We start from the raw sequence: 461,373 nt of genomic DNA, 5'->3' as shown, positions 1-461,373 counted from the left end.
CCGGTCACATGGCCTTCATTGAGATACCAGGTGGCCGGATAGGACGTCTGGTGCAATGCTGTCTCGAACAGGCAGACATCGACATCGCAGCCTGCCCCGCTCCGCTGGGCCCCGACAATGCCTGCCAGAAGCGCCGTGGCCAGATGGCTTCCGGTATGGAAATCCACCATGGACAGACCGGAGCGGACCGGAGGGCCTTCCGGTTCGCCGGTCATCAGCATGAAGCCGGCTTCTGCCTGCATCAAATAGTCATAACCCGGCCAGGCTGCGCGCTCGCCCTCCCGCCCATAGGCCGAAAGGTGCGCACAGACGATCTTCGGGTTGACCGCCTTCAGCGCATCATGGGTCAGGCCCAGCTTTCCCGGCTGGTCACCGCGCAGATTGTTCGCCACGGCATCCGCCGTCCGGACAAGGGCGTGGAAGGCGTCGCGTCCGGCCTCCGACTTCAGGTCGAGGCTGACGGATTTCTTGCCCTTGGAGAAGGTCTGGAAGAACTGGCTGTCCTCGTCCCCCAGCATGTAGGGGCCGACCGAACGCGAGACGTCCCCGCCCCGCCCGGCATCCTCGATCTTGATCACTTCCGCACCAAGGTCCGCCAGCAGCATGGTTCCGTACGGGCCGGCACCATACTGCTCCACGGAAAGGATGCGGATTCCGTCCAGGGGCAAGGTCATTATACGGGATTCCGTTTCACGAGTTGCTTGGCGATGATGATGCGTTGCATCTCATTGGTGCCTTCCCCGATGCACATCAGCGGCGCATCACGATACAGGCGTTCGATGGGATACTCCTTGGAATAGCCGTAACCGCCATGGATGCGCATGGCTTCTGTTGCACAGTATACGGCGACTTCCGACGCGAAATACTTGGCCATGCCGGCTTCCATGTCGACACGCTGGCCGAGATCGAACATGCGGGCCGCGTCCTCGACGAGGAGTTCAGCGGCGCGGACCTTGGCTCCCATTTCCCCCAGCTTCATCTGGATGGCCTGATGCTCGCAGATCGGCTTGCCCATGGTCTTGCGGGTCTGAGCATAGGCGACCGATTCCTTCAGGGCGCGCTTGGCAATACCGACCGAACGGGCCGCGACATTGATGCGCCCGATTTCCAGGCCGCCAGTTGCCATGTAGAAGCCCTTGCCTTCCTCGCCGCCGACAAGGCTCAGCTCGGCATCGCATTCATAGCCATTATAGATCAGTTCGCCAGAGTCGATGCCCTTGTAGCCAAGCTTCTCCAGCTTCTTGCCATTCGAAACGCCCGGCAGATGATCCTCCGTGTCCGGCGCCGTCTTGGTCTGGGTGATCAGCATGGACATGCCCTTGTAGCGCGGCTGCGCCTCCGGGTCTGTCTTGACCAGCGCCGCGGCGCAATTGCCCTGAATGGCGTTTGAAATCCAGGTCTTGGCGCCTTCGACGACATATTTGTCGCCCACGCGCGTCGCTCGCGTTGTCAGGGCCTGCAGATCGGTGCCGGCATTCGGCTCGGTCAAGGCAAGTCCACCACGGATTTCACCGGTCGCGAATTTCGGAAGCCAGTATTCCTTCTGTTTCGGCGTACCGAATTTCTGCACGATGATCGCCATCATCAGGTGGGAATTGAAAATGCCGCTCAGGCTCATCCATTCTTCCGAGATCAACGTCACGATCTTCGAATAGAGCGAGGCGGACAGGTTCAGGCCGCCATACTCTTCCTCGATAAGCGCACCGAACAGGCCGAGTTCCTTCATGTCCTCGACCAGCGCATGAGGATATTCGTCATCATGCTCCATCTGCATGGCAACGGGTCTCACTTTCTGCTCCAGCCATTTTCCAATGGCATCAAGCATCAGGCGATCATCTTCGTTCAATGTGTCAGTCATTCTCGGCGCCTCAGTAATTTCCGACTTTGTCTTCAACGGCGTTGCCGCGCGACGGGATCAGCATGTTGCGCTTGAAGGTGCACACCATCTTGCCGTCCTGATTGAACCCGCGGGTCACGATCGTGACGATCCCCTGACCCGGGCGCGACTTGCTTTCCCGCTTCTCCAGCACCTCGCTTTCACCGTACAGCGTGTCTCCGGCAAAGACGGGCGCGGTGAACTTCACCTCGTCCATGCCGAGATTGGCGATGGCCTTCTGGCTGCAATCGGTCACGCTCATGCCGATCAGCAGGGCGAGCGTGTACGGGCTGACGACGAGGTTCTTCTTGAACTCGCTGGCGGCAGCGAATTCGGCATCGAAATGCATCGGATGCGTGTTCAGTGTCAGCAGCGTGAAGAGATGGTTGTCATATTCGGTGACCGTCTTTCCGGGACGATGTTCGTAAATGTCGCCGGGCTGAAAATCCTCGAAATAGCGGCCGAAGGTTTCGCGATAGCGGTTCGGACCAACCTCTTTTATGTTCTGGACCATGGGGAAAGGGCTCCGTGAAATTAGGCGCGAGACAGAATGCGTTGCGCAGCAAGAATGATGGGACGATCGACCAGCTTCCCCTTGTGGAGGACAGCGCCCCCATTGGAGGATTCGAGTGCGGCGATGATGGCGTTTGCTTCGGAGATCTCGGCCTCCGTGGGCGTGAAGACAGATGTGACGCAGCCAACCTGTTTCGGGTGGATACAGGCGCGCCCGGAGAACCCGAACGCCTTGGCCTGCTCGGTCGATGCGGTCAGGCCGGCTTCGTCGGATATGTCGAGAAAGGGCACATCATAGGCCGGCACGCCCGCCGCGCCGCAAGCACTTGCGATGGCTCCTCGCGCATAGTTCATGGCCGGGGCGCTGGACAGGTCAGCACCAAGGCTGGCTGAAAAATCCGCGCCGCCGAACAGGACGCCAAAGGCACTTGCGGCAGCAATCTCCATGGCGTTTGACACCGCGCGGCCACTTTCTATGACCGCGACAAGATTGCTGCGCGACAGGGCTTCGGAGACGATCTCCATGTCGATGCCGGTTTCGGCCTTGGGCACCATGATGAAACTCGGTTCTGCGCCGGCAGCAGCCAGGGCCGCGATATCTGCACACCCATCCGCTGTACGCGGAGAATTGATCCGGATTCCTGCCCGCACCGTTCCGGCCTTTTCCAAGAGCCAGGCCAGCGCCGCCTCACGGGCCGCTACCTTGTCGTCCGGCAACACCGCATCTTCCAGATCAATGATGATTGTGTCAGCACCAGCTGCTGCGGCCTTGTCGAAACGGTCCGGCCGCGCGCCGGGCACAAAGAGAAGTGATCTGAACGTGGTCGTCATGCGGCCCTCGATTAATTTGTCCGGACAAATTAGGGGCACCCATTGAATTCGTCAATCGCCAGTTTGCGCAAAACCGGTCAGGCTGGCCGCTGGTGCCGGCTCGAGCTGCGTTCCCAGCGTGGAATTCCAGCGATTGAGAAAGCCGAACAGGGAGATGACGCTTACGATCTCGACGATCTGGGTTTCTGAGAAGTACTGTCTCAGGCGCTCGAAATCCGAATCCTCGGCTTCGTTCGGCACTCGCCCGGCCTTCATGGCAATATTGATGGCGGCACGCTCTGCGTCCGTGAACAGATCGCTGTCCTCAAACGTCCAGACCGCCTCGATCTTGGCGGGGTCGACACCCTGCTGCCGGGCCCCATGCGCCGCATGGGCTGAACAGTAAAAGCATCCCGCAGCCTTGCTGGCCGCTTCGCCGATCAGGCGCTTGAGCCCGGGATCGACATCCCCCGGTCCGTAAATGGAGGCAACCAGATCCCACATCGCCCTGAGCGTCTTCGGCTGGCGCGCCATGACGAGCGCATCATTGGGCACGAACCCCATCAGGCGTTCGGCGTTGCCCACCATTTCTGCTGTCTCTGGATCGACCTCGGCAAGGTTCAGCGGCGTGACGCGGCTCATGGATCAGGCTCCTGACGGAACGAGTTTGGAGAAATGGGCCGCAATGTCTTCCCGCTTGGCGATCCAGACATCGTCGAACCCGGACACATACTCCACGAATTCCCGGAATGCCCAGATACGACCCGGGCGGCCGATGATCCGCAGATGCAGCCCCAGGCTCATCATCCGCGCGCCTTCCGTTGCGGCCTCCGACCGGAGTTCATCAAAGGTGCGTTTGGCATAGTCGAGCCACATGCCCGGCGTGAAGGACGGCGACAGCCAGAACTTCATGTCATTGGAATCAATGGCGTAAGGCAGGATGACCATGGGCCGTTCAGACCCGTCTTCCATTTCAGTCATCGCCCAATAGGGAAAGTCGTCCGAATAATCATCCATGTGATAGGCATAGCCCTGCTCCAGCAGGATCCTGCGCGTGATGTCGGTATGGAGATACCGGGACAACCAGCCAGATGGACGCCGCCCGGTCGTGGCCAGAATGGATTCGGTGCCGCGTGCGATGAAGGCCCGCTCCTCCTCCGGCGACATGAAGGCCGTGAAATTCCATTTGTGACCGTGATTGCAGGGCTCGTCGCCGCGCGCGGCAATCGCCTTTGCCAGCCATGGGGCTTTCTCGAGCGCCTGACCGCACACGGTCCAGGTTGCCGGGATGCTGGCCGAATCCAGAATACGGAGAATTCGGGGCGCGCCCTGATTGATCCCGTATTGGTAGTTGGACTCATTGCCATGGATGCGGATCGGCTTTCCGGGAACCGCGCCAAGTTCGTCAACCGGTTCCGGGCGCTTGTCGCCTTCATCAATCCGGCGCTCGGCACCTTCCTCGACATTCACGACAATCGACAGGGCCAGCTTCCTGCCGTTCGGCCAGCTGAAACCCTCTGGCGCTGGATCTTTCCACTCACTCATCAATGGGGCTCCTCACCACCGGACACATTCATGCTCTCCGCCGTGATGTAGGCGGCTTGATCCGTGCACAGCCATGCCACAGCATTGGCTGTGTCCTCGGGAAGTCCCGGACGCCCCATCGGGATGCGTTTCGCCATTGCGTCCATGTATTCCTCGATTGACCCCGCACCCGTCACCTTCGCGAAGTATTCATTCTGCCAGGCTCCGAGCCCCGTGGTGACATGGTTCGGGCAGACATTGTTGACCGTGATCTTGTGCGGCCCCAGCTCGATCGCCGCCGACCGGACCAGTCCCACAAGTCCATGCTTGGAACTTGAATAGGCCTGGGCGTGCGGGAAGCCCGACTTCGCAGCCTGCGACGCAATATTGATGATCCGTCCACCACGACCCTGTTTGACCATTTGCTCGGCGGCAGCCTTCAGCCCGAAGAACGAGCCCGTCAGGTTCACGTCGATCACGGCGCGCCAGTCGGCTTCCGTGACATCCAGAAGCGGCTTCATGATGTATCCGATGCCGGCATTGTTCACCCAGATATCGATGCCGCCATGTTCCGCTTCCGCATGCGCCGCCAGGGCACGCACTTCGTCAAGGCTGCGCACGTCGCAGGGACATGTGGACACTTCGACGCCCAATTGCCTCAGCTCGGCGGCAATGCCTTCCATCTCGTCCGACGTGCCGATGTGCTCTTCGCCTGTCGCGGAATCCCGTGACGTGCCGAGGTCCGACAGAACGATTTTCGCACCGTCGCTGGCAAGGCGGCGGGCAATGGCCTCACCCAGGCCAGCACGCCGGCCCGAACCGGTGATGACCGCAACTTTACCTTCAAGGGGTTTGCTCATGATCGCCTCGCCTATCCGAGTTTGTCCGTCAGGATGAAGACGAGGTCAGCCGTCATACCCTGGAATTCCGCAGCAATGGCCTGCATCTGTTCTGTACTGACGTCTCCGCCGAAACCGTCCATGTCGTTGACATCGATGGTCTCGATATACTGATAGGGCGGCTTGTCGTCGGAGCCCAAAAGCCCGGTCGCCTTGAAGACTTCAAAGGAGTCGACCGACTTCAGGCCATTGACGGTGGGAATGTCCTTGGCCTTTGCCCAGGCTTCATAATCCTCGACCGAACAGCCCGGCTTCAAATTGAACAATGCGATGATTTTCTGCGACATGGGTGCGCTCCTGTCAGTAAAAGTCCGGACAATGGTATACCATTCTTGCCCGAATGATAGCCCCTTTGATGGGACCGGCGGGAGACGAGGCAGGCCCTCAGGTGTCCGGCTGCTCGACGACGACAATCTGCGCGTCCGACGTTTCCCGGCGCAGCTGCTTGAGCGTTTCATATTCCGGACTGGTCCACATCGCCTCCAGCGTCTGCAGGTCCGGCCACTTGCTGATGACGACGCTGGTATTCTCGTCGACATCTCCTTCGAGACAGGACAGTCCGGGCGCGCGCACCACATATTCCCCGCCATGTTTTGCGACGAGCTTGCTGGTCGGAATGGCGTATTCCGGAAGGAACCGGTCGCGATCATGGATCTTGCAGAACACGATCTGGTAAATGGCCATGAGGGGCTCCATGAATTTGCTGGTAGATCAACCACTTTAAATGATATATCTTTTTGGATATGAGATTTTCCACCGAATGCAACCCCTGTCCCGGACCCGTGTTTGACCCTGTCCGGGCGGCGGGACGCACCTTCCACCCCCCAATCCATGCCGAGGCCGACCTGACATGAAACTGATCACTCTTAAAACTGCGCTTGAATCGAAACCCCAGGCCTCGGATTTCACGATGATCGACGCGCCGACACCGGCGTGTCCGGACGGTGGTGTGCTGGCACGGGTCGTCCATCTCTCGCTCGATCCGTATGTCGGGTCACGGCTGCGGGGAAAGCATATGGGCGAAGCTGCGCCGGAACCCGGCCGTGATCCGATCCCCGGTGCCATTGTGGGCCAAGTGCTGGAATCCCGCGCAGACGGCATTCGCGAGGGCGACTGGGTCCAGTCGATGGAAGGCGGCTGGCAGGAAATCGTGGCGCTGCCGGCCGGGCACATCCGCAAACTCGATCCGGACCAGGCCCCTCTGGCGTCACATGCCGGTGTGCTCGGAATGCCGGGACTGACGGCCTGGGCCGGCATGACCCAACTCGCCAAGGTGGGCGACGGAGATACGGTGCTGGTCGACGCCGCAGCGGGCCCGGTTGGTGGAACCGTGGGCCAGATCGCCCGGATCAAGGGCGCGAAGCGCGTTGTCGGAATCGCCGGCGGCGCCGAGAAATGCAATATCGTCACCGACACGTACGGGTTCGATGCCTGCATCGACTACAAACAGGAGAACTGGCAGGACGCCCTCAAGGACGCCTTGCCGGAAGGGCTGTCTGTGTTCTTCGAGAATGTGTCGGCCGAGATGGCGATGATCGCACTTGCCAATGCCCAGACCTATGCGCGCGGCATTCTGTGCGGTCTGGCTGCGGCCTATCACAGTCCCACCGCCGCGACGCACTCGCTCAACATGGGCACGATCATCGGCAAGCGCGCCCAGATGCTCGGGCTCGTCGTCTATGATTTTTATCCGAAGTGGGATGAGTATGTGAATGAGGCGAGTGACTGGATCAATAGCGGCCAGCTCAAATTCGTGGAGGATCGGGTTGAAGGTCTGGAGAATGCCCCTGACCTGTTCGAGCGCCTCATGAATGGCAAGAACCGCGGCAAGGCTGTCGTCACCGTCAGCGCGGAGTAGCCGAAATGGTGGAGACCCGGAGAGCCTATTTCGACGGTCCGCACGGCCAAATACATGCCTGGATCGCCGGACAGGCTCGCCCGGGCGTCCTTCCCCTGTTCTGCGCACACCAGAGCCCCAAACATGGGGGCGAATTCTCGAATTTCATGAAGGCCGCCGGGCAGCATCGACTGGTCGTGGCCCCCGACTATCCCGGCTACGGGATGTCCGACACGCCTCCCGATGAGTCGGACGTGACCATCGAATACTACGCCGACGCCATGTGGTCCGTGATCGATCAGATGGGCCATGAGAAGGTCGACCTGTTCGGAAACCACACCGGCTCGAAGGTGATCGCCGCCATGGCCATGGCACGCCCGGAACGGGTTGGCAGTCTGGTCATGATCTCGGCCACTATCCTGACGCCGGAGGAACACCGGATGTTCAGCGACTATTTCCAGCCTGTTCCGCTGGATGAGGCCGGCACGAGATTTACGACCATGTGGTCGCGGATTGTCGAACGGAGAGGCCCCGGCGCCACACTGGAAATGATGGCGCGGTCGTTTGCAATGAACTTGATGGGCGGCGAAGCCTATGAATGGGGCCATCATGCCGCCTTTGCATGGTGGAAAGAGGATGAGACCGCCCTGCGCACGCTGGAGCACCGGATCACCATCCTCAACCCGGCAGACGATCTGACCGAATGCACGCGCCGCGCCGCGCCCTTGCTGAAGAATGGCCAGGTGATCGAATTGCCGGACTGGGGCTACAATTTCATGGATGTCTGGCCGGAAGAGAGCGCTGCACTCGTCCTGTCACACCTGGACAGCGAAACCTAGAACCCGCCCCCCAGCGCCACATAGAGATCGATCGAGGCGGCCAGCCGGTCGCGGCGAGCCTCCAGGGCGCTCTGGGTCGCGGAGTAGTAGGTCTGCTGAGCTGACAGCAGGCTCGTCAAATCATCCGTTCCCACACGATATCGCAGTTCGGCAGAGTCCAGAGCGGCCCGGCTTGCATTCAGGGCGACTTCCAGCTGTTCTTCCCGCCGGGCACTCGTCTCGACGGCGGACAGGGCGATCTCCACTTCGCGAAGCGAGGTGAGAATGGCGGCCTCGTAGTTCGAGAGTAATGCCGCACGCCGGGCCCGGGCGCTTTCGAGCTGAGCCTCGAGCGCTCCGCCGGAAAAGATTGTCTGCGACAGCGCCGCTGACAGGCTGGCGGTCGGATCCGAAAGAGACCTCAGCAGCGTGGTGACGCCGGCGCCAAGGTCGACGCTGGGCAGCATGGCGGCGCGTGCCACCTGGATGTTCGCCTGGGCCGATCTCAAATCGGCTTCGGCCTGCAGCAGGTCCGGACGGCGCAGCAGCAGGTCGGATGGCAATCCCGCGTCCGGCACAGGCAGGGCCGCCTCATAGAGATCATTTTCCGGCGTCTCGAATCCCTGCGGCACTTCCCCGACCAGGATCGCGATGGCTGTCTGCAGTGACAGGATCTGCTGCTCGATCTGCGGTAGCTGCGCGCGGGAATTGGCAAGTGCAGCTTCCTGGCTGGCAAGATCGAAACCGGAAATTTCACCCGCATCATATCGTACCCGAACGATCTCGAAGATGCGTTCGGCGATTTCCAGGTTTTCCGTCGCCACCTGCCTTTGCCGATAGGCGGCCTGCAGGTCGAAATAGTTTGCGGCCAGATCGGACACGACGCTCAGTTCCAGCGCGCGCTGGGCAAATTCCGCAGAGTCCAGGCTGGCCTCGGCTGCATCCCGCGACGCAGAGACTCCGCCGAACAGGTCCAGTTGGTAGCTGGCGGACAGACGGGCGCTGCGAGACACGTCCTCAAGCCCGGACTCCGTATCGACGGACGCGCTGCCGCTTGCCGAGACCGTTGGCAGTGCTGCCGAATCCGCGACGCGCACCGCCGCCCGCGCCGCCTGCACATTGGCGAGGCCGGCCTCGAGCGAGTGATTGGCCTGAAGCGCGCGGGTGACCAGGTGGTCGAGAGTCTCGTCCCCGAAGCCGGACCACCACAACCCGAGATCCGGGAGGGACTGGTCAGTCTGCGCTGCGCGCTCATAGGCGTCCGGCAGCACGATTGAGGACCCCGCCACGTCGCTGGACTGCGTTGTCGCGCACCCGGTCAGCACAAGGGCGAGGCTCAAGGAAAGAAGGCGGGTCTTGGTCATGTCTACTCCGCAGCGAGGGCCCGAACCGGATCGAGGCGCGACGCGTTGCGCGCCGGCAGGAAGCCAAACACAAATCCGGTCAGGAAGGCAGTTGAAAAGGCCAGGATGGCGGGCGTTGGCGTGATCGCAATGCTGGTTCCGAAATTGGCAAGTACCGCGCAGACGCCAAATCCGGTCAGGATACCAATGATCCCGCCAAGCGCGCACACGACCACAGCTTCGACGATGAACTGCACGAGAATGTCGGAACGCCGTGCGCCGGTGGCCATGCGCACGCCGATCTCCCGGGTGCGCTCCGATACGCTCACCAGCATGATGTTCATGACACCAATCCCACCAACCAGAAGGGAGATCGAGGCGACGGCGCCCAGCAGCATGGAGAAGGAATTCTGTGTCTCCTGAACAGATTCAAGGATGGAGGCCGTGTTCCGGATCCGGAAATCCTGTGTTCCGTGGCGCTGCAGGAGCAGGTCATTGGCCGCGTCTTCGGTCTCCGAAATGATCTCGGTATCCTCGACCGCAATCGTGATGCTGGACAGATAGGAACTCCCGAAGACCCGTATCATACCAGTCGTGATCGGGATCAGGGCAATGTCATCCTGGTCGCGGCCGAAGGAGCTTGCGCCCTCTTCCTCGAGAATGCCGGCCACTTCGAACGGCGCACCGGCAAGAAAGACATATTCGCCAACAGCCTCCGACAGATTGTCGAACAATTCACCGGCAGTCGTCGTGCCCAGAACCACAACGCCCACACGCCGGTCCACATCCTCTTCCGTGAAGAAAGAGCCATAGGCGAGCTGCCGCGTGTTCGCGAGCAGCCAGTCTTCCGACACGCCTTCGACGCTGCCACGATGATCGTCGCTGCCTCGCCGCAGCGTGGCCGAGCCCGACCGGGACGGCACAGCTGCAAGGACATTGTCCAGTTCATCCAGCCGCTCTGCGTCTTCCAGGGTCAGTGTGGCAATGGCATCCCCGCGCATGCGCGCGCCCCGATCCCCGCCTGGCTGGACGAACAGGAGGTTCGCTCCCATGTCCTCGAACCGGGCCATGACGTCCCGCTGACTTCCCTCGCCCACAGCCAGCATGGCCACCACGGCAGCCACCCCGATCACCACGCCCAGCAGCGTGAGTGCCGTGCGGAAGAGATTCGCCCGAAGTGAGCGAAAAGCGGTCTTGATGGATTCCGTTACCTGCAGAAGGAAAGACGGAGATGATTGCACCGGACGTGCCTCAAACTGCCGGTCTGTCTGCTCGGCGGTGCCGGTATCCGACACGATCAGGCCGTCACGGATCTCAATGGTCCGGTCTGCCCGCTCCGCCACATGCTGGTCGTGAGTGATGAGGATGACGGTGCGACCGGCGCGATGCAGCTCTTCGAGCAGTTCCAGCAATTCCTCACTGGTGCCTGAGTCGAGCGCGCCCGTAGGCTCGTCCGCCAGGATTACTTCGGCATCATTCATCAGGGCCCGGGCAACAGCGACGCGCTGCTGCTGTCCACCTGACAACTGGCCGGGCCGGCTTGCCTCGCGTCCTCCGAGGCCAAGCCGTTCCAACAGCTCCTGCGCCCGCTTGCGTCGCTCGGACTGGCGCACGCCGGCATAGACGGCCGGGATTTCGACATTCTCCGATGCGCTGACATTGGCCAGCAGGTTGTAGCGCTGGAACACGAATCCGAACGTCCGCCGGCGCAGGGCAGCCAGGGCGTCGGGGCCCATACCGGACACGTCCTGTCCGTGGATCCTGTACTCGCCTTCGGTCGGCCGATCCAGGCAACCAATGATGTTCATCAGCGTGGACTTGCCAGAGCCCGACTGACCTACAATCGCCACGAACTCTCCTTCGCGGATGGTCAGATCGACTCCCTTCAGTGCACGGACCTCTGCATCGCCGGCGCCATAGACGCGGGTGATGGCCTGCAGATGCAGCAATGGTTCACTCATGCCGTAAGTCTCCTAGGCCGGGGGTGGACCGAAGGGAGGACGACCGCCATTCTGCGCCCGATTGGAAGATTGTCGCGGCTTCAGCGTCACCTGCCCGGTGACCACTTCATCGCCTTCGGACAAGCCGAAAAGGATTTCCGCACTCGACCGGGTTTGCAGGCCGATGAGGACAGGTTGCGGAACGGCCTCCCCGGCCTCGTTCAGCTTCAGCACCATGCCCATTTCGGCATCCGGATACTGTTCACGCGCGGCTCGCAGGGCGTCTCCGCGTCCATTCGGACGCGCCCCCGGCGTCGCAGCGTCGCCGTTGGGTCGATTTGCCGGCCTGCCGGTCGCGGAGTCGGGTCTGGCCGGGCGGGATTGCAGGGCAGCGACCGGGACGATGATGGCGTCGTCGGCGCGCCCGAGCAGGAAGAAGACCTGGGCCGTCATGTCACTGCGCAGGATGCCGTCCGGGTTCGCGATATCCAGCAGGGCCTTGTAGAGCACAACATCATTGACGACTTCCGGGGTCGGGAGGATCTGGCGAACAGACGTTTCCCATTCCCGTTCGGAGTCGCCGAGCGTTGTGAACCAGGCCTCCTGCCCTTTATGGACCCTCAGAACGTCGGCTTCGGAGACGTCCGCCTCGACCGTCATCACGGTCAGATCGGCCAAGGTCATGATCAGCGGCGCTGTCTGGTTGGCATTCAGCGTTTGCCCTTCAGAGGCATCGAGCGAAACAACCGTGCCGGAAATTGGCGCATAAATCTTGGTGTATTCCAGATTGGCTTCGTCGGCCTTGAGGCTCGACGTCTGCTGCGCGATCTGTGCATTGATCGATTCCAGCTGGCCTTCCGCTATTTCCAGCTCGGCCTGTGCCGCTTCATAGTCTGCTTTCGCAATGGCATCCGCGTCCCACAACATGGCGGCGCGTTCAGCATCTGCGCGGGCAAGTTTCAGAGACGCCAGTTGCTGGCGTCTGGAGGCCTGAAGTGCGTCCAGCTGGGCGCGCTGCGCCTCAACCGTGTTCTCGGCAATCGTCGCATCGATCTGGGCGAGCAATTGTCCTTTCTCGACTTCGTCACCCGCTTCGACAAAGAGCTCCTGCAACTGCCCGGACACCTGTGCACCAACTTCCACCGTTTCCTTGGGCGTCAGTGTGCCGGCGGCAGAGATGGTCACTTCCAGATCACCCCGGCTTGCCGCGATGGTCTCGTAGGCAGGAGTCGACGAATTTGCGAGTCCGGTCCGGGTGAACCAGGCCGTAATGCCGATTGCGACCACACCGATGATGGCGATGACCCACCTGGATCGCTGTCCAAAAACGCTCATCTAGTCTCTCTTTCCAGCAGTTCTGGCTGTAACGGTTTCCTGTTCAAACGGACCGCGTGACGAAATCCGTCGCCGACACCCACATTTTCTTGCAGCGCCGCAATGTCTGGCCCCGTTCATCACAGGAGTGTTGCAGGAATATTGCGTAGAACAGTCGGAAGGTGGGGATTGCCTGTCTCGCGCCAACAAGTTTGTCAGCCTGACACACTTCCGCTGCCAACCGGCACATTCTGGCAAATTTCAGACAAGACGCTCCCGTAACGCAAGAGGGATGGCCGATGCGGAGCGCTCCAACATGAACGATTTTTCATTAAATAACAATACCGTAAGGGTTCGTCGGCGCGCCCCTGCTCCTGACAGGAAATTCAAGGTATCACGTGGGCTGATCATCGCCCTCGGCATGTCCACCGCATTGCCGGCCTGGGCCGTTGAAATCGATGAGAGCACGACCTCCCCCGTGGTGACCTCGACGGCAAATGAAGGACAGCCAGACGATGTCACGATCACCGAAGATGGCGAAATTGATCTGTCAGGTATTGAGGACAGCACAGCCGTCACTGTCGACTCCGACAATTCTGTCACCAATGAAGGCGACATTCTTGCCGAGGATACCGACAATGTGACCGCAATTTTGGTCATGACCAACACGGCCTCGACCATCACGCATGCTGGCACGATCAGCCTGGATGAGGATTATGACCGTGAGGACGAGGATGATGATGACGACCTCGACGGCCCTCTGGCGATCGGATCGAACCGGATCGGTATCGATGTACAAGCCGGCGGGACGCTGACCGGAGACATCATTCTCGATCACGGCTCCTCCCTGATCGTGGAAGGCAATGATTCCGCAGGTGTGATCGTCGGTTCAGCGCTGACCGGAGACTATGTCCAACAGGGGTCGATTTCCGTGCTGGGCGACAATGCGCGCGGGCTCGCGCTTGAAGAAGGCGTCGATGGCGATGTGCTGATCAGCGGCGCCATCACTGCGCAGGGCCAGAGCGCCTCCGCCGTGGAAATCGACGGCGACATTTCCGGGAACCTCACCATTGAGAGCTCCATCATCTCTACCGGTTTCACCAGCATGTCCGCCTCGAACTATCTGGCACCGATCTATGTCGACGAGGACACTGACCCGGTCGAGGAGCGCCGGGATGAGGATGACCTCTACGACAATCTCATGGGCGTCTCAATCACCGGAAGTCTCGGCAAGGGCCTTCTGATCAATGGGGCGGTCGATGATTTCACGTCTGAAGAGGACGAGGACGACGAGACCAAGGACACGGTGGATGATTTCGACGAAAATCGCGCATCGGGCCGCATCTACAGCTACGGATCGGCCCCCGCGCTGAGCATTGCCGCCGCATCCGGTCAGGATCTGGTCCTGTCCGGTGTAGAGGAAACCGTCCGGGATACGACGGATGATGACGAGGACGAGGATTATGACGAGATCCTCGCCACATTCTCCTTCGATCAAGGCCTTATCAATCGCGGAACAATTTATGCGAGCGGACTGAATATTGGTTTTGATGCCACTGCCCTGTCCATCACTGGCACGGATGACGGCACGGGCACGGTTTCGATTGATGGCGGGATACTGAATACGGGCGCAATCCAGGCGACCGCCTATGAAGCATCCGCCACCGCCCTGATCCTCGGCCCCTCCACATATATCGGTGCACTTGAGAACACGGGCTCCATCACCGCCACGACCTACACGCTGACAGATGATGCGGCCACGGCCATCAGCATCTCTGACGACAGCGTTCTGAACACGATCTTCAACAGCGGCTCAATCAGCGCATCGTCCAATGGGTATGGCGGGATCGCCACAGCAATTTCCGACCAGGGTGACACGCTCCGCGAAATCACAAACACTGGCACGATCTCTGCGCAGCTTCTGTCAGATGGCCGGGAAGACGAAGGCCTCGGATCGGCAGTGGCGCTGGACCTGTCGGCCAATATATCCGGCGTTACCTTCCTTCAATATGAAGAGACGCCTACGGAAGACATCACTGGAGATGACGAGATTGACGAGGACGATATTGCCGACCCGGTCCTCTATGGTGACGTTCTGTTCGGAAGGGGTGACGACGCCTTTCATCTGCTCGGCGGCAGTCTGGTCGGAGATGTGGACTTCGGATCGGGTGATGCGATCTACGAAGCGTCGGATACCTATGTCTATGGAAATACCAGCTTCACTGGCGATACGCTGACCTTCTCTGCAGAAGGAAGCGAGATCGAGGGAGACATCGATTTCGGCGCAGCCAGCGGAACGCTCGCCTTCCTGTCAGATACGCTGTTTACCGGTAACCTGACGAGCAGCGCCCACGCGCTCGACGCAACTGTCTCGGGCTCGGAACTTGTTCTCCTGGAAGACACAGCCCTTCAACTCGCCTCCCTGAGCGTGCTGAGCGGGTCCAGTCTCGATTTCGAAATTGACCCTCAGAATCTGCGGTCCTCGCCTTTCATATCGGTGTCCGGCACAGCTGCACTTGCCGGCGATACGGTCATCCGCCCGACCCTTACCTCGCTTGTGGATGGCGGATTCGGGGTCACCCTGATCGAGGCCGGCACCCTGTCTTATGATGAAGACACAACCGAATTGTCGACCGAAAACGTTCCGTGGATCTACAATGTCACGCTGTCCACCGAGACCGCCGAAACGGACCAGCTGAACCTTGATTTCAACCTGAAGACAACCGATGAACTCAATCTCGACACCAATCAGTCAGCAGCCTTTGCTTCCATCCTGAACGTTGCAGCCAGTGACGATGATGTCGGCTCTTCCATCACCCAGCTGACAACAGAACATGACTTCCTTCAGGCCTACAATTTGCTGCTGCCGCAACGCACCGATGCCGCAACGCGCTATCTCGCTTCGCAGGCAAACGCCTCGGTCGGGGCGCTTAGTGACCATCTGAAGTTCATTCGCAGCTCCAGTCATGCCGGGAACGGTGCCTGGATCCAGGAAACCTATTCGCATGTTGCCTATGATGGATCGGAAGATGGCCCCGGGTACAATGGTCGCGGTCTGGGCATAGCCCTCGGCTATGACTGGCGGGTGCTTGGCCTTGATGCCGTGGGCGTCATCGGGTCGATGACAGACGGCAAATTCGAAGAGGATACCGGGGGCCAAAACCCGGTCACGATGAAAAGCCTCGGCATCGGCCTCTATGCTTCGGATCAGGTCGGTCCGGTCAATCTCCAGGCGGTCGGACAGATCGCAAAGGTCGACCATGCCAGCTATCGCGAGATCGACTTTGCCGACTATTATTCGGAAGTCAGTGGCACCTGGACCGGCCAGACGGTGTCCGCCTCGCTGATCGCATCGACCGAATTCGGGACCCGTGCTTTCCGCATCACGCCTTCTGTTGGACTGGACTATTTCCAGCTGGACCAGGATGCCTATTCCGAGACCGCCTCCAATGGCCTGAATCTCCAGGTCAGCGATGCCACCACTGACCGGGTGACCGCAGATGCCGGACTGGGCTTTGCCTATGTCTGGCGCGGTGGTGCAGATTCGACCCGCACCGGTCCGGCCTATGCAAACTACAGTCAATCCAGCCTCGATGAACCCATGGTCCGGGCCGGGCTGGACATCAGGTACCGGACAACCCTGTCTTCTTCACCCTATGAAGTGCAGGCGGGGTTTGTTGGCTATGACGACACATTCACGCTGCGCGCCACCGAGACATTCGGGGACGCAGCCACTGTGGGCCTGTCCCTGCTGGCCGGGTCCAACTTGCTGAAAGTCAGGTTCGGTGTGGACGGCGAGTTTGCCAGCGACGCCACAGCCGTGTCGGCCAGCGCCGCCGTGAAGCTTCGCTTCTGACCTGTTTTCTCCTTTTCCTCATTTCTCCGGATGCCGCCTCATGAGCCATAAAGACCGCACTCTCGCCCTGTCCCTCCTGTTTTCGGCGATGGCCGGCACGCTCCAGCCCGTCGCTCAGGCTCAGGCCCCCGCCGCTGACCAGGCCGGCACGATTGAAACGATTGTCATCACCGGAAATGAACGCATCGAGGACCGGACCGTCCTGTCCTATCTTCTGGTCGAGCCGGGTGCGCCGTTCGACTCCCACAGGATTGACCTGTCTCTGAAATCCCTGTTCGCCACCGGCTTGTTTGCAGACGCAAGCTTTGATCGCGTCGGCAATCAGCTCGTGATCACCCTGGTCGAGAACCCCATCGTCAATCGCGTGATGATCGAGGGAAACAAGGCGATGGGCGAGGAAAAGATCCGGGAAGAAGTCCAGATCGCCCCGCGCGGCGTGTTCACGGCCGCGCGCATGCAGGCCGACGTCCAGCGGGTGATGGAGCTCTATCGTCAGTCCGGCCGGTTTGCCGCCAAGGTGACGCCGGAATATGTGCCGCTGGACCAGAACCGCGTGGATGTGATCTTCTCGATCACCGAAGGCCCGGTTTCCGGTGTCCGCGCGATCAACTTCATCGGAAATGAGGTGTATTCGGACGACCGCCTGCGAAAGGAGATCGTGACCCGCCAGTCACGCTGGTGGCAGTTCTTCTCGTCGAATGACAATTACGATCCCGGGCGGATGGAGTATGACCGGGACTTGCTGCGTCAGTTCTACCAGAACAAGGGCTATTATGATTTCCGGGTGGACTCGGCCGTCGCTGAACTGACGCCGGACCAGAAGGATTTCTATATCACCTACACGATTGATGAGGGCGAGATCTACCGGTTCGGAGACCTCAGTGTCGCGACCGAACTCGAAAAGCTGAACACGGACGCGCTCAAGAACGCGCTGGCCGCTCAACCTGGTGACCTGTTCCGGGGCGACACGATCGAAGAGTCGATCGATGCCCTGACCTATGTCGCCGGAATTGCCGGCTACGCCTTCATCGATGTCCGTCCCGAGATCGATGCCGATCCGGACACGAAGACGGTGAACGTCACCTTCCATGTCAATGAAGGCCCGCGCGTCTACATCAATCGCATCAACATCGTCGGCAATACCCAGACCCTGGACCGGGTCGTGCGGCGGGAGTTGCGGATCGCGGAAGGCGATGCCTTCAACCGCATCCTGCTCGACCGGTCACGCAATCGCGTGCGGGCGCTCGGCTACTTCAAGGATGTCGAACTGACGGAACTGCCGACCCCCGATGCCGATCAGGTGGACGTCAACATAGCCGTCACGGAGCAGCCGACCGGGGAAATGAGCTTTTCCGCCGGCTTCTCTTCAAGTGAATCCTTCCTGGTCGATGTCAGCGTCGCGCAACGCAACGTCCTCGGACGCGGCCAGTCTGCCTCCGCCCGGCTTTCCACGTCCAGCCTGCAGCAGATTCTCGACTTCCAGTATACCGAGCCCCGGTTCCTGGACCGCAACATGTCCGCTGGTATCGGCGCCTTCGCGACCCGGCTCGACTATTCCGACACGGACCTCGGCGGCTACACGACGGAATCGGTTGGCGTCAGCGCGCAGCTGGGATTCCCGCTGTCGGACCGGCTGCAGCTTGGCCTGAAATACACGCTCCAGAACGACCGGATCGATGTGGTGGACCAGGCTATCGTGATTGACGAGGACACCGGTGAGCGCATCACGACCGAGTACACGGTGGATGATGGCGGAACGCCGGGCGATACAAGTGATGACATTGTCGGCGTCGTGTATCTCACGGAAGACGATCTTCCCCTGCCCGATGGCTCCCTGATCGTGGATGTCTGTGACATCCGGTACCTGAACCGCTATTCCCTCTGTTCCAGCGAGCGGTCTGAAGTCTCCTCCATTGTCGGCTATAACCTCCTGCTCGACATGAAGAATGATCCGATCGAACCAACCGGCGGCTTCGACCTTCTGTTCGGTCAGGATGTTTCGGGCCTTGGCGGAGACGTCAATTTCATCCGCACGACCGGCACGATGAACCTCTACCAGGGCTTCACCCGGGACATTGTCGGCCAGCTGCGTCTGTCTGGTGGCTATATCGAACCCTATGGCACCAGCGATTCGGAATCCGAATACGGACAAACGACCCCGCAAGGCGTCCGCATCAACAATCGCTTCTTCAAGGGCGGGAACAGTTTCCGCGGCTTTGACACCGCTGGCCTCGGCCCCCGCATCGTCCAGGTCATCGAGAATGATGACGGCACGGAAACCGTGCGGCGTCTCAATGCACTTGGCGGCAACGCCTTCTATCAGGCCAGTTTCGACCTGTCGGTGCCGAACTATCTGCCTGAGCAGTATGGCATCAAGACCGGGCTCTTCCTAGAGGCTGGCGCCGTGGGCCTGCTCAGCGACATCGACAAGACCGACCCGATTGAATTCACCGACTCCCTTGGCCGGGACGCTGTCCAGCTGATTGAAGATGAGTTGTCCCTGAGGGCATCGACAGGACTCAGCATCTACTGGACATCCCCCTTCGGTCCGATCCGTTTCGACTTCAGCCATGTCCTCAAAAGCGAAGAATATGACCGGACGGAATCCTTCCGGTTCAGCACATCGACGCGATTCTAGACCTTATCTCGCGGCGGGCTTCAGCGGCAGGGATATCAGGACTTCCAATCCAGTCGATGCACCATTCTTCAGCGCGATCCCGCCGCTATGGGCTTCGATCAGGGTTTTCGCAATGTGGAGCCCGAGACCATGGCCGCCGGTTTCGCGATTGCGGGATTCCTCAAGGCGCACCAATGGCTCGAACACTCTGGCCTGGGCTTCTTCCGGAATACCGGGGCCTTCATCCCGAACCGTGATCACCGCCTTGCCTTGAGCCTGCGCCAGGCTCACCGTCGCACGGTCTCCATACCGAACAGCGTTCTCGATGATATTGCGCAAGGCACGCGTCAATTCATCAGAACGCCCCAACACGATTGGCCGCACATCAGTCTCATCGAACCTGACATCCTGCCCCAGATCCGTCAGATCCTCGACCAGGCTGTCAACCAGCGAATGTATGTCGAGCGGCTGGAATGGTTCGCTTGACTGTCCCGCCGTTGCCGCGCTGAGCGCCGCCTCGGTGATGCGTTCGAGTTCTGCCAGCGCCCGGCTCATGCGTTCCCGCTCTCCGGCATCGGCCAGCATCTCGACCTTCAGCTTCAGCGACGTGATGGGCGTGCGGAGGTCGTGCCCGATGGCGGCGAGCAATTGACGCTGGCCCGACACGACGGTTTCGAGGCGCTGCCCCATCCTGTTGAACGCGCGCAGGGCGTCCTTCACGTCAGACGGGCCCTCTTCGTGCAGGGGCGCGTGCTTGTAGTCGGCCGCCAGCGTATCCGCGGCACGCGCCATCTGGCGCAGCGGATTGATGGCATTGAGGGCCGCCCAGATTCCAATCCCCACCATCAGGCCGACCAGAACAATCATCGGCAACAGGCCCGGGCGCGGCTGGCTGGGCCGGATGTCCTCGGTCCGCAAATTCACCCAGCGGTCCTCGGCAATGGCAATGGAGACGGTCACGGATTGCGGCGGCTTAAAGCCCGGACGGCCACCTTTGCCGCGACCGCCGGGTGGCCCAGCCAAGTCCGTCCCCGGCCAGAGGTCTCCCGGCACGGGACGCCGCCCACCCATCTCGTCGTCCACTTTGTCATCACGGCCATTCAGAGACAGCCTGACCGGCGTCGATGCGGGCAGATCGAGCCGGTCCAGCAATCGATCTCCGATCGGCCCGGCACCAGAGGCAGCCAGCGCATTCGGAGATATCGCATATTCCGCCACCTTCAGACGCTTGCGGTCTTCCGATGACAGTGTGTCGGGCCAATCCATCGACTTGGCTTCCAGCAAGGCTGTGAGGGCGACGCTGATCGCACTGCGCGGCTCGTCATTCTGCGCCGACATCTGGAACTGGACGATGAAATAGACCAGCACGAAGGTCGACAGGACCGCTGCAGCCACCAGGATGACAATCCGGGTCAGGAGGGTATCAAACCATTTCAACATCAGAGTTTCTTGACGTCCGCCGCGAACACATATCCGCCGCCCCAGACGGTCTGGATGATTTCCGGGTTCTTCGGATCCCGCTCGATCTTCTTGCGAAACCGGCTCACCTGGCTATCGACACTTCGATCAAACACATCTGCGCCTTCGGCATGGGACAGTTCAACAATACGTTCACGGGACAGCACGATCTGCGGACGGGCGATGAATATGGTCAACAACTGGAACTCGCCGGAGCTCAATGAAACGACGACTCCGTCATCGCGCGTCATTGTGCGTTTCGCGGTGTCCAGCGTCCAGCGGTCGAACTCGAAGTAACGCGTCTTTTCGGGCGTCATCTGCCGGTCATGCCCGTTGGTTCGGCGAAGGACGGACCGGATCCGGGCCAGCAATTCCCTCGGATTGAATGGCTTGCAGACATAGTCATCCGCGCCAACCTCCAGACCGACAATCCGGTCGATCTCATCAGTTCTCGCACTGATGAAAACAATCGGAATGGTTGTCAGGCGCACAATGGACCGGCACAGGCTGACACCATCCTCTCCCGGCATCATCACGTCCAGCAGGATCAGGTCAGGCTCCTCAGTGTGAATGGCGCGTCGGGCGGCAGCGGCATTTTCTGCGGTGGACACCCGAAAACCATTGTCGCCGAGATAGGATTTCAGATCCTCCCGGATATCCCGGTCATCATCGATGACCAGTATGTGTTCCTGTGATGCATTCACCATCTCAGGCATCGCCGCCTCTCCTTGGTCTCAGGTGCCCATGTGAGCATTACAAATAGGATAAACTTGTTGCCCAGATTTGTCGCGACTGTGGCTCACAACCGATTTTACAGTTGAATTCACATCAAATTCCCTGAGACAGCCCGTCACGAAATTCCAAATTCTTTCAAACCTGTAATGCCATGTTGCAGGGTGACACAAATTGACACCTTTTTTCTGCAGGACGGCAAATCCTCCCAACATCCCTCCGGCATCTTCCAGACATCGACGAAGGCAAGCAACCCGCCTGACCTGACCACTCAAACGGAAGATCACCGTGCAGAAAAAAGCCTCCTCCCCCATTTCCGGAATCAAGGCTCGCGGTCGCATTACCCGTCGACCGAACCAGAATATCGCATTGGCGTGGACAGTCCCCGTCCGCTCTCTTCAACTTGAACCTCCCTTAGGATGCAAGAACCAGTGCGATAAGAGGGAGGCGTCGTCCCCCCACGTCTCACCCCCAGACGCCTCCCTCACCCCTTTCCGCCAGCCGGCAAACCCAGCGCCGACATACCGGCGATCTGCCACCGTCCTGGCACTGGCCGCCATCATGGTTTCAGCTTGCGCCTCTTCCCCGTCCCGTCCGGGCAAGCCCCCATCCCGCGGCACGGATCGACCCGCCCGCACGCAAGCCCTGTCGGCGCCGCCGGTGGCACTTCTGTTCGCGGGCATGGATGGCAACCATGATCACATCCTGTCACGCGCTGAGCTTGATATCGGAATCACGGACGAGTGGCGCAGGCTTGCAGAGACCGACGGCGCACCTGTTACGGTTATTCGCATGTCGGCATGGTCCGAAGAGGTTTTGGGCAGCCCGAGCGCCCTGCCGACTCCGGTCGCCTTCGACAGCAATCTGGATGGTACGATTACGGAGATCGAGTTTCGTCGCCGCCTGACCGACACGTTCGACACAATCGACAGGGATCAGGATGATCGTGTCACGCGTGCCGAACTACTTGCCGCCCCAATGCCCGACATGACCCGCGCCGCACCGGATTCCGGCCGCGGCAATCGGGGCGGTCCACCGCCACGCGGGCGGCAATGATGAACACGGGACGGTTTGCGCTCACTCGTGCTGACGCCTTGCCCAGCGCGGCGAACGCGCCGCACCCCTTCCCACATGACCGGGTCCTGCAGCCCGGCCCCGGGCTTGCGCGCCTATGGGAAGGCGCAGGCCTGACCCGATCCGATATCACGACAGGCTTCAACAATGTGTCCGGCGCAGCCCATGGCGTACCGATGGACCTGCATCTTTCGTTTCATGACATTCACCATCCCGGTCGCGCCATGGCCGGACGTGCCATCTATGTCTGGCATGCTGATGCTGCGGGACAATACTCCGTATTCAATCTGCCCCACCGCAACTATCTGCGCGGCGTCGGCATCACTGACGGCCAGGGCCGGGTGCGGTTCCGGACGATCTATCCCGGCACGTATCGCGGGCGGCCCCCGCACATACATTTCGAAGTCTATCGCAACCTCGATGCCTTGCGTTGTGGTGCAGCGCGGCGGTTCCGCTCCAGCATGCTGTTTCCCGATCCTGTCTCGCGCGCGATCTATGCCAGCCATGCCGCCTATTGCGACAGCCGTGCAGCCTATGACGCCCTCAGGTTCGAACTGCCCGTAACAGACCCCGAAAATGATGCGCGGGCCGTGCGCCTGGCTACTGTCACAGCCGCAGGCCGCGATCGCCTGCGCGCAAGGCTTCAGGTATTCATGGATGATGCGCCGTGATATCGGTGGGGAGTGGCGCCTACTCCATGTCGACACCGCAGTCTTCATCGCTGAGCATGCTGCTGATGATCGGCTTCATCAGGTCAAGGAACTGGGCCCGCTCTTGTTCGGGATGCCGAAGCGACCTTGCCGGAATGCCCGAGAAGAAGGTGAACAGCATTTCTGTGCGCAACATGGGAGACGGGATTCCGGCCCGCTCCAGAACCTTGCAGAACTCGGTGCGGATATTCTGGTCGAACCTGTGGAGAATGCTGGCCACGGACGGATTGCGCTGGGCCTCCGCCAGGATTTCGAAGTTCAACACGGTCCGGAAAGGGTCCTGGTGCTTGGTGATCGTTTCCAGAACCATCGGGATGAGTTGATCACGGATCTCGGTGTCATCCAGCGCCTGGAAATCTGCAAGCCGTTCCTGCTGACGGGTCAATTCACGCTCCACCACGGCCTCGACCAGCATGTCCTTGGAACTGAAATAATGATACAGATGGCCCACGCTGATGCCGCATTCCTTGGCAATTCCGGAAATGCCCGCGCCGTGGAAGCCCTTTTCCACGAAATGCAGTTCTGCGCAGTCCAGGATTTCGGAGAGCCGACTCTCCCGTTTGGCGGCGACTTTCGAAATTTGAATATCAGTCATGCAGAAATGTACCCGAATTGTGCCCAGTCGGCTTCTTGACTTGCTGCAGTGCAGCACTAGATAGAGCGTTCATTCTAGAATTTAGGTCAGAGCACTCCCGCTCGTCAAGGAATCCACATGAAACATATAAGAAAAAGCCTGTCGGCTGCAGCCTTGTCGGCCACAATGCTGGCAGCTGCCTGTGGAAATGATGCTCCCGCGGAAAGCGCGGCGGTGCCTCCGGCCCCGCAGGTGCAGACGGTCACGGCCGAACTGACGACTGTCCCGAACGAGGTCGAACTGCCCGGACGCGTGCGCGCCTTTGCCGAGGCGGAAATACGCCCCCAGGTGACGGGTATCATCAAGGAGCGGCTGTTCAAGGAAGGCGACCTCGTCGCGAAGGGACAGGCGCTCTACCAGATCGACGCCGCAGAATATGCCGCGGATGTGCGCAGCGCGGAAGCCGCGCTGTCGCGGGCTCAGGCCTCCCATAAGGTGGCGCAGGAAACGGCGGGCCGGTTCGCGGAACTTGCAAAAATCAACGCCGTCAGCCAGCAGGAATATGATCAGGCCGTCGCCTCTGCACAGGAAGCCGAAGCCGACATCGCCCTGCAACGCGCTGCGCTGGATCGCGCCCGCATCGACCTCGCACGCACCCGCATCTCGTCGCCCATCGACGGCCGCATCGGTCGCTCGTCCGTGACGCAGGGGGCACTCGTGACCCAGAACCAGACCGAGGCGCTCGCGCGCGTGCTCCAGATCGATCCGGTTTATGTCGACCTCAACGTGTCCAGCAATCGCGTTCTGACCATTCGTCGGCAGATCGATACAGGCGAGGTTGCCTCCGGAGCATTGGAGACAACCCCGGTCTCGATCATTCTCAGCGACGGATCGACCTATCCGCTACAGGGCGAACTGGAATTCAGCGAAGTGAATGTGGACGAAAGCGCTGGCACGGTCGCCGTTCGCGCCATTCTTCCCAATCCCGACGGACTGATCCTGCCGGGCATGTTCGTGCGCGCAAAATTCATCGCCGGCATGTTCGAGGATGTGATCACGCTGCCGCAATCGGTTGTGTCACGTACACCGACCGGACAGGCTTCCGTGATGGTGCTGACGGATGACAACACTGTCGAACAACGCCTGATCGAAGTGGAAGAGTATGACGGCAAATCCTGGATCGTGCTGGAGGGACTCTCGGAGGGAGACCTGATCGTGACGTCGAACCTGCAATCGATCCGGCCCGGCATGCGCGTCGATCCGATTACCGAAACACCCCAGATGTCCGCTTCGCGTACCCCGCAAAGCGAACTGAACTAAGCTTCCCGGATTAATCCCATGGCCAAATTCTTCATTGATCGCCCAGTCTTCGCCTGGGTGATTGCGATCATCATCATGCTGGCGGGCGGCATGGCACTCCGCGTGTTGCCGGTTGCCCAGTATCCGGACATCGCGCCCACAACGGTCACGGTTGCCGCCACCTATCCGGGCGCGTCTGCGGAGGCTGTGGAGAACGCGGTGACGCAGGTCATCGAGCAGCAACTGACCGGACTGGACGGGCTCGACTACATCTCCTCCAGTTCCAATTCCAACGGCACGGCTTCCATCACGCTCTCCTTCGAACCTGGAACCGATCCCGACATTGCGCAGGTCCAGACGCAGAACAAGATCTCCCTTGCCACGCCCCTGCTGCCCGAACAGGTCCAGCGCCAGGGTGTCTCCGTCAGCAAGGCCGCAGGGGGATTCCTTCTGGTGACGGCCGTCTACTCACCGAACGGCACCTATAACCAGACCGACCTCGGCGATTATGTCCGCTCGAACATCTATGACACGGTCAGCCGGCTCGAAGGGGTCGGCAGCGTGCAGGTGTTCGGGTCGCAATACGCCATGCGCGTCTGGCTGGAACCGGAAAAACTGAACCAGTATGGACTGACACCTTCTGACATCGTTCAGGCCATACAGGCACAGAACGCGCAGATCGCCTCCGGCGCGCTGGGCGGCGCCCCGTCCGTGCCGGGCCAGGAAATCAACGTCACCGTGACGCTGCAATCCCTGCTCACGACGCCTGAAGAGTTCCGCAACCTCCTGATCCGGACGACGTCCGCAGGCGGGTCTGTGCGCCTCGAGGATGTGGCACGTGTCGAACTCGGTGCGCAGGACTATTCCTTCATCTCGCGCTTCAATGGCTACCCGTCGACCGGGTTCGCCGTGTCGCTGGCGACCGGGGCGAATGCGCTCGATACTGCCGAACGGGTCAAGGAAGCCATCGGCCACCTCGCCGAGGATTTCCCGGAAGATATCGAATACCAGTTCCCGGTCGATGCCACACCGTTCATCGAAACCTCCATTCACGAGGTCCAGAAGACCCTGTACGAGGCGATTGCCCTCGTCTTCATCGTGATCCTCGTCTTCCTGCAAAGCTTCCGGGCATCCCTTGTCCCGATCATTGCGGTTCCCGTTGTCCTGCTCGGCACATTCGCGGTGCTGCTTCTGTTCGGCATGTCCATCAACACGCTCACCATGTTCGCCATGGTCCTGGCCATTGGCCTGCTGGTGGATGATGCGATCGTCGTCGTGGAGAATGTCGAACGTGTCATGCACGAGGACGGCCTGTCCCCCTATGACGCAACCGTGAAGTCGATGCGCCAGATTACCGGTGCACTGGTCGGAATCGCCGTCGTCCTGTCTGCCGTGTTCGTGCCAATGGCGTTCTTCCCCGGGTCGGCCGGCGTGATCTATCGCCAGTTCTCCGTGACGATCGTCTCCGCCATGGCCTTGTCGGTGGTGGTCGCCATTGTCCTGTCCCCGGCCCTGTGCGCCTCACTTCTCAAGCCATCGAGCGGCAACCGGAAGTCCTGGCTCATGGCGCCGGCCAATGCCTTCAATGCCGGCTTTGACCGCCTGACCAGTGCCTATGAGGCCACCGTCTCGCGCATCGTCCGCAGACGCGCCATCATGCTGGCCGTGTTCGCTGTGATGATTGCCATCACCGGCCTGCTCTATATCCGACTTCCGTCGGCCTTCCTTCCGGATGAGGACCAGGGCACCCTGATGACCATTGTCCAGCTTCCCGAAAGCGCGACACTGGAACGGACCGCTGACGTGCTGGACGACGTGCGCGAATATTACTCCGCAAATGAGTCCCACAATATCAAGGGCCTGTTCACCATTGCCGGGTTCAGCGTTGTCGGTACCGGCCAGAACAATGGCATCGCCTTCGCCGCCATGAATGATTGGGAAGAGCGCCCGGGCCCCGAGAATTCGGTTCAGGCGATTGCCGGTCGGGCCTTTGGAGGCCTGTCACAGATCGACGAAGCCCGCATCTTCCCGATCGTGCCGCCGCCGATCCGCGAAATGGGCAACTCCAACGGGTTCGACCTGTTCATCAAGAACACCGGAAACCTGTCACATGAGGAGTTCCTGAACGCCCGCAACCAGTTGCTCGGCATGGCAGGCCAGGATGCCCGTCTGATGGGCGTGCGCCCGAACAGCAGCGATGACGGCCCGCAATTCAACATGCACCTGGACTATCAGAAATCGCAGGCGCTTGGCGTTTCCGTGTCCGATGCAACCAGCCTGCTCTCCATCGCCTTTGGCGGAACCTATGTGAACGATTTCATCGACCGGGGACGCATCAAGCGCGTCTATGTCCAGGGTGATGCCGATGACCGCATGCAGCCGGAAGACATTTCCGCCTGGTTCGCCCGCAGCGCGACAGGTGAAATGGTGCCGCTCGACGAAATCGTCTCGGGTGACTGGAGCTATGGGTCGCCGCAGCTGCAACGTTTCAACGGCGTGTCCGCCATGAACATCCAGGGCTCCACCGCCCCCGGCCAGAGCTCGGGCGATGCGATGCAGATCATGGGGGATCTTGTGGAGCAGCTACCCGGCAACATCACCTATGAATGGAGTGGCCTCAGCCGTCAGGAACAACAGACGGGCAATCAGGCAACCATGCTCTATGTGCTGTCGCTCCTGTTCGTCTTCCTGTGCCTGGCAGCACTGTATGAAAGCTGGACCATTCCGGTCTCCGTGCTTCTGGTCGCGCCCCTCGGCGTGACCGGCGCGGTCGCCGCAGCCAACCTGTTCGGCTTGGCCAATGACGTCTTCTTCCAGGTCGGGCTCCTGATGACGGTGGGACTTGCGTCCAAGAACGCCATCCTGATTGTCGAGTTCGCCCGTACGCTGGAAGACAGCGGCAAGGATGTGATCGCCGCAACAATCGAGGCGGTGCGGCTGCGCATCCGCCCGGTGCTGATGACGTCTCTGGCATTCGGCTTCGGCGTCCTGCCGCTCGCGCTCAGTTCGGGTGCCGGATCGGAAAGTCGCAATGCGATGGGCTGGATCATGGTGGGCGGCGTGATCGCGGCCATGACGTTCAGCCTGTTGTTTGCCCCCCTGTTCTACGTTCTGGTTCGCCAGATCACCCTTCGCCTTCGAGGCCCCCGCAAAGCCGTTTCAGGAGATGCCGCATGAGCCGCCAGAATTTCCTCGCCGCCCCCCTCAGCGCCCTTGTCCTGACCGGCTGTGTCAATCTGGCGCCGGACTATGAACGACCGGTCTCCCCAGTCCCGATGGACTTGCCCGTGAGCGATGTGAACGCTGCAACCAATGCCCCTCTCGGATGGCAGGATGTGATTGAATCGGATGATCTGAAGACCCTGATCACCCTTGCGCTCGACCAGAACCGGGACTTGCGCTCGGTCGCGGCAACCGTCGCTGTCGCGCGGGCCAATCTTGTCACTTCGCGCGCCGGTCTCTGGCCGGTGATCTCCGGGTCTGCCAGCGCGCAGGCGGGTGACACGTTCCGGACTGATGACACTTATGGGTCCTCCTTCTCTGACAGCACGTCCGCCCAGCTTGGCGTGTCTGCCTGGGAACTGGATTTCTTTGGCCGTGTACGGAACACGAATGAAGCTGCCCTGCAGACCTATCTGGCCAGCGCCGAGGGGGAGCGTGCCGCGAAGATTTCACTCGTTGCCTCGGTGGCCGAAACCTGGCTTCAGCTGGCAGCCGACCAGGAATTGCTGAAACTCGCCCGTCAGACTGCCACCAGCCAGAAGGAAAGCCTTGAGCTGACCCAGGCCCTGTTCGATGCCGGTACTGCCAGCGAGATCGATCTGCGCCGCGCCTCTGCCTCGGTTGCGCAGGCGCAGGCTCAGGCCGCCGAGTTCGAGGCAACCGTGCGGCGCGATCTGAACACCTTGCGCTATCTGGTCGGCGCAGATCTTCCGGCCGGAATCACGGCAGATGTCGGTCTCGCCCCGTCACCGGTCCGGCTTGACCTGCCGGTCGGCCAGTCTTCGGCCGTATTGCTGATGCGTCCGGACGTCATCCAGACCGAGCGAACCCTGATGGCCGCGAATGCCAATATTGGCGCTGCGCGTGCTGCCTATTTCCCGAATGTGTCCCTGAGTGGTGGGGCCGGCCTTGTCGGCGGCGGACTGTCGGATCTGTTTGACGGGGATTATGCAACCGGCTGGACATTCACGCCGAGCGTACAGGTGCCGATCTTCGATTTCGGCTCCCGGCGGGGCAATCTGGACGCGGCCCGCGCGAGCGCCGATGCGGCACTTGCGACCTATGAAAGCACAATCCAGCAGGCCTTTCGGGAAGTCGCCAACGCGCTTGCCGTGTCCGACACGATCACGGACCGTCTCAGCGCTCTGGAACAGCTGTCGGAAGACACAGGCGTCACGCTGAACCTGTCACAGGAGCGCTTCAAATCCGGCCTCGATGACTATCTCACCGTGCTTGATGCCCAGCGGGAAAGCTATGATGCCCAGCAACAGCTGATCCTCGCAAGACTGGATCACGGCCTCAATAGCCTGGCCCTTTACCGTGCGCTTGCCGTCTGGAATGATCCTGCGGACGAAAGCTAGTCCGGCAGCGGCGCACCGGAATATGAAACAGAATTCTCCATTTTGATTGTATGTTGGAATAAACATACAATACCTCTGGACATGCGGGCATATTTTATACGATATCGGCGAGAATTCAGGCCATCTCACCCTCCGGGAGGACAAGCATGCAGATCGGTGTACCAAAAGAGATCAAGAATAACGAATTCCGGGTGGGACTGACACCGGAAAGCGTCAGCGAGTTCGTCAATCGGGGGCACAAGGTCCTGGTCGAGACACAGGCCGGGATGGGCATCGGCGCCACCGATGACGCCTATCGCGCCGTGGGAGCCGACATTGCCGACAGCGCGGCAGACGTGTTTGCGACGTGCGAGATGATCATCAAGGTGAAAGAGCCCCTCGCCCCGGAACGGGCACAGCTCCGTCCCGGCCAGATCCTGTTTACCTATCTGCATCTCGCGCCCGATCCGGAACAGACGCGCGATCTGATGGCCTCGGGCGCCACCTGCATTGCCTATGAAACCGTTACGGACCGGAGCGGCGGCCTGCCCCTGCTGAAACCCATGAGCCAGGTTGCCGGGCGACTGGCCGTGCAGGCGGGCGCTTCGGCGCTCGAAAAGGCCAAGGGAGGCCGCGGCGTACTGATTGGCGGCGTGCCCGGGGTGCGGGCAAGCCGAGTTGTTGTCATCGGCGGCGGCGTGGTCGGCTTCAACGCAGCCCAGATGGCCGTTGGAATGCATGCCGATGTCACCATTCTGGACCGCAGCCCGGCCGTTCTGGAGAAACTGGCGACCCATTTCGAGGCCAGTGCCAACACGGTCTACTCGACCCGCGCGACTCTCGAACAGGAAATCGCTCATGCCGACCTCGTGATTGGCGCCGTACTCGTGCCGGGATCGGCCGCACCCAAACTGGTTACCAAGGACATGCTGTCGATCATGCAGCCCGGCGCCGTAATGGTCGATGTTGCAATCGATCAGGGCGGCTGTTTCGAGACATCCCGTCCGACCACGCACGATGCCCCCACCTATGTTGTGGATGACATCGTTCATTACTGCGTGGCCAACATGCCGGGCGCAGTCGCCCGCACCTCCACATATGCCCTGAACAATGCGACGTTGCCCCATGCATTGCACATAGCCGACCGTGGCTGGAAAGCGGCGCTCAATGCCGATCCGCACCTGGCCGCCGGCCTCAATGTCTGGAATGGCAAGGTCACTTGCGAAGCCGTGGCCGAAAGCCTCGGCCTGGACCTGACGCCCCTCGCCGACGCACTCGCCTAGCGCGACAGCAACTGGCGTCTCAATCCGTCCAGCCCGGCCGGCAGGTCTGGCCCGAAGCTGGTTGCTCCAAACGCGGCAACGGGCTGGAACAGGCGCAAACTGTTGGTCAGGAATACGCGCTCGGCTGATCGCAGGTCCGCCCGAGTGACGCGGCGCTCCGACAGGGCCCACCCGCCGAGCTGGCCATGGGACAGCAACCAGTTCCGCATCACGCCCGGCAAGGCGCCGTCGCTCACCGGCGGAGTGATGATGTCCGTGCCGGTCTGCACGAACACATTCGCAACGGATGCACAGGACAGGTGGCCGTCCGGCGTGAAGAAGAACACGTCATCAAACCCTGCGGCCTCAGCGTCCCGAAGCGCAACCACATTGTCCGTATAGGACAGGGTCTTGTAACGTGCCGTCACCGAAGTGGGATTGCGCAGGATCTCGCTTTCCATGACACGCGCCGGCTCTGGCGGCGTGCTGGCATCATAAGGCGTGACGGCAGCCAGTAGCGTCGGCGCCACATCGCCCTGCCCGGTCAGACCGCGAGCGCCCGCACCGCGCGTCACGGTAATTCTCAGCGCGCCGGACCGGACACCTGTGACGGCCTCACGCATCACCCGCGCAAGCGCGGTCCGCTCGACGGGGATTTGCAGAGCCTGCGCCGCATCCATCAGCCGGTTGAGGTGCGCCGCTTCGAGCACCACGCCGCCGTCGATCACCAGAGAGGTGTCGAAAATCCCGTCCGCCAGAAGAAGACCACGGTCCCTGAGATCGAATGCAGCTGAATGCTCCGGCGCCGCAGAGGCTTGAGACAGAATCATATGGCCCTCCAGTCCCTCGCAATCCGGACGAAATTACCAATCAATTCCTGCCCGTATTCGGTCAGGATCGATTCCGGGTGGAACTGAACGCCAAATAGAGGGTGCATGCGGTGCGACAGCGCCATGATTTCTCCTTCTCCGGACACGGCATCGACCTGCAGCATGTCCGGCAGGTCATCAAAGGTTGCGATGAGCGAATTGTACAGTCCCACATCGAACTGGGCCGGAAGGCCGTCGAAGACTGCCCCGCTGGATACCGACAAGCGCGTCGTGCGCCCATGCCTCGGAAAGGCCGAGCGCACGATGTGCCCGCCGAAGGCCTGCGCCATGACCTGATGGCCGAGACAGACCCCGAGAATCGGCAGCCTTCCGGTGAATTGCCGCACGGCCTCGAGACAGATACCGGCCTCGTTGGGCGTGCAGGGCCCGGGCGACAGGACCAGGGCTTCAGGTGCCATGTCGGCAATTTCCCGAAGGCTGATCCGGTCACTGTCCACGACAGAGACGTCCGCGCCGGCGCAGGTCAGATACCGGGCAAGATTGAAGACAAAGCTGTCCCGGTTGTTGAGCACAAGGATCATCCGCGCCGCTCCGCCTTTTCGAGGCCGGGTGCAATGCGCTCCGCCTTCAGTTCGGATTCGGAAAGTTCGTCTGCCGGGTCGGACATCAGCGTAATGCCGCCGCCCGCCATGACAACACTTTCTTCCGGCAAATGGTCTATCGTCCGTATAAGGATATTGAAGTCCAGGGCGCCGTCGAAACCAACATAGCCGACCGCACCGCAATAGGCGCCGCGCGGACGCAATTCCATCTCATCGATGATTTCCATCGCCCGCAGTTTTGGCGCCCCCGTGATGGAGCCGCCAGGAAAGACCGCTGCGAACAGGTCCACCCCGTCCCGGTCATCCGACAGCTGCCCCTCAATGGTCGAGACAAGGTGATGCAGATTGGAGAATGTCTCCAGCCGGCACAGGGAGGTTACCTTTACCGAATCCGGACGGCACACCATCGACAAGTCATTGCGCAGCAAATCCGTGATCATGATGTTCTCCGCACGGTCCTTTTCGGACGCCTCCAGCGCCTGCCGGGCGCGCAAGTCCTCCTCTTCATCGGGGAGCCGCCGCGCCGTGCCCTTGATCGGCTCGGCGATGACCCGGCCTTCTGCATCCGCCGAGATCAACCGTTCGGGTGAGGCACTCGCCAGGCAGCGGCCCGCAAAGTGACCGAAGACGGCAAAGGGGGCGGGCGTGCGTTGGCGCAGGTCGAGATAGTTTGCGAACGCGTCGGTGACGTCACAGGCCTGCGCCCCCCAATTCTGGGCGATATTCGCCTGATAGATGTCCCCGTCCAGAATCCAGGACCGGGTCCGCTCCACGGACGCGGCATAGTCGATGGCCACCGGCGGACGCGTCCAGTGAAGTGCAGGCGGGGATACATTCCCGTCCGGGCCTGTTTCAAGCCGGGCCAGTATGGCTGTGATCCTGGCATCTGCCAGATCATCCGCCTCCGCTGCCTCGGCACATGCGAGCCCCAGGGACATCACCCAGGTCTTTCCGCCGGACAGGTCAAAGGCCAGCACCGTGTCATACAGGCTGAACTCCGCCAGATCGGATCGCGGCGCATGACGGGACCGGAACCGGTCCAAAAACAGCGGCGCGGCATCATAGGCGACATACCCCGCCACCCCGCCCTGAAAGGGCGGTCCCCCGGGGATGCGGGTACGCTGGCGGCCCCTTATCCACGTCCGGATGTCGGCAGCGCGGCGCTGGAAGGCATCATCTTCTCCGGACAGGTCGCTGCCGGGCACAGTCAGCGTCGCGACCGGCTGCAGGCAGAGATACGACCATCGGGCCGCCGGATGGCGCTCATCGGCGCTGTCCAGCCAAAGCATACCCCGATCCTGGCAGAACTGTCGGGCAGCCCGGACCGGGTCACAGGTGTCGAGGATGACGTAACGCATTCAGGCCTTGTCGGAAAATCGGCAACTCTTGGCTAGAGCATTAGAGCGGACGGCACAAAAGACACGCCCGGATCGCAGTATCTCCGCGCGCGGCCTTGGGGAATTCCCTGCCGGGCGACATGGCTGGTTGACTCTCCGGCGTTAGAACAAATAATGAACAAATGGCCTTGAACCCGCCCCCTCTGAAGGATGTCTTCCACCTCTCCCCACCCCGGGACCGGCCCAGCCCGGCCTTCCCGCTGGGGCTCGGAGAGGCCGGCGTGCACGAGGTTTGCGAAGCCTCGCATGGGGATTTTGCAGCCCTGACCGGCTTCGCGCTCGCCGCCCGCACCCGCAGCAGCGGGCCCGTGGTCTGGATCCGCCAGGCCAGCCTGAAACAGGCCCATGGCACCCTGCTCCGCGCCGGCTGCCGGGAGGTGACGGCGGACCTGCCCCCCAGCCTCGACATCACCCCGCGCAAGCTGGCCGAGGCGCTCTGGGCCACCGAGGAAGCCATCCGGTCCGGCGTCGCCGCCCTCGTGGTGGCAGAGCTGGAGGATGCGGATTTCACCGCCTCCCGGCGCCTCGCCCTGGCCGCAAGCCGCCATGGTGTGCCGGTCCTGTTGCTGATGCCCCACACGCGTGACGGGGCCACCGCCGCCAATGCCCGCTGGCGCCTGTCGCCCCGCCCGTCTTCGCCCAACCGTTTCGACCCGCATGCCCCCGGAGCGCTCCGCTGGAAGGCTGTGCTCGAACGGTCCCGCCAGGCCCCGCACATGGCCGGGCATGCCTTCGATCTGGAGCTTGATGATGAAACGCTTTCTCTGCGTGTGGTGTCCGGACTGGCCACTGACCCGGCTGAGACGCGCCCGCCGCGCTCACAGGACCGGATCGGCCCGGCCGGCTTCCGGCAAAGCGCCTGACCCCTGCCTACCCTTTGCCTTGCTGGAATCCGGCACGAAGGGCCTGTGCATCGCCGCGGCCAATGAACCGGCCCGCCAGCTTGGCGTGACCGAAGGGCTGGCCTTTGCTGATGCCCGCGCCCGCGCACCCGGCCTTGTCACCGAGGACATGGACCCGGCCGCCGACGCCCGCGCCCTCGCAGCTCTCGGAAACTGGATGATACGATTTGCACCGCTCGTGGCACTCGATGGAACGGACGGCCTCATTCTGGAAACAACGGGATGCGACCATCTCTATGGCGGTGAGCCCGCCATGCTGGAGACCCTGTCCGGCCTGCTGGAGCGCAATGCCATCCCGCACAGGCTGGGCCTTGCCGGCACGCCCGGCGCGGCTTCGGCCCTGTCCCGCGCCGCGCCCGGCACCTGCCTGCCGGAAGGCGGGGAGCAGACAGGCCTGTCCGGCCTGCCCGTGGCAGCCCTGCGCCTGTCCCCCGAAGCCGAGACGCTGCTGCGCCGCTTTGGCCTGACCCGCATCGGACAGCTCTACGGCATCGACCGCAAGGCCCTGGGGCGTCGTTTCCAGTCCCGGTCTGCTGCCGATGCCGTACTGCTGCGCCTCGACCAGGCGCTTGGCCTGCGCCATGAGCCCCTCGCTCCCCTGCGGCCGCTGCCCCTGCGGTCTGTCCGGCTGAACTGCCCCGAACCGATTGCCACCAGCGATGCCATCCGGATCGGTCTTGAGCGCCTGACACAGGAATTGTGCGAGGCCCTCAGCGCAACCGGTATCGGAGCGCGGCATTTCCTGCTGACAGCCTTCAAGTCGGACGGCACGCGATCGGAACTGGAGACAAGGGCGGCCCGGCCCGTGCGCGAGCCGAAACACATTCTTCGCCTGTTTCGCGAACGGATCGACACGATTGATCCCGGTTTCGGCATCGACCTGCTCCTGCTGGAAGCCCACCGCACCGATGCGATGGAGACGAGCCCCATGGCCCTGTCGGGGGACCTCGCCTCGACGGATATGGATGCCACAGCCCTGTCCGCCCTGGCCGACCGGGTCATGGCACGGCTGGGCGAGCGGTCTGTCACCCTCATCCGGCCATGCGAAAGCCATGTGCCAGAGCGCGCCGAACAGCACACACAATTTGATGGAGACGCGCCGGTGCCAGCTGTGCCCAGCCCGGTTGCCGGGCCGCGTCCCATCCGCCTCCTGTCTGCGCCGGAACGGGTCACGGTCATGGCCGAAGTGCCGGATAGCCCGCCGCTGCGTTTCATCTGGCGCCGCGTGCCGCGCACGGTGACCCGCGCCGACGGGCCGGAACGGATCGCCCCGGAATGGTGGACCCATATCGCCGCCCCCCAAGCCCCTCCGGCACTGGACGGCCAGGCCCGCACCTGGCTGACGCCCAAGATGGATCCGCGCGCTGACGCTGCCCAGATCGTCCATGTCCGCGCAGACCTCGAAACCCTGCTGGACACGCCCTCCGAGCCAGTGAAGCTGCTGCCTCGTGCACGGGACTATTACCGAGTCGAGGATGCCGCCGGGCGGCGCTACTGGTTGTTTCGGGAAGGCCTCTATGGCGATGGCCGGGGCGGTCCGCCCGAATGGTATGTACACGGCCTCTTCGCATGACCGACTATGCCGAACTTTCCGTCACGACAAATTTCTCCTTCCTCCGGGGGGCCTCGCATGCGGAAGAACTTGTCCTGACCGCAAGACAGCTCGGCCACGCAGCCATCGGGATTGCAGACCACAACACGCTTGCCGGTGTCGTGCGCGCCCATATCGCGGCAAAGGAAGCGGGCCTGCGTCTTCTGGTCGGGGCGCGCCTTGTGCCGACGGACGGCCCGGACCTGCTCTGCTATCCCACCGACCGGGCAGCCTATGGCCGCCTGTCCCGCCTCCTGTCGGACGGCAAGCTGCGCGCGGAGAAAGGCGACTGCCTCATCACACAGGAGGACATTCTGGCCCATGCCGAAGGGCAGGTTTTCATTGTCCAGCCGCCAGACCGGCTCGACGCGGCCTTTGCCGAAACGCTCGAGCGGTTCGCAATGCAGGCACCCGGCAGCGTCTATGTGGCGGCAACCCATGCCTATCATGGCCGCAACCGTGAGCGGATTGCCCGCCTGGCAGATTTTTGTGCCCGCCGAGGCGTTCCGATCGTTGCCACGAATGATGTGCTCTACCATTCCCCGGAACGCCGCCCGCTTCAGGATGTGCTGACCTGTATCCGCACGCATTGCACAATTGAACAGGCCGGTTTCCGGCTGGAGGCTAATGCCGAGCGGCACCTGAAAAGCCCGGAAGAGATGGCCCGCCTGTTCAAGGGGTTCGAGCCCGCCTTGCATCGCACGACAGAGATTGCCGGGCGCTGCCGTTTCAACCTCGATGAACTGGCCTATGAATATCCCGACGAACCGGTCCCGCCCGGCAAGAGCCCACAGGAACATCTGCATGACCTGGCCTGGAAAGGGGCGCACTGGCGCTATCCAGATGGCATTCCCGGGAAGGTCTGCATGGCCCTCGAAAAGGAACTCTCCCTGATCGAGGAACTGGACTACGCCCCATACTTCCTGACGGTGCATGACATTGTTGCCTGGGCCCGGGAACAGGGAATTCTCTGCCAGGGGCGTGGGTCAGCTGCCAATTCCGCGGTCTGCTATTGTATCGGCGTCACCAATGTCGATCCGGCCATGACCAGCCTTCTCTTCGAACGCTTCCTGTCGAAAGAGCGGAAAGAGCCCCCGGACATTGATGTCGATTTCGAACATGAGCGCCGGGAAGAGGTCATTCAATATGTCTACAATCGCTATGGCCGACAGAAGGCGGCCCTGACCGCCACGGTGATTTCCTATCGGCCGCGGTCTGCGGTGCGCGAGGTCTGCAAGGCGCTCGGCCTGACCGAAGACATATCCGCCGCCCTTGCCGGAACGGTCTGGGGCAGCTGGGGCAGCGCCATCAATCCGGACCAGATCCGCCAGGCCGGGCTGGACCCGTCCAACCCCATGATCCGCCGTGCCGTCCGGCTGACCCAGCAATTGATCGGGTTCCCCCGCCACCTGTCACAGCATGTCGGCGGCTTTGTGCTGACGCGTGGGCCATTGGTCGAGACCGTCCCCATCGGCAATGCCGCCATGGATGCACGTACCTTCATCGAATGGGACAAGGACGACATCAACGCCCTCGGCATCATGAAAGTGGATGTCCTCGCCCTCGGCATGCTGACCTGTATCCGGAAGGCATTTGACCTGCTTCATTTGCACAAGGGGCTGGAATACACGCTCGCCACTGTGCCGCAGGATGATGCGGCGACCTATGACATGCTTTGCGAGGGCGACAGTCTGGGCGTCTTCCAGGTGGAAAGCCGGGCGCAAATGAACATGCTGCCCCGCCTGCGACCGCGCACCTTCTATGATCTTGTCATCGAGGTTGCCATCGTGCGGCCCGGACCGATTCAGGGTGACATGGTGCACCCCTATCTTCGCCGCCGGAAAGGCCTGGAAAGCGTCACCTACCCGTCTCCTGCGCCGGAGCATGGCCCCCCGGACGAGTTGGAGCGCATCCTCAGCCGGACCCTTGGCGTGCCCCTGTTCCAGGAACAGGCCATGCAGATTGCCATGGATGCGGCCCAGTTTTCCGCCGACGAAGCCAATGGCCTGCGCCGGGCCATGGCCACCTTCCGGAAGGTCGGGACGATCGGCAATTATCAGGACATGATGGTCGGGCGCATGATCGCGCGCGGCTATGACCCGGCCTTTGCTGCGCGGTGCTTCGATCAGGTAAAGGGCTTCGGTGAGTATGGTTTCCCGGAAAGCCATGCCGCATCCTTTGCCCATCTGGTCTATGTGTCGAGTTGGCTGAAATGTCACCATCCGGACGTTTTCTGCGCAGCCCTTCTGAACAGCCAGCCCATGGGATTCTATGCTCCGGCCCAGATCGTGCGGGACGCCCGCGAACATGGGGTCGAGATACGGCCAATCGATGTAAACCTGTCGGACTGGGACAATACGCTTGAGCCGGCGCATGGCCAGTATTGCGCCGTCCGGCTCGGCTTCAGGCAGGTGGACGGTTTGCGCGAAGACGAAATGGAAGCCCTGATGATTGCCCGGCATCAGGGCTATAAGCAGCCGGAAGACATTCGCCGCCGGGCCGGCATCAGCCGCCGGTCCCTGGAACTGCTGGCCGCTGCAGATGCCTTCGGGTCCATGCAGCTCAACCGGCGCGAAGCCTTGTGGAGCGTACGCGGCGAAGCGAGCGGCAGCGCGCTGCCCCTGTTTGCAGCGGCCGACATCGCCGAACAGGGCATGGAGCAGCCACCGCAACTGCCTGTGATGCCGCCGTCGGAACAGGTCCTGCAGGACTATCAGACAACCCGCCTCTCCCTGAAGGCACATCCGGCCACCTTCCTGCGTCAGACCTATAGCCGCATGAATGTGCTCTCGACCCGGGAGGCCTGCGACCTGCCGAATGGGTCACGTGTCCAGACGGCAGGAGTTGTTCTGGTGCGCCAGAGGCCGGGTTCGGCCAGCGGTGTCTGCTTCATCACGATCGAGGACGAAACCGGCATTGCCAATCTTGTTGTCTGGCCAAACGTGTTCGAACGATTTCGTCCAATCGTCATGGGGGCGCGCATCCTTCTGGTGAAGGGACGCGTCCAGACCGCCGACAATGTCACCCATATCGTGGCAAACCAGTTGATTGACCGGACCGGCGACCTTGCCCGCCTGTCCGAAGACGCTGATCAGGACCCGTTGAAACAGGTGCTCGACCGCGCCGATGAAGTCACCCGCCCCATTCCCGACCGCAAGGGGCCACCGCAGCACTCAAGCGGGCGCCACCCTCGCAATGTCCGGGTGATCCCGAGAAGCCGGGACTTCCATTGAGGCTGTAAGGCACACTCGAATTGACTAAATGATATATCTTTTTAGGGTGTGCGAAACCCATATCACCAGAACGGGCCCTTGCATGAATTCTGCCTCATCTGCTCCGCTGACCCTGCACATCCATGGTCCGATCATCTCCTCCAGCGACGTGGCTGCCCATATTGACCTGTTCAGGGCCTTTGGATTGACGGAAGCCGGCCGGCTGGAGCGCTCGGTCGAGGAGACCAGCATGATTTGGGGCACTACGGGTCAGGCCAGCCTGGAAGTCAGCCTGCAAACACCGGACACTCCCTTCGGCGTGCGATTGGTCCAGTTCACGCCCGGCTCCGACACCCAGATCCGCCATCCGGATCGAGGGTCCGACAGCGAAGCCCTGAAGGTGATCGACTTCTATGCGCCAGACCTCGACGCCGCGCTCAAGGACATTGAAGCTGCCGGCTTCCGGTTCAAGGATGAGATTGCCGATTACGACACGCCTGAAGGCCGGTTCCGCGAAGCTCATTTGTGGGGGCCTGATGGCGTGGTTTGCGCCCTGATCAGCGGCGATGCGGAGCGTTTCGAAACACTCGCAACCGTTCGGGATCGGCGGGTCAGCGAACCGCAAAGCATTTCCGGCCCTGTTCAGGACCAGGGCCCCATCCTGAACTTCCTGCATGATGTGTTCGGGCTCGATGTGATCCACAGATACGGGCTGGACGATGAGAGCTTCGATGCCCTGGTCGGGAGCGCGAATGCCATGAAGCTGCGCGCCTGGAATGTCGGCACCGCAACCGAAAAGCCGTATTTCGGGATCATCAATTACGGATTGCCGGAAGGGTCTCAGGTGTCGGCGTTTGAGGCGTCGCGCCCGCCGGCGCGGGGGCTGTTGGGGGCCACGCTATTGGTGCGGGACGCTGCGCAAATCGCCGCGCGGGCCGGAGCAAAAATGCATCAGACGGATATTCCGGGCCTGGGAGCCTGCAGGATCGTCACGGTCCAGGGCCCCAATGGCGCCTGGTTCCAGGCGGCTCAGGCGGGCAGCTGAACCTTCCGGCCGGTCAGCCGGCGCGCGACGGGGCGACGGCGTCCCCCTGTGGCGCGTGACGGGCGCGCACGGCCTTCGCGGTAAACGCGGCGCCGGTGACCAGCATCAGGGCAGACGCCGTCAGGGCATAGGCGTTTGACCCGTCCACATCGCCGCGGATCAGCTGCAGCAGCGGCGCGGCGAGCAGCGCCAGTCCAAGCACCAGCCGGAAGGCCCGCCCCGCCGATGCGGCGGTCATCCAGATCGTTGCGCCGACAGAAAAGGCAACCGAACCAAGCCAGTAGAGCGCAATCAGCCCGGCGCCCGCAAGGCCAAGCATACTGGCAATGAGCGTGATCGGGAACATCGCGGTGCTGCCCCAGATCCAGCCGCTCCACATCGCCTCCAGACGGGGCGCATGGCGGCCTTTTTCACGGCGTTTGAGGAAGTAGATGTTCAGGCCGGTGGCCACGATGATGCACAGGAGGATGCCGAGAAGGAAGTAGATCGACTTCATCAGCGCGCCGCCAAAATCCCCGAAATGAAGACGGTACATCGACATGGCCACCTGCTGCCCCATGGGGCCGTCGGCATTGTGCCCGGTGGCCAGCAATTCGCCATCCGTGGAATAGGTGTAGGTCTCGCCATAGATGAGACGGTCGGTCTCATCCCCGTAAATCTCGATATGCTGGCTCCGGGTGCCCGGCTCGTGCACGATGACAATGAACGGATTGGCGTCCGGAATGTCGCGTTCCAGACTGATCAAAGCCGTGTCAATTCCGTTCAGTGGCGTTCGTGTGGTGTCAGGTTCAACCACTTCCCCGCCAAAAATCGCTTCAGCCAGTTTCTTCGTATCGCCCTCATAATTGGTCTGGGCAAACACAAGGGCGACCACGCCGAACAGACCGATCATGGCCCCCGTGCCCGCGACGGCGACCAGGAAGGGCGCCGTCCAGACGCTCAACCGGTTGTGCAGGTCTGCCTGCGCCAGTCGTGCCTGCCCGTTGCGCCGGAACCTGAATGCGTCGCGGAAAATGCGCGGATGCGCGAGCAGGCCGGAAATGGCCATTGAGACCAGCATCACGCCAAATATCGCGACCAGGATCATGCCCGGTTGGTGCGGCAGGGTGAGATAGTAATGCAGCTCGATCAGGAAGTCGTTCCAGGGCGCCTTGAGTTCGCGAAGGAAGGTCCCGTCCGCGTCGAGCACAAACACGCCATTGTCCCCGCCTGCCACGAAGCGGGGCCAATTGTCCCGTGGCGGGTAGAGATAGAGATGCGTCGTCTCCGGATCACGCCGCATGATCTCGTCCGCAGTCGCCTGCATGACAGCGGGTGAAACCTCGTGAACCGCCGGCGTGCCGGCCTGCTCCCACCATTCCAGCTCATCCTCGAACACGGCAATCGTGCCACTGACGCAGATCACGAACAGGAGCGCGCTGATGACCAGCCCCATCACAGTGTGGGCAGACAGGGCAGAATCGACCCGTTCGCTGGAAGATTTCGGCCAGAGGGATTTTGCCATGGAACAGTCTCGAGGGATTAGAGGAGCGCCGCGCAGAGCACGACAGCCAGCGCGCCGCCAGCATACAGCGTCCGGCGCAGGGAGTGTTTCTCCATCAGCAAAAGCGTGCTGATCAGGGCCCAGAGAAACAGGCTGATGATGTAGGCGGTCACCGCCGCGTTGGCCGGATTGCCTGTGTCCGGCGCTGTCACGCGCAACAGGGCGCCGCCGGCATAAAGCGCGATGGCCCCGGCAATTGGCCCGGCCAGCAGGAATGTCCAGACGCCCGAACCGATGCGGACAGCGAGCTGCGATGTGGACGGCCGCGCCAGCGCGACCCTCCGCACCCGCACGGGTGCCTGCAGGCCGTTGACCCCTTTCAGCCCCGGCCAGGTGATGGCGAAGGCTACCAGAAGCATCAACAGGGATGAAACCTGGGCCACGCCCCGGTCCAGATTGACCAGGAACCAGACTACCAGGCTGGCTGTGACCAGCGCCCAGCCGAGCCCCAGCAGGAGCGGCCGCCCGGGTTTGCGCCACACTGCAAAGAGCAGCGCAAGTCCGATGAGGCCGCCACAGGCGGAGAGGGTGGCAAGAGCGTAGTCAGTCAGGGTCATCTGCCGTCAGCCCTAGAATTTGTACCGCAGGCTGGCGACGACGGTCCGGCGCTGGCCGGGGAAACAGTCACCCCGGGTCAGACATCCGGTGAGATAATCCTCGTCAGCAATGTTGCGGGCATTGATCGCGAAATCCCATTGGTCCCATTCATAGCCGACCATCAGGTCACCCAGCGTGTAATCCGGGGTGACATAGCGGATCGTGCCATTCTCCGAGACCGTTTCGCCGACATAGCGGATGCCGGCGCCGGACTTGAAGCCCGTCCATTGTCCGTCAGGGCGCCAGGTTGCCCACAGCGATGCCTGCGTTTCCGGTGCGGCGGCGAGTTGGTACCCGTTGGGATCCTCGGCGTCGAGGGTGGAGAATGCCGCCTGCACATAGACTGTGTCGAGCTGGACGTGGCTTTCGAACTCGAAGCCTTTCAGCGTGCCGACTCCTTCCTGTTGGGACGACGCGCCCGGCAGGGAGTTCGGATTGGACAGATTCGAAATCTCGATGTCGAAATAGTTGAAGGTGATCAGTCCGGGGAACGCGGACGGCTCATACTTCACGCCGACTTCGTATTGGCGCGCTTCCTGCGGCTTGAGCGGATTGCCTGTGAAGGTGTCCGTGCCAACCACCGTCTCGAAGGATTCAGAATAGCTGGCATAGGGTGCGAAGCCATTGTCGAACCGGTAGAGCACACCAACGCTGGTGGAGATGGCGTCATCATCCTGCACCACGGTGCCGCTGTCGTTTTCGACACTGTCACTGCGCAGCCCGAGCGTGAACCGCCAGTTTTCATAGGAAATCTGGTCGGAAATGTAGATGCCCAGATCTTCTACCGTCGACACCGGATTGTCATTGTAGATGGCGTCGAACACGGCCTGATCCGGATAGTTTCCATACACCGGATTTGCGAGATCGAAGACATAGCTGAAATCACCCGTCAGCACGCCGCCACCGAAATAATAGGACGAATCGCTGTCGGTCTCGACATCCTGATACTGGATGCCAGCCAGCAACTGGTGCTCAAAGGCGCCGGTTGAAAAGTCTGCACGCAAGCGAACGTCGCCAGCCAGCTGGTCGAACGTGTTGTCCCCTTGATAGAATGTGCGGGCGACCGTCGTCTCGGTGAACAGGGGCGCACCGAAATACTGGTTCAGATAACGGCTGGCTCCGGTAAAGGTCGGCCAGGCTTGATGATAGTCGGCTTCGCCGGACCGCCAGAGCGCTGTGGCTTCCAGTTTGAAGACGTCATTGATGCGATGTTCCGCCAGCAGCGTGACCTGCTGGGAATCCGTGTCGTAGCGATTGAAGCCCGGCTCGCCGACATATACGTCCGTATCGATGTATTCGCCGGTGACCGTGTGCGGAAACAGTGTTCCCTCAACCGGAATGAACTGGGCGACCGCGTCACTGTCGGTTTCCTGAACCAGGCCGATAATGGTGAATTTGGTATCGGGGGTCGGCAGCCAGCTGAGCGACGGCATGAACACCGTTGTCGTCTCATCCACCTGATCGATCTGCGTGCCCGTGTCGCGATACACGCCAACCATGCGATAGAGCAGTTTTCCGTCCGACCCGGCCACAGGTCCGGTGATGTCGCCTGCGATCTGATAGCGGTCGAAATTGCCGAGCTCTGCCGCGATCTCACCGCCGAATTCGTCGCGCGGCGTCTTCGAAACATAGTTTACGATGCCGCCCGGAGAGCCCTGACCGTAGAGAACGGACGCAGGCCCCTTCAGCACTTCCACTTGTTCGATCGTATACACGTCGGTGCGGGTGGAGTTGTAGCTGCCGAACAATTCCTGGATAGAATCCCGGTAGCGGGGAATGCTGAGGCCCCGGGAAAACGGAAAGTCACCGCGGGTCGAGAAGCCGTAGGGTTCAGCAGTGACGCCGGCGACATAGGTCAGCGTGTCCGCCAGGCGCAGTGCCCCCTTGTCAATAAACATGTCTGCTGTTTCGACAGAAAGCGACCGGGCCGTTTCGACAATCGGCGTTTCGTTTTTCGTGGCCCCGAAAGAACCCGTCGTGCCCGTCACGATGACGGTTTCCTGACGGCTCTCGTCGGAGTCCGTGGTCCCGGTCGACTGAGCCCAGGCCGGAAGCGTTGCCGACATGGCGAAAATGAGCGCGACACTGCTGACTGCGCTGACCCGCGAAACTTGCATCAAAATATACCCCTGGTTCGGAAATGGTGAGAATGTCTCTCAGTTTCATTCGCGACTAGGTTATATGTAATTGCAAGTCAATCGCATGGAAGGCGAGAATCTGCCCATTCCCCCACAGGCCCATCGAACTGTCGCAGGAATGCAACGTCCTTACCGTTCACCGAGCCGCGTCGTCCTCAGTCCATGTTGGCTGCGTTAAACTCCAGTTCGACCCGGTCGAGAATGACATTGTCGTCAATGCGCCAGACCTTGATCGTGTGGTCACCCGGCAATAGGCGTCCCGTCCGTGCCGTCAGCACGACCCGGTTCTGGATCACCGCATCATACCAGGCTCGTTTCCCCGGCGTATCGGCCGCACCGCCGGTAGGCTCGAGATCCATGACCAACTCACGCACGGGCCCCTCATCGACCGAGACGCCGATCCGGACGCCTCCCCGGCCAATCGTATCGAGGGTGGGGAGCAGGTGGAGCCGAATCTGCGCATCCGTCGTCTCCGGAACCACGAAATCATACTCCAGACGAGGTGCCTCGTCCGGGTCGGTTGCCGCGTGTCCTTGAGGCAGAGCGATCATCGCCGCCGATGACTCCCCAAGACCCGGGATTTCATGCCAAGCGAGTTTACCCCCCGTGATATTGCGGTCAGCTTCAGCTGCGTTGCGCAAAAGATGCCCGGGACCAACCTCTGGCGATGTGAAGACGATCCGCGCATTGCGCATCTTCTCCGGCACGTCGCCCGCCACGCGCACAATGGTGGGCATGACCTGTTCGGTCGGGTCGTTCCAGATCACGTAGCTCATATGGACCTGAGACATCATGTGGTTCCACTTGCCTGATTCAATCGCGTGATACTTTTGCGTGAGTTCAGCATCTCGTGCGAAGGCGGCTTCCACCCTGTCTGCAAACAGATTGGCCCGCGGATCATTGTTCAAGGCCAATTGACGATTCCATGCCGTCGCCGCGTACATTTCGTAAAGATTGGCAATTGCGAGAATCGGGAATTCGACCAACTGGAAAAAAGCGGATTCCTGATTGGCAGGAATATGTTGCCGAATGCGCTCCATCTCTGCGCTCAGGCGTCGCCACTCATCCACGATCAGATCATACTCTCCTTTGACAAGGTGATCCGGCGCGGCCTTGCCAATGGGAAACGTGGAGGCGTCCAGCAATTCCGGCTTCCGGCGGGAAGCGAGACGGCCGAACTCGGTCATCAGATCTCCAATCACGTCTGCCTGATCTTCCCCAAACTGCCGCGCCGCCCATTCTTCCGGATACCTGGCCAGCGCCTGAGGGGTCATTTCATCGGGAGCCCACGCCATGCGGAGGAAGAAATCGAGCGGATATTCCATCGGCTTGATATCCCCCACATTGACGATCCAGATATCACGCGCGCCGCGCTCATAGGCCAAATTCATTTGTTGCCAGACTTTCTCAACCTGATTGGTGTTCATCCACTTGTAGTTCCGCGGGGCACCGACATAGTCAAAGTGGTAGTAGACACCAAATCCGCCGACACGGTGCAAATCGTGCGTCGGCAATCGCCGTATCTGCCCCCAATTGTCATCTGCAAACAGAAGGGTCACATCCTCGGGAACCTTCATGCCGCGATCATAATAGTCCTGAACCTCCTTGTAGAGGGCCCAGACCTGTGGCGTCTCCTCTGCCGGACGGCCCGTCACCTCTTCAATGAGCTTTCTTTGATCCGAGACAATCGTCTCGAGCAACTCGATCGCAGTGCCTTCAGACATCGGCTCATCGCCGTCGCCGCGCATGCCGATTGTCAGGAGATTCTCAAATGTCTGCCCCCCGCCTTTCGACATCATCCGCTCAAGCCCACCACTCCAGAACGCCCGAATATTTTCGGCGTTCGTGAGATAGTTCCACGCTCCCCCCGTGGACGGATCGTTTTCCAGCCTGTGCCATTCGGCCTGTGCGCGTGTCAGCGGCTCGTGATGCGATGTCCCCATGACGATTCCCATCTCGTCCGCCAGAATGGCTGACCGGGGGTCATCCAAATGAAAAGATTTCGGCGCCCACATGGCGGGCCAGATATAATTACCCTTCATGCGGAGCAACAGTTCGAACACACGCTCATACATCGCTGAATTGACACCGCCAAAGGTGTCTTCCGCCCAGCCGCTGAGAGCGGGGTCTTCGTCGTTGATGAAGAAACCACGATACCGAACACCCGGCTGTTCGGATCGTCTGCCTGCCGTGACAAACAGATCGGACGCCTGACGGACGGGAACATCCGCAAACCAGTACCACGGGGACACGCCCATGCGTTCGGACAGGTCATATGTCCCGAACACTGCGCCCCTTCGGTCCGATCCGGCAATAACCAGAGCCTCGGAGACATTCGGCCAAGGGGCCTGCACAACTTCCACGTGGAAAGCCTCCCACTGTCCCGACAGGCGAGACAAATCAATCAGGCCTCGCTCGACCAGGCTGTCGATCAGCGGGCTTTCACCTGCAATGCCGATGATCACAACGCGCCGAGGTGCATTCTCGGGATTCATGGCGATGCGGCCGACATGGCCACCGACCCGGCCGAGGTCTTCCGCGAAATCCTCCGCCACATGATGCAGGGCGGGATCAGCAGTGGCGTCGATCAGAATTCCGGCAGGTTCCCCGCCCTCTATGAGCGGCAGGGCGCCCTCAATGGGAGACTCGCAGATCGAAGCGGGCATGGTGCATGCCGAAGCCGGCCGACAAAACAGCACAGACGCGACCAACAGACCCAGAAAAAGAAAATGCCTCACTGTGCCACCTCCAAAATGTTATCGCTATCATTGCTACAGATGGTCTGCACTGTCTTCAAGAGGGATTCTCGACGACGCCGCCCTGACCGCCTGCTCCGCCCAGGTCGCGCTGTCGGATGCACGCCCTCGACCTGGATGTCGCACGATTGTCGCGCGCTCCGGCTGAAATCCCTGCCTGCCCCATTGCCTTGAGCGGGCGGCTTGCCTTATCTGGTGGTCGTAGGGCGAGTGGCAGCTCTGTCCAATCCTGTAGGTATCTCGACAGTTCGCCGGATGGGGCCAGGCGACCGCAGGGGAGAGCAGTTCATGTCAGGGCCAAACACGTTTTCGCGTTGGCAGCAGATCACGGGGCAGCTTTCACGTCGCCGGCTGTTCAAGGCGGAAGAGGTGATCATCCATGAAGATGACACGGACGATCAGGTCTATTTCATCCTGTCCGGCAAGGTGAAGGTGACGAATTTCTCGCTCCGGGGCCGAGAAATCTGGCATTCCGATCTGACAGCCGGCACGATCTTTGGCGAGATGGCGGCGCTGACCGGCTCTCCCCGCAGCGTCAACATTACCGCGGTGGACCCGACACGGCTCGCCATCCTGTCACGCCAGGAATTGTTCGACCTGCTGGAGGCGGAGTCCGACTTCGCCATCTGGTTGCTGAAGGAAATGGCCCGGCGCCTCGAAGATCGTACCGACAAGCTCAATGCCGTGGTGGCGCAAAGCCTGTCCCAGCGGATTCGCGCCGAACTCCTGCAACTCGCCAGCGGACAGGCCGATGGCGGGATGGTCATCCGTCCGGTTCCGAATTTCACGGAACTCGCCCGGCGACTCAACACCGACCGCGAAAATGTCTCGCGCGAAATATCCACATTGACGAAGCAAGGCGTCCTGGCACGGGAGCCTGACCTGATCCGGATACTCAACCGGGATGTGCTCGAGCAGAGCGTATCGATCTGATCCCGGCCGCTCGGCTCCCAAGACCGGTCACAGAATCTTTGACAGGTGTGAGACTTCTCACACTCGCAAAACGGGCATTCCCGTAGACTGCACCATGCAGTTCTCGCTTCAGTGGAAGGATGGGTGGAATGGCAGACACGGGCATGCCGGACGGTGGGAAGACTTCGATGGCGTCGATGATCCGGCGCATGCAGGCCAATACCGCCCACCATGTGCGGCCCCGCACGCGGGAACATGATGTCACAAGCAAGGAGATTGACGGCACGACGGATCTGGTCGTCTGGGCGCCGATCAAGGATGGCTTCATCGACGCCTTCGCCAATGTGACCCATGAATCCCGCCTGCGCCTCGTCGCGGAGGCCCTGCACAGTCTGCGCAAGAGCGCCCGGGAATATGAACATCTCGAGCCCTATGCCGATACGGCAAAGCGCATCCTGTCCCTGCTCGATTTCCGGATCGGCATTGTCGACCGTGACCTGTTCGAGCCGGACAAGACGGATGACAGTGCGGCAGCCAGCGCATTTCGTCCGCGCAAGTACATGTATCTTGTCGCGACATTCGCGGGCCCGTGGGAGCCCTATATGCGCCAGATCCATGATCCACTCGGAACCTTCCTCGATCTCGTCCTGTGCAATTGCGAGGGCTATGTGACCGCCACCGAGCACGGCTTCGAGGAATACGCAAAATGGGTGCGTGATCACCAGCTCGATTCCGCGATCTTCTACTCCACATCCGGCATGAGCACGGGCGACAAGATCTATCTCGAGGACCTGGAGAAGATCCAGCGGGAGCAGGCGCCAGATGATGCGGACCGTGAAATCGCGCGGCACGCCTTCAAGACGCCGGACGATGCCGCAGCAGACGTTCAGGCTGCATCCCCGAAGGATGCGCTGCGGCTCGGCCTCGAAGCCCTGAATGTGCTGTACAAGCTGACAGACATGTATCCGCCGCGCAAACCTGACGGCACGCCCACACGAGACGGAACACTCCTGAAACGGGCCACTCAGGATTTGTTGCGGGGTCTGGACCGCCTGCTCGCCCCGCTGCTGAAACCGCAGGACGGCACAGGCCGCCGGGAAGTCGATGAACGGCGGATCGACTCCAGCCTCGTCGCGCCCATCAATTGGTTTCTGGAAGAGATCAAGCCCCGGACACCGCCCGCGAAGAATCCGCCTTTCGAGGAAAGCGAGGTGCAGAAAGGCCTCCTCTCCTCCTATGACAGCGACGCATTCACGGCGACGCATGGGGCACTGCTTCTGATCCGGATCGACGATGCCGGGAAGGTCCGCGACTTTCTCGACTCGAACCTGTTCAGCTGGGAAGGCGACGAGCCGATGCAGTTCGGGCCGCTATCGCCGTTTTTCACCAATATCGCCTTCACCTATTCCGGGCTTCGCCATCTGGGAATCCCTGAAACGGAACTCGCCACATTTCCCAAGGAATTCCGTGAGGGAATGAAAAATCGCGCCGCGCAGATTGGCGACAAGTATCACAATCACCCCCGCAACTGGAAGCTGCCAAAGCGAAACTGGCCACCGGAAACGGCCCGGGACGCCCCGCCGATCGAACCTCACGAGATCGATTTGGTCATCCAGATCCGCGCACAAGTTCAGTATGATGAGGAACTCGACCATTATCTGGAGTTCACGGACCCGATGGACCAGGTCCGGACGCATGTCGACGCGTTCTTTTCCGGAGAGCGCATGGCATCCCTCGAAGAGTTCCTGGCGCCATCCGGCATCGCAAGTCTGGACATCCCCGGAGAGAACATCTTCAACCTGCTCGTGGCATTTTTTCAGGGCGCAGGGGAGCGCTACGGCTTCTCGATCCTCGGTATCGAAAGCATGTTCCGACCCGGACGGTTCAAAAACCGCGAGGAGAACACATCACGCAGCCTGTCGCCAACGGCGAATCTCGATCATTTCGGATTTCAGGACGGCATCAGCCAGCCAAAAATCCAGCCGGGCACGAAACTTTCCGATGATGCCGGCCCGCTCGATGTCCTGCGCGGGGACCTGATCTATGGTCACGCCAATACGCTGGGAGACCTTCCGGACACCGACCAGACCGAACGGCTCGCCTTCAATGGAAGCTTCCTGGTCGTTCGCAAGATCGCCCAGCATGTCGAGCACATGAAAGCGTTCGACGAGGCTTGCGCCATGCAGCGGGGCATTCCCGACGCGTCCGCTCTGCTGGTGGGGCGTACGAAGGACGGGAAAGCCCTGGTTGACCCGGATGATCCGACCAACACGTTTACCTATGACGCCGACCCGAACGGGGAGCATTGCCCGTTCTCCGCACACATTCGACTGGCCAATCCCCGCGACAAGTTCCTGGAACGCCCCGCACCGAAGATTCTACGCAGGGGCATGACGTACGGCCCGAGCCATGACGACGCGAAGGACGCGGACCGGGGCATCATGTTCATGGCCTTCTGCGCCAGCATCGCGGAGCAATATGAAGTGATCCAGCGCTGGCTGAATGGTGCCAATCCAAGCCGGGTGAGCGCCAGCCGGAACGACCCTCTGACCGGGTCCCGGAACCGGCCGGATGTCGACAGTCATACCTTCACCTGCATTGTCGATGGCAAGACCGAACGGTTCACCCTGACCGAACCGCTCACCACACTTGCCTGGGGCGATTATTTCTTTGTCCCGTCGAGGGCCGCGCTACAGCGGATAGCCGACGCCGCCAACGACAGGGTGTTCCTGGAAATGCGGCAGGATGAGGTCCGGGAGCGGATCGAGTCCGGTGAGCGCCTGCTGGCGAAGCTGAAGCATATGCCGCTCAAGGCGCAGCAGGAAGAATGGAAGCGTGTCATAGAGGATTTTCTGACCAAGGATCCGAAGGAACACGATGTCACCCCCAAAATCTGGCAAGCGATCGAGAGCCTGGGAGGTGTCTACAAGGTCGAAAGCGGCATCGCCTTCGATCAGGGGTCCGGCAAAACGGAGCAGAAAGTCATTCTGGTCACGGATGAATCGAGGATTCTGGACATACTTGGCCGGGGAGACGCCTATGCACCCGGGACCTTCTCATCCTCCGAACAGCATGACCGCATCCTGACCGGGTTCGGCACGATCTATGTCTGCCTGGATGACGGCGAGACCTATCGGGAAGAAGCCGACCACACCAATGACATCCTGACCTCCTACAGTCGCGAATCGGCCGTGCGTGCAGGATACAAGGCCGGGCAGAGTGTCCTGCAGAAGGCAATCAAATATGCCGAAGCCATGCGCCAGCGCGATCCGGACGCGTTCAGGGATGTGCCCAAGGCGTTCAAGATGGAACTCGGGCGGCAATACATCCAGCCGGCCCTCGCGGCGCTTTGCCAAGCCTGGTACGGCATTCCGGACGGACTGTTCTTCAAGGACGGCCCGTGGAGCTGGGACACGGGCAGGAAATGCCCGGTGTGTCCGGGCGATTTCATGGCGACATCCCTGCACACATTTTTCCCGCGCCCGTCATCCACAATTCAGGAATATGGCCGGATGCATGGACGTTCCATTCATGAAGCGGGCCTGAAATATGTCGAGGCCGTCTGGGCCCAGGACCCGGACACGGACCCCATCGGCGGCACAATCGCACGCAAGCTGCACAAGGAAATGCGCAAGCGCGCCGCGAAACATCCATCGAGAACCCCGGAGTATCAGGACCTGCTGGCACGCAACATGATCGGCGGAATGATCGGCGCAATCGCCCCGATGGACAGCTGTCTGCGCTGGGCCCTTCATGACTGGCTGTCGGAGCAGACGCTATGGACCTTCCAGAACACGTTCGTGCAACGCCTCGCGGCCCACACAGCAGATGCGAATTCCAATGCCGTGATGGATGCAGCTCTCGAAGCTGTGCTGCCGGCCCTGCAAAGCGCGATGTGCGTGCGGCCCGCGCCGGATCTTCTTTATCGGACCGTTACGGCCGATCACGTGAAAATCGGGGGTGTGGAGGCCGGCAAGGGCGATCTGGTCATCCTCGGTTTGTCCGCCGCAACGCAAAGCAATCTGCGCAAGGGCAACAATGATGTGTCCGTCGTGTTCGGGGGAACGCGGAAACTGCCTTGCGGCAGTCCCAATCCGGATACCACGCTGCATGCCTGCCCGGCTCAGGATCTGGCATTGGGCGGCATGACCGGCATTCTCGCCGCTCTGCTGGATGTTGGCCGGATCAAGGCCCTGCCCGCCGCCCTGATTGTCGAGATTTCAGACTGGACGAGGTCATCGGCGGCTTCGGCGCCGCATTGAAGAACAGCCGGGGATTGATGGACATCTCGGACAGCTCGGCATCCGGCGGCTCCGTTTCGGAATTGAGATAGGCCGCTTCAAACCAGTGCGTCAGCAATTCATCCCGGACAGAGCCCCGCGCGCGAGCCGACCGGTAGGCGTCCTCAAGATGGCGCGAAACCTGTTCTGAATTCCCGTTCTGGTAGGCCGCAAGCGCCCGCGCGCGATGGGCCATGGTCTCGCCGAAGCGATCTCCCATGCCCGCGCGGACGAGTGCCTTTGCCGCAAACTCGTCTGCCCTGTCAGGCATTCCCGATTGCGCGTACGCATCGGCGAGATGCCCATAGACGATTGACGTATGCTGTTGGCTCTTCAGGGCCCACTGCTCCGCACTGACCTGGATTTCCGGCAGAATGGCCGCGTCTCTCTCAAGATAGAAACGTGCAATGTTCCGGAAGGACAGAGCCTGCACCATGTGGAATCCCGAACGCATCTGCTGCGCCATCGCATGGATGGAGTCCAGTATGCTCTCGGCCTGCTCGAACCGGCCCGCGAGGATCATCGCGTCGCCCAGATATGCCCGGATCGACATGTGGGCCTCGCTCCGCACGCCCTGCATCAGATTGGCGGCTTCGGCGAGGTTGCGGAAGGCCTCATCCGTGCGGCCCATATCCATCAGCAAATGCCCCTTGCTGGCCAGGGAATAGGCCAGCGGCACAGGCGATCGGTCCTCCGTTCGCGGAGCGCGTTGAATCGCAATTGAACGATCCAGTGCTGTCAGGGCCTGATCTCCCCGACAGGCTGCGGCATAGACTTGCCCGAGGCTGGCATCGACGCGCCGCAACAGGCTCTCATTGCCCAGCGCCTTCGCAGTCTCTTTCACGGAGTGATAGTGATCGACGGCCTCTTCCAGATTCCCGAGCCCGTAAGTGATGAATGCCAGATAATATTCTGCCCAGACCGCCGAAGTCTCATGCCCGGATGCCCTGGCCTGCCGGGTCAGGCGCTCGAGAACGGCGACCATCTGCCATTTGGGATCCACGATACAGGACTGGCCATAGCGCCGGATGAGAAAGACCATCTCCTCATCGTCAGGCCCGGTCTCATACATGTGCTCCAGCGCCGCCTGGAAATGGTACTGCGCCTTGTCCAGTGCGAGGGCAGCCAACGCAATGTTTCCCGCGCGAACGGAATTTTCGATCGCCAAGCGCGTCTCGCCGCACTCGAAATAGTATCGCGCCAGTTCGGCCGGATCGGGCGTGCCCCCTTGCCGCGCAGCCCGCTCAACAAGCGTGGCAGCAATCTTGCCGTTCAGTTCCCTTCTGCGCGTCGGAGAGATCAGCCCGTACACTGCATCCCGCGTGAAGCCATGCTTGAAGCGCAACCGGTCAAGAAACTCGTCAGGATAGAGAAAATCCTGTTGCCTGAGCGAGTCCAGGATGGACGCTGTGTGTTCCGAGCCCATGACCTCCATCAACAGGCTGCGTGGCACAACACGGCCGATCGCAGCCGCCATGTCCAGCATTTCCCGCTCATCGGACTTCAGCGCAGCGTATCGCGCCTGGACAATGGATTCCAGCCAGGCATCTGACCGCCTGGAAAGGCGAGCGGTCTGACTGAGCCGGGCCGCGTGGCTCAGCTCCTCCAGAAACAGAGGATTGCCACCTGACAGGGTAAAGATGTCGCTGACCGACAATGGGTCCAGCATCGGCGCGATGTGTTCGACAATTTTACGCCCCTCCGGCTCCGTCAAGGGCTCCAGGGTCAGGTGTGCGGCCTGCTCCGGCAGCGGCGCGACGTTCTGGCCGTCACGTTCGGCAATGACGATCAGGAGGCCTTCCGGCATGTCCTCCAGCACGATCTCCAGAAATTCCCGGCTTGCACTGTCAGCCCAGTGCCAGTCATCGAGGATCACCAGCACACTGGAATACCAGCGGCGCAATGTTCTGATGGCCCGTGCGAACAGCGATGCAAGTTCGTCGCGCCGCATTCTCATATCGGCTGGATAGTCCGCCTGCAAAGCATCCCAAAGCTGGAGATCTTCCGCCTCGTCAGACTTGAAGGCCCCCTTGTAGACCAGTGCCTGAAGTAGCGAGCGCCCGATCTGCCAGATGGGATCCATCTGCGCGCTGCCGCGATAGGAACTGCAATAGCTCCAATGGGCGCTGCAGTGCAGGGATTCGCACCGTTCGAGCATGTCTGACAGCAAGCGGCTTTTCCCCATGCCGGCCTCTGCCCGGATGACCGCGACGGTCTCGGGGCGCTGACGCTCGACAAATCCGGTCAGCCAGTCCACTTCGCGGTCGCGGCCATGAAGGGGGATGGACGAGTGACGCAGATTCGGCGCCAGCGGGCCCTCCTCGTCCCGGCGGCCGAGCACCCGGCAGATGAATTGTTTCTGCTGCCGGGCGCGAATGCTTACCAGTTCCGGCTCGGTGGTTACGAAGAAGTGTCGGTCGGCACCCAGCGCGTCGCAACTGATGACGATTTCGCCGGGACCAGCAACACTGCACAGCCGGGAGGCGACATTGGTCGTATCCCCCAGAATTTCATACCGCCCCCGGGACAAATCACCATCCTGCAGCAGCACGACACCGGAATGAATGCCGGTATGCAGCCGCACCGCCAGGCCGAGGCCGGCATACCGGGCACCGAACCCTTCCGCCCAGACCTTCAGCCGCAACACGGATTCTATGGCCCGCCGGGGGGCATCCTCGTGACTGTCGGGATAGCCGAAGATGAAGATCAGCCCGTCACCGTCAATCCGGATCAGGCTTCCGCCAAGATCGGAGATGATGCCGTCCGCCCGCTCGCGGAACTCATGGAGCAGTGCGCTATACTCCTCCAGCTCCAGATTCTCTGCGAGTCGGGTGGATTCCGATATGTCGCAAACAACCACAGTCACAACTTGTCGTTGTTTCAAGGTCGTTTCCTGTGACATGTCCTGACCATCTGCCCCTGTGACAACGCCACCCCACACCGTTCAGACCATAATTACACTGGCGCTCGAGGGCAACTCGAAGTGGAGACCTTTGCGGACATCCGGATTGGCTTGGCGGTCATTCCCGCCAGACTGCCCGTCAAACAGGCGTGGATGGCCCATACTATGACAGACTGGCCGCTTCCCGAGCAGTTGACGTACGCTCAAGTGATGTCGAGCGCTGCGACACAGGCCATTGCGGCGCTGTCCAGCATCAGGCGACGTCGCTCGAGCCCCGTCTCAAGCAGCATCTCTATTGCAGCATAGCCGAGTTCAACGACGAGGCGACACCGCGCCGTCAACAATTCGGACGCCTGCTCAAGCCCAAGGCGCTGGATGCGGTCCGACAGGGCTGAGGCCACCGCATCATGCGACTCCAGCCGGATATGCCCCAGCGCCGGCATGGCCCGCAGGCAGACCATCATTGCGTGGCCGCCCACGAATTCCAACGTCACGTCCAGCGTGTCATCCAGGATGGCGCGCACTGTATCCGGGAGTGGCATACCGTCCCGCCCGAAAGACTCCAGATATTCAGATGCAACATCATTCTGGGCATCCATCAGGCGCGTGCCCAATTCCTCCAAAATTGCGTGCTTGTTCGGAAACCAGCGATAGAGCGCTGGTGGCGTCATCCCCGCGCGCTCGACAATGGCGTTTGAATTGAACCCCTCAATGCCGGATTCGGCAAGCAGCTCCTGGGATGCCGCAAGGATCCGTTCATAGGTTTCCTTCGCGCGGGCTTGCTTGGGCATTGTCCGGATGGCGTGTTTCGGCACGGCAGGCTCGGGCTCCTCTGGTCCACAATGGAGGCAGGCCATCGCTCAGCCCGCCACTCGAATCTCCAAACCCGTCCGGTCACAATCCATTTGACAGGTCATTTCAATAGCATAAGCTATTTTTTGGGAGGAAGCCATGAAGATATCCCGTCGAACCATGATGTTTGGCGGCGGCGCACTTGCGGCCCTGGTCGGGGTTCCCGCCGCACTGAAGCTCCGCTGGGACGCACGTGATTTCACGCGGGATGGCTATACGCCAACAGCCCCGGCCCCACCGGATGGACGGGTCAACTGGATGAACTGGTCGGGGGCCCAACGCGCCACGCCGCGCGATCTGGTAACGCCCCGGACAGAAGCCGACCTCGCCGAATTCGTTCGGGCCAGTGCGCACAGGATACGCCCTGTGGGTAGCGGGCATTCCTTTTCGGCGCTGGCCCCCTCGGACGGGTACATCCTGCAAAGCAATTATTTCAGTGGCCTGAAGTCACTCGACCCGGAAACGCATGAGGCCCGTTTTGGCTCTGGAACACTGATGTTCGAAGCCTCCGGGGCGCTCGCTGCGCAGGGGCGCGCCTTTCAGAACCTGCCGGACATCGATGTCCAGACCCTTGCAGGCGCTTTCTCCACGGCCACACACGGAACGGGCGAGACCCTGCCCGCCCTGCACGATCACATTACGGGGTTTCGTCTGATCACCGCCGATGGCGACGTGATTGATGTCTCTGCCGAGTCCCATCCCGATTTGTTCGAGGCCGGAAAAGTATCTCTCGGCGCGCTCGGCATCATCACGGAATACCGTTTGAAGACGCTGCCAGCCTACAGGCTGAGGCGCCGGGCGACGGTGGAAAAGATCGACGATCTGATCGACAGCATTGAAGCAAGGGCGCCGCAGCACAGGAATTTCGAGTTCTTCTACCTGCCGGGTACCGGCCTTGCCCTGTCCATCACCCATGACGAAACCGATGCACCTGTTTCCGAGGCCCCCGAGAGCGCCGATGACGAGACGATGGATGCGCTCAAGCAATTGCGGGACGAATTGGGATGGGCCCCATGGCTCCGGCGTCGCATCGCGCAGGCCAATTTGCCAACCGGCGTGCTGGAGGATCATGTCGGCTGGTCTCATGAACTGCTCGCAACGACACGGCCGATCCGGTTCAATGAAATGGAGTTTCATCTGCCTCGCGAGGAAGGTCCGCGCACGGTAAGGGAAGTGATCAGGATGCTGGATCGGCGCGGCGATGCGTATTGGCCAGTGGAGTACCGGCACATCGCCCCGGACACAGCGTGGCTCAGCCCGTTCCAGGGAGGGCCGCGCGCCTCGATCGCGATCCACGCCGCCGTGGACGAGCGCTACGATTATTTCTTTGACGAGTTTCAACCCCTCTATCTCTCGCGCGGGGGCCGTCCACACTGGGGCAAGCATCATTCCCTCGGCCGGGAAGACCTGGCTGCCCTCTATCCGGACTTCGACCGGTTCCTGGACGTGCGCCGGCAACTCGACCCGACCGGAAAATTTCTGAACCCGCATCTGGCAACCCTGTTCGGGGAAGCCTTCGATGCCTGACTGGCTGAAACGTCCCGTCCTGAACCGGCGCCAATTGATGCTGGCAGGAGCGGGCGCTGTGGGAGTGACCGTGATGGTACAAAAACCTGGCGACAAGAGCGGACCGCGCGAATCCTATTTTCTCGACATGCAGGCTGCCCTCATGCGCGCCGGCATTGCAACCCCGACGCTGGTCATCGACCGGGACCGGCTGAACCGGAATATCGACACCCTCAAGGCACATTTGCCCGCCGACATGGGATATCGCATCGTGGCGAAATCCCTGCCCTCACTGCCCCTCATAGCCCATATTCGGGACCGCGCCGAAACTGACCGGTTGATGACATTCAACCAGCCCATGCTCAGTGCGTTGAGCCGGGACATGCCTGATGCGGATCAGCTTCTTGGAAAGCCTTTGCCCGTCGCAGCCGCAAAATCCTATTTTGATCAATTGCCTGCAGATCGCGCCGAAGCGGCTGGAAACGTCCAATGGCTGATCGACACGCCACACCGTCTGGAACAGTATCGCCAGCTTGCCCGGGCCACGGGGAACACTCTCCGCATCAATCTGGAACTCGATGTTGGCCTGCATCGCGGCGGATTCGTGCCGGGATCTGACCTGCAGCAGGTGCTTCAGGCCCTGGCCGAAACACCCGAATTGAGCTTCTCCGGTTTCATGGGCTACGAACCCCATCTACCGGTCCTGCCGTCTGCGATGGGGTGGCGCGAACGGGCCAAACAGGCGGCCTGGAGGGCCTATCGTGACTGTCTCGGGCAGGCATCTGACCTGTTCGGCGCAGCAGAAGTGGCGCAGATGACCCGGAATGCTGCAGGAAGCCCCACCTACCGCTACTATCAGGACACATTGCTGGCCAATGAGATCTCGGCCGGGTCATGCCTCGTGAAACCGACCCATTTCGACTCTGAACTGCTGGAGCCGCATCTTCCGGCAAGCTTCATCGCCACGCCGGTGATCAAGTCGCTCGACCGCACGCAACTGCCCGGCATGGAGTTCGCGGAAGGTGCCCAGCGCGCATGGAATCCCAACAGCACGAAGACAGTCTTCATCTATGGCGGACACTGGCTGGCCGATCCGGTCGACCCGCCCGGCCTGTCCTACAATTCCACGTTTGGCCGCTCCTCGAACCAGGAAATGCTGAATGGTGGTCCGGAACTGGAGATCAGTCCCGACGAATTCGTCTTCTTCCGCCCGCATCAGAGCGAAGCCGTGTTCCTGCAGTTCGGTGATATTGCCGTGTACGAACAGGGTGAGATCGTCGCGCGGTGGCCTGTCTTTGAAGCCTCGGCCTGACCCGTCCTCAGGACAGGCATCGCCGATGTCAGGCTCCGACAGGCTTCTCCCCTGAAATGGTGACCCGATAACCGGACCTGACCTGGGGGAAGTAATCCCAGACGGCCAGGTGCTGGACGGCCCGATTGTCCCAGAAAGCAATGGAATGGGGCTGCCAGCGGAACCGGACCTGAAAGTTCGGATTTTTCACATGGTCAAACAGGAAAGTCAGGATCGCCCGGCTTTCCTCATCCGACAGACCCTCGATCCGGGTCGTGTAGGACGAGTTCACGAACAGGCATTTCTTGCCGGTCACCGGATGCTTGCGGATCACGGGATGCGTGGCAACCGGATAGCGCTTGTCATAGTCCTTGAACAGCGCGTGATAGACCGGATTGGCATCATGTACGGCCTCCAGCCCCGCAAGATAGGCTTTCATCCGATCCGACAGGGCGTCATATGCCTTGTACATGCTGGAGAACATCGTGTCCCCGCCAGTGGGGGGCACAGTGTGGAGATAGAGAATGCTGCCCAGCGGCGGCGCCTCGTCAGCGCTGAGATCGGAATGCCAGCTTTCGCCCGCCACATATTTCGAATTGGCATCTGCGTGAATGGCAACGATCTCGGGATGCCCTTCAATGCCGGCGACTGCGGAATGAATGGCCAGAGGCCCGAACAGGAGACCAAGCGCCTTGTGGGCGTCGTGACTGATCTCCTGGTCCCGGAAGAAGATGACCTGGAACCGTGCCAGGGCATCCTGCAACTCCTCCGCCTGTCCGGAAGTCAGGGGCCGGGTCAGATCGATCCCGTCCAGCTCGGCCCCCATATATGGCGTCACCCGATGTGCGGTGAAATGCTCGTAATCCTTGTCGCCATCAAATTCCGACACGTTCATATCCTTCTTTCACGCGGTCCCGGCTGCCCTCAGAACTCGAACCCGAAGGTGACGAGCAATTGGCGTGGCGGGACATATTCATTGCTGACAGTACCGCTCGAATACGGATCAACGAACCGGCCGGAGATGCCTTCTTCATCACCAATATTGGTGATGGACGCTGACACGAACCACGGCTCGTCATTCGGCTGATACTGGAAGTAGGCATTCCAGAGGCTGTAGGACGGCACATCATCCGCCCCATCCGTGTTGAAGATCCGCGCCTCGTATTCCCCGACATACACATTCTCGATCCGGGACGTCAGTTCGCCATGATCGCCGATCGGCTGGAACCAGGCGGCATAAAGATTGTAGGTCAGGTCCGCGAGGTTGGGCGGCGTATTGCCTTTCACCTGAACCGCAGCGGATTGCCGCGCGAGGAACCAGTCATAGGTCCAGGGATAGATGGTGCCGGTGCCGACCGCCTCGGCCGCTGCGGCATCCGCAAGGCGGCGATCCAGCGCCTCATAATCCGCCGTCACTTCGCCATCGAGCATCGCCATGTTGCCGCCCAGCATGAGCTGGTCATTGAACGTCAGGAAACTGCCTTCCAGTTCCAGCCCGTAGGTTTCGGCTTCGGGAATGTTGCCGATGCCGCCGGAATACGGGATCGGATCTTCCTCGATGAACTGCATGTTTTCATACTGGTTGAAGAAGATGGAGGCGTTGAGGGTCGCCCGGCCATCAAGGAACGTGTTCTTCGATCCGAATTCGATGGCTTCGACGATTTCCTCGTCATACGTGGTCGACACGGTCAAGGCACCGGAAGAGCCCCCGTTCAGACCACCCGGCTTGTAGCCGCGCGACCAGCTTGCATAGAGCATGGAGTCTTCAGACACATCATAGTCGAGCCCGACCTTGCCGGTCCATGTCTGTGTATCAAAGGAACTCTGCGTCGGCGTCGCATAGTAGGAGGCGCCTTCGCCCTCATACTTGTCGTCATTGTACCGCGCACCGAGTGTGGCATTCAGGTTTGCCATGACCGGCACGGTGACCTGGAAGAATGGCGCGATCGATTCCCGGTTCACCGTCGAGATGTTCTCGTAGGCCAGATTGCCTGGAATTTCCGCCGGCGTGGTATCCTTCGGCAATACCGGAAGCGCAGGAACTGCAGTCACGCCGAGCTCCCGATACTCCACCACATACTGCGCCGAGTCCGTGTTGGAATAGAAGACCCCGGCAATCCAGTCGATCGGTGAATCCGCAAGCGAACTGATCGTCAACTCTTCCATGAAGGTCTCGGCGTCGGTCGCCCAGGTCGCAACATGGTCGTAGCCGCCATAGGTCGCGACATCGAGCCGGTCAGCGTCAAAGGACTGGTCGTGCGTCAGATCCTGATAGCTCGTGACAGATTTCAGTGTCGCGAATGGCAGCTCATAGGATGCGTTGAAGGTCGCCAGTTCGGAACGCAGCTTGAACTTGGCCGGATGGTCCTGGGTCAACTCGCGGATATCCGGATTTGGGTCCTCGATATTCTTCAGCGCACCGCCATTATGCTTGTCGTTATAGAGCGTATAGGAGAGCGTCGTGGACAATTTGTCCGTCGGCTCCCACAACCCAGCGATACGATAATGCTCATTGTCGGCATCATCCAGCTCATAGCCGCCATCGATGCTGGTCGCCGTGGCATAGCCATCATGTGACGTCTGCTGGACCGAACCGCGAATGGCGGCCGTTTCACCAATCGGCACATTGTAGGAGGCAAATCCCTGAACGTAATTGTAATCGCCCAGCGTCGCCTTGAATGTGCCCTTGGACTCACCCAGAGTTGGCTGGTTGGTGATGACATTGATCGAGCCGCCGGTTGAACTCTGCCCGAACACGGTGCCCTGCGGGCCTCTGAGCACTTCGATACGGTCCACGTCGAAAAAGCCCATGTTCAACGCGATCGAGTTTGGCAGGAAGGCGCCATCGACATGGAAAGACACGCCTGGGATGGTCGCGAAATTCTCTGGGGTTTGCTGGCCGACGCCGCGAATGGTGACGATACGTTCCGACCCGCCACTTTTCGTGATCATGAGGCCTGGAACATATCCGTTCAGCTGACTCGGATCCGTGATCCCTGCCTGATCCAGGATATCGCCCGTGATGGCGCTGAGCGCGATTGGCGCGTCCTGAAGTGTGGTTTCCCGCTTTTCTCCGTAAACGGTAATCTGATTCATGTTGCGGATGTCATCCTCATCGCCCGCCGCATCATCGGCAAACGCGACACCTCCCTGCAGCAAGGCAACACTCATGGCCACAAACGCAGCCCCGTACTTCATTCCGTTCTTTTTGTTCCGACCCATGACATTACCCCTCAAGCTGAAGACAATCACAAATTCTGCGATATCTCACGCTAGATTCGGGTTTGCGTCCTGACTTGATTTGGAGCGCCAAAATAGTTGCAAACCCTGACACCCCTGACACACGAAACATACTCTTCACACACACCAACAAGTTGTTTCCACCCGGCCGCCCGGGCTCACGCCTTGACTGCGCCGACATCCTCAGGCTCTGGAGCGTCCGCCGCACGCACCGGTCCCGACAGTTCCGGATCCCGCAGGATCTGGACCAGCAAGGCCAGTGCGCCCAGAGCCACAGCAAATGCAAAGAATACCGGCGCGAATGACCCAACCTTGTCAGCGGCCATCCCGGCGGCCAATGGCCCGAATGCGGCGATTGATGAAATCTGGTGGGAGACGCCCAGCAATTGGGCACCCAGCACGCGACCAAAACACTCGACAAGCAGGACCATCGTGGCCACGACCGTAATGCCCCATCCCGCGCCGAACAGCAGCGAGGACACCAGCACTATGCCCGGATGACCGGCAATGGCGAACAGAACGATCCCAACAGCCTGCAGCGCCATGCTGGCGGCCAGCATGTGGCGTGAGGAAAAGCGCTCGCACAATGGCCCGGCCAGGCCCTTGAAGGCCAGAGAGACGAAGGCCATGAAGCTGAGCCCCAGAGCGCCCATTGCCGGCGACAGGCCAAGCAGCTTGAGGTGGCTGACTGCCATGGAGTGGACCGTGGTCACACAGGCAAGATTGAAAGTGATGGCCGCAGCGATGATCAGGAACAGGGGCCGCATGAAGGCCTTCGTCCAGGGGAGCGTGTCCGTACCTGTCTCCTGGCGCCCGTGCGGCTCACCCTCTTCTGCCGCGGTGGCATTCGAGTGGCGCGACCCGCCCGGGATCAGCACCGCGCCGAGCAGGATCAAAACGCCGCAAACACTGGCCAGGATCATCCAGTTCACCCGCCAACTGGTCCATTCGATCAGATAGTGGCTGAGACTCGGCCCAACGATGTCGCCGATACCGCCCAGCATCAGATAGAGCCCGATCATCCGCCCCGTCCGGAGCGGGAACCATTCCCCGATCAACCAGACCGCCGTGACATTTCCGGCGAGTGAAAACCCTGCCCCGACAAGGCACATGGCCGCGAAAAAGGGGCCAATCCCGTTGCTGGCGCTGGCGAAGGCAAAACCAAGCGCCACGCTGGCAAAGCCGAGCGTGAACGTTCGACGGGCGCCGATACGCTGCAACAGCACCGCCGGCAGGAAACTGGTCAGCCCCACCGCCAGACCAAGTACAGTGAACCCCAGCCCGGCTGACGTGTAGCTCCAGCCCAGATCGTCCGCCATCACAAACAGCACGACCCCGAGCGAGGCGAATGTGCTGGCGTTCAGAACGAAAAACCCACTTACCAGAATGGCGAAGACCGCCCATTTCCGAAACATCGCCGCCATCCCGCTGCCTGAGAACACACAGGAAGTGATCTCATATTCCGGCCGGACTTTATTGTCGGTGAGCGCCCTCAGTGTTTGACAGCGCCTGAAACTCGGGGCGGGTCAGGCGTTTCCGGCTGTGCCCGGCGCCCAGGCTGCCAGAATGGAGGCGGTGTCTGCCAGCAAGGCGCAATTCTTCTCCAGCGCCATCAGGCCGGCAATGTGAAGGGCCTCATCATAGGCGGCGCAGGCATCCGACACGACAATGACGTTGAAATCCCGGTGAAACGCTGCGCGCGCCGTCTGATCAACACAGCAATCCGTGGTCACGCCGGTCACCAGCACCGTATCGATGCCGCGCGCCCTCAGCTGCTGTTCCAGGTCGGTTTCGTGGAAACCATCGAACAGCACCTTGCTGACATCAAGCTCTCCTGCGTCCGGTGAGAGCCGATAATAGTCAGACCCCGGCTGATCGGCGCGGCAGATGGCGTGCTGGCCAGGCTGGCCGCGCCGGGCGTAGAGATTTTTAAGTGCAGAGGAATCGGTTTCTTCCCGGGTCACGACCTTCAGGAACCCTACCAGAACCCCGGCGGATCTGGCCGCGTTGCGCAGGCGCTCCATCTGATCCATCGCGCGATGGGCTGGCGCAAGATCAACGCCTGCCTGTCCGATCACGCCGTCCGGCGACACGAAATCCACCTGTACATCAATCAGAAGCAGTGCGGTGCGCGATGGCACCAAGATGTCCTTCAGGAGCGGTTCCGACGCATGCGGCAAGGCTGTGGCGGCAGGCAGGCTTGGCATTCAGGCTGCTCCTGCGAGGGCCGGGAATTTTGCGCGGAGTTTCGGCAGGACTTCCGCCGCAAAGGTCGGCATGCCTTCAAGATAGTCCGGGAAGATCAGCATCAATCCGTCCAGACCGGACACTTCAAGCTGTTCCGAGAGCCGCTCGACAACCGTATCCGGCGCCCCTGCCACATGCGGCGCCATGAAGGATGAGCGCGACTTCTTCACAAACGCGTTTTCCTTGCCGATCTCGGCATCAAGGAAGCCATAGGCCCGCATCATTCCGCGCAGGGCTTCCTCGTCCAGACCGTCGCGATAGTGTTCCGCAGTGGCCTTGGCTTCTGCATCGGTTTCGCCGAGGACGACTGTCATCATGGCATAGGTGCGAATATAGCGCCCCATGTCGGCCGCAATCCCCTTGACCTTGTTGCTGGCCTTGGCCAGCACATCGGGCGCATCGCCGGACAGGAAGATGGCATCCATCTCATTGGCGCTGAAGCGCATTCCCTTTTCCGACGTACCGGCGCAGACTAGGAAGGGTTTGGTCGAAGGTTTGGGGTCGGACACACAGTCGTCCAGCTGGAAATACTTGCCGTTCATCGTAACAGAGGGCTGGGTCCAGAGGCCCTTGATCGCCTGGATCCATTCTTCAGCCAGATCGTAGCGGGCATCATGGTCCACACCTTCCGGCCACATTCCCATCTGGGAGAATTCGCCCTTGTAGGAGCCGGTTACCACGTTCAGCCCGGCCCGACCTTTCGATACCTGGTCGAGCGTGGCCACCATCTTTGCCACCGTTCCCGGATTCTGGAGAATGGTGTGCACGGTGGTCCAGACTTTCACGGTCTTGGTGACTTCCGCCAGTGCGGCCATCGTCACTGTCGCATCCAGTGTCGAGTTCCAGTGCTCCGTCTCACCGCCATAGCCGCGATACTTTGCCATGGACATGATGAAGTCATAGCCCAGCTCTTCCGCCAGCACGGCCACTTTGCGGTTATAGGCGTAGGACCCGTCCAGCTCCGGCTTGTTCCGGGAGAGGATCCATCCACCATTCGCGATCGGCATGAAGATGCCCAGATCCTTGCCACCGGAATCGGACGGCAAATCGAACTTGGTTGGAGCAATTGGCTGCGACATGTCTTCATTCCCTCATTTCGATACCGGATTATGATCCGGCAGGCGCGCCCGGTTCTTGATTTCTCGCGCCTCAACTATTGACCAGCGCCCCTGCGGCCCGCGCTTACATCTCTTCGGGAGCCACCTCGACGCACAGACCGGACAGCTCTTCCGTCATGATGATCTGACAGGACAGTCGTGATCCGGGACGAGCGTTCTCGGAGAAATCCAGCAACTCCTTCTCCGATTCCGATGGGCCACCCGCCAGATCCCGAAACTCGTCTGAGACATAGACATGGCAGGTCGCGCAGGCACAGGCGCCTCCGCAAATGGCGGCAATGTCTTCGACACCGGAGGAAGAGATGGCCTCCATGACACTGTGGCCGGTTGTGGCCTCAATGACCGCCTCTTCACCGCATCGTTTGACAATCCGCAATTCTGGCATTCCGTACTCTCCAGCTGGTACGCGATCAGGAAATCATTCTGGGCACGGCAGCATCCGCGATCCGGAATTTTCCGACGGTTTCATCGTCAACGCCCTCACGCGGCTTCTCACGCACCTGAACCACGCCATTCTTGCCAAACCCGTCCACGACCGGGCGGCCAGCGTCTCGACTTAGCCAGAGGCGCAGAAGATGGCGTTTCCGTTGCGGTTCCGGGTGATCAAAGAACTCGGTACGGGAATGAAGGGCCGCATAATTGGACAGCCACTGGATATCCCCCGGACGGAAATCCATGTCGATCGCCATGCCCGGCTCATAGGTGATCTCATCGAACAGGGCGAGCACCTCCTTCTGGGCATCCGTCAATTCCGGAACGCCCGGATACTCCTGAGCTGTCAGGATGTAGAGCGACCCGGCATACATGCTGAAGACCCCCTCCTCGATGCTGATCACCGGCGATGTATAGGTGTTCGCGGGCGCATTGTGATCCTGCCGGCGCCAATCCCAATGGAACGGCTCAAGCAGGAGCGGCGCGAGATCCGGACGTCGGCGGAGGATCTCATTGTAGATTTCAGCGCCCGACACCAGGCATGATGCACCGCCCGCCTTGGCAGGCCGAAGGCACATCAGCGCCACGACATCGGAACTGTCCGAATGATAGACCAGCTTGTCCCGAACCTTTGATGACAGGGCTGTCGGGTCGTCCATCGTCTTGTCCGAGGTTGCATAGATATGGTCGATCAGATCTCCCATCTCGTTCTGTCGAATGGGATCGCCCATATGCAGCCCGAGGATGTAATAGATCGCGGATGACAGCGCATCGGAATAGAGATGCGTGCGCAGCCCGCGCACTAGTACGAACCCGCGGCCGGTGTCGACGTCCGCGCCCCATTCGACAATGGCCTCGGCGCAGGCCTCCAGGGGATAGTCGGACGCCTGCACGAACCGCAGGTCCGGATCATCATTCACGAACTTCGCTCCAAGCCGTTCCAGTTCTTCGATCTGCGCTTCTGACAGGTGGTAGATCCACGTCTCACCCGCCTTGATCGCGTCGCCGCGCCAGGCTGCCTCGGTCGTGACCGGTTTGCAGATGGTTTCAGTCGTCATGTTGATCTCCGAAATGTCGTCTTTGTGTCCCTGCCCGCACAGTAGGTCTTCCTCCCTGCCCGGTCTTGCACGGCGGGACATGATTTCTTGTCCCGGCTTCTGTTGGCGGGCAGGCCATCACACCGTCTCCGCGGACACCGAAAGGGTCAGGTCCCGGAAGGCCTCGATGCCATCCAGTTGGCTTTTCAAATGATATGTTGCGTACTTGTAGGCATCGCTCCCCAGCAACAGCAGGCGCGGCGGCACATCCATTTCCACCAGCTGCGAGATGGCCCGGGCAATCTTCTCCGGCGAACTGGGCTCCTGTCCCATACCGTCCGTCAGGACGCCATGCGCGACGTGCGCCGTTGTCTCATAGTCGGAGATGGAAGGCTCAATGGCGCGCAGCGATCCGCCAGCAAAATCGGTTCGCATACCTCCGGGCGCGACATTGGTGACATGAATGCCCAGAGGAGCGACTTCCTCGGCGAGGGTCTGTCCCAGGCATTCCACCGCATATTTGCTGGCGCCGTAGATGCCGGTGCCGGCCCACGGAGCCAATCCACTGACCGAAGACACGTTGATGATGTGGCCGGCCCGGCGGCGCCGCATTCCCGGAAGTACCGCCTGGATCATCGCAATCGTGCCGAGAAAATTGACGTCGAACAGGGACTTCACATCTTCAATCGGAGTTTCCTCGATCGCACCTGTCAGGCCGAAACCGGCATTGTTGACAAGTATGTCGATGTGGCCGATCCGGGTCTCGATTTCGGCAATCTTGCCGGGGATCTCTTCAAACCGAGTGACATCGATTTGCAGTGGAGTCGCCCGATCTGCAGACAACGCGGAAAGCGCGTCCTCATCCGTCTGCGTCCGGACCGTACCGACCACCCGGTCACCCTGTTCCAGCAACTGACTGGCCAGTTGCCTACCCAGTCCCTTGCCAACTCCTGTGATCAGCCAGGTTTTCATCCGGATACCTCCTCGGGGTTCATCTCGAACATGATGAGCTGCACATCTTCCCGCGTCGGCATGGACGCCGCGGCGCCATCGCGTTCAACCGACAGCGACGCCGCTATGGATGCATACCGCATCGCATTGGCCAGCGTGTCTCCCATTGCGAGACGTGCGCACAAGGCGCCGCAGAAACAGTCCCCCGACCCGGTCGTGTCCCGAGCCCGGGTGCGTCGCGCCGGCGTGACGTCGAGACGTGTCTGACTGATCGCCAGGGCCCCGGCAGCGCCGCAGGTCACCACAATGACCTGATCCTTGCGGCACAACAGCGTCCGGGCGAGCCGGGTAATTTCCTCAATATCCTCCGGCAGGGTTTCAATCCCTGTGTAATAGGCCAGTTCGGACTCGTTCACGACAAGAATGTCGACAAGGGGAAAAAGCGTCTCGCCTGCCGCCTGAACGGCCGGAGCTGCGTTCAGGACAGTCCTCGCCCCGGATTCGATATGGCTCTGGAAAAATGCCCGCGTGGTTTCGATCGGTGTTTCCAGTTGCGCCAACACGATCCGGACCGGACTGCGATCAGGTTTGTCGATTTCCAGTCGGGCATTTGCCCCTGCCGCCACGATGACGTGATTTTCACCCGCCTCGTCCACGCAGACATAGGCCCGGCCACTTGCCTCACCCGGCACAATGGAAACATGTTCTGTCGGGACGGAATGAGCCTGAAGCTCGCTCACCAGCCACGCCCCATCTGCCCCCTCTCCAACACAGGCATGGAATGTCAGGTCCGCTCCCGACCGTGCGGCGCTGACGGCCTGGTTTGCGCCCTTGCCGCCGAGGAATTGCTCCACGCTGTGCGCTGAAATTGTTTCGCCCGGACGCGGCAACGCTGTCACGCGCATCACAGTGTCGAGATTAACGCTTCCCAGAATTGCCAGTTCGCTCATGCGCCAATTGCCTCCTCGCCCTTTTCAGGCCCCTGCGAGTCAAACTCGGGCAGCAAAACAATCAGCAGCGTTCCGACGAGCAGGAGACCCGCCAGAACCCAGACCGAAGTGACATAGCTTCCGGTGAGGTCAAAGCCGACATCCATCAGCACCGGCGCACCGCCCTGGAAGATGATCACGACGGAATAGAAGACGCCAATGATGGAACCAAATGACCTCAATCCGAAATAGCGTGAAACGAAATAGGACAGACAGCCAAACTCTGCACCCAGCCCAATCCCCATCAGCGCCGCCCCGAGATAGATAATCGGCATGGAGCCGCCATACTGAAAGCAGAGCAGGCCAAGTATGGCCGCCGCGAACATCGGAACCGCCACCTTCGGCGTATAGAACCGGTCGAGCAGATAGCCGGTCATCACCTGCCAGCCCGCGGTCACCAGCGCAAAGATGCTGATGGCGAGGGTGGCAGATTGCAGCGGAATGCTGCGATCCATCAGCATCGGCACGACATGGGTGAAAATGGCTGTCATGCATCCCGCGCCCAATGCAACAGCCGCCATCAGGACCCAGAAGACGCGCGTTGCAACTGCCTCGTCGAGCCGGTGTCCTGAAAGCGCCTCGGTCGCCGCGCCGGCAGGTGGTGCGCCGTCGTTGCTGTCCTTGATTGCCGCCAAGCGGGCCGGAGCGTCCTTGAGCAAGACAAACAGTGTCGGAAAGCCCAGCCAGAACACGATCAGGCCGATTCCGACATAGGCGCCGCGCCACCCGAACTGGACGAGCATCAAACCTGCCACAATGGGCATGAGGGTCGAGCCCAGACCATTTCCGAACCCGGCCGCAACTCCCAGCATCAGGCCCCGCTTTTCGTCGAACCATTCGGAAATCACTTTCGAATAGGCGGGAGTCGAAGGAATTGCCCCGGCTGCGCCCACAAGCGCAAACAGCGCATAGAATTGGAGCACTGAACCATTTGACAGTGCCAGCGCCGCAATTGCCGGCGCGAACAATGCATTCCCCAGCAAGATGATCCGACGGGACCCCAATTTGTCCGACAGCCGTCCGGCGACAGGATAGATGATCGCGGACATGACAGCCGTCAGCAGCAGGACACCCGAGACAACCGCCCTGGGCCAGCCGAATTCCGTTGAAATGGGGACGAGGAACAGGCTGAAGACTGCGCTGACGGCCGGCGTTGTGCTGACGATGTTGCCGACAGTTGCTGCGACAACGACACCCAGCTTGCCGGATGATCGCTGCTGCATCATTGCGTCCACGTCAGCCAGTTGCGTCATTCGCTTGTGTATCCTTCCGGAATGACGGGGTCCGGCCCGCCCTTGCGCCACAGAATGATCTGATTGCCCCACGGATCCTGGAAGGAATCGTTGAAGCCGTTGAACTCTTTCCAGTAGTGATTTCGCCAGAGGGTCTTGGCACCACGGGCTTCCGCCGCGGACATAATACGGTCGATCGAGTCATCCTCGCTCACCAGCACCCACAAACGGGACGTGCGGGTCTCTGTCGTCAATGCGCGGGGTTCAACACCATCCGGGTCCGGATTCGGCCTCAGATTCCGGACATCGCCGATACCGATGTGCAGGTTTCCGATTTCGCTGTCCGAACCATCAGGATTTCGGAAGTTTCCGCCGGGCACCATGCGACAGTATTGCCCGTCCATGCGCACATCATCTTCCCACCCCATGACCTCGGCATAGAATTTTCCGGCCGCCACGGGATCGTCGGACATCAGGTCGACGAAGATGAGAGTATTCGGGTATGACATATAAATTCCTTACACTTACTTTCCGGTTTCTGCGGGCATTTCCTGACTAGACGCGCCCCCGCGCAAACTCTTGATACTCGCCCCACAATTTGTTGATCTCCGTTTCGTCCTGCGCCCGATTGGCCAGTCCGCTGCGCCGATGCTCGCGCGGAGACAGGCCGAAGTGTTCCCGAAAGCTCCGGCTGAAATGCGCAGAACTGCTGAATCCCCAGCGAAATGCCACTTCAGAGATGGATTCCTGCGCATGCAGTGGACTGATCAGGTCTGCGTGACAACGCTCCAGCCGACGCTGCTTGAGATACCCGCTGAAACTGCGTCCGTCCGCAGCGAAGAGGCGCTGCAGGTATCGTGGCGAAACGCCAACTTCATCGGCCGCCTTCACAATGCTGAGGTCCGGATCCCAGAGCAGGGTTTCCAGCGTTTGCTGGATCCTGTGCAGATGCGCCGCCCGCGCACCGCGCGCGCCGCCAAGCGAGCGCGCCCCCGCAATGCCCAGCAGTTTGGAGGTCAGCAGTTCGATCAGCGCAAGTTCGACCGGGCGCAGTTCCTGTGCCGGGATGTCGCCGATTTCTTCGGCCAGAACGAGCAACATGGCAACCAGCATGCGCCCAGTGCCGGATCGTCCATCAAGCGTCCCCGACTTGTAGTTTGCCGGAGCGATCAGGCGTCCGCCGAGTGCCACGGCCGGAATGCGCACGAACAGAATGGCATTGTCTTCACCCACTTCCAGCCGGGAGTCGTGACGTGTCGCCCCATAGACGATCATGTCCCGGTCAACGTCCACCGAAACTCCATCCGCACTGAAACGTGCCTGTCCCTTCAGCAGCACCAGAAGCCAGAGACCCGCGCCCTGTTCCAGTTCACGGCCATCGATCACCTGGCGACCGGATTCGATCCGCGCGAACTGCAATCCCATGGTCGATGACTGAATGGTCATCCGGCCGTCAATCGGCTGCCCCGCCGGGTCGGAGACAAAGGGCAACCTCAGACGTCGCATCGCGTTTGCCCAAGCGGCATTGCGCTCGGCTGACGGGACAGATCGCGTGTGAAACCGCCAGGTCGTTGGGTGTTCCGGAGGCCGCACCAGACCGTTCCGCCTTATTCGGCTGCAACGCTGGCGTTCACCGACGACGGGTCGCGCCGGTCCCATTCCGCGAGATAGCGGTCAACCAGCCATTCATTGAACTGGGCCTGAGCGCCTTCCTGCCAGGAATACCGCCCCCGCTTTGCAAAGCGGGACCGCAGGCCGAGCTGGACCATTTCATCGACGTGCCAGTCCTGGGCAATGATGTGGGATGTCGAATTCATGATCATCTCCATCTTGTGCTCATAGGCCTCGTCTTCCATCGCACCGGGAGCTACCAGAACACCGGTGTCCATATAGTGCGTCTCGGGACTGTCGGGTCGAATGATCAGATAAATGACCATATCGCTGGTCATCACCAGGGACAGGCTCGGCGGAATGTTGGCGAAGGTCATGCGATTGCGCGCCTCGTCCGACAGGCCGGGGAATACGGGCAAGACAGCCTTCTGGGTGGGATTGAAACTCGCATCGGCATGGAGTGTGCCGTTGAACCGCAAATATCCCGCCGCCCCCTTCGGGGCTTCCGGAAAACTGGCCTGCTCTGACGGCACAAAGTCATGCAGCGGGCCATGATGCAGGCGGCTGGCATGGTAGCCGTCATTGTTGTTCTCGAACATGACCTTCCAGTTCCACATCAGGCGCGGCGCAGGCTCCGGCCGCGGACCGTCTGCATTGGCGAGGTCATATCCCTTGATCGCTTCCTGAACATGCGTAAGGCGCGGCGCCAGCGGCGCGGCCTGCTGATCGAAATTGATGAAGATGAAGCCTTCCCAGACCTCAACCTTGAAGTTTGGCAGGCCGTGGGCCTTGCGGTCGAACTCACACGTCTTGTTCATGGCCGGCGCACCGACAAGGTCGCCATCGAGCGAATAGCTCCAATGATGATAGGGACAGACAAAGCCGCGCGCATTGCCGCTGCCCTCGGCCACAAGCATGGCCCTGTGCTGACAAACCGACGACATGGCCTTGACCTCGCCCTTGCGGTTACGGGCCACGACAATCGGCTCGTTCACGGTTGAGGTAGTGAAATAGTCGCCGGGCTCCTTCACCCACTCCTCACGGCCGACACACAGCCAGTCATGCGTGAACAACGCGTCTTTCTCGAACTCATAGAAATTGGCGTCGGTATAGCATTCCGGCGGCAGGGTTTCTGCCTCCAGCACATCCTGCCGCGACGTCGCCAGGGACCGGATGAACTCTTCGGTAATGGTGATTGGCATGATCCGTCTGTCCTCTTCTTGTCAGCATCACCCTGTCATCCGCCACAAGTCCATTCTTGTCTGAGCGCGCACAAGAAGTTGCCCGGCGCCCGAATCTGCAGCCGGAGCGGCAGCGCGCTCCGGGTCAGGAAGTGAACAATTCCTTGCGGATGATGGCGTGTACGCCCCAGTTTCCATTGACGACCTGCGTGATCCCGAAATCCACACCGACCGACAAAAGCGAGATCGCCTCATCCTCATCGAGGTCGCGCGCTGTCATCAGGAAGCGCCGTGCCTTCCGGAACGCATCCCGCATGGCGAGGTCGATGGATGATTTCTTGTAGATCTCGCTCTGGGCAGACGCACCGAGTTCCTTGAGATAGTTCGGATGGCTGAAGCCGAAGATCACCCATTCATCCTGCGTTTCCAGCAAGGGATAGTCGAGATCGCGGATGTGCCCCCGCTTGTCGCTGGCACGGTGCAGGATCGGCTGGATCAGCGCTGTCATTGAGCACTCGATTGCGGTGCCGCAAAGCTCCGAATCCCCCTGGGACGCATGCGGATCCCCCAGCGAGAGCAGCGCCCCCGCCACCCCCACAGGCAGGAACAGGCTGGAGCCGGGGGCTATCCGCCAATTGTCCAGATTACCGCCAAAATTGCCGGGGGGAATGGAGTCGACAAGTTTGGATTGTGGCGGCGCGACGCCGATCACGCCAAAATGCGGCCGCACCGGAATCTCGATGTTCCGCAGTACGTCATAATTCTTCTTGATGGTCGAGGTATCCACCGGCAGGCCGGGATAATCATACAATTCATGGACCACGCCGAACGGATCCGTCTGGGGAGTCCAGCGATAATTGTAGACCGCCCGCGCACATGACCGCCCCATCTCGCTTTCGACTTCATAGATGGTGATGACTTCGCGGTGTTTCGGCTCGGTCAGAAGGTCATTATACTGAAACCCCCAATAGGCGGCGGCATTGCTGCCAAAAGACTGGCCTGTGTACTTCGGGTTGCCGCTTGTGCGCGGCTTGAGCTCGAGAATGCGAATTTCGACAATGTCGTTGGGTTCTGCCCCCGCGATTTCGATGGGCCCCGTGCAGATATGGACCCCGAACCCCTCACCGGCCCCGCGGCCTGTCGATGAGGAGGAATCCAGCGCGCCAGCCCCACGTCGGTTGATCGTCTTGCCTTCCGGGGTCCAGCGATAGATCTCCTCAATCGCGGCATCCCCCTTCACCATACGCTCATGATCGTCATTGGCATGATGGGTCAGGGTTTCGACGGTAACATAGTCGCCGGACTCCACCGTCAGAACAGGCTTCAGGGAGCTGCTGAAATGCCCCCAATGGATCGTCTCGGGAGTCACTGGCAGATAGTGATGCCGCGCGCCATTCTGGACCGGAGCGGGCGCAGCGTCTGGCGCGTGAACCGCTTCCTGTTCCGGATCGTCAAAGTCTTCCGGCTCCTGCACTTCAATTGCCTGATCCTTCGCCGTCGGCGGGCGGCCACGCTGAAGCACTTCCGCCTGGGTTTCCTCTTCCTGCGGCGCGCGACGATATTCACGCGGGCTCATGCCGTATTGCTCGCGGAATGCCCGGCTGAACGAGGCGCTGTCATTGAAGCCCCACTGAAACAGGATGTCCGAAATGGACCGCTGCGCATGCAGCGGGCTGCGCAGGTCGAGTCGGCACCGTTCCAGCCGCCTGAGCTTGACGAAATGACCGAAACTGTCGCCGACGGATTCGAACAGTTTCTGCAGATAGCGCGGAGAGATATTATGCTCTTTCGCCACCTGATGGAGATTAAGTTCAGGATCGCTCAATCGCATTTCGATTGTCTGGAAGATGCGCTCCAGCAGAGCAGCGCGCACGCCCGCAGCGCCCCCGAGTTCCTTCGTTGACGCCTCGCTCATCAGAGCAGTCGAAATGAATTCTGGCAGCGCCACTTCGATGGGGCGCATCTGGTCATCATCCACATCGGTGATCGTGTCTGCAACCGAGCGCAACAAGCCGGACAGCATTCTGCCGACCCCGGTTTCCGAAACCAGGTTGGAGATGTCGGCCTGCGGCTTGGAGCGCAGGCGCAGGGCCGGATGGGTGACAGGCACCTGAACCATCAAGAACCGGTTGTCGCGCTTGAAATCGAGCGTCACGTCCAGATCACCGATGCCGTAAACGACGTCGCCTTCGGACACCTCGATCGTGCTGGTATCTGTCTTGGCGATCAGGTCACCTTCCAGCAGCATGATCAGCCAGAATTGCGAGGGCCCCTGCGACAGGTCCAGACGGATCACATGCTCGGTGGACGTGATGCGCACAAAGGTAAATTCCTGCGCGCTTCGATAGCTGACCAGTTCACCATAAAGCTCCCCCTCATGTTCGAGAAGCTCCATGGAAAATCGCTGCAATGCGAAATGCCAGGCATCCTTTCTCTGCTCCTTGGGGTAGGCATTCGTAGTAAACTGCACAGACCGGCTCCGTTCCGAACTTCAACTCCTGTCCCCCGACCCTGTCGATCCTCGGATGCCCCCCGGGGTCGTCAACGTAACCTGTCGTCAACACTCCGGAACGCAGGTGACACTGCTCAAAAGTCGAGCAGTGCCAGACGTCTGCGCCGCAGATCGCAGCCAATGTGCAGAAAACATCAGCCCGTCCGGTGACCTGAAATCACTCCGGATCCTTCACCACGCCCTTCTCTGGAAAGATGTTCCGGTCAATCTTGACGTGAATTCCCTGTGTTCCGTCGACCACTTGGGTGATTCCGAAATCCGTTGCGACGCTCATCAGGGAATAGGCATCATTGCGGCTGAGATCCTGATGCTCGGTCAGCAGATGCAGCATGTCGAGCGAAGCATTCTTCATGGCCTTGTTCAGGTCTTCATCGAAGCCGTGAACGATCCAGTGATCCGGCGTTTCCAGCAGGGGCGAGGGGAATTTGAAGTCCTTGCGCAGCACGATCTGGAACAGTACGTCCAAGGAGGCCTCAATGGCCGTTCCGCTGATCTCGCCGTCGCCCTGACTGACATGCGGATCGCCAATCGAGAACAGCCCACCCTTGACCTGAACCGGATAGTACATCGTCGCGCCTGCGCCGATGCGCCAATTGTCGATGTTTCCGCCATGCAGGCCCGGCGGAATGGTGCTGACGCGCTCATCCACTGCCGGGGCGACACCGGCCGTGCCAAGATGCGGCCGCGCCGGCACGCGGACCCCTGTCAGGGCGGGCTCGCGGTCACATTCCGGGCAATGCGTGATCGTGCCGGGGATGAGATACTTGCCTTCGAAATCATAGGCGTACAGCGCATGCGCCGTGTTGGAGTTCGGATCCAGTTCATAAATGGTCACGCGCTCCTTCTCGTCGAACTCCTGGTAGAGATGCCCCCAGTTCGCCGCGAGATTGGAGCCATAATTGCAGCGGGGCACCATGCGGAAATAGCGCACCTCCAGCATGTCGCCGGGCTCAGCGCCTTCAACATAGATCGGCCCGGTCATGATGTGCACGCCCGGGGCGCGGTCTTCCGGCCGGACGCCTTCCCAGATCGCCTTGACGGTGTCGTCCATCATCAGGTCCGGCGCGTCTCCGGCATGATGCGTGATTGCTTCTGCCTGGATCAGGTCTCCGCTCTTTACCCGGAGGGCGGGTTTGATGTTCGGATGGAAGTAGCCCCAGTGCACCGTTTCAGGTGTTGCCTTCAGGTGATGCAGGTTTTCCGGCTGGACCTGAACCTTGCTTTTCCGGGTTTCTTCAATCAACGCCATACCTAACTCCTTGAACCAAATCGCCCTGCAGCAGATCAGAGTTGAAGCCCGCCAACCGGTCTTGTTCATATGCGCCCAACTAGTTGCACCGCCCCATCCGGGGCCACACATGCCAACAGGCAGGCAAGTTTGCGGACGTGAGAGAACAAGACAGACACACCCGCCCTGACGAAAATTGCCCTGTTTAAATCAGCATCAGGAACACGTTATGTCCGACCCGGTTGCCGCCAACAGAATGCCCACGCTTTTCATTCCCCATGGTGGAGGCCCGTGCTTCTTCATGGACTGGACGATGATGGGCGGACCTGCTGACACCTGGGACGATACGGCCGCCTGGCTGAAGAGCATCCCGGCCAGCCTGCCGGAAAAGCCGAAAGCCTTGCTGGTGGTTTCGGCGCATTGGGAGGAAACCGAATTCACGGTTTCCACAGCTGCCGCGCCGGACATGATCTTCGACTATTACGGCTTTCCCCAACACACCTATGAGCTCAGCTATCCCGCGCCGGGTGCGCCCGAGCTGGCAAAACGGGTTCAGGAGCTGATGACATCGCATGGCCTGCCCGCGCCGCACGCGGCCGAGAGAGGCTATGATCATGGCGTGTTCGTTCCCCTGCTCGTGGCCTTTCCCGACGCAGACATCCCGATCCTGACCCTGTCGCTGACCGGTGACCTGTCCCCGGAAAAGCACCTGCAGCTGGGGAAAGCGCTGTCCGGGCTGCGGGACGAAGGCGTCCTGATTATTGGCAGCGGCATGAGCTATCACAATATGCGCGCCTTCCGCACGCCCGCTGCGACAGCTCCCTCGGCCGAGTTCGACACCTGGCTGACCGAAGCCTTGACCGGCGATGACCCGGAACGGAGATGGGCACAGCTGAGCAACTGGCTGGACGCGCCTCAGGCCCGCAACTCCCACCCGCGCGAGGAGCACCTGCTGCCCCTCATGGTTGCCGCAGGCGCAGCTGAGGGTGACATCGGCGAGAAAGTGTTCTCCGACAATGTCATGAATGCGACCGTGTCGGCCTTCCGGTTCGGCTAGCCGGCGCCTGCACCGACACTTTCACCGGGCGTCGGGACGTCTGCACGTTCCCCATAATTGCGCGCGATGATGGCGCAGACGATCAGCTGCATCTGATGGAATATCATCAGGGGCAGGATGATCATGCCAACTTGGGCAGGCGCAAACATCGCCGCAGCCATTGGTACGCCGCTGGCCAGGCTTTTCTTCGAACCGCACATGACCAGCGTGATTTCATCAGGCTTGGAGAGGCCAGCCAGATGCGCCGTCTTGCGAGTCAGGACCAGCACGATTGTCAGCACCAGAGCGCTCAGGCCCAGTATGGTGACGATATCGAGCGCGGAAACACGCTGCCAGATGCCGTCGACCACGGCCGCGCTGAATGCAGTATACACAACCAGCAGAATGGCTCCGCGATCCAGCCTGGACAGGACAGCCTTGTTGCGATCGATCCATTGGCCGATCAGCGGGCGACTGAGATGGCCCAGCAGAAACGGCGCCAGCAGCGTCAGGATGATTGATCGCATCACGCCCAGCATGTCTCCACCGGCAGACTGGAGTTCGGCGCGCATCAGCAAGCCGGCAAGAAGCGGCGTGATGAACACGCCCAACATGTTGGACAATGACGCCGTGCATACGGCCGCAGCGACATTTCCCCGGGCCATGGATGTAAAGGCAATCGAGGACTGTACCGTTGATGGAAGGATTGTCAGGAACAGGAATCCCATCTTGACCGTCGGGCTGACCCAGGCGTCTGGCAAAAGGCTGACGAGAAATCCGAGAACCGGAAACAGGACGAAAGTGCTGGACAATACCAGCCCGTGAAGCCGCCATGCGCCGATCCCGCCGAGTATGGCCGCGCGTGACAGCTTGGCCCCATGCATGAAGAAGAGGAGGAAGATCGCAGCGCGCGTTAGCCATTCGAACCCGACTGCGACCTGCCCCCGGCATGGCAGGAGACTGGCCAGCACAACGACCGAAAGCAGGACCAGCGCATAGGGATCCGGCTTCAGCCATTTCAGTATGGCGGGCCCGGCGGCTTTGCCCGCCGTGTCCGGGTCAGGCGTTTTCGGTGCGAGTGACATGAAAGACTCCAGACATCGACGGCACTGACGGGCCGTCACGCATCATGTTGCGAACGAGGTTTACTCGGCCAGCTGCCCGAACTTGATGTCGCCATCCGCAGGCACCTCATCCGCCGTTTCAGGCTGTGCGGCCGGATACGGCGGCTTCATGAACAGGACGAGCATGAAGACACAGGCAGCGAGCACGGACAGGATCATGAAGATCAGCGAGAAACTGCCGGAAACATCCCGGATGACCCCGCCAATCAGCGGCCCAAGTGCCGAAATCGCACCTGTGACGCACATGGCCGAAAAGAGTTCGAGATTGTATTTGCGACCGAAATAATTGAGCAGCAGAACGGTGCACGCCAATTGTGTGGTGCCGAACCCGATACCGGTGCCGATGGCGTAGAACAACAACATCACATGATCAGTTGTCAGCGCCAGCACGGCACATCCGATCATGGTGGCGAACAGGGCGATCGATACGAGATGCTTCGGATCGAATATGTCCCCCAGCACGCCCGAAAAGCCCCGGATCAGAACGGCGATCAGCGCCTCGATGCTCAACATGCCGCCGGCGACGGTCTCGGACACGCCGCGTTCTATGAGATGGCCCACGGACAGGCTGGTCACGGTGACCAGGCACATCATGTTCAGGCAATAGGCCGCTGCAAGGATCTTGAACTGGGTCGTGCGCATGGCGAGCTTGGCCGTCCAGTCCGTTGTCGTGCGATAGATGTTCCGGCCGGCGCGCGAAACCGGCGTGTCGGCCTGGTCCGGCATGATGGTGGGCGCCGTCTCTTCCGCGTCAGGGGCCACCAGTTCGTCCCGTGCAGGCCGGGTGAACCGTCGCTCCAGACCGATGATCACGACGCACAATATGGTGGCCGCCAGGATCAGGAGTGCCTGATACTCCCAATAATTGCGCCAGGTTTGCCCCTCAAGCGCCAATACGCCCAGAACCATCAAGGGGCCGACCACGGTGCCCATGCCGCTGATCGTGGCCGCTACGCCCAGCGCCGTCGATTGCCGCTTGAACAATCGGCTGACGAGGAAGGTCGTGGGAATGGAAGCCATCATGGGATAGGCCAGGCCGCAAATGGCGGCACCGAGATAGTATTGAGGCAGGCTGTTGACCCCATGCAGCAGATAGAGCCCGATACCGGACAGGACGCCGCCAAGCAGCACGGTATTGCGCACCCCAAGCCGCCTGATCAGCAAGGGCGGCACCGAAGACGCCAGGCCCGTCACGGCCCCCAGCACAGTGAAACCGAACCCCGCCTGCGCCCAGTTCCACTCCAGATCCATCACCATGAAGGGCAGCACCACGCCCAGCGAGGAATAGGTCGCTGCCGCGAGCAGGAGTTCGAGCGAACTCATGGCCACCAGCTGGCTGCCGGCCTTGAAGGGAATTGCAGCTCTCATCGTTCGGCGTGTGCCTCCTTGGAAAACGGGTTTTCGCCATAAACATCGGTTTTGCGCAATGCGTCCCTGCCACCCGATTCTGACGCCCGACCACAAACGGACAGCGCGGTCAGCGCGTAGATCAAGGTGCTCTTGACCATGTCGTCCGGGGTCGGGCGCCATCGGGGGAACCCGGTCGTGACGGCCGGGATTCGGTTCATGTTGAAGACATTGTGGTCTCGCCACATGCTGGAATAGACCGGATGCGCAAGCTGCAGGGGCTCGCCAAGCGTGTCGCGGGTGGCCGCATCGACCGCCGCCACGAGCGGAGCCACGCGTGCCTCATCGGCCGCAAAGCCGTGCCGGACCACCATGGGCTCGATTTCGAACTCACCGAGTTTCTGCGCGCGCAGATGGCGTTCGAGGCTGCGGTGCACCTGCCCGATCTCGACATGGGGCGGCAGGCCGACTTCCAGATAGAGCGAACAGATCTCGGTGCCGGCTCCGAAGGCATAGGGCACACCGCCCCGGACGGAGGAAATCTGGGTCTTCGGCCGGGCCGTGCCGCCGGGAGAGACGTAGACATTGTCGGCCTCATAGGCCCGCCCCCAGTCGAGGAGGGCCTGCACGGCATCGCCGAGACGGTAAATCGGGTTGGGGTGATCAGAGGCCCGTTCCGGACTGTCCAGCAAGGGCGTGAACACGCCTTCCCCGAACAGCTGGACCCTGAAGACCGCATATCCGCAGGCCACCCAGGTGAGCCCGAAATCACAGCCTTCTGCGGCGATGGCATAATCCGGCGAAACGCCGCCATGATAGAAGGCGTAGTGGGTCCCGATTTCCTTGCCCATATACTGGACGCCGCGCGCTTCCTCGATCGGCTCCGGCCCGATCTCGCCGGGCGAGGCCGTGAGGTACAGTCGGCCAGACAGATCTATTCCGCATGATTTCAAGGCCTTCGCGGCCATGAGGAAACAGACCATCGGGCCGCGGTCATTCGAAATCGGATAGCCGTGAAAAGCGCCATCCTGCAGCCAGCACCGGTTCCATTCGGGATTGGCCAGCGTTTCCGGCCGGAATTTCTGGGCGTCCAGATCCGGATCCCAGGTCGGGCTCTCGGTGTCGAGATGGGCCGTATAAAGGAGGCTCTTCCCGTCACCCCGGCCGCCATAGGTGGCGATGATGTTCGGGCGCTCCGGTGTCGCGCCGACCTTTCGCGGCCGGAATCCTTCCCGGTCCAACCACTCGTATACATAGTCCGCGGCGGACGCTTCCTGCATGGACGGACTGTCGATATTGCCCAGTTCAAGCGCCGTCCGGGTCAGCTCGTCGACATCGATTGCCGCCGCGATGGCCTGTCGTTCAGCCTCGCTGACCGTGTAGTCAGCGGGTGGCAGATTCTCAAATCCCTTGTTCAAGACCGTCTCATCCCGTCGCAAATCGTTTCAGCGCGTTTCAGCCAGGTGCAGGCCGCTTCACCACTGAAGATGACCATTTCAGCCCTGAGCAAGTCTTGACGTGCGCCGCACGGATTGTTGCCGCAGCCCGCCAGAAAATTGGGCATCTGTTCCCTGAGACCGCATGGACCCGACACGATCCTGCCCGGGATTGGAGGTCGCCGGATATGGGGACAAGGCAGGCTTGATGTCCTCTGAATGACGGGCTGTGGGCGCCCGAAACCAACCCATCGCCCCCCTGTTCCTGCGACACCCCGGCAAGGATTTCAGTGTCCACTCGGTCTGCGTCGACACCCGTCCAGTGCGGCATCAGCTGCCTCGGGATCTTCTGTCCGGAGACCTGTCGAGGTCCGCAAAAAAGAACTGCACACCTGTGGCACACTCCGAACGAATTGCTTGATCCCTACACGGTGCAGGGCCTGTGCGTGGGTGGAGTTTCGGCCGCCGAAACACCCCGGCCAGCAGCAAAATCCGGGTGCCGGATGTATCGGACAGGTCTGTGTGTATCCCCTGTTTTCTTCTGAGACGTGGCTGCAATGAGGGGTTCTTGCGGAGGTCTGGAAAACACCTCACGTCCTTTTTCCATGACACGTCGCATACTTCATGAGCGCCCGGGTTCGGCGGGCGGCCCGCATGTCCTGGACGCTTCCCTGCAGGACCGCCCCTCATCCCGTCGCATGACCTATCTGCGCCTGCTGGCCCAGTCCTCGCTCGTGACCGTGGCCCCGCTTGCCCATGGCCAGGGCGTCCTGCCCGGCGAGGCCACCCTGGTCAGCGGCGATGCCGCCATCGCCACCAGCGGCCCGGCCATGACGATCACCCAGTCATCTGACAAGGCCATCCTGGACTGGACCGACTTCTCGATCGGCCAGGACAATACGGTCACCTTCCTCAATGGCTCCGGCACCACGCTGAACCGGGTCACCGGCACCAGCCTCTCCAGCCTGGACGGCCTGCTCAGCGCGACCGGCACGATCTATCTGATCAACCCCAATGGCATTGTCGTCGGACAGAACGGCATCGTCGATGTCGGCGGCTCCTTCATTGCGGCCACCCATGATGTCGACACCGCCGCCTTCCTGGCGGGCGGGGATCTCGACTTCTCCGGCGTCTCCGATGCCTCCATCATCAATCTCGGCAAGATCGCCGCCGCGCAGGGAGATGTCTTCCTCATCGCGCGCGAGGTCACCAATGCCGGCACGCTCGAAGCGGCCCAGGGCACCGCCGGCATGGCGGCCGGCTATGATGTCCTGCTGACCGATGGCTCGCTCGGGGATGGCAAGCTGCAGGTCCGGGTTGGCGGCGCGGGCACATCTGCCACGACGCGCGGGGAAATCGAGGCGGCCAGTGTCGAGCTGCGCGCCAATGGCGGCAACATCTATGCCCTGGCCGGCAATACCGGCGGCACGATCCGCGCCACCGGCGTCTCGCACTCCGATGGCCGCATCTTCCTGACAGCGGGAGACGGCAAGGTCACTGTCGCAGGCGGGGTTACCCTGGCGGCCTCGCGCGGGGCGGCCTCGACGCTGCCGGCGTCCGCGGCGGGCTCCGCCGACGCGCCCGGCATGCAGGCCCTGTCTGCTGCCTCCGGCATGGACGGATCGGTCTCCGATACAGGCTCCCTGCTGCTTGCGCCGAGCCAGGCCATGTCCGGAACCGGCGGGGATGTCATCCTGTCCGGCGGCAAGGTGAGCGTCAGCGGTGAGATCGCCGCAACCGGTACCGAGGGCGGCTCTGTCACGATCACCGGCACCGACATCGCAGTTGTGGGCGGCCGGATCGATGCGTCCGGCGAGACGGGCGGCGGGACGGTCCGGATCGGCGGCAACAAGCATGGCGCCCCCGGCCTGCAGACCGCTGACACGCTCTACTTCGATGCCGACAGCCTTGTGCGCGCAGACGCCACCAGGTCCGGAAATGGCGGCCAGGTCGTCCTCTGGGCAGAAGAGGCCACCAGCTTTGCAGGCAACATCTCCGCACGCGGCGCAGGCAGCGGAACCGGCGGCGACGCAGAAGTCTCCGGAAAGGCCTTCCTCGACTATACCGGCCGCACAGACCTGCGCGGACCGGGCGGCGCAGGCACCCTGCTCCTCGATCCCTACAATCTCACAATCTCGAACGATGCGGGCGTCAACGCCACCGGGTTCGACGCCACCGGCAATGACAGCGTTATCAATGTCACGACGCTCGAAACCGCCCTGGCATCCGCCAATGTGACGATCACAACAGGCAGCGGCGGCGCCCAGGATGGCGACATCACGGTCGCTGATGCGTTCTCATGGTCCAGCGGAACCCTTCTGACCCTGTCCGCCTATCGCGACATCACGTTCAATGCCAAGGTCACTGCCGCAAATGGCGGTGGACTCGCACTGGAGTACGGTCAGGGCGCTCTCGCGAGTGGTAACACCGCCAACTATTACGTCAACGCCCCGATCAATCTGACCTCGGACGGATCATTCAGCACCAAGCTGGGAAGCGACGGCACCGTGATCGACTACACGATCATCACGGATGTCAATGCGCTGCAGGATATCAACAATGATGTGACCGGAAACCACATCATCGGAAGCTATGTGCTCGGCGCCAATATCGACGCGAGCGCCACCGCGACCTGGAACGGTGGCAAGGGGTTCGCTCCGATCAGCGCAGACGGACACTTTCAGGGCGTGCTTGATGGACTGGGTCACACCATCTCCGATCTCACCATAAATCGGCCAACAGACGATATTTTGGGACTCTTCAGAAACGTATCCGGGTCGGCTGTCATACGAAATCTCGGTCTCGTAGGGGCTGATATCACAGGTCAGAACTATGTCGGGATGCTGGCCGGCAAGAACGGCGCAACGATCGAAAACGTCTTTGCAGAGGGCGACGTGACGGGCGGCGACTATGTCGGTGGATTGATCGGGACAAGCGTCGGATCGATAGTGAATTCCTATACAGAAGGATCGATTGTTTCGAGCGGAATCTATTCCGGAGGAATCGTCAGCAGCAATGACGGCACGCTTTCCGGTGTCTATTCCACAGCCGATATTATTGGCACGGAAGGTACAGGCGGACTCGTCGGGATCAATTCCGGCACGATTGAGGATGCGTTTGCCACAGGTTCAGTAACCGGCAGCATCAACATCAATGTCGGCGGACTGGTCGGCAGAAACCATGGTTCCATTTCGAATTCATTTGCCACCGGAGATGTTGAATCAAGCGGATCGGGCGTTGGTGGACTGGTCGGTCAGAACAATGATGGACCAATCACTGACTCCTATGCGACCGGCACGGTATCCGGTGACAAGGACGTTGGCGGGCTGATCGGCATTGCCACCGGCACCTCCTCGATCAGCAACGTGTACGCTACTGGGGATGTGACGGCAGCGCGCGACAAGGCCGGAGGGCTCCTGGGCTCACTGGCCAAGACCTCCACTCTTGAGAATGCCTTTGCCTCCGGCGATGTCAGCGGATCGACCAGGGTTGGCGGATTGATCGGCAGTGCCCGTTCCACCTCCGTGATCACCAACGCTTATGCTGTAGGCAATGCCACAGCAACGACAGGACACGTTGGAGCGCTTATTGGCGAAACCAAGCAGCAGGCAAGCGTCACAAACACCTATGCTACAGGCCTGGTCACGGCTGGGACCGGGGATGATGGTGGACTGATCGGCAATCATGGTAGCTCAATCGCCGTCACGAACTCCTTCTACAATACCGAGACCACAGGCCAGAGCGACACCGGCAAGGGCACAGGCCTGACAACGGCGGAGATGCAATCACTGTCGACCTTCACCGGAGCAGGCTGGGACATCGACGGCGATTACGGCACCGGCTCTGTCTGGCGGATCTATGATGGCAATACCACGCCCCTGCTGCGCAGCTTCCTGACACCGCTGTCCCTGAGCACCGCCTATGATGGGTCCGGTGCAGCCCTGACCGACATCGGCGCATTTGATGTGCCGGACGGCACCGACAGCAGCCTCATCCTTGGCACGCAATCGAACAACACACTGACGCTAACTTCCACAGAGGCCGACAGCTATACTGCCAGCATTGATGTCAACGGGCTGTATTCAAGTCAGCTGGGTTATGATCTCGACTTCAGTTCGGCAACCCGCACGATCTCGACGCCGGGCAGTGCGGCGGGCGATATCGACCTGTCCAGCGGCGTGACCTGGACCGATGGCACGCTGATCATCAATGGCAATGTTACTGATGCCGGAGTGATTTCCAGCACCAATGGCGTGTTCGAAATCGCCGGCGGCAGCTGGAGCCAGACCGGCACGCTGGCTGACTTTGACGTGTTCGACTTCCGTCTTTCCGGCGGCACTTTCCTGCGTGCCACTTCCGGTGATGGCAGCGAGGCCGATCCCTACACACTCATCGATGTCTACGGCCTGCAGGGTGTGGACACGCTCGTCACATTCAATTTTGCACTTGATGCCGACATTGACGCCTCTGGCACCGCGAACTGGTGGGATGGCGCCGGGTTTGACCCGATCGGGCATTCCAGTGATCAGTTCACGGTTCATTTTGATGGCCGCAATCACGTCATCACCGATCTGACCATCAATCGGGCATCTTCCAATTATGTTGGCTTGTTCGGCTTCGTTTCCGGGAGCACCATTTCCAATCTCGGTCTGGTAGGTGGCTCGATATCCGGAAAATCATATGTTGGCGGACTGGTCGGGACTCATGATGGAACGATCACAAACAGCTTTGTGACAAGTGATGTGTCGGGCTCGAACCATGTGGGTGGCATGGTCGGCTACAATTTGAGCGGCATCATCCAGCAGAGCTACGCCACCGGCTCTGTCACAGGCGACGGCAAAACTGGCGGGTTGATCGGGAGCCTGGTACTTGGCGAAGTCAACAACAGTTTTGCGACTGGCACAGTGTCGGGGGGAGGTGCCGGTGGACTGGTGGGAGCCGTTACGTCGGGCATCGTCACCAATTCCTTCTACAACACCGAGACCACGGGCCAGAGCGATACCGGCAAGGGCACCGGCCTGACGACGGAAGAGATCCAGTCCCTGTCCACATTTACGGGTGCAGGCTGGGACATTGATGATGAAGGCGGCACGGGCTCTGTCTGGCGGATCTATGATGGCGATACCGCCCCCCTGCTGCGCAGCTTCCTGACGCCGCTGAGCACAGTTCTGACGCCGGCATATGATGGGTCCGGTTCAGCGATGAACAATATCGGTGCCTATGAGGTGCCGGACGGCGTCGATGCCGACCTCATTCTTGGAATGGAGAGGGGAAATACGCTGACCCTCGCCTCAACAGATGCAGACAGCTATACTGCCAGCATCGATATCAGCGGGCTCTACTCGACCCAGCTCGGCTACGATCTCGACCTGAGTTCCGGAACCCGCACGATATCGACGCCGGGCAGCGCAGCGGGCGATATCGACCTGCCCAATGGTGTGACCTGGACGGACGGCACGCTGATCATCAATGGCAATGTCACTGATGCCGGAGTGATTTCCAGCACCAATGGCGTGTTCAAACTGACCGGCGGCAATTGGAGCCAGACCGGCACGCTGGCAGACTTTGACGTGTTCGACTTCCGTCTCTCCGGCGGCTCCTTCCTGCGCGCCACCTCCGGTGATGGCAGCGAGGCTGATCCCTACACGCTCGTCGATGTCTACGGCCTGCAGGGCGTGGACACCCTGCTCGGCTCCGACTTCGTTCTGGGAGGTGACATTAACGCCTCTGGCACCGCAAATTGGTGGGGCGGACTCGGCTTTGACGCAATCGGCGCCTCCGGTTCGGCCTTCCGCGGCACGTTCGATGGTCAAGGCCATGTCATCTCCGGCCTGATCGTGAACCGGCCGAGCCTGAGGCATGCTGGCCTGTTCGGCTACAATGCCGGGACAATCGAGAATGTCGGCATGGCTGGAGGATCCGTGACCGGAGGAGACAATACGGGCGGACTGGTCGGGTCAAACCTCGGCACCATATTGAACGCCTACACAACGGGCGATGTTTCCGGTCAATCCACCGCCGGCGGCCTGGCTGCGGTCAACGCAGGCACAATCTCCAATTCCTATGCGACGGGCAACGTTTCGGATGGTTATTATGCGGGAGGGCTTATCGGGTTCAATCAAGGGGATGTCCTGAACGCCTTTGCCACAGGCGACGTGACCGGCACGCATAACGCAGGTGGACTGATTGGGCTGAACGACGGCGATGTCAGCAATGCCTACGCCACCGGCGATGTGACCAGCACGAACAGTGCAGCCGGGCTGATCGGCATCAATTATGGCAACGTCAGCAACACTTATGCCACGGGCACAGTATCCGGCGGCATCAATTCCGGCGGGCTGATCTGGTACCAGGAAGATCTCGCTTCCGTCACCAATTCCTTCTACGACATGGAGACCACCGGCCAGAGTGACACAGGCAAGGGAACCGGCCTGACCACGGCCGAGATGACGGATCCTTTCACCTTCATCGATGCGGGCTGGGATTTCGAAACCGTCTGGAGCAAATCCACCGCAGGAGAGAACAGCGACTACATGATGTTGCGCGGCTTCTCTTCCGACACGCTCTATGATGACTTCGTCCGGCTTTCGGGGGACACGTCAAAAACCTATGGCAGCGCCAACCCGTCACTGGATGGCATCACCCTGGATGGGGCCGGTACAGACAATGTGACTCTGTCTTGGGGGAGCGCCCTCTCCGAAACAACCGGCGTCGGCTATTATGCCTATGCGGGCGATGCAGGTGTGGTCGACGTCACCGGCGCAGATGACCGGTCGGTCTATGTCGACTATGGGTCGGACGGCCTGACCATTTCGAAGGCTGCCCTGACCGTCACGGCAAATGATGACAGCAAGACCTATGATGGGTTCGCCTATTCCGGCGGCAACGGCATCACCTATGACGGGTTCGTCAATGGCGAGGACTCGTCCGTCCTCGGCGGTTCTGTCACCTTTGGCGGCACATCCCAGGGTGCCGTGAATGCCGGGACATATGCGATCAGCGCCTCGGGCCTGACCGCCGACAATTACGACATCACCTTCGTCGCTGGCTCGCTCGACGTCGAAAAGGCGAGCCTGACCATTACGGCAAGCGACGACAGCAAGACCTATGATGGCCTCACCTATTCCGGCGGCAACGGCATCACCTATGATGGCTTTGTCAGTGGAGAAGATGAATCCGTCCTCGGCGGGGCGCTTGCCTATGGCGGCACGGCGCAGGGCGCCAAGGATGCCGGCACCTATGCCATTGAAGCCTCCGGGCTGACGTCCGGCAATTATGACATTTCCTATGTCGACGGATCGCTCGACGTCGGCAAGGCGTCGCTGACCATCACCGCCATAGATGACGGCAAGACCTATGATGGCGTCGCCTATTCCGGCGGCAATGGCGTCTCCTATGATGGCTTTGTCAGTGGAGAAGACGAGTCCGTACTCGGTGGATCGCTTGCCTATGGCGGCACATCGCAGGGTGCCAAGGATGCCGGCGACTATGTGATCGAAGCTTCCGGGCTGACCTCTGGAAATTATGACATTTCCTATGTCGACGGATCGCTCGACGTCGGCAAGGCGTCGCTGACCATCACCGCTGTAGATGACGGCAAGACCTATGACGGCGTCGCCTATTCCGGGGGCAATGGCGTCACCTATGACGGCTTCGTCAGCGGGGAGGATGAGTCCGTCCTCGGCGGATCGCTTGCCTATGGCGGCACATCGCAGGGTGCCAAGGATGCCGGCGACTATGTGATCGAAGCTTCCGGGCTAACCTCTGGCAATTATGACATCTCCTATGTCGAAGGATCTCTTGATATCGGCAAAGCCGATTTGATCGTCACCGCGCGTGATGACGGCAAGACCTATGATGGCGTCACTTATGCCGGCGGCAACGGCGTCAGCTATGACGGCTTCGTCAGCGGAGAAGACGAATCCGTGCTCGGTGGCTCCCTTGCCTATGGCGGCACATCTCAGGGCGCCAAGGATGCCGGTGACTATGCCATCGAAGCCTCCGGCCTCACCTCCGGGAACTACAACATCTCCTATGTCGATGGCCTGCTGAATATTGCGAAGGCCAGCTTGACGATCACAGCAAGCGACGACAGCAAGACCTATGACGGGATCACCTATTCCGGCGGCAATGGAGTTACCTATGACGGCTTTGCCAGCGGGGAGGATGAATCCGTCCTCGGCGGGACGCTTGCCTATGGCGGAACCGCGCAAGGCGCCAAGGATGCGGGCAGTTATATCATTGAAGCTTCCGGGCTGACGTCCGGAAACTATGAGATTTCCTATGTCGACGGGTCACTCGACATCGGCAAGGCGTCGCTGACCGTCACCGCTGTAGATGACGGCAAGACCTATGACGGCGTCGCCTATTCCGGTGGCAACGGCGTCACCTATGACGGCTTTGTCAGCGGAGAAGATGAGTCCGTACTCGGTGGATCGCTCAGCTATGGCGGCACATCGCAGGGTGCCAAAGATGCCGGCGACTATGCCATCGAAGCCTCGGGCCTCACCTCCGGGAACTACAACATCTCCTATGTCGATGGCCTACTGAGTGTTGCGAAGGCATCGCTGACCGTCACGGCAAGCGACGACAGCAAGACCTATGACGGGCTTTCCTATGCCGGCGGCAATGGCGTCACCTATGACGGCTTTGTCAGCGGGGAAGACGAGTCCGTCCTTGGCGGGTCGCTTGCCTATGGCGGCACGGCCCAGGGCGCGAAGGATGCGGGCGACTATGTGATCAGCGCCTCCGGCTTGACCTCCGGGAACTACGACATCTCCTATATCGACGGATCGCTCGACATCGAGAAGGCCTCGCTGACCATCACCGCGAATGATGAAAGCAAGACCTATGACGGCATTACCTATGCCGGCGGCAATGGCGTCTCCTATGACGGCTTTGTCGACGGAGAAGACAGCTCCGTTCTCGGCGGCACGCTGACCTATGACGGGGATGCCCAGGGCGCCCGGGATGCCGGGACCTATGTCATCACCGCTTCAGGCCTCACCTCCGGAAATTACGACATCACCTATCTCGACGGCGCCCTCGATGTGGCCCGGCGCGCCATCACCATTCTCGCAGACGCCCAGACCAAGATCTATGGCGAGGTCGATCCCGACCTGACCTATACGATCGGTGGCAGCGGACTGGCCGACGGCGACACAAAGGCGGGCGTCCTGTCCGGCGCGCTGGCCCGCGCGGCCGGCGAGACGGTCAATGGCGGCCCCTATGCCATCGGACAGGGCAGCCTCGGTGCCAATGCCAACTACACGCTCACCTATGTCGGCAATGACCTGACCATCACGCCTGCGGCCCTGACCGTCACTGCGGATGATCAGAGCAAGATTGCAGACGGATCCGTCTTTGAAGGGCCGTACACGGTCACCCTGACAGGCCTGACCGGCGGTGACGATGCCTCGGTGCTCGGCGCCATCGACTTTGGCGGAGATGCAATCTCTGCCGTACATGCCGGTAGCTATCAGATCATCCCCGGCGGCGCCGCCAATCCGAACTACACGATCACCTTCGTCAACGGAACACTCACCCTCATCGCGCCGACGTCAGCGCCAGATCTGCCTCAGGAAACACCGGTCAGTGGCGAACTGGTCGACCTCGGCGGCATTGCACCGGCGGGCGTGCCCGAGTCGGGTGACAATGCCTTGAACGGGACTGACGCGAATCCGTGCGGAAGCGGAGAGAGCGGCCAGGACTGCTCCAACATGCCGCACCCGCTCAACCAGGTGGTCGATGACCGTATCCGGTTCACACCCTAGCGCGACATGATTTGAACAATGATTTTTACGACAGAAAATGGAGAGAGCATGCTGGTCAAGACATCTGCCCGGACCGCCGTATCTCTGGCCGGGGCTCCCCCACGCGGCATGAGATCCGTCGCCCTCGGATCCTTCGCCCTGATGGCTGGCATTGCCCCCGCACTCGCCGCGCCGATCGAGACCGATCCGCTCGTCGAGTTCGAACAGGATCGTGCAGTGATCGTCCCGCCAAACCTTGTGCCGGAACGCGCGGACCCTGCCCCGATTGCCGGCCCCCTCATGGGCCTGGTGTTTCTCAGGGATTCAGACTCCGTGCTGGAGACGGCCGCGACCGGCGAAGGGATCGACACGCGCCGCGTTCCGCTGGTGGATGACCCGGCCTTCCGGGCACGGCTCGCCCCTTATATGGGCAAGCCGATTTCGTTGCGTCTGATCGCCGAAATCGAGGCCGAAGTGGCCAATTGGGCGCGTGCCCGCGCCATGCCGTTCGTGTCCATTTCCACCCCGGCCCAGGAAGTCACCGGCGGTGTGCTGCAGCTGCGCGTACAGGAGTTCCGCATTGGAGACCGCGCCGCCATCGCCGCGGGCCGCATGACCCCGAAGGAGGCCCTTGCCGGAATTCGCGTGAAGCGTGGAGACCTGATCAATTCGGACGCGCTGGCGGATGATCTGAACTGGTTGTCGAGATCCCCCTTCCGGAATGTCGTGGCGGACTTTGCCCCCGGCACGGCGTCCGGCGCCACCGACCTGACCGTCCGTGTGGAGGAAGCCCGCCCCTGGCTGGTTCGGGCAGGCATTGACAATTTCGGCACCAAATCTACCGGGCGTACCCGTTTCCGGGCGTCCGCGACGCTGGGCGACTCGCTTGGCACCGGATCTGTCCTGACCTACCAGCTGGCGACGAGCACCGATGTGCTCGACAATGGGCTGGCGCCTTTTGGGGGTCATGCGGACTATCAAAGCCATCTGGTGAGCGCCTTCGTGCCGACAAAGCCGCGGCGCGCAGTCGAGGTGTTGCTGGCCAGTGTCGAGTCGAACGGGCTGTCTGACCCTTTCGAAATCCGGTCCAAGGTCCAGCAGGCAGCCGTCGGCTACCGGATGGTCGCCTCGGAACTGACACTCCCGCCGGGGTCCGGCGAAGTGGGGGTTGGCATCGAATACCGCAAGGCGACGCTGGAAGGACGGTTCGATTCCATTCTGGCCGTCAGCAATACGGCTGAAGTCGTTCAGTTCTATGCCGGCTGGGACAACACCTTCGTCGACACGCTGGGCACGACGAATGTCCGGGCCGAAATGCGGGTGTCCCCGGGGGGCCTGTCCGGCGCGAACACGGTCTCGGCCTTCTCGGCCTATACATCCGGGCGAGTCACGGACACCGCCTATACCTATGGCAATCTGGACCTCAGCCGAACGACAGACGTCAATGACCTGTTCGTCTTGCGCAATGACATCTCTGCCCAGATCGCCAGCGATGTCCTGATCGATACGGAACAGAAATCACTGGGAGGCAATGCCGGAGTCCGCGGATATCTGCTGGACGATGGCGCCTATGATTCCGGGCTGATCCTCCGCAACAGCCTCTACACCAAGCCCGTACTGTTTGGAGACCGCGGCGCTGTATCGCCCTTCGTGTCAACCGATCTGGGATATGGCGCCAACCGGCGCGGTGGAGACGGGGAGACCTTTGCGTCCGTGGGGGGAGGCTTCGACTTCCGGATGGGGGGCAACTTCCATGGCTCCCTCTATGGTGCTGTCCCCCTGACCGATCAGAAGGCCAGCAAGTCAGGCGACGTCAATGTGATGTTCCGGATCGGCATCCAGTATTGACGCGCCCCGTCAAGGCCGCGCATTCCCTCGCATGAAGTGCGCGGCCGGACCGGTGCCGGAAACCCGTTCGCCTTCAACAGGTTGCCAGCGGATTGTCCAGCCATCCAGGCCGATCCTACAGATCCGCAGTCCGGATGTCGGTGTCGGTGAAAACCGGCGAGTCCGGCCGCCCCGAATCCTCAGCCACCCGGAACTCGCCCCGGCACGTGTCACGCGTGAAAGTGGCCCGCAGATAGCCCTGTTTCCTGCCATTCAGATACGATACGTGCGGGTTGGCATCCCGCATGACCTCCATGTCCCGCGCCCACGGGCAATAGGAGGAAATCGGCCCCCCCACCAATTCATGCCCGAGTCGCCGTGACGTGGGATCGAACGGCTTTTCATACAGTGTGGAGGCCATGGCGGTGTGCCAGTCCCCGGTCAGGAAAACCGGATTGGACACGTCATTTGCCAGGACGGAATTCAGACGTTCGCGCGCAGCGGGGTAGCCGTCCCAGGAATCGAGATTGGTGATCGGACCATCCGGCGGCGCATTGTAGCGATAGGACGTAAACCAGACCTGCGTGGCAATCACGTTGAAGGCGGCGTCCGACCGTTTCAGTTCACGGGTCAGCCATGTCTCCTGTGTCTGGCCAAGCATGGTGCGGGATGGATCAAGCGCCTCGTCGCAATACGGCTTGCGGCCATCACCACAAGGCTGGTCGGACCGGAACTGGCGTGTATCCAGCAGGTGTACCTGCGCCGGCCCGAACACATATTTGCCGTACAATTGCAGCGCGGGTTCCATGTTCCTCAAAATGGGTGGCTGCTCGATGGGCATGTGCTCATAATAGGCCTTGAAGGCCATGTATTTTCGAACCTGAAATTCCAGGGGCGTCTGCTTTTCCGGATCCTGCGGGGTTTGCGCCGCCCAATTGTTGTCGACTTCATGATCATCCATTGCGACGATCCAGGGGGCACAGGCATGCGCGGCCTGAAGGTGCGGATCGGAGCGGTAAAGCGCATAGCGATTGCGATAGTCCCAGAGCGAGGTGATCTCGTCGCCATCATGCTGGCGCACGATCTCGAACAGTCGGCGTTCGCCGCCGCCCACATCCCGCATCCGGGCACCGAGCGGGCTGACCCCGCCCTCATAGATATAGTCGCCCGTATGGATGACGCAGTCGGGCAGCCATTCAGCCATGTCCCGATAGGCCGCATAGTGGCCGGTCTCGTAATGCTGGCAGTAGGCCAGCGCTATCCTGGCGGAGGCATCATCCGGGCTGGATGTGCGGGTCCGGCCGATCGGGCTTTCCTCGTCGCCATGGTAGAATTGATAGAAATACTCCCGTCCCGGCTTGAGGCCTTCGATGCGGACATGAACCGAGTGCGCCTTGGCGTCCGACGTCTCGACGACGCCATCCTGCAGGGTGTTGCGCATCATCTCGTCAGAGCACACACGATAGCGTACCTGCGCCGTTCCGGCCGGCATGCCCCCGCCCTGAAGCGGATCGGGCGCCAGTCGCGTCCAGAGAATGACACTGTTCGGACGAGGGGACCCGGAGGCCACACCCAGCGTGAAATGCCGTTTGCCGCCCTGCGCGGCGGCCAGTTTCGGCAACCACAAGGCGGCGCCGGACGATGCCAGAAACAGTCTACGGGAAAACATGTTGCTTCCTTTCATCCTATGGTGAGGGAGAAAGGTCACCGGCGGGGGTCTTTTCGCCGGTGACCAGAACCATTCGATCGGGGGTGGAGGCTAGGCCCTGCGGCAACAGGGCCTAGCTATCGAATGGCTAGAACGAATACTCGTACTGGATCCAGAAGGAGCGCGGCTTGCCGTTCCATCCATACTGGCGGTAATAGGCGCTGTCGTTCGGTCCGACTTCTCCACGCACGACCGCCCGGTCCCGGCTGTAGCCAGAGCCGCCGGAGGCGCGCTCGAAATAATCCTCATCCAGAAGGTTCACGCCGCGGATCAGGAAGCGATGCTGCTTGTCCTCACCCATGAAATACTGCACCGAGCCGTTCAGCACGAAATAGTCACCGAAATTCAGATCCTCGACCACGCGGTTGCCGTCCTCGTCCACCATCCGCGCAAGGCTGGTACCGGCATAGGCCCATTCCGGCCCCTGCCAACGCGGATTGAGGGAGAAGACCCAGCGATCTGTCGGCGTGTAGGTGATGAGGCCCGACAGCGTCCATTCCGGCCGTTCGGAGGACTGGCGGAACTCGGCGCTTCCCGCACGCCCCGGAACCACGAAGTCCAGATCGGTGGTCGTGCCATCCAGACGGGCGGCCACGCCATAGATCGGGTTCGGCTCCAGGGATTCCATGTCCGTGAAGCTGAAATCGGCTTGCCATTTGTCGAAGTCGAAGGCGACGTCCAGCGTGATGCCTTCAATATCCTGTTGGCGCAGTGCGTTCACGGCGACGGTCTCGCCCGGATCATTCAGCCCGGCCGCTGCGGTTGCGCAGAAAGCATCAGGCGCGACGATCGAGCTGCGATTGCGCTCGATGGCGGCGGTGTCATTCGTCAGATTGTTGAACAGCGGATTGGCAATGTCATTGGCATATTCGAAGCAGACCGCCCCGACCGCGCGGCTGGAGAAGAGGTTCTTGATCTCCGTCTCGAAATAGCCGATTTCGACATTGTAGGTGCCGCCGAAGATTTCGCCGTCGATGCCTGCACCGATATTGAAAGCATTGACTTCCTGTGGCTGCAGGCCCGGATTGATATTCGATCCGGCACCGAAGGCCCCGATCTCGTCGATCTTCGGCAGGCTGTAGGACGTGCCGCCCGAGCCACGCGCATAGATACCGCGCCCGAAATCCTGGCGCAGACCAACTTTCCAGATCGACTGGTCGTCGAAATTGTCATTGAAGTCCTGACGGGCCGCGAAGGAGCCGCTGAAGCCGTCCAGCACCGGCAGCGTCACGCGCAGGTCGCCATAGACGCCCGTACTGGTCAGGGTGACATCCCGCACGCCGAAGGAGTCGTCTGAATTGTCAGTATAGCTTGTATTCTGCAGGCCTGCGACGATTTCGAGATAATCGTTCACAGTATAGGTCGCGCGGGCATTGATGCCGTAATCGACATAACCGGATTCCCGCTGGTCCGTCGTACCGAAGCCCTTTGTCAGGCCGCCATCGCCAAAGCTGGCCGTGGACTGGATGACGTATCCCATCGGAGCGCCGATCGGGAACGGATTCTCGTGCGTGCCGTAGGGCTGACCGTAGAATGGGCTGTCCGGATCCTGGTTGATGTAGAACGAGCTGCCGCCATTCCAGCTGTCATCCGAGGCACCGCCTGCACTGCCGACCGGATTGGTCACACAGCCGGCAGCCAGCCCGGGTATGCCGGCCGCGAAGCTCTCGAACTCCGAAGCGGTGGAAAAGCCCGTAATGCCCTGATTTGCGGCGAGGGTCTGGATGTCGGCAGACAGGTCAGAGAGGCGCGGGATCTGGCAGATCTGCGCGTCGATCTCGTTGTTCTTCAGCTGCGGGTCTTGATAGTGCGCCTCGATGTTCAGTTTCAGCTTGTCACTGAACCGGTGCTTGAACTCCCCGGTATAGATCGGGAATTCGGTGAAGTTTGGCTGGAACACCGTGCTCTGCGGGAAGGAATCCCGGAAATCGATCGTCGTATAGGAGGCGCCAAGCAGCAATTCGGTCTCGGGCGCGATGTCCCAGAGATATTTGATGCCGAGGCTGTTGAAGCTGTACGGGAATTCATGGCGGCCGCCGAGAGCAAGCACATTGTCGCTATAGGCCGACTCGTCGAACAGCTCGTGTGCATCGGTTTCATAGGACCGTCCGTACACAAGCACGGAGTGCTTTCCGGCTTTGTCGAGCGGGAACGACATGTTGCCATAATACTCGCGCGTCTTGAACGATCCGGCATAGACGCCGAATTCGCCTTTCTGAGTGCCATCGGGGCGCTTGGTCTTGACGCTGACAACGCCCAGGCCGCCATTCGACCCGAAATACAGGCTGTTGCCGCCGCGATAAACTTCAACGCTTTCGATCATGCGGGGATCGATTGCGGTGGCCGGCCACAAATCCTCCAGTGGGGAGGAGCGGTCAAAGAAGGGCGCACCGTCCACCAGCAACAAGGTGTCGCGGTCTGTGCCGCCATCGATCCGAATGGTAAATTCGCCTTCATCCGGCGAATATCCGATGTTTGCCCCGCGGATCAGGCCGGAAGCCAGTTCACCGAAATTGGTGAAGCCGCCGGTCTCGATTTCATCCGAACTGATCAGCTGGACCTGCGTGCCGAACTCGGCAAAGTCCACCGCAATGTCGGATGCGGAGGCATCGACGGCCTGGCCTTCCACGCGGATCGTCTCCAGGCGCCGGGAATTCTCCCCGGTTTCGGCTTCCTGCGCCAGCGCGGCGGGAATTGCCGCCGTCGCCATCAGGGCGCTCAAGCCCAGTCTCAAACTTCTGCTTGTCTCAAATCTCATCGCTGGTCTCTCCATCTAACCCCAGGGATCGCCATGATCGGCGGACCGCGGCCGGAGGCGGGCGGGCGCCCCCTGCCACGAGGGTGCTCTAGAGGCTCAACGCGACACTTCCATGAAGATTAAGAAAACATTGTATGAATGATATTTACATCATGATGGTTTTATTATTGAGAAAAACTCATCACGAAACAGCCCTTGCCGGAGTGGACCATGGCCTATGAGTATCCTGCCGAACGCCTTGAAGAAATCACCGATATCGGCAACTCCGCATCCGGATTCCTGGTCGACTGGGATGGCTGCTGCGCGCTCGGGAACACCCTGATCCCGGAAGCCGCCGCGTTCCTGCGCGCACATCAGGAGCGGGTCGCCATCGTCTCGAACAATTCCACCTGCACCCCGGAAGACTTTCAGGCGATACTCAAGCGGGACGAAATAGAACTCCCCTGCAACAGAATACTCCTTGCCGGCATCGAGGCGCTGCACCGTGCAACAGATTGGAACGGGGTGAACACGATGGTTCTCGGTGATCCCCACATGCGCGGGATTGCCCGGAACCTCGGTCTGAGCCTGACACAGGAAAATGCCGACACCGTGGTCCTGCTGCGCGACCGGCGCTTCACCTATCGGCGTCTTGAGCGCGCGGTGAACTCCCTGGCGGCTGGCGCGCACCTGATCGTCGCGAACCCTGACCTTACGCACCCAGCACCGGATGGTGGCCTGAAGCCGGAAACCGGATCGCTGCTCGCCGCCATTCGCGCCTGTGTGGACCTGGACGAAACCCGAATGGACATTGTGGGGAAACCGTCGCCGCACCTGTTCCAGCTCGGGTGCAAGGCGCTGGGCATGGCGCCGGAAGAGGTTGTCATGCTGGGGGACAACCCGATGACCGACATTGCCGGCGCACAGGCGCTCGGCATGCAGGCGATCCTCACCTCGGCCCGGTCGCCTCACGTATTCGACGCCCTGGCAAAGGGCCGCGGCGGCTAGAACCGCTTCAGAGACAAAACATCGAATGTCTTGCGCAAAGTCTCGGTGGCACGGTCATAATCGGCCAGTGCCAGCGCTGCAATCAACGCATCCAGCACGCACAATTGGGCGATCCGGCTGGTCATGGCCTCGGTACGGAATTTGGTCTCGCGCGCCATGGTGAACAGCTTCACATCGGCATAGGCCTGAAGCGGCGAACTCGAGAAATTCGTCACGATGATCGTCTTGGCGCCTGCATCCTTGGCGAGCCGGGTCGCGGCGAGCGTTTCATGGGTTGCGCCGGAGTGCGAGATGGTAAGCACGGCCACATCCGGCCCGGTTCTCGAGGCACTGATCGCCTGGACATGGCTGTCCACCACGACCCGCGCATCAAGGCCGATGCGGAGCATGCGGTATTGGGCGTCCTCAGCAATCGGCGCGGAGGAGCCGATGCCGTAGATCTCGACCCGCCGGGCGGAGCGAATGATCTCCACCGCCGCAGACACGGCATCCGCATCCAGAATCGACATCGTATCCTTGAGGGCCTGAATGCCCGCATGGAACATCTTGCGGCACACCGTGCCGGTGTCATCCCCCGGCTGGAGATCCTCATGGATGAACTGAACCGGCTGCACAACATCCTGCGCCAGGCTCAGCTTCAATTGCTGAAAGCCGGACAAATCCAGTTGCCGGCAGAAATTGATCACACTCCCATCACTCGCCCCCGTCGCCTCGGCAAGTTCGGTTACGGACATTCCCACAACCTTGCGTGGGTTTTCCAGCACAAAGTCGGCGATGGAGCGCGTGCTCGGCCCGAGGGACGGATGCCGGACACGGATCCGCGTCATCACATTGTCGACAATCGCGACATCCGACCGCTTCTTGGTGGCGGATTTCCGTTTCGTCTTGTTCTCCGGCATGAGCATCCCTTCGCATTCACAGCGGCATGATTGAATACTACTCAATTTTTATCAAGGATATATGAACTCCGTAACACCAATGTCACAAGCCGATGCTACGCCCTCATTCGACAATGCTGCGACGCATCAATTGATGCGCTCGCCGGGTGAAACGGGGTTTACCGAGATGCGCATCCTCTCCGCCGCCATCATGATTTGCACCACGTTGCTGTCGCCGCTTCCCGCATTGGCCGACGCCATCGGAACTGCGAAGAACCCGGTTCGGGTAATGCTGATTCCTGCAGATGGCGGGACGGAAGACGGCACAAAGGCAGACTTCCAGCCCCTGTTCGATGCCATCACGAGGAGCAGCGGCCTGCATTTCACCGTAAGCACCGGGCAGAGCTATGCAGCGGTGATCGAGGGCATGTGCGCCGGATTGACCGACATTGCCTGGTTCGGCCCGGCTTCGTATATCGAGGCGCGTGAGCGGGGATGCGCCGAATTGCTTGCCGTGGAGGAGCGGAACGGCGCTTCAACATATTATGCGGGACTGTTCGTCGCTTCGGATTCGGACTTCCAGGATGCTTCAGATCTGACCGGACACGCCGTCGCGCTCGGATCAAGCCACTCTGCCAGCAGCTTCTCCTATCCGCTGGCCCTGTTGAGGAAGGAAGATGTGGACCCGCTGAACGATCTGGCAGGCATACGCATCACGGGCAGTCACACAAACAGCCTCCTTGCGCTGAAGAACGGGCATGCCGATGCCGCAGGCGCATCCTTCGTCTCGTTTGAGCGCGCCGTAAATCAGGGGAGCCTCGATCCGAGAGCCTTCAGAATTCTCGCAAGGTCTGCCCCGATTCCAAATCCCCCCATCGCCATGCATACAGGCCTTCCGGAGGATACGAAGGCCCGGCTCAGATTGGCGATGAGCCGGGTTCACAACGCCGCTGGCGTCAATCCGGACGCCATTCGGGGCTATGGTGGCAAACGCGTCGACCGCTATAACACCGAAGCCGGCGAGGCCCTGTTTGACAGCGTCATCGAGGCAACCTCTTTCCTGACCGAAGACTATATGGCCGCGTTGTTGCGCAAGGCTGTCTCGGACCAGCGCGGTTAGACCTGTTCACATGACGGATCAATCTGGAACGGCGCCGAGCATGTCTGCCCTGAGCGTGTCGCACATATTCAAATCCTATGAGGGCGGCCCCGACATTCTCCGGGACTTTTCCCTGAACGTCGCGCCGGGCAGTTTCTGCGTTGTCCTCGGGGCCTCGGGATCAGGGAAATCCACCTTGCTGAAATGTATCGCGGGCCTCACCCCCGTGAATGCCGGTGACATATTCCTCCACGGCGCGCCCCTTGCCCGCAAGCGCCTGCAGGCCGTCGGAATGGTTCATCAGGATTACGGCCTGTCCGACCGATTGACCACCGCGCAGAATGTCATGTCGGGAGTGGCAGCCAGGCTGAGTTGGTGGCGCGTCGCACTCCAAATCTATCCGAAAGCCATCCAGAGCAAGGCCTGCGCCCTTCTGGATCAAGTCGGTTTGACCGAAGACCATGCCAACCGGCAGGCCGGGCAATTGTCAGGCGGCCAGAAGCAACGGGTGGGAATTGCCCGGGCACTGATGTCTGATCCAGGCCTGATCCTGGCGGACGAGCCAGTGGCCAGCCTCGACCCGAAATCCTCGACGGAGACAATGGAATTGCTGAAACGTGCCGCAAAGGAACGCGGTGCGGCTGTGCTCTGCTCGCTTCACCAGATCGATCTGGCGAAAAGTTACGCCGACCGGATCATCGGGTTGAATGACGGGCAGATTGTTTTTGACGGGCCGCCGGACGCCTTGTCACGTGACGCCGTTCAGTCGATCTTCAATATCGCGTCCGGGGCGTCCGTCGTACGCAGGGAGGTGGCATAGAATGTCGACAATCCCTGCCCGCGCCGCCGCACCGAACTGGCAGTTGAAGCAGCCCTTCGGCTGGCGCTCCATCGCCATACTCCTGATCGTGCTGACAGCTGCCAGTTTGTCGGCCCAGCGCATGCAGTTGGACCGCATGCTGGTCGAGATCGGGCATTTCGTCCTGGATTTCACCGGACAGGCCGAGACCTCACAGGTCGGGCGAGGCATCGAAAGCGTGACGGGGGACATGTTTCCCATCGCGATTGCCGAAAGACGCCCGGTCGACTTGATCGAAGGATTTGACGAAACGGCCTTGCCGGTTTGGTCTCGGCTGGAAACCGTGATGGTCGAGACCACGGAGCTCGATCCCGATACGCTGCAAATGACCACAATCTCGAGCGAGCGCCGCTTTCTGGTCGAGCCGGTGGGATACCTGGTCTTTGTGCTGGGCAAGATGCTTGAAACGATCGAGATCGCGATCTGGGCCAGCCTGATCGCCATCGGCCTCAGCCTGCCGCTCGCCTGGCTGGCATCGGAAAATCATTCCCCCCATCCGGTTGCCTATGTCACCGCAAGGGCGTTCGTTTCCATGCTCCGGTCAATCCCGGAACTGATCAGCGCGCTCTTTTTGGTGCTGGCCTTCGGATTCGGTCCGATCGCCGGCATTCTTGCGCTCACCTTCCACAGCATCGGCTTTCTCGGAAAGTTCTACGCAGAAGACATAGAGGCCGCGAACAAGAGCCCGCAGAACGCCCTGAGAGCAACCGGGGCGGGCACGTTCACCATTCTGCGCCTCGCCGTCCTCCCACAAATCCTGCCCAGTTATACCGGATTGTCGCTCTACATTCTTGACCGGAACATTCGCATGGCGACCGTGATCGGTCTTGTTGGAGCCGGTGGGATCGGACAGGAAATGAAGGGACGTTTCGACATGTTCCAGTACGACCGGGTGGGCACCATCCTGCTCGTCATTTTTCTGACCGTTGTCGCCCTCGACATGATCTCTGCGCGCGTCCGAAAGCGCCTTGTCGAGGTTTGAGCAGCGGCCTGTCGCCCGGCAGATGCGTTGCCCTCGCCGGCGGCAATATTTGATTAACCTTGTTCTTCAACATGGGTGGCTTGCGGAAGCGCCGGGCGCGCGACGCAGTGTCCCGAACCTGTCTTCCATAGGAGCGACCATCCATGCCTGCCGTCAAACTGTCCGACACTCCTGCAGTCTTCCCGCTGGCACAGATCATCGCGCGCGATCTTGGCGTGCGCCCGGCACAGGTCGAGGCAACCATTGCCTTGATCGAGGAAGGCGCAACCATCCCCTTCATCGCCCGGTACAGAAAGGAACGCACGGGCGGACTGGACGATACGCAATTGCGCAAGCTGGCCGAACGCCACGCCTATCTGACGGAACTCCAATTGCGCCGTGAAACGGTGCTCGCCTCCATTTCCGAACAGGGCAAGCTGACCCCGGCACTGGAGCGGGCCATCCTCGCGGCGGAGACAAAGGTTGAACTGGAAGACCTTTATCGTCCGTTCAAGCCGAAGCGGCGCACCCGGGCCACCATTGCCCGCGAACAGGGGTTGGAACCGCTCGCCGAGAAATTGCTCGCCTGTGCAGGCGACCCCGAACGCCTGGCAACCGCCTTTGTGGATCCTGGCAAGGACGTTGGGACAGCGGCGGCGGCGCTGGAGGGCGCACGGGACATCCTGATCGAGCGTATGGCAGAGACACCGAGCCTCGCCCGGCATGCCCGTGAAACACTCTGGAACGCAGGGGAACTGAATTCCCGGCTCGTGAAGGGAAAAGAAGCCGACAAATTCCGCGACTATGCCGATTTCGCAGAGCCCCTCGAAAAGATGCCGTCACACCGTGCCCTGGCCATGCTGCGCGGGGAGAAGGAAGGCGTGCTGAAGGTCGGTGTCGGCATTCAGGCACGCAAGGCGGAAACACCGCGCGACGCGATCTCCCGCATCTGCCGGGAGTTCGGGGTCAATGCCTCGGGCAGCGCCGGCGCCCGATGGATGCAGGAAACGGCAGAGAAGGCCTGGTCCACCAAACTCGCCAAATCCGGAGCATCGGATTCACTCGCCCGTTTGAAAGCACGCGCGGAAGCGGAAGCCATTGAGGTGTTTTCCAGCAATCTCAAGGATCTGTTACTTGCCGCTCCAGCCGGAAAGAAAACCGTGATGGGCATTGATCCGGGCATCCGGACCGGGTGCAAGATTGCGATTGTCGATGCCACCGGCAAACTTCTAGAGACCGCCACGATCTATCCTCACGCGCCTCGCAATGACCGCGCCGGCGCGATGAAAACCCTCAAGGATCTTGCTGCGCGCCACAATGTGGACCTTGTCGGGGTCGGGAACGGCACAGCGGGCCGCGAGACAGATGCTCTCGTCTCGGACGTGGCGAAGGCCGCCCCTGAACTCAAACTCGCCAGTCTCATGGTCTCGGAAGCCGGCGCCTCCGTCTATTCCGCTTCCCAACTGGCCGCAGACGAGTTTCCGGACCTGGATGTCAGTCTGCGCGGCGCCGTGTCGATCGCCCGGCGCCTGCAGGACCCGCTGGCGGAACTGGTCAAGATCGAGCCCAAGGCGATCGGGGTTGGCCAGTATCAGCATGATGTGGACCAGGGCGCGCTCGCCCGCTCCCTTGGTGCAGTCGTGGAAGACTGCGTGAATGCCGTCGGCGTGGACGTGAACACCGCTTCAGCCCCCCTGCTCACCCATGTGTCCGGCCTCAATGCGACGCTGGCGGGAAACATCGTGGCGTTTCGCGATGAACACGGTCCGTTCAAGACACGCAAGCAATTGAAAAAGGTGCCGCGCATGGGCGCCAAGAGTTTCGAGCAATCAGCCGGCTTCCTGCGCATCGTCGGGGGCACGGACCCGCTCGACGGATCAGCGGTCCACCCGGAATCCTATCCACTGGTCGAACGGATCGCGAAGGCGACCGGCCAGCCGGTGACATCATTGATCGGCAACAAGGCTGTGCTGTCGCAAATCAATCCTGCCGATTTCGCCGACGAAACCTTTGGCATACCGACCATTCGGGACGTCATCGCCGAACTGGAAAAACCCGGCCGGGACCCGAGGCCCGACTTCCAGACGGCCAGTTTCCGGGAGGGCGTCGACAAGATCACCGACCTGTCAGCCGGCATGCGCCTTGAAGGGGTCGTCACCAATGTCACCGCCTTTGGAGCATTCGTCGACATCGGTGTTCATCAGGACGGCCTGATCCACATCTCTCAGCTTTCCGATTCCTTCGTGGAAAGCCCGCGAGATGTCGTGAAAGCTGGCGACATCGTCAATGTGCGCGTGCTGGACGTGGATGTCGATCAGAAGCGCATCAGCCTCAGCATGAAGTCGACATCGGGAAATGAGACGAATGCCCCGGCGCGCTCCGCACCCAAGACGAAAGGTCGGACACCCACAGGCCAGGCCAGTGCCCGGGAGAGCAGCAGTCCATTCGACGTGCTGAAATCCCTGAAGCGCTGACAAGTTAGCCCTTCAAGGGCGACCTGAAATCTGTACGGCGATCATTTCTTCGGCGCAGGGAAGTGTAGCTGCTCTGCCCCACCGAGGTGGTCCACCAGTAATGTTAGTCCGGCGGTTTCCATGTAGCGGCGTTCATGCCGCCACCTGCCCACAGTAAGGCGGTATGAACGCCGCGGGCAAGATGGTTTGTGGAGCAGGTGGTCGGTAGCCCAGAGAAGAGTGTGGGCGCGCGGTGTTGTAGTGCCGCCGCCAAGCCTCGATCAGGATCTGGGCTTCCCTGAGATCGAAGAAGATTTCCCTCGCCAGCAACTCGTCTCTGAGCTTGGAGTTGAAGCTCTCGCAGTAACCGTTTTCCCATGGTGAACCCGGTTCGATATAGAGCGTCTTCACGCCGACCCGGCCAAGCCAGTCACGCAGCGCGGTGGCGATGAACTCCGGGCCATTGTCGGAGCGGATATGCTCTGGCGGTCCATGCGCGACGAACAGCTCGCCCAGCGTGTCGAGCACATCGCGGGAGTTGAGCCTGCGTTCGACGCGGATGGCGAGGCATTCGCGGGTGAACTCATCAATCACACACAGCATGCGGACCACCTTGCCATCATGGGTGCGGTCCTGCACGAAGTCATACGACCAGACATGCCCCTTGTGCATCGGCCTCAGCCGCACGCACGAGCCGTCATTCAGCCATAACCGGCCCCTCTTTGGTTGTTTCATTGGCACTTTCAGCCCTTCACGCCGCCAGATGCGATAGACACGCTTCTCGTTCACATGCCAGCCATCGCGCTTCAGCAGGGCTGTGATGCGGCGATAGCCATACCGGCCGAACCGCTCGGCCAGGGCGATGATGGCCGCTGTCAGCACATCCTCGTCCTGACGCGGCACACGCGGCTTGCGCTGGGTGGAACGGTGCTGGCCGATCACGCGGCAGGCCCGGCGCTCGGTTGCGCCGAGTGTCTCCACCACATGATCGACCGCTTCGCGCTTGCGCGAAGGGCTCAGAACTTTCCCTTGATGACTTCCTGAAGGATCTGGTTGTCGAGGGTCAGATCAGAGATGGCGCGACGCAGGCGCGCATTCTCCTTCTCCATCTCCTTCATCCGTTTGGCCTGGCCAACCTGCAGCCCGCCATACTCCTTGCGCCACCGGTAGTAGGTCTGTTCTGTCACGCCAATCGAACGTACAGCCTGGCCTGCCGTCTCACCGCGCGCGAGGCGCACCTCCACCTCCCGCAGCTTCGCGATGATCTCTTCAGGCGTTGATCTCTTACCCATGTTTCAGCTCCATATCTGAAGCCGGAACTAACTCAAATAATGGACCACTTTTGTGGGGGCAGACCAATGGTGATTTACTCATTTTTCCGGGTTGGACACCTGGTTTGGTCACCTCAAGTCTGATTCCTTTGACAAGCCCCGGCGAAAGAGCTGGAAGACTGCATCTCCGCTGTAATCCAGAACGATCTTGAGGGGCCCCGACGGACTGACTTCTCCAACTTGGAAGAAGTTGATCCGCTCAAAGCCGTTGCAAGGATCCAGATCTTCCCGGACCGGACGTTGGTCGATCTGGCTATGGAGGCATCTGACAAATCCCGCTGCATTGAAGCGCCCTTTAAGCAAGCGTCCGGATGCTCACATGTATGCCGCCTCGCTCATTCGATAACGGTCGATCCACGCATGCGTCCCGGTCACATGTTTGATGATTATCCATGTAAGTTCCCTGTAGATTCGTCTGGAACGACCTCAGGAAAACCCCGGTTCCAGCCGACAGAGACTTCACTCGTGTGGAGGCTTAGAAGAGACAGGTTCTGTGGACATCGCAGCCTGAAACTTGGAGCCTGGCGGCATAACGCCCGGTACTTGCGGGACTATTTCTAAGCTGGGGGATTTGCGGCCAAATTGGCAGACTGGCTGGCGGAGAGAGAGGGATTCGAACCCTCGGAACCCTTGCGAGTTCACTAGTTTTCGAGACTAGCCTATTCAACCACTCTAGCACCTCTCCGCGGAGCCCGTGGACGGCTGCCTGCACTATATAAAATGCGGACGTGATGCAAGCACCTGAAATCGTCTGAAGATGACATTTGACAGCACGGCCCGATTGGTGTTTACCCCCCGCTTCGGGCGCGAAACCGGCAACGGCTTCGCGCGCAATTCATTTCGATTACCATTCCGGAAGGACGAGACCCATGTTCGCGGTCATCAAAACAGGCGGCAAGCAGTATAAAGTCGCGGAAGGTGACACGATCACCGTCGAAAAACTGGATACGGAAGCCGGCAAGGACGTCACCTTCGACTCCGTTCTGATGCTGGGCAATGGCGACGACGTGACTGTTGGCGCCCCGCTCGTGGCTGGCGCCAGCGTATTTGGCGAAGTCGAGGAGCAGACCCGCGGTGACAAGATCATCATCCGCAAGAAGCGTCAGCGCCAGACCTATCGCCGTACCAAGGGCCACCGCCAGCACCTGACGGTCGTCAAGATCACCGGCATCAGCGCCGACGGCAAGAAGCCGGCCAAGAAGGCTGCTGCCAAGAAAGCCGCTCCGAAGGCCGAGGCCCCGGCTGCCGAGGCTGCCGCTCCGGCTGCCAAGCCCGAAACCGATGCCCGCGGTCGTATCACCAATCTGGAAGGCAAGCCGGACAATCTGAAGAAGATCTCCGGCGTGGGCCCGGTTCTGGAGAAAAAACTCCACGAGGCCGGCATCTACTTCTTCTGGCAGGTCGCTGCGCTGAACGCAGACCAGATCGCCGAACTGGAAGAAGAAATGAGCTTCCCGGGCCGCATCACCCGTGACGAGTGGGTCAAGCAGGCCGAAGAATTCGCCAAGGACGCATAAGGGCGCTATAAGCCCTTTATAGAGGATCAGGAGCAAACCATGGCTCATAAGAAATCAGGTGGTTCGTCCCGTAACGGCCGCGACTCAAACCCGAAATATCTTGGCGTCAAGAAATTTGGCGGCGAGCATGTGATTCCGGGCAACATCATCGTGCGTCAGCGCGGCACCCAGAAATGGCCGGGCCGCGGCGTCGGCATGGGCCGTGACCACACCCTCTTTGCCCTTTCCGAAGGCAAGGTAGAGTTCACGCGCAAGGCGGGCGGTCGCCTTTACGTGAACATTGTACCGGTCGCGGACGCAGCAGAATAAGCGGCTGACAGCGCGGCCGCGGGAACGTGGCCGGATCGCTTCAGACGATCAGTTTCCAAGGGGAGGCAGGCCACTGCCTCCCCTTTGTTTTGTCTCCCCGAAACCTGCCCCGGAAGGGCACGCACAATGTGTGAAATGATTGAGACAGACAGGCTGACCTTGCGGCGCATCACGCTTGCGGACGCGCCCCGCATCACCGAATGCATCACAGACCCGCGCATCCATCGCATGGTGGCAAGCATCGCGCCAAACCAGAGCCTGGAGCGTACCCGGGAATGGATCGCCACGCATGAAGCCGGTGCGGACAGGGACACAAACCACATCTTTGCCCTTCAGAAAGGTGACGAACTGGTGGGTGTGATCGGCGCGGACCGGCCCGGCGCCGGCCTGGCGTTCGACATCGGCTACTGGCTCATACCTGCCGAGTGGGGCGCCGGCCTGATGACCGAAGCGGCGAGCGCTGTCCTGGAATGGCTGATGGCGCGCGGCGAACGCGCATTCACTTCCGGCCATTTTGCCGACAATCCGGCATCGGGCCATGTTCTGAAAAAGATCGGCTTTCTGCCGTCCGGACGTGGTAGGGTGTTCAGTCTCGGTCGGGGCGAAGCTTCAGATCACATCAACATGTCCTTTATTGCTTGAGAGTTCGATAGGTCCCCATGAAATTCCTCGATCAGGCCAAAGTCTTCATCCAGTCCGGCACAGGCGGAGCGGGCTGCGTCTCGTTTCGCCGTGAGAAATACATCGAATATGGCGGCCCGAATGGCGGCGATGGCGGCCGGGGCGGCGATGTCTGGGCCGAAGCGGTCGAGGGGCTGAACACGCTGATCGACTATCGCTACAAACAGCATTTCAAGGCCAAGCGCGGCGGCCACGGCATGGGCAAGGACCGCACCGGCGCGGGCGGCGACGATGTGGTGCTCAAACTGCCGGTCGGCACGCAGATTTTCGAGGAAGACCAGGAAACGCTGATCGCGGACCTGACCGAGGTAGGCCAGCGCGTGCTGCTGGCTGTCGGCGGCAATGGTGGCTGGGGCAATACGCGCTTCAAGACGTCCACAAACCAGGCCCCGCGCCGCGCCAATCCGGGCGAGCCGGGCGAAGAACGCTGGATCTGGCTGCGTCTGAAACTGATTGCCGATGCCGGCCTTCTGGGCCTGCCCAATGCGGGAAAATCCACCTTCCTCAGCGTGGTCACCGCAGCGACGCCGAAAATTGCCGATTATCCCTTCACAACCCTCAATCCCGGCCTGGGCGTCGTCGATCTCGGCCCTGGCAGCCGATTCGTGCTGGCAGACATTCCCGGCCTCATTGAAGGGGCTGCAGAGGGCGCAGGGCTTGGCCACCGCTTCCTTGGCCATGTGGAGCGCTGCAAGGTGCTGCTGCACCTGATAGATTGCACACAGGACGACGTCGCGGGCGCCTACACGACGATTCGCAACGAGTTGGAGGCCTACAGTCCCGAACTGGCCGAGCGGCCTGAAGTCGTCGCGCTGAACAAGATTGACGCGCTGCTGCCCGAACAGGTCGACGAACAGGTCGCGCAGTTGAAGACCGTCTACGACGGCGAGCCGCTGCGCATCTCAGGCGTCACGGGCGCGGGCGTGAAGAAGGCGCTTGCGGAAGTCTCCCGCCATCTGCGCATTATCGCCGCCGAAGACGGCGCGGACGAGAATGCCGACTGGTCGCCCCTCTAATGGTGATGATGGTGGTGCGGCTCGGTATTGAAGCGCCCGCACTTGCCGCACTTCACAATGACGCCGTGGGCGTCGTGGTGGGCGACATTGACCAGGAGCCTGGTCTTGCAGGACCCGCAGCGATAGGTCTCGTCGCCGCCGCCTTCGCGCGCAGGCGAGCCGGCCGTGTGTTCGAGCACGTCAGCCCCGTCTGCCTGGGCCGGGGTGAGCAGGATCATGTCGAATTGGGGCATGGTGGGGAACCTCGTCGTTTTCCCTGTCGTGACGGAGAAACCCCTGAATTGTCAACGGCTTCATTTTCGCTTCCGGCACATGCCGCAGCAGTGTATCGGTCCGATTCATGATGGATACGCTCTTTGCCTCTGCCAGACGGATCGTGGTGAAGACCGGCTCTGCCCTGGTGGTGGAGAACGGCCAACCACGCCATGACTGGTTGGCAAAACTGGCATCCGATATCGTTTCACTCCGTCTCCGTGGGTTTCAGGTGGTCCTGGTTTCGTCCGGCGCAGTTGCGCTGGGTCGCCAAAGCGTCGCCACATCTGTCGCAAATCGTCTCGACCAGAAACAGGCCGCTGCCGCCATCGGCCAGCCCCGGCTGATGTCGGCCATCTCGGCCGCCTTCGCCCCCCATGACGTCACCATCGGCCAGGCGCTCCTGACGCTCAGCGATACCGAAACGCGCCGCCGCTGGCTGAATGCCCGGGCAACGCTCGAGACGCTGCTGGACTCAGGTGTCGTACCGGTCATCAACGAGAATGACACGGTCGCGACGGACGAGATCCGCTATGGTGACAATGACCGGCTGGCCGCGCGCGTGGCGCAGATGATGGGCGCGGATGTCCTCGTGCTCCTGTCGGACATTGACGGGCTCTACACTGCCGATCCGCGCAGCCATCCGGATGCCACCCACATTCCCCATCTTGCCGAGTTGACCGAGGCGCATGACGCGATGGCGACGGGCGCCAATGCCGATGCCGGGGTCGGGTCCGGCGGCATGGCCACCAAGCTGGCGGCAGCGCGCATTGCCCATGCGGCGGGCTGTTCCACGCTGATCACGCTGGGCAATCGTGACCACCCGCTTCTCGCCATCGAGGCCGGAGAGCGGGCCACGCTCATCTCGGCGGCCACGACACCGGCCAGTGCCCGCGCCGCCTGGCTCGCCGGACACCTCACCCCCGAAGGCGCGATCACGCTGGACGAAGGCGCGGCCCGGGCACTGCGCGGCGGGGCGAGCCTGCTGGCCGTTGGCGTCACCGGCGTTACCGGCAATTTCGAACGCGGCGCAGCCATCGCCCTGAACGCCCCTTCCGGCAAGATGGTCGGCAAGGGAGTCACGGCCTACAGTTCGGCCGAGATCGCCCGTGTGATTGGCCGCCAGAGCGACGAGGTCGAGGCGATACTCGGCTATCGCGGGCGCCCGGCCATCGTCCATCGCGACGACATGGTCCTGTTGCGCTAGCGCCCTCAGATGCACGCTGTTCGCGCCGCCACACGGGACGACATTGCCGCGCTGACCGGGCTGGAAACGGCATTCCCGGAGGAAGACCGTTTTTCGCGCCAGACCTGGCAGCGTCTGCTTCGCGGGAATTCCGCCATCCTGGTATCCGACGGAGAGAGCGGCCTTGCCGGCGCGCTCGTCCTCCTGTTCCGGCGCACCAGCCGGATCGCCCGGATCTATTCGATATCCGTCGCAGAAGCTGCACGGGGGACGGGCCTGTCCGACGCATTGCTGTCTGAAAGCGAAGACATATCAAGGCAACGCGGCTGTGTCGCGATCAGGCTGGAAGTGCGCGAATCAAATTCACGCGCAAAGCGTCTTTACGAACGCCATGGTTATCGCGTAATGGCGCGCGCTGTCGGCTATTACCCGGATGGGGAAGCCGCCCTGAAAATGGAGAAGCCGCTGGCCGGCCTCTCAAGAGAGGTTGAATGACCGATTGGGTCGTACTCGTCGAATCCGCCAATGACATCTCGCAGGCCGAAACGCCTCACAAGGTGCTCAAGGTAGCGGACTATATCACCAAGCCCGCCCTGTTCAGCGGACGGCGGCCCTACATCCTGAATCTGTGCCGGTCCTATGGCTATCAATCGGAAGGCTATTACGCCTCCCTGCTCGCCGAAGCGCGCGGACACCGTGTCAGTCCCAGCGTGCAGACGATGGTGGAGCTGTCGGCCAAGGGCCTTTACAAGCACGCCCTGCCCGACCTTGGCGAACGCCTGCGGGAAGCCATTTCGAAAGGCGCACCGGAACAGGAAAGTCTGTTTGTGGCCTTCTCCAAGCCGGAGACGCCCGGCTATGAGCGCCTTGCCCGCGAAGTGTCCGACTGGTTCCGCGTGCCCGCGCTGGAAGTCGAGTTCGACCCGAAATCACCGCACGGAATTGGCCGTGTCCGGATGGTGCCGCCGCACAAGCTGAAGGGCGCGCGCCGGGACTTCTTCCTCGAGGCGATGAGCACCTATACAAGCGGCCGGATCAGCGAACCGAAAACCAGGACCCCAGCCAAATGGGCGCTGGCCGTGCTGGTCGACCCGAACGAGAAGACCGCCCCTTCCAAGCCTTCCTCCATCAAGCGGCTGGCCGATGTGGCGGCCAAGATGGGTGTGGAGGTCGAAACGATCGAGCCGTCCGACCTGACCAGCCTGGCCGAATTTGACGCCCTGTTCATTCGGGCGACGACGCAGATCGACAATTATACCTACAAGTTCGCGCGCCGCGCCGAGCAGGAAGGCATGCCCGTCATCGACGACACGCAATCCATGATCCGGTGCACGAACAAGGTGTTCCTGAAGGAAATCCTGGAAAAGGCCGGCCTGCCCATTCCGCAGACGGAGATCCTTGACGAGAAATCGGACCTTGCTGCCGTCTTCGAAAAGCTGGGCAATCCGGTCGTCCTGAAAACGCCTGACGGATCATTCGGGACAAACATGGTGAAGGCCCGGTCGCTGGAAGAGCTGCGCGCCGGGGCGAAACAGATGTTCAAGGAAACCGCGCTGATCATCGCACAGGAATTCGTGCCGACAAAGTTCGACTGGCGTATCGGTGTGCTGAACGGTGAGCCGCTCTATGCCTGCCAATACCGGATGGCACGCGGACACTGGCAGATCGTGAAACATGGACCGGACGGCAAGGCGACCGAAGGCGGGTTTGCGACCTTCCCGGTCGAGGATGCACCGCCGGAGGTGGTGGACGCCGCCGTGCGCGGGGCACGCCTGATTGGCGATGGCCTGTATGGCGTGGACCTGAAGGAAACCGACAAGGGCGTCGTGATCATCGAGATCAATGACAATCCCTCTATCGATCACGATGTCGAAGGCGCCGTCCTGAAGGACGAACTCTGGCGCCGGATCATTTCCTGGTTCTCGACCCGTCTGGAACAGCGCATGGGCCGCCCGACATAAATTCCTAGAAGCGGAATGCCCCGGATTTCAGGGAATCATAGCGATCCTGGGTGAAGGGCACATATTGCCGCCGGTCGGGATGGTACATCCAGATCGGGTCATCGACGAGATCGGGATTGAACCCCTCTGTCATCAGTTCGACTTTCCGGAATTTAAGCGTGCCTGTCGTTTCTGCCTCACGCTGGATACGCAGGAAGATCGGGATGGCATAGGATGGCAGGCTGGCCGACAATTCATAATGCAGGCTCTCGAAGTCCACATCGCCGTTGAGCGTGATGGCGGCCATGCCGGCCTTTCCATCCGTACCGGGAATTTCTACGCCGTAGACATTGGCCGTGGCAATGCCGTCTATCAGGGACAGGGCGTTGCTGACTTCACTGGTTGAGACATTCTCTCCCTTCCAGCGGAAGGTGTCGCCCGTCCGGTCGACAAAGTAGACATAGCCTTCTTCATCCTTGCGCATCAGGTCCCCCGTTCTGAGCCAGCGATCACCGGGCTCGAACACGTTGCGCAGGATCTTCTTCTCCGTCGCCTCCGGATCGTGATAGCCGGCGAATTCGAATTCGTCTTCCTGCATGCGGCCAAGCATTTCGCCGGCTTCGTTCGCCTCTGCGCGGATGGCAAATCCGTCCGGCCCGCGCACGACATCCTGCGTTTCGAGATCGTATTTGACGAATTCAACATGGTCGAAGCGGGACTTCAGCCATTTGGGAATGCGCCCGACCGCTCCAACCGTCCCGTCAATGCTCATCAGGTTCACATTGCCGTCGGTCGCGGCATAGAACTCGACCAGATGGGAGATATTGAACCGCTCACGGAACTCTGTCCAGATTTCGGCCCTCAGGCCATTGCCGAAACCCGTCTTGAGGTGATGCAGACGCTCTTTCGGATGCGGAGGCTGGTTCAGGAGGTAGCGGCACAGTTCGCCGATATAGACGATGGATGTGACGCCCTGATCGACCACGTCATCCCAGAACGCGCTGGCGGAAAATTTCCGGCGAAGGACAATCGATGCCCCGCTCATCAGGGCCTGCCCCACGCCGCATATGCCGCCTGTGCCATGATAGAGCGGCAGTGTGATGTAGACGCGGTCGCGCGGGCCCGTATAGCAGGGCGCAATAAAGGTCCGCAGCATGATCTGCAGGCGCGAATTGGTAATTTTCGTTGCCTTGGGCAGACCGGTCGTGCCGGACGTATAGATGAAGAGGCAATCATCCTTGCCGCGCAGATGCGCGCGCAGGGCCCGTGACGGGCGCTCGGCCGACAGACCAGGCAGCATGGTCAGCAGGTCTTCCCCATGCTCCCCGCCCCAGGTCCAGACCTTTGGCGGGCCGTCCATCGGCGCCGAGGCCTCGCTGACCGCAGCATCCCGCGTCGGGCCGGCAATGATGTGCGCTGCCTCCGAAATGGTCAGACAGTGGCGCAGGGCGTCCCCGTCGAGATGCGTGTTGATCAGCGCTGTCACCACGCCGACCTTGGCCAGTCCCACCCAGATGGCGACATAATCCGGGCAATTGTCCATGCACAGCGCCACCCGGTCCCCGGATTTCAGGCCGTGCGCCAGTGCCCAATGCGCGATCCGGTTCGCCTGTGCGTCAAACTCGGCATAGGTGGTCAACTGGCCGTCAAACCGGAAGGCGACATTCGCCGAATGCTTGTCGGCACTCTCCTCGAAGTCGTCGGCCACGAGTTGTTCGGAGTCCGGTGTGACCGCGCCGATCAGCTTGTGCATGCGATAGGCCATGCGCAGGAAATCCAGATCCCGTTTCATCTGGGAAAAGGAATCGTGGAACGGCACGGCGGCGCGGAGCGAGGCGGCATTAACCATAATACCTTCCGATACCCGAATGTGGTGAATATGTTGTGACCAGAATGGGCAAAATTCGATCCACAGCCCGCACTTGCACAGTTTGCATCCATTCCTGCCTCTGCTAGCTCGTTCTGACGCAAACTGGAGACGTGCTGCATGGCTGACCCCGTCGGAGACCTTCTGGCCCTTTTGGACATTGAACGCCTGGAACTGGACCTGTTCCGCGGCCAGAGCCCGGACGAGCGCGCCAGCCAGCGCGTATTTGGCGGACAGGTGATCGCCCAGTCGCTGGTCGCGGCCTATCGAACGGTTCCGGAAGACCGGATCTGCCACTCCCTGCATGCCTATTTCATCCGCCCCGGCGACCCGAAAGTGCCGATCATCTACCAGGTCGACCATTCCCGGGACGGCGGCAGCTTTACGACCCGCCGGGTCGTGGCGATCCAGCACGGCAAGCAGATCTTCAACATGGCGGCCAGTTTCCAGACCGATGAGGACAGCTGGGAACACCAGCACACAATGCCCGACGTGCCCGGCCCGGACGGGCTGAAGGATCTGCGCGAGCGCCGGCTGGAAATCGTTGACCGCCTGCCCGACGCCCTGCGCGAGGACTTCGCCCGAGAACGCGACATCGAGATCCGTGACGTCGACCCGCTGGACCTGATCCATCCCGAAATCGCCGATGACCGCCACAATCTCTGGTTCCGGGTGGCCCGGCCGATCGATGTGCCGCCTGCCCTGCACCATTGCCTGCTGGCCTATGCCTCCGACATGAGCCTGTTGAGTTCCAGCTATCGCCCGCATGGCATCACCTGGCTCAATCACAAGGAACTTATGTCGGCGAGCCTCGATCATGCGATGTGGCTGCACGGCCCGATCAAGTTCGACGAATGGCATCTCTATTCTATGGACAGCCCGTTTGCCGGCAAGGGCCGCGGCTTCAACCGGGGCATGATCTACAATATGGCCGGGGACCTGGTGGCAAGCGTCGCCCAGGAAGGGCTGGTCCGGCAACTGCGCCCGAAAGGCTGATTTCACAGCCGAAAGGGGCTTGCACAGTGGCGCGAGCCCCTTATTACGGGAGTCCGGAGCGTAGCGCAGTCTGGTAGCGCATCTGGTTTGGGACCAGAGGGTCGTAGGTTCGAATCCTATCGCTCCGACCATTCATTCGCAGCGGTGAGGTTCAGCAATGCAAGCGCGTATCTACAAGCCCGCAAAAAGCGCGATGACATCCGGCCGCGGCAAGACCAAGGCCTGGGTGCTGGAATTCGTCAACAATGATGCGAAACGCTTCGCCGATCCGGTCATGGGCTGGACCAGCATTGATGACACGTCCGGCCAGGTCCGCCTGTCCTTCGACACGCAGGAACAGGCCATCGAATACGCCAAGAGCGAAGGCCTGACCTTCACCGTGACGCCGACGCATGAGCGCAAACGGCTTGTTAAGTCCTACAGCGCCAATTTCGACGCCAATCGCAAGCAGCCCTGGACACATTAGGGTGCCCGCCGGCGGCGTTCCGGCCCCGTAGCTCAGCTGGATAGAGCACCCGACTTCTAATCGGACGGTCGCAGGTTCGAATCCTGCCGGGGTCGCCATTGCGGTGCGATCGCGCGCAGAATTTCCCCCAAAACACAACAAGGCCCCCGAAACCGGGAGCCCTGCCGTGATTGTCTGGTATGTCTTGGGTGTCAGCTCACCTGCGCATTGTCGAGTTGCCGGGTCAACTGTTCCTTCAGGTCCCGCTTGACGAACTTCCCGCTCGCATTGCGCGGAAGCGCCGAGAGGAACCAGATGTAGCGGGGCACCTTGTGCTTCGCCATCGTGGCGGCGCAATGCTCGCGCAGGGCGTCAGCGGTCAGGGTTTCGCCGGGCTTGAGCACGACGGCCGCGCCGACTTCCTCGCCAAGCCGGTCATCCGGCACGCCGAACACGCTGCATTCTGCCACGGCGGGGTGACGGTAGAGCGTGGATTCGACTTCGGCACAGTACACATTCTCGCCGCCGCGCAGGACCATGTCCTTCTTGCGGTCGACAATGAAGATGAAGCCGTCCTTGTCGATGCGGGCAATGTCGCCCGTATGCAGCCAGCCATCGGTGATGGATTCGGCGGTGGCCTCGGGCCGGTTGATATAGCCCTTGATGACCGAGGAACCCTTGACCCACAATTCCCCGACCTCGCCCTGGGGCACGGTCTCGCCCAGCTCGTTGACGCATTTGGCCTCGAAATTGGGCATGGCCGGACCGGCGCTGTCTGGCTTGTCGACAAAGAAGTCAGCCGACACCGACGTGATGATGCCGCAGGTTTCGGTCATGCCATAGCCGGTGTTCGGCCGGGCCGTGGCCACGGTGGAGTCGATCTTGTGGACCAGGTCCGGCGGCAGCTGCGCCCCGCCCCCGCCCAGCGTCGCGAGGCTGGACGTGTCGGTCTTTTCGAAATCCGGATGGTTGATCAGCTCGCGCGCCATGATCGGCACGCCGCTGACGGCGGTGATCTTTTCGCGCTCGACCAGTTTCAGCGCCTCGCCGGCATCCCAGCGATACATCAGCACGATCTTGCCGCCGGCGGCGGTCAGCAGATAGGCGCCGCAATTGTTGGCCGTGACATGGAAGAGCGGCGTGGTGACGAGGCCGGCCGGCACAGGCGGGTCCTCGGGGATGGGCTCGCCGGTGGCGAGATTCATGGCGAGCGCGGTGGAGGCCGCCGAGAACATCATGTTGAACAGATTGGCCACACAGCCGCGATGGGTCAGCTGGGCCCCTTTCGGAAAGCCGGTCGTGCCCGATGTGTAGAAGATGCAGGCATCGGAATCCGGATCCACGGTGACCGCCGGCATGTCGCCGCCATGGGCCAGCACGTCAGCCCAGGGCAGGACCGGCGCCGGCGCATCCGGGCTGCGCACGCCCACGATCTGCATCCGGTCGGCGGCGCCCTCGATGGCGAGCGCGCGTTCCAGCCGCTCCGCGTCTGCGAACAGGATCTTGGGCTCGGAATCCTTCAGCGCATAGTCCATCTCCTCGGCGGTCCACCAGGCATTCATGCCGACCACGGCAATGCCCGTCGACACGCAGGCCCAGTAGATCAGCAGCCATTCGGGATAGTTGCGCATGGCCACCGCAACCCGGTCACCGGGCCGCACGCCCTGCGCAAACATCCAGGCCGCAATCGCGTTCACGTCGCGATGGGCATCGGCATAGGTCCAGCGTTCATCCTGATAGACGAGATAGTCGCGCTCGGCATATTGCAGGGTCGACAGCCAGACCTCGCGCACGCTCGGCGGAGCGTTCTTGTAGACGCGCAGCCGGTTTCCGAGCACATCGGCCTCGACGATCTCGAAGTCGCCGCCCGGACCGGTCAGGACTTCCCGCGCTTTCAGCAATTCGGTGTAGTGCATTTTTCCTCCGGATATTTTCCGGGGATCATACACATTGTCGCTACGTCACAAAGCCCGGACGCAGGGGCAAGACACTCCCAAATATGCTGAACATTCTTCAGCTTAGGGCTTGATGGTGACAATTACCCGCGCGTAGCGGGTCAGGGCGGGCGTGCCCTTGTCCGTGACCTTGACGATGAAATGGGCCGTCTCGGTCTGCGTCACCTCGGGAAGCCTGAACCAGACATCGAAGTCATTGACCGCATGCCCCATGTCTATGGGCTCGTCCAGGCTGCCGGCTTCGGGATAGTTGAACCAGTGATAGCTGAGACTGTCGCCGTCGGGATCATATGTCCCGAACGCGTCCAGCCCAATATGCGTGCCGGACTTTGCGGTCAGGTGGTGATCATGGGCGAGCTTCACCACAGGCGGATGATTGGCGTCCTCATAGCTTGAAACAGTCCAATCCATCCGGGCGGCAAAATCCCGCTGGAAATCACTCTTCCAGCGCAGGAGGGTCACGTGATTGTTGTCATGGGTCTCGTCTGCCGGGCCGATGGCGCGGCCATCCTTTTGCGGCACCCAGGGGGTGTAGCTGTCCGACGCATTGGTCCAGATCGGGCGCGGCTCCGGATCGAGTGGCACACCCCCCGAACCGAGCTTGCCGGGACCAACGCCAATCTCTTCCGCACTCGGCGTATAGAGTTCGTAACGACCGCCCCAGCCACCCCAGTCCGGGCGGTCCGGCACATTCAGTCCATTGGGAATGAGCGAGAGAAAGGCCGGCGTGTCACCTTCCATGCCCCAGACCACATCCGGATAGTGCGCGCCCAGCGGCCCGTGAGCCTGCTGGATGTTTTCCGCTATCCACTGATTGGAGATATGGTCCTCGAAACCGGGAAAGGCGCGCGTTATGGCGGTCCAGGTTGACCGGCCATACTCCCCGGGGCTGACAATGTAGAACAGGTCCGGAAACTCGCGGCGTATCCATATGCCGCTGTCGTCCTGATCGGAAATTGTGTAGACACGGAGCTTCGAGATCAACCGGTCAGCCTCTGCGCCGGGTCGCGTTGCGCGAATGTCGTGCAGTGCCTGGGCGAGCGTGTTCACCCCGCCCCAGACCGAGATCCAGAGCGGTCGGTCATCTTCTGCCTCCAGCAGGCGAATGATGGCATCCGATCCTTCGGTCGATAGACCAGCGCCCACACTCGCCATGCCATAGCCCGGCTGTCCGCCCATCACGAGCGCCTGCAGCGCCGCTTCTTCCGGATAACCGTCCGCATGCTGGCTGAGCGTGTCGTAGACCTCTCCATACTTTCCCAGCGTACGCCGGATGGAGTCGGGACGGATATTGTCCTGTTTCCAGATCGACGTGGTCGCGACCAGAGCCTCGATATCTATCTCGTTGGCATAGAGCAGAAGACGGATCAGGGATTGAGTGTCGTCGGGGTCGGCTTCCATGTCTGTCAGGATGACCACACGATGCTTTTCGACGGGTGCCTGCACCGCCTGCCCGCTAACCGGTTCTGCCGCCATGTTCTGCCCGGTCGCACTGCATGCGCCAAGCATCAGACACGCTATCAGTCCCGCGAGATTTCGCACCGCCATACTTGCCTCCCTGATTTATGATAGCGGTATCATTATCGCCGGATTCCTGATTGGCAACCGGCTCCGCACCACATCCAGAGAGGCTAAGCCCGGAAACGGACGGCGGGCGCGTGGATTGACATCCTCGGATGCCGCGCGCCTATCAGCTGACGAATTGAGCGCCTATCCTGCCGCGCGGGCCTGTCCGGCATGCAGGGCGCAGATCAGCGTGAACAGCCGCCGCGCGGTGGAGAAATCGACCTCGATCTTGCCTTCGAGGCGCTCAGCCAGGAGTTCCGAGCCTTCATTGTGAATGCCGCGCCGGGCCATGTCGATGGCCTCGATCTGGTGCGGAGACTGAGTACGGATCGCATCATAATAGCTGTCGCAGATCATGAAGTAGTCGCGGATCACGCCGCGGAACGGCCCCAGTGACAGAATAAAAGTGTGCACATCCTCGCCGGCCTCATTGCGCACGGCGAAGACGAGGCGACGCTCGGCCTTCGACAGACGGAGCTGATACGGCCCCTCATCCTTGTCGATGACCTTGAACTGGTTGTCTTCAAGAAGATCGAAGATTGCGACACGCCGCTCATGCTCGGCGTCCGGGCCGGACGCGCCCAGCGTCTCATCGTCGATATCGACGCCGATGAGACGGTCCCGGCTCACCCTTCGGTGTCCCGGTTCGTGCGGATGGAAATGGAGCGGGCATGCGCCGGCAGGCGTTCAGCCTCGGCAAGCCGCAATGCCGCCGGGGCGATGGCGGCAAAGCCCTGTGCGCCAACGCGCTGGATGCTCATCCGTTTCAGGAAATCGTAAAGGCCAAGACCCGACGAGAAGCGCGCCGCGCGGCTGGTGGGCAGGACATGGTTGGACCCGGTCACATAGTCGCCCAGAGCCTCGGGCGTGTAGTGACCGAGGAAGACAGCGCCGGCATGGCGCACCAGCGGTAGAAGAGCGTCCGGATCCTCAACGCACAGTTCGAGATGCTCGGCCGCGATGCGGTTCGCGATGCTCGCCGCAGCCTGCAGGTCCGGCGCGGTCACGATGGCCCCGTGATTGACCCAGCTTTCACGGGCACGCTCTCCGGTCGGCAGGGAATTCAACTGGTTTTCCACAGCGTTTTCCACAGAGTCTCCCACAGCCTGATCCACAACGATCAGGATCGACTGACTGCTTGGATCATGCTCGGCCTGGGACAAGAGGTCTGCGGCCACCCAGTCGGGGTTTGCCGTGTGGTCTGCAATGACGAGAATTTCCGACGGACCGGCAATCGTGTCGATGCCCACCCTGCCGAATACCTGGCGCTTGGCTTCAGCGACGAAGGCATTGCCCGGCCCGACTATCTTGTCGACCGGCGCAAGGTTTGCCGTACCATGGGCCAGCGCCGCCACGGCCTGTGCCCCGCCAATCGGATAGAATTCGTCAACCCCGGCCTTCACGGCCGCATAGGCCACGGCCGGCGACAGTTCGCCCTTCGGCGCGGGCGCCACCATCACAATACGTTCGACCCCGGCAATCCTCGCCGGCACCGTATTCATCAGGACAGAGGAGGGATAGCTCGCCCGTCCCCCCGGCACATAGACGCCGACACTGTCGAGCGCGGTCCAGCGCCAGCCCAGCTCGATGCCGGCGGCATCTGTAAAACTGTGATCGGCAGGCCGTTGGGCCGCATGATAGGCGGCAATCCGGTCATGCGCGAAATCGATGGCATCCCGCAAATCTGCCGGGCATTCAGCGGCCAGCGCGTGCAGGTTCACATTGTCCGATTGCAGCGTCGACGGGTCGATCTGCAGACCATCGAATTTGGCCGTGTACTCGGCCACGGCCTCGCCGCCGCGTGCCTGAACATCCTTGAGGATGCCGGTGACGGTATTGGCAACGTCCTCGCCCGTCCCGCGTGCCTGCTGAAGGAACTGGGCGAATTCGCCATTGAAACCGGCGGAAGAGGCTTGAAACCTGCGAACCATGACTATCTCCGGCGCCGCTCGTGGCTGGGGAGGCGGCGCGTCGGCCACACATAGTCACTGTCGAGCAGGGTTGCATCCAGAACTTCGACTTCCAGTACGATTTCCCCGTCTCCCGCGAACAGGAGGGTCACCTTGCCGCCCGGCGGCTCATCAGCCGGGGTAAAGGTGACCTGCAGCAGCGACAGGATCATTTCCGGATCAGCCTTGGTCACGGCGCGGGTCTTCACGCCAAGCACGCCGTCAAAGGCCAGCAGCGAACGCACACGCTCGCCGTCGCCGCGTTTCGCCCCGGCTTCCCAGCGGAAGCGGTTGATTTCCAGCGCGAACCGGTTGCGGCGGGATTCGTATTTCAGATTGCCGGCCTTCACCACGGAGTCCTGGATGGCGGCGGAAATGACTTCCAGATCCTCAGCCGTTTCAGCGAGGAGACGAAGTGGTTTTACATCAGCCATCAATGCCCCTTGGGATCAGCCCTATTCCTCGTCCTCGGACCGGCGTGTGATGCTGGCCCCGCAGGCGTTCAGTTTCTCTTCCAGCCGCTCGAACCCGCGGTCCAGATGATAGATACGGTTCACCACAGTCTCCCCCTCGGCGGCAAGCCCCGCAATGACCAGAGACACCGAAGCGCGCAGATCTGTCGCCATGACAGGCGCGCCCGTCAGGTGCGGTACGCCTTTCACGATGGCTTCCTGCCCCCTGACAGTTATGTCGGCCCCGAGCCGGGACAATTCCGGCGCATGCATGAACCGGTTTTCGAAAATCGTCTCGCGGATGATGCTGGTGCCGTCGGCAAGGCTCATCAGCGCCATGAATTGCGCCTGCAGGTCGGTCGGGAATCCCGGATGCGGCTGTGTCGACACGCTGACTGATTTCAGCCTGGATCCGTTGCGCACAATGCGCAGCGTGCTGGCATCCTCATCTGTCTCGACCGAGACACCGGCTTCGCGCAGTTTGGCGATCAGCGCGCCAAGCGCCGCCACCGGAGCACCGTCCAGCGTGACATCGCCGCCGGCGGCCGCCGCCGCCATGGCAAACGTGCCGGCTTCGATCCGGTCCGGCATGACGGCATGGCTCGTTCCGCCAAGGGTCTCGACGCCCTCGATTCGGATCTTCGACGTGCCGGCACCGGTGATCTTCGCGCCCATGGCGTTGAGACAGTCGGCCAGATCCTCGATCTCCGGCTCGCGTGCTGCGTTTTCCAGAACCGTCACACCCCTTGCCAGCGTGGCCGCCAGCATGGCGTGTTCGGTGGCCCCGACACTCGGCATGGCGAAATTGATATGCGCGCCCTTCAGGCCATGAATGGCTGCGGCCTTCACATAGCCCTGCTCGACGCGCAGGTCTGCGCCCATGGCTTCCAGCGCCTGCAGGTGCAAATCCACCGGCCGGGCCCCAATGGCGCATCCGCCCGGCAACGAAACCGTGGCATGGCCCGACCGCGCAAGAAGCGGCCCGAGCACGTTGAAACTTGCCCGCATCTTGCGGACCTGGTCATAGGGCGCGATCGTGCTTTTCAGCTCTGCCGCATTGAGGCGGCAGGTCGACTCGCCCCTGGGCCAGTAGACTTCCACACCGAGTGTTTCGAGAAGCTGGGCCAGGAACCGCGTGTCCGCGAGGTTCGGCATGTTGGTGAGCTTGATCGGCTGGTCCGTCAGAAGACAGGCGACCATCAGCTTCAGGGCGGAATTCTTCGCGCCGGAAACCGGAATGCGGCCGTTCAGCTGAGCGCCGCCCTTGATGTGCAACTTATCCATGGATTGCCCTTATACAGCGCTTCGCGGCTTTGGAAGGGCCTGAATGTGGCAAGGCCTGCACAGAGTTTATCCAAACATTACCGGCAGTTGCTTCAGCCCGCGCAGACCGGAGCGCGGAATCCATTTCAGCCGGCCGGAATCGGCCTCCAGCGCAAGGCCCGGCCAGGTGTCCAGCAGGCAGTCAAAGGCGGCCTGGGCCTCGGCGCGGGCCAGGTGCAGGCCGAGGCAGATATGCGGGCCGCTGCCCCAGCCGAGATGCCGGTTCGGGCGCCGCGCCAGATCCAGTGCCAGGGGATCGTCGAACACACTCGGATCGATGTTTGCCGCCGCGAGAAGCCCGACCAGCCGGTCGCCCTGGGAAAACGCCCTGCCGTGAAACTCCGTGTCATCACGCACATAGCGGGGCTTGGTCATCTGCACCGGCGCGCAGAACCGCATCAATTCATCGACCGCAATGCCGCGCGCGTCCGCGTCCATCGACCGATAGGCGTCTGCCGCGCCGGGCGTGGTGAGCAGCGTGTGCAGGCCGACGGATATCAGGTGTTTGGTCGTCTCGTGGCCGGCGATGAACAGGACGAAGACCATGGCGACGAGTTCGTCATCGCTCATCCGGTCGCCATCGGCCTCGGCATGCACCAGTTCGGTGACCAGGCCGGGTCCGGGCGCATGCCGCACCCGCTCGAATTCCCGCTCCAGCAGTTTCTGGACCGGACCCAGCAAGGTCAGCCCGCGCAGCACATTGAAGATGTTGGCCGTCGCCGTCAGCCCCTGCAGCAGCGAATCGAGCTTTGCGCGCAATTCGCCCGAAAAGCCCAGCAAATCGTAGATCACCAGGAGCGGCAATTGCCGGCTGATTCCCTCCACCACGTCCCGCTGGTCGGTGCGCACCATGTCATGGGCGAGCCGGTCACAGGTTTCGCGGATGCGGGGCTTCAACGCATCGATCGAGACGCGCCGGAAGGGCTGGTCGACCAGCCGGCGCAGGCGCCGATGGTCCGGATCATCGAGGGACAGGAGATTGCTCGCCAGCCGCTTCAGCGGCCGGGGCAGGAATTTGAGGTCAAAGGGCGCGCTTGCCCCGGCATTGCGGGCATCAACGGCGAAACGGCCCGTATCCTTGAGGAAGTCCTGGCATTCGCCGTGTCCGAGCACCAGCGTGCAGCGGCCGAGGAAGGGCAGCTTTTGCGTCACGAACAGGCCCGCCTGCTGCGCCGGGGCCAGAATGGCGTGGGGATCGCGCAGGTAGGCCTGGGAATTGAGCGGCAGGCTCACCCTTGCGGGTCCCCGGATTTCGCGGGCGGCGGAGCCTTTGCCTTGCGCGTGGCGGCCTTGCGGCGCCGCAGATTGGCCCGCAGGGCCTCGGCCCGGCGGGCTGCCTTGTCCTGCTGTGTCGTCTTGTCTGTCATGAGAGGTGCATTTCGCGGCAAAACGGTCTTTTCATGTGTGCCCGCATAAGCTAAAGCCCGCTTTCCATTCCTGCAATGCCGCGGTAGCTCAGTGGTAGAGCGCATCATTGGTAATGATGAGGTCGGGAGTTCAATTCTCCCTCGCGGCACCAGCAGGCCCCCAGACATTTCGGACATCTGAACCAGACGCCCTCATCCGGGCCTTTGGGGCATTGCGGCGCGCCCACGCCCGCCCTGCTGCTCGGCGCTGCGGCGACACGCTTACTCCCTGCCTGGCAATGCAAAAAGGGCGGACCCGAGGGTCCGCCCTTTCGCATTCTGAAGAGGTCCGACCTTAGAAGGTCTTGGACACGCTCACGAAGGCACGGCGACCGCGAATGTCGTATGCCGTTGCGCTGAGCGGTGTGTTGCCGGCGCTGGTCGTGATGATGTCGGAGACCTGCGGCGGTGCTTCATCGAAGATGTTGCGGATACCGCCGGTGATGGACCAGGTGTCACCCGTCCAGCGAACGGACGCACCGTGCTGGAACTGAGCTTCCGTGAAGACCTTGTACTGGCCGTCCAGACCGAAGTAGCTCGACGGCTCGTTCAGGTCGTCCGCGAAGTAGCGGTTGTCGTCCTGGCGGCCGATGAAGGTCGTGAACCAGGAGTAGGTCCAGTCGCCGCGGTCGAGGCGGATGTCGAAGTCACCGACAACGCTCGGATAGCCGATCGTGCCATTGAAGTCGTTGTCTTCCACGCCGGACACGAAGTCGGAACCGAACACGTTGATGTAACGCTCGAGGGCCCAGTTGACGGAGCTCTCAACGGTCAGCGTGCCGAAGTTGAAGTCTTCTTCATAACGCACTTCGAGGTCGATACCGCGCTGCTGCTGGGAGTCGACGTTCAGGGTAAGCGCCTGAATGTTGTCCAGCTGGAACGGGGTCAGGTCCGTTGCCGGGGCCCGCTCGAACAGGTCACAGAAATCGTTCGGGAAGGTCGTGGTTGCGTAACAGCCACCAACGATCTGTGCACCGGACAGGCTCGTGATCTGATCCTGGATTTCGACTTCATAGTAGTCGATCGCGATGTTCAGGTTCGCGAAGGTCGGCGTCAGAACGATACCGGCGGTGAAGGTTTCACCGGATTCCGATTCGAGCTGGTCGCCACCACCAGAGGTCGTGATCAGGGCAGAACCACCGAGGGCACCTGCGAAGTCGTCAGGAATGCCTGCGGCTGCACAGTTCGTACGGATGTTCTGGTTGGTCGAGTCACCCCAGTTGATACACGGGTCGATCGAGGTCTGGGACACAAAGCCCGTCTGGTCCTGCAGGAACAGTTCGAACAGGGCCGGTGCGCGGTAGGACGTACCGAAGCTCGAACGGGCCCGGAAGATCGGGTTGACCTGCCAGTTCACGCCGACCTTGTAGATCGAGTCGGAACCGCCGATGTCGTATTCGAAGCCACGCACGGAGGCGTTGATCGTGACGTCTTCAGCGAAAGGCTGGCCTTTAAAGACCGGCACTTCGACTTCTGCGAAGAGTTCAGCAACATTGTTTTCGCCGCGGGTCGGGCCAGCGGTCGAAGACCCCCAGATGTCGCCCGACTGGGTCAGTTCACCCGGCGTGTCGTCGATGCTGAATTCGCGGTATTCGGCACCGAGGCCGAGACCGATCGGGCCAGCTGGCAGTTCGAACAGTTCACCAGCAACAACGGCCGTGAAGGTCGTCTGCTCGTAAATCGTCTCACCGGACTGGTAACCACCAATGGCGGCCTGCAGTTCAGCCTGACGCGTACCGTCGAGCACTTCCGGATCGAGCAGGTCGATTGTCGGCGGTGCGATCAGGTCGACGACGCCATCATTGTCGTAGTCAACGCCATCAAAGTTCCAGTCACCCGATTTCGAGGTCAGGATCTCGTTACCCTCATACGTACCTTCACCACGGGTGTAGGTCGCGTCGAGTTTCCAGGACCAGTCGTCCAGGAAGCCCGGAGCAAAGCCGCCGGAGAACGAGGTTGCACCGTAGTAGTAGTCAACCGTGACCTTGTCTTCGGTTGCAAACGGAATGACCGGCTGAGCCAGAGAGTTGATCTGGTTCGTGTAGGTCGGGTCGCTGATGTAACCGTAGAGCGGGTTGTTGCCGGCCGGGTTGGTTGCGGAACCGACACGCGGGAAGAACTGACGCCAGCCCTCGATTTCGGTTTCACGACGGCTGAACAGCAGTTCCGTATCCCAGGTGACGCCACCGAGGACCACGTCTGCCGTACCGAACAGTGAGAGGTTCTCGTTGCGCGGGATGAAGTCCTCATTGTCGAGGAACGGCGCGTCGAGAATGTCTTCGTAGTAAGGCTGTCCATTTTCGAGATAGCCCGTACCGATGCGCGGACGATAGCCCGGGATCGAACCACCGAAGATCGTTGCACCCGTCGTGCCGTCCGGGGACGGGATGAGGCGCTCGCCGGAGAAGGCGTCGATGACCGTGTTGTGGTACAGGTTGTTACAATTGACGCGCGGGTCGGTTGCCGTTGCGGAATAATTGAGACGATCCAGAAGACGACCGGTCGACGGATCACGGACCAGGTCCCGCGGGCAGGACAGGTAATCGCGCTGGCTGGTGTCCAGTTCCTCGGAGAGGCGGTATTCAGCGGACAGGGTGAAGTCGGCATTGTCACCGAGCTCGAAGCCCCAGGCTGCGCTGGCCGTGTACTGCTCGCCACCTTCCTCGAAAGGCTGGGTGATGTTGAAGTTCAGCTCGAGATCGTCGACTTCGTCACGGGTGATGATGTTCACCACGCCGCAGACAGCGTCCGAACCGTAGATCGTCGAGGCGCCATCCTTCAGGATCTCGACGCGGGAAATGATGGACTGCGGAACGACGTTCAGGTCGAGGGCGGACACAGCTCCGCGCGTACCGGCCGGGCCTGGGCGCTTGCCGTCAACCAGAACCAGTGTGCGCGTGTCGCCACAACCGCGAAGGTCGAGGGTCTGCGTACCAACACCACCATTGGTGACGAAGTTCTGGAACGTGTTGTTCAGCTGGGTCGAGCCAGATGCCAGCGAAGAGCCCTGAAGAAGGGCAGCCGTGTCGACGAGGCCTTCCAGAGTCGCCACTTCAGCGGTGATGACCTGAATGGGAGACGAAGACGAGAATTCGTCGCGTGCCAGCAGCGAGCCGGTCACAACGATTTTCTCCTGACGCGCTTCCTCTTGCGGTGCTTCGTCAATGATTTCCAGAACGTCGTCGGAGTTATCCTCCGCGTCCTGGGCGGAAGCCGCGCCGGAAACGACGAGCGCGCCAATAGCGACGCTGCCGAAGACCGACCGACGGAACAGTCTTTTGTTCATCAGTATTTCCCCTGAAATAAGTTTTCTCACCTAAGCCCGGTGTTTTCCACCCAGCACCCGCAATCACAGCAGGCCTAGCAGTTACGTTGAACGCCGGTTGCAGAACTGACAAGATTTCATGACATAAAATTCAGGCCTGAGGCAGTTTCTGCCGCCCTACTGTGTTTTTTTCGCCACATTCATGCCTCGTGCGGAAAATGTGACGCAACAGCTTTGTCGCGTCGGTGCATCGAATGCTTGACGGTGTGCCTCACGGCTTAAATAGTAAATGCAGCAATTTCGGAGGATAGTATTGATGCGCAATCGCATTCTGGCGGCTGGTTTGATCAGCGCGCTGGCGGGGGCATTCACGGCACAGGCGGATCCCGTTTCGGCCGAGGATTTCGCCAAACACCCGTCTGTTTCCAGTGTATCCATGTCTCTTGAAGGGGACATGCTGGTGGGCGTGATCGCTGACCCTACCAATGACGGGGATCAGCGCGCAGCAGCCTATTGGGATTTGAGCGGGGACATCGATACAAGCAAGCCGCTCGTTCCGTCCAATATTACGCCATCGTCCGGCAAGACGAAGTTCTACGCAGCAAGCGCGCTCAAGAACAAGAAGTCTCTCTGGTTTACGGTCCAACCCTATATCGGCGCACTTGAAGGGTGCGGCGAAGGCAAGACAACCGGCTCGACCAAGAAATACCTCCAGAAAGTCTATATGGGCGATGAGCGCATCAAGAAAATTGATGACCTGCCCGATGGCCGCGCTGAAGTTGGCGCCAACAAGATGATGCTGCGTTGTTTCGAACTGGAAGGCGAAACGCAGATCCAGTCGATCCTGCCACTCGACCCGACCAAGATCGTGATTTCCCGCGCCACCACCAAGAATGGCACAAGCTATTTCGAGCATGATTTGTCGAATGGCCGCGAGAAATTCCTGTTCAAGGCAAGCAACACCCAGCAGATCGAGATCAGCAGCCGCACGGGCGAGCCTGTGGCCCGCACGGAACTGGAATTCGAGGATGGTGCCTGGCGTCAGTATATCAGTCTGCCGTCGGGCTCAGGCGGTTTCGAATCCGAGCCTGCCCTGACAACCGAGATTGCGAACCGATACACGATGGAAGTCGTCGGCAAGCAGGAAGGCTCGCGGAACTATTACGTCGCGACCAACAAGTTCGACGACAAGGTATCGGTCTACCTCTATGATGCCAACACGGACACGTTCAGCGACGACCCGGTGTTTGCGCACCCGGAGTTTGATTCCACCGGCATGATCTTCTCGAACCGAGAACAGGATTTCGGCAAGATCCTCGGCTTCACCTACAATGGCCCGGTTCAGGAAACCTACTGGATCGATCCGGAGATGAAGAGCATTCAGGATGGCCTTGATGCGGCCTTCCCGGGCAAGAATGTCGTGCTGAACGACTACACAGCCGATCGCAACCGTGTTCTCTTCACGGTCAGCGCCGCAAACATGGCCCCCGCCTATTTCCTCCTGGTCGACAAGGCCAAGGTAGCTGTCATCGGATCGCAGCGTCCCTGGCTGAAGGAAGAGGATCTCGGCAAGTCGAAATTCGTCTATTACAGCGCGCGTGATGGTATGAAGATTCCGGCCATCATCACCCTGCCTGCCGGGTACGAAGAGGGCGACAAGGCCAAGGGCGCGATCATCGTGCCTCATGGCGGCCCTTGGGCCCGTGACTCCGCCGGCTTCGACAGTTCGGGCTGGACCCAGTATTTCGCAAGCCGCGGCTATGTCATCATGCAACCCCAGTATCGCGGAAGCCAGGGTTGGGGTCGTGAACTCTGGCTTGCCGGCGACAAGGAATGGGGCCAGAAGATGCAGGACGACAAGGATGACGGCGCAGCATGGCTGGTCGATAATGGCTATGTCGACGCCGACAAGATTGCCATCCACGGCTACTCCTATGGCGGGTTCGCCGCTTTTGCCGCCTCGGTCCGTCCGAACAGCCCGTATCAGTGCGCGATTGCCGGCGCGGGCGTTTCAAACCTGGCGAAGCTTTCGAATGAATGGGGTGACAACCGCATCCAGAGAATTTTCCAGGGCGACACCGTGAAGGGCATGGACCCGATGCAGAACACGGACAAGATCAACATTCCGATCCTGATCTATCATGGTGATTATGACGTCCGCGTTCCGATCTTCCACAGCCGCGAATTCTACAATGCGATCAAGAACAAGCAGCCAGGAAGCAAGTTCATTGAACTCAAGCAGATGGGTCACCAAAGCGTGAAATGGCTGCCGGAACACAAGGAACGGGTGCTGGAAGAGATCGAGACCTTCCTGAACACGACCTGCGGCATGTAGGTCACTGCCCGCAGTTCAAATCAGAAAGGGCGGACCCTCGGGTCCGCCCTTTTTTCTTGGGAGTAGTCTGAAACGGGATCGGACGGAGGGTCAGGCCAGGGTCTTGCGCAGGGCGGTGGCCCAGCCGCGGCGAAGGCGGGCCGAGGCGGTCTTTTCCATTTGCGGCTCGAACCGTGTGCCCGGCACGGGGCGCCTCGCCCAGTCGTCCGGCGCCAGCCAGCCCAGCTGCATCGCCGCGAGGGCTGCTGCCCCCAAGGCCGTCATTTCGCGATAGTCCGGCCGCAGGATCGGGCGCTCGCAGATATCGGCGATGAATTGCATCAGCCAGTCATTCGCCACCATGCCGCCATCGACCCGCAACTCCCTGATGGCCACGCCATCGGCCTCGAACGCGTCGAGCAGATCCCGCGTCTGGTAGGCAACGGATTCCAGCCCTGCCCGCACGAGATGTTCCGCCGTGGTCGCGCGGGTGATTCCGGTCATCGTTCCACGCGCATCGGGCTCCCAATGCGGCGCGCCAAGACCGGTAAAGGCCGGCACGATGTAGACGCCGCCATTGCCCGGCAGGCCGGCTGCCACTTTCGCGCTTTCCGCAGCATCCTCGATCAGGCGGAGATCATCGCGCAGCCATTGCACGATCGTGCCCGCATTGAAGATCGAGCCTTCCAGCGCCATCGCCCCCCGTCCCGGCACTTCATAGCCGACCGTGCCGAGCAGGCGATTGGCGGAATGTGGTCGCGTGTCCCCGCAATTGGCGACCAGGAAAGCGCCCGTGCCATAGGTGATCTTGGCCGTCCCCGGATCCAGACAGGCCTGCCCCACCAGGGCCGACTGCTGGTCCCCCGCCGCCGACAGGATGGGCAGCGCCTTGCCGAACAGGGCCGCATCGCTGATGCCGAATGCGTCCGCGTTCTGCCGGATTTCCGGCAGCATCGCGCCGGGCACATTCAGCAGGGTGCACATCCGGTCACTCCAGCCGCCTTGCCCGCCAAGCCCGAGCCGGTAGAGCAGCGTGCGCGACGCATTGGTCACATCGGTCACATGGGACGCGCCGCCGGTCAGTTTCCAGATCAGGAAACTCTCCACGGTGCCGAAGGCAAGTTCCCCCGCTTCAGCGCGGGCGCGGGCGCCGTCCACATTGTCCAGGACCCAGCCGATCTTGGTGCCGGAGAAATAGGGATCGATCAGCAGGCCTGTCTCCTCCTGAACCTCCGCCTCATGTCCGGCCTGCTTCAGCCGCTCGCACGTCTGCGCCGTTCGTCGGTCCTGCCAGATGATGGCCGGCGCAACCGGTTCGCCGCTGGCACGATCCCAGACGAGCGTCGTCTCGCGTTGATTGGTGATGCCGATGCCGGCAATTCGGTCCACACCCCCGGCGTCGGCAATCGCTGCGCGGCAGACGGCCAGCGTCTTGTCCCAGATCTCCTCGCCATCCTGCTCGACCCAGCCATCATCCGGATAGGCCAGCGGAATGTCTTCCTGCGCCAGCGCGACCTCTGTCAGGTCCCGGTCGAACACGATCGCCCGCGTGGATGTGGTGCCCTCATCAATGACGAGAATATAGTCGCCCATGTCGCCTGCCCTCTTGTGTTCGGGACAGGATGGACCGGCGCGCGCCCGGCGGTCAACGCAGCGTACGCTGTGCGCCGCGATCCCCGAACCACCAGAGCGTCGCCGCCGTGGCGGCAAAGGTGGCAGTCTCCACAATCTTCGCCTGCTCGGCGGCCGGCGAGGCCAGGAAGACCAGCCAGGTGATCAGCCACAGGAGCAGGGTCAGTACCGGCCGGGTCAGTGCCCGCACGGCGTTGACCCAGGCGTAGCTGTCGCCGATTGCCGCCTCGGCCCGGATCGAGGCGGCCAGCCCCTCCCAGCGTCCCTTTGCATCGGCCAGGTCGGCCGCGGCCTCGCTGGCTTCGCGCCTTGCCTGCATCTGCAATCCGGCGAGATGTGCCTCGTGTGACCAGCGCGCCCGTTCATGCGCTTGCGTCTGGCGCTGTTCGAAATATCCGGCTGCGCGTCCGATGACCGTGCCAAGCAGGCCGAACACGCCGCCGCCCGCTGCGCTGGCAGCGAGACCGATCAGTTCCGCCATGATGACCGGCTCCTCTTGTAGTACCAGCGTGCCGGTTGCAGGCGGCGATCCAGATGCAGGAAGTTCCGGCCAAGGCCGATGCCGGTGAAGCCGAGTTGCTCGGCCGCTGCCAGCAGAATGAACCGGTCATGCCCGATCAGGGAAATATCAACGGCAATTTCGAGATGCCGGGACTGCGGTGCGCCGCCGATTTCAGCGTTCCATCCCGCGCACCGATGACCCGAATTGACCATCAGCGGCCGCCCCACGCGCCTGCGCAGCGCCTCGAGCGCGTCCAGGAATGACGGATCATGCCAGTACTCACCGTCGCAGAACCGGCCGCCACATTTGCAGGCAAGTTCTCTCGGCGAGAAATGCGGCCAGCACCAGCCGGTTGTGTCGAACAGGGAAACGGATCGGATCAGCATGCGCAAAGGCTGACATGGCGCACGCTCCGCCGGATTCATTCCGGTGCGCAATGGAAAACGCCCCTGAAACCACGGGGATTTCAGGGGCGTCGTGAAGGTTTTGGGCGGGGACTGGGCTCGATTACTCCGCCGCCACGGGTACCTGGCCGAATGCCTGCCGCTTGGCCAGAGCGGCGCGGGCTTCATCGTATTCACGGGCCAGCCGGTCGACATATTCCGCCGTGGACATGCGCTTTTCGATGGCGCCGATTCCCTGGCCACAGCCCCAGATGTCTTTCCAGGCCTTGGCTTCCTGATTGCCGCCGGAGCCGAAATTCATGGCACTCGGATCGCTTTCCGGCAGATCGTTCGGGTCCAGCCCCGCCTTGGCAATGGAGGGGGCGAGATAGTTGCCGTGAACACCGGTGAACAGATTTGAATAGACAATGTCGCCTGCCTTGGAGTCGACGATCATGTCCTTGTAGCCTTCGACCGCATTGGCCTCGTGACAGGAAATGAAGGCGGACCCCATATAGGCCAGGTCCGCGCCCATGGCCTGTGCCGCAGCAATGGCACCACCATTGGCGATGGAGCCGGACAGGGCCAGCGGCCCGTCGAAGAACTGGCGGATCTCCTGGATCAGCGCAAAGGGAGACAGCGTGCCGGCATGGCCGCCGGCTCCGGTGCAGACCGCGATCAGGCCGTCGGCCCCCTTTTCCAGTGCCTTGTGGGCGAAGACCACATTGATGATGTCATGCAGGACGATGCCGCCATAGGAATGGATGGCATCATTCACTTCCTGACGGGCGCCGAGCGAGGTGATGACGATCGGCACCTTGTACTTCACACACATTTCCACGTCATGATCGAGGCGGTTATTGGTCTTGTGGACGATCTGGTTCACTGCGAACGGGGCCGCAGGCCGGTCCGGATTCTTTTCATTGTATTCGGCCAGTTCGGTCGTGATCCGGTCCAGCCACTCGTCCAGCACGTGTTCCGGGCGCGCATTCAGCGCCGGAAAGCTGCCAACAATCCCGGCCTTGCACTGGGCAATGACGAGATCGGGATTGGAAATGATGAACAGCGGCGAACCGATGACCGGCAGGCGCAGATTCTGGAGAATGGGGGGCAATGCCATGAAAGTTTCCTCACCTGAGACTGACGTCTGACAACAACGTCGTTTACGTAAACGGAAACTAGCGATTGATCCATGTTGGGCAAGGCGTGACGTTGCGGACACCCCTTGCCCTGAACTGCGCTTCAGGCCAGACTGCCCCGCAATTCACGACAATGACAGAGATTGTGTCCGAGGGAGAAAACGGAATGCGAAAATCCAGACTGATTTTTGGTAGCGCTATCATATTGATGGCGGCAGCTGCCTGCTCTGGCGAACCGGCCACGCCGGTGACCGAGACCGAAGTCGCCGACCCGCCAGTCGAGACGGCTGATGCGGCGGATGCGGAAGCGGCGGGGTCCAAATATCTGAACCAGCCGCTCGTTTCCGAAATCTTCACCGCGGACCCGTCGGTGCACGTTTGGGACGATGGCCGCATCTATGTCTATCCAAGTCACGATTACGACGCCGGCATCCCTGAAGACGACCTCGGCAGCCAGTATGCGATGCGCGACTATATCGTCCTGTCCATGGATGAAGTCGGCGGCGAGGTGACCATTCATGATGTCGCGCTGGATGTTGACGATGTGGCCTGGACGGCGCAGCAGATGTGGGCGCCGGATGCCGCGCACAAGGATGGCAAATACTATCTCTACTTCCCGGCCAAGGATGCTGACGGCGTGTTCTTTATCGGTGCGGCGGTGTCAGACAGCCCGACCGGCCCGTTCGTTGCCGAGCCCGAGCCAATCGAGGGGTCCTTCTCGATGGACCCCAGCGTGTTCGAGGATACGGACGGGGAATACTACATGTATTTCGGCGGCATCTGGGGCGGCCAGCTGCAGCGCTGGGCAACCGGCGAATACAATCCCGACCCGACCCTGAACACCGATCTCGTCAATGACGACCCCCTGACCAGCGAGGACGAGGCCGGCCAGCCGGACGATGTTGCCCTGATGCCGAAAATCGCCCAGATGGCTGACGATATGGTGTCCTTTGCGGAAGCGCCGAAGGACGTGATGATTCTCGACGAAAATGGCGAGCCCATCAAGGCGAAGGACCATGCACGCCGCTTCTTCGAAGCCGCCTGGGTCAACAAGATCGGTGACAAATACTACCTCTCCTATTCCACCGGCGACACGCATCTGATCGTGTATGCGACCGGGGATAGCCCCTATGGCCCGTTCACCTATCAGGGCGTCGTGAACCAGCCGGTTGAGGGATGGACGAACCATCATTCGATCTTCGAGCATGATGGGCAGTATTATCTGGCCTATCATGATGTGCAGCTGAGCGGGAAAAGCCATCTGCGCAATGTGAAGATCGCCGAACTGACGCTCAATGAAGACGGCACGATCGAGCCGGTCGACCCGATGCCGGGCGACTAGGCAAATCTGAAAACCTGAACAAAAAGAAGCCGGTGCGGAGAGATCTGCACCGGCTTTTCAGTTTGCGCGACCGATCCGATCCTCGCAGTGGAGAGGACTTCCGGCTGGCCAGGGATCCCTCATCCCCCGGCCAGCCGGTCCTGCATCATGGCCAGCCAGCTTTGCTGGCGATGAAGCATGGAAACTGTGTCTTCCGGGTCTCCCGTCGCGATCAGACGGTCCAGCCAGAAGCCCGAAACCTGTGCATGGGTGTGCATCGCGTCTCGCTGCGTTTCAGCGCGTTTCAACCGGTCGCAGGACAGTGCGGCAGCGGATCGGAACGGCAAGAGCTTGGCAGACATGACACGAGCCTTATTTGCGAACAATTCTCATTCTCATGGAGTCTTGCGCAGGAGTCAAGCGACCAAGTGTCCTTGACCTTTCGTTAGCAGTTCACAAGCGCCCCCGGTTCGGACTAAATCCCCGGCATGGCAGACGATCTCCTTCCCCTGAGCAGCGGGTTTCCCGACGCGACCGAAGCCGAATGGCTCGCCAGCGTCGACAAGGTCCTGAAGGGCCGCGGCATTGATTCCATCACGCGCAAGACCGTGGACGGGCTGGAAATCCACCCGCTTTACCGGGAAAGCGATTTTCCCGCCGCAACGGACCCGCTGGGCACGCCGGGGGCGGCGCCCTTCCTGCGCGGGCCGACGGCAGCGCCGGACCGGTTTGCGCCCTGGGACATCCGGCAGGCCTTTGCCCACCCCTCACCGGAAGCGACCAATGAGGAACTCCTGCGGGACCTGGAGCGCGGGGTCATGTCGGTCGAACTGAAGCTCGACTGCACGGGTGCCCATGGCATCCAGATCACGACGCTGGAGGATTTCCGGACGGCGCTGAACGGCCTGCGCGCCGACATTGCCCCCATCGCGCTGGACCATGGCGCAGGCTCCGGCGTCACCGCCGCGACGCTGCTGGGCCTGTGGGGACAGGAACAGGACACTCCCGCCAGCCAGAAATTCGAGTTCAACATGGACCCACTCGGTTGCCTTGCCCGCACGGGCAAGCTGACCGGTGGATTGAACGCTGCCTTTGCACGCCTCTCGGCAGCGGCCACGAGCCTCGCCAAGGCCTATCCGGACGCGGGCCTGATCCGCATCGATGCGCGCATGGTGCATGAGGCCGGCGGCTCGGACGCGCAGGAACTCGCCGCGCTGATCGCCTGCGCCGTGGACACGCTGCGCCGGCTGGACAACCGGACAGACATTTCCGCGCTGATCCCGCGCATGAGTTTCGCGATCGCCCTTGATGGCAATTACGGTCTGGGCGTGGCCAAACTGCGCGCCGCGCGGCGCCTGTGGGCACGGGTGCTGGACGCGCTCGGACAGGACGCACAACCCATGCGGCTGCAGGCCGTCTCCTCGGCCCGCATGCTGACCCGTTATGATGCGTGGACGAACATGTTGCGCACCACGGCCGCCGCCTTTGCCGGCGCAGTCGGCGGCGCCGATATCCTGACGATCCGCCCGTTCAATGAAGCCATCGGCATTCCCGAAGAACTGGGCCGGCGTATCGCGCGCAACACCCAGATCATCGCCATGGAGGAAAGCCAGCTGGGCCGCGTGGCAGACCCGACCGGCGGCGCCTGGTTTACCGAATCCTTTGCGGACGATCTGGCCGAAGCGGCCTGGAAGGAATTCCAGACGCTCGAAGCCGAAGGCGGCTATGCCGACTCCCTGATCGCCGGCATCTTCCAGAAACGGATCGCCGAGAAGCGCGAGGCGCGCGCCAAAGACATTGCCAAACGCAAGGTTCCGATCACGGGCGTCAGCGAGTTCCCGCTGCTCGACGAGATCGCCGCGCCGGTCGCGGACGCGCCTTCCCTCACGCCGAAGGAGGGCATCTCGAACGACGGCTTTGCGCATTTCGTGACGGCTGACCTGCCCGCAGACGAGGGCGATGCCACCGCCGAAGCCCTGCCCCGCATTCGTCTTGCGGAAGACTATGAAGCCCTGCGCGATGCGGCGAGCGCGGCGCCCAAGCGCCCGAGCATCTTCCTGGCGACGCTCGGCCCGCTGGCCGAACACAATGCCCGCGCCGACTTTGCCCGCAATTTGTTCGCTGCTGGCGGCCTTGAGGCGACCCAGCCACCCGTGCCGCCGCAATCCCCATCCGAAGCCGCTGCCGCCTTCAAGGCCTCCGGCAGCAAGATCGCCTGCATCTGCGGCGCCGATGCGCGCTATGAGGAGGAAGCCGCCGAGACCGCCAAGGCGCTGAAAGCTGCTGGCGCACTGCATATCTGGCTCGCCGGCAAGTTCGAAGGCGACAGCATCGATTCCAACATCTTCATGGGCTGCGATGTGCTGCACACGCTGAAACTCGCCCACGCAAATTTGGGAGTGGCCCAATGACCAATTTCCCCGACTTCACAAAGCTCGATCTCGGCACGCCAGACGCGAAGGCAAAAGCGCCGGAACTCGGCGATGACTGGGAAACGCCGGAAGGCGTTGAGGTAAAATCCACCTATACGGCCGATGATCGCAAGGGGCTGGACTTTCTGGACGATTATCCGGGCCTTGCCCCGTTCGGACGCGGGCCTTACCCGACCATGTACACGAACCAGCCCTGGACGGTTCGTCAGTATGCAGGCTTCTCGACAGCAGAAGATTCCAACGCCTTTTACCGCCGCAACCTTGCCGCTGGGCAAAAGGGCCTCTCGGTCGCGTTCGACCTGGCGACGCATCGCGGCTATGATTCCGATCATGTCCGCGTGTCCGGCGATGTCGGCATGGCGGGCGTTGCCATCGACTCCATCTATGACATGCGCACCCTCTTCTCCGGCATTCCACTGGACAGGATGTCGGTGTCCATGACGATGAATGGCGCGGTGCTGCCGATCCTCGCGCTCTACATCGTCGCCGCCGAGGAACAGGGTGTCGGCCCGGAAAAGCTCGCCGGAACCATTCAGAATGACATTCTGAAAGAGTTCATGGTGCGGAACACCTATATCTATCCGCCCAAACCGTCCATGCGGATCATTTCGGACATCTTTGCCTATACCTCGCAGAACATGCCGAAATTCAACTCGATCTCGATTTCCGGCTATCACATGCAGGAAGCGGGCGCTTCTGCCGATCTGGAGCTGGCCTACACGCTGGCCGACGGCATCGAATACATACGCGCGGGTGTCGCCGCCGGGCTGGATGTGGACGCGTTTGCCCCGCGCCTCTCCTTCTTCTGGGCCATCGGCATGAACACGTTCATGGAAGTCGCCAAGATGCGGGCCGCACGCCTGCTCTGGGCAAAACTCGTGAAGGAAGAGTTCAACCCGAAAAACCCGAAATCCCTCAGTCTACGGACACACTCGCAGACCTCCGGCTGGTCCCTGACCGCGCAGGATGTCTACAACAATGTCATCCGCACCTGCCTTGAAGCCATTGCGGCCACGGGCGGCCAGACCCAGTCGCTGCATACGAACAGCTTCGATGAGGCGCTCGCGCTGCCGACGGATTTCTCTGCCCGGATTAGCCGCAACACGCAGCTCTTCCTGCAACAGGAAGGCGGCGCCTGCCAGACAATCGACATGTGGGGCGGCTCCTACTATGTCGAACGCCTGACGCATGACCTTGCCGAAAAGGCGCTCGCCCACATCGCCGAAGTCGAAAAGATGGGCGGCATGGCCAAGGCCATCGAGGAAGGCCTGCCGAAACTGCGCATCGAAGAGGCTGCGGCCAATACGCAGGCGCGCATCGACAGCGGCACGCAGACCGTGGTCGGCGTGAACAAATTCCTGCTGGATGAGGAAGAAGACGTCCCCGTGCTGAAGGTGGACAATGCCGCCGTGCGCCGCATGCAGCTGGACAAGCTGGCCCGCCTGAAATCCGAACGCGACGAGGCAGAGGTTACCGCCAAGCTGGACGCAATTGCCAAGGCCGCCGCTGGCACCGAGGGCAATTTGCTCGCGCTGGCCGTGGACGCCGCCCGCGCCAAGGCGACGGTGGGCGAGATTTCCGAAGCCGTTGAGCGCAGCCAGGGCCGCCATCAGGCCGTCATCCGCTCCATCAAGGGCGTTTATGGCGGCGGCGTGAAGGGCGACGACAAGGCCGAGGCCGCCGCGACCCTCGCCGCAGACTTCGAAAAGAAACATGGCCGCAAGCCGAAGGTCTATATCGCCAAGATGGGCCAGGACGGACACGACCGGGGACAGAAGGTTGTCGCCTCCGCGCTGATGGACCTTGGCTGGGATGTCGAGATCGGCCCACTCTTCCAGACACCGGAAGAAGCCGCCGCCGACGCCCGCAAGGCCGGGGTCGACATCGTCGCCGCCTCCTCGCTCGCGGCGGGCCACCTCACGCTGGTGCCGGAACTGAAACGCGCACTGGGCAATGAAGGCGCGGCGCATACGCAGATCATTGTCGGCGGCGTCATCCCGCCACAGGATTTCGACGCGCTCTACGCCGCTGGCGCTTCTGCCATCTTCCCGCCGGGCACCGTCATCGCCGACAGCGCCATCCGCATGCTGGAAGTTCTGGACGGAGACGACGGCACGAAAACGGCGGCGGAATAGGAATTGGAACGGAAGCCAACAGCCGCTGAGGAAATCCTTGCGGATGTCGCTTCCGTTAGCTGTGTCTTGCTCTTGGTGGCTGCGGCGAGTGCCGGTCTGTACGCATTACTGCATCCTTTGGACAGCCGCCTGGCAGGGTTGTCGATCGTGCTTCTTTGGGGCGGCCTTTTTGCGCACAAATTTGCAGTTGCGCCCCGCCCCTCTGTCATCGAATTGTGCGCAAAACCAATCAAGGCGCTTTTTCTGAAAGGAAAAACCTCTTGAAAGCCAGACCATGCCCTCCCAAATATTATTGATAAACAATAATAATGGAGCAAGACATGATCGTTTCGACCACCCCGACCCTGCAGGGCCATGACATCACCGAGTACAAGGGACTCGTGACCGGCGAAGCTATTATCGGCGCGCATGTCTTCAAGGATCTGTTCGCCGGCATTCGCGATGTCGTGGGCGGCCGTTCCGAAGCCTATGAGAAGACGATCCGCGAAGCCCGCGAAGTCGCCACGCGCGAAATGTGCGAGGAAGCGGCCAGGCGCGGCGGCAATGCCGTGGTCGGCGTGGACATAGACTATGAAGTCGTCGGTCAGGGTGGCTCCATGATGATGGTGTCGGTCTCCGGCACCGCCGTGATCATCAAGTGAGCCGCCTGCCCGGCCCGGCGCCCTCGGCCGAGGACATACTGGACGCGGCCGAGGGCTGCCTGAAGCGGCTGCCGGAACAAATGCAGGCCGCTGCGGCCGGGGTGCGGCTTGTCGTGGAGGATTATGCCGACGCAGCCATTCTCGACGAGATGCAGATCGAGGATCCTCTGGAATTGTCCGGTCTCTATTCCGGCGTGCCCCTGATCCATGAAAGCGTCACGCACCCCTCCCCGGACCCGCCCCTGGTCCATCTCTATCGCATGCCGATCCTGTTCGAATGGGCCGAGCGCGGCGATGTTTCACTGGACGAACTGGTCAGCCATGTCGTGATCCATGAATATGGCCATCATTTCGGCTGGTCGGATGACGAGATGCACCGCGTGCTGGACGCGCTCGACTGAGGCCCCCTAGTCTTGTGACTTGTGGGCCAGCGTGTGGGCATTCTGTTCCCAGTTCCGGCCGTCGAACCGGTTGACCGTGACATCAAGGTCCATCCAGTCATCGAGACAGCGCCAGGTGACGGCATATCCGTCCTGATTGGACCGGGGCACGTAGAAGCTCTTGATGCCGCAAATCCTGCAGAACCGGTGCTTGGCGCCACCCGTGTTGAATGTGTACTCGGTGAGACCGTCTGCCCCCTGAAGAAGGCGGAAGCGGCTGGCCGGAACGATGACATGGATATTGCCGCTCATCGCGCAGATCGAGCAATTGCAATCCTCGACCTCGAAGGCCGCTGGCAAATCCACCTCGAACCGCACTGCGCCGCAATGGCACCCGCCCGCGCGCGTCTGGAATTCTGAAAGAGTCACGGCTCGTTGCTCATATGACCGATATAGGCGTCAAGGATCGACATGAACTTGTCCATGTCCTCTGTATCGAAATTGGCCTCGTTTTTCAGGTCGAGGGAATAGTCGACCCCCAACGCAAAGGATTGCTGGTCCGGGCGTGGCAAAATGAAGGCGCGGCCAAACGGGAAACTGTCGTTGAAATGGTTGGTCTTCTGATACATGGCGAAGTCTGGCGCGCCTGACATTTCGAACGTCGCAAAGATCATCGCGCTCGCGCAGACCTTGGCCTCGTCGCAATCCATCATGCGCACGGAATACTTGAAGTCCCCCTGTTTCGCGTCCAGGCGAGCCGCATCGTCACCGAGCCAGGTGAGTTCCACGTCTTCGCCGCCGGCGCGGGTCAAGATGGTTGCGGCATTCTCCGGCGAAATCGGCCAGGCCAGCGCCGGCAGGGCCATCAGCGCGGCAAGTGCCACACAGGTTGAACGTCTGATCATATTGTATCGTCTTCCTTGTCTCATCCCATCCAGACGGGCGGGCAACGGTCAATCCAGGGCTTGGCCCGTTCCAATTGGCCAGCCAGCGAGAACAGCAATTCCTCGCTACCACACCGCCCGCCAAACATCATGCCGATCGGCAGGCCCTGCGGGGCGGTATCGGTCGGGTCGGTCCAGTGCAGGGGCACGGACATGGCGGGCGCGCCGATTTGGTTGAACAGCGGGCACAGCGGCGCGAAACTGGCCACCGCTTCGCTCATCCGGTCCGGGTCCGCCGTCAGGGCGAGCACGCCCAGCGGGTCCGGCGCGCGGAAAATGGTGGGCGTCAGGATGACGTCGATGCCGTGATCGTCCAGGAACTGCTCGAACTGGATGGCCGTCAGGTTGAACAGATTGTTCGCCCGCGCCAGCTCCACCATCGGCACCGTCCGGCCAAGCCCGGCCATGGCAAATGTGATCGGCTCCAGCTCGTCCTCGCGCACCTCGCGGCCGAGCATGGCGCTACGCGCATCGATCGCCGCAGCGACATTGGCCGAGATGGTGAAGAGGGCTGCCTTGCCCAGCGCCTCGCCGTCCAGGCTCGGCGCCGCCTCAACGATTTCATGGCCAAGCCCCTCCAGCAGGCGCGCAGTGGATTCGGCCCCTTCCCGTGCTTCGGCGCTCATCTCCGTGCCGTTCGGCGCGGTGCGCCAGAGGGCGATCTTGAGAGGTTTCGGATCGCGCGAGACCGCTTGCAGATACGTGCCCTCGGGCGCCGGCGCGACATAGCGGCTGCCGGTTTCGCGGCCATGCGAGGCATCGAGAAGCGCGGCATTGTCCCGCACGGTCTGGCTGACGGCATGCACGGTCGACATGCCGTTCCAGTTCTCGGTCTGCAGCGGCCCCATCGGGGTGCGCCCGCGCGACGGTTTCATGCCGAACAGGCCGGTGCAGGCCGCCGGAATGCGGATCGATCCTCCGCCATCGCTCGCCTGGGCCAGCGGCACGACACCGGCGGCGACGGCTGCAGACGCGCCTCCGGACGACCCGCCAGACGTCCGCGTTACATCCCACGGATTGCGGGTCTGGCCATACAGCGTCGACTCCGTGGTCGTGGTCAGTCCGAATTCCGGGCTGGTCGTCTGTCCGAACATGACCAGGCCCGCCTTGCGATAGCGCTCGGTCAGCACCGAATCCCGCTCGGCGACATGCCCTTTCCAGCTGACGGAGCCATTGGTCAGAGGTGCGCCCTGGATGGCGACCGCAAGATCCTTGGTCAGGAAGGGCACGCCGGCGAAGGGGCCCTCTTTCGGCACGCTGGCGATCTGCGCTTCGGCGAGGTCCGGATAGAGCGCGGAAAAACAGTTCAGCTCGGCCTGCGCGGCCTGTGCACGCGAGACGGCCTCGTCCAGCAATTCCTTCGAAGATACTTCGCCGGTACGGACCAGCTCTGCCAGTCCCAACGCATCAAATGCCGCATATTCCTTCATCCTGCCCTCCGGTTTTGAGTCCAGTCTGGAACGGCAGGCGGCAGATGAAAACCCCTAGTCTCGCGGAGGGGGCGGCAAGCGGCGCTCATTGCGGCGCGACCGGTCGGATCCGCGGCCAAGCATGTCGGCCACGCCCTGCCTCTGTTCCGGTGGCAGGGCCTGCAGGCGCACGATCATCGCATCATGCGTGGCGGCATGGACCGCATTGTCAGCCTCGCGCAGGTCAGCAAAGGCCGCGCGCACGCGGTCGGAGTCAAACGGCTCGGCTTTCAGCGCCTCACTCAACGCCCGGCGGGCTGCATCGCGCACCTCCCGTTCCGCGCGGGTCTCGCGATAGGATTCACGCATCAGGCCGAACATGGCCTTGCGGGCGTCCGGGGTCATCTCGCTGGTATAGCGCGGCCGGTCACCCCGGTCCGGACGGTCCGGGATCTGCCGCAGCGCCATGCCGGTCACCAAGCCCACGAGAAGCAGGTTGAACAACAGGGACACGGTCAGCCAGAAGGGAATCCGGCGAGTGCTGCGGTCTGGCGTCTCGCTCATTGGGTCGTCCCTTCTTCCAGTTCGAGGGCATATGTGTCGAAGCCGAGCGAGGCATAGACCAGCGCCTCTGCCGATTCATTCTGGCTTGTCACGGGCTGGGCCATGCTGAAACCGGCAAATACGCCCACCGCCAAGGACGCGAGCGCGCCTGCCGGGATCCAGGCCGGCAGTCTCCAGACCGGACGCTTCGCCGCCGCCGGTTTGGGCGCCGACGCAATCAGGGCATTGCGCAACGGATCGGGGGTAACGATATCGGGCAGGCCCCCGAAAAGTGCATCCATCCGGCGCGCCGCCTCCAGGGCCGCAGCGAACCGGCCGGGATTTGCAGCAAGATGCGCGCGTGCAGCATCGCGTTCCCGCTCGGGGAACAGGTCGGGATCGGCGCCATAGGCCTCGATCAGGGCCAGCAGGCGGTCGTCTGTCATCGTCTGTCCACTCATGATGCGGCCCTTTCCAACAGGCTGGCGCGCAACGTGCGTCGGGCACGGGCCAGCAGGCTTTCGAGTGCCTCCACGCTGACATCCATGATGTCGGCTGCTTCGGCTTGAGAGTGTCCCTGCAGGGCACACAGCGTCAAGGCTGCCGCCTGGCGTTCCGGCAGATGGGAGATGGCATCTTCCACCGCGCGGACGCGTTGAGACTGGTCCAGCAGGTCTGCCGGATTCATCGCCGGATCTGTCTGATCCGGCAGAATGTCCATGGTCACTTCGCGGCGCTTGCGCAGCCGGTCGTAACAGAGATTGAGCGCCACCCGGTGCAGCCAGGTGGAGAATTTCGCGCGCGGTTCCCAGGTCGGCAGGGCCTTCCACGCCCGCAGGAAAGTTTCCTGTGTCACGTCCTCGGCCTCCGCGGCATCGCCCAGCATGCGCGTGGCGAGCGCCAGCACACCGCTGCTGTAACGGTCGACAAGGCTGGACACGGCAGCGGGGTCGCCCGCTGCCGCGCGTGTAATCCGGTCGAGATCAGAACTGAAAGCCAAGACTGATTGCCTAACCGAATTCGGGCCGGAAGCATATCGCCATATCCGGGAAATCTACGCAGAGACATCGCACACTTCCGGCCCATTCGGTGACACAATCCTATTCGGGCTGCGGGGCGTCGCCGCGCTTGTGCCACTTGCCGCGCTTGCCTTTCATCTTGGCCTTCATCGCGTCCAGCTCTTCCTTGGTCACGACACCATCACCATCCGCATCGGCGCGGTCGAAGCCCGGATGCTCGCGGCTGTTGAACTCTTCGGCGCTGATCGTGCCATTGCCATCCGTGTCCAGCTTGGCAAACATTTCCGCCTTGCGCTTGGCCTTGCGTTCGGCCCGCTCGGCCTCGCGCTCAGCGCGCTTGGCTTCGTGATGCGCTTCCAGTTCGGCCTGGGACAGCGCGCCATCACCATTGGTGTCGATCTCGGCAAACTTGGCCGCGCGATGCGCGTCCACTTCGGCCTGGGTGATGTTGCCATCCCCATTGGTATCGATTTCGGCAATCATCGCTTCCATGCCACCGCGCGGACCATGCGGGCGGTCGCCGCGTGGGCCGTCACCCGGCTGGGCGGCAGCGATCATGGGCAGGGCCAGCGCCGCAATGGCGGCGGCCGAGACAGAAGCAAAAATAGTGCGTTTCATGGAATAAACTCCGTTTGATTAACTCACCCATCGCGTATTGAACGGGGGCCATCTGATAATCCGTCGCCTAAAGCTGGAGTTTTTTTACGGTCAGGCCATGAATCCTTGATTTTATTGATGATATTTCTGCTTCCAGCGCACTGAAATCCGGCAGGTCAACAGACCGGCAGAGCCGTTCCTTCAGGCCTTGAGGCAGGTCGGCAGCGGTCAATTCGCCGCCCAGCGCCAGCCGGTGCACCTGCTGGAGCGACTGCAGGAACACAACGCCTTCTTCCAGCACGGCCCGGTCAGCCTCCGGCAGGCTGGCCTGCGCAATGGCGGCGCGCGTATTGGCCAGGATCGCGTCCGGCCTGCCTGCCAGCAGCATGTCCTGCTGGATGACGAATTCCGCATCCACAAGACCGCCCTCGGCGGATTTCAGATCCCACAGCCCCTTGCCCGGCTTCTCGCGATAGAGCCTCTGACGCATGTCCGTGATATCCTTGGCGATGGTCCCGTCATCGCGGGCCGCCCGTGCGACAATGGCATCATGGGCAATGTCCAGAATACGGTATCCCAGCGCCTCGTCACCTGCCACGGGGCGCAGCCGGGTCAGCGCCATGTGCTCCCACGTCCAGGCATCCTCGTTCTGATAGCGATCGAAGGCCGGCACGCTGACAGCCACCGGACCGGCCCCTCCGGACGGACGCAGCCGCATATCCACTTCATAAAGTTCGCCTTCCGCCGTCGGAGCGGTCAGGGCCGTGATCAGGCGCTGGGTGAATCGTGTGTACCAGGTCTGCGCCTCCATCGGGTCCGCATCATAGATCACGAGGATGTCGAGATCTGACCCGGCGGTCAGTTCCCGCCCGCCCAGCTTGCCCATGGCAAAGATGCCCCAGCTGCCGGGTGGCGGACCATAGCGCCGCGCCGTTTCCCGTTCTGCGGCCGCCGCCATCTCCTGAATGGTCTCGTCTGCCAGATCCGACCAGTGCGTTCCGGCATCACGGGCATTGATCAGGCCGTGAAGCAATCGGTGGCCGATCAGGAAATTTTGTTCCCGGTGATAGCGCCGCCAGGCATCCAGTGCCGCATCGAAATCGAAGGAGTCGTCAATGTCCGGCCGCGGCGGCTCCTGACGGCTGACCAGCGCCTCCAGCAAATCGGGCCGGCGTGACAGGATCTGCGCCAGCCGCGGCGCCAGCGCCAATGTGGCGACGAGATCATCCAGCAGGGTCTTCTCCGCCAGCAGCATGGACAAGGTCTGCACACCAGAGGACAGGCCCTCGAAGAATCGCGAGAACCAGCGAAACGCCTCGTCCGCTTCACCGGTCCGCCCCATGGCGGCCAGCAGGCCCGGCAGAAGTGCGGTCAGCAATTCCCGGCCGCGCGCCGTGCGGGTTGCCGGCACACGCCCGCGGTGCCACGACCGGATCGATTCGATCGCTGCGCTGGGATCACTGAACCCGAGGGACGCCAATGTCTCGACCGTGCCGGGATCATCATCCACGCCGGTAAAGACGAGATTGCCCAGCGGGCTTTCGTCCAGCGCGCGGTCCTCATGGGCGAACAGGGCATCATAATGCGCCTGCACACAGCGCCGCGTCGCCTGCAGGTCCCGGTCGAAGGCGGCCAGGTCCTCATAGCCGCACAGCATCGCGACATCCCGCCGGTCATCTTCCCCGGCCGGAACGGTATGGGTCTGCTCGTCCCGCCGCATCTGCACGCGGTGTTCCAGATTTCGCAGCGCGAGATAGGCGGTCTCCAGTTCGTCCGCTGTTTGCCGCTCCACAACACCGGCCGCCGTAAGTGCCGCCAGAGCGCCCAACGTGGTACGGTCTCTCAGTTCGGGCTGGCGTCCGCCAAGGATCAGCTGCTGCGTCTGGGCAAAGAATTCGACCTCGCGAATGCCGCCCGGCCCCAGCTTCACATCCGGGGACACGGTCTCAAGACCAGCACTGCCGACCTTGCTGTTGATCATGCGTTTGATGGCCTGAATGTCGGCAATCGCCCAATAGTCCAGATTGCGGCGCCAGACGAACGGGGTCAGCACCTTGAGAAAGCGATCTGCACACGCACGGTCTCCGGCTGTCGGGCGCCCCTTGATCCAGACCATGCGTTCCCAGTTCTGGCCGACACTTTCATAATAGACATCGGCCATGCGCGTCGACACGGCCAGCGGCGTCGAGGACGGGTCTGGCCTCAGGCGCAGATCGGTGCGGAACACATAGCCGTCGCCGGTCGATTCCTGCATCATGCGGACGATATCGCGGGCAATCCGCTGAGCCACCTCCCCGGCGGTAAAATCCCCGGCCATGAAAACGTCCGGATCGTAGAAGACACAGATATCGATGTCGCTGGAATAGTTCAGCTCATAGGCGCCCATCTTGCCCAGCGCCACGGCAAAGATGCCTGCCCCGTCCACAGACCGGCGGGCCAGCGTCACCCGCAGGGCGGCCTCCAGGCATTCTTCGGCAAATTCACTCAAGGCGCGCGTCACACTCATGACCGGCAGCGTGCCCGAAAGGTCTTCCGCTGCCAGGGACAGGTGCAGCTGTGCCTTCGCGCGCCGCATGGCCGCCATGGCCTCGGCCTCCGGCAGGGCGGCCGGAATGTCGCGAACGACCTGCAGCGCATCGCGCCAATGCCCTGCAACGCCGGTATCATGCAGCCGCCGCAAATAGGGCGCTGCCGGCAGGGCCTGTGCAAGCGCGGCCTCGGGCGTGGTGGCAATCGGGGCAAGTGTCAGCATGGGGGCCTCAGGCTCTCGGCAGGCGCAGGATCGCCTTCAGGCCGGGCCGGTCGGGAGGGCCGCCGGCATCGGTCAGGATCAGCTGCCCGCCATGCATGTCGGCCACCGAATCCACCAGCGCCAGGCCAAGGCCGGAGCCTGGCTGGGTACGCGCGGAATCCATGCGCTGAAATCTCTGAACAACGCGTTCGCGCGCCTCGGCAGGCACGCCGGGGCCGGAATCGGTGACAATCATGTCGACATGGCCATTGGGGCCGCGCGCGATGGTAAAGGTGATGGCGCCGCCTTCGGGTGTGTATTTCACGGCATTGTCCAGAAGGTTCGACAGGGCCTGCCCCACCAGGTCGCGGTCGGCCAGGATGACCAGATTGCGGGAAATCTGGCTCTTGAAGGTCAGGCCGGCTTCCTCGCAGGCCGGGTCGAACAGTTCGGCAAGTTCCTCGCCCAGTTCCGACACATCCATGCGCACACGTTCGCCCTCGGCCCCGGCCTCCAGTCTGGCAAGGCGCAGAATGGCGTTGAACGTGCCGAGCACCCGGTCGACTTCCAGAACGGTTTCCTCAAGGGCGGCTTCGGCGCGTTCCTGCGACATGGGTTCCGCCAGCGAGATCTCCAGCCGGTTGCGCAAGCGCGACAAGGGCGAGCGCAAATCATGCGCGATGGCGTTGCCGGTATTGCGAGTCGCCTCGACCAGTTTCTCGATCTGGTCCAGCATCGCATTCAGGCGCGAGGCCAGACGGTCGAACTCGTCGCCGGATCCGCGCACCGGTGCGCGCCGGCCGAGTTCTCCGCCCATCACGGCCTCGGCCGTCCGGGCCAGTTCATCGGCGCGCCGGGCCGCCCCGCGCGAAATCAGAATGCCCCCCAGGAGAGAGAACAGAAGGCCGATCGGTGCGGCAATCACGATGGCACGCTGGATGCGGCCCACAATGGCGGTCTGCTGAGCGGTGTCGAAGGCCACCAGCAATGCCCCACCATTGTCGCGCAGCCGCACAATCCGCCCGGCGGCCGGGCGGAAAATCTCCGTCCCGTCAGGCTCCTGCTGGCGGAACTCGAAATACACTGTCTGGACATCCGCAGCCGGCGGCGTGGTAGGCATGCGCCCGAAATGACCAGCAATCTTCCGGCCGGACGAGTCTTCGAGATAGTAGAAATAGGTCGATCCGGTACGGGTCATCCGCTCCAGAACGGACTGGCTGAGTCGTTCCATCCCGCCGGTGAAATAGGCATTGCCCAATTGCTCGAATTCGAGGTCCATCCGCCGCTCGCTTTCGGTGCGGATGTAGTAGACCGTCGAATAGTACAGATAGACCAGAAGGGCAGCCGAAAACGCCGCGAACATGGCGCTGTAGATCAGCGCCAGCTTGAACGTGGTCGTCTTCAGGAATGTCGGCAGGGCGAGTCTCATGCCGTGCTTGGTGCCAGCCGCCTGCCCGGGCGTCTAGCCCTGCAGGCGATACCCGGCCCCCCGCACGGTGTGCAGCAGGGGCTCGTCGAACTCCTTGTCGATCTTCGCGCGCAGGCGGGAGATGTGAACATCGATGACATTGGTCTGGGGGTCGAAATTGTAATCCCACACCTTCTCCAGCAGCATGGTCCGCGTGACGACCTGTCCGGCGTGGCGCATCAGGTATTCCAGCAGGCGGAACTCGCGCGGCTGCAGGTCAATCTTCTGGCCGGCGCGCGTGACCTTGCGGGTCAGCAGGTTCATTTCCAGATCGCCGGCCTTCAGCACCGTCACCTGCTGCTCCACCGGCAGGCGGCGGCCCAGCGCCTCGACACGCGCGGCCAGTTCGGCCGGGGCAAACGGCTTGGCGAGATAGTCATCCGCGCCAACCTTCAGCCCCTGCACCCGGTTCTGGACATCGCCCAGTGCCGACAGGAACAGGGTCGGCGTCTTGCCGCCGGCCTCGCGATATTCCTTGACCAGCGTCAGCCCGTCCTTCTCCGGCAGCATCCGGTCCACGACCAGTGCGTCGAATTCGGACGCCCGCGCCATGGCCAAGCCGCTGTCGCCATCGGTGGCCATGTCCACCCTGTGGCCCGCATCCACGAGAACCTTCTCGATGAAGCTGGCCATCTCGATATCGTCTTCAATCACGAGCACATGCATGGCGTCTTCCTGTACAGTCTCCAGCATCGGCGTCTCCTATTCGGCGTCCGACAGGTCAATGGTACGATAATTCGTGATCTGCCCGATCCGGACCGCGACCAGAATTTTCGTCCGCTTGGCGCGCTTGGCCTCATCGATTGCCTTGCGCAGGGCCTCAACGCTTGTTGCCGGCTTGTTGTTCACTTCCAGGATCACCATGCCCGGCTGGAAGCCCGCATCTTCCATGACGCCTTCCTTCGTCACACCCGTGACAACCAGGCCGTTCTCGCCGGATTTCAGGCCGAGCCGTGTGCGCAGCTCGTCATCCATCGGCTCGAATGTGGCGCCGAGTTCGGTGATCGTCGCGCCATCGGCCTTCACGCCGGGCGTATCGGACGAGGAAGCCGGGCGGACAATTGCGTTCGGATTGGCCGGGCGTTCGCCGACCACGACGTTGACCGTCTGCTTCTTGCCGCCGCGAATGATCTCGAACCGGTTCGACGTGTTGGCGATCAGCTTGCCGACCAGCCGCGTGGTGGACGTGGCATCGGTCACCTTGTCGCCATTGACGGACAGGATGATGTCACCGCGCTCGAGCCCGCCCTTTTCGGCCGGGCTGCCGCCGGTGACGTCCGCGATGATCGCGCCTTTCGCATCCTTCAGGCCCTGCGCCTCGGCCATGTCATCGGTCAGGTCCTGGATGGCAACGCCCAGCCAGCCGCGGGACACCTTGCCGTCCTTGATCAGCGCCTGGGTCACCTCTTCGGCGAGTTCTGCCGGGATGGCAAAGCCGATCCCGACAGACCCGCCCGTCGGCGAAAAGATCGCCGTGTTCACACCGACCACATTGCCGTTCAGGTCAAAGGTCGGCCCGCCGGAATTGCCCCGGTTGATGGAAGCATCGATCTGGAGGAAGTCCGTATAGGGGCTGTCCGGGCCGATCTCGCGGCCGTCTGCCGACAGGATGCCCGCCGTCGCCGTGCCGCCGAGGCCGAACGGGTTGCCCAGCGCGACGACCCAGTCCCCCTTGCGCATGGCACGGGAGTCGCCAAACGTCACGAACGGATACTCACCGGTCTCGGTGACCCGCAGGACGGCCAGATCGGTCTGGGCATCCGTGCCCACCAGTTCGGCGTCCAGTTCAGACCCGTCCTTCAGCACGACCTGAATGGCTGTGGCGCCCTCGACCACGTGATTGTTGGTCACGATATAGCCGTCACGGGAAATGAAGAAGCCCGAGCCGAGGGAGCGGCCCTCGCGCGTTTCCGGTTCTTCTTCCTGTTCCTGACGACGCTCCTCCATGAACTCGTCCAGGCCGGGCATGCCCCGGAATTGTTCGAAGAATTGCTGCATGTCGCCAAGCCGGCTGACCTCGCGCTCGGTCGTAACGTTGACGCTGACCACGGCGGGCTCGACCTGTTCGATCAGGTCGGCAAAGCTGAGCGGCGCACCGCGCGGCGCCTCGATCTGGATCGGCTGCGCCCCGGCTTCAGGGCTGAAGACCTGCGGGGCCAGAGCGACCGAGCCCACCATTGCTGCGCCGACCAGCGCCGCCACCATGGCCTGTCTCGAGATGCCGGTTGTCTTCATTACTGTCTCCAAGTCACTGAAAAATTTACTGCTATTGGGCATGTGGGCCAACATAAACCTGCCACAAGCATTGTGGTCATTAAAAGACAGTAAGGCGATTTCCCGGTGTCTGTCAGTCCCGCAATCCGCGGCCCCCTGGCCGACGTCCTTGATTGACGGTCTCACACGGCAATCTGAGCATGAACGAATCAGACACCATACACCTACCTGATTCTCCGCAGGTTTTTCCCGAAACAACTGAAAACCCCTTGTCCGGTCCGCATTTTGCGCCCATTCTCCGCCACAAGATCGGTTTGGGGCTGACCAAAGGTATCGGATCAGGAAGCGTCTTCACCGCCACGCGGCAGGGGCCCTTCCGTCACCCGGCACTCTCTCGGGAAAGTCCCTTCACCTCTTGCCGGCGTCGCATTGGCCCTGTTTCAGGCGCTGCGGCATTCGCCACCGGAGTTCTTGTGTCCCTGCCAGGACATCCGCTCCGGACCATTGCAATCGTCAAGCGCGTCCCCACCCAGCTGACGAGTGTTATGGGAGCGGCGTCGGCATCCCTTTCTTCCCTGTCTCACAGATTGAAACGGGCGGGCACGTTGATTTCCGGATCGGCCAATGCTCTTGAAGCGAATGCTCCCCGGACAGGCAGAAGGATACCGCCCTTGCCCAATGCGCTGACACTGTTTCTCTGGTTCTGTGCCGGACTGGTGGTGCTGGCCAGCGCATTCGCCTTTGCGCCAGATGGCACGCTCTTGTTGACGCTCGGCTTGGGCGGCCTGCTGCTGGCGCTGGCCGTCATCGACATCCGTACGCTGACCCTGCCCGATCCGCTGACCGGTCTGACCGCGCTGCTGGGCATCACAATGGTCTGGCTTCATCGGGCGGACGCATGGCAGCCGCATTTCATCGGCGGGCTGGCCGGCTATGGCGTGCTGGTCGCCGTGGAAGTTGCCTATCGGCGGTGGAGGGGCCGCGACGGGCTCGGACGCGGAGACGCGAAACTGCTCGGCGCGCTGGGCGTGTGGACCGGCTGGGCCGGACTGGCGCCCATCATGCTCATAGCCTCGGCATCGGCCCTGATCGGCGTGCTTGGCCTGTCGGCAATGGGGCTGCGCAAGGCAGACGCCGAGACGCCCATTCCATTCGGGCCCTTCATTGCGCTCGGTGGGTGGATTGTCTGGCTTGGCGGAACCGTCTTCGTCCCGGCAGGGCTCTACTAGGCGTCTTCCGGCTCGACCGGGTCGGCAGCCGCCCTGCGCCCCGTGGCAATGCGCAGGCCGATGGCCAGCCCCGCCAACAACAGGAGGAACGGCCCGGTCCAGAGCAGCCAGCCGGCCATGCCCTCCGCCTTCGGACGGAACAGGACGAATTCTCCATACCGGTCCTCGAACCAGGTCCGCACGTCTTCATCGCTGGCGCCATCCTCGATCATGTCCCGCACACGGGCCCGCATGTCTTCCGCGATCGGTGCGGCCGACTGCGAGATCGGTTCATTCTCGCACGCCACACAGCGCAATTCCCGCATCAGTGCCTGCGCCCGGGCCTCCTGCGCGGGGTCGTCCAGCGCGACATCCTCTGCCCCCGCAAGGAGCGGCAGGCAGAGCGCAAACAGCGTCAGCAACAGGGTTCTCATCACGTCTTCCGCCTTGGCCACAGGCTGAACACACCGCCCAGCGCCATCAGGATCACCCCGAAATATACCAGATCGATCAGCGGATTGTAGTAGACCCGGAACACCCAGCGCGGTTCGCCCTCCACCATGCGCTGCTCTCCCAGCGCCGCATAGAGGTCCCCCGTGCCGGTCTTGTGGATCGCGGTTTCCGTCGTCGGCATCTGCGCCGCCGGGTAATAGCGTTTCATCGGCGTCAGCAGGGCCGTCGCTCCCCCTCGCGTCGCGGTCAGAACCGCGCGGTCTGCATACCAGTTCGGCCCCTCGATGGCCCGTACCTGATCGAGGGTCAGCGTCCAGCCGATTACCTTGGCCGAGCCGCCTTCGGCCAGCGCCACCGTTGTTTCATACCGTCCCGTGGTTTCGACCACCGCGCCGATCACGAACAGGCCGAGCCCCAGATGTGCCAGCGTCATGCCCCAGACCCGCGGCGGCAGGCGGAACACGCGGCCCGGCGTGACCGCCCGGCGCTTGAGTTCCCAGACCGCGCCGAAGACCAGCCAGATGCCGAGCGCGAGGCCGAGCGCGGCGCCGATGGAAATACTCCAAAGCCCTACCCCAAGCGCCAGGAAGACCGCGATGAGGCCGGCGCCGCCCAGCGCCCATTTCGTCCAGGATTTCAAATCCGCCTTGCCCCAGGCCCAGGCCTGAACCACCGGCAGAATGACCAGCAACAGGCCGAGCATCGGCGTGAAGGTAAGATTGAAATAAGGCTCGCCCACGGAGATCGTCCGGCCGGCGGCCTCCGCGATCAGCGGGAACAGCGTGCCGAGCAGCACAGTCAGCGCCGCCACCATCAGCACGATATTGTTGGCCATCAGCGCACCTTCCCGGCTGAGCAGCTGCCAGGGCTTGCCGCCGGTCAGCTTCGGCGCACGCAAGGCAAACAGGACCAGCGCAAACCCGCCATAGGCCAGCAGGCCGAACAGCAGCAGCTTTCCTCGTGTCGGATCCACCGCAAAGGCGTGCACGGAGGTCAGGATGCCGGACCGCACCAGGAACGCCCCCATGATCGAGAACAGGAAGGCCAGCACCGCCAGCAGCGCCGACCAGGCCGCAAAGCCTTCGCGCTTTTCCGTCACCACCACCGAATGCAACAACGCCGCCCCGATCAGCCATGGCATCAGAGAGGCGTTCTCCACCGGGTCCCAGAACCACCAGCCGCCCCAGCCCAGCTCGTAATAGGCCCAGTAGGAGCCCAGCGCGATGCCCAGCGTCAGGGGCGCGAACGCGGCGAGAGACCAGCGGCGCGCCTCCCGCGCCCAGACGGCATCGATCCGCCCTTCCATCAGGCCGGCTGCGGCAAGGGCAAACACGAAGGAATATCCCACATAGCCGAGATAGAGCATCGGCGGATGGAAACTCAGCGCCGGATCCTGAAGCAGCGGATTGAGGCCGACTCCCTGGAACGGAGCCGGATCGAGCCGCAGGAAGGGGGACGAGGCAAACAGGAGATAGGCCAGCGCGCCAACGCCCAGCAGGCCCTGAATGCCCAGCGCGCGGGCTTCCAGCACGTCCCGCCCCGTCCGCATCCAGGCCGCCCCGGCGGCGCCGAACCCGAGCGTCACCAGACACCACAGCGCCATCGACCCTTCATGGTTTCCCCATGCCCCGGCGACCTTGTACAGCATCGGCTTCAGCGTGTGGGAATTGTTCGCCACCAGCGCCACGGAGAAGTCCGAGCGCACAAACGCAATGATCAGCGTGGCGAAGGACAGGGTCATCACGGCAAAGCCGCCATAGGCCGCCAGACCGGCCAGCCGCCTTTGCCCGGTCAGGCCGAACAGGCCCTGCGCCAGCGCCGCTGCCAGCGCCAGAAAGGCCGCGAAATGACCAGCCTCGATCATCCGGCCGCGTCCAGCGGTTTCAGCTCGCGCGGCTGATAATTCTCGTCATGCTTGGCCAGAATCTGCCGGGCCGTGAAGTGTCCGCCGGGCCCGAACTGTCCCGTGGCAACCACACCCTGGCCTTCACGGAACAGGTCGGGCGCTATGCCTGTATAGCTGACGCGGATCGTGTGCGGGCTGTTGTCGATCACGGTAAAGATCATGGTCGCCCCGTCATCGGAATAGGCCAGCGACCCTGGCTCGACCCAGCCACCGACCTTCACCATCTTGCCGTCTTCCGGCTGGCCTTTCTCGGCAAGGATTTCGGGCGTGTAGAACAGGTTCGCATTCTCGCGCAGGGCCAGAAATGCCAGCGCCGCCGCTGCCAGAAGCAGCAGGGCCGCAATGCCAAACATGTAAAGTCGTCTCGTTCGGGCTCTCATGCGCTTTCTTATAGGCATCCCCGCTTCGCTTGGGGAGTGCGGCAGATGCAGCCTGCCTTATTCGGCGTCCGGCGTCGCGCTCTCTGCCTGGCCGAGCGCCTCGATCATTGGTGCAAAGCGCTCGCGGCGTGGGTCGTCTTCCGGCAGGCGGGAATAGATATAGCGCATGGCCTGTTCGGCCTTTTCCTGGTCCCCGGCCTGCGCGGCGCCCATGGCCGCCCACATGCCGGCGCGGACCTGCGTTTCGTCCAGTTCGTAGGCCTTGGCGAACAGGCGGGTTGCCTCCGGCGAGACCGCGCCATTGTTCAGATCGACCAGGGAATCCGCCAGTGCCAGCAGGGCCGGCACGAAGGTCTCGTCCCGCCGCAGGGCGGACTGATAGGCCCGCGCCGCGTCGGATGTGCGGCCTTCGGCGCGCAGGATTTCGCCGATGAAATAGTGCGGCTGAGGATCGTCCGGCCGTTCCTTCACCGTCGCCTCGAGACGCGACAGCGTCTCGGCAGGGGTCAGCGATTGCGGATCGGTGCGCACCTTTTCCATCAGGCCGGCTTGCCGGTCCGCCATCGGCTGGTCACCCATGCCGGGGGAGCCCACCAGAAGGTATCCGCCAATGGCCACGGCCAGACAGGCCACCGAAATGATCAGATTTGTCCGCCTCATGTCTTGGGAAACCTCAGGCTTGCCTTCAGGCCGCCCAGCCCGGCATCGCCCAGTTCCAGGCTGCCGCGATGCAACTCCGCCAGTTCCTTCACGATGGACAGGCCGAGCCCGCTGCCGGGCGTTGTCTCGTCGAGGCGCACACCGCGCTTCAGCGCTCCGGCGCGTTCTTCCGGCGTCAGGCCCTTGCCATCATCCTCGACATCAATGGTCAGCGCCGCCGCCGTGTCGCGCACGCGCACCAGCACTTCGCTACCGGCCCATTTGCAGGCGTTTTCCATCAGATTGCCGACCATTTCCTCGAGATCCTGTTTCTCTCCCCGGAACACGGCGCCCACCCCGCCGTCAACGGACACGTTGACGCCCCTGGCATCATAGAGTCGGTTCAGCATGCGGGCGATGCCGTCCACGACCGGGCGCAGCTCCGTCCTCGCGCCCAGCGTCTGGGCCCGCGCAACCATCTGAGCCCGCTTCAGATAATGCTCGACATTGGTCTGCATGCTCTCGGACTGGCGGCGCACCACATCGTCCAGTTGCGTGTCGCCTGTTGCCTCATTGCGCAGCACGGCCAGTGGCGTCTTCAGCGCATGGGCCAGATTGCCGACATGGGTCCGCGCGCGCTCCACAACCTGCCGGTTATGATCCAGCAGCTTGTTCAGTTCATCCGCCAGCGGGCGCACTTCGGCCGGATAGTCTTCCGACAGTTTCTGCCGCATACCTTCGCGCACTTCGGCAATATCATCCCCGATGCGGCGCAAGGGGCGCAGCGAAAAGGAAATCGCCGCCACCATGGCCGCAAACACTCCGCCGAACAGGGCAATCATCGTGCCCAGCAACAGGCTGCGAAAGCGCGTGGCCGCGGCATCATTGGCCGCACGGTCAGCAGCCGCCACCAGGATCAGCGGCGTTTCCCGGTTCTGGATCAGGATGGCGCGCGAAGCGACCCGCACACGCTGGCCGGCGGGGCCCACAAAGCGGAAATCCCCGAACTCCGTCGTGCCCGGGTGCGACAGGGTGCGGGCGAGTTGATCCTCGTCCAGCGGCACCGGCTCGTCCCACAGGCTGCGCGAGCGGATGTCGCCATTGATCTCGCCATCCGAACTGACGCCGACAATGGCCCAGTAGCGTCCGGAATACTGGGTGCGAAACCGCACATCACCGAGAAAGAACTCGCGCTGGGCATCGGTCACGCGGCCATCTTCCAGAAAGGCCTCCTCGCGGGTCATCTCCCGCGTCAGGCCCACCAGCGTCTGCTCCAGATCCTCTTCCAGCAGGCTGAGGGTCTGTGCGCGATAGACGGCCGACAGCGCGAGCGCGCCACCCACCAGCACCACCAGGCCCCAGATGGCTGCTGCCAGCATGATGCGGCGCGCCAGCGACAGGCGCGTCCAGCGATCCATCAATGTCGGGGAGTCAGGGGCGCTGTCGCTCATGATCCGGGCTCCGGCGCCGCGCAGGCCTTATCCGGCGACGCGGGTTTCGGCTTCCGGCACCACCAGGCGATAGCCCAGGCCGCGCTCGGTCTGGATACGGTCCTGGCCGATCTTGCGGCGCAGGCGGCCGATGAACACTTCGATCGTGTTCGAGTCCCGGTCGAAATCCTGATCATAAATATGCTCGACCAGTTCGGTGCGCGGCACGACCCGGCCCATATGGTGCATCAGATAGGACAGGACGCGGTATTCATGCGCGGTCAGCTTCACCGGTTCTCCGGCCACGCTGGCCCGGGCCGCACGGGTGTCGACCACCAGCTTGCCGGCCTCCAGCGTCGCCGCCGAATGCCCGGCCGCCCGGCGCAGCAGCGCCCGCAGACGGGCCAGCAATTCCTCGGTGATGAAGGGCTTGGTCAGATAGTCATCTGCGCCGGCATCGAAGCCGGCCACCTTCTCGCTCCAGGAATCCCGCGCCGTCAGGATCAGGACCGGGAAGGACTTGCCGTCGGCGCGCCACTTCTTGAGAACGCTGACGCCATCCATCTTCGGCAGGCCGAGATCCAGGATCACCGCATCATAGGGTTCGGTGTCGCCCAGGAAGTGGCCATCCTCGCCGTCGGCGGCCAGATCCACGGCATAGCCCGACTGCGACAGGACGTCCGCCAATTGGCGACGCAGGTCGGAATCATCTTCAACTACCAGGATACGCATGCAAACGTCCTTCCGAACTAAAGTGTCACTGTCGGGTCATGCCCCGCGCCGGTCAAGGATCGCGCCCGTGCGCGCATCCACCGTGAAGCGCATCTTGCGGCCATCCCCGGTCATCCAGTCGACCTTGTATTGCGGTTTGCCGCCATTGTCATACAGGTCCGCGCCCAGCTGGTAACCGCCATATTCGCGTTGCAGCTTCTGGAAAATCTGGCTCAGCGGCACGGTCTTGCCCTGGCGCACCGAATCGCGGGCCTGGCCCGGCGACCATTGGTTACGCCAGTCCTGGGCGACCGCCGGGGGCGTCACCACAAGGCCGAGGGCCAGAAGAAGGGCAGGAATCCGTCTCATGACATGGCTGTATAGGCATCAGGCTCTGAATACCAAGTGAACACTTTCGGTCAGATCGGTTCAGGCTGCGATTGGCGAAGATGCGGGCACGCGGCTCAGGCGCGCCGCCGCCGGGCCCGCCGGGCCTGTGCCTCGGCCTCTATGGACGGGTCGGACGCGATGACCAGGCCGCGCATGACGCCCTTCATCACCGCCGAGGTGCGGTCGAACACATCCAGCTTGGCGAAGATGCGCTTCACATAGGTGCCAACCGTCTCCGGCTTCAGGTCGAGAATGTCGGCAATGGCTGCATTGCTCCGGCCCTGTGCCATCCAGTGGAGCACATCGAGTTCACGGCTCGACAGGTTCATTTCATAGTTCAGTTCTGCAGAGACCAGCTGGCAATATCTCAGATAGGCCGTCTCCGCGGCGATCTGGAACAGCGACAGGTCCAGCCCGTCCAGATCGTCCTCCCCCGACACTGAACTTGCCGCGACAAAGCCGACCCGCGCCGCCGGCCCGTAGGTGGCGACGCACACGCCCTTTGCCATCTGCCATCCGGACAGGTCCGCCAGATACGAGGCCTCTTCCCGGTTCAGCACGACATCCGATGGCAGGCGGTGCCAGAGAAACGCCTCGCCGATCCGGACGGAAATATCCGGCAGCGGGTCATCCATGCGCCGGCCCTCCCGATAGGCGGTCTCCCATGCGAGCGGAAATCCCGCATTCGTCAGGGAACGCCCGACCGATCGGTCCAGTCCCACCGGAGAAACGCACAATACGCGCGGTACGCCCAGCGCCCCGAACGCCGCCACGGCGCTCTCGCGCAAGTCCAGCAATGACTGCGCCTCCAGCATGGCCTTGAATCTGTCGATCATCCGCACCTCCCCCCACCGGCGCATGATGCCGCCGGGTGCGGATCATATCAAGGAAAATGCGCCCGGATCAGCTTCCTGTCGGACGCTTCGTCCGCATCTGGTCGGCGACGAGTTCGGCAATCGGGTCCGACACGATGACGAGGCCATGGCGCACGCCCTCCATCACGGCCGATGTCCGGTCGAACACGCCCAGCTTGGCAAAGACCCGTTTGACATATGTGTTCACCGTCTCCTGCCGGATGCCCAGCACATCGGCGATGGCGCCATTGCTGCGCCCCTGTGCCATCCAGTACAGCACATCCAGCTCACGGCCGGACAGCGGTGTCGGCAGGTCCGGGTCCATGGTCACCAGCTGGCAGAACCGTGTGAACGAGACCATGCCCACGAACTGGAAGAATTCACGATCAACGCTTTCCACTTCCGGCCCGTCCGGGTCTGTGCTCGCAGCAATCAGGCCCACGCGCGTGGCATTGCCATATTGCAGCATGCAGAGCCCCCGCTCCATCCGGTTCGTCTTCAGGAAGTCCAGATAGGCCAGTTCGCCTTCGGTCAGCACGACGGAAGGTGGCAGCCGATGCCAGTACATCGGTCCGGGATATCGCGCCGCCGCATCCGGGAACGGGTCATGCGCCTGCCAGTTCAGCTCATAGGTCTTCGCCCACAGATCGGGAAAGCCGAAATTCGTCGTATGTCGCGTGATCGACCGGTCATTGCCAATCGGACCCTGGAAATAGACACGGGTCAGGCCAATGCCGGCGAGGGCGTCAACCGTTCGCTCATATAAGTCCGGGACTGTCCTTGAACGTACAATCTGGCGCAGATGGCCCAGCATGGTGGTTTCCTACAAGACCTGCGCCCATTATAAACCGCGCCACGTCTGCGGGAAAGCGAAATTCGCGACCCCTGATTGTCTCGCCCTCCACGCAAGGCAGAAATGTCCGGACCTGAGCGCACCTCTGTAGGGTGCAGGTAAACGGCCGTTTGCGACTGAATGGTCAACGGATTCCGCTTTCCTGTTAACCTTGGCTCGTCAGCAACCAGACATCCCCGGCAGGCAATCCGGCCCCATTCTGCAGTGATCATTACAGGAACAAGATTGGCGGTTGCGGCACGGCGCGTTCGCCCCGGTTTACCCAATCCTTACCTTGCCTGCAGTGCACTTTGTATTTTGGTAACGCAATCAATTGCACGACATTCCTGCAAGAACGGAAGTCTGCCCATGTACGAAGTATTCAATTGCATTGCGACCGAACATGATCTGTCTCATGTTCTGGCGGCATTCTTCGTGCTGGCCTTCAGCAATTGCTGCTCCCTGATCATCTACAAGCGCAGCCATCAGGCCGTGAAGCGGTTCTACACAATTCTCTGGGCCATCGCCGCCGGTACGGTTGTCGGCCTGGGCGTGTGGGCCACACACTTCATCGCGCTTCTGGGATACCAGCCCGGTTTCGACGTCGTGTTCGACGGATGGCGCACCCTGCTGTCTGCCGCCATGGTGGTGACCGGTTTCGTGATCACCGCGCTCGTCCTCAGCGTGAAGGCCGATGCCATCATCCGCCTGATCAGCGGCGCCATCGCGACCGCGTCTGTCGCCGGAATGCATTTCTATGGCATGACCGCCCTGAACGCGTCCGCCATCATCGAATATGATCGCGTGACGATCACATCGGCGATCCTGCTCAGCTTCATGTTCTACACAGCCACCTATCTCGTCGGCTCGAACCCCAAGATACCTCGCAACGTCACCATCTCCACAATCACCAGTGTCTTCGCGGTCCTGGCGCTTCACTTCATCAGCGCGTCCGGCACCACGATGATCCCGGTCCGCGGCGTTGAAACGCCTTCCTGGCAGCTGGCCACCGGCCTGCTCAGCATCATCATTGCCGGTGCCATGGCAGTGATCGTCATCCTGTCGGTGCTCGCCGCCGGATTGGATTCCAAATTCGAGCGGATGCGCTCCAAGGAAACCCGCAAACTGTCGGTACTGGCTGACGCCAGCAGCGAAGGTCTGTTTGTCGTGTCCCGGACCGGCGAGATCATCAACACGAACACATCGGCGCGGGTGCTGTTCAGCGAGCGGATTTCCGACCTGAAGAATTTGCACGATCTGGACCTCTTCCAGTCCGAAGGGCAGCTTCCGGACTTTCGTGGCCGCAACATCCAGGACCTGTTGCAGTTTCAGGATGACGAGTTGAACCTGCTCGAAAACCGCGAGTTTGGTGAACGCCGTATCCGGTTCGAGGATGGACGGGAAATGATCGCCGTGGTCTCCAGCCGCTGTGTCGAGGAAAAGGACGAGACCTTCATCGTCTTCGCCGTCCGCGACATCACCCAGCGCGTGCGCGCGGAAGCCAAGGTCCGCACACTGGCCTATCGCGACTCCCTGACCGGGCTGCACAACCGGGTCGCGTTCAACATGGCGCTCGAACACGCCATGCAGGACACGCAGGGAGATCGTTTTGGTCTCGCCGTCATGATCATCGATCTGGACGAGTTCAAGGAAGTCAATGACCAGTTCGGCCATGGAGCCGGCGACTCCCTCCTGAAGGCGATCGGTCGCCGCATCTCGAGCGAGATCGACGAACGCGACACGGTCGCACGACTTGGCGGAGACGAATTTGCGGTCCTCGTACGCGGCCGCGCCTCCGCAGAGGAAATTCAGGACACGGCGGACAGGATCCTGTCTGCAATCTCCGAACCACTCGCCATGGGGCGCCGAACATTGAACAGTGGCGGCAGCATCGGGCTGACCTTCGTACCGCCAAATGCCAAGAATGCCGCCCGCATCCTGACCTATGCAGACCGGGCACTCTATTCGGCCAAGGCGGCCGGCCGGGGCTGCGTGCGTGCCTATGATGCAGACCTTCACAAGCAACAGGTGGAGCAGCGCAATCTGGAACGCGCCCTTCACGACGCCGTCAGGAACGACGAATTCGTGCTCTACTTCCAGCCCAAGGTCAGTTCCGCCACCCGCGCGGTCGTTGGCCGTGAGGCGCTGATCCGCTGGAATCGTCCGGGCGTCGGACTTGTCGGCCCTGACCAGTTCATTCCGCTGGCGGAGCAGAGCATGCTGATCGTCGAGATCGGCCGCTGGACTATTCATGCCGCCTGCCGCGCAGCCAGCCGCTGGCAAGGAGACGAGAGCGTGGCGGTCAATCTGTCAGCGCGCCAGTTGATGGATCCGGATATCATATTCCATGTGCGCTCCGCACTCGAGGAAACCGGGTTGGACCCGGCCCGGTTCGAACTGGAGATCACGGAAACGGCGATCATCCACAACACCCAGCTGGCCACCAGCATCCTGCTCGAACTGAAAGCCCTCGGCATAAAGATTTCGCTGGATGATTTCGGCACCGGCTATTCCTCGATGAGCTATGTCCAGGAATTCCCGTTCGACCGCATCAAGATCGACCGGTCCTTCGTCGCGACGATCAATATGGATTCCAAATCGCGGGCGATTATCGAGGCCATCATCCATCTGGCCCACAGCCTGGACATTCCGGTGGTGGCAGAAGGGGTCGAGACAGAAGACCAGGCGCACACGCTGGCCAGCCTGTCCTGTGAAGAGATGCAGGGCTACCTGATCGCCGCGCCTGAACCCTTCGAAGGACCATTCACGGCCTTTGATCTGGATGGCGACCTGTTCGATCTGGCAATTGCCTAGACGTTCCTAGTGGGACTCTGCCCACGCCTTCAGGCCGTCATCCTTCGGATCATCGAGCACTATTTCCAGCCGGGCATAGAGATTTCCCGGCGTGGAGGTTTGGACCCCCTTGCCGCGCAACCGCAGTTGCGAGCCGGTGTTTGATCCGGCCGGGACTTTCAGCGTCACCGGGCCGGAGGGCGTCTTCACCTCGACACTGCCCCCCAGGATCGCCGTCTTCAGATCAACCGGCACCTTCATTCGAAGGTCCTTGCCGTCGCGTTCCCAGACCGTGCTGGGCTTCACTTCCACTTCCAGAAGCGCATCGCCGGGCGCACCGCCATTCGGCGAGGGTTCGCCCTGGCTCTTCAGGCGCAGCGTCTGGCCGGTTTCAATCCCCGCCGGAATGTTCACATCCAGCGCGGTGCCGTCCGCCATGGTCATGCGCCGGCGGGCACCGGTCACGGCATCCGCGAAATCAATGGTCACCCGATACCGCACGTCCCGCCCCTTGACGGGGCCGCCGCGGCGCGACCGGCCGCCGCCGAACATGCCGGACAGGATATCCTCGAACGGATCGCCCTGCGCCCCGCCGAACGGATTGCCACTGCGTGACTCCCAGCGATACGAAGCGCCACCGGGGCCGCCGCCCCCCGGGAACCCGCCGCCGAACCCGGTCGGATTACCGTCGCCGTCAATCTCGCCCCGGTCGAACTGGGCTTTCTTGTCCTTGTCGCCCAGAATATCCCAGGCTTGCGAGACCCGCTTGAACTCCTCGGCCTTGGCCTTGTCATCCGGATGCAGGTCCGGATGCAGGGCTTTTGCCTTTTGCCGGTAAGCGTTCTTGATCTCGGCCTCGCTGGCCGAGCGCGACACGCCGAGCACTTTGTACGGGTCCATGGCCAAGGGCGGGCAATCCTTCTGTCTGCGAATCTGCTATCCGCACACAGTTAGGCGCTCCCGCAACGTATTGAAACCCGGAGATTACCTTACCGGATCAACGCGGGCGGCATAACAGCCCGGTTTCGCATTGTGCAGGTGGAGATAGGCAACTCCGCTCTGCGCCAGCATGGCCGGGATTGCAGTGTTCAACTCGCGGCCCTCCACAACATCCGCCGCCACCATGTCGTGCGCAGTATCGAACGCGCGGATGGAGATCAGCCGCAGCGTCAGCGAGGCGGGTACCTCACCCACATCCGGCAAGGCCTGCTCCGCTCCGGCGCGGACAAATATGGCATGACAGGACCGGTATGGCGTCTCTTCATCATGATGACAGTGATTGAGCAGGAAGATCGTCTCTCCGATCTCCGCATCCTGCAGGCTGACCCGGCAGGGATAGCCGGGCTGGGCATCCACGAGACGCTTCTGGATGTTCTGCGCCGCCAGGTCCGCATCAGACAGCGAGGGCAAATGGGCAAACTGGTCTTCTGGCAGCGCGCGGATCTGAAAGGTCATACGGGTCTCCTTGTTGTCTGCCTGCACACTGTCGGCCCGCCCTGCGCGCCGCCACCCGATGCATGCTGCGCCTCACAAGCTGCGCCATGGCCCAAGGCGCCCATCCGGTCCCATTTCCGCCACCCGCGCCGCAATCGCCCCCTCGGGCCATTCGGTCCAGGGCGTGTCGAAACTGGCGCGGTCGCCAAAGCCGTTACCCGTGTCGAACTCGGCTGCGAACCGGCCCGCATTCTCCGCTTCCGGCAGGGCCCAGCTTTGCGGCACATCCGCGCCGCGCCGTGTCCAGCTCAATATGTCCCCCGTCCGCCGCAGATGCGCGACCGGCCAGGGCAGGCCCGCCTGATCCTCAAAGGTCAGCGCCGTCGCCGCGTCATCCGTGACCGCTTTCCACATCATCTCCACGCCCAGCGTTTCACCGCCGACGCTCGCACGCGCCAGAGCTGTGTCCAGCAGGACCAGCCGCGCGCCCGTCTGCGCCGCCCCTGGCAGGCTGCCCCGCTGCCCGCGCAACAGGCCGGTCAGTTGCCAGACATCCGGCGCGACCAGTTCGGCCGTCTGGAACTGGACACATTCCCAGCCGGCATCGGTTTCCAGCAAGGCGGCATTCCCTCCGGACAGGACCTGTCCGTCCGGCAGGCTTGCAAACTCTCCTCCCGGACAGAACACGTTCAGCGCACCCGCCCGGTCCCAGCGCCCGACCGGTCCCGCCCCACAGCCCTCGGTCAGCCGCCCGATCACCGCAGGCCGGTCCAGCCGTGCCACTTCCCCCAGCGCGTCCTCTGCCAGACCAGCCAGCACCACCACTTCCCCCGGCCACGGATCGGCCCAGGCCGCCAGCAAAGGCCCGCTCCCACCGTCATATTCGGGCAGGTGCGGCGCATCCATGATGACCAGATCCACGTCGCCAAACACCGGCGCCTCTGGCGGCGCGCTGCCGGCCTGCCCGGCCCGCACTCTGCTCATCGCCGTCAACTCTTCCCGGCAGGTCAGCGTCCGCACGCCGCCCCGGTCCACCATATCCCGGATCCGCCAGACCGGTCCGCTCCCGAAGCGCACGCCATCTCCCGGCTCCAGTGCCAACGCCGACAGCGGCAATTCGCAGGCAAGACTCTCCCCGTGCGCGGCGGCCTCCAGCAAGGCCCCGGCCACTGCCTCTGCCCGGCTCGCTCCCAGCGCCAATGGCAGGCTCACATCCTGTACCAGCCTTGGATCGCCGCCCGCCAATCGTGCCTCGGCCAGCCCCGGCTGGTAGTCCGTCTCCAGATCGACATGCGTCAGCCGCACCCGCGCCGGTGCCTTGTCCAGCAGGCCGCGTGTGCGCTGCGCCCCCGTCTCGACCAGAGCGTCTGCTGCCATATCCAGAACCGCGCCCTCATCCGCCATCCGGAATGCCAGCGCGCCGCCCCGCTCCACGCAGTCAAACCCATAGGCCAGTTTCAGCGGCTCCAGCGCCGCGCGCACCGAATGCACTCCATCAAGGCCATAGCCCTCAACCACGCCGTCCAGCCCGGACACATCCACCGCATTGGCCAGGTATCCGTCCCGCGTCAGGGCCGCGCCCTCCCGGCTGCCCCAGCGGGCTGCGCCGATTTCGGTGACCGCTACCAAAGGCAGCGCGGATTTCGCCTCGCGCGGGCGGCGGCTGAAGGGCCAGATCGGGTTCATGGGGGGCGGGGCTCCGTTTCCTGCGATGCCCTGAAATTAAATGCCGCCAGCCCCCTTCGGATTCAGTTTGGAAAAACCCCGGAAAATCAGCCTGCTAATCTCGAAAAGTTGAGGATTAACCCGGTATTTTCCCTGTATTTTCTTGCGCTCCGCCCATAGCCATAAGGGCCCAAATCTGCTTTTTCGCCATTCGGTCAGGGGCAAAGGAGCTAACAGAATGTCGGCACGAGTCATTTCCATCGCCAACTCCAAGGGCGGGGTCGGCAAGACCACGACATGTGTCAGCCTTGCGGAAGCCTTCGCCGCGAATGGATTCCGCACGCTTGTCGTCGATCTCGACACCCAGGCCAATGCCTCGCTGCTCGTCTATGGCCATGAGGGCGATGAACACCTGTTCCAGGCGATCAATGACTATGTGACCATTTCCGACTGGCTGCTGGAGAATTTCTTCGCCGGCGAGCACAAGCGCCTGTCCGAATTCATCGTCACCGATGCCTCCGATGTCACCTATAATGGCAAGCCGCTGGAGCTGGACCTGATCCCCTCCTCGCCGCGCCTGCGCAAGACCGAGCGCGAGCTGATCTACGAACTGACCGCCAAGGGCTATTCCATGGAAGCGCTGCAGGGCCAGGTCGGCCGCCGCATGCGTGATGATTTCGAAAAGCTGAAGGCCGATTACGACATCATCCTGTGCGACTGCCCGCCCGGCATCTCGGTGATGACGGAAACCGTTCTGGCCGCCAGCCACCTGATCATTGTACCCACCATTCCGGACTTCATGTCCACGCTCGGCCTCGACCTGTTCACCGGCGACATCATGCGCAATCTGCGCGGCCGTGACATCGAGAACCTGCCCTGTGTGCTGGCCACCCGCTATGACGGCACGCCGCACCAACAGGTCGTCCTGAACGCCATGCGCGAGGCCGCCAGCGCCAAGGAAACCGAATTCACCATGTTCAACACAGTCATCCCGATGAAGCAGGGTTTTGCCACCAACCCGATCGAGCTCGGCCCGGAACCGACCCTGCAGGCCAAATGGCCCGGCGAGGCGCTCGGCATCATCGAGAGCCTGCTGAAGGAAGTGCGGGAGAAAATTCAATGAGCGACGCCGACACCGCCCCCAGCGCAAAGGCTCTGGAATCACTGCTGGCCCGGCGCGAGCGCTTTGACCGGCTCGGCGAAAAGGATTTCGCCGCCGCCACCTCCTTGCTTGTCAAGAAGCTGATGGTGTCGGCCGGTCAGACCACGGACGACATGAAGGATCTGCGCGACACGGTCGGCCCGGACCTGTTCGAGACAACCCTGAAATCCCTGACCGCCCACCAGGCGCGCCAGCTCGCCCGCCGCATGGACCGTTCCGTACCGGACCTCGAAGTCTCCACCGCCGGCGCCGCCTGCGCCTGGATCCGTGGCCTGATGAACGGCACCCATCCCGCCCCGGCAGAACCCGCCGAAACCGTGGACGACACCCCCGAACCCGACGACACGCCCCCCGCCCCCAAGAACGCCTATTTCGGACGCAAGGCCTTTCGTACGGGGGGATAGAGTGTGGCGAACAAGTTCACGCGCACGCCTGAACACACACGTCGCGCTCGTGCGCTTCGCCAGTCCGCCTCGAAGACCGAACAGAAAGTCTGGCTGCTCCTCAGCCGGAAACAGATGGGCGTGTCCTTTCGGCGCCAGCATCCCGCCGGTCCCTATTTCCTCGACTATTACTGCCCCTCCCTCAAACTCGCCATCGAAGTCGATGGCGACTGGCACGACCCTGTATACGACGCCCGCCGCGATGCTTTTCTGGCAGAGCGCGGCATCACGGTTCTGCGCATTCCGGTCTCATGGATAGATGAATCCCTCGAAGCCGTGGGAGACCATACCCGGCAGGAAATTGAGTTGATCCGGAAAAGCAGAGGATAGTCCGGCAGGACCCCCACCTGTCCTCCCCCTTGCAGGGGGAGGAACGCAGACAGCAGCCGCCTTGCTCGAGGGCCGTTCTCCCCCCTGAAAGGGGGGAGTTAGAGGGGGGCTACCGGACTCTCGATTGGAAATACGCTCTCACAACACCCGCACCCATGGCCCGGCGCCGTCCAGGGCGAGGGCCCAGATGGCCCAGACGAGGGCATCCACCCGGTCGGGTGAGCCGCGAAAGCCTTCCGCGCCGAACCGGCACATCTGGTCTTCCAGCTCGGGCAGCAGGCCGACATGGGCCACCCGTCCCTGTTCGTACAATGTCGCCACCGGCGCCGCCCGTGCCCGCTTGCCGAGGCGTGCCCGCACAAGGCGCACCGGCACATCCACCCCGGCGCTTTCCAGAACCTGCCGCACCATCTCTCCCCCCTGATTGGCCTCGGCGATGATTTCCCGCGCGCCCACTTCGCGGCTCACCGCCACGGCGCGCCGGGCCCAATCCAGCGGCTTCAGCCCCGGTGCGGACGCATCCGCCAGCACATAGGAAACGCCCGCGCGCACGCCGGCCGCAATGATGCCGCACGCATCGGCGGCCGGGCCGCTGCTGGCCGGCGGGTCCACGGCCACGATCACATCTTCCATCATGGGCGGCGCGTCCACCCGCGCCGCATCAATCATCTGCCGGCGGAACAGGGCGCCGTCCGGATCTTCCAGAAGCTCGCCATGAATTTCCTGCCGCGCCAGGGCGCTGTCGCCATAGGCCGCCATCATTGCCGACACGAACCCGTCCGACAGATTGTCCACATTCTCGGCCATGCTGGTGCGCCGAACCAGCGTATCGGCGCCCTTCAGCAATCCGGTGAAAAAGGGTGTGGGGCGCGGTGTCGTGGTCGCCATGACCCGCGGCGCATCGCCCAGTCTCAACCCCATTTGCAGCGTGTCCCACACCGCCTGCCCGCGCAGCCAGGCCGCCACCTCATCGCACCAGGCGACATCGAATTGCGGGCCGCGCAGACTGTCCGGATCCTCGGCGGAAAAGACATGCGCCTCCGCGCCATTGTCAAACCTCAACAGGCGGCGGCTCGGCGAATAGGTCGGACGGCGGCTCTTCAGCGGCTCGATCCATTTCAGGCCGCTCGGCCCGTCGATCATCACCTCGCGTACATCGTGCAGCGCCGGGCCCACCAGGGCCGCCCGGCGGCACCCGCCATGCAGAATCGACCAGCGCAGCCATTCGGCCCCCGCCCGTGTCTTCCCAGCGCCGCGTCCGCCCATGAACACGAATGTCCGCCAGCCCGCCTGCGGCGGCACCTGAATATCGCGGGCCGCAGCCAGCCAGGGATTCTGGCTCACCAGGCTGCGCTCCCCGGCCGTCATCCCCCGCCAATCCCCGCTCGTCACAGCATGGCGCGCCCTTTGTCTGAAGGCTGGCTGCCAGGGCGTCCAGCCGGCGCTGCTCGGCAGCGGCGGAGTACTCGTCATCCGGGTCATCTTCGGGGGTCTCCGTTTGGCCGGATCCGGCAAGCCGTACATCTGCATCCTCTTCCAGTTTCGCGGCCGCCATATCCAGCCGCCGGATTTCGCCGGCCAGCCGGATCAGCACGCCGCTCAGACTGGCCAGTTCCTCCGCCGGGGTGGCGGGGTCTGCAACGCGGTCGGCGATGCGGTCATGGGCCTCGCTCAGCGACAGGCGCTGGCGTTCCAGCGGACGTTCGGGATCGTCCAGCCCGTGCGCGCGAATCATCCGCCACGCCGAGCTTCGGCTCAGTCCGGCGCGCGCCGCCGCATCCAGCAGGCTCAGCCCCGACAGCCGGGCCAGACGGATCTGGCGCATTTGCCGCTGTATCTGGACCTTTGAAGACATCACGGGCTCCTGTCAGTCCCGCTATCCTGCCATGGCTGGATCCCTGTCGGATTCGCGCGCCGGTCTGATGCGCCTGATTCCCCGGCGCTGCCGTGTTCCGGGCCGGATGCCCCCAATGGTGTGTTGCAGGAAAGGCACGAAACTGTCCCCGCCTGCAGCCATCGGCCCGATTTCCACGCGAAATCACGGACCGTCACGAAAACATTACACAGCTGTCACTCAACCGTAACTCTGGCGTGGGACGTGGCCGCAGTTTTGAAGCGCCGGCTTCTTGATACGGATTGCCAGAGCAAGGATGATTCCGATGACCCACCCGTCCCGCAAACTCTTCATGCTGGGGGCCGCCACCGCGGTGCTCGCACAGGCCGCCAGCGCCGACATCCTGAAAGGCACCGTCACCGATGCCTCCGGCGATGCGGCCCTGGAAGGCGCCATTGTCACCATCGAGGAACTCGGCCGCACGGCCGCTGCCGACCGGTTCGGCGCCTATCGGTTCGCCAATGTTCCGGCGGGTGACTATACGCTGACTGTCTCCTATGTCGGCGCGGACACGGTCACCGATACGGTCAACGTGTCGGGCGAAACCGATTTCAGCATCCGTCTCGGCCGCGATGTCCGGTATCTCGACAACATCCTCGTGGTCGGCTCTGCCGCCGCCCAGGCGGGCGCCATCAACCAGCAGCGCGCCTCCAACGCCCTGATCTCGGTCATCGATTCAGACGGCCTCGGCAACTTCCCCGACACGACCGTGGCGGACTCGCTGGCCCGCGTGGCCGGTCTCTCCATCGAGAACGACCAGGGCGAAGGCCGCTATGTCTCGATCCGCGGCATTAACACAGACCTGATCTCGGCCACGATCAACGGCGTACGCACCCCGTCCCCGGAAGACCGCCGCGGCGTCCTTCTGGACGGAGTGCCGTCAGACCTTCTGGACGGTATCGAGGTTCAGAAATCCCTCACCCCGGACGTGGATGCCGACACGATTGGCGGCGTCATCAACCTGAAGACCATTTCCGCATTCGACCGCGATGGCCAGTTCATCCGCGCCAAGGTCGAAGGCTCCTACAATGAGATCACCGAAGACCTCTCCCCGAAAGCCACGCTGACCTATTCCAACGTGTTCGGCGAAAAGCTCGGCATCGCCGCTTCGGTCAACTATCAGAGCCTCGGCATCGAAGCCCACAATAACGAGATCGGCGAATGGGGCTTCGATGACGACCTCAACGCCTATGTCCCCAACGATGATTATGAAATGCGCTGGTACGACCTGACCCGCGAGCGTCTCGGCCTCGTCTTCAATGTCGACTACCGCATGACCGAGAACACGGAACTCTATCTGCGCACCCTGTTCAACCAGTACAAGGATGACGAGGTCCGCAACAAGTTCGAGTTCCGCGACCTTGCCGAAGAAGGCGTCGCCATTGACGGCAACTCCTTCGCCTTCAACTTTGCCGAAGTCGACGCGGAAGTCCGCCAGCGCGAGGAAGAACGCAAGATCCAGACCTACGCACTGGGCGGCCAGACCATCGCCGGTGCCTGGACGGTGGATTACGAAGTCTCCTACGCCTATGCCGAAGAAGACGATTCCAACAATCACGACGTCGCCTTCCGCTCCGATGACATGGATGGGGACGCGATCATTGTCTGGGATAATTCCGATCCGAAAAAGCCCCGCCTCAGCGGAACCGGCGTCGATTTCCTCTATGATCCGTCCAACTATGAAATGGATGCGTTCGAGCAGGAATTCACGATCAACGAAGACACCGAATGGGCCTACAAGCTCGATCTCACCAATGAGTCTTCCATCGGCAGCACGCCGGTCACCTGGAAGATGGGCGTCAAGGTTCGTGACCGCGAAAAGGTGCGTGACCAGAACCTGATGATCTGGGAACGCGATGATGTCCTGTTGACGGACTACATCACCGCCAACAGCCAGATTTCCGGCTGGCGCATGAACAATCCGATGTACCAGTGGCCGAGCGCCGGCCTGACCCGTGCCCTGCGCGGCACGTTTACGGCGGACGAGCTGGACGAGGACGGCACGAATTTCGACAGCCTCTCGGGTGACTACACGATCGAGGAAACCATCCTGGCCGGGTACGGCATGGGGACGTTCCAGTTCGACGATCTCACCCTCGTCGCCGGTGTCCGCGTCGAGGCCACCGATGTCTCGGCAACCGGCAACATCTTCTTCGAGGAAGACGACCCGGCCAATGTCACGAAGCGCAAATACGACGACGACTACACAAACGTCCTGCCCAGCGTGAACCTGAAATACGCCTTCTCCGACAATCTGATCGGGCGGGCCGCCTACTATGCCTCGATCGTGCGGCCGGCCTTTGGCGAAATGCGTCCGACCATCGCCCTGAACGATGACCGTGACGAAGCCGAGATGGGCAATCCGGCCCTTGATCCATATGAAGCCGACAATTTCGACCTCTCGATCGAATACTATCCGACCAAGCTGTCCGTCCTGTCGGCCGGCGTGTTCTACAAGGAAATCTCCAATCCGATCTTCGGCGCCAATTACGACATCGGCGATGTGCCGGGATCGGTCGACACCTCGCTGCTGCCGGACACGGTGGAAGAGGTCTTCACCTATGTGAACGGCGACAGCGCGACGGTGAAGGGTATCGAACTGAACTATGTCCAGCAGCTCGATTTCCTCGGCGGTTTCTGGGAAGGCTTCCTGGTTTCCGCAAACGTCACCATCGCCGACTCCGAAGCCTCCGTGCCGGACGAGGACGATCCGCTGACCACGCGCGATGTGCCGCTGCTCAAGCAGAACGACCTGATCTGGAACGCTTCCATCGGCTATGATCGGGGCCCCTGGGATCTGCGCGTCTCGGCCAATTTCCGGGACGACTATCTGGATGAACTCTTCGGCACGAATCTCGACCGCTACACCAGCGATCACCTCAGCGTCGAAGCGTCCGCCAAGTATGACGTGAACGACAATCTCCAGGTCTTCGTCGAAGGCAAGAACCTCACTGACGAGCCGGAATACTACTATTTCGGGTCCGAAAACCGCCTCTCGCAATATGACGAGTACGGTGCACGCTACGTGATCGGCGCCCGCCTGACCTACTAGGGTGCCGCACGGGATCAGGCCTTCAGAACCGGGCGGAGAGCAATCTTCGCCCGGTTTTCTTTGCGCGATGGCCCTTCCCGGCTTATGCTTTCCCGTCAGGATAGGAGGCCCCATCATGAAGCTGCTATTGCCCGCCCTCATCGCCGCCCTCGCCGTATCCGGCTGCGCACTCCAGAAGAAGGAAGGGTTCCAGGTCGTTGACCATTCCGGCAATCCGGATCTGGTCTGCGAACGCGTGCCCGTTCCGGGCAAGGTCTATCCCGGGAAGATCTGCATGACCGAGGCGCAGTGGGAACGTCATCACCGCGCAGGCCAGACGGCTACGTCGGACGTGCAACGCGGCGCCCTGCGTGCACCTGCCCCCGGCCAGGGGGGCTAGGCTCGAACCGCACGATCCCGCCGCCTGCAATCCGTTGTATCGGCTGCAGGGGTGCAGGATTGCAACATAAGTGTGCGTTTCTTTCGCAAATTGGCGAAAATCCCTCCATCAGGGGGCGACGATCCGGCATTGCTTTGCTAGACCCACGTCAATCAGCAGGAGAAATACCTTTATGAGAACCGCAATTTTCGCCTTGGCTGCGGCCATCGCCGTCTCCGGGTGCGCCCTGAAGAAGAAAGAAGGCTACGCCGTTGCAGATGCGTCCACCAATCCGGACCTGATCTGCCAGCGCGTTTCCGTTCCGGGCAAGATCTACCCCGGCAAGATCTGCATGACCGCCGAACAGTGGGAACGCCACGAGAAGGCCGGCGAGGACGCCACCGGCGATGCACAGCGCCGCGCCCTCAGCACGGGTGATCCGCGCGCGGGCTGAGCCTTGCGGTTCCGCACAGGACAGACTTACGAAAAGCAGGCCAACCGGCCTGCTTTTTTGTGGCCGGAAGGGCCGGGTTCATGGCAGTTGTATGAAAGTTCGCGCCCCCGGCTTGATCTTGCGACCGGTGCGATGAATACCGGCGCGAACCCGAGTGAATCGAGCCCCCAGAGGAGTGTTCATGAAACGCCACCTTCCCCTTGCCGCCCTGCTCCTGTCCGCCTGCGCCCTTGAGCCGGCACAGCAGATCTATGCCATCGACACCGCCCCCATCCCGGCCGCGGTCGAGACCGCACCGATGACCGGAACCGGCGACAAGGCCGACGATCCGGCGGTCTGGGTCAACTGGGCCGATCCCGCAGGCAGCCTGATCCTCGGAACCAACAAGGATGAAGGCCTGCACGTCTACAACCTGTCCGGAGAGGAGCTCCAATTCCTCGATGTCGGCCGCGTCAACAATGTCGACCTGCGCGGCAACCTCGCCGTCGCCTCGAATGACGAGACCAATTCGGTCAGCTGGTTCGCCATTGACCCGGCCACCGCCACGGTCAGCCATATCGGGGACACGCCGACCACGAAGGACGAGCCCTATGGCATCTGCGCCGGTCTGCTGGATGAGGTATTCTACGCCATGCCGACCTACAAGGACGGTCTGGTACAGGTCTGGGCGGCACCTGAAGACAAGGTCGCCGAGGGCGTTGATCTGGTTGCCGAAATCCAGGTCGGCCAGTTCGGCAAGCGCCAGCTGGAAGGCTGCGTGTTCGACGAGGCCAATGACCAGGTCTTCGTGGGCGAGGAAGAACATGGCATCTGGAAACTGGACCTGTCCGACTGGACTGCTGCCCCGGTCAGCGTGGACACGATCGCCGCCGGCAACGGCCTCGTCGCCGATGTCGAGGGCCTGGACATCTGGACCGGCCAGACCGGCGAGGGCTATCTCGTCGCCTCTGCGCAGGCCGCTGACCGGTTTGTCGTCTATGACCTGAAAGCGCCGCACGCGCCGCGCGGCGTGTTCACCGTCACCGCCAGCGCCGATGGCAGCATTGATGCGGTCACCCACACCGATGGTCTGGACGTGAATTCAGCGCCGTTGCCGGGCTTCCCGAACGGCGTGCTGGTCGTGCAGGATGACGGCAATCCGGAGTCCGGCGTGGACCAGAATTTCAAGCTGGTCGACTGGACGCTGATCAGGGACGCGCTCGGGCTCGACTAGGCCCGGCGCACCGCCCTACCAGGGCTCGCCACAGGGGCGGATTTCCTTCTCGAACGTCCAGGCGGTTTCCGGCTGGCGGAACAGTTCCCAATACGCCTCGGCAATCGCCTCGGGCGGCATCAGCCCCTGCGGATCCTCCGGCCCGCCGCGATCCTTGATGATCTGGCGGACCCATTCGGTGTCGACCCCTGCATCGATGGTCAGGTGCGCGACATGGATGCGCTGCGGCCACAATTCCCGCGCCATGGCCTCTGCAACGGCCTTGAGGCCGAATTTGGCGGACGCGAAGGCCGCATAGCCCTTGCCGCCGCGGCGGCTGGCTGTGGCCCCTGTGAAGAAGATCTTGCCCTGCCCGCGCGCCAGCATCAGGCGGGCCGATTCCCGCCCCGAGACGAAGCCGGCAAAGCAGGCCATTTCCCAGACCTTGCGGAACACCCGGTCGGTGGTGTCGAGGATGGGATAGTTCACATTGGCGCCGACATTGAACACGGTCAGCGCGAGCGGGGCGAGGTCGTCTGCCGCCTTGAGGAAGGCGGTGACGGCGTCCGGGTCGCGCGCGTCCAGGGACCGGGCGGAGATACGCCCGCCGGCAGCCTCGATCTCTTCCACCAGCGGAGCCAGCTTGTCGCCCTTGCGGCGCCCGGCAACCACGAGATAGCCCTCGGCGGCAAATTTCCGCGCGATTGCCGCGCCGATATAATCCCCTGCGCCAATGATCGCGACGCTCTGGCCGTGCGGTTCACCCTGTTTCATCCTGTCTCGCCTCTGGTCATGCCTGCAATATATGTGTATATGCACACTTATCGGCGCGCAGGTAAAGCCCCTGTTCAGCCGGCCAGCCTCTCACTGTTCCGGACCGTCTCAGCGCGTGCCGGAGCGTTTCACCCCGTATCGTCCATTCCCGTCCCGCACCTGCCAGAACCCGTTGATGCCCAAACGCTCCGCCCCGTTCCCCCCCATTCCGCTTCTGGAAGCCGTCCGCCATACGCCGCATGTCTGCATGGCCGAGGCCGCCCGGGCCGCAAACCGGACATTGGCGCGCCATTATGGCGCCTATCTGGACGGCACGGGCATCGCGCCGGGACAGAGTTCGCTGCTGATGCAGCTTTATTATGTCGATGCCATTGCCGTGACGGCCCTGGCCGCCCGGATGGGCACCGAGCGGACGACGATGGTGCGCAACATCGCCGCCCTTGAGCGCACCGGCCAGGTGGAGACCTTTACCCCGGATGGCAGCCGCGTCCGCAAGGTGAGGCTGACGGCGAACGGCCGCGACCTGTTGTCCGGCCTGGTGGCACACTGGGACGCCGCCCAGCAGGCCCTGAAAGACAGGCTGGGCGACGACGCGTGGGACACCATCATGACCGCATTGCGAACACTGGCGGATATGGAGGTGGATACGGACACAAGCCGGAACACCCCATTGCGCGGCACGGCGCGCTGAGGCCTAGAGGCCCAGATCACTGAGGCCGGGATGATCGTCGGGGCGGCGGCCGATCTTCCAGTGGAATTTTCGTTCGCTGGTCGGAATGGGCAAATTGTTGATGCTGGCATGGCGGCGTCGCATCAGGCCGGCCTCGTCAAATTCCCAGTTCTCATTGCCATAGGCCCGGTACCATTGGCCCGTGCGGTCGTGAAACTCGTAGGCATAGCGCACGGCAATCCGGTTCCCGGTAAAGGCGAACAGCTCCTTGATCAGACGATAGTTCAGCTCCCGGCGCCATTTCGCGGTGAGGAAACTGACGATTTCCGCGCGCCCGGTAAGGAACAGGTCCCGGTTGCGCCAGGCACTGTCTTCGGAATAGGCCAGAGACACTTTTTCCGGATCCTGTCCATTCCAGCCGTCTTCGGCAAGGCGGACTTTCTCCGTGGCGGTTTCGAAGGTGAAGGGAGGCAGAGGCGGCCGCATGGATGGGCTCCTTGAAGATGCGAGGTGGAAAGAAACGGCCGGGCGCAGTTGCCCGGCCGTGGCACAGTGACTACAGGTCGCCGACAGCCTTGTGCTGGATCGACGGCCAGCGCTTTTCGGCCCGCTCGAGAATCCGGACCTTGTCCTTCTTGTATTTCTCGAAAACGTCCGCATTCACGAACAGGTAGAGCTTGCCATCCACGATGTCGGCAAAGCGCGGATCCCCGTCAAACTTCTTTCCGAGCGCAACGGCATAGGCGCAGAAGCCGCCATATTGCGGTGCGTAGCGGGCCGGATCCGACTTGAACTTGCGGGCCGATTCCGCCGAGGCGAAATAATAGGCAACGCCGTCTTCGACCACGGTGTGGGTGGCATTGCCTTCGGCAACCGCGCCGTACACGGTCAGTGCGACCGGATCGACACCGTGCAGGCCGAGCGGAACGCCGGCGGTCGTGATGCCGGTGGAGACATTGTATTCGTCTTCGGCAAAGGCGGGCTGGGAGGCGGCCATCGCAACAGCGAGGGCGGCTCCGGCGAGGATGAGGTTTCTGGACATGTCAGTCTTCCTTGAATGATGCGCCGGCAATCCGGCGCGGTGGGGGCAAGGCCATGAGGGGTGGGTGCGCGGCAGCGATCCGCGAATTCGGCCGGCGGCAGGCCCTGGTTTGATCCGCCAGCGAAATCAGGGAGGCGCCCGGCTGCCAGGTGTGAGAGCAAGGGGAACAGCCGGGCGCCTGAGGGAGCCATCCGGGGGTGGGATTGGCAGGTGCGGATGGCTCCCGAGTCCTATTTCCGGTAGGCGGCGCGGATGGACTCCACCGTATTCTCGGTGTTGTCGACCGCGCTGGCGATCATCCGGAAATTGGTGAGGGAGGCATCATAGCCATTATAGTGTTCGGTGATCGCGCCTGCGGTGGCATCGGTCACCACCATGACTTCAAAGCCGGCCTCGACCAGGCTGCGCATGTGTGACTCCGTGCACAGATTCGACGACATGCCCGCAAGGATCACCTTGTCGATCCCCGCCTTGCGAAGCTGCAGGACAAGATCATTGCTGTCCGGGCCATAGACCTTGTGCGGGCTGGTCACGACCGTCTTGCCGTTCTCGATATAGGGCTTGTACTCTTCCAGCCAGTCGGCACCCGACCCTTCGAACCCTTCGAGATCCAGCGCAGACGGACGATCGAACATGCCGATGGCATGCATCAGGGATTCAAGCGTGCCTTCGAACTTCCATTCATGATCGTGCTCGTAATAATAGTGCGGAGAGATGAACACCGGCATGCCTGTCTCTTCGGCAACCTGGAACAGGTCGCCGATATTCTCGACGGTTCCATTTTCCGTGATGCTCTGTCCAACGACACCCCAGGTGACCCCGTCCGGCGACAGGAAGTCATTCTGGGGATCTGTGACAACGATGGCCGTGCCGTCCGTGGTCACGACGAAGCCGGGCATGGGCAGTCCGTCATTCACAGGCGGCAGTTTGGCACTGGCGGCGCGCGCCTTGGGCGCATCGGCATCAGCCGGGATGCCGACGCAGGCAAAGATGGCCGTCGCGGTCACGATCAGCTTCAGGAAGGATTTTGGCGGATACGGGGAATTCAGCATGGCGGGGCTCCTCTGAGCGGGGTGGGTGGATTGTGGCGGCCAGTCCGGTCCGGGCGCGTACTGTCCCTTCCCGATCTGATCTGTATCCACCCTAAGAGGCGCGGCCCGCGACCGTATTGACCGGTCGCGACATCCTGTTGACTGGACGCGTCAATCCGTCTGGGGCAAGCTTTCCGGCATGGCGCGAGGGGGATCGCGCCGCCGGCGGAACAGCCAGCGTGGGGAGCGCGAGGGAGATGGCAACAGTTTCAACCGTATTCGTGTTGAAGATCATAGACCGACTCAGCGACCGGCTGGACCGGGGCATGATGTGCCGCGTGGCAGGGATCGACCCCTCGCCTGCAGCCGGCCCGGCGCCTGCCATGATCAGCGCCGCCAATTATTACAGCCTGCTGGAAACCATTGCCGAGATCGAGAAGCCGGACATCCGCTTCCTGCTCGGCGTCAGCATGTCGGCCACCTGCACCGATTTCGGCGCGGTCGGCCTGGCATGGAAATCCGCGCCGACGCTGCGCCATTCCTTCCTGCGGATGGACCGTCATGCGCGCGCCTACAATACGGCCTCGACCTTCAAACTGTATGACAAGGGCGACACATTCTGGTGGACCCATCGCCGGCCGGACACACCGCGCCTCGGCCTCGACCTGTCGAGCGAGGGCGCGCTGGCGACCTATGTCACACTCTGCCGGGAAGCGACCGGACCGAATTCGAAGCCTGGCGCGGTCCAGTTCTGCCATCCGGAACCGGCCGGATCGCTGGAGCTGCTGCAGGCCCATTTTCGCTGCCCGATCAAATTCGGGGCCGACATTGATGCGCTGATCATCCCGGCCGAACGGCTGGACAAGCCGAATCTGGTCGGCGACGAGAGCATCTGGCGGTTCCTGAGCGCGCAGGCAGACGGCATGCTGCCGCGCGAGGGCGGCGACCGGCAACTGGACCGGCAGGTCGTGCTGCAGATTGCCGATGTGCTGACCGACGGCATTCCGTCGCTCGCGCAGGTCGCCTCGGATCTCGGCATGAGCGCGCGCACGCTGCAGCGGCGCCTGTCGGACCAGGGGCTGACTTTCCAGGCCCTGGTGGACCAGGCGCGGCGCGAGACCGCCGAGCGCTTCCTGGCCGATACGAGCTATTCCATCGCCGAAGTGGCGTTCCTGACAGGATTTTCGGAACAGAGCGCCTTCACCCGCGCCTTCAAGCGCTGGGCCGGCCAGACCCCGGGCACCTATCGCGACACAGCCGCCAGCCCCTGAGCCCTTAAACCCAAGCGCCCCCAACAAAAAAGCCGCCCCCAAAAGGACGGCCGACCGAAAGAATTGGTGCCAGAAGAGGAACGCCCTCTCGAATAATCACCCAAAAAAGTCATTATAATTCTTGGTGTTACAAAGGGCAAGCGCTACCAGTACAAACGCAAACTCCTTGATTTTTGTACCTGGAGCCGACTTCCCGATTGGATTCCCAAACGAGGACTCACATCTTCGCCATCATTGGGTGAGCTTGTTACAATTAGCAATGGTGACCGCATGATCAATGATACCGCAGCCGCCCTCGAAGCCGTGCACGATGCATGGCCGCTGATCTGCCGTGAATGCCGAAGCGTATTGGGCTCAGAACTTCACTATCAGGCAATGATCTATCATGCTCTCCGTTGCGCCGGTCGAGTCCCTGTTGATCAACTCGGCATGAACGTGAAGCAGTGGATACCAAACGTCACGTCTGATCTCTTCAAAAGGCTAGATCAATCGAAGAATGAGTCATTTCGCGGGGGCTTCGAGCCAATACCGGACATTGTGATTTTCTCTCCAAACGTAGGAGGAGATTGGCGACGACGGCGAGCTGATCACACGATGAAGCACATGCTTCTGGCCATAGAAGTCAAAGCTTCGGAGAGAGCAAACAGACGATTGACCTACTCGGAGATCGCGGGTGACATCGCAAAGCTGAGCGCTCACCAAGAGGAAGCTAGAGTTCGAGGCTACAACTTCACGCCCATCATGCTAGTCATTGATACCGCACCCGATCCCAAGGAACGCATTACTCAGACTACCTCGAATGACCTCCGCGCGTTGTGCACCGAGCTCGGCGTGGAGTGGAGATATCTTGATCCATATGATGATGAGGTTCAACGCATTGCTTTAGGACGTCGTTTCACTTCAGGAGACAAGCAGGATAAGTGATCTCAGCTGAGTGCGAAGACAGGATGGGAGAGGGCAGAACCGGTTACCAACTATTCAAAGTGAATTTTGGGACAAAAGTTCGTGCACCCTTAATAGCGAAGTCGCGTGTGGCTTCCCCCCCTCCCCCCGCTCAAGTCACGTGCGTGCGATCGCCCAGTCGACCACCATAGCCTCGATGACAACTCCGGACCGAGACAGAGTTTTACTCTCTAGCGTCAGCTCCAAACTGGAGTAGACTTTGAGCGTACATGCAGACGACACCTGTCGCAGCAACTCGTTGATCTGCTTCTTGATGCAGCACACCATGTCGCTGACCAGACACTCGTCGGAGACAGGCTTTCTCGTGCTCCCGTGCAATCTCTTGCCGTCGACGGGAAACCTCAAGTCTCGCATACCCCTGATCCAGAGCAGTTCATTCAAGGGGCGTCTGCCACCGATTGTCTCCGCGAAATCAGCCCGAAGATCGAATCTCTTCGCTGAGGAAACGTTTGGCTGCCAGTTCACTACCAGGTTTCCCACCTGATTGACCTGAGAGTGGACGTTGACCTCTGAGTCGCCACCAGATGGCTCTGCGGTAACGAGGGTCTTCTCTGTTTCCGTCGCCGACTCGATGAACGTGAAGATGGCCGGACGTCGATCAAAGGTCTCAGCCAAGCTGTGCCAAGCATCTTGGAATTGGCGTAGGTCGTACGGAGCTCTAACGGACAGTCGCTCCAGCTGTGTCGTCATATGACTAAAGTAATCTTGGCAACTCAAATCTTCCTTCCAACCCAATGGTTGGTATCCAAACGGAAGTACAGTCATACGTTATGACTTCTCCAATTGTTGCGGGGCGGATACAGCTAAGATCAAGGAACCACAATTACAAGGGAGGGATAAAACCCAATACAAAACAAACAAATACCTCTCTTGCCTCAATAGACCATGCCCTAGTGAAGCCACTGAGCACTCCCCGAGTTCAGCGTCACAAGACCCTAATTTGACTTTTGAAGCTCGATGAATCATAGGGCCTGCCCCTATTGATGCTTGGAGATGTCAGATGATCATCGGTTATGCGCGTACGTCCACCACGGATCAGGAGGCAGGCCTTGAGGCTCAGGTCCGCGACTTGTCCACCGCAGGCGCTGAGAAGGTCTTCAAGGAACAGGTGTCAGCGAAGGGGAGTCGCGCCCAACTCACACACGCGCTCGATTACCTTCGCGATGGGGACACCCTGATGGTGACCAAGTTGGACCGTTTGGCTCGCTCTATCCGCGATCTGATGGCGATCGTCGACACAGTCCAGTCTAAGGAGGCATCGCTACGGATATTGGACATGTCCCTGGATACGTCTAACGCTACCGGGCGTCTCATGCTGGGGGTACTTGGCTCTGTGGCAGAGTTCGAACGAGAGATCATGCTCGAACGTCAACGGGAAGGCATCCTCAAGGCGAAGTCTGCGGGCAAGTATAAGGGGAGAAAACCCACAGCCCGCGCAAAGGCGCACCAAGTGAGGGAATTGCTCGCATCTGGAATGACAGAGGCACAGACAGCGATGGAGTTGGGCATCAGCCGTTCAAGCGTACAACGGATCAAGGCCAGCGCTCCAAACGACTAAGTTCGGACCTTGAGGGCCACTAGGTTTGCCCGGTGGTCCCTCTACCCCGCGCGATCTGTGCAACCGATCGGGTAGACACGTCTGTGGTGCCTAGGGACGTCGACTTAGGTGTCTTCGTGGTTCGCGGCACTCAGAAGCCCCGGCAAGTGAGATGACACTACCAGGCCGCAGGCGTCCTCCATGTCCGCGCCGATGTAGCGAAGTACCTTACCACGGCTGTGAGGATACTTGTGGAGCTCCGTGACGATAATCTTGGGTACGGCCCCAGGCTTCAGCATCGCCTCTCGTTCCCACCTCTTGTGAGACCCAGAGGCCAGCCGATGAATCAGCTTCGCACCCTGAACTCGCTTAAACTCACGATCGCCATCGGGTTGCGGATCCAAGCGAACCGCGAGTTCAACCACCAACCAGCTCTGGACCACCCGCTCCGGAGCCACACCGGCATCGCGGAAGCGCGCCCATGCTTTCCTGGCACGTTCCTTGGGCGGCAGGCCAGCGAGCCGAAAGGCCTCCTCAAATGGACCTGCCTGAGCGTACAAGCCATTCACGCGTTCGACGGCATTTGCCACCCAGAAGTCATTCATGTGTTCCCTAAGCCACCCTTGAACGATCTTCCGGTAGGGCGTTAGAGCTTCCGCGGCATACGAACGTTTGTAGGGGCTGCCGTGCCGACTATAGTGATCTGCGTGACGTCGACAGAAGCGCCTATCAAGGCCCTTGGTTGTGCCTGCTCTGGTAGGATGAGAACACCCGACCACTCTGCAATAGGAGTACATTCCGTCTGGCCGTTCAGCTCGCTTGCTGACATCGAGCTTACCGGGCATGCACCACCTCGCCATGTGCATGGGATGCAAATGATTGCACTTTTATCGCAGGCTCAATACCAAGGCGGTCTTGGAAAACCTCGCTGAGGATACCTGAGGCTTCCTGTGCGCGACTGCAAGCAGTCAGCAACGCGTCGTGCAGAGGGAGAGCGGCAAAGCCTGCATAGAAGCATCTGAGGGTTGCCTCGATGATGATCTCGCTCTCATGCCACATCAGCTCTGCACCGCAGGGCTCTCGGGCACCTAATCGATGAGCGATTGGCTTGTTGTGTTGCCTGATTGCTTCAAACACTTGGCCAGCCGTGTATTCCTTAGGCACAAGAGCCCGCGCCCCATCCGCCAAATTGGTCCCACTTTTGATGGGCTTCCACAGCATCTGCATCATGGCGACCTTAATGGCGTCACGAGGTATGTCGTCGTAATCCGCTATCGAGTAAGGATCTTTTGTAGGTCGAACACCCTCAAGGGCGTACGCGATTGATGGCATTGCAGCCCCAATGTCCACTTCGGCAATTGCCTCCCCATCTATGCACAGCGCTTCTCGCCGAATGACCTTCCGTAAACTTAACCAAAATGCTGGACCGGTAAGCCGGCCACCCCGTTCAAAGGAGCCATCCAGAAAGGCACGTGAGACACTTCGACGTCGGACATCGATGACCGCAGGCCCCAGTTGTTTGCTCTGAAGGTCGGCCGCCCGAAGACAGTCATTAAGTTCCCCCAAGCTTAGAAGCACCTTCTCTGTGCACGCCGTGGGCTCGAACTTGAGAATAGGTCGTCGAGCCTCCGCTCCCTTCGGCTTGTACCCACGAAGCTCTAGTACCGGCAAAGTCGGCTCCACTCCGACCTCATTCAACTTGATCCCTAAGCGTTCGCAAGCTGCTCCCAACTCCCGCCCCACACTCAACACTGTCATGTACTTATTGTTTATCCTCGCGGACCTGTTCGCACGAAGCCATCCAGCCTCTTCAAGGTCATATAAGCGATCTATGACAGTTCGATTGCGCGCTAAGGCTCCTTCCGGACCTGCGGAGAGCCAATTGTTGTCGAGCTTGATCACGAGGTGTTCAGGCATCCCGGAGAGGCTATGAGCGAGTGTGTCCAACACCAGCGCCTCAACTGTTCTGTACTCCTTCGACGCCCTCTCGCCTATAGCTCGACGCGCCACCTTCCCTATGCTCGCTTGGCGGCTCACCCTAGCCTGGAACTGAGCTTCAACGGCTTCGGCTACGAGTACTTTGGTGTTTGTAGTTAGCGCAACGGTGGAAGGGTCCCACTGCCTTGTCGCCTCTTGGGTTGCCATGTGTAGTTTGACTCTGAGTGGAACGATAAGAACTACCTTGGTGTGGACTAAGCAATGGTCAACAACAAAGACCATACACCCATGGTGTATCCACAGAGTAGGCTCCTAGTCTTCCATAGAGGGGGTAGGAGGGGGACACCTTATAAGCCGGTTAAGGAGAGCGCTCGGTAGCTGAGTCGCCGCCGTCCGACCTAGTGAGCCCCGTACTGCGTACACACATGCTCATACGCTCGAGCGCACTTGTCCTCGAAGATTCTCCGATCGAAGGGCTCTTCGGGTAATCTGGAATCGAGCAGATCCGTGATGAACCTTCTAACCTCCGAGCGAGTCTCTTGACGTTTCCACCAATCCAACACGAGTTTCTGCGCCTTCAGCTTCTGGAGTAACTCTTTGCTGGCGCGTTTGACCTGGTCTCGCTCTTTCTCCGTAAGCTCAGGCTCCGGGTTCGTCAGGATGTCGAACATCGCCAACTCATCCTCAGACAATCCTTCTCTCAAACCTCGCTTTTCCTCTTGCTGAACGTCAGCAAGAAATGCCTTGAGGTCCTCAAACCATGAATCAATGTTTTGGCTGCCTGAGTTGTACCGCTCTATGAGCGTTTGCAGTTTGAGCAACAGGTCCGCACGGCTTTGATTAACCCTCGCCATCTCTCGCACCTTGGTTTCCAAAAGCGCTTTCAAGCGTTCAGCTGCCGTCTTCTTCTTACCGGTGTTGAATTCCTCTTGGAGAGCTTCGAAGTCGACTTCGGACAAGTTCACCAGACGCTGTCCAGAAGCCCCGGCCATTCGGTAGTCCTCAGCCGAAATTGTGTGGTCGAGCAAGGCCTCCACTTCATTCAGAACTGCAGAGACGTCTGGACCTTCGATCTCATCCCGAATGCGCTTTGCCAAGGTAGAAAGTAAAACGGCTTCCGGCGCGAACTCGGCCGCCCGCTCATCCGGCAGAATAGCTTTGTACACCCTGCTCACGGTCTGCGCATTGCGGAGGAAATTCTTGCGTATATCGTCGGGTGACACGAGTGCCTCGAAGCAAGATTGCAGCGCTGCGAGTCTTTCCATTGAACCTGGTGATGACATCAAGACCGCATCGAGCTTAGCGCCATGGTTCGTACAGAACGCACGCGCCTCCTCGACCAGAACCCTAAGGTGGTCAACCAGAGCCGCCTTGTCCTTGATGGGCGACCCGCCACCGCCGGTAGGTTGCCCATAGATAGCAAGTGCCTTCTGAAGGTTCCGAAACACCCCAATGTAGTCGACGATCAGACCCGCTTCCTTGCCCACTGCTTTCCGGTTCGCTCGCGCGATGGTCTGCATAAGCGTGTGGTTTTTCATCGGCTTGTCGAGGTAGACCGTCGATATTGACGGGGCATCGAAGCCAGTGATCCACATCGCGCAGACGAAGACGAGTCGAAGCGGATCATCCGGATTCTTGAATTTCTCGTCTAGATCTTCGTTCAACATGCGTTTGCGATGTGGAACGATATCGACACCCTTCTCGGCCAAGTCGGCAGCTTCGTTTTGCGCGGCAGAGACAACGACGGCCATGTCGGTTGCCTCCATGTAGGAGACCTCAGCTTGCAGCTGGGCCAGATCATCGCCGGTTGCTAGAGCCGCCTTCTCGCGCAGATCGTACAACCGCTCAGCCCAGAGCTCCTGAACATAGTCAAAAGTACGCACCGCTGTCGCCTTGTCGATGCAGACCATCATGGCCTTGCCCTTATGGCCCCGGCCCAGGAAATGCTCGACTAAGTCAGCCGCGACTTTGCGCAGGCGATCGGGCCGTGTGATGAGGTGATATTCCTTCGCGAACCTCTTCTCGAGTTCCCTCTCTTGTTCCTCATCAAGCTCTGCCCGTTCCAGAATGCCGGACAGTCCTTCGTTGAATACGTCTTCGTCTAGCTGCAACTCAGGAATGCGGTTCTCGTAGTATAGCGGAACGGTCGCACCATCTTCGATCGACTGCGTGAAATTATAGACCGATACTGGATCACCGAAGACTTCATACGTGAACTCCTCGCCCGCCAACAGGGGTGTCCCCGTGAACGCAATGAAAGCCGCGTTGGGTAGCGCCTTGCGCATATTCATTGCCATTGTATCGTACTGGCTGCGATGCGCTTCATCGACGATAACAATGATGTTCTCACGCTCTGACAAAATCGGATGCTCTGCCCCATCGCGCGTCTGGAACTTGTGAATCAGCGTAAAGACAAAACGGTGATCCTCGGCCAGCAACTGCCGCAAATCGGCAATGCTCTCCGCATGCGCCTCTTTCTCTGTGGCAAGCCCGGTCGCCGCGAACGTCTTGTAGATTTGCCGGTCGAGCTCCTGTCGGTCAGTGACGACCACAAAGGTCCAACCGCCCGGAAGCTTACGCAACACTTTGCCGGCAAAATACACCATGGACAGAGACTTGCCCGAGCCTTGCGTATGCCAGAACACGCCGAGCTTGTGCTCACCAGCCTCCAGCGCCTGTACTGCTTCGACCGCATTCTCCACGCCAAGATACTGGTGGTTCTTGGCAACCTTCTTGATCAGCCCATGTCGCGTTTCCTCAAACACCGTGTAGTTCTCGATGAGATCGAGCAGGCGCTCCGGCGTGCACGTCCCACGCAAAACCTGCTCCAGGCTGACAACGCCTTTCTCCTTCTCATCAGCCACCTTCTTCCAGTCAAAGAAGTGTTCCCACGGCGCGAAGGGTGAACCAAGCCGCGTGTCGCCGCCGTTGGTTAGGACAGTGATACCGTTCGGCGTGAAGAATTGCGGTATGTTGGAAAGATAATGACGGAGATTGTCGTCAAAGGCATGTTTCACCGCAACGTCTGGCGCTTTCAGTTCCATCATCAAAAGCGGAATGCCATTGACGAAGCCAACAATATCTAGACGTGAGCGCATGAGGCCGCCACCCACCCAGTATTCGTCAGCAAGGAAGAAATGGTTTGCGCGTGGCTCACGCCAGTCGATGACGCGCACGGTCTTTGTATCGGAAGCGCCTGCATCGTTTCGAAGTTCCACCTTCACCCCGTCGCGGAGCAGCTTGTGGAAGGCCCGTGCGGCCTCTTGCGGCGGCATGGCGCGGCGGTCTTCGGTGAGGGCGTCAATGGCCCGCTCAATGGCGCGTTCAGGCAGGCCAGGGTTCAAAGCGGTGAGCGCGGCGCGCAGGCGCGGGACTAGGATCGGCTCAGTATCGGCGCGGCGGCCTTCGCTGGACGCGCCATCCGTCCACTCATCCTGCAGACAGGCCTGCTCTTCCCAGCCAAGCGCCCCCATTAGGTAGAGAACTGGCTGCTTAACAGCGGTGTCCTCGTCAAACTGGCCGCGCCGATTCTGGGGCGGCGTGCTATAGGTGCCGTCCCATTCGGTCATTCGTAACGTGCCTTAAGATTGCTTAGGTCTGCTCCCGTTGAGACAATGACACCCGCAAGCTCTCTGTAGTCGTCGTCTTTCACATCAGGCGAGAGGGCGACTTCCCCAGTTGTCGGATCAATTGTCAGCAGATCGGCATCAAAGAGACGATGGATATCCGCACGTAGCATCATGCCATTGGCGACATCGTCGTTTCCACCATCAGCCACCGAATGCAGGTGCGCCGCTTCTAGGGCCGACTGTTCGACACATTCGGTAATCGCACAGATCCAACCATCTCTGGCGGCGACAGATTGCCTGAATTTTGCCTGCTGTGGCCGCGCAAGTATGCTCGCCAACCGCCGGGCACGTTCTTCTGTCGTTTTCCGTTTTCTCTCAGTTTCGGAACCGGACCCCGGGGCGCCGCCCGGGCTCTCTTTCTTAACATCGTAAGCTAAGTGTCCCACATTCTCAAAGAGCAGAAAGTCGCCCGCTTCCAACTTCAGCAAATCGATGATCTCACGCGCCACAGATCTGCTCTTGAAGCGCGTTGGATGCTTCTTCGGTATATCAGTCTCAAAATCCTGACCGCGAACTCGAAGAGTGATCACGTCATCCGCCACGTTGGCTGGACCATCTCCGCCGAAGACGGAATTGGGTAACTCGTCCCGCATTCGTTTTGGTACGGGCAAATAGTAATTCTTGGGGTTCAACCCACCCCGCAAAATCTGCGTCCTGTAGGTTTTGGTCATTTTCCACCCCCCTTGGCGTCATTCTCGAGGGCCAAGATATCCCATGGAGTAATCAATCTCTGAAGTGGCTCATGCTGACGACCTGAAGCCGTGACGAAGACTGCCCCAACCCGCGAGAAGGGCGTATGAAGTGACAGAAATATCGACTGCAGCTCGCGCAACGGCGTACCGGGGCGGACAAACTGGAATGTCTCCGTGCGGGAACTCTCAATCAGACAATCTTCCATGATGTCTGAAAGGCGCATATCGCGACCAACAATCGTCTCACCTTCACGCCAAAGGTGCGCAAAGACCGAAGCCTCATTAAAGACGCCTACCACTTCGTCACTCTGTCCAAGAATTGGCAAGTGGCTAAAGCCCTTCTCGCGCATCAGATCTGCCAGACTGCCAAGCGTCTCCTCCGGCCTTCCGACGCGGATGTCCTTCTTCGCTACGCCAACATCCTTGGCGGTCGATGACCGAGAAAGCTTTTGTAGCAGGGTTTCCAGCTCTGCGACGAAGGGTTCGGACACCAGCACAGCCGGGCCAGACGCTTTGTGCCTTGGGTGTTGCAGCGTGTTCCGAACGTCACGCATGTATTGAAGAACGGATCTGTACTTCTGGATTCCCTTGTTTCGGTTGCACGCTGCGTCGAGTTCAAACGCGTGGCTTCTTGGGCGGCCGGCCCGCGCATTGACCAGTTCCGATAGCCCTTCAAAAACCCGGATAAACCGTTCATTCACCCTACTCATTCGGCTGGGACCTCTGCGGTTTCGGGCAGGATGGCTTCAGCCTCCGACACATCAATGGCGCCGGAGACGAGTCTCGGCAGCAGCAGGTCGCGCTGGGTACGGAGGTTGGTATTCTGATTGACCAAGTTTCCAACCTGCCCCCAATAACTTGCGAAGATGGGCTCAGCAGTTAGCAGTTCTGCATCCGGTGGGTTTGGAAGTTCAATGTTTTGCATGTCTGACTTGGTAACGGCTTTGAATATCGCGCCGTTTCCGATTTTGTCTTCTTCACTAAACTCATGCTTCAATGCGCTCAATAAGAACGCTTGTCGCCCGTTTTTGCTCCTTATGGCGGCGAGGCCACGACCTACTATCATGCTTGATGGGGCGACGTTTATTCGCCCGACAGGTGCTCGCACGCTAAAAAGAATGTCACCCTTCTTGGCTTCACGATTTCCTACTGTGCTGAATAGCTTGTGAGTTGGATAGAACTCTCCGAAGTTCGAAACGCCTTGATGAAATGGCATTCCGTCACCGCGAGCATTATAGAAGTCTGATTTGGGCGATTGACCCATAACCAATTCGGCTAATTCGGCGAGCTTCGCGGTCGGGATATCTCCGGGTTTGCCGAACCATTCTTCATAGGTACGGCGGGACATTTCTTCGAGGGCCTTGATGCGGCGCATGTTGACCTCGATCAGGTCATCATAAGCCGACAAAATCCCCGCAATCCGCCGCTGGATGGGGAGGGGTGGGAACGGAATTCTCAACTTTCGCTGTGCAGTAATACCTATATAAGCTCGAGTAGACTGGGCTGAGTCCGAATCAAGCTGAGCCTGAAATTGGGGAGAGCGAAATGAGTGCGACAGAAACCCTCTGTCCAAAATCGCACTATTGACCCGATAATAGGTTACCTGAGGGGTAAGCATTATGTAGGGATCCACATCGGGGACGATTGCTACGCGACCAACGCTGCCTTTGTGCGTTAACAGCACGTCTCCCGGAAGCGCAAAACCAACTCGCAACTTTTCAGTTCGCTCAAACGGTAACTTCTTTGCACCCTCTAGGTTGATCGTATCATGGCAAACATCGCTCGCCATGATGAAAGGAATCCCACGCTCTACGTACTCGGTTGCTTTAGGGTGATCGTTGCCATGGTTCCCATCTTGTATCGCCAAGATCGCACCCAATTGTTCCAGTTCGCCGATAGTTGTTTGTTTTTCAACCCAACCCATCAAACCCGCCCCATTACATCAGCAGCATTCTCCGTTATCAACGCTTCCAGTTCACGGGCCTCACCTGTCAGTGTCTCGAACTCCTCCATCAGCTCAGCCATGCGGGTGGCAAAATCCACGCCATCATCTTCAGCCGCCGCTGCGCCAACATAGCGCCCGGGATTGAGAGACCAGCCCTGCGCCTCAATCTCGGCCCGGTTCGCCGCCTTGCAGAGGCCCGGCACGTCTACATAGCCATCGCTGAGACCGTACTCCGCAAGCATAATCGCCGAGTCATGCTCATGGAATAGATCCTCGCCACGCCACAGGCGGACAATGCTGGCGAGACACTCTATCTGTTGCTCCGTGAATCGGCGATGCGCCCGCGTCACCTGCTCAAACAGCTTCCGCGCATCCAGGAACAGCACCTGATCCTTGCGGTCTGTCTTCGACTTCGCCCGATCAAAGAACCAGAGCGTGCAAGGCAGTGTCACCGTCAGGAACATGTTCGGCCCGACAGAGACGATGACATCGACATCGCCGGTCTCGATCAGTTTCTGCCGTATTGCCGCCTCCGTCCCTCGCGCATCACCGGCGGAGTTCGCCATAACGAAGCCCGCACGCCCTGTCTGATTCAGCGCCGAATGGAACATCTGTATAAAGATGTAGTTGGCATTGTCGTTGCTCGGTAGGCCGAAGGGAAAGCGCGGATCATCAGCCAGGCGTTCCTTGTCCACACCCGAGACGTTGAATGGCGGATTGGCCATGACGAAGTCGAACCCGCCAGCCGCCGCCACGTCGGGGAACAGGTCAGCGTGAGCATTGTAGAAAGAGTTTGCGTTGCGAATGTCGCCCGTCAGACCATGCGTGGCGAGGTTCATCTTGTTGAGGTTCACCGTTACGCCGTCTTTCTCGACACCGTAGACGACCACACGTCCGCCCTCTTTCGCGCGCCCTGCAAACTGCGCCGAGTGCACGAACATGCCGCCAGAGCCGCAAGTCGGGTCAAAGATGCGGCCCTTGAACGGCTCGATGATCTCCACGATCAGGTCAACAATGCTTTCTGGCGTAAAGAAGACGCCACCCTTCTGCCCCTCGGCCATGGCGAACTTGCCGAGGAAGTATTCATAGACCTTGCCGAACGCGTCGCCCGAGAGCTGCACCGGGGCGAGTGACCGCATGATGCCGACCAGTACCTCATTCGGGATGTCCGTGAAGGTGCGCGGCAAGGCACCGGCGAGATCTTCGTTCTCTTCCTCGATCGCGCGCATGGCATCGTTGAGGTACTGGCCCAGATTGGCATCTTCCGGCAGGTCGGACAGGAACTGCCAGCGCGCCGTGCCCGGCAGGTAGATCGCCTTGCGTGCCTTGTAGTCTTCCTTGGTGACAACCCGTCGCCCGCCAGAGCCGACCGGGCCAATCTCTTCTTCAAGCGCCGCGAACAGCTTCTCGGCATAGCGAAGGAAGATAAGCCCAAGCACAGGGACGGAGAATTGCGCAGGACGCAGGCCCGTATTTGCCCACAGATTGTTGGCGACTTCCCACAACCGGCTTTTGACGTCCGCATCTACCATAGTGGTCTACTCCTTGATTCGAGGTACTTTAGAGTGCTGATCAGGTTACGTTAAGGTGAAAACCACCCGCTCGAAATGAAGACTATCTTCAGTCTTCCTTGCAGATCGCGAGCAGTTCCGGCCCATAGAGAACCTCGTCCACCTTTCCGAGAAGCGGGATAGCCCTTGTAAGCGCGTCGACAGATTCCTGAATGGGTAGCTCCCGAGCCCCATATTGCGCTCTCTGACGGCCCAACACGCGCTCACGCACAGCATGCGCAAGGTCTGGAGTTTGATCCAGAGCAGCGGCCATTGTGTGGCGAAAGCTGTAGCACACCAGCTGCGGAGAGGCGGGCACGCCAGCCTTGCGGATAACCTTGTTGATACGCGCAGAAAGCGCCTGGTTGTCGTTGACGCGGTTGCTTGTAGGGGCGAGCTTGGGGAACAGCCAACCAGTCGCGTGTCGTGCGCACGCGGCCCTTGCCGCATCCAGAGCAGGACCCAGGAGTGGCACCCGACGCTCGCTATCGCGTGTCTTCAATCGGCGATCCTCGCTCCATCGCACAAGGGCAAACGGCACATCTCCATCAAGCGACAGATCCTCGGCCTTGAGCCCGCCGATCTCGCTTGGACGGCACCCCGTGTACTTGAGCAGTTGGATGACCCACCGCGTCTCATCCCGCACGCGGCTGGTTGCCAGATGATGATCGATGGCGGCTAGGTGCGTATGATGGAATGGCAAACGGTCCTTCGGAGCTTTCGCGGCATCAGGGACCTTGTGTCCGACAAAAGGGTTTTCACCCCTGAACGCATCTCGACGTTTCGCGAAGTTCACGATTGCCTTCAATGCCCCAAGTCGCTTCTTGACCGTCTCGTAAACGTGCCCTCGATCCTTCACCAGATAGTCAAGCCAATCCATGACCTGCGAACTTCTTATCGTCCCTATGGGCACATTCCCACTGAACTCAATGAACTGGTTGACCGCCGATCGCGCATACCGGTCTACGCGCCCATCATTTTTCTTGGCAGTATAGAGTTCGTATGCCTGCTGGATCGTGAGCGGTGGAGGGACCAGTCGACCGCCGTTCAACAAGGTTATCTTCATTTCCTCTTCGAGCGTTAGGTTACCCGGATTGCCATCATAGTCATTCCCAGAGCGCTTCTCAGCGTTGCGGATGATACGTTCGATCTCAAGTTCAGCAGCTGTCTCTTCCACCAGGATCTCATTGTGATCCCTGTCGTAGCCTACTGACTGACGAACGATTGATGTCAGGTCACGCGCCTGGTTGTCGAACCAAGTCTGAACGAGCGGCTGAAGCTCCCACGCTGGAAGCTCTCCCCCATTCCCTCTGACTTTCTCAACGGTCGCGTCAAACTCGCGATTAAGTGCAACGGCCTGTACGATGGCGCTATCCCTCGCCAGCCCGTCAGCAAATGTCCGCTTTAACTCGCGTCCTAACTCTGGCACCGCCAAGCGCACGTCTGCGGGCCAGACGCGCCGGAACTGATACTTGCCATTCGGAAGAAGCTTCAGGTTCTTCAAGACAATTCCCATGTCGTCGCTTTGTACCTCACTTTGTACTTGAGGGGCGACATGTACCTTGGAAAACCAAATAAAAACAAAGCGTAAAGCTAGATTTTCTGGTGCCCAGAAGAGGACTCGACTTAACTAAATAGCCTTTGAAATAATTTGGATTTTTTCAAAGTATGGTACCCAAAAGTACCATACGCCGTACCATATTTTCGACGGGCTATACGGGTTGGAGTCCTGATATTATCGTTTATACATAAGGAATTAGTCTGTTTCGTGAAAAACTGCAATCGTGTTCGCTTCTACCAAATTGGATATCGCGCGGAATAAGCAACGCCACAATGCCTACTAGGGCTCGCTAGGCGACGTTGGAGAGAAAGATCCGTTGACGAATAGAAACGCCATAGCCGCGAGGAAAGCTGCGGCAAGAGACAGCGTCATAATCGCGATAAATCTCCTATGACCCATCGCGAACCTTGAGCTAAACTTCGCAGTGTTTGCGGCAACAACAAGGTCGTGTACGAGGTATAGGATACCCAACTGAAAAGCTCCGCCTATTGTATCTCTGGCGAGCTTTCCAATTGTTTTACCCGCCAACAGCCGGACCGGCCACGTTACTGTGCTCGCTGCTGAGAAGACAAGCATCACCGCTGACCAGAGCGTGGTTTCAATCCAGCGCCCAACGCGGCTTGCCCTTGATCGCTCGGACGACCACTCGCTTTTCTCTTCTGCCGTCATACGATGCAGGGATGCGGGCGCTGCCAAATTCATCGCCCCGTTCTGAGATCTTAACAGCAGAAAGGACAATATAGATCCGTCCTTCCACCACGATGGCACCGTCAAATATGGAAATTTGATCTCAGTCCTGACCCAGCCCCCTGATCCGGGCCGTTTATTTGGAGACTCCGTTCGCCTTTCTTTCTGGTTGGGTGGTGGTGGTCAAGGCCCGCTGAGCGGAGCTCTTGCGTAGCTCAGGCGAAGCGGGCCGGGCTCGCCTGACATTATCAGCGAACCTCGCCGGAGCGAGGCCGCCGAGGGATGTATGAGGGCGGACGGTATTGTAATCGATCCGCCAGGCTTCGATAATGCTGCGAGCCTCGCTGAGACGGTCGAACAGGTGCTCGTTGAGACATTCGTCCCGCAGCCGGCCATTGAATGATTCCACAAACGCATTCTGCGTTGGCTTTCCGGGCGCAATGTAGTGCCATTCGATCCGGGCCTCCTTGACCCATTTCAGGATTGCGTGACTGGTCAGCTCCGTGCCGTTGTCAGAGACGATCATCTGAGGACGACCGCGCTGGTCGATCAGCCGCGAGAGCTCCCGGGCGACGCGGATGCCCGACAGCGAGACATCGACAACCGTCGCCAGGGCCTCGCGTGTAAAGTCATCGACCACGCAGAGCGTCCTGAACCGCCTGCCATCACTCAGGGCATCGGAGACGAAGTCGAGGCTCCATCTCTGGTTCGGTCCCTCGGGAAGGTGCATCGGGCTGCGGGTGCCGACCGCGCGCTTGCGGCCGCGCCGGCGCTTCACGGCGAGACCCTCCTCCTGGTAGATCCGGAAGATCTTCTTGTGGTTGGCGCCCAGCCCCTCCCGGTCGAGCAGTATCCCCAGCCGGCGGTAACCGAACCGGCGGCGTGCCGCAGCCAGCGCTCGCAGACGCTCCCGCATGGCCGCGTCATCGCCCGCCTGTTTCTCATATTGGAACGTTGATCGATCCAGCTCAGCCAGCTTGCAGGCCCGACGTTCGCTCAGCTCATGCACCGCCATTAGGTGCTGCACGGCCTTGCGTTTGACATCGGGCGTCAGAAGTTTTTTGAGGCAAGATCCTTCAGCGCAGCATTGTCGAGCATCGCTTCGGCCAACAGGCGCTTCAGCTTGCTGTTCTCCGACTCCAGCGTCCGCAGCCGCTGGGCGTCCGACACCGTCATCCCGCCAAATTTGGCCTTCAGCTTGTAGAAGGTCGCATCCGACAGCCCGTACTTGCGACAGATGTCTGCCGTCTTCACGCCGCTCTCGTGCTCCCGGATCATCGCGATGATCTGCTCGTCTGTGAATCTGCTCTTGCGCATGTGTCATCCTCTCTAATCGAGAGAGTCTGCAAAATCATGGCCGGAATTCAGGGGGCTGGGTCAGGCGTAACGATCACCCTTTCCATCGTTCTGACTTTTATGGGCAACATAGTCTCCCAATCGGTTTCAAACATCAGAACCAACTTGATCCCTCTACTACAACGCAGTCTTGGGCAATTTGATCCACCAGATATTCGCACCGTTCAGGCTAGCGATCCGGATATGAAAATTGTCGATCAACCCGCGGATTGGCGGGGGAGAGCTAGAGATGGATTCATCGACACGTTGCCCGTTCTGCCACTTCTAGCGCTACAAGTACTCGCTCGCTATGCAGCACGAGGACTTTTGACATTGTTGGTCTATGCGATCGCCCTGGTGATCGCGGTTCTGATAGCTCTCGTTTTGTTTCATACGATTGTGTTTGCGGGTGGCTCGGCTCCAAAAGCATTCGCTTTGATTAACTCATTTATGCTCTGGATTACGGATAATGTGATCACCATAGGATTAGTATTTATCGGAGCGGGTCTCTTTGTCGGACTTATAAGTTTGCTGCTTCAAGCACCACGGATCTACCGCGCTACCAAAGCGTCTTTGTCTGAACAGGCACGCAAGCGCAAAATTCAAAAGGCGGACGCTGCGCGGCGCAAAAAAGAGCTGCAGGAAAAAAAGGCTGCAGAGCAAATGGCACGAAATGCGGCAGCCATGGAGGAGCAAAAGCGCAAAGATGCGGAAAAACAGCTCGCTAAGCTGAATGCGGATATAGAGGAATCTCAAAAACGAGCAGAGCGCGGCGACAAAAGAGCTTTGTCACTTGAAGAGCAGGCTGCCGAAGAGAAAAGAATAGCGCAGCTAGAACGCGAGAAAGTGGAGTTACTTAGAGAAGAGAGAGAGCGTTTGGCTGCACCACAGCTCAATAGTCCGAGTGATTGATTTTCCTAAGGCTGAGACTTCTCCGTCGCTCCCCACAACTCAAACCTTCCTAGGGTCGGGGTTGTCCGGTGCGCTTCTAACGTCCGCTTCTGGGATCAAGCTGACGTCTTGGTGAGCGCCAGTAACCGGCACGAGCGGGCCAATCCAAGTCGTTGCAAGCACTTATGCATGTTGCTTGAAAATCCCCACTGACTTGGCCGCGTGTCTACCCGAACAACCCCTCCGGCACTGGGTGTGCGATCTTGAGAAGCTCGTCGCGCCGATACGTCATTGAGCCGCCGTCACCATAGGCCGGGCGGCTTGTGGCGTGGCCCATGAGGAGGCAGCGCAGGCCGTAGTCGAGCCCGGCTTCCAGCATGCGCTTCTCGAAGGAATGGCGGAACGAGTAGATGACGTGGTTTTCCGTCGGGAACAGGCCGCGATTGCGGAAAGTGGTCATCAGGGATTGAGAGAGAAGGTCGCTGCGGTCGCGGTAGTGCGGGAAGCCCTTCGGCGCGCGCTTCATCGCTTCAAGTGAGACGCCCACCAGAGGGATATCGCGGATCGAGGCTGATCTGCCCCATCGAGGTGGTCCAACCGGGTCAATTTCCAGCCCTGCCTGTGAAGGCAGGGCCAGAGCGTCGCTAGAATTTGGCAACGATGTTCAGGAACAGGCCTTCATCATCAAAGGAGAGATCAGTCAGATCGTCGGAGAAGTCGGTGAAGTTGTACCCCAGACCCACTTTCGCATTGTCGCCGACATGGCGGTAAAGCGCGGCCAGAACCCCGGCTTTGCTATCATTGGCGGCATCCACCTCCAGCATGCGGGCCTCAAGCAGCGCATCCCATTTTTTTACGACATGCACGTCAGCCCGCAAGACAAAGAGGCTCGCACTGTTTTCGACAAAATCCTCATCGGTGCGTGAGAGGCTGACCTCGCCCTGACGCAGGCCGACCTTGCCGCCCAGTGTCAGCCAATTGGTCAGTCGATAGTTCGCATCCGCGCTGAAGATATTCGACTTTTGCGCCGGCAGCGCACTCTGTCCGGTATTCGAGATCTGCTGCGAGGAGGGCAGGTCCTCGAAATAGGTGTAGCGGATCAGGGCGTTCAGCCGGTCATTCTCGGTCGGGCGATAGGCACCGGCGATCTGGGCTTCGGTAAAGTCGCCATCAAAGAACGCGCCGCCAGAGAAATTGCTTTCTGCCTTGTTGTATTTGAGGATGGCCGTCCAGTCCGGTGACACTTTGATGCCGAGATTTGAGCGGAACAGCCAGGTGTCGCGCTTGTCTGCGCCCTGCTCATCTGTGCGCCACTCAAACGCCGCGCCGAAATTCAGCGTCTCATCACTATAGCCGGAGGTGACCGTATAGGCTTCGCGCTCAACGCGCTGGCCGCGTTCTTCAAGGTCGCCGACCTCGAATGAGGCACCAAAGGTCCAGCGCTCGTCCCAGATATAGTCGATACCATAGGCATGGGTCAGACCAGCCCGGTCGCCAAAGCTCGCGCGTTCCTCACCATAGACGCTGACCGTATCGGAGAAGCGGCGACGCCCGCCCACGGTCAGATTATTCTCTGTGTTTGCAAGGAATGCGGTGCCATCTATGCCCGGCTCGGTACGGTCCGCATCGAGGGTGTAGTTGAGATAATACTCCTCGCCATCGGCCCGTTGCCAGGTCACACCGGCCAGCGCGCCAAGCCCGCCATCCCCTTCAGACAGCTCGCCCTTGATCTGGAAGGCGTCCAGGATGCGCGCCTCAAGACCGAAACCAGCCCGGTTGAGCTCCTCACGGCCCGGACCGGCATCCAGCGTGATCTGACCGAAACCGTAATAGGACAGCGCCTCATTGACGGTATAGCGCAGCTCAAGCCCGGTATCGGTCCGGTCGCCCTGCTGCAGCGCCAATGGGCCAGAAAGGTCATTATGGCGCAGACCTGCGCCAAGCTGCCAGTGATCGGTCAGCCCGATACGGATGTCACCGGCCATCGTGTCCTCATCGAGGACGCCTGTGATTCCGACAGAATCATATTTCAGCGTCACATCGGTGCGTTCGCCAAAGCGCGTGTCGAAGGCCGCACCAAAGCGGGTCGTATCTCCGCGCGTCAAACGGCCGGGCGCAGAGAAACCATCCTCAAGCTGTTCATAATAGCCATAGGCCCGCGTCGGCCGGCTTGGATCCCCAAAATCAGCCGCGTTTACGGCACCCTCAAGGCGCCAGGCGGTTGCTGCCTCTCCGGCCAATGCGCCCGAAGACAGAGGATTGAACGTAAAGCCGCCATCCAGAGAGGCGCGTTCATCAAAGGCAGCGCCTTCGGTCTGGGCAAGCTCGCCCTTGAGATAGGTCGTATCGCTTTTCTTGATCAGGACGTCGGCGGCGACCAAAGTCTGGTCAGCCTCGCCGGTTTCCTCGCTCTGAGCCGTCAGACCAAAGCGCACATCATTGCTGGCCCAGGTTTCGACCCGGCCACCCGTTGTGTAGCCCTCAATGTCGGCAAAGGCTTGGGTATATTCATAGCGTGCAACCAGATAGACGCTTGAGCCTGACAAGGTGCCATCGCGGACCACCTGCGTCCCGATCTCGGTCGAGGACAAAGGCGAGGACAGCATCACACGGCCCTGAATGTAATCGATTTCATAATCGACAAAGGGGCGCAGTTCCCGTGTCTCAAGCACCAGCCCTGAATCTTGATCCCGGACCTCAATGCGCAGACGCTCTGAGCCTATGGTCACATCCTGATTTTCAAGGAAATAGACCGATCCGCCTGTGGCCCGGAACTCCTGCCGGCCCGGAATCGTGCCCGGATCGGCGGCAAAGAGTGTTGCTGTCAGCTTGCGCTGACCATCCGGTGTTACAGCGTCCGAGTTGTATTCGGCTTTCGCGCCATAGAGGCCGCGGTCAATCTGGGCAAATTCGGTGTCGGTGACATTGGTGAAGAAGTTGCCCCAGACAATGTGATCATCGCCGTCCTCAAGCCGGACATAGAACCGGCCCTGCGTCGGCGCATCCTCAACATAGGTCGAGTTGTCGCCATAGACCGGGTAATACCGGTCTGGGTCAATCCGGCGCAGGATCGACTGGGGGTCCTTGTTCGACAGATTGGAGAACAGGCTGTCGATATCCTCTTCGGTCGTATCCATAGAAGCGGTCAGCAGATAGCGGCCTTTGATCTTGCCTTTAAGGTAAAAGGCGCCGCGTCCGGTGACGTAGTTTTCCTCAAACTCGGCGCCGCTGGCTTCCAGAAGCGCCCGGCCTTCGCTGGACCGGGTGCCAATCGTCAGATCGCCCAGCGCGACAAAGAACATTTCGCTTTCTGGGATTTCCGCGCTCTTGGTGGTCTTGATGATCGTCCCATCAGGCTGCTCATAGCGCACCTGAACGTCGTGGCGGCCCGGCGGCAGGATCTGCTGCACCGCAAAATCGCCCTCAGGATCCGCCAGGACCGGTCGGCCCATGACCCGTAGGCTGCCCAGTTTCTCGCCCTCAAAGCCTTTGCCGGACACGGTGACAGCCCCGCCCTTGATTTGAATGTTGCGAAGCGCCGTGGCATCTTCGCCATAGATCGGCGCTGCCGCATTGGGCGCAAGGTCCAGGGCCTCGACCTTGTTGACCATGGCAATATGCTTGCGATTGGTCTCGTCAAACCGCCCGGAGGTGTCGAACACTTTCAGGACATAGGTGTAGCTGTTGGTCTTGCGATACGCCGGAACCGTCCAGTCGGCCCGCCCGGTCTCAGGGTCAACCGGCAGCGTTGCAATCGGCGCGGTGATGAAGGTATCCTCGGCGTCAAACACTTCGATCTGCGCGCGGTCGACCCAGTGATCATAATTCCAATAGGTGCTGAAGCTGACGGTTGAGCCCGGCACAGCGGACGTCTGTCCAGTCGACAGGCCGACATTCAACAAAGGCTGGGTTTCGAGGCCGTCAAAACTGACCTGAATATCCGATTGGCGCAGAAGATCATCGCTTTCGCGTTCGGCTTTCTGGCTGTTGGCCGCGCTTTGCCAGTAGGATTTCCCAACCAGGATCCGGCTCGGCGCCTCGGACTTTTGCGCGACCGGTGCAGCTTTGACCGGCGCAGGCTTTACCGCGACGACTGGAGCTGCTGGTTTTACAACAGGTTGCGGCTTGGCGACCGGTTCTGGTTTCGGGCGGTAAACGGGCTGTACCCGGATATTGCGCACAGAGGTGTTGTCGCGTGTCTTGACCGTTTCCAGGGTCTGCGCCGCAACGCGTTCATCGCTAACCGCCGCGCCACGGGTCAGCGGCTTTGGCCGGGTTTCGTCATACATGCCGGTCTCGTCATAGACCCGCAGGACATAGACATAGGCGCCGTTGCCCGTCTTGGGCATGGTCCAGCGCGCGCCTTTTTCCTTGGTAAAGGCGAGGTCTGCCACCGGATTGCTGAGGCTCTTGTCCGCCGCATCGAACACCCGAACGGAGCTGAAAGAGATAGCCCGGTCATAGTTCCAGAAGGTCAGAAACTCTGCGCTCTCGCCCCCGGAAACGCTCTGTCCGCCGCCGACCAGGGCGACATTCAGGGTTCGGCTGGGCAGGCCGATCTGTCCATTGCTTAAAACTTCAGGCAGCGTGTAAACTGATGACGGGCCAGTTGTGTTTGTGGCTGGCTCCATCGCATGGGCGAACTGGGCCGCTGCTACGCTCGAAAGGAGCACGCCTGCCAGCGCTGTTCCAGATCCAAATTTACCACTCATCGCACATACCCAAGTTTAGATTCGCCAGAACCCTCGGTTTGAGTGGAAGATGACAGGTCAGGGTCAATTTCACGTTCGAAAGATCGATGAAATTTCATCTATCCCGCCAGAAATTGCAGTAGATACAGGTGTTAAGCGGCGTTAACCTCTGCGGCGCAAGGTCGACGTCCAAACGTGCGGAACCGCTAAAAAAAACCCCGGCAACTGGACGTCACCGGGGCTTTCTGATCACTGAGACAAAGGGAAACTGGTCAAGGGTTCTGGCGGGAACTGACCACCTCTGTCTCAATGATTAGCTCATAGGGCGCATCCTGCTCGGACCAGAGCGCTTCCAGCTCGGCCTTCACCCGGGCAAGGCGTGCAGACCCCTCACCGGCACCGATATAGGTGATCGAGAGGATTGACCGTTCCTCCATCAACACCTCAACCAGGCTGACAAGATCGGCTGCCGCATCGGGGGCCAGCTCGTCCCGGCCCTCAAGGAAGGCATCCGGGCGTAGTTGGAACTCGACCGGACGAAGCGCACCGACCCCGAAATCCAGCTGGGACATCTTACCTTGTGTCAGGCGGATCACGCGCGGGTTTTCCGTTGTCACATCGAAGCCGGTCGGCAGGGTCCGCTCATCCAGTTTCAGGATGAAGTTTGATCCGATGCCCGCTTTCGGTGTGGCTGCACAGGCAATGTGATAGCGGCCAAACTCATCGGTCGTGACCAGCAGGCCCTTGACGGTCGCCAGACGCACACCCGGCAGGCCGCGCTCGCCCTCATCCTGAATACCGTTGCGGTTGGTGTCTTCAAAGACCTTGCCCAGCACTTCAGAACAGTCGAACACTTCATCCGGCGTGATGCGAATGGTCGCCTCGGCAATGTTGGATAGGATGACATCCTGAACCCCATTGTCGGCATAGGCTGTGTTGACATACTCGCCAACTGTGACGCCAGAGCCAACCGCAACACCAAGCGTTATCTCGACCGCGCCGCGCGCCGGAACCGTCTGGGCCTGCCAGGTCAGCATCCGGCCATCGACCAGCGGCTCGACAGGGTCGCCATTCACCCGGCCAGAACCGGCGATGAAGACCAGACCAGCGGGCAGTTGGTCGACAATATCAACACCGATCTGAGGCACATCGAATTCATTGGCCACAGTAATCGTGTAGACAACAACCGACCCGACAGAGGCATTGGCCGACAGGGCCCGCTTGGTCGCGGTCAAAGGCGCCTGACTGATCGCGGAATTGACCGGAATATGGTTGTTGGCAAATTCCGGATCGCCTGCACGGATTGCGAAGCGGGCATAGAAGGGCGCAAGCTGGCTGGCATCCGGGCGCAGCGGGCTGGCTGAAACCTCACAGACCGGTCCGGCCAGGGCGTCATTCAGACACACGCCTGTTTCAAGCGCGCCTTCATTCACGTCCAGCGGGGCTGCCGCAAACACGCCGGCTAGTCCGTTGGGCAGCGTCACCGCAATCCGGTACGTGCCGCCCGAGGCCGGGCAAGCTGCATCGCCGCCCGCTACCAGATCAAAGAAGTAATAGCCTTCCGGTCCGGTGACCTGGTCCTGCTGACTTGGATCCGCGAAACAGGCAACAGGAAGCGGCGTTCCGGCCTCATCCACAACCGTCACGGTTCCGCCCACCACAGGCTGGTTCGTTGCCACATCATAGACGGTTCCGCTCGGGGCCACAGGCTCATCGAGGCCTGTGCGGTCTTCACCTGGCTGCAGATCGATGCCGTCAATGATGTCAACCACAGTACCTGACGCGGCTTCAATGAACACGACCTCATAGGTCAGGTCCGGGTCAAGGCCGGTGAAGGCATAGCTGCCATCGGCGCCGGTCGTCATCGTGGCAATCACGACGCCGCCAGAGCGAAGCTGAACGATATAGCCGGGCATACGGGTTTCTGCACTCTGCAGCGTATCATCGGCATTGGCGTCCAGGAACACCGTTCCGGCAAGGCTCGCATCCGTCACGATCGTGATCGTGATCGCGGCTGTATCGCAATTGGACGGGTTCAGAACCTCACAGATTTCATAGGTCAGCGTATAGGTTCCGGCGATGGATCCTGCTGGGACCGTGATCGTGCCGTCAGGATTGATCACAGCGCCCGTCAAACCGTCTGTATCGGTTATGGACGCCGTCACGTCCGCCGGGGTCACACCCGCTCCGTTCAGCGTGTCATTGTCAAAGACCGAAGGCAGTGTGGCCCCGTCTGCGCCGTTCACGGGCGTTGCACTGTAATCATTGTCATTGGCCACGATCGGGGCCGCTTCGACCAGAACCGTTGCAACCGCGCTGTCGCAATTGGCCGGGTTCAGAACCTCACAGATCTGATAGACCAGCTGATAGGTTCCGGCCGGCGTATCGGCAGGGACGGTCAGCGTGCCATCAGCGGCAATCGCAGCCCCGTTCAGCCCATCCGCATCGGTCAGGGTCAGCTGTATATCAGACGGTGAAACCGCAGCGCCGTTAAGCGTGTCATTGGTCAGGACACCTGGCAGGGTTGCCCCATCGGCGCCGTTGACCGGCGTTGCGGTATAATCGTCGTCATTGGCGACGATCGGGGCCGCCTCGACGACAACCGTCACAGCGGCTGTGTCACAATTGGTTGGGTTGAGAACCTCGCAGATCTGATAGGTCAGCGTATAGGTGCCCGCTGGCGTGCCCGCCGGGACCGTGAGCGTTCCATCCGGGTTCAGAACCGCCCCGGTCAGACCCCCATCAGCGGTGAGGCTGGCGGTAACGTCAGTATCGGCAAAACTCGCTGCGTTCAGCGTGTCGTCGGCAAAGACGCTCGGCAGGGTGCCCCCATCCGATCCGTTGAGCGGCGTTGCTGTATAGTCATCATCATTCGCGGCAATGGGCGCTGCCTCGACGCTGACGGTGGCAATGGCGATATCGCAATTGGCCGGGTTGAGGTTTTCGCAGATCTGATAGGTCAGCGTATAGGGTCCCGCTGGCGTCCCTGGCGCAACACTGATCACACCGTTGACCGGATCAAGCGTCAGCTCGCTATCGCCTGAAACCGTCGTCAGTGTAATATCCGCTGGGGTCAGGACAACGCCGTTCAGCGTGTCATCCACCAGGACAGACGCCGTGCTTCCACCCTCCGCGCCATTGATCGGGGCAGGGGTGAAATCGTCATCATTGGCGACAATGGCAGGCGGGTTGATCACAACCGTCGCGGTTGCCGGGTCACAATTGGCCGGGTTCAGAACCTCACAGATTTGATAGCCCACAGTATAGGTGCCCGCTGGCGTTGCCGCAGGAACCGACAGCGTGCCGTCCGGGTTGATGCTGGCACCGGTCAGGCCGCCATCGGCAGTGATTGACGGGGTGACCGCTGTATCGGCAAAGGCCGAACCATTAAGGGTGTCATCGGGATAAACACTCGCCGTCGCACCGCCATCCGCGCCATTGATCGGGCTGGACGTAAAGTCATTGTCATTGGCGACAATGGCCGGAGGCGTCACCACAACTGTTGCAAGAGCACTATCGCAATTGGCCGGGTTGAGGTTTTCGCAGATCTGGTAGGTCAGCGTATACGTTCCCGCTGGCGTCCCCGGCGCAACACTGATCACTCCGCTGACCGGATCAAGCGTCAGCTCGCTATCGCCCGAAACCGTCGTCAGTGTAATATCCGCTGGGGTCAGGACAACGCCGTTCAGCGTGTCATCCGCCAGGACAGATGCCGTGCTTCCACCATCCGCGCCATTGATCGGGCCGGGGGTGAAATCATCATCATTGGCCTCGATCACAGAAGCGGTAATGAGGAGGGCGACATCGGCTGAAGTGTCACAATTGGTCGGGTTCAAGACCTCACAGATCTCGTAATTGACCGAATAGGGTCCCGCCGGTGTTCCGGCCGGCACAGTCAGCGTGCCATCAGGGTTGATACCAACCCCGGTCAGCCCCCCCGTCGCTCAGGATGGTTGCCGTCACCGCACCCGGTGCAAACGGCGCGCCGTTCAACAGATCATTCGGGAAGGCGTTTGGCGTGTTTCCACCCAATGCGCCGACAATCGGGGTTGAGGTAAAGTCGTCACTGACACCAAGAATGTTTGGCGGATTGACAACAATGGTTGCAATTGCCGGGTCACAATTGGCCGGGTTCAGAACCTCACAGATCTGATAGCCGACGGTGTAGGTTCCAGCCGGGGTCGCCGCTGGTACAGACAGCGTTCCATCGGGGTTAATGCTGACCCCGGTCAGGCCGCCGTCCGAAACAAGGGTCGGCGTAACGTCAGCATCGGCAAAGACAGCGCCATTCAAGCGATCATCCGGGAAGACGCTCGGCGTTGTGCCGCCGTCAAAGCCGTTGATCGGTGTGCTGGCGAAATTATTGTCATTGGCATCAATGGTTGCCGCGCTGATCACAACCGTCGCGGTTGCCGGGTCACAATTGGCCGGGTTCAGAACCTCACAGATTTGATAGCCCACAGTATAGGTGCCCGCTGGCGTTGCCGCAGGAACCGACAGCGTGCCGTCCGGGTTGATGCTGGCACCGGTCAGGCCGCCATCGGCAGTGATTGACGGGGTGACCGCTGTATCGGCAAAGGCCGAACCATTAAGGGTGTCATCGGGATAAACACTCGCCGTCGCACCGCCATCCGCGCCATTGATCGGGCTGGACGTAAAGTCATTGTCATTGGCGACAATGGCCGGCGGGTTGATCACAACCGTCGCTGTGGCCGGGTCACAATTGGCCGGGTTCAGAACCTCACAGATCTGATAGCCGACGCTATAGGTTCCAGCCGGGGTCGCTGCTGGGACAGTCAGCGTGCCGTCCGCGTTGATGCTGACACCGGTCAGGCCGCCATCGGCAGTGATTGACGAGGTGACATCGCCATTGGCAAAGACCGCGCCGTTCAACCGGTCATCCGGGAAGACACTGGCTGTGGTGCCGCCATCCGCGCCATTGATCGGGCTGGCCGTGAAGTCATCGTCATTGGCGGTGATCGCAGACGCGCCAACAACCACGGTAGCCGTCGCCGGGTCACAATTGGCCGGGTTCAGGACCTCACAGATCTGATAGCCCACCGTATAGGTTCCAGCCGGGGTCGCTGCTGGTACAGACAGCGTTCCGTCAGGGTTGATGCTGACCCCGGTCAGGCCGCCATCCGAAGTGAGTGACGGCGTGACAGCACTGTCGGCAAAGACCGCACCATTCAGCCGGTCATCCGGGAAGACGCTGGGCGTTGCGCCGCCAGTCGATCCGGTAACGGGGGTTGATGTAAAGTCATTGTCATTGGCAACAATCGCTGCGGCCGTGACAACAAGATCAACGGTGGCGGTGTCGCAATTGGTCGGATTGACCGTCTCACAGATCTGATAAGTCACTGTGTACGGGCCAGCCGGGGTGCCGGCCGGAACGCTCAGCGTCCCATCGGCATTGATCGAGACGCCCGTCAGTCCGCCCGTATTGGTGACGCTCGGGACAACCGCTGCGTCGGCAAAGGTCAGGCCATTAATCGTATCATTGGGGAAGACACTTGCCGTCACGCCGCCATCCGCGCCAACAATCGGGCTGGCCGTGAAGTCATTATTGTTCGCAATGATCGCATTGTCGGTGACACCAAACAGATAATCGGTGGCATCAGTGCCAGCGCCAAGTGTGATTGAAGAGACAAAATGGCTAGTATAGCCTGGGGTTGCGCTGGCACCTTGTGTGCCGCCTGCAGTTCCCACGGTTGAGCCGGTCTGACTGCGATCCGGGGTTGCGGTCAGGCGGATCTGATAGGTGCCGGGGCGCAGCTGCGGACACGCCGCGACCGGGAAGCCATAGCTGCCATCGGCGGCGCTGGTCGCCGTACAGGAGATCGACCGACCAAGATCATCAGTACCGGTCAGTTGGATGGTGGCTCCAGGGAAAGTCCCGGTCTCACCGCCCTGACGGGTTCCATCACCATTTGTATCGACATAGATCAGGCCAGCAAAGGAGGAGACAGCGACCTGTCCGAAATTGCGGTTGCCATAGACCGTTGCCGGCAGGACGACACCGGACAGGATCTGCTCGCTGCCATCGACAGAGCTGGGCAGAATAACTCCGCTGCCATTCTCTTCCTGGCCGTCATAAAATCCGCTCGGCTCCTGCAGCTGGGTCACGGTGTAGCCGGTGCCATCAGACGGGGCCAGACCGTCAAAACTGTACACGCCAGAGCCGTTCACACTCGTCGTCAGATTGACCGGATTCCCGGCAAAATCGGTACCGGTCAGGCTAAGATGCGGGGTTGCCGCATAGCCGCTGCCAATACCGGCGTCGCCGCCATCCAGCGTGCCATTATTGTTGGCATCGGAATAGATCGAGCCGCTGATCGAGGAGAACCGATAATTGGCAAACTCATATCCGGTCTCATCGACACCTTCGGCCAGCACAACCGCGCTGATGGCATTGAAGGCCGCGCCAGTGCCAAAGGCGGAATTATCCACCGTCCCGCCAGCCGATCCGGCCGTCTCGCGATAGTCCACATGGTTGGCTGGCTGGGTTTCAGTGATCGTGTAGCCTGCGCCATTGGACGGCGGCAGATCGGCAAAGCTGTAGCTGCCATCAGCGGCGGTCTGAACGGTTGTATTGATCGTATTGCCGTAGAGATCGGTCCCGGTGAGGGTCAGCGTAACTGAGCCGATGCCCTCGCCAGCGGTAAAGCTGTCGCCCATATCATTATCGGAATAGACCCGGCCACTGATCGAGCTGACCCGCAAGGTGCCGTCACTTGTCGACTGGGCGTTATTGCCCGGAACCTCGTCTATAGAGATCGGATTGCCGCCCGCCGTCTGTCCGACCGCAATCGTGGCCAGGTTGACGATCGGGTCGTTGACATTTCCGGAGAAGGGGAAAGTCGCCGCCGCTTCAATCCGCATGGTGACGGTATCGCCATTGGCCGGAAAGAAGCCGTCCACGACACACAGAACCGAATTTCCGGTTGAGCAGGTCGAGCCGGAGACGGTCGCGCTCCCGCTAGGCGTGAACACGACCGGGGTCGCCGTTCGAACAAAACCCGTCGGCAGCGTATCGGTGATGCGCACCTGTGTGGTCGCCGAAACGCCATTGTTGCGGAACACAATGTCATAGGTGACCGGCTCGGCAATATTGATCGGGGTTGGGGGCGCCGGGAAAATCCGTGTCTTGGACACGACTTCAAGATCGGTTGACGGAATAACGGTCGTCGTCTGCGCGGCAGTGTTGTTGGCGGTTGGCGTGTCAAAGGCCTGCTGGTCTGAAGTCACAACAGCCGTCGTGCCAAAGGTGATGGAGGAGACCGGCGCCCCGCCGCCCGCATCCACAATGGTGAACGCCAGGATAACGGTCTGATTGTCGCCATTGCTCATATTCGGATAGGTACAGATCACCGGATCGGTATTGCTCGCCTGGCTGCATGACACGCCAGCCGGAACCGTCGAGGCCCCCGCATTATAGGCCATTTCATAGCCCGCTTGCGGGTTGGGGGAGACGGTGGTGGTAACTGAGGAGCCCTGCGTCAGGCCGCCATTGCGCGTATTGATCTCATACAAAAGCGTGCTGCCATAAATGGCCGGTTCGGCAAATCCGGACGGCTCAGCATTGGTCACGCGCATGTCGAGGCTCGGTGCGCCGACATCATGGGTCAAAGGACGGCTATTATTGGCTGAATTGGTCTCCAGCGTCGTCGTTGTGACCGTCGCCGTATTGGTGTGCGAAACAGGGAAATCACCCGGATTGACGGCGCCGGCAAACGGGAAGCGCGGGCGCACCGTGATCGCCATCTGATAGCTTTGACCGCGGGTCATGGTTCCAATCGTACAGGTCGCGGTGTCAGGCGTAGTCGTGCCATAGTCACACACGCCTCCCGGGGCAGTTGTGGTCACATTCAGAACCTCGAACCGCGCCGGATCGATAAAATCAGCGGTTGCAACGGCGCTGCCGGCATTCGGGCCAATATTCTTGATGTCGACCAGATAGGTCGCTGTGCCGCCAGACTGCGGCGGGTTCGGGCTGACGCGCTTGTCATCGACGATCAGGTCAGCATTGGCTTCGGCCGTTACGCTGACGGAGTCATTATTGTCGCTGGTATTGGTCTCGATCGTATCAGGTGAGGTGATCGAAAAGGCGGTTGTGCGCAGACCCTCCAGGATCGGGCGGTCCACCTGCAGGATGATGGTCCGGGTTTCACCGGCCACAAGATTTGTCACCCGGCAGAGCAGGTCATCATTCACCGTCGCGAGCGTCGGACAGGTGATCCCGGCATCGGCGGAAAACACGCTGACGGACGTGGCATGGTTCACGCTGCCGCCATTGAAATTGACCGTGGTGTTCATCCAGTTGCCGAGATTGAACGTGCGCACATCGACAGTTCTGGCGGTATCGCTGCCTGCGGCGTTGCTGACGGTCAGGCGAATGAAGTGCGATCCGGTTGCGTCAGGGACAGTAACAGCCGGCGAGAAGCCACCTGAGCTGCTGAGGCTGACCTCAGCCACAAGCGCTAAATTGGCCTCTTCGGTCGTCGCACGTGAGGTCCGCGACAGGCAGTTATTGCCCGTATTGGGGTCCGCCACGCTCAGCCCGGAAACATCCACACAGGCATTATTCGTAATATCGACATCCGCCCCAGACCCGGCCTGGGTCACGATCTGCAGTGTCTTGCGCGCATCCACGGCAATCGAGCCGCTATCGGTGGTCGTACAGGTGACGCGCGTGACATAGCCGGCATCGGGTGACGCGCCCGTTACACAGGTCCAGCCCGTCGTGATCGTCGAAACATAGGTTTCGTTTGGGCCAAGGTCATCGGTGATCACAATCGGATTGGCCGGCGACCAATTTACAATGGAGGGGCCATTATTCTCGATCCGGATGGTCGATGTCATGTTCTGACCGGCCTGGACGGGGTTCGGCGTCTTGGTCTTGCTTTGCATGAAGACATCGGCGGCAGGATCATCAATCCGGAACGTATCATTGCCGGTATCATTGCCCGGAACCGGGTCGGAGAGACCTGCAGGCGGGGTCACGGTCGCGGAGATGACCTGATTGCCGCCTGTATCGCTCAGCGCCGCGATCGGAATGACAAAATTCTCCAGCGCGCCGGTATTGATCGCACCTGCGGTACAGGTGATCGTACCGACCGGGGCCTCACTACAGCCAGCAGGCAAAGGCCCGTTCAGGCCAAGATTGGGCGACAGGACGTGCACAATCTGCGCCCCGCCAGCAATACTGGTCGGCCCGTTATTGTTGATGCGCAGGGTGAATGTTCCGGTCTCACCGGTGATGAAGGACGAGGCGATGATGATCCGCGCCTGCAAATCCGTTCCCGGCGTGATGGTGACGACCTCTGGGCCATCGGTATTATTATTGAGGTCAGGATCGCCCAGACCAATCTGCGTCACGGTAACATCGGCCAGCGCCGACAGCGTGCCAGCTGGAATATCGGCATCCCCGGTCAAAGTAATAGCCGGGAAGCCGGCGCCTGAGGCGATTGCCGGGCCAGAATAGGCACAGGTCACCGTCTGTGATCCGCCGCCCGACTGGACACAGCTCCAATTGCTGCCTGTGGAGGAAACATATCCAAAGTCAGCGCTTGGCGGCAGCGAGAAAACAACTTCTGCTGCATTAACGCTGTCGGGTCCATTATTTGTGACGGTCCCGACATAACTGAACCGTCCACCGGCCGGCAGCGAGTTTGTTGACGCGCTGAGCACCATGGCAAGATCGGCGCCCGAGCCTACGGTTGGCGTGACGGAGAGGCTGTCATTGCCAGGGTTCGGGTCGGTATTGGTCGGGCTGGAAATCGTGACTGTGCCGGTCAGGGCATTTGCGGTCTCGGCTGTGGCAATGAACGTAAAGGTGAGATCGGGATTGGCAGCATCGCGGGTCAGGGTCGGCAGTGAACAGGTGAGGGTTTGAGGCGCGGTGAAGCCAGAGGCGCTACACCCCGCCGGGACATTGGCGGGCTGAACGACCATGGTTGCAGGGACATCGACCTGCAATTGCGCGTCCGAAACTGGGGTCAGATCATTATTGTCGAGGTCGACCTCAAAGGTGACATCCGCGCCGCGATATATGTCACCTGTCGGACTCACAACCTGAAAGCGAGAAACGGCCAGATCGGCAGCGCTGGCCATACCTGCCAGTCCAATCGAAACAGCAAATGCCAAAATCTGCTTTCTTAACAGCATAATAATATCCTCTACACGCTCACGGCAAAGCCACCGGATAAGGCCCATATCGCTCTGCACGGTTAAAGAGGCCTGAAGTCCACTGCACCTATTTTTTTTTAAGTAGTAGATAAGGTCTCTATCCCGCCCGCTCCGTCCGCCGTAAACTGCATCATTCATTACAGGCGCGCAGAGTCGCGGGGCGCTGTTGCACAAATCCGGCTCTGAACGGATTGTCCCGACCCCGGGCGCAATTCGGCCACGGGCATCGTGATCGGTGTTCCGATAGCGGTGAAGCGGTTAAGGACCGCGATGCGCACATGCATCTCGACAACCTGACGCTCAAAGGGTCTCGCCATGAGGCTCTGCCCCAGTCGTTTGACACAGTTCATTTTCGTCTCCACCCGGCTTCGTCGATGATAACAGCCAGCGACTGCTGGCGACGGCACAGCGTACTGAAATCCGGCACGGACCAGTCCAGCCCGATCAGGGTCAGGAGGCTTTCGACAAAGCCAGTTGTCTGACGCAGGGCGAGACCGAACACCACCTTGATCGTCAGGCCGGCCTGTCGCGCCCGTTTGCCGAAAGGCTTCGCCTCCTTGGACATGTCCGGGCCGCTCCAGATCATCAGCGACCCGCGACGCTTCAATGCGGCGTTATAGGAGGGCCAGTTCGTCGTCTTGCACCTCGTTCGAGGAGGTGCGCTCATGCCTCAATGGCTAACACACTGAATTCACAACGTGAATCCGACAGCGATTTATGCAACAGCGCCTCTCTTGAGCGATCAGAAAGTAGTCTGAAGCCGACAATAGCTGTGCGTGCACATCGGTCCGCTTCCAGCAAAAAATTGCCGGACGCCTTAGATGCTGCGAACGGCAGGAACGGGCCGAGGCCATGTTAAAACGCACTGACTTGGCCGCGTGTCTACCCGAACAACCCCTCCGGCACGGGATGCGCAATCTTGAGAAGCTCGTCCCGTCGGTAGGCCATTGAGCCGCCGTCGCCATAGGCGGGGCGGCTTGTGGCGTGGCCCATGAGGAGGCAGCGCAGGCCATAATCAAGGCCCGCTTCCAGCATGCGCTTCTCGAAGGAATGGCGGAACGAGTAGATGACGTGGTTCTCCGTCGGGAACAGGCCGCGATTGCGGAAAGTGGTCATCAGGGATTGCGAGAGAAGGTCGCTGCGGTCGCGGTAGTGCGGGAAGCCCTTCGGCGCGCGCTTCATCGCTTCAAGTGAGACGCCCACCAGAGGGATATCTCGGATCGAGGCGTTGGTCTTGATCTCGCGGCCCCGGCGCGGGCGGATGCGGATATAGGGTGCGTCCGTGTCGAGGCAGATATCATCCTCGCGCAGGTTCGCGATCTCGCTCGGGCGGCAGCCAGTTTCAATGAGCGCGTAGACGATGAGGCGGGCCTGGTCCTTGATGCCTTTCAGGGCATCCGGGACGAGGATCTTCTGGCGCACCCAGTCGGTCTCGAATGGCGGCACTTCGGCCTTCACGGTTTCCTTGAAGGAGAGGTTGCGGAACGGGTTCTGGCGGGACTCCTCGCCGATATGTTTGAAATACTCGGTCAGGAGCTTGCGCAGATTGCCGATATCGCGATTGGCCGTATTGGCCTGCAGCGCCTTGCCGCCCTTTTTCGGTTTCAGCCGCTCGCCCCACCAGTGATAGAATTTCAGCGCATCGTCGCGGGTGATCTTGGTGACCGGCTTGTCGCCGACAACCTCAATGAAATAGCCGATGGGGCGCTGCTTGGTCTTGAGCCAGAGCCGCTTCTGGTTGGCGGATTTGGCGAGGAGTTCGCTGAAGGCGATCTTCTCGCAATAGATTTCGAAGACTTCCGACAGTTTTGGCGAGGGTCGCGGCGCACCGCCAAGGAGGCCTTCGGCTTCAGTCTTCACGCGGGGCGTGGTGTCACCCTTGTCGACCTGTTCGAAGGCCCGGATGCGCTCGATAATGTCATCAAGGCCATAGGTGATGGCAAGCTCGTCTGCCGGGATATAGGACAGGCCCCTTGCCGAGGCGCGCGCCCTTGCGGCCTTGTAGCGCCGCTCGGCGAATTCGAGCTTGCGCGTGTCGACAATCTCGGGACGGGCATAAAGGTCGAGCAGGGTTGCCCAGTACTGGTCATCGACCGCTTCCTGGGCGTTGCGGCGCTCGCGCGCGATTTCGAGGGAATTGGTGCGCAGGGTCACGCGGATCGTATGGCGCCCGTCAAGATGGCGCAGCCGTGTCGGCACGCGGCGCACATAGTGCCATTTCCTGCCGCGTTTCTGGAGGTATCTGTCCTCTTCACGCATCGCCGGGGACTTTCCTTGTGTGCTTTTTGATGCACGGAAAGTTACGCAAAATGCGGGCCGGGTGAAATTCGGAGCGGTCGAAACAGGGCTTAAGCCCTTGTTTCGTATGCGCTTTTCGAGATTTCGATTGGAGCGGGCGAGGTGGCAAAGATCAACGAAATGAGATTGCGCCGCTGCGCTTTCCTTCAGCTCGGACTTTTCCCATTTTCGTATGAAATCTGATGGCGTCATAGACCCTTGGTAACCACAAATAGAGACGGGGCAAGCCCCCGGAAAATCCAAGAAAAGCGTCTGATTCGGTGTATTTTTTCCTTCAGGCCCAATGGCATGAAATGCCACTTGGGCCATGGTGATTTTCCTTGCCGGTTTTGCGCCCGGTCAAGGGGCTTTGCCCGCTTCGCGGCGCGTGTTCCACGCGCCCTTGACCGGGCGCAAAACAGGCGACACGGACCCTGAATCCAGCGATTTGAGTAGGCGGTGGCAATATCGCGAGTATTGGGTTTTCCAGCATATTGCGGCAAAAGGCGGCGTAAGTCTGGATGGTGGTGGACAGCGAATCCGGGAGGGCAAGATAATAAGCAGTGGCACCATGTGCCACTTAAGCCCTTGTCTGCACATCTCTTTTTTGGCGCCTCTTGTGCGCAGATGTGGTGCACAATTCCGGCCTCGTGCCCGCAAACACTGAAAATTCTGTGCACCACGCTTTGCAAACCGCTGCACGGCCTTGCAAAGCCTTGCCGCGATTTGCCGCCATTCCGACTAGGCACTCGAGCCGCGCTCGTCGACACTTACGGCCAACCCACCAGCCAGTGCCGAGCCGACATCCATGAAGCCCCGCGTCAATCTCCGCCTCGATGCCCAACTCCTCGCCATGCTGGAGGACGTCGCCTTCGAGCATCAGACCACCAAGACCGCAGTCCTCGAGGCGGCGCTTCGCCACTTCTTCAGCGAGGAGCGCGACTACACGCTCGAAGACCGCGTGATGAAGCGAATGGACAATTTCGAAACGCGCATGGGGCGGCTCGAATGGAAGGCCAATCTCAACGTTGAGATCATGTCCCACTACATGCACTATTGGCTGACGCGAACCGACCCGCTTCCGCCATCCCAGCGCGATGCTATGGCGGCGCTTGGGTACCGGCGGTTTAATCACTTCATGGACCAGGTCTCGGTGAAGATGAAGAAGCGGCGGACGCTGTCGCATGAATCGCTGCGCTGGCAGGGCGCAGAGCCGGATTAGTGGGCGACACTTTGTGACGTCTCACGTGCAGCGATTCTAGAACGCTGAAACTGTTTTCAAGAATGTGCCCGTTTGGAAAGCACCTAGCATCCTATTTGCACGCAATCAGCGCGCCGTGGTGCTGCAAGACTGCAGCTCTTTGATCCCATTGTCTTTAATTGCCAGTGAGTCCGCGAGAATAGGTCATCAAGCAAATGGAACCCGTCAGTCTGCAAACTGGCCAATGTCCATAGTGCTTGCGTTACGTTCCGCCGCTTGACCAAGGATGGATTCTTCGAGCACATCATTATGCAAAGGAAAGACTCAACGAAAGCAGGGGACAGCACATGCAGATGAATTCGATTCGATGGACCTCTTTGGCGATTATCTTTGGAGTCCTCGGAAGCTTGGCGCACGCGCAAACCGACAGCCGTGTGGCGACTCTCACTTTCGAGCCGGGAATTTATGCCGGAGAATACAAGCTTACGCTTTCCACGGGCGAAACCGTCGGGCCCTTGACAGGAACTCAAACGATCGAGCTGCCTGTCGGCGAACACAGATTGGCGATCGCGACCGGCGATGCCATTCCTTTTAACAGCGACCAGACTGGGTGTTCACAAACACCAACCCATCCGGCAGTTCGCTGCAGAGCGTCCAAGCTCATATTCAACACGTCAACGGTTCGGTTTCGTACGAACGAGTTTGCTGGAGGTTACAAAGTCGCGCGTGTTGAGCCTGAGCATATCGTCGGGGATCGACCCGTTGTCCTCGTAAAGGGCGTAACAAATTGGTATTTGAATATCGGTACATCCTCGGTTCAATTCTCCACGGACCCGGGCGGAAATGTGCTGCAACCAGCCGATGTCGGATTACGTGCAGATCGAAAGCGATTGGTCTTTGAACCGGTACCTATCCTGGTCCATCCGGTAGCGTTCGAAGGCACCGTGTCCGTAGAGCGCATTGATGCGGCCAAACAGGGACCTCGAACTGTACAATTGATTCCCGGACTGACCAATTACTTCTTGAAAATCCGGCCGAGCAATGCCCTCACGCTCCGCATGGACATGCCAGCGAACGGTGAAGCGCCCGCGACAATCCCGTTCGAGATCATCGAATCCAGTGGTGAATTAACGCAGCACTATATTGCCTTCTGGCGCATCGAAAGATGACCGACGTCTCACCTGTTCCGCGAACTTCCTTGTCAGCAAGGCGCGCCATTCGCTTTGAACCCGCTTGCAAGGTCTTGCGAACTCATGCCGCGATTTGCCGCCATTCCGACTAGGCAGGGCACGGATCACGCGGGATCATGGGGCAAGGCTGGCGCAGTGGCTGGCCGCGTTTTGTGTAAGGAGTTTTTGCCATGTCCAGACCCGGCATCGTGCCCATGCCTTCCCGTAGTTCGGGGGCATCCGGACCCATCCCGCACGCGCCGCAACGCTTCCTGTCCCTGCGCGACGTGCTCGACCGTCTGACTATCAGCCGTTCACTGCTCTACGAACTGATCAAGGACCCGGTCCAGCCCTTTCCCGCGCCAGTGCATCTGGGACGGCGCAGCGTCTGGGTTGAAGGCGAAGTCGAGGAATACATGATTGCCCTTGTAGAAAAAGATCGCCAACTTCCACAAAATGGACGCTAATGAAATGCTGACAATCAAACTGCGATTGCTGCGCGAGCCGCAACAGCAGCGTCAATAGCCGCCTGCACTTCGACGTAGAGCTCGGTTTCGACGTGCTCGGCATCAATTTCGACCACCAACGAAAAGCGGACTTCCGGGAGGCTGTCTTTAAGCAAAACTTTGGATTTCCACCAGCCGGTCACAGGGTGCACCGCGATGAGATTTCGGCGGGCTAGGTCAGAGGCTCGGCAAGTCAGTTGGTCGATGTGAAGTGACCCGACATCGCGACGGTTGGAACCGAACTCCCAAAGATCGTCTTCTATACTCTGCGGTCCTTCTGGATTGTCAGCAATCTTACTAATTCTGGCTATGAACCTGTCTGCGTTCTCGTCGGCGCGATTCAACTTGAAACGAAGATTGTGCGACGCATAGCGATACTTCGAACCGCGTGATGCCTCAGATGGATTGGGGGCGACGAAACTACTCAGGGCCACACGAAGTGTAATCTCTGTGTTTCCGAGCTTGCGCAACTCTTCAACGGGCCAAGGTAACGTGAATAGTTTCATTTCGTTGTGAACATCACCGCCAGTTTTTTCTGACAGGCCATAGGGCGTGATGGCATCTTCGACGATCAACGTTAGTGCGTTTGATGCGCTTCGCCGTGCTCGACTAAGGTCCGGAATGCCATAACCATAGCGTTTGAACAAAGACGCGAAGTCGCCCTTCTGAGGTGCTGCAGGCAGATGAGATTTCATCTGCTGATTCCAACGAGCCGATGATACATACAGAGCGCGAACGGTTTCTGGCCATAATTCAGGATAATCAGACCAGAGTTCGGTTATGCTTTTCGCCGCCAAAGCCGTCGCGGCACTGGTATCATGACTAAATGCGAATGACCGAGTTGGATAATTGTGGTGCGTCGTTAGAAGCGACAACCACCCATGACGCATCGGTGGGGGGGCGGCGCTTAAAGCCCAGTTTCCACCTTCAAGCACTACGTCAGGCTTTAAGGGCCAAATGGAAGACCAAGACGCAGTGCGAGAAGCAGGCGAAAGATCGCCAAATGGCGCAACCGGTTTGGCTTGCTCGTCGGCTGGTAACTGCGTTTTCTCGGTGTACGCGCCGACGGCAATGGCGTTCCATGCTTGGGCCGGCGACTCGATTTCGTTATCTTCATGATCGCATGTGCTTAGGTAATTCCCCGCCCCAAACGAAAAATTATCGGTATTGCCTGCTGATACCAAAATCAGGCGCTTTATGCGGCGTTGACCCGACACCCCGGCAGAGAGTTGGTCAATTTCACTGGACCAAGAGGTGGGTGCGCCATCATGGGGCGTGTCTTCTCCAGTAGTTGTAGCCAAAGTGAAAGTGCGACGGCGCGGATGCGTCTGCTCAACAACATCCACCCCGTCCCGAGTGACGGCGCCCAACAGATGATGAGGGTTTGCACCCGCATCTGGCAATAGCTTTACCGATTCTAGTCTATTGCTTACTGCAACGGGACCATTCTGATTCAGGTTAGGCGTCAGATCGCCATACAGCGCCAAACCCGCCATCTGTGTGCCGTGTCCCCGAACATCTTCCACGCCCCAAGCAAAGTTGGCAGCGTACCGATCAGCCGCGGCTAGTGCTGGTTGAACTAGTGGATGCGCCCGGCTGACACCCGTGTCCATAAGGGTAACATATCCAGTATCCGCGTTCGGATGAAAATTTGTCCTTTGAAGAAGTTCGCCTACCCACTGAGCTTGCTCATCAACGTCCATTGCGTCGAAGAAATCGGCTGTAACGGTGGGAGCCGCTAACGCTCGTACGCCGCCAATCCGTCGAATGGCAGTGGCGAGAGAATTGCGAGTTCCATTGGCGATGACAACTACATCTTCAGGGAAAAGGAGGCGTTGTTGGCCAACGGAGACGCCATGTTCCTCAGCTCGCTGAACGAATTGTTCTGCGGTTGAGGGCTCCAACCACACTTCCCAGTTTGTTGCCTGCTCATCGTTGGGGAAGTTGTCGGCTGGACTGCGCCACAATGCACGTAGTCCGGCTTCCGTAATTGCTTCAACGCTTTGAACAAGATCTGCATTTTTTGGACGGCCAGGAATGAGTTGGCCATTCTTCTCTCTTTCAGGAGTGTCCTCGGTTCGAAACTGATCAACTTTTTTTCGGAGCTTTTCGATGCCTTTGGCAGTCGCAAATACTGTAGCCTGCTCCTGATTTGCGCCGTCGCCCGCGCCGCTTCCAATGCGAAGAAGCTTAAGATCGCTGGCGTCGAGGCTATCCCTTTTTAGGCGCTCGTTGGGGCGTGACGTAAACTCAAGATAAACTCCTGGCAGGTTGGCGACTTCTATATCTGGAAGCAAGTCAATTGCCTGAAGAAGGGCTTGAGCGTGGGCCGCCCGGTTCGCTACGTCACTTGGTCTTTTTGTTCCGCCCCCGCCCTTCGCTTTGAACGGGCGAGCTCTTCCCAGATCGCGCAGATGAAAATGTCGAAGTTTTCGTACCATTGTCGTCAGTCCCTATTCCTTGCAGCGACCGACGTCGTTCGAGAGCATTGATCAAATCCTGTGTCGCAATTTTACCCGAGTCGGCAAGCACCGCACGGCGGGCCGCGTCTTCAGCAGCTGCTACAACATCAGCTGTCGATAGCCCCAGCGCAGCATCTATCACTCGCTTCCAAGCCATTCGAGAAGTCGAAAATCCGATGAGACGACGCTCGAGTGCGCTTTTGATCGAAGGCCCATCCGGCAATTGATATGGCAGTACGATATCGAAGCGGCGTAAAACGGCACGATCCAGTATTTCAGGAAGATTTGTCGTAGCGATGACAATAGATGGGCCAGTGTCTTCATCCAGAAACTGGAGGAAAGAATTTAGGACTCGGCGGGCCTCTCCTACGTCGTTGTCGTTGCCGCGAGATGCCGCAAGCGCGTCGATTTCGTCGAATAAATACACGCCGCGTGTGGTTTTGATGGCGTCGAACACCATTTTGAGTTTTTGAGCAGTCTCACCCATAAATTTCGTGATGAGGCCGTGTAACATCACAGAAAACAGCGGGTACTGAAGTTCGCCAGCCAAAGCCGAAGCACTCAAAGTTTTGCCGGTTCCTGGTGGGCCAGAAAGCAAAACGCGTCGCCGAGGCTTGAGGCCCTTTGCTTCAAGCTTTTCCCGCATCCGAGTTTCTATTACTATGTGTGCAAGTTCATCTTCTATTCTTGAAGGTAGAATCACATCGTTTAGCCGTTCAGAAGGATACGACGCTGCTAGAAACTGACCTAAATCACCACGCGGCGTGGCAATTGGCGTAACCTCAGGTCTGCGGCTCGCCGGTACCTTTTGGCCAGCTTCGGCCCACTGTCGAAGCTGTTCCGCTAAACGTTTGTGCCCCTTTTGCTCCTCGATTGCAGAAAGCTGCATTGCCAGATCAAAAAATCGATCTGAATCACCTTCTGCGTGGCTCTTTACGAGGCCGATGAGTTGCTGAGCGGATGCCATAACAAACTAGTTCTCCCTCCGTGAATCATAACTGCGAAATAGTTAATAGACTAGGCTCAACAGGCATGGCGAGCGCGACATTCGTTTCGTGCACGCAGTCAACAGATAGAGGTTGAGGCCCGCTCACTAGGCAATTCCAGATAAGGATCAATTTACGAAGCCCAGCACCTCGCCCGCCCACCATTCGGCCATTTCGACGCGCTGATCCCAATACGTTGCGCGGTGGTAGGCTTTGCGGACCTGGTCGGCGCCCATGTGGGCGAGTTCGGCTTCGATGGCGTCGGGGTGCCATTTGTTGCTTTCGTTGAGCAGGCTTGAGGCGCTGGCGCGAAAGCCGTGGGAGGTCATTTCGTCCTTTTTGTAGCCGAGACGGCGCAGCGAGCCGTTGAGCGTGTTCTCGCTGATCGGCTTGCCGCGTGAGAGCTGCGAGACGAAGACGTAAGGCTCGTTGCCGGTGATGGTGTGGAGGCGCTTCAGGATGTCCACCGCTGCGCCCGGCAGGGGCTTTCTGTGTTCGCGGCGCATCTTGGTACGCGCGGCGGGAATGGTCCAGGTGCGCTTCTTGAGGTCGTATTCGTCCCATGTGGAGAGGCGCAACTCGCCCGGCCTAGGATAAAGCAGGGCCATGAGCTGCAAGCCCGCTTTGGTCTCGATCGCGCCGTCATAGGACCAGATCGCGCGAATGAGGCCTGCGAACTTGTCCCGGTCCACGATTGCGGGGCGATGAGTGACCTTCGGCGTGATTAGCGCGCCGCGCAGGCCAGCGGTCGGATCATGCTCACAGCGGGCGGTGGCGACGGCATAACGGAAGACCTGAGAAATCACGGCGCGCAGGCGGCGAGCAGTTTCGTAATTGCCTTCCGCCTCCACCTTGCGAAGCGGGACGAGGACATGGGTCGGCTTGATCTGCGTGACGGGCAGGTCGGCAAGGTCGGCATTGGCGATGCCAATCAGCCATGCCTTCTTTGACAGGGTGGTTTCAGCAAGGCCCTCGCGGCGGTTCTTGTCAAGCAGTTCGGCGGCGAGCGCGGAGAAGGTGTCTTCGGTCAGCGCCTTCTGTTCAAGCTTGTCGACCTTGGCCTGCAGCATGGGGTCGATACCATCTAGTAGCAAGGCGCGTGCTTCGGTGCGCTTCTCGCGGGCCTTGGCGAGCGAGATGTCCGGATAAGGGCCGAGCGCCATCAGCTTTTGTTTGCCGTCGAACTTGTAGGCATAGCGCCAGAGCTTGGAGCCATTGGGGCGCACTTCGACAAACAGATTGCCGCCATCAGTGTAACGGCGCGGCTTGTCTTCGGGCTTAAGGCTTCGAATTTTCAGGTCAGTTAGGGGCATGGTATGGTACGGGTAGGTTTAGTGACCCTCATTCTGTACCATACTACCAGAGGCCGTACCAGACTTCGATCAGGACGGAGGCGGACACGAGAGAGCACTCGTGGACACGAAGACCAACTAAGTATCTGTTTTTATTGATTTTTATGGACGTCTGCGGATGCTGAAAAATGCACACGAATATGGTACTGGTGCCCAGAAGAGGACTCGAACCTCCACGCCTTGCGGCACACGGACCTGAACCGTGCGCGTCTACCAATTCCGCCATCTGGGCACGAGATTGGAAGGCGCCGATGTATAGGCTGAGCCCGGCCCCGTCAACGGGTAAACTGAGCTGATCTGCAGTCTGAGACCGCCTTTTTCCGGCCGGGCCGGACGGGCCCCGGGAAAACCGTGGTTCGCCGCCCTTCGCTCGGCACGAAAGCGTGTGCGCGGCGGGCGGGATTGCGACCGGGCGGCAGGCCGCGAAGCGGAGACATCTGCCTCCCGCCTGGCGGGCAAGGGAAAGCGCCCCGACCGGACCGGCTCCGCCGCCGCCCCCTCGCCTTGCCGGGCCTGCCTCTTCACGCCGCCGCGCGGGCTCACCTGTCATGGATCGGTCTTACCGCACCCGTGTAACACCCGTTTACCTGGAATCCGCCCGGGGCACGCCTCGCGGAAACCGGCCTTTCCAGCGTTCAGCCCTGTCTCAGGCGATCGCGTCCGGCAGGGGCATTTTCCGCTTATGGGCTGCAGTTGGACCGCACGCACATGACTGTCTGTCTCAGCCTTGAATTTCCTCGAAATTACACCGTTTACATATCGGTAAGTACCCTGACGGAACCTGGTCCTGCCCAAGCGCCGAAGGACTTGAACATGCCTGCTTTGCAAGCCATCCGTACAGTTCCTGTCTTTGCCGCACGGCATGGCCACCGGACCGGCCTCGCTCTTCTCCTCTCGCTTGCCCCGACCTGTGGCGCGCAAGCCGAGGCCCGCGATCCGGTGGCCATATCGCCTGAACAATGCGGCGCCCGCAGACTGGAACCTGGCGCCAGGGGCGGGCTGACGATTTGTTCCGTGCACGATGATGCCATGGATGCCGACTTTACAGCTCCTGACACCCCGTCTTGCCGGAGCGCTGCTCTGAGCTCCCCGCACACCGGCAAATGCCGCGATGACCGGCCTCTCCCCTCATGGACTCAGCAAGCAAGGATTGGACACTGAACTCATGCACTCCCGCCCCCCCATCCGAGCCGTTTTGATCATCGGCAGTCTCGCCTTCATGAGCCTGGCCGCCCCGGCGGCTTCCGCCAAGGAGATAAAGATTCGCAATTGCACCTCCGAAACGATCCGGATCATGATCCAGCCGATCGAGAACGAAGACAGCGCCACTCCGAACCGCCAATACCCGTCCAGCCATCACGACGTCCGGTCACAGAAGGCGGTGACCGAGGATGTCCCAACCGACCGCGTGACTGTCCAGGCCGAACAGGGCGTGATCGCCCCGAAGACGGAATGGACCAGTGTCGAAGCCCGCGATTACGGAATCTATTTCAAGGGGTTCCCGAACCGGTTCGGCCACTATCATGGTCATGAACTGAAACCCCTCAACAAGAATGAATGCAAGGTCGTGCCGTGATGCCCTTCAGGGCGACCGGCCGGCAAAGGCATGCCTTCTCAGGAGACACCCGAACCAAGCCGGATACGGATTCTTGTTGCTCGTACGCCTTATCACCGACCCCAGACTTGGAGACCCGAATGACCCGCCCACACCTTTTCAAGAACCTTGCGAAGATCGCCCTGGCAGCAGCAATGATCGGGAGCATCGGACCAAATGCTTCAGCAGAAAAGACGGCGAGCCCGACTCTGGTGAACTGCACCAAAAACACATTGACGGCCAAGGTGGGCACTTTCCGGAGAGACCTGCTCGTTCGAGGAAACGGCACCTACGAGATTGCGCCAAATGCGCGCCAGGTGTTGAAGAACCTTCCGGTCACCAATCTGTTTGACGTCCAGATACTCTTCACTGACCAGATCCACAATGATCCGGAATCGTACATCGCTATAGACCCGAAGAAGGACCACGCAGTGGTGGAGCATGTCAGCAAGGGATTCAACCCGTTTCGGTACAGACTGAAGCCGCTCAAGGACGGGAAATGCCCGAATTCCTGACGCCGCGCGGCTGCCGGCAGGCCACCTTGCCGGCAGCCGGCTTTTCTGTCGCGGGACGGTCGCTGCCCACATGGGCGTCTACAGACGGTTCAGCCACAAGGGGGACCGAACGACGACTTCGAACCCACACAGATTCATCCTCTTTTATGAAGTCCGGCAAGGAGATCGACATGATCCAGAAGACATTTATCCGCACCGGCCTTGCCGCCGCCTGCCTCGCCCTGACCGGTGCAACCGCCGCGGCGGAGGGTGGCAAGGAAATCAAGATCCGCAATTGCACCGGATCCCTGCTCAAGCTTACGACGGACACCTACAACCATCACTCGTACCCGTTTGAGGAATCGGTCAAGTCGAGAAAGCAAGTCGAAGACGGCGCCACCCTCACCGTCAAATCTCCAAAGCACCATGATCGCCTGAGAATCCTGGTTTCTGACAATCGACGGGACATTCTCGAGAAATTCGATGACTACAAGCTGGAAGACTATGACATGGACTCCAGGGAGCAACCTGTCGATCGCGTGTATGGCATATCCGTCTATCACTTCACGCACGATGTCGTTCCAATGACCGATGGACCCTGCCCGACCTCGTAAGCCAATTGCGTGCCGGGCTCCTCCTCGCAGCTGCGACGGGGCACAAATGCGCGGATTTTCCGGAGAATTCGGCTGGAGCGGGTAGACGGAATCGAACCGACATACACAGCTTGGAAGGCTGGTGCATTACCATTATGCTATACCCGCTCACCGGGTGGCAGCACGCCAGTCTAGCACATTGGTGCGGGGTGGTGGAGGGAGCTGGATTCGAACCAGCGTACGCTAAGCGGCCAGATTTACAGTCTGGTGGATTTAACCACTCTCCCATCCCTCCACGGGACCCGCGACCACACGCCGATTGACGTTGCCGCGCCGGGGCTTCACATGGGCGCTTTCGCGCTTCCGATCCATCCCGGAAGCGGCCTTATAAGGAAACCCGAAATGGCGCGCAACCATTCTAAACGGCGAAAAGCACACGACAGCGCAGATAATGCACGTCGCGGCCCGTCCCGCCCGCCCCGGCGCGGGGGAAAATCGCGCGATGCCGGTGGCGCCGAGGGCGGCCCGCTCTGGATATGGGGCACGCATGCGGTTGCTGCCGCGCTGGCAAACCCGGCGCGCACCTGTCACGAGCTGCTGGCGACCGAGAATGCGGCCCAGCGCCTGCCCGCCAGCGCACTGCAGCCAGTCATCGTTTCGGCGAAGGATATTGATTCGCGCCTGCCGGAGGGCGCGGTGCACCAGGGCGTGGCCGTGAAGGTGGATCCGCTGGAACCGGTCGCGCTGGAAGACCTGATCGATGCGGGTGTCAGCCATATCGCCGTGCTGGACCAGGTGTCCGACCCGCACAATCTGGGCGCGGTGTACCGGTCTGCGGCCGCGTTCGGCTTTGGCGGGCTGGTGCTGCAGACGCGCAATGCGCCGAATGTGACGGGGGTGGCGGCGAAGGCCGCCGTCGGCGCGATCGAAACGGTGCAGGAAGCCCGCGTGGTGAACATTGCCCGCGCGCTGGAGCAGCTGGCCGATGCGGGCTATCACACGGTCGGCCTGGCGGGCGAAGGCCAGCGGTTGATCGCGGACGCGGTGGACGGCGCGCCGAAGCTGGCCATCGTGCTGGGCGCCGAGGGTCCCGGCATCCGCCCGGCCGTCGCGAAGGCCTGCGCCGAGCTGGCCCGCATTCCGATTGCCCCGGAAATGGAGAGCCTGAACGTCTCGAACGCAGCGGCAGTCGCCTTCTATGAAAGCAGCCGTAATCGTTTCCCCCTGTCATAAAGCTCTGCTAGGACTTAACCACGCTGTGGGGAACATTAGACGGAGCGCGCGCCGCCATGCTGAGATTGCTGTCCATCATCCTGCTTTTGTGTGGCCTGGTGGCCGCGGGGTATGCCGGGTCTGTCCTGATGGACGAATATGCGCCCCGGGACCCATTGGTCGATGCCGCCCCGGCCGAGGAAATGGCGACGGAAGAAGCGTTCGAAGCCGCCATGCCGCCAGCGCTGGAAGAAGAGACGGCCGACCTGGCGCCCCTGCCGGAAGAGGAAATGGCGGATGCCCCGCCCCCGGCCGCTGGTCCGACCCGCAGCCTTGGCGCGGACATTCCGGGCGATGTGTTCCCGGAAGCGGTTGGCGCTGCCCCGGAATTCGACGCGCCGATGGCCACGCGCTCGGCCAATGTCACGCCGCAGGCCAATGAATCCTTTGTCGAAACGCTGAAATCCGTGCCGGTGGCCCACGAAACGCCCAGCAAGGCCGAATACAAGCGCGCCTTCGACGTGACGCTGGCCATAGATTCCACCGGCGACGAGACAGCGGTGGACGCCCTGCCCGGCCGCGGCAATGTCATTGAAGGCGAAGCGCTGGTATCGGACCGGGTGGAAGCCCGTCTCAGCGGCGCGAATTTCGAGATCGTGTCAATGTCACCGGAAGTTCAGGCACTCTCCCCCCTGACCGAGAATGTCTGGCGCTGGTCCGTCCTGCCGCTGACGGCGGGGAGCCATGATCTGGTGTTCGAGATCTATGCGATTGACGAGGATGCCGTAGTGCCGCTGCGCACTTTTCGCGACACGGTCACGGTGGAAGTGTCGGGGATCAATCGCGCCATCGCCTTTGCAGACCAGGCAAATCCGCTCTTTGTCCTGCTCGGCGGGCTGGGATCGGCCATTGCCGGCCTGATCGGCGTGGTGCGCTTTTTCGGCCGAAACTAGCCGTCTGCCCTGCCGCAGCCGCACTTTCTTTGCCGCAAGGGAAAGCAAGGCTTTGACTTTGCGGGCAATTCCGTCTTTCTGGCGCCATGACAACGATGACGACTCCCAAGACCCTCGAAGCCGCCCAACTCTTCCTGCGTGAGCAGGCCTCCCGGATCGAGATCGACCCGCTGACCAATTCCGTGTTTGCCCTGGCGCAGACCCTGTTCCGAGACCTGGAGGCGGGCCGCACCAAACTGTCCGATCTGTCCAAGCTGGCCGACGAGGTTCATCTGGACCTGATCGAAGGGCGCGCCGAGCGGTTTCGCGTCCAGCATGCAGGCGGCAAGGCCAAATCTGCCTGGGAACAGCTGACAGCCGATCTGGATGCGTTGGCGGCGGACGGGTTCGATGCGTTCAAGGCCCGGGTCGAACAGGCCACCGGCGGCATCGTCTTCACCGGACACCCGACCTTTGCCCTGTCCAAGGATTTGCGCACGGCGCTGGCTGACCATGTGGTGAGCGCGACGAAGACGAGCCGGACGGCCGTGATGCGCCAGATTCGAGCTGACTCCCGGCCCTGGAACCAGGCCATCAGCCTGAAAGGCGAGCATGATGAAGTGCAGGCCGCCATCGCGCACGCCGCCGATGCGCAGCTGGTCTATGCCCGCACGCTGATGGCCGTTGCGCGCAAGGCGTTCCCCGATGACTGGCGCAGCCTGAAAATTCAGGTGCCCACCATCGCCTGTTGGGTGGGCTATGATCTTGATGGCCGGGCCGATATTCACTGGTCGCAATCCCTGACGTTCCGCCTGACCGAAAAGGCGGTGCAACTGGGCCGCTATGCCCAGCAGCTGGAAGCGATCAGCGGCAGCCAGAAGATCGGCCCGCTGGCCAAGCTGACCCAGCGCCTGAAGGCGGCCGCCGAAGAAACTGCCAACCATGCCGCCCTGTTCGCGGCAGACCTGACCGATCCGGCCCATCTGGTGCCGGCCGCAAATGCCCTGACCGATCACACGACCCGCACATTGCTGGATGCCACCGATATTACCGACGTGCTGGACAGCGTGATCGCCACGGCCGATGACAGCCTGGCCGTGGAACTGATGGCGATCCGCGCGCAGGTCGACGCGCTGCAGCTGGGCACGGCGCGCATTCACCTGCGCGTCAACGCGGCGCAGGTCCGCACCGTGATTAACCGGGACCTTGGCCTTCAGACGGAAGACCGGGAACTTGGCCGCGTGGCTCTGGCCGAGCTGGCGCAGAAGGCCCGCAAGTCGAAACCCGTGCAGGTCAATTTCGCAGACCTGTTCCTGGAGCAGTCGACGGCGCGGCGGCAATTCATGATGTGCGCGCAGATCCTGAAGCACATCGATTCCGGATCTGTCATCCGCTTCCTGATTGCCGAGAGCGAGAACCCGGCGACGGTGATGGGCGCGCTCTATCTGGCGCGGCAATACGGTGTCGACGACAAGCTGGACATCTCTCCCCTGTTCGAAACGCCGGAAGCGCTGGAAACAGGGGGCCGCTTCATTGAGCGGCTTCTGGAAGAACCGGAATTCCTCGCCTATGTGAAACAGCGCGGCTATCTGTCGATCCAGCTCGGATTCTCCGACGCCGGACGGTTCATTGGGCAGGTTGCCGCCGACATGGCCATCGAGCGCATCCACAATCTCATCGCACGGGCGCTGGCCGCCAAGGGCGCAGACGTCGACCTTCTGATCTTCAACACGCATGGCGAGAGCATGGGCCGTGGCGCCTGGCCGGGCAGTTTCGAACAGCGGTTTGATCATCTGCTGACGCCCTGGACGCGGGGCGGTGCGCGGGCCCGCGGGCTGCAGCTGCGCCATGAAGTCAGCTTTCAGGGCGGGGACGGTTTCCTGCATTTTGCCAATCCGGCCCTTGCCGAAACAACGATGGCGGCCTGGTGCCGTCACGCCCTGTCGGACCCGGAGGACCGGACGCAGGACCCGTTCTATACGCGCACGGACCTGGTGTGGGATTTCTATCGCTCGCTGCGCGCCTGGCAGGAACGCCTGTTCGTCAATCCCGATTATGGCCGCCTGCTCGGCGCCTTTTCCAGCGGACTGACCGTCAAGGCCGGGTCCCGCCCGAAACGCCGCGCGGCAGGCCCCGTCGGGCCGCGCTCCCTGCGCGCGATCTCGCACAATGCGACGCTGCAGCAGCTGAGCATTCCGGTGAATGTGGCGGCGGGAATCGGCTCCTCGCTGCAGCGCGAGATGGAGCGACTGGTCGATCTGATCGATGAAAGCCCCCGCATGAAAAGCCTGATCCTGCTGGCGACCCGGGCGCGGGTGCTGACGAGCCTGCCGGCGCTGCGCGCTTATGCCAGAGTGTATGATCCGGGGGTCTGGGTGGCGCATTCGAAGCTGGCCGATGCGGAAAAGGCGAATGCCTATCGCGCCGTCTATTACGCCCTGCGCAATACAGAGACGGCTGTCTCGATGAACCAGATCGCCAACTATCTGTCCGTCGACCTGGGCAAGTTCGACCGATTGCTGGCGCAACTTCAGAATGCCCCTTCCATCGAACAGCGCCATGAAGGCCGCCTGGACCTGCATGTGCTGCACGCGGTGCGCCAGGCCCTGATCATGAAGGCCTTCTCGATTGTCGGCGGCCTGCCCCGCCTGTCGGAGCGGCATGATGCCAGCAGCCGAGACCTTGTGGAAATGGTTGCCGAGTTGCGGATTTCAGAAGCGGTCGACCTGTTGCGGAAAATCTTCCCGCCCTCCCGGGACCAGGACACGCCGCTGGCGGCGCTGACCGAACCGGGCCATGAGGCCAAGCCGCAGGCCAGCTATGGCTATGACCGGATCCACAAGGAAGTGATCGGCCCGCTGGACGAGATCGACCGCACCCTGCACGGAATCAGCCTGGCCGTCACGCACGCCTATGGCGCGTTCGGATAGCGGGAATCACCGGCGGCGGTAAGTTTGCATTTCCATGCAGACCTGACACTTTTTCGCGGTGCTGTGGCGAATGCGCAGATAGAGCAGATTGTTCTTGCGATCGATCTGCACCCGGAATTGTGACAGGAAATCCATACCCAGGATCATGACCGGCTCATCTGCCATACCCAGATGATCGAACAGTGCGGGATCGGAGACGACCATGTTGAACCCGTTCATTTTCACCTCGTCCAGCTCGAAGCGGGAAATGTTGGCGACGTGCATGTCATACTCTTCGCCGGTGATGCCGAGAAGGCGCTTGGTCTCCGCTTCGTTCACGGCCGTACCGGCTTGCGCCGCGAAGGTGGAATTCATGTAGGTGATTGTCGATCCGGTATCGATCAGGGCGAGCCCGCGGCGGCCATTGATCTTCACGGCAACGAAGTAGAGGCCGTTGCGCACCACCATCGGCCGCTTGCAGAGGATTTCCCGCATGCGTCCCGCCGGGCGCCGATTGTAGGACGTGACCTGCAGCCGGTCGAAATCGAAATCCACCACATCCCCGGTCATGGCACTCATGGGCAGGACATTGCGCACCCCGCTGACCGCGATCTTGGCGTCGAGCGCCGCCGGCACCTCGACCAGTTTCACCGATCCGGCCCCGAGGCGCGGCAGATCGATCAGGGGAAAGGTTTCCGGCCCGCCGAGGCCCAGCACTTCCACAAAGGTCTCCTCGCCCGGAATGACCGCGAGCCCGGCAGAGCGTGCCGTTGCGCCGCCGATCATGGGCAGGGTTGCGGCTGTATCGATGATTGCGGAGGCCGTGACGCCATTGTGAAAGGACAGTTCGGTGATGATCCGGTCCTGCGAATCCATTTCGAACGGGATGGTGTGCTGGTCCTTGGCATTGGCGAAGGCAGGCGCTGGCCACAGGCAGGCGATCAGCAACAGGATCAACACGATACCCTGCCGGACAAGATCGGGCCGCAAGGCCCGTGCAACCGAGTTTCCTCCCATGGTCTTTCGCCTTTTGGCACAGTATGCCACAGGCGCACGCGGTCGCAAAATACAGGGGCGACGGCCCCGGCGCCGCTACAGGTCGCGCCAGTCCGTCCGCATGCCAAGTTCGGAGAGGATATCGTCCCAGTATTCCTTCAGCGCGCCGCGCTGCAGGTCTGTATAGCGTCCGCGCGGGATGAGGCGGATTTCAATCTCCACACCGGACAGCGACCGCCCGTAGCGCCGCTCGACAGACTCGGCGACGTCCCGCGCCGGCGGCAGGGTGTCCGGCAAGGCACCTGCGCCGCCATAGGCTGAAAACAGGTCCGAATTCTGCAACATGTCCGAGACGATCACGATCCGGCGCGCGGGGGCGTCAGGCGAGAAATTCTCGGTCTGCCCCAGACGGGCCATGGCTTCCAGGATCGGACTGGCGGGGGCCTCTTTCGGCACGACGAGATCCTCGATCACCGCATCCATGGGCGCCTCGAACAATTCCGCATAGCGCGCCTCGATCATGCCGGGATTGCGAAACAGCGGGTTTACCTGGCCGCCCCGCCCCGGATTGCACAGCGAGAATTCCCCGCGCGGATCGAACTGGCCTTCCGCATCCAGTTCGAACAGGGACAATCTCTCCCCGATGTCCAGACGGTCCCGTGTGCGACGGATCAGGCCGGCGATCAGGTCCGCCTGCGCGGCATCATATTCGTCGGTCTTGTCCAGGATGATGGCCGTGTGCGGCGGCAAGTCCTCGCTGACCAGGCACAGCGTCTGCTCATCATAGGGGGCCGGCTTGATGAACTGGTATGCGACAAACCCTCCGGCAATCAGCAGGGCGATGATCGCGAAATTCATATAGGCCATGCGGCGCTGCTGTCGGCGACGGCGGCGGCTCACGCGTCATTCCCCGCACGCGGCTTCACCCGCGGAGTCTTGCCGGTGATGTGCTCGACCGCTTCCGGGGGCACGTCGAACTCGTCGCACAACACATCCGGATCGGTTTCCAGCAGCCGGCGATACTTCTCGACCCGGCCATCCATGGCGCGACGCAGCGTGATCTTCTGCTGTGCGGTCAGCTTGACGCCAATGTCCTCCTCAATGTCTTCGACGATGTCGGAATAGCTGTCATAATAGTCCTCGAGCGCATATTGCAGGTCGCGCCGTGCGCGCTCGATCTGGCGGGCCGCATCGCTGAAGCCGGGAAAGGCCGCATCGGCCTTGCGGCCCTCGAACGCCGCAACCGCAGAGATGGCGAGGCCCAGCGCAAACAGAACCATGGCGTCGAGCGAGTGGAGCGCAAACGGACGGCACATCGCATTGGTCGCGGCGCTGCCGATGGATTTCCCCATTTCAGATTGCAGAATGATTTCACACTCCGACTTGTTTGCAAAGAAACCCATCCATGACGTCGGGCTCGCGCCGATCAGAGGAATTTCACGTTCGACAACGTTCCCTGCTTCATCCCACGAAGTAACGGTAGTGTTTAGATCCACCAACCCCGAAGCGGTCAGATCCAGAATGTTGCGATAGTGCGCAGCGGACAGGTTGACGAGCAAAACAATCACTACACCCACAATAACCGCTAATATTCCAAATCCTTTGATAACGTTCCGGCTGTCGAATCCCAGCAATGGCTTGTTTGGATCAAGACCTATGGAAGCGTGGCGCAGGCCCCAATAGCCGATGATGAAATAGCTGGTCGCCACATTCGCCAGGGAGACCGCTGCCGCCTGGAAGATGCCGCCTGACAGGCCGAACTCACTCTGCTGGGCAAAGAAATAGGCGTTCGCCGCACTCTCGAACAATATGAGCAGGGCGATCAGCGAGAGATTGAGGATGCGCACCTGCGGATGGTCGGAGACATAATGGATGCCCTGCCCTGTGGACTTGCCGAACTGCATCCGCGTTTCAGGAGTCCGCCCATTGCGTCCGCCGCCGAGCTGCCGGAAGCGATAGAAACTGATGGCCGCGCGCGCGGCATAGTCCGCCTGCAGCACCACTTCGTCATAGTCGGTCGACGGTCGGTTTGCGAAATACGCAATGTCTTCGTCTGACAAATCCCTGGCATCGTCAGCCATGCAGCCCTCTCCCCGGTTCATTTCGGATGTAGCTGATAGTTAATGAAATACAAACTGGGCCGTTCCGAACAGGGCGAAAAACAGTTGGACTGCATAACCCGACGTCACGGGTGGCCCTTACGCTTACGTGCGCGTAAAGTGCCTCAAAACATAAATCCAAGGGAGATACCGGACATGGCTGAGGCCTACATCATCGACGCTGTGCGCACACCGCGCGGGATTGGCAAGGTTGGCAAGGGATCGCTGGCCCACCTGCACCCGCAGCATCTGGGCGCGACGGTGCTGGGCGCCATCCGCGATCGCAACAATCTCGATACCTCGACCGTGGACGACATCATCTGGGGCACGTCCAGCCAGCGCGGCGCGCAAGGCGCCGACATGGGCCGCATGGCCGCGCTCGATGCGGGCTTTGACGTGAAGGCGTCCGGCGTGACGCTGGACCGTTTCTGCGGCTCCGGCATCACCACGGTCTCGCTCGCCGCGGCGCAAATCATGTCCGGCATGGAAGACTGCGTCATTGCAGGCGGCTGTGAGATGATGAGCTATACGGCCTCAACGGCCGACCCGAAGAACCCGCCGATGATGGATGCCGGCAATCTTCACCTGCGCGAACTGCACCCGCAATCGCAGCAGGGCGTCTGCGCCGATGCCATTGCGACCCTCGAAGGCATCGACCGCGAGGCCGTCGACCAGCTGGCGGTTACCAGCCAGGACCGCGCCAAGCGCGCCATGGATGAAGGCCGCTTCGATAAATCTGTCGTGCCGGTCTACAATCGTGATGGCACGCTGGCGCTGGAGAAGGATGAATTCCCCCGCCCCGGCACCACGATGGAAAGCCTGTCGGGCCTGAAAACCGTCTTCAACATGTTCATGGACATCCCGGTCGACGATCAGGGCAACACCTATGGCAAGATGGTCACGAAGAAATACCCGCAACTCGAAGGCAAGATGAACCATGTCCATCATGCCGGAAATTCTTCCGGTGTCGTTGACGGCGCAGCGGCCCTTCTGATCACCTCGAAAGACTATGCCGACAAGAATGGCCTGAAGCCGCGCGCCCGCATCGTGGCCACGGCAAACATGGGCGACTGCCCCACCCTGATGCTGAACGCCCCGGTGCCTGCCGCGAAGAAGGTTCTGGAAAAGGCCGGCATGAGCAAGGACGATATCGATGTCTGGGAAATCAACGAGGCTTTCTCGGTGGTTGCCGAGAAATTCATCCGCGACCTCGATCTCGACCGCGAGAAAGTGAACATCAATGGCGGCGCGATGGCGCTTGGCCACCCGATCGGTGCCACCGGCTCGATCCTGATCGGCACGGCGCTGGACGAACTGGAACGGTCCGGCGGCCGCTATGGCCTGGTCACTATGTGCGCCGCTGGCGGCATGGCGCCGGCAATCATCATTGAACGGATTTAAGTTTCCTCCCAGAAATCAAGGAAATCTGTTCAATCCTCTCCCGGCCCGGGCTTGCCTGGGCCGGGCTTTTTTTGTCCTGCACCCGATTTGGAACCCACCCCGGTCCGGCGCGTTGCTTACCCTGAAGCAACCCCAACAGGAGACTCATGCCCTATACGATCCAGGCCGAAACCGAACTTCTCACCACCATCGATGCGCAAGGCGAACTCAACCCGGATGCCATGCCCGAAGCGGTGGACCAATTGATGGAGACCACCAGCGAGGACGCCCCTGGCGGACTTCTGGTCAGACTGCAGCACATGGATCTTGGCAGTCTCCACACAGTGGCCAGCGACTGGTCACGCAAGGCGGAATTCTTCGCGCTTCAGAAGCGGTTCGGCAAGGTAGCGGTTCTGACCGACCAGCCCTGGGTACGCCAGTCAGCGAAAATGCAGGCCGTCGCGCTGCCGGATACCGAATTGAAAGTCTATGACCTCGCCGACGAGGTCGATGCGCGCGTCTGGCTGGAGAAGGTGCCCGCAGAGGCGGCCTGACCGTCAGTCGGGACGGATCACCTCGCCATCTTCCTTCGTGAAGCGCTCCGGCGGCGTATCCAGCAATCCAAACACCTTTTCAGAGGGACGGCACAGCGCCGTCCCTTTTTTGGTGACCACGATGGGCCGGTTCACGAGGATCGGGTGTTTCAGCATCGCCTCGAACAGGATGGCATCGTCCACGGCCGGGTCTGTAAGCCCCAATTCTTCCGCAGGGCTTTTCGACGTGCGGAGCGCCTGTCGCGGTGTAAGGCCCGCCGCGGCGAGAAGGCCGGCCAGCAATTCCCGTGTCCAGCCGCGCTCAAGATAGGCAACGACTTCCGGTTCCTCGCCGCTCGCCCGGATGATCTCAAGCACATTGCGCGAGGTGCCGCAGTCCGGATTGTGATAGATTGTGACGCTCATCTGCCTGTCTCCAAAGCCCGCCTGACGTCCCATGCAACACCTGCGCGGCCAGGTCCAGACCCTGGCAATCAGGCAGGGCCCTGGGCCCGTTCCAGAACATCCAGCAGCAGGGCCTCACCGCGATGATCCCTTGCGGCGCCGCATGCCTGTGCCGGATGCTGCCGGGCCCGCGCCATGTCGAGCAGAATCGGATGGATATAGGAGGATTTGGCAATGGCGGGCGTGTTTCCCAGCACGCCGGCAGCAGCCTCGCACACCGTCTTGACCGTCGCCGGCTCATTGCGGGCCAGCGCCTCGACGGCGGCAACGCTGCCCTTCCACGTCCGGAAATCCTTGGCCGTGAAGGGTAGTCCAAGCGTGTCCTGGATATAGGCATTCACATCCTGTGCGGTCGGCCTGATTTTTCGGGAGCGGAACAGGAAGACGCCCTTCTCCGCCATGAGGCGGTCCAACGTCCGGGCCAGCAGCTTGTCCCGGACCGTCACACGGCGCGCCGTCCCGCCCTTGCCCTTGTAGACGCAGACCACGCGGTGGCCTTCAATCCGCACATGCGACTTGCGCAGGCTGACAGCGCCATAGGTCTTCCGGCCGGACCGGCCAATGCGCAGCGCGCCCTTGTCCAGCAGACGGACGATTGCAGCCAGCCGCACATCGCGCGGGCAATCGGAATGCGTCAGGTCGTGACGCACACGCCGGCGCAGTTCCGGCAAGGCGTGGCCGAAGGCGATGAGATCATCAAACTTCGCGGAATTGCGCGCAGCAGACCAGGTAGGGTGATACCGGTATTGCAGCCGGCCGGCCTCGTCGCGGCCTGTTGCCTGAATATGCCCGCGTGGATTGGGACAGATCCAAACATCTGTCCAGGCCGGCGGCAGGACCAGCGCGCGGCACCGTTCCGCACGTTTGCCTTTCAAAGTCTGTCCCTTGTCATCCTTATACGTGAATCCCTTGCCACATTGCTTGCGGGTCCAGCCGGACGCTGCCGGATCGGACCGGACGAGACCAATGGCCTCTGCCGTCACGCCTTCGCGGCACAGCGTATCGGGCGGGGAACTGAAGGGCATGGCGTCTCTCTCGGGTGAGTTCCCGGATCAACGATGGCTGAGGACAGTCGGTTCCCGCGCCGGGCATACGGCCCGCTAGTCCTCGTCGAGAAAGGTGCCCAGCGTGTCCTTGAATTCCGGCCATGTGATCTCGAACAGGGGGTCCCCATCGGCGCCCAGCCCTTCCAGCTTGCGAAAGCCGAACATCTGTCCCATCCGCAGGATACTGCGCCGCTCAACCTGCATGATGAACGGCACGGTTTCGAGATCGAAGTCGGAAGCGACCTTCCAGATATGATGCACATGATTTCGGACCAGCCGACGGATTGCGGTGGACCCGTCCGCCTTGCCTCCGGTGGGCCGATACGTCGTCAGCATACCGATGGCAAAGAGAAGGATGCAGCCACATGGCTCTCCGCGGGCGGCGACATGGATGTCCATGACGTCATGATCCGAAAGCGAGCCGCGCTTGTAGAGATGGGTCGCGGTGGGGTTCAGGGGAATGACCATGGATATGCCCATGCGCTGGCCCGTCTCGTCCAGGACAAAGGCGAAACTCTGCGGATAGCGGTCCTGAATACTGCTATTGCGCAGAAGCTTGTCAGCATAGTCCCCGGAATAGTTTGCGCTTTCCTCGAAGCATTCGGCATTCATGCGGCTGAATTCCTTCAGCGCATCAGTTTCGGACACGATTTCCAGTTCGTCGGATGGAAAGCGGAGCTGTCCGAAATCCGCCAGCGCGTTGATGTCCTTGATCAGGTGCGGCTGGCGCTTGCGGACGATGCCCTCAGCAACCTGTTCAGCCGGATTGCGCGTCAGCAGGTAGCGCAACAGGGGCAGCGCCACCACCAGGGTCAACGTCACGGCCTGCGCCAGTCCAACCAGGTTGAACACCGCCGAACTCATCTGGCCGGCATTGCGTGCCCAGTCGGCAAGATGGGGAAGGAAGAAGGCAACCAGCCGGACCGCCGTGCTGGCGACCAGGATGACCAGCACCCCGATCCAGATCCATCTCTCGATCCGCGAGAGATCGCTCAGTCCCTGCCGGACTTTCCGGAATGCGCCTGCTGCGTTCATCATGCCCCTGCCATCGTGCCGTCCATGCGCGGCAGATAGGGCGTGTTTGCCGGTCAGGGCAAGCTATGTGGGTCTAGTTCGGGCGGTGCTCGTCATGGTCGCCGCTCCAGAAGCGCTTGATCCGGCCGAGGAAGCCTTCGCTTTCCGGATGGCAGTCTGCGCCGGTGCACTCACAGAATTCGCGCATCAGCTCCTTCTGGCGGGCCGACAGATTGCGCGGTGTTTCAACGAACATTTCGACGAACAGATCGCCCGTATGGCCGGACTGGCGGACAGACGGCATGCCCTTGCCGCGCAGGCGCAGTTTGCGGCCCGTTTGCGCGCCTTCCGGCACAACAACACGGGCGCGACCGCCATCAATGGTCGGGATCTCGATTTCCCCGCCGAGCGCTGCGGTCGCCATCGGCACCGGCGCGCGGCAATAGAGGTTCGGGCCATCGCGCTCGAAAATGTCATGCTCGACAACATCCACGAAGATGTAGAGATCGCCGCTAGGACCGCCCTGTTCACCGGGCTCGCCCTCGCCTGACAGACGGATGCGCATGCCGCTTTCGACACCGGCGGGAATCTTCACCTGCAGCTTGCGCTCCTCGCGGACCTGACCGGCACCGCCGCACTCTTTGCAGGGTTTCTTGATGATCTTGCCCTTGCCGCCACACCGCACACAGGTGCGCTCCATGGTGAAGAAGCCCTGCTGGGCGCGCACACGGCCATGGCCGTCACAGGTATCGCAGGTTTCCGGCTTGGTGCCCGGAGCCGCGCCCGATCCGTCACACCCGGTACAGGGCACGGCTTGCGGCACATGAATGGTTTCTTCCTTGCCGGCCCAGGCTTCGGCCAGCGTGATCTCCAGATCGTAGCGCAAATCCGCGCCGCGCTGGGGCCCGCCCCGGCGACGACCGCCGCCAAAGCCGCCCGCGCCGAACACCTGGCTGAACAGATCGGAGAAGATGTCTTCCGGATTGACGCCCTGACCGAAGGGATTGCCGCCGCCTCCGCCGCCATTCTCGAAGGCAGCATGGCCAAACCGGTCATAGGCCGCGCGTTTCTGACCGTCGCTGAGAATGGCATAGGCCTCACCGACTTCCTTGAATTTCTCTTCCGCTTCCGGATTCCCCGCATTCTGGTCAGGATGATACTTCATCGCCAGTTTGCGATAGGCGGACTTCAGCTGTTTCTCGTCCGCATCCTTGGATACGCCCAAAATCTCGTAATAGTCGCGCTTGCTCATGGAATGGCTATCGTCTTCCAGGATTGTGTCTCACCAGCCGGTCATGTGGGGAACACGTGCGCCATACGCAAGGGAGTGTCACAGATGGCGCCGCGTCAGGTGTCCCGTCAGCTCGGGCCAGTCTGGCCGGTCGGGAAGGACTGAACCCCGCCTTCCACCAGTTCGGCGCCGCCGGGCTGGATCTGCATCACCGCCAGCCCCCGTTCCGACGTGCCGTCAATCCGGAACCGGAACAGGCCGTTGACGCCGAAGAAGCCGTCTGGATCGGTGACGCCGCCATAGGTCAGGCTGTCATCGGCGGCCAGTCGCACCGTCAGCGCGGCAGCATCATAGGCCAGCGCCGCCAGATCGGTTGGCGCGCGGCCATAGATCCGGCGATAGGTTTCGCTGAATGCCGTCTTGTTGGCCGGATCGGTCGCAGCGAAATATCCCCCGCGCAGGGTCGGTTCCCGCCAGATGCTGGAATCGTCCCAATAGGACGTGCCGATCAGCTTCACCTCACGCATGTCCACGCCATTGTAGGGCAGCAGCGGGGCCACCGACAGCAGCTTCACGCCCCGTTCCGGAATCATCACGGCGACGCGGCCCGGCCGACCGGCCAGTTCGGTCTTCAACACGCTGGCAATCTGGCGCGCTTCGGCTCCGGCCCCACTGTCCTCACCGTAGAATGCCGATGCCGCTACCACGGCGCCGAGACGGCTTGCCTCGAACCGCATCGCGGCTTCGACCTGACGGCCATAGGCCGAGCGCGGCCCGAGGAAGACGAATGTGTCCACGCCGCGCGCGGCCACATATTCCATTACACGGCGCACTTCCTCGTCCGGAGAGATCGAGGCGAGATAGGCCCCACCCCCGGCAGCCGAGCGATCATTGGAAAAGGCGATGACGGGGATTTCCTCCTCACGGGCCTTCTCGCGAACGGTCTTGACGTTGGCCCCGAACAGCGGGCCCAGCACGACATCCACCTTGTCCTCAAAGGCTTCATCGATCCGGGCTTCGGCCACCGACGTCTTGCCGGCCGTGTCCTTGGGGATGATCAGGAAGTCCCGGTCGGCATACTCAAAAAGGGCGAGTTCGATGCCGGCCAGCATGCTTTCCGCTTCGGCGCGGACATTGGCATTGGGATGGGAGAATGGCAGCAGCACCGCCGCGCGCTTGATCTCGCGCCCCTCCATGAAGGGCGGCGTCAGCCCCCGGTCACCGCGCCCGCGGCGCGCGTCGCCGATATCGTCGATGTCTCCGATCTCGATGTCTTCACCCGACGTGTCGCCCAGATCCCGCGGGACGCCGGTCACCGGCTCCTCGCGCGGCTCTCCGGTGCCGATGGGCACTGGCTGGCGCGCAGGCGCTGTGGCACAGGCCGTGGCCAGAAGCAGCGAGGCCAACAGAAGACTTGGCGCGGGAAGCTTCCTGAGCAATGGTTGAAGCAATGTCATCTCCTGATCCTTCTGACTCCGGGGCGATTCCCGCCTCCGCCGACTCTAGGCCCGGCCTCCCTACGGGGCAACCGGCTGTATCTCTGGATCCGGGCCTCTATGTGGTGTCCACCCCGATCGGCAATCTGCGGGACATCACCTTGCGCGCGCTGGACGTTCTGGCTGCTGCCGATGAAGTTCTGGCAGAAGACACACGGGTCGCCGGAAAGCTGATGTCGGCCTACGGGCTTAAGGTGCGGCTCAGCCCCTATCATGACCACAATGGGGCGGAACGGAGACCGGGCCTGATCCGCGCCCTGCAGGACGGCGCCCGCATCGCGCTGATCTCGGATGCCGGCACACCGCTTGTCTCCGATCCGGGCTGGAAGCTGGCGCATGAGGCGCTGGAGGCCGGGGTGAAAGTGATCCCGGTGCCAGGAGCGTCGGCCATGCTGGCGGGTCTGGTCGCCAGTGGCCTGCCAAGCGACAAATTCCTGTTTGCCGGATTCCTGCCACCGAAATCCGGGGCGCGGAAATCGGCCGCCGAAACGCTGAAGGCCGTGCCCGGCACGCTGATCTTCTATGAAAGCGGGCCACGCCTTGCGGATGCGCTGGCGGACCTGGCTGCGGTGTTCGGCCCGCGCGAGGCAGCGGTGACGCGGGAGCTGACCAAACTGTTCGAGGAGATCCGGCGCGGAACGCTTTCGGAGTTGGCAGCCCATTATGCCGAGGCCGGCCCGCCACGCGGCGAGATCGTGCTGCTGGTTGGCCCGCCGGGCGAGGCGGAAATCACGCCGGAGAAACTGGACGCCGCACTGCGGGACGCGCTGGACGGCCAACCGACCAAGGCCGCCGCGAATGCCGTGGCCGAAGCCCTCGGCCTGCCGAAGCGGGACGTCTATCAGCGCGCCCTGAAACTGAAGGCCGATGGCTGACCGGGCATCTCGCAGCGCCCGCCGCAAGGCCGCCGAACGGCGCGGCCGCACCGGCGAAGCCCTTGCCGCCCTGTTCCTGCGCCTGAAAGGCTATCGCATCCTGGCCAGCCGGGTACGAACCCCTGTGGGCGAGATTGATCTGGTGGCTGAAAAGGCAGGCATCATCGCCTTTGTGGAAGTGAAGGCCCGGCGGGAGGCCCGCCTCGCGCTTGAAGCCGTCAGCCCGTACGCATGGCAGCGGATCGCGCGCGCCGCCGAAAACTGGATGGCCCGCCGTCCGCACTATGCAGGTCATGGCTGGCGCTATGACCTGATCGCCATTGCGCCGCGGCGCCTGCCGGTTCACCTGCGCGACGCCTGGCGGCCGGGCCTGGCCTAGGCTTTCGGCTGCGCCTTGGCGCGCTTTCTGTAGACGCGGGTGAGCGGGCTCTTGGCCATCGGAATATAGCGGGATTTCTTGCCGACAATGCGGGGCCGTTTGACCCCGATCCGCAACAGGCTGAACACCGCCAGCACGAGATAGACACCGGCAATGTACCAGAACAGGGCCGCCGGCTCGAATGCGCTCATCACCAGCGCGCCGACCAGTGCGCCGACCACAGATCCAACGCCGTAGAGCAGCAACAGGCCGCCACTGGTCGCCACGGCCTTGCCGACGGCTGCATGGTCATTGGCGTGCGCCGCGCAGATACCGAACACGGGAATGATGAAGGCGCCGAACAGGAAGCTGAAACCCAGCATGGCGTTTTCCGACAGGCCCGCAAAACTGGCCAGCAGGGCCGAAGCGCCGGCACCGAGCAGCGAGCTGCCGACGATCACGAACCGTCGGTCCACCTTGTCGGACAGGGACCCGGTGGGAAACTGGAACAGTCCCGCCCCGATGATCGCCGTGCTCATGAAGGCTGCGATGGCCGCGGAGCCATAGCCCAGTTCCTGCACATAGACCGGCGCCATGCCCCAGAAGGCCGCATTGGCCAGCCCGGTGGCCGCCGCGCCAACAGCGCCGACCGGCGAGACCCGATACAGCTCGACAATGTCCAGCTTGGCCGTCTCCAAGGGTGCAGGCGAGGTCGACCGCGTCAACGCCACCGGCACGAGCGCAATGGAGATGAGGATCGAAACCAGAATGAACAGCTGGAATCCTTCCGGCGGCGCGATGGCCAGCAGGCCGTTGCCTATGGTGACGGCGCCCAGGTCGACAATCCGGTAGACTGACAGCACCTTGCCCCGGTTCTCATTCGTCGCGCGTTCATTGATCCAGCTTTCCAGCACCATGGTAAGCCCGGCAAAGCTGAACCCGGTGACGAAGCGCAGCGCGCTCCACGACACCGGTTCGACAAACAGGATGTGCGCCAGCGCGCTGGACGAGGCGATGGACGCCAGGGCGACAAAGGCCCGGATATGGCCGACGCCCTTGATCATGCCCGGCACGAACCGGCAGCCGAGAATGAACCCCGCATAATAGGCCGAAGCCAGCAGGCCGATCACGGCTGTCGGAAACCCTTCGAGATCCCCGCGGACCGAGAGAAGCGTGCTCTGCAGGCCATTGCCCGCATAGAGAATGGCAGCGGCAAACAACAGGGCGGCAATGGCTGAGATGGATTTGAACATTCGAGCCTTTCAAGCGCGAGCGTTTCGGATCGGGTGGACACCGGCGCGAACACGATACGCGGGGCAACGTTCCCGAAGCGGCCTGTAGAAATCCTGCCCGCAGCTGTCAATTGATCGGCGCAGGACCAGTGTCGACCACACGCAGCCGTGATGCAACCAGCCCGGCGCCTGACCCCGTACTTCCCCTGATAGGCAAGCCGCCGTTTCAGCGCCTTACTGATGGTGCGCTCAAATCAAGGGAGGGCGACATGGATGGAAGTTTTCCGGCTGCTGCGGACATGCACGGACAAGCCGATGAGGCATTCCGGGCCGAGATTGATGCCTTTCTGGATGCCGAGCTGACGGAGGAGTTGCGTGCGGCAGGTCGGGAGACAACGGGACTGAAATCCCCTCGCTGGGCATGCGACGCGTGGCGCAAGCGGCTGAACGCACGAGGGTGGTTTGCGCCCTCCTGGCCGGTCGAATACGGGGGGGCAGGCTGGAGCGCGGAACAGCGGCTCTACTTCGAAAATGCCTGTGCCGAACGGGACGCTCCCATCGTAATGAATTCCGGCGTGCGCACGATTGGACCGCTGATCATCGCCGAAGGCACCGAGGCACAAAAGGCGCACTACCTGCCCGCGATCCTGACGGGCGAGCATGAATGGTGCCAGGGGTTTTCGGAACCTCAGGCCGGATCCGACCTGTCGGCCCTGTCCCTGCGCGCCACGCAAGAAGGCGACGCTTTCGTGCTGAACGGCAGCAAGGTGTGGACGAGCTTTGCGCACTACGCCACGCACATGTTCCTGCTGGCCCGTTGCGAGCCGGGCAGCATGGGCCGCGACGGCCTTGTCTTCCTGCTGGTGGAGATGAACCGGCCCGGTATCCGCGTCCGCCCGATCGACTTCATCAGCGGCGAGCACGAGACCAATGAAGTATTCTTCGACAATGTCCACACGCCCGCAGCCGACAGGATCGGCGAGGTCGGCGCGGGATGGACGGCGGCCAGGGCATTGATGGCAATCGCCCGGTCCAACAACACGACAACCGGCCTGCTGCGCCGGGCCTTGCGCGCGGCGAAGCGTGGCATGGCCGGGGCCCCACCTTCCCGCGACCTGACGATTCTGGCAATGAAGGTGGATGCTTTCGAAGCCCTCGAAGCCCGCGCGTCAGGCGGCGACGTCGCCGTCAGCCCGGCTGCCCGGTCTTCCGTGTTGAAAGTTCTGGCCACGGAGCTCCATCAGGCGATCACCGAGGCCGGTCTGGCGATTGCGCCGAACAGTCATTTCGCCCAGGCAAAATACCTCTCCACCCGGGCAGCGACGATCTATTCGGGCACAAGCGAGGTACACCGCAACATTCTGGCACACGCCATTGGGTGCCCGTGAGACGCGTCAGGCCGTCTCCGGCACTTTAGCCGTCTGGCGGTCATAGACGAATTCGGCGCCGTCGAGATCGATCAGGGGCATTTCGTCCTTCTCACGCCAGTAATCCTGGGAATGCTGCCAGATGTCGTGCGCGCCGCGCTTGGGCATCAGGTGGAGCGACCGCATCATGTAGCCGGGATTGAAATTGTCCGGGTCCATCCAGGGCAGGATTTCCATATCGCGATCCTCGTCGCGCAACTCGACCCGAACTTCCTTCGCGCCGATCCGGTCCATGTGTTTCAGCAGGCGGCTGATGAAATCTCCCATCAGATCTACGCGCAGGGTCCAGCTGGCGCGGAAATAGCCGAAGACCCATGCCATGTTCGGCACACCCGTGAACATCATGCCACGATAGGTGACCGTCTGGCTGAAATCGATGGGGGCTCCATCCTTCGAGAACGGAATGTCTCCGAGAACCGACAGGTTGAAGCCGGTCGCCGTAATGATGATGTCGGCCTCCAGTTCCTCGCCGGATTTCAACAGGATGCCCGACTCGGTGAAGCGGTCGATATGATCCGTCACAACGCTGGCCTTGCCGCTGGCGATGCCCTGGAACAGGTCACCATCCGGCACGAAGGCGATGCGTTGCTGCCAGGGGCGGTATTTCGGCGTGAAGTGCGGGTCGATCGGATAGTCGGGCCCGAGCAGGTCGCGTACGCCCTTCAACAGTTCGGCCCGCACAATGTCCGGCTGCTCCTGCGCCAGCTGGGTGAATTTCGCCTGATCAAACAGGACCCGCTTGCGAATGATCTTGTGGATCCAGTCGGCATCCACGCCTTCTTCCCGCAGGGCATCGGCGAGTTCGTTCACATTCCGCCCCGGCGTGAAATAGGTGGGCGAGCGCTGCAGCAGCGTAACATGATCGCAATCGGCGGCAATGGCGGGTACGACGGTTGCCGCGGTGGCGCCGGACCCGATGCAGATGACTTTCTTGCCCGACAGATCGACATCATCCGGCCAGGTCTGGGGGTGGATGATCTGCCCCCGGAAGCTGTCCATGCCCTCCCATTCGGGCGTGTAACCCTTCTCGTGATTGTAATAGCCCTGGCACATCCAGAGGAAGCTGGCCGTGAACTTGCGCGTCTCGCCAGTCGCCTCATCGCGGGCGGTCAGGGTCCAGACCTTGTCATCGGACGACCAGTCCGCTGCGAGAATGCGGTGACTGTAGCGGATATGCTGGTCCAGATCGTTTTCTTCGATCACTTCGCCCATATAGGTCAGGATTTCCTGCGCCGCGGCAATGGGCGCCCCTTCCCATGGCTTGAACCGGTATCCGAAAGTGTAGAGGTCACTGTCCGAGCGGATGCCGGGATAGGTGTGAGTACGCCAGGTGCCGCCATAGCCGGCCTGTGCTTCCAGGACACAAAAGCTCTTGTCCGGGCATTGGTGGCGCATATGCCAGGCCGCGCCGATGCCGGATATGCCGGCGCCGACGATCAGGACGTCAAAATGCTCTGCGGGCGTGGCGGGATGCGATGACGACATGGTTTCCTCCGGAATGCCGGGTATCTCAGGGGCCCCGGTCGTTGCCGGTCCCAGTGAACCAGCTTGTTTTCTGCATATCACTCAGGAACAATCCCTATTGTAAGGCATAACCTCGCGGCAGGGTGGCAGGATCAGCAAATGCCTTCACCTTGCCCCATTCCTTGGGCATTCAGCTTTCCTCAATCTGCATCCCCTTATTCAGGACTTCATGGCGAAAACTCCCCGCAAACCACCCGCAAAAGCGAAGAAGGCCGCCTCCGGGCGCAGCGCGGCCGCTGCAGTGCCGGTGCGAGGGGGATTGCTGCGCGCCAGATGGGTCCGCTATCTGGTACTTGTGATCCTGTGCGGCCTGCTGATCGGGGCGGGGTGGGCGTTCTGGAAATGGCGCTCGCTCTATTTCGGCATGCCGGACCTGCCCCCGATTGCCGACCTCTGGGATGCCAAGCGTGAAGCGGCCATCGAATTCATCGATCGCGACGGCAATACGCTGGCGGTGCGCGGGCCCCGTTATGGCCGCGCAACCCATGTCAGCCAGTTGCCGCCTCATGTGCCGCAGGCTTTCATCGCGGCCGAGGACAAGCGGTTCTACGAACATGACGGCGCAGACGATGCGGCTATCGCCCGGGCTGCCTGGTCAAACATGCGGGCCGGCGAGACCGTATCCGGCGCCTCGACCATTACCCAGCAGTTGATCAAGAACCTCGTCCTCGACAGCCGCCAGACCATTTCGCGCAAGGCGCAAGAAATGAAGCTGGCGCGTGAGCTTGAAACGAAACTGAGCAAGGACGAGATCCTGTCGCTCTACCTGAACCGGGTCTATTTCGGTGCAGGCCTCTACGGCATCGACGCCGCATCGCGTTATTATTTCGGCAAGCCGCCGGAAGAACTGAACATTGCCGAAGCCGCCGTGCTGGCCGCCCTGCCGAAAGCTCCGTCGAAACTGAACTTGCGGGACAATCTGGACGGTGCAAAGGCCCGCCAGCTCTATGTCCTGGAACAGATGGCCGATCTCGGCTTCATCACTGCAGATCAGGTGACCGATGCGATCGAAACCGATCTTACCATTATCGACGCCCCCGAATATGACGCGCAGCTTGGCTATGTCCTGGACACCGTCGCCGACCGGGTGGAACTGATGCTGCCGCGCCCGCCCGGGGACATGGTGGTGACAATCTCCATTGATGTGGCCCTGCAGGACAAGATCCGCGCCAAGCTCAATGAGCGCATGGACGCTGACGGCAAAGCCGCCAAGGCAAGCCAGGCGTCGGCCCTTGTGATCGACCGGGACGGGCGGGTCGTGGCGCTGGTCGGAGGGCGGGACTTCACCGAGTCCGAGTTCAATCGCGTGACCCAGGCCAAGCGGCAGCCGGGCTCCAGTTTCAAGCCATTTGTCTATGCCGCAGCGCTGGAAAGCGGGTTCTCGTCATTCGACGTGTTCGACGATGCGCCACTCTCCATCGGCAAATGGAAACCGGAAAACTATGGTGGCGGATTTCTCGGTCCGATGACGCTGAGCGAAGCCATGGCCCGCTCCACCAATACGATTGCGGCGGAACTGACCCAGGAAGCCAGCGAGGAAAGCGTCATCAACATCGCCCGCCGGTTCGGGATCACGACGCCCCTGCAGCCCTTCCCGTCGATTGCGCTGGGCAGTCAGGAAGTGTCTCTCTGGGAAATCACGCGCGCCTTCGGCACGCTGCAATCCGGCGGATTGCGCATGGACCCCTGGCTGATCGAGAAGATCGAGAATTCCCGGGGCGATGTGCTCTACACGCGCCCGGACTATAATCGAGACCGCGTGTTCGACCATGAACTCGCGAAGGAAATGAATGCGATGATGGCCCGCGTCGTGAACGCGAAATTCGGCACGGGACGCCGCGCCCGGTTCGGCAACTGGATGATCGCCGGCAAGACCGGCACCAGCCAGGATTGGCGGGACGCCTGGTTCATCGGCTACACGGCTGCCTATGTGGGCGGGGTCTGGGTCGGCAATGATGATGACAGCCCGATGGAGAAAGTGTCCGGCGGCGGCCTGCCGGCGGACCTCTGGTCCGACATCATGGAAATCGCGCATGCGGGCATGCCGCCCGAGCCGCTGCTGGGGGCCGAGCCCGGCCTGGAAATGAGCGAGGAGGCAGAAGAGCGGATCACCTTCTATCGCGGCATGGCGCAGGCCTTTGGGGCCGCCGCCGGATCGCGCAGCGGAAGCGGAAGCCGCGTTCGCGTCATCCGTCCGTGACCGGCGGTATGACAGACGGGACTTTTCCGTCTGCCACAAAGCCCCTAAAGACCGCCCATGTTTGATCCTGCCGTCTACGAAACCCTGATGCTGGCCCTTGATGAGGGACACGTTCCCCTGCCTGACGAGGGCGCGATCCTGTTCCTGCGCGCGGAATTGAGCCCCTTCCTTGCCCGCCTGCCGAAAGATCGCATGATCTGCCAGAACAGTTTCAAGCCGGACCATGACGCGCTGAAAGCTGCCGGGTTCACCCTGCTGTCGCCGGAGGATGAAACCCTCCCGGCTGCGCCCCTGACCCTGATCCTGCCACCGCGGCAGAAGGATGAGACCCGCGCCCTGTTGGCCCGCGCCCTGCGCGATGCACCGGAAGGCGGCACACTCCTGGCCTGCCTGCCCAATACGCTTGGCTCGAAAACCATCGAGAAATTGCTGCGCGAAATCGCCGGCGAGACCGAAGCATTGTCCAAGAACAAATGCCGCGCCTTCTGGGCCGTGAAGGACAGCGCCCGGATCAACACGGACCTGATGGATGAATGGATTGCGCGCGATGCCGCCCGGGAAATGGAGCGCGGCGTCTGGAGCCGCCCTGGCCTGTTCTCCTGGAACCGGATCGATGCCGGCTCGGAATTGCTGGCCGACAGCATACCGGAACATATCAAGGGGCGCGGCGCGGATTTCGGCGCCGGACAGGGATTCCTGTCCCGCGAGATCCTGGAAAACTGCCCGCATGTCGAGCACATGACCCTGCTGGAAGCCGAACATCGCGCCCTGCCCTGTATCGCCGGCACCCTGTCCGGGTTCGGAAACTGGGACGCCAGATGGGCCGATGCCACACGGGATGGCGGGACCGCACTGTATGATTTCGTGGTGATGAATCCGCCCTTCCATGTCGGCCGCGCCGATGCGGCATCGCTCGGGCAGGAGTTCATTCGCGCCGCGGCAAAGGCCTTGAAGACCGGCGGTCAGCTCTGGCTCGTCGCCAATCGCCATTTGCCATACGAGCAGGTCCTGGCCGAATGCTTCAAGGGCCACGAAATGCTGGAAGACGCCGGCGGGTACAAGATCATCCGGGCGGAGAAACCGAAGCGTAAACGATGAAACCGGATCGTCAGCTTGCGAAATACCTTGCCAATCTCGGCTATGGCAGCCGCAAGGAGATGGAGGCCGCCATCCGCGCCGGGCGCGTGACCGGCACAGACGAGGATTTGCAATTCGAGGGCGAGCCGCTTGATCCCCCGCCGGGCATGGTCCTGATGATGAACAAGCCAGCCGGGTTTACCTGTTCGCGCGCGGACCAGGGCCGGTTGGTCTACGAATTGCTGCCACCTCGTTTCCTGCGCCGCAGCCCGGCCCTGTCGAGCATCGGGCGGCTGGATGCAGAGACAACCGGCCTGCTCCTGTTCACCGATGACGGCAAGCTGCTTCACAGCCTGATCTCACCGAAATCGGACACCGAGAAAACCTACGAAGCCACGCTCGCCCGCCCGCTCAAGGGACATGAGGCAGAATTGTTCGCCAGCGGTACACTGATGCTGCGCGGTGAGGACAAGCCGCTCCTACCTGCCCGGATGGAGGTCACGGGTGAGCGAACGGCCCGCCTGACATTGACGGAAGGTCGATACCATCAGGTGCGCCGCATGTTCGCCGCTGCGGGGAACCATGTCGAAACGCTGCACCGGTCTCGATTCGGCCCCCTTGAGCTTTGCGACCTGCCGCCGGGGGATTGGCGCCTGTTGACGAAGAGCGAGGCCGACCGGCTGCGCACAGCATAAAAAAACCCCGCGCACCAGGGGGTGCGCGGGGCAAGTCGCCAGGGCCAGGGGCCTAGTTCTTGGTCAGACCCAGCGACTCAACGGTGGAGATCGTCAGGTAACCGACCGGCAGGCCATTGGCGCGCTGGTAGGATTCCATGGCCGTCAGCGTGGACGGGCCAAACTCGCCATCCACCGGCGTCTGGTAGCCGGCATCGGACAGGGCCTGCTGGACGCTGCGGATCTTGGCCGACGTGGCATTGGTGTCGCACAGGACTTCCCGCCATTCGAGGCCGCCACCGCCGCTGACCACACGCTTGTCGATCGACTTGTAGGTGGCCGGAATGACAAGGGTCTCTTCGCTGGCCGGCGTGACCAGCTTCTCGACCGTGACGGTCTCATAGACGGCCGGAACGATTTCCTCGATCACTTGCGCCTCTTCGACGATCACTTCCTTGGTGACGGTTTCATACGTGGCCGGAATCGTGCGGGTTTCCGTGCGCTCGGGAGATACGAGGCGCGTACGGGTCACGGTCTCGTATTCAGCCGGAACTTCAACGCGGCACAGCAGCTCACCAGTGGAGACACCGTTTGCGGACACTGACGCATCGGTCGTGCGACCGTAGAGCCCATTGCCCGGCTTCCAGGTCGTGTAGGCTTCCCGAACCAGGACCTGCTCTGTGTACGTTTCGTATTCCGCAGGCACCACATAGGTTTCGGCCCGCTCCGGCGTGACCATGACCTGCTCGGTTACGGTCTCGTAGGTCGCCGGGATGACCCGAAGGTTTTTTGTTTCCGGCTTTACAAGAACCTGTTCCGTCACGGTTTCGTACGTAGCAGGAACGAGTTTGATCTCTGTGCTCTCCGGGCGGTCGACCACTTGTTCGGTCACGACGCTGACGGTTTCCGGGATCAGGACACGTGCATAGCAGGTGCCTGGCTCGGAGGCCGGCGGATAGTCGCTCGACTGGGCAGCATAGGCAGCGCCTGCAAGCGATGCAGCGGCAACGGTCGTGATCAGCAGTTTCTTTGACATTCTTTTAGTCCCCTATTCCACATCCTGATCCGTAAGCAGATCAAGATGCTCCAAGATACAGCCGGGGAAACAGATGTTTCTTCACGTGCCCCCCGACACTCTGCCGCCCTCTGCTCCGGCGTCGGAACACCGATGTTCAGGCAACGGCGGAATAGATGAAAGTTGCGTAATGAACGCTACCTGAACGCAGGCGGTCACGACTGCAATCGTATGCATTTTTGGCGCCGGCGTCGCCCCTAGAAGTGGAAAAAGAAGCGCCAACTTCCACCCGAAGGGACGCTTCATCGCTCAGGCGGCGCCCCCTCGACCTGCACGTCCTGCTGCACGTTTACGGCCTGCATTCACCACCGGTTTGGCAGGTTCGGCGCATCCCGCCACTAGCAGCGGACATTTTCCCGCGCTAAATCGCAAAAATGGCTCAACCACCCCTGATCACCCTGAATGACGTCCGCCTCACCTTTGGCGGCAAGCCCCTGTTCACGGGAGTCAGTTTCTCCCTGTCCAAGGGGGAACGCGTGGCCCTGGTCGGCCGGAACGGTGCCGGCAAGTCCACCCTGATGAAGATCATTTCCGAAAGCCTGGAGGCCGACAGCGGCGAGGTCTGGCGTCAGCCCGGCATCACCTATGCCATCGTTTCGCAGGAGCCGAGCCTCGCAGGCCATGACACGGTCCTCGACTATGCCTCGGACGGGCTGGAAGCGGCGTATATGGCCGAAGCCGAACTGATGGAGTTCGGCGTCGAGGCGACCGCGGACCCGGCCACCCTGTCGGGCGGGCAACAGCGACGGGCAGCGCTGGCCAGGGCCTTCGCCCATGATCCGGATGTGCTGCTGCTGGACGAGCCGACCAACCACCTCGACGTTCCGATGATTGAGGCGCTGGAAGCCCGCCTGAAATCCTTCAACGGTGTCGTGCTTCTGGTCAGCCACGACCGGCGATTCCTCGAAAATGTCTCAACCAATACGTTGTGGCTGAGGCAGGGAAAGGTTCTGAAAAGCCCGGACGGCTACGCCAAATTCGATGATTGGGCGGAACAGATCGAAATCGAGGAAGAGCGCCAGCTGCGCCGGATGACGACGCAATTGAAGGACGAACAGCACTGGCTGGCGCGCGGTGTGACCGGGCGCCGCAAGCGCAATCAGGGACGTCTTGCCCGGCTGAAACAGATGCGTGTCCAGCATGCCGAGATGCGCGGCGCCCTTCAGGACCGCAAGAACACAGCCGACCTGTCCGTCAGTTCCGGCGACTCGATGAGCAAGAAGGTGATCGAGGCGAAGGGCCTGGCCAAGACATTCGATACGCCGAATGGCCCGCTTGTGATTGCAGAGGACCTTTCCCTGCGAATCCTCCGCGGTGACCGGATCGGCATCATCGGACCAAACGGCGCGGGAAAGACCACGCTCGTTCGCCTGCTGCTGGGCGAGATCGAGCCGGACGCCGGCAACATACGTCTCTCCAAGACACTTCAGGTGACCTATCAGGACCAGACGCGGGACTCCCTGAATGCCACCGATACGGTCTGGGAAGCGCTCGCCCCGAATGGTGGGGATTCGATCATGGTTCAGGGCCACCAGCGTCATGTTGCGGCCTATGCCAAGGACTTCCTGTTCAAGCCCGAACAGCTGCGCCAGCCCGTCGGCGCCCTGTCGGGCGGAGAACGCAACCGGCTGGCTCTCGCCATCGGTCTTGCCCAGCCTTCCAACCTCCTCGTCATGGACGAACCGACCAATGATCTGGACATGCAGACGCTCGAACTGCTGGAAGACATGCTGCTCAACTATGACGGCACGTTGATCCTGGTCAGCCATGACCGGGCCTTCCTTGATGCGACAGTGACGAGCTGTCTCTGCCCCGTCGGGAACGGAAAATGGGTGGTGACCGCTGGCGGGTGGAGCGACGCGCAGGATCAGTTGAAGCATTTCAGGAAAGCCGACGCGTCTGCTCAAAAACCGGAAAAACCGAAGACTGACAATGCAGTGCGCTCAAAAGCGCAGAAGAAACTTTCCTACAAGGATGAGCATCGCCAGAAGGAGATCAATGCCCTGATCCCCAAGCTGCAACAGGAAATCCGCTCACTTGAAGAGCAGATGGGCGACCCGGATTTCTACACGCGGGACCCGAACGGGTTTGCCAGGGCGTCTGACCGGATCGGCGCGGCGCGCGAGGAACTGGACGGGATCGAACTGGAGTGGCTGGAAATCGAAGAGAAGCGCGAGGCACTGGCCGGGTCCTGAAAAACCATTCCTTAAGATGGCCCGCCTAGGGTTTCCGGCAGTTCACGGAGGTCTGACCCATGCGCCTTGTTTCCGCACTCCTGCTGGCCACCAGCCTGTGCCTTCCGGCCCTGGCCGACAGCCCCGACACGCAATCCGCTGCGACGGATGCGGAAATGGCATCGCATGATCATGAAAGCGGTCTCTACCGGTTCGGGGGCACCTACGAGTTCACGAACACGGAATCGGCAGACGCCTGCGCGGCCCTGTGCGACACACGGGCAGCCTGTTTTGCCTGGAGTTATGTGGCCGGCCACGATGCGGGAGAATCGCGCTGTGAACTGAAGCGCGGTGCGGGAAAGGTCGAATACGATCCACGCGCGACGTCCGGCATCTCGTCTGGTCATCAGGACCGGTTTCAGCCGACACTGCCCCATCAGGATGAACTCGTGGGCGGTTCGGACATCGCATCGCCGCCGAGTGACAAGCCAGAGCCCCTGTCCGCTGACACACCCGCCTAGAGCAGGCGTTCCTTGGTCGCGGTGAACCGGATGTCAGGGTTCTTTTCCTGGGCGTATCCGACATCCCACGCATTCTTGGCCAGATAGACCGGCGCATCGTCGAGATCTGTTCCGCTGGCGGACTTGTTCTTGTCGAGAAACGCTTCCAGAACTTTAGGGTCGTCACAGGACAACCAGCGGGCCACATTGTAGGGAGCCGGCTCAAACACCACTTCCAGATTGTATTCGGCGGCCACGCGCTCGGTCATCACTTCGAACTGGAGTTGTCCGACGGCCCCCACAATCATGTCTGATCCGATGGCCGGCTTGAACAATTGGGTCACGCCCTCTTCCGCCAGGCTTTCCAGCGCCTTGCGCAGGTGTTTCGCCTTCATCGGATCCTTCACCCGCGCGCGGCGCAGCAATTCCGGGGCAAAGTTCGGAATGCCACCGAACTGGATATCTCCGCTCTCGGACAGGCTATCGCCCACACGCAGCTGGCCATGGTTCGGCACACCGATCACGTCGCCGGCATAGGCCGTCTCCGCAATCTCCCGATCCTGCGCCAGGAACATCATCGGATTGTGGATGTTCAACTGCTTGCCGGCGGTCGTCTTCAGCCGCATGCCGCGCTTGAACTCCCCCGAACACAGGCGCAGGAATGCCACGCGGTCGCGATGGTTCGGATCCATGTTCGCCTGAATCTTGAAGACAAACCCAGAGACCGGCTTGTCAGACGCGTGCACGGTGATCGGCTCGCCCTTCTTCTCGGCCTTCTGGTCGCGCGGCGGCGGCGCATAGGCGTGCAGCGTGCGGAGCAGTTCCAGCACACCGAAATGGCGCAGGGCCGAGCCGAACACGACCGGTGTCATGTGCCCGTCCAGGAAGGATTGCTCGTCAAATTCCGGCAACAGGCTGGTGGCCATTTCCGCGCCTTCGGAGAGTTCCTCGAACACGCTTTCATCGAGCGCGGCCTTGAGGCTGGCTTCGTCGCCCGGCATGCGCGGGGACTCGCCGATCTTCGGCGCCTCGCCCGGCTTGCGCTCGAACACACAGAATTCCTGCTTCTGCAGATCCATCATGCCGGAAAAGCGCTGGCCGCTGGCGGCAGGCCAGTAGAGCGGCGACGTGTCCAGTTGCAGCTTGTCCTGGATTTCATCCAGCAGCGCGATCGGGTCCTGCGCCTCCCGGTCCATCTTGTTGATGAAGGTGACAATCGGAATGTCGCGCAGGCGGCAGACCTCGAACAGTTTCAGTGTCTGCGGCTCGATGCCCTTTGCCGCGTCCAGAACCATGACGGCGCAATCTGCCGCTGTCAGCGTGCGATACGTGTCCTCGGAAAAATCCTCGTGACCTGGCGTGTCCAGCAGGTTGAAGACGAGGCCATCAAACTCGAACGTCATGACCGAGGCCGAGACGGAGATACCGCGGTCACGCTCGATCTTCATCCAGTCGGACGTGGTGCGCCGGGCTTCACCGCGCGCAGCCACTTCCCCTGCGGCACGGATCGCGCCGCCGGCCAGAAGCAGGTTTTCCGTCAGCGTCGTCTTACCGGCGTCCGGGTGAGAGATAATGGCAAAGGTGCGCCGTCGGGCGGCTTCCTGTTCATGGGACATGGGAAATTTCAGGCTCTTTCGTGCTGGGCAGAGGCCCTAGCCCATTTGGCGCGCCTGTTGAAGCACCAGTATCAGACCGGCCTCAGGCGGCGCTGGGCCAGATTTCCCGCATGTCGGGCGCCTTGCCTTCGCGGCGGTGACGTTCGCGCAGTGATGCCAGCACCGTTTCCGGCAGGATGGTCAGGCGGGGCTCACCAACGACATCGCCGAAAACGGGGAACAGGACCGCATTGGCTCCGGTCTTCGCAATGATCAGCGCCCCCAGATCCTGCAGCAGGGAGTCCTCCAGCGGGATGCGTTCCTTGATGTGCTCGCCAACCACGCGGCCGGCAAAATTCAGGGCTTCGCGCGCCCGCATGCCATAAGGGTCTCCGCAGCCGAGCGATTGCCACCTCTTGGCAAGGTGCATCTCCGGTATCTCGATCTCGGCGATCTGATCATTCATCAGAAACAACATGTTTGGCGCGCCCCAGCTAGGTTTCACCCGGAAGCTGCCCGCACACGGTTAACAAAGAGCTACTCGTGGTTAAGGAGACCGCTAAAATCAGCCCGGTTCCGGGCTTTCCACAGGCTCTGTCAGGAAGTGGCGTCCGTCACGGTCCTCGATCTCGATGACCCAGAGGTCCCGATCCCGGTCTCGGGCCTTGCGGACATAGGCGTCCACGCCCGCTTCATCCGGCCCGATGCCCTGCACGATCAGGTCCAGGAAAATCCGGTCCCCGTCCAGGTTCATCGTGGGCGTGTAGACCGCAGCCGTGCCGTCGAGCCGCGCCACCTTGACCAGAACGTCCCCGCGTTCCGCGTCACCCGATTGCAGCACAAAGGCTGCGGCGCCGGCGACCTGCGCGCGGCGCACCAGGGCGTCGACCCACACCTTGGTCGGCAGGCGCTCCATCATCACTGCGCCGCATCCTCCAGCGGCTGGATGTCGGCCGGATCGGCGCGTGGCAGGCTGACCTCGACCTTCGTGCCCCGGCCGGGTGCCGAATCGATGACGACCTGGCCACCGTGCAGCTGGGCGAAGGAGTTGACGACCGCGAGGCCAAGCCCGGTCCCCTTCCGGCCCTTGGCATTGCTGCCTTGCGAGAAGGGCTCCAGCACGCGGCGTACATCTTCCGGCGTCATGCCGGCGCCCTTGTCGGTCACGCTCAGCACGGTGGCATTGCCGGCGTCGCGTGCATCCAGCGTCACGGTGCCGCCGGACTCGGAATACTTGATGGCGTTGGATACGAGGTTCTGCCAGATCTGGCGCACGGCGCGCGCATCGGCTTCCGCCCAGACTTCGCCGGTGGCCTTGAGCTTCAGCTTGACGCCGGCCCGTTCCGCCTGATTGTCCAGTTGCCGCAGGACCGATTGCGCCGAGGCGGTCAGGTCGACCGGCTCCGGCTCCAGCCTCTGGCGGTCGGCTTCGGCCTTGGCGAGGTCGAGTATGTCCTCCACGAGCAGCAACAGGTCCTGCCCGCTTTCATGGATGATCTCGGGATAATCGGCATAGGGCTCCGGCATGGGGCCGCGGATACCGGCCCGCATCATGTCGGCATAGCCCAGAATGGCGTTGAGCGGGGTCTTCAGGTCATGGCCGAGCGATGCGAAGAAGGCCGTGCGGCCCTTCAGGCGGGCTTCAGCCTCTTCGAGGCGGGCGCGGGTCTCCAGCGTGCGGGCGCGCACCTCCGTCAGGTCGCGCAGCACAATGACGGAGCCGCCTTCATGGGCCTCCGCCACGAAGGCAACCTCGCGGCCATTCTTCAGGGTGATTTCCCCATGCGTGCGCCCATTGGCCGGCTTCAGCAGGCTCGTCTCGGTCTCGTCCTGCAGGAGATTGGCAAGCAGCCCCCCTGCCTTCGCGCCATCGAGACCCAGCAGGTCTCCGCTCATGGTGCGGATCCGGCCAAATTCGGACGCATCGATCAGCAGAAGGCCGGATTCGGCGGGAATGCCGGGATCCGGACGGACAAGGGTGACCGGCTCGACCGGCGCGTCGGCCCCTACGGCCGTCTCTTCCCCGGCCTTCAGGAACGTCCAGGCCAGGAAACCTGTCATCACCAGTCCCGCAAAGGCAAGCAGCATGGCCGGCAGCTGATACCCGGCTGCGGGATTGGCAGGTGGCAACAGGCCAAGGCGCACCATCACGGCGGTTGCCACAAAGGCAAACGCGCCGAAAATCGCGGCTTCTGCGGCCATGCCGGGCTTGCCGAGATTCATTGCCGTCAAGGGCGCAATGGCAAACAGGATCGTCAGGGGCGACAGGGTGGCCCCGGTGGCCGCAATGCCCAGCATGGCCAGCAATGTCCATCCGATCACGAGAAACGGCCCGGCCAGATCATCCGAGCGCAGTTTCGGGTGCAGCAGTGTGGCCCCGACTATGCCGGGAAGCGCGGCCAGCACCAGACCCGCCAGCAAGGCTGAATCCGCCGTCCCGCCCAAGGCGGACGCCAGGGCCAGAACAGCTGTCAGGACCAGCCAGATTACATGAATGAACTGTAATCTCATTCGTGCAGAAACGGGCACTTTATTAACACCCCGGTGATATTCGTTAGGCATTCTGCCTGTGTCACGCATCCCTTGCTGTATTTGTAATGTGTGAAGCAGGCAAGGCGAGGTTCCCCATCGGGGGAAGTTCATGCAACACTGTCGCGTGACGCGTGAGGGAGAAACTGCACATGAAATCCATCAGAATGATCGGGACTGCAATGGCTGCCATCGGGCTGGTCATGAGTGCATCCGCACAATCGGGAGACGACGCTGCCATCGTACCGGCCGCCGCCCCGGCATCGCCATCCGCTGCGGCGTCCGCCCCGGACCCGATTTCGAAGTCGGCAGCCGTTTACGGCACCTATCAATCCGATGTGACGGATGTGAAGGACCGGCCGTTCGCCTCCGCCAAGGACATCGATTCCGCGCTCAATTCGCTGGGCGGACACAATCCCGACCATCTGTCGAAAGGCTGGATCGCCTATTCCGCGCTGATCGCCTCGCAGGATCCCGAATACCGCGCCGCCGTGCGGGACATTGAGAGCTTTTATGGTTCCGATGTGCTGCTGACCGGCCTGAAGAATGATGTGCGCTATGCCCGCACGCTCAGTGGCGGCGACAATGCCGTCAGCATGTCCCTCGCCGCGACCGAAGCCGACAGCCGCCGCATCACATCGACCGCAGCCTTCGTCAAGGAACAGGCCTACAGCCTTCAGGGCGCAGGCTGGGCGAAGGCCAAGATCGGCAATTCCGGCGCCCTGGCCAATCGCCTGAACAGCATCCAGACCGTCGGCACGCCGGCGCGTCAGCCGCTGATCAACGCCTTCAACGCCGCCAATATCGACAGCGTCCTGGCCAATGCCGGCCGGGCGGGTGCCCCGTCCCTGTGGGACAATGTCTCCGGCGCCGCTGACGCCGTCCGCTTCCCGGCCGCCGTGACCAGCGGGCTGGGCCTGACACAGAAGAAGCGCGTGAAGTACGGCAAGGAGCCGGTGGCCGACCAGATCGCGACGCTGGCGGCCTATCGCATCCTTGGTGAAACGGCGGCTTCGTCCAGCCAGGTCAATTCGGCCATGGCAGAGCGGGAAACCCGCGGTTGCCTCAACATGGCGAATTTGAACCTGCAGCAATGCGTGGCTGCGGCGAACCAGCAATATGAAGTGCCGTTCTGCATCGGCGAGCACGCCCTGGCCGATGTTGGCCAGTGCATTGGCGGCGTCTACCAGTAGGCCGCCCACCCCCAGTCTCTCTCTCGCCCCCGGTTTCCTTGTGGTTCCGGGGGTTTCTTTTTCTTTCGGGGCTCCCAGACTAGGCCCGCGCGAGCGATCCGGCCGCGTCCGCCACCAGGTCCGCAAGCCGCCGGACCCGTGCACTCAATGGACGACTGCCCAGAGAGACGCGCCACAACTCCTGGAATCGCCGTTCTGGCAGCCGGGCGATATGCAGCGCATCGAGCCGATCAAACGCTTCGATCCCGCTGCGCGGCAAAACTGTATATCCGAGACCGTTTGCGACCATTGCCGGAATTTGGCCGATCTGATTGACATGCGCGCGCCTGCGCAACCGGTCAGCCCCCTGGTACGCATCACCAAAGTTCCGGGCGAGTAGACTGTCAGCATAATGATAACCGTCTGGATGGGCGATGAACCCCAACTCCTCCAGATATTGCAGGCTGACCTCCCGGACCGAAGCGGCGGCGGGCATCACCAGACACACTTCTTCGAGACCGATCTGGTGGGCATCCAAACGAGGGTGAGCCGGATCTTGAGCGACCACGCCCAAATCGAATTTGCCATCAAGCACACCGGCCAGGACGCTTGCCTGAGGCGCAGCCTCCAGACACACATCGAGCGCTGGCGCCGCGTCCATCATGGTATAGATCGGATGGGCGCATAGCAGCGCGAAACTGCCTGAGCAGGCCAATGAAACAGGTCCCACATCCGGGCGATCATGCGCGATGGTATCGCGTAGCAAGTCCTCTTCCTTGCGCCGTGACAGGCCAATTCGAAGAACTGCCTCTCCGGCAGGTGTGAGGGAAAATTTCTTGCCATGCCGGGCGATCAACGCGTGGTCCAGCTGCCCTTCCAGTTTGCGCAGATGCTGCGAAACACCCGGCTGGGTCATGTTCAGCCGCCGAGCCGCTTGCGTGAAGCTTCCGGTTTCACACAGAACGGTGAAAGTCTGGAGCCAGGCTGCGTTCAACATGTTTATAATTCCATGTTATGATTTTTATTCCAAATGATAATTTTCTAATTTCCAAAGAATGTCTACCTCCGAAATCATGATTGATGAAGGAGATGATCATGACCCCCACCCCCCGCAGTTTTTCGCATATCGGCCTGTCCGTGCCGGACCTCGACAAGGCTGTTGAATTCTATTCCAGCGTTTTGGGCTTTTACGTCATCATGCCCCCTACCGAAATCGTGGAAGACGACAGCGCTGTCGGGATCATGTGCAGCGATGTGTTCGGTCCCGGCTGGAAGCGGCTGCGTATCGCGCACATGTCCACCGCAGACCGGGTCGGTATCGAATTGTTCGAGTTTGCAGGTAACCAGGCGCCAGAAGACAATCTCGCCTATCGACAGCACGGTACATTTCACTTTGCGATACAGGACCCCGATGTGGAGGGCTTGCTGGAAAAGATCGTGGCCGCTGGCGGCAAGCAGCGCATGCCGGTGAGAGAGTACTTTCCCGGAGAAAAGCCCTATCGAATGGTCTATGTGGAGGATCCCTTCGGGATCGTGTTCGAACTGTACAGCCACGGTTACGAGCTGACCTATTCTGCAGGCGCCTACAGCTGACGGGTCCCTGCTCGTCTCGTCGCCCCCGGTTTCCTTGTGGTTCCGGGGGTTTCTTTTTGTCTCATCCTGTCCCATCTGGCAGTCATGACGATTGCTGAAACTGCCGACGACATCCGCGAAGAGTTCACCTGGCTGGACGATTGGGAAGCGCGCTATGCGCACATCATCGATCTGGGCAAGGCGAACCCGCCCCTGGCCGAAGCCGAGCGCACCGAGGAAACGCGCGTGCGCGGATGCGCCTCGCAGGTCTGGATGGTGACCGACATCGCAGATGGAAGGATGCGCGTGCGCGCCGAATCCGATGCGATGATCGTCTCCGGCCTGATCGCCCTGCTGACCCGGCTCTATTCGGGCGCGACGCTGGAAGAGATCGAAGGCTTCGACGCCAAGGCCCTGCTGGACGAGATCGGCGTGAGCGGCGCCCTGACCGCACAGCGCTCGAACGGCCTGGCATCGATGCTCGCCCGGATCCGGTCCGACGCTCAGGCCGGACTGTCGGCTGCGGGCAGCAAGTCATAGGCGCGAGCCACTGCGTCCAGCGCCGCCTGACCCAGCGCCCGCGCTGCCTCCTGTTCCACCGACCAGCGCACACAGAGCGCGGCCAGCGTGCCCTGATCCACCAGCAGGTCTTCCAACCGCCGCATGACCGGCGTGCCGATCCCGGCTTCCAGACCGGCCAGGCGGTCGGACGGCGCTTGCGGCCTGCCCGTTTGCGCCAGCGCGCGGACAGGCCCCGCCGCCGGGCAACTGGCCCGCTGGAACTCGTCCCGGAACCGGCCCGCCGCCGCGCGCAGGCGCACCCCGTCGCGCCCGCTCATCAGGCGGGACGCCAGTGCGCCACCTGACGCACGGTCTGCACCTTCCCAGCCGGGCGGCAGCTGAACGGCGCGCGGCCGGTCCGCAAGGCGCAGGGCCGGGCCCGCAACGAACCGATCAGGATAGAGGTCCGTCCGGGACAGGCCGCCTTCCTCCAGCCGGCGGGCAATCAGGTGCGGGGACACCCAGCCCACGGCCTGATGGCGCGTGTCGGGGCCGCGATAGGCCAGATAGACCTGGCGCACCGGCGCAACCATGCCGCCGCGGCCAAGGATCCGGCCCAGCCGGTGATCGGTCATCGGGCGCAAGCGCGGCATGGCCTAGACCTCCAGGGCGGCACCATCGAGCACGACGACGCTCGACAGGCCAACCGACAATTGTTCGAGCCAGACATCGAAATCCGGATCGTCCCGGCAATCCTCGATCAGGTGACAGCCATGCGCCACCGTCGTGCGGTCGCGATTGAAGGCCCGCGCGACGCGGCTGAGACTCATGCCCAGCGCCGTGCGCAGCAGGTACATGGAAATCTGCCGGGCCCGTGCCTCAGCCGGTGACCGGCGGCGGGCACTGAGAATGGCCTCGGTCTTCAGGCCCAGCGCATAGGCCGTCAGCGCGGCGGCCAGATAGGCGCGGTCCTCGTCTTTCTGTGGGTCGAATTGCGGCATGTCTTTCTCCTGTGCTGACAGGCAGCAGACTACCCGCTTACAGGCGGTGTAGGATAACTTTCCTAATTATATACTTGACAAAGCAAGCCTTGTTTCCTAAGTATTTTGTACAGGAGCAAGGCCATGACGAATCTCAACTCCCCGATCTTTCAAAACGAAGACGCCGCCAGAGAGCATCTGGAAGCCCAGCGCTGGCCTGATGGCGCAGTCTGCCCGCACTGCGGTTGCGTCGGGGACAAGCATGTCACGGCCATCAAGGGCGCTCGTTCTCGTCCGTCTGCCACGCACCCGGAAGGCAAGGAGCGCAAGGGCCTGTACCAGTGCAACGCCTGCCGCAAGCAATTCACCGTCACGGTCGGCACCGTCTTCGAACGCTCCAAGGTTCCGCTTCACAAGTGGCTTCTGGCAACTTACCTGCTGACCTCCTCCAAGAAGGGCATGTCGGCTCACCAGCTGCACCGCACGATTGGCGTTACCTACAAGACCGCGTGGTTCATGTTCCATCGCATCCGCGAAGCCATGAAAGAGGATACATCCTCTTCTGGTCCGCTGGGTGGCGAGGGCAAGACTGTGGAAGCTGACGAGACCTATTACGGCCAAGTCGATAATCCCCGTAAAACCCGCAGCGATGGCACGCCTTTCAAAGGCTCAAAGCGTGGCCGTGGTCCTGCCAACAAGCGCGCCGTTGTCTCCCTTGTCGAACGTGGCGGCTCTGTCCGTTCTTTCCATGTGAAGCACGCCACCAAGGCCAGCGTGCGCGAAATCCTCGTCAAGAATGCATCCCGCAAGTCGAAGCTCTATACCGACGAGTCCAAGCTCTACACAGAGACCGGCAAGGAGTTCGCCAAGCATCGCACCGTGCACCATGCCAGCGGCGAGTATGTGCGCGGGGAAGTCCACTCCAACACGATTGAGAACTACTTCTCTGTCTTCAAGCGCGGTATGCGCGGGATCTACCAGCATTGCGGCGAGGCTCACCTGCAACGCTACCTGACTGAATTTGACTTCCGCTATAACCGCCGCTCAAAGCTCGGCTTTACCGACGATGACCGTCACAATGCCCTGCTCAAGATGATCGCCGGCAAGCGTTTGACCTATCGGCGGCCTGACCAAGCCGGTTTCGCATAAGCAGCGTGTGAGGCGCTTTAAACGCTGGCGCGAGAAAACCCTGAACAAATAGGGAAACTGCCGGATTCGACATTAACCGAAGATTGGTGCAGCATTGGCGGGATTGGACCGATTCGGGTCTTTTGCCGGATCCCGAATCGGTCATCGACACTTCCTGTGGGGCCGTGTCGATCAGTGCATATTTTCATGATGCGATTCTGTTGAACCGCAAATAAGCCCAGCAGTCAACGGCCCCTCGTTCAATAAGAGGGTCCTATTATGGGAACCAGAAGAAGACCACCAAAGAAGGGTAACTCCTTCAAAATCGGCCGCGACGCTACGTCAGGCCAATTCATCACGATTGCGGATGCTAAACGTCGTCCCAGCAAGACTGTGGTGGAGACCATCAAGAAGCGCTCTTAGAGCGCGGTGACTTCGAGGGCGCGGGCTTTTGCTCGCGCCCTTTCTTCATCTCCTCATGCGGCTTGGGTTTCTTCTCCATCATCCGCTTGAGGGTTTCGTTGAACTGTTTGTCTTCTTTGGAGTGAGTCATGAGCAAGGATATCATCAGTCGCGGTTTCGATAGCGCAAGTCTAAAGGTTGAACGGGCCATACGCCACGTCGATGAACTCAAAACTCTCATTGATGAGATCAGGAATCTCGACCTTAGCGACCGTATTACCATCACCAAGGACGCGGATGACAGGTATGTCGCCGCTTTCAAAGCCTTGCCTGAAGAAGTGAAGATGCTGCCCCTGGTTATCGGTGACGCCATCCACAATTGTAGGTCCGCCCTTGACCACATCTGGACAGCACTCGACCGATCCATCAGTCCCAAGAAAAACGTGTTCTCTCTCTTCTTGTTTCACGAAACGAGGGACAACCTCGAAGACGCAATCTCGAAGTCGCCTATAAAGGAGGCCTTCCCCGACACCGAGCGACTCCTTCTGGACTGCATCAAACCGCATAGCGATGCGGGCGGCGATCACGTTTTCTGGGCCATCACCAAGTTCGATAAACTCGACAAGCACAACATGGCCATCCCAATCATGACCATTGACTGGTTTGAGCGCATCATCGTTCGAACGGGATCGATGGAGGTTCCCATGCAAAATGTACGGGCAGCCGAGTGCACCAACTTTGCCGCCAGTGACTCGCCTGTTGAACTTGAAAACAAAGGTCGCCTTACCGTCACGCCAGAGTTTCCACACGGGACCGTCCTTCCCGGTAAGCCGGTTCTTCCAGCTGTCATTCACATGAGTGAGGCCACGGGCAAAGCCGTCGAGCTTTTCCGGGAATCTTTCCTCTAATTGTGCCGGCCTGTCGGCCATGAGGGATATCCTTTCCCCCGACTCAGCGCAAGCTTTGTCAGGTATATAATTAGGATAACTTTCCTATTCCGGCAAGTTGAAGACCCGTAATCCTTGGGGATTCCCTGCCTGCGGCCGGACAGGATTCAGGGGATTGCACAGGCATGAAAAAAGCGCCGGCCGCGGGGGCCGACGCCTGTCTGTCGGGCTGTCGGGACAGGCGCGCCTAGGCGGCGGCGCGGTTCTGGCCGGATGTCAGTTCGCGTGTGGCCGGTTTGGGCTGGCCCTGCTTCGGCTGGGCCCGGAGCAATTCGTCATGGCACAGGACCTGGGTCAGGCGACCATCCGGCCCGGCCAGCGGCAAGCGCAGCCAGGCATGGATCCGGCCGTCTTCCTGGCGGATCTTGCCCCCGACAGGACCGCGCCGCTCAAGGGCAGCGGCCAGGCCCAGACAATAGGCCTCTCCATGTTCGCCCAGCACATCCTCGATCCGGCGGCCGCGCGCTTCCATGCCGAAAATCTGGCGCAGGCGCGATCCGGCGATACGGAACTTTCCGGCGCCTTCCTCGTTGAACTCGACAATGGAAATGCTGGCCAGCATGGCGCAAAAGCGGCCGGGATCCATCGAATCGCGTCGCACATATCCGTGCGAATCACGCAGGCTGCACCAGTATTCGATCAGCTTCTGCTGCGAATCGGTCACGCCCTTGAACACATTCTGTTTGGTCATTTTCAGTCACCCCCCAGGTGATTCGATAGAATCACCTATCGCGCGAGTGGAGTCGCGGATCAAGAGTCCTGGTGAATTTTTCTTAACCAATCCTACCAAATACTTTCATTTCGGATGTGAAACAAAAGTATTGAGCAGCGAATATTATTCCTTGTCGGATTTGCCGAGGCCCATCTGCTTGGCCAGCATCGAGCGCTGCTTGGAATAGCCCGGCGCAACCATCGGATAATCGGCAGGAAGCCCCCATTTCTCGCGGTATTCCTCGGGAGTCATGTCGTATTTGGTGCGCAGGTGACGCTTCAGGGATTTGAACTTCATCCCGTCTTCCAGACAGATCAGGAAATCCTCGCCAATCGATTTGCGGATCGACACCGCCGGTTTCTGCGGCTCCGGTGCCGGCGCGGCGGCGCCCAGCCCTGCCAGAGAATCGTGCACGATTCGCACAAGACCGGGCAGGTCATCGGCTTTCAGGGAATTGTTGCTGACAAAAGCCGACACGATCTGTGTCGTCATTTCCAGCAATCCATTGCCCTGAGGTGCGGGCATGTTCGAGTCTGGCATGGCTCACCCCCGTCTCCGAGATAAGCCCATCGAGTTAGCCTAAGATTGCGTGTCATTCACGCAAAAATCGCAGCAATTGCTACAGGTTACGCCGATTTTTTCATACCGCCGGTATGTTTTCCGTAGGGGCAAACACCTAACCGGCGGTGATGAAGGAAAGCAGCAGGACGAAGCCGAGCAGGATGGCCGTCCAGGTCGCCATGCCGGTGTTCAGGCCACCGCGCGCCAGTTCTCCGCGCGGGCTGAACGTGGCCTCGATCCGGTCATAGGCGCGCCCGGCCAACCGGAAGAAGATGGCCGACATGGCCGGGCCGGCCTTCTTCCAGACCGTGCCGCTCCAGGTGACAAGGCCATAGCCGCCCTTGCGGTAGACCCAGTCGCTGTCGAGCACGACACCCGGTTTTTCCGGCGGATACCAGCCAAGGCGCTTCAGCATGACAAAGGCGAAGATCGCCAGGACCAGCAGCTGCATCTGGGTCAGCACATGGTCCAGCGTGAACGGATGATAGGCCATCGCCTCTTCGCGATAGGGCAAGAGGTTGTAGAGCCATTCATAGCCCAGGCCGGGCACGATGGCCGGCACGCCGACCGCGATGCAGATGAAGGCGGCCAGGCCCATGGCCAGCAGCATGTTGAACGGCGCTTCCTTCACGCGCTTGCCGCTGTCATGGCCGAAGAAGGCAAAATACGGAATCTTGATGCCCGAATGCTCGAGCACACCGGCCGAAGCGAACAGCAGCATCAGCCAGACCACGGTCAGGCCCTCCTTGCCGACGGCACTCATGGTCAGCGACTTGGCGGCAAAGCCCGAGAAGAGCGGGAAAGCCGAAATCGACATGGCGCCGATGATGCAGAAGATCGTCGTCCACGGCATGGATTTGTACAGGCCGCCCAGCTCCGACGCCTTGGTCGTGCCGGTACGGTAGAGCACGGCGCCCATGCTCATGAACAGGAGCCCCTTGTAGATGATGTGGCAGAAGGCGTGCGCGGCTGCGCCATTCAGCGCGAGCGCATTGCCGACGCCCGCCGTGCCGACCCCGATGGCGCAGATCATGAATCCGACCTGGTTGTTCAGCGAATAGGCCAGCACCTTGCGCAGATCGTTTTCAATCACGGCGAAGAAGACCGGGAATACGGTCATCACCGCACCGATCCAGATCAGCGCATCCTGACCCGGGAACATGCGCGCAAAGGCGTATACGGCCAGCTTCGTGGTGAAGGCCGACAACACAACCGCGCCCACGACCGTGGCCTTCGGATAGGAATCCTGCAGCCAGTTGTGCAGGAAGGGGAAGGCCGCCTTGATGCCCAGCGCGATGAAGACGAGCATGGCGCCCGGCTCGCTGAGGCTGGTGAAGGCCGAAATCGAGAGATCCCCGCGCGACTGGTAGACATAGCCGATGCCGGCCAGCAGCAGGACGCCGGACAGGATCTGCACGCCCAGATAGCGCATGGAGGCAAAGTATGCCGCGCGCGTCCCTGCCCTCAGGATCAGGAAGACGGAGGTGACCGCGGTCAGTTCCCAGAACACGAACAGGGTCATCATGTCGCCGGAGAAGCTCGCGGCAACAGCTGCGCCAGCATAGGCGATGGACATGCCATCCTGCAGCCGGTCATCGGTATGCCAGGCGTAGATGGCGTTCAGCAGCGCCGCCAGAAGGAAGGCGAGGCCGAAGATATAGCTGAGATTGTCGACCCGGTAGAAGACGAAGTCGAGGCCAAGGGCCTGTCCGGTGAGCAGGTCGATATTGCGGTCTGCCAGCGAGGCCAGGAGAATGGCCACGATGGGCGCGGCGATGGTCAGCCCCTGACGCACGCGGCGAACCGGCAGGAACAGGGCGACCAGGCCGACCGCGATCAGCAGCCAGCCGGGGTTCAGGAGGGCGAGCGGTCCAGTCATCAGAGCTCGTCTCCTTCATGCGGATAGGTCGGGGAAGTGTCGGGCGCGGCCGGAATGTCCGGATCGATATCCGCGGGCGGACCGCCCGGATCGCCGTAATAATCCTCGCTGCGGCGCAACAGCCGGCCCAGCGGCCAGCCCATCAGCACCACGAAGGCAAAGGCGGCAAAGCCCCACAGGGCATAGAAGCCCGTCGCTTCGGCGAGATGGACATATTCGTGCCGGTCAACGGCCAGGTCGATCACGATGAGGAAGGCCGACAGGATGCCGACGCCCCAGAAGATGAACGTTCCGGCGCGGGGCGACTCCGTCCAGCCGAACAGGAGTTTCGCAATCGGATGCACACCGTCCTCGGTCGGCGTGTGCAGCCGGTGGGCCTGTTCGGCCGCGCGCTTCACGAAGCGACCGCCGGAATCGCGGGTATCATTGGGCGTGTTATCGCTCATGGCTGACCTCCGGAGACGGCAGGAGAAACGGGCGTTTCGAAGGCCGGGGACAGGAAGTCCGCCAGCGGCCCGACAAGGAAGAACAGGACAATGCACAGCCCCGCCGTGAGCACCGGTGCGGCCACAGTGAAGAAGGGCGCGCCGCCCGGACGCTTGAACGGCTTCGGCTCAGGAGTACCCGGCACGGGCATCAGCGCCAGGATCGGGATCGGCAGCAGGTAGGCAATGTTCAGCAGGGACGACCCGATCAGGACCCAGGGCACGAAATGCGTGCCCCGGTCGATGGCGCCCTGCATCAGTTCATACTTGGCCCAGGCCCCTGCCATGGGCGGAATGCCGATGATCGACAGGGTGGCAATGAAAAAGGCGATGAAAACGAGCGGCATCTTGCGGCCGAGACCGCGCATGTCGGAGATATTGGTCAGGCCGGTTGCGACATAGATGGCCCCGGCGCACATGAACAGCGTCATCTTGCCGACGGCATGAGCCGCAATCTGCAGTGCGCCGCCCATGAAGCCGGCCTGCGTGGCCAGCATGGCGCCGAGCGTGATGTAGGACAGCTGGGCGATGGTCGAATAGGCCAGCCGCGCCTTGAGATTGTCCTTGGTCATGGCGACCAGCGACGCGACGATGATGGTGAAACAGGCCACGCCCAGGACGAATTCCCGGCCGGGCGTCGCATTCAGCAATTCCTCACCGAAGATGTAGATCGACACCTTCATCACGGTGAACACACCGGCCTTCACAACCGCCACCGCATGCAACAGGGCCGACACCGGCGTTGGCGCGACCATGGCGTTGGGCAGCCAGAAATGGAACGGCATCAGCGCCGCCTTGCCGATGCCGAACGCGAACAGGATCAGCAGCGCCGTGGCGACGGCCGGGTCCAGGTTGAGACCGGCCAGCAGACCGCCCTGCACGAAGTCCAGATTCTGTCCGGCCAGCGCCCAGGTCCACATCAGCGCCATCAGGAACAGGCCGATCGATGTGCCCAGCAGTGTCAGCAGATAAATGCGTCCACCGCGCTTGGCGGCGGCATCGCCCTTGTGCGCGACCAGCGGATAGGTCGACAGGGTCAGCACTTCATAGAATACGAACAGGGTGAACAGATTGGCCGACATTGCCACGCCCATGGCGCCGAAGATGGCGATGGCGAAACAGATGTAGAAGCGCGTCTGGTTGCGCTCGCGATTGCCGCGCATATAGCCGATGGAATAGAAGGAATTGACGATCCACAGGCCGCTCGCCACGAGGGCGAACAGCGCGCCCAGCGGTTCCAGCTTGAAGGCCAGGTCCAGGCCCGGCGCCACCTGGCCGACATACATGGATGGGGTCTCGCCGCCAGCCACCTGGCTGGCCAGCGCGATGACCACACCAAACAGGATGGTGGCCCCCACCAGGGTGACCCCTTCCCGCACATTCGAGAACGTGCCCGTGATCGCAATCCCCGCGGCAATCAGCAGCGGCAGGCACAGGGCCGCCCAGATCAACAGCTCAGAGCTCATCAGAAGGCCTCCAGTCCGAACGCAGCGGCCGCAGCGTCACGCGCCAGGCCCAGCGGCAGTTCGGTCGTGATACCGAAATAGATGTTCGCCAGCGCCAGCACCCAGAGCGGCACCAGCAGCAGGATCGGCGCCTCCTTGCGCGACTTGCGCGGATTGATCGGGGGCCGGAAGAAGATCGCTTCCATGATGCGGCCCATATAGATCACCGCCAGGAAGCTGGAGAAGACGACGAAGAGGACAGCCCACCACATGCCCTGATCGAACAGGGCATAGCCGAGCTGCAGCTTGGACTGGAATCCGGCCGTCAGCGGCACGCCGATCAGGGACAGGCCGGCAATCGCAAAGCCGGTCATCGTCCAGGGGGCGGTGCGGCCAAGGCCGGCAAAGTCGCGGATGGTCGTGCCCTGGAAGGTCAGCACGACCCCGGCCACCGCCATGAACAGGGCGCCCTTGATCATGGCGTGGTTCAGCAGGTGGAACAGGCCGGCGCTGACGCCCGCCATCGTGCCCACGGAAATGCCGAGGATCATGTAGCCGACCTGTGCGACCGACGAATAGGCCAGCGTCCGGCGCACATCGGTCTGGAACACCGCCTGGAAGCTGCACGCGATCATTGCGGCGAGGCCCAGCGGCATCAGCAGATAGGTGAAGGTGGCCTGCTCGAAGGCAAACTCCGGGCGGAAGACGGTGAACAGGTACCGGATCAGCGCATACAGCGCGACCTTTGTGGCCGTGGCCGACAGGAACATGGTCACGAAGCTGGGCGAATAGGCATAGGCGTTTGGCAGCCATTGGTGCAGCGGCCAGACGGCGGCCTTCAGGCCCAGGCCCACAATGATGAACGCAAAGCCCGCCTCGACGCTGCGATTGCCGGCCAGTCCCGGCAGCATCTCCGCGATCTGGGCGATGTTCAGCGTGCCGGTGGCCGAATAGAGGAAGCCGACGCCGATGATGTAGAAGCTGGCGCCCAGCGTGCCCATGATGAGGTAGTTGAACGCAGCCGGTAGGGCCCGGCGGTCCCGCCCTGCCCCGAGCGCGACGAGGACATAGGTGGAAATCGACGAAATCTCGAGGAAGACGAACAGGTTGAAGGCGTCGCCGGTAATGGCCACGCCGCACAGGCCGGCAAAACAGACTAGGAAGGCGGAATAGAACAGCGGGTGCTTGCGCTCCGGGATCTCCGCCTTGACGGTCGGCCAGGAGAAGATCGTGGCCAGGACGCCGATGGCGGACACCAGCAGCAGGATCATCGAGTTCAGGGCATCGACCCGCAGCGTAATGCCGATCGGCACCGGCCAGCGGCCGACATCATAGCCCACCACGCCCCCGGTGGAGACCTGTACCTGCGCCACCAGGATCAGGGCACAGAACAGCGAGAAGGCCGTCGCGAAGATGCTGGTCAGCCAGGACAGGCGACCGCTCGGCAGGATGGCCAGCAGCGGCGCCAGGAAGAGCGGCACCATGATCAGCAGCGCCGGCGCGTGCAGAAGCGCCCAGCGCGGCGCAGCGTCCAGGATCATCGGGATCATGCCAGCGCCTCTCTCTCGGCTTTTTCCTGCTCGGCTTCCTGTGCAATCGCCGTTTCCATGTCGATGGCACGGACCTCGTCGCTCTCGATCGTGCCATAGGCCTCGCGGATGCGAACGATCAGGGCGAGGCCAACCGACAGGGTGGCGACGCCGACCACGATGGCGGTCAGCATCAGGACATGCGGCAGCGGGTTCGAATAGGCATTGGCCAGATCGGCGACGCGATCGCCGGTTGGCGCGGCCGTCAGCACGGCGTCCAGCGCAGCATGCGCCTCGCCCGCGCCATGCTCGTCACCATGGCCACCGCCATGACCGCCGGGCTTGTCCGGGTCCATCAGGATCGGTGCGGTGCCTCCGGCAACGATGCCGAGCGTGACATAGAACAGGCAGATCGAGGTCTGGAACAGGGACAGGCCCACCAGGCGCTTGATCAGGTTTCCGGAAGCGAAAGTGATGTAGAGGCCGATCATCATCAGGCCGATGATCGCCCAGTAATTCGCGCGTTCGAGAATGAATTCCAGCATCGGCTTACCAGTCCTCGTCGCGGATTTCGGCCACACGGCCGGCAAAGGCGTAGAAGATGGTCAGCATGGCGCCGGACACGCCGAACAGAACGCCGAGTTCGATCAGGATAATGCCGACATGCTGGCCATGATGGCCGCCGGGCTCCTCCTGGAAAAGTGCCTGGTATTCAAGATACTGGCCGCCCTGCAGCATGGCCCAGAAGCCGACCCCGGCATACAGGAGCACGCCCACCGCGGCGACCGAACGGGTGAAGGCGGGCGGCACGGCCCGCATGGCCGACGGCACTCCGAAGACCAGCGCGTAGAGGATCACGGCCACGGCCAGGATCACTCCGGCCTGGAAGCCGCCACCGGGACCGAAATCGCCGTGGAACTGAACGTACAGTCCGAACAGGACGATGACCGGGATCAGCGTCTTGGTGATGACGCGCAGGATGACGTGATGGTCGCTTTTCATGCGTCTGCCTCCTCATCTTCCTTGTCGGAAGCCCTGTTTGCCTTGGGCAGGTTCTTGTCTTCATTGCGGATGGTTTCCGCCAGGGACCGCTCGCCGAAGCCGAGCAGCAGGGCCACGGCGATGCCGGCTACGAAAACCACGGTTGTCTCGCCCAGCGTGTCGAACCCGCGATAGCTGCCCAGCACGGGCGTGACGACATTCTCGATGCCGGTGTCGTACCAGGCCACTTGCAGATAGGTCAGGCCGACCCCCGTATTGGCCGGGGAATTGGGATCGCCCACGGCCGGCAGGTCCACGGTGGCGTAGATCAGCATGATCCCCGTCGCGATGCAGACCAGAAGCGGCCCGAGCTGTTTCAGCGTCTTCTCGGGCTTGGCCGTGCGCGATGTCAGCAGCATGGCGCCAAGAAGGACGGCGGTGGACATGCCCGCGCCGACTGCCGCTTCGGTGAAGCCGACATCGACGGCATCCACGGCGACATACCAGGCCGCGGAAACGAGCGAGTAGATGCCGGACAGCATCACGATTGCAAACAGGCTGCGCAGGCGGGCGATGGAGATCGCCACAACGAACAACAGGCCCAGAAGGACAATGTTGACGAGCGCGAGACCGATATCGGGTTCACTCATGGCCATCAGGATTCCATCCCTTCCTTGTCATGCGTGTCGACCGGCCCGATCAGCGGCTGAAGGCCGGCCGTGTGCGCTGCGTTGGCGGCGGCATGCGACGAGGCCGGGCTGGTCAGGTAGATGAAGACGAAGATCGCCACCAGCTTGCTGACGACCATCCAGTCCGGTGCCAGCATGGCCATGCCGAGCAGAAGCAGCGTTGCGCCGGACGTGTCGGTGATGCTGGCCGCGTGCAGGCGGGTATAGAAATCCGGAAAGCGCAGCACGCCGACCGTGCCGATGACGCAGAGAATGGCGCCAGCCAGGCACAGGGCGCTGCCCAGCGGATAGCGGACAATCTCCCACCAGACCGGAAGGTTTGCGAAGAAATCAGCCATTGCCACCTCCCTGGCCGCGGCGCACGAGCGGCACCTGGAACGACCGGTAGCGGAAGAATTTCAGGATCGCGATGGTCGCAACGAAGTTGATCAGCGCATACAGGATCGCGATGTCGAGGAATTGCGGGCGGCCCATGACGAATCCGAGCAGGCCGAGCGCCAGCACTGTCTTCGTGCCGAACGAGTTCACGGCCAGCACACGGTCATACAGCGTCGGCCCGGCAATCGCGCGGATCAGCAGGAGCAGCATGCCGAACAGGACGGCAATCAGGGCAGCGGCAATCATGCGGGTCTCCTCTTGCCGTCGGCGGCTTCGCGCGCGCGCCGGTCCATCTCGGCGAAGGCTTCCGGCTGGGCTTCCTGTTCGTACAGGGCGTGCACCAGCATCTTGTCGCCCTCGACCTCGACCGTCACCGTGCCCGGCGTCAGCGTGATGGAATTGGCGAATGTGACCTTGGCCAGGTCGGTCTCGCAGCCGGTCTTCACTTTCACAAGCGCAGGCGCAATGTCCATCTCGGCCTTCAGGCAGGCCTTCACGACCGTCCAGTTCGCCTTGACGATTTCCTTCATCAGCCAGGGAAAATACAGCGCGAAGCCGAGAATGCGGACATAGGGCGCGCCTTCACGGTCAATGATGTCGAGTCGGTAGGCCAGGATCAGGCAGACGGCCACAGAGACTGCGCCCAGCGACAGCAGGAGTGGTGAATAATGGCCCGACATGCCCAGCCAGAAACCGACCAAGGCGATCAGCAACCCCAGAAAGTACGCCACGCGTGCCCCTTTCATTGAAGACCCAAGACAATGAACGCCTTGACCTAATGGCCTGCGTGCATCTTGGAAAGGGCAATTCGGACGGTTTTCTGTGCTTACCTGCCAAAAACGAGGCGGGCCGTGCGCTGGGGCGAGGAGAAGTTGGAATCCTCATTGGCTGGCTCGTCTTCCATCGTCGAGGCCAGGGCGCTCGGTGAATAGGCCGTCGACAGGGACCAGTTCCAGTAGCGCAGCGTGGTCTGCGCCTTCGCAACGGTCATGATCTCGTAGATTTCCGCAACCCGGGCAAAGTCCGGGTCGAGGCTGCCATCTTCCGTTTCCAGAGAGCGTTTCAGCCCGGTCCACAGGACCGGCAGGAAGTCCCGGCTGACGCCAGTGCCCTTGAACAGGACCGCAATCCCCTCCCCGCCCTTGTCGGACAGGATCTTGGCCGCCGTCACCGGCTTCAGGCCGGCCAGATAGCCGATTTCCTGCGCCAGTTCCGAATCCAGCCCGTTCAGCGCCGATGCGTTGATGGCGTCTTCCAGACTGTCATACGGGCTCTTGTCGATGGCGCCCCGATTGCGCTGGCGGCGTTCAATCAGCTGCAGGGCTTTGCGGGTGACCGGATCGGACCAGTTTTCCTCGGCGGCCAGTTCGAACACGTCACGGCAGGTATCGATGACTTCGAGACGGTCTGCAGCATGACGCTGGAGAATCTTCCGGCGGGTCACCGCATCGCTCCACCAGAACATGGCCATGGCCTGGGACGGCTTGGTCTCCAGCCTTTCAACCAGAAGCGGGCACAGGCTCTTTTCGTCCCGCGAGCGCAGGATGAGCTTGTCGATGGCCTGTTCCGGCAGGATGGCCCCATTATTGGCCAGCATGGCCTTGACCGCGGGGATCTCCGCGAATTCGGCCAGGTACTCGCACACCGAATCCGGCACCTGCTTGCGTTGCGCCACGGCGAGCCGGTGATCAGCTGCGCCCGACATGCTGATTTCCCGCAGGTCGCAGGCGTCAAAGCCTTCATTGTGCTCCAGAACGTGGCGGGCGACGGCATAGGAACACTGGCCGAGATAGCGCAGCACGCGCTTGGGGGCCTCGCGATGATCCGCGAGGCGGCGGGCACACATTTCGCGGTCGCTTTCCTCTGCATGGAACAGCATTTCCAGCAGGATGTCGCCCACCATGTGGCGATCCTGATGCGCAAGCCGGGAGGCCGGCATCGCGACCAGGTCAAGCAAACGACGAAACAGGGCGGTGCGCGCACGCCCGACCGGTTGCGTCTGCAGGGGCTCCAAGGGGTTTTCCATCCGTTTGGCCGTCATTGAAGTGTGCAAAACTTTTGCAGCAAACGGTTAACGGTGTGTGGAGACGGCCCGGCCGGACTCAGTCGCGCGATTTCGTCCCGGGATGCACAACCATCAGCAGCAGGCTGCAGACCAGCATGACAATGGCCAGCATGAACAGCATGCCGCCATCGGTGGCGGTTTCCTGCGGGTTCAGCGACAGCGGCACTTCCCGGCCGAGCCAGGGCGACAGGTGCATCGCCACGGCGCCGCCCAATATGCCGGCCGACAGGAAGGCGCCGAACCGCCGGGTCATCGGCAGGAACAGGAACAGGGCCGCGACCAGTTCGATCGCGCCGACCACAACCCGTCCGGCAGGCTCGTACAGGCTGATGCCGGAATTGGTGGCAATGGTCTGGAAAACGATGTTCTCCCCCGGCGGATCGAAGAATTTCACCATGCCTTCCGGCGGATTGGGCAGCGGATGCAGCGTGGCATGCAGGAACATGGCGATGAGGAACAGGGCCAGGGCCCAACTAACAATGTGCCGGAACAGCTGCATTCTACATACCTTTTGCCGGTGGGCGGTTAGTCCGAAGCTAACCATAGCCCGCCCGCGTGGCAACTGAGCTGTGCGCGAAGATCCCGTGACACCGATCGATGTCAGGCTTTCGCCATCATGGCGATCAGTTCGTCTCCGGAGCGCGCCAGGCCTGCAAACCCGAACCCTTCGGCCTGGAGCAGCTCCTTGCCCGCTGCGACCAGTGCGCCATAGGCGGTGTTGAACAGGAGCGGCCCGAGACTGATCCGTTTCACCCCCGCCGCCTGCAAATCCTGCAGGCTCACCGGCAACGCCTTCGGCCGCGCCAGCACATTCACCGGCCGATCAACGCTCGATATGACGCTTCGGATATCGGCAAGCGAGCGCAGACCGGGCGCGTACAGAATGTCGGCCCCGGCCTCCTGGTACGCCTGCAGCCGACGGATCGTGTCGGCAAGGTCCGGAATGCCGGTGAAGAAATTTTCGGCCCGCGCGGTCAGCATGAAGCGGAAGGGCAGCGACCGCGCGGCTTCGACTGCCGCCCGGACACGATCTGCAGCCGCTTCAAGCGGATATTGCGGCTCCGCCGGATTGCCCGTGAAGTCCTCTATCGATCCTCCCACAAGCCCCGCCTCTGCGCCGAGCCGGATCGTCTCGGCGCAATCCTCCGGACGATCTCCAAAGCCGTTTTCCAGATCTGCGCTCAGCGGCAGCGACGTCGCCTCGGCCAGGGTGCGGATATGGGCCATCGTCATGTCACGCGTCACCTGATAGTCGGCGCGCGCCCCGGTGGCGGCAAATCCGGAACTGGTCGTGGCCAGCGCCTCGAAGCCGAGCCCGGCGAGGAGCTTCGCAGATGCAACGTCCCAGGGGTTGGGCATCAGGAACATGCCGGGTCGCGCGTGGAGGGCCTCGAAGGCGGCGGCGCGGTGCAGTTGAGATGTCATGTATGGTCTCCCTTTCCGCAACGAGATCAGCATATCACCGGATGGCGACCCACCCGTTTCTTGCGCATCGGTCATGGACATTGGGCGTCATGTGTCGCAAGGCCGGGGGCTTTCCTTATCGGGGCCGCCTTCATACAGTCCCGCCAATTGTTCCGGAGTGGGCATGTCAGACAAGATGGAAGACCTGATCGACGAGATGGCCGAGGACGCGGCCGAGGATATCTCGTCGCCCGTCAGCGGGGTCAGCGAGGCGATCGGCGCCGGCGCATCCCTTCTGGCCACGGCAAACCATTGGCGTGCCCGCCGCCTGCGCCGCGGCGTCAAGATCGAACTGCCTGCCTATCTGATGGTCCAGCTCAGCTGGTTCATGGCCTTCGGCCTGCAGATGGTGCTGTTCCCCTATCTGATCACCGGACAGGAACATCTGCACATGGACGGGCTGGCGCTCGGCCTGGCCAATATGGCGCTGTCGGCCCCGTCGGTCATCTTCCTGCTGATCGGCGGCGTGGTGGCCGAACGGGCGGACGGCAAGCGGCTGCTGATCATCCTGCACCTGCTGGCGGCCACCCCCGCCCTGTTCCTGGCGGTGGCCGTGGCGCGCGGCGAGCTTTCCTATCCCGCCATGATCATCTACGGCCTGACCATCGGCACGGTCGGGGCCTTCATGATGCCGGCCCGTGATTCCATCGTAAACGAAGTGGTCGAACGGCGCATGCGGGTCGGCTCCGGCGTGACACTGCAACTGGGCGTGACGCTGGCCACGATGGCGCAATTCCTGGCACAGATCGGCGGCCTGATCGTCGGCGGCTATGCTGACAAGCGCACCCAGATGCCGGACTGGCTGGGCGGCTTCGGCATCGGCCCCATCCCGGCCGAGCAATTGCTGGCCGTGCAGGGCATCATCCTGGCGCTGGGCGCAGGCTTTGCGCTCTGGCTGGGCCGGGGCCGGCAGGTCGTCGCCAGTGGGCGGGGCGTGAAAGCCGCCTTCAGCGACATTGCCGAAGGTTTCCACGCGGTCCGGTCCGACGGCAAGCTGTGGGCAATGACCGCCCTGATGTTCGGCGTCGGCATTTTCGTGATCGGCGCCTTCCTCGTCGTGCTCCCGATCGTGAACCGGGATGTCTACGGCTTCGGCTCGGACGGCATCCGGGACATGTTCGTCACCTTCTGGATGGGCGCCTTCGTCTCCTCGGTCGTGCTGTCCATTTTCAAGCGCATCAAGCGGCAGGGCCGCCTGTTGCTGATCGCGCAATTCCTCGCCTCGGTCAGCATCCTCGCCATGATGTGGCGCGTGCCACACTATGCCTTCCTCGGCATTGTCTTCATCTGGGGCCTGGCGGCCGGCATCTCCATCGCGATGAGCCGTTCGATCGTGCAGGACGCCGCGCCGAAGGAGAAACTGGCGCGTGTCCTGTCGATCTACCAGCTGGGCTTCATGGCCGGCGCACCGTTCGGCGCCGCGATCATGGGGGCACTCGTCGACCTGTTCGGCCCGCAGAAGATCGCCATTGTCCCGGCAGGCGGCATGATCCTGCTGATCCTCTGGATGGTGTTCTTCACGCCGGTCTGGAACATGAAGGGCTCGGCCTGGCTGGCCCATCAGGAGCGGAAATGACGGCTTTGTGTGGATGACAGGCCGGTCAAACGCTTCTATCGGAGTGTTCCATGAGCTTCCGCCCCCGCGCCACGGTCCACCTGTCCCATATTGTTGCCAACTGGCAGGCGATTGACCAGCTGCACCCCGGTGCAACCACCGCCGCCGTGGTGAAGGCGAACGGATATGGTCTCGGCGCGGCCAGAGTGTCCGACGCGCTGTCGAAGGCTGGCTGCAGCACATTCTTCGTCGCGCATGTCGAAGAGGGCGTGATGGTCCGCAGGACGCTGGGACAGGCGCGGCGCATCTTCGTGCTCAACGGTCCGGCCGCCGGGGACATGCGGTCCTATCGCGAAGCCTCGCTGACGCCGGTCCTGTCCAGCGCGGAGCAAGTGGACCTCTGGACCCGCGGGGGCCGCGGCCCCTGCGCGCTGCACTTCGACACCGGCATCAACCGGCTCGGCCTGCCCCCGGCCATGATCGAAACGCATCTTGATGCCCTGAAGAAGCTGCAACCGGTTCTGGTGATGAGCCATCTGGCCTGCGCGGACGAACCGGATCATCCGGCGAACCAGACCCAGCTCGACCGCTTCACCCGGATCGTGGAGGCTTTCCCGGATACGCCGGCAAGCCTCGCCAATTCCGCCGGCTGCTATCTCGGGCCGGATTATGCCTTTGACCTGACCCGTCCCGGCATCGCCCTCTATGGCGGATCGGACGCACCCGGACACGTCGCGCTGTCGCCCGGTGTGACGCTGGACGCGCGCATCATCAGCGTGTTCCGGGCGAGGGCGGGAGACACGGTCGGCTATGGCGCGACGCACCGGCTCGAAGAGGATCGCATGCTTGCCACGGTGGCGCTCGGCTATGCCGACGGCATGCCGCGTGCCGGCAGCAATGCGCTGATCGGATATCTGGACGGCGCGCCCTGCCCCGTCCTCGGCCGCATTTCCATGGATCTCATCACGATTGATGTTTCAAAGGCACAGGCGGCGGCAAAAACAGGGGCACGCGTTGAATTCCTCGGCGCGCATGCCAAACTCGAACAGCAGGCGGCCCGTGCAGGCACGCTAGGATATGAATTGCTTACAGGACTCAGCAACCGTGTCGAACGTTTCTACGTCTAAGCGTGGGGTGCCCAATCCCCTGCAATGGATCGGTGCTGCGGTCCTCGGCTTCTTTGCCGAGATCGGCCGGCTGACCGTATTTGCCAGCCGCGTGAAATTCGCGGCCTTCACGCCGCGCTGGTATCCCGGCCAGGTCTGGCGGCAGGTCGTGAACATCGGATTCTATTCCCTGCCCGTGGTCGGCCTGTCGGCGGTCTTCATCGGCGCGGCGCTGGCGCTCAACATCTATGAGGGCGGCAGCCGCTATGGCGCGGAGCAATTCGTGCCCAGCATTGTCGTGCTCGGCATCACGCGCGAGCTGGGTGCCACGATTACCGGCCTGATGCTGGCGGGGCGCGTCTCGGCGGGTATCTCGGCAGAGATCGGGGCCATGCGCGTCACTGAACAAATTGATGCGCTGGAAACGCTGTCGGCCTCGCCCTATCGGTATCTCTACGCGCCGCGCTTCCTCGCCGCCATCATCGCCCTTCCCCTGCTGGTCATCGTGGCGGACATTATCGGCATCATGGGCGGATGGCTGGTCAGCGTCTATGCGCTCGATTTCGACTCCACCACCTATCTGCGCAACACGCTCGACTTCCTGACCAATGAAGACGTGCTGGTTGGCCTGATCAAGGCGGTCGTCTTCGGCGCCGTCATCGCCATCATGGGCTGCTATCAGGGCGACCGGTCAGAGGCGGGCGCAACCGGCGTCGGCCGCGCGGCGACGCTCTCCATGGTGGGCGCTGCCGTGCTCGTGCTGGCCGCCAACTATCTCATGTCCACCCTGTTCGTGGAGATCGGCCTGTGAGCACGCCCATACTGAGACTTGAAAACGTCCAGAAATCCTTCGGGTCCAAGCAGGTCCTGAAGGGCGTCGATATCGAAGTGCAGAAGGGCGAAAGCCTCGTCATTCTCGGCGGCTCCGGCTCCGGCAAATCGGTCATGCTGAAGAATGCACTCGGCCTGATGACGCCGACCGCCGGCAAGATCTTCTTTGACGGGCAGGATGTCACGAAGGCCACCGGCCGCACGCGCGAGAAGATGCGCGCCCGCATCGGCATGCTGTTCCAGTCCGGCGCGCTTTTCGACTCCCTCACCGTCTGGGAGAATGTCGGGTTCCGCCTTCTGCAGGTCGACAAGATGCGCCGCAAGGATGCCAAGGAACAGGCCATCGAGACGCTGAAGAAAGTGCGCCTCGGCCCGGATGTCGCCGATCTCTACCCGGCGGAAATCTCCGGCGGCATGCAAAAGCGCGTCTCGCTCGCCCGGTCGATCATTTCAAAGCCGGACCTGATCTTCTTTGATGAGCCGACCACCGGCCTTGATCCGATCACGGCCGATGCCATCAATGATTTGATCCTCGAACAGGTGCGCGGCCTCGGCGCCGCGGCGGTCTCGATCACGCATGACATGGCCTCGGCCCGCAAGATTGCCGACAACATCGCCATGCTGTTCGAAGGCAAGATCATCTGGCACGGCCCGGCGAACATCATCGACAATAGCGGCAACGACCATGTCGACCAATTCGTCCACGGACGAGCGGACGGCCCGATTCAGCCGGCGATTTAGGCAGCTACGACGAACACGGCCAGGTACACGCACTCCATTGTTGTCATCCCGGAAAACGCACCGCGTTTATCCGGGACCCATGGCGCCGTCGCTGGAACGCGTCCCGGACAATGGCTTCGCCATTTCCGGGATGACAAGACCTGTTGCTTTGCGCGCATCCGAAAAGAACATCCCCAGACGGCTCAAAGCCTGGCCCTCTACTTGACCCGCACCTGATCTTCGGGCGCTATCCCCCCGGTGCATGCGGGGGGAAACGCCATGATGGACTTTATCAAATATGTGTCGGTGGCCTTCACCGCCGTCTCTCTGGCGTTCACCGGCTGGCTGCAATACGAGAAGTTCCGTCTCGACGGCGAATGGCATATCGATACCTGTACCGAGCAGGCAGACCTGACGCGCTATGAAGGCCTGCATCTCGCCTGGCGCGTGTTCCTCTCGGATGATCCCCTCTCGGCCCCGGTGGTCGGCGATGGCGAAAAGATACAGGAAGCCTTCGCCGCCATCCCCGCCTCCGCCCGGTTTCCGGTCCGGCTGGTCGGCACGAAGGAGATCAACAAGGTCAGTCTGACCGGACGGTTCGAAGGCCATCGCCGCGCCTCGACCGGGCGGTTCGAATTCCAGCCCACCCTGTCGAAACGCCTCTTGTCCGGATACATCCCCTTCTATCAGCGCAATGTGGATGTGCTGGATGGCAGCTTTGCCTTCACGGCGGGCAATGCGCGCGGCCCGGCCCGCGCCGTGCGATTGGTGAATGGCAAGATGCCGGACGGAATCGCGCCCTTCGCCTGTCTTGGAAAATCTGTCGCCGATCCGCCCCCGCCTGCGGGCGAGGTGGCAGACGGTGAAGAAGCCGACTGACGGAGAGGGCGGATGAACGCAGCCTCTTCCCCCTCACCGCGAACCCTCATATCTCATTAGTCATGGCCAAGACCGCGACGACTGCCTTTGTGTGCCAATCCTGTGGCGAGGTTCACTCCAAATGGAGTGGCAAGTGCAATGGCTGCGGAGAATGGAACACGCTGGTTGAGGAAACCGTCGGCGGCACGCCGGGCGGACTCGCTGCTCCGAAGGCCGGCACCAAACGCTCGTCCAAGGCGGAATTCGTCGCCCTGAATGCCGAGACCGAAACGCCCGCCCGCATCGTGATGGGGGTTGAGGAACTCGACCGTGTCTTTGGCGGCGGCATCGTGCCATCCTCCGCCACGCTGATCGGCGGCGATCCGGGCATCGGCAAATCGACCCTGTTGCTTCAGGTCGCCGCGCGCCTCGCCCGCAATGGCGTGAAGACGGTCTATGTCTCCGGCGAGGAAGCCGCCGCCCAGATACAGGAACGCGCCAAGCGTCTGAAAGTCGCCGAAAGCCCGGTCCAGCTCGCCACGGAAACCGACCTTCGCAAGATCCTGTCGGCGCTGAAGGCCGCCAATCCGGACTTCGTCGTGATCGATTCCATCCAGACCATGTGGTCCGACAGTCTGGAGGCCGCCCCCGGCTCGGTCAGCCAGGTCCGCGCCTGCGCGCAGGAGCTGACCCGCTGGGCCAAGAAATCCGGGTGCGCGCTAGTGCTCGTCGGGCACGTGACAAAGGAAGGCAACATTGCTGGCCCCCGCGTGGTGGAGCACATGGTCGATGCGGTCTTCTATTTCGAAGGCGAACGCGGCCACCAGTTCCGCATCCTGCGTGCGGTGAAGAACCGGTTCGGCCCGACCGACGAAATCGGCATCTTCGAAATGCACCAATATGGCCTCGCCCCGGCCAAGGAGCCGTCGGCCCTGTTCCTGTCGGCCGATGGGGATGCAGAGGGCGGCGCCGCCGTCTTCGCGGCCATGGAAGGCTCCCGCCCCGTGCTGGCCGAAGTGCAGGCCCTGGTCGCCAAATCCGCCTATGGCACACCCCGGCGCAGCGTGGTGGGATGGGATGGCGGACGTCTGGCCATGCTGCTGGCCGTGCTGGAGGCACGCTGCGGCATCAGCCTGTCCGGCATGGATGTCTATCTCTCCGTCGCGGGCGGCTATCGCATCGGCGAGCCGGCGGGCGATCTCGGCGCGGCAGCGGCCCTGCTCACCTCGCTGGCCGACACGCCGGTGCCCGAACGCAGCGTCTTCTTCGGCGAAGTCGCCCTGTCCGGTGCGGTGCGTCCGGTGGCCCGGATGGAACAGCGCCTGAAGGAAGCCGTGCGCCTCGGCTTTACCCATGCCTATGTGCCCGAAGGCAGCCCGACTTCAGTCGATGGCTTGACGATCACCCCGATTAAACGGCTTATCGATCTTGCCCAACTTCTCGCCCCGGACGCCCAGAATGCTTGAGTCCATTACAGCTTTTGATGCCATCGCCGTCGCGGTCATCGTGATTTCGGCGATCATGGCCTTCGCTAGGGGCTTTCTCAGGGAAATCGCAACACTCGGATCCTTCATCGCCGCGCTGGCGGCCGCCTTCTATGCGCGGCGCTTCTTTGCAGACGGCGTGCGCACGCTGGTGCCGGAAGGGGTCGATCCGCTTCTCGGCGACCTGGCGCTCATCGTGTTTGCCTTCATCCTGGTCTATGTTCTGGTGGCCTGGTTCGGCCAGCGCCTGTCGAAGAACATCCAGGGCGCCGACGGCATCGGCATGTTCGACCATTTCGCCGGCCTCTTCTTCGGCATCGCCCGCGGTGCCATCGCGCTGGTGTTCTTTGCCGTACTCCTGAACCTGGCCCTGGAGGAAAGCCGCATTCCCGATTTCATCCGCAACTCGATGACCTATCCGCCGCTGAAGGAAATGGCGGACTATGTGAACGACAACGCGTCAAAAGTCGGAAAAGATGTGCAAGCCGCCCTTCCCTTGGAGGCCGAAACAAGGCATTAGGCGCGTGTCGCAGTACTGTCACTCAGGAGGTGCGTCTCAAATGGTCCTCTTCGATCATGATGACGACAAGCCCCGCGAGGAATGCGGCGTCTTCGGTATCTTCGGAAATCATGAGGCCAGCCTGCTGACAGCGCTGGGCCTGCATGCCCTCCAGCATCGCGGGCAGGAAGCCTGCGGCATGATCACCTTTGACGGCAAGCGCTTCCCCTCGGAACGTCACCTTGGCATGGTGGGCGAGCATTTCGGCGGGGACCTCCGCACGCGCCTGCCCGGCCACGCCGCCATCGGTCACAACCGCTATTCCACACAGGGCCGCACCATGCTGCGGAACGTGCAGCCGATCTTCGCAGACCTCGCCGGCGGCGGGTTCGCGGTGGCACACAATGGCAATCTGACCAATTCCCGCAAGCTGCGCCATGACCTCGTCAAGGATGGCGCGATCTTCCAGTCCACGATGGACACCGAAGTCATCCTGCACCTGGTCGCCCGCAGCACGGGCAAGCGCTTCCTCGATCGCCTGATTGATGCGCTCCAGAAGATCGAGGGCGGTTATGCCCTGGTCGGCCTGACCGGCAAGAAGCTGATCGGCGCACGCGATCCGGTGGGCCTGCGCCCGCTGATCCTCGGCAAGCTGGGCGACGCTTATGTTCTGGCCTCCGAGACCTGCGCGCTCGACATTATCGGCGCGGATTTCGTGCGCGAGATCGACAATGGCGAAATTGTCGTGATCAGCGAGAAGGGCGTCGAATCCTATCGGTTCGCGCCGCAGCGCCCGACCAGCCCCTGCGTCTTCGAATACGTCTATTTCGCCCGTCCGGACTCCATCGTGCAGGGACGTTCCATCTATGAAGTGCGCCGCCGCATGGGCCATCAGCTGGCCGCGGAGACACCGGCCGATGCCGATGTCATCGTGCCGGTGCCGGATTCCGGCGTGCCGGCCGCGCTCGGCTTTTCCGAAGCCTCCGGCATCCCCTTCCAGATGGGCATCATCCGGAACCATTATGTCGGGCGGACCTTCATTCAGCCGACCCAGACCGGCCGCCAGAGCGCCGTTTCCAAGAAGCACAGCCCGAACCGTGCCGTACTGGAAGGCAAGCGCGTGATCCTGGTCGACGATTCCATCGTGCGCGGCAATACGTCGAAGAAGATTGTCCAGATGGTGCGCGAGGCCGGCGCGCGGGAAATTCATTTCCGCTCGGCCAGCCCGCCCATCGTGAACCCTGATTTCTATGGCATCGACATGGCGGCCAAGTCCGAATTGTTCGCCGCCATCCACACGCACGAGGAAATGGTCAGGGAGCTGAAAGTCGACTCACTCGGCTTCCTCTCGGTGCCCGGCCTGTATACGGCGATCGGAGAGCCGCAGCGCAATCCGATGCAGCCGCAATTCTCCGACCATTGCTTCACCGGAGACTATCCGACCCCGCTGGTCGACAATGAACATGCCGAGTCCGACAAGGAACGCCAGCTCTCCCTGCTGGATGATGCATAACTCCGCCAAAGCGCTTTCATGACTGACACTCCCCGCCTCATCCTCGTCACCGGCGCCTCCCGGGGCATTGGCCGCGCCGCTGCGCTCCACCTCGCCCGCCAGGGCGATATCGTCATTGCCATTGCGCGCTCGAAGGCCGCGCTCGAGAAGCTGGATGACGAAATCCGCGCCCTCGGCAGCGAAGCTGTCCTTGTGCCGATGGATTTGAAAGACACCAAGGGCATCGAGACGCTGGGCAAGGTGATCGGAGAGCGCTTCGGCCGCCTTGATGGCCTTGTGGCAAATGCCGGAATCCTCGGCACGCTCGGCCCGCTCGAAACCTGTGGTCCGCGCAGCTTCGAGGAAACCATCGCGGTCAACCTGAATGCGAACTTTCACCTGATCCGCGCCCTGTCACCCTGGCTGCACCAGTCAGACGCACCGCGCGCCGTGTTCGTCACTTCCAGCGTGGCCCGCCATCCCCGCGCCTTCTGGGGCCCCTATCAGGCCGCAAAGGCGGGACTGGAAGCGCTCGTGATCGGCTGGGCAGACGAGAACGAGAACATGAAACTGCGCGCCAACATCTTCGATCCCGGTGGCACCCGCACCGGCATGCGCGCCGAGGCCATGCCGGGCGAAGACCCGATGACCCTTCCGACCCCTGAAGAAGTTGCAGCGGAAATGGTCAAACTGGTCAGTCCGGATGAAACCCGCACCGGCGCCTGCGTGGTCTATCGCGACCTTGTGAAGGCAAGGGGGTAATCCGGATGCCGAAGGATGATCTCTTTCTCCTTCAGGCACCCTTCGAAGATCCGGCCTATTCCGGCGGCGCGGTCAGGGCGAAACTCTCCCGGCCGGACATGTCCGAGAACCAGTCCGCCAGTCCCGGATGCGGCGCGCGCCAGTCGAGATCCGGCAGGCGGAAATCCAGATAGCCGAGCGCGCAGGCATAGCTGATCCGGCCAAGGTCGAACACGGCGTCGTCGGCCCGGACATCATTGGCAATGTCGTCCACACCGCGATGAATTGCGGATATCCACCGCGCCTGCCAGAATTTCGATTGCTGCGCGTCCGGCCTGCGCGATTCCATGACCAGGCTGAGCGCCGCGTCCAGGATGCCATCGCCCAGCGCCTGCGCCTTCAGCACCGCCCAGCGCCGCGCGCCCTCGACAGGCAGCAGCGGGTCTCCGCCGGCCATATGATCAAGATATTCACAGATCACCGGACTGTCGAAGAGATGCGTGCCATCCTCCAGTTCCAGGGAGGGCACCTTGCTGAGCGGATTGCCGATCTTCGAGGCGGCATTCTCCGCCATCGGGTCGGCGCGAACCAGTTCCACTGCGGCCTGCAAGCCCTGCTCGATGATCAGCACCCGTACCTTCCGGGCATAGGGTGAGGTGGCAGAGTAATGCAGCTTCATGGTGCGCGCTTTCAGATTCGGAAATGCTTTGACAGTTTCAGGCCCTGCCCCTGATAGTTCGAGCCCTTGCCGCCATACAGGCCCTTCGGCCTGGAGGCCATGGCTTCATAGACCAGTTTGGCAACCGGCTGGCCATGTTCCAGGATGAAGGGCACATCGCGCGAGCGCACTTCCAGCACGGCGCGGCTGCCGCCCGTATTGGTGCCGAATCCCGGATCGAAGAAGCCGGCATAATGCGCGCGGAACTCACCCAGTTCCGGTGCGATCGGCGCCATCTCTGCCGCCTCCATCGCGCCGACCTTCACGGTCTCGCGGCTGACAAGAATGTAGAATTCCTCGGGATTGAGCACGATCCGCCCGTCGCGCGGCCAGACCGGCTCCCAGAACTGGCCGGCCTCATGGGCGCCGATGCCGCGCAGATCCACGATCCCGGAATGATGCTTGGCCCGCCAGCCCACCGGCTGATCCCCAGCCGATTCCAGGTCGATGGAGACGATTTTCTCCTTCAGCGTCTCCGGCTTCTTCCGCTTGAAGCGGATCTGCGCCAGCCGGTCGCCCGGCCGCACCATGATCGGGAAGGTGCGCGGGCTGACCTCCAGATAGAGCGGCCCGGAATACCCCGTCGGCACCTCGTCGAAGGCACGCGAGCGATTGGTCACGAGGCGCGTGAACACGTCGATCCGCCCGGTCGAGCTTTTCGGATTGGCCCGTGCGGCAATGCCGGCCGGCAGGCGCAGCGATTCCATCAATGGCACCAGATAGACACAGCCGGTCTCCAGCACCGCGCCTTCCTTGGTCAGGTCAATCCGGTGCATGTGGATGCCCGGCTCCTGCAGCATTTCGGCGACGGTGCGGTCCTTGCCCGGCAGGAAGCTGGCCCTCAGCCGGTAGGCATCCTCGGCTAGGCGCAGATCCAGGCTTGCCGGCTGGACCTGTCCTTCTTCCAGCGGCAGGTCCGAGCGGATCGCCCCGGAGGCAACCAGCGTCTCGATTTCATGGTCGGACAAAACACCCGAATCTTCGGCCATCACTTGCACCCCTTGCCCTCTCAGGCATAAGACGCACTGCAGGAAACACAAGGGAATAACCTGTCATGGCAGATACTTCGGACACGGGCGCGAAAAAGGGCTGGAAGCCCGCCACCCAGGCGGTGCGCGGCGGCCTGATGCGGTCCGATCATGGCGAAATCTCCGAGGCGATCTACCTGACCTCCGGCTATTCCTATGACAGCGCCGAACAGGCCATGCGCCGCATGGCCGGGGAAGAGGACGGTTTCGTCTATTCCCGCTATGGCAGCCCGACCTGCGAAATGCTGCAGCAGCGTCTCGCCCTGATCGAAGGCGCAGAGGCCTGCCGCGTCGCCGCCTCCGGCATGGGCGCCATCTCCACGGCCATTCTCGCGCCGCTGAAGGCCGGCGACCGGGTCGTGGCCGCCACAGCCCTGTTCGGCTCCTGCCGCTGGATCATCGCCAATCAGATGCCGAAATTCGGGATCGAGACCGTGTTTGTCGATGGCGCAGACCTCGCGGCCTGGGAGCGCGAAATCGCCAAGGGCTGCCAGCTTGTCCTGATCGAAAGCCCCGCCAATCCCCTGCTCGACGGCGTCGACATCGAAGCCGTCGCCCGGCTCTGCAAGGCGGCCGGCGCCACGCTGGTGGTCGACAATGTGTTCGCCACGCCGATCCTCCAGAAGCCTCTGGAGCTTGGCGCGGATGTCGTCGTCTATTCCACAACCAAGCACATGGACGGCCAGGGCCGTGTCATGGGCGGCGCCATATTGTGCGACGCCGCCCGTATGGAAGAGGTCTATGATCCCTGGCTGCGCCATCTCGGCCCGGCGGCCTCGCCCTTCAACGCCTGGGTTGTGCTGAAAGGCCTGGAGACGCTGAAACTGCGCGTCGACCAGCAGACCCGGAATGCGGCCCGTCTGGCCGACGTCATCGCGGACCACAAGGCCATTGCCGCCGTCCGCTATCCGCATCGCCCGGATCATCCGCACTATGACATCCACAAGCGCCAGATGAGCGCCGGAGGCACCATGGTCGCCTTCTCGCTGAAAGGCGGTCAGGAAGAGGCGTTCAGATTCCTGAATTCATTGGAATTGGTCGATATCTGCAACAATCTCGGCGACACCAAATCGCTGGCCTGCCACCCGTCCTCGACCACACACCGCGCGCTCAGCGACGAGGAACAGGCCTCGATGGGCCTGGACCGCAGCTGGATCCGCATGTCAGTGGGACTGGAGGATTCTGACGATCTTGTAATGGATTTGACCCACGCCCTTAACAGTGTGTGAACGAATTGGATCGAATTTTATCGAATGGGCAGACGGGTTCCTCCTCCTCAGTATGAGCAAGTCACGGATGGTGTGCGCATCCGCGTCCGCCCCAAATTCATGCATGACGAATCCGAGCCCGCCCGCGCCCGGTTCATGTGGTCCTACACGGTCGATGTCGAGAATGAGAGCGACCGGACCTGGACGATCGTGCGCCGGCACTGGAACATTGTGGACGCGGCCGGCCGCCGGCAGCAGGTGGATGGCGATGGCGTGATCGGGCAGACCCCGACCCTCGGGCCGGGCGAACGGTTCAGCTACACATCCGGTGCGCCCCTTGCTGCCCCGTCGGGCATCATGGGCGGCACCTATGATCTTGAGGGCGATGACGGGTCCGTGCTGATCGCCACCATCCCGATGTTCTCGCTGGACAGTCCCTACGAGACGTCCCTGCCCTGCTAGGCTTTCCCTAGCTGTCCAGGGCGTCCACGATCAGGTCGTTGAGACGGTCCTGATCGGCGCCTTCGATGAAATTGTTGCCCATGAAGAAGCTCGGCGTCGCCTCGACGCCCAGCGTGCGCGCCAGCTGCTTGGAATCGGCCAGCTTCTTCTGGATATCCATGGACCGCATGTCGGCGCGCATCTTCTGGACACTGATGCCGACCTCTTCAGCCACTTCATCCAGCTTCGCATCGGTCAGGTCATTATTGTTCTTGATGGCCATCAGCGCCATGTGGAACTCGGTATACTTGCCCTGCTTTCCGGCTGCGAGCGCCGCCAGCGAGGCCGTTTCGCTGATCCCGCCAAAGATCGGCAATTCCTTGAACACGACGCGCACCTTGCCGTCATGGGTCTCCGGCAGGGCCCGCACCCAGTCGACCGAACGCTTGCACCAGCCACACCGGTAATCGAAGAACTCGACCACGACGATTTCGGCATCCGCCGGGCCGACGGAATAATCTTCCTCATTCTCATACAGGGCGGCGAAGTTTGCCGCGATGGCAGCTTCGGCGGCCTCGGACGCGGCGGCCTTCTGCTTGGCCTGCAGCTTGATCAGCGCTTCCTCGATGAGTTCCGGATTCTCCAGAATGTATTCCCGAATGATCTGCTCCGTTTCCGCGCGGTCGGCGCCCGGCGCAGCCTTGCTTTCGGCGCAGGCCGGGGTGAGGACGAGGGCGGCCATGGCGGCCGTCAGTGTGGTCAGCTTCTGGGTCATTGGGGTTCCTGTGTCTCAGGCGGGAATCGGTCAGGCCAGATATACGGCCTCATCGGCGCGCGTCCATCCGACCTGACAGAAAGTTGATGCAGGCTTATCTCACCGAGAAGGAGAGGCGCGGCCCGCGGCGATACATGTCGCGATTGTCGGGATTGTTGGCGTCGGTCACCAGCAGGATGTCATCGGCCCGGCGATAATCCGGCGTGCCAGGCTCCAGATTCTGCACGGCAAAATGGGCAAACCGGTTGGCGCGCACGATATCGCCCACAGCATAGGCCGACTCCGCCGTGGCCAGCTGCGCATCGGCGCGGCGGCCCTGTTTCTCATAGGTGATGGCCAGTTGTGCCCAGGCAAACGCATTGTTCGGCTCGGCGATCAGCGCGTCCTTCAGCGCCTTTTCGGCGGTCTCCGTATCGCCCGGCGCGTCCCGCGCATTCAGCGACCGCGCCAGATTGATCAGCAACAGGGGCTGGCCGGGTTTCAGTTCCAGCGATTTCTGGTGCGGCATCACCGAATCCGCCGCCCGTCCGCTTTCAAACAGGATCTGGCCCTTCAGCTCCCAGAAATACGGATTCTCGGGATCTTCGGCCAGCAGCACGTCCACTTCGGTCAGCGCCCTGTCGATGTCGGAGGCCTGCAGCGCCGCAATCGAGCGGGCATAGCGGGCCGGCTGGCTCTGGTCGCTGGCCGGATATTCCCGCGCCACCTTGTTCGGCGTGTCGAGGAAGCCGATCAGCTTGGCGCGCATCATCTGGTACTGGCGCACTTCCCGCTCGGTGGGCGGCGTGTCCATCATACCCGTATCCTCGGCCAGCATGCGCACATTGCGGATCCGGTCCGAAGCCAGCGGGTGGGCCCGGAAATAGGGATAGCGCCGGGCGCTGGAGAGCACTTCCTGATACCGGAAATTCTCGAAGAATTCGACGATCCCGCGCGGCGACTGCCCCAGCTGGGTCAGGTATTCCACGGCCGCCGCATCGGCGGTTGCCTCTTCCGACCGCGTGTGCGTGAAGAAGTTCAGGGCAGCAAATTGCTGGGACGACCCGATCAGCGCGGCACCGGCGCCGCCCTCCCCGGCCGCCATGGCCAGGATGCCCAGTCCGATGGACAGCAGGGCCGGACGCATTGCCACGCCCGCTGCCCGCGACCGGCTGACCGAGTGGCCGCAAGCGATGTGGCAGGTCTCATGACCGATCACGCCCTTGATCTGCAGCGAGGAATCCGCCGCGATGATCAGACCCGTATGCAGGTGGATGTTCTGGCCGTTCGCCACGAAGGCGTTCAGCGAGGGATCATTGATCAGGTACAGGCCGACATCATTCGGCTTCAGTCCTGCCACATCGAGAATCGGGTCGGTCCATTCCCGCAGGGTTTCCTCGATCTCCGCATCGCGAATGAGGCTCTGGGCCGTGGCACTTGCCGCCATCATGACCGCCAGAAGGGCGGCGCCAGCCAGTTTCAGGACATTCCGCGCCATGCAAAGCGCCTCCTGTAAGTTGCATCTACGACCCTGATTTTATGGGAGCCGGCCGTGAATGGCGAGGGCTTCCTCGCAGGATGACGGAAATGTCAGGAATCGGCTGACTGGAAGATGAATGTCAGGGCCGGATCCAGCCGGATGCCCACTTCCTCGCCCTCTTCCGGTGCAGCCATGCGTGGCACCAGCGCGGTCAGCATCTGTCCCCCACACGCCAGGACCAGCCGGCACAGCGGCCCGGTCAGCTGGCTCGAGACAGTCTGCGCCCGCACCGGGGAGTCCGCGTCCAGCAAAACGCCTTCCGGGCGTACGACCAGTTCCGTTCCGTCCGGAAGCCCGGTCCCGGCCAGTCCATCCGGCACGGCATCCGACGGCAGGCGGCTGACCGGGCCCAGCGCAGCCGCAATCGCTGCGCTTTCCGGCGTCAGATAGATGTCCGCCGCAGACCCCTGCTGCAGCAGGCGACCGGCTTGCAGGATGGCGATGCAATCGGCGCTCTCCAGCGCCTCGGTCGGATCATGGGTCACCAGGAGCGCCGGAATGCCGGCCGCCCGGATCGCCGCCAGCGCCGTGTCGCGCACGCTGCCGCGCAAGGCCGGATCGAGGCCGGAGAACGGCTCGTCCATGAGGATGGCAGCCGGCTCGGGGGCCAGCGCCCGGGCAATCGCGACGCGCTGCTGCTCGCCGCCGGACAATTCATGCGGATACGCCCCGGCCCGGCCGCTCAGTCCCAACCGCTCCAGCCAGTCGGCGGCGATGGTGCGGGCCACCTCCTTGCCGCGTGATTTGAGGCCGAAGGCGACATTCTGCGCGGCGGTCAGGTGCGGGAACAGGGCGAAATCCTGGAAGATCAGCCCGATCCGGCGCTTTTCTGCCGGCACGGTCCTGCCGACCGAAGACAGAAGCTGGTCGCCAAGGCGGATATCGCCATCATCCAGCGGCTCAAGGCCTGCAAACAGGCGCAACAGGGTCGACTTCCCCGCACCGGACCCGCCGAGCAGCGCCGTGATCTTGCCGGGCTCCAGGTCGAGACTGACCCCGTCCACCACGGCGGACGCGCCATAGCGACGGGTCACCGCCTGCGCGGTCAGATGGGCAGTCATTGGGTGTCTCCCGGTCGCGAATGGCTGAGCCGCCAGGACAACAGGATCACCGGCAGCAGGCCCGCCAGCGTGATCAGAAGGGACGGCAGCGCCGCCGCTGCCAGACGTTCATCCGTGGCATAGGCATTTGCCCGCACAGACAGCGTGTCCCAATTGAACGGCCGCAGCATCAGGGTTGCGGGCAATTCCTTGAGCGATTCAACAAACAGGATCAGTGCACCAGCCATGGCGCCTGATAGCGCGACCGGCAGGTCAACGGAAACCGCGCGGCGCAGCGGCGAGGCACCGAGGCTTTCAGCAGCATAGCCCATGGAGGCCGGCGCGCGGCCGAGCGCCGCCACCATCGGCTCGGCGCCGGACGTCGTGAACCGGCTGGCATAGACCCAGGCCAGCGCCGCGATGGCGCCGATCCCGGTCAGGGTGAAACCGAGATATCCCATCACGATCAGCGCGCCGAGTGCCAGCACCGCGCCCGGAATCGCATAGCCGGTGGAGGCCATCAGGCGGGCAAAGCCGGCCACCAGGCCGCGCTGCCTGGCGGTCAGTGCAATCACCAGCGCCAGCACGAAGGCCAGCGCCGCGCCGGCCCCTGCCAGGATAAGCGTGTTGACCAGCGCCCGGCCGATCGGCGCAATCTGGTCGCGCGTCTCCAGCGTCAGCCAGATCAGACGCGAAACGGGCAGGACAAACGCCACCAGAAAGAGCAGCCCGCAGGCAGCCGAAGCGCCGAGCCCTGCCCAGAATGGCAGGCGGGTGCGCGAGACCGTGCGCCAGCGCGTCGAGCTTTGCTGGCTGCCGGCGCGCCCGCGCGTATGGCGTTCCGCCAGGACAAGCCCGATGACAATCGCCACCAGGACGAGGGCCAGCCGCGCCGCGGCCGCGGCATCGCCGAAACTCTGCCAGGCCCGAACGATGCCGAAGGTCAGGGTCGGCACGCCCAGATACTCCGCCGCGCCATAATCGGCCGCCGCCTCCATCAGGGCGAGGGCCAGGCCTGCGGCAATGGCCGGGCGGGCAGCGGGCAGCGCCACCTGCCAGAACCGGCGCAGGCTGCTGGCGCCCAGGCTGCGGGCGGCTTCCAGCGCGCACACCGACTGGGACACAAAGGCGGCTCGCGCCGTGAGATAGGCATAGGGGTAAAGCGCGCAGGCCAGCACGAATGCCAGGCCCGGCAGGTTGCGCATGTCCGGAAACCAGTAATCCCGCGCCGACCAGCCGGTCGCCTCACGCAGCGCCGTCTGGAACGGGCCCATTACCCCCATCAGGTCCGCATAGGCATAGGCCAGCACATAGCCGGGCGCCGCCAGCGGCAGGATCAGCAGCCATTCGAACACGCCCCGCCCCGGAAACTGGTACATCGTTACCAGCCAGGCCGACGGCACCGCCACGCCCAGGATCAGCACGCCCGTCAGGAACAGCGTGCCCAGCGTGCCGGTCGTGTATCCGGCCAGCAGCGTGTCGCGAATATGGATCCACGCATCGCCGCCGCCATGGAACAGCCCCGCCACCAGCGTCACCATCACCGGCACAGCAATGATCAGGCCCGCCAGAAAGGCGGGCCCGTCAATGCTCCGAAACCGGAAGCGGCGTATGGCGGTCAGCGTGCTCAACCAGGATCAGTTCCAGCCGGCCCGGTCATAGATGGCCTGAGCCTCGGACTGGTTCTCGCCCAACCGGTTCAGCGGCAATTCGCTTTCCTTGAAGTCCGGAGGCAGGCGGTCCAGCCCCGCCGGCTGCTCGGCGCCGGACACAAGCGGAATTTCCTTGGTTTCGGTCGTCAGGAGGAACTGGCCTTCCTCTGTGGTCAGCCACTCGATGAACTGGATGGCGGCCTCCTTGTGCGGCGCATGAGCGGCCACGCCGGCGCCGGTCACATTGACATGCGCGCCCCAGCTGTCCTGCTGCGGGAAGGACAGGCTGGTCTTCTCCACCGTGGCACGCTGGGCCGGCGAGCCCTGGGTCAGGCGCACCCAGTAATAATGGTTCACCAGCGCCACCGAACACTGACCGGCCGCCACGGCCTCGATCTGGGTCGTGTCACCGCCCTGCGGCGGACGGGCGAAATTCGCCACCACGCTGCGCGCCCAGGCCTCGGCCGTGTCGGCGCCCAGCCGGTCGATCAGTTCGCCCATCAGGGACAGATTGTAGATGTTCGTGCTGGACCGCATGCAAACCTCGCCCTCGAACGCCGCGCTGGCCAGGTCGGCATACTCATCCACCTGGTCCGGCGTCACGCGGTCGGGATCATAGACGATCACGCGCAGCCGCTTGGTCAGGCCGAACCAGTTGCCGTCCGGGTCGCGGAAGTGTTCCGGCACGCGCTCGGCCAGCACATCCGATTCGATCGGCTGCATCAGGCCGGCATCCTTGAAGCGGTAAAGTGTCCCAGCATCGGACGACAGGATGACATCGGCGGGGCTGTTGTCCCCTTCTGCCTTCATGGCCTCCAGCAATTCGGCCGCGCCGGATTCGCGAAAGCGCACGCGGATGCCGGTCTCTTCCTCGAACCGCTTGTACATCTCCTTGTCGGAATCATAGTGCCGGGCCGAATACACATTCAGCGTCCCGGCCGGTTCGGCGGGGAGTGTCGCAACTGCTTCAGTTTCAGCCGTTTCCGGCGACGGCGCGCCGCATGCGGCAAGGACAATGCAGGCGGTGGCCAGGGGCGCATACCATTTCATGGAACCAGGTTTCCCTTCAGAACGTTGAAGCCCCGTTGAACCACAGTTGAGAATGGATCGCAACGAGCGAGATGCGCGACGTTTTTGCCCGAAAATTGCACATTCGCCTCGAAAGACCGGTTATGTTCCGGAAACCCGTGCCACCGAATGAAGATTGCGGTAAGGGTGGAAAGATACAAAGATGATCCAGCAAGCTGGACACAAGATAACGTGATGAATGGGGACGACATGAACGATATCGTGCTGGACATGGACCTTGGCTCACCAGAGGAAGACGCGTTGCTGTCCGCCACGCTCGACGCCTTCATCACGGAGCAGCTGGCCCGCGACATCCAGGAAGGTCCCCAGATGATCGTGCGCACGGCATTCCGGCCCAGCGGCCAGATGTGCAAGGAAATCGTCTTCCAGAACCGGAAATGGGCAGACGCCTTCCAGCTGTTCTGGGAAAGCCAGAAATTGCAGGCCGGCGCCGCCTGACCGTTCAAATCCGCCGCGCAATGGCCTAGATAGCGCCGATGACCCGCGCTGACCGCCCTGCCGGCTCCCTGCCTCGTATCGCCATTGCCGGAGCCGGAATCATCGGACTGAGCTGCGCGCTGGAACTCGCCCGGCGCGGCGCAACCCTCACCCTCTACGATCCGAACCCGCCCGGACGCGGCGCCAGCTGGGCCGCCGCCGGCATGATCGCCCCGGCCTTCGAGGCCGCCAGCGAAGCGGGCGTCCACCCCCGCCTGTTCGATCTCTGCCTCGAAAGTGCCCGCCTCTGGCCGGAATTTGCCGCGCAGCTGGAAGACGAGAGCGGCCAGTCCGTCGGCTATGCCCCCGGCCCGTCTCTGGCCGTTGCTGCGGATGACGCCACCGCCCGGCACCTGGACGGCATTCTGGAGACGCTTCAGGCCCGCGCCCTGCCCGGCGAACGGCTGGACATCGCCGCCGCCCGTGCCATCGAGCCCGCCCTCTCCCCGGACTTGCGCGGCGCCCTGCGGCTGGAAACCGATGGCCATGTCAACAATCGCGCCGTTGTTTCCGCGCTGATCGCCCTGTGCGAACGCCACCCCGCCATCACGCTCGAACAGTCCGCAGCCCCGATCCGCTCCACCGGCAGCGCGCTGACCATTGACGGCCACGACCTTTTGCTCGTCACCGCCGGCTGGCAAAGCGCCGCGCTGAAAGTGACCGAACACGGCAAACACTTCAGCCTCGTGAACTGGGAAACCGCCCTGGACGAGATCGACACGTTTGGTGGCCAGATGCTGTCAGTCGCCCGTCGGGCCAGCCATCCTGACACGACGCTGCGCGCCGGGCCGATCTACATGGTGCCGCGTGGCCGGGAACTCGTCATTGGCGCAACGATGGAACCGGGCCGCACCACCGGCATGCCGAACACGGACGATATCGCCGCGCTTCTGTCGCGCGCCGCAACCATTGTGCCGTCGCTGGCGAATGCGCAGATTACGTCCACCTGGTCCGGCGTCCGCCCCGGCACGCCGGATCTCGCCCCCTTCCTCGGACAGACGCGCCAGCCGAACATGTTCGTCGCCGCGGGCCACTATCGCAATGGCATCCTGCTGACCCCGATCACCGCCCGCATCATCGCCGACCTGATGCTGGGGGAGACCGCAAATCCCCTCGCCGAGGCATTCACGCCGAACCGGAAATTGCCCGCGCAGGCCTGATTTTGCTTGAACTGCGCCGCGGAATGCGTATGTAGACGCCTCGATCCGCAGAGACACCATCCCGAGACAATATTGGAGGCCAGAGACATGGATTACGCAAAGCCCACCGCTTCGCTGACCCGTTCCATGATCATCCGGCCTGCCCATGTCTTCTCTTCTCACGCTCGATTCGCTTTCCCTCACTGCGCCTGACGGCACCCCGCTCTTTGACGGGCTGAGCCTGTCGCTTGGCCGCGAACGCATTGGCCTTGTCGGGCGCAATGGCTGTGGCAAGTCCACGCTGCTGCGCGCCATTGCCGGCGAGATCACGCCCGCGCGCGGCACGCTGTCCGTACACGCCCGGCTGGGCCGCCTTGCCCAGATTGCCGATGAGTCGCTGACCCTCAGCGAAACCCTCGGCGTGGCGGAAGACCTTGCCCGGCTCGCGAGTCTGGCGGCGGGCGATGGCACGCTGGAAGATGCTGAGCTGGCCGACTGGACGCTGGAAGCCCGGCTGGAAGAGACCCTCGCCTCTACCGGCCTGCGCGACATGCCGCTTGATACCCCCATGTCACAGCTCAGCGGCGGCGAACGCACACGCGTGATGATCGCCCGCCTGCTTCTGGAACAGCCGGACATCCTGCTGCTGGACGAGCCAACCAACAATCTCGATACGGACGGGCGGCGCGCCATCGCCGACCTGCTCGCCCAGTGGCGCGGCGGCGCACTCATCGCCAGTCATGACCGGGACCTGTTGGAACAGGTCGACCGGATCGTGGAATTGACCCCCATCGGCGTCACGATCTTCGGCGGCGGCTGGAGCGCCTTTCGCGACGCGCGCGACGCGGCCCGCGCCCAGGCCGAAGCCGACCTCACCCGCTCCGCCAGCGCCCTCAAGCGCGCCGAAACCGACGCCCAGCGCGCCCGCGAGAAACAGGACCGGCGCGAGAAGCTGGGCCGGGCGACCCGCGCGCGCGGATCCCAGCCAAAGCTCGTGCTGAATGCCCGCGCCGAACGCGCCGAACACACATCCGCCCGCGGCGACCATCTCGCCGGCCGCCTGGTTGGCGACGCCGCAGACGCCTTCGAGGCTGCGCGCGCCAGGGTCGAAATCACCGCGCCCATCTCGATGGATGTGCCGCGCGTCGACCTGCCCAGTTCGAAAGATATCCTCCGCCTGAAGAACGCCGTCGCCGCCTTCGGGGATCGTCACCTGTTCGGCCCGCTCTCGTTTGAGCTGCGCGGCCCGCAACGCGTCGCCATTTCCGGCCCCAATGGTTCGGGCAAGTCGACGCTGATGCGGATGATCCTCGGCGAGATCGCCCCCGTCTCCGGCACGGTCGAAACGCTGACGCCGCGCATCGCCCGGCTCGACCAGCATGTCAGCCTTCTGCCGCAAGAAGGCTCCATCCTCGACGCGCTCCACGCCGTCCAGCCGCACCTTACCCGCAACGCCGCCCATGCCGCCCTCGCCCGCTTTGCCTTCCGCAATGAGGCCGCCCACCAGCCCGTGGCGACGCTCAGCGGCGGCGAACGCCTGCGCGCGGGCCTCGCCGCCATCTTCGCCGCGCCCGAGCCGCCCGAACTCCTCCTGCTGGACGAGCCGACCAACCATCTCGACATGGCCACGATCGAAACCCTCGAAGCCGCGCTCAACGCCTATACCGGCGCCCTTCTCGTCATCAGCCACGACCCGGCCTTCCTGGCGGCCATCGGCATCACGGACCAGATTGCGCTCCCCTGACGCAGGGCCATCGCTGGACGGGCTTGCCTGCCCGGCCTAAGTCTGGGCGTCAGGAGGATACCGTCACATGCACCAGATCGCGCCGATGAGTGAAGACCAGGCCGCCATCAAGGCCGCCGTCGAGAAAACGCTCGAACCCTTCGGGGATGAGTATTGGGCGAAGACCGACGAGACCGGCAACTGGCCGGAGGAATTCTGCGACGCCATGGCCGCGGGCGGCTGGCTGGGCATCGCCTTCCCCGAAGAATATGGCGGCGCGGGCCTCGGCCTGACCGAAGCGGCGCTGATGATGCAGACCGTCACGCGGACCGGCGCGGGCTATTCCGGCGCCTCGGCCATCCACCTCAACATTTTCGGGCCCAAGCCCCTGGAGCGGTTCGGCAATCCGGAGCAGAAGCGCGAAAACCTGCCCAAGATCATCTCCGGCGAGGAGAAGATGTGCTTTGCCGTGACCGAGCCGAATTCCGGCCTCGACACGTCCAGCCTGGAGACCAAGGCCGAGCGCACCAATACCGGCTATGTCATCAATGGCCGCAAGATCTGGACGACCGGGGCCCAGCGCGCCGACAAGATCCTGATCATCGCGCGCACCACGCCCAAGGACCAGTGCGCCAAGCCGTATCTCGGCCTGTCCCTGTTCTACACAGACCTCGACCCGAACAAGATCGAGCGCCAGCCGATCCCGAAAATGGGCCGCAAGGCGGTGGAGTGCAACATGCTCTACATTGACGGTCTGGAAGTGCCGAAAGACCACCTCATCGGCGAGGAAGGCGAAGGCTTCAAATACCTGCTTCAGGGCCTGAACCCCGAGCGTGTCCTGTTCGCGGTGGAATCCATCGGCCTCGGCTTTGCGGCGCTGGAACGTGCGGCGACCTATGCGAAAGAGCGCGTCGTCTTTGGCCGTCCGATTGGCCAGAACCAGGGCATCCAGCATCCGCTGGCCAGGGCCTGGGCCGAACTGTCGGCCGCCGAAATGCTCGCCTACAAGGCTGCCGGCCTCTATGATGCCGGGCAGGATTGCGGGGCCGAAGCGAACGCCGCGAAATATCTCGGCACCGAGGCCGGCTTCCGCGCCTGCGAGACCGCCGTGCTGACACATGGCGGCATGGGCTATGCCAAGGAGTACCATGTCGAGCGCATGATGCGCGAAGCCATGCTCGCCCGCATCGCCCCGGTCAGCCGCGAGATGATCCTCAACTTCATCGCCGAACGCGTCCTCGGCCTGCCGAAGAGTTACTGATTGATCCGGGGACAGATTTCGACCTCTCCCCGGCCCTGAACACCGAAAACCCCTGATCTGCCAAGCAGGTCAGGGGTTTTTCCTTGGCCGCTATCCGGCAGGGCCCTGACGTGTGGCAGGCTGTCACGCATGGACACGCTGTTTGCCCCTGTTGCCCTGACGCACCGGGATCTGGAGCCCTACCGGTTCTGGATCTGGCTGCAGGTCGTGGCGCTGCGCCTCTATGTGCGCGCGGTCCGGGGCAAGGGCGTCATCTTCAGCGTCCTCATTGACCGGCATGGCAATGTCGAACTGAACTGGATCGGGAAGCCGCCCGAAGCCCTGACGCCAGACCCGCTCAGCTTCACCCCCTCCAAAGCCTATCAGGCCGCCCTCACCGGCCCCGAGCCCGCTCATCCCGGCGCAAGCCGGGACCTCCTGCAAATTGCCGCGCTGCCTCAGCACTGCAGCGCGAGCACCCTGCACATCATCACGCGGCACCCGCTGCCCCTGCCGGACACCTGACCGGGCTTTTCCCTGTAGAAAATTCAGCCCACGATCGAAGCGCCCTCACAGGCGTCGCACGTGCTGGTGCAGTTGCTTGTCTTTCTACAGATCGTCTGCCTTCTTCATATGCTCGAAGAATTCTTCCTTGCTGTTGGTTCGCGGATAGGGCGCGTCCGGGACCGGCACGCCGAGGAAGGCGCAGAGGGGCGCCCAGCCCTCCTTCGCCGAATGCACCAGAAGGCGCCCGGCCGGAATGGCGGCCTTCACCGCGGCCTCATGCGCCTCGAAGGCGGCGATGATGCCATCCCGGTCGCGCGCGGTGCCCAGGCTGCGCTCCAGCACCTTGGAAACCATGCGGAACCAGTCCACTGCGGGTGGCGGCCAGGATGCCTCATCCCAGACCGTGGCCAGGATGGTCTCGGAAATACTGTTGTACCAGCTTTCGGCCGAACGAGACGACAGGATCACTTTCGCATCCGGATAGGCGACTGCCAGTTCCTGCCAGAAGGCGGCCGTCGGCCAGTCCACCGCTGCGCCATAGCCTGAATAGATCGCCTCGAAGTCCGGCTCGCCGTTCAGGGCCGCATTCCAGAGCGGCACCTGCGCATCGCCATTCCCGATCACCTCGATCATGTGGTGACATGGCCCGAAACCCAGTTGTTCCAGGGCCAGTTTCAGGGACATTGTCCCTGTGCGCCCGAACCCGGCGCTGAATACCGATAGTGTCATGTTTTCCCTCACCTGCCTGTCTGCGGCGTCCCGGGAAAACCCCTATCACGGAAAATCCGGCCGGCACAGGAAAATCGATTCCCGTGCAGACCGTTTGAGGTCAGGCCACGTCCCGCGCCTGCAGCGGCAGTGCCGAGCCGAGCCCGTCAAAGGTCAGCTCCCCTTCCAGATAGGGCTGCATCTTTTCGGCCGTCAGCGGCGTGGAGAAATAATAGCCCTGCACCAGATGGCATCCGGCAGACCGGACATAATCCAGCTCTTCCCGCGTCTCGACACCTTCGGCCACACAGGCGATGGAGAGCGAGCGGCACAGGCGGCTGATCGTCCGCACGAGGCCGAAACTCTTCTCCTTGAAGTCGATCGAGGCAATGAAGCTGCGGTCGATCTTCACAATGTCGAATTCCAGTTCCTGCAGATAGCGCAACGAGGAAAAGCCGGTTCCGAAATCATCGAGCGCGATCTTCACGCCCAGTTCGCGGAACTTCATCAGATTGTTGCGCACTTCCTTGAAGTCCGTCAGCAGCGAGGATTCGGTCACCTCGATACAGATGCGTTTGCGCAGGTCCGGCGACTGGCGGATCAGCATGGAGGCCAGCAGGTCCGTGCACTGGCGGCTGTTTACGTCCTGCGCGGACAGGTTCACGGCAATGCGCGCCGTCTCCGGCCACACTTTCAGCTGGGCAATCACCTTGCGGAACACGGCCAGGGTCATTTCCTGTGTCATGCCGGCCTTTTCCGCAATCGGAACAAACTCGCTCGGCGGCACCATGCCGATTTCCGGATTGTCCCACCGGGCCAGCGCTTCGCAGCGGCGGATCGCGCCGTCCCGCGTGTCGATGATCGGCTGGAACACAAGGTGGATTTCCCGGTCCAGGTCGGCATTCTTGAAGGCCTGGTGCACCAGGACTTCGCGGCGCTTGCTGGCGGCATGATTGGACGAGAATTCGACCACAGAGCCCACCGCGCTCTCCTTGGCACGGAACAGGGCAAAATCGGCCTGCTCCAGCAAATCCTTCGCCGAGGACACTTCGAAGCTGCGCGACGACAGGCCGACCGAAGCGGAGACGCGGCTGGTGTCACCGCTTGGCAGCATCACCGGATTGCTGATTGCAAACACCAGATCGTTCGAACATTTCAGCGCATCGTCGCGCGACGTGTTCCAGGGCAGCACATAGGCAAACTCGTCGCCGCCAAGCCGGGCGACCGTGCCGCCGAAGCGGGCGGCGGCCGCCTTCATGCGGCTGGCGGTCTCGACCAGGACCGCATCGCCGGCCGAATGTCCGAAGACGTCATTCAGCGGCTTGAACCCGTCCAGGTCGACCAGTCCGACAATCGGCAGCTCCCCGTCCGGCGCGCGCTCGAAAAACAGATTGATCTGTTCGAAGAACCGGCGGCGGTTCGGCAGGCCGGTCAGCGTGTCCGACAGGGCCAGGAAGCGGTTCGATTCCGCCAGCCCGGATGCCCGCTCGTTTTCGGAAATCAGTTCATTGTGCAGCATCACAGACTGAACGATGCGCTGCTTGTAGTTGTAGGAGACCTTGAAGAACACGCCATAGGACACCGCCATCGGCACGACCATGAAGCCGTAGAAATACGGATCATGCGCCACAAAGACGAGGCAGAAGACCAGCAGCGTGCCGGTGAGGCCGACCGCCACGATTCGCGGACGTGGCATCGAACACATCATGCCGACCGGTCCTATCAGGCCGGTGAACAGGGCCAGCTGCGATTCCTGGACGCCCAGCGCATACGGCCACAGCATGGCCACCCAGCCGCCGATGACGGCGAAGATGACCAGTGACCCGTATTCGATCACTTTGAAATCGCGCCGGGCGCGATCGGGGTCGATGACATCGACATGCGAGTCGCGCCAGTGATTGATCCGCAGGATGCTGGCGACGATGAACAGGCAGGGCAGACCGATGGTCAGATAGAGCGGCGCCCGGTCCAGAAAGCTCAGCCCGAGCGAAAGCGACGCGACGCACAGCATCGAGTACAGGGCGGTCAGGTTTTGCGATGTCGCACGCATTTGCTCCATCATCACGGCCTCATCGAGGGACCGCGCGTTCTGAAGCATCGTTCTGTAATGCTTGATGTCGGAGAGATTTCTCATGACAACCCACTTTGTTGTGCATTGTCCATTACAGGCTGTTCCATAAGGCCCGGTTTAGTTGCAGGCAAATTCCACAAGGCCTTGTTAACCCTGCCTTCATGGTCTGGAACCGGCGCGCCCTTGCGCAAATCCCCTTGCAATTCCCGCCGTCGCTGGCAAAGAGCGGGACATGACTGACACGCTCCCAGACCGCCTCGCCCTCGACCCGGCCAGCAAGTATCACGACGCAGACCTGCTGCAGCGGGAAATCGGCGTGCGCTTCAACGGCACCGAGAAGACCAATGTCGAGGAATACTGCATTTCCGAAGGCTGGATCCGCGTCGCCGCCGGCAAGGCCGTCGACCGCAAGGGCAAGCCGCTGACGCTGAAATTGAAGGGCGACGTGGAAGTCTGGTTCAAGGATTCGGGCGACGCCTAGCGCTTCCGGCTTTCCCGGCTGCCAGACTCCGCCTAGTCTGCCGCCCGGGAGGACATTGCCATGCCATATCTGATTGCCGGACTGGTCCTGTTTTTCGGGATCCACCTGTATTCGGCATTCCGCAGCCGCGCGCCGGGACGGGATTTGCGCCGGCGGCTTGGCTACGCGCCCTTCATGGGCCTTTACAGCCTTGTCGCCATCGCGGGATTTGCACTGATCATCTACGGTTACGATCAGGCCCGCTGGATGGGATCGCTCTATTTCGCGCCGGACTGGGGCCGTCATGTCACGATGGCGCTGATGCTGCCGGCCATGATTGCGCTGGCGGCTGCCTATCTGCCGACCGGCCGCATCCGGAAAGCGCTCAAGCACCCCATGCTGGTCGCCGTGAAGCTGTGGGCGCTCGGCCACCTGATCGCCAATGGCGAGTGGAATTCGGTCATCCTCTTCACCAGTTTCCTCGCCTATGCGGTGATCGACCGGATCGCCGTGAAGAAGCGCGGCGACACCGGCCCCGATCCGGACACGCCGCCCTCCACGCTGGGGGATGTCGGCGCCCTGGTCATCGGCACCGGCGTCTATCTCGCCCTCGTCTTCCATTTGCACCAATGGCTGATCGGCGTGCCGGTCCTGCTGCGGGGATAGGCCATGCAAGCCCGGTGTGCCTGCGGACAGCTGACGGTCACCCTGCCCGATGACCTGACGCCCGCCGTGGTGGCGTGTCATTGCACGGCCTGCCAAAGACGGTCGGGCTCCCCCTTCGGTGTCGGCGCCTACTATCCCCGCGCCACGCTCGCCTTTTCAGGAGACACCCGGTCCTGGACCCGGCACGCCGACAGCGGCGGCGCTTTCACGACCCATTTCTGCCCGGTCTGCGGGTCCAGCGTCTACTGGACCACGGAGAAGCATCCGGATGCGGTGGGCATAGCGGTCGGGGCCATCGCGGACCCGCATTTTCCGGCGCCTGTCCGGTCTGTCTGGGAAGAGACCCGGCATGACTGGGTCGAGATCACGCCGGCCACCCAGCACTTTCCCCGCGGCCGCAGCTGACCGACCGGCTGCGGCGCCATCCGAGGGTGCCGCTTGCCCGCCCGTCTGAGGCAGGCTAAGCCGCTGGCCATGTCGAAACAAACCCGCATCACCCGCAAGACCGTCAAGGACATCGCCGCCGCAAAGGGAGGCAAGCCACTGGTCTGCCTGACCGCCTATGACGCGCCGATGGCCGAAATCATGGACCCGCATGCCGATCTCATTCTGGTCGGCGACAGCCTTGGCATGGTGGTGCATGGCCTGCCTTCCACGGTCGGCGTCACGATGGACATGATGATCCTGCACGGTCAGGCCGTCATGCGCGGCAGCCAGCAGGCCTTCGTGGTGGTGGACATGCCCTTTGGCAGCTACGAAACCAGCGAGGACCAGGCCTTCCTCAATGCGGCGCGGATCATGAAGGAAACCGGCTGCCAGGCCGTGAAGATCGAGAGCGGCGCCTATGCAGCCACCCAGATCGCCCATCTGGTCGAGCGTGGCATCCCGGTCATGGGCCATGTCGGCCTGCGCCCGCAGGCGGTCAATGTCGATGGCGGCTTCCGCGCCAAGGGCCGTACCGGGTCCGAACGCGATATCGTGCTGAACGAGGCCCGCGCGGCCGACCGGGCCGGCGCCTTTGCCATCGTCATTGAGGGCGTGGCACGGGATCTGGCCGACGAGATCACCGCCGAAGTCAGCTGCCCCACCATCGGCATCGGTGCCTCGGCCAGCTGTGACGGTCAGGTTCTGGTGACCCAGGACATGCTGGGCCTGTTCGACTGGGCCCCGAAATTCGTGCGCCGCTATGGTGATTTGCGCAGCGAGATCGATGCCGCCATCGGCCAGTTCGCCGCCGATGTCCGCGCCCGCGACTTCCCCGGGGATGCGGAGACCTATTCCCTGCGAAAACCTGACGCCAAACAGCCCTGACTCATTGCAGCGGCGCGCCGGCGCGTCTAGGTTCCCCCACGATATCAGATTACCCGATCGGAGCGCCCCGTTGAGCGACATTTTTGACGAAGTCGATGAAAGCATCCGCCAGGACAAGATGGAGAGCCTGTGGAAGCGCTACAGACCCTTCATCTATGGCGCGGCAGCCTTGCTGGTCGGCGCCGTGGCGCTGAACGAATTCGTATTGCGCCCGCAGGCCGAACAGGCCCGGACAGACCGCGCCATGGCTTTCGAGACCGCCGTGAACCTGCTGGAAGACGACAAATATGTCGAAGCCGAAGCGGCCTTCCGCGAACTGGCCGAGGGCAATGGCCGGATTGCGCCGCTGGCCGCGCAATATCTGGCCCAGACCCAGTATGAAGGCGGCGGCGATGCCGCCGGCGCCACACGCACGCTGTCGACCGTGGCGGCCGTCGAAGGCAGCCCGTTCGAACGCCTCTCGATCCTGAAGACCGCGTATTTCTCGGTCGACAACCAGTCCCTGGCAGACCTCGAAGCCACGCTCGGCAGCCTGGTTGACGAGAGCAGCCCGCTCGGCGCTCTCGCTCGCGAACTGGTCGCCGCCAAGGCATTCGAGACGGGCGAGACGGCCCGCGCACGCCAGATGTTCAATCGCCTGCGCTTTGACGCTGCCGCGACCGAAGGCGTGAAACGCCGCGCCGAAATCGCGCTGGAAGCCATCCCGCCTGCCCCGGCTGGCGAGGAAGATGAAACACCTGACCTGACGGATGCGGGCGCTGCGCCCACCGACACCGCCGACATCGAGGAGACTGGCCAATGAGGCTTTCGCGCCCACTCAAGCTGACCGCAACCGCTTCGGCGCTGGTCGCGCTGGCGGCCTGCAGCAGTGTGCCCTTCTTCGGCAGCTCCGGAGACAAGGACAAGGAACAGGTCGACAAGGCCGGCCGGGTCACAATGGTGCTGACGGAGGAGGCCATCGAGCCGAAGCCGGAACTGGCCACGGAATCCATTGAATTGCTGCCCGCTGCCGACATGGCCTCCTGGCCCGAAGCCGGCGGAACGCCCTCGAAAGTGCCCGGCCATGTGATTGCCGCACCGCAGCTCAAGGTCGCGTGGCGCAATTCCGTCGGCAAGGGATCCAGCAACAAGTCTGCTGTCAGCACCCCCCCGGTCGCAAGTGAAACGGCCATCTTCACGCTCGACGCCGACCAGACCATCTACGCCACCGAACTCTCATCCGGACGCACGCTCTGGAAGAAAGAACTGAAAGGCCTGACCAAGCGGGACAAGACGGCCCTTGGCGGCGGTCTCGCCATCAGCGGGGACACGCTGATCGTGGCCAGCGGCTTCGGGTATGTGGCCCGGCTCAACGCAGCCGATGGCAGCGAAGTCTGGAAGCGCGAACTCGGCGTGCCGATGACCGGCGCCCCGACGGTGAAGGATGGCAGCATCTTCGTGGCCTCCAACAATAACGAGATCTTCTCTCTGGACCTGCAGACCGGCGACACCGAATGGAGCGACCAGGCCATCTCCGAATCGGCGCGCGTGCTCGGCAGCCCGAGCCCTGCCGCGATCGAGGATTTTGTCATCGCCCCCTATTCGTCCGGCGAGATCATTGCCTACCTGGCCAACAATGGCCGGCGCCTCTGGACCGATGCGATCTCGCAGGCGGGACGGTTCACCCCGATCTCCGAAATCAACGATATCGGCTCGCGTCCGGTCCTGGCAGGCGGACTGGTGTTTGCGTCCAGCCAGTCCGGCATCACGGTCGCAATTGACGGCCGGTCCGGAAACCGGGTCTGGGCCCGCCCGATCGGGTCCACCCAGGCACCGGCGCTCAGCGGCCAGCAATTGTTCGTCATCGGCACCAACGCCACTCTGGCGGCGCTCAATGCCGGTACCGGCGATGCCTACTGGGTGACCGAACTGCGCCAATACGAAAACGAGAAGAAAAAGAAGAAGCGGATCAGCTATGCCGGGCCGCTGCTCGCATCAGACCGCATCCTGATCGTTTCCTCGCGGGGGGAAGTGCTCGCCTTTGATCCGCAGACCGGTGAACAGACCGGCTCTCTGGACATCAAGGACACGGTCTATATCGAACCCATCGCCGTTCAGGGGAAAGTCTTCCTGCTGACAGACGATGCCAAACTGGTTGCCATTCAGTAACGGGCTGCGCCGGGCTGGCGCGCCTCGCCTGATGGCCTTTAAGCAGGCAGAGCCATGCCACTGAAACTTGCCATTGTCGGACGCCCCAATGTGGGCAAGTCGACCCTGTTCAACCGCCTCGTGGGCAAGAAGATCGCGCTGGTCGACGACCAGCCGGGCGTCACGCGCGACCGCAAGCAGGCCGAAGGGCGGCTTGCCTCCCTGCCGCTGATCCTGATCGACACGGCCGGCTATGAAACGGCCTATGATGACAGCCTCGAATCCCGCATGCGCCAACAGACCGAGGCCGCAATTGCCGAGGCCGAACTGGCCCTGTTCCTGATCGATGCCCGCGTCGGCGTGACGCCGGAGGACGAGAACTTCGCCGCCCTGCTGCGCAAGGCCAACATCCCGATCGTCCTGGCTGCCAACAAGGCCGAAGGCAAACAGGGCACCCAGGGCGTGATGGAAGCCTGGTCGCTCGGCCTGGGCGAACCGGTCGGCCTGTCGGCAGAGCATGGCGAAGGCATGGCCGAACTGTTCGAGGCCATCCGTCAGGCGCTCGGCGACGAAGCCTTCGAACTGGCGCTGCAGGAGGCCGAGCCGGATTATGATCCGCGGGCCGCCGAAGACATTATCGAAAAGCTCGCCCATATCGACATCGACGATATGAGCGTGTCTGACGATGATCTGGTCGCAGCCATCGAGGCGGCGGACGTCGACATCGCGCCGGAGCCGAAAAAGGACGACAAGCCGATCAAGCTGGCCATTGTCGGCCGCCCGAATGCCGGCAAGTCGACCCTGATCAACCAGCTGCTGAAATCCGACCGCCTGCTGACGGGGCCGGAGGCCGGGATCACGCGCGACTCCATCTCGATTGACTGGGAATGGGAAGGCCGCCGCATCCGCCTCGTCGATACGGCTGGCCTGCGCCGCAAGAACAAGGTGCAGGAGCGCCTTGAACGCATGTCGACGGGCGAGACGATCCGCTCGCTGAAATATGCCGATGTGATCGCGCTGGTGATGGACGCGCATGAGGCGATGGAAAAGCAGGATCTGCTGATCGCCGACCTCGCCCTGCGCGAAGGACGCGGCATCGTGCTGGTCATCTCCAAATGGGACACGGTCAAGAAACCGGACGAGGCCGCCCGTCACATCCGCGATCTGGCCAATCGGCAGATGCCGAATGCCGGGGGCGCGCCGGTCGTGTTCCTGTCCGGCCTCACCGGCAAGCATACCGACAAGCTGATGCCCGCCGTCGCAAAGGTCTATGAAGACTGGACGGCGCGCGTGAAGACCGGCGACCTGAACCGCTGGTTGCGCCACACAATCGAGCGCCACCCTCCTCCGGCCGTCCAGGGCAAGCGCATCAAGCCGCGCTACATGGCCCAGATGAAAGCGCGTCCGCCGACCTTTGTGCTGATCGCATCACGCGGCGACCAGATGCCGGAAACCTACAAACGCTATCTGATCAACAATCTGCGCGACGCATTCGACCTGCACGGCGTGCCGATCCGCCTGTTCGTGCGGCAGGGAAAGAACCCCTATGCCGACAAGGCAGACGGCGCCCGCAAGCCCCAGCCCAAGGGCCCCTACAGGGGTAAACCCAAGCGCTGACAGCCCCACACGCATCCGTGACTGGCAACGCCCTGCGCGGCGGCCTAGGGTCTGGCGCAATCAGATACGGAGCGTGACATGAACCAGATGCAGGATGTGGTCAAAACCTATTATGGCGAGACCCTGACGAGTTCGTCAGACCTGAAGACCGATGCCTGCACGACAGATGCCCGGCCCCCGGCCCATGTCTCCGCCGCGCTGGCGGCCGTGCATGATGAGGTCGCCGCGCGCTACTATGGCTGCGGCCTCGCCATTCCGGCGGCGCTCGACGGGCTGAATGTGCTGGACCTTGGCAGTGGCGCGGGGCGCGATGTCTTTGCCCTGGCAAAACTGGTTGGCCCGGACGGGCATGTGACCGGCGTGGACATGACCGACGAACAGCTGGATATCGCCCGCGCGCACGAAGCCTGGCACGCAGAAAAGTTCGGCTATGCGGCTCCCAATACGCGCTTTGTGAAAGGCGAGCTGGAAAAGCTCGGCGAACTGGACCTCGCACCGAACTCATTCGATCTGATCATCTCGAATTGCGTCATCAATCTCTGCACGGACAAGCCGGAAGTGTTCCGCCAGGCCCACCGTCTGCTGAAGCCGGGCGGCGAGCTTTACTTTTCGGATGTCTATGCCGACCGCCGCATTCCGCAGGCATTGGTCAACGATCCCATCCTGTATGGCGAATGCCTGTCCGGCGCGCTCTATTGGGACGACTATCAGGCCATTGCCCGCGCGGCCGGTTTTGCCGATCCGCGGGTCGTCTCCCACAGGCGTCTCGGCATCATCGACCCGCAGCTGAAGGCGCGTGTCGACCCGATCCGGTTCGCCTCGGTCACGGCCCGCCTGATGAAGCTGGACGGGCTCGAACCTGCCTGCGAGGATTACGGCCAGGCCGTGATCTACAAGGGCGGCGTGGAAGGCATGGAGCGGGTGTTCGTGCTCGACGCCGAACATGAGATCGAAGCGGGCCGCGTTTTCCCGGTCTGCGGAAACACGCTGGCCATGCTGAAACAAACCCGGTTCGCGCCCTTTTTTGAAGTGGTCGGCGACGGGCAGACCCATTTCGGCGTGTTCCCGGGCTGCGCCGCACCGGACGTGTTCGCCGAAACGCAGGCCACATCCGGCCCCGCCCCGGTCGGCGGCTGCTGCTAGGCGCGCCTCACTCGGTCGGGTCGACGCTGCCGCGCAGCGACTTGATTTCGCCCCGACGTTTCTTCGCCGCGATGCGGCGTTTGACGCTGCCATAGGTCGGCTTTGTCTTGATCCGCCGCTTCGGTTTGCGCGAGGCCCGGAGGATCATCTCGGCCAGCCGTTTGCGCGCAGCCTCCCGGTTCAGGGCCTGGCTGCGATGCTCGGACGCTTCCAGCACCAGCCGCCCATCCTTGGTGATCCGGTTGGCATACAATTTGGCGAAGCGTGCCTTCACATCGGCAGGCAGGGAGGACGCCTCCACATGCCAGGTCAGCTGAACCGCCGTGGACACCTTGTTCACATTCTGGCCGCCCGGGCCAGAGGCGCGCACAAACGCTTCCGACACCTCCCAGGCAGGCAGGGTCAGCGCGTCATTGATGCGGATATCTCCGAACTCGGCCATGGACTTTCCTTAACATGGTGTTCAGCGGCAGTTCAGCCCCACCAGCCTAGCGTCACCGTCACACACCCGCCGCATGCGGGAATGCCTGCCGGCGCATCCCAGTTCCGGCAAGCGGCACTAGTCGGAGGCTAATTCGGCCATGAAACTGTTCAAGACATTAACGACGCTGGTCGCGACCACGGCAACGCTCGGCCTTCTGGCCGCCCCGGCGGCTTATGCAGATCGCGGGCGCGGTGACCATCACCGCGGCGGCGGATACCATGATGGCGGCCATCGTGGCGGAGACCGGGGACATCGCGACCACCGTTCCCGGGGCGATCACCATCGCGGGGATCGCCGCGACTATCATCGCGGCCATCGCGATAACCGTCACTACAATCGCGGCCACCACGCCAAACCGCATCACTACCGGCCGCCTCCGCGCCATGTCCATCGCGCGCCGCCGCCCCGGGCCTATCGGCATTACGCCCCGCCGCGCCACAGCTATGCCCGCTACAGCCGTGCCTATGGCCCCTATTTCCGCCATGGCTACACGCCGCGCTATCATGTGGGCGGCTGGTATCGACCGCACCAGCACACGGTCTACATCACCGACTATCATGCCTATGGCCTCTACGCGCCGCCCCCCGGCCATTACTGGGTCCGCGACCATCACAGCGGGGATGCGGTGCTCGCCTCGGTCGCGACCGGCGCCATTATCGGCCTCGTTATCGGTGCCCTGGCCTACGACTGAGCCACGCACCCGAATTGACCGTCAGGAAACGCCCGGACCCCTGTCCGGGCGTTTTTTGTGCGTCACGAAATCGTCACCCTAAAAAGCCGGATTGTTAACTTTGTAATGGCGCAAATCATGCTTAACTTGATCCTGTCCGAAACGGTTTCGGACAAAGTTCGTGCCTGTTGCACGCTTGAAAGGAGGTGATTCATGTCGAGTGAGAAAACCAGAGGGATCAATAAGTTCATATCCTGTGGTGCCCGGCCGGAGCAGCCTCCTGTCGGCGCATAGAGATATTTGAAGGCAAGCTGAAACGCTGCCGGACTTGTTGGGTCCCGAGGACTCACGGAAGCCGCCCCAAAGGGCGGCTTCTTTGTATCCGGCATGCGTGAACACGGCGGGTTACGTTTTGCCCGAAACAGCGCTATTTGCTGGCAAAACCCCTGAGCGGAGCACACCCCATGAACGCGCTGACCCACAAGACGTCCGGCTGGACCATCGGCACCGGCAAGCCGCTATCGGTAATCGCCGGCCTGAACGTGCTGGAAGACGAGGGCCTGGCCCTGGAAATCGGCAGCGAACTGAAGCGCATCTGTGACGCGCTGGGCCTGCCCTATGTCTTCAAGGCCAGCTTCGACAAGGCGAACCGCTCCTCGATCAAATCCTATCGGGGTCCCGGCCTGGAAAACGGCCTGCGGACCCTTGCCAGCGTCAAGGCGAAGCTTGGCGTGCCGATCTGCACCGATTTGCACGAGCCCGGCCAGGCCGAAGCCGTGGCCGAAATTGCCGACATCGTCCAGATCCCGGCCTTCCTGTGCCGCCAGACCGATCTGGTCGTCGCGACGGCGCAGGCAACCGCCGCAGCCGGGGGCATCATTCAGGTCAAGAAGGCGCAATTCATTGCCCCCTGGGACACCAAGAACATCGTCTCGAAGATCGGCGAAGCGGCCGATGTCGGCGTGATCCTGTGCGAGCGCGGCGCCAGCTTCGGCTACAACAATCTCGTCGTCGACATGCTCGCCATTCCGGAAATGCAGAAACTTGGCTGCCCGGTGACGATCGATGCCACCCATGCCGTCCAGTTGCCGGGGGCTGATCCGCGCACCGGCGGCGCCTCCACAGGCGGTCGGCGGGATGGCGTCGCCATTATCGCCAAGTCAGCGATTGCCGCAGGGGCTGATGGCGTCTTCCTCGAATTCCATACCGATCCCGACAAGGCACTGTGCGACGGGCCAAGCTGCCTGCCGATCGCCTCGGCCGAGAGCCTGCTGCGTACGCTGAAATCCCTGCACGAGGTCGTCAACGCGTGATCCGGGAGGGTGTGGCAACAGACCGGGAGGCCCTTGCCGACATCCTGTTTCGCGCCAGTCGGGAAGTGTTCCCGCTGGCAGGCATCGACCGAATCGACGCGGCGGAGTTCGACCGGCAGACGGCCGGCGAAAGCCTGCTGGTTGCCGAACATGGCCACCGCCCGGTCGGCTTTTCCAGCGTCTGGGAACCTGACGAATTCCTGCATCACTTCTTCATTGATCCGGATCATCACCGGAAGGGCATCGGCCGTGCCCTCATGGTGGCAACCCTGATGCGGCATGGCAGCTCCCTTTCGCTGAAATGCAACACGGCCAACACACGGGCACGCGCCTTCTACCGCGCCATGGGCTGGATCGAGACCGAAGAGCCGGGCGGCACCAGTGACGGCACCGGCAACTGGATCTGGATTCGCACACGCGCCGCCGCCGCCGCGCGCGGCCTGTTGCCGGACGAGACGTCCGAATGACCCGCCTCGTCGCTTTCAACAAACCCTTCAACGTCCTGTCCCAGTTCACCGACAAGGGCACGCTGGCCAGTTCGCGCGAAACCCTGTCGGACTATATGGACATTCCGCGGGTCTACCCTGCCGGACGCCTCGACCGGGACAGTGAGGGCCTTCTCCTGCTGACCGATGACGGGCGTCTGCAGGCCCGGATCACCGATCCCAAGCACAAGCTGCCGAAAACCTACTGGGTCCAGGTGGAGGGCCTGCCCGATGCCGACGCGCTTGCCGCCCTGCAGGCGGGTGTGGACCTGAAGGATGGCCGCACCGCCCCCGCAGAGGCACGCCGCATGGATCCGCCGGCAGGGCTCTGGCCACGCACGCCGCCGATCAGGGTGCGCAAATCCGTGCCCGATTGCTGGATCGAACTGACCATACGCGAAGGCCGCAACCGACAGGTCCGGCGCATGACGGCCGCTGTCGGGCACCCCACGCTGCGCCTGATCCGCGCCAGCATCGGAGACTGGAGCCTCGACGGCCTCGCCCCGGGCGAGTGGCGCGACATCAAGCCCTGACCCGCGAGCCTTCACAGGCCGGGGAACTCACCTTAGCAAACGGCACTCCACCCTTCCGGGCCCGGCCCGGTCAACATGATGGAGCCGGACATGGAAGATTCCCAATTGCCCGACTGGTTTGCAAACGCTGCCCCGGACTGGGCCCTCGAACCCGCAGCCTTCATTGCCAGCGTCTGGAATGACGGGGCCTATGGACTGACCTATGGCGAGATCACCATCGCCGTCCTCATCATCATGATTGCATTGATGGTGCGGGGCGTGTTCGCGCGTATCATTGTGAAGACGGTCATGCGGTTTGCATCCGGCACGAAATCCGGCTTCGACGACGCCCTCGTCAAATCCATCGCCACGCCGCTCAAGATCGTGCCGGTCATCATCGGCATCTACATCGCATTGCAGGTGACCAATATTTCCGGCGAGGCGGAAATCTACGCCACGCGGGTCCTGCGCTCGATCATCACGCTGGCGGTCTTCTGGACCCTGTCGCGCGCAGTGCATGCCTTCGAATTCCTGTTCAGCGGACTGCGGTCCGCCCTGTCGCCGGCGGCCGTCGACTGGATGGTCAAGGCCTTGCAGATCATCCTGATCGTGCTGGGCCTCGGGGCCGTGGCCGAGCAATGGGGCATCCAGATCGCCCCCCTTCTCGCCGGCCTCGGCGTGCTCGGCATTGCGGTCGGCCTCGGCGCACAGGATCTGTTCAAGAACCTCATTTCCGGCCTGCTGATCATCTCCGAGAAGCGGTTCATTCCCGGCGAATGGATCCAGGTGGATGGCGTGGTCGAAGGCACGGTCGAGAAGATCAATTTCCGCTCCACCCTGGTACGCCGGTTCGACAAGAGCCCGGTCTATGTGCCCAACAGCGCGCTGTCGGACGCCGCGGTGACCAATTTCTCCCGCATGACCCACCGCCGCATCAAATGGGTGGTGGGTGTCGAGTACCGCACCACGGTCGACCAGCTGAAATACATTCGCGACGAGATCGAGGCCTGGCTGTGGAATGATGACCGCTTCGCCAAGCCGCCGGAAGCCGCCCTGTTCGTGCGCGTCGACAGCTTCAATGCCAGTTCCATCGACTTCCTGATCTACGCCTTCACCCACACGAAGAATTGGGGCGAGTGGCTTGAGATCAAGGAAGAATTCGCGGTCGCCGTGATGGAGATCATCGAACGGGCCGGGACCGGCTTCGCCTTTCCGAGCCGCACCATCTACCTGCAGGAAACAGACCCGCCGGAAATCATGGCCCCGCCCGCGCGCAGCGACGCGGTCGCCCGCGCACAGGCCGCCAAGGCCGGCAAACTGCAGACCACCGGCATCGGTGAGGCCAATGATGATGGCTGATCGGGCGCCGTCCTACCGGACCCACACACCCGGGGCATTGGTCCGGTATCCGAGCGACTGGTAGGCCGCATCGATCAGGCTCTGGGCGCGGTCATTGACCAGGATGCCATTGCCCATCTGGTTCATCGTGTAGCTGAAGGCGAGGCCCGCTTCGGGGTCTGCGAACCCGATGGACCCGCCGGCCCCGACATGGCCAAAGGCGCGCTCACCCATGATGACGCTGGTTCCCGGGCCCAGATTGAGCGCGCGATTGTCCATGGATTTCATGAAGCCCGGACCGAACCGTGTGGGGATCAGCAAGGTGGCGTCGCGCTGGGTTGCCGTCGTCACCATGCTCATCGCCTGAAGCCGGTCCCGGGACACCAGGGTGCCATCATTGAGGGCCAGCGGCGTGTACATCGCCACCTGACCGCGCGCATTCGACAGGCCGCCGCCGCCGCCGATCTCGGCCGCCTGCGATTTGCGGTCGTTGAAGTCCCAGCCGCCATTGTTCATGAAACTCTTGTGCTGGATCGAGTCGGGATCCGTCATCAGCCGGATCCCGAATTCGGTCGGCACATCATCCGGCTTCGGCGCATAGGGAATGATCGGGGCGATGTGCACCTCTTCGCTTTCCGGCAGGCCGAGCCAGAAACGGGCACCCGTCTTGTCGGCCACTTCCTCGCGGAAGAAAGTGCCGAGCGACTTGCCGGACACACGACGAACCAGTTCGCCAACCGTCCAGCCGAAATTGATCATGTGATAGCCATTGCGCGTCCCCGGCTCCCAAAACGCTTCCTCGTCTTCCATGCGCTGGATCATGTACTCCCAGTCGGTGAAGCCGCCGGGGCGTACGGGCTCCCTCAACGTGGGCAAGGCGCTCTCATGGTTGAGCATCATGCGGACGGTCGTCTTTTCTTTGCCGTTCCTGGCGAATTCGGGCCAGTATTTCGAGACCAGCGCATCAGGATCCAGTTCGCCCCGATCGATCAGGATGTGCGCGCACAGGGCCGTCGCGGCCTTGGAGCAGGAGAACACGATGGAGATCGTGTCTTCCCGCCACGGATCCCGGGACTCCGGATTGGCCATGCCGCCCCACAGGTCGACCTGTGTTTCCCCGTTCACCGACAGGCAGACCGACGCGCCCACTTCGCCCCGCTCTGCAAAATTGCGTTCGAACGCTTCCTTCACCGCGGCGAATTTCGGTTCGCACGCGCCACTGACGCCAACTGACATGTGATTTCCTCCCGTTTTGCCGGAAAGGATACCCGCCTTGCCGGAATGCAAAAGGGCTGCCCCACGGGCAGCCCTTCCAAATCAGTCCGAAAATGACCGGCAGTCTCAGGCCGGCTCTTCGGCGGAGCCTTTCTTGGCAGCCGGCTTTTTCTTCTTCGGCTTCTCGGCGACATATTTGAACGAGAGCTTTTCCTCGTCCTCCTTGTCGATATCGATCTGGACCACGCCGCCCTTCTGCAGGGATCCGAACAGGAGCTCCTCCGCCATCGGCTTCTTGACGTGTTCCTGGATCGTTCGGGCCAGCGGGCGGGCACCCATATCGGCATCGAAGCCACGTTTGGCCAGCCAGTCGCGCGCAGCCTTGGTGATCTTGATCGAGACGTTCCGGTCTTCCAGCTGGACTTCCAGCTGAAGGATGAACTTCTCGACCACACGGTCGATGATTTCCGGCGTCAGGCCACCAAAGGTGATGGTCGCGTCGAGACGGTTGCGGAATTCCGGCGTGAACAGGCGTTTCAGCGCCTCTTCCTGCTCGTCATCCTTCTTGCCACGGCCGAATCCGATCGAATGCTTGGACGCATCCGCCGCACCGGCATTGGTGGTCATGATCAAGATGACATTCCGGAAATCCACCTTGCGGCCATTGGCATCCGTCAGGGCGCCATTGTCCATCACCTGCAGCAGGATGTTGAACAGGTCCGGATGGGCCTTCTCGATTTCGTCCAGCAACAGGACACAATGCGGATGCTGGTCCACACCATCTGTCAGAAGGCCGCCCTCATCATACCCGACATAGCCCGGAGGCGCGCCGATCAGACGGGACACGGTGTGGCGCTCCATGTATTCCGACATGTCGAAACGCAGCATCTCGACCCCCATGATGGAGGCGAGTTGCTTGGCCACTTCCGTCTTGCCGACCCCGGTCGGCCCGGTGAAGAGGTACGATCCGATCGGCTTGTTCGGCTCGCGCAGCCCGGCCCGGGCCAGCTTGATTGACGCCGACAGGGCCTCGATGGCCTCGGTCTGGCCGAACACCACGCGCTTGAGATCGGTCTCCAGGGATTTGAGCGCCGCCGCGTCGTCGGTCGAAACCTGTTTGGGAGGAATGCGGGCAATTTTGGCCACGACAGCCTCAATGTCCTTCTGGCCCACCGTCTTCTTGCGTTTGGACGCGGGCAGCAGCCATTGCGCGGCACCGGCCTCGTCGATCACGTCGATGGCCTTGTCCGGCAGTTTGCGGTCCGTGATGTACCGATCTGCCAGTTCGACCGCCGCCTTGATGGCGTCATTGGTGTAGCGCAGCCCGTGGAAGTCCTCGAACCGGGATTTCAGGCCGGTCAGGATCTTCACCGTGTCCGGAACAGTCGGTTCCACGACATCGATCTTCCGGAACCGGCGGGACAGGGCCCGGTCCTTTTCGAAATGCTGCTTGTATTCCTTGAACGTGGTCGATCCCATGCACCGCAGGCCACCGGACTGCAGCGCCGGTTTCAGCAGGTTCGACGCATCCATCGCACCGCCGGACGTGGCCCCGGCGCCGATGATCGTGTGGATCTCGTCAATGAACAGGATGGCCTTTTCCTGCTGTTCCAGTTCCTTCATCACGGATTTGAGGCGTTCCTCGAAATCACCGCGATACCGCGTGCCGGCCAGCAGGGCGCCCATGTCGAGCGACCAGATCACCGCATCGTCCAGAATTTCCGGGGCTTCGCCGTCGACGATCTTCTTGGCCAGACCTTCGGCGATGGCCGTCTTGCCGACGCCCGGGTCCCCGACCAGGATCGGATTGTTCTTGCTGCGGCGGCACAACACCTCGATGCAGCGATTCACTTCCAGATCCCGGCCGATCAACGGGTCGATCTTGCCGGAGCGGGCCTTGTCATTGAGGTTCACGCAATAGGCGTCGAGCGCCTCATGCCCCTGCTTGACGGGCTCCTCTTCCGTGCCTTCCGATCCGCGCGGGCTGGACGGGCGGGACATGCCCGGCTGCTTCGCCACGCCATGCGAAATGAAGTTCACGGCGTCGTACCGCGTCATGTCCTGCTCCTGCAGGAAGTAGGCGGCATGGCTTTCACGCTCGGAAAAGATCGACACCAGGACATTGGCACCGGTCACTTCGTCCCGGCCGGAACTCTCGACATGCAGGATGGCGCGCTGCACGACGCGCTGGAAGGCAGCGGTCGGCTGTACACGGCCTTCCCCGTCATCGACGGTCAGGCTGGAAAGTTCTTCATCAATATAGCGGCTGAGATCGGCGCTGAGGGCTTCAATATCGACCTTGCAGGCGCCCATGACTTCCCGGGCATGCTCATCTTCCGTCAGCGCGAGCAGCAAATGCTCCAATGTGGCGTATTCATGATCACGCTCAGAGGCGAAAGTCAGGGCCTTTTCAAGGGCGGTCTCTAAGGAGGGGGACAAGCGTGGCAAAGGGTTGGCCTTCCGGGATGAGTGTTTCTAGTCGTCTTTCTCCATGACACATTGGAGAGGATGTTCATGGCGTTTGGCAAGGTCCAATACCTGCGCGACCTTCGTTTCGGCCACTTCGTAGGTATAAACCCCGCACAGCCCCACACCCTTCTGGTGGACATGGAGCATGATGCGCGTCGCCTGTTCCCGGGAGCGGTTGAAGAACTGTTCCAGGATGTAAACCACGAACTCCATCGGCGTGTAGTCGTCGTTCAGCAGCAGCACACGATAGAGCGACGGCTTCTTCGTCCGCACACGCGTTTGCGTGGACAGGCCGAAATTCGTTCCATCCTCGTCACCGGTCTGGCCGCCCCCCGGAGGGCCGCCCGGTCCCGGCTCATTGAGCCGGGGCGGAGTCTGGATTGCATGAATCATGTCGCCGCTCATGTTTATCAAGATATACGTTCTTGCCGGACTTTGAAGGGCACAAGCATGGCAAAAGCACAAACTGCCCGATTTCAAGTCAGCGCAGGCTGGTGAGAATCTCGCCAACACGTTTCGCATTCGCCCCGAGATCGCTGTAACCGACGCGCGAGGCAGAGTAGATCGCCAGTGTGGAACCGTCGGCATCATCACCTGCTGGCAATACCGCAATGTCGACATCATCCTTGAAGCGGAAGAACCGGGTGACGGCAATGAAGCTGATCCGGCCCGCCTGGGCATCCAGCGCCTTCAACCGCCAATCCTTGCGCGAGGCGACCAGCGCCTCCACCTGGCTGAACAGTTCGGCCTGTGTGCAGTCGAATACGGGGCTCTCCGCATCCGGTGATGCCTCATCGGCAAAGCCGGACGGGGCCAGCAGATAGGTGTTGGGAGAAGTCGGCCGGGCCAATGCCTGGAAGTCGAGGAAATCGGTCATGCAGACAATCTAGGCCAATCCCGGCAGTTTGCACCCGCGACGTCAGGGAAAGCCGCAAAAAAAGAACCGGGCCAATCAGGCCCGGCTCCATTCAGTCTACGCCACTCTACGCCCCGACCTGACTGCCAGACCGGGAAAAGCGGGTCTTACTTGCTGGCGAACGCCATGAAAGGCTTCGCGGCGTCGCGCCACGCAGCCATGCAGAGTTCAGCCTGTGCGCTCATTTCGGACGTGTAGGCCGAGAACAGGTTCTTGGCAAAGCCGGACTGGATTTCCATCGCTTCGCGCGGGTCTTTCGCGCTCGTCAGCGACTGGGTGGCTTCCACGCCCTGTTCCAGGGTGCGTGCAAAGAAATCCATGTTGCGCGCGCCAAGCGTCCGCATCATTTCGGAGGAGGAGGCTGCCTGCTCGGCGAATGCCTTGAAGCCGCCTTCGGCATAGTCGCCGAACTTGTCTGCGAAACCGGTCATCTTTTCCATGCCTTCATCAATCATCTTGGTCGCCGAGTCGGCCACGCGCGCTTCCGCTTTGGCTTTCGGGGCAGACTTCGGGGTGGTCTTCTTTGCAGTCGCCATGAGGGAGATCCTTTATCACGCTATGTCCGCTAACCTAGCGTAAATTATGAGCAATTGCAACAATTATTGTGCGGTGCAGCATTTAAAATTTCGCACGAAACTTGCATCCCCTAAAAATAGATTACGGATTTGTCAGGCGGACCCCTGTGTTAACATCTGGTCAACCGATTTGCCGGACTCTAGTTTAGGCTCCGGGGCTCGGGGTTAACTCAATTCTTGGAGAGAACACGATGCGGCTTGCCCTCTCACCTGTTGTCAAAGCACTTGCCCTGGCGGTGACGCTTTTGGCGGCGGGCCTGGTTGCCCAGACAGCATCGGCCGAAAAGTACGCCTCGATCGTGATCGACGCGGACACGCATGAAGTGCTGCACGCCCGCAATGCGGATGAAGCGCGCTATCCGGCCTCCCTCACCAAGGTCATGACCCTCTACATGCTGTTCGATGCCCTCAAGGCCGGTGAGGTCTCCCTCGACGAACGCCTTGTCGTGTCGCGTCATGCGGCCAGCCAGCCGCCATCCAATCTCAAATTGCGCACCGGCTCGACCATTACCGTGCGCGACGCAATCGGCGCCCTTGTCAGCAAGTCCGCGAATGACGTGGCCGTTGTCGTGGCCGAACGGCTCGGCCGGTCTGAAAGCCGGTTTGCCCAGCTGATGACCGTGAAGGCCAAATCGCTCGGCATGCACAACACCCGCTTCCGCAACGCCTCCGGGCTGCCTGACACGCAGCAGATGAGCACGGCGCGCGACCTGGCCATCCTCGCTGACGCCATGCTCACCGACCATGCAGACTACTACCACTATTTCTCGTCCCGCAGTTTCAAATGGGCTGGACGCACCTACAAGAACCACAACGAACTGCTCGGAAATGTCGATGGCGTCGACGGCATCAAGACCGGCTACACGCGTGCATCGGGCTTCAATCTGATGACCTCCGCAAAGCGCGACGGCCGCCGGGTCATCGCGATCATGCTGGGCGGCAACACGTCCCGGTCTCGCAATTCGCATGTCGAGGATCTGGTCGAAGCCGCCTTCACGACACTCAACGACCCGGCCCATGACACCCAACTCGCCTTCGCCGGCGTCCTGACGCCGATACATCCCAATGATGCGGCAGAACCCATGCTGAATGGCAAGCGTATCAGCGTGATCATTGCCGAAGGCGGTAGCGACGACGCGTCAGACGCGTCAGACCCCGCGGAGGAGACGCCGGTTCAGGAAATCGCCGCCCACGCCAAGCTCGAAACACCGGTCGAACCGGTGGAGCAACCGGAAACGCGCGTCATGAGCGTGGCGGAATACGAAGCCCGCCAGATGGGCCTCATCAAGTAAACGGCACCGCTTCCGCGCAACACGCGACGCCGGGCCACGGGAATTTCCGTCTTGTCAGTCACAGGCTCCTGACCCAGAACGCGGGGCAGGAAGCAGGAGCAGGACATTGACCACCGAATCCGATCTCGACCTCGCACGAAACGTCATACGGATCGAGCGAAACGCGCTGGAACAGCTTGAAACCGGGCTGGACGAATCGATCGAGAAAGCCGCGGACCTTATCATGGCCACGGACCGGCATGTCATCGTGGCCGGCGTCGGTAAGTCCGGCCACATCGCGCAGAAGATTGCTGCCAGCCTGGCCTCGACCGGAACACCCTCCTTCTTCCTGCACCCCACCGAAGCCAGCCATGGCGATCTCGGCATGATCGTGCCCGGCTCGGTCGTGATCGCAATTTCCTATTCCGGCGAGAGCCGCGAACTGGTGGACCTGCTGCGCTATTGCCGCAGCAACGCCATCCCGGTCATCAGCATGACCCGGGCCCCGGAATCGACCCTGGGCCGGTATTCGGATGTGCGCCTGCTGCTGCCCAGCGTGGCGGAAGCCTGCCCGAATGGCCTGGCTCCAACATCGTCCACGACCATGTCACTTGCCCTCGGCGACGCCCTGACCATCGTGCTGATGGCCCGGCGCGGCTTCTCTCGGGAAGAATTCGGCTTCCGGCATCCGGGCGGAAAGCTCGGCCGGTCCCTGCAGACAGCCGGCGACTATGTGGCCGCCCGTACCGATGATTTGCCATCCGTCCCCAGCAACGCCGCCGTGGAGGAAGTCATTCTCGCCATTTCCGAAGGCCGCAAGGGCTGTGCGGCCGTGCTGGACCCATCCGGCCTCATGGTCGGCATGGTCACTGATGGTGATCTGCGCCGGGCCATGCTGGCGGGCAAGCTGTCGGCTGATGCCGCTTCGATCATGACGGAATCCCCCAGGACGATCTCGCCGGAAGAGCGCATGTCCACCGTCATCAAGCGGCTGACCGAGCACCGCATCTCCAACGCATTCGTGGTTGAAGACGGACGCCCGGTCGGCATTGTCGACATGAAGGACCTTCTTGCCGAAGGCTATGTCTGAGGCAGTTACCGGGCCAGTTCGAACCGGATGCTGACATTCGCGGAATAGGTCAGCTCACCGCCGGAAATGGGCGTGGACGTCATGTCGGCAGATTCGCTCATCGCCATCATCCGGCCCATGGGTGCCGGCGCGGGTTCAAAACCGCCGCTTTCCGAGATGCTCACAATGCGGGCCACGCGCATGCCGACGGCGTCGGCATACAGCTCCGCCCTGGCCATCGCGTCGGCAACCGCCTTGCGCCGCGCTTCGTCACGCGCCTCGCTGGAATCCTCAAGCCCGAAGCTCAGGCCGGAAAACGTATTGCCACCGGCCGCGACCAGGCTGTCCAGCGTTTCGCCCAGCCCGTCCAGATCGGTCACTTTCACGGTCAGCTGATTGGAGGCTGCATAGCCCCGCAATACCTGCTTGCCGCTGCGCCGGCCCGCTCTGTCGGTTTCCTCGACATAGTCGTAGACCGGGTTGAGGGAGATGTTGGAGGTCTGCATGTCCTTGTCAGCGATCCCCGCCGATTTGAGCGCATCCATCATGCTGGACATCGCACGGGCCTGCGCGGCCATCGCGGCAACAGCCGTCTCGGCCTCTTCGTTCACGCCGGCGGTAATGTAGGCAATGTCGGGTGCCCGCTGGACCTTGGCATTTGCCGAAATGTCGAGCGTGGTTTCAGGCTGGATCGAATTCGGATGATAGGTCATCTGGCTGCTGCCTCCAGAAGGTGACAAGGCACTCGTCTGCGCGCAGGCAGGCAAGGTGGCCGCCATGATGGCAGCGCTGGATGCAATGAGCAGGTTCCGGAAATTTCGCATAGGGTCTCCTCCATTCGCGGACCGACCCAGTGGCTAGCAGTGCATTGTGTCGAACTTGCGATCACGCCGCCCCGATTTTGACGTCGGGATAGCCGTTCGGGTTCCCGCTCTGCCATGCCCACTGGTCCCGGCACATGTCTTCCAGCGTCAAACGGGTCTGCCAGCCCAGAAGTTCCATCGCATGGGTCGGATCGGCCCAGTAGGCCGGCAGGTCGCCGGGCCTGCGGTCGACGAATTCGAGTGGAATGTCCCGCCCGCTGGCCTGCTCGAATGCTTTCACGACGTCCAGCACAGAATGGCCGATGCCGGAGCCGAGATTGACGGTGAAACTGTCCGGCGACGCCAGCAGCTTTTCCAGCGCCGCAATGTGCGCTTCGGCCAGGTCCACGACATGGATATAGTCCCGCACCCCGGTGCCGTCCGGCGTGTCATAGTCATTGCCGAACACGTTCAGGTGAGGGCGCCGCCCCACGGCCACTTGTGCCACGAAGGGCATCAGATTGTTTGGCACGCCATTCGGGTCTTCCCCGATCAGGCCGGAGGGATGGGCGCCGATCGGATTGAAATAGCGCAGAATGCCGGCATTGATCCCGGCCCTGGACGCGACGAGATCGTTCAACATCAGCTCGACGGCATATTTGGTCATGCCATAGGGATTGGTCGGCGCCAGCGGATGGCTCTCCGTATAGGGAAGCGACACCGGCGTGCCATACACGGTCGCCGAGGATGAGAAGACGATGTGCCCGGTTCCGGCCTGCTTCATCGCTTCCAGTAGGCTCAGCGATCCCTGAACATTGTTGCTGTAATAGTCGAGCGGCTGGGCGGTCGACTCCCCGACCGCCTTCAGGCCCGCAAAATGAATGACGGCCTCACATTCGTGCTCGCGCAGAACTCGAACCATCTCGGCCGTGTCGCGAATATCAGCCTCGATCACAGGCACATCATTGGCGCCGGTGATCTGACGGATCCGGTCCACCGAAGCGATGCTGGAATTGACAAAATTGTCGACAATCACCGGCGTGTAGCCCCGATTGATCAGTTCGACACAAGTGTGAGAGCCGATATAGCCGGCTCCACCCGGCACGAGAATGCGTTTTGACCGTCCCTGCATGAAGTTCGTAATCCCTGCCATGAAGCGCCCCGTGTCTCGTCTAGGTGTTGCGACGGGGCCATGCAACATGCCTGCCACAAAATCCGGCCGGGATGCGGTTTTGCCAAAGCATTCAGCACATTGCCAAGGCAGGGAAGCACGTTAAAACAGGCCGCTGGGGCCTGTAGCTCAGTTGGTTAGAGCGGACCGCTCATAACGGTTTGGTCGCGGGTTCAAATCCTGCCGGGCCCACCATCAAATCCAGGTTTGCTTCGCGACATAATCGATCCGGAGGATCAGACGTTCGGATTTGATGCCTGACCGGGGCCTTAGGCCGTGAGGCTCACCCCAGCATCGCCTGCACTTCTTTTTCGAAATACGCGATTGTGGGCTTCAACCCATCTTCCAGCGGCACAGTCGGTGCCCAGTCCAGTGTCTGGCGGGCCCGTGTGATATCCGGCTGTCGCTGACGTGGATCATCCTGCGGCAGCGGCAGATGGACCAGTTTCGAGCGGGCGCCCGTCAACTCGATGATCTTCTCGGCCAGTTGCCGGATCGTGAACTCCCCCGGATTGCCGAGATTGATCGGCCCGGTGACCTCATCGCCGGTATTCATCAACCGGATCAGCCCGTCGACAAGGTCAGACACGAAACAGAAACTGCGCGTCTGCTCGCCATCGCCATACAATGTGATGTCTTCCCCCTTCAGGGCCTGGACGATGAAATTCGATACGACGCGACCATCATTCGGATGCATGCGCGGACCATAGGTATTGAAGATCCGGGCGACCTTGATCTTCACCTGGTGCTGGCGGTGGTAATCGAAGAACAGGGTCTCTGCACACCGCTTGCCTTCATCATAACAGGCACGCGGACCGAGCGGGTTCACATTGCCCCAGTACTCCTCGGTCTGCGGGTGAATCTCCGGATCCCCATAGACTTCCGATGTCGAGGCCTGAAGGATTTTCGCCCGCGTACGCTTGGCCAGGCCCAGCATGTTGATCGCACCATGGACGCTCGTCTTCGTGGTCTGAACCGGATCGAACTGATAGTGAACCGGGCTCGCCGGGCACGCCAGATTGTAGATCTGGTCCACTTCGACAAACAGCGGCACGGTCACGTCGTGACGCATCACCTCGAACCGGGGATTGTCCAGCAGGTGGGCGACATTGGTGCGTCGCCCCGTGAAGAAATTGTCGACGCAGAGCACTTCCGCGCCCGTGTCCAGAAGACGCTCGCAAAGGAAGGAGCCAATGAAACCGGCACCGCCGGTCACGAGAATTCGGGGAACATAATGCATACTCCAGCGATCCCCGCTTTTCCCTGCCCGGTCAAGGCTCTTGGACAATTGAAGCAGTTGGGACAATGTGCCTGGCAGGAGGCTCCATGACCCCATTTGACCGCATCATCGATCTGGCGGCGCACCATCATGGCGACCGCGCGACGGTGCTGGACCTGTCCCGCAACACACATCTCGTGGACAGGCTCGAAACCGTGCCCGATGACCGGCTGCTCGCGACCATGACCCGCTGCGTGTTCAATGCGGGCTTCAACTGGAAAGTCATCGACGCAAAATGGGATGGTTTCGAAGCGGCCTTTGAAGGGTTCGATCCAGCTCGGCTCTCCTTTTTTGCAGAAGACCTGATGGACCGTCTGGTTTCCGATACACGGATCGTGCGCAATGGCCAGAAAATCCGGGCCACGCTGGAGAATGCCAAATTCGTGGCCGACACCGCCAGGGAACATGGCAGTTTCGGCGCGTTTCTCGCGTCCTGGCCCGCCGACGACCAGACCGGCCTGCTTGCTCTGCTGCGTCGCAAGGGATCACGCCTCGGCGGCGCAACCGGACAGTACTTTCTTCGGTTTGCGGGCTGGGACGCCTGGATCACATCCCGTGACGTCTGTGCGGCGCTTGTGCGCGAACGTGTGCTGGACTCAGCGGAGGCATCAACAGCAAGAGCGTTGAAGTCGGTCCAGCACGCCTTCAATCACTGGCACACGGAAAGCGGATTGCCATATTCGCAGATCAGCCGGGTGCTCGCGCTCAGCGTCGGCTAGACTCCCACCTTGTCCCGGAAATAGTCCAGCGTGCCCCGATGGATCAATTTGTCCTCCGGCACGGTCTCGTGGGCGTCTATGTCGGCTTGGAACTTCACCTTTCCATACACATCGCCAAAATCCTGGTAACAGGCCTCCAGCAACGCATCGAAACTGTCGATCACGAAATAGGTCTGCTGGAAATCGTCGATGATGTAGCTGGTGCGCATGATGCGCTGCAGGTCGAAGGCAATCCGGTTCGGACTGTCATCTTCCAGTGCGAAAACTGTCTCGCGCGGGCTCGACAGAATGCCTGCCCCATAGATGCGCAAGCCTTGCGGTTCGCGTATCAGTCCAAATTCGACCGTGTACCAATAGAGCCGAGCGAGATGATGCAACTGGCCGAGTTTCATGGCGCGCTGGCCGCCCTTGCCATACGCTTCCATGAAATCCGCGAACACGTCGTTCGCCAGCAACGGCACATGTCCGAAGATGTCGTGGAAGATATCTGGCTCTTGCAGATAGTCGAATTCGGCTTCCGGCCGGATGAAGGCACCGGCCGGAAAGCGGCGATTGGCAAGATGGTCGAAGAACACTTCGTCCGGCACCAGCCCGGCCACCGGCACAACCCGCCATCCCGTAATGGATTCCAGACGGTCCGACAGAACATTCATGTCGGGAATACCGGAGGCCGAAAGCTCCAGCTCGGCCATCGCGCGCAGGGCCGTCTCGCTGGCGCGGCCCTTTGCGATCTCGCGCTGGCGCCGGAACAAGCGGTCCCATCGGTCATGCTCGGCGGCGCTATAGGTATGCCAGGCCTGATCAATGGTGAAGTCGGCCGCGCGCGGCGCGTTCTCGTATCTGTTCTTGCCCTCGAAATGCGTCATGCGGGGAGCCTAGCGCAGATCGCTATATAGTTCCATATGTAACCAACTGGTCGTCCCACCGGATTGCGGAGGTTACAACTTGACCAAAAGGTGGAAACCGCGCCACCAAGACAATTCGGTCCGGGGGGACTCTGTCGGCATTCAGGTCCGCCGCCAGCAATCGACAAGAAGCTTCCTATGCAAAGCCCCACCTTTTCGGTCATCATCGTGAATTATAATGGCGGCCACTTCCTGCAGGATGCCGTCCGGTCGCTGTCCAGACAGACCTTCCGGGATTTTGAGCTGATCGTCCTCGACAATGCCTCGACAGACGGGTCTGCCGACGCGCTGGACCTGACGGGTCTTCCCAATGCGCAGCTTGTGAGGAATGACGACAATCTGGGGTTTGCGGCCGCCAACAATCTGGGCGCAGGATTGGCCCGTGGACGATGGCTGGCGCTTCTCAATCCGGATGCTGTTGCGGCGCCGGACTGGCTCGATCAGGTGATGTCAGCGAGCCAGCGGCATCCTGATTGCCGCGTTTTTGCGTCCGCCCAATATGATTTGCAGGATCCGGAAATCATCGATGGCGCCGGCGACGCCTATCTGATCATGGGCATTCCCTGGCGTGGCGGATTCGGCCATCCTCGTACGGCCATGCCGGGTGAAGGCGAATGCTTCAGCCCCTGCGGGGCGGCAGCAATCATCGATCGCCAATTGTTCCTCAACCATAACGGGTTCGACGAGCGGTTCTTCTGCTATTGCGAGGATGTCGATCTGGGCTTCCGCTTCCAATTGGCGGGCGAGCCTTGCTGGTTCCTGCCGGATGCCAAAGTATACCATGCCGGCAGCGCCATTTCCGGGGTCGGCAGCCCGTTTTCCACCTATCACGGCACGCGCAACAGGCTGTGGACCTATGTGAAGAACATGCCGCTGCCATTGTTGCTGCTGACCCTGCCGATGCATATCGTGTTGTGTCTTTACCTGATCGCACGGAACGCCTTGCTGGGCAGGCTGGTGCCCACGCTCAAGGGAAATTGGGACGGGCTGCGCGGTCTTCCGGACGTGCTGTCCGGCGCGAAGTGGCGCGTTCGCGAACGAAAGGTGTCGATCGGCCAGTTGGCGCGCACGATGATGTGGAACCCGTTGCGGATGAGCCGAAGGGTACCGCATGTCCGCATGCCGGTTCAGGGCATTCAGACCATTCCGGTGCGGGATCAGGAAGTTTCCTGAACGTCCGCCCGGCCGGGGTGTTCAAGGAACCGGAGCGCCCCTGCCTGAACCGCAGCAATTCCGCAGATGGCATTGATATGCTGCGCCGCCCGTTCGGCAAGACTGCGCGCCAGATCCGGCTCGGCCTCCAGCTGGCGCAGCCAGTCCGCCGCCACCTCGACGTCCGGCTCGGCCCACTCAGCCCCGACGAGATCATAGTGCGCGCATCCTTCGGGCACCGGCACGCGCTCATAGGGAACAAGCGCGGCGGAATTCGTGTCCATGAACAGCAGATTGCCGGACCAGTTGGTGGCAATTACCGGGACACCGAGAGTCATTGCTTCGGCCGGCCCCAGTCCGAACCCTTCTGCCCGGTGCAATGACATCAGGATATCGGCCCCGGAAATGAGCGACATCTGTTCTGCTTCGGACAAGGAACCCTGAACCAGGTCGATATTGGCTGCGTCCCCGATTTCGGCCAGCAAACTGGCACGGGCTTCGGGCGCCGTGTCGAGATTCCGGACCTTGAGGATGAGCCGGCAATCAGTGCGGTCGGCAAACGCCAAGCGGAACGCGCGGATTGCGCCAACCGGGTTTTTGCGCTCCAGAGTCGACAGGGCGTCGGCCATGACCAGCACGGTATAGGGGCGTTCGCTTGGCCGGTCTTGAGGACGCACCGCTCCGTCCGGGGCAACGGCGATGGGTAACACACGCACCGGCGGCGCGGCCTCGTGACGACGGAAGGCGGCCGCAGCGAAATCCGACAGGGCCCAGATTTCGGACAGGAAGGGAAAGGCCTCCTCCCATCCGGCGGGAAAGATTTCGAGTTCCCAGGCCCACGCGCCGATGACCCGCCACCGACGGCCGCGGCGCAGGCCCAGCATGCGCAGGCAATATTGCGTTTCCGGCCCGTTCACATGCAGGATCAGGGTGCCGGTCGGGTCCGCCGGAAACGGAGAGAAGGGAATGTCGCACTCAAGATCTGCAACTGACAGGTACTCGCTGACATCCACTGCAACGACGTCAAACCCGGCCTGCTTGAGAATGCGATAATTCGACCGGGCCCAGGCACCAAGGCCGCTGGCAGAGCGGAACATGCCGGCGATCACGACCCGGTCGCCAGGCTCGATGCCCGGCGGCGAGACCGGGGGACGGGCCAGCGAAGCCTGATGGAACCAGCCCCAGAAACCGGTTCGGATCGGAGCAGGAAGGGCGCGCCAGAGCGGCTGGATGAACTTGGCCACCATAGATAAGGAATCTGCCTGCCCGGTTACTGTACGAATGCAAGAATTACGACAGTCATAGGAGAGTTCGTGGCGAAAACAAGACGCGGAGCAGGCGGCCGCGCGGAGCCTCGGACAGGGCACCCTTTTGGTGTGCCCTCGCGGTTGACTTAGGCCGTCAGACCGACGATCAACCTCCTCTGCTTCTGCCGTCCGGGAGGAAAGATGTCGCTAGCCGTTTACGAATTGGGCAAGGGTCAGCGTGCGGCCGCGATCCAGGACATTGCCGACGGTTTTTCGAGGTGGCGCCTGTGGATGGCGCTGGCGATCGAGGACATCAACCGGCGGTTCAAGCGGACTTATATCGGCGTGTTGTGGACGACCTTGTCGTTCGCCCTGTTCGTGGGCGTCAAGGTGCTGATCTTCGGCCGGATGGCGCCGACGGATGATGCGTTTTTTACAAATTATGTTGCGCTGGGCTTCTTTGCCTGGATGTATATAAGCTCGTCCGTTGCGGACGGCAGCAATGTGTTTGTGGTGTCGGAAGGATGGATCAAGGGCGGGCGATTGCCGCTGACGCTGTTTGTCTGCATCAGCATCACGCGATCGCTGATCCTGGCCTTCTACAATTTTCTCGTCGTGGTGGCGCTGCTGGCGATCTACAAGGTGGCGCCAACCTGGACGGCGCTATGGTCCGTAGTCGCGTTTTCCCTGTTCATTTTGTGCTCATTTGCGATCCATTTCATTCTCGGCACCCTGTGCACGCGGTTTCGCGACGTGTCACATCTCATTCAGGCCATCATGCGGGTCATGTTCTTCCTGACCCCGATCTTCTGGCTTCCCGAGCAGATCGGCCCGCTGTGGAGATATCTCCAGTATAATCCCTTCGCGCACTTCGTGATGGCTTTCCGGGACCCGCTGCTGACGGGTACGGTGCCGGTGCAGAGTTTCCAGATCGTGCTGGCGATCACGGCGGTGCTTCTGGTGTCGTCCTTCACCCTTCTCGTTTTCGCCCGGCGGCGAATCATCTTCTGGCTCTGACGACATGGCTTCGATCCTGCTCCAGAATGTCACCCTGTCGTATCCGATCCTGGGATCGGATCGCTCCAAGGTCATGCCGGAAGATCGGCTGAGCGGCGCCGGCTCTCTGATCCGGGACGATTCCAGCCGCACGCGCAGTGTGGTGGCGCTGGAGAACATCTCGCTGGACCTGAAGGACGGCGACCGTCTGGGCCTGATTGGCCGCAACGGGTCAGGCAAATCGACCCTGCTGCGCGTGATCGCCGGCGTGTTCGAGCCGCTTGAAGGCTATATCCGCGTGGAAGGCCACATTGCGGGCCTGTTCTCGCTGGGCCTCGGCATCCAGCCGGAAGCGACCGGATACAAGAACATTCTCATCTCCGGCCTGATGGCAGGGTTCCGCCGCGAGGAAGTGCTCGAAAAGCTTCCGGAAATCATCGATTTCTGCGAACTGGGCGAATATCTGGACATGCCCGTGCGGACCTATTCGAACGGCATGGCGATGCGGCTGAAATTCGCCTGCGCAACGGCCTTCAATGCCGACATCCTGTTGATGGACGAATGGCTGGGCGCCGGAGACCCGGAGTTCCAGGACAAGGCCCAGAAACGCCTGCGCAAGCTGGTGGACGAGGCGGGCATCATGATCCTGGCCTCGCACAACCACTCGGTCATTCGCCGGTCCTGCAACAAGCTCGCCTGGCTGGACCGGGGCCAGCTGCGCGCCTTCGGCACGGTCGAGGACGTGCTGGAGATCTATGAAACCGCACATCTGACGCCAGAGGAAATTGCCGAGCGCGAGGCTGCACGCGAAGAGGCTCGCCGCAAGCGACGGGTCGAGGCCAGTCGTGCGCGGAGACGGGAAGCCAAGCGCGAAGAAGTCCGAGAAGCCAAACGGGACGACGCGCGCCGTCAAAAACGGATCGAAGCCAGACGTGAGAAACGGCGCGAGGAGGCCCGCGAGGCAAGGCGCGAGGAATTGCGCGCGCAGCGACGCCAAGCCGAGCGTGTGGAACAGCAAGGCAAACCGTCCGGCAAGGGCACAAAGCCCCGCCCCGCCAAACAGCGCACTGAGGCGAACGAGGACGCCCCCAAGCGCCGGAAAGCTGGCCGCAAGCAGCTGAACCCGACGTCGGAGCGGTGAGCGGCGTGACGGAGGGGACTTCCCGCCCTTGGCTCGTTTCGCACGGATCGGAGCGGACGACGCGCGGCGGACCGACGACGCGGATCGGACAGATCGAGCGGGAAATCCACCAGCGGGGCGGCGATGCCACCTGGACCGCCGCCATTCAGGATGCGCTCGCCGCCGATGCGTCGCCAAGCCTGATCCATGTGTTCAATTCCTGGCCCCTCAAGACGGCGCTGCAGACACTGGCACTGGCCCGGCGCACGGGGGCCCCGGTCGTGTTCTCGCCGATCATGCTGAACCTGGCCGACCGGGCCTTCTACGATACCGCCGTTAAGCACTTGCTGCGGGATTCGATCTCTGACCGCCAGGTGGAGGATGGCGCCCAGCTGATCATGGAAATGACGCCGCTCTGGGACCCTGACAGCGCGATTCCGCCCCGGCAGGGCGAGTCGGGTCATTTCGACATGATCCGGCGTCAGGTCGCGCTGGCCGACCATGTGATCTGCCTCAGCCAGTACGAACAGGGGCTGTTGCGCGCCATCGGCGCCGATGTCAGCCAGTGTCAAATCGTTCCAAACGGTGTCGATGCGGCCACCATGGTGTCAGGCGATGCCAGCCTGTTCACAGACGCGTTCGGCGTGCGCGACTTTTTCCTGATGGTGGGCCGGATCGAACCGCGCAAGAATCAGGCGCTGACCGCCTTCGCCCTGCGTGAGCTGGATGTGCCGCTGGTCTGCATCGGCCATGTCGGGGACGCCGACTATTTCGCCGAACTCAAGCGCTGGGCGGGACCGAAATTCATTCATATTGAACGCATCGACGACCGCGCCCTGCTGGCCAGCGCCTACAAGGCGGCGCGGGCCATGCTGCTGCCAAGCTGGAGCGAGGGGGCGCCGCTTGTGGCACTGGAGGCCGGGGCGGCCGGCACGCCGCTGATCCTGTCGGCGACCTCATCCGAGCGGGAATATTTCGGGGACTGGGCCCGCTATGCCCATCCGTGCGACCTGATCGCCATTCGGGACGCTGCCCAGGCCCAGCTGGATACGCCGGACTCCGATGAACGCCGCCAGCAGCGCTCGGCCTATACAAGCGAGCGCTACAGCATCGAGCGGCACGTGGACAATACGCTGGCAGTCTACGATGCGGCGCAATGCCGGAGCGTGGACCAGACCGATGCCGTGCTGCTGGACGCGACACATCTGGCGCACCAGTTTCGCAATGACAAACCGCTGACCGGGGTGCCGCGCGTGGAGCTGGATTTGGGCCGCGCGCTGCATGACCGGAAGCCGGATCTCAAGACCATCGCCTGGAGTTCCCTGGCGCGGCGGCATTTCGATGTGCCGGCCGACCAGTTCGGCACGCCGGCCATGGGCCCGCTGGCGGACCGGCCCGCCCCCGACCCGGACGCCCATGACATTCTGTGCCGCCCGGCCGAGATCCGCATATCGCCCGTATCGGCCGGCCGTCTGACCCTGAAGCCGGAGCGCGGCCCGGGCCCGGCGCGGCGCGGGCTGACCCTGTTCAAGCACACGCTGAACGCCCTGCCCGGCGGCCTCAACCGGTCTGCCCTTGGCCTGTTGCGCCGCGCGAAACCCGGCTTTTCCCCCGTGGTCCTGCCGGAACACCATTTGCTGGAACGCGCGCGGAAAGGCCCGGCCCGCACGCGGCATGATGATGCCAGCCTGGGACAGGTCCGTCTGGGCGTCAGCCTGGTGCCGGAACCGCGCACCCGCCTGCCGGACCTGCCGCGTGGCGCGCGGCTGGTGGTGCTGGGCCATCCCTGGATCTCGAATGACCGGTATCTGGACGATCTGGCCGAGACGGTGGCGCGCAACGCGCTGAAACTGCACGTACATGTGCCGGACATTCTCTATGTCACCCGCCCCGACACGTTCGACGCCGAGACCTCAGCCGCGTTCAAGGCCCGCCTGCTCCGCCTGCTCCAGATCTGTGACACAGTGCTGACCATTTCCCAGCAATCGGAGGACGAGATCAGGGCGTTCGCGGCCGCGCACGGGCTGGACCGGCCGATCCGCCGGATCCTGCCCGGCATGGCCGACCTGCCGGACACGCCGGCGGCGCATGAACCTCCTGCAGACATTGCCGCGCCCTATGCGCTGTATGTGGCCACCATGAGCGAGCGCAAGCGGCATGATTTCCTGATCGATTGCTGGCGCGCCGCCCGCGAGGCGAGCGCGGCGGCGCAGTCTGCCCGGCTGGTTCTGGTGGGCCGTCCGCTGCCCGGCTTCGAACGGTTTCAGGACCCGGCCCATCAGGCCCGGCTGCGCGAAGACGGGGTGATCATCCTGAACAATTGCCCGCAGGAACAGTTGGCCGCGCTGTACCGGCATGCTGCCTTCACCGTGTACCCGTCGGCCGCCGAAGGCTGGGGCCTGCCGCCGGTGGAAAGCCTGATTGCGGGGACACCCTGCCTCGTATCCGCAGATTTGCCGGTGGCACGGGAGCTGGCCAGTGAGGGCATGCGGCGACTGCCGGCAGATGATGCCGCCGCGTGGACACGCGCCCTGCAGGACTGGCTGGACTCCCCGGACCAACTGGCCGGAGCGGCGGCGCAGGCCCGCGCCTTCACGCCGCCGCAATGGGATGACGCGGCGCAGGTCATTCTCGCGCCCTGAGGCCCGGTGCGCGGCGGCGGGCCGCGCCCCAATCCGACGCGCCTGCGCCCATGTCATGCTGGACGGCCATCCTGAAGGAGCGTTCGCATGACTGATTTCTCGCCGCGGCTCGGCCTGCCCTATCTCCAGCCGTCACAGGCGCAAAAGCACGTCACCGTCAATGAGTCGCTGGCCGCGCTGGACGTTCACGTCCAGCTGGTGGTGCAGGCGCGGGACCTTGCCACCCCGCCCGCCGCGCCGAATGAGGGCGATGGCTATCTGCTGCCGGAAGGCGCCACGGGCGCATGGGACGGCCGGGCCGCCGCCGAGATCGCCAGCTGGCAGGACGGGGCCTGGACGTTCCGCACGCCGCAGGCCGGCTGGCGCGCCTGGTGCATCGCAGACGACACGCTGTTGCTGTATGATGGCGCAGGCTGGGCCAGCCTGTTCACCGCCGACACAGACCAGGGCCGCCTCGGCATCGGCACCGACACCCCGGCCTATACGCTGGATGTTGGGGGGCTAGTTGCGTCTAGCGGAGGAAGTCCGGGATTCTATTTGGTAGAGACCGATTATGCTCCAGATGAGCGCATCTGGCGCGTGACCAGCGGGAGCGGAAACTTCTTTGTGCAGACCATGAACGACGCAGGGACCGTAGCTCAACAAGCGCTCGTGTTTACGCGCTCTAGCACCGCGGTGGACAGTATTCGATTGCTTACGGAGGGGACCATCGCTCTGTATATCGACTCCACTCAAAATGTCAGCGTCGGGCATACTAGTCCTAGCACACGCCTCCATGTGAATGGTCCAGCAAGAGTCGGGCAATTTGCAGTTGGTTCATTGCCAGATGCCTCGGTCGTTGGAGCCGGCACTATCGCCTACGCTACGGATGTTGTTGGAGGGGCTCAGCTAGTCTATTCAGATGGGATCAGTTGGAAGACTATTAGAAACGGTAGCGACATATCGGAATAGGAATTCTGTTCGATTACCCTATTGCGAGATTCTTGCGGCACAGCACACAATCAGTTAGACGGCTGCCAATCTAGGGAATCACAGTTCTGTGAATCCTACGGTCGATAAACCCCTTAGGATTAAACCTCTTATGGCCAAACCTTTCTTGATTGGTGGCGCATCTATGCCACGTTCAGGGCATCACTTTCTCCATAGAATATTGATGACCTATCTGGGAGAAGAGTTTGGTTATTGCTCTTTCTATTTCCCGTGGGCACACGACTACTTTGACAACTGTTGCAAGAGCATTCCTTGCTCGAAATATCAAAATGAGCCGATCAAGGTCTTCCTACAAAAAAGCCATGACTTCGAACTCACAGACCCGATGGATTCGGCGGACCTGAACCTTGTTCAAGTAAGACGCCCCATTGAACGACTTTACTCAAACTTTGATCTCCATGTGCGCAAGCATCCGAAGAACGATACCGTGAGACACTTTCGGCAGTTCGCTCTCCGAGAGTACTATTATTATGTGGCGTTCTGGCAAAAGTGGATCACGAACGGCCCCCAAAACACGATGGTGCTCTGCTACGAAGGCCTAAAAGAATCGCCCGTTCGGGAAATCAGACGAGTTGTGCAAGCCACGGGACTTGCTGCGGACGAGACCAAAATTCAACAAGCCATTGAAAAGCAAAAAGTTTCCAAGGGCGGGAACTCGAAATACAAACCAAGGGTCGTTCAGGATCACAAATACTTCGATCCAGAATGGACGCAGAAGTACAGCGCCAACATTCGCAATGCCTGCGCCGACTTCACCCGATACTATCCTTGAATATCAGGAACGAGCTTTGTTTCTCTTGCCCGCAAGAGGAAACGGTGGCAGCGAACCGTAGATGACCCAAGTAGCGTTTCTCCATGTGCCGAAGACGGCTGGCACGACCCTTCACAAGCTGATCGAAGAGAATCTCGGGCCGGTGGCCTTTTATCCGCCCCGGTCCAGCCCGGAGGTCCAGGAACGGTTCGGGACCGTCTTCTCGGACTTCATCACGCGGGCCGAGGCGGCCGATCCCGAGGCACGGGCCGCGCTGCTGGAGGCCTTTCACAAGCATCCGGCCGTAGGCGGGCACACCACGTCTGCCATCCTGCCCTATCTCAGCCCGGACCGCTTCGTGTTCACCAGTTTGCGCGAGCCGGGCGACCGGCTGGTGTCGTGGTATTTCCACTATGTGCATCCCGATGATCCGGAAAAGATGCACCGCCCCTTCCGCGAGCAGACAAAGGATATGAGCTTCGACCAGTTCGTTCGCTTCAAGCCGATGATGAGCGAGAATGACAATGTCATGGTGCGCTATTTCGCGAATGTCGACGGCAAGACACCGGTCAGTGCCGAACACCTCGAACAGGCCAAGACAACGCTCGCCTCGCTCGACATGATCCTGTTCCAGAAAGCCCAGACCGAAGGCCAGAAGGCGCTGGGCGAGAAGCTGGGATGGAACATTCCGGAGGAAGCCGAAAAACTGAAGCGGTCGCGCAATCGCGTGCGCCTCGGCAAGGGCTTTGGCTACACCAAATCGATCATGAACCGGTACATCAAGTTCGACCGTCAATTGCTCGAATTTGCGCGTCAACTGCCGCAGGCTGTTAACGCTGATCAAACCCGTCAAACCGCCTGATTCCCGCCCATTCCGCCGGAAATATGACAGGCTTGTTTCGCTTGCAGCGGCGGGTCAGGTTTTTGCTGGCCTTGGCCGGACCTGCCCGCTAGACACTTCGGCACAGACATGTCCCCGGGGCAACACAAGGTGGCGCCGGGGATGAAACCGTAGGGGAATTTTTGTATGGCTAAGACGGCGCTCATCACCGGCATTACGGGACAGGACGGTGCATATCTGGCAAAATTGCTGCTGGAAAAGGGCTATGAAGTGCATGGCGGCGTGCGCCGCATCGGCGTGATCAGCACGGGCCGCCTCGACGAACTGGGCATCACCGATTCGCTGCACCTGCATGATTTCGAACTGCTGGAAGAATCGAACATCCGCCGTGTGCTGGAAAAGTCGGCGCCGGACGAGGTCTACAATCTCGCCGCGCAGAGCTTTGTCGGCGTGTCGTTCGAGCAGCCGCTCTACACGTCCAATGCCGACGCGCTGGGCGTGATGCGCATTCTCGAATCGCTCCGCTCGCTGGGTGGCAAGACGCGGTTCTACCAGGCGTCCACATCGGAAATGTTCGGCAAGGTACAGGCCATTCCGCAAACCGAATCGACCCCCTTCTATCCGCGCAGCCCGTATGGCGTCGCCAAGCTGTTCGCCCACTGGGCCACCGTGAACTATCGCGAAAGCTTCGACATGTTCGCCTGCAGCGGCATCCTGTTCAATCATGAAAGCCCGCTGCGCGGGAAGGAATTCGTGACCCGCAAGATCACGCTGGCCTTCGCCCGCATCGCTGCCGGCAAGCAGGACGTGCTGGAGCTCGGCAATCTCGATGCACAGCGCGACTGGGGCTATGCCGCCGACTATGTCGAGGGCATGTGGCGGATGCTGCAGCAGGACACGCCGGACGATTACGTGCTGGCCACGGGCGAAACGCACACGATCCGCTCCTTCGTCGACGCTGCCGGCGCCTATTTCGGCTGGGAGTTCGACTGGCAGGGCGAAGGCGAGAACGAGGTCGGCATCGAGCGCAAGTCCGGCAAGACGCTGGTGCGCGTGAACCCGGCCTTCTTCCGGCCTGCGGAAGTGGAATTGCTGATCGGCTCGCCTGCGAAAGCGGACGAAAAGCTCGGCTGGAAGCGCGAAGTGGACCTGAACGGATTGGTGCAACTGATGTGCGAAGCTGATGAAAAGCGCGTCAAGGCCGGTCCGATCGCATTTTGATCCAGCCTGCCGGGCGGACAGGCTTGCCACATCCTGATGTCTTGCGGCAGTCCATCCGGCGGGATGCCTCCGGGCAGGTATAATTGGGGATAGAGAGCAGCCATGTCATTTCGCACGCACATCACGATCGCCGATCGGGGCTGGATTCTGGAGAAGCTGGCCCGGGAGATCGCCGTGCGGTCGAATTCGGTGTCCTATGGCACCGAGCCCGACCCGTCTGCCGACCTGCACTATTACATCAATTATTCCTGCCGCCACCGACGCGCCGGGCCGGTCGAGATCGCCTTCTTCACGCATTCGGAAAACGACCCGAATGCCCGCAAGCGCTATTTCGACATCGCCTCCGATGTCGAGCATTCGGTCTGCATGTCCCGGCGCTATGCCGAGGAACTGGCCGAGGCCGGCATCAAGAATGTGACCACGATCACGCCGGGTGTCGATCTCGACGCGTTCACGCCGAAAGTGCGGATCGGCGTCATCGGGCGGACCTATCATACCGGCCGCAAGGGCGAGGCACTGGTTGCCGACGTGATGGATGTACCGGGCATCGAATGGCGCTTTACCGGCCAGGGCTGGCCGGGGCCGTCCACCTTCATCAGCGACGGCAAGATGCCGGATTTCTACAATGATCTGGACTATGTCCTGGTCCCTGCCCTGTATGAGGGCGGCCCGATGTGCGTGCTCGAGGCGCTGGCCTGCGGCAAGCCCGTGATCGCCTCCGATGTCGGCTGGGTGGACGAGTATCCGCATATCCCCTTCGAGACCGGCAATGCCGACTCCCTGCGCAAGGTGCTGACCGGTCTGGTCGATGAGCGCCTGAAACTGCGCGAGGCGGTGGCCCACCGGACCTGGTCGGCCTGGGGGAATGCGCATATCGACCTGTTCGACAAGGTCGCCCGCCAGCACGGCATCGTGTCAAAGTCCGGAAAGGCCCCGGCCGCGGCGGCGAGAGCCAATGGCGCCGCCAGGACGAGCTCGGACAAGATCTCCGCATTGCTGCTGACGCATGGCGGCGAAGGCACAACCCTGGGCGGACCCTCCGTACGCGTCCCAAGGACGGCCGGGGAACTGGCGCGCATCGGCGTCGGGGCCTCGCTGGCCAAGGATTCGCCGGCCGCGAAGGCGAAAGCCGATGTCGTTCACGTCTTCAATTGCTGGCCACTCGAATCGGCCTTCAGCACGCTTTCGAGTGCAAGGCGGGCCGGCAAGCCGACCGTTTTCTCGCCGATCTTTCTGAACCTTACACCGCGCGAGACCTATGACCGGTCGATCCCGGCCCTGATTGCCCACAATCTGAACTCCCCCGGTGTGATCAAGTCCGGCCTGAACGCGCTGAAGGAGGAGATCCTGGCGTCCGACAGCCGCCCCCCGGCAGAGCCCTTCCCGGGCTATGTCGACAAGCTGGCGACCTGCCTGCACGAAGCCGACCACCTCATCTTCCTGAGCGAATATGAGAAGCGCTGCGTCGAGCAGATGACGGGCATTCCGAAACCCGCCTCGATCGTGCGCAACCCGGTCGATGCCGGACGGTTCGACCGGGCCGATCCGGACCTGTTCCGGACCGAGTTCGGCCTCGACAAGTACATCCTGTGCGTGGGGCGCATCGAGTCCCGCAAGAACCAGTTGCTGCTGGCCTATGCCGCCCGCAGCCTGGATGTGCCGGTTGTCTTCATCGGCCATGACGGCAATGCAGGTTATGGCAAGCTGGTCCGCGAAGTGGCACCGGACTCCGCCATTTTCGTGCCGCGTATCGAACCGAATGATCCGCGTCTGGCGTCTGCGTTTGCCGGGGCGTCAGCCTTCTGCCTGCCGAGCTGGGCGGAGGGCGCGCCGCTGGCCGCTCTGGAAGCCTGCGCGGCAGGCGCGCCACTCGTGCTGAGCGACCGGTCCTCCGAAGAAGAGTATTTCGGCGACCTGGGCCGTTATGTGAACCCGGCCGATCTCGACGGGCTGATCGCCGCGCTGAACGCCGCGGTCGGCGAAGCTGGCGACGAGGCCCTGCGCGAGAAGCGCAAGCAGCTCGCCCGCAAGGAGTTCACCTGGGCCAAGCATGTGAAGGAAACCGCCGAGGTCTATGACAAGGCGATTGCGGCACATGATGCGGCCGCAGGCACCCTTCCCGCCATCGCCCCCGGCGACGGCAAGATCTATGTCGACCTGACGACGTCCTGGCACCATTCCGGTCATCCAACCGGCATCGCCCGCGTTGAGGAAAAGGCCCTTGGAGCCTTGCTCAGCGTCTATGGCGCCCGCATCGTGCCGATTGTCTGGAATTCCAAGACCCACAATTATCTCAGGCTGAGCATCGCTGATGCGTTGGCCAGTGGCGATACCGAACACCTGACCCAGCTCGAGGCGACCGGAAAGGCCGTGCGGCTCGATTCCCAAACCGTCGAGCCCGGACGTATCCTGATGTTCGGCGGCGCCTGGATCCGCAATTCCAATTTCATCTCGGCGCTGCGCCAGCTGAAGATCGCGAGCGGGCTCAACCTCACCCTGCTGGTCCACGACATCATTCAGTATGCCGCCCGGCATCTCTACCCGTCCGACGTGGCCGACGTGTTCGTGCAGAACCTTGCCGACATGGTGGATTGCGCCGATTCCTTCCTGGCCTATTCCGACTGCACGATACGTGACCTGACGGCGTACCTGGCCACGCAGGGCGAGCACCTGAAGCCGATCCAGAAATTCCGTCTGGGAGATATTCGTTCCGAAGAGGCTGAACTCAGCGATGACCTTCTGGACCGTAGCGACACCTGCGCCGCGCTGCAGGATCAGGAATTCGTCATCTATGTGAGTTCGCTCGATCTCAGAAAGAACCACATCCTGCTGATCAATGTCTGGCGCCGTCTGGTCCAGCAGCGCGGCAACCGCGCACCGCAGCTCCTCCTGGTCGGACGGAACATGTGGCGCGGCGAACAGATCATGGAACTGGTTGCGGGCGAGCCGCAATTGGCCCGCAAGGTGAAGTTCCTGCAGGATGTCGACGACGAGGAGCTTCACTGGCTCTACAGCAACTGCAAATTCACCCTGTACCCGTCCCTGTATGAGGGCTGGGGCCTGCCGGTTGCCGAGAGCCTCGCCAATGGCAAGGTCTGCCTTGCCTCCAGCAGCACATCGACGGCGGAAATCGCGCCGGACCTGACCGAACTGCTCGACCCGTACGACTTCAAGGCCTGGCTGGAAAAGGTCTGCCATTTCATCGACAATCCCGCGGCGCTGACCGCACGCGAGGAAGAAATCCGCAGCACTTTCTCCTTCGTCGACTGGGACGAGAGCGTCAGCCAGATCGTCTCGGCCGTCGATACTGTGCCGCTGAGGGACCAGCACCTGCCGGTTGTCTGGGCGCAGTCGAGCCTGTGCTTTTCGGAGAAGACCGATCACAAGCGTCTGATCGACATTATCCGGGGCGACAATTGGGGGCGGCTCGAACGCTCTGGCTGCTGGACCACCGGCAAAAAAGCCCCGCTCGAATTCTCGACTTCGGTCCGCGGAAACGAGCGGATCTTCCTGCGCATTCAGGGCTTCGCATTCACTGAGCCGGGCGTTCCGGTCCGGTCGATTCACATGCGAATTGGCGATACATTCTTCGAGACGTACATGGTCTCCACCCGGCCCGGTTTCATCGACATCGAGATCGATCCGGCCACCCTGCCCCAGTCAGACCCGGGATTTGGTGATATCCGCCTGTCCATCGAGACGGATCAGGAACTGTGTCCGGCCTCCCTGACAAGCTCTTCCGACCGCCGGATCCTGGGCTTCCATCTCATGCAGATCGCCATTGCGCGCTCTGCCGAGGCGCTGGACCAAATGCTGCCGGCAACGACGGGGCCACGCTGGCTCACCGAAGCCGAACAGGCAAACCGGGCCGTCCTCTATCCGAGCCAGAAAGTTCAGGCAGGCTTGTCGACACAGCAGAAGCGGTCCCTTGAAGAGGTCATGGCGATTCTAGACACGCCGAAGACTCTGCAGCCGACCAATCCCCTCTTCAAAATCCTGCATGCCCTTAAAGCTGACGTATTCCTGTTGAAAGTATACGGGAAAATGACCGGAAGAACTCATGACGCACTTCGCAGAACCATTTCTACGATTGTAAATGAGGATCAATAACCGCTACGATTGGCGGACAGACGCATAATTCAAGGAACAGAACTGACCATGCCGCAAACGGTAATGACCCGCCTGATTTCGTCGGAAGGACTGGAAGCCCGGTCAAAAGATCTCATCGACCCGGAGTTCACGGCCCGCCGGCCGGACTGGATCGGGGGCAATATTTCCGACTATGACGTGTCGTTCCTGTCTGGCCTTGTCAGCTTTGCCCGCCCGAAGACATCGGTGGAAATCGGCGTCGCCAGCGGATGGAGTTCGGCCGTCCTGCTGCATGCCCTGACCAAGACGCTCGGCAAGGACGGGTTCAACCTGCACGCCATCGACCTGTTCGAGGATTTCTACCTCAAGCCCGAATACAAGACGGGACAGGCCGTGACCGAGGCGGTGCCGCAATACCTGCCGAACTACAAGCTGCATACGGGCAAGATCGCGCTGGAAGCCATGAAGGATGTCGGCCGGGTCGAGTTCGCGTTCATTGACGCGCACCACTACCATCCTTGGGCAGCCCTGGACTTTCTGGCTGTGCTGCCTTTCATGGAAAAAGGCCGCTGGGTGGCCTTCCACGACATCAATCTGTGCACTTTCGAACGGCACAAGCACACCAATCGCGGTCCGTTCTACATGTTCCACATGTGGCAGGACACAAAGCTGCAATCGACCCAAAACCCGTCCATGATCGGTGCGGTGATGCTGGAGCGCCAGCCCCAGCAATACCTGCGCGACCTGCTTGAAATCCTGCACACGCCATGGGAACTATCCCTGTCGCCGGAAGACATCGAGTCGGTTGTTTCCTTTGTGGGTGAACATTTCGGGGACGCCTGGAAGGCAAAATTTGCCGACCTGTGCGAAAAGCGGAACAACGATATCCATCTCGCCAAGGCCTCGTGATTTCCGGCTGACCCGGCGAAGCGCAGAAAAAACGGAACCCTTCGCTGATGAAATTCCTCGTTACAGGTGCCGCCGGCTTCATCGGATTTCATACGGCCCAACGCCTGATCAACGAAGGCCATGATGTCCTGGGTGTCGACAATCTCAACGCCTATTACAGCCCGCGCCTGAAACAGGCGCGCCTGGCGGAGCTTGATGCTGCCGCCGCCACCGCATCCGGCAATTGGTCTTTCCTGCGGGGAGACCTGGCCGACAAGGCATTTGTGGAGACCCTGTTCTCGGACAACCGGTTTGACCGCGTGATTCATCTGGCGGCGCAGGCGGGCGTTCGCCACAGCCTGGACCATCCGGACGAGTATGTGCAAAGCAACATTGTCGCCTTTGTCCACCTGCTGGAAGCGTGTCGCCATGCCGGTATGCCGCATCTCGTCTATGCGTCCACCTCGAGCGTGTACGGAGCGAACACCAAGGTGCCCTTCTCGGAAACGGATGCGGTCGATCATCCGCTCCAGCTTTATGCAGCCACGAAGCGCGCCAATGAACTCATGGCGCACAGCTACAGCCACCTGTTCGGCCTGCCGACCACAGGGCTGCGGTTTTTCACAGTGTACGGACCTTGGGGTCGCCCGGACATGGCGCCCTGGCTGTTTGCCGATGCCATCCAGAATGGTCGGCCGATTACCCTGTTCAACAATGGAATCCATTCCCGCGATTTCACCTATGTCGGCGATATCGTGGACGGCATCCTGCGGTCCGCCGAGGCCATCCCGGAGGCTGGCGGCGCCTATTCCGCACCCGACCGGTCTTCTGCGCCGTTCCAGGTATTCAATATCGGGAACAGCCGCCCGGCCACGCTGATGGATTTCGTGACCGCGCTGGAGTCGGCGCTGGGGAAAACCGCCGACAAGAAATTTGCGCCTCTCCAGCCGGGCGACGTGGTCGATACGTTTGCGGATGTATCCCGCCTGTCCGACGCCACCGGATATGCCCCGAAGGTTGATCTCGAGGAAGGCGTCCAGCGCTTCATCGACTGGTTCGTGGAATACAACGCCCTGACCGACTCCTGATCCGCGCACCATGGTGCATTTGTAACAAGTCGTGAATTGTGCGCTCCCGCCCCACCGCCTAGGTGAACCGGGACAATCCAAGCCTTTCGAGGAATCCTGCCGTGTCCCTTCCCTTCATCGACCTGCAAGCCCAGCGCAAACGCATCGAGTCCGACATCAATGCCGCCATTCAGTCGGTGGTGGAGAGCGGTCGTTATGTGCTCGGCCCGGAAGTTACGGAACTCGAAACACAGCTGGCGGACTGGTGCGGGGCCTCGCATTCGGTCAGCTGCGCGAACGGCACCGACGCGCTGGCACTTGCCCTGATGGCATGGGAACTAAAACCCGGCGACGCGGTCTTCTGCCCGTCCTTCACCTTTGTTGCGACAGCGCAAGTCGTGCCATGGCTCGGTGCAGCGCCAGTTTTCGTCGACATCCTGCCAGACACCTACAACATGGACCCAGCGCATCTGCGCCAGCAGATCGAGGCGGTGAAAGCCGAGGGTAAACTGACGCCGAAAGTGGTAATCGCGGTCGACCTGTTCGGCCAGCCGGCCAACTATCCCGAAATCCGCGCCATTTGTGACGAGTTCGGCCTGAAGCTGATTGCCGACACGGCGCAGGGCTATGGCTGTACCCTGAACGGCAAGCATCCCTCAGACTGGGCCGACATCGCCACGACCAGCTTTTTCCCGGCAAAGCCGCTGGGTTGTTACGGCGATGGCGGCGCGATCATCACGAACGACGCCAAGCTCGCCGAGCGCATCGAATCCCTGCGCGTCTACGGCAAGGTGACGCCGACAGACGCTGCCGAGCGCAATTTCCACCATGACCCGAAATATCTCTCCCTGCGCGTCGGCATGAACTCACGGCTCGACACGATCCAGGCTGCGGTGCTGCTGGAAAAGCTCAAAATCTTCGCGGACGAGATCGAGAAACGCCAGATTGTGGCAGACCGCTATGCGGAGGGCCTGACCGGACATGTGAAGCGCGTGCCCAGCGTCATCACGGGTGGCAAGAGCGTCTGGGCACAATATGTCATTGAGCACGAGGATCGTGACGGCCTGCAGGCGCATCTCTCCGGTCAGGGCATCCCGACCGCCGTCTATTACCCCGTACCAATCCACGAACAGGATTTCTGCGCCCGCTTCAAACCCGCCGACGGCACCCTCCCCGTCACGGAAGCCGCGAGCAAACACGTCATCGCGCTGCCGATGCACCCCTATCTGGAAGAAGCCGACCAGACACGCGTCATGGATGCGATCCGGGCGTTTGGCGGGTAACCAACATCAGATGCACGTCCAATCAAGGCAACGCGCACTTCGCGCGTTGCCTTTTAACGTGCACCATGCTAGCCGCGATACAAACGTATAAAGGATCATTGATATGGCCGAAAATTATCGCGTCGCAGATATTTCCCTTGCAGAGTTTGGCCGCAAGGAAATCGCCATCGCAGAAACGGAAATGCCGGGCCTGATGGCCGCGCGCGAGGAGTTCGGTCCGTCGCAGCCCCTGAAGGGCGCGAAGATTGCCGGCTCGCTGCACATGACCATCCAGACGGCCGTCCTGATCCAGACGCTGGAGGCCCTCGGCGCGGACGTCCAGTGGGTGTCGTGCAATATCTACTCAACTCAGGACCATGCCGCTGCGGCGGTTGCGGCGAATGGCACGCCGGTCTTCGCCTACAAGGGGGAAACGCTGGAAGAGTACTGGGAATTCACCGACCGCATGTTCCACTGGCATGATGGCACCGGCGCCAATCTGATCCTGGATGATGGCGGCGACGCGACCATGTATCTGATCCTCGGCGAGCGCGCCGAATCCGATCCGTCCTTCCTGGAAAAGCCGGGCTCGGAAGAGGAGAAATTCCTGTTCGCCCAGATCAAGAAGCGCCTGGCAGCGTCCCCCGGCTGGTTCGCCAAGACCAAGGCCGCCATTCGCGGCGTATCCGAGGAAACGACGACCGGCGTGAACCGTCTGTACCAGCTCGAGAAGAAGGGCGAACTCCCCTTCCCGGCGATCAATGTCAACGACTCGGTCACCAAGTCGAAATTCGACAACAAGTATGGCTGCAAGGAATCTCTGGTCGATGCGATCCGGCGCGGCACGGACGTGATGATGGCCGGCAAGAAAGCCTTCGTTGCCGGCTATGGCGACGTGGGCAAAGGCTCTGCCGCCTCCCTCGCAGGTTCCGGTGCGCGCGTGTCCGTCTCCGAAGTCGATCCGATCTGCGCCCTTCAGGCCGCCATGGATGGCTATGAAGTGGTGACGCTGGACGAAGCAGCGCCGAAGTTCGACATCTTCGTCACGGCGACCGGCAACAAGGACATCATCACCGTCGACCATATGCGCGCGATGAAGGACATGGCCATCGTCTGCAATATCGGCCATTTCGACAATGAAATTCAGGTCGAGGGCCTGCGCAATTTCGAATGGACGAACATCAAGCCGCAAGTCGACATGATCACCTTCCCGGATGGCAAGCGGATCATTCTTCTTTCGGAAGGCCGTCTCGTGAACCTCGGCAATGCCACGGGTCACCCCTCCTTCGTGATGTCCGCCTCCTTCACCAACCAGACGCTTGCCCAGATCGAGCTGCACACGCGTGGCGACCAGTATGAGAACAAGGTCTACACGCTGCCCAAGCACCTCGACGAAAAGGTCGCGATGCTTCACCTCGAAAAACTGGGCGTGCAGCTGACCGAACTGTCCGGCGAGCAGGCCGATTATATCGGCGTGGATGCGGCCGGTCCGTTCAAGCCCGAACACTATCGTTACTAGGGCGGCTCCGAACCGTGTCGCGTTCGCATATCCTGAAGTTTGCCTGTCCGGACCGGGTCGGTCTCGTCGCCGGACTGGCAAAACTGATGGAGCGCCATGATTGCTTCATCGCCGCGTCCCGGACATTTGGCGACGCGGAAACCGGCCGCTTCTTTGCGCGCCTTGTGTTTCATGGCACATCGGATGCCCTGCCGTCCGGCCTTGAAGCCGATCTGGAATCCATGGCCCGGGAGCTCGGCGCAGACTGGTCGGTTCATCCGGAAGGCGAAGCCGTCCGTACCCTGCTCATGGTGTCCAAGTCGGAGCATTGCGCAAACACGCTGCTCTATGCGGCCCGACGGCGCGAACTGCCCATCGACATTGTCGGGATCGTCTCGAACAATGAAACGCTGAAGGACGATTTCGCCCATTGGGGACTGCCCTGGTTCCATGTGCCCGTGACGAAGGAAACCAAACCGGAAGCCGAAGCCCGCCTGTTCGACATTGTCGAGGAAACCGGAGCCGACCTTGTCGTGCTCGCCCGTTACATGCAGGTGCTCAGCGATGATGCCTGCCGACGGCTCGAGCTGAAATGCATCAACATCCACCACTCGTTCCTGCCGGGCTTTAAGGGTGCGCGTCCCTATCATCAGGCCCATGCGCGCGGCGTGAAGATGATCGGCGCAACGGCCCACTATGTGACGGCAGACCTTGATGAAGGCCCGATCATCACGCAGCTGACCGAAGCGGTCGACCACACATTCAGCCCGGCTGACATGATTGAAAGCGGCCGCCATCTGGAAGGCAACGCCCTGCTACGCGCGGTGAAGGCTCATGCCGAACATCGCATTTTCATCAACTCCGGGAAAACCGTCGTTTTTGCCCGCTAGGCAAGACCAAGAACAGAAAGACAGGACCCATGAAACTCGCCAGCCACGAATTTACCAGTGAAAGCGTTTCCGAAGGCCATCCCGACAAGGTCTCCGACCAGATTTCGGACGCCATTGTCGACCTGTTCCTGTCGCGCGATCCCACCGCAAAGGTGGCTGTTGAAACCCTGACCACCACCAATCGCGTCGTGCTGGCCGGCGAAGTCCGCACGAACAATGGTGCCGAGATCACGCACGAGGAAATGAATCAGACGGCGCGGGATGTGGTGAAACGGATCGGCTATGAGCAGGATGGTTTCCATTGGGAAAACATGGAAATCGCCAATCATGTTCACGGCCAGTCGGTGGAAATTGCCCAGGGCGTTGAAGAGGGCCAAGGCCTGTTTGCCGAGGAAGGCGCGGGCGATCAGGGCATCATGTTCGGTTACGCCACCAATGAGACGCCGGAACTGATGCCGGCAACGCTGGTCTATTCGCACCAGATCCTGCAGCGGCTTGCCCAGTTGCGGCACGACGGCACGCACCCGGAACTCGAGCCGGACGCAAAGAGCCAGGTGACGCTGCAATATGACGGTTCCAAGCCTGTCGGCGTGAACGCGCTTGTCGTATCTCATCAGCACAAGGACAGTGCGACCCTCGACCAGCTGCGCGAAATCATTCGTCCGGTCATCAAGGACGTGCTGCCGGAAGGCTGGTTCCCGCCGGAAGACAAGTTCTATGTCAACCCGACGGGACGTTTCGTCATTGGCGGGCCTGACGGTGATGCCGGCCTGACCGGGCGCAAGATCATTGTCGACACCTATGGTGGCGCGGCTCCGCATGGCGGCGGCGCCTTCTCCGGCAAGGACCCATCCAAGGTCGACCGGTCGGCGGCCTATGCAACACGCTATCTGGCCAAGAACATCGTCGCCGCAGGACTGGCGGACCGCTGCACCATCCAGGTCAGCTACGCCATTGGTGTGGCACAGCCCCTGTCGATCTATGTCGATACCTATGACACCGGCAAGGTGGACGAAGTCCGCATCGCCAAGGCCCTGCGCGACCTGTTCGACCTGTCCCCGCGCGGGATCCGCACCCATCTGAAGCTCAACCGGCCGATCTACGGCCCGTCAGCAGCCTATGGCCATTTCGGCCGCACGCCGACCGAAGATGGCGGATTCAGCTGGGAACGCACGGACCTGGTTGACGAGTTGCGCAGCCTCGTAAGCTGACCGGCCGCACCGGTCAGTAGGCGACTGTAATCTTGTCGATGAATGCCACGGTCTTGCCGTGGCATTCTATTTCCACCTGCTGCGGCAGCGGCTTTCGCGACTGCTGGTAGGCAGCTGTGCCGGCCACGGACGGCCCCCCCTCTGACAGGGTCAGGTGCAATCGTCCTGCATCATCCTGAGTGCCGGGAGAAAGTTTCCAGGCCTGGTCATCGGCCAGCCGGACCACGACGTGCAGCTTGCCCCCCGATTGCCCCGGCCCGGGCATGCGATTGACCCAGGCCGATGTCTCGACGATCTCCGGACAGGCCGGCTCGCCGAACGGCAGCCAGGTGCATCCGGTCAGGACAAGGCCGGAAGCGAAACCGGTCACGCTCCAGCGCCTCACCATGGCGTCGACAGGCGCATCCAGACCGCCTCCTCCGCATCGGCCCCGTAAATATGGTTTGGCGAGGTCGATACAACCGCCGCAGCCTCACCGGACCAGCTGTCCGTCAGACCGAACACATAGCGTGTTTCGAAATCCAGCTGGCGCCCGCTCGGGGTCAGGTCTGCCTGAACCAGATCCCGGATCAATTGTCCGTCAAGGTCGACTCCGACCGGCGCATCGAGGTTCAGGTGCCCCGTCTCGGCCCGCCGCGGCTGGGCCAGAATGACATGCAGACGCCCTTCCCCCAGTGCCCGGTCGGCTCCGAGTGACCAGCGGCTCGTCCAGATGCCGTCCGTGTCGATGCCCGGCAGGTCCACGCTGGCAAATTCCAGTCCGGATGACAGCACCCATCCCTGCCCGGCAAACATCGCTCCCTCGACCGAATAGGCGGTCATCAGGGTTGCATCCTGCGCGCCGAACCGTGCCTGAAGCGTGCCCCCCAGCGCAGATTCCTCATCCCGAAGGAAGGACGCGCCGGCCCGGACCGACCAGCGGTGCGCATCCCGGCCGAACATGAAACCGGACTGGCTGCGACCGTCCTGCTCGGCGGAGAAGATATCCATGACCAGACCATCATTCAGGGCATGGCTGAACTTGGCCCAGCTCCCGCCCGTCGAGAAGGCGTTGCCGACACCCGGCTCATTCAGCAGGGACACGTCCGGCGCAAGATGGGTCAGCGCACCGCCCCGTCCGACTTCGACCTGACTGTCCCCGAAGCTGTAGCGCATCTGGAAGGTGGATTGCGGGTCATCCTGATAGGGCGCCGTCGGGTCTTCTGTCAGGCGGGCCTGCGCCCAGCTGAAGGAGACATTTCCGGCGTCGACCCTGTGCGAGGTCCCGGCGGCCCAGTCGGCGCGGCTACCGAAATCGGCCAGTCGCGACCCAAGCGTATCGCCGGGCAGGCGCGCAGCCAGCGCATCCGCGTCAAACCGAAATCCACGCTCATACCGATCCTGAAAAACCAGCCCATTGAACGCGCCGGAATTGGTCGCCCAATCGCCGAACGCGCCACCACTGGGCGCCAGCGCTTCCACAAAACCGACCTTTTCCATGCCTAAATCCAGGTTCTGTTGCCCCTGGGGACGGAAGGCTTCCTCAAGGTTCATGATCCCCACACCGGAAACACTGTCGGTACCAGTACCGGCAACCTGGCCGGTAATCAGGTCGGGGGACGCGTCCACATAGTCTGTTGCGGTATCCAGCAGGATCTGCAGCGCAACTTCCGGCTGAGACCGCAGATTCGGGAAGGCATCCAGCAGCAAGGCCAGCGCACCGGCTACATAAGGAGCTGCAAAGGAGGTGCCCGAGATTCGGTAATAGTCGCCGTCGCTATCGGCGTCATTGGTCGGATCGCCCGGAAACGCGACGTCATCATCCGGGCCTGTTGAGATAATGTCCTCCCCCGGAGCAAGCAGATAGTAATTCTGCGCCGAGCTGCCGGCCCGGTTCGAGAAATCGGAAATCACGCCGTTTGGATCTATCGACCCCACCGCGACAACACGGCCAAGAGACGAAGCTTCCCCGGCAATATGGGCTGGCTCGGTCGGCTGGAACCCGGTCGCCTCGGTCGGATTGTTGTTCTCATCGGTCCCGGCCGGCTCGGCCTCGTTGCCGGCGGAGATAACCACCAGCACGCCCGCTGCCGCCGCCGCCCGGACGGCATTCTCCAGCGTCGGGTCCGCGTCAATCTCGCCGCCAAGGGACATGTTGATGATGGTTGCGCCCTGCGCCACCGCATAGTCGATCGCGCGAACGAGTGTATTGTCGTTGTACACACAATCGTCATCTTCACCGGCGCGGCCGCAACTGCCGGGAGAATCCGCGCGGATGTCCAGGATCGACGCCTCATAGGCCGCGCCCTGTATGCCGTTCGGCACATTATCATCGACCGACGTGGTGAAATCGTCCTGCCGGCGTGCTGCGATCACGCCGGAGACAAGCGTGCCATGGCCGCCGGAATCGATATCCCCCGGCTGGCGCGTGATGTTCACCCGGTCCCCATTCGCATTGAACCCCGGGCAGGCCGTGTCGGCGCACACATCGAAGACCTGCACCACAGCGCCCTGCAGATCCGGATGATCGGCATCCGTGCCGGTATCGATGACGGCAATGGTCTGTCCCTGCCCGGTTGCCCCGATGGCATAGGCGGTCGAGGCGCCGAGGATCGGCAATCCGACCGTGGCATTGTATTCGCGCGTCTCGAACTGGGACCGCTCGGCAATCGTGTCCGGAAACGGGTTTGACGGCGGAGGCGGAGGCGGTGGCGGAGGCGGCATGGGCGTGACGGACGAGCTGCGGCCCCCGCCTCCCCCTCCTGCACATGCGGCCAGCGTCACGGCGGACACACTCATCAAGACGACGGCCAGCAGGGAACGCTGCGTGCGTCCGGTGGACCTTTCCTTGCGAGCAATCATCATGGGCGTCTCCTCTCCCCAGGCACAAAGTCTTTCGTGCACTGTCTCCGGAAACATCAAGTTCACCCGAAACATGAAGATCGGGCAAACACTTCAATCAGTTGGTCATGAAAACTCGACCCGCTCCTGGGAGAAGTAAAACAGGGACCGGGTCTCTTCATCTAGTCCGTCGCTGGATGCCTGCAGCAGTGTATTCATGGCATGCTTGCGGTCTTTCAGGGCGTGCTCAAAATCAGCTTCGATCAGCTGATCCACGCCTGTCCGGATCATCGCATCGCGTACTTCCATATACAGCGTCAGCGATCCGCCGAGGAACATGGACTCATACGCAATCTTGCTCGCAATCTTGTCGTGAATGTCTGAATACTGGAACTGGCGCTCCATGACGGATTTGCGTTTGCAGATGAAGTCGATCTCGTGGCGATGCTCGGGATGACGCAGGTAAAAATTCTTCAGTGCGGTCATCTCCGTGTCGATCCGGTCCTGCACATCATCCGGAAGCGACTCGCTGAGAATGATGATGATATCGATATCAGATCCTTTCACCATCTCACCCGTGGCCATGTGCTCGCGCGGCTCGTTGTGCGCGAGATAGTAGGACAGGTCACCTGCAATGAAGGCGCAGAGCTGGCTGCGGATCTCCCGCCCCAGCGTCACGAAGACCTGCTTCATCGCGGCCTGCGCGACCGACAGCTTCTCGCGGCTGATCTCGCGGTGCATGTTGGACAATGTGCCCTGCCGCTCGATCATCTTGTCACGCTGTCCCGGCAGGCCGAACAGGGTGAAGGACAGGAAATCCCTCAGGATGGAGGGGCTGAGCCGGACCTGGTCTTCGCGCGTGATGTCGAAGCGAAGATAGTAGCTCGCAAAATGAGAGACGTGCAGTTTGCGGCTTTGGTAACAGGCCTGCCACAATGCCAGGTTCGAAACATCGTAGAGATCAGCCGCCAGTTCCTTGCCGAGCCGGGGCCCCTTCTCCGCCAGATTTGCCTCGATCCTGGCTTCGATTTCTTTCAGGTCGTAAGTGGCCACGCGCGACTCCTTTCCCGCCCAGCTTAGGCCGGTTCAGGCCGGAGCGTCCAGAAGGGTCAGGAGATAGTCACGATACTCGTTCCCGTAATCATCCGCCAGCGCCCGCATCTGCGCGTCAGAGATCAGGCCGCGCCGCCAGGCGACCTCTTCAAGACACGCCACTTTCAGCCCTTGCCGCTTCTCCACGGTCTGCACGAAATGGGAGGCTTCCAGCATGCTGTCGAAGGTGCCGGCGTCAAGCCAGGTCGAACCGCGTGGCAGTCGGCTGACAATCAGTTCCCCGCGGTTGAAATAGGCCTGGTTCACGCAGGTGATTTCCAGTTCGCCGCGTTCCGACGGGGTCACCTGTTCGGCGACCTCGACCACGTCCGGTCCATAGAAATACAGGCCGGGTACTGCCCAATTGCTGCGCGGCGCACTGGGCTTTTCCTCAAGCGATACAGGGCGTCCCTCCCCGTCCAGTTCCACGATGCCGAACCTCTGGGGATCATTGACCTGGTAGGCGAATACCGCCGCGCCCTGTGTCAGGCCGGCCAGCTCCTGCAATTGTCCCGACAGGCCGGCGCCATAGAAGATGTTGTCCCCCAGCGCCAGGGCGCAGGGCTGCCCGTCAAGGAAATCCTTGCCGATCAGGAAGGCTTCGGCCAGCCCGTTGGCCTTGTCCTGCTGGGCGTAGGATATTGAAATGCCCCACTGGCTGCCATCTCCCAGCAGGCGCTCATAGGCGCCGGCATGTTCCGGCGTGGAGATGACCAGGATGTCCCGAATACCTGCCAGCATCAGGGTGGAGATCGGGTAGTGGATCAGTGGCTTGTCATAGATCAGCAGCAAGTGCTTGGACACGCCGCGGGTGGCCGGGTAGAGGCGACTGCCCTTTCCGCCCGCCAGAACAATTCCCTTCATCATGCCTGCTCCGTAACCAGTTGGCGGACCGTCTGTTCCAGCCCGTCCGTCCAGTCGGGCAATCCGGTTCCGAATACACGCACCGTGTCCGACATGTCGAGCCGGGCATTCAGTGGCCGCCGGGCGGGCGTCGGATAGTCCACGGTCGCCACGCCGCGCACCCTGGCAACCGGCCCGCCATGGCGGGCACTCTCGCGGAAGATGCGCTCCGCCATGCTGGCACGATCCGTCTCTCCGGCGCCGGCGAGGTGATAGACGCCCCATGCCTCGAAATCCGGCCGCGCTGCAGCAGACGCGATCTCCAGAAGGGCTGCGGCGAGTGCCGGCGCGAAGGTCGGGCACCCATACTGGTCATTGACGACGGACACCTCGTCGCGTGTCCGGGCCAACCGCAACATGGTGGCGACGAAATTGCTGCCGAACTGCGAAAAGATCCAAGACACGCGCACGATCAGGGATCGGGGCGCCACAGCCAGGACCACGCGCTCCCCATCCAGCTTGCTGCGGCCATAAACGCCCAGCGGCGCTGTGGCATCCTGCGGACGGTAGGGCGTATCCCGGTCACCATCAAACACACAATCCGTAGACAGATGTACGAGTGGAATTTCGCGCTCGGCACACAGCCGCGCCAGCGCCTCAGGGCCGTCCACATTGAGCGCGCGGCAAGCCTCCGGTTCGGACTCCGCGCCATCCACGGATGTGTACGCACCTGCATTGATCACGCTGTTAGGCCCGTGCCTGTCCAGCGCGGCTGCAAGGGATTGCGGATCGAGTAGGTCAGCCTCATCGCGGCCGGCACAATGCACACGGGCCCCGCCGACATGGGCAAGCGCCTGGGCCAATTGGCCGTTCCGCCCGATTACCAGAAACTCGCTCATGCCGTCCTGCCCAGACGCTGGCCGCGATAGACGCGCTCCTGCAGGGGGCGCCACCAGGAATCATTGGCCAGATACCAGTCCACTGTTTCCGCCAGGCCGGTTTCGAAGTCGCGCGCGGGGGTCCAGCCAAGTTCACGATGGATCTTCCCGGCATCGATGGCATAGCGATAGTCATGCCCCGGCCGGTCTTCCACGAACGTGATCAGACGCTGGTGCGGCGCCGCCTCCGGAAACCGCTCATCCATCAGCCTGCAGATTGTTTCCACGATCTGCAGATTGGTGCGTTCGGCCCCTCCTCCGACACAATACGTCTCGCCCGGCGTGCCCGTCTGCGCCATTATCAGCAATGCCCTGGCATGGTCTTCGGCGTGCAGCCAATCGCGTACATTAAGGCCGCTGCCATAGACAGGCATCGGCTCACCCGCCAGGCATTTCAGGATCATCAGGGGGATGAGCTTTTCGGGGAATTGCCGCGGGCCGTAATTGTTCGAGCAATTGGACACGATCACCGGCAAGCCATAGGTATGATGCCAGGCACGGGCCAGATGGTCAGCGCCGGCCTTGCTGGCCGAATAGGGGGACGATGGCGCGTAGGGCGTGGTTTCCCGGAAGGCCCCCTCCTCGCCCAGCGATCCGAACACTTCATCCGTCGAGACATGCACAAACCGGAACGCGTCGCGCTGGTCGCCACTCAGCCCGCCATGATAGGCGCGCGCCGCTTCCAGCATGGCGCCCGTCCCGCCGAGATTGGTGGAGACGAAATCCGCAGGCCCGTCAATGGACCGGTCGACATGCGTTTCCGCGGCCAGATGGAAGATGGCCGCAGGCCGGGTCTCTGCCACCAGGTCGGTCATCCGCGACTGATCCACAATGTCGGCTTCAACCAGTCGCAGCCTGCCCGTGGCCTCTAGCCCCTCAATGGAGGCCCGATTGCCCGCATAGGTCAGCTTGTCGACCACGATGATCGGCGCATCACTCACGTCTGCCAGATAGTGGCAGAGCGCTGACCCGATGAAACCGGCCCCGCCGGTCACCAGCCAGGTCATGGCCGGGTCACTCCGGCTTCGACCGGCGGAAACAGTTCCCGCAGTGTCGGCAGGGCCCGATCCTTGTCCGACAAGGTCCGGGTATCCGGCGGATATGGCCAGTCGATCCCGATTGCCGGATCATCATGCGCGATTCCCCGATCCTGTTCCGGCGCATAATAGGCATCGGTCTTGTAAACGACCTCCACCCCGTCCTCGAGCGTGCAGAAACCATGCGCAAAACCACGCGGGATGAACACCATGGCCCCGCTGGCGGCGTCCAGTTCGACCTGCATCACCCGGCCGAACCCGGGCGATTGCGGCCGGATGTCGACCGCCACATCCAGCATGCGCCCGCGCACGCAGCGGACCAGCTTGCCCTGCGCGTTCGGCTCAGCCTGGAAATGCAGGCCACGGATGGTTCCGGCGGGCGCCGAACAGGAATGATTGTCCTGCACGAACGGCCCTTCGATACCGGCCGCCGCGAAGACATCGGCACGGAAGGTTTCCGCAAACCACCCACGGGAATCGCCAAAGCGCCTGGGGCGCACATGGATCACTTCAGGCAGGATCGCGTCTGGCTTGAATTCGAACGACATGATTCCCCGTTTATGACAGGTTTTCGCTGGCTGGGGCTATAGCATGAACTGCAGCTGTCGCAATCGCGCCTATTCGACGGTCACCGACTTGGCAAGGTTGCGCGGCTGGTCCACATCGGTCCCCTTCGCGACGGCCACGTGATAGGCCAGCAACTGCAGGGGAATCGCCGCCAGAACGGGTAGACTCACATCGTCACCTTCCGGGAGGCAGATGGCATGATCTGCGCGGCTTCCGGCCGCTTCGATTCCCGCGCGGTCCGAGATCAGGATGATCCGGGCGCCGCGCGCGCGAATTTCCTCGACATTGGAAATGGTTTTCTCGAACAGCTCATCCTTCGGTGCCACGACCACCACTGGCAGGTCCTTCTCGATCAACGCGATCGGGCCGTGCTTCAGCTCGCCGGCCGCATACCCCTCTGCGTGGATGTAGGACACTTCCTTCAGCTTCAGGGCACCTTCCATGGCCAGCGGATAGTAGCGGCCCCGCCCGAGGAACAGCACATCCCGGCAGTGCACCAGGGTCTTGGCGATCTCGCGGATATCGTCCTGCGCCTCCAGCGCTTCGGTCACCTTGCGCGGCAGGGCCAGAAGGCTCTTCACGGCGGCGGCCTCGTCTCCCGGCAGAAGATGCCCCCGCGCCTTCGCCGCGTTGAGGGCCAGAACGGCCAGGACGGACAATTGCGCGGTAAAGGCCTTGGTGGATGCAACCCCGATCTCCGGCCCGGCATGGGTCGGGACAATGGCAGCGGCTTCGCGGGCAATCGAACTTTCAGGGACGTTCACGACGGCCACTGCCGGCGTGCCGTTCTGGCGGCAATAGCGCAATGCGGCCAGCGTGTCGGCAGTCTCGCCGGACTGGCTGACGAACAGGGCAGGCCCGGATTGCGGCAGCACAGGTGCGCGATAGCGGAATTCCGAGGCAATGTCGGTCTCCAGCGCGAGCCGGGCTTTTTGCTCAAACCAGTATTTCGCGGTGTGGGCGGCATAATAGGCCGTGCCGCATGCAATCGCCACGGCGCGATCGGCTTCCGCAAACAGCTTGTCGGCGACGTCCCCCAGCTCGATCGCCTGGCTCGCCTGGTTGATATAGGGAAGGATCGAACGCGCCAGAGATTCCGGCTGTTCGTGGATTTCCTTCAGCATGAAGTGATCATATTCGCCCCGTTCGATCAGGGCGTCGTTGACGGCTGAGGTGACACGCGGACGGTTCACCCGCGTGCCATCGGCGCTGCGTATGTCATGGCTGCGCGGCGTCAGGACGACCCAGTCCCCCTCTTCCAGATAGGTGACGTCACGGGTAAACGGCGCCAGCGCGATGGCATCGGAGCCAAGAAACATCTCCCCGTCGCCATAGCCCAGCACCAGCGGGCTGCCCCGCCGCGCACCAATCAGCAAATCGTCGCGGTCGGTAAAGATGGCGGCGATGGCAAATGCCCCGGTCAATTTCGCCAGAGCGGCCTCGAAGGCGTCCACGGGGTCCATGCCGGCCTGCATGTTCAGGTCGATCAGCTGCGCAATCACTTCGCTGTCGGTTTCGGATTCGAACACGCGCCCCTGCACCTGCAAATCGTCGCGCAATTCCCGGAAATTCTCGATGATGCCATTGTGTACAATGGCGACCTTGCCGGAGAGGTGAGGGTGAGCATTGGTCTCGTTCGGCTTGCCATGCGTCGCCCAGCGCGTGTGGGCAATGCCCGTCGGGCCATCGGCGGGCCGCTCGGCCATCAGCGCTTCGAGATTGACGATCTTGCCACTTGCCCGGCGGCGCTCGATGGCATTGCCCGCCAATACGGCAACACCAGCACTGTCATAACCGCGATACTCCAGACGCTTCAGGCCATCGACAAGGCGTCCGCTGACTGTATCCGTGCCGGTGATGGCAACGATTCCGCACATACTCTACCTCCATTTGGGTAAAGCATATTTAGACCAGTTGAATGGGCCAGGATAATGACACTTTATGTAGGAATACGACAAAACACCGGCGTTCCTGCCACATGGCAGGCATATTGCATCCTTTAGCAGCGCTCAACAATCTAGTTATGGATATGGCCGACATTCCGGACTATCGCCCTCACTGCCCCCCCTTTATCTGGGACACCGCGACCTTACCTCCACCGCCAAAGCTTGAAGGAAACCCCGCGTTTTGAAGACCCTTACCCACCTCGACAGGCTGGAGGCTGAAAGCCTGCACATCATCCGCGAAGTTGCCGCGGAGTGTGAAAACCCGGTCATGCTGTATTCCGTCGGCAAGGATTCCGCCGTGATGCTTCATCTGGCAATGAAGGCGTTCTATCCATCGCGCCCGCCCTTCCCGCTGATGCATGTCGATACGACCTGGAAATTCCGCGAAATGATCGAGTTCCGCGACCGCAAGGCGAAGGAACTCGGGTTTGACCTTCTGGTCCACATCAATGAGGACGGCGTGCGCGAGGGCGTCGGACCGTTCAGCCATGGCTCTGCCGTTCACACGGATGTCATGAAGACCCAGGCCCTGAAACAGGCCCTCGACAAGTACAGGTTCGACGCAGCCTTCGGCGGCGCGCGCCGGGACGAGGAAAAATCCCGCGCCAAGGAGCGTATCTTCTCGTTCCGCTCGGCCGAGCATCGCTGGGATCCGAAGCGCCAGCGCCCGGAACCGTGGAACGTCTACAATACGCGCATCAATCAGGGCGAAAGCGTTCGCGTCTTCCCGCTGTCGAACTGGACCGAACTCGACATCTGGCAGTATATCCGCCGCGAAAACATCGAAATCGTTCCGCTCTATTTCGCCGCGCCGCGCCCGGTCGTGAACTGGAACGGCGTGGACATCATGGTGGACGACGACCGGATGCCCGAAGACCTGGCCGCAACAGCTGTCACCAAATCCGTGCGGTTCCGCACGCTGGGCTGCTATCCGCTGACTGGCGCGGTCGAGAGCACGGCCGACACGCTCGAAGACATCATCCAGGAAATGCTCCTGACCACGACATCCGAACGCCAGGGTCGCGTGATTGACGCTGACCAGTCCGGATCCATGGAAAAGAAAAAACAGGAAGGCTATTTCTGATGCGCCTCAATGACGACCTGATTGAATCGGATATCGCCGCCTATCTTGAAAAGCACGAGCACAAGTCCCTGCTCCGCTTCATCACATGTGGCTCGGTGGATGATGGCAAGTCGACGCTGATCGGCCGCCTCCTCTACGATTCGAAAATGATCTTCGAAGACCAGCTGGCATCGCTCGAAAGCGATTCCAAAAAGGTCGGCACGCAAGGTGAGAACATCGATTTCGCCCTGCTCGTGGACGGCCTGACGGCCGAACGCGAACAAGGCATCACGATTGATGTCGCCTACCGCTTCTTCGCCACCGACAAGCGCAAATTCATTGTCGCGGACACGCCGGGCCATGAACAGTATACGCGCAATATGGCCACCGGCGCCTCGACCGCCGATGTCGCCATCCTGATGGTCGATGCGCGCAAGGGCATTCTCACCCAGACGCGCCGCCATAGCTTCATCACCACGCTTCTTGGCATCCGCAAGCTGGTGCTGGCCGTGAACAAGATGGATCTGGTCGACTACAACCAGACCGTATTCGACGATATCGTCGACGATTTCTACGCCTTCGCCGACGAACTGGCGACGGATCTGGAAATTCAGCCCATTCCCATGTCGGCTCTGGCCGGCGTGAACATTACCGACCGGTCGAACGAGACCGATTGGTATGAAGGCCCCAGCCTGATGGAATATCTGGAAACCGTTCCGGTCGGCGACCGCCGCCTGAACGCGTCGTTCCGGATGCCGGTTCAGTGGGTCAACCGTCCCAATCTCGATTTCCGCGGTTTTTCAGGCCAGATCGCCGCCGGCACGATCAAGCCGGGCGACCGGGTGAAGTCCATGCCCTCGGGCAAGCAATCCACCATTGAGCGGATTGTCACTGCGACCGGCGATCTCGACGAGGCCATTGCCGGCCAGTCCGTGACCCTGACCCTGAATGACGAAATCGACTGTTCCCGCGGAGACGTCATCGTTTCGGCCGAGGATCCCGCCGAAGTCTCCGACCAGTTCCAGGTTCGCATTCTCTGGATGAACGACACGCCGCTTCTGCCGGGACGCCGCTATCTGCTGAAGATGGGCGCAAAGACGGTTACGGCGACGGTCAACGCCCCGAAATACGGCATTGATGTCAATACGTTGAACGATGTTCCTGCGAAGACGCTGGAGCTCAACCAGATTGGCGTAACGACCCTGTCGCTTGACCAGGCCATTCCATTCGATCCGTATGATGTCAATCGGGAGATGGGGGGCTTCATCCTGATCGACCGGATGACCAACGACACGGTTGGTCTGGGCCTGATCGACTTTGCCCTGCGCCGTGCCTCGAACATTCACTGGCAGGCCATGGATATCGACCGTGCCGCGCTGGCTGAACAGAAAGGCCAGAAGCCGGCTGTGCTGTGGTTCACTGGCCTGTCCGGTTCCGGCAAGTCGACCATTGCCAACGCCCTGCAGCGCCTTCTGTTTGCACAGGGCAAGCACACATTCACGCTGGACGGCGACAATGTGCGTCATGGTCTCAATCGCGATCTTGGCTTCACCGATGCCGACCGGGTCGAGAATATCCGCCGGGTGGCCAATGTCGCCCGCCTGATGACCGATGCCGGTCTGATCACGCTGGTCTCCTTCATCTCGCCCTTCCGCTCCGAGCGCCAGATGGCCCGCAACCTGATGGCAGACGGAGAGTTCATCGAAGTGCACGTGGACACGCCGCTCAGCGTTGCCGAGGAGCGGGATGTGAAAGGCCTCTACAAGAAGGCCCGGGCCGGTGAGATCAAGAATTTCACAGGCATCGACAGCCCGTACGAGCCGCCGAAGGACCCGGAAATCCGGATCGACACGGTCGACAAGTCGCCGGAGGAAGCTGCGGAAATCATCCTCGATTTCATGCGCGAGAAGGGCTTGCTCAACGGCAGCTAGACAGTCGCTGGACCCGCCGTCCCTGTACCCTCAGGGGCGGTGACCCCTTCCCCGACGTCCCGGGTCGCCTTGCCAATCATTGCACGCTAGGGATCGTTCGAAAGAACGATGAGGGAGCGTGTCATGGCAAAAGGCGATCTGCCGGTTCTGGTTGGCGTAGGCCAAAGTCTCAGCCAGTGGGATGGAACAAGCGGACCGGACGGGGCGCCTTCGCCGCTGTCTCTCATGGTGGATGCCTCACGCGCGGCCATTTCGGATTCCGGCGCCGAAGGACTGAGCACCAGCATCGACACGATTGCCGTCGTCCGCATCTTCGAGGATTCCGTTGGCGGAGCCCCGCATCCGCACGGGCACAATACCAATTTGCCCGGCACGCTCGCCCGGGACATCGGCGCAGCGCCGGCGAAGCTGATCTATGAAACCGTGGGCGGACAAAGTCCGCAGGCTCTGGTCAACGAAATGGCTGCCCGCATCCATGCCGGCGAGGCCGACTGTGTGCTGATCTCGGGATCCGAAGCCAATCGCGCGTCCAAGGGGGCCCGCCGCCATGGCGTCGAGATCGACTGGGCCGACAGCGCCGAGGCCGATTATGAAGATCGCGGCATGGGGCCGATGATGCTGTCCCGCGAGGAGATCAAGCACGGCATCATTGCGCCTGCCTATTTCTACGCCCTGTTCGAAAACGCCATCGCTGCGCGCGAAGGCCGCTCCCGCAGCGACCATCGCAAGGCCATGGCTGAACTGTTCCAGCCCTTCACCGCCGTGGCGGCATCGAATCCCTACTCGCAATTCCCGCAGGAACATTCGATCGACTTCCTGTCGACGCCATCAAAGGCGAATTACGAATATGCCGATCCGTTCCTGAAATGGTTCATCGCACAGGACGCCGTGAACCAGGGGGCAGCCGCCATCCTGATGAGCAGTTCAAAGGCCGACGCGCTGGGCATTGCGGAAGACAAGCGCATCTACATCCATGGCGCCGGCGAAGCCGCTGACGACCTGATTTCCCTGCGCCCGCGCCTCGACGGGTCTTGGGCCATGAAAACCGCCATTGCGCGCGCGCTGGACCAGGCTGGCAAGTCTTCAGCAGACCTGCAGCATTTCGACCTCTACTCCTGCTTCCCGTGCGCGGTCTTCTCTTCGACGGCAGAGCTCGGGATCGACTGGAAAACAGACCCGCGTCCGCTGACCCTGACGGGCGGCCTGCCCTTCTTTGGCGGCCCTGGCAATAATTACTCCTTGCACGGCATTGCTGAAATGGTGAGCAAACTGCGTGCGAACCCGGCCGATTTCGGCCTCGTCCTGGCCAATGGCGGCTGGATGACGAAGGAAGCAGTCGGCGTGTACTCCGCGCAGAAGCCCGCCGACTTCGTCCCGGCAGAGCCCTATGCCACGCCAACCAAACAGGTCACCCTTTGCAAGGAGGATTGCGACGGCACGCTTGAGACCTTCACGGTAACGCATGGCAAGGCAGGCCCCGAAAAAGGCATCGCCTTTATCCGTCTGGCCGATGGTCGCCGGGCACTGGCCGTTGCCAGCCCGGAAGCGATGACCGTGCTTCGCGAGGATGCCAGCCCTGTGGGCCGCAAGGTATCCGTCACCGTGAATGCGGAAAAGGAACGGGGCACGTTCAATTTCATCTGACGGCACTGCTTGCCCCGCCTGACGGTTTCGACCAATCTCCGGCGCATGACGAAACACTTCAAGACATTCGGCGTCATCGGCGGCGGCGCATGGGGCACGGCAATTGCCCAGATGCTGACCCGCGCCGATCAGGACGTGCTGATCTGGTGCCGCGAAACCGAGGTCGCCGAAGCGATCAATTCGCGGCATGAAAATACGGTATTCCTGCCGGACGTGCCGCTGAACCCGGCCCTCAAGGCCACATCCGACCTCGCCGACCTGCATCTGATGGATGCCTTGTTTGCCGTGGCCCCGGCCCAGCATACACGTGCCACACTGCGGGCGTTGAAGACGCATATCCGCCCCGGCACGCCGGTCGTGCTGTGCTCGAAGGGGATCGAGCTGGCGACCGGCGAATTCATGACCCAGGTCCTTGCCGATGAATTGCCGGAGGCCATCCCGGCTGTCATGTCCGGTCCCAGCTTCGCCATCGATGTTGCCAAGGGCCTGCCGACGGCCGTCACGTTTGCCATCGCGGATGAAACGCTCGGCACCGAACTGATCACGGCCGTCGCAACCCCGAATTTCCGGCCCTATCTCGCCCACGACCTGCTGGGCGCAGAGATTGGCGGCGCGGTGAAGAACGTACTCGCCATCGCGTGTGGCATCGCACTTGGCAAGGGGCTTGGCCGGTCGGCCCATGCGGCCCTGATTGCGCGGGGCAGCGCCGAGATGACACGACTGGCCCTGGCCCTCGGCGCCGAACGGGAAACGCTGGCCGGCCTGTCCGGTCTGGGCGATCTTGTGCTCACCTGCTCGTCGGAAACCAGCCGCAACATGAGTTGCGGCCTCGCGCTGGGCCGGGGGGAGTCCCTGGAAGCCATTCTGGGTGCACGCAATGCCGTCACCGAAGGCGTGGCCACCGCGCCGGTCTTGCGCAAGCTGGCTGCCCGGCATGGCGTGGATATGCCGATCTGTGATGCTGTCGCGGATGTGATCGAAGGGGCGATCAGTGTGGATGAGGCGATCCAGCGCCTCCTGATGCGCCCCAACAAGGTCGAGACGGTCTAGGCCGTTTACCCTGACTGAGCCTGTCAGGCGGCGGATTTCACCAGTTCGAAGTGCGATCGCACCGTCGGGCTTTCGTCCGGCGTTGCCACGATGCCGGTCTTTACCAGTTCGATCATGTGTCCCAGCACGGACATGGCCGCAGCCGGATGGAGACGCGGCTCGACATCCGCATACATGATCTTCACCATTTCCGGGATCGAGGACTGGCCGCTGCGCAGCTGCTCAAGGATGGCCGCTTCGCGCGCACGGCGGTGTTTGGCGTATTCGGTGATGAAGTGCTCGACGAATTCCTGGCCCTTCACCGGGCTGCCATGGGTTGGCCAGAGTGTGTCGAACTTCATGGCCTTGATCTTGTCGAGGCTGCGCATGTAGTCGCCCATGTCACCATCCGGCGGCGCCACCACCGTGGTCGACCACCCCATGATGTGATCGCCGGACAGGCAGGCATTCTCTTCCCGCAGGCCGAAGCACAGATGGTTGCAGGTATGACCCGGCGTCTCGATGACATCCAGCGTCCAGCCCGGCCCCGAAATCACGTCGCCGTCGCCGACCTTCACATCCGGCATGAAACCGAGATCATCCGCGCTGCCAAGTTCGCCCTTGGCAGTCGGCACGCCGCAATTCTTCGCATAGGTCTTGCAGCCCGCCCATTCCGCCAGCGGGGTTGCCAGGGGCGAGTGATCGGAATGTCCATGGCTGACCAGAACATGCGTGACCGTCTCCCCGTCCAGGGCGCGCTTCAGGGCATCAAAATGCACCTTATCTTCCGGACCGGGATCGATGACGGCAACGTCGCCATGGCCGATGATGTAGACGCCGGTCCCGACATAGGTGAACGGACCGGGATTGTTCGCGATCACCCGGCGGATCAGCGGAGATACCTGCTCCACAACGCCATACTCAAACTCGATTTCGCGAACGTAGGGAATTGCCATTTATTCTAGTCTCTTGCAGCGATACTGACCTGCCGGGGCGAGATCACCGCTTCTTCGATGCAAACGCCACGGCGAAGGCCTGAGCCATGCGGCGGGTGGCGCGAAGCTTGGCGGCCAGTTTCAGGGCCACAGGCGGGCCCATATCCGTCTTGTTCGCATCGACGATGAAGATTCGTCCGGTTTCCCGGTCACGTAGGACGTCGACACCGCCCCAGTCCAGCCCGATCGATGCAGCAAAGCGCTCAATCACGGCAATTTCATCGCTCGTGTAGCAATTGCGAGGCTCGTCGAGCAAAACCTGGACATTCTCGTTGAGGAAGCGGCGCTCCAGCGGGCGGCGCTTGCGAAACACCACCACAGGGGACCCCGCCACGATGCAGCAGCGCAGATCCTCGACCAGCCCGCCTTCGATTTCATTGTCCACGAGGCGCTGATAGGTCTTGCCCGGCAGCGGCGTGTCCAGCGGACCTTCCAGGATGCGGCCATCATGGGCAGCGTTCAGCTCGGACTTTTCCACCATGCGGCCCTGATGCGTCGTCGGATCGACAGACAGGGAATACCCGGCCGCCTGCTCGAAGGCCGCGGCCACGGTGGATTTGGAAATGTCATCGCAGGCGAAGTTCACCAGCTTCGCGCCATCTTTCACAACCGGCACGGAATTGTCGGTCTCGGTGGAATCGTCGAACTGCATGACAATGTCGGCGGTCGCCACATCATCGATCAGCTTGGCCCCGGAGACGTGCATCACCGGCCAGATGAAATACCATGGGCGCGGCTTGTCCGGATAGAAGGCGATGGTGGGGCGCTTGTGGCCGGTCAGGCGGCGCCAGGTGCGCCAGGTCTGGGCGAAGAAGTAGAAACAGAACCAGGTAAAGATGTCATGCGCGAGCGAGAAGGTCAGCGGGACGCGGTGCCCGGTCTTCTTCACCAGCATGGCGCCATCATCATATTTGAAGTCGGTGATCCACAGACGATCGCTCATCCAATCCACTCCTGTCGCGCCTTCGGCCCCTCGGCCAGCGCCTCCCGGGTCCCGCCTTCGCACGGCCCGTGATCACTGACAACACACATAATGCGGCGCTAGTGTGACCACTTGCTCACAAAAAGGCAATCCCGGACATCAAAGCAGGGACTGCAGGCTGGACAGATCATAGCCTGCATCTGCGGCAGCATCGACGATTTCCTGCCCTGTCCCCTGCCCGGCATGGGTGAGGGCCCAGGCCGTGATGCACCGCGTGCCGGTGCGGCAATACGCCAGCACGGGCTGCGGCGCTTCGTTCAGGATATTGCTCATCCTTTCAACCACTTCCGGGGTTGGCGCGCCGGAGAATGGCAGGGCGACAAAGGTCAGTCCCAGTGATTCGGCCTTGGCGCGGATCGCGCCCATGCGCGGCTGGTCCACGCCGCCTTCGCCATCCGGACGATTGGCAACAATGGTTTTGAACCCGGAGGCCGCGATCTCGGCAACATCCTCCTCATTGATCTGCGGGGCGACAGCAAAAGCTTCCGTAACGCGGCGAATGTCGGCCATAATTTCGTGTCCCTGCCTGTGTCTTCGGTCTTGATCGGCTGTCGCTACAAGCTAAGGATTGCAATCCGCAATGCCAAGCGCGTGCATGGCTCTCGCGACCAGATTCCTCTTACCCGCAACGGAATAGCAAAAAAGAACGTGTCCTCTTTTCAACGAGCCATTCGCCGGATTCCGTGGGCCTATACGTTCAGGCGCCTGCTGATTGCAATCCCCACCATGCTGGCCATCATCACGATGGCCTTCCTCATGATGCGCGCGGCGCCAGGCGGCCCGTTCGACGGTGAGCGGAAGCTCCCCCCTGCAACCGAAGCCGCGATCGCCGCCAAGTTCGGCTTGGACAAGCCGCTGCACGAGCAATACTTCAATTATGTCGGCGGCGTGCTGGTTGGGGATTTCGGCCCGTCCTACAAGACGCTCGGCAAGAGCGTGAATGATCTCATCGCCGATGGCCTGCCGATTTCGCTGACCATCGGCTTCCTCGCCATGGGGCTCGGCATTCTGATCGGCACGCTGCTCGGAGTGTTTGCCGGGCTCAGGCAGAATACGAGCGCAGATTATGGCGTCATGGGCATCGCCATGGCGGGCATATCCATCCCGACCTTTGTCACCGGCCCCATCCTGATCCTGATCTTCGCGCTCGGCGCCGGTATCTTCGCGGTCGGTGGCCTCGGCACCTATCCCAATATCGGCATGAGCTGGCACAACATGACCCTGCCGGTCATCACGCTCGCCCTGCCGCAGATCGCCATCATCTCGCGCCTGATGCGCGCCTCGATCATCGAGACGATGCGGTCCAACCATATCCGCACGGCCCGATCAAAAGGCCTGACCGAACGCCAGGTCATCACACGGCACGCGCTGCCGGCGGCCATGTTGCCCCTGATATCCTATGCCGGCCCCGCCATGGCCCGCGTCATGACAGGCTCGGTCGTGATCGAGAAGATATTCGGCCTGCCGGGTCTCGGCACCTATTTCGTCGATGGCGCGCTCAACCGGGACTACACGCTCGTGATGGGCGCAATCATTGTCTATGCGGGCCTGATCGTCCTGCTGAACCTTCTGGCAGACATTCTCTACGCCCTGCTCGATCCGAAAGTGAAGTACGACTGATGACGGATCTCGACCCTCTTCTCGACCCCACCGGCCGCACCCAGCCGGTCCAGCAAGCCATTGTCGGCGGACGTTCGCTGTGGGACGACGCCCGCGCGCGCCTGTTCCGCAACCGGGCCGCCGTGATCTCCATGTGGATACTCGGCGCCCTGGTCCTGATCGCCATCTTCGGCCCGATGCTCTGGGTCCACAAATACAGCACCATTTCGGATCTGCGCACCATTGCGCCGACGCTGGACGGCATGCACCCGCTGGGCACCGACCTGCAGGGCCGGGACCTGCTGGCCCGCCTGATGATCGGCTTGCGCATCTCACTTCTCGTGGGTGTGGTTGCCACGGCCGTCAGTCTCGTGATCGGCGTCAGCTGGGGGGCCACGGCCGGCTATCTTGGCGGGCGTGTCGACAATTTCATGATGCGCATCGTCGACGTCCTCTACGCCCTGCCCTTCATCTTCTTCGTGATCCTGCTGCTCACCGTGTTCGAGCGGAACATTGTCCTCATCTTCGCAGCCATCGGTGCCATCGAATGGCTCACCATGGCGCGCATCGTGCGCGGCCAGACCCTGGCCATCAAGGGCAAGGAATTCATCGAGGCGGCGCGCGCGTCCGGGGTCAGCCGCCGCGACATTATCCTGCGCCACATCCTGCCGAACGTGATTGGCCCTGTGGCGGTTTATGTCACGCTGACGATTCCGGTCGTCATCCTTGCGGAAAGCTTCCTGTCCTTTCTGGGTCTGGGGGTGAATGAGCCGCTGACCTCCCTGGGCGTGCTGATCTCCGATGGCGCCGACCGGATGGAGGAAAAACCCTGGATGCTGCTGGCGCCGGCCCTGACCATGGCCGTCACCCTGCTCTGCCTGAATTTCATCGGGGACGGCCTGCGCGACGCGCTGGACCCGAAAGAACGCTAGCCCGTCTCGGGACGGCAATTTTTCAGCGTCCGGGCTGGCCATTCCGGGCCTGTTGGGCCAAGAGAGTCGCAGGCGACTAGTGAGGTTCTTTCATGGCAACTCCGGCAAGCAGCATTGTCCCGATTCTGATGTGTGGCGGGTCAGGCACCCGGCTCTGGCCCCTCTCCCGCAAGAGTTACCCCAAGCAGTTCGCCCCCCTGATCGGCTCAACCTCGCTTTTCCAGGCATCCGCCCAAAGGTTGACCGGCGAAGCTTTCGCCTCACCGCTGATTCTCACCAATTCGGATTTCCGCTTCATTGTGAAGGAACAACTGGCCGACATCGGGATCGAGGATGCCACGATCATGATCGAGCCGGAGGCCCGCAACACTGCACCGGCCATTCTCGCCGCGGCGCTGCACCTTCAGAAAACCCAGCCGGACGCCCTCATGCTGGTGGCGCCGTCTGACCAGGTCATTCCCGACACGGCCGCCTTTCATGCCTCCATCGAGGCGGCGGTCGGCGCCGCGCGGAAGGGCCAGCTCGTCACGTTCGGCATCCAGCCCACCTATCCGGAAACGGGCTATGGCTATCTCGAGCTCAGCGAACCTGTGGTGGACGGCAGCCTGTCGCCCATCCAGTTGAAGAAGTTTGTCGAAAAACCGTCGGCCAAGAACGCGCAGAAGATGCTGAAGAGCGGCAATTTCCTCTGGAATGCCGGCATCTTCCTGTTCAGCGTCAAGAGTATTGTCGACGCATTCCGCAAGCATGAACCCGACATGGTCAAACTGGTCGACGAATCGGTGCACGGCGCGCAGGCCGATCTTGGCTTCGCGCGGCTGGAGCCGGAAAGCTGGAATGGCATCGAATCCATTTCGATCGACTATGCCGTCATGGAACGGACCGACAATCTCAGCGTCGTGCCCTTTGCGGGCGGATGGTCGGACCTCGGCGGCTGGGACGCTGTGCGCCGCGAGACCGGGCCTGACAAGAACGGCGTCTCGACCAGCGGCCATGTAACGGCGATGGAATGCAAGGACTCGCTGCTGCGGTCGGAGGACGAAAGCCTCGAACTGGTCGGTATCGGGCTCGACAACATCATTGCCGTGGCCATGCCGGATGCGGTGCTCGTCGCCGATGGCTCCCGCGCGCAGGACGTCAAGCTCGCCGTCAGCGAACTGAAGGCCAAGAAGGCCAAGCAGGCCGAACAATTCCCGCGGGACTATCGCCCCTGGGGCTGGTTCGAGTCGATTGCCGTGGGGGACCGCTTCCAGGTCAAGCGCATTCAGGTGAAGCCCGGCCAGTCGCTGTCGCTGCAGTCGCACCATCACCGCGCCGAACACTGGATCGTCGTCTCCGGCACCGCCCAGGTGACCATTGACGAGAAGGTGCAGCTCGTCACCGAAAACCAGTCCGTATACATCCCGGTCGGTTCGGTTCACCGTCTCGAAAACCCCGGCAAGCTGCCGGTCGTCCTGATCGAGGTCCAGACGGGAAGCTATCTCGGCGAAGACGATATTATCCGCTACGAAGACAAATACGCCCGCAACTGATCGGTTTTCTCACTCCTGAGGACGCGCGCCGCCTTGAAGTGACGCACAGGCAGACTTTATCTGTAGGACGTTCAACAAGTTCTGTCAGGGAGTCCCGGTGTATCTATTTGTCTTCCTGTGCAGCCTGATCATCTTTGTCAGTTTTGCCTTCATGCCGGTGGCGCGCAGGGCCGGGGCCCCCTTCCTGCTGATCGCGCTGATCATCGGCATGCTGCTCGGAGAAGACGGCCCTGGCCGGATCGAGTTCAGCAATTTCAATTTCGCCTTTGACCTTGGCAGCGTGGCGCTGGCCGTGATCCTGTTTGCCGGCGGCCTTGAGACAGACCGGCGTGTCTTCCGGTCCGCCGGGGCTCCGGCGACGTCCCTGGCAACACTGGGCGTGCTGGTCACGGCCGGTGTGACAGGCCTGGCCGCCGCCCTGCTGCTTCAGGTCCCGTGGCAGGTCGCCCTGCTGCTCGGCGCGGCAGTGGCGTCGACAGATGCCGCGGCAACCTTCCTGCTGATCCAGCAAAGCGGTATCGGGCTGCGCCCGCGCCTGAAAGACACGCTGCTGCTGGAATCCGGCCTCAATGATCCGATGGCGATCTTTCTGACGGTTACGATGACCACTCTGGTCGCGACGCTGCAGACGGCCGGGTCCTTCGACTTCGCCGCCATGGGCCTTTTGCTGGTGATGCAGGCCGGGATCGGCATTCTGGGCGGCATCTTCGGCGGCCGCCTGCTGGCGCGTCTGCTGGACACCTTGTCCCTGCCCGTCGGGACCTATCCGGTGATGACGCTGGCAGGCGCCCTTGTCATCTTTGCCGGCGTGTCCCTGCTTGGCGGGAGCGGCTTTCTGGCTGCCTACCTCGCCGGCATCAGCCTGAAGGCAAAACTCAATCGCCCGATAGACCGCATTGTCGACTTCAACGAAGCCTTCCAGTGGCTGTGCCAGCTCGTCCTGTTCCTGACGCTGGGCCTGCTGGTGACTCCGAGCGCCCTGTTGCAGGACATCTGGCCCACCATCGCCATCGCGGCCGTCCTGATGCTGGTCGCCCGTCCGCTGGCCGTGTTCATCTCGGTCGGATGGATGGGCTTCACCCTGCGCGAGAATGTGTTCCTCAGCTGGGTGGGCCTGCGCGGCGCCGTGCCGATCCTGCTGGCGATCTACCCGGTCATTTCGCCCGGGCCGATCACGGTTGGCTTCTTCAATGTGGTCTTCGTGATCGTGGCCATCTCCCTCACCACGCAGGGCTGGACCATCGGCCCGGTGGCGCGCCTGCTCGGCCTTGGCCCCCAACCGCCGAAAAAGGAAGACTCGTCCGGGCCGGCCGCCTAGTGCAACGCCGTCTCGATCTCATCGAGCAGGTTGCGTACCCGTTTGGCGTTCGCGCCGAGATCCGACAGGCCGACACGGCTGGTTGACCGCACATCAATGCGCGACCCGCCCTCTTCCGTTGGCAGGATACGGATCATGATGTCGTCCTTGAAGTCGAACCAGAAACTCGTCTCGGTCGCCTCGATGCGTCCCTCACCGGGATTGGCAGTTACCACGTCCCAGCCGCGTTCGTCCACAATGGCGAGAATGGCCTCGAAAGCCGCATCCGGCGCGGCACCTGTCATATAGGAATCCAGCTTCGGATACGGCGCATCGACAGGGTCTTCCTGAACCGCCGGGTCGAATTCGGCTTCTTCCTGCAATTCCGATACGAGCCGCCCGGGCGTACCCGGCCAGCGCGCTTCGGCATAGTCCGGCACGGTCGGCGCCGCCAAGACCGGGTTCCCTGCATCGGTGGCCGCGCGGGCCGCTAGCAGGGCTTCGCTGGGCAGGATCGGATTCGACCAATCGGTCTGGACGTCATGAATGGGGGGCAGGCGCGAAGCCTGGCCGCTGAAGGCGGCGATCCGGCCGAAGCTCAGTCCCGCAATCAGCAGGGCCGCAAAGGCCAGGATGAAGGCACGCTTGCGCGGAGCCATGATCAGGGACAGAACCAGCGCAATCACGGACACGCCCGACGCGAGGAAGATCAGCTTCAGGCCCCAGTCGATGGTCATCTTGCCCAGCCCGAACTGCCAGCCCCAGAGGCCCAGCTTGGTGCCCAGCGCAGCTGCAATGAACCAGAATACCGTAAAAATCGACAGGGCCAGGGACGCCTTGGCCACCATACCTCGCCAGCCGGCATCCTGTGTCTGTTCCGTCGTGTCCATGTCTCGTCCGCCCTCTCCGGAATTGCGTGTTCCAACTGACATAGATCAGCGCCCTCGCCCGAACCAGTCACCGGCCTCAGAAAAATCCGGAACAGGGCCGCGGCCTTCGCGTTCGCAAAGACATCGCGCAACACGCCTCTGGAAGGAAAGACCATGGACCATTCCGGCAGCTACCGCCGGTTTGGGCTGATGATCGCCACCTCCGCCATCATCATGTTCGGCCTTATGTATCTCAACACATATGCCTTGCCCCATGTGCACTGGAGCGAGACACGCTTTTTCATGACGCTGATCATGGCGGCGGCCATGGCCGTCGTGATGCTGTCCTTCATGCTGAACATGTACAAGGACACCCGCCTCAACCTCGCCATCTATGCCGGCAGCGCGTTGCTGTTCCTGCTCGCCCTATTCCTTGTCCGCTCACAGGCGACGGTCGGGGACAAGGCTTACATGAAAGCCATGATCCCGCACCACTCGATTGCCATCATGACCAGCGAACGCGCCGGCATCGAGGATGTCCGCGTCCGGAAACTGGCGAATGAAATTCTTCAGGCCCAGAAAGTCGAGATCGCCGAAATGGAATGGCTGATTGATGATATCTCGCGAAATGGAAAGGCGACGACTCCCAAGCAAGCCGCCGCCCGCCCGGTTCCGGATTTCAGCGCTGATGCGGACTAGGCCGTCGGCAGCTTGTAGTCCTTGAACTGGTTGCGCAGGGCCAGCTTGTTGATCTTGCCGGTCGCGCCAAGCGGGATCTCGTCCACGAACACCACATCATCCGGTGTCCACCATTTCGCGATCTTGCCCTCGAGTTGGGCCAGAACGTCTTCCTTGGTCGGAGTTTCCCCCGGAGCCGGCTGGACGACCAGAAGCGGACGCTCATCCCATTTCGGGTGATAGATGCCAATCGCCGCAGCATTGGCAACCTGCGGGTGGCCGACTGCAATGTTCTCGATATCGATCGAGGAGATCCATTCGCCGCCGGACTTGATGACATCCTTGGCGCGGTCGGTGATGGTCATCGTGCCGAATTCGTCGATATTGGCGACATCGCCCGTGTCGAAATATCCGTTATCGTCCAGCACATTGCCGCCGACACCCTTGAAATAGCCCGCCGCGATAGCCGCCCCGCGCACCATCAGGCGGCCGGACGTTTCGCCATCATTCGGCAGGTCCTTGCCTTCATCATCCACGATCTTCAGCTCAACACCGAAGGGCGGACGGCCCTGCTTCAGCTTCTGGCCCATGCGCGTGTCGATATCGGCATCGACCAGGTGCGGCGGCAGCGTGCCCAGCGTACCCAGCGGCGAGGTCTCGGTCATGCCCCAGGCGTGGACCACATCGACTTCATAATCTTCCTCGAAGGCCCGAAGGATGCGCTCCGGAACGGCTGACCCGCCGATCACCACTTTCTGGAGGTGCGGCAGCTTGAGGTCGTTTTCCTGAAGATGGTTGAGCAGCATGAGCCACACAGTCGGCACGGCCGCCGTGATGGTCACCTTTTCCGTGTCCAGCAATTCATAGATCGAGGCGCCATCCATCTGCGCACCCGGCATCACCATGTTGGAGCCAACCGCCGGACAGGAGAGTGCCAGTCCCCAGGCATTGGCGTGGAACATCGGCACAACCGGCAGGACCACATCATTGGCGCCCATGCCGATGGCATCGCGCTGCATCGTGATCAGCGTGTGAAGCACATTGGAGCGGTGCGAATACAGCACGCCCTTCGGGTCGCCCGTTGTGCCGGATGTGTAGCAAAGGCCGCAGGCAGTATCTTCCGGGAAGTCGCCCCAGCGCACATCTGTGGACCGGCCATCGATCCAGATGTCGAACGGCACCGCGCCCAGATTGTTCTCCGGCATCGTGTCCGCATCCGCATAGATCACGAAGGTCTCGACCGTCTGGAGGTGGTCCTTGATCGCCTCGACAATCGGCAGGAAGGTCTTGTCGAAGATCAGCACCTTGTCTTCGGCATGGTTCGCAATCCAGGCGATCTGCTCGGGGTGCAGGCGCGGATTGATCGTGTGCAGGACGGCGCCAATCCCCATCGCGCCATACCAGGATGCCATGTGGCGTTCCGAATTCCAGCCCAGCGTGGCCACGCGATCACCCAGCTTGATGCCGCCATCGATGAGCGCATTTGAAACCTGACGGGACTGGTTGAACAGGTCTGCATAGGTCGTGCGGACGATATTGCCTTCCACGCGGCGGGTGATGATCTCCCGGCCGGGATTGATGCGGTTGGCGTGTTCCAGAATCTTGTTAACCGTCAGCGGCCAGTCCTGCATGATCCCCAGCATGGTGAAGTCTCCCTGTATGTTTTCGTTTTCGGCAATACACGCCTGATTTAGAAAAGGTTTATGCGCGCATTTGCTGCGGCGCAAGAAGAGGACCCCCGAATGACCCGATCCGCGCTGCTTGTTACCGCTCTCATCGCCCTGACCGGCTGCACCCCCGCCGGGGATGCGACGCCGCCAGCTGAAGCCGTCTCTGCAGCCGAGACCGCACCGGCCCGCCTGCCCCTGCCCGACTATTTCGACTGCCTGCGCGAGCATGGCGGGATCGTGATCGCGGCGCATCGCGGCGGGCCTGCGCCCGGCTATCCGGAAAACGCCATAGAGACGATGCAGTACAATTTCGACCATGGCGTGCGGGTGTTCGAGATCGATGTTGCCGAAACACGCGACGGCGTGCTGACGCTGATGCATGATGATCGCCTGAACCGGACCACGACGGGCCGCGGCTACGTGTCAGACATTCGCTGGGAAGACCTTTCCGGCCTCTCCTTGGTCGACAATGACGGCCGCCGTACCGACTACTCGCCGCCCAAGCTGACCGATGCCTTGATCTGGGCGCGCAACACCGGCGCCATCCTTGAACTGGACCGCAAGAAGACGACCAGTTTCGCCAACATTGCCAAGGCCGTCTACGCTGCGGGCGCTGAAGAGAACATCATCATGATCTCCTACAATGATGATGAAGCGGCAGACATCGCTGCCATAGACCCCGATTTCATGCTGACCGCATCGGCCCGTGGCGGACGGGACATTGCCGCCCTGGAAGCCCGCGGCGTGGATGCCCGGCGCCTGATCGGCTGGACCGGCACGGCGCGGCCGGACGCCGCCGCCTGGGACCGGAATGCCCGCAATGATGTGGAATCCGCTTTCGGCACACTTGGCCGGTCCGGGGAGCGGCTTGACGACATCTACCTGGCAGACGGCGACGGATCCGAGTTTCAGGACCTGGCCGAAGATGGGCTGGTGATGCTTGCCACGGATCGCCCGCTGGAGTCCGCCGCTGCAATGCGCGCGGACGATGTTGGAATCGAGGCCTGCGGACGTTGACGACCTGCCTTTCCCGGCTTATGGGAGCGGCAGGTTTGAGCCACCTGCCGCTTGCCGGGATGTCCCGAGGGTGAAGTGCTCACAGGCGCCCGGTTGGCGGCTGTTTTCAAAGGATGCTGACGCTTCTTTTCCAGCGGTCCAGCGGCAAGGCAAGCCCCGTGCACACTGACCGCGCCGGAATGAAGGGAAAGGATCCCCACCCATGACTCAAACCATCACCACGCGCGATGCCGCCAAGGCCCGTGCCCGCGAACTGCGCCTGGAGGCCGGCACAGCGGGACACACGATTTCCCACTCGAAGGCATTGGAACTGGTCGCTGCCGAACTCGGCTATCGCGACTGGAACACCGCCTCTGCCCGCCTGTCCAACACGCCGGAAGCCCCCTGCCAACTTGGAGACCAGGTGGCGGGACGCTATCTGAAACAGCCCTTCGAGGGCCGCGTCCTTGCGATCCGGGAACTTGCCGGCGGCATGGGCTATGAAGTGACCCTGCACTTTGACGTGCCGGTTGATGTCGTCGCGTTCGACAGCTTCTCTGCCCATCGCCAGCGTGTCTCGGCCATGGTTGGCGGCGACGGCAAATCCTGGGCGAAGACCAGCGATGGCCAGCCGCACCTGATCATCGAACAGGTGCTCAACGGCACCGTCTGACCGATCAGGGATACAGCCTTCCCGATGACCAGCCAGCGCCCGACCGGGTGAATTTGAGGCGGTCATGCATGCGGAAGGCCTGGTCCTGCCAGAACTCGATCTCGACTGGCACGACACGGAACCCGCCCCAGAATTCGGGGCGGGGAATGTCCGGTCCGTCGCCGAAGATTTCAGACAATTCGGCCACGCGCTGTTCGAATTCGGTCCGGTCCGTCAGCGGGCGGGACTGGTCGGACGCGATGGCACTGATCCGGCTCTGGGCGGCGCGGGTTGCAAAATACGCATCCGCCGCCGCTTCCGACACCGGCTCGACCGTGCCGCGCACGCGCACCTGGCGGCGCTGGCTTTTCCAGTGAAAGCCCAGGGCCGCTTTTGGAGTCCGCTCCAATTGCTGTCCCTTCGCGCTTTCCAGATTGGTGAAGAAGACGAACCCTTCCTCGGTGACCTCTTTCAGGAGCACGACCCGGACGTCCGGCATGCCATCCGCACCGATCGTGGCCAGCGACATGGCGTTGGAGTCATTGAGCTCCGTCTCCCGCGCTGCCGCCATCCACTCCTTGAACAGCGCAATCGGGTCCGTCACGTCCGGAATGAGCGGCTTGCCATTCGGGTCGGTCGCGTAATCCGTTGCGCTGGGCGATGGCGGGATGATGTCGGGTTTGTCGGTGGGGCTCATCACTCTGTCCGGTTCAGGCAGCTGCAGGTCTGGCCGTGATATAGGCCAATCCGGGCCGGAGTCCTACTGCGATACCTTGCCCGACCCGCCGCCATCCTGCGGCATAGGCGCATGCCCGCTTGCCCTTCGGTGACAAATTCGCCATTGATGCCGCGAAATCACCTGCAAGAAGGACACTCCCATGAAAAAGCCCGTGAAAGTCGCTGTCACCGGCGCTGCCGGCCAGATCGGTTACGCCCTCCTGTTCCGCATCGCCGCTGGCGACATGCTTGGCACGGACCAGCCGGTTGACCTTCACCTGCTGGAAATCACCCCGGCGCTCGGCGCGCTGAACGGGGTGGTCATGGAACTCAACGATTGTGCCTTCCCGCTGCTCAACAATATCGTCGCCACCGACGATCCGAATGTTGCCTTCAAGGATTGCGACTATGCCCTGCTCGTCGGCGCCATGCCGCGCAAAGCCGGCATGGAGCGCAAGGACCTCCTGTCCGCCAATGGCGGCATCTTCGGCCCGCAGGGCAAGGCCATCAACGACCACGCATCGCGGGATGTGAAAGTGCTCGTTGTCGGCAACCCCGCCAACACCAATGCCCTGATCGCCCAGCAGAATGCTCCCGATCTCGATCCGAAATGCTTCACGGCCATGGTGCGCCTCGACCACAATCGCGCGATGAGCCAGCTGGCCGAGAAGACTGGCTCGCACAATACAGACATCAAGAATGTCATCATCTGGGGCAACCACTCGGCCACCCAGTATCCGGACATTCACCACGCGACTGTGAAAGGCGATGCTGCCAAGCCGCAAGTCGATGATGCCTGGTACCAGGACACCTTCATTCCGGACGTTCAGCAGCGCGGCGCGGCCATCATCAAGGCACGCGGCGCCTCTTCCGCCGCTTCGGCTGCGTCTGCCGCCATCGACCATATGCGCAGCTGGGCCCTCGGTACGCCGGAAGGCGAATGGGTCTCAATGGGCATTCCATCCGATGGGTCCTATGGCATCGCACCGGGCGTAATCTACGGCTATCCGTGCACCTGCAAGGACGGCAAGTACGAGATTGTCCAGGGACTCGACATCAATGAGTTCTCGCGCGCCAAGATGGACGCCACCGACGCAGAGCTCCGCGAAGAACGCGCGGCCGTCGAGCACCTGTTCGGCTAGGGGCCAACCTTCAGGGGGCAGCCATGTCTCACAATACGTTCGGCCACCTCTTCCGCGTGACGACCTGGGGCGAAAGCCACGGGCCGGCCCTCGGATGCGTGGTCGATGGCTGCCCGCCCAACCTGCCGCTGGATGCGGCTTTCATCCAGCGCTTCCTGGATCAGCGGCGCCCCGGAACATCCCGGTTCGTCACACAGCGCCAGGAACCGGACCAGGTGAAGATCCTGTCCGGCGTATTCGAGGATGATCGCACCGGTGGCCCCGTCACGACGGGCACGCCGATCTCGCTGATGATCGAGAATACCGACCAGCGCTCGAAGGATTATCGCGAAATCCGGGACCGCTACCGGCCGGGTCATGCCGACTTCTCCTATGACGCCAAATATGGTGTGCGCGACTATCGCGGTGGCGGACGGTCCAGCGCACGGGAAACAGCCGCCCGCGTGGCAGCCGGCGCCGTGGCGCGCCGCGTGCTCGGCGATGGAATCACGCTGAGGGGCGCCGTTGTGCAGATCGGCCCGCACGCCATCGATCGGTCCCGCTGGAACTGGGACATCACCGAAGACAATCCCTTCTGGTGCCCGGACGCCGACATGGTGCCCGTCTGGGAGGCATTCCTGGATGAGACCCGCAAGGCCGGCAGTTCTGCTGGAGCCATTGTCGAGGTCGAAGCCACCGGTGTTCCGGCCGGCTGGGGCGCCCCGGTCTACGGAAAGCTGGATTCCGAACTCGCCGCCGCCCTGATGAGCATCAATGCCGCCAAGGGCGTCGAAATCGGCGAAGGCTTTGCCGCCGCCGCCCTGTCCGGCGAGCAGAATGCTGACGAAATGCGCAGCGGAAATGATGGCGTACGCTTCCTGGCCAACCACAATGGCGGCATTGCGGGCGGCATATCGACCGGCCAGCCCGTCGTCGCGCGAATCGCTATCAAGCCGACCTCGTCGATTCTGAATCCCGTCCGGTCGGTGACCCGTGACAGCGAAGAGGTAGACGTCCGCACCATCGGGCGGCATGATCCCTGTGTCGGCATTCGTGCCGTGCCGGTCGCCGAAGCCATGCTGGCCTGCGTATTGGCAGATGCGAAGTTGCGTCACAGGGGGCAAACGGGCAGATGACTGCGAAAGCGCGTGTCACAGTAAGTTCACAAACCTGCTATCGGCAATGCACAGTGAACCTGCTAACTCGCGTTCAGTCTTCTACAAGCAGTGATGGGTTGATGGCATGGGTGGCGTAGAGATTTTCGGCCTCATAGGCTTTGTGCTGGCTGCATACGCCGTCGTGGCAAACGACTCGATCCAGACCCTCGGCACATTCCTCTCCTCGAACGCAAGCCGTCCTTGGTGGGTCCTGTGGCTGTTCGCCAGCGCCATCCTGCTCGTCGTCATCTTCTACGGCTATTTCCACGGCCAGGGCGATGTCGCCTATGACCGTCTCGACAAGCTGTCCGTTTTGCCCGGAGAGGGCGACCGTACGCAACTTCTCATGCCGGGTATCCAGTGGTGGCATGCCCTGCCCCCGCTCGTCCTGCTGTTCCTGACCCGGTTCGGCATTCCGGTCTCGACCACCTTCCTTGTGTTGACGCTGTTCGCCCTGTCCGGCGGCTCGGCAAGTGAAGGCATTCTCGAAAAGATGATCATCAAGTCCGCCATGGGCTATGTCGTGGCCTTTGCATGCGGCGCGATCATCTGGATCATCATCTCCCGCACCTTCGAGCGCTGGGTGTTCCACACAAAGGACGAACTGCCCTGGCCTTACTGGGTCACGTTCCAGTGGCTCACCACGACGTTCCTGTGGTCACAATGGCTGATGCAGGATCTCGCCAACATCTTCGTCTACCTGCCGCGCACGGTAACGGTGACGGGCGACGAGACCCATGTCGCCTTCTCGCTGGGTTATGTGGTCTTCGGGGCCATCCTGCTGGTGGCGATCCAGGGCTACATCTTCGCGACGCGGGGCGGAGAAATTCAGAAGATCGTGCAAAGCAAGATCAACACGGTGGACGTGCGCGCAGCCACCATCGTCGACCTGATCTATGGCGTCATCCTGTTCATCTTCAAGGAAGTCAGCAATGTGCCGATGAGCACGACCTGGGTGTTCCTCGGCCTGCTGGCCGGGCGGGAACTGGCGATTTCCTATGTCGCCCAGTTGCGGGCAAAGAATGAGGCCGTGAAAGACGTCGTCGGCGATGCCGGACGTGCCTTCCTCGGCCTCATCATTTCCATCATTCTTGCTTATGCCATGCCCATTCTGGGAACTGGCAAGCTGCCAAGCTTCTGACCGGTCGCCGTATCAGGCAAACAGGTTGAAGAGCGGATCGACCGCAATCGCAAGACTGACCCCGACGATACCCGCCAAGGTCAACATTGCCCCCCGCAGGACACGCAGGTGCGACTCGCTGAGAGCGTGGTCCCTGTGCGCCAGCCAGGAAACATGGTTATCATTATGATCTAGGACGGCCATTGGTGCCTCCTTTCCTTCCTGGTTCATAGTTCGTGTCACATGACCGTAACGTAACTGTCATATTACTGTCATGTTCCATTCGCGCAAATCAATATTTCTTCATCCGGGAGCAAGCTACGCTCACTCCCGAAGAAAACAGTTCACTTACAAGGCGCTAGGATTCGCGGCGAAAACTGCTGATTTTCGTCAGAAATGCCAATGATTGCCGTTCAGGCAGCAATTCGGCAGATTCGCACGCTTTTCGGACATCCCAGGAGAGGTACCCCTTATAGTAGGGCTCATGGAAGCCGTGCGGGAAGTATTCCAGCAATCCGTCCATCTCCGGATAGTCGCCGAACTGGGCACTGTCGGCGATGATCAGCAATCCGCCCGGCTTCAGCACGCGCCGCATCTCCGCCAGCACGAGCGGGCGCACGCGCGGCGGCAATTCATGGAACAGGAAGATCGACACGATCAGGTCCTGGCTGTCATCTTCGAGCGGCATGGTTTCCGCCGCCTCATGCAGGATCTCGACCTGTTTCCATGGCGCGAGCCGCGTGCGCGCCGCGTCTGTATAGGTCGGCGACAAATCCAGACCGGTCGCCTTCAGCTTCGGATAAACCTGCATCACCTGCGACAGGAACCGGCCATTGCCGCATGCCACATCCAGCAGGCTGATCCTGCGCTGGTCGCGGCCCTTCATCTCCCGGGAGATCTCGGCCAGGACCGCCCGCCGCATCGCATCGGCCGTGCCTGTGAACAGGGCTTCCACCTGTGTGTCGTACAGGTCTGCACTGTCCTCGGTGAACCAGCCGCCCGACTGATAGTGAAAATTCTGCAGATAATAAGCCGGATACCGGTTCTGGCCGTCCGGCACTTGCTGGCGCACTTCGGTCCCGTTTCGCTCCAGACGGCGGCGATCCACCTCTGCCACATCGTCTAGGAAAGCCCGCGCCGACCGCAACGCCCTTGGCAGGTCTTTCAGGCGCACATCCTTTGGTGCGGGATACAGACCCGCCTCGACATTCAGCCGATCCTGTATGAACAGATCCAGATACGCCCGGCGCAGGACAGTCAGGTCTGGCTTCCCCCGGGTCGGCCGGAACGCGGGCTCCCCGGGGCGGTCAAACCCGGTGGCGCTGCGTCGGGCCGCGCCCATTTGGGTGCCATACCAGGCTGACCGAAGCCCCTGCGCGGCGGCATAGCGCGCGCGGCCCACAGTACGGGTGGCTAGATCAAACACGCTCATGTCCCGAATATGTGGCGCACATCCTGCTTCGTCCAGCTTTCACCTCGTGTTCAGGTTCACAATGAGACTGTCGGGGATTGTTGAGGGTGAGCGTGTCTGCACCAAGGAGTCATTCGATGAAAAGCAGGTCCCTGATCATCGGCGCGTTTGCCGCCGCCAGTCTTGCAATCCCGGCCACCGCGTCGGCCCAGAGCGGCTACACCTACAATGCCCCGGTCCAGAATGTTCAGTGCGAACGCCAGCGCAAGGATGACAAGCTTGCGGGCGTGCTTGTCGGCGCCGTGGCGGGTGGCCTGATCGGCGGCGCCATCGGCAACAATGTCGATGATGGCGACGCGCACTGGCACAGGGGCCATCGTGGCCATCGCGGATACCGGGGGTATCGCGGGCATCGCCGGCATGGCGGCTATTATCATGGCAATGGCAATTCCGACGAAGTCGCAGCCGGGGCAATCCTTGGCGCAATCGTCGGCGGCCTGGCCGGCGGCGCCATTGCCGAGGACACGGCCCGCCCCTGCCATGTTGCAACCCCATACGGCACGTCGATGGGCACAGCCTATCCGCAAGGTGGCATTCCACGGACAACCGATGGATTGTATGGCGGCCCGGAAGTCATGACCTATCCGAACACGGCCCCGCCCAGCCGCACCTATCCGGTCTCGACCGTGCCGGGACCGACCCTGCCGCCCCAGGCCGGTACGGATATCGAATGCCGCACGATCGAGCGCGAGACACGCCTGCCGGATGGGCAGGTCATTCGGGACCCGATCACCGCCTGCCGCGATCCGTATGACGGCACATGGGAAATCCACGATTCCTTCGACGAGACCGGCTACTAGGCCCGTACCGCATGGAACAGGCGCTCGGCGTTGCCGTCGCCGCCCGTGATCGGGCTTTCGGTCCAGGCCCGAATGGGCCAGCCCTGCCCCGCCATCCAGCTTGCAATCGCTTCGGCCGCCCGGTCTGAGGCCTCCCGGTCGGTGACGAGGCCGCCCTTGCCCACATGCTCGCGGCCGACCTGAAATTGCGGCTTGAACAGGCCGACAAATTCCGCAGCCCGGTCCGCCAGCGACAAGGGTACCGCCAGCAATTTCTCCAATGCAATAAAACTGGCATCGCAGACCAGCAGCGTCGGCGCCTCACCCACAAGACGTGCTGTCAGGGTTCTGGCATCCTGCGCCTCCAGGCTGGTCACGCGGGGATCGCCGGCCAGCGAATGATGGAACTGGCCTCGTCCCACATCCACTGCCACGACATGCCGCGCCCCTGCCCGCAAGAGGACATCGGTAAAGCCGCCGGTGGACGCGCCGATATCGAGGCAGCAACGCCCCGCCGGATCCACACCGAACACGGCAAGTCCATGGGCCAGTTTCAGACCGCCACGCGACACATAGGGATGCGCTGGTGTTGCGGTGATATCGTCATCGCTCGACAGCGTTTGGGACGGCTTTGCGACACGGACGCCTGCCGCTGTCACCCGGCCGGCCTCGATGGCGGCCCGGGCAGCAGCCCGGCTTTCGAACAGGCCAAGGCTTACGAGTAATTTATCCGCACGATCCTTCACGCGATGGAGCCTTCCTGCCACATAGACGTATCACCCTATATCAGACCCAATCTGACAGGAGACCCCGAACATGACCCGAACTGCCATCGCCTGCCTCGCCGTCGCCCTTGCTGCGTGCGGACAACAGGGCGCGACACCCCAGGAAATGCCCGAGGACTCAAACGGCCTGCCCACGGCGCAGGACATGCCGGGCCCCGATGAAGGTGTGTTCCCGTCGATGATGACTGCGTCCGCCACGCTGGTCGGCAGCGAAGGCACGGAGATCGGCACGGCCCGGTTCCTGGATGGTCCGAACGGCGAACTGATCCGCATCGAGCTCGATCCCGGCAGCCTGAGCCCGGGCTGGCACGGCCTGCACCTGCATGCGGTGGGTACCTGCGAGGATGTCGGCAAGTTCACCGCTTCCGGCGGCCATCATGGCAAGGTCGAAGGCGCGCATGGCCTGCTGAACCCGAAAGGGCCCGAAGCGGGCGACCTGCCGAATATATGGGTCGCGGGAGACGGCTCTGCCGGGTACGAGGCGTTCACACGCCTGACCGCACTCGATTCGCTGCTCGACGAAGACGGGTCGGCCATCATCATTCACGAAGCCGAAGACGACCACCTGACCCAGCCCATTGGCGGCGCTGGTGCGCGGGTGGCCTGCGGCGTGATTCAATAGGCACCACCCCGCCCCGATTTCCTGAAGACCGCGTTGAAAAGCGCGGTCTTTTCCTGTTTTGACGCTTGCAGTTTGCGCGTTCGCGTTTCACGCTCCGCTCCAGGGAATTGGGAGGAGTGAAAGACATGACCAGATTTTCTCGGCGCGAAGCCTTGTTCGGAGGCGCAGCCGTGGCAGCGCTTGCAGCCTGCGGCCAGAAGGCTGCCGATACGCTGACACCCGCCACAAGTCCGGTCGCCGCCAAGGCAGTGCCGCCGGCAGGGTGGGAAAGCGGCCTGACCATTGCGGGCCGCATCAAGACGGGCGAAACAACCTCGTTGGCAGAGGTCGACAAGGCCATCGCGCGGGCAAAGGCCGTGAATGGCCAGATCAATGCCATCGCGACCGATTCCTTCACGCAGGCACGCCTCGATGCGGAATCCCCGCTGGACGGGCCCTTCAGCGGCGTACCCACCTTCATCAAGGATCTCGTCGGCTGGAAAGGCACCCAATCCCTGTGGGGCAGCCGGGCGTTCGTGGGCAATATCTCCGAGACAGACTCGCCCTTCGCGGCCTCATGGCGCGAAGCGGGTGTGGTCTCCCTCGGCAAGTCTACGACCCCGGAAGTGGGTCTGATCTCGTCGACCGAACCCCTTGTCACAGGCGCCACGCGCAACCCCTGGGACCTTTCCCGCATCCCGGGCGGGTCTTCCGGCGGCGCCGCTGCCCTGGTCGCGGCCCGCGTTGTGCCCTTCGCCCATGCCAGTGACGGGGGTGGCTCCATCCGCATCCCGGCATCCACTTGCGGCGTGTTCGGCCTGAAGCCGTCCCGGGGGCGTCTGGACAAGCGCACCCCCGCAGACGCGCCGCCGGTCGATATCGCCGTCAATCATGCCGTCACGATCACGGTGCGCGATTCCATCGAACTACTCCGGGTCGCCGAAGTGAATGATGGCACCTATACGCCACTGGCCGAGATTGCTCCGCTGGACCGCCCGTTGCGGATCGGTTTTGCGCCGGACACGATCAGCGGCACCCGTGTTTCGCCAGAAACCACCGCCGCGCTGGAAGACGTGGCGCAGCTGTGCCGTGAGCTCGGCCATGACGTCGTGGACTTCACGGTGCCAATCAATGGAGAAGAATTCACCGACCGGTTCCTGCTCTACTGGGCCGCGGGGGCAGCCTCCTTCACTCAGGCCGCCAGCGCCTATTCCGGAAAACCCGTCGGGCCCGACATCGTCGAGCCGTGGACGCTCGGCCTTGCCACCATGTTCCAGGCCCGACAGGCCGAGATGCCGGAAACGGTCGAATACCTCCTCGCCTTCGAGGCCGCCTACAATGAATGGTTCAGCAACATCGACGTTTTGCTCACACCGGTCACCGGCAGCCCGGCCGTTCCGATTGGCGAACAGGCGCCCGATGGCGATTTCGACAAGGTGATGGAAAATGTCCTGAACTTCGCCGCCTTCACCGCGCCGATGAATGTTGCTGGCGCTGCATCCATGAGTGTCCCGCTGTCCTGGTCGTCCGGCGGCTTGCCTATCGGCTCCATGTTCTCGGCGAAGCGCGGAGAAGACGCGTTACTGTTCGAACTTGCCCTGCAGCTTGAAATGGCCCGCCCCTGGATTTCCCGCACCCCACCGGTCTCGGCGCTCTGATCAGATGGCAGCGCCTGCCCCCCCGGCTCCAGACACCGGCAATGCCCCGCTCGTCTTCGGTTACGGATTCGGCGTCGATGGCACCGCCACGGCGCTGACCTGGGCAGACGTCATCAATGGCCGGCTGACAGAGTTCAGCCGCTACTGGCTGCACCTCAATCGCCGGTCGCCCGATGTACGCGACTGGCTGGCGGGCCGCAGCGGGCTGGACGCGCTGGCAACCGAAGCGCTGCTGCAGGAAGACACGCGGCCCCGCGCCGTGCGGCACGGGGCGGGGTTCCTCGTCAACTTTCGGGGCATGAACCTGAATGAGGGCGAAGCGCTGGAAGACATGCTCGCCTTGCGCATGTGGGCCAGTGACACGGCACTGATCACGCTCCGGGCCAAACCCATCCGGGGTGCCCGGGATGTGGAAACCCAGATCAGGGACGGCAAGGCCCCCCACTCCACCGGCGGGCTGATTGCGGCACTGGCTGATGCCCTGACCGACCGCATGGAGCCGGAAGTCTCGCGCTTCGATGAACAGGCCGACCAGTTCGAGGAAGACCTGCTCGATCCGGCCATCAAGCTGCCACGCTCCACGCTGTCGGAATTCCGGCGTCGCGTGCTGCAGGTCCGGCGCTATATCCTGCCGCAACGCGAAGCCCTCGCCCAGCTGGTGCGGGAGGGCGCACAGTCCGGCCTGTTCACGGATCATGACCTGCTCTACCTGCGGGAATCCGCAGACCGTGTGACGCGCCTGGCCGAAGAACTCGATACCATTCGGGACCGGTCCTCGGTGTTGCAGGAACAGGTGATCGAGGAACGCGCCGAAGTGATGAACCAGCGCCTGTTCGTGCTGTCCATCCTGTCAGCGGTGTTCCTGCCCATCAGCTTCGTAACCGGCCTGTTCGGCGTGAATGTCGGCGGCATGCCGGGCGTGGAGAGCTCCACCGCCTTTGCCCTGCTCGTCCTCGGACTGCTCGGCACCACGCTGCTCCTCGTGATCATCCTGCGCTGGCGGCGCTGGATCTGATCACGCGACAGCCTTCCGAGGGCATTCATTAATCATAGGTTTCGCGAAACCCGCAATTCGCGCAGGCAGCTTTGCCGGATTGCAACAATCCCCTGTTAACTACACTTGCGCGGCGCGCTTAAAGCGACGACGCGGCCGCCTATATCTGCTAGAAGCACTGCTGTGCGAAAGACTGAACCGTGAACCGATCCGTTAAAATTGCCATCGCCATCTTCGTCGGCCTTCTGGCCTGGTTTGTTGTCCGCAGTGTGATCCGCGGTGACATCAGCACCCAGCAGGAAGAAGTCCGCGCGACCCAGGACACGGCGGCCCCGGAGGCCGTGACGTTCACCGTCTCTGCCCAGACCCATGGCATCCGGCTCAAGTCCAAGGGGCTGACCGAGCCCGACAAGTCCGTCACCGTGAAAGCCGGAACGGCAGGCAATGTCGTGTCGACCCCGGTGCGCGAAGGCACGCGCGTCTCCCGCGGCACGCTTCTGTGTGGGCTGGACGTGGAAGCGCGTGCGGCACGGCTGGAAGAAGCCGAAGCCCGCCGCGACGCGGCACGGATCGATTTCGAGGCGGCCAGAACCCTGGCGGAAAAGGGACTTGCCCCGGCCAACAATGAAGCAGCCGCCAAGGCGGCGCTGGATGCGGCCGAAGCCTCCGTGAACGCTGCCCGCGTGGAATTGTCCAAGACACAGATCCGCGCCCCCTTTGACGGCATTTTCGAAACGCGCCTTGCCGAGGCCGGTGACTATCTCTCACCCGGGCAGGCCTGCGGCACCATGGTCGACATGGATCCGGTGATCGTCGCAGTGGAAGTGGCCGAGGCGAATGCCGGCCAGCTGAAGACCGGCATGACCGGCACGGCGCGCCTGCCGAGCGGCAAGACCTATCCCGCCAGCCTGCGCTATGTGTCCCGCACGGCGCAGGAAGGCACCCGCACCTTCCGCATCGAGGCAGAACTCGATACCGGCGACGATCCGGTCGCCGCCGGCGTCACGGCCGAACTCTTCATCCCGATGGGCGAGGTGCCCGCCACGCTGATCTCGCCGGGCCTGCTGACCCTGTCCGATGCCGGCGATCTGGGCGTGCGCTATGTCGACGATCAGAACATTGTCCGCTTTGCGCCGATCGCCGTGATCGACGAGACACCGGAAGGCGCCTGGGTCACGGGCCTGCCATCCCCCGCCCGGCTGATCGCGATTGGCCAGGACTATCTGGCCGAGGGCGTCGAAGTCCGTCCGGCACCGCAGGGCGGGGCCCAGCCATGACCCGCATCGTCGAAGGCGCCATTGGCCGCGCCCGGATGGTTCTGTCCATCCTGATCTGCGCGATCATCGCCGGCACCGCCACCTATGTCGGCCTGCCCAAGGAAGCCGACCCGGACATTCCGATCCCGTTTGTCGGCATCACCGTGCCGCTCGCCGGCGTGACGCCGGAAGACGCCGAACGCCTTCTGGTCAAGCCGATCGAGCAGGAAATCCAGTCCCTTGAAGGCCTCAAGACCTTTATCGGGATCGGGGCCGAGGGGGCCGGCCAGCTGATCCTCGAATTCGAGATCGACTCCGACATCGACCAGGCCGTTCTGGATGTGAAGGACAAGGTCGACCTCGCCAAACGCTTCTTCCCGGACGATGCCCGCGAGCCGATCATCACCGAGGTGAATGCCTCGCAATTCCCGATCATGGTGGTGAACCTGTTCGGCCAGGCGCCGGAACGGGGCCTCAACGACATCGCCGAAACCCTGCAGGACCTGCTGGAACGAAATCCCGGCATTCTCGAGGCCAACATCATCGGCCAGCGCGAGGATGTGCTGGAAATCGTTGTCGATCCGGTGAAGCTCGAAACCTACAATCTGTCCTATCAGGACATCTACGCCGTCGTGACGGCCAACAACCAGCTCGTTCCGGCCGGCCAGATCGATACCGGCGAAGGCAGTTTCGCCGTGAAGGTGCCCGGCCTGATCCGCACCGCACAGGACGCCTTGAACCTGCCGGTCAAACGCTCCGAAACGGCAACCGTCACCCTGTCGGACGTGGCCGAAATCCGCCGCACCTACAAGGATGCCACTGGCTATGCCACCTTCAATGGCGCGCCTGCCCTCCAGCTGCAGATCGTGAAACGCTCCGGTGCCAACATTCTCGACACCGCCAATTTCGTGCGCGACACGGTCGCCGCGCAGAAGGAGTCATGGCCCAGCACGGTCGATGTCCGCATCACGTCCGATGCCTCCGAACTGATCGGGGACCAGCTGGGGCAGCTGCAGAACTCCATCATCACCGCCGTCGTGCTGGTGATGATCATCTGTGTCGCGGCGCTCGGCCTGCGCTCTGCGCTCCTCGTCGGCATTTCCATTCCGGCCTCCTTCGTGATGGCCTTCCTTCTGCTCGGCGCCTTCGGCTACACGATCAACATGATGGTCATGTTCGGCATGGTCATCGCGGTCGGCATCCTGGTGGATGGCGCCATCGTCGTGACCGAATATGCCGACCGGAAAATGGCCGAGGGCCTGAACCGGAAGGACGCCTATGGCATGGCCGGCAAGCGCATGTTCTGGCCGGTCGTCGCCTCCACCGCCACCACACTGGCCGCCTTCGTGCCCTTCCTGTTCTGGAATTCCATGCCCGGCAAGTTTATGGCCTATCTGCCGATCACGCTGATCTTCGTCCTGTCGGCCTCGCTGGTCATGGCATTGATCTTCCTGCCGGTGCTGGGCTCTGTCATTGGGGCGCGCCCCGGCGGCACCGATGAAAGCCTTGCCGCGCTGGCAGCCGATGCCGATCCCGAAGCCGCCACCGGCTGGCTCGGCGGCTATGTCCGCCTGCTCAAATCCCTCATCGCGCGGCCCCTGGCCGTGACCGGTGTCGCCATTGCCGGCGTGATCGCCATCTTCATCTGGTTCGGCTCCACACCGCACAAATCCGAACTGTTCTTGGACGTCGAGCCGGAACAGGCCTTCGTCTTTGTCCAGGCCCAGGGCAGCCTGTCCACAGCGGAACAATTGTCTCTGGTCAAGCGCGCCGAAGCGGCCATTACTGGCATGGACGGCGTCAAGGACATCTCGACCGAGGCGGGCGGGTCCGGCGGCGCAATCTTTTCGCCGGACGGATCGTCCAGCAAGCCCATCGATACGGTCGGCCAGCTCCTGATCGACCTTGCCACCGCAGACGGCGTGCACAATGGCCGTCGCACGCTCGCAAACATCCGTGAACGGCTCAGCCAGGTGCCCGGCCTGCGCTTCGAGATTGCGGCCCGCGAACAGGGGCCGCCATCGGGCAAGGACGTCCAGATCGCGCTGCTCTCCGAAGACGCCGCTGCGCTCAATTCAACCGCACGCCTTGTGCGCGACTATCTCGAAACCCGGCCGGACCTGCGCGAAGTCGAGGACACGCGCCCCCTGCCCGGCATCGAATACCAGCTCGAAGTCGACCGTGCCGAAGCCGGCAAGTACGGCCTCGACATCAGCCAGGTCGGCGCCGCCGTCCAGTTGATCACGGAAGGCGTTCTCGTCGGGCGCTACCGCCCGGATGACGCGCAGGACGAAGTCGATATCCGCGTGCGCTTCCCGCAGGCAGACCGCAGCGCCAGCGCGATCGACGATCTGCGCATCGCCACGCCGCGCGGTAATGTGCCCCTCTCCCTGTTTGTCGAGCGTGTGCCCGCGCCGCGCGTCAGCCAGATCACGCGCCGCGACGGGGCACGTGTGATCGATGTACGCGCCAACGCCGTTGAACAGGGCGCAGGCGCGGCCATTGTCGAAGAGATCAAGACCTGGATCGCTCAGCAGGACATTCCCGGTACGGTCGAAGTGCGCTTTGAAGGCGCAGACGAGGACAGTGCAGACGCTGCGGCCTTCTTCCAGGGCGCACTTCTGGCCATGCTGTTCATGATGGCCATCATTCTCCTGTGGGAGTTCAACAATTTCTGGCAGGTCTTCCTGACCCTGACGGCTGTCATCATGTCAACGGCTGGCGTGGTGATCGGCATCCAGCTGATCCTGCCCTATGTCTCGCAGCTGATGATCGGCACTGGCATCGTCGCACTGGCCGGCATTGTGGTGAACAACAATATCGTGCTGATCGACACCTATAATCGACTGCTCAGCGACGGCCGCACCCCGGAAGAAGCCGCCATCGCGACAGCCGCCCAGCGGATCCGCCCGATCCTGCTGACAACCGGCACGACGATCTGCGGCCTGCTGCCGATGATCATCCAGATGAATGTCAATTTCTTCGAAGGCTCCATCAATTTCGGCGGCGCAAGTTCCGAATGGTGGGTCCAGCTGGCCACGGCCGTGGTGTTCGGCCTCGGCTTCTCGACCCTGATGATCCTTCTGGTGACGCCGGTCTGGCTTCTGGCCCCGCACCGGGTCAGGCGCTGGGCGGGCCGGATGAAGGATCGCGTTCGCGGCAAGCGCGCCGCGCGGCGCCAGTCGGCAGCGCCGCAATCGGCGAACGAGAATGATCCCGCCAGCCAATCCCTGCCGGCGGCCGAATAGGGTCGCAAGATGAGCGGCAGATGAACGCCGCATTCGGTTTGCGTTCGCCCGGCCTGTGGGAAACAGGATCCTGCAGCGTCGGGTTGGCCCTCGCCCTTGTCGGCAAGCGCATCCACCCATCGCGCTTCGAGGCTGGCCTGACTTTCCCTCCCCCTGACCCAGGCCCCCGGCGCTGCTAGCCTTTCCGGACAGTTCGGCTCAGCCCTTTGACGGGACCTCCGGTGCCACAACGGCCTGCTTGGCTTTCTCCGCCTCGGCGCGAAACATCTGCGGGTGGGCCATGTTGGGGAAATTGATATGGGTTTCGCCCCGCCCATGTACCGACAGGCGTCCAAAGCCGAAAATGCGGCCGACAATCCCCTGATTCAGGGAACTGCCTTCAATCGCATCCAGCGCAATTTCGTTGACGTCGGCTGACCACAATCCGGTCTTCATGACCACCCGCCGGTCTGTCACCACGAATTCGGTTGTGTTCAGTCGCACCATTTCCGCAATGAAATAGATGATGCCGAAGATCAGGATGCCGAACACGATCAGCATCAGCCAGGCTTTCGCATGTTCCAGCCAGTGAAACTGGCCGCGATACCGCAGCGTCTCGCCTTCATACAGCCGTTTCTCGATATAGCCGGCCATTCACGCCTCGCCGCTCTGCCCCGGTCATCCAATTCCGAAAGCCCGGTCCGGTCAACCTCTAGGCCGGCTGCACGAAGGTGGCGATCACTTTCTTCCGGCCGGACTTCTCGAAATCCACGGTCAGCTTGTTGCCCTCGGTGTGCGCCACACGACCATAGCCGAACTTGTCATGGAAGATGCGCGTGCCGACCTTGAAGCCCGACGGTCCGCCAGACGTCGCCGAAAGATTGGTCGCGTCGCGCGGCGGGCGAGTGTCGAACTTGCCCGCATTCTCTTTCAGGCGCTGCCAGCCCGGACTCTTGTAGTTGGACCGCTCGCCCAGATCCTCGACCGTGCCCGTAAAGCCGGTGTCGCCACCGGGCATACCCGAATAGCCGGTTTCTGACACGGCCTCGACATGTTCGTGAGGCAACTCGTCCACGAAACGGCTCGGCAGTACGCTTTGCCAGCGGCCATAGATCTGCCGGTTCGCGACAAACGAGATATAGGCGTGCTGGCGCGCGCGCGTGATGCCGACATAGGCAAGCCGACGCTCCTCTTCGAGGCCCTTCATGCCACTCTCGTCCAGGCTGCGCCGGGAAGGAAACACTTCCTCCTCCCAGCCCGGCAGAAACACGACTGGCCACTCAAGACCTTTCGCGCCGTGCAGGGTCAGGATCTGCACCTGGTCCTCGCCGGCTCCGCCGGTCGAGGCATCCATGACCAGTTCGATATGCTCCAGGAAACCGGCCAGCGAGTCGAACTCGCCCATGGCCCGGACCAGTTCCTTGAGGTTGTCCAGCCGGGTCTGCGCCTGAGGGCTGCGATCCTTCTGCAGCATGTCGGTATAGCCGGATTCTTCCAGGATCGTCTCGGCAAGCTCTGTATGCGGCATGCCATTCGCCAGCTTGTCACGCCACAGATTGATCTGGTCGATGAACTGGGTCAGGCCCCGCTTGGCGCCACCCTTGATCTCGTCGGTCTGCAAGACCATCGGGGTCAGAACGAACAGGCTGCGCCCATCCTCCCGGGCATAGGATTGCAGCTTGGCCAGTGACGTGTTCCCGATCCCCCGCTTTGGCTGGTTCACGACGCGCTCGAAGGCCAGATCGTCATCCGGAGAGCGTATCAGGCGCAGATAGGCCAGCGCGTCTCGGATCTCGGCACGTTCGAAGAAGCGCGGTCCGCCAATGACCCGATAGGGAATGCCCAGCATGATGAAGCGTTCCTCGAACGCCCGCATCTGCCAGGACGCCCGCACCAGAACGGCGCAATCCTCGTGGCTGCCGCCTTTCGACACCCAGCTCTCGATATCGTCGGCAATCAGGCGGCTTTCGGCTTCGCCATCCCACAGGCCGCGCACTTTCACCTTGGAGGCGTCGATATCATCGATGGAATTGTCGTCGCCGACATAGAGCGTCTTGCCGAGCCGACTCTTGTTGTGGCTGATCACGGAAGACGCGGCGGCCAGGATGTGCTTGGTGGAGCGGTAATTCTTTTCCAGCCGGATCACATGCGCCCCGGGAAAATCCTTCTCGAAGCGGAGGATATTGTCGACTTCCGCACCCCGCCAGCCATAGATCGACTGATCGTCATCGCCGACACAGCAGATGTTCTGGGATCCCTGCGCCAGCAGGCGCAGCCACAGATACTGCGCCACGTTTGTATCCTGATACTCGTCCACCAGGATGTACCGGAACTTGTCGTGATATTCTTTCAGCAAATCAGGGTTGTTCTGGAAGATGATGATGTTGTGGATCAGCAGGTCGCCGAAATCACACGCGTTCAGAACCTTCAGCCGCGCCTGGTAGATCTGGTAACAGGTGATGCCCTTGCCGTCTGCGAACTGGTGCGCCTCCTCCGGCGGTACCTTGTCCGGAGTGAGGGCGCGGTTCTTCCAGCCATCGATGAGACTGGCCAGATAGCGCGGCGTCCAGCGTTTCGGGTCAATGTTTTCGGCCTGGATGATCTGCTTGCACAGGCGGATCTGATCATCGGTGTCGATGATGGTGAAAGTGGATTTCAGCCCTGCCAGTTCAGCATGCTTGCGCAGGATCTGCGCGCTGATCGAGTGGAACGTGCCAAGCCAGCGCAGCCCCTCGCCCGCCTCGCCCAGCATGGACAGGGCCCGCTCGCGCATCTCCCGCGCGGCCTTGTTGGTAAAGGTCACGGTCAGGGTCTGCGACGGCCAGGCCAGCCGCGTGCCGATAATGTGCGCCAGTCGGGTGGTCAGCACGCGCGTCTTGCCCGTGCCCGCGCCCGCCAGCACCAGCAACGGGCCTTCAGTGGTCAACACGGCTTCGCGCTGCTCAGGGTTCAGGCCGTCCAGATAGGCGGCGTCCCCCTGTGCAACCGGCGGCTTGGCCGCCGCCATCTGGGAAATGGACAGTCGATTCGGATTGGAACTCATGGCGAACATATAGCACCGAATGCCCCGTTGGGCAGGGTTTGCGGCACACGCGACTGTTGCGATCAGGTTCGCTTCATGAGACCCTCTCCAAGGTTGAAATTGAAGGCACCCCAAGATGAAACGGATCGAGTGCTGCGTAATCTCCTTGTTCCTTGTGGCCCTGAGCCAGCCGCCAGCATGGGCAGACGACGGGAACCGGATGAGTTTCCAGCTCGACCCCGGTGAAAGCCGCACAGTGTTCGCCAGCGGACGCGGCGACGCATCCATGATCCAGGTTTTCAAGATATGTGTGGCATCCCCCACCGAGTACGGTGCCAGCGTGACAATGCTGGAATCCGGCAAGGGCCCTGCAAATGCTGCAAACGAAGCGATCGCTTCGGGAGCCTGTGTGTTCGCAGCAGGAAGCACGATTATTGTCACAGCCGACAAGGCCCCTTCTCCAGAAGCTTTGGCCAATCGCCAAGAGGCAGCCAGACGAGCGCGGCTCTGGCTGGAAGATCGTGTCGCGACCCTGAAAGCCGCCCCAGAACGAAGTGAAGACCAAGACGCCTTGCTCAAAGGGTTCGAAACGCGGCTGGAGGAAATGAACCGCTACAAAACGGCCATGACCGACAACACCGGGGCGGCTGGCACGTTCGAGGCGGAACACCGCAAGGCCGTTTCCGTGCGGGTCACCCGCCTGAATCCCTGAGAAATTCGGTCAACTCAATCGGGTTGACTCACGCCCATTTATGTAATTTAGTAATTACATGATTACAGATCACGATATGTCTGCCGTCTTCCACGCGCTCGCTCATGAGAGCCGGCGGCAGATTCTGGACATTCTGAAAGCGACCCCCGGCATTCCCGTCGGCGAGCTCGCCCGCCATTTCGATGTCAGCCGCATTGCGGTGATGAATCATCTGGCCGTGCTGGAAAAGGCCGGCCTCGTTGTCAGCGAGAAAGACGGCCGCAGCCGTCGGCTCTATCTCAATGCGGCGCCCATCCAGATGATCCAGGACCGCTGGATGAGCGCGTATTCCAGCCAGTTCGCCAGCCGGGTCACCGGCCTGAAATATGCCGCCGAGGCGGCCGCCCGGCAGAAGGAGGACCCAAAATGACTGCCACATCCGCCGACGCGGCCGCGCTTGCCGACCGCGCCATCTATGAAGTCTTCATCGATGCCCCGATCCGCATCGTCTGGGACACGCTGGTCAGGACAGACGAGGCCCTGCCCTTTTTCTTCGGGGCGGTCTGCGACACGGCAGACGGGCTGAAACCCGGAAAGCCGATGCGCATGATCACACCGGACCGCAAATTCGCATCGGTTGTCGGCGAAGTGCTCGAATTTTCGCCGCCGCACCGCTATGCGCACACGATGAAATTCACCCAGTTCGAGGATGCGCCCTGCACGGTCATCTACGAGCTGAGTGAAACGGAGGGCGGCACGCGGTTCCGCCTGATCACGGAAAATGTGCCTGCCGGCACGAAGACCGAAAAATCCATGGTGCCCGGGGGCAAGTTCATCACCGAGAACCTCAAGGCGCTGGTCGAGACCGGCAAGCCGAAATTCTCCGGTCGCATGGTGATGATGCTGGGGCCGGTCATGGCCCTGTTCACACCCGCGCAATGCCGCCTCGAACACTGGCCGCTGGTCACGCCGACCCTGGAAATGCCCGCCCCCGAAAAGGAGACACCCCATGGCTAATTCGCCGGACAAGATGCTGGAAAGCATGAAAACGGGCCTGCTGGAAAAAACCGGCAAGCCGCTGGATCACTGGACCGATCTGGTCCGCAGGAGCGGGCTGGAAAAATTCGGGGAGCAGATGAACCTGCTCAAGACCGAACACGGCCTGACACATGGCTATGCCAATCTTGTCTGCCAGGCCGCCAAGGGGAACCTCGACGCCGACCAAGACGACCTGCTCGAAGCTCAATACAAGGGCAAGGACAGCCTGCGCCCGATCTATGACACTCTCGCAGAGCAGGCCCGCTCATTCGGCAAGGATGTCGAAATCGCCCCGAAGAAAACCTCCGTGGCCTTCCGCCGGTCGAAAAATTTCGCCGTGGTCACCCCCGCCACGAAGTCCCGCGTGGATCTCGGTCTGAACCTCAAGGGTGTTCCGGGCACAGACCGGCTGCTGGAGGAGAAACCCGGCAGCATGTGCACGCACAAGGTGCGCCTGACTTCCGTGGACGAGATTGATGGAGACGTGCTGGCATGGCTGGCCGACGCCTATGGGAAGGCCTGACACTCCATGACACGATCTGAAACATAAAAAGACCCTGCAGGAACGCGTCGGTGTGCGGGACGCGGCCCTGCAGGGTCAAGCGAGATGCTGGTGTGAAGGCATCTCACCGGGGTGCAGGCACCGCCTGCGTCAGAAGGGGGAAAAGTCCATCCGCACAAAAGGCTGCCGGCATTCAGGGAGACCGGCCGCGCGCGAAAACCATGTGTTCGGGTCCCCCACATGGCGTCGCATCAGATTGTGACTGGATGGTTCAAATACGTCCCCACCATCCAGCTGGCCCACAGCGGTCAAGGGCAATCGGCCGCCACCGGTCCAGCTGGATTTACCAAAACCACTCCTTGCGTCCCGGCGCAAGGAAAAATCGACCTAAGATAGCGTTGCGAGGCTCGCTGCATTGTAATCAGCCAGTTCGTCATGCCGGCCCTCATGGACCTTGCGCGCCCATTCCGGATCCTGCAGCAGAGCCCGGCCAACCGCGACCAGGTCGAACTCGTCGCGTGCCAGCCGCTCCTCCAGATCATCCAGGGACCGCGTACCCGAGCCTTCGCCCTGGAATGCCTTGATGAAATCGCCCGACAGCCCGACCGATCCGACCGTGATTGTGGGCAGGCCGGTGATCTTCTTCGCCCAGCCGGCGCCATTCAGGCCCTGCTCGCCGTCGATCTCCGGGAATTCCGGCTCCCAGTAACGGCGTTGCGAGACGTGCAGCACATCCACACCGGCATCGACAAAAACCTTTAGGAAGGCTTCCAGATCCTTCGGCGTCGTGGCCAGGCGGGCGCCGTAATCCTGCTGCTTCCATTGCGAATACCGCAGAATGATGGGGAAGTCGTCCGACACGCGCTTGCGAATTTCCTTCAGGATGTCGGAGGCAAAACTTGCTCGATCAACAAGCGATGTGCCGCCAAACTTGTCGTCCCGCTTGTTCATCACGTCCCAGAAGAACTGGTCGATCAGATAGCCATGCGCGCCATGCACCTCGACACAGTCGAAGCCCAGCTTCTCTGCTTCGGCCGCTGCGTCGGCATAGGCCAGCACCATGTCGTCGATCTCGGCAGAACTCGGGGCATCGATGACCTGCTTGCCGGTATGCGTCATGCCGGACGGGCTGTCGGTGGGCGCCTCCGGATTGGGGCCGCTGCCAGCCTTGCGCACCATGCCCATATGCCAGATTTGCGGGGCGATCTTGCCGCCCTTTGCATGCACCTTCTCGACCACATTCTGCCATCCGGCCAGTGAGTCCGCCTCGTGGAAATTCGGGACGTTGGGATCGTTGGAAGCTCCGCCCCGGCGAATGGTGGTGCCTTCGGTGACGATCAGGCCGACTTCGTTTTCCGCCCGGCGGGCATAATACTCCGCCACATCATTGCCCGGCACCCCATTCGGAGACTTCGACCGCGTCATCGGGGCCATCACGATACGGTTCGGCAAGTCGAGGGATTTGATCTTGAAAGGGGTGAACAGTGAACTTGTCATTTAGGGCTCCATCAATGTTGCGAGACAGGTGGCGGTGCCCTCTCCCCGCGTCAAGAATTTACCCTACGCAAACACAGCCATTGCACGGTTCAGAGTGTGTTCAGTATCTCTCAACCCTACTCTCTTGAAACTGTTGAAGGCTCGCCACATGAGACACGCCCCGATCCTGCTCCTGCCCGCCCTCGCCGCTGCTTGCGCCACACCCGGATATGACTACGAGGCCCGCATGGCGCCCGGCTTCCCGGAGGCTGCGGAATATCGCGATGTCGTTGTTGGCCCGTTCCGGGGGCCGGCCGGCAATGTCGCCGAAACCGAATTTTCGGACATGATCGACGAAATCCGGATTGATGGCGATTACTGGTTCATCCAGACTCAGGGCCAGCCGCAGGGCACGTATCAAGGCCGCGTGGACATCGAGACCTGGGATGCAGAAACCCGGTTCGAGCGGGAGAAGAAATGCGTCGAGTATGATGGCCTGTTCGATTGCGAGCACCGGGCCATCGTGGAAACCGAATGCCGTGAGGAGACCGTCGAAGTCGTCGTGACGGCGGAGCTGATTGACTACCGGACCGGCCGCCGGGTGTTCAGCCAGCAGCAACTCGGCGGGGCGAGCCGCGAAAGCTGCGTTGATGTCGCCGAATATGAGGACCGTGGCCAGGACCTGGGCGTCTGGCGCGACCCGCACCATTCCAGCTACGATCCCTACAATGCGCCCATCGGCATGGTGCAGGACGCGACCGTCGAGGCGGTGCGCCGTTTCCGCAATGACATCGCGCCCTATTACCAGACCATGCGGGCGGAAATCATGACCGACGGGCTGACCCCGGAAGCGCAGAATGATCCCCGTTTCGCCGCTGCAGTGAAGGCAACAAAGAACGGCAATTTCACCGGCGCCTGCGCGCAATGGGATGAACTTGGACGGGAATGGACCCTCGCTCCGGCGGTGATCCACAATCTCGGCGCCTGCGCCGAGGCGCGCGGCGACATGGCCACGGCCCAGCTGCGCTATGCCCGGGCTGCCGAGCTTGCCCAGTCCATTCCGCTCGTCGAGGAGAAAAGGGTCCGTCCGATTTTTGCGGCGCTGGAACGCGTCTCAGGCCGCCGGATGGATGACCAGTTGATCAACTCGATCCTGCATCCGGGTGTTGAAGCTCCCGATAGCTAGAGCCAATCCGTATCCAGCAGCCGTCGATATTCGGCGACAGCTGCGTCGGTGTCGGCATCGGGAGACTCTTGCCCCACTCCGGGTGCGGCATGACTGCGACGTTGCGGAAAAGCGGTCAGAAACCTGCCAGCGCCGAGAGCGGCACGCCTGCTTCAGCCGCTTCGGCGATGACGCCCCAGGTGATGCCAGCCGCAAACGCGATGCCAGCCAGAACGAGTTTTCCCAGAATGCGTCCCATCAGTATGTCCTCCCGCTTTGAGACAAAGTCGGGAGTCGTTCTGCAAGTCAGGGGCCGTCCGGTAATGTTTGATTAACCATGCTCGTCCGGTGGGGTGTCCAGCCTGTGGGCCTCTGCCTCGTCGCGGGCCTTGTTGGAGCGGGCCGTGTCGAGGTCTTTCTCCGCCTTGGTGCGACCGAATTTGGCGCGGTTTTCCTTGGCGCGCTGCGCCTTGTCAGCCTTTGCCCTGGCTTTGCGGAACTTGTTCAGATTGATCGGCTCCGTCATCAGGAGGCTCCCTCAAATGCTGCCAGCCGCGCATCGAGGCCAGCCTTCACTGCCGGCCACTCACGCGCGAGGATCGAGAACACCACGGTCGTGCGGACAAATCCATCCGGCAGGACCCGGTTGTCGCGCAGAAGGCCCTCTTGGACCGCGCCCAGCTTCAACACCGCCGCGCGGGACCGGGCATTGCGTTCATCGACATGGAAATAGACGCGCAAGGCCCCCTGCCCGAACGCATGCCCCAGCAGGAGATGTTTGCAGGCCGGGTTGATCACGCCGCCCTGGAGGTCCGGAGCATAAAACGTCATGCCGATCTCGACATTGCGGTGCCCGGCATCCGGATTGAGGAACGCGGTCATGCCCGCAAACCGGCCATCGCCAAGGTAAACAGCAAACGGCACGAGTGTCCCGGCCGCCACGCGAGACCGCAGCGTCTCCAGCCAGGGGGCCAGCCAGCCTGTTCCGGCGACGAAGACCGGCCAGGTGCCAAGTCGCGCGCCGGTCTGTTCCGACAGGGCGACCAGTTGCGGCCCGTGATGGTCCGGCTCGAACGGCACGAGCCGCACAAACCGGTTTTCCAGCGTCAGGGGCCGGATCAGCATGTCGCCCCGCCGCTAATCGTCGGAATGGGTCTCGCGCCACTGTTCCATGGCCAGCGAGATGGCAAAGGTTTCGCGGTATTTCGGGCTGGACGCCGGACGCGGCGCCTTGGCCGAGGTCAGCGCCATGATCTCTGCCAGCTTATTGTGGGCCGCACCCGCCTGCCCCGCGCCGATATAGGCATGCAGTTCGACCAGCGCCGATGACAGCGGGTCATTTGCCCGGATCACGAAATAGGGCTCGTCATCGGCCAGCTTGCTGAGAATGTCGAATTGGGACGGGTTGGATTTCGATCCAACGGGAGCATTTGCCATGAGCACGGCCTTTCTTGGCGGGAAGTGATTCTCTTTCGCGCAGTCTAGACACCGCCGCGCCGTTCGCCAGTCCTCACAACACCGCGCCTGACTCCAGCGCGCGGCGGCGATAGGCGCTCGGCGTCATGCCAGTATGCGCCTTGAACGCGCGATTGAACGGCCCGATCGAGCCAAACCCGCACTCCATCGCAATTGACAGAATTGGCTGGTCCGCCAGATCCGGCCGCACCAGCTGGGCACGGGCCTCTTGAATCCGATACGAATTGATCAATTGGTTGAAGTTCGCGAAGCCGAGATCCGACACAATACTCTGGCTGACTCTGTAGTCGGGTGTTCGCAGGCGCAACGCGGCATCGGCCACTTTGATGTTCGGTTCCAGATAAATCCGGTCGACTTCAAGCAATGCCGTCAACCGTGCCGCCAGCGCCGGATCGCACGGCACGCTGCGGCTACGGTCCGCTTTGCGGGTTTTGCTGTCTTCCAGAGGGTTGCGACGCCGATACAGCACGGCAAGGGTCGCCCCCATCAAGGCAAAGGACGCCGCAACGATACGAAACTCGTCTTGCCACGCATCCAGTCCCGGCTGGTCTGCAAGCAACGATACGGTGACAAGCCCGGCATACCCGCCAGCAAAACCGAGTCGAAACCTTCGCTCCGGCGCTGACGCGTTCATCCCGTCAATCGCTTCGACAAATGTCATCAGCAACATGGCTGACCCGATCAGGGACTGCATGCTGGCCACGACGCCCAGCATCCCGCCAACCTGGGAGTCAGGCGTCAGGTAATTGATCAGGCAGGTCAGGTACAGAACCGCGACGACCAGCGCGGGCCAGGCCTTACGCTCGGCCTCCTTGCGGAACAGTTCCCGCGACAACAGCCAGGCCAGTCCGCAGGGCACAAAACTGATCAACACCAGCAAGACACCGAGTTGGGGCACATGGTTGCCAACGAAATATTCGGCGATGAAAGCTGCAACCGACAGCGCAAAGGCCGCCCAGTAGATCGCCAGAGGCAATACCGGCCCGGACGGCAGGCTCCGCCGAAGCGTCCCGAGATTCCCTAGCGAAGCACGCGCAATGTTCATGAGGCATTGTCCTGATATCGGCTGTCTGGGGCGAGCTTACGCGTTCAAGGCGCCGAATTCGATGTTTTTCTGCTGAAATCCTCGCCGATTTCCAAATCGGCAAGACGCCCCGACCGGTTCCGGTCAGCTCTTTCAGGCTTCATACCTGAAAGGACTCACCGTGACCTCGCCCCCCAACTCCCTCTCCATCTGGAACAAGATTCTCGGCCGCGCTGGCATTGCCTGGTTCTGCGTCGCGGCCATTGGACAGATCGCATTCATCATCTTCATTACGAACTATTATGGCGTGCGTACTGCCACTGGAAACTATGCCGGCTGGAACGACAAGAGCCTGATCAAAGGACATGTCCCGGGTGATGATGCAGGCAATCTGATGTTTGCGATGCACGTCCTGCTCGCCGCCGTGATGACTCTGACAGGGCTCATTCAGCTGGTGCCCCTGCTTCGCCGGAAATTCCCGAAACTGCACAGATGGTCAGGGCGCATATTTCTGGTGCTGGCCTGTTTCCTCGCTCTGGGCGGGCTCTGGCTGACCTGGGGACGGGGCACATATTTGTCGCTCGTTTCAGCCGTCAGCGTCTCTTTGAATGCCGTGCTGATCCTCGTCTGCGCCGTCTATACCTTGCGATTTGCTTTGTCGCGCCGCTTTGCCGATCATCAGCGCTGGGCCATGCGCCTGTTCATGGTCGCCAATGGCGTCTGGTTCATCCGCGTCGGTCTGATGGGCTGGATCATGATCAACCAGTCTCCGCGCTGGATGAACAATTCGATGAGCGGGCCTGCCGATATCGTCATCAGCTATGGCAGCTACCTGATCCCGCTGGCCGTGCTGGAACTGTACGCCGCCGCGCGCCGCAGTCGCTCCGTGCCCGCGAAGGCCGCGGCCAGCCTGCTCGTCGCAGGGGCCACGGTCTTTACCGGCATCGGCATATTCGGCGCGTCAATGTTCCTCTGGTTCTAGCTGGAGGAAACGATCCCACCATCGCAAGGCACGGTGTGGCCGGTGATGTAGTTCGATGCCCTGGACGACAGGAACATGGCGAGGCCCGCGATGTCGGATGGCTGGCCGACCCGTCCTGACGGGTTCTGGTCACCAATCTTCTGCCAGTCGACGCCTTCAGTTTCGCCTTTGAAGCCGACGCCGGTGGAAAGCATGTAGGTCGGGAACGGTCCGGGCGCGATGCCATTGCAAAGAATGTGCTCACCCGCCAGATGCGCCCCCATGAACCGCGTCAGATGGATCACGGCGGCCTTTGACGTGCCATAGGCAAAGCCGCTCATCGGAGAGGTGTGCATGCCATCGATTGAGGCGATGTTGATGACCCGGGCCGGATTGTCGGCGCTCGCCGCCTTGCGCAGCAACGGCATCAGCTTCTGCGTCAGGAAGAACAGGCCCTTCACATTGACGTCCATCACTTTGTCCCAGCCATGTTCCGGGAAGTCTTCCAGCTTCGCGCCCCACGCCACGCCGGCATTGTTGATCAGCACATCGACCTTGTCTTCCCGCTCGGCAATTTCCTTGGCGAGGTGCTCAATACCGACCATCTGGCCCACATCGGACGGAATGGCATAGATTTCACCGCCATACTGGCCCTTCAGGCGCTCAACCGTTTCCTCACAGGCGTCCGCCTTGCAGAAATGCGTCCTGTTCCGCGCGAGCCACCGGTCACGACCACGGTCTTGCCGGCCACCGAGAACAAATCGCTGAAATCCATTTCCATCTGACGTTCCTCCACGTTTCTGATCGGCGTTCCTGATGGCGGAACAACCGGCCCGGTGCAAGGAGATTAGGTCGCAGGAAGGATCAGTGGCCGCCGCCGAAAACGCCGGTTCGCACAGAATAGTCGACGGCCACGGCATATTCCGGATCATCATCGGAATCGACCATCAGCTGGCCGGCCTTGGCCAGCAGTTTGTGGCAATCGCGCGACAGATGGCGCAGCTGCAGCGTCTTGCCTAGCGCCTCATAGCGCCGGGCGAGATCTTCAATCGCCTGCAGGGCCGACTGATCCACGATGCGCGAGCGCATGAAGTCGACGATCACCACGTCCGGATCGGTTTCCGGATGGAAGAGTTCTGCAAAGCCGTCTGTGGACCCGAAGAACAGCGGCCCTTCGATCTCGTAGACATGCGCGCCCGGCGTGCGGACACTGTCGCGCTCGATGACGCGGATGCGCCGGGCATTGTTCCAGGCATAGGCCAGCGCAGACACGATCACGCCGACCACAACCGCCGTAGCGAGGTCGTAGAAGACCGTCACGATCGTCACCAGAACGATGACCGCCGCGTCCAGAAACGGAATGCGCGTCATGATGCGCAGACTGTTCCAGGCAAACGTGCCGATCACGACCATGAACATGACCCCGACCAGGGCGGCGAGCGGGATCTGCTCGATCAGGCTGGATCCGACCAGGATGAAGGCGAGCAGGAAAAGCGCCGCCGCAATGCCGGCAAGCCGGGTACGGCCACCGGATTTCACATTGATCATGGACTGGCCGATCATGGCGCAGCCGCCCATGCCACCGAAAAAGCCGGTGATGACATTGGCCGCGCCCTGCGCAACGCATTCCTGGCTGGCTCCGCCTCGTTTGCCTGTGATCTCACCCACCAGGTTCAGCGTCAGAAGGCTCTCGATCAGTCCGATGGCTGCCAGGATGACCGCATAAGGCAGGATGATTTCCAGCGTTGCCCAGTTCAGCGGCACGGCTGGCAGGTGGAATTGCGGGAGGCCCCCCTCGATCGAGGCCATGTCGCCCACGCGCGGCACGTCCAGCCCGAACGCAATCACGACGCCCGCCACAATGGCGATGCCGGCCAGCGGCGCGGGAATGATTTTGGTGAATTTCGGCAGCGCCCAGATGATCGCCATGGTCAGGGCCACCAGAGCGAGCATCAGCGCCAGCGGCCAGCCGCTCATCCATTCACCGCCCGACATGCCATGCCCGGACACTTCCGCCGTCCCCGGCACCTGGAATTGGGTCAGCTGCGCCATGAAGATCACGATGGCGAGCCCGTTCACGAAGCCGAGCATCACAGGGTGCGGCACCAGACGTATGAACTTCCCGAACCGGAAGATGCCCGCCAGAAGCTGCAGGATCCCCATCAGCACCACGGTGGCGAACAGGTATTCAACGCCATGCTGCGAGACCAGAGACACCATGACGACAGCCAGCGCGCCGGTCGCCCCCGAAATCATGCCAGGACGCCCGCCAAATACGGCGGTCACCAGCCCGACAATAAAGGCTGCATAGAGGCCGACCAGCGGATGCACACCGGCGACGAAAGCAAAGGCCACCGCCTCCGGCACCAGCGCAAGCGCCACGGTCAGGCCCGACAGCAACTCGATCTTGATACGGTCGGGCGTGAATTTCGACAGATTGGCCTGCGAGAAATTCTGCGCACCAAGACGGTCGGCAAAGGCAGAGAATGTCGTTTTTACCACGGCAGGAGACTCTTCAGTGTGAGGGCAGGAAGATGTTTGCCGCCGTATGGCCATCTTCATGGCATGGCGCAACCGCAGGCGTGAGAAAACCAATGCGTTTCCAACCCCTGCCCGCCGCTTGGGCGACAGTCAATTCCCAAAGAACAAACGCGACAGCGCGCGGGAGATTTCGTATTCATAGGCAACCAGATTGCCGATATTTTCGGACAATGCTGACTTGCGGATTCCTGCCAGCAAATGCGTGCCGACCAGATATGTTTTCCCGTCGAGTTCAACTTCCGGCGTTATGACATTTATCGGCCGGGCGGCCCCCGTCGGATAAAGAGGTGCTGCAAATACAAAATCGCCCGTATCTATATCAGGATATTGCAGGATCACGACCGGCGGCTTGCTGCCGCTCAGGCGGTATACGGCAAAGCGCTGCAAGTTAGAAAGCCCTGAGCCCGTCAGACCACAGCCCTTCACGCTCAACCAGCTTGTTCCAGCTGTCGACAGCCTCCCGATTTTCCTCGTTCCAGCGCCGGATGCGCTCGGCCTTCACGGCCTCCTCAACAGCCTTGCGGGCGGTCCCAGCCACATCAATACCGTATCGCGCGGCTTCTTCGAGAATTTCTGGATGAATATCCAGTCCGGCTCCTTCAAAGGGTGTCCTGTTTTCCGCAACACCCTGCCGCCTGCCCTCAAGGGCGGCTTCAACCGCGGCATGGGCAGATGCCCGGAGGCTTCCGGTTGCCCCGGAGACAAAACTGTAAAGGGTTGTCGGCGCAATCCCTGCCGTTTTTGCCAAGCGAGCGACAGGCTGGTGGGACTCTCTGATCGCGCGGCGTAATTCATCAGGGGCAAGCATGTACGGAATTTACGATATTCCGTACATGCCGTAAACCGGAATCACCCCGGCGAGATCATCTTCGACGGATCGACGATATTGTCGAAATCCTCGCCGGGAATGCCGTCCTTGATGGCCTCCTCGCGAAGCGTCGTGCCATTCTCGTGCGCCGTCTTGGCGATCTTGGCGGCGCGGTCGTAGCCATATTTCTCCTTCAGCGGCGTCACCAGCATGAGGGAATTCTCGAGGCCGCGCTGGATATTGTCGAGCCGCGGCTCGATGCCGACAACGCAATTCTCCGTGAAGCTGACTGCCGCATCGGCCAGCAGGCGCACCGACTGCAGGAAATTGTAGGCCATCATCGGGTTGAACACGTTCAGCTCGAAATGCCCCTGGCTGCCGGCAAAGCCGATGGCGGCATTGTTGCCGTGAATGTGCGCGCAGACCTGGGTCAGCGCTTCGCACTGGGTCGGGTTCACCTTGCCCGGCATGATGGAGCTGCCCGGCTCGTTTTCCGGCAGGGCCAGTTCGCCAAGGCCGGAGCGCGGGCCGGACCCGAGGAAGCGGATGTCATTGGCAATCTTGAAACAGGACATCGCGACGGTTGTGATCGCGCCATGCGTGAACACCATCGCATCATGCGCAGCGAGGGCTTCAAACTTGTTCGGCGCGGTCGTGAATTTCAGGCCGGTGATGTCGGCAATCTTCTCGGCAACCTTTTCCGCAAAGCCGACCGGCGAGGCTAGGCCGGTGCCGACCGCGGTGCCGCCCTGGGCCAGTTCCATCAGCTTCGGCAAGGTCAGCTGGATCCGCTCGATGCCATTGGCCAGCTGCTGGGCATAGCCGGAGAATTCCTGGCCCAGCGTCACCGGCGTCGCATCCTGCGTATGCGTTCGTCCGATCTTGATGATATCCGCCCATTCGCGCGCTTTCGAATCGAGCGCGTTCTGGAGCACTTCCAGAGACGGGATCAGCCGGTGGACCACTTCTTCCGCGCAGGCGATATGCATCGCGGTCGGGAATGTGTCGTTCGAGGATTGGGACATGTTCACATGGTCATTCGGGTGAACCGGCGTCTTGGACCCCTTTTCACCACCGAGCAGTTCGATCGACCGGTTCGAGATGACCTCGTTCGAGTTCATGTTGGACTGCGTGCCAGAGCCCGTCTGCCAGACGACGAGCGGGAAATGATCGTTCAGCTTGCCGTCGATCACTTCTTCGGCAGCCTGCACGATCACCTTGCCCAGCTCCGGATCCATCTTGCCAAGATCCATGTTCGCTTCCGCTGCGGCCTTTTTCACAATGCCAAGCGCGCGAATGATGGGCTCAGGCTGTTTTTCCCAGCCGATCTTGAAGTTTCCGAGGCTGCGCTGGGCCTGCGCGCCCCAATAGGCGTCGCTGGAGACTTCGATTGGGCCCATCGTGTCGGTTTCGGTCCGCGTCGTCATGGTCTTGAATCCTCATGCGTGGAAAAGCTTTCGCGCCGGGTTTAGCCAAGTGGGCGCACAAGACAAGATGCGCCGCGTCCGTCGGCCGCATCCGCCGCAGGCTCACCCTCCCCCATTCGCGCCTTGCGCTTTCCCTTGGGCCCCGCCTAGATTGTCAGACAGAGGGGCCGTGGGGCCCGGCCACAAGATATGTCCCGGAGGGGCCTCGACCGCTCATGAACGCTCTTGCCCAAGCGCTCTCACAACCGGCAACGCTGATCCTTGTCGCGCTGGCCTTCGGGCTCGGCTTTCTGGTGCGCGGCATCGGGGTGAATGCCAAGTCGCCGCCGATCCTGACCCAGGCACAGGTCGAGGATGCCCTTTCCCGCGTGACCAAGGCCCGCTGGGCAGAGATCGACCGCGCGATTGATGACCGCAAGAAGCTGCTGGCCATCAAGTTGCTCCGCGAACAGACCGGGCTTGGCCTCAAAGCCTCCAAGGAAGCCATCGAGGCCCGCATGCAGTCACGTCACCGGATGCGGGGATGAGCCTGTCGGACTGGGTCAGCGCTGGAAAAGTGCGCGCGCGCATCACTGATGAAGGCGCGCTGGAAGTGCGCTGCGCAGGCCTGACGACCCAGACAAAATACTACAAGACCCTGCTCAAGGAATTCTTCCGCAAGGAATTCCATCCGTTGCGGCCCGGTTATGGCGACTACTCCGTTCACATCATGATGGAGTATACAGGCGATGCCCCCTGGATGGATCTGGACAATCTGGCCAAGGCGCTGCTCGACAGCCTGACAGGCAATGTATTCGAGGACGACCACCAGGTCGCCCGCCTCCTGGTCGAACGCCGCGTCGGCGAACGCGAAGGCATCTGGCTGAAGGCAGAGGCAATCGACACCTAGTGCAGTCCGGATCAGCCTCCACCCGGATTCAAGCCAATGAATTCCGCCCGAAAGCGGACCTCTCCCGACAAAACCCACAAATGCTGAGACACCCGTGAAACATCCGTAGAAGGTTCTTTAGAGCCGGTTCACCAATCGAACCTACCTCTGATTAGACAGTATTCTGATTTTTACCTTCTGACGGAGATCAAAATGAAGTTCCCCACCAAATCCATTGGCGGCGCGCTCCTTGGGGCGATTTGCATCCTCGCCCCAACCCAGGCTCACGCCGGCGAAGAGTTTCGCATCAAGAACTGCTCGAACCACACATTTTCAGTGGATATTGCCATGGCTGACTGGTTCAAGGATTCACACAAGAATCTGGCACGCCACGGTGACGTGACGCTGCACTGCATCTCCTCGAAGTGCAATATCGGGATCACTTGGGGAGCCAATGACGACGAGCCAGGCATGTTCTTTGAACATCTGTACACCAACTTGCACCATGGAGACTATGTTCTGCAATTGAAGACTGCCAAGAGCACACAACCTCTGCCATCCATCTACTGTATCAAGGCATTCGCCCTCAAGAAGGGCAAGAGTTGCGACATATTCGATGACGATTTCGATGAATACGACAAGCTGAGCAGCGTTCTTGGCAGCATTCCGAGGTGCCACTAGCTCTCATCCACCGATCCGGATCCGGGAAGTCTCAGAGATTTCGGGAGTTCTTCCCCGCACTGACGGCACACCCGCCGGATTGGCTCGAAACCACAGTCACGCGGCCGCTGGCACTCCTTGCCACAAGGGCTTGAGCACCAGATGATCGCCAGGCAGCCAGCCGGATATCACCCTCTTGCTTCCCGGACGTCAGACATGAAACCCATATTGAAGCCACTTGGTGGCGCGCTCCTTGCGGCACTCTGCATTCTCGCCCCCACCCAGGCTCACGCCGGCGAAGAATTTCACATCCAGAACTGCTCCAATCACAAGTTTTCTGTCGATGTCGCCATTGCCGATTGGTTCAAACCGTCCATTGAACAACTCGGGCGCCACGAAAGCGTGACGATGCATTGCATGACATCGGAATGCAATCTCGGGATCACTTGGTCTGGCGGGACATCCGACGCCACCTCGTTCGAGCATCTGTACACAGACCTGCACCACGGAAGCTACGTTCTGTACATGAAGACCGGCCTGTCCCAGGGCTCGTCCATTCCATCGAGATACTGCGTGAAGGCATTTGCGCTGCGCAGAGGCGAAAGCTGTGACATCTTCGATGAAGACTATAGCGAGATCGACACTCTGCGAAACATCGCCGCCAAGATGAAATCGTGCAGCTAGCCCCCAGGCTCCTCGAGACAGAGTGAGACGCTCGTGCAATCGGCGCCGTCTTCCCGTTTAGAACCAGTTCACCTCCCGCCCTTAGCCTAGTTGGCACACAAATGAATTGCGAACCGAGGACCCGATCATGCGCCATTCTCGTCACCTGCTCAGCGCCGCAACTCTTGGAGCGCTATGCCTGCTGGCTCCCGTCCAGGCGCATGCTGGAGAAAAGTTCTATATCAAGAACTGCTCAAATCATGCCTTCTCTGTCGATATTGCGATCGTCGACTGGTTCAAAGCGTCCCGCAAGACACTGCACAGACATGACAGCGTCACCATGGACTGCATCAGCTCAAAGTGCAATGTCGGCGTGACGTGGTCGGCCGATGGCGATGAAGGCACGTCCTTCGAACATTTGTACACCGACTTGAACCATGGTCATTACGTGATCCAGATGAAGACAAAGCGCACGGGCGGAACTCCCTCTGTGTACTGCATCAAGACCTACGCGATGAAAAAGGGTGACAGCTGCGACGTCTTCGACGAAGACTCGACCGAGTATCATCAGAAGCTCTACAGCATGATCGGAGCCGTCAAGCACTGCAACTAGTCCGGCGACCAGGGCTGTTACTCAAATCGGCCGCTCTGCGTCATCAGACCTGCTGCAGATTGAAGGAATGAGCTGCACATCCCCCGAACGGGGTCCCTGATCGCAGGATTCCGAGGAGGCATGTACGCCACCTCCCAGGCGCGAAACCTCACACCCTATCCGCATCCGCACTTGAACCTGAGAGCCAAGGAGACCATCATGCCGAACTTCCCGAAACTGGTACGCGGCCTTGTCTTCGCTACACTTTGGGCCGCAACCCCGGGACTGGCTTTCGCCGGAACGGAGTTTCACATCAAGAATTGCTCGAACCACGAATTCCAGCTCGATATCGCCGTCGCGGACTGGTTCAAACCGGCAGACCTGCACCTTGACCGACACGACAGTGTCACGATGCATTGCATGACATCGAAGTGCAATCTCGGTGTCACCTGGGCCGGCCTGAATGATATGGGTGAGTCATTCGAACATTTGTACACGGATCTGGAGCACGGACATTATGTCCTGCAAATGAAGACCGGGCATGCCTCCAGGAGCGGAACCCCCTCCTCCTATTGCATCAAGACCTACGCGATGAAGAAGGGTGACAATTGCGACGTCTTCGATGCCGATCCGACCGAATACACGCAGAAGCTCGGCAACATGATCGGCCACATCCTGCCCTGTGACTGATGCACTCCCGAGCGCCCGCCGCGGGCGGCAAAGGCACGCTCGCACATCCCCCTAGAACGGATTGAGCGTGTAGCCGTCCTGCTGCAGCTGCGCATGCGCCGTCATGGCAGACAGGGCCAGTTCCACGCCCGGCAGGAGATCACCCCTGGCTACATCGCGATACGCTGCCGTCTGGCCGCACAGGATGATCCTGACGCGGTTCTTCCGAAGGGCAGCGATCAAGGGCGCGCTGGCATTGTCGTCCCGCTGCAACAGGTCCGCATAAGCCCCACCATGCACGACAACGGCCAGTTTGATATTGGCGGCCGGTATGCCCACGGCCTCATGCATGTTCAGAAAGCGCGCCGCGCTCTCCAGCGTGCGATTCACCTTTCCGGGCTCCGCCGCAATGGCCGTATCAAACGCCACCTTGAAGACGGCATCCTTTGACAGGCGCTCGGCGTCTGGCACGGCGGCCACCTTGCCATAAGCCGGAATGGCCGGCCCCGGCTGGAAGTCTTCCGGGCCGGCCTGCGCCGACAGGACGAGCGTTCCGGCTGCGGCGGCGGAAACGAGACAACGGATCATGGGACACCCTCCTCTGAACCGGAACAGACTAGGCCGCCCGGCCAGCGACGTCGAGCCGCATCCCGCTAGGGAGTTTCCCCTACTCCCCGCCTGCCGCGCGATTGGTAGGAAAACGCCATGAAACAGGCATGGATCCCCTTCGCATCGCGTCCCGTCCCGCGCTATACCAGCTACCCAACGGCAGCAGATTTCACACAGAACGTGGCGGAACCCGATGCCCGACTCTGGGCCAGCGCCATGACGCCGGACAAGCCGATCTCGGTCTACATCCACATCCCGTTCTGCGAGAAGCTCTGTTTCTATTGCGGCTGCGCGACCAGCGTGCCGAACGGCTATTCTAGGATCGCGTCCTATCTCGAAACCCTGCACCGCGAGATAGACCTGTGGGCCGCCGCCCTGGGCGATCATGCCGGCATGGCGCACCTCCATTTCGGGGGTGGCTCGCCCAATGCACTCTCGGCAACCGACTTTCAGGAGCTTGTTGCCCACGCCGCCCGCGCCTTCAGACTGCGCCCGGATGCAGAAATCGCCGTCGAAATCGACCCACGCAACCTGTCACCAGACTTCGTTCAAGCCATGGCCACGTCCGGGGTCAGCCGGGTCAGTTTCGGCGTGCAGACCCTGTCCCAGAAAGTCCAGGAAGCCGTCGGGAGGGTTCAGCCAAAAATCCTGCTGAGCGAAGGCATTGAGCGCCTGCATGCGGCGGGCATTCGGGACATCAATATGGATCTGATGTACGGCCTGCCCCATCAGACCGTCACGGATGTCGAGGAGGCTGCACATTTCGCGGCCGAGATGGGCGCCGCCAGAATTTCCCTGTTCGGCTATGCCCATGTGCCCTGGTTTGCAAAACACCAGAAAGCCATCGATGAAGATGCCCTGCCCGGCCTTCAGGCCCGGTTCGAACAGGCCGAAGCCGGCGCGCACACGCTCGAACTTGCTGGCTACCAGGCCATCGGTCTCGACCATTTCGCCCGCGCAGGGGACTCTCTCGCCATCGCCGCGCGCGCCGGAACCCTGCAGCGCAATTTTCAAGGCTATACCGACGATCCCTGCGACACGCTGATCGGCATCGGCAGCACGGCAATTTCCCAGTTTTCAGAGGGGTATGCCCAGAACTTCAAGGATCGGCCGAGCTGGCAAAACGCCATTCATGCCGGTCGGCTTCCGGTTGAGCGCGGCGTGGCCATCACCGAAGATGACCGTCTGCGCGCACGCGCCATCGAGCGACTGATGTGCGACCTGGAAGTGGATGTTGACGCCATCTGCGACGAGATGGGCGCCCCACGCGGCAGTCTCGCCGACGCGCTGGAAACGGCCCGTTTCCTGCAGTCTGCCGGGCTTTGCCAGCTTGACCGCACAACCATTCGTGTGCCTACAGAAGCGCGCCTGTTCCTGCGCACAGTCGCCCAGAGCCTCGACGGCCGCTACAAGCCCGCCACCCGGCGCCACGCCAAGGCGGTCTAGGGATCAGGCGCCCAGCGCCCGCGCATGATGGGCGATGTGTTCGTCCATATAGGTCGCAATGAAATAATAGTCGTGGCCGTAGCCATCGCGCAGATTGTAATCCAGTCGCTGGCCGTGCCTGGCGCAGGCTTCGGTGAAGATTTCCGGCTTCAGCTCCCGCTCCAGGAAACTGTCTGCCGTGCCTGTGTCGACAAGGATCGTCGCCTTGGTCTGGCGTTCCTTGACAAGCTCGGTCGCGTCATACTGCTCCCATGCAACCGAAGGCGCGCCGAGATAGGCATTGAATGCCTTCTGGCCCCATGGCACCCGCGCCGGGCTGGTGATCGGGCTGAACGCAGAACAGGACTTGTACACATCCGGATGCTTCAGGTGCAGCGTGATCGCGCCATGCCCGCCCATCGAGTGGCCGAAGATTCCCTGACGGCTCATGTCAGCATGGGGGAAGTGTTCCGCGATCAGTTTGGGAAGTTCCTCGGTGATGTACTGGTCCATCTTGTAGTGTTTGGCCCACGGCTCCTGCGTCGCTGTCAGATAGAACCCCGCGCCCTGCCCCAGGTCATAGGACTCATCATCCGGCACATCGTCGCCGCGCGGGCTGGTGTCTGGTGCGATGATCATGATGCCGTGCTTCGAGGCCGCGCGCTGCAACCCGGACTTCTCCATCACATTGGCCCAGGTACAGGTCAGGCCCGACAGGTACCACAAGACGGGCACCTTTTCCGGATCCGCCTGCGACGGCGTGTAGACCGCGAACCGCATCGTGCAGTTTTGCAAGGCGCTTTCATGATCATGGACAGACAGCGTGCCGCCAAAGGATTGCCACGAAGAAACTTCAATTGGTTGCACGCCATAATCCTTTTCGGTTTTGCTTTCGTGGCTGCCGCTCCTCGAGGTTCAGCACCCTGTTGGCCCTCGAATACGCCACTCCACGCATGTTGGCGATAGTGGCCCAAAGCCCCCCCCAAGTAAAACGAAGACAATCGGAAAAAACAGGCTCAACTCGCTGAAACCGCGAAACTTGGGATTCCCTTCGACTTCGCCTCTGGTACAAGGAGACGATCATCACAGGTCGCACCGGTCTGGATTCCGAAAACACCAGGGATGCGGCCCCACAAAACATGCATGCTTAAGGGGACAAGTATGATCCGGATTTTGCTGGCTCTTTTGGGTCTTGTAGCGGCGTTTGCGGCGAGTGCCCGGGCGCAGACCGTCCAGCGGGACTGGACGCCCTATGAGCAGAACAAGCAGTGCATGATCTCCGAGAATTTTTACAATCCGACGTATCAGAGGGATGGCACGAAGTACTGGCTGATCCCGGATAATTCGATGGCGACGATAATATTGAAATGGCATGTCAGCGGCGATCAGTTCCTGAATGAAGTGCAATACGTGTCCCGAAAGAGTTTTGCGGCGTGCTTCAACGGTGAGCGCGAATGCGGACTGCCGCTGAATTATGATATTGCAAATGAGTTGAGCCAGTTTGACCTGCCGGAAAACGGCGTCTCGACGGCCTATTTCAAGACCCCGCCCCCCACGAGCGCCGTGCGCAACGCCATGGCAGTTGTTGGCGATTGTTTCGGCCCTGCAGGCGAGGGCATCTATCTCGATGAGCTCGGACTGACCGAGACGGACCTGCCCATTGATGTCTGTTATCGCGCCGGAAATACAATGTTCTACCGCGGCGAACGCGATCGCAGTGAAGCGCCGGTGATGACCGACGCCCAGATCGCCAAATATCGCGAATGGGGCATGCTTGCCTATTCCCTGATCAATCAGCTACACAACAAGCCCGATGAAGGCGCGACGCGGTGCGGCGTCGCGCCAGCAGAGCTGATACCGTCGTTCATGCAATACTATGACGACAATGGGTATGGCCTCCTGGAAGACCCGGAATATATCGCTGCGCAGGAAGCAGAGGCTGCTGCAGCGGCTCAAGCTGCCGCCGAGAAACAGGCCCGCGAAGACGAATACCTGCGCAAGGCCAAGCGCGAGCGCCTTCTGGCCCGCAACGACTATGAGCGTTTCGGCACGCTCGATGGCTGCCAGATCGCCTATTCCTACGTCTTCGGTGGCATCAACCGGGACAAGATGAGTTTCATCGTCGATCCGGTGCCGGACAGCGGAATCAGCTGGGCCCTGAAATACGAGCAGACCCAAGCCGCCGGACAGTCATGCCCCGCCATGCCGCAGGAGCTGGGTGACTGGATGGCCCGGCAGGATCCAGACCTGTTTGAAGCCTATGGCGCCGAGGAGGAGTTCCGGAACAACAAGCCGAATATCTGGAATGACAATGACTGGAAGGCCTTTGTCGAACGCTGGATGTGGCGCAACCAGACCTTTGCGGAATCCTATGTTCAGGGCGGCAATTGCCAGGCGGCTGTCTGGTACGCGCGCAACATCGCCCATGATTGGGACGCCTTCAATCAGGCTGAGCTGGATTTTGTCGGCCTCGCCCGCGTCTTTGGACGCTGGGGCGCCCCCGACCAGGCCCTTTGCGCCGCCATCCCGCCGGATGTGCTGCCGCTGGCCCGAAAGACCTGGGAGCGGCACTACAATCAGGTGATGCGCGAGAAAGCCCGGCAACAGGCCGAATGGGACGAAGCCAATCGCCGCGAGGCTGCCCGCCGCGCCGAGATCGACGCTGCCTATGATGAACTCCTCAATTGGAAACCGCCCTATCAGAAGCAGTCCGAATTGCGCTGCTACAATGTTGAAGAGACGAAATATGGCACGCGTCAAAGGTGCTTCAGCGACTAGGGTGTGAGCCTCCTTCAGCAGACTGCACAAAATCGACTACACAGGAACGAAAACCGTATCATGCCAGATTACACACTCTACGGCGCCGAGGTCAGCTATTTCACCGGCAAGGCGCGCGCCTATCTCGACTGGCGCGGCGTGGATTATGTCGAGGAGCTGGCAACGCAACAGGTCTATCGTGACATCATTCTGCCCTCGGTCGGCTGGCCGGTCATCCCGGTGATGAAAACTCCGAGTGGAGAGATCGTTCAGGACACGGCCGACATCATCGCCCATGTCGAGGCGGCAGAAGGCCTCTCCCCACCCGCAATTCCGGACACGCCGGTTCAGGCCTTTGTCGCGCAGCTGCTGCAGCTCTATGGCGATGAATGGCTCGTCCTGCCGGCGATGCATTATCGCTGGAATTACAATGAAGACTGGGCCTATCAGGAATTCGGCGCGATCTCTGCGCCCGACCGTCCGGCCCCCGAACAATACGACATCGGCAAGCGCAATGGCGAGCGCTTCAAGGGCGCGCTGCCGCCGCTCGGCATCTCCCCCACGACTGCCCCCGCAATCGAGCGCAGCTATGAAGCCTTCCTGCGCGAATTTTCCACGCATCTGGAAGTACACCCCTATGCGCTCGGCGGACGCGCCACGCTGGCGGACTTTGCGCTCTACGGTCCGCTTTACGCCCATCTCTATCGTGACCCGTCATCCGGTGACCTGATGAAACGCTACGCGCCGAAGGTTGCCGACTGGGTGGAGCGCGTGAAGGCGGGCTCTCCGTTTGACGGCGACCTGCTGCCGAATGACGAGATCCCCGTCACGCTGGTGCCAATCCTTGCCCGCCAGATGCGGGAGCAATTCCCCGCACTTCACCAGACCGCAGAATTGTTCGGCGCCTGGGCCGAAACCGCCTCCCCCGGCACGCATGTGCCAAGGGCCGTCGGCCAGATCGAGATCGACATCGAGGACACGCAAGGCCCTGCGGCGGCGCGCACCTTCCCGCTCTGGCGCCTTCAGGCGGCGCTCGATTCCCATGCGGCGCTGGAGGGCGATGCACTCGCCCGCGCGGATGATCTGCTGGAGCGTATTCGCGGTACCGCCCTGAAGGAATTCAGCCTGCCCGCCCGTCTTGCCCGGGCGGACTATCGGCTAGCCCTCGCCCCCTAATGGATGGTGGCGTTGCCGATATCGTCTTCGTCGTCATCCTCGTCCACCATGTCCGTATATGACGTAAACTGAACGTCATAGCCAAAGGGTTGGTCCTCGGCAGCAATTTCCGGCTCGGTTCGGTAGACCTGCAATTCGCCATCCACGTGAAACCCAAGTCGCTTGCCGATCTGCACGATCATGTCGGCGGCCTGTTCGGCGTCTTCCGCCCAGACCTTCATGCCCATCACGCAGGGGCCGATCTCCGTGCCGTAGTTTTCGTTCGGCTCGAACACCTGCCCGTCGGCAATCAAGGTGAAATGCGTGAACTCTGTCATCCTCGAACCATGCCGCGCTTTTGGCCGGAAATCGAGCCCGTATCTTGGGTTTTGCAAGCCTGCCCCACGAAAAAGGGCGACGCCAGCGCGCCGCCCTCAAGCTTTGGCAATTCTGCCCGGCCTAGCCGCGCATCATGGTGCAGATCTTGTTGCCGTCCGGATCGCGCAGATAGGCAAGGTACAGCTTCATGCCATTGCCTTCGCGCCAGCCCGGCGGGTCTTCAATCGCCGTGCCGCCGGCCTCGATCCCGGCCTTGTGCCAGGCATCGGCCTGTTCGGTGCTGTCGACCGCAAACCCGATCGTGCCGCCATTGGCATGGCAGGCTGGCTGGCCATCAATTGGCGGCGTCACAAGGAACGTCCCGCCATTGTGCAGATAGATCAGGCGGCCTTTCGGGTCCGTGATCGCCTCGCGCCCGCCCAGCGCCTTGAATAGCGCATCATAGAATTTCTTCGATTTCTCAAGGTCGTTCGTGCCGACCATGACGTGACTGAACATGTATGCGTTTCCTCTTAAGTTGCTCTCAATTATTTATAGCTGACTCTCAACGTCGTACAGCCGTCGAATCCGCAATCACTTTTTTCCCACTTTATGTCCACTGTGGCGCCCTTGTAGATTTCGGAGGCAGATTGAGGCCGGGCATTTTCGTCAAACACGTCGATCTTGATTGCATGACGAGACGAGAGACACGCTACGGAGTACTCGGCCAGTTCATCGATGGACACATAATGAGTCAGGGGCGCGACTGCTTCAACGAAGGCTTCATCGGCCGCATCGTCGCACGCCTCACATTCGGTATTCCAGCCGAGTGAATACATGCAGATTCGTCCTTCGCCGCACCCGGCTTGAAACAGTGTCACATGGCGTTCATCCGCCTCAGACTCGGGCACCGCATGGATCCACGTTTTAAATGCGTTGCAATAGGCTTGCTCCATAGGTGTTGAACTGTCGGTCGTCGAACAAGCCGTCAGCGTCAGAACGAAGAAGAAGATTGTGCAGGTTCGCATCAATAAACCACCACGCTCCGGATGCTTTCGCCCGCATGCATCAGGTCAAACGCGTCATTGATCTTGTCCAGCTTCATGACATGCGTGATCATCGGGTCGATCTGGATCTTGCCGTTCATGTACCAGTCAACGATCTTCGGCACATCGGTGCGCCCCTTCGCGCCGCCAAAGGCCGTGCCGCGCCAATTGCGGCCCGTCACCAGCTGGAAGGGACGTGTGCTGATTTCCTTGCCTGCCTCGGCCACACCGATGATGACGCTCGTGCCCCAGCCGCGATGGCAACATTCCAGCGCCTGGCGCATCACATCCGTATTGCCGGTGCAATCAAACGAATAATCCGCGCCGCCATCGGTCAGCTCGACGATATGCGCAACCACATCGGCGGTTTCCTTCGGATTGACGAAATGCGTCATCCCGAATTTCTCGCCCCATTCCTTCTTGGACGGGTTGATATCGACGCCAACAATCATGTCCGCCCCGGCCATCTTCGCGCCCTGGATCACGTTCAGGCCGATGCCGCCCAGGCCAAACACGACGACATTGTCGCCAACCTGAACCTGAGCCGTGTTCACCACGGCGCCAACGCCCGTCGTCACGCCGCAGCCGACATAGCAGGCCTTGTCGAAGGGCGCGTCGGTACGGATTTTCGCCACGGCGATTTCCGGCAGAACGGTAAAATTCGAAAACGTGGAACACCCCATATAGTGATAGATCGGCTGGCCCTTGTAGCTGAAGCGCGTCGTGCCATCCGGCATCAGCCCCTTGCCCTGCGTCGCGCGTATCGCCGTGCAGAGATTGGTCTTGCCCGAAAGACAGCTTTTGCACTGGCGGCATTCCGGCGTGTAGAGCGGGATCACATGATCGCCTGGCTGCACACTGGTCACGCCCGCGCCCACTTCGCGCACAATGCCGGCGCCCTCATGGCCCAGCACGCTGGGGAAGATGCCCTCTGAGTCGAGCCCGTCCAGCGTGTAGGCATCGGTGTGGCAAATGCCGGTCGCCATGATCTCGACCAGGACTTCACCGGCCTTCGGGCCTTCCAGGTCGAGTTCGACGATTTCCAGCGGTTTCTTGGCTTCAAAAGCGACAGCGGCGCGCGTTTTCATGAGGGAACTCCATTCAGTTTACGCGCCATACTACTCTTGCGAATTCAGCGATAAAGTGGGTAATTCGAAATTCATTGTTGCAGGATTGGGATAATGCGCACGAATTGGGATGGCATTGAGGAGTTCGTGGCTGTGGCCACCTGCATGGGCTTCAAACCTGCGGCACAGATGCTGAATGTCTCGACGTCCCATGTCAGCCGCGCAGTGACCAGGCTTGAGAATGCGATTGGCGCTCCCCTGCTCTATCGCACGACGCGGAAAGTCTCCCTCACGGATACAGGCCGCACCGTGCTCAGCCAGTGCGAAAGCCTGATCCGCGCCCGGGACGAATTGTTCGCAGTCGTGGGCGGCAATACAGAGCCCCAGGGCGAACTCAAGATCACCTGCTCCACCTCACTTGGCGAGCGCTACATCTCGCCCATTGTCCGGCAATTCTGCCAGGACTATCCAAAAGTGGAAATCACGCTGGATTTGTCGAACCGGCTCGTGGACCTGATTGCCGAGGGGTTCGACCTCGCCATCCGCACCGGCCAGCTGGAAGATTCCCGCCTGGTCAGCTCCCGGGTCGCGACGCGCCAATTCCTTGTCTGCGCAGCCCCCGCCTATCTCGCCGCCAATGGCACGCCAGACCGGCTGGATGATCTGAAGGCGCACAATTGTATTATCGGTTCGTCCAGCAACTGGCGGTTCCGGCAGGGCGGCCAGCATGAAACGATCCGCCCACGGGGAAATTTGAAATGCAATTCCGGCGCCTCCGTGCTCGACGCCCTGCTGGCCGGGGCCGGCATCGGCCAGTTGCCCTATTTCTATGTCGCGCCGCATCTGGCGAGCGGTGATCTTGTGGAACTGTTTCCGGATGTCAGGCCCGAGCCTGAACCCATCTGGGCGGTCTATCCCCAGGCCCGCCACCATCAGTCAAAGGTCCACCTCCTGGTCGACCGGATCCGCGCCGAGTTGCGGCGGGAATTCGACACGCCAGCCTGACTTCGCGCCCGCCCGGGCTCAGCTGCAAGCATTTGCGTGTGATTTGAACTCACCCATCCGGGTCAGGCGCGGGCCGTCGCTGAGCAAATCGCACCGGTCCACCATGACATCAGCCGACTCCATCCGGATCAGGTTGAAGGATGGCGGCTCGGCGCGCAGCCGGACGGACAATGTCCCGGATGACACGGCCAGATAGCATCCATTGGCGCGTTCCCTGAGCGTCACCGATGGTGTGTGCACATGGCCGGTCAGGACGATCTGCACATGGCTGGCGGCAACCTTGTCGCTGGCTCGCCGCCCGCGCCGCGTCCGCGTGCGCAAAGGCGCTCCAGGCAGGGAGTGAAACGGATGGTGGCATGCCAGCAGTTTCAACGCCGCATCAGTTTCTGCGGCGCGGAACAGGGCCTCGTCCAGCTGCGTCAGGTTCACCGTGCCCTCGGCCCAGTTCTTGCGGGCCTGCCATCCGCGCGCCGTGTTCAGGCCCACGGCAATCGCCTGCCCGGCCTCGGCGGATTCAAAATACCGGCTGAAACGCTGCTTGAACCGTTTGAAAGGCTCGGCCGCCCGCGCAGCCAGATTGAACATCGGCGTATCATGATTTCCGGGTACGATCAGTTTGGGCAGGTCGAACCGGTCCAGCCAGTCTGCAGCAGCATCGAATTCCCGCGTGCGGCCGCGCTGGGTCAGGTCGCCACACACCACCAGCATGTCCGGCCTTGCTTCCTTGATACAGGCCTCTGCATCGGCGATGGCCGAATCGTCTTCGGCGCCGAAATGAATATCGGCAATTTGCGCAATCAAGGTCATGGGATCAGGACAGGTCCGGCACAAAAATCTTCACGGCGGCATCGACCCGGCAGAAACGCAGCGGTGTTTCCATCTCGCGCAATTCGCCATCCAGCGTCACGCTGACCCGCCCCTTGTCCATATGGTGCACCTCGATCTCGTCCATCCGGACAAGGTCGACATCGTCCGCATTGCGCCAGCCATCCACCAGCATCTCGATCCCAATCCGTGCCAGGTCCAACAGGCCCTGCGGGTCAACACTGGCAATCTCCAGCTTCCCGGGCGTGTCAGGATTGATGTTCACGGTCAGCGCCGTGGATGTCCGCTTGGGCGCGCCGGGCGCAGACCATTCGAGATTGGATTTCAGGGCCAGCGCCGTGGAATCGTGCACGATCTCGGTTGCCTCCAGCAGTTTGCCTTCCCGCAGCGCCTCGCGGGAATTGGTAAACCGCGTCATGTCGCCCAGCATCGCCGCCACGAAAAAGCGCGGTCCGCCAATGATTTCGCCGCACGGCATCGGTCGTACCCGCCCGCCCCGCAACGCGGCCTCGACGAGGGTTTCCCAGTCATGGTCTCCGCCAAGTGCCCTTGTCGGCAGCATGTTCATAGTGCCGCCCGGCAGCGGCAGCACGGCCGGGCCCGTCATGCCGGCATGCGACAGGGCACAGGCGATCGTGCCGTCCCCGCCCCAGGCGATCAGCGTGTCCGGCTCATCGGCCAGGGCTTGTTCCACCAGCAAGGGCAAATCCCCCTCCCCGGCAACATGAATGCGGGGATCATCCGGCAGGCCGGACAGCTTTTCCCGGATCAGGCCTGCGGCGCCCTCCGGCGTGCTGCCGGACAGGGGATTGATCACGCAGGAGACACGGCCGAGGCGCGAGAGGACATCTGTTGGGGTCATGGCAGTAAAACGCTGTCGCCCACAAATTTGTTCCGCGCGCCCGCACGGCTCTCGCCCTCGGCGATTTCCCCGCTATAACGGCGCGATGACTGACCCGACCCCTTCCGATTCGCTGCGCGTGGCCATTGCCGGTGTGGCAGGCCGCATGGGCCGACAGCTTGTCGGCGCCGCGCTGGATTCCGGCCTCTCCGTCACGGGCGGCAGCGAAGCGCCCGCATCCGAACACCTTGCCGATGATATCGGCGAACTTGCCGGCCGCCGCCTGTTGGACCTGAAGCCTGCCACGGATCCCGTCGCCGCTGCCAGCAATGCCGATGTCTGGATCGATTTCACCCGTCCGGCCGCCACGCTCGCTGCCCTGGACTCGCTGAAACATACCAGCGTGCGGGCCGTCATCATCGGCACAACGGGGTTTTCAGATGCCGAAGAAGCCGAAATCGCTCAGGCAGCGCAATCGCTCGCCATTGTGAAAGCCGGGAATTTCTCGGTCGGAATCAACCTGCTTCAGGCCCTGACGCGCATGGCGGCAGACCGGCTCGGGCCGGACTGGGATATTGAAATTCTGGAAACCCATCATCGCCGCAAGGTGGATGCGCCCTCCGGCACGGCCCTGATGGTGGGTGAAGCCGCCGCCGCCGGTCGGGGCAAACCCCTGTCGGAGCTGCGCGCAGCGCCCTATGACGGGCCGGACGCCCGCCGCCGTGCCGGCAGCATCGGCTTTGCCGTGCGCCGCTCCGGCGGCGTGATCGGCGAGCATGAAGTCAGTTTCGGCTCCGACATGGAGATCCTCACACTCAGCCACACGGCGCTGGACCGGGCCGTCTTTGCGCATGGCGCCCTCGGCGCCGCAGCCTGGGCCGTGCAGCAGGATCCGGGCCTGTATGACATGAATGACGTGCTGGGGCTTTCCGGCAACGCCCTGGCGTAAGCACTCCCCCAGCAGCTGAATCAGGGTTGACGCTCCAGTTCGCAGTGGCAGCATGACAAGTTCGTTAAGTTTGTGCACTGGGACCGGCTCATGATCGGAATTGTGGTTGTCAGCCACGGAAAGCTCGCCCGCGAACTCGTCGCCGCCACCGAGCATGTGGTGGGCGAGCAGGACCGGTTCCGCTCCATCTCCATCGAGGTCGAGGACGACATCGAGGCGCGTCGCGACCAGATTCGCGAAACCGCCAAATCCTGCGACAATGGCAAGGGCGTCATCATTCTCACCGACATGTTCGGCGGCACCCCGTCCAATCTGGCCATGTCGGTCATGAATACCGGAAATGTCGAGGTCCTGTCGGGGGTCAACCTTCCGATGCTGATCAAGTTGGCGGAAGTGCGCGGCGAGCTGTCCCTGAAAGAGGCCGCAAAGGTTGCCGCGGAAGCGGGGCGTAAATACATCAACATCGCCTCCGAACTCCTCGCAAAGTCGAATTGATGCCAGACACCGAAACCCTCACCGCCAGCCAGCGCGCCACCATCGTCAACCGCAAGGGCCTGCACGCCCGCGCCTCGGCGCGCCTGTCCCGCCTCGCCGGTGAATTCGAATCCCGCATCATCGTCTCGCATGAGGGCGAGACCGCCGATGCCCGCTCGATCATGGATCTGATGATGCTGGTTGCACATACGGGCTGCGAAGTGGAGATCAACGCCGAAGGCCCCGACGCCGCCGAGGCCGTCACCGCCATCGCCAGCCTCATCGCCGACGGCTTCGGCGAACAGGGCGAAGCCGACACGGTGTGTTGAGGGACCACGGCCAACGGCTTTAGTGTCCGACGCCTCTGCTGAGTACGACATTACCTGTTGCTGGACATGGCAACCCAGGATTTATATTCGTTTGTGATGCGGATTTTCCTTTGCCTTGTTTTCCTCGGCCTCCTGATCGGCACAGAAACGGCCGTTGCTGAGAAGTACACGCTGAAGTCGGGCGAAACCCTGGCAAATTCTGAATACTCGACACTGTATCCATTGGGCGGGAAGAAAGCCCTGACTCTGGAAGTCACATTTCAGAGCAACGCGACGGACCCGGATCTTCGTAACGCATCGCTGATAGAGATTCTGCTCGAACACCTCCTGCCGAAGGCTGTTGCGGAGGGCTATTCGGAAGCCTCTATTTGGGAGACCAAAATTGATGCCTCCTCTGGAGCAGGGAAAAATCCATTCTTCTCTTTCGGGGTCAAAGCCAGCGCGCACGAGAACTACGACTTCAGCCTGCAGGACAAATGGATATGGGCACAAACTGCCGGTCCGGAGCTGGACCTGTCGTCGGTCACGATTTCGGAATTCACCTATGATGAAGATTTGGACCTGTTCACTACACAGGTGTTTCCGAGACAATTGTCTGATGGGAATACCATTTTGGAGGTCTGGGCCAACGCTCCGGGCGCATCGCCTGCCGAGTCCATCGTGAAGGCGAATGAACTTTTTAGGTCTCTGTCAGGCTGCGTTGAGGACGGCGTACCAATCAGTGAAGACAGCCCTATGGCGGACGAGGGTGCCATCGCCTTGAGAATGTATCTCTTGCCCCATGTCACTGCATCGGCGCTACAGTACCAACCGCGCGTCAAGCTCACCTACGGCCACAAAGATGGCGTCGCAACATGCTACACGATGACGAATGACGGGTATGGAACTTGGGAAGAAATCTATGCGTCGCTGAGCAAATAGTCCTCATGGCACCGCGAGCTCCGGCCACCTCACAGTTGACACCCTCCCCCCTTCCAACGCCCGCAAATCATCCCTATATTGGTCCTGTCTTCGGACTATGGCGATAAACGCGCGTGTAATAAGCGGTTCGGACCCGGGGGCGGTACCCGGCGGCTCCACCACAAGCAGGCTCAGGCATTCACCAGCCTGTTTCTGACGGGGCCGAAACAGGATCGACGGACGTGTAAAGACGATGCCTTCGCCGGATTGGGCCCCCTCAGAAGCCCAAATCAACATAGTTGCAAATGACAACTTTGCTGAAGGTGAACTGCTCGCAGCGTAAGCTGTGCTCGGTAAACCGACTTAACTCCTAGGGTTTCAGACCCCTAGGCGGGGCCCGGAGGCGCCTGGCAACAGAAGCCTCCACCTTCTCCCCTTCCAGTTCGGTATGCCCGGTTTTCGTCACACATCCGGCCAGAATGCTGGTATGGTGCCTCCTGCGACATGGGAGGCAAATCATGGCCAACAGCACGCTGACAGGCTTCGTGAAGGAGGCTCTCGAAAAGGGCGAGGGCCGCGACGGCATCCGCGCCGCCCTGCTCAGCGCCGGCTGGCGGGCCGACGAGGTGGACGAGGCCCTGACCGCCTTTTCCGATGTCGCCTTCCCCGTCGCCGTGCCCAGGCCGCAGGCCTACCTCTCGGCGCGCGAGGCTTTCTTCTACCTCCTCTTCTTCATCCTGCTCGGCGTTGTCGCCTACAATCTCGGTTCGCTGCTCTTCGCCCTGATCGACTATGCCATCGTCGACAATATCGAGCGGGCGGATTACTGGCACCGGTCCCTCGATTATCAGATCCGCGGGGCAATCGCCGGCCTGGTCGTCGGCACGCCGATCTTCCTCTGGCTCGCCCGCATCCTGCTCAAGGCGCGCAAGGCAAACCCCGCCCTCCAGCGCTCCCGCATCCGCAAATGGCTGATCTATGTCAGCCTCGTCATCGCCGGGTCGGTCCTCGTCGGCGACGCCATCTCGCTGGTCTACAATTTCCTCAATGGCGACCTCACCCTGCGCTTCACGCTGAAATCCCTGATTGTCGCCGCCATTGCCGGATCAATCTTCGGCTATTTCATCACCCATGCCGAGAAGGACGAAGCCGATGGCATTTGACCGTCACACCCTGATCGGCGGCGCACTGGTCGGCGTCATCGCCATTGCCTGCATCGCCGGCCTCCTCATCACGGGCGGTCCCGGCGAGGCCCGCAAACAGAAAGAGGATGCCGCGCGGCTGACCGCTGTATCCGAAACCGCAGTTGCCCTCGCCTGCTATCATCAGGCCCATGGCAGCATCCCGGCTGACACGGCGCAGGTCGAAAGCGAGTTCGCAGACGCGGCTTCGGCCAGCCGGCGCGTGAAGGGGTGCGCCTCGGCCCGATTCGAAAATGACGCGGTGACTGGTGAGCCATTCCACCTGCGCAGGGATGACACGGGCACCGTCACCCAAATCTGCGCGGAGTTTGCGACCTCCAAATCGATTGGTGGGCGCGTCCGATATGGCTCCGCCATGGCGATCGTGCCGGATCTCCGCGAAGCCCGCGAAACGCCCGGCGAACACTGTTTCGCGCTCAATCTCGACGCAGACCTCGACTAGGTCATCTCCGCCCACTGGCCTTCTGCCCCTGCCCCCTTTACATCTATGCGGAGAGAGCAAGGGGCAGAAACCATGAAACAGCTGATCACCGCCGCCATGTCAGCGCTCGCCCTGGCCGCATGCTCGCCCGCCGAAAGGCCTGGCACAGGAGAGACGCCCATGCCGGACAGCAAACCGCCCGTCAGCTATGCCGCCGAAGGCTGGCCCGCCAAATCCCTGCCGGAACTGGCCGAGGCCCTGAAAGCCGGCGAGGTCTCCGCCGAAGCCCTGACCCAGGCCTATCTCGACCGGATCGAACAGGTCGACCGGAGCGGCCCCACGCTGCAGGCGGTCCTCACCCTGAACCCGGACGCGCTGGAGGCCGCCCGCGCCCTCGATGCCAAACGCGAGGCCGGCGAGCCGCTCGGCGCACTGCACGGCCTGCCTCTCCTGATCAAGGACAATATCGAAACCGCCGACGCCATGCCCACCACGGCGGGCGCGCTGGCCCTGAAGGACAATCTCACCGGGCGAGACTCGCCGCTGATTGCGGGCCTACGCGCGGAAGGCGCGATCATTCTCGGCAAGTCCAATCTCAGCCAGTGGGCGAATTTCCGCTCGAACAGCTCGATGAGCGGCTGGTCTGCCCTGGGCGGTCAGGTCCGAAATCCGCACATGCTGGACCGCAATCCCTGCGGCTCCAGTTCCGGGTCCGGCGCGGCGGCCGCCGCCTCCCTCGCCGCCGGAACCGTTGGTACGGAGACCAATGGCTCGATCATCTGCCCCTCCAATGTGAACGGCGTGGTCGGCTTCAAGCCTACGGTCGGCCTTGTCTCGCAGGATTTCATCATCCCGATTTCTTCCTCACAGGACACGGCCGGCCCGATGACGAAAACGGTCATGGGCGCAGCCATGATGCTCAACGCCATGGCGACCGGCGAGGCAAAGACGGACTATGCTGGCGCGCTCGACGCAGCCTCCCTTGAGGGCGCCCGCATCGGCGTGCTGCGCAGCGCGCAGGGCAGCAACCCGCACATCCAGGCGCGCTTTGACGCCGCTCTGGCCGACCTCGAAGCCGCAGGCGCAATTCTCGTCGACATTGACTCCTTCGACATGCCGGACGGTTTCTGGGGCCAGGCGTTTGACGTCCTGAAGTACGAATTCAAGGCCACGCTGAACACCTACCTGGCCACCACGCCGGACGCAGTCACCGCCCGCTCCCTGACGGATCTGATTGCGTTCAACACCCAGAATGCCGACACGGAACTGGCCCTGTTCAACCAGGACATTTTCGAACAATCCGACGCGATGGAATCCCTCGATTCCGATGGCTACCGTGAGGCCCTCGCCGTCGTCCAGTCCGCCACGCGCGAGAATGGCATTGACCGCCTGCTGACGGAACATGATGTGGTTGCCCTCGTCGCTCCGTCCGGTCCGCTCGCCCCGCGCGTCGACCCGGTCAATGGCGATGTCTGGCCGGATTGGGCGGGCGCCGGTTATCTCGCCGCCATTGCCGGATACCCGCACCTGACCGTGCCCATGGGCCGTGTACGGGGCATCCCGATCGGCCTGTCCTTCATGGGCGGCAAGGATCAGGACGCGCGCATCCTCTCCCTGGGATACGCCTATGAACAGCGGACTCAGGCGCGTGCCGAACCGCAATACTATCAGACGGCAGAGGACCTGCCCGAAATCGCCGAGGCCATGCGCCGCCGCGACTAGGCGCTAGAGCAGGATCGTGCCCTTGCCATCCTTCTCCAGCGCGCGCTGATAGGAGGGATAGGCCCGCATCTGCTGCAGGAAACGGTGCGCATTCGGATAGTTTCCGGCATCCATTCCGGCCCGGTGCGCGGCCAGCTCCATGGAATACCCCATCACGATGTCGGCGGCGGTCAGAGTGTCGCCGGCAAACCAGGTATGTTTGCCCAATGCTTTCTCTATCTCGGTCATGAAGGCGCTGAGGCGCGGCCCGAAAAAGGCCTTGTCCAGGCCGCCGACCAGCATCTTCGCGGCTGGCTTCAGGAAAAAGGGCGCCCGGGCCGTCATCGCCATCATGACGAATTTGTTGGTCAGCAAGGGTTGCAGGCTGCCTTGCGAGGCGTGGAACCAGAACAGATAGTCCGCCCGGTTCGGCGTGCCCGGCGCCGGGCGCAGACGCCCATCATCATGCTTGTCCAGGATATAGTCGACAATCGCATTGGTCTCCGCCAGCGTGACATCGCCTTCACTGATACAGGGCGCGGTGCCGAGTGGCGATACGGCCTTGTATTCTGCCGGGGCCAGCCGTGTTTTCGGGTCGCGGTCATACAGTTTGACCTCATACGGCACACCCAGCTCTTCCAGCAGCCACAGGATGCGGATGGATTGCGACTTTTCGAGATGATGCAGCGTGATCATGGATTGGCCCCTCAGCCCAACAGGAATGACAGGTCAGACTGTAGGGCGCGGCGCGTCCGCGTCCAGCCGGGATCACGTGGGGGAAATGCGAATTTCCCGCTACAGGTCCAGCGGAATCTCGCGCCCTTCCGCTGCAGACCGGTAGATCGCCTCGATCAACGCCATGTCGCGCAGGCCCATCTCGCCCGGCGTGATGATCTCGGTGTCATCGCGGATCGCATCGGCCAGATGATCGCACTGGCGGGCAAACTGCACATTCGGATCGCCGGGGTTCAGATCATCCACCATGCCGTCCCGCGTCAGCCGCATCTTGTGGCCGCCATAGCCGGTTGCCGGTTGCATCAGCAAAGTGCCGGCCTCTCCGTCCACACGCGCCATATTGTTGCCGGGCGAGGTATCATAGGAGGTGAACAGATGCGCCGTGGCCCCGGACGGGAAGCGCAGATCGGTCGTCACTTTCGAAAAGATCTGTTCGAAGCGCGGATCCCCCGCAGGCTGTTCGGTCACGGCCTTTACCGCCACCGGCATCTCGCCGGACAGGTAGAGCGCAGACTGAAGGCCATAGATGCCGTAATCCTCCAGCGGTCCACCCCCGGCCAGCGCCCGCACGACGCGCCAGTTTTCAGATACGCTGGTCGGCCCCATGCGATAGGTCTGTGCCGTCTCGATATGCTTGATCTTGCCGACTGCGCCCTCTCGCATCAGCGCCATGGCGCGCAAATTGAACGGCTCGAAATGACAGCGATAGGCAATCATCAGCTTGCGGTTCGCGGCCTCGGACGCGGCAATCATCTGCGCGCATTCTGCCGCTGACATCGCCATCGGCTTTTCGCACAGGACATGCTTGCCGGCCGCAAAACTCTTTTCCGTCCATTCCAGGTGCAGGCCCGTCGGCAGCACATTATAGACCGCTTCGACGCGGTCATCCTCCGCGATGCGGTCAAAATCCTCATACGAATAGATCGCATCTTCCGGCAGGCCATAGGCCGCGGCCACCTTTGCCGCCTTTTCCGGGTTGCCGGACACCACTGCCGCGACATGGCACCGGTCCGCGGCGGCCAGGGCGGGCAGCACCTTGCCGATACCATAACCGCCCAGTCCCATCACCGCGAAGCCCACGCTGCCCGCTTTTGGTGCAGGCGGCGGACTGTCCGGCAGTTCGCCCCAATTCGGCCACGGCATGCCGATGGCCTTTGCCGGGATCGCGCCGCCGCCTTCCGCGCTGGCACAGCCCGCGATCCACGGGGCCGCCGCCAATGTCGCGGAACTCAGCGCGATGAACTGCCTGCGAGAGTGAATCAAACCGGTCATGAAGGCCTCCCTGAAAGTCGCCTTTTTGTTAGCGCTACCCAGAGAGAACCGCAGGCTGCCGGGTCGGTCAAGGCGAAAGCCGGTGTGCGGCGATCACGATCCGGTCAGAGCAAGCCGGGCCCTGACTTTCTCAGTCGCTCGACCACGGCGCCGACATGATACTTCATTGCATCCGGTCCCATCGGGGCCTGCCGGGCAAATTCGTCACGGACTTCATCGGCCCGCTTCTCCGCCGCCAGCCAGGCAGACGGTTCCGGCACAATCAGGAATGTGCCGCGCGCAATCTCGTCCAGCGTGTGCCGCGCCACCTCCAGCGGCGGTTTGCCTTCTGCCATCACGGCGCGCGCCAGCGCGCTGCGGCCCTCATCGGCAGACATCCCGGTCGCCGCCGGGCTGGTGTCCGGCATGTGGGTTGCGGTCAGGCCGGGGCACAGCACGCTGACGCCGATGCTCTCTGGCAGCTCGGCGCGGAATACATCCCCCAGCGCCAGTACGCCATGCTTCGACGCCGTGTAGAACCCGTTGCCCGGATGCTGCAGGCCCAGCGCATGTTCCGATGCGGTCAGGCAGAGATGCCCGGCATGATCGGCCTCGATCATCCGCGCAGCAAACGCTTTCGCCGTCGCCCAGACGCCCTTCAGGTTGACGCCCATCGTCACGTCGAATTCGGCCTCGCTGGCCTTCATCAGGGGACGCGCCACGCTGATCCCGGCATTGGCGAAAACGAGGTCCACACCGCCCAGCCAGTCCCAGGCATCTCCGGCCATGGCCTCGACGCCGGCAACATCCGCCACATTGCAGGCAATGGCCCGGGCGGCATCGCCCAGCTTTGCCGCCTGCGCTTCGGCGGCGTCCTTGTTGATGTCCACGATCACGACACGGCCGCCATCGGCCACCATCGCCTCGGCCAACGCCGCGCCGATGCCGCTTGCACCGCCCGTAATGACCGCCGTCCTGCCCCGGGTTTCCATCCCGTCTCCTCCCCTTTTATCCGTCGTCTAGCTGTAGCGCGCCTCGACCTTCTCGCCGGCCTTGCCCGCCTTCACGGCGTCCAGGCTCGCTTCCAGATCAGCCAGATACGCGTCCGCCACATCGGCATGTTTCGGGCTCAGCATCAGGTGCAGGCTCGGCGGCTCCTTGGTCACGGAGGTAAACCAGCCGCGCCGGAAGATTTCGCCATACACCGCGAAGGCATGGGCATCGGGATGGTAAAAGGCCATCAGGCCCAGCATCGGGTTTCCGACAATCTCGAAGCCGAGCCGCCTGACCCCTTCCTCCATTGTCTCGCGTGTCGCGCAGACCTGACCCTGCAGCCTTTTGTAGCCTTCGACGCCCAGCGTGTTCATCACGCCCCAGGCCGCAGAGATCGCCCCGCCCGGCCGTGTACCGGCCAGCGTCGGCGTCTTCATCGGTGCGCCGCTCCAGCCGGCCATGTCGAACGGCATGTGCGCGTAGAATTCCTCGGACCGGAACAGCACGGTCGAGGCGCCCTTGGCGCAATAGCCGTATTTGTGCAAATCCGCGCTCATCGACTTCACGGCCGGCACCTCGAAATCGAAGGCCGGCACCGGCACACCATTCATCCGTGCAAAGGGCGCGAAATAACCGCCAACGCAGGCATCGACATGCAGCCAGACATCCTTCTGGCCCGCCACGTCTCCCAGCTCCTCTATCGGATCGATGATGCCATGCGGAAAGTTCGGGGCCGAGCCAACCATCATGATCGTGGCCGAATCCACGGCCGCGCCCATCGCCGCCGGATCGGCTTCATAACTGCCATCCGTCTTCAGCGGCACGCGCCGGATCTCGATATCCATCAGGTGCGCCGCCTTGTCGAAGGCCAGGTGCGCCGATTGCGGCAGCACGACATTCTGGCCTTCGCGCGGCTGGCCCCGGCTGCGCGCAAAGTCACGCGCCGTCTTCATCGCCATGGTGATCGAATCGGTGCCGCCCGACGTCATCGCCCCGGTGGCCCCATCCGGCCCGTGCAGCAGGGAGAGGCCCATGCCGATGACCTCCTTCTCCATCTGCGCCAGGCTCGGAAAGGCCAGCGGGCCGAGCCCGTTCTCCGCCATGTAGAGTCCATAGGCCTCGTGCTGGACCTTCGAGATGTCCGGTCCGGCATTGAAGACATAAACCGCCGTGCGTCCGTTGCGCCATTGCGCATCGCCTCCGCCGCGCGCGATCATTTCGGCGCGCACCTCGCTCCAGTCACGCCCCTGTTCCGGCATGGTGATCATGTGTCGTGTCCTCCCTCGTGCCGGTGCTCCGGTCTGCTGTCTCCAGCCTAGAGGGATTGCGCCGCGACGCAACCAACCGCGCCGGAATGCGTTGACCCGGCATGAAGGAGAATCCCATGACCCAGCAAGCTGACCCGAAAGACCGCAAGCGTGACGACGACACGCCGCCCCATCACAAGGAAGTCCGCCCGGCAGGCGCGGAGAACATGGAACACCCGCCCGAGGAATGGGACGAAGTGGATGAGGAACTCGACGAATCCTTTCCCGCTTCAGACCCGCCGGCGAATTACTAACAGGATTTAACATGGCCCGCGCGGCCGTCCGGACCCCTGTGACAACAGGGACTTATCCACAAGGACTGCCGCGCGAGCCGCATTTTTTTCCTCGCCCCTTGTGCGAAGCCCGTTGCGGCCCCCTGCCCGCGCCCTTACTGTAGGCCTCTCAGAAAAGACCATGACAGACCCGGGGAAACGGCGCGCCCATGACTGACTATATCGGCTACGAAGCACTCACCCAGGCAGCCATGCGCGGCGTCGTCCGCGAAGCCCTGCGCCAAGGCTGCAACAGCAACGGCCTGCCGGGCGAGCATCATTTCTACCTCACCTTCCGCACCCGCGCGCCGGGCGTGAAGATCGCCGACTATCTGATCGAGCGGTTTCCGGAAGAGATGACCATCGTCATCCAGCATCAGTATTGGGACCTCGAAGTGCATGACAGCCATTTCGAGATCATCCTCAAATTCTCCGGCGTGCCACAGCATCTGCACATCCCGTACGCAGCCATCACGCGCTTCGTCGACCCGTCCGTCAATTTCGGCCTTACCTTCGAATCGCCCGACAAGGACGCCTCCGTCATTTCGCCTGCCGGGGAAATGGATGCGCCGGAAGCCGGCAGCGCCGCGCCCGCAGAGGATGAGCCCGGCACGGTCGTCAATCTCGACGCATTCCGCCGGAAATAGGGCCCGGCACATTCCATGTCTGACACGGAAAAACCCCGCGTCTCGGACGCCGAGATGCTCGCACGCTTCCAGAACTCGAAGAAGCGCCCGCCCTGCTCCGACACGCTCGGCATGCGCCTCGTCGAGGTCGAACAGGACGCCCAGCGCATCCGCATGGACTTCGATGTCTCGCCAAGTTTCGCAAACCCGACCGGCGCGGTGCAGGGCGGCTTCATCTCCGCCATGATGGACGAAGCGATGAGCACCTGCGTGATCATTGCTTCCAACATCACGATGACGGCGCCAACGCTTGAGATGAAGACCAGCTATCTGCGTCGTCTGATGCCTGGCAAGGCTAGCGTCGACGCCCGCATCCTGCGCATGGGCAAGTCGGCCGCCTTCATGGAGGCCGAATGTTTTGACGCTGACGGCAAGCTGGTCGCCAAGGCGACCGCCACGGCCATCCCGATGCTGTTCAAGCGGCTGGGCTGATGGGATTCGACAAGCGCGCCTTCTGGCAGGATCTCCTGACGCGCGACGACCTGCCTGCCGCTGCGAAGTTTCTCAATTTTCAACTGGTTGATCTGGATGTGAAGGAAGGCTGGGTCGAGGCCGCCTTCACCCTGCCCCCCGAAGCGGGCAATCCGGCCGGCGACGGTCAGGGCGGCTTTGTCTCTGCCATGCTGGACGAGGTGATGAGCATTGCCGGCTCGATCGTACAGGACGGCCCGGCCATGGCGCCCACCCTGCAGATGACGACCAGCTATATCCGGCCCGTTCCTGTCGGCCAGCGCCTGATCGGCCGTGGCGAGTGCGTCCGGCGGGGGCGCGCCGGCATCTTCACCCAGGGCTTCCTGCGCCGCGAAGACGGCGCCCTGCTCGCCCAGGCCACCGCCAGCTGCATTCCCCGCGCCCTCGGCTGAGCCAAAAGCGCGCCATTTCAGGCCAAAATCCGCACGCATCCTTGATCCCGCCTGCACAGACCATATCTGTGATTGAGAATTATTCTCAATACAAGAATGCCTGTCCATGTCCTCACCCGGTTTCGCCGAAGCCCTTGTCCTGCGCACTCAGCAGCTGACCCCGCACATGTATCGCCTGACCTTCCGGTCAGAGTTCGCGGCAGATTTCACGCTCGGCGCGCCCGGCCAATACCTGAAAGTTCTGGCCCCTGCCCTCGGCGAGGCTGGCCCGCCCGTCTTCGATCCCGACACCTACAAGTCCCGGATGCGCACCTACACGCTGCGCCATGTCCGCCCGCAGGTGCAGGAATTCGACATCGATTTCGTCGTGCATGGCGAGGAGGGCATTGCCGGGCCGTGGGCAAAACAGGCCAAGGCTGGCGACCGTATCCTGATCTCGCGCCCCGGCACGCTGAAATTCACCGGCGAAGGGGCCGACTGGCATCTGTTCGTGGCGGACATGGCCGCCATCCCGGCGGCCGCCATCGAACTCGAAGGCCTGCCAGAGCATGCGGTCGGCGATGCCTTCTTCGAAATCCTCAGCGAGGCAGATCGCCAGCCCGTGCGTGCGCCAGCCGGAATCAACATCCACTGGATCATCAAGGCCGACTCCCACGCGCCGAGTGACGAGCTGATCGATGCTGTCCGATCCGTCACCTGGCGTGACGGCGCGCCCAGCGTATTCGTGGCCGGCGAATTCTCGATCGCCGGCACCTTGCGTTCATTCTTCCGCAAGGAACGCCCCACACGGAAGGACCTGACCTATGTCAGCTCCTACTGGAAACTCGGACTGATCGAACCCGAACACAAGATGTTCAAGGCGCAGGCGGCGGCCTAGGCCGTCTCCATCGCCTTGACCTGCACCCGGGTCGGGCGCGACTTGCCCTTGCCGTACAGATTGACCTTCAGCTTCGAGATCGCGTGGACCAGCGCGTTCGGCCCATATTTGATCTCTCCGGTAAACTCGACGTCCGGGAAGCGCTGGAAAATCTGCTCATAGGCCACACGCAGCTGCATCTGCGCCACGCGGGAGCCGAGGCATTTATGGATGCCATGGCCGAAGGCAATATGCTTGTCGACATTGTCGCGCATCATGTCGAACCGGTCCGGGTCCGGGAAGATGTCCGCATCCCGATTGCCTGCGCCATACCACATGACCACTTTCTCATCCCTGGCGATCCGCTGGCCGTTCAGTTCGGTATCTTCCAGCGCGGTGCGGCGCATGTGTTTCACCGGCGAAATCAGGCGCAGCGCCTCATCCGACATGCGCGGGATCAGCGACGGATCGTCCAGCACCATGGCGCGCTGGTCCGGCCATTCGGTCATCAGCTTGATCGTGCCAGACAGCGAATTGCGCGTCGTGTCATTGCCCGCAAAGATGATCAGCAACCAGGAGCCATCGAGAAATTCCTGTGGCAGGTCTTCATCGTCCAGCTTGGAATGGGCGATCACGGTCAACAGGTCTTCCCGCGGATTGGCGCGGCGGTCGGCCATCACCTGCGCGCCATAGGCAAACATGTCCTCGACCACTTTCTTGAAGCGCAGCGGGAACAGCGGCTCCCCCAGGAATGTCCGCCATGGATTGGCCATGAACTGGCTGGCCATTTCAAGATAATGCATCCAGTGCACAATCTTCTGGCGGTCGGCCTCGTCCACGCCCAGCATTTCGCACAGGGTGAACAGCGGCAACTGGTTCGAGAACAGCTTGACGAAATCGACCTCCGGCCCGTTCGCTTCCAGATCGTCCAGCAATGACTCGACCTTGACGCTGACCTTTTCGCGCAGCTGCTTCACATAGGCCGGAATGAAGAAATCCTTCTGCTGGATGCGCATCTGCATGTGGCGCGGCTCGTCCATGGAAATCAGATTGTCCATCGCCGCCCGCACGAGAATTTCCGGTTTCCAGTGCTTGCGCGGCGGAACGGCCAGATTGATCCCGCCCCGCTCTGACGAAAAGATCTGCGGCTGCAGCTCGACGGCCTTGATGTCTTCATAGCGAGAGACCGACCAGAAGCCCGTGCCGCCCCGCCCCATCCTGGACCACATGACCGGCGCTTCGCTGCGCATTCGGGCATAGAGGTCGTAAGGGTGGCCCTGCGTCCAGGAATTCGGATTCCACAGCTCGAAATCCGTTTCCAGCATGGGATAGGCAAGTGGGTTTGCCGGCAGTTCCGCGCCGGTATCCTCAAGAATGGCGTCGCTGACCAGTCTCGTCATGGCTTCCTCCGAGTCATGTTATGCGTTGCAGTATCCGCCGCTGTCCCTACGACACTCAAGGGGCCAATCCGGCTTTTTCCATGTCCCGCCGAAACGGCCTTCGCGCAGCGTCACCCGCGATTTCCGGTCTGATCCATGTTACATGTTGCGGATCGATCCGGCGCAAAGACCGGACAGGGAGGAAAACATGGCCGACGACCAGCGCACGCCGCCGCTGCCGCAATCCATTATCGAGGTCACAGCATTTGCGCCGGATGCGCGCTCCGATCCGCACCCGAAACTCGAAGCCCTGCGCCACAATTGCCCTGTCATGCGCGACGAAATCGCAAAGACCTGGTTCCTGACGCGCTATGCCGACATTCGCGAAACCGTGAACGACCGCAGCTTCGTCCGCCATCCGCTGAATTCCGAAGAAGGCTCGATCTCGCGCCAGCTGATCGAGGACGATGAAAACCCGCGCCGCACCTCCATCCTCTTCCTGGATGACCCGGATCATGCCCGTGTCCGCCCGCCCCTGGCGAAAGCCTTCTATGCGCGCATCCAGAAGATGAAGCCCCAGATCGAGGCGATCATTGACGAGACCATCAACGCCGCGCCGGCATCCGGCCGGTTCGACCTGATGGCCGACATCGCCGTGCCGATCCCGGTGACGGTCATTGCGCGCATTCTCGGCGTGGACGAGGAACGCCTGCCCGATTTCCGGCAATGGTCTGAAGACATCATCCTCAGCCTCAATCCCGTGCGCACCCCGGAAGAGACCGAACGCATGGAACGCGGCAGCCACGCGCTCGACGCCTATTTCACCGAACTGATGGAGGCCCGCCGCAAGGTTCCCGGCGATGATCTCATCACGGACATGGTCCAGTTGCAGGCGAGCGGCGACGCGCCCCTGTCAGATGACGAGCTGCGCATCAATCTCGGCGCGCTGCTTGTCGGCGGCAACCTCACCACGACCGACCTGATCGGCAATGGCGTCTGGCTGTTCCTGACCCATCCGGATCAACTGGCCGCGTTCAAGGCTGACCCGGCCCTTGGCGCCCAGGCCGTCGAGGAAGTCCTGCGCTATGAAGCCCCGGTCTCGGCCACGTCCCGCATTGTCGAGGCTGACAAGCCGGTTGCCGGCTGTCCGATGAAGGCACGTCAGGTCGTCTTCTGCTCGCTCGCCTCCGCCAATCGCGACGAGTCCGTCTTTGATGCGCCCGAGGCCTTCGACATCACGCAAAAACGCGCCAGCCATATCGCCTTTGGCGGCGGCCCCCATATCTGCATAGGCGCGCCCCTGGCCCGTATCGAAGCCCGCCGCGTCTTCGAAAAACTCTTCGCGCGCTATCCGGACATGCGCCTGCCGGACCAGGACCTCACCTGGCGCGCCCTCCCCTTCTTCCGCGGCCTCGAGCGACTGGACGTGGAGGTTTGAGTTTCACTTCGCAAGATTGGGAGAGGAATGGCTTCACTCTCCCAAACCGCACTCCCCGGGCTTGACCCGGGGCCCCATGCGGTGGCTCCGCCGGGCCGACCGCAGGAGACGGAACAAGACAGGTCCCGGATAGACACGGTCCATTCTCCACGGATGAAAGAACTACGTTCAAATTGTCATCCCGGAATTTGCGCCAGCAAATATCCGGGACCCACCAGCGGACTCTCCCCTCACCCCCCAACCACCCACCTGCGCGCGGTTTATGGCGCGCCGGGCAAAAACGTGTCATAGGGGCCGAAATCTTCCCGCGCTGCGCACGCTGCTGCGCCCTTAGCGCCCCTGAAAGTCCCTGCCCCATGACCGACACCTCCCTTATCCCATCGGCGCTTGCCGAGGCCCTCGCGCAGCGTGGATACGACACGCTGACCCAGGTCCAGTCCGCCGTGATCGAACAGGATCTCGCCGGTCAGGACCTGCTCGTCTCCGCGCAGACCGGTTCCGGCAAGACCGTCGCCTTCGGTCTCGCCATGGCCGCCGACCTGCTGGACGGCAATGAGCGATTTGACCGCCCGGACACACCGCTGGCCATCATCGTCGCCCCGACGCGGGAGCTGGCGCAGCAGGTCTCCCGCGAACTGGACTGGCTCTATGCGCCCTCCGGCGCGCGCCTGACGACCTGCGTCGGCGGCATGGACATGCGCGACGAACGCCGGGCGCTGGGCCGCGGGGTCCACATTGTTGTCGGCACGCCGGGCCGCCTTTCAGACCATATCCGCCGTGGCTCGCTCGACGCTTCAAAGGTGCGCGTCGTCGTGCTGGACGAAGCGGACGAAATGCTGGACATGGGCTTCCGCGAAGAACTGGAACACATCCTCGACGGCACACCGGAAACCCGCCGTACCCTGATGTTTTCCGCCACGGTTCCGAAAGGCATCGCCGCCCTCGCATCGCGCTACCAGAAGGATGCGCGGCGCATCACCACGGCAGCAGAGAAGTCCCAGCATGTCGACATCGACTATCGCGCCTTGCTGGTCGCGCCGGGCGACGAGGAAAACGCCATCGTCAACATCGTCCGCCATTCCGACAGTGAAACCGCCATCGTCTTCTGCACGACGCGCGCCGCCGTGAACAAGCTGATGAGCCGCATGGGCAATCGCGGCTTCCCGGTCGTCGCCCTGTCGGGAGAGCTCAGCCAGAAAGAACGCTTCAATGCGCTGCAGGCCCTGCGGGACGGCCGCGCGCGCGTCTGCATCGCGACCGATGTTGCTGCGCGCGGGCTGGATCTCGAAAATCTCGGCCTTGTCATCCATGCAGACCTGCCGCGCGATCCCGCCACGCTGCTCCACCGGTCCGGCCGGACAGGCCGCGCTGGCCGCAAGGGTGTCAGCGCCCTTCTGGTCACTCCGCGCGCCCGCCGGCGGGTCGAACGCCTGCTGCGCGATGCAAAGATCGAGGCCAGTTGGGGAAAACCGCCGTCTGCAGATGAAATCAATGCACTGGACGATGCCCGCCTGATGGCCGACCCGATCTTCACCGAAGATGCCAGCGCCAATGAGGCAGAACTTGCCCGTACACTGATCGACACCTATGGCGCAGAACAGATCGCCGCCGCCTTCATCCGCCGCCAGCGCGCCGGGCGCACGGCCCCGGAAGACCTGCAGGACGTGGATGACCGCCCGCCATCGCGTGATCGGCGTGAGCGCAATGATCGCCGCGACCGGGACGATCGCGGCCCCAGAGAACCCCGCGAACGCCGCCCGCGCGAGCCCCAGCCCGGTTTCGAAAATGCCACATGGATCGGCCTCAATGTCGGGCGCCGCAAGAATGCCGAGCCGCGCTGGCTGCTGCCCATGCTGTGCAAGGCCGGCGGCCTGTCACGCGACGACATCGGCGCGATCCGCATCAATCCGGCCGACACCCATGTCGAGTTGAAGCCTGAAGCCGCCAAACGCCTGTTCGACACGATCAAGCCGGACGGCACGCTGGAGAAAGGCCTGCGCGCCTTCTCGCTGGATGGCCCGCCTGCCCCGCACGTGCCCGCCTCCGAAGCAAGGGAAGACCGCCCGCCGCCCCGCCGTGAGCGCAAGACCCCGAAGCCACCGGCCGCCGCAAAGGAAAAACCCTTCGATCCGCTGACCGACTACATCCAGGATGACCGCCCGGCCAAGAAAGCCCGCAAGGCGCCCCACATCCGCGCCAAGGACAAGCCGAAAGGCGGCAAACCCAAAGGCGGCGACCAGACCTACAAGCGCCCCATCAAGAAAAAGCCCTTCAAGAAGGGCCCGAAGAAGCCGCAGGGGTGAGGCGCTGACGGGGTCCCGGAATTTGGCTGCTGCACATTCCGGAATGACAAGTCAGGCGTGCACCAAATTCCTGTCATCCCGGAAAACGCGCAGCGTTTATCCGGGACCCGCTCCGGTCCACCTCCCCGGGCTCGACCCGGGGCCTCCCGAGGCGGCTCCGTACAGCCAGCCGCACGGGACTCCGGGTCAAGCCCAGAGATACGGGACCTATTCCCCCCTTCCCGCACCGTCAGAGATTGACGCCCGGCGCGCCAGCCCGCACACCCCTGCGGGCAACAAGACGCGGAGCGCCCCATGACAGACCACATCCAGACCAGCCTCGACAACCAGATCCTGACGCTCACCATCAACCGGCCCGAGCGCAAGAACGCCCTGACCCAGGCCATGTATGGCGCCCTGGCCGATGCCATTGTCGGCGCGAATGATGACAAGGCGGTCCGCGCCATCATCATCACCGGCGCAGGCGACATGTTCACCGCCGGCAATGATTTGGGCGATTTCGCTTCCGACATGGAGCGCAGCTCCGGCGAGCCGCCCGTCACGCGCTTCCTGAATGCCATTCGCGACGCCGACAAGCCGCTGATCGCCGCCGTCAACGGCCCGGCCATCGGCGTTGGCCTGACCATGCTCCTGCACTGTGACATCGCCTATGCGGCCGAGAGCGCCAATTTCCGCGCGCCCTTCACCGCGCTCGGCCTCGTGCCGGAAGCGGGCTCCTCGCTGCTCCTGCCGCTGTCTGTGGGCAATTCCATGGCCAATGAGATCCTGCTGGCGGGCCGCATCCTGACCGCGCAGGAAGCGCTCGACTGCGGCCTCGTCTCCCGCGTGGTGCCGGATGCCGGCCTGCTGGCCGCCGCCACTGCCTGCGCCCAGCAGGTCGCCGCCGCCGCGCCCACCGCCATCCGCCGCTCGAAGGCGCTGATCCGCGCCAATCGCGACGCCGTGAAACAGCGCATGGCCGAAGAGGGCAAGGCCTTCGCCGAACAGCTCAAATCGCCCGATTTCGCCGAAGCTGCCGCCGCCTTCGCGCAAAAGCGCAAACCGGTCTTCCAGGACTGATCTTTCGCAACAGCTCTGGGTCCCGGATAAACGCTACGCGTTTTCCGGGATGACAAGACGAGAAATCATATCCCCCTCCATTGTCATCCCGGAATTTGCGCTAGCAAAATTCCGGGACCCACTGCCCTCTCCCGCCGCCCGGACCTGATGCCGAGCGCGGGTATTCTGGCCGTTTCAGCCCCCTCTGACAGCCCCGTAATCGGGCCTGATTCCGGGGTTTTTTGACGCTTTTTCGCCCCGCTCCTCCGCAGACGGACGCACGGCCCGCCAAATTCCCCCACAACACCCTGTTTTAATAGAGTTTTCCGGGCTGCAAAATCCCCCTCTCCTCTGTGGCCTTTGCCCCCCAAACCCCCTATAAACAAAGGCGAATCCACGAATCGATGAGGAGGCCTTTATGGCCGAAGGCACGCAAGCTGAATCCCCCGAATATGGCGCCGGCTCGATCAAGGTCCTGAAGGGCCTGGAAGCGGTCCGCAAACGCCCCGGCATGTATATCGGCGACACCGATGACGGGTCCGGCCTGCACCACATGATCTACGAAGTCGTCGACAATGCGATCGACGAGGCGCTGGCTGGCCATGCCGACCGTGTCACGGTCACGCTTTTCCCCGATGGCTCCGCCGAAATCACCGACAATGGCCGCGGCATCCCGGTCGACATGCACCCGACCGAGGGCGTCTCGGCCGCCGAAGTGATCATGACCCAGCTGCATGCGGGCGGGAAGTTTGATTCAAACTCCTACAAGGTCTCCGGCGGCCTGCACGGCGTCGGCGTGTCCGTCGTGAACGCGCTGTCGGACTGGCTGGAGCTGACCATTCACCGCAATGGCAAGGAACACTGGGTCCGCTTCATCGAGGGCGGCCGCGTGGAGGCGCCTCTGGTCGAGCGGGGCGAATCCCCCAACCGCGACAATGGCAAGCCCTATACAGGCACGGCCGTGCGCTTCCTCGCCTCGCCGGCGACCTTCACCAAGACCGATTATGACCGCAAGACGCTGGAACACCGCCTGCGCGAGCTGGCCTTCCTGAACTCCGGCGTGAAGATCATCTTCCGCGACGAGCGCGACGCCGAGCCCTATGAAGTGACCCTCGAATATGAGGGCGGCGTGAAGGCGTTCGTCGAACACCTCGACAAGACCAAGTCGAAGCTGATCCCGGAGCCGGTCTATGCCATCGGCGAGAAGGACGGCATCACGGTCGAGGTCGCGATGGAGTGGAATGACAGCTATCACGAGAATGTGCTCTGCTTCACCAACAACATCCCCCAGCGCGATGGCGGCACCCATCTGGCCGGCTTCCGCGGCGCGCTGACCCGCCTGATCAACAAATATGCCAACGAGACCGGCATTGCGAAGAAATCGAAGGTCGAGATTTCCGGCGATGATGCGCGCGAGGGCCTGACCTGCGTCCTGTCCGTGAAAGTCCCGGATCCGAAATTCAGCTCCCAGACGAAAGACAAGCTCGTCTCCTCCGAAGTGCGCCCCGTGGTCGAGAGCCTGATGGGCGAAAAACTCGCCGAATGGTTCGAGGAACACCCGAAGGAAGCGCAGGAGATCATGCAGAAGATCGTCGAGGCGGCGGCGGCGCGCGAAGCGGCCCGCAAGGCCCGCGAGCTGACGCGCCGCAAGTCTGCGCTCGACATCACCTCCCTGCCCGGCAAGCTGGCCGACTGTCAGGAGAAAGACCCGGCGAAATCCGAACTCTTCATCGTCGAGGGTGACTCGGCTGGCGGCTCTGCCAAACAGGGCCGCGAGCGACAGAACCAGGCCATCCTGCCCCTGCGCGGGAAAATCCTGAACGTGGAACGCGCACGCTTTGACAAGATGCTGTCCTCCGATCAGGTCGGCACACTGATCATGGCGCTCGGCGCGGGCATCGGCCGGGACGAGTTCGACATCAACAAGCTGCGCTATCACAAGATCATCATCATGACCGATGCTGATGTCGACGGCGCGCACATCCGTACCCTGCTGCTGACCTTCTTCTATCGTCAGATGCCGGAGCTGATCGAGAAGGGCTATCTCTACATTGCCCAGCCGCCGCTCTACAAGGTCTCGCGCGGCAAGTCCGAACGGTACCTGAAGGATGATGCGGAGCTTGATTCCTACCTCATCGACGAGGGCACGTCCGGCGAGGCGCTGATCCTGCCGGACGGCACCCAGATTGCCGGCGAAGACCTGCGCGACCGCGTGCGCGCCGCCTCGAACTTCAAGGCGAACCTCGCCCGGCTCGCCCTGCGCGCCCCGGCAGACCTGCTGGAACAGGCCGCCATGGCCGGCGCAATGGCCGCCGGCGCCGGAGAGGCCGAAGCACAGAAGACCGCTGAACGCCTCAACCGCATCGCCGAAGAGGGCGAGGACAATTGGCAGGGTCGCTTCGCCGAAGGCAGCCTCGTTCTGCAGCGCACTGTGCGCGGCGTGGACGAAACCGCCGTCCTGCCGGCCGCCCTTCTGGCCAGCCAGGATGCCATCCGTCTGGCCGAGCGCGCCGAAAGCCTGCGTGAGCTGTATGACCAGCCGCTGATCCTGCGTCGTGACAAGGGTGGAGACTTTACCGTCCACGGACCATGCGCCCTGTTCCAGGCCGTGCTGACCGCGGGCCGCGACGGCATCAAGATCCAGCGCTACAAGGGCCTCGGTGAGATGAACGCCGACCAGCTCTGGGAAACCACGCTCGACTCCAACGCCCGCACCCTCCTCCAGGTCCGCGTCGACCATATGGAAGAGGCCGACGAAATGTTCACCAAACTCATGGGCGACATCGTCGAACCCCGCCGCGAATTCATCGAGGAATTCGCGCTGGAAGCCGAGGTGGATGTTTAACCCGTGGGGCGGGTCATGACCCGCCACCTCTTCCATGTCGGCGGGTTACGCTTCGCTAACCCGCCCTACGCCTCCCCCACACACCGCATCCGTAGGGTGGGTTGAGGCAACGCCGATACCCACCATGCCATACAGTGACCCACATAGCCCATGGTGGGTATCGCTCCGCTCAACCCACCCTACATTTCCCCCAACTCCGCCTCCCCGGGCTTGACCCGGGGCCTCCCGCGGCGGCTCCGCATCGCCAGCCGCACGGGACTCCGGCATGCGCCGGAGATGCGGCGGGGGCGGGCCGGGAACCCATCCCTCTCTCCCCCGTTCCTTCCGCGAGACCCATGCGCGAAGGAGCCCTCCATGCCTGCCGTATCCGAAGCCCAGCAGAAGGCCGCCGGCGCGGCGCTGTCCGCCAAGCGCGGCGAGACAAAGGTCAGCGACCTGCAAGGCGCGTCGAAGGAGATGTACGATTCGATGAGCGAGTCCGAGCTCGAAGACCTGGCCTCCACCCAGCATGACGACATTCCGGAAAAGAAAGGCAACTGATGGCGACCGACGGCTACACTATCGGCACAAAGGTGGAATGGGACTGGGGCGACGGCACCGCCACCGGCAAGGTGGATGAGCGCTTCACAGACACCGTCACCCGCACGATCAAGGGAAACGAAGTAAAACGGAATGCAACACAGGACGATCCCGCCTACCTCATCAAGCAGGAAGACGGCGACCGCGTCCTGAAATCCCACTCCGAACTCCGCAAGGCATGAGGCCATCCCCACACCGCATCCGTAGGGTGGGTTGAGGCAACGCCGATACCCACCATGCCATACAGTGACCCCCATAGCCCATGGTGGGTATCGCTCCGCTCAACCCACCCTACATTTCCCCCCCCCACACCCCGCGTCCCCGGGCTCGCCCCGGAGACACTGGTTGGACTCGCTTGTCATCACGGAGAATCCGCGAGGGTTTTTCTCGGGCCCATTTGACGTTCTGACACATCGTCAGAATCGCAAGGCTTGCTACTCTGGCGGGAATTCCGGAGACTCCCCTGTATGACTGATCGCCACGGCCCCGCGCCCGACATATATGAACCCGCCTATGTGAAGGACATTTTCGACCGGTGCTCCGGTCGGTACATCGCGTTCAGCTATGCCTGTTCGTTCGGCTTCACAGAGCGCTGGAGACGCCAATGCGTCGCCGCCTTGCCATTGCCCGGGAGCGGGCTGGCCCTCGGATACGATCTGATGGCGGGCACCGGTGAAGCGTGGCCCCACCTCCTGAAACGCTTCCCGGACTTGGGCGCTATCACCGCCATCGATATCTCGACCGGCATGCACGAACACGCCATGGCGCGACTGCATCAACACAGAGCGCACAAGATTGCCTTCATTGAAGACAATGTATTCAACAGCCAACTGCCGGACGAGAGCGCAGACTTCCTGGTCTCGACCTTTGGACTCAAAACATTCAACCCGTCCCAGCAGGCCGACCTCGCCAGACTGGTCGCCCGCGTCCTTAAACCCGGCGGGACTTTTTCTTTCATTGAAGCGTCTGATCCGTCCGGCTGGATGCTTCGGCCATTGTACCGGTTTCACATGACCGGCGTGCTTCCGATGGTCGAAAGGCTGTTCCTTCAGGGCGCGAAGGATTTCTCGATGATTGGACAGTACACGGCAAATTTTGGGAATGCACGGAATTTCGCCGCAGAGCTGGAAGCTGCCGGACTTCAAACGGACTATCACGAATACTTTTTCGGGTGTGCCTCGGGTGTATCGGGGCGCAAACCTGTCTGACACAGCCCGGCCGTGCGGCGCTCTCCCTGTTGCGGCCCGGGCGTTCCCCTTCCACACACCCCGGGGATACGCTGCCGCGAATCCGGCGCGTCCGGTCAGCCCGCATCATCGGCCTCATGACCCAGACCGCAAATCCCGTCGTGCATGCCGTGCGCTTCAGCCTCGACCGGCTGGACTGGCTGACCGGCCAGATGGGCCGCACGCTCGGCCTGGGCCGCCTGCCCTGCCTGCCCTTCCTGGCGCGCCATCAGCTGCGGCACCTGACGCAATTCCTCGGATGGGCCGAGCCGCTGATGCGCCGGTTGATCCTGCTGATGGCGGCCGATCTCGGCGTGCTGCCGCCGCGCCCCGCCCTGCCGGCAGGCCCCGTTCCCGGACCGGTCCCGCAGAGCCGTCCCCCCGCCCGGCCACTTTTCCCCCAGCCGCATTTCCGCCTTTGCGAAGGGCGCGCTGCGCCGGAGCGGCCTCCCGCCCCGCCGCCGAAACGCTTCCGCACCGGTCCGCGCATCCGCCTGCTGGATGAGGAGACGCCCGTCGATCTCGCCGAATATCCCGCCCAGCCGCAGGACCTGCTGCCGGCCGGGCGACAGGTGCGCCGCCTGCTGGCGCTCGGCCATGCGCTCGATCACCTGCCCCGCTATGTCGAGGCGATGCGCCGCCTCATGTGCGGACCGCGTCCGGTGATTGCCCGGGCCCTGCCGCGTGCCTTTTGCCGCCTGCCCGTCACCCAGGCCGAGCATGAAACCCTCGCCCTGCTGCATCGGGTGGCGGCCGAGGATTGTCTCGATACGTCCTGAATCGCGCGCAAGGCCTCCCACAGGATCAGGGGCTCCGGCGCATGCCGGAGCTATGGGTGCTGGAGAAAAGGAAATCGCGCATCTTCGGGCGGAGTGAGCGACGCGGTACCCCCCGCTCCCGCAGGATCGACGCGCTTCATGCCAGCAGGCTCAGCCCCACGCCGGCAAAGCGGATTTCCCGACCGTCCACATCCAGCCCCATCGTTTCGGCGCGCGACAGGATGGCGTCTGCATCCGGACGGTAGAGGCCAAAGGCGGCAAGCTTTTCGACCGGCCCTTCGCGGAACAGGATGGCGGCATCTTCGAGATACAGCACCCGCTCATCCACGGTCAGGCCCAGCGCCAGCGCCCAGCGTGCGGCCAGCGCGTCCGGGTCCGGCGCCTCCATGGCTGCGCTGACCAGGCGTCCGGGCACGGCATTGTCGCGCCAGGCCGGGCCGCCCCAGCGCCAGCTGCCCGCCGGGCGCGCTTCGTCCACAGAGACAATCGCCCCGCCAATATCGGCCGGGTGCAGATGACTGGCAGAAATGTCCGGCAAATCGATGTTCCAGACGCGGCGAATGCCCATCCCGTCCACCCGGGCCCGAAGGGCATTGAGGTCATCGGTCTGGAAGATTGCCATGTATCCGCCCTCGCCCATCCGGTCGATAAAGCGTCGCGCAGGCGCCGTGTCCGCCATCGGCACGACCACTTCCAGGAACTGGTCGCCCAGGGAATAGACCCGGTTTTCGAGGCCGAACTCGGTCACGCCGGGATCCACGAACGGCGCGCCCAGCCCCAGCAGGTCGCCCAGCTGGTCGGCGGCCTCCAGCGTGTCGGCAGCAATCACCAATTGGCGTAGGCGTGGTGCGGTCATCTCGTCCTCCCTCATCATGGCCGCGCGGCTCAGGCGCAGCCTGACAGCCTTCCTATCATACCTGCCCCGGCGGCACACACGCATCGCGCCGGGAAATCCGTTTCCGCCCGGTGCGGATCGGTCTAGGGTCCGCCCCTCATGATCGCCCGCCTCCTCTCCGCCCCCATGCTGATCGCCGCGTTCGCCATTCTGGTGGGCACCGGCGTGGACGCGCTGGTCAAGGGCGTCGCGCCGGGCGCCGGGCTGCACCACCTCCTGGCCTGGCGCTTCCTGTTCGGCGCGCTGCTGTCACTGGCGGTCTTCCTCGCCCTGCGCAAACCTGTGCCCGGCTGGGAGGCGGTCCGCTTCCACACTTTGCGCGGCCTGCTGCAGCTGTTCTGCGCCTTCACCTTCTTCTATGCCCTGACCCAGCTGCCGCTGGCCGTGGCCACCACGCTGGGCTTTACGGCGGCCTTGCTGGTGGCGCCCGTCGCCCGCCTCCTGCTGGGGGAAAAGATCAGCCCGATTGCTGCGGGTGCCACCCTGCTCGGCTTTGCGGGCGTTGCCTTTGCCCTGTCCGGCCAGTCCGGCGCGGGCGACGGCGCCGGCAACCAGACGCTGGGCCTGATCTCATTGTTCAGCTCCACGATCGGCTATGCGTTCGTGCTCGTCCTGTTGCGCATGCGGGCCCTGATCGAGGACGCCACCACGATTGCGCTGTTCACCAATATCGTGCCCGCGCTGGCCATGCTGCCGGTCACGTTCGGCCTGTTCGGCGCGCCGGACTGGAGGGATTTGCCGGTCTTCGCGCTGCTGGGCCTGCTCGGCTATGGGGTCTGGTATCTGGCAACGCTGGCCTATGGCCGCGCCCCGGCGCAACGGTTGGCTCCGCTGGAATACACCTCGCTGGTCTGGTCGGCCCTGCTCGGCCTGGTCTTCTTCGACGAGATGCCCGGCTGGCAGCTCTGGGTCGGCGCGGTCGTGATCATTGCCGCCTGCCTGATCGTCGCCTTCGAGGGCCGGTTCCGCACCCGCCGCGAAGCGCGCCTGCCCGCCAGCGACCTGCCGGAATAGGGCCGGGCCTGTTGCCAATGCTATAGCGTCACGATCGCAACGCTATCACAGGCTGATTGACCCCTCCCCCAAGAGCCGCCACACAGATGGCATGAGTGAACACGCCCATTCCCACGCGCATGATCATGGCCACCAACATGGACATGGCCACAATCATGACCATCACGACCATGCGCATCATGCCGACATGACCAGCGCTGATTCCCGGCGCCGTGTCGCCCTTGCCGGCCTGCTGACGGCAGTCTTCATGATCGCCGAAGTGGTGGGCGGGGTCATCTCGGGCTCCCTCGCCCTGCTGGCCGATGCCGCCCACATGCTGACCGATGCGGGCTCGCTCGCCCTCGCCTGGGTCGGCTACAAGCTGGCTGAGCGCCCGGCCGATTCCCGGCGCTCCTACGGGTTCGCGCGGATGAAGATCCTTGCCGCCTTCACCAATGGCATCCTGCTCGTCCTGCTCTCGCTCTGGATCGTGTGGGAGGCCATCCACCGCCTGCTCGAGCCGGTCGAGGTGATGGGCAATGTGCTGATGGCCGTCGCGGTTGGCGGCCTTCTCGTCAACATCATCGCCTTCGCCATCCTGCATGGCGGCAGCAAGGAAGACCTGAACCTGCAGGGCGCGCTGTGGCATGTGGCCGGGGATCTCCTCGGCTCGGTCGCCGCCATCGGTGCAGCGGTGATCATCATGACCACGGGCTGGATGGCGGCAGACCCGATCCTGTCGGTGCTCGTCGCGCTCCTCGTCCTGTTTGCCGGTGTGCGCATCGCCCGGAAATCCGGCCACATCCTGCTGGAAGGCACGCCGGCCGGGCTGGAGCCGGAGGAAATCCTCGCCGACCTCGCCGCGATTGAAGGCGTGGCCGCCGTTGACCATTTCCACGCCTGGGCCCTGACCGAAGCCAAGCCCCTGATCACGCTGGAAGTCACCGCCGCCGACGGCGCCGATCCGGACCAGCTGCGCCGCGCGGTCAAGGATCGGCTGGCTGACCGGTTCCAGGTCTCCCACGCCACGGTTGAAGTCGTCTGTACGGGCAATGGCACAGCTTCCGGCCCCGCCGGGCAGTGTTCACATTGATATGAGCCGGCATGTATCCAGTTCGTCTGAGAATCGTGCATGCGAAGATGCAGTCACTCGAGGAAGAATGAGTTGATATTCACGATCGACGGCAGGGAGATACTCACCTCCAACGACTTCCATGCGAAACTGAAGGCTTGCTCGGCAGTTCCCGATTTTTACGGCCAGAATCTGGATGCCCTTAGCGATACGCTTTTTGGCCTAGTCGAGCGTCCCTTCATGATTGTCTGGACAAATGCTTCCGTTTCGCAGGCGAATCTCGGTGAAGAGTTCGATAAAATCACTGAGATTATGGCCGAAGCTGCCAAGCACGACGAGGATATGGGATTGGAGGAGAGATTTGAATTTGAACTCGTTGATTGACGAGGACTTTCGGTCTGACACCTCTCACGTATGAGCCCGTCCGGAAGTTTCTTTTACGTATGCCGTACTTGGCGAAATCGCACTCCTAGCGATCAATCACAATCACAAACAGCCACACAGCTTGCCTCACATTGATATGAAGCCCACAGCGCTTTAAGGCTCGGTCAACGCTCCCTATATGGCGGGCCGAACAACAAGAACAGATGGCGGAGCCTTCCGAAATGGCTGACACGAAACACACCGAAATCCTGATCATCGGCTCCGGCCCTGCCGGCTGGACCGCCGCCGTCTATGGCGCGCGCGCCATGCGCGATGTCACCGTGGTGACCGGCATGCAGCCCGGCGGCCAGCTGACCATCACGACAGAGGTCGAGAACTATCCCGGCTTCACCGAGATCCAGGGCCCGGAACTGATGGTGAAGATGCAGGAACACGCCGAAGCCATGGGCGCGACCGTCATCAATGACCATATCGCGGACGTCGATTTCTCCTCGCGCCCCTTCAAGGCAGTCGGCGAGAGCGGCACCACCTACACCGCCGATTCCGTCGTCATCTCCACAGGCGCGCAGGCCAAATGGCTGGGCATCCCGTCAGAGGAAAAATACAAGGGCTTCGGCGTCTCCGCATGCGCCACCTGTGACGGCTTCTTCTATCGCGGCAAGGACGTCCTCGTCGTTGGCGGCGGCAATACGGCCGTCGAAGAAGCGCTGTTCCTCACCAACTTCGCCTCCAAGGTCACCGTCGTGCATCGCCGCGACAGCTTCCGCGCCGAGAAGATCCTGCAGGACCGCCTGTTCAAGAATCCCAAGGTCGAAGTGGTCTGGAACACGGTTCTGGATGAAGTGCTCGGCGAAGGGGATCCGCCCGGCGTGACCGGCGCGCGCCTGAAGCATGTCGACACCGGCGAGACGACGGACATTCCGGTCCATGGCGTCTTCATTGCCATCGGCCACGCCCCTTCGACCGAATTGTTCAAGGGCAAGCTCGCCATGAAGGACAATGGCTATCTGATCACGGCGCCGGATTCGACCGCCACCGAAATTCCCGGCGTGTTCGCAGCCGGTGACGTGACGGACGAAACCTATCGCCAGGCTGTCACTGCCGCCGGCATGGGCTGCATGGCCGCGCTCGAGGCCGAACGCTTCCTGTCGGAACAGGAAGCCCATGCCGAGGCCGTCGCCGCCGAATAGGCCGGGTCACAGCATCCGCGCCGCCAGCTCCCCGGCCCGGCGCGGGTCCTGCAGCATTTCCGTCTTCAGCAGCGCCGCACGGGCCTGCATGGTGCGCTCCAGTTCGGACTCCACCGGGCAGGCCAGCGCCGCATCCAGCGCGGCCAGCACATCGGCCCGGTATTTCCGCGCATTCAGCGCCGCCAGCGCCCGCGCCCATTGCCAGTGCACCGAGGCATCATCCGGCATGGCTGCAATCGCGGCCTCGTAATGGTCGCGGCCATCGGAGACGCCTGCCCCCATGATCAGCGCCCCGATGCGGCCGCCGCGATTGACCACCTCCACATTCCAGACCGACAGGAAGCCGTGCGCATAGACATTGGCCGGCTCATCCGCCAGCACGCTGCGCGCCAGATCCCGTGCCTCCTCGGCCCAGCCGGTCTTGCGCGCCTCGCGCGTCGTCATCGGCCGCAGGATCAAGGACAGGGCAATGGCCCGTTGCAGGCGGGCCTCGGCATGGGCAGGGTCTCTCGCCAGCGCAGCATTGGCCTGGTCCAGTGCCCGGTGCAGCAGCACCTCCGGCGGATCGGCCGGCCCAGACATCGCCCCGGCCAGCAGGGTCCGCGCCCGGAAGGCCAGCGCGTCGGCCGACTCGCTATCCGCCAGCGCTGTCAGCGCCGCATCATATTCCCCACGCACAAAAGCCGCCTCGGCCGTCGCCTGATCGGCCACCGCCACAGGCGCGAGGCCCAGGGAAAGACATGCAAGAAGGAGCGCCATCCTCATGATCGCACATACTAAGCCGCCCCGGCCCACCCGACCAGCCAAACCCGCGATTTTCAGAGAATGGTGGTTCGGGGGAGACTTGAACTCCCGACCTCGCGATTATGAGTCGCGCGCTCTAACCAGCTGAGCTACCGAACCGATCGCCTGTGGCGAAGCGCGCCTATTACACGCGGTTTCGCGCCTCTGCAAGCATCTGACCTGCACGCGATGCAGGTCGTTTGCCCGCTCATTGCACGGGCACCGCGCTGAAGCTGCGGCTCTCGCGCAGATCACCCGCGGAATAGCGGATGTTCAGCGCGTCGAACGAGGCGGTTTCGCCGGAGAAACGGTGCTCGATCGTCGTGGTCAGCCCGGGGGGGATCTCGCCGGAAAAATCATTGTTCATGACGACCACCGCATTTGCCGACCGGACGTCCTGCCCGCCCGCCTGCGTGGCTTCGGCGCGGCCGGCGGAGACTTTGACATAGGCGTCGGTCGTGTTGCGGACATCGGTGCGGCACACCGGTTTCAGCGTGTCCTGACAGCCCATGAACGCGAACTCGACCCCGCCGATCTCGAAATAGCCATCGGGCCCGAACGCCGCTGCCGCATCCAGCGTCTTGACCTCTGGCATGGGCCCGTCGCCAAGGGACAGATCTCGATAGGAGCGCCGGATCCGGTCACCATTCACCTCGATCGAAGCCCGGTATTCCTGGAAATAGGACGCGGGCTTCCGGAAATTGACAGTCCAGCCGGTCGTGATCCCGGACGGCACCTCGCCGCGATAATCCCCGCTGATGTCCAGTTCGGGACGCACCGACTCGATCCCCACACCCTCATGATCATAGGCCATATCCGATCTGACATTGATGACAGCCGTTTCCGGGCCATTGTTGATCAGGTCAAACCGGCAGACCGGCGCATCCGGATTTCCACATCCCAGGAAATGAAACTGCACGCCCGACACCGAAAACGCCCGCTCGGGATGAGACGGATCAATCGGCCGCATCTGGCGCACCTGAACATCCCGGCCCCCGCGCACCGCAATATCACGGAACGTCTTCCTGTAGGACACATTGTCCACATGCAGATCGAAGTTCAGATACTGGAGAATGTTGGCCGCCCGCCCGAACGACACATCAATCTGCGACGCCTCGAGCGACGGAATGGTCCAGGTATAGTGATCGGAGGCGCGGACATTGCGGCGCGTGTCCTGCATCCATCGGCTGTGTTCGTCGATGGCCCAGACGCTGCGCGTGAACAGATGCTTCTCGTCGGGCGTCGTGTTGGTCACCGACAGGACGCATTTCAGTGTCTCCCCGGTCTCGCAACCTTCGAATTCGAACAGCAGGCCATCAAACTCGAACTGGGCATTCGGGATCGCGGCAACCGTGTTGGCTGCAGCGGTCTGGGCCGACAATTGCTGAATGCGTGTCGCGAGGATCTGATTGTCCGGATCCAGCTGCTGCGCCTTGCGATAGGCTGCCAGCGCCTTGTCCGGATCGGATGGCACCAGAATGTCCCCGGCGCTGCGCAACAGGCTGGCGCGGTCCCGTTCCGGAATCGGCTCGGCCTCGCCGGAGGTCAGTTCGGCCAGCGTCACCAATTCCTCGGCCGCCGCTTCAGGCTGACCGGACAGGGCCAGGAATTTCGCATCATTGAAGGTCGGGTCTTCCGATGCCAGCAGGGAGGTCAGCGCCGCTTCATAATTGACCTGCTCATCGGCAGACACCGTCGTGCCGCGGGATTCGGCATCGGCCAGCGCGGTCGAGATGGAGGATTGCACGACGGCGGCGATCCGTTCCTCGCTGAGGCGCATCTGCTCCTGCACATCGGCCCGCGTGGCGGGGGCCAGATCCGGGAACACGCGCGCGCGCACCTCGTCATTCACATAGACGACAATGCCCAGCACTGCCGAGACGAAACCGACGATCAGGGCCAGTCGGCCAAACCATTTTCCCACGGATGTTTCCCCACACTTAAATCACTGGATGCAAGTGAGAGCGAAATCTGTCGGCAAGATCAACCCCAAACCGGCCTCTGCCCCGCCGGCAATCTCGTCTACTCGCCCGCCCCTTTCCGGCCTGCCACCCACAGCGCCGCAATGAAGGCGCCTTTCATGCGCGGCAGCAGGAGCAGGACGGCGCCGGTCACGATCAGGGTTGCCGCAGGCAGGCTCAGCCAGAGCGGAATTTCGGCGAAGGACACGAAAAAGGTGACCGCGACCAGCAAGGGGCCGAGCGTCAGCACAGTCAGCCAGGCCGGGCCATCATCGGCGCGGATATCCCCGAGCGCCGCGCCGCAGACGTCACAGGTGTCGACCTGTTTGAGATATGTACGAAACAATTTCCCCCGGCCACAGGCCGGGCAGCATTGGCGCAGACCGCGTCCGACGGCCCGCGCAAGACCGGGCGTATCGGTCACACCGCCCTCAGGCCAGCTGGCGCTGGACAGCCTCGGCGGCGGCCGCCTTGTCTGCCAGCAGGATGTCGACCAGCGAAGCCACCAGCGCCCGCGGGCGGATGGGCTTCTCGATCATTGTCGTGAAGCCGGCCGCCTCGCAGGCAAGGCGGCGTTCGGGGCTGACATCGGCCGTCACCGCGATGATCGGGACCAGCGCATTCGGCCCGTCCGCGCCGCGAATGGCGGACAGCACTTCCTCCCCCATCATGCCGGGCAGGTGGATGTCGGTGAGGATCGCCTGATAGGATTGGTGCAGGGCGCGGTCGATCGCATCCTCGGCGGTCTGCACCGAGTCGACTTCCCACCCGGCCGCAGACAGGGCGCGCGTGACGACCAGCGCGCTGACGGCGTGGTCCTCGGCCAGAAGGATGCGGCCCAGTTCGAATGCCTTCATGCGCGGACGCGGCGGCGCACCGGTCACCGCAAGGCGCGGGCCTGCACGGCGCACCGGCAGGGTCACGGTGAAGATGGACCCGCCCTCCGGATTGTCGGCCAGGACGATCTCCCCGCCCAGCCGGCGGGCCAGCCCCTTGGCAATGGATAGGCCGAGGCCCGATCCGCCATGCGTGCCGGCCGTCGAGGCCCGGGCCTGCTCGAACGCCTCGAACAGACGCGCCTTGTCGGCATCCGAAATGCCACAGCCAGTGTCTTCCACTGTCATGCGCAGTTTCAGCGTGCCTGCCGCCTCGAAAGTGGACAATTCCACGCCGATATAGCCGCGCTCGGTAAATTTCAGCGCATTGCTCATCAGGTTGAACAGGATCTGACGGATGCGCATGGCATCCGATTCCAGCCGCGCCACACAATCGCCTGCCACCTTGATGCGCAGGTCCAGCCGCTTGCCGGCAATGCGCGACTGCCACAAATCCCGCGCTTCGGTCGCGAAGGCGTGCAGGTCGAAGGGCGCACTGTTCACGGCCAGCTTGCCCGCCTCCAGCCGCGACAGGTCGAGCAGGTCGCTCAACAGGCGGTCAAGATGGTGTCCGCTCTCGGAAATGGTCCGGGCCAGCCGTTTCGGCTCAGTGCCGTGCACACTGTCCTGCAACAAATCGGCCACGCCGAGAATGCCGGTCAGCGGCGTGCGGATCTCATGTCCCACAAAGGACAGGAACCGGGCCTTTTCCTGCTCGAAGGCGCCGGCCTCGTTCCGCGATTTCTGGAGTTTCTTCTGTGCGGCCTGCATGGCCCGGGCGCGCGCGGCATTCTCCTGCGCGACCGCCTTGAGCAGGTCCGACGGGCTGATCAACCCGGAATAGCGTCCGTCATTCAGCACAATGACGCCATCGGTCAGTGCTGCGTTAGACTGGTCTGCCGCCAGCTTCGCCACAAGCCCCACCGGCGTGCCCGCTTCACACATGACCGGGTGGCGCACCATGATCCGCGTGACATGGGCCGGCCCGTTCGCCTCGCGTCCGGCCAGTGTCGCCAACGCCTCGAGAACCGCACGGCGCGTGACCATTCCCAGCGCCGCACCATCGCTGACGATCGGCAGGGCAAACAGGTCGGGATGGGCCAGGAACCGGGTGGAGACACCCGAAATGGTGGCGGCGGCGGGAACAGGTCGCACGGCGACCGCGATGTCTTCTACTCTGACCGGCATGGGAAGCGGCGGGTCCTTACACAGGTTAAGAACCCAGCTTGCGCCATAAACCTTTACGCGCGGCAAACACATGCCTAACGAAACATGAACGCCCGGCCATCAGGGATGACCGGGCGTCTGAAATCAGGACTGGGCGAGGGCCTAGCCGATATCGCTGCGATGGTTCACGATCTTGCCGACAAGGCCGTAATCGACCGCTTCCTGGGCGCTCATCCAGAAGTCGCGATCAGTATCTTCCTTGATCTGTTCCAGCGACTTGCCGGTGGCCGCCGCAAAGATCTTGTTGAGGCGTTCGCGCATCTTGATGATCTCGCGCGCCTGGATTTCCACATCCGTGGCCTGGCCACCCACGCCGCCGCGCGGTTCATGAAGCAGGAAGCGTGTGTTCGGCAGGCAGAAGCGGTTTTCCTTCTTGGCCGCCGAATAGATCAGCGCGCCGGCCGAGGCGACCCAGCCGGTGCCGAGAATCTTCACCGGCGCTTCCACGAACTTGATCATGTCATGGATCATGTCACCGCTCTCGACATGGCCACCCGGAGAGGACAGGACCAGCAGGATCGGCTCCTTGCTTTCCGAGGACAGGGCCAGAAGACGCTGGCTGACCCGGCGGGCCGCGTGGAAATCGATGCCGCCGGTCAGCAGGATCGTGCGGGCCTTGAACAGCGCTTCCTCGAGGAAGGCGTTGGGCTCGGCCTGGGTCTTTTCGTCTGTCTCGTCATCGAGGCGGTGCAAAAGGTTCATGAGAACTCCGAAAGGCGGGAAATCTGGTTGGCTCTATAGGTGAGGCGCGCTGCGCGCCGGGTCAAGTGCGGGAGTGCCAATCTCCACCTTGTTCGATTTGGTGGAATGGCGCGGCCATACGGTGTGTCGGCCGGTTCGGGCGGCCCCCATACCACACCGGCCCTGTAAACCCGAAATTGCCAATCGACGCCGTCATATTCCTGTGACATAGTATCCGGAAATCCGTAACTAGCCGGATAGTGTGGGGAGACACGTCATGGTGAGATCGGCGTCTGCGGACGTGGTGGGCCTTCCGCGCACCTTGCACATTCCTGCGCGCAGGATTGGCTACGTCCTGATCGCAATCACAAGCTTTCTGCTGGCCGCCCAGATCGGCTTGCTCGTCCTGAAATATGCGTTCGGGAATTCCTATGCCTGGGGCCTGACCGGCCTGTTCCGCATGAATTCCGAAGGAAACATCCCTGCACTGACCTCTGCCATGCTGATCCTGTCCTGCGGGCTGGTGGCGCTGCTCACCGGCGGCCTGCAGGCGCGCGCCAGCCGGGACCGCCTGCCATGGCTGGTGCTCGGCGCGGTCATGATCTTCCTCGCCTATGACGAGGGCGCGCGGCTGCACGAACAGATCGGCGACACGATGCATGCCCGCCTCGACGCCGCCTGGCTGCCCGACTATGCCTTTCTCCTCCCGTATGGCGCTGCGATGCTGATCCTCGCCATCGTCCTGATCCCGTGGTTCTTCCGGCTGGACCGGGTGAGCCAGATCCTGTTCGCCGTGGCAGGGACCGTCTTCGTGACCGGCGCAGCGGGCTTTGAAATTCTCGAGCGCGAACACCTCCTTGCTGTCGGTCAGTCGGAATCGGCGCTCACGGATGTGATGGTGACGATCGAGGAGACACTGGAACTTGGCGGCATGGCATTGTTCCTGTTCGCCATGGTGAGGCGCCTCGGTGGCCTGACCGTCTCCACCAGCCTGCCGGCCCCGGCCGCAGCCAGCCCGGCAGAGCCCTACGCCGCCTCGGACACGATCCGCGAGACATCCGCCGCATAGCGCTGCGCCTTCTTTTCCCCCACGCCGCTGATCAGGCGCAGCTCGTCGGCATCGGTCGGGCGTTCGCGGGCGATTTCGGCGAGGGTGCGGTCGTGGAAGATCACATAGGGCGGCACGCCGCGGGTCTTGGCCGTTTCGGTGCGCCAGGTGCGCAAACTGTCGAACAGGGCCTGATCGCGCTCCGACATGTCGGCCAGGGCCTGCGCAGCAACCCGGCTCTTGCCCTTTGAACGCTTGCGCGTGGCGGCGGGATCGGCGCGCAGCATCAGCGTGCGCTCCCCCCGGAACAGGGCGCGGGCCGCCTCGGCATCCGGCACGATCATGGCCGGCCGGTTCATCTCCCCGCCCTCGGCCAGAACGCCATCATAGAGCAAAGCATCGAACACACGGCTCCAGCCCTGTTTCGGCATATTCTTGCCGATGCCATAGGTCGACTGGGTGGAGAGCTCCTCGTCGAAACTGTCCTTCGCCTGCCCCAGCAAATGGTTGATCAGGCGGCCGCGCCCGATCTTCTGGCCGCAGCGCAGAACAGCCGAAACTGCCATCTGCGCCCAGCGCGTCGCATCATGGGGCTCGCCACTCTCGCCCCGGCAGATATCGCAGGCCCCGCAGGCCTCCACCCCCTCTTCCCCGAAATAACGACGCACAGCCGCGCGGCGGCACTCATCCCCATCGAAGAAGGCAAACAATTGCCTCGTCTTGGTGATTTGCACGCGCTTGACGGCTTCCGGTGCATCGCTCTCATAGGTCCAACTGAGCGAGCGGCGCATGTCGGCCGGGCCATAGAGGGCCACGCCTTCGGCTGGTTCCCCGTCCCGGCCCGCACGGCCGACTTCCTGCCAATAGGCTTCCATCGTCTTCGGTGGATCGGCATGGATGACGAAGCGCACATCCGGCTTGTCGACGCCCATGCCGAAGGCGACCGTCGCGCACATGACCAGCCCGTCTTCCAGCAGGAAGCGCCGCTGGCGCTCGGCCCGCACCTCCGCATCAAGGCCCGCATGATAGGCGAGCGCGGAAATGCCGGCCCGCTCCAGCGCTTCGGCCAGATCCTCGGTGGCGTTGCGGGTGGCGGCATAGACAATGCCGGACAGGCCCGGCCGCGCCTTGACGAGGGACACGACGCGCTGGGCGCGGTTGCCTTCCTTCGGCTCGGCGGCAAGGGCCAGGTTCGGCCGGTCAAAGCTCGCTACATGAACGGCGGGCTTCGTCAGGTCGAGTTGCTCAAGAATATCCTCGCGCGTGCGGGTGTCTGCCGTGGCGGTCACCGCAAGGCGCGGCACGCCGGGGAACAAATCCTTCAGCCGCCCCAGCGCGCGATAGTCCGGGCGGAAATCATGCCCCCACTGGCTGACACAGTGCGCCTCGTCCACGGCGATCAGCGAGATGTTCATCTGGGCAAGGCGCTGGGCGAGCCCCGTGCCCATGCCTTCGGGCGAGACATAGAGCAGGTCCATCTCGCCGCGCGCGGCCGCCTCCAGCGCTTCGGCGCGGGCATTGAAATCCATGGAGGAATCGAGCCGCTCGGCCCGCACGCCGACCTGTTTCAGCGCGTCGACCTGATCCGCCATCAGCGCGATCAGCGGCGACACGACGATGCCGACCCCGTCCCGCAGCAGCGCCGGGATCTGGTAGCAGAGCGACTTGCCGCCGCCGGTCGGCAGTACGGCAAGGCCATCCCTGCCGGCCAGCGTGTCCGAGATGACCGCCTCCTGCAACCCCCGGAAGGCATCATAGCCATAGACGCGCTTCAGCAGCGCGCGGGCATCGTCGAGGGTTGGCTGGGCAGGCATGTGGTTCTTGTGGCGGCGCAAGTGAGTCGGGGCAAGAGCGGCGTCTGCAACACCTTGCGGAACACGCCTGTCGCCCCCAGATTGAATACAGGGAGGGATGACAGAACATGACATCCGGCAATACGCCGAACCGGGATCACACCGAAAGCCTCAGGCGCCTGCTCCGCCGCCGTGGACGGCGAAACAAGCCGGGTGCGAATCCCAAAACGACCGTCAAGACCTGGGCCGAGTACAGCAATGTGGAATACACGCCGACAGGTGACTCATCCCGTCCGAATTTGATTGTCGGATTGGCAATTGGAGCATTGCTGATTTTCGGGTTTCCCTTGTCGTTCGCCTTGCTGCAATCAGACGAGGTCGCTGGGGTCGGGGACATGCCCGGCTGGCTGGTCTGGTTCTTCGCGGCCATGTTCGGACTGGCCGTGCTGATCATCCTGCTCGCCCCCGTCCTGCTGGTCGTGCAATCAGTCCGCGACGGGCTGGAAAGCCGCGCCGACCGCCTCCACCAGAAACGTATGGCGCCGGGCGACAGCGCGGGCGTCGCGGGCATAGCCGCCGCCGAGGACGCCGCAGAGCGGGATACCGGCTGAGCGGCAGGCCTTGGCCACGAAACCGTCCCGCGCGCGCAGGCCCTCATCACTGAGGGACAACAGGCCCAGACGGTCTTCTGCATGCGGATCGACCCCGGCATTGTAGAAGACAATATCCGGCGAGGTGCCGAGCGCGGCCTCGACGAGATGCTCCAACGCGGAGAGATATTCCGCATCGCCCGTGCCCTTCGGAAGGCCGACATCGAGATCGGATGGCGGCTTTTCGCGCGGCCAGTTCTGTTCGCAATGCAGCGAGGCGGTAAAGACGCGCGGATCATAGCGGAAGATCAGCGCCGTGCCGTCGCCATGATGCACGTCGCAATCGATGACGGCCACCCGGCGCACTTCCTTCGTTTCCAGCAGCAGCTTTCCGGCAACGCCAACATCATTGAACACACAGAATCCTGCCCCGCCCTCCGGCCCGGCATGATGGCTGCCGCCGGCAAGGTTCACCGCGGCCCCCTGCTCCAGTGCAAGCCGCGCGGCAAGGCATGTGCCGCCCACGGACGCCGCTGACCTGCGAGCGATCGCGGGCGTGATTTCGAAGCCGACCTTGCGGGCGGCCTTTGCATCAAGTGTCTGGGTCAGGATGGCGGTGACATAGGCCTCGTCATGGGCGAGATACAGCCAGTCTTCGGGCGCGGCCTCCGGCAGGATGAAACCGTGTCCGGCGGCCCGCAGCAATTCGGCCACAAGGGCATATTTGCGCATCGGAAACCGGTGATCATCGGCAACCGTCTTCGCGTCATAATCGGCATGGTGAATAATGGGCAGGCGCATCAGGGGCGGAACCTAGCGGGTTTTGCGCCTGTTTCCACTTATGCACGGCATGCATAGGTGTGATGGCTGGCCACAGCCTACAGGCCGGGCGCGGAAGCGTCATATTCGCTGCAACACGAGCGAAAGGATATCGCCATGATTGACCACAGACCCTTCAAGCAGCTTGGCCGGTTTCGGAACGACTGGCTGAACGCCAATTATCACTTCTCCTTCTCGGGCTACCACGATCCAG

Annotated in this window: 401 protein-coding genes, 9 tRNA genes, 1 other RNA gene and 3 pseudogenes (2 of these 414 cut by a window edge); 195 read left to right on the top strand and 219 right to left on the bottom strand. The window is 61.9% G+C overall.

What is annotated here, in order from left to right; genetic code table 11:
• The 9 genes from HF955_RS11915 to HF955_RS11875 form a co-directional block, all read right to left on the bottom strand.
• On the bottom strand, window positions 1-674 hold the 5' portion of the coding sequence (locus HF955_RS11915) for a CaiB/BaiF CoA-transferase family protein (RefSeq protein WP_291075342.1). The gene continues 466 nt to the left of window position 1, outside the view; only the first 674 of its 1,140 coding nucleotides appear in the window; the start codon lies at window positions 672-674; the stop codon falls past the left edge of the window.
• Window positions 674-1,858 carry an acyl-CoA dehydrogenase family protein gene (locus HF955_RS11910; RefSeq protein ID WP_291075341.1) on the bottom strand — a complete coding sequence of 395 codons (1,185 nt, stop codon included), beginning with the start codon at window positions 1,856-1,858 and terminating at the stop codon, window positions 674-676. Before HF955_RS11910 ends, HF955_RS11915 begins: the two co-directional genes overlap by 1 nt.
• A gap of 10 nt (window positions 1,859-1,868) precedes the next feature.
• Entirely contained in the window at window positions 1,869-2,390 is a 522-nt protein-coding gene (locus tag HF955_RS11905; RefSeq protein ID WP_027838510.1) for a MaoC family dehydratase, read from the bottom strand.
• A gap of 20 nt (window positions 2,391-2,410) precedes the next feature.
• Window positions 2,411-3,220: a CoA ester lyase gene (locus HF955_RS11900; protein ID WP_291075340.1), complete on the bottom strand. Its 810-nt coding sequence runs from the start codon at window positions 3,218-3,220 to the stop codon at window positions 2,411-2,413.
• A gap of 51 nt (window positions 3,221-3,271) precedes the next feature.
• Window positions 3,272-3,841, bottom strand: coding sequence for a carboxymuconolactone decarboxylase family protein (locus HF955_RS11895; protein WP_291075339.1), 570 nt, complete (start codon window positions 3,839-3,841; stop codon window positions 3,272-3,274).
• Between the two features lie 3 nt (window positions 3,842-3,844).
• Entirely contained in the window at window positions 3,845-4,744 is a 900-nt protein-coding gene (locus HF955_RS11890; protein WP_291075338.1) for a polysaccharide deacetylase family protein, read from the bottom strand.
• Window positions 4,744-5,583 (bottom strand): SDR family NAD(P)-dependent oxidoreductase, encoded by an 840-nt coding sequence (locus tag HF955_RS11885; protein WP_291075337.1) that lies wholly within the window; start codon window positions 5,581-5,583, stop codon window positions 4,744-4,746. The genes HF955_RS11890 and HF955_RS11885 overlap by 1 nt, the downstream gene beginning before the upstream one ends.
• An 11-nt stretch (window positions 5,584-5,594) precedes the next feature.
• Window positions 5,595-5,909, bottom strand: coding sequence for an REDY-like protein HapK (locus HF955_RS11880; RefSeq protein ID WP_291075336.1), 315 nt, complete (start codon window positions 5,907-5,909; stop codon window positions 5,595-5,597).
• A 97-nt stretch (window positions 5,910-6,006) separates the two neighbouring features.
• Window positions 6,007-6,306, bottom strand: coding sequence for a DUF1330 domain-containing protein (locus tag HF955_RS11875; protein ID WP_291075335.1), 300 nt, complete (start codon window positions 6,304-6,306; stop codon window positions 6,007-6,009).
• 166 nt (window positions 6,307-6,472) lie between these two features.
• Here HF955_RS11875 and HF955_RS11870 point away from each other — a divergent pair, with 166 nt between their 5' ends.
• Together HF955_RS11870 and HF955_RS11865 are read left to right on the top strand one after the other, a co-directional pair.
• A complete protein-coding gene (locus tag HF955_RS11870) occupies window positions 6,473-7,480 on the top strand; it encodes an NADP-dependent oxidoreductase (RefSeq protein WP_291075334.1) in 1,008 nt (335 codons plus the stop codon).
• 5 nt (window positions 7,481-7,485) lie between these two features.
• Window positions 7,486-8,298 (top strand): alpha/beta fold hydrolase, encoded by an 813-nt coding sequence (locus HF955_RS11865; RefSeq protein WP_291075333.1) that lies wholly within the window; start codon window positions 7,486-7,488, stop codon window positions 8,296-8,298.
• Here the strand turns inward: HF955_RS11865 and HF955_RS11860 are convergent.
• From HF955_RS11860 to HF955_RS11850, 3 genes are read right to left on the bottom strand one after another with little or no spacing between them, the layout of a single operon-like run.
• A complete protein-coding gene (locus HF955_RS11860) occupies window positions 8,295-9,641 on the bottom strand; it encodes an efflux transporter outer membrane subunit (protein ID WP_291075332.1) in 1,347 nt (448 codons plus the stop codon). The genes HF955_RS11865 and HF955_RS11860 overlap by 4 nt on opposite strands.
• A 2-nt stretch (window positions 9,642-9,643) precedes the next feature.
• Window positions 9,644-11,581 carry a MacB family efflux pump subunit gene (locus HF955_RS11855; protein ID WP_291075331.1) on the bottom strand — a complete coding sequence of 646 codons (1,938 nt, stop codon included), beginning with the start codon at window positions 11,579-11,581 and terminating at the stop codon, window positions 9,644-9,646.
• Window positions 11,582-11,593: 12 nt separating this feature from the next.
• Window positions 11,594-12,895, bottom strand: coding sequence for an efflux RND transporter periplasmic adaptor subunit (locus HF955_RS11850; RefSeq protein WP_291075330.1), 1,302 nt, complete (start codon window positions 12,893-12,895; stop codon window positions 11,594-11,596).
• A 400-nt stretch (window positions 12,896-13,295) separates the two neighbouring features.
• On the opposite strand from HF955_RS11850, the gene HF955_RS11845 reads away from it, so the two are divergent.
• Window positions 13,296-16,730: an autotransporter outer membrane beta-barrel domain-containing protein gene (locus HF955_RS11845; RefSeq protein ID WP_291075329.1), complete on the top strand. Its 3,435-nt coding sequence runs from the start codon at window positions 13,296-13,298 to the stop codon at window positions 16,728-16,730.
• 40 nt (window positions 16,731-16,770) lie between these two features.
• The gene (gene bamA / locus HF955_RS11840; RefSeq protein ID WP_291075328.1) at window positions 16,771-19,368 is read left to right on the top strand and encodes an outer membrane protein assembly factor BamA; all 2,598 of its coding nucleotides are present in this window, start codon (window positions 16,771-16,773) and stop codon (window positions 19,366-19,368) included.
• A gap of 3 nt (window positions 19,369-19,371) precedes the next feature.
• On the opposite strand, the gene HF955_RS11835 is transcribed toward bamA, so the two are convergent.
• Window positions 19,372-20,787: a HAMP domain-containing sensor histidine kinase gene (locus HF955_RS11835; protein WP_291075327.1), complete on the bottom strand. Its 1,416-nt coding sequence runs from the start codon at window positions 20,785-20,787 to the stop codon at window positions 19,372-19,374.
• Complete coding sequence (locus HF955_RS11830; protein ID WP_291075326.1) at window positions 20,787-21,521, bottom strand: response regulator; 735 nt, start codon at window positions 21,519-21,521, stop codon at window positions 20,787-20,789. Before HF955_RS11830 ends, HF955_RS11835 begins: the two co-directional genes overlap by 1 nt.
• Window positions 21,522-22,197: 676 nt before the next feature.
• On the opposite strand from HF955_RS11830, the gene HF955_RS11825 reads away from it, so the two are divergent.
• The gene (locus HF955_RS11825) at window positions 22,198-22,593 is read left to right on the top strand and encodes a hypothetical protein (RefSeq protein WP_291075325.1); all 396 of its coding nucleotides are present in this window, start codon (window positions 22,198-22,200) and stop codon (window positions 22,591-22,593) included.
• Window positions 22,590-23,282: a hypothetical protein gene (locus tag HF955_RS11820; RefSeq protein WP_291075324.1), complete on the top strand. Its 693-nt coding sequence runs from the start codon at window positions 22,590-22,592 to the stop codon at window positions 23,280-23,282. Before HF955_RS11825 ends, HF955_RS11820 begins: the two co-directional genes overlap by 4 nt.
• 19 nt (window positions 23,283-23,301) lie before the next feature.
• Here HF955_RS11820 and HF955_RS11815 read toward each other — a convergent pair whose 3' ends face one another.
• Window positions 23,302-23,916: a TetR/AcrR family transcriptional regulator gene (locus HF955_RS11815; protein WP_291075323.1), complete on the bottom strand. Its 615-nt coding sequence runs from the start codon at window positions 23,914-23,916 to the stop codon at window positions 23,302-23,304.
• Window positions 23,917-24,033: 117 nt separating this feature from the next.
• Between HF955_RS11815 and HF955_RS11810 the strand changes: the two genes are divergently transcribed.
• From HF955_RS11810 to ald, 4 genes are all read left to right on the top strand, one after another.
• Window positions 24,034-25,215, top strand: a complete 1,182-nt coding sequence (locus HF955_RS11810; protein WP_291075322.1) for an efflux RND transporter periplasmic adaptor subunit — start codon at window positions 24,034-24,036, stop codon at window positions 25,213-25,215.
• An 18-nt stretch (window positions 25,216-25,233) separates the two neighbouring features.
• Window positions 25,234-28,371, top strand: coding sequence for an efflux RND transporter permease subunit (locus HF955_RS11805; protein ID WP_291075321.1), 3,138 nt, complete (start codon window positions 25,234-25,236; stop codon window positions 28,369-28,371).
• Entirely contained in the window at window positions 28,368-29,777 is a 1,410-nt protein-coding gene (locus HF955_RS11800) for an efflux transporter outer membrane subunit (RefSeq protein WP_291075320.1), read from the top strand. Before HF955_RS11805 ends, HF955_RS11800 begins: the two co-directional genes overlap by 4 nt.
• Window positions 29,778-29,923: 146 nt before the next feature.
• On the top strand, window positions 29,924-31,039 hold the full coding sequence (gene ald / locus HF955_RS11795) for an alanine dehydrogenase (RefSeq protein WP_291075319.1): 1,116 nt from the start codon (window positions 29,924-29,926) through the stop codon (window positions 31,037-31,039).
• On the opposite strand, the gene HF955_RS11790 is transcribed toward ald, so the two are convergent.
• From HF955_RS11790 to HF955_RS11780, 3 genes are read right to left on the bottom strand one after another with little or no spacing between them, the layout of a single operon-like run.
• Window positions 31,036-31,848: an aminotransferase class IV gene (locus tag HF955_RS11790; protein WP_291075318.1), complete on the bottom strand. Its 813-nt coding sequence runs from the start codon at window positions 31,846-31,848 to the stop codon at window positions 31,036-31,038. The genes ald and HF955_RS11790 overlap by 4 nt on opposite strands.
• Window positions 31,845-32,429: an aminodeoxychorismate/anthranilate synthase component II gene (locus HF955_RS11785; RefSeq protein WP_291075317.1), complete on the bottom strand. Its 585-nt coding sequence runs from the start codon at window positions 32,427-32,429 to the stop codon at window positions 31,845-31,847. The genes HF955_RS11790 and HF955_RS11785 overlap by 4 nt, the downstream gene beginning before the upstream one ends.
• On the bottom strand, window positions 32,426-33,808 hold the full coding sequence (locus HF955_RS11780) for an anthranilate synthase component I family protein (protein ID WP_291075316.1): 1,383 nt from the start codon (window positions 33,806-33,808) through the stop codon (window positions 32,426-32,428). The genes HF955_RS11785 and HF955_RS11780 overlap by 4 nt, the downstream gene beginning before the upstream one ends.
• Before the next feature lie 161 nt (window positions 33,809-33,969).
• Here HF955_RS11780 and HF955_RS11775 point away from each other — a divergent pair, with 161 nt between their 5' ends.
• The 4 genes from HF955_RS11775 to HF955_RS11760 all read left to right on the top strand — a co-directional run bounded on the left by HF955_RS11775 (window position 33,970) and on the right by HF955_RS11760 (window position 40,597).
• Entirely contained in the window at window positions 33,970-34,710 is a 741-nt protein-coding gene (locus HF955_RS11775) for a hypothetical protein (RefSeq protein ID WP_291075315.1), read from the top strand.
• Window positions 34,598-36,322 carry a DNA polymerase Y family protein gene (locus HF955_RS11770; RefSeq protein WP_291075314.1) on the top strand — a complete coding sequence of 575 codons (1,725 nt, stop codon included), beginning with the start codon at window positions 34,598-34,600 and terminating at the stop codon, window positions 36,320-36,322. Before HF955_RS11775 ends, HF955_RS11770 begins: the two co-directional genes overlap by 113 nt.
• Complete coding sequence (locus HF955_RS11765; RefSeq protein WP_291075313.1) at window positions 36,319-39,573, top strand: error-prone DNA polymerase; 3,255 nt, start codon at window positions 36,319-36,321, stop codon at window positions 39,571-39,573. Before HF955_RS11770 ends, HF955_RS11765 begins: the two co-directional genes overlap by 4 nt.
• An 82-nt stretch (window positions 39,574-39,655) precedes the next feature.
• Entirely contained in the window at window positions 39,656-40,597 is a 942-nt protein-coding gene (locus tag HF955_RS11760; protein ID WP_291075312.1) for a hypothetical protein, read from the top strand.
• Window positions 40,598-40,610: 13 nt separating this feature from the next.
• Here the strand turns inward: HF955_RS11760 and HF955_RS11755 are convergent, their stop codons facing one another.
• The 4 genes from HF955_RS11755 to HF955_RS11740 all read right to left on the bottom strand — a co-directional run bounded on the left by HF955_RS11755 (window position 40,611) and on the right by HF955_RS11740 (window position 47,541).
• The gene (locus HF955_RS11755; RefSeq protein WP_291075311.1) at window positions 40,611-42,101 is read right to left on the bottom strand and encodes a PepSY domain-containing protein; all 1,491 of its coding nucleotides are present in this window, start codon (window positions 42,099-42,101) and stop codon (window positions 40,611-40,613) included.
• Between the two features lie 17 nt (window positions 42,102-42,118).
• Window positions 42,119-42,697 (bottom strand): hypothetical protein, encoded by a 579-nt coding sequence (locus tag HF955_RS11750; RefSeq protein WP_291075310.1) that lies wholly within the window; start codon window positions 42,695-42,697, stop codon window positions 42,119-42,121.
• A 12-nt stretch (window positions 42,698-42,709) separates the two neighbouring features.
• Window positions 42,710-44,854 carry a TonB-dependent siderophore receptor gene (locus HF955_RS11745; RefSeq protein ID WP_291075309.1) on the bottom strand — a complete coding sequence of 715 codons (2,145 nt, stop codon included), beginning with the start codon at window positions 44,852-44,854 and terminating at the stop codon, window positions 42,710-42,712.
• Window positions 44,855-45,030: 176 nt separating this feature from the next.
• Window positions 45,031-47,541 (bottom strand): glycosyl hydrolase 115 family protein, encoded by a 2,511-nt coding sequence (locus HF955_RS11740; RefSeq protein WP_291075308.1) that lies wholly within the window; start codon window positions 47,539-47,541, stop codon window positions 45,031-45,033.
• Between the two features lie 378 nt (window positions 47,542-47,919).
• Here HF955_RS11740 and HF955_RS11735 point away from each other — a divergent pair, with 378 nt between their 5' ends.
• The gene (locus tag HF955_RS11735) at window positions 47,920-48,564 is read left to right on the top strand and encodes a Crp/Fnr family transcriptional regulator (protein WP_291075307.1); all 645 of its coding nucleotides are present in this window, start codon (window positions 47,920-47,922) and stop codon (window positions 48,562-48,564) included.
• Window positions 48,565-48,692: 128 nt separating this feature from the next.
• Window positions 48,693-52,805, top strand: coding sequence for a Dyp-type peroxidase (locus HF955_RS11730; RefSeq protein WP_291075306.1), 4,113 nt, complete (start codon window positions 48,693-48,695; stop codon window positions 52,803-52,805).
• Here HF955_RS11730 and HF955_RS11725 read toward each other — a convergent pair.
• Together HF955_RS11725 and HF955_RS11720 are read right to left on the bottom strand one after the other, a co-directional pair.
• On the bottom strand, window positions 52,729-55,707 hold the full coding sequence (locus HF955_RS11725; RefSeq protein WP_291075305.1) for an adenylate/guanylate cyclase domain-containing protein: 2,979 nt from the start codon (window positions 55,705-55,707) through the stop codon (window positions 52,729-52,731). The two genes, HF955_RS11730 and HF955_RS11725, sit on opposite strands and share 77 nt — an antisense overlap.
• A 221-nt stretch (window positions 55,708-55,928) precedes the next feature.
• Window positions 55,929-56,516: a TetR/AcrR family transcriptional regulator gene (locus HF955_RS11720; RefSeq protein WP_291075304.1), complete on the bottom strand. Its 588-nt coding sequence runs from the start codon at window positions 56,514-56,516 to the stop codon at window positions 55,929-55,931.
• Window positions 56,517-56,676: 160 nt separating this feature from the next.
• Here HF955_RS11720 and HF955_RS11715 point away from each other — a divergent pair, with 160 nt between their 5' ends.
• Together HF955_RS11715 and HF955_RS11710 are read left to right on the top strand one after the other, a co-directional pair.
• Entirely contained in the window at window positions 56,677-58,104 is a 1,428-nt protein-coding gene (locus HF955_RS11715; RefSeq protein ID WP_291075303.1) for a D-arabinono-1,4-lactone oxidase, read from the top strand.
• Window positions 58,097-59,395, top strand: coding sequence for an alanine racemase (locus tag HF955_RS11710; RefSeq protein ID WP_291075302.1), 1,299 nt, complete (start codon window positions 58,097-58,099; stop codon window positions 59,393-59,395). The genes HF955_RS11715 and HF955_RS11710 overlap by 8 nt, the downstream gene beginning before the upstream one ends.
• 28 nt (window positions 59,396-59,423) lie before the next feature.
• On the opposite strand, the gene HF955_RS11705 is transcribed toward HF955_RS11710, so the two are convergent.
• The 15 genes from HF955_RS11705 to HF955_RS11635 all read right to left on the bottom strand — a co-directional run bounded on the left by HF955_RS11705 (window position 59,424) and on the right by HF955_RS11635 (window position 77,173).
• Window positions 59,424-60,200 carry a TauD/TfdA dioxygenase family protein gene (locus HF955_RS11705; RefSeq protein ID WP_367279792.1) on the bottom strand — a complete coding sequence of 259 codons (777 nt, stop codon included), beginning with the start codon at window positions 60,198-60,200 and terminating at the stop codon, window positions 59,424-59,426.
• Window positions 60,201-60,298: 98 nt separating this feature from the next.
• The gene (locus HF955_RS11700) at window positions 60,299-62,596 is read right to left on the bottom strand and encodes a TonB-dependent receptor (protein WP_291075300.1); all 2,298 of its coding nucleotides are present in this window, start codon (window positions 62,594-62,596) and stop codon (window positions 60,299-60,301) included.
• A 176-nt stretch (window positions 62,597-62,772) separates the two neighbouring features.
• Window positions 62,773-64,029, bottom strand: coding sequence for a CynX/NimT family MFS transporter (locus HF955_RS11695; protein WP_291075299.1), 1,257 nt, complete (start codon window positions 64,027-64,029; stop codon window positions 62,773-62,775).
• Window positions 64,030-64,140: 111 nt separating this feature from the next.
• The gene (locus HF955_RS11690; protein ID WP_291075298.1) at window positions 64,141-64,821 is read right to left on the bottom strand and encodes a cysteine hydrolase; all 681 of its coding nucleotides are present in this window, start codon (window positions 64,819-64,821) and stop codon (window positions 64,141-64,143) included.
• A complete protein-coding gene (locus HF955_RS11685) occupies window positions 64,822-65,940 on the bottom strand; it encodes an LLM class flavin-dependent oxidoreductase (RefSeq protein ID WP_291075297.1) in 1,119 nt (372 codons plus the stop codon).
• A 103-nt stretch (window positions 65,941-66,043) separates the two neighbouring features.
• Window positions 66,044-66,364 carry a 2Fe-2S iron-sulfur cluster-binding protein gene (locus HF955_RS11680; protein WP_291075296.1) on the bottom strand — a complete coding sequence of 107 codons (321 nt, stop codon included), beginning with the start codon at window positions 66,362-66,364 and terminating at the stop codon, window positions 66,044-66,046.
• Between the two features lie 25 nt (window positions 66,365-66,389).
• Window positions 66,390-67,469, bottom strand: coding sequence for a TauD/TfdA family dioxygenase (locus HF955_RS11675; protein WP_291075295.1), 1,080 nt, complete (start codon window positions 67,467-67,469; stop codon window positions 66,390-66,392).
• A gap of 117 nt (window positions 67,470-67,586) precedes the next feature.
• Window positions 67,587-68,420 carry an oxidoreductase gene (locus HF955_RS11670; RefSeq protein ID WP_291075294.1) on the bottom strand — a complete coding sequence of 278 codons (834 nt, stop codon included), beginning with the start codon at window positions 68,418-68,420 and terminating at the stop codon, window positions 67,587-67,589.
• Window positions 68,417-69,349: a ribokinase gene (locus HF955_RS11665; protein WP_291075293.1), complete on the bottom strand. Its 933-nt coding sequence runs from the start codon at window positions 69,347-69,349 to the stop codon at window positions 68,417-68,419. Before HF955_RS11665 ends, HF955_RS11670 begins: the two co-directional genes overlap by 4 nt.
• Window positions 69,346-70,641, bottom strand: coding sequence for an MFS transporter (locus HF955_RS11660; protein WP_291075292.1), 1,296 nt, complete (start codon window positions 70,639-70,641; stop codon window positions 69,346-69,348). The genes HF955_RS11665 and HF955_RS11660 overlap by 4 nt, the downstream gene beginning before the upstream one ends.
• Entirely contained in the window at window positions 70,638-71,129 is a 492-nt protein-coding gene (locus HF955_RS11655; RefSeq protein ID WP_291075291.1) for a VOC family protein, read from the bottom strand. Before HF955_RS11655 ends, HF955_RS11660 begins: the two co-directional genes overlap by 4 nt.
• A 46-nt stretch (window positions 71,130-71,175) precedes the next feature.
• Window positions 71,176-72,126 carry a helix-turn-helix domain-containing protein gene (locus HF955_RS11650; protein WP_291075290.1) on the bottom strand — a complete coding sequence of 317 codons (951 nt, stop codon included), beginning with the start codon at window positions 72,124-72,126 and terminating at the stop codon, window positions 71,176-71,178.
• Window positions 72,127-72,227: 101 nt separating this feature from the next.
• Entirely contained in the window at window positions 72,228-73,433 is a 1,206-nt protein-coding gene (locus HF955_RS11645; RefSeq protein ID WP_291075289.1) for an aromatic ring-hydroxylating dioxygenase subunit alpha, read from the bottom strand.
• 124 nt (window positions 73,434-73,557) lie between these two features.
• A complete protein-coding gene (locus tag HF955_RS11640; protein ID WP_291075288.1) occupies window positions 73,558-75,807 on the bottom strand; it encodes an acetamidase/formamidase family protein in 2,250 nt (749 codons plus the stop codon).
• A gap of 274 nt (window positions 75,808-76,081) precedes the next feature.
• Window positions 76,082-77,173, bottom strand: coding sequence for an acetamidase/formamidase family protein (locus HF955_RS11635; RefSeq protein ID WP_291075287.1), 1,092 nt, complete (start codon window positions 77,171-77,173; stop codon window positions 76,082-76,084).
• Window positions 77,174-77,408: 235 nt separating this feature from the next.
• Between HF955_RS11635 and HF955_RS11630 the strand changes: the two genes are divergently transcribed.
• Complete coding sequence (locus HF955_RS11630; protein WP_291075286.1) at window positions 77,409-78,209, top strand: class III extradiol ring-cleavage dioxygenase; 801 nt, start codon at window positions 77,409-77,411, stop codon at window positions 78,207-78,209.
• Here the strand turns inward: HF955_RS11630 and HF955_RS11625 are convergent.
• Genes HF955_RS11625 through HF955_RS11615 form a run of 3 tightly spaced genes read right to left on the bottom strand, consistent with a single transcriptional unit; the run spans window position 78,206 to window position 82,077 of the window.
• A complete protein-coding gene (locus HF955_RS11625; RefSeq protein ID WP_291075285.1) occupies window positions 78,206-79,273 on the bottom strand; it encodes a bile acid:sodium symporter family protein in 1,068 nt (355 codons plus the stop codon). The genes HF955_RS11630 and HF955_RS11625 overlap by 4 nt on opposite strands.
• A 60-nt stretch (window positions 79,274-79,333) precedes the next feature.
• Window positions 79,334-80,680 (bottom strand): CynX/NimT family MFS transporter, encoded by a 1,347-nt coding sequence (locus HF955_RS11620; protein ID WP_291075284.1) that lies wholly within the window; start codon window positions 80,678-80,680, stop codon window positions 79,334-79,336.
• On the bottom strand, window positions 80,677-82,077 hold the full coding sequence (locus HF955_RS11615) for a peptidase M20 (RefSeq protein ID WP_291075283.1): 1,401 nt from the start codon (window positions 82,075-82,077) through the stop codon (window positions 80,677-80,679). The genes HF955_RS11620 and HF955_RS11615 overlap by 4 nt, the downstream gene beginning before the upstream one ends.
• A gap of 623 nt (window positions 82,078-82,700) precedes the next feature.
• Between HF955_RS11615 and HF955_RS11610 the strand changes: the two genes are divergently transcribed.
• Together HF955_RS11610 and HF955_RS11605 are read left to right on the top strand one after the other, a co-directional pair.
• Complete coding sequence (locus tag HF955_RS11610) at window positions 82,701-91,868, top strand: MBG domain-containing protein (protein ID WP_291075282.1); 9,168 nt, start codon at window positions 82,701-82,703, stop codon at window positions 91,866-91,868.
• 48 nt (window positions 91,869-91,916) lie between these two features.
• Entirely contained in the window at window positions 91,917-93,695 is a 1,779-nt protein-coding gene (locus tag HF955_RS11605; protein ID WP_291075281.1) for a ShlB/FhaC/HecB family hemolysin secretion/activation protein, read from the top strand.
• Between the two features lie 115 nt (window positions 93,696-93,810).
• Here HF955_RS11605 and HF955_RS11600 read toward each other — a convergent pair whose 3' ends face one another.
• Window positions 93,811-95,343 (bottom strand): alkaline phosphatase D family protein, encoded by a 1,533-nt coding sequence (locus HF955_RS11600; protein WP_291075280.1) that lies wholly within the window; start codon window positions 95,341-95,343, stop codon window positions 93,811-93,813.
• 127 nt (window positions 95,344-95,470) lie between these two features.
• Complete coding sequence (locus HF955_RS11595; RefSeq protein ID WP_291075279.1) at window positions 95,471-98,092, bottom strand: TonB-dependent siderophore receptor; 2,622 nt, start codon at window positions 98,090-98,092, stop codon at window positions 95,471-95,473.
• A 258-nt stretch (window positions 98,093-98,350) separates the two neighbouring features.
• Here HF955_RS11595 and HF955_RS11590 point away from each other — a divergent pair, with 258 nt between their 5' ends.
• Window positions 98,351-99,127, top strand: coding sequence for an HAD-IIA family hydrolase (locus HF955_RS11590; protein ID WP_291075278.1), 777 nt, complete (start codon window positions 98,351-98,353; stop codon window positions 99,125-99,127).
• Here the strand turns inward: HF955_RS11590 and HF955_RS11585 are convergent.
• Window positions 99,124-99,954, bottom strand: a complete 831-nt coding sequence (locus tag HF955_RS11585) for a MurR/RpiR family transcriptional regulator (RefSeq protein WP_367279791.1) — start codon at window positions 99,952-99,954, stop codon at window positions 99,124-99,126. The two genes, HF955_RS11590 and HF955_RS11585, sit on opposite strands and share 4 nt — an antisense overlap.
• A 151-nt stretch (window positions 99,955-100,105) precedes the next feature.
• Here HF955_RS11585 and HF955_RS11580 point away from each other — a divergent pair, with 151 nt between their 5' ends.
• The 4 genes from HF955_RS11580 (at window position 100,106) to HF955_RS11565 (ending at window position 105,398) form a co-directional block, all read left to right on the top strand.
• Window positions 100,106-101,125 (top strand): phosphate/phosphite/phosphonate ABC transporter substrate-binding protein, encoded by a 1,020-nt coding sequence (locus HF955_RS11580; RefSeq protein ID WP_291075276.1) that lies wholly within the window; start codon window positions 100,106-100,108, stop codon window positions 101,123-101,125.
• 10 nt (window positions 101,126-101,135) lie between these two features.
• Window positions 101,136-101,924: a phosphonate ABC transporter ATP-binding protein gene (locus tag HF955_RS11575; RefSeq protein WP_291075275.1), complete on the top strand. Its 789-nt coding sequence runs from the start codon at window positions 101,136-101,138 to the stop codon at window positions 101,922-101,924.
• A 1-nt stretch (window position 101,925) separates the two neighbouring features.
• Entirely contained in the window at window positions 101,926-102,945 is a 1,020-nt protein-coding gene (gene phnE / locus HF955_RS11570) for a phosphonate ABC transporter, permease protein PhnE (RefSeq protein WP_291075274.1), read from the top strand.
• Between the two features lie 143 nt (window positions 102,946-103,088).
• Window positions 103,089-105,398 carry a Tex family protein gene (locus HF955_RS11565; RefSeq protein WP_291075273.1) on the top strand — a complete coding sequence of 770 codons (2,310 nt, stop codon included), beginning with the start codon at window positions 103,089-103,091 and terminating at the stop codon, window positions 105,396-105,398.
• A 132-nt stretch (window positions 105,399-105,530) separates the two neighbouring features.
• Here HF955_RS11565 and HF955_RS11560 read toward each other — a convergent pair.
• Window positions 105,531-106,669 (bottom strand): IS3 family transposase gene (locus tag HF955_RS11560; protein WP_291075272.1). Its coding sequence is split into 2 segments (ribosomal slippage): window positions 105,531-106,411 and window positions 106,411-106,669, totalling 1,140 coding nucleotides; the frame shifts between segments, so codons are not numbered across the junction.
• A gap of 634 nt (window positions 106,670-107,303) precedes the next feature.
• Window positions 107,304-107,393 (bottom strand) — tRNA-Ser (locus HF955_RS11555).
• Between the two features lie 184 nt (window positions 107,394-107,577).
• Here HF955_RS11555 and HF955_RS11550 point away from each other — a divergent pair.
• From HF955_RS11550 to obgE, 4 genes and pseudogenes are all read left to right on the top strand, one after another.
• Window positions 107,578-108,225: a 50S ribosomal protein L21 gene (locus HF955_RS11550; protein WP_027838754.1), complete on the top strand. Its 648-nt coding sequence runs from the start codon at window positions 107,578-107,580 to the stop codon at window positions 108,223-108,225.
• Between the two features lie 39 nt (window positions 108,226-108,264).
• The gene (gene rpmA / locus HF955_RS11545; protein WP_027838753.1) at window positions 108,265-108,534 is read left to right on the top strand and encodes a 50S ribosomal protein L27; all 270 of its coding nucleotides are present in this window, start codon (window positions 108,265-108,267) and stop codon (window positions 108,532-108,534) included.
• Between the two features lie 135 nt (window positions 108,535-108,669).
• Entirely contained in the window at window positions 108,670-109,176 is a 507-nt protein-coding gene (locus HF955_RS11540) for a GNAT family N-acetyltransferase (RefSeq protein WP_291075271.1), read from the top strand.
• A 17-nt stretch (window positions 109,177-109,193) separates the two neighbouring features.
• Window positions 109,194-110,183, top strand: a pseudogene (gene obgE, locus HF955_RS11535) (GTPase ObgE); the annotation flags it as partial.
• A 44-nt stretch (window positions 110,184-110,227) separates the two neighbouring features.
• Here obgE and HF955_RS11530 read toward each other — a convergent pair.
• Entirely contained in the window at window positions 110,228-110,464 is a 237-nt protein-coding gene (locus HF955_RS11530; RefSeq protein WP_027838751.1) for an MJ0042-type zinc finger domain-containing protein, read from the bottom strand.
• Window positions 110,465-110,571: 107 nt separating this feature from the next.
• Here HF955_RS11530 and proB point away from each other — a divergent pair, with 107 nt between their 5' ends.
• From proB to HF955_RS11515, 3 genes are read left to right on the top strand one after another with little or no spacing between them, the layout of a single operon-like run.
• On the top strand, window positions 110,572-111,690 hold the full coding sequence (gene proB / locus HF955_RS11525; protein ID WP_291075269.1) for a glutamate 5-kinase: 1,119 nt from the start codon (window positions 110,572-110,574) through the stop codon (window positions 111,688-111,690).
• Window positions 111,691-111,699: 9 nt separating this feature from the next.
• The gene (locus HF955_RS11520; RefSeq protein WP_291075268.1) at window positions 111,700-112,164 is read left to right on the top strand and encodes an N-acetyltransferase; all 465 of its coding nucleotides are present in this window, start codon (window positions 111,700-111,702) and stop codon (window positions 112,162-112,164) included.
• Entirely contained in the window at window positions 112,161-113,630 is a 1,470-nt protein-coding gene (locus HF955_RS11515; protein WP_291075267.1) for a RimK family protein, read from the top strand. Before HF955_RS11520 ends, HF955_RS11515 begins: the two co-directional genes overlap by 4 nt.
• 4 nt (window positions 113,631-113,634) lie before the next feature.
• On the opposite strand, the gene HF955_RS11510 is transcribed toward HF955_RS11515, so the two are convergent.
• On the bottom strand, window positions 113,635-115,458 hold the full coding sequence (locus HF955_RS11510; protein ID WP_291075266.1) for a long-chain-acyl-CoA synthetase: 1,824 nt from the start codon (window positions 115,456-115,458) through the stop codon (window positions 113,635-113,637).
• Window positions 115,459-115,596: 138 nt separating this feature from the next.
• Between HF955_RS11510 and HF955_RS11505 the strand changes: the two genes are divergently transcribed.
• The 4 genes from HF955_RS11505 (at window position 115,597) to HF955_RS11490 (ending at window position 117,036) form a co-directional block, all read left to right on the top strand.
• Window positions 115,597-116,472 carry an acyl-CoA thioesterase II gene (locus tag HF955_RS11505; protein ID WP_027838746.1) on the top strand — a complete coding sequence of 292 codons (876 nt, stop codon included), beginning with the start codon at window positions 115,597-115,599 and terminating at the stop codon, window positions 116,470-116,472.
• Between the two features lie 54 nt (window positions 116,473-116,526).
• Window positions 116,527-116,603, top strand: a tRNA-Pro gene (locus HF955_RS11500).
• 26 nt (window positions 116,604-116,629) lie between these two features.
• Window positions 116,630-116,938: an ETC complex I subunit gene (locus tag HF955_RS11495; RefSeq protein WP_027838745.1), complete on the top strand. Its 309-nt coding sequence runs from the start codon at window positions 116,630-116,632 to the stop codon at window positions 116,936-116,938.
• A gap of 21 nt (window positions 116,939-116,959) precedes the next feature.
• Window positions 116,960-117,036: transfer RNA gene (locus HF955_RS11490), tRNA-Arg, on the top strand.
• 93 nt (window positions 117,037-117,129) lie between these two features.
• Here HF955_RS11490 and HF955_RS11485 read toward each other — a convergent pair.
• From HF955_RS11485 to HF955_RS11450, 8 genes are all read right to left on the bottom strand, one after another.
• Window positions 117,130-118,833 (bottom strand): class I adenylate-forming enzyme family protein, encoded by a 1,704-nt coding sequence (locus HF955_RS11485; protein WP_291075265.1) that lies wholly within the window; start codon window positions 118,831-118,833, stop codon window positions 117,130-117,132.
• Window positions 118,834-118,935: 102 nt separating this feature from the next.
• Entirely contained in the window at window positions 118,936-120,348 is a 1,413-nt protein-coding gene (locus tag HF955_RS11480) for a nucleoside hydrolase-like domain-containing protein (RefSeq protein WP_367279790.1), read from the bottom strand.
• A gap of 234 nt (window positions 120,349-120,582) precedes the next feature.
• A complete protein-coding gene (locus HF955_RS11475) occupies window positions 120,583-121,068 on the bottom strand; it encodes a UPF0262 family protein (RefSeq protein WP_027838743.1) in 486 nt (161 codons plus the stop codon).
• Window positions 121,065-122,369 carry a histidinol dehydrogenase gene (hisD, locus tag HF955_RS11470; RefSeq protein WP_291075263.1) on the bottom strand — a complete coding sequence of 435 codons (1,305 nt, stop codon included), beginning with the start codon at window positions 122,367-122,369 and terminating at the stop codon, window positions 121,065-121,067. The genes HF955_RS11475 and hisD overlap by 4 nt, the downstream gene beginning before the upstream one ends.
• 2 nt (window positions 122,370-122,371) lie before the next feature.
• Complete coding sequence (locus tag HF955_RS11465; protein WP_027838741.1) at window positions 122,372-122,821, bottom strand: DUF2948 family protein; 450 nt, start codon at window positions 122,819-122,821, stop codon at window positions 122,372-122,374.
• A gap of 21 nt (window positions 122,822-122,842) precedes the next feature.
• A complete protein-coding gene (gene murA, locus HF955_RS11460; RefSeq protein WP_291075262.1) occupies window positions 122,843-124,123 on the bottom strand; it encodes a UDP-N-acetylglucosamine 1-carboxyvinyltransferase in 1,281 nt (426 codons plus the stop codon).
• 66 nt (window positions 124,124-124,189) lie between these two features.
• A complete protein-coding gene (locus tag HF955_RS11455) occupies window positions 124,190-125,395 on the bottom strand; it encodes a cytochrome P450 (protein WP_291075261.1) in 1,206 nt (401 codons plus the stop codon).
• Window positions 125,392-125,529, bottom strand: a complete 138-nt coding sequence (locus tag HF955_RS11450) for a hypothetical protein (protein ID WP_291075260.1) — start codon at window positions 125,527-125,529, stop codon at window positions 125,392-125,394. The genes HF955_RS11455 and HF955_RS11450 overlap by 4 nt, the downstream gene beginning before the upstream one ends.
• A gap of 77 nt (window positions 125,530-125,606) precedes the next feature.
• On the opposite strand from HF955_RS11450, the gene HF955_RS11445 reads away from it, so the two are divergent.
• A tRNA-Thr gene (locus HF955_RS11445) sits at window positions 125,607-125,681 on the top strand.
• Between the two features lie 182 nt (window positions 125,682-125,863).
• On the opposite strand, the gene HF955_RS11440 is transcribed toward HF955_RS11445, so the two are convergent.
• Complete coding sequence (locus HF955_RS11440; RefSeq protein WP_291075259.1) at window positions 125,864-128,854, bottom strand: TonB-dependent siderophore receptor; 2,991 nt, start codon at window positions 128,852-128,854, stop codon at window positions 125,864-125,866.
• Window positions 128,855-129,149: 295 nt separating this feature from the next.
• Here HF955_RS11440 and HF955_RS11435 point away from each other — a divergent pair, with 295 nt between their 5' ends.
• On the top strand, window positions 129,150-131,168 hold the full coding sequence (locus tag HF955_RS11435; protein WP_291075258.1) for a prolyl oligopeptidase family serine peptidase: 2,019 nt from the start codon (window positions 129,150-129,152) through the stop codon (window positions 131,166-131,168).
• Between the two features lie 90 nt (window positions 131,169-131,258).
• Here the strand turns inward: HF955_RS11435 and glpK are convergent, their stop codons facing one another.
• From glpK to HF955_RS11415, 4 genes are all read right to left on the bottom strand, one after another.
• Window positions 131,259-132,740 carry a glycerol kinase GlpK gene (gene glpK / locus HF955_RS11430; protein WP_291075257.1) on the bottom strand — a complete coding sequence of 494 codons (1,482 nt, stop codon included), beginning with the start codon at window positions 132,738-132,740 and terminating at the stop codon, window positions 131,259-131,261.
• A gap of 52 nt (window positions 132,741-132,792) precedes the next feature.
• Window positions 132,793-133,260 (bottom strand): hypothetical protein, encoded by a 468-nt coding sequence (locus tag HF955_RS11425; protein WP_291075256.1) that lies wholly within the window; start codon window positions 133,258-133,260, stop codon window positions 132,793-132,795.
• Window positions 133,248-133,667 carry a D-Ala-D-Ala carboxypeptidase family metallohydrolase gene (locus HF955_RS11420; RefSeq protein WP_291075255.1) on the bottom strand — a complete coding sequence of 140 codons (420 nt, stop codon included), beginning with the start codon at window positions 133,665-133,667 and terminating at the stop codon, window positions 133,248-133,250. Before HF955_RS11420 ends, HF955_RS11425 begins: the two co-directional genes overlap by 13 nt.
• 121 nt (window positions 133,668-133,788) lie before the next feature.
• Window positions 133,789-134,784 carry a nitronate monooxygenase family protein gene (locus HF955_RS11415; protein WP_291075254.1) on the bottom strand — a complete coding sequence of 332 codons (996 nt, stop codon included), beginning with the start codon at window positions 134,782-134,784 and terminating at the stop codon, window positions 133,789-133,791.
• A gap of 185 nt (window positions 134,785-134,969) precedes the next feature.
• On the opposite strand from HF955_RS11415, the gene HF955_RS11410 reads away from it, so the two are divergent.
• On the top strand, window positions 134,970-136,145 hold the full coding sequence (locus HF955_RS11410) for a glycoside hydrolase family 43 protein (RefSeq protein ID WP_291075253.1): 1,176 nt from the start codon (window positions 134,970-134,972) through the stop codon (window positions 136,143-136,145).
• A gap of 119 nt (window positions 136,146-136,264) precedes the next feature.
• Here HF955_RS11410 and HF955_RS11405 read toward each other — a convergent pair whose 3' ends face one another.
• Window positions 136,265-136,486, bottom strand: a complete 222-nt coding sequence (locus tag HF955_RS11405; protein WP_291075252.1) for a hypothetical protein — start codon at window positions 136,484-136,486, stop codon at window positions 136,265-136,267.
• Window positions 136,487-136,612: 126 nt separating this feature from the next.
• Here HF955_RS11405 and HF955_RS11400 point away from each other — a divergent pair, with 126 nt between their 5' ends.
• Genes HF955_RS11400 through HF955_RS11380 form a run of 5 tightly spaced genes read left to right on the top strand, consistent with a single transcriptional unit; the run spans window position 136,613 to window position 141,733 of the window.
• The gene (locus tag HF955_RS11400; protein ID WP_291075251.1) at window positions 136,613-138,535 is read left to right on the top strand and encodes a methylmalonyl-CoA mutase family protein; all 1,923 of its coding nucleotides are present in this window, start codon (window positions 136,613-136,615) and stop codon (window positions 138,533-138,535) included.
• Window positions 138,532-140,691, top strand: coding sequence for a methylmalonyl-CoA mutase (scpA, locus tag HF955_RS11395; protein WP_291075250.1), 2,160 nt, complete (start codon window positions 138,532-138,534; stop codon window positions 140,689-140,691). The genes HF955_RS11400 and scpA overlap by 4 nt, the downstream gene beginning before the upstream one ends.
• 3 nt (window positions 140,692-140,694) lie before the next feature.
• On the top strand, window positions 140,695-140,955 hold the full coding sequence (locus HF955_RS11390) for a hypothetical protein (protein ID WP_291075249.1): 261 nt from the start codon (window positions 140,695-140,697) through the stop codon (window positions 140,953-140,955).
• A gap of 56 nt (window positions 140,956-141,011) precedes the next feature.
• Window positions 141,012-141,332, top strand: a complete 321-nt coding sequence (locus HF955_RS11385) for a heavy metal-binding domain-containing protein (RefSeq protein WP_291075248.1) — start codon at window positions 141,012-141,014, stop codon at window positions 141,330-141,332.
• Window positions 141,329-141,733, top strand: coding sequence for a metallopeptidase family protein (locus HF955_RS11380; protein WP_291075247.1), 405 nt, complete (start codon window positions 141,329-141,331; stop codon window positions 141,731-141,733). Before HF955_RS11385 ends, HF955_RS11380 begins: the two co-directional genes overlap by 4 nt.
• Before the next feature lie 6 nt (window positions 141,734-141,739).
• On the opposite strand, the gene HF955_RS11375 is transcribed toward HF955_RS11380, so the two are convergent.
• The 11 genes from HF955_RS11375 to HF955_RS11325 form a co-directional block, all read right to left on the bottom strand.
• Window positions 141,740-142,141 carry a GFA family protein gene (locus HF955_RS11375; RefSeq protein ID WP_291075246.1) on the bottom strand — a complete coding sequence of 134 codons (402 nt, stop codon included), beginning with the start codon at window positions 142,139-142,141 and terminating at the stop codon, window positions 141,740-141,742.
• Window positions 142,138-142,617 (bottom strand): YbjN domain-containing protein, encoded by a 480-nt coding sequence (locus tag HF955_RS11370; protein WP_291075245.1) that lies wholly within the window; start codon window positions 142,615-142,617, stop codon window positions 142,138-142,140. Before HF955_RS11370 ends, HF955_RS11375 begins: the two co-directional genes overlap by 4 nt.
• Window positions 142,618-142,637: 20 nt before the next feature.
• Window positions 142,638-144,086, bottom strand: a complete 1,449-nt coding sequence (locus HF955_RS11365; protein WP_291075244.1) for an amidase — start codon at window positions 144,084-144,086, stop codon at window positions 142,638-142,640.
• 54 nt (window positions 144,087-144,140) lie between these two features.
• Window positions 144,141-144,629 carry a periplasmic heavy metal sensor gene (locus tag HF955_RS11360; protein WP_291075243.1) on the bottom strand — a complete coding sequence of 163 codons (489 nt, stop codon included), beginning with the start codon at window positions 144,627-144,629 and terminating at the stop codon, window positions 144,141-144,143.
• A complete protein-coding gene (locus HF955_RS11355; RefSeq protein ID WP_291075242.1) occupies window positions 144,626-145,069 on the bottom strand; it encodes a hypothetical protein in 444 nt (147 codons plus the stop codon). The genes HF955_RS11360 and HF955_RS11355 overlap by 4 nt, the downstream gene beginning before the upstream one ends.
• On the bottom strand, window positions 145,066-145,608 hold the full coding sequence (locus HF955_RS11350) for an RNA polymerase sigma factor (protein ID WP_291075241.1): 543 nt from the start codon (window positions 145,606-145,608) through the stop codon (window positions 145,066-145,068). The genes HF955_RS11355 and HF955_RS11350 overlap by 4 nt, the downstream gene beginning before the upstream one ends.
• 100 nt (window positions 145,609-145,708) lie before the next feature.
• Window positions 145,709-146,245, bottom strand: coding sequence for an EF-hand domain-containing protein (locus HF955_RS11345; protein ID WP_291075240.1), 537 nt, complete (start codon window positions 146,243-146,245; stop codon window positions 145,709-145,711).
• Between the two features lie 67 nt (window positions 146,246-146,312).
• The gene (locus HF955_RS11340) at window positions 146,313-148,976 is read right to left on the bottom strand and encodes a bifunctional [glutamine synthetase] adenylyltransferase/[glutamine synthetase]-adenylyl-L-tyrosine phosphorylase (protein ID WP_291075239.1); all 2,664 of its coding nucleotides are present in this window, start codon (window positions 148,974-148,976) and stop codon (window positions 146,313-146,315) included.
• A gap of 7 nt (window positions 148,977-148,983) precedes the next feature.
• Window positions 148,984-150,384, bottom strand: a complete 1,401-nt coding sequence (locus tag HF955_RS11335; RefSeq protein WP_291075238.1) for an ATP-binding protein — start codon at window positions 150,382-150,384, stop codon at window positions 148,984-148,986.
• Between the two features lie 33 nt (window positions 150,385-150,417).
• Complete coding sequence (locus tag HF955_RS11330) at window positions 150,418-151,116, bottom strand: response regulator transcription factor (RefSeq protein WP_291075237.1); 699 nt, start codon at window positions 151,114-151,116, stop codon at window positions 150,418-150,420.
• Between the two features lie 9 nt (window positions 151,117-151,125).
• Entirely contained in the window at window positions 151,126-152,658 is a 1,533-nt protein-coding gene (locus tag HF955_RS11325; protein WP_291075236.1) for a Do family serine endopeptidase, read from the bottom strand.
• Between the two features lie 650 nt (window positions 152,659-153,308).
• Here HF955_RS11325 and HF955_RS11320 point away from each other — a divergent pair.
• On the top strand, window positions 153,309-153,866 hold the full coding sequence (locus HF955_RS11320; RefSeq protein WP_291075235.1) for an A24 family peptidase: 558 nt from the start codon (window positions 153,309-153,311) through the stop codon (window positions 153,864-153,866).
• Here HF955_RS11320 and HF955_RS11315 read toward each other — a convergent pair.
• The 9 genes from HF955_RS11315 to HF955_RS11275 all read right to left on the bottom strand — a co-directional run bounded on the left by HF955_RS11315 (window position 153,863) and on the right by HF955_RS11275 (window position 161,422).
• A complete protein-coding gene (locus HF955_RS11315) occupies window positions 153,863-154,279 on the bottom strand; it encodes a cytochrome c-type biogenesis protein (RefSeq protein WP_291075234.1) in 417 nt (138 codons plus the stop codon). The genes HF955_RS11320 and HF955_RS11315 overlap by 4 nt on opposite strands.
• Window positions 154,279-156,162, bottom strand: coding sequence for a heme lyase CcmF/NrfE family subunit (locus HF955_RS11310; protein WP_291075233.1), 1,884 nt, complete (start codon window positions 156,160-156,162; stop codon window positions 154,279-154,281). Before HF955_RS11310 ends, HF955_RS11315 begins: the two co-directional genes overlap by 1 nt.
• The gene (locus tag HF955_RS11305) at window positions 156,159-156,584 is read right to left on the bottom strand and encodes a cytochrome c maturation protein CcmE (protein ID WP_291075232.1); all 426 of its coding nucleotides are present in this window, start codon (window positions 156,582-156,584) and stop codon (window positions 156,159-156,161) included. The genes HF955_RS11310 and HF955_RS11305 overlap by 4 nt, the downstream gene beginning before the upstream one ends.
• 57 nt (window positions 156,585-156,641) lie before the next feature.
• Window positions 156,642-157,244 (bottom strand): hypothetical protein, encoded by a 603-nt coding sequence (locus HF955_RS11300; RefSeq protein WP_291075231.1) that lies wholly within the window; start codon window positions 157,242-157,244, stop codon window positions 156,642-156,644.
• The gene (locus tag HF955_RS11295) at window positions 157,241-158,674 is read right to left on the bottom strand and encodes an ATP-binding protein (protein WP_291075230.1); all 1,434 of its coding nucleotides are present in this window, start codon (window positions 158,672-158,674) and stop codon (window positions 157,241-157,243) included. Before HF955_RS11295 ends, HF955_RS11300 begins: the two co-directional genes overlap by 4 nt.
• Before the next feature lie 27 nt (window positions 158,675-158,701).
• Entirely contained in the window at window positions 158,702-159,385 is a 684-nt protein-coding gene (locus HF955_RS11290) for a response regulator transcription factor (RefSeq protein ID WP_027838712.1), read from the bottom strand.
• A 36-nt stretch (window positions 159,386-159,421) separates the two neighbouring features.
• Window positions 159,422-159,733, bottom strand: coding sequence for a PepSY domain-containing protein (locus HF955_RS11285; RefSeq protein ID WP_291075229.1), 312 nt, complete (start codon window positions 159,731-159,733; stop codon window positions 159,422-159,424).
• A 95-nt stretch (window positions 159,734-159,828) separates the two neighbouring features.
• Entirely contained in the window at window positions 159,829-160,590 is a 762-nt protein-coding gene (locus HF955_RS11280; RefSeq protein WP_291075228.1) for a LuxR family transcriptional regulator, read from the bottom strand.
• Between the two features lie 67 nt (window positions 160,591-160,657).
• Window positions 160,658-161,422: a LuxR family transcriptional regulator gene (locus tag HF955_RS11275; RefSeq protein ID WP_291075227.1), complete on the bottom strand. Its 765-nt coding sequence runs from the start codon at window positions 161,420-161,422 to the stop codon at window positions 160,658-160,660.
• Window positions 161,423-161,809: 387 nt separating this feature from the next.
• Between HF955_RS11275 and HF955_RS11270 the strand changes: the two genes are divergently transcribed.
• Window positions 161,810-164,254 carry an EAL domain-containing protein gene (locus tag HF955_RS11270; protein ID WP_291075226.1) on the top strand — a complete coding sequence of 815 codons (2,445 nt, stop codon included), beginning with the start codon at window positions 161,810-161,812 and terminating at the stop codon, window positions 164,252-164,254.
• Window positions 164,255-164,260: 6 nt separating this feature from the next.
• On the opposite strand, the gene HF955_RS11265 is transcribed toward HF955_RS11270, so the two are convergent.
• From HF955_RS11265 to HF955_RS11255, 3 genes are all read right to left on the bottom strand, one after another.
• A complete protein-coding gene (locus HF955_RS11265; RefSeq protein ID WP_291075225.1) occupies window positions 164,261-165,133 on the bottom strand; it encodes a J domain-containing protein in 873 nt (290 codons plus the stop codon).
• An 84-nt stretch (window positions 165,134-165,217) separates the two neighbouring features.
• The gene (locus HF955_RS11260) at window positions 165,218-165,688 is read right to left on the bottom strand and encodes a DUF1203 domain-containing protein (protein WP_291075224.1); all 471 of its coding nucleotides are present in this window, start codon (window positions 165,686-165,688) and stop codon (window positions 165,218-165,220) included.
• A 72-nt stretch (window positions 165,689-165,760) separates the two neighbouring features.
• A complete protein-coding gene (locus HF955_RS11255; protein WP_291075223.1) occupies window positions 165,761-167,353 on the bottom strand; it encodes a phage tail protein in 1,593 nt (530 codons plus the stop codon).
• A gap of 217 nt (window positions 167,354-167,570) precedes the next feature.
• On the opposite strand from HF955_RS11255, the gene HF955_RS11250 reads away from it, so the two are divergent.
• The 3 genes from HF955_RS11250 to HF955_RS11240 are packed head-to-tail and all read left to right on the top strand — an operon-like array spanning window position 167,571 to window position 169,267.
• Window positions 167,571-168,455 (top strand): ParA family protein, encoded by an 885-nt coding sequence (locus tag HF955_RS11250; RefSeq protein ID WP_291075222.1) that lies wholly within the window; start codon window positions 167,571-167,573, stop codon window positions 168,453-168,455.
• Window positions 168,452-168,898 (top strand): hypothetical protein, encoded by a 447-nt coding sequence (locus tag HF955_RS11245; protein WP_291075221.1) that lies wholly within the window; start codon window positions 168,452-168,454, stop codon window positions 168,896-168,898. Before HF955_RS11250 ends, HF955_RS11245 begins: the two co-directional genes overlap by 4 nt.
• A gap of 3 nt (window positions 168,899-168,901) precedes the next feature.
• Window positions 168,902-169,267, top strand: a complete 366-nt coding sequence (locus HF955_RS11240; RefSeq protein ID WP_291075220.1) for an endonuclease domain-containing protein — start codon at window positions 168,902-168,904, stop codon at window positions 169,265-169,267.
• A gap of 138 nt (window positions 169,268-169,405) precedes the next feature.
• On the opposite strand, the gene HF955_RS11235 is transcribed toward HF955_RS11240, so the two are convergent.
• On the bottom strand, window positions 169,406-170,635 hold the full coding sequence (locus HF955_RS11235) for a DNA-packaging protein (protein WP_367279789.1): 1,230 nt from the start codon (window positions 170,633-170,635) through the stop codon (window positions 169,406-169,408).
• Between the two features lie 130 nt (window positions 170,636-170,765).
• On the opposite strand from HF955_RS11235, the gene HF955_RS18455 reads away from it, so the two are divergent.
• The 5 genes from HF955_RS18455 (at window position 170,766) to HF955_RS11215 (ending at window position 176,238) form a co-directional block, all read left to right on the top strand.
• Window positions 170,766-171,116: a hypothetical protein gene (locus HF955_RS18455; RefSeq protein WP_367279732.1), complete on the top strand. Its 351-nt coding sequence runs from the start codon at window positions 170,766-170,768 to the stop codon at window positions 171,114-171,116.
• Between the two features lie 310 nt (window positions 171,117-171,426).
• Window positions 171,427-174,213 (top strand): TonB-dependent receptor, encoded by a 2,787-nt coding sequence (locus tag HF955_RS11230; RefSeq protein WP_291075218.1) that lies wholly within the window; start codon window positions 171,427-171,429, stop codon window positions 174,211-174,213.
• Window positions 174,214-174,328: 115 nt separating this feature from the next.
• Entirely contained in the window at window positions 174,329-174,592 is a 264-nt protein-coding gene (locus HF955_RS11225) for a hypothetical protein (protein ID WP_027838048.1), read from the top strand.
• 172 nt (window positions 174,593-174,764) lie between these two features.
• Window positions 174,765-175,025: a hypothetical protein gene (locus HF955_RS11220; RefSeq protein ID WP_027838047.1), complete on the top strand. Its 261-nt coding sequence runs from the start codon at window positions 174,765-174,767 to the stop codon at window positions 175,023-175,025.
• A 181-nt stretch (window positions 175,026-175,206) separates the two neighbouring features.
• Entirely contained in the window at window positions 175,207-176,238 is a 1,032-nt protein-coding gene (locus HF955_RS11215) for a phytase (protein ID WP_291075217.1), read from the top strand.
• Window positions 176,239-176,253: 15 nt separating this feature from the next.
• Here HF955_RS11215 and HF955_RS11210 read toward each other — a convergent pair whose 3' ends face one another.
• Complete coding sequence (locus tag HF955_RS11210; protein WP_291075216.1) at window positions 176,254-176,991, bottom strand: SDR family NAD(P)-dependent oxidoreductase; 738 nt, start codon at window positions 176,989-176,991, stop codon at window positions 176,254-176,256.
• 175 nt (window positions 176,992-177,166) lie between these two features.
• Between HF955_RS11210 and HF955_RS11205 the strand changes: the two genes are divergently transcribed.
• Window positions 177,167-177,682, top strand: a complete 516-nt coding sequence (locus HF955_RS11205) for a MarR family winged helix-turn-helix transcriptional regulator (RefSeq protein WP_291075215.1) — start codon at window positions 177,167-177,169, stop codon at window positions 177,680-177,682.
• A 3-nt stretch (window positions 177,683-177,685) separates the two neighbouring features.
• Here the strand turns inward: HF955_RS11205 and HF955_RS11200 are convergent, their stop codons facing one another.
• The 3 genes from HF955_RS11200 to HF955_RS11190 all read right to left on the bottom strand — a co-directional run bounded on the left by HF955_RS11200 (window position 177,686) and on the right by HF955_RS11190 (window position 179,755).
• Complete coding sequence (locus HF955_RS11200; RefSeq protein ID WP_291075214.1) at window positions 177,686-178,147, bottom strand: nuclear transport factor 2 family protein; 462 nt, start codon at window positions 178,145-178,147, stop codon at window positions 177,686-177,688.
• A gap of 70 nt (window positions 178,148-178,217) precedes the next feature.
• Window positions 178,218-178,703 (bottom strand): YHS domain-containing (seleno)protein, encoded by a 486-nt coding sequence (locus HF955_RS11195; protein WP_027838043.1) that lies wholly within the window; start codon window positions 178,701-178,703, stop codon window positions 178,218-178,220.
• 230 nt (window positions 178,704-178,933) lie between these two features.
• On the bottom strand, window positions 178,934-179,755 hold the full coding sequence (locus HF955_RS11190; protein WP_291075213.1) for a cysteine hydrolase: 822 nt from the start codon (window positions 179,753-179,755) through the stop codon (window positions 178,934-178,936).
• A 236-nt stretch (window positions 179,756-179,991) separates the two neighbouring features.
• Between HF955_RS11190 and HF955_RS11185 the strand changes: the two genes are divergently transcribed.
• Window positions 179,992-181,005, top strand: coding sequence for an AraC family transcriptional regulator (locus tag HF955_RS11185; protein ID WP_291075212.1), 1,014 nt, complete (start codon window positions 179,992-179,994; stop codon window positions 181,003-181,005).
• A 270-nt stretch (window positions 181,006-181,275) separates the two neighbouring features.
• Window positions 181,276-181,929: a hypothetical protein gene (locus HF955_RS11180; RefSeq protein ID WP_291075211.1), complete on the top strand. Its 654-nt coding sequence runs from the start codon at window positions 181,276-181,278 to the stop codon at window positions 181,927-181,929.
• A 135-nt stretch (window positions 181,930-182,064) separates the two neighbouring features.
• Here HF955_RS11180 and HF955_RS11175 read toward each other — a convergent pair whose 3' ends face one another.
• Complete coding sequence (locus HF955_RS11175; RefSeq protein WP_291075210.1) at window positions 182,065-182,733, bottom strand: hypothetical protein; 669 nt, start codon at window positions 182,731-182,733, stop codon at window positions 182,065-182,067.
• 235 nt (window positions 182,734-182,968) lie between these two features.
• On the opposite strand from HF955_RS11175, the gene HF955_RS11170 reads away from it, so the two are divergent.
• Window positions 182,969-183,526 carry a recombinase family protein gene (locus HF955_RS11170; protein ID WP_291075209.1) on the top strand — a complete coding sequence of 186 codons (558 nt, stop codon included), beginning with the start codon at window positions 182,969-182,971 and terminating at the stop codon, window positions 183,524-183,526.
• A gap of 104 nt (window positions 183,527-183,630) precedes the next feature.
• On the opposite strand, the gene HF955_RS11165 is transcribed toward HF955_RS11170, so the two are convergent.
• The 9 genes from HF955_RS11165 to HF955_RS11125 all read right to left on the bottom strand — a co-directional run bounded on the left by HF955_RS11165 (window position 183,631) and on the right by HF955_RS11125 (window position 196,824).
• Window positions 183,631-184,110, bottom strand: a complete 480-nt coding sequence (locus HF955_RS11165) for a hypothetical protein (protein ID WP_291075208.1) — start codon at window positions 184,108-184,110, stop codon at window positions 183,631-183,633.
• Between the two features lie 229 nt (window positions 184,111-184,339).
• A complete protein-coding gene (locus tag HF955_RS11160; RefSeq protein WP_291075207.1) occupies window positions 184,340-185,650 on the bottom strand; it encodes a hypothetical protein in 1,311 nt (436 codons plus the stop codon).
• Window positions 185,651-185,841: 191 nt separating this feature from the next.
• Window positions 185,842-189,012 (bottom strand): type I restriction endonuclease subunit R, encoded by a 3,171-nt coding sequence (locus HF955_RS11155; protein WP_291075206.1) that lies wholly within the window; start codon window positions 189,010-189,012, stop codon window positions 185,842-185,844.
• Window positions 189,009-189,743, bottom strand: coding sequence for an HNH endonuclease signature motif containing protein (locus tag HF955_RS11150; RefSeq protein WP_291075205.1), 735 nt, complete (start codon window positions 189,741-189,743; stop codon window positions 189,009-189,011). Before HF955_RS11150 ends, HF955_RS11155 begins: the two co-directional genes overlap by 4 nt.
• A complete protein-coding gene (locus HF955_RS11145; RefSeq protein ID WP_291075204.1) occupies window positions 189,740-190,465 on the bottom strand; it encodes a CBS domain-containing protein in 726 nt (241 codons plus the stop codon). The genes HF955_RS11150 and HF955_RS11145 overlap by 4 nt, the downstream gene beginning before the upstream one ends.
• 5 nt (window positions 190,466-190,470) lie before the next feature.
• Window positions 190,471-191,688, bottom strand: coding sequence for a restriction endonuclease subunit S (locus tag HF955_RS11140; RefSeq protein WP_291075203.1), 1,218 nt, complete (start codon window positions 191,686-191,688; stop codon window positions 190,471-190,473).
• A complete protein-coding gene (locus HF955_RS11135; protein WP_291075202.1) occupies window positions 191,688-193,241 on the bottom strand; it encodes a class I SAM-dependent DNA methyltransferase in 1,554 nt (517 codons plus the stop codon). Before HF955_RS11135 ends, HF955_RS11140 begins: the two co-directional genes overlap by 1 nt.
• Before the next feature lie 88 nt (window positions 193,242-193,329).
• Entirely contained in the window at window positions 193,330-194,775 is a 1,446-nt protein-coding gene (locus tag HF955_RS11130) for a tyrosine-type recombinase/integrase (protein WP_291075201.1), read from the bottom strand.
• 868 nt (window positions 194,776-195,643) lie between these two features.
• A protein-coding gene (locus tag HF955_RS11125) for an IS3 family transposase (protein ID WP_291075200.1) occupies window positions 195,644-196,824 on the bottom strand; the annotation gives its coding sequence in 2 pieces (ribosomal slippage) (window positions 195,644-196,575 and window positions 196,575-196,824; 1,182 coding nt in all).
• Window positions 196,825-196,860: 36 nt separating this feature from the next.
• Between HF955_RS11125 and HF955_RS11120 the strand changes: the two genes are divergently transcribed.
• Window positions 196,861-197,754: a hypothetical protein gene (locus tag HF955_RS11120; RefSeq protein ID WP_291075199.1), complete on the top strand. Its 894-nt coding sequence runs from the start codon at window positions 196,861-196,863 to the stop codon at window positions 197,752-197,754.
• A gap of 205 nt (window positions 197,755-197,959) precedes the next feature.
• Here HF955_RS11120 and HF955_RS11115 read toward each other — a convergent pair whose 3' ends face one another.
• The 6 genes and pseudogenes from HF955_RS11115 to HF955_RS11090 form a co-directional block, all read right to left on the bottom strand.
• Window positions 197,960-198,280: a hypothetical protein gene (locus HF955_RS11115; RefSeq protein WP_291075198.1), complete on the bottom strand. Its 321-nt coding sequence runs from the start codon at window positions 198,278-198,280 to the stop codon at window positions 197,960-197,962.
• A gap of 97 nt (window positions 198,281-198,377) precedes the next feature.
• Complete coding sequence (locus HF955_RS11110) at window positions 198,378-202,445, bottom strand: hypothetical protein (RefSeq protein WP_291075197.1); 4,068 nt, start codon at window positions 202,443-202,445, stop codon at window positions 198,378-198,380.
• Window positions 202,446-202,696: 251 nt separating this feature from the next.
• Entirely contained in the window at window positions 202,697-206,317 is a 3,621-nt protein-coding gene (locus tag HF955_RS11105) for an SdrD B-like domain-containing protein (RefSeq protein WP_291075196.1), read from the bottom strand.
• Between the two features lie 13 nt (window positions 206,318-206,330).
• The gene (locus HF955_RS11100; RefSeq protein WP_291075195.1) at window positions 206,331-212,591 is read right to left on the bottom strand and encodes an SdrD B-like domain-containing protein; all 6,261 of its coding nucleotides are present in this window, start codon (window positions 212,589-212,591) and stop codon (window positions 206,331-206,333) included.
• Between the two features lie 158 nt (window positions 212,592-212,749).
• Window positions 212,750-213,279, bottom strand: a pseudogene (locus HF955_RS11095) (transposase).
• A 215-nt stretch (window positions 213,280-213,494) separates the two neighbouring features.
• Window positions 213,495-214,871, bottom strand: coding sequence for a DUF6538 domain-containing protein (locus HF955_RS11090; protein WP_291075194.1), 1,377 nt, complete (start codon window positions 214,869-214,871; stop codon window positions 213,495-213,497).
• Between the two features lie 826 nt (window positions 214,872-215,697).
• Between HF955_RS11090 and HF955_RS11085 the strand changes: the two genes are divergently transcribed.
• The 3 genes from HF955_RS11085 (at window position 215,698) to HF955_RS11075 (ending at window position 217,726) form a co-directional block, all read left to right on the top strand.
• Window positions 215,698-216,111: a hypothetical protein gene (locus HF955_RS11085; protein WP_291075193.1), complete on the top strand. Its 414-nt coding sequence runs from the start codon at window positions 215,698-215,700 to the stop codon at window positions 216,109-216,111.
• A 326-nt stretch (window positions 216,112-216,437) separates the two neighbouring features.
• A complete protein-coding gene (locus tag HF955_RS11080) occupies window positions 216,438-217,259 on the top strand; it encodes a hypothetical protein (protein ID WP_291075192.1) in 822 nt (273 codons plus the stop codon).
• Between the two features lie 191 nt (window positions 217,260-217,450).
• Complete coding sequence (locus tag HF955_RS11075; RefSeq protein ID WP_291075191.1) at window positions 217,451-217,726, top strand: AlpA family transcriptional regulator; 276 nt, start codon at window positions 217,451-217,453, stop codon at window positions 217,724-217,726.
• A gap of 14 nt (window positions 217,727-217,740) precedes the next feature.
• Here the strand turns inward: HF955_RS11075 and HF955_RS11070 are convergent, their stop codons facing one another.
• From HF955_RS11070 to HF955_RS11055, 4 genes are all read right to left on the bottom strand, one after another.
• On the bottom strand, window positions 217,741-220,062 hold the full coding sequence (locus HF955_RS11070) for a S8 family serine peptidase (RefSeq protein WP_291075190.1): 2,322 nt from the start codon (window positions 220,060-220,062) through the stop codon (window positions 217,741-217,743).
• Window positions 220,063-220,111: 49 nt separating this feature from the next.
• A complete protein-coding gene (locus HF955_RS11065) occupies window positions 220,112-221,194 on the bottom strand; it encodes an AAA family ATPase (RefSeq protein ID WP_291075189.1) in 1,083 nt (360 codons plus the stop codon).
• Between the two features lie 147 nt (window positions 221,195-221,341).
• Window positions 221,342-222,526 (bottom strand): integrase arm-type DNA-binding domain-containing protein, encoded by a 1,185-nt coding sequence (locus HF955_RS11060; RefSeq protein ID WP_291075188.1) that lies wholly within the window; start codon window positions 222,524-222,526, stop codon window positions 221,342-221,344.
• A 186-nt stretch (window positions 222,527-222,712) separates the two neighbouring features.
• A tRNA-Leu gene (locus tag HF955_RS11055) sits at window positions 222,713-222,797 on the bottom strand.
• A 933-nt stretch (window positions 222,798-223,730) separates the two neighbouring features.
• On the opposite strand from HF955_RS11055, the gene HF955_RS11050 reads away from it, so the two are divergent.
• The 3 genes from HF955_RS11050 to HF955_RS11040 all read left to right on the top strand — a co-directional run bounded on the left by HF955_RS11050 (window position 223,731) and on the right by HF955_RS11040 (window position 225,267).
• Entirely contained in the window at window positions 223,731-224,141 is a 411-nt protein-coding gene (locus tag HF955_RS11050; RefSeq protein WP_291075187.1) for a hypothetical protein, read from the top strand.
• A 119-nt stretch (window positions 224,142-224,260) separates the two neighbouring features.
• Window positions 224,261-224,674: a hypothetical protein gene (locus HF955_RS11045; RefSeq protein WP_291075186.1), complete on the top strand. Its 414-nt coding sequence runs from the start codon at window positions 224,261-224,263 to the stop codon at window positions 224,672-224,674.
• A 170-nt stretch (window positions 224,675-224,844) separates the two neighbouring features.
• Window positions 224,845-225,267 (top strand): hypothetical protein, encoded by a 423-nt coding sequence (locus HF955_RS11040; RefSeq protein WP_291075185.1) that lies wholly within the window; start codon window positions 224,845-224,847, stop codon window positions 225,265-225,267.
• A 73-nt stretch (window positions 225,268-225,340) separates the two neighbouring features.
• On the opposite strand, the gene HF955_RS11035 is transcribed toward HF955_RS11040, so the two are convergent.
• Window positions 225,341-225,414, bottom strand: a tRNA-Gly gene (locus HF955_RS11035).
• Between the two features lie 42 nt (window positions 225,415-225,456).
• Window positions 225,457-225,541, bottom strand: a tRNA-Tyr gene (locus HF955_RS11030).
• A gap of 107 nt (window positions 225,542-225,648) precedes the next feature.
• Between HF955_RS11030 and HF955_RS11025 the strand changes: the two genes are divergently transcribed.
• The 3 genes from HF955_RS11025 to HF955_RS11015 all read left to right on the top strand — a co-directional run bounded on the left by HF955_RS11025 (window position 225,649) and on the right by HF955_RS11015 (window position 230,320).
• Entirely contained in the window at window positions 225,649-226,479 is an 831-nt protein-coding gene (locus HF955_RS11025; protein ID WP_291075184.1) for an RNA methyltransferase, read from the top strand.
• Window positions 226,480-226,535: 56 nt separating this feature from the next.
• Complete coding sequence (locus HF955_RS11020) at window positions 226,536-227,411, top strand: hypothetical protein (RefSeq protein WP_291075183.1); 876 nt, start codon at window positions 226,536-226,538, stop codon at window positions 227,409-227,411.
• A gap of 95 nt (window positions 227,412-227,506) precedes the next feature.
• On the top strand, window positions 227,507-230,320 hold the full coding sequence (locus HF955_RS11015) for a phosphoenolpyruvate carboxylase (RefSeq protein WP_291075182.1): 2,814 nt from the start codon (window positions 227,507-227,509) through the stop codon (window positions 230,318-230,320).
• A 6-nt stretch (window positions 230,321-230,326) separates the two neighbouring features.
• Here the strand turns inward: HF955_RS11015 and HF955_RS11010 are convergent, their stop codons facing one another.
• From HF955_RS11010 to HF955_RS11000, 3 genes are all read right to left on the bottom strand, one after another.
• On the bottom strand, window positions 230,327-231,316 hold the full coding sequence (locus HF955_RS11010) for an aspartyl protease family protein (protein WP_291075181.1): 990 nt from the start codon (window positions 231,314-231,316) through the stop codon (window positions 230,327-230,329).
• A 75-nt stretch (window positions 231,317-231,391) separates the two neighbouring features.
• Complete coding sequence (locus HF955_RS11005; protein WP_291075180.1) at window positions 231,392-232,195, bottom strand: hypothetical protein; 804 nt, start codon at window positions 232,193-232,195, stop codon at window positions 231,392-231,394.
• Entirely contained in the window at window positions 232,192-233,376 is a 1,185-nt protein-coding gene (locus tag HF955_RS11000) for a hypothetical protein (protein ID WP_291075179.1), read from the bottom strand. Before HF955_RS11000 ends, HF955_RS11005 begins: the two co-directional genes overlap by 4 nt.
• A gap of 174 nt (window positions 233,377-233,550) precedes the next feature.
• Between HF955_RS11000 and HF955_RS10995 the strand changes: the two genes are divergently transcribed.
• Both HF955_RS10995 and HF955_RS10990 read left to right on the top strand, forming a co-directional pair.
• Window positions 233,551-234,795 (top strand): acetyl-CoA C-acetyltransferase, encoded by a 1,245-nt coding sequence (locus HF955_RS10995; protein WP_291075178.1) that lies wholly within the window; start codon window positions 233,551-233,553, stop codon window positions 234,793-234,795.
• 146 nt (window positions 234,796-234,941) lie between these two features.
• Window positions 234,942-235,328: an STAS/SEC14 domain-containing protein gene (locus tag HF955_RS10990; RefSeq protein WP_291075177.1), complete on the top strand. Its 387-nt coding sequence runs from the start codon at window positions 234,942-234,944 to the stop codon at window positions 235,326-235,328.
• A 3-nt stretch (window positions 235,329-235,331) separates the two neighbouring features.
• On the opposite strand, the gene arsC is transcribed toward HF955_RS10990, so the two are convergent.
• The 5 genes from arsC to HF955_RS10965 form a co-directional block, all read right to left on the bottom strand.
• A complete protein-coding gene (arsC, locus tag HF955_RS10985) occupies window positions 235,332-235,733 on the bottom strand; it encodes an arsenate reductase (glutaredoxin) (protein WP_027838028.1) in 402 nt (133 codons plus the stop codon).
• A 68-nt stretch (window positions 235,734-235,801) separates the two neighbouring features.
• Window positions 235,802-236,797, bottom strand: coding sequence for a hypothetical protein (locus HF955_RS10980; RefSeq protein WP_291075176.1), 996 nt, complete (start codon window positions 236,795-236,797; stop codon window positions 235,802-235,804).
• A 75-nt stretch (window positions 236,798-236,872) separates the two neighbouring features.
• Window positions 236,873-237,856 (bottom strand): hypothetical protein, encoded by a 984-nt coding sequence (locus tag HF955_RS10975; RefSeq protein ID WP_291075175.1) that lies wholly within the window; start codon window positions 237,854-237,856, stop codon window positions 236,873-236,875.
• A 70-nt stretch (window positions 237,857-237,926) separates the two neighbouring features.
• Entirely contained in the window at window positions 237,927-239,084 is a 1,158-nt protein-coding gene (gene dnaJ, locus HF955_RS10970; RefSeq protein WP_291075174.1) for a molecular chaperone DnaJ, read from the bottom strand.
• A 107-nt stretch (window positions 239,085-239,191) separates the two neighbouring features.
• Complete coding sequence (locus tag HF955_RS10965; RefSeq protein WP_291075173.1) at window positions 239,192-240,520, bottom strand: penicillin-binding protein activator; 1,329 nt, start codon at window positions 240,518-240,520, stop codon at window positions 239,192-239,194.
• Window positions 240,521-240,624: 104 nt separating this feature from the next.
• Here HF955_RS10965 and rsmI point away from each other — a divergent pair, with 104 nt between their 5' ends.
• Both rsmI and HF955_RS10955 read left to right on the top strand, forming a co-directional pair.
• Complete coding sequence (gene rsmI, locus HF955_RS10960; protein WP_291075172.1) at window positions 240,625-241,434, top strand: 16S rRNA (cytidine(1402)-2'-O)-methyltransferase; 810 nt, start codon at window positions 240,625-240,627, stop codon at window positions 241,432-241,434.
• Window positions 241,427-241,813: a YraN family protein gene (locus HF955_RS10955; RefSeq protein ID WP_291075171.1), complete on the top strand. Its 387-nt coding sequence runs from the start codon at window positions 241,427-241,429 to the stop codon at window positions 241,811-241,813. Before rsmI ends, HF955_RS10955 begins: the two co-directional genes overlap by 8 nt.
• Here HF955_RS10955 and HF955_RS10950 read toward each other — a convergent pair.
• A complete protein-coding gene (locus tag HF955_RS10950) occupies window positions 241,810-243,045 on the bottom strand; it encodes an MFS transporter (RefSeq protein ID WP_291075170.1) in 1,236 nt (411 codons plus the stop codon). The two genes, HF955_RS10955 and HF955_RS10950, sit on opposite strands and share 4 nt — an antisense overlap.
• Window positions 243,046-243,293: 248 nt before the next feature.
• Here HF955_RS10950 and HF955_RS10945 point away from each other — a divergent pair, with 248 nt between their 5' ends.
• Window positions 243,294-244,412 carry an acyl-CoA dehydrogenase family protein gene (locus tag HF955_RS10945; RefSeq protein WP_291075169.1) on the top strand — a complete coding sequence of 373 codons (1,119 nt, stop codon included), beginning with the start codon at window positions 243,294-243,296 and terminating at the stop codon, window positions 244,410-244,412.
• A gap of 6 nt (window positions 244,413-244,418) precedes the next feature.
• Here HF955_RS10945 and HF955_RS10940 read toward each other — a convergent pair whose 3' ends face one another.
• Window positions 244,419-245,936 carry an NAD(P)/FAD-dependent oxidoreductase gene (locus HF955_RS10940; protein ID WP_291075168.1) on the bottom strand — a complete coding sequence of 506 codons (1,518 nt, stop codon included), beginning with the start codon at window positions 245,934-245,936 and terminating at the stop codon, window positions 244,419-244,421.
• A gap of 208 nt (window positions 245,937-246,144) precedes the next feature.
• Here HF955_RS10940 and HF955_RS10935 point away from each other — a divergent pair, with 208 nt between their 5' ends.
• Genes HF955_RS10935 through HF955_RS10925 form a run of 3 tightly spaced genes read left to right on the top strand, consistent with a single transcriptional unit; the run spans window position 246,145 to window position 249,947 of the window.
• Complete coding sequence (locus HF955_RS10935) at window positions 246,145-248,175, top strand: transglycosylase domain-containing protein (RefSeq protein WP_291075167.1); 2,031 nt, start codon at window positions 246,145-246,147, stop codon at window positions 248,173-248,175.
• Between the two features lie 57 nt (window positions 248,176-248,232).
• Window positions 248,233-249,273, top strand: a complete 1,041-nt coding sequence (locus HF955_RS10930) for a methyltransferase (protein WP_291075166.1) — start codon at window positions 248,233-248,235, stop codon at window positions 249,271-249,273.
• A complete protein-coding gene (locus HF955_RS10925; RefSeq protein WP_291075165.1) occupies window positions 249,270-249,947 on the top strand; it encodes a pseudouridine synthase in 678 nt (225 codons plus the stop codon). Before HF955_RS10930 ends, HF955_RS10925 begins: the two co-directional genes overlap by 4 nt.
• Window positions 249,948-249,999: 52 nt before the next feature.
• Here the strand turns inward: HF955_RS10925 and HF955_RS10920 are convergent, their stop codons facing one another.
• The gene (locus tag HF955_RS10920) at window positions 250,000-250,962 is read right to left on the bottom strand and encodes a peptidoglycan-binding protein (protein ID WP_291075164.1); all 963 of its coding nucleotides are present in this window, start codon (window positions 250,960-250,962) and stop codon (window positions 250,000-250,002) included.
• 404 nt (window positions 250,963-251,366) lie between these two features.
• On the opposite strand from HF955_RS10920, the gene HF955_RS10915 reads away from it, so the two are divergent.
• Both HF955_RS10915 and HF955_RS10910 read left to right on the top strand, forming a co-directional pair.
• Entirely contained in the window at window positions 251,367-253,196 is a 1,830-nt protein-coding gene (locus HF955_RS10915) for an ABC-F family ATP-binding cassette domain-containing protein (protein ID WP_367279788.1), read from the top strand.
• A 59-nt stretch (window positions 253,197-253,255) separates the two neighbouring features.
• The gene (locus HF955_RS10910) at window positions 253,256-253,696 is read left to right on the top strand and encodes a PAN domain-containing protein (protein ID WP_291075162.1); all 441 of its coding nucleotides are present in this window, start codon (window positions 253,256-253,258) and stop codon (window positions 253,694-253,696) included.
• Here the strand turns inward: HF955_RS10910 and HF955_RS10905 are convergent.
• The 4 genes from HF955_RS10905 to HF955_RS10890 all read right to left on the bottom strand — a co-directional run bounded on the left by HF955_RS10905 (window position 253,693) and on the right by HF955_RS10890 (window position 257,781).
• Window positions 253,693-255,291: a peptide chain release factor 3 gene (locus HF955_RS10905; protein ID WP_291075161.1), complete on the bottom strand. Its 1,599-nt coding sequence runs from the start codon at window positions 255,289-255,291 to the stop codon at window positions 253,693-253,695. The two genes, HF955_RS10910 and HF955_RS10905, sit on opposite strands and share 4 nt — an antisense overlap.
• Before the next feature lie 82 nt (window positions 255,292-255,373).
• Complete coding sequence (locus tag HF955_RS10900; RefSeq protein ID WP_291075160.1) at window positions 255,374-255,736, bottom strand: hypothetical protein; 363 nt, start codon at window positions 255,734-255,736, stop codon at window positions 255,374-255,376.
• Window positions 255,737-255,835: 99 nt separating this feature from the next.
• On the bottom strand, window positions 255,836-256,189 hold the full coding sequence (locus HF955_RS10895) for a DUF1491 family protein (RefSeq protein ID WP_291075159.1): 354 nt from the start codon (window positions 256,187-256,189) through the stop codon (window positions 255,836-255,838).
• Window positions 256,189-257,781, bottom strand: coding sequence for a sensor histidine kinase KdpD (locus tag HF955_RS10890; protein WP_291075158.1), 1,593 nt, complete (start codon window positions 257,779-257,781; stop codon window positions 256,189-256,191). Before HF955_RS10890 ends, HF955_RS10895 begins: the two co-directional genes overlap by 1 nt.
• Before the next feature lie 170 nt (window positions 257,782-257,951).
• Between HF955_RS10890 and HF955_RS10885 the strand changes: the two genes are divergently transcribed.
• On the top strand, window positions 257,952-258,992 hold the full coding sequence (locus tag HF955_RS10885; protein WP_291075157.1) for a hypothetical protein: 1,041 nt from the start codon (window positions 257,952-257,954) through the stop codon (window positions 258,990-258,992).
• A 79-nt stretch (window positions 258,993-259,071) separates the two neighbouring features.
• Here HF955_RS10885 and HF955_RS10880 read toward each other — a convergent pair whose 3' ends face one another.
• Complete coding sequence (locus tag HF955_RS10880) at window positions 259,072-259,968, bottom strand: LysR family transcriptional regulator (RefSeq protein WP_291075156.1); 897 nt, start codon at window positions 259,966-259,968, stop codon at window positions 259,072-259,074.
• A 98-nt stretch (window positions 259,969-260,066) separates the two neighbouring features.
• On the opposite strand from HF955_RS10880, the gene HF955_RS10875 reads away from it, so the two are divergent.
• Together HF955_RS10875 and HF955_RS10870 are read left to right on the top strand one after the other, a co-directional pair.
• The gene (locus HF955_RS10875; RefSeq protein ID WP_291075155.1) at window positions 260,067-260,564 is read left to right on the top strand and encodes a lactoylglutathione lyase family protein; all 498 of its coding nucleotides are present in this window, start codon (window positions 260,067-260,069) and stop codon (window positions 260,562-260,564) included.
• A gap of 84 nt (window positions 260,565-260,648) precedes the next feature.
• Window positions 260,649-261,083 carry a SufE family protein gene (locus tag HF955_RS10870; protein WP_291075154.1) on the top strand — a complete coding sequence of 145 codons (435 nt, stop codon included), beginning with the start codon at window positions 260,649-260,651 and terminating at the stop codon, window positions 261,081-261,083.
• Here HF955_RS10870 and HF955_RS10865 read toward each other — a convergent pair.
• Window positions 261,047-261,697, bottom strand: coding sequence for a hypothetical protein (locus HF955_RS10865; RefSeq protein WP_291075153.1), 651 nt, complete (start codon window positions 261,695-261,697; stop codon window positions 261,047-261,049). The two genes, HF955_RS10870 and HF955_RS10865, sit on opposite strands and share 37 nt — an antisense overlap.
• A gap of 3 nt (window positions 261,698-261,700) precedes the next feature.
• Complete coding sequence (locus HF955_RS10860) at window positions 261,701-262,045, bottom strand: helix-turn-helix domain-containing protein (RefSeq protein ID WP_291075152.1); 345 nt, start codon at window positions 262,043-262,045, stop codon at window positions 261,701-261,703.
• 123 nt (window positions 262,046-262,168) lie between these two features.
• Here HF955_RS10860 and HF955_RS10855 point away from each other — a divergent pair, with 123 nt between their 5' ends.
• Entirely contained in the window at window positions 262,169-263,173 is a 1,005-nt protein-coding gene (locus HF955_RS10855; protein WP_291075151.1) for an IS1595 family transposase, read from the top strand.
• Window positions 263,174-263,558: 385 nt separating this feature from the next.
• On the opposite strand, the gene HF955_RS10850 is transcribed toward HF955_RS10855, so the two are convergent.
• The gene (locus tag HF955_RS10850) at window positions 263,559-263,705 is read right to left on the bottom strand and encodes a hypothetical protein (protein WP_291075150.1); all 147 of its coding nucleotides are present in this window, start codon (window positions 263,703-263,705) and stop codon (window positions 263,559-263,561) included.
• Between HF955_RS10850 and HF955_RS10845 the strand changes: the two genes are divergently transcribed.
• Window positions 263,704-264,462: a hypothetical protein gene (locus HF955_RS10845; RefSeq protein WP_291075149.1), complete on the top strand. Its 759-nt coding sequence runs from the start codon at window positions 263,704-263,706 to the stop codon at window positions 264,460-264,462. The genes HF955_RS10850 and HF955_RS10845 overlap by 2 nt on opposite strands.
• Window positions 264,463-264,688: 226 nt before the next feature.
• Here HF955_RS10845 and HF955_RS10840 read toward each other — a convergent pair whose 3' ends face one another.
• The 15 genes from HF955_RS10840 to HF955_RS10770 all read right to left on the bottom strand — a co-directional run bounded on the left by HF955_RS10840 (window position 264,689) and on the right by HF955_RS10770 (window position 276,650).
• The gene (locus tag HF955_RS10840) at window positions 264,689-265,192 is read right to left on the bottom strand and encodes a PAS domain-containing protein (RefSeq protein ID WP_291075148.1); all 504 of its coding nucleotides are present in this window, start codon (window positions 265,190-265,192) and stop codon (window positions 264,689-264,691) included.
• 144 nt (window positions 265,193-265,336) lie between these two features.
• Window positions 265,337-265,738: a MucR family transcriptional regulator gene (locus tag HF955_RS10835; protein ID WP_291075147.1), complete on the bottom strand. Its 402-nt coding sequence runs from the start codon at window positions 265,736-265,738 to the stop codon at window positions 265,337-265,339.
• Window positions 265,739-265,889: 151 nt separating this feature from the next.
• The gene (locus HF955_RS10830; RefSeq protein WP_291075146.1) at window positions 265,890-267,653 is read right to left on the bottom strand and encodes a Na(+)/H(+) antiporter subunit D; all 1,764 of its coding nucleotides are present in this window, start codon (window positions 267,651-267,653) and stop codon (window positions 265,890-265,892) included.
• On the bottom strand, window positions 267,653-268,099 hold the full coding sequence (locus HF955_RS10825; RefSeq protein ID WP_291075145.1) for a hypothetical protein: 447 nt from the start codon (window positions 268,097-268,099) through the stop codon (window positions 267,653-267,655). Before HF955_RS10825 ends, HF955_RS10830 begins: the two co-directional genes overlap by 1 nt.
• A complete protein-coding gene (locus tag HF955_RS10820) occupies window positions 268,096-269,604 on the bottom strand; it encodes a proton-conducting transporter membrane subunit (protein WP_291075144.1) in 1,509 nt (502 codons plus the stop codon). Before HF955_RS10820 ends, HF955_RS10825 begins: the two co-directional genes overlap by 4 nt.
• The gene (locus tag HF955_RS10815; protein WP_291075143.1) at window positions 269,604-271,133 is read right to left on the bottom strand and encodes a monovalent cation/H+ antiporter subunit D family protein; all 1,530 of its coding nucleotides are present in this window, start codon (window positions 271,131-271,133) and stop codon (window positions 269,604-269,606) included. The genes HF955_RS10820 and HF955_RS10815 overlap by 1 nt, the downstream gene beginning before the upstream one ends.
• On the bottom strand, window positions 271,130-271,657 hold the full coding sequence (locus tag HF955_RS10810) for a cation:proton antiporter subunit C (protein WP_291075142.1): 528 nt from the start codon (window positions 271,655-271,657) through the stop codon (window positions 271,130-271,132). Before HF955_RS10810 ends, HF955_RS10815 begins: the two co-directional genes overlap by 4 nt.
• Before the next feature lie 4 nt (window positions 271,658-271,661).
• Complete coding sequence (locus tag HF955_RS10805) at window positions 271,662-272,114, bottom strand: Na(+)/H(+) antiporter subunit B (RefSeq protein WP_027838004.1); 453 nt, start codon at window positions 272,112-272,114, stop codon at window positions 271,662-271,664.
• Entirely contained in the window at window positions 272,111-272,743 is a 633-nt protein-coding gene (locus HF955_RS10800) for a DUF4040 domain-containing protein (protein ID WP_291075141.1), read from the bottom strand. Before HF955_RS10800 ends, HF955_RS10805 begins: the two co-directional genes overlap by 4 nt.
• 5 nt (window positions 272,744-272,748) lie before the next feature.
• The gene (gene mnhG, locus HF955_RS10795; protein ID WP_291075140.1) at window positions 272,749-273,120 is read right to left on the bottom strand and encodes a monovalent cation/H(+) antiporter subunit G; all 372 of its coding nucleotides are present in this window, start codon (window positions 273,118-273,120) and stop codon (window positions 272,749-272,751) included.
• Window positions 273,113-273,406 carry a monovalent cation/H+ antiporter complex subunit F gene (locus HF955_RS10790; RefSeq protein ID WP_027838002.1) on the bottom strand — a complete coding sequence of 98 codons (294 nt, stop codon included), beginning with the start codon at window positions 273,404-273,406 and terminating at the stop codon, window positions 273,113-273,115. The genes mnhG and HF955_RS10790 overlap by 8 nt, the downstream gene beginning before the upstream one ends.
• Window positions 273,403-273,891: a Na+/H+ antiporter subunit E gene (locus HF955_RS10785; protein WP_291075139.1), complete on the bottom strand. Its 489-nt coding sequence runs from the start codon at window positions 273,889-273,891 to the stop codon at window positions 273,403-273,405. The genes HF955_RS10790 and HF955_RS10785 overlap by 4 nt, the downstream gene beginning before the upstream one ends.
• 95 nt (window positions 273,892-273,986) lie before the next feature.
• Window positions 273,987-275,186, bottom strand: coding sequence for a DUF2336 domain-containing protein (locus tag HF955_RS10780; RefSeq protein ID WP_291075138.1), 1,200 nt, complete (start codon window positions 275,184-275,186; stop codon window positions 273,987-273,989).
• Between the two features lie 76 nt (window positions 275,187-275,262).
• Window positions 275,263-275,724, bottom strand: a complete 462-nt coding sequence (locus HF955_RS10775; protein ID WP_291075137.1) for a hypothetical protein — start codon at window positions 275,722-275,724, stop codon at window positions 275,263-275,265.
• Between the two features lie 101 nt (window positions 275,725-275,825).
• Window positions 275,826-276,650, bottom strand: coding sequence for an isocitrate lyase/phosphoenolpyruvate mutase family protein (locus tag HF955_RS10770; protein ID WP_291075136.1), 825 nt, complete (start codon window positions 276,648-276,650; stop codon window positions 275,826-275,828).
• 163 nt (window positions 276,651-276,813) lie between these two features.
• On the opposite strand from HF955_RS10770, the gene HF955_RS10765 reads away from it, so the two are divergent.
• The 9 genes from HF955_RS10765 to HF955_RS10725 all read left to right on the top strand — a co-directional run bounded on the left by HF955_RS10765 (window position 276,814) and on the right by HF955_RS10725 (window position 285,996).
• Window positions 276,814-278,265: an MFS transporter gene (locus tag HF955_RS10765; RefSeq protein ID WP_291075135.1), complete on the top strand. Its 1,452-nt coding sequence runs from the start codon at window positions 276,814-276,816 to the stop codon at window positions 278,263-278,265.
• A 50-nt stretch (window positions 278,266-278,315) separates the two neighbouring features.
• On the top strand, window positions 278,316-279,371 hold the full coding sequence (gene alr / locus HF955_RS10760; RefSeq protein WP_291075134.1) for an alanine racemase: 1,056 nt from the start codon (window positions 278,316-278,318) through the stop codon (window positions 279,369-279,371).
• Complete coding sequence (locus tag HF955_RS10755; RefSeq protein WP_036261468.1) at window positions 279,349-280,161, top strand: ABC transporter permease; 813 nt, start codon at window positions 279,349-279,351, stop codon at window positions 280,159-280,161. Before alr ends, HF955_RS10755 begins: the two co-directional genes overlap by 23 nt.
• Window positions 280,158-280,922 carry an ABC transporter ATP-binding protein gene (locus HF955_RS10750; RefSeq protein WP_027837996.1) on the top strand — a complete coding sequence of 255 codons (765 nt, stop codon included), beginning with the start codon at window positions 280,158-280,160 and terminating at the stop codon, window positions 280,920-280,922. Before HF955_RS10755 ends, HF955_RS10750 begins: the two co-directional genes overlap by 4 nt.
• Window positions 280,923-281,180: 258 nt before the next feature.
• Window positions 281,181-281,780 (top strand): hypothetical protein, encoded by a 600-nt coding sequence (locus tag HF955_RS10745; RefSeq protein WP_291075133.1) that lies wholly within the window; start codon window positions 281,181-281,183, stop codon window positions 281,778-281,780.
• Window positions 281,781-281,842: 62 nt separating this feature from the next.
• Window positions 281,843-283,225, top strand: a complete 1,383-nt coding sequence (gene radA, locus HF955_RS10740; RefSeq protein ID WP_027837994.1) for a DNA repair protein RadA — start codon at window positions 281,843-281,845, stop codon at window positions 283,223-283,225.
• On the top strand, window positions 283,218-283,763 hold the full coding sequence (locus tag HF955_RS10735) for a CvpA family protein (protein WP_291075132.1): 546 nt from the start codon (window positions 283,218-283,220) through the stop codon (window positions 283,761-283,763). Before radA ends, HF955_RS10735 begins: the two co-directional genes overlap by 8 nt.
• Before the next feature lie 40 nt (window positions 283,764-283,803).
• Window positions 283,804-285,255, top strand: a complete 1,452-nt coding sequence (purF, locus tag HF955_RS10730) for an amidophosphoribosyltransferase (RefSeq protein WP_291075131.1) — start codon at window positions 283,804-283,806, stop codon at window positions 285,253-285,255.
• Window positions 285,256-285,273: 18 nt separating this feature from the next.
• On the top strand, window positions 285,274-285,996 hold the full coding sequence (locus tag HF955_RS10725) for an SDR family NAD(P)-dependent oxidoreductase (RefSeq protein ID WP_291075130.1): 723 nt from the start codon (window positions 285,274-285,276) through the stop codon (window positions 285,994-285,996).
• A gap of 55 nt (window positions 285,997-286,051) precedes the next feature.
• Here HF955_RS10725 and HF955_RS10720 read toward each other — a convergent pair whose 3' ends face one another.
• Both HF955_RS10720 and HF955_RS10715 read right to left on the bottom strand, forming a co-directional pair.
• Window positions 286,052-286,654, bottom strand: a complete 603-nt coding sequence (locus HF955_RS10720; protein ID WP_291075129.1) for a glutathione S-transferase N-terminal domain-containing protein — start codon at window positions 286,652-286,654, stop codon at window positions 286,052-286,054.
• 11 nt (window positions 286,655-286,665) lie between these two features.
• The gene (locus HF955_RS10715) at window positions 286,666-287,682 is read right to left on the bottom strand and encodes a 2'-deoxycytidine 5'-triphosphate deaminase (protein ID WP_027837988.1); all 1,017 of its coding nucleotides are present in this window, start codon (window positions 287,680-287,682) and stop codon (window positions 286,666-286,668) included.
• Between the two features lie 65 nt (window positions 287,683-287,747).
• Between HF955_RS10715 and metZ the strand changes: the two genes are divergently transcribed.
• Complete coding sequence (gene metZ / locus HF955_RS10710; protein ID WP_291075128.1) at window positions 287,748-288,950, top strand: O-succinylhomoserine sulfhydrylase; 1,203 nt, start codon at window positions 287,748-287,750, stop codon at window positions 288,948-288,950.
• A gap of 24 nt (window positions 288,951-288,974) precedes the next feature.
• Window positions 288,975-289,391, top strand: a complete 417-nt coding sequence (apaG, locus tag HF955_RS10705; RefSeq protein WP_027837986.1) for a Co2+/Mg2+ efflux protein ApaG — start codon at window positions 288,975-288,977, stop codon at window positions 289,389-289,391.
• 7 nt (window positions 289,392-289,398) lie between these two features.
• On the opposite strand, the gene HF955_RS10700 is transcribed toward apaG, so the two are convergent.
• From HF955_RS10700 to HF955_RS10680, 5 genes are all read right to left on the bottom strand, one after another.
• Window positions 289,399-290,145 carry a DsbA family protein gene (locus tag HF955_RS10700; protein WP_291075127.1) on the bottom strand — a complete coding sequence of 249 codons (747 nt, stop codon included), beginning with the start codon at window positions 290,143-290,145 and terminating at the stop codon, window positions 289,399-289,401.
• Window positions 290,146-290,239: 94 nt separating this feature from the next.
• The gene (locus HF955_RS10695) at window positions 290,240-291,622 is read right to left on the bottom strand and encodes a M48 family metalloprotease (protein WP_291075126.1); all 1,383 of its coding nucleotides are present in this window, start codon (window positions 291,620-291,622) and stop codon (window positions 290,240-290,242) included.
• Between the two features lie 92 nt (window positions 291,623-291,714).
• Window positions 291,715-292,725, bottom strand: coding sequence for an ABC transporter ATP-binding protein (locus HF955_RS10690; RefSeq protein WP_291075125.1), 1,011 nt, complete (start codon window positions 292,723-292,725; stop codon window positions 291,715-291,717).
• The gene (locus HF955_RS10685; RefSeq protein ID WP_291075124.1) at window positions 292,722-294,335 is read right to left on the bottom strand and encodes an iron ABC transporter permease; all 1,614 of its coding nucleotides are present in this window, start codon (window positions 294,333-294,335) and stop codon (window positions 292,722-292,724) included. The genes HF955_RS10690 and HF955_RS10685 overlap by 4 nt, the downstream gene beginning before the upstream one ends.
• Before the next feature lie 6 nt (window positions 294,336-294,341).
• A complete protein-coding gene (locus HF955_RS10680) occupies window positions 294,342-295,406 on the bottom strand; it encodes an extracellular solute-binding protein (RefSeq protein WP_291075123.1) in 1,065 nt (354 codons plus the stop codon).
• Window positions 295,407-295,634: 228 nt separating this feature from the next.
• Between HF955_RS10680 and HF955_RS10675 the strand changes: the two genes are divergently transcribed.
• The 5 genes from HF955_RS10675 to HF955_RS10655 all read left to right on the top strand — a co-directional run bounded on the left by HF955_RS10675 (window position 295,635) and on the right by HF955_RS10655 (window position 300,549).
• Window positions 295,635-295,883, top strand: a complete 249-nt coding sequence (locus HF955_RS10675) for a hypothetical protein (protein WP_291075122.1) — start codon at window positions 295,635-295,637, stop codon at window positions 295,881-295,883.
• A gap of 38 nt (window positions 295,884-295,921) precedes the next feature.
• The gene (gene thiO, locus HF955_RS10670; RefSeq protein WP_291075121.1) at window positions 295,922-297,082 is read left to right on the top strand and encodes a glycine oxidase ThiO; all 1,161 of its coding nucleotides are present in this window, start codon (window positions 295,922-295,924) and stop codon (window positions 297,080-297,082) included.
• A 145-nt stretch (window positions 297,083-297,227) separates the two neighbouring features.
• On the top strand, window positions 297,228-298,805 hold the full coding sequence (locus HF955_RS10665) for an ABC-F family ATP-binding cassette domain-containing protein (RefSeq protein ID WP_291075120.1): 1,578 nt from the start codon (window positions 297,228-297,230) through the stop codon (window positions 298,803-298,805).
• A gap of 67 nt (window positions 298,806-298,872) precedes the next feature.
• Entirely contained in the window at window positions 298,873-300,045 is a 1,173-nt protein-coding gene (locus HF955_RS10660) for an acyl-CoA dehydrogenase family protein (RefSeq protein ID WP_291075119.1), read from the top strand.
• Between the two features lie 129 nt (window positions 300,046-300,174).
• Complete coding sequence (locus HF955_RS10655; RefSeq protein WP_291075118.1) at window positions 300,175-300,549, top strand: hypothetical protein; 375 nt, start codon at window positions 300,175-300,177, stop codon at window positions 300,547-300,549.
• An 84-nt stretch (window positions 300,550-300,633) separates the two neighbouring features.
• Here the strand turns inward: HF955_RS10655 and HF955_RS10650 are convergent, their stop codons facing one another.
• Complete coding sequence (locus HF955_RS10650) at window positions 300,634-301,260, bottom strand: sulfotransferase family protein (RefSeq protein ID WP_291075117.1); 627 nt, start codon at window positions 301,258-301,260, stop codon at window positions 300,634-300,636.
• A gap of 100 nt (window positions 301,261-301,360) precedes the next feature.
• Window positions 301,361-303,373, bottom strand: coding sequence for an EAL domain-containing protein (locus HF955_RS10645; RefSeq protein ID WP_291075116.1), 2,013 nt, complete (start codon window positions 303,371-303,373; stop codon window positions 301,361-301,363).
• Window positions 303,374-303,542: 169 nt separating this feature from the next.
• On the opposite strand from HF955_RS10645, the gene HF955_RS10640 reads away from it, so the two are divergent.
• From HF955_RS10640 to HF955_RS10605, 8 genes are all read left to right on the top strand, one after another.
• The gene (locus tag HF955_RS10640) at window positions 303,543-303,791 is read left to right on the top strand and encodes a DUF3297 family protein (RefSeq protein WP_027837971.1); all 249 of its coding nucleotides are present in this window, start codon (window positions 303,543-303,545) and stop codon (window positions 303,789-303,791) included.
• A 60-nt stretch (window positions 303,792-303,851) separates the two neighbouring features.
• Window positions 303,852-304,436: an NnrU family protein gene (locus HF955_RS10635; RefSeq protein WP_291075115.1), complete on the top strand. Its 585-nt coding sequence runs from the start codon at window positions 303,852-303,854 to the stop codon at window positions 304,434-304,436.
• A 3-nt stretch (window positions 304,437-304,439) separates the two neighbouring features.
• The gene (locus HF955_RS10630; protein WP_291075114.1) at window positions 304,440-304,841 is read left to right on the top strand and encodes a GFA family protein; all 402 of its coding nucleotides are present in this window, start codon (window positions 304,440-304,442) and stop codon (window positions 304,839-304,841) included.
• Window positions 304,842-304,910: 69 nt separating this feature from the next.
• Entirely contained in the window at window positions 304,911-305,747 is an 837-nt protein-coding gene (gene panB / locus HF955_RS10625; protein WP_291075113.1) for a 3-methyl-2-oxobutanoate hydroxymethyltransferase, read from the top strand.
• A 70-nt stretch (window positions 305,748-305,817) separates the two neighbouring features.
• A complete protein-coding gene (locus tag HF955_RS10620; RefSeq protein ID WP_291075112.1) occupies window positions 305,818-306,549 on the top strand; it encodes a hypothetical protein in 732 nt (243 codons plus the stop codon).
• Entirely contained in the window at window positions 306,546-307,895 is a 1,350-nt protein-coding gene (locus tag HF955_RS10615; RefSeq protein ID WP_291075111.1) for a PQQ-binding-like beta-propeller repeat protein, read from the top strand. Before HF955_RS10620 ends, HF955_RS10615 begins: the two co-directional genes overlap by 4 nt.
• A gap of 54 nt (window positions 307,896-307,949) precedes the next feature.
• Entirely contained in the window at window positions 307,950-309,491 is a 1,542-nt protein-coding gene (der, locus tag HF955_RS10610; protein ID WP_291075110.1) for a ribosome biogenesis GTPase Der, read from the top strand.
• An 87-nt stretch (window positions 309,492-309,578) separates the two neighbouring features.
• Window positions 309,579-310,634 carry a methyltransferase domain-containing protein gene (locus tag HF955_RS10605; RefSeq protein WP_367279787.1) on the top strand — a complete coding sequence of 352 codons (1,056 nt, stop codon included), beginning with the start codon at window positions 309,579-309,581 and terminating at the stop codon, window positions 310,632-310,634.
• A gap of 7 nt (window positions 310,635-310,641) precedes the next feature.
• Here HF955_RS10605 and arfB read toward each other — a convergent pair whose 3' ends face one another.
• Complete coding sequence (gene arfB / locus HF955_RS10600; protein ID WP_291075108.1) at window positions 310,642-311,076, bottom strand: alternative ribosome rescue aminoacyl-tRNA hydrolase ArfB; 435 nt, start codon at window positions 311,074-311,076, stop codon at window positions 310,642-310,644.
• 139 nt (window positions 311,077-311,215) lie between these two features.
• Between arfB and HF955_RS10595 the strand changes: the two genes are divergently transcribed.
• The 5 genes from HF955_RS10595 to HF955_RS10575 all read left to right on the top strand — a co-directional run bounded on the left by HF955_RS10595 (window position 311,216) and on the right by HF955_RS10575 (window position 315,457).
• Entirely contained in the window at window positions 311,216-311,809 is a 594-nt protein-coding gene (locus tag HF955_RS10595; RefSeq protein ID WP_291075107.1) for an RcnB family protein, read from the top strand.
• A 443-nt stretch (window positions 311,810-312,252) separates the two neighbouring features.
• A complete protein-coding gene (gene kdsA / locus HF955_RS10590; protein ID WP_291075106.1) occupies window positions 312,253-313,101 on the top strand; it encodes a 3-deoxy-8-phosphooctulonate synthase in 849 nt (282 codons plus the stop codon).
• 11 nt (window positions 313,102-313,112) lie between these two features.
• Window positions 313,113-313,568: a GNAT family N-acetyltransferase gene (locus HF955_RS10585; protein ID WP_291075105.1), complete on the top strand. Its 456-nt coding sequence runs from the start codon at window positions 313,113-313,115 to the stop codon at window positions 313,566-313,568.
• Window positions 313,565-314,119 carry a pseudouridine synthase gene (locus HF955_RS10580; protein ID WP_291075104.1) on the top strand — a complete coding sequence of 185 codons (555 nt, stop codon included), beginning with the start codon at window positions 313,565-313,567 and terminating at the stop codon, window positions 314,117-314,119. The genes HF955_RS10585 and HF955_RS10580 overlap by 4 nt, the downstream gene beginning before the upstream one ends.
• 90 nt (window positions 314,120-314,209) lie before the next feature.
• Entirely contained in the window at window positions 314,210-315,457 is a 1,248-nt protein-coding gene (locus HF955_RS10575) for a mechanosensitive ion channel family protein (protein ID WP_291075103.1), read from the top strand.
• A gap of 12 nt (window positions 315,458-315,469) precedes the next feature.
• Here the strand turns inward: HF955_RS10575 and HF955_RS10570 are convergent, their stop codons facing one another.
• The 5 genes from HF955_RS10570 to phaP form a co-directional block, all read right to left on the bottom strand.
• Window positions 315,470-316,672: a serine hydrolase domain-containing protein gene (locus HF955_RS10570; RefSeq protein ID WP_291075102.1), complete on the bottom strand. Its 1,203-nt coding sequence runs from the start codon at window positions 316,670-316,672 to the stop codon at window positions 315,470-315,472.
• 105 nt (window positions 316,673-316,777) lie between these two features.
• Window positions 316,778-319,099: an ATP-dependent Clp protease ATP-binding subunit ClpA gene (gene clpA, locus HF955_RS10565; protein WP_027837960.1), complete on the bottom strand. Its 2,322-nt coding sequence runs from the start codon at window positions 319,097-319,099 to the stop codon at window positions 316,778-316,780.
• Window positions 319,100-319,126: 27 nt separating this feature from the next.
• Window positions 319,127-319,513 carry an ATP-dependent Clp protease adapter ClpS gene (clpS, locus tag HF955_RS10560; RefSeq protein WP_027837959.1) on the bottom strand — a complete coding sequence of 129 codons (387 nt, stop codon included), beginning with the start codon at window positions 319,511-319,513 and terminating at the stop codon, window positions 319,127-319,129.
• A gap of 88 nt (window positions 319,514-319,601) precedes the next feature.
• Complete coding sequence (locus tag HF955_RS10555) at window positions 319,602-319,997, bottom strand: DUF1499 domain-containing protein (RefSeq protein ID WP_291075100.1); 396 nt, start codon at window positions 319,995-319,997, stop codon at window positions 319,602-319,604.
• A gap of 146 nt (window positions 319,998-320,143) precedes the next feature.
• Complete coding sequence (gene phaP, locus HF955_RS10550) at window positions 320,144-320,572, bottom strand: TIGR01841 family phasin (RefSeq protein WP_027837957.1); 429 nt, start codon at window positions 320,570-320,572, stop codon at window positions 320,144-320,146.
• Between the two features lie 230 nt (window positions 320,573-320,802).
• Between phaP and HF955_RS10545 the strand changes: the two genes are divergently transcribed.
• The gene (locus HF955_RS10545; RefSeq protein ID WP_291075099.1) at window positions 320,803-321,903 is read left to right on the top strand and encodes a D-alanyl-D-alanine carboxypeptidase family protein; all 1,101 of its coding nucleotides are present in this window, start codon (window positions 320,803-320,805) and stop codon (window positions 321,901-321,903) included.
• A gap of 106 nt (window positions 321,904-322,009) precedes the next feature.
• Window positions 322,010-322,972, top strand: coding sequence for an SIS domain-containing protein (locus tag HF955_RS10540; RefSeq protein ID WP_291075098.1), 963 nt, complete (start codon window positions 322,010-322,012; stop codon window positions 322,970-322,972).
• Between the two features lie 5 nt (window positions 322,973-322,977).
• On the opposite strand, the gene HF955_RS10535 is transcribed toward HF955_RS10540, so the two are convergent.
• On the bottom strand, window positions 322,978-323,775 hold the full coding sequence (locus HF955_RS10535; RefSeq protein WP_291075097.1) for an SIMPL domain-containing protein: 798 nt from the start codon (window positions 323,773-323,775) through the stop codon (window positions 322,978-322,980).
• Between the two features lie 61 nt (window positions 323,776-323,836).
• A complete protein-coding gene (galE, locus tag HF955_RS10530) occupies window positions 323,837-324,907 on the bottom strand; it encodes a UDP-glucose 4-epimerase GalE (protein WP_291075096.1) in 1,071 nt (356 codons plus the stop codon).
• Between the two features lie 136 nt (window positions 324,908-325,043).
• On the opposite strand from galE, the gene HF955_RS10525 reads away from it, so the two are divergent.
• Window positions 325,044-325,120, top strand: a tRNA-Ile gene (locus HF955_RS10525).
• Between the two features lie 88 nt (window positions 325,121-325,208).
• Here HF955_RS10525 and HF955_RS10520 read toward each other — a convergent pair.
• Entirely contained in the window at window positions 325,209-326,165 is a 957-nt protein-coding gene (locus HF955_RS10520) for a UDP-glucuronic acid decarboxylase family protein (RefSeq protein ID WP_291075095.1), read from the bottom strand.
• An 86-nt stretch (window positions 326,166-326,251) separates the two neighbouring features.
• On the opposite strand from HF955_RS10520, the gene HF955_RS10515 reads away from it, so the two are divergent.
• Entirely contained in the window at window positions 326,252-326,923 is a 672-nt protein-coding gene (locus HF955_RS10515) for a DNA-3-methyladenine glycosylase I (RefSeq protein WP_291075094.1), read from the top strand.
• Here the strand turns inward: HF955_RS10515 and phhA are convergent.
• Complete coding sequence (gene phhA, locus HF955_RS10510; RefSeq protein WP_291075093.1) at window positions 326,920-327,789, bottom strand: phenylalanine 4-monooxygenase; 870 nt, start codon at window positions 327,787-327,789, stop codon at window positions 326,920-326,922. The two genes, HF955_RS10515 and phhA, sit on opposite strands and share 4 nt — an antisense overlap.
• 177 nt (window positions 327,790-327,966) lie before the next feature.
• Here phhA and HF955_RS10505 point away from each other — a divergent pair, with 177 nt between their 5' ends.
• Window positions 327,967-329,001: a glycosyltransferase family 2 protein gene (locus tag HF955_RS10505; RefSeq protein ID WP_291075092.1), complete on the top strand. Its 1,035-nt coding sequence runs from the start codon at window positions 327,967-327,969 to the stop codon at window positions 328,999-329,001.
• Here HF955_RS10505 and HF955_RS10500 read toward each other — a convergent pair.
• On the bottom strand, window positions 328,986-330,227 hold the full coding sequence (locus HF955_RS10500) for a glycosyltransferase (protein WP_291075091.1): 1,242 nt from the start codon (window positions 330,225-330,227) through the stop codon (window positions 328,986-328,988). The genes HF955_RS10505 and HF955_RS10500 overlap by 16 nt on opposite strands.
• A 201-nt stretch (window positions 330,228-330,428) precedes the next feature.
• On the opposite strand from HF955_RS10500, the gene HF955_RS10495 reads away from it, so the two are divergent.
• The 14 genes from HF955_RS10495 (at window position 330,429) to metK (ending at window position 349,693) form a co-directional block, all read left to right on the top strand.
• Window positions 330,429-331,244, top strand: a complete 816-nt coding sequence (locus HF955_RS10495; RefSeq protein ID WP_291075090.1) for an ABC transporter permease — start codon at window positions 330,429-330,431, stop codon at window positions 331,242-331,244.
• 4 nt (window positions 331,245-331,248) lie between these two features.
• Window positions 331,249-332,364 (top strand): ABC transporter ATP-binding protein, encoded by a 1,116-nt coding sequence (locus HF955_RS10490; RefSeq protein WP_291075089.1) that lies wholly within the window; start codon window positions 331,249-331,251, stop codon window positions 332,362-332,364.
• Between the two features lie 5 nt (window positions 332,365-332,369).
• On the top strand, window positions 332,370-334,985 hold the full coding sequence (locus tag HF955_RS10485) for a glycosyltransferase (protein WP_291075088.1): 2,616 nt from the start codon (window positions 332,370-332,372) through the stop codon (window positions 334,983-334,985).
• A gap of 87 nt (window positions 334,986-335,072) precedes the next feature.
• Entirely contained in the window at window positions 335,073-335,936 is an 864-nt protein-coding gene (locus HF955_RS10480; protein WP_291075087.1) for a DUF2793 domain-containing protein, read from the top strand.
• A 202-nt stretch (window positions 335,937-336,138) separates the two neighbouring features.
• Window positions 336,139-336,747, top strand: coding sequence for a sulfotransferase domain-containing protein (locus HF955_RS10475; protein ID WP_291075086.1), 609 nt, complete (start codon window positions 336,139-336,141; stop codon window positions 336,745-336,747).
• Window positions 336,748-336,808: 61 nt separating this feature from the next.
• Entirely contained in the window at window positions 336,809-337,588 is a 780-nt protein-coding gene (locus tag HF955_RS10470; RefSeq protein ID WP_291075085.1) for a sulfotransferase family 2 domain-containing protein, read from the top strand.
• A gap of 165 nt (window positions 337,589-337,753) precedes the next feature.
• Window positions 337,754-338,788, top strand: coding sequence for a GDP-mannose 4,6-dehydratase (gene gmd, locus HF955_RS10465; RefSeq protein WP_027837947.1), 1,035 nt, complete (start codon window positions 337,754-337,756; stop codon window positions 338,786-338,788).
• 102 nt (window positions 338,789-338,890) lie between these two features.
• Entirely contained in the window at window positions 338,891-342,898 is a 4,008-nt protein-coding gene (locus tag HF955_RS10460) for a glycosyltransferase (RefSeq protein ID WP_291075084.1), read from the top strand.
• Window positions 342,899-342,946: 48 nt separating this feature from the next.
• Window positions 342,947-343,786 carry a class I SAM-dependent methyltransferase gene (locus HF955_RS10455; protein WP_291075083.1) on the top strand — a complete coding sequence of 280 codons (840 nt, stop codon included), beginning with the start codon at window positions 342,947-342,949 and terminating at the stop codon, window positions 343,784-343,786.
• Window positions 343,787-343,833: 47 nt separating this feature from the next.
• Window positions 343,834-344,853 (top strand): NAD-dependent epimerase, encoded by a 1,020-nt coding sequence (locus HF955_RS10450; protein ID WP_291075082.1) that lies wholly within the window; start codon window positions 343,834-343,836, stop codon window positions 344,851-344,853.
• Between the two features lie 101 nt (window positions 344,854-344,954).
• Window positions 344,955-346,115, top strand: a complete 1,161-nt coding sequence (locus HF955_RS10445; protein WP_291075081.1) for a DegT/DnrJ/EryC1/StrS aminotransferase family protein — start codon at window positions 344,955-344,957, stop codon at window positions 346,113-346,115.
• Between the two features lie 97 nt (window positions 346,116-346,212).
• Entirely contained in the window at window positions 346,213-347,613 is a 1,401-nt protein-coding gene (gene ahcY, locus HF955_RS10440; RefSeq protein WP_367279786.1) for an adenosylhomocysteinase, read from the top strand.
• Window positions 347,614-347,627: 14 nt separating this feature from the next.
• Window positions 347,628-348,482 carry a formyltetrahydrofolate deformylase gene (locus HF955_RS10435; protein WP_291075079.1) on the top strand — a complete coding sequence of 285 codons (855 nt, stop codon included), beginning with the start codon at window positions 347,628-347,630 and terminating at the stop codon, window positions 348,480-348,482.
• 29 nt (window positions 348,483-348,511) lie between these two features.
• Window positions 348,512-349,693 carry a methionine adenosyltransferase gene (gene metK / locus HF955_RS10430; RefSeq protein ID WP_291075078.1) on the top strand — a complete coding sequence of 394 codons (1,182 nt, stop codon included), beginning with the start codon at window positions 348,512-348,514 and terminating at the stop codon, window positions 349,691-349,693.
• A 13-nt stretch (window positions 349,694-349,706) separates the two neighbouring features.
• Here metK and HF955_RS10425 read toward each other — a convergent pair whose 3' ends face one another.
• The 8 genes from HF955_RS10425 to glmS form a co-directional block, all read right to left on the bottom strand.
• Window positions 349,707-350,063, bottom strand: a complete 357-nt coding sequence (locus tag HF955_RS10425) for a hypothetical protein (RefSeq protein ID WP_291075077.1) — start codon at window positions 350,061-350,063, stop codon at window positions 349,707-349,709.
• 11 nt (window positions 350,064-350,074) lie between these two features.
• A complete protein-coding gene (locus HF955_RS10420; protein WP_291075076.1) occupies window positions 350,075-352,537 on the bottom strand; it encodes a S8 family peptidase in 2,463 nt (820 codons plus the stop codon).
• Between the two features lie 102 nt (window positions 352,538-352,639).
• Window positions 352,640-353,566, bottom strand: a complete 927-nt coding sequence (locus tag HF955_RS10415) for a hypothetical protein (protein WP_027837936.1) — start codon at window positions 353,564-353,566, stop codon at window positions 352,640-352,642.
• A 33-nt stretch (window positions 353,567-353,599) separates the two neighbouring features.
• Window positions 353,600-354,469: a glucose-1-phosphate thymidylyltransferase RfbA gene (rfbA, locus tag HF955_RS10410; protein ID WP_291079305.1), complete on the bottom strand. Its 870-nt coding sequence runs from the start codon at window positions 354,467-354,469 to the stop codon at window positions 353,600-353,602.
• Entirely contained in the window at window positions 354,469-355,347 is an 879-nt protein-coding gene (gene rfbD, locus HF955_RS10405; RefSeq protein WP_291075075.1) for a dTDP-4-dehydrorhamnose reductase, read from the bottom strand. Before rfbD ends, rfbA begins: the two co-directional genes overlap by 1 nt.
• Window positions 355,344-356,393, bottom strand: a complete 1,050-nt coding sequence (rfbB, locus tag HF955_RS10400) for a dTDP-glucose 4,6-dehydratase (protein ID WP_291075074.1) — start codon at window positions 356,391-356,393, stop codon at window positions 355,344-355,346. Before rfbB ends, rfbD begins: the two co-directional genes overlap by 4 nt.
• A complete protein-coding gene (gene rfbC, locus HF955_RS10395; RefSeq protein WP_291075073.1) occupies window positions 356,390-356,971 on the bottom strand; it encodes a dTDP-4-dehydrorhamnose 3,5-epimerase in 582 nt (193 codons plus the stop codon). Before rfbC ends, rfbB begins: the two co-directional genes overlap by 4 nt.
• A 69-nt stretch (window positions 356,972-357,040) precedes the next feature.
• Entirely contained in the window at window positions 357,041-358,867 is a 1,827-nt protein-coding gene (glmS, locus tag HF955_RS10390; protein ID WP_291075072.1) for a glutamine--fructose-6-phosphate transaminase (isomerizing), read from the bottom strand.
• Window positions 358,868-359,117: 250 nt separating this feature from the next.
• Between glmS and cysD the strand changes: the two genes are divergently transcribed.
• The 4 genes from cysD to HF955_RS10370 all read left to right on the top strand — a co-directional run bounded on the left by cysD (window position 359,118) and on the right by HF955_RS10370 (window position 364,624).
• Window positions 359,118-360,020 (top strand): sulfate adenylyltransferase subunit CysD, encoded by a 903-nt coding sequence (cysD, locus tag HF955_RS10385; protein ID WP_291075071.1) that lies wholly within the window; start codon window positions 359,118-359,120, stop codon window positions 360,018-360,020.
• Window positions 360,020-361,930, top strand: coding sequence for a sulfate adenylyltransferase subunit CysN (cysN, locus tag HF955_RS10380; protein ID WP_291075070.1), 1,911 nt, complete (start codon window positions 360,020-360,022; stop codon window positions 361,928-361,930). The genes cysD and cysN overlap by 1 nt, the downstream gene beginning before the upstream one ends.
• Window positions 361,931-362,053: 123 nt before the next feature.
• Window positions 362,054-363,574 (top strand): acetyl-CoA acetyltransferase, encoded by a 1,521-nt coding sequence (locus HF955_RS10375; protein WP_291075069.1) that lies wholly within the window; start codon window positions 362,054-362,056, stop codon window positions 363,572-363,574.
• 45 nt (window positions 363,575-363,619) lie between these two features.
• Window positions 363,620-364,624 (top strand): NAD(P)H-dependent glycerol-3-phosphate dehydrogenase, encoded by a 1,005-nt coding sequence (locus tag HF955_RS10370; protein ID WP_291075068.1) that lies wholly within the window; start codon window positions 363,620-363,622, stop codon window positions 364,622-364,624.
• Between the two features lie 23 nt (window positions 364,625-364,647).
• Here HF955_RS10370 and HF955_RS10365 read toward each other — a convergent pair whose 3' ends face one another.
• The 3 genes from HF955_RS10365 to HF955_RS10355 form a co-directional block, all read right to left on the bottom strand.
• Window positions 364,648-365,559 (bottom strand): MBL fold metallo-hydrolase, encoded by a 912-nt coding sequence (locus HF955_RS10365; protein ID WP_291075067.1) that lies wholly within the window; start codon window positions 365,557-365,559, stop codon window positions 364,648-364,650.
• A 43-nt stretch (window positions 365,560-365,602) separates the two neighbouring features.
• Window positions 365,603-366,541, bottom strand: coding sequence for a hypothetical protein (locus tag HF955_RS10360; protein WP_291075066.1), 939 nt, complete (start codon window positions 366,539-366,541; stop codon window positions 365,603-365,605).
• Between the two features lie 138 nt (window positions 366,542-366,679).
• Window positions 366,680-367,090, bottom strand: coding sequence for a TIGR01244 family sulfur transferase (locus HF955_RS10355; RefSeq protein WP_027837924.1), 411 nt, complete (start codon window positions 367,088-367,090; stop codon window positions 366,680-366,682).
• A 138-nt stretch (window positions 367,091-367,228) separates the two neighbouring features.
• Between HF955_RS10355 and HF955_RS10350 the strand changes: the two genes are divergently transcribed.
• From HF955_RS10350 to HF955_RS10335, 4 genes are all read left to right on the top strand, one after another.
• A complete protein-coding gene (locus HF955_RS10350; protein WP_291075065.1) occupies window positions 367,229-368,200 on the top strand; it encodes an ABC transporter permease in 972 nt (323 codons plus the stop codon).
• Complete coding sequence (locus HF955_RS10345) at window positions 368,200-369,111, top strand: ABC transporter permease (RefSeq protein ID WP_291075064.1); 912 nt, start codon at window positions 368,200-368,202, stop codon at window positions 369,109-369,111. The genes HF955_RS10350 and HF955_RS10345 overlap by 1 nt, the downstream gene beginning before the upstream one ends.
• Window positions 369,112-369,203: 92 nt before the next feature.
• Window positions 369,204-370,643: a mannose-1-phosphate guanylyltransferase/mannose-6-phosphate isomerase gene (locus HF955_RS10340; protein ID WP_291075063.1), complete on the top strand. Its 1,440-nt coding sequence runs from the start codon at window positions 369,204-369,206 to the stop codon at window positions 370,641-370,643.
• A 97-nt stretch (window positions 370,644-370,740) separates the two neighbouring features.
• Window positions 370,741-371,961 carry a potassium/proton antiporter gene (locus tag HF955_RS10335; RefSeq protein WP_291075062.1) on the top strand — a complete coding sequence of 407 codons (1,221 nt, stop codon included), beginning with the start codon at window positions 370,741-370,743 and terminating at the stop codon, window positions 371,959-371,961.
• Here HF955_RS10335 and HF955_RS10330 read toward each other — a convergent pair.
• A complete protein-coding gene (locus HF955_RS10330; protein WP_291075061.1) occupies window positions 371,958-372,872 on the bottom strand; it encodes a DUF1499 domain-containing protein in 915 nt (304 codons plus the stop codon). The two genes, HF955_RS10335 and HF955_RS10330, sit on opposite strands and share 4 nt — an antisense overlap.
• Window positions 372,873-372,983: 111 nt before the next feature.
• Here HF955_RS10330 and HF955_RS10325 point away from each other — a divergent pair, with 111 nt between their 5' ends.
• Window positions 372,984-373,508, top strand: a complete 525-nt coding sequence (locus tag HF955_RS10325) for a DUF305 domain-containing protein (protein WP_291075060.1) — start codon at window positions 372,984-372,986, stop codon at window positions 373,506-373,508.
• Here the strand turns inward: HF955_RS10325 and HF955_RS10320 are convergent.
• Window positions 373,505-375,130 (bottom strand): long-chain-fatty-acid--CoA ligase, encoded by a 1,626-nt coding sequence (locus HF955_RS10320; protein WP_291075059.1) that lies wholly within the window; start codon window positions 375,128-375,130, stop codon window positions 373,505-373,507. The two genes, HF955_RS10325 and HF955_RS10320, sit on opposite strands and share 4 nt — an antisense overlap.
• A 99-nt stretch (window positions 375,131-375,229) precedes the next feature.
• Here HF955_RS10320 and HF955_RS10315 point away from each other — a divergent pair, with 99 nt between their 5' ends.
• Both HF955_RS10315 and HF955_RS10310 read left to right on the top strand, forming a co-directional pair.
• A complete protein-coding gene (locus tag HF955_RS10315; protein WP_291075058.1) occupies window positions 375,230-376,174 on the top strand; it encodes a glycerophosphodiester phosphodiesterase family protein in 945 nt (314 codons plus the stop codon).
• A gap of 202 nt (window positions 376,175-376,376) precedes the next feature.
• Window positions 376,377-376,826 (top strand): glyoxalase superfamily protein, encoded by a 450-nt coding sequence (locus tag HF955_RS10310; protein ID WP_291075057.1) that lies wholly within the window; start codon window positions 376,377-376,379, stop codon window positions 376,824-376,826.
• A 4-nt stretch (window positions 376,827-376,830) separates the two neighbouring features.
• Here the strand turns inward: HF955_RS10310 and pdxH are convergent, their stop codons facing one another.
• Entirely contained in the window at window positions 376,831-377,502 is a 672-nt protein-coding gene (gene pdxH / locus HF955_RS10305; protein ID WP_291075056.1) for a pyridoxamine 5'-phosphate oxidase, read from the bottom strand.
• Window positions 377,503-377,683: 181 nt separating this feature from the next.
• Between pdxH and HF955_RS10300 the strand changes: the two genes are divergently transcribed.
• The 3 genes from HF955_RS10300 to HF955_RS10290 all read left to right on the top strand — a co-directional run bounded on the left by HF955_RS10300 (window position 377,684) and on the right by HF955_RS10290 (window position 380,941).
• Entirely contained in the window at window positions 377,684-378,664 is a 981-nt protein-coding gene (locus tag HF955_RS10300; RefSeq protein WP_291075055.1) for a malate dehydrogenase, read from the top strand.
• Window positions 378,665-378,687: 23 nt separating this feature from the next.
• Window positions 378,688-379,779: a chorismate synthase gene (aroC, locus tag HF955_RS10295; RefSeq protein ID WP_291075054.1), complete on the top strand. Its 1,092-nt coding sequence runs from the start codon at window positions 378,688-378,690 to the stop codon at window positions 379,777-379,779.
• Between the two features lie 106 nt (window positions 379,780-379,885).
• Window positions 379,886-380,941, top strand: coding sequence for a hypothetical protein (locus tag HF955_RS10290; RefSeq protein WP_027837911.1), 1,056 nt, complete (start codon window positions 379,886-379,888; stop codon window positions 380,939-380,941).
• 12 nt (window positions 380,942-380,953) lie between these two features.
• Here the strand turns inward: HF955_RS10290 and HF955_RS10285 are convergent, their stop codons facing one another.
• Both HF955_RS10285 and HF955_RS10280 read right to left on the bottom strand, forming a co-directional pair.
• Complete coding sequence (locus HF955_RS10285; protein WP_291075053.1) at window positions 380,954-381,124, bottom strand: hypothetical protein; 171 nt, start codon at window positions 381,122-381,124, stop codon at window positions 380,954-380,956.
• 154 nt (window positions 381,125-381,278) lie between these two features.
• Window positions 381,279-382,352, bottom strand: coding sequence for a class I SAM-dependent methyltransferase (locus HF955_RS10280; RefSeq protein WP_291075052.1), 1,074 nt, complete (start codon window positions 382,350-382,352; stop codon window positions 381,279-381,281).
• A gap of 116 nt (window positions 382,353-382,468) precedes the next feature.
• On the opposite strand from HF955_RS10280, the gene HF955_RS10275 reads away from it, so the two are divergent.
• The gene (locus HF955_RS10275; RefSeq protein WP_291075051.1) at window positions 382,469-383,191 is read left to right on the top strand and encodes a hypothetical protein; all 723 of its coding nucleotides are present in this window, start codon (window positions 382,469-382,471) and stop codon (window positions 383,189-383,191) included.
• Here the strand turns inward: HF955_RS10275 and HF955_RS10270 are convergent.
• A complete protein-coding gene (locus HF955_RS10270) occupies window positions 383,188-383,916 on the bottom strand; it encodes a TlyA family RNA methyltransferase (RefSeq protein WP_291075050.1) in 729 nt (242 codons plus the stop codon). The two genes, HF955_RS10275 and HF955_RS10270, sit on opposite strands and share 4 nt — an antisense overlap.
• 70 nt (window positions 383,917-383,986) lie before the next feature.
• On the opposite strand from HF955_RS10270, the gene HF955_RS10265 reads away from it, so the two are divergent.
• The 5 genes from HF955_RS10265 (at window position 383,987) to HF955_RS10245 (ending at window position 391,712) form a co-directional block, all read left to right on the top strand.
• The gene (locus tag HF955_RS10265; RefSeq protein WP_291075049.1) at window positions 383,987-384,577 is read left to right on the top strand and encodes a superoxide dismutase family protein; all 591 of its coding nucleotides are present in this window, start codon (window positions 383,987-383,989) and stop codon (window positions 384,575-384,577) included.
• Between the two features lie 125 nt (window positions 384,578-384,702).
• Window positions 384,703-386,214: an amidase family protein gene (locus HF955_RS10260; protein ID WP_291075048.1), complete on the top strand. Its 1,512-nt coding sequence runs from the start codon at window positions 384,703-384,705 to the stop codon at window positions 386,212-386,214.
• Between the two features lie 4 nt (window positions 386,215-386,218).
• Window positions 386,219-387,229, top strand: coding sequence for a zinc transporter ZntB (locus tag HF955_RS10255; protein WP_291075047.1), 1,011 nt, complete (start codon window positions 386,219-386,221; stop codon window positions 387,227-387,229).
• Window positions 387,230-387,408: 179 nt separating this feature from the next.
• Window positions 387,409-388,485, top strand: a complete 1,077-nt coding sequence (locus tag HF955_RS10250; protein WP_291075046.1) for an efflux RND transporter periplasmic adaptor subunit — start codon at window positions 387,409-387,411, stop codon at window positions 388,483-388,485.
• On the top strand, window positions 388,482-391,712 hold the full coding sequence (locus HF955_RS10245; RefSeq protein ID WP_291075045.1) for an efflux RND transporter permease subunit: 3,231 nt from the start codon (window positions 388,482-388,484) through the stop codon (window positions 391,710-391,712). Before HF955_RS10250 ends, HF955_RS10245 begins: the two co-directional genes overlap by 4 nt.
• A 198-nt stretch (window positions 391,713-391,910) precedes the next feature.
• Here the strand turns inward: HF955_RS10245 and HF955_RS10240 are convergent, their stop codons facing one another.
• Together HF955_RS10240 and HF955_RS10235 are read right to left on the bottom strand one after the other, a co-directional pair.
• The gene (locus HF955_RS10240; protein WP_291075044.1) at window positions 391,911-392,345 is read right to left on the bottom strand and encodes a PH domain-containing protein; all 435 of its coding nucleotides are present in this window, start codon (window positions 392,343-392,345) and stop codon (window positions 391,911-391,913) included.
• 58 nt (window positions 392,346-392,403) lie between these two features.
• A complete protein-coding gene (locus HF955_RS10235; RefSeq protein ID WP_367279728.1) occupies window positions 392,404-394,743 on the bottom strand; it encodes an ATP-dependent helicase in 2,340 nt (779 codons plus the stop codon).
• Between the two features lie 106 nt (window positions 394,744-394,849).
• Here HF955_RS10235 and HF955_RS10230 point away from each other — a divergent pair, with 106 nt between their 5' ends.
• From HF955_RS10230 to HF955_RS10215, 4 genes are read left to right on the top strand one after another with little or no spacing between them, the layout of a single operon-like run.
• Window positions 394,850-395,425, top strand: a complete 576-nt coding sequence (locus HF955_RS10230; protein ID WP_291075042.1) for a hypothetical protein — start codon at window positions 394,850-394,852, stop codon at window positions 395,423-395,425.
• Window positions 395,426-395,483: 58 nt separating this feature from the next.
• Window positions 395,484-395,834 carry a helix-turn-helix transcriptional regulator gene (locus HF955_RS10225; RefSeq protein ID WP_291075041.1) on the top strand — a complete coding sequence of 117 codons (351 nt, stop codon included), beginning with the start codon at window positions 395,484-395,486 and terminating at the stop codon, window positions 395,832-395,834.
• Complete coding sequence (locus HF955_RS10220; RefSeq protein WP_291075040.1) at window positions 395,831-396,421, top strand: SRPBCC domain-containing protein; 591 nt, start codon at window positions 395,831-395,833, stop codon at window positions 396,419-396,421. The genes HF955_RS10225 and HF955_RS10220 overlap by 4 nt, the downstream gene beginning before the upstream one ends.
• A complete protein-coding gene (locus HF955_RS10215; protein ID WP_291075039.1) occupies window positions 396,414-396,965 on the top strand; it encodes a DUF4287 domain-containing protein in 552 nt (183 codons plus the stop codon). The genes HF955_RS10220 and HF955_RS10215 overlap by 8 nt, the downstream gene beginning before the upstream one ends.
• 366 nt (window positions 396,966-397,331) lie before the next feature.
• On the opposite strand, the gene HF955_RS10210 is transcribed toward HF955_RS10215, so the two are convergent.
• Window positions 397,332-398,441, bottom strand: coding sequence for an NADH:flavin oxidoreductase (locus HF955_RS10210; protein WP_291075038.1), 1,110 nt, complete (start codon window positions 398,439-398,441; stop codon window positions 397,332-397,334).
• Window positions 398,442-398,589: 148 nt separating this feature from the next.
• Here HF955_RS10210 and HF955_RS10205 point away from each other — a divergent pair, with 148 nt between their 5' ends.
• Window positions 398,590-399,606, top strand: coding sequence for a hypothetical protein (locus HF955_RS10205; RefSeq protein ID WP_291075037.1), 1,017 nt, complete (start codon window positions 398,590-398,592; stop codon window positions 399,604-399,606).
• Window positions 399,607-399,721: 115 nt separating this feature from the next.
• Here HF955_RS10205 and HF955_RS10200 read toward each other — a convergent pair whose 3' ends face one another.
• From HF955_RS10200 to HF955_RS10180, 5 genes are all read right to left on the bottom strand, one after another.
• Window positions 399,722-399,844, bottom strand: coding sequence for a hypothetical protein (locus HF955_RS10200; protein WP_291075036.1), 123 nt, complete (start codon window positions 399,842-399,844; stop codon window positions 399,722-399,724).
• Between the two features lie 72 nt (window positions 399,845-399,916).
• Window positions 399,917-400,111 carry a DUF4169 family protein gene (locus HF955_RS10195; protein ID WP_291075035.1) on the bottom strand — a complete coding sequence of 65 codons (195 nt, stop codon included), beginning with the start codon at window positions 400,109-400,111 and terminating at the stop codon, window positions 399,917-399,919.
• On the bottom strand, window positions 400,111-400,710 hold the full coding sequence (locus HF955_RS10190) for a GNAT family protein (protein ID WP_291075034.1): 600 nt from the start codon (window positions 400,708-400,710) through the stop codon (window positions 400,111-400,113). Before HF955_RS10190 ends, HF955_RS10195 begins: the two co-directional genes overlap by 1 nt.
• A gap of 12 nt (window positions 400,711-400,722) precedes the next feature.
• The gene (locus HF955_RS10185) at window positions 400,723-401,022 is read right to left on the bottom strand and encodes a hypothetical protein (RefSeq protein WP_027837898.1); all 300 of its coding nucleotides are present in this window, start codon (window positions 401,020-401,022) and stop codon (window positions 400,723-400,725) included.
• A 73-nt stretch (window positions 401,023-401,095) separates the two neighbouring features.
• Window positions 401,096-402,106: a helix-turn-helix domain-containing protein gene (locus tag HF955_RS10180; protein WP_291075033.1), complete on the bottom strand. Its 1,011-nt coding sequence runs from the start codon at window positions 402,104-402,106 to the stop codon at window positions 401,096-401,098.
• 160 nt (window positions 402,107-402,266) lie between these two features.
• Here HF955_RS10180 and HF955_RS10175 point away from each other — a divergent pair, with 160 nt between their 5' ends.
• Window positions 402,267-403,067: a DUF2306 domain-containing protein gene (locus tag HF955_RS10175; RefSeq protein ID WP_291075032.1), complete on the top strand. Its 801-nt coding sequence runs from the start codon at window positions 402,267-402,269 to the stop codon at window positions 403,065-403,067.
• On the opposite strand, the pseudogene HF955_RS10170 reads toward HF955_RS10175, so the two are convergent.
• The 5 genes and pseudogenes from HF955_RS10170 to fumC all read right to left on the bottom strand — a co-directional run bounded on the left by HF955_RS10170 (window position 403,064) and on the right by fumC (window position 407,822).
• Window positions 403,064-403,821: pseudogene (locus HF955_RS10170) on the bottom strand (SDR family oxidoreductase). The gene HF955_RS10175 and the pseudogene HF955_RS10170 overlap by 4 nt on opposite strands.
• Before the next feature lie 89 nt (window positions 403,822-403,910).
• Window positions 403,911-405,548 carry a SulP family inorganic anion transporter gene (locus HF955_RS10165; protein ID WP_291075030.1) on the bottom strand — a complete coding sequence of 546 codons (1,638 nt, stop codon included), beginning with the start codon at window positions 405,546-405,548 and terminating at the stop codon, window positions 403,911-403,913.
• 129 nt (window positions 405,549-405,677) lie between these two features.
• Window positions 405,678-405,974 carry a CcdB family protein gene (locus HF955_RS10160; RefSeq protein ID WP_291075029.1) on the bottom strand — a complete coding sequence of 99 codons (297 nt, stop codon included), beginning with the start codon at window positions 405,972-405,974 and terminating at the stop codon, window positions 405,678-405,680.
• Window position 405,975: 1 nt separating this feature from the next.
• Window positions 405,976-406,335, bottom strand: coding sequence for a type II toxin-antitoxin system CcdA family antitoxin (locus HF955_RS10155; protein WP_291075028.1), 360 nt, complete (start codon window positions 406,333-406,335; stop codon window positions 405,976-405,978).
• Between the two features lie 101 nt (window positions 406,336-406,436).
• Window positions 406,437-407,822, bottom strand: coding sequence for a class II fumarate hydratase (gene fumC, locus HF955_RS10150; protein WP_291075027.1), 1,386 nt, complete (start codon window positions 407,820-407,822; stop codon window positions 406,437-406,439).
• Between the two features lie 215 nt (window positions 407,823-408,037).
• Between fumC and HF955_RS10145 the strand changes: the two genes are divergently transcribed.
• The 6 genes from HF955_RS10145 to HF955_RS10120 all read left to right on the top strand — a co-directional run bounded on the left by HF955_RS10145 (window position 408,038) and on the right by HF955_RS10120 (window position 411,295).
• On the top strand, window positions 408,038-408,349 hold the full coding sequence (locus HF955_RS10145; protein ID WP_036261429.1) for a hypothetical protein: 312 nt from the start codon (window positions 408,038-408,040) through the stop codon (window positions 408,347-408,349).
• The gene (locus HF955_RS10140) at window positions 408,346-408,711 is read left to right on the top strand and encodes a RusA family crossover junction endodeoxyribonuclease (protein ID WP_291075026.1); all 366 of its coding nucleotides are present in this window, start codon (window positions 408,346-408,348) and stop codon (window positions 408,709-408,711) included. The genes HF955_RS10145 and HF955_RS10140 overlap by 4 nt, the downstream gene beginning before the upstream one ends.
• A 192-nt stretch (window positions 408,712-408,903) precedes the next feature.
• The gene (locus HF955_RS10135; protein ID WP_291075025.1) at window positions 408,904-409,371 is read left to right on the top strand and encodes a hypothetical protein; all 468 of its coding nucleotides are present in this window, start codon (window positions 408,904-408,906) and stop codon (window positions 409,369-409,371) included.
• A gap of 195 nt (window positions 409,372-409,566) precedes the next feature.
• Window positions 409,567-410,034 (top strand): hypothetical protein, encoded by a 468-nt coding sequence (locus tag HF955_RS10130; RefSeq protein ID WP_291075024.1) that lies wholly within the window; start codon window positions 409,567-409,569, stop codon window positions 410,032-410,034.
• Between the two features lie 127 nt (window positions 410,035-410,161).
• Window positions 410,162-410,626 (top strand): hypothetical protein, encoded by a 465-nt coding sequence (locus HF955_RS10125; protein ID WP_291075023.1) that lies wholly within the window; start codon window positions 410,162-410,164, stop codon window positions 410,624-410,626.
• Window positions 410,627-410,746: 120 nt separating this feature from the next.
• On the top strand, window positions 410,747-411,295 hold the full coding sequence (locus HF955_RS10120; RefSeq protein ID WP_291075022.1) for a hypothetical protein: 549 nt from the start codon (window positions 410,747-410,749) through the stop codon (window positions 411,293-411,295).
• Window positions 411,296-411,346: 51 nt separating this feature from the next.
• Here the strand turns inward: HF955_RS10120 and HF955_RS10115 are convergent, their stop codons facing one another.
• On the bottom strand, window positions 411,347-411,862 hold the full coding sequence (locus tag HF955_RS10115) for a DsrE family protein (RefSeq protein ID WP_291075021.1): 516 nt from the start codon (window positions 411,860-411,862) through the stop codon (window positions 411,347-411,349).
• 117 nt (window positions 411,863-411,979) lie between these two features.
• Here HF955_RS10115 and hemN point away from each other — a divergent pair, with 117 nt between their 5' ends.
• Window positions 411,980-413,329 (top strand): oxygen-independent coproporphyrinogen III oxidase, encoded by a 1,350-nt coding sequence (gene hemN, locus HF955_RS10110; RefSeq protein ID WP_291075020.1) that lies wholly within the window; start codon window positions 411,980-411,982, stop codon window positions 413,327-413,329.
• A 3-nt stretch (window positions 413,330-413,332) separates the two neighbouring features.
• Here hemN and fghA read toward each other — a convergent pair whose 3' ends face one another.
• Window positions 413,333-414,175: an S-formylglutathione hydrolase gene (fghA, locus tag HF955_RS10105; protein ID WP_291075019.1), complete on the bottom strand. Its 843-nt coding sequence runs from the start codon at window positions 414,173-414,175 to the stop codon at window positions 413,333-413,335.
• 294 nt (window positions 414,176-414,469) lie between these two features.
• On the opposite strand from fghA, the gene HF955_RS10100 reads away from it, so the two are divergent.
• Both HF955_RS10100 and HF955_RS10095 read left to right on the top strand, forming a co-directional pair.
• Window positions 414,470-416,086 carry a hypothetical protein gene (locus tag HF955_RS10100; RefSeq protein ID WP_291075018.1) on the top strand — a complete coding sequence of 539 codons (1,617 nt, stop codon included), beginning with the start codon at window positions 414,470-414,472 and terminating at the stop codon, window positions 416,084-416,086.
• A gap of 60 nt (window positions 416,087-416,146) precedes the next feature.
• Window positions 416,147-417,241 carry a glutathione S-transferase family protein gene (locus HF955_RS10095; protein WP_291075017.1) on the top strand — a complete coding sequence of 365 codons (1,095 nt, stop codon included), beginning with the start codon at window positions 416,147-416,149 and terminating at the stop codon, window positions 417,239-417,241.
• On the opposite strand, the gene HF955_RS10090 is transcribed toward HF955_RS10095, so the two are convergent.
• The 4 genes from HF955_RS10090 to HF955_RS10075 form a co-directional block, all read right to left on the bottom strand.
• Window positions 417,238-417,558 (bottom strand): hypothetical protein, encoded by a 321-nt coding sequence (locus HF955_RS10090; RefSeq protein WP_291075016.1) that lies wholly within the window; start codon window positions 417,556-417,558, stop codon window positions 417,238-417,240. The two genes, HF955_RS10095 and HF955_RS10090, sit on opposite strands and share 4 nt — an antisense overlap.
• A gap of 121 nt (window positions 417,559-417,679) precedes the next feature.
• Window positions 417,680-418,057 carry a VOC family protein gene (locus HF955_RS10085; protein WP_027837881.1) on the bottom strand — a complete coding sequence of 126 codons (378 nt, stop codon included), beginning with the start codon at window positions 418,055-418,057 and terminating at the stop codon, window positions 417,680-417,682.
• Window positions 418,058-418,086: 29 nt separating this feature from the next.
• The gene (locus HF955_RS10080) at window positions 418,087-418,566 is read right to left on the bottom strand and encodes a hypothetical protein (RefSeq protein ID WP_291075015.1); all 480 of its coding nucleotides are present in this window, start codon (window positions 418,564-418,566) and stop codon (window positions 418,087-418,089) included.
• Window positions 418,566-419,672, bottom strand: a complete 1,107-nt coding sequence (locus HF955_RS10075; RefSeq protein ID WP_027837880.1) for an S-(hydroxymethyl)glutathione dehydrogenase/class III alcohol dehydrogenase — start codon at window positions 419,670-419,672, stop codon at window positions 418,566-418,568. Before HF955_RS10075 ends, HF955_RS10080 begins: the two co-directional genes overlap by 1 nt.
• A gap of 93 nt (window positions 419,673-419,765) precedes the next feature.
• On the opposite strand from HF955_RS10075, the gene HF955_RS10070 reads away from it, so the two are divergent.
• Window positions 419,766-420,656 (top strand): LysR family transcriptional regulator, encoded by an 891-nt coding sequence (locus tag HF955_RS10070; RefSeq protein ID WP_291075014.1) that lies wholly within the window; start codon window positions 419,766-419,768, stop codon window positions 420,654-420,656.
• Between the two features lie 18 nt (window positions 420,657-420,674).
• Here the strand turns inward: HF955_RS10070 and HF955_RS10065 are convergent, their stop codons facing one another.
• A complete protein-coding gene (locus HF955_RS10065; protein ID WP_291075013.1) occupies window positions 420,675-421,463 on the bottom strand; it encodes a metallophosphoesterase in 789 nt (262 codons plus the stop codon).
• A gap of 4 nt (window positions 421,464-421,467) precedes the next feature.
• Window positions 421,468-422,343 (bottom strand): diacylglycerol kinase family protein, encoded by an 876-nt coding sequence (locus HF955_RS10060; RefSeq protein ID WP_291075012.1) that lies wholly within the window; start codon window positions 422,341-422,343, stop codon window positions 421,468-421,470.
• Window positions 422,344-422,428: 85 nt separating this feature from the next.
• Between HF955_RS10060 and dapB the strand changes: the two genes are divergently transcribed.
• The 8 genes from dapB (at window position 422,429) to HF955_RS10020 (ending at window position 428,319) form a co-directional block, all read left to right on the top strand.
• A complete protein-coding gene (dapB, locus tag HF955_RS10055; RefSeq protein WP_291075011.1) occupies window positions 422,429-423,271 on the top strand; it encodes a 4-hydroxy-tetrahydrodipicolinate reductase in 843 nt (280 codons plus the stop codon).
• Window positions 423,272-423,361: 90 nt separating this feature from the next.
• Window positions 423,362-423,766, top strand: a complete 405-nt coding sequence (locus tag HF955_RS10050; protein ID WP_027837876.1) for a PTS sugar transporter subunit IIA — start codon at window positions 423,362-423,364, stop codon at window positions 423,764-423,766.
• On the top strand, window positions 423,766-424,074 hold the full coding sequence (locus tag HF955_RS10045; RefSeq protein WP_027837875.1) for an HPr family phosphocarrier protein: 309 nt from the start codon (window positions 423,766-423,768) through the stop codon (window positions 424,072-424,074). Before HF955_RS10050 ends, HF955_RS10045 begins: the two co-directional genes overlap by 1 nt.
• A gap of 66 nt (window positions 424,075-424,140) precedes the next feature.
• A complete protein-coding gene (locus HF955_RS10040; RefSeq protein ID WP_291075010.1) occupies window positions 424,141-424,995 on the top strand; it encodes a hypothetical protein in 855 nt (284 codons plus the stop codon).
• Window positions 424,996-425,042: 47 nt separating this feature from the next.
• Window positions 425,043-425,402: a transfer-messenger RNA gene (gene ssrA / locus HF955_RS10035) on the top strand.
• Window positions 425,403-425,492: 90 nt separating this feature from the next.
• Window positions 425,493-426,137 carry a DUF5671 domain-containing protein gene (locus tag HF955_RS10030; protein WP_291075009.1) on the top strand — a complete coding sequence of 215 codons (645 nt, stop codon included), beginning with the start codon at window positions 425,493-425,495 and terminating at the stop codon, window positions 426,135-426,137.
• A complete protein-coding gene (locus tag HF955_RS10025) occupies window positions 426,127-426,618 on the top strand; it encodes a hypothetical protein (RefSeq protein WP_291075008.1) in 492 nt (163 codons plus the stop codon). Before HF955_RS10030 ends, HF955_RS10025 begins: the two co-directional genes overlap by 11 nt.
• A gap of 72 nt (window positions 426,619-426,690) precedes the next feature.
• Window positions 426,691-428,319 carry an amidase gene (locus HF955_RS10020; protein WP_291075007.1) on the top strand — a complete coding sequence of 543 codons (1,629 nt, stop codon included), beginning with the start codon at window positions 426,691-426,693 and terminating at the stop codon, window positions 428,317-428,319.
• 3 nt (window positions 428,320-428,322) lie between these two features.
• Here the strand turns inward: HF955_RS10020 and HF955_RS10015 are convergent, their stop codons facing one another.
• The 4 genes from HF955_RS10015 to HF955_RS10000 form a co-directional block, all read right to left on the bottom strand.
• Window positions 428,323-428,994, bottom strand: coding sequence for a glutathione S-transferase family protein (locus tag HF955_RS10015; protein WP_027837869.1), 672 nt, complete (start codon window positions 428,992-428,994; stop codon window positions 428,323-428,325).
• 99 nt (window positions 428,995-429,093) lie between these two features.
• Entirely contained in the window at window positions 429,094-430,305 is a 1,212-nt protein-coding gene (locus HF955_RS10010) for a Gfo/Idh/MocA family oxidoreductase (protein WP_291075006.1), read from the bottom strand.
• 104 nt (window positions 430,306-430,409) lie between these two features.
• Window positions 430,410-431,276 carry an SDR family oxidoreductase gene (locus HF955_RS10005; RefSeq protein ID WP_291075004.1) on the bottom strand — a complete coding sequence of 289 codons (867 nt, stop codon included), beginning with the start codon at window positions 431,274-431,276 and terminating at the stop codon, window positions 430,410-430,412.
• A gap of 27 nt (window positions 431,277-431,303) precedes the next feature.
• A complete protein-coding gene (locus HF955_RS10000; protein ID WP_291075002.1) occupies window positions 431,304-432,545 on the bottom strand; it encodes an aspartate aminotransferase family protein in 1,242 nt (413 codons plus the stop codon).
• A 116-nt stretch (window positions 432,546-432,661) separates the two neighbouring features.
• Between HF955_RS10000 and HF955_RS09995 the strand changes: the two genes are divergently transcribed.
• The 5 genes from HF955_RS09995 to HF955_RS09975 all read left to right on the top strand — a co-directional run bounded on the left by HF955_RS09995 (window position 432,662) and on the right by HF955_RS09975 (window position 435,282).
• Window positions 432,662-432,838 carry a hypothetical protein gene (locus tag HF955_RS09995; RefSeq protein ID WP_291075000.1) on the top strand — a complete coding sequence of 59 codons (177 nt, stop codon included), beginning with the start codon at window positions 432,662-432,664 and terminating at the stop codon, window positions 432,836-432,838.
• 188 nt (window positions 432,839-433,026) lie between these two features.
• Complete coding sequence (locus tag HF955_RS09990) at window positions 433,027-433,503, top strand: SspB family protein (protein WP_291074998.1); 477 nt, start codon at window positions 433,027-433,029, stop codon at window positions 433,501-433,503.
• Window positions 433,504-433,518: 15 nt separating this feature from the next.
• On the top strand, window positions 433,519-433,974 hold the full coding sequence (locus HF955_RS09985) for a PaaI family thioesterase (RefSeq protein WP_291074996.1): 456 nt from the start codon (window positions 433,519-433,521) through the stop codon (window positions 433,972-433,974).
• Window positions 433,974-434,405, top strand: a complete 432-nt coding sequence (locus HF955_RS09980) for a PaaI family thioesterase (RefSeq protein ID WP_291074995.1) — start codon at window positions 433,974-433,976, stop codon at window positions 434,403-434,405. The genes HF955_RS09985 and HF955_RS09980 overlap by 1 nt, the downstream gene beginning before the upstream one ends.
• A 106-nt stretch (window positions 434,406-434,511) precedes the next feature.
• Window positions 434,512-435,282 (top strand): siderophore-interacting protein, encoded by a 771-nt coding sequence (locus HF955_RS09975; protein ID WP_291074993.1) that lies wholly within the window; start codon window positions 434,512-434,514, stop codon window positions 435,280-435,282.
• Here the strand turns inward: HF955_RS09975 and HF955_RS09970 are convergent.
• Complete coding sequence (locus tag HF955_RS09970) at window positions 435,279-436,661, bottom strand: cytochrome P450 (RefSeq protein WP_291074992.1); 1,383 nt, start codon at window positions 436,659-436,661, stop codon at window positions 435,279-435,281. The genes HF955_RS09975 and HF955_RS09970 overlap by 4 nt on opposite strands.
• Window positions 436,662-436,848: 187 nt before the next feature.
• Between HF955_RS09970 and HF955_RS09965 the strand changes: the two genes are divergently transcribed.
• From HF955_RS09965 to HF955_RS09930, 8 genes are all read left to right on the top strand, one after another.
• Window positions 436,849-438,078 (top strand): cytochrome P450, encoded by a 1,230-nt coding sequence (locus HF955_RS09965; protein ID WP_291074991.1) that lies wholly within the window; start codon window positions 436,849-436,851, stop codon window positions 438,076-438,078.
• A gap of 356 nt (window positions 438,079-438,434) precedes the next feature.
• A complete protein-coding gene (locus tag HF955_RS09960; protein ID WP_291074989.1) occupies window positions 438,435-440,381 on the top strand; it encodes a DEAD/DEAH box helicase in 1,947 nt (648 codons plus the stop codon).
• A gap of 294 nt (window positions 440,382-440,675) precedes the next feature.
• Window positions 440,676-441,440: an enoyl-CoA hydratase gene (locus tag HF955_RS09955; protein WP_291074987.1), complete on the top strand. Its 765-nt coding sequence runs from the start codon at window positions 440,676-440,678 to the stop codon at window positions 441,438-441,440.
• A 397-nt stretch (window positions 441,441-441,837) separates the two neighbouring features.
• Window positions 441,838-444,264 (top strand): DNA topoisomerase (ATP-hydrolyzing) subunit B, encoded by a 2,427-nt coding sequence (gene gyrB / locus HF955_RS09950; RefSeq protein WP_291074985.1) that lies wholly within the window; start codon window positions 441,838-441,840, stop codon window positions 444,262-444,264.
• A gap of 354 nt (window positions 444,265-444,618) precedes the next feature.
• Window positions 444,619-444,804 carry a DUF3008 family protein gene (locus HF955_RS09945; protein ID WP_291074983.1) on the top strand — a complete coding sequence of 62 codons (186 nt, stop codon included), beginning with the start codon at window positions 444,619-444,621 and terminating at the stop codon, window positions 444,802-444,804.
• On the top strand, window positions 444,804-445,025 hold the full coding sequence (locus tag HF955_RS09940; RefSeq protein ID WP_291074982.1) for a DUF2945 domain-containing protein: 222 nt from the start codon (window positions 444,804-444,806) through the stop codon (window positions 445,023-445,025). Before HF955_RS09945 ends, HF955_RS09940 begins: the two co-directional genes overlap by 1 nt.
• A 285-nt stretch (window positions 445,026-445,310) precedes the next feature.
• The gene (locus tag HF955_RS09935) at window positions 445,311-446,051 is read left to right on the top strand and encodes a class I SAM-dependent methyltransferase (RefSeq protein ID WP_291074980.1); all 741 of its coding nucleotides are present in this window, start codon (window positions 445,311-445,313) and stop codon (window positions 446,049-446,051) included.
• A 116-nt stretch (window positions 446,052-446,167) separates the two neighbouring features.
• Window positions 446,168-446,848 carry a hypothetical protein gene (locus tag HF955_RS09930; RefSeq protein ID WP_291074978.1) on the top strand — a complete coding sequence of 227 codons (681 nt, stop codon included), beginning with the start codon at window positions 446,168-446,170 and terminating at the stop codon, window positions 446,846-446,848.
• Between the two features lie 136 nt (window positions 446,849-446,984).
• Here the strand turns inward: HF955_RS09930 and HF955_RS09925 are convergent, their stop codons facing one another.
• A complete protein-coding gene (locus HF955_RS09925; protein WP_291074976.1) occupies window positions 446,985-447,704 on the bottom strand; it encodes a VOC family protein in 720 nt (239 codons plus the stop codon).
• A gap of 138 nt (window positions 447,705-447,842) precedes the next feature.
• Between HF955_RS09925 and HF955_RS09920 the strand changes: the two genes are divergently transcribed.
• From HF955_RS09920 to trxB, 4 genes are all read left to right on the top strand, one after another.
• Window positions 447,843-448,757 carry a DMT family transporter gene (locus tag HF955_RS09920; protein WP_291074974.1) on the top strand — a complete coding sequence of 305 codons (915 nt, stop codon included), beginning with the start codon at window positions 447,843-447,845 and terminating at the stop codon, window positions 448,755-448,757.
• A gap of 91 nt (window positions 448,758-448,848) precedes the next feature.
• On the top strand, window positions 448,849-449,829 hold the full coding sequence (locus HF955_RS09915; protein WP_291074973.1) for a cation diffusion facilitator family transporter: 981 nt from the start codon (window positions 448,849-448,851) through the stop codon (window positions 449,827-449,829).
• Window positions 449,830-449,901: 72 nt separating this feature from the next.
• Entirely contained in the window at window positions 449,902-450,192 is a 291-nt protein-coding gene (locus HF955_RS09910) for a barstar family protein (protein ID WP_291074971.1), read from the top strand.
• A 221-nt stretch (window positions 450,193-450,413) separates the two neighbouring features.
• Window positions 450,414-451,382 (top strand): thioredoxin-disulfide reductase, encoded by a 969-nt coding sequence (trxB, locus tag HF955_RS09905; RefSeq protein ID WP_291074969.1) that lies wholly within the window; start codon window positions 450,414-450,416, stop codon window positions 451,380-451,382.
• A 6-nt stretch (window positions 451,383-451,388) separates the two neighbouring features.
• Here trxB and HF955_RS09900 read toward each other — a convergent pair whose 3' ends face one another.
• The 6 genes from HF955_RS09900 to HF955_RS09875 all read right to left on the bottom strand — a co-directional run bounded on the left by HF955_RS09900 (window position 451,389) and on the right by HF955_RS09875 (window position 456,930).
• Window positions 451,389-452,141: a hypothetical protein gene (locus HF955_RS09900; protein WP_291074967.1), complete on the bottom strand. Its 753-nt coding sequence runs from the start codon at window positions 452,139-452,141 to the stop codon at window positions 451,389-451,391.
• Window positions 452,142-452,208: 67 nt separating this feature from the next.
• Window positions 452,209-452,285 (bottom strand) — tRNA-Met (locus tag HF955_RS09895).
• 88 nt (window positions 452,286-452,373) lie between these two features.
• Complete coding sequence (locus HF955_RS09890) at window positions 452,374-454,089, bottom strand: hypothetical protein (protein WP_291074966.1); 1,716 nt, start codon at window positions 454,087-454,089, stop codon at window positions 452,374-452,376.
• 98 nt (window positions 454,090-454,187) lie between these two features.
• Entirely contained in the window at window positions 454,188-454,550 is a 363-nt protein-coding gene (locus tag HF955_RS09885) for a DUF983 domain-containing protein (protein WP_291074964.1), read from the bottom strand.
• A 7-nt stretch (window positions 454,551-454,557) separates the two neighbouring features.
• Complete coding sequence (locus tag HF955_RS09880; protein ID WP_291074963.1) at window positions 454,558-456,189, bottom strand: ATP-binding protein; 1,632 nt, start codon at window positions 456,187-456,189, stop codon at window positions 454,558-454,560.
• A gap of 141 nt (window positions 456,190-456,330) precedes the next feature.
• The gene (locus tag HF955_RS09875) at window positions 456,331-456,930 is read right to left on the bottom strand and encodes an ATP-dependent Clp protease proteolytic subunit (RefSeq protein ID WP_027837106.1); all 600 of its coding nucleotides are present in this window, start codon (window positions 456,928-456,930) and stop codon (window positions 456,331-456,333) included.
• Between the two features lie 256 nt (window positions 456,931-457,186).
• Here HF955_RS09875 and HF955_RS09870 point away from each other — a divergent pair, with 256 nt between their 5' ends.
• Window positions 457,187-457,978: a hypothetical protein gene (locus HF955_RS09870; protein WP_291074960.1), complete on the top strand. Its 792-nt coding sequence runs from the start codon at window positions 457,187-457,189 to the stop codon at window positions 457,976-457,978.
• Here HF955_RS09870 and recQ read toward each other — a convergent pair.
• Window positions 457,936-459,771 (bottom strand): DNA helicase RecQ, encoded by a 1,836-nt coding sequence (recQ, locus tag HF955_RS09865; protein WP_291074958.1) that lies wholly within the window; start codon window positions 459,769-459,771, stop codon window positions 457,936-457,938. The two genes, HF955_RS09870 and recQ, sit on opposite strands and share 43 nt — an antisense overlap.
• 464 nt (window positions 459,772-460,235) lie before the next feature.
• Entirely contained in the window at window positions 460,236-461,141 is a 906-nt protein-coding gene (locus tag HF955_RS09860; RefSeq protein WP_291074956.1) for a histone deacetylase, read from the bottom strand.
• Between the two features lie 135 nt (window positions 461,142-461,276).
• Here HF955_RS09860 and HF955_RS09855 point away from each other — a divergent pair, with 135 nt between their 5' ends.
• A protein-coding gene (locus tag HF955_RS09855) for a pirin family protein (RefSeq protein ID WP_291074954.1) crosses the window boundary here: on the top strand, window positions 461,277-461,373 show its 5' end (the start). Its footprint extends 599 nt past the window's final position; the window shows 97 of its 696 coding nt (coding positions 1-97); it begins with the start codon at window positions 461,277-461,279; its stop codon lies off the right edge, out of view.

This window comes from Hyphomonas sp. (genome assembly GCF_017792385.1).
In the GTDB taxonomy this organism is placed as follows: Bacteria; Pseudomonadota; Alphaproteobacteria; order Caulobacterales; family Hyphomonadaceae; genus Hyphomonas.
This window is presented reverse-complemented; position numbering and strand designations above follow the sequence as displayed.

Bases quoted from the DNA above. Each gene is read 5' to 3' on its own strand.
- HF955_RS11910 (WP_291075341.1), bottom strand. From the start codon at position 1,858: ATGACTGACACATTGAACGAAGATGATCGCCTGATGCTTGATGCCATT.
- HF955_RS11905 (WP_027838510.1), bottom strand. From the start codon at position 2,390: ATGGTCCAGAACATAAAAGAGGTTGGTCCGAACCGCTATCGCGAAACC.
- HF955_RS11900 (WP_291075340.1), bottom strand. From the start codon at position 3,220: ATGACGACCACGTTCAGATCACTTCTCTTTGTGCCCGGCGCGCGGCCG.
- HF955_RS11895 (WP_291075339.1), bottom strand. From the start codon at position 3,841: ATGAGCCGCGTCACGCCGCTGAACCTTGCCGAGGTCGATCCAGAGACA.
- HF955_RS11890 (WP_291075338.1), bottom strand. From the start codon at position 4,744: ATGAGTGAGTGGAAAGATCCAGCGCCAGAGGGTTTCAGCTGGCCGAAC.
- HF955_RS11885 (WP_291075337.1), bottom strand. From the start codon at position 5,583: ATGAGCAAACCCCTTGAAGGTAAAGTTGCGGTCATCACCGGTTCGGGC.
- HF955_RS11880 (WP_291075336.1), bottom strand. From the start codon at position 5,909: ATGTCGCAGAAAATCATCGCATTGTTCAATTTGAAGCCGGGCTGTTCG.
- HF955_RS11875 (WP_291075335.1), bottom strand. From the start codon at position 6,306: ATGGCCATTTACCAGATCGTGTTCTGCAAGATCCATGATCGCGACCGG.
- HF955_RS11870 (WP_291075334.1), top strand. From the start codon at position 6,473: ATGAAACTGATCACTCTTAAAACTGCGCTTGAATCGAAACCCCAGGCC.
- HF955_RS11865 (WP_291075333.1), top strand. From the start codon at position 7,486: ATGGTGGAGACCCGGAGAGCCTATTTCGACGGTCCGCACGGCCAAATA.
- HF955_RS11860 (WP_291075332.1), bottom strand. From the start codon at position 9,641: ATGACCAAGACCCGCCTTCTTTCCTTGAGCCTCGCCCTTGTGCTGACC.
- HF955_RS11855 (WP_291075331.1), bottom strand. From the start codon at position 11,581: ATGAGTGAACCATTGCTGCATCTGCAGGCCATCACCCGCGTCTATGGC.
- HF955_RS11850 (WP_291075330.1), bottom strand. From the start codon at position 12,895: ATGAGCGTTTTTGGACAGCGATCCAGGTGGGTCATCGCCATCATCGGT.
- HF955_RS11845 (WP_291075329.1), top strand. From the start codon at position 13,296: ATGTCCACCGCATTGCCGGCCTGGGCCGTTGAAATCGATGAGAGCACG.
- bamA (WP_291075328.1), top strand. From the start codon at position 16,771: ATGAGCCATAAAGACCGCACTCTCGCCCTGTCCCTCCTGTTTTCGGCG.
- HF955_RS11835 (WP_291075327.1), bottom strand. From the start codon at position 20,787: ATGTTGAAATGGTTTGATACCCTCCTGACCCGGATTGTCATCCTGGTG.
- HF955_RS11830 (WP_291075326.1), bottom strand. From the start codon at position 21,521: ATGCCTGAGATGGTGAATGCATCACAGGAACACATACTGGTCATCGAT.
- HF955_RS11820 (WP_291075324.1), top strand. From the start codon at position 22,590: ATGATGAACACGGGACGGTTTGCGCTCACTCGTGCTGACGCCTTGCCC.
- HF955_RS11815 (WP_291075323.1), bottom strand. From the start codon at position 23,916: ATGACTGATATTCAAATTTCGAAAGTCGCCGCCAAACGGGAGAGTCGG.
- HF955_RS11810 (WP_291075322.1), top strand. From the start codon at position 24,034: ATGAAACATATAAGAAAAAGCCTGTCGGCTGCAGCCTTGTCGGCCACA.
- HF955_RS11805 (WP_291075321.1), top strand. From the start codon at position 25,234: ATGGCCAAATTCTTCATTGATCGCCCAGTCTTCGCCTGGGTGATTGCG.
- HF955_RS11800 (WP_291075320.1), top strand. From the start codon at position 28,368: ATGAGCCGCCAGAATTTCCTCGCCGCCCCCCTCAGCGCCCTTGTCCTG.
- ald (WP_291075319.1), top strand. From the start codon at position 29,924: ATGCAGATCGGTGTACCAAAAGAGATCAAGAATAACGAATTCCGGGTG.
- HF955_RS11790 (WP_291075318.1), bottom strand. From the start codon at position 31,848: ATGATTCTGTCTCAAGCCTCTGCGGCGCCGGAGCATTCAGCTGCATTC.
- HF955_RS11785 (WP_291075317.1), bottom strand. From the start codon at position 32,429: ATGATCCTTGTGCTCAACAACCGGGACAGCTTTGTCTTCAATCTTGCC.
- HF955_RS11780 (WP_291075316.1), bottom strand. From the start codon at position 33,808: ATGCGTTACGTCATCCTCGACACCTGTGACCCGGTCCGGGCTGCCCGA.
- HF955_RS11775 (WP_291075315.1), top strand. From the start codon at position 33,970: ATGGCCTTGAACCCGCCCCCTCTGAAGGATGTCTTCCACCTCTCCCCA.
- HF955_RS11770 (WP_291075314.1), top strand. From the start codon at position 34,598: ATGAAACGCTTTCTCTGCGTGTGGTGTCCGGACTGGCCACTGACCCGG.
- HF955_RS11765 (WP_291075313.1), top strand. From the start codon at position 36,319: ATGACCGACTATGCCGAACTTTCCGTCACGACAAATTTCTCCTTCCTC.
- HF955_RS11760 (WP_291075312.1), top strand. From the start codon at position 39,656: ATGAATTCTGCCTCATCTGCTCCGCTGACCCTGCACATCCATGGTCCG.
- HF955_RS11755 (WP_291075311.1), bottom strand. From the start codon at position 42,101: ATGGCAAAATCCCTCTGGCCGAAATCTTCCAGCGAACGGGTCGATTCT.
- HF955_RS11750 (WP_291075310.1), bottom strand. From the start codon at position 42,697: ATGACCCTGACTGACTACGCTCTTGCCACCCTCTCCGCCTGTGGCGGC.
- HF955_RS11745 (WP_291075309.1), bottom strand. From the start codon at position 44,854: ATGCAAGTTTCGCGGGTCAGCGCAGTCAGCAGTGTCGCGCTCATTTTC.
- HF955_RS11740 (WP_291075308.1), bottom strand. From the start codon at position 47,541: ATGCCCGCTTCGATCTGCGAGTCTCCCATTGAGGGCGCCCTGCCGCTC.
- HF955_RS11735 (WP_291075307.1), top strand. From the start codon at position 47,920: ATGTCAGGGCCAAACACGTTTTCGCGTTGGCAGCAGATCACGGGGCAG.
- HF955_RS11730 (WP_291075306.1), top strand. From the start codon at position 48,693: ATGGCAGACACGGGCATGCCGGACGGTGGGAAGACTTCGATGGCGTCG.
- HF955_RS11720 (WP_291075304.1), bottom strand. From the start codon at position 56,516: ATGCCCAAGCAAGCCCGCGCGAAGGAAACCTATGAACGGATCCTTGCG.
- HF955_RS11715 (WP_291075303.1), top strand. From the start codon at position 56,677: ATGAAGATATCCCGTCGAACCATGATGTTTGGCGGCGGCGCACTTGCG.
- HF955_RS11710 (WP_291075302.1), top strand. From the start codon at position 58,097: ATGCCTGACTGGCTGAAACGTCCCGTCCTGAACCGGCGCCAATTGATG.
- HF955_RS11705 (WP_367279792.1), bottom strand. From the start codon at position 60,200: ATGGGGGCCGAGCTGGACGGGATCGATCTGACCCGGCCCCTGACTTCC.
- HF955_RS11700 (WP_291075300.1), bottom strand. From the start codon at position 62,596: ATGGGTCGGAACAAAAAGAACGGAATGAAGTACGGGGCTGCGTTTGTG.
- HF955_RS11695 (WP_291075299.1), bottom strand. From the start codon at position 64,029: ATGTTTCGGAAATGGGCGGTCTTCGCCATTCTGGTAAGTGGGTTTTTC.
- HF955_RS11690 (WP_291075298.1), bottom strand. From the start codon at position 64,821: ATGCCAAGCCTGCCTGCCGCCACAGCCTTGCCGCATGCGTCGGAACCG.
- HF955_RS11685 (WP_291075297.1), bottom strand. From the start codon at position 65,940: ATGTCGCAGCCAATTGCTCCAACCAAGTTCGATTTGCCGTCCGATTCC.
- HF955_RS11680 (WP_291075296.1), bottom strand. From the start codon at position 66,364: ATGCCAGAATTGCGGATTGTCAAACGATGCGGTGAAGAGGCGGTCATT.
- HF955_RS11675 (WP_291075295.1), bottom strand. From the start codon at position 67,469: ATGACGACTGAAACCATCTGCAAACCGGTCACGACCGAGGCAGCCTGG.
- HF955_RS11670 (WP_291075294.1), bottom strand. From the start codon at position 68,420: ATGAAAACCTGGCTGATCACAGGAGTTGGCAAGGGACTGGGTAGGCAA.
- HF955_RS11665 (WP_291075293.1), bottom strand. From the start codon at position 69,349: ATGAGCGAACTGGCAATTCTGGGAAGCGTTAATCTCGACACTGTGATG.
- HF955_RS11660 (WP_291075292.1), bottom strand. From the start codon at position 70,641: ATGACGCAACTGGCTGACGTGGACGCAATGATGCAGCAGCGATCATCC.
- HF955_RS11655 (WP_291075291.1), bottom strand. From the start codon at position 71,129: ATGTCATACCCGAATACTCTCATCTTCGTCGACCTGATGTCCGACGAT.
- HF955_RS11650 (WP_291075290.1), bottom strand. From the start codon at position 72,126: ATGCGACGTCTGAGGTTGCCCTTTGTCTCCGACCCGGCGGGGCAGCCG.
- HF955_RS11645 (WP_291075289.1), bottom strand. From the start codon at position 73,433: ATGCCAATCACCATTACCGAAGAGTTCATCCGGTCCCTGGCGACGTCG.
- HF955_RS11640 (WP_291075288.1), bottom strand. From the start codon at position 75,807: ATGGAGCTTCTCGAACATGAGGGGGAGCTTTATGGTGAACTGGTCAGC.
- HF955_RS11635 (WP_291075287.1), bottom strand. From the start codon at position 77,173: ATGGCGTTGATTGAAGAAACCCGGAAAAGCAAGGTTCAGGTCCAGCCG.
- HF955_RS11630 (WP_291075286.1), top strand. From the start codon at position 77,409: ATGCCCACGCTTTTCATTCCCCATGGTGGAGGCCCGTGCTTCTTCATG.
- HF955_RS11625 (WP_291075285.1), bottom strand. From the start codon at position 79,273: ATGTCACTCGCACCGAAAACGCCTGACCCGGACACGGCGGGCAAAGCC.
- HF955_RS11620 (WP_291075284.1), bottom strand. From the start codon at position 80,680: ATGAGAGCTGCAATTCCCTTCAAGGCCGGCAGCCAGCTGGTGGCCATG.
- HF955_RS11610 (WP_291075282.1), top strand. From the start codon at position 82,701: ATGACACGTCGCATACTTCATGAGCGCCCGGGTTCGGCGGGCGGCCCG.
- HF955_RS11605 (WP_291075281.1), top strand. From the start codon at position 91,917: ATGCTGGTCAAGACATCTGCCCGGACCGCCGTATCTCTGGCCGGGGCT.
- HF955_RS11600 (WP_291075280.1), bottom strand. From the start codon at position 95,343: ATGTTTTCCCGTAGACTGTTTCTGGCATCGTCCGGCGCCGCCTTGTGG.
- HF955_RS11595 (WP_291075279.1), bottom strand. From the start codon at position 98,092: ATGGCGACGGCGGCAATTCCCGCCGCGCTGGCGCAGGAAGCCGAAACC.
- HF955_RS11590 (WP_291075278.1), top strand. From the start codon at position 98,351: ATGGCCTATGAGTATCCTGCCGAACGCCTTGAAGAAATCACCGATATC.
- HF955_RS11585 (WP_367279791.1), bottom strand. From the start codon at position 99,954: ATGACGCGGATCCGTGTCCGGCATCCGTCCCTCGGGCCGAGCACGCGC.
- HF955_RS11580 (WP_291075276.1), top strand. From the start codon at position 100,106: ATGTCACAAGCCGATGCTACGCCCTCATTCGACAATGCTGCGACGCAT.
- HF955_RS11575 (WP_291075275.1), top strand. From the start codon at position 101,136: ATGACGGATCAATCTGGAACGGCGCCGAGCATGTCTGCCCTGAGCGTG.
- phnE (WP_291075274.1), top strand. From the start codon at position 101,926: ATGTCGACAATCCCTGCCCGCGCCGCCGCACCGAACTGGCAGTTGAAG.
- HF955_RS11565 (WP_291075273.1), top strand. From the start codon at position 103,089: ATGCCTGCCGTCAAACTGTCCGACACTCCTGCAGTCTTCCCGCTGGCA.
- HF955_RS11550 (WP_027838754.1), top strand. From the start codon at position 107,578: ATGTTCGCGGTCATCAAAACAGGCGGCAAGCAGTATAAAGTCGCGGAA.
- rpmA (WP_027838753.1), top strand. From the start codon at position 108,265: ATGGCTCATAAGAAATCAGGTGGTTCGTCCCGTAACGGCCGCGACTCA.
- HF955_RS11540 (WP_291075271.1), top strand. From the start codon at position 108,670: ATGATTGAGACAGACAGGCTGACCTTGCGGCGCATCACGCTTGCGGAC.
- HF955_RS11530 (WP_027838751.1), bottom strand. From the start codon at position 110,464: ATGCCCCAATTCGACATGATCCTGCTCACCCCGGCCCAGGCAGACGGG.
- proB (WP_291075269.1), top strand. From the start codon at position 110,572: ATGATGGATACGCTCTTTGCCTCTGCCAGACGGATCGTGGTGAAGACC.
- HF955_RS11520 (WP_291075268.1), top strand. From the start codon at position 111,700: ATGCACGCTGTTCGCGCCGCCACACGGGACGACATTGCCGCGCTGACC.
- HF955_RS11515 (WP_291075267.1), top strand. From the start codon at position 112,161: ATGACCGATTGGGTCGTACTCGTCGAATCCGCCAATGACATCTCGCAG.
- HF955_RS11510 (WP_291075266.1), bottom strand. From the start codon at position 115,458: ATGGTTAATGCCGCCTCGCTCCGCGCCGCCGTGCCGTTCCACGATTCC.
- HF955_RS11505 (WP_027838746.1), top strand. From the start codon at position 115,597: ATGGCTGACCCCGTCGGAGACCTTCTGGCCCTTTTGGACATTGAACGC.
- HF955_RS11495 (WP_027838745.1), top strand. From the start codon at position 116,630: ATGCAAGCGCGTATCTACAAGCCCGCAAAAAGCGCGATGACATCCGGC.
- HF955_RS11485 (WP_291075265.1), bottom strand. From the start codon at position 118,833: ATGCACTACACCGAATTGCTGAAAGCGCGGGAAGTCCTGACCGGTCCG.
- HF955_RS11480 (WP_367279790.1), bottom strand. From the start codon at position 120,348: ATGGCGGCAGAACCGGTTAGCGGGCAGGCGGTGCAGGCACCCGTCGAA.
- hisD (WP_291075263.1), bottom strand. From the start codon at position 122,369: ATGGTTCGCAGGTTTCAAGCCTCTTCCGCCGGTTTCAATGGCGAATTC.
- HF955_RS11465 (WP_027838741.1), bottom strand. From the start codon at position 122,821: ATGGCTGATGTAAAACCACTTCGTCTCCTCGCTGAAACGGCTGAGGAT.
- murA (WP_291075262.1), bottom strand. From the start codon at position 124,123: ATGGATAAGTTGCACATCAAGGGCGGCGCTCAGCTGAACGGCCGCATT.
- HF955_RS11450 (WP_291075260.1), bottom strand. From the start codon at position 125,529: ATGACAGACAAGACGACACAGCAGGACAAGGCAGCCCGCCGGGCCGAG.
- HF955_RS11440 (WP_291075259.1), bottom strand. From the start codon at position 128,854: ATGAACAAAAGACTGTTCCGTCGGTCGGTCTTCGGCAGCGTCGCTATT.
- HF955_RS11435 (WP_291075258.1), top strand. From the start codon at position 129,150: ATGCGCAATCGCATTCTGGCGGCTGGTTTGATCAGCGCGCTGGCGGGG.
- glpK (WP_291075257.1), bottom strand. From the start codon at position 132,740: ATGGGCGACTATATTCTCGTCATTGATGAGGGCACCACATCCACGCGG.
- HF955_RS11425 (WP_291075256.1), bottom strand. From the start codon at position 133,260: ATGGCGGAACTGATCGGTCTCGCTGCCAGCGCAGCGGGCGGCGGCGTG.
- HF955_RS11420 (WP_291075255.1), bottom strand. From the start codon at position 133,667: ATGCTGATCCGATCCGTTTCCCTGTTCGACACAACCGGCTGGTGCTGG.
- HF955_RS11415 (WP_291075254.1), bottom strand. From the start codon at position 134,784: ATGGCATTGCCCCCCATTCTCCAGAATCTGCGCCTGCCGGTCATCGGT.
- HF955_RS11410 (WP_291075253.1), top strand. From the start codon at position 134,970: ATGCGAAAATCCAGACTGATTTTTGGTAGCGCTATCATATTGATGGCG.
- HF955_RS11405 (WP_291075252.1), bottom strand. From the start codon at position 136,486: ATGTCTGCCAAGCTCTTGCCGTTCCGATCCGCTGCCGCACTGTCCTGC.
- HF955_RS11400 (WP_291075251.1), top strand. From the start codon at position 136,613: ATGGCAGACGATCTCCTTCCCCTGAGCAGCGGGTTTCCCGACGCGACC.
- scpA (WP_291075250.1), top strand. From the start codon at position 138,532: ATGACCAATTTCCCCGACTTCACAAAGCTCGATCTCGGCACGCCAGAC.
- HF955_RS11385 (WP_291075248.1), top strand. From the start codon at position 141,012: ATGATCGTTTCGACCACCCCGACCCTGCAGGGCCATGACATCACCGAG.
- HF955_RS11370 (WP_291075245.1), bottom strand. From the start codon at position 142,617: ATGATCAGACGTTCAACCTGTGTGGCACTTGCCGCGCTGATGGCCCTG.
- HF955_RS11365 (WP_291075244.1), bottom strand. From the start codon at position 144,086: ATGAAGGAATATGCGGCATTTGATGCGTTGGGACTGGCAGAGCTGGTC.
- HF955_RS11360 (WP_291075243.1), bottom strand. From the start codon at position 144,629: ATGAGCGAGACGCCAGACCGCAGCACTCGCCGGATTCCCTTCTGGCTG.
- HF955_RS11355 (WP_291075242.1), bottom strand. From the start codon at position 145,069: ATGAGTGGACAGACGATGACAGACGACCGCCTGCTGGCCCTGATCGAG.
- HF955_RS11345 (WP_291075240.1), bottom strand. From the start codon at position 146,245: ATGAAACGCACTATTTTTGCTTCTGTCTCGGCCGCCGCCATTGCGGCG.
- HF955_RS11340 (WP_291075239.1), bottom strand. From the start codon at position 148,976: ATGCTGACACTTGCCCCGATTGCCACCACGCCCGAGGCCGCGCTTGCA.
- HF955_RS11335 (WP_291075238.1), bottom strand. From the start codon at position 150,384: ATGAGACTCGCCCTGCCGACATTCCTGAAGACGACCACGTTCAAGCTG.
- HF955_RS11330 (WP_291075237.1), bottom strand. From the start codon at position 151,116: ATGCTGGAGACTGTACAGGAAGACGCCATGCATGTGCTCGTGATTGAA.
- HF955_RS11325 (WP_291075236.1), bottom strand. From the start codon at position 152,658: ATGAAGACAACCGGCATCTCGAGACAGGCCATGGTGGCGGCGCTGGTC.
- HF955_RS11315 (WP_291075234.1), bottom strand. From the start codon at position 154,279: ATGAGAACCCTGTTGCTGACGCTGTTTGCGCTCTGCCTGCCGCTCCTT.
- HF955_RS11310 (WP_291075233.1), bottom strand. From the start codon at position 156,162: ATGATCGAGGCTGGTCATTTCGCGGCCTTTCTGGCGCTGGCAGCGGCG.
- HF955_RS11305 (WP_291075232.1), bottom strand. From the start codon at position 156,584: ATGAGAGCCCGAACGAGACGACTTTACATGTTTGGCATTGCGGCCCTG.
- HF955_RS11300 (WP_291075231.1), bottom strand. From the start codon at position 157,244: ATGAGGCGGACAAATCTGATCATTTCGGTGGCCTGTCTGGCCGTGGCC.
- HF955_RS11295 (WP_291075230.1), bottom strand. From the start codon at position 158,674: ATGAGCGACAGCGCCCCTGACTCCCCGACATTGATGGATCGCTGGACG.
- HF955_RS11290 (WP_027838712.1), bottom strand. From the start codon at position 159,385: ATGCGTATCCTGGTAGTTGAAGATGATTCCGACCTGCGTCGCCAATTG.
- HF955_RS11285 (WP_291075229.1), bottom strand. From the start codon at position 159,733: ATGAGACGGATTCCTGCCCTTCTTCTGGCCCTCGGCCTTGTGGTGACG.
- HF955_RS11280 (WP_291075228.1), bottom strand. From the start codon at position 160,590: ATGATCGACAGATTCAAGGCCATGCTGGAGGCGCAGTCATTGCTGGAC.
- HF955_RS11275 (WP_291075227.1), bottom strand. From the start codon at position 161,422: ATGCTGGGCCATCTGCGCCAGATTGTACGTTCAAGGACAGTCCCGGAC.
- HF955_RS11270 (WP_291075226.1), top strand. From the start codon at position 161,810: ATGTACGAAGTATTCAATTGCATTGCGACCGAACATGATCTGTCTCAT.
- HF955_RS11265 (WP_291075225.1), bottom strand. From the start codon at position 165,133: ATGGACCCGTACAAAGTGCTCGGCGTGTCGCGCTCGGCCAGCGAGGCC.
- HF955_RS11260 (WP_291075224.1), bottom strand. From the start codon at position 165,688: ATGACCTTTCAGATCCGCGCGCTGCCAGAAGACCAGTTTGCCCATTTG.
- HF955_RS11255 (WP_291075223.1), bottom strand. From the start codon at position 167,353: ATGAACCCGATCTGGCCCTTCAGCCGCCGCCCGCGCGAGGCGAAATCC.
- HF955_RS11250 (WP_291075222.1), top strand. From the start codon at position 167,571: ATGTCGGCACGAGTCATTTCCATCGCCAACTCCAAGGGCGGGGTCGGC.
- HF955_RS11245 (WP_291075221.1), top strand. From the start codon at position 168,452: ATGAGCGACGCCGACACCGCCCCCAGCGCAAAGGCTCTGGAATCACTG.
- HF955_RS11235 (WP_367279789.1), bottom strand. From the start codon at position 170,635: ATGACGGCCGGGGAGCGCAGCCTGGTGAGCCAGAATCCCTGGCTGGCT.
- HF955_RS11230 (WP_291075218.1), top strand. From the start codon at position 171,427: ATGACCCACCCGTCCCGCAAACTCTTCATGCTGGGGGCCGCCACCGCG.
- HF955_RS11225 (WP_027838048.1), top strand. From the start codon at position 174,329: ATGAAGCTGCTATTGCCCGCCCTCATCGCCGCCCTCGCCGTATCCGGC.
- HF955_RS11220 (WP_027838047.1), top strand. From the start codon at position 174,765: ATGAGAACCGCAATTTTCGCCTTGGCTGCGGCCATCGCCGTCTCCGGG.
- HF955_RS11215 (WP_291075217.1), top strand. From the start codon at position 175,207: ATGAAACGCCACCTTCCCCTTGCCGCCCTGCTCCTGTCCGCCTGCGCC.
- HF955_RS11210 (WP_291075216.1), bottom strand. From the start codon at position 176,991: ATGAAACAGGGTGAACCGCACGGCCAGAGCGTCGCGATCATTGGCGCA.
- HF955_RS11205 (WP_291075215.1), top strand. From the start codon at position 177,167: ATGCCCAAACGCTCCGCCCCGTTCCCCCCCATTCCGCTTCTGGAAGCC.
- HF955_RS11200 (WP_291075214.1), bottom strand. From the start codon at position 178,147: ATGCGGCCGCCTCTGCCTCCCTTCACCTTCGAAACCGCCACGGAGAAA.
- HF955_RS11195 (WP_027838043.1), bottom strand. From the start codon at position 178,703: ATGTCCAGAAACCTCATCCTCGCCGGAGCCGCCCTCGCTGTTGCGATG.
- HF955_RS11190 (WP_291075213.1), bottom strand. From the start codon at position 179,755: ATGCTGAATTCCCCGTATCCGCCAAAATCCTTCCTGAAGCTGATCGTG.
- HF955_RS11185 (WP_291075212.1), top strand. From the start codon at position 179,992: ATGGCAACAGTTTCAACCGTATTCGTGTTGAAGATCATAGACCGACTC.
- HF955_RS11180 (WP_291075211.1), top strand. From the start codon at position 181,276: ATGATCAATGATACCGCAGCCGCCCTCGAAGCCGTGCACGATGCATGG.
- HF955_RS11175 (WP_291075210.1), bottom strand. From the start codon at position 182,733: ATGACTGTACTTCCGTTTGGATACCAACCATTGGGTTGGAAGGAAGAT.
- HF955_RS11170 (WP_291075209.1), top strand. From the start codon at position 182,969: ATGATCATCGGTTATGCGCGTACGTCCACCACGGATCAGGAGGCAGGC.
- HF955_RS11165 (WP_291075208.1), bottom strand. From the start codon at position 184,110: ATGAATGACTTCTGGGTGGCAAATGCCGTCGAACGCGTGAATGGCTTG.
- HF955_RS11160 (WP_291075207.1), bottom strand. From the start codon at position 185,650: ATGGCAACCCAAGAGGCGACAAGGCAGTGGGACCCTTCCACCGTTGCG.
- HF955_RS11155 (WP_291075206.1), bottom strand. From the start codon at position 189,012: ATGACCGAATGGGACGGCACCTATAGCACGCCGCCCCAGAATCGGCGC.
- HF955_RS11150 (WP_291075205.1), bottom strand. From the start codon at position 189,743: ATGACCAAAACCTACAGGACGCAGATTTTGCGGGGTGGGTTGAACCCC.
- HF955_RS11140 (WP_291075203.1), bottom strand. From the start codon at position 191,688: ATGGGTTGGGTTGAAAAACAAACAACTATCGGCGAACTGGAACAATTG.
- HF955_RS11135 (WP_291075202.1), bottom strand. From the start codon at position 193,241: ATGGTAGATGCGGACGTCAAAAGCCGGTTGTGGGAAGTCGCCAACAAT.
- HF955_RS11130 (WP_291075201.1), bottom strand. From the start codon at position 194,775: ATGGGAATTGTCTTGAAGAACCTGAAGCTTCTTCCGAATGGCAAGTAT.
- HF955_RS11120 (WP_291075199.1), top strand. From the start codon at position 196,861: ATGGCCGGAATTCAGGGGGCTGGGTCAGGCGTAACGATCACCCTTTCC.
- HF955_RS11110 (WP_291075197.1), bottom strand. From the start codon at position 202,445: ATGAGTGGTAAATTTGGATCTGGAACAGCGCTGGCAGGCGTGCTCCTT.
- HF955_RS11100 (WP_291075195.1), bottom strand. From the start codon at position 212,591: ATGCTGTTAAGAAAGCAGATTTTGGCATTTGCTGTTTCGATTGGACTG.
- HF955_RS11090 (WP_291075194.1), bottom strand. From the start codon at position 214,871: ATGCGTGAAGAGGACAGATACCTCCAGAAACGCGGCAGGAAATGGCAC.
- HF955_RS11085 (WP_291075193.1), top strand. From the start codon at position 215,698: ATGAAGCCCCGCGTCAATCTCCGCCTCGATGCCCAACTCCTCGCCATG.
- HF955_RS11080 (WP_291075192.1), top strand. From the start codon at position 216,438: ATGCAGATGAATTCGATTCGATGGACCTCTTTGGCGATTATCTTTGGA.
- HF955_RS11075 (WP_291075191.1), top strand. From the start codon at position 217,451: ATGTCCAGACCCGGCATCGTGCCCATGCCTTCCCGTAGTTCGGGGGCA.
- HF955_RS11065 (WP_291075189.1), bottom strand. From the start codon at position 221,194: ATGGCATCCGCTCAGCAACTCATCGGCCTCGTAAAGAGCCACGCAGAA.
- HF955_RS11060 (WP_291075188.1), bottom strand. From the start codon at position 222,526: ATGCCCCTAACTGACCTGAAAATTCGAAGCCTTAAGCCCGAAGACAAG.
- HF955_RS11050 (WP_291075187.1), top strand. From the start codon at position 223,731: ATGCACTCCCGCCCCCCCATCCGAGCCGTTTTGATCATCGGCAGTCTC.
- HF955_RS11045 (WP_291075186.1), top strand. From the start codon at position 224,261: ATGACCCGCCCACACCTTTTCAAGAACCTTGCGAAGATCGCCCTGGCA.
- HF955_RS11040 (WP_291075185.1), top strand. From the start codon at position 224,845: ATGATCCAGAAGACATTTATCCGCACCGGCCTTGCCGCCGCCTGCCTC.
- HF955_RS11025 (WP_291075184.1), top strand. From the start codon at position 225,649: ATGGCGCGCAACCATTCTAAACGGCGAAAAGCACACGACAGCGCAGAT.
- HF955_RS11020 (WP_291075183.1), top strand. From the start codon at position 226,536: ATGCTGAGATTGCTGTCCATCATCCTGCTTTTGTGTGGCCTGGTGGCC.
- HF955_RS11015 (WP_291075182.1), top strand. From the start codon at position 227,507: ATGACGACTCCCAAGACCCTCGAAGCCGCCCAACTCTTCCTGCGTGAG.
- HF955_RS11010 (WP_291075181.1), bottom strand. From the start codon at position 231,316: ATGGGAGGAAACTCGGTTGCACGGGCCTTGCGGCCCGATCTTGTCCGG.
- HF955_RS11000 (WP_291075179.1), bottom strand. From the start codon at position 233,376: ATGGCTGACGATGCCAGGGATTTGTCAGACGAAGACATTGCGTATTTC.
- HF955_RS10995 (WP_291075178.1), top strand. From the start codon at position 233,551: ATGGCTGAGGCCTACATCATCGACGCTGTGCGCACACCGCGCGGGATT.
- HF955_RS10990 (WP_291075177.1), top strand. From the start codon at position 234,942: ATGCCCTATACGATCCAGGCCGAAACCGAACTTCTCACCACCATCGAT.
- arsC (WP_027838028.1), bottom strand. From the start codon at position 235,733: ATGAGCGTCACAATCTATCACAATCCGGACTGCGGCACCTCGCGCAAT.
- HF955_RS10980 (WP_291075176.1), bottom strand. From the start codon at position 236,797: ATGCCCTTCAGTTCCCCGCCCGATACGCTGTGCCGCGAAGGCGTGACG.
- HF955_RS10975 (WP_291075175.1), bottom strand. From the start codon at position 237,856: ATGATGAACGCAGCAGGCGCATTCCGGAAAGTCCGGCAGGGACTGAGC.
- dnaJ (WP_291075174.1), bottom strand. From the start codon at position 239,084: ATGAGCAAGCGCGACTATTACGAGATTTTGGGCGTATCCAAGGATGCG.
- HF955_RS10965 (WP_291075173.1), bottom strand. From the start codon at position 240,520: ATGACATTGCTTCAACCATTGCTCAGGAAGCTTCCCGCGCCAAGTCTT.
- HF955_RS10955 (WP_291075171.1), top strand. From the start codon at position 241,427: ATGGCTGACCGGGCATCTCGCAGCGCCCGCCGCAAGGCCGCCGAACGG.
- HF955_RS10950 (WP_291075170.1), bottom strand. From the start codon at position 243,045: ATGTTCAAATCCATCTCAGCCATTGCCGCCCTGTTGTTTGCCGCTGCC.
- HF955_RS10945 (WP_291075169.1), top strand. From the start codon at position 243,294: ATGGATGGAAGTTTTCCGGCTGCTGCGGACATGCACGGACAAGCCGAT.
- HF955_RS10940 (WP_291075168.1), bottom strand. From the start codon at position 245,936: ATGTCGTCATCGCATCCCGCCACGCCCGCAGAGCATTTTGACGTCCTG.
- HF955_RS10935 (WP_291075167.1), top strand. From the start codon at position 246,145: ATGGCGAAAACTCCCCGCAAACCACCCGCAAAAGCGAAGAAGGCCGCC.
- HF955_RS10930 (WP_291075166.1), top strand. From the start codon at position 248,233: ATGTTTGATCCTGCCGTCTACGAAACCCTGATGCTGGCCCTTGATGAG.
- HF955_RS10925 (WP_291075165.1), top strand. From the start codon at position 249,270: ATGAAACCGGATCGTCAGCTTGCGAAATACCTTGCCAATCTCGGCTAT.
- HF955_RS10920 (WP_291075164.1), bottom strand. From the start codon at position 250,962: ATGTCAAAGAAACTGCTGATCACGACCGTTGCCGCTGCATCGCTTGCA.
- HF955_RS10910 (WP_291075162.1), top strand. From the start codon at position 253,256: ATGCGCCTTGTTTCCGCACTCCTGCTGGCCACCAGCCTGTGCCTTCCG.
- HF955_RS10905 (WP_291075161.1), bottom strand. From the start codon at position 255,291: ATGTCCCATGAACAGGAAGCCGCCCGACGGCGCACCTTTGCCATTATC.
- HF955_RS10900 (WP_291075160.1), bottom strand. From the start codon at position 255,736: ATGAATGATCAGATCGCCGAGATCGAGATACCGGAGATGCACCTTGCC.
- HF955_RS10895 (WP_291075159.1), bottom strand. From the start codon at position 256,189: ATGATGGAGCGCCTGCCGACCAAGGTGTGGGTCGACGCCCTGGTGCGC.
- HF955_RS10890 (WP_291075158.1), bottom strand. From the start codon at position 257,781: ATGAGATTACAGTTCATTCATGTAATCTGGCTGGTCCTGACAGCTGTT.
- HF955_RS10885 (WP_291075157.1), top strand. From the start codon at position 257,952: ATGAAATCCATCAGAATGATCGGGACTGCAATGGCTGCCATCGGGCTG.
- HF955_RS10880 (WP_291075156.1), bottom strand. From the start codon at position 259,968: ATGTTGAACGCAGCCTGGCTCCAGACTTTCACCGTTCTGTGTGAAACC.
- HF955_RS10875 (WP_291075155.1), top strand. From the start codon at position 260,067: ATGACCCCCACCCCCCGCAGTTTTTCGCATATCGGCCTGTCCGTGCCG.
- HF955_RS10870 (WP_291075154.1), top strand. From the start codon at position 260,649: ATGACGATTGCTGAAACTGCCGACGACATCCGCGAAGAGTTCACCTGG.
- HF955_RS10865 (WP_291075153.1), bottom strand. From the start codon at position 261,697: ATGCCGCGCTTGCGCCCGATGACCGATCACCGGCTGGGCCGGATCCTT.
- HF955_RS10860 (WP_291075152.1), bottom strand. From the start codon at position 262,045: ATGCCGCAATTCGACCCACAGAAAGACGAGGACCGCGCCTATCTGGCC.
- HF955_RS10855 (WP_291075151.1), top strand. From the start codon at position 262,169: ATGACGAATCTCAACTCCCCGATCTTTCAAAACGAAGACGCCGCCAGA.
- HF955_RS10845 (WP_291075149.1), top strand. From the start codon at position 263,704: ATGAGCAAGGATATCATCAGTCGCGGTTTCGATAGCGCAAGTCTAAAG.
- HF955_RS10850 (WP_291075150.1), bottom strand. From the start codon at position 263,705: ATGACTCACTCCAAAGAAGACAAACAGTTCAACGAAACCCTCAAGCGG.
- HF955_RS10840 (WP_291075148.1), bottom strand. From the start codon at position 265,192: ATGACCAAACAGAATGTGTTCAAGGGCGTGACCGATTCGCAGCAGAAG.
- HF955_RS10835 (WP_291075147.1), bottom strand. From the start codon at position 265,738: ATGCCCGCACCTCAGGGCAATGGATTGCTGGAAATGACGACACAGATC.
- HF955_RS10830 (WP_291075146.1), bottom strand. From the start codon at position 267,653: ATGACTGGACCGCTCGCCCTCCTGAACCCCGGCTGGCTGCTGATCGCG.
- HF955_RS10825 (WP_291075145.1), bottom strand. From the start codon at position 268,099: ATGAGCGATAACACGCCCAATGATACCCGCGATTCCGGCGGTCGCTTC.
- HF955_RS10820 (WP_291075144.1), bottom strand. From the start codon at position 269,604: ATGAGCTCTGAGCTGTTGATCTGGGCGGCCCTGTGCCTGCCGCTGCTG.
- HF955_RS10815 (WP_291075143.1), bottom strand. From the start codon at position 271,133: ATGATCCCGATGATCCTGGACGCTGCGCCGCGCTGGGCGCTTCTGCAC.
- HF955_RS10810 (WP_291075142.1), bottom strand. From the start codon at position 271,657: ATGCTGGAATTCATTCTCGAACGCGCGAATTACTGGGCGATCATCGGC.
- HF955_RS10805 (WP_027838004.1), bottom strand. From the start codon at position 272,114: ATGAAAAGCGACCATCACGTCATCCTGCGCGTCATCACCAAGACGCTG.
- HF955_RS10800 (WP_291075141.1), bottom strand. From the start codon at position 272,743: ATGAGTGAACCCGATATCGGTCTCGCGCTCGTCAACATTGTCCTTCTG.
- mnhG (WP_291075140.1), bottom strand. From the start codon at position 273,120: ATGGCTGATTTCTTCGCAAACCTTCCGGTCTGGTGGGAGATTGTCCGC.
- HF955_RS10790 (WP_027838002.1), bottom strand. From the start codon at position 273,406: ATGATTGCCGCTGCCCTGATTGCCGTCCTGTTCGGCATGCTGCTCCTG.
- HF955_RS10780 (WP_291075138.1), bottom strand. From the start codon at position 275,186: ATGGAAAACCCCTTGGAGCCCCTGCAGACGCAACCGGTCGGGCGTGCG.
- HF955_RS10775 (WP_291075137.1), bottom strand. From the start codon at position 275,724: ATGCAGCTGTTCCGGCACATTGTTAGTTGGGCCCTGGCCCTGTTCCTC.
- HF955_RS10770 (WP_291075136.1), bottom strand. From the start codon at position 276,650: ATGACATCTCAACTGCACCGCGCCGCCGCCTTCGAGGCCCTCCACGCG.
- HF955_RS10765 (WP_291075135.1), top strand. From the start codon at position 276,814: ATGTCAGACAAGATGGAAGACCTGATCGACGAGATGGCCGAGGACGCG.
- alr (WP_291075134.1), top strand. From the start codon at position 278,316: ATGAGCTTCCGCCCCCGCGCCACGGTCCACCTGTCCCATATTGTTGCC.
- HF955_RS10745 (WP_291075133.1), top strand. From the start codon at position 281,181: ATGATGGACTTTATCAAATATGTGTCGGTGGCCTTCACCGCCGTCTCT.
- radA (WP_027837994.1), top strand. From the start codon at position 281,843: ATGGCCAAGACCGCGACGACTGCCTTTGTGTGCCAATCCTGTGGCGAG.
- HF955_RS10735 (WP_291075132.1), top strand. From the start codon at position 283,218: ATGCTTGAGTCCATTACAGCTTTTGATGCCATCGCCGTCGCGGTCATC.
- purF (WP_291075131.1), top strand. From the start codon at position 283,804: ATGGTCCTCTTCGATCATGATGACGACAAGCCCCGCGAGGAATGCGGC.
- HF955_RS10725 (WP_291075130.1), top strand. From the start codon at position 285,274: ATGACTGACACTCCCCGCCTCATCCTCGTCACCGGCGCCTCCCGGGGC.
- HF955_RS10720 (WP_291075129.1), bottom strand. From the start codon at position 286,654: ATGAAGCTGCATTACTCTGCCACCTCACCCTATGCCCGGAAGGTACGG.
- HF955_RS10715 (WP_027837988.1), bottom strand. From the start codon at position 287,682: ATGGCCGAAGATTCGGGTGTTTTGTCCGACCATGAAATCGAGACGCTG.
- metZ (WP_291075128.1), top strand. From the start codon at position 287,748: ATGGCAGATACTTCGGACACGGGCGCGAAAAAGGGCTGGAAGCCCGCC.
- apaG (WP_027837986.1), top strand. From the start codon at position 288,975: ATGGGCAGACGGGTTCCTCCTCCTCAGTATGAGCAAGTCACGGATGGT.
- HF955_RS10700 (WP_291075127.1), bottom strand. From the start codon at position 290,145: ATGACCCAGAAGCTGACCACACTGACGGCCGCCATGGCCGCCCTCGTC.
- HF955_RS10695 (WP_291075126.1), bottom strand. From the start codon at position 291,622: ATGGCGCGGAATGTCCTGAAACTGGCTGGCGCCGCCCTTCTGGCGGTC.
- HF955_RS10690 (WP_291075125.1), bottom strand. From the start codon at position 292,725: ATGACTGCCCATCTGACCGCGCAGGCGGTGACCCGTCGCTATGGCGCG.
- HF955_RS10680 (WP_291075123.1), bottom strand. From the start codon at position 295,406: ATGAAATGGTATGCGCCCCTGGCCACCGCCTGCATTGTCCTTGCCGCA.
- HF955_RS10675 (WP_291075122.1), top strand. From the start codon at position 295,635: ATGAACGATATCGTGCTGGACATGGACCTTGGCTCACCAGAGGAAGAC.
- thiO (WP_291075121.1), top strand. From the start codon at position 295,922: ATGACCCGCGCTGACCGCCCTGCCGGCTCCCTGCCTCGTATCGCCATT.
- HF955_RS10665 (WP_291075120.1), top strand. From the start codon at position 297,228: ATGTCTTCTCTTCTCACGCTCGATTCGCTTTCCCTCACTGCGCCTGAC.
- HF955_RS10660 (WP_291075119.1), top strand. From the start codon at position 298,873: ATGCACCAGATCGCGCCGATGAGTGAAGACCAGGCCGCCATCAAGGCC.
- HF955_RS10655 (WP_291075118.1), top strand. From the start codon at position 300,175: ATGGACACGCTGTTTGCCCCTGTTGCCCTGACGCACCGGGATCTGGAG.
- HF955_RS10650 (WP_291075117.1), bottom strand. From the start codon at position 301,260: ATGACACTATCGGTATTCAGCGCCGGGTTCGGGCGCACAGGGACAATG.
- HF955_RS10645 (WP_291075116.1), bottom strand. From the start codon at position 303,373: ATGAGAAATCTCTCCGACATCAAGCATTACAGAACGATGCTTCAGAAC.
- HF955_RS10640 (WP_027837971.1), top strand. From the start codon at position 303,543: ATGACTGACACGCTCCCAGACCGCCTCGCCCTCGACCCGGCCAGCAAG.
- HF955_RS10635 (WP_291075115.1), top strand. From the start codon at position 303,852: ATGCCATATCTGATTGCCGGACTGGTCCTGTTTTTCGGGATCCACCTG.
- HF955_RS10630 (WP_291075114.1), top strand. From the start codon at position 304,440: ATGCAAGCCCGGTGTGCCTGCGGACAGCTGACGGTCACCCTGCCCGAT.
- panB (WP_291075113.1), top strand. From the start codon at position 304,911: ATGTCGAAACAAACCCGCATCACCCGCAAGACCGTCAAGGACATCGCC.
- HF955_RS10615 (WP_291075111.1), top strand. From the start codon at position 306,546: ATGAGGCTTTCGCGCCCACTCAAGCTGACCGCAACCGCTTCGGCGCTG.
- der (WP_291075110.1), top strand. From the start codon at position 307,950: ATGCCACTGAAACTTGCCATTGTCGGACGCCCCAATGTGGGCAAGTCG.
- HF955_RS10605 (WP_367279787.1), top strand. From the start codon at position 309,579: ATGCAGGATGTGGTCAAAACCTATTATGGCGAGACCCTGACGAGTTCG.
- arfB (WP_291075108.1), bottom strand. From the start codon at position 311,076: ATGGCCGAGTTCGGAGATATCCGCATCAATGACGCGCTGACCCTGCCT.
- HF955_RS10595 (WP_291075107.1), top strand. From the start codon at position 311,216: ATGAAACTGTTCAAGACATTAACGACGCTGGTCGCGACCACGGCAACG.
- kdsA (WP_291075106.1), top strand. From the start codon at position 312,253: ATGAACGCGCTGACCCACAAGACGTCCGGCTGGACCATCGGCACCGGC.
- HF955_RS10580 (WP_291075104.1), top strand. From the start codon at position 313,565: ATGACCCGCCTCGTCGCTTTCAACAAACCCTTCAACGTCCTGTCCCAG.
- HF955_RS10575 (WP_291075103.1), top strand. From the start codon at position 314,210: ATGGAAGATTCCCAATTGCCCGACTGGTTTGCAAACGCTGCCCCGGAC.
- HF955_RS10570 (WP_291075102.1), bottom strand. From the start codon at position 316,672: ATGTCAGTTGGCGTCAGTGGCGCGTGCGAACCGAAATTCGCCGCGGTG.
- clpS (WP_027837959.1), bottom strand. From the start codon at position 319,513: ATGATTCATGCAATCCAGACTCCGCCCCGGCTCAATGAGCCGGGACCG.
- HF955_RS10555 (WP_291075100.1), bottom strand. From the start codon at position 319,997: ATGACCGATTTCCTCGACTTCCAGGCATTGGCCCGGCCGACTTCTCCC.
- phaP (WP_027837957.1), bottom strand. From the start codon at position 320,572: ATGGCGACTGCAAAGAAGACCACCCCGAAGTCTGCCCCGAAAGCCAAA.
- HF955_RS10545 (WP_291075099.1), top strand. From the start codon at position 320,803: ATGCGGCTTGCCCTCTCACCTGTTGTCAAAGCACTTGCCCTGGCGGTG.
- HF955_RS10535 (WP_291075097.1), bottom strand. From the start codon at position 323,775: ATGCGAAATTTCCGGAACCTGCTCATTGCATCCAGCGCTGCCATCATG.
- galE (WP_291075096.1), bottom strand. From the start codon at position 324,907: ATGGCAGGGATTACGAACTTCATGCAGGGACGGTCAAAACGCATTCTC.
- HF955_RS10520 (WP_291075095.1), bottom strand. From the start codon at position 326,165: ATGCATTATGTTCCCCGAATTCTCGTGACCGGCGGTGCCGGTTTCATT.
- HF955_RS10515 (WP_291075094.1), top strand. From the start codon at position 326,252: ATGACCCCATTTGACCGCATCATCGATCTGGCGGCGCACCATCATGGC.
- phhA (WP_291075093.1), bottom strand. From the start codon at position 327,789: ATGACGCATTTCGAGGGCAAGAACAGATACGAGAACGCGCCGCGCGCG.
- HF955_RS10505 (WP_291075092.1), top strand. From the start codon at position 327,967: ATGCAAAGCCCCACCTTTTCGGTCATCATCGTGAATTATAATGGCGGC.
- HF955_RS10500 (WP_291075091.1), bottom strand. From the start codon at position 330,227: ATGGTGGCCAAGTTCATCCAGCCGCTCTGGCGCGCCCTTCCTGCTCCG.
- HF955_RS10495 (WP_291075090.1), top strand. From the start codon at position 330,429: ATGTCGCTAGCCGTTTACGAATTGGGCAAGGGTCAGCGTGCGGCCGCG.
- HF955_RS10490 (WP_291075089.1), top strand. From the start codon at position 331,249: ATGGCTTCGATCCTGCTCCAGAATGTCACCCTGTCGTATCCGATCCTG.
- HF955_RS10480 (WP_291075087.1), top strand. From the start codon at position 335,073: ATGACTGATTTCTCGCCGCGGCTCGGCCTGCCCTATCTCCAGCCGTCA.
- HF955_RS10475 (WP_291075086.1), top strand. From the start codon at position 336,139: ATGACCTATCTGGGAGAAGAGTTTGGTTATTGCTCTTTCTATTTCCCG.
- HF955_RS10470 (WP_291075085.1), top strand. From the start codon at position 336,809: ATGACCCAAGTAGCGTTTCTCCATGTGCCGAAGACGGCTGGCACGACC.
- gmd (WP_027837947.1), top strand. From the start codon at position 337,754: ATGGCTAAGACGGCGCTCATCACCGGCATTACGGGACAGGACGGTGCA.
- HF955_RS10460 (WP_291075084.1), top strand. From the start codon at position 338,891: ATGTCATTTCGCACGCACATCACGATCGCCGATCGGGGCTGGATTCTG.
- HF955_RS10455 (WP_291075083.1), top strand. From the start codon at position 342,947: ATGCCGCAAACGGTAATGACCCGCCTGATTTCGTCGGAAGGACTGGAA.
- HF955_RS10450 (WP_291075082.1), top strand. From the start codon at position 343,834: ATGAAATTCCTCGTTACAGGTGCCGCCGGCTTCATCGGATTTCATACG.
- metK (WP_291075078.1), top strand. From the start codon at position 348,512: ATGAAACTCGCCAGCCACGAATTTACCAGTGAAAGCGTTTCCGAAGGC.
- HF955_RS10420 (WP_291075076.1), bottom strand. From the start codon at position 352,537: ATGATGATTGCTCGCAAGGAAAGGTCCACCGGACGCACGCAGCGTTCC.
- rfbA (WP_291079305.1), bottom strand. From the start codon at position 354,469: ATGAAGGGAATTGTTCTGGCGGGCGGAAAGGGCAGTCGCCTCTACCCG.
- rfbD (WP_291075075.1), bottom strand. From the start codon at position 355,347: ATGAGCGAGTTTCTGGTAATCGGGCGGAACGGCCAATTGGCCCAGGCG.
- rfbB (WP_291075074.1), bottom strand. From the start codon at position 356,393: ATGACCTGGCTGGTGACCGGCGGGGCCGGTTTCATCGGGTCAGCGCTC.
- rfbC (WP_291075073.1), bottom strand. From the start codon at position 356,971: ATGTCGTTCGAATTCAAGCCAGACGCGATCCTGCCTGAAGTGATCCAT.
- glmS (WP_291075072.1), bottom strand. From the start codon at position 358,867: ATGTGCGGAATCGTTGCCATCACCGGCACGGATACAGTCAGCGGACGC.
- cysN (WP_291075070.1), top strand. From the start codon at position 360,020: ATGCGCCTCAATGACGACCTGATTGAATCGGATATCGCCGCCTATCTT.
- HF955_RS10375 (WP_291075069.1), top strand. From the start codon at position 362,054: ATGGCAAAAGGCGATCTGCCGGTTCTGGTTGGCGTAGGCCAAAGTCTC.
- HF955_RS10370 (WP_291075068.1), top strand. From the start codon at position 363,620: ATGACGAAACACTTCAAGACATTCGGCGTCATCGGCGGCGGCGCATGG.
- HF955_RS10365 (WP_291075067.1), bottom strand. From the start codon at position 365,559: ATGGCAATTCCCTACGTTCGCGAAATCGAGTTTGAGTATGGCGTTGTG.
- HF955_RS10360 (WP_291075066.1), bottom strand. From the start codon at position 366,541: ATGAGCGATCGTCTGTGGATCACCGACTTCAAATATGATGATGGCGCC.
- HF955_RS10355 (WP_027837924.1), bottom strand. From the start codon at position 367,090: ATGGCCGACATTCGCCGCGTTACGGAAGCTTTTGCTGTCGCCCCGCAG.
- HF955_RS10345 (WP_291075064.1), top strand. From the start codon at position 368,200: ATGACGGATCTCGACCCTCTTCTCGACCCCACCGGCCGCACCCAGCCG.
- HF955_RS10340 (WP_291075063.1), top strand. From the start codon at position 369,204: ATGGCAACTCCGGCAAGCAGCATTGTCCCGATTCTGATGTGTGGCGGG.
- HF955_RS10330 (WP_291075061.1), bottom strand. From the start codon at position 372,872: ATGTCAGTTGGAACACGCAATTCCGGAGAGGGCGGACGAGACATGGAC.
- HF955_RS10325 (WP_291075060.1), top strand. From the start codon at position 372,984: ATGGACCATTCCGGCAGCTACCGCCGGTTTGGGCTGATGATCGCCACC.
- HF955_RS10320 (WP_291075059.1), bottom strand. From the start codon at position 375,130: ATGCTGGGGATCATGCAGGACTGGCCGCTGACGGTTAACAAGATTCTG.
- HF955_RS10315 (WP_291075058.1), top strand. From the start codon at position 375,230: ATGACCCGATCCGCGCTGCTTGTTACCGCTCTCATCGCCCTGACCGGC.
- HF955_RS10310 (WP_291075057.1), top strand. From the start codon at position 376,377: ATGACTCAAACCATCACCACGCGCGATGCCGCCAAGGCCCGTGCCCGC.
- pdxH (WP_291075056.1), bottom strand. From the start codon at position 377,502: ATGAGCCCCACCGACAAACCCGACATCATCCCGCCATCGCCCAGCGCA.
- HF955_RS10300 (WP_291075055.1), top strand. From the start codon at position 377,684: ATGAAAAAGCCCGTGAAAGTCGCTGTCACCGGCGCTGCCGGCCAGATC.
- aroC (WP_291075054.1), top strand. From the start codon at position 378,688: ATGTCTCACAATACGTTCGGCCACCTCTTCCGCGTGACGACCTGGGGC.
- HF955_RS10290 (WP_027837911.1), top strand. From the start codon at position 379,886: ATGGGTGGCGTAGAGATTTTCGGCCTCATAGGCTTTGTGCTGGCTGCA.
- HF955_RS10285 (WP_291075053.1), bottom strand. From the start codon at position 381,124: ATGGCCGTCCTAGATCATAATGATAACCATGTTTCCTGGCTGGCGCAC.
- HF955_RS10280 (WP_291075052.1), bottom strand. From the start codon at position 382,352: ATGAGCGTGTTTGATCTAGCCACCCGTACTGTGGGCCGCGCGCGCTAT.
- HF955_RS10275 (WP_291075051.1), top strand. From the start codon at position 382,469: ATGAAAAGCAGGTCCCTGATCATCGGCGCGTTTGCCGCCGCCAGTCTT.
- HF955_RS10265 (WP_291075049.1), top strand. From the start codon at position 383,987: ATGACCCGAACTGCCATCGCCTGCCTCGCCGTCGCCCTTGCTGCGTGC.
- HF955_RS10260 (WP_291075048.1), top strand. From the start codon at position 384,703: ATGACCAGATTTTCTCGGCGCGAAGCCTTGTTCGGAGGCGCAGCCGTG.
- HF955_RS10255 (WP_291075047.1), top strand. From the start codon at position 386,219: ATGGCAGCGCCTGCCCCCCCGGCTCCAGACACCGGCAATGCCCCGCTC.
- HF955_RS10245 (WP_291075045.1), top strand. From the start codon at position 388,482: ATGACCCGCATCGTCGAAGGCGCCATTGGCCGCGCCCGGATGGTTCTG.
- HF955_RS10240 (WP_291075044.1), bottom strand. From the start codon at position 392,345: ATGGCCGGCTATATCGAGAAACGGCTGTATGAAGGCGAGACGCTGCGG.
- HF955_RS10235 (WP_367279728.1), bottom strand. From the start codon at position 394,743: ATGTTCGCCATGAGTTCCAATCCGAATCGACTGTCCATTTCCCAGATG.
- HF955_RS10230 (WP_291075042.1), top strand. From the start codon at position 394,850: ATGAAACGGATCGAGTGCTGCGTAATCTCCTTGTTCCTTGTGGCCCTG.
- HF955_RS10225 (WP_291075041.1), top strand. From the start codon at position 395,484: ATGATTACAGATCACGATATGTCTGCCGTCTTCCACGCGCTCGCTCAT.
- HF955_RS10220 (WP_291075040.1), top strand. From the start codon at position 395,831: ATGACTGCCACATCCGCCGACGCGGCCGCGCTTGCCGACCGCGCCATC.
- HF955_RS10215 (WP_291075039.1), top strand. From the start codon at position 396,414: ATGGCTAATTCGCCGGACAAGATGCTGGAAAGCATGAAAACGGGCCTG.
- HF955_RS10210 (WP_291075038.1), bottom strand. From the start codon at position 398,441: ATGACAAGTTCACTGTTCACCCCTTTCAAGATCAAATCCCTCGACTTG.
- HF955_RS10205 (WP_291075037.1), top strand. From the start codon at position 398,590: ATGAGACACGCCCCGATCCTGCTCCTGCCCGCCCTCGCCGCTGCTTGC.
- HF955_RS10200 (WP_291075036.1), bottom strand. From the start codon at position 399,844: ATGGGACGCATTCTGGGAAAACTCGTTCTGGCTGGCATCGCGTTTGCG.
- HF955_RS10195 (WP_291075035.1), bottom strand. From the start codon at position 400,111: ATGACGGAGCCGATCAATCTGAACAAGTTCCGCAAAGCCAGGGCAAAG.
- HF955_RS10190 (WP_291075034.1), bottom strand. From the start codon at position 400,710: ATGCTGATCCGGCCCCTGACGCTGGAAAACCGGTTTGTGCGGCTCGTG.
- HF955_RS10185 (WP_027837898.1), bottom strand. From the start codon at position 401,022: ATGGCAAATGCTCCCGTTGGATCGAAATCCAACCCGTCCCAATTCGAC.
- HF955_RS10180 (WP_291075033.1), bottom strand. From the start codon at position 402,106: ATGAACATTGCGCGTGCTTCGCTAGGGAATCTCGGGACGCTTCGGCGG.
- fumC (WP_291075027.1), bottom strand. From the start codon at position 407,822: ATGACGACGCGGACCGAAACCGACACGATGGGCCCAATCGAAGTCTCC.
- HF955_RS10145 (WP_036261429.1), top strand. From the start codon at position 408,038: ATGAACGCTCTTGCCCAAGCGCTCTCACAACCGGCAACGCTGATCCTT.
- HF955_RS10140 (WP_291075026.1), top strand. From the start codon at position 408,346: ATGAGCCTGTCGGACTGGGTCAGCGCTGGAAAAGTGCGCGCGCGCATC.
- HF955_RS10135 (WP_291075025.1), top strand. From the start codon at position 408,904: ATGAAGTTCCCCACCAAATCCATTGGCGGCGCGCTCCTTGGGGCGATT.
- HF955_RS10130 (WP_291075024.1), top strand. From the start codon at position 409,567: ATGAAACCCATATTGAAGCCACTTGGTGGCGCGCTCCTTGCGGCACTC.
- HF955_RS10125 (WP_291075023.1), top strand. From the start codon at position 410,162: ATGCGCCATTCTCGTCACCTGCTCAGCGCCGCAACTCTTGGAGCGCTA.
- HF955_RS10120 (WP_291075022.1), top strand. From the start codon at position 410,747: ATGTACGCCACCTCCCAGGCGCGAAACCTCACACCCTATCCGCATCCG.
- HF955_RS10115 (WP_291075021.1), bottom strand. From the start codon at position 411,862: ATGATCCGTTGTCTCGTTTCCGCCGCCGCAGCCGGAACGCTCGTCCTG.
- hemN (WP_291075020.1), top strand. From the start codon at position 411,980: ATGAAACAGGCATGGATCCCCTTCGCATCGCGTCCCGTCCCGCGCTAT.
- HF955_RS10100 (WP_291075018.1), top strand. From the start codon at position 414,470: ATGATCCGGATTTTGCTGGCTCTTTTGGGTCTTGTAGCGGCGTTTGCG.
- HF955_RS10095 (WP_291075017.1), top strand. From the start codon at position 416,147: ATGCCAGATTACACACTCTACGGCGCCGAGGTCAGCTATTTCACCGGC.
- HF955_RS10090 (WP_291075016.1), bottom strand. From the start codon at position 417,558: ATGACAGAGTTCACGCATTTCACCTTGATTGCCGACGGGCAGGTGTTC.
- HF955_RS10085 (WP_027837881.1), bottom strand. From the start codon at position 418,057: ATGTTCAGTCACGTCATGGTCGGCACGAACGACCTTGAGAAATCGAAG.
- HF955_RS10080 (WP_291075015.1), bottom strand. From the start codon at position 418,566: ATGCGAACCTGCACAATCTTCTTCTTCGTTCTGACGCTGACGGCTTGT.
- HF955_RS10075 (WP_027837880.1), bottom strand. From the start codon at position 419,672: ATGAAAACGCGCGCCGCTGTCGCTTTTGAAGCCAAGAAACCGCTGGAA.
- HF955_RS10070 (WP_291075014.1), top strand. From the start codon at position 419,766: ATGCGCACGAATTGGGATGGCATTGAGGAGTTCGTGGCTGTGGCCACC.
- HF955_RS10065 (WP_291075013.1), bottom strand. From the start codon at position 421,463: ATGACCTTGATTGCGCAAATTGCCGATATTCATTTCGGCGCCGAAGAC.
- HF955_RS10060 (WP_291075012.1), bottom strand. From the start codon at position 422,343: ATGACCCCAACAGATGTCCTCTCGCGCCTCGGCCGTGTCTCCTGCGTG.
- dapB (WP_291075011.1), top strand. From the start codon at position 422,429: ATGACTGACCCGACCCCTTCCGATTCGCTGCGCGTGGCCATTGCCGGT.
- HF955_RS10050 (WP_027837876.1), top strand. From the start codon at position 423,362: ATGATCGGAATTGTGGTTGTCAGCCACGGAAAGCTCGCCCGCGAACTC.
- HF955_RS10045 (WP_027837875.1), top strand. From the start codon at position 423,766: ATGCCAGACACCGAAACCCTCACCGCCAGCCAGCGCGCCACCATCGTC.
- HF955_RS10040 (WP_291075010.1), top strand. From the start codon at position 424,141: ATGGCAACCCAGGATTTATATTCGTTTGTGATGCGGATTTTCCTTTGC.
- HF955_RS10030 (WP_291075009.1), top strand. From the start codon at position 425,493: ATGGCCAACAGCACGCTGACAGGCTTCGTGAAGGAGGCTCTCGAAAAG.
- HF955_RS10025 (WP_291075008.1), top strand. From the start codon at position 426,127: ATGGCATTTGACCGTCACACCCTGATCGGCGGCGCACTGGTCGGCGTC.
- HF955_RS10020 (WP_291075007.1), top strand. From the start codon at position 426,691: ATGAAACAGCTGATCACCGCCGCCATGTCAGCGCTCGCCCTGGCCGCA.
- HF955_RS10015 (WP_027837869.1), bottom strand. From the start codon at position 428,994: ATGATCACGCTGCATCATCTCGAAAAGTCGCAATCCATCCGCATCCTG.
- HF955_RS10010 (WP_291075006.1), bottom strand. From the start codon at position 430,305: ATGACCGGTTTGATTCACTCTCGCAGGCAGTTCATCGCGCTGAGTTCC.
- HF955_RS10005 (WP_291075004.1), bottom strand. From the start codon at position 431,276: ATGGAAACCCGGGGCAGGACGGCGGTCATTACGGGCGGTGCAAGCGGC.
- HF955_RS10000 (WP_291075002.1), bottom strand. From the start codon at position 432,545: ATGATCACCATGCCGGAACAGGGGCGTGACTGGAGCGAGGTGCGCGCC.
- HF955_RS09995 (WP_291075000.1), top strand. From the start codon at position 432,662: ATGACCCAGCAAGCTGACCCGAAAGACCGCAAGCGTGACGACGACACG.
- HF955_RS09990 (WP_291074998.1), top strand. From the start codon at position 433,027: ATGACTGACTATATCGGCTACGAAGCACTCACCCAGGCAGCCATGCGC.
- HF955_RS09985 (WP_291074996.1), top strand. From the start codon at position 433,519: ATGTCTGACACGGAAAAACCCCGCGTCTCGGACGCCGAGATGCTCGCA.
- HF955_RS09980 (WP_291074995.1), top strand. From the start codon at position 433,974: ATGGGATTCGACAAGCGCGCCTTCTGGCAGGATCTCCTGACGCGCGAC.
- HF955_RS09975 (WP_291074993.1), top strand. From the start codon at position 434,512: ATGTCCTCACCCGGTTTCGCCGAAGCCCTTGTCCTGCGCACTCAGCAG.
- HF955_RS09970 (WP_291074992.1), bottom strand. From the start codon at position 436,661: ATGACGAGACTGGTCAGCGACGCCATTCTTGAGGATACCGGCGCGGAA.
- HF955_RS09965 (WP_291074991.1), top strand. From the start codon at position 436,849: ATGGCCGACGACCAGCGCACGCCGCCGCTGCCGCAATCCATTATCGAG.
- HF955_RS09960 (WP_291074989.1), top strand. From the start codon at position 438,435: ATGACCGACACCTCCCTTATCCCATCGGCGCTTGCCGAGGCCCTCGCG.
- HF955_RS09955 (WP_291074987.1), top strand. From the start codon at position 440,676: ATGACAGACCACATCCAGACCAGCCTCGACAACCAGATCCTGACGCTC.
- gyrB (WP_291074985.1), top strand. From the start codon at position 441,838: ATGGCCGAAGGCACGCAAGCTGAATCCCCCGAATATGGCGCCGGCTCG.
- HF955_RS09945 (WP_291074983.1), top strand. From the start codon at position 444,619: ATGCCTGCCGTATCCGAAGCCCAGCAGAAGGCCGCCGGCGCGGCGCTG.
- HF955_RS09940 (WP_291074982.1), top strand. From the start codon at position 444,804: ATGGCGACCGACGGCTACACTATCGGCACAAAGGTGGAATGGGACTGG.
- HF955_RS09935 (WP_291074980.1), top strand. From the start codon at position 445,311: ATGACTGATCGCCACGGCCCCGCGCCCGACATATATGAACCCGCCTAT.
- HF955_RS09930 (WP_291074978.1), top strand. From the start codon at position 446,168: ATGACCCAGACCGCAAATCCCGTCGTGCATGCCGTGCGCTTCAGCCTC.
- HF955_RS09925 (WP_291074976.1), bottom strand. From the start codon at position 447,704: ATGACCGCACCACGCCTACGCCAATTGGTGATTGCTGCCGACACGCTG.
- HF955_RS09920 (WP_291074974.1), top strand. From the start codon at position 447,843: ATGATCGCCCGCCTCCTCTCCGCCCCCATGCTGATCGCCGCGTTCGCC.
- HF955_RS09915 (WP_291074973.1), top strand. From the start codon at position 448,849: ATGAGTGAACACGCCCATTCCCACGCGCATGATCATGGCCACCAACAT.
- trxB (WP_291074969.1), top strand. From the start codon at position 450,414: ATGGCTGACACGAAACACACCGAAATCCTGATCATCGGCTCCGGCCCT.
- HF955_RS09900 (WP_291074967.1), bottom strand. From the start codon at position 452,141: ATGGCGCTCCTTCTTGCATGTCTTTCCCTGGGCCTCGCGCCTGTGGCG.
- HF955_RS09880 (WP_291074963.1), bottom strand. From the start codon at position 456,189: ATGCCGGTCAGAGTAGAAGACATCGCGGTCGCCGTGCGACCTGTTCCC.
- HF955_RS09875 (WP_027837106.1), bottom strand. From the start codon at position 456,930: ATGAACCTTTTGCACCGCCTCGATGACGAGACAGACGAAAAGACCCAG.
- HF955_RS09870 (WP_291074960.1), top strand. From the start codon at position 457,187: ATGGTGAGATCGGCGTCTGCGGACGTGGTGGGCCTTCCGCGCACCTTG.
- recQ (WP_291074958.1), bottom strand. From the start codon at position 459,771: ATGCCTGCCCAGCCAACCCTCGACGATGCCCGCGCGCTGCTGAAGCGC.
- HF955_RS09860 (WP_291074956.1), bottom strand. From the start codon at position 461,141: ATGCGCCTGCCCATTATTCACCATGCCGATTATGACGCGAAGACGGTT.